Origin of the sequence: Vreelandella subterranea (assembly GCF_900111305.1) — a bacterium.
Classification (GTDB): domain Bacteria; phylum Pseudomonadota; class Gammaproteobacteria; order Pseudomonadales; family Halomonadaceae; genus Vreelandella; species Vreelandella subterranea.
In genome coordinates, this window is record NZ_FOGS01000001.1 from 230,686 (window position 1) to 626,146 (window position 395,461).

361 protein-coding genes, 1 tRNA gene, 1 rRNA gene, 1 other RNA gene, 1 pseudogene and 1 riboswitch (1 of these 366 cut by a window edge) are annotated in these 395,461 nt (G+C 57.5%); of the genes and pseudogenes, 167 read left to right on the forward strand and 198 right to left on the reverse strand.

Going from position 1 to position 395,461, the window contains the following annotated elements; genetic code table 11:
- The 6 genes from BMX75_RS01025 to hmuQ all read right to left on the reverse strand — a co-directional run.
- On the reverse strand, positions 1–1,587 hold the 5' portion of the coding sequence (locus BMX75_RS01025) for a (Fe-S)-binding protein (protein WP_092824479.1). It extends 429 nt beyond the left edge of the window; only the first 1,587 of its 2,016 coding nucleotides appear in the window; the start codon lies at positions 1,585–1,587; the stop codon falls past the left edge of the window.
- A 109-nt stretch (positions 1,588–1,696) separates the two neighbouring features.
- Positions 1,697–3,781: a dimethylglycine demethylation protein DgcA gene (dgcA, locus tag BMX75_RS01030; RefSeq protein ID WP_092824481.1), complete on the reverse strand. Its 2,085-nt coding sequence runs from the start codon at positions 3,779–3,781 to the stop codon at positions 1,697–1,699.
- Positions 3,782–3,805: 24 nt separating this feature from the next.
- The gene (locus BMX75_RS01035) at positions 3,806–4,351 is read right to left on the reverse strand and encodes a DUF5943 domain-containing protein (protein WP_092824483.1); all 546 of its coding nucleotides are present in this window, start codon (positions 4,349–4,351) and stop codon (positions 3,806–3,808) included.
- 180 nt (positions 4,352–4,531) lie between these two features.
- Complete coding sequence (locus BMX75_RS01040) at positions 4,532–5,509, reverse strand: dipeptidase (protein WP_092824485.1); 978 nt, start codon at positions 5,507–5,509, stop codon at positions 4,532–4,534.
- A 265-nt stretch (positions 5,510–5,774) separates the two neighbouring features.
- Complete coding sequence (gene gbdR / locus BMX75_RS01045) at positions 5,775–6,917, reverse strand: choline metabolism transcriptional regulator GbdR (protein ID WP_092824487.1); 1,143 nt, start codon at positions 6,915–6,917, stop codon at positions 5,775–5,777.
- Positions 6,918–7,210: 293 nt separating this feature from the next.
- Positions 7,211–7,513 (reverse strand): heme-degrading protein HmuQ, encoded by a 303-nt coding sequence (gene hmuQ, locus BMX75_RS01050; protein WP_066314808.1) that lies wholly within the window; start codon positions 7,511–7,513, stop codon positions 7,211–7,213.
- Positions 7,514–7,650: 137 nt separating this feature from the next.
- Here hmuQ and BMX75_RS01055 point away from each other — a divergent pair, with 137 nt between their 5' ends.
- Positions 7,651–9,231 carry a cryptochrome/deoxyribodipyrimidine photo-lyase family protein gene (locus BMX75_RS01055; protein ID WP_092824489.1) on the forward strand — a complete coding sequence of 527 codons (1,581 nt, stop codon included), beginning with the start codon at positions 7,651–7,653 and terminating at the stop codon, positions 9,229–9,231.
- A 33-nt stretch (positions 9,232–9,264) separates the two neighbouring features.
- On the opposite strand, the gene BMX75_RS01060 is transcribed toward BMX75_RS01055, so the two are convergent.
- Together BMX75_RS01060 and BMX75_RS01065 are read right to left on the reverse strand one after the other, a co-directional pair.
- Positions 9,265–10,716 carry an NAD-dependent succinate-semialdehyde dehydrogenase gene (locus BMX75_RS01060; RefSeq protein WP_092824490.1) on the reverse strand — a complete coding sequence of 484 codons (1,452 nt, stop codon included), beginning with the start codon at positions 10,714–10,716 and terminating at the stop codon, positions 9,265–9,267.
- 57 nt (positions 10,717–10,773) lie between these two features.
- The gene (locus BMX75_RS01065; protein ID WP_092824491.1) at positions 10,774–12,189 is read right to left on the reverse strand and encodes an APC family permease; all 1,416 of its coding nucleotides are present in this window, start codon (positions 12,187–12,189) and stop codon (positions 10,774–10,776) included.
- A gap of 238 nt (positions 12,190–12,427) precedes the next feature.
- Between BMX75_RS01065 and BMX75_RS01070 the strand changes: the two genes are divergently transcribed.
- The 7 genes from BMX75_RS01070 to BMX75_RS01100 all read left to right on the forward strand — a co-directional run bounded on the left by BMX75_RS01070 (position 12,428) and on the right by BMX75_RS01100 (position 18,883).
- On the forward strand, positions 12,428–13,846 hold the full coding sequence (locus BMX75_RS01070) for an aminotransferase-like domain-containing protein (protein ID WP_092824492.1): 1,419 nt from the start codon (positions 12,428–12,430) through the stop codon (positions 13,844–13,846).
- Between the two features lie 95 nt (positions 13,847–13,941).
- Positions 13,942–14,625: a transglycosylase SLT domain-containing protein gene (locus tag BMX75_RS01075; RefSeq protein WP_217639850.1), complete on the forward strand. Its 684-nt coding sequence runs from the start codon at positions 13,942–13,944 to the stop codon at positions 14,623–14,625.
- 57 nt (positions 14,626–14,682) lie between these two features.
- Entirely contained in the window at positions 14,683–15,876 is a 1,194-nt protein-coding gene (locus BMX75_RS01080; protein ID WP_092824493.1) for a M24 family metallopeptidase, read from the forward strand.
- 116 nt (positions 15,877–15,992) lie between these two features.
- Positions 15,993–16,364 (forward strand): hypothetical protein, encoded by a 372-nt coding sequence (locus BMX75_RS01085; RefSeq protein ID WP_092824494.1) that lies wholly within the window; start codon positions 15,993–15,995, stop codon positions 16,362–16,364.
- Positions 16,365–16,548: 184 nt separating this feature from the next.
- Positions 16,549–17,667 (forward strand): alkene reductase, encoded by a 1,119-nt coding sequence (locus tag BMX75_RS01090; protein ID WP_092824495.1) that lies wholly within the window; start codon positions 16,549–16,551, stop codon positions 17,665–17,667.
- 124 nt (positions 17,668–17,791) lie between these two features.
- Positions 17,792–18,253, forward strand: a complete 462-nt coding sequence (locus BMX75_RS01095) for a TspO/MBR family protein (RefSeq protein WP_092824496.1) — start codon at positions 17,792–17,794, stop codon at positions 18,251–18,253.
- A 33-nt stretch (positions 18,254–18,286) separates the two neighbouring features.
- Positions 18,287–18,883: a cell division protein ZipA C-terminal FtsZ-binding domain-containing protein gene (locus BMX75_RS01100; RefSeq protein ID WP_092824497.1), complete on the forward strand. Its 597-nt coding sequence runs from the start codon at positions 18,287–18,289 to the stop codon at positions 18,881–18,883.
- Positions 18,884–18,898: 15 nt separating this feature from the next.
- Here the strand turns inward: BMX75_RS01100 and BMX75_RS01105 are convergent, their stop codons facing one another.
- The 3 genes from BMX75_RS01105 to BMX75_RS01115 form a co-directional block, all read right to left on the reverse strand.
- Positions 18,899–20,488: an ABC-F family ATPase gene (locus tag BMX75_RS01105; protein ID WP_092824498.1), complete on the reverse strand. Its 1,590-nt coding sequence runs from the start codon at positions 20,486–20,488 to the stop codon at positions 18,899–18,901.
- A gap of 80 nt (positions 20,489–20,568) precedes the next feature.
- Entirely contained in the window at positions 20,569–21,435 is an 867-nt protein-coding gene (locus BMX75_RS01110; protein WP_092824499.1) for a sirohydrochlorin chelatase, read from the reverse strand.
- 34 nt (positions 21,436–21,469) lie between these two features.
- Entirely contained in the window at positions 21,470–22,387 is a 918-nt protein-coding gene (locus BMX75_RS01115) for an arginase family protein (protein ID WP_092824500.1), read from the reverse strand.
- Between the two features lie 37 nt (positions 22,388–22,424).
- Between BMX75_RS01115 and BMX75_RS01120 the strand changes: the two genes are divergently transcribed.
- Positions 22,425–22,994, forward strand: coding sequence for a gamma-glutamylcyclotransferase (locus BMX75_RS01120; RefSeq protein WP_092824501.1), 570 nt, complete (start codon positions 22,425–22,427; stop codon positions 22,992–22,994).
- Between the two features lie 24 nt (positions 22,995–23,018).
- Here BMX75_RS01120 and BMX75_RS01125 read toward each other — a convergent pair whose 3' ends face one another.
- The gene (locus tag BMX75_RS01125; protein WP_066314766.1) at positions 23,019–23,312 is read right to left on the reverse strand and encodes a hypothetical protein; all 294 of its coding nucleotides are present in this window, start codon (positions 23,310–23,312) and stop codon (positions 23,019–23,021) included.
- A gap of 183 nt (positions 23,313–23,495) precedes the next feature.
- Here BMX75_RS01125 and BMX75_RS01130 point away from each other — a divergent pair, with 183 nt between their 5' ends.
- From BMX75_RS01130 to BMX75_RS01165, 8 genes are all read left to right on the forward strand, one after another.
- Positions 23,496–25,166 carry an isovaleryl-CoA dehydrogenase gene (locus BMX75_RS01130; RefSeq protein WP_092824502.1) on the forward strand — a complete coding sequence of 557 codons (1,671 nt, stop codon included), beginning with the start codon at positions 23,496–23,498 and terminating at the stop codon, positions 25,164–25,166.
- Between the two features lie 99 nt (positions 25,167–25,265).
- Positions 25,266–25,367: riboswitch (glycine riboswitch) on the forward strand.
- 166 nt (positions 25,368–25,533) lie between these two features.
- On the forward strand, positions 25,534–26,796 hold the full coding sequence (locus BMX75_RS01135) for a D-amino acid dehydrogenase (protein WP_092824503.1): 1,263 nt from the start codon (positions 25,534–25,536) through the stop codon (positions 26,794–26,796).
- A gap of 74 nt (positions 26,797–26,870) precedes the next feature.
- On the forward strand, positions 26,871–27,797 hold the full coding sequence (locus BMX75_RS01140; RefSeq protein ID WP_092824504.1) for a LysR family transcriptional regulator: 927 nt from the start codon (positions 26,871–26,873) through the stop codon (positions 27,795–27,797).
- A 126-nt stretch (positions 27,798–27,923) separates the two neighbouring features.
- A complete protein-coding gene (gene dctP / locus BMX75_RS01145) occupies positions 27,924–28,973 on the forward strand; it encodes a TRAP transporter substrate-binding protein DctP (RefSeq protein ID WP_092824505.1) in 1,050 nt (349 codons plus the stop codon).
- Positions 28,974–29,065: 92 nt separating this feature from the next.
- Positions 29,066–29,557, forward strand: a complete 492-nt coding sequence (locus tag BMX75_RS01150; protein ID WP_092824506.1) for a TRAP transporter small permease — start codon at positions 29,066–29,068, stop codon at positions 29,555–29,557.
- A gap of 42 nt (positions 29,558–29,599) precedes the next feature.
- Positions 29,600–30,874 (forward strand): TRAP transporter large permease, encoded by a 1,275-nt coding sequence (locus tag BMX75_RS01155; protein WP_092824507.1) that lies wholly within the window; start codon positions 29,600–29,602, stop codon positions 30,872–30,874.
- 20 nt (positions 30,875–30,894) lie between these two features.
- Entirely contained in the window at positions 30,895–31,656 is a 762-nt protein-coding gene (locus BMX75_RS01160) for a M15 family metallopeptidase (protein ID WP_175474672.1), read from the forward strand.
- Between the two features lie 239 nt (positions 31,657–31,895).
- Positions 31,896–32,657 (forward strand): SDR family NAD(P)-dependent oxidoreductase, encoded by a 762-nt coding sequence (locus BMX75_RS01165; protein WP_092824509.1) that lies wholly within the window; start codon positions 31,896–31,898, stop codon positions 32,655–32,657.
- Here BMX75_RS01165 and BMX75_RS01170 read toward each other — a convergent pair.
- From BMX75_RS01170 to BMX75_RS01180, 3 genes are all read right to left on the reverse strand, one after another.
- A complete protein-coding gene (locus tag BMX75_RS01170; RefSeq protein WP_245748314.1) occupies positions 32,654–33,478 on the reverse strand; it encodes a GGDEF domain-containing protein in 825 nt (274 codons plus the stop codon). The two genes, BMX75_RS01165 and BMX75_RS01170, sit on opposite strands and share 4 nt — an antisense overlap.
- A 447-nt stretch (positions 33,479–33,925) precedes the next feature.
- Positions 33,926–34,111 (reverse strand): hypothetical protein, encoded by a 186-nt coding sequence (locus BMX75_RS01175; RefSeq protein ID WP_245748315.1) that lies wholly within the window; start codon positions 34,109–34,111, stop codon positions 33,926–33,928.
- 153 nt (positions 34,112–34,264) lie between these two features.
- Complete coding sequence (locus tag BMX75_RS01180) at positions 34,265–36,400, reverse strand: PhoX family protein (protein WP_092824513.1); 2,136 nt, start codon at positions 36,398–36,400, stop codon at positions 34,265–34,267.
- A gap of 196 nt (positions 36,401–36,596) precedes the next feature.
- On the opposite strand from BMX75_RS01180, the gene BMX75_RS01185 reads away from it, so the two are divergent.
- The 3 genes from BMX75_RS01185 to mgtE (BMX75_RS01195) all read left to right on the forward strand — a co-directional run bounded on the left by BMX75_RS01185 (position 36,597) and on the right by mgtE (BMX75_RS01195) (position 38,878).
- Positions 36,597–36,971, forward strand: coding sequence for a YbaN family protein (locus BMX75_RS01185; protein ID WP_233337289.1), 375 nt, complete (start codon positions 36,597–36,599; stop codon positions 36,969–36,971).
- 139 nt (positions 36,972–37,110) lie between these two features.
- Positions 37,111–37,452, forward strand: a complete 342-nt coding sequence (locus BMX75_RS01190; protein WP_092824515.1) for a DUF6482 family protein — start codon at positions 37,111–37,113, stop codon at positions 37,450–37,452.
- Between the two features lie 70 nt (positions 37,453–37,522).
- Positions 37,523–38,878: a magnesium transporter gene (gene mgtE / locus BMX75_RS01195; RefSeq protein ID WP_085919694.1), complete on the forward strand. Its 1,356-nt coding sequence runs from the start codon at positions 37,523–37,525 to the stop codon at positions 38,876–38,878.
- An 80-nt stretch (positions 38,879–38,958) separates the two neighbouring features.
- Here the strand turns inward: mgtE (BMX75_RS01195) and BMX75_RS01200 are convergent, their stop codons facing one another.
- The 9 genes from BMX75_RS01200 to BMX75_RS01245 form a co-directional block, all read right to left on the reverse strand.
- Positions 38,959–40,677, reverse strand: coding sequence for a purine-cytosine permease family protein (locus BMX75_RS01200; RefSeq protein WP_092824517.1), 1,719 nt, complete (start codon positions 40,675–40,677; stop codon positions 38,959–38,961).
- Between the two features lie 246 nt (positions 40,678–40,923).
- Positions 40,924–42,087 (reverse strand): Gfo/Idh/MocA family protein, encoded by a 1,164-nt coding sequence (locus BMX75_RS01205; RefSeq protein WP_092824519.1) that lies wholly within the window; start codon positions 42,085–42,087, stop codon positions 40,924–40,926.
- A 553-nt stretch (positions 42,088–42,640) separates the two neighbouring features.
- Positions 42,641–44,143 (reverse strand): CoA-acylating methylmalonate-semialdehyde dehydrogenase, encoded by a 1,503-nt coding sequence (locus BMX75_RS01215; RefSeq protein ID WP_092824523.1) that lies wholly within the window; start codon positions 44,141–44,143, stop codon positions 42,641–42,643.
- A 25-nt stretch (positions 44,144–44,168) separates the two neighbouring features.
- The gene (gene iolE / locus BMX75_RS01220; RefSeq protein ID WP_092824525.1) at positions 44,169–45,068 is read right to left on the reverse strand and encodes a myo-inosose-2 dehydratase; all 900 of its coding nucleotides are present in this window, start codon (positions 45,066–45,068) and stop codon (positions 44,169–44,171) included.
- 55 nt (positions 45,069–45,123) lie between these two features.
- A complete protein-coding gene (iolD, locus tag BMX75_RS01225) occupies positions 45,124–46,974 on the reverse strand; it encodes a 3D-(3,5/4)-trihydroxycyclohexane-1,2-dione acylhydrolase (decyclizing) (protein ID WP_092824527.1) in 1,851 nt (616 codons plus the stop codon).
- Positions 46,975–47,025: 51 nt separating this feature from the next.
- The gene (locus BMX75_RS01230; protein ID WP_092824529.1) at positions 47,026–48,945 is read right to left on the reverse strand and encodes a bifunctional 5-dehydro-2-deoxygluconokinase/5-dehydro-2-deoxyphosphogluconate aldolase; all 1,920 of its coding nucleotides are present in this window, start codon (positions 48,943–48,945) and stop codon (positions 47,026–47,028) included.
- Between the two features lie 251 nt (positions 48,946–49,196).
- Positions 49,197–50,207: a bifunctional inositol 2-dehydrogenase/D-chiro-inositol 1-dehydrogenase gene (gene iolG / locus BMX75_RS01235; RefSeq protein WP_092824531.1), complete on the reverse strand. Its 1,011-nt coding sequence runs from the start codon at positions 50,205–50,207 to the stop codon at positions 49,197–49,199.
- Positions 50,208–50,221: 14 nt separating this feature from the next.
- Positions 50,222–51,124, reverse strand: a complete 903-nt coding sequence (locus tag BMX75_RS01240) for a sugar phosphate isomerase/epimerase family protein (RefSeq protein WP_092824533.1) — start codon at positions 51,122–51,124, stop codon at positions 50,222–50,224.
- 38 nt (positions 51,125–51,162) lie between these two features.
- Positions 51,163–51,984, reverse strand: coding sequence for a TIM barrel protein (locus BMX75_RS01245; RefSeq protein WP_092824535.1), 822 nt, complete (start codon positions 51,982–51,984; stop codon positions 51,163–51,165).
- A 382-nt stretch (positions 51,985–52,366) separates the two neighbouring features.
- On the opposite strand from BMX75_RS01245, the gene BMX75_RS01250 reads away from it, so the two are divergent.
- From BMX75_RS01250 to BMX75_RS01275, 6 genes are all read left to right on the forward strand, one after another.
- Positions 52,367–53,230 carry a MurR/RpiR family transcriptional regulator gene (locus tag BMX75_RS01250; protein WP_092824537.1) on the forward strand — a complete coding sequence of 288 codons (864 nt, stop codon included), beginning with the start codon at positions 52,367–52,369 and terminating at the stop codon, positions 53,228–53,230.
- Between the two features lie 258 nt (positions 53,231–53,488).
- Positions 53,489–54,406, forward strand: a complete 918-nt coding sequence (locus tag BMX75_RS01255; RefSeq protein ID WP_092824539.1) for a sugar ABC transporter substrate-binding protein — start codon at positions 53,489–53,491, stop codon at positions 54,404–54,406.
- Positions 54,407–54,460: 54 nt separating this feature from the next.
- Positions 54,461–56,011, forward strand: coding sequence for a sugar ABC transporter ATP-binding protein (locus BMX75_RS01260; protein WP_092824541.1), 1,551 nt, complete (start codon positions 54,461–54,463; stop codon positions 56,009–56,011).
- Positions 56,012–56,049: 38 nt separating this feature from the next.
- Positions 56,050–57,081: an ABC transporter permease gene (locus tag BMX75_RS01265; RefSeq protein ID WP_422822041.1), complete on the forward strand. Its 1,032-nt coding sequence runs from the start codon at positions 56,050–56,052 to the stop codon at positions 57,079–57,081.
- Between the two features lie 63 nt (positions 57,082–57,144).
- Positions 57,145–57,948 (forward strand): 5-deoxy-glucuronate isomerase, encoded by an 804-nt coding sequence (gene iolB / locus BMX75_RS01270; protein ID WP_092824545.1) that lies wholly within the window; start codon positions 57,145–57,147, stop codon positions 57,946–57,948.
- A 127-nt stretch (positions 57,949–58,075) separates the two neighbouring features.
- A complete protein-coding gene (locus BMX75_RS01275) occupies positions 58,076–58,819 on the forward strand; it encodes a sulfite exporter TauE/SafE family protein (RefSeq protein WP_092824547.1) in 744 nt (247 codons plus the stop codon).
- On the opposite strand, the gene BMX75_RS01280 is transcribed toward BMX75_RS01275, so the two are convergent.
- A complete protein-coding gene (locus tag BMX75_RS01280; RefSeq protein WP_092824549.1) occupies positions 58,816–61,509 on the reverse strand; it encodes an EAL domain-containing protein in 2,694 nt (897 codons plus the stop codon). The two genes, BMX75_RS01275 and BMX75_RS01280, sit on opposite strands and share 4 nt — an antisense overlap.
- Before the next feature lie 181 nt (positions 61,510–61,690).
- Here BMX75_RS01280 and BMX75_RS01285 point away from each other — a divergent pair, with 181 nt between their 5' ends.
- Positions 61,691–63,220: a sensor domain-containing diguanylate cyclase gene (locus BMX75_RS01285; protein ID WP_092824551.1), complete on the forward strand. Its 1,530-nt coding sequence runs from the start codon at positions 61,691–61,693 to the stop codon at positions 63,218–63,220.
- A 24-nt stretch (positions 63,221–63,244) separates the two neighbouring features.
- Here BMX75_RS01285 and BMX75_RS01290 read toward each other — a convergent pair whose 3' ends face one another.
- From BMX75_RS01290 to BMX75_RS01305, 4 genes are all read right to left on the reverse strand, one after another.
- Entirely contained in the window at positions 63,245–64,549 is a 1,305-nt protein-coding gene (locus tag BMX75_RS01290) for a TRAP transporter large permease (protein ID WP_092824553.1), read from the reverse strand.
- Positions 64,550–64,568: 19 nt separating this feature from the next.
- The gene (locus BMX75_RS01295) at positions 64,569–65,132 is read right to left on the reverse strand and encodes a TRAP transporter small permease (RefSeq protein WP_092824555.1); all 564 of its coding nucleotides are present in this window, start codon (positions 65,130–65,132) and stop codon (positions 64,569–64,571) included.
- Positions 65,133–65,189: 57 nt separating this feature from the next.
- Positions 65,190–66,173: a TRAP transporter substrate-binding protein gene (locus BMX75_RS01300; RefSeq protein WP_085919688.1), complete on the reverse strand. Its 984-nt coding sequence runs from the start codon at positions 66,171–66,173 to the stop codon at positions 65,190–65,192.
- A gap of 109 nt (positions 66,174–66,282) precedes the next feature.
- On the reverse strand, positions 66,283–66,480 hold the full coding sequence (locus BMX75_RS01305) for a hypothetical protein (RefSeq protein ID WP_092824557.1): 198 nt from the start codon (positions 66,478–66,480) through the stop codon (positions 66,283–66,285).
- A gap of 27 nt (positions 66,481–66,507) precedes the next feature.
- Here BMX75_RS01305 and BMX75_RS01310 point away from each other — a divergent pair, with 27 nt between their 5' ends.
- From BMX75_RS01310 to BMX75_RS01320, 3 genes are read left to right on the forward strand one after another with little or no spacing between them, the layout of a single operon-like run.
- Positions 66,508–67,260: a 5-oxoprolinase subunit PxpA gene (locus BMX75_RS01310; protein ID WP_092824559.1), complete on the forward strand. Its 753-nt coding sequence runs from the start codon at positions 66,508–66,510 to the stop codon at positions 67,258–67,260.
- On the forward strand, positions 67,257–67,961 hold the full coding sequence (gene pxpB, locus BMX75_RS01315) for a 5-oxoprolinase subunit PxpB (protein WP_092824561.1): 705 nt from the start codon (positions 67,257–67,259) through the stop codon (positions 67,959–67,961). The genes BMX75_RS01310 and pxpB overlap by 4 nt, the downstream gene beginning before the upstream one ends.
- Positions 67,958–68,893, forward strand: coding sequence for a 5-oxoprolinase subunit C family protein (locus BMX75_RS01320; RefSeq protein ID WP_092824563.1), 936 nt, complete (start codon positions 67,958–67,960; stop codon positions 68,891–68,893). Before pxpB ends, BMX75_RS01320 begins: the two co-directional genes overlap by 4 nt.
- Here BMX75_RS01320 and hmpA read toward each other — a convergent pair.
- Positions 68,890–70,059, reverse strand: coding sequence for an NO-inducible flavohemoprotein (hmpA, locus tag BMX75_RS01325; protein ID WP_092824565.1), 1,170 nt, complete (start codon positions 70,057–70,059; stop codon positions 68,890–68,892). The two genes, BMX75_RS01320 and hmpA, sit on opposite strands and share 4 nt — an antisense overlap.
- 215 nt (positions 70,060–70,274) lie before the next feature.
- Between hmpA and BMX75_RS01330 the strand changes: the two genes are divergently transcribed.
- Positions 70,275–70,727 (forward strand): Rrf2 family transcriptional regulator, encoded by a 453-nt coding sequence (locus BMX75_RS01330; protein ID WP_085919683.1) that lies wholly within the window; start codon positions 70,275–70,277, stop codon positions 70,725–70,727.
- Positions 70,728–70,806: 79 nt separating this feature from the next.
- Here the strand turns inward: BMX75_RS01330 and katG are convergent, their stop codons facing one another.
- The 8 genes from katG to BMX75_RS01370 form a co-directional block, all read right to left on the reverse strand.
- Positions 70,807–72,957, reverse strand: a complete 2,151-nt coding sequence (gene katG / locus BMX75_RS01335) for a catalase/peroxidase HPI (protein WP_085919682.1) — start codon at positions 72,955–72,957, stop codon at positions 70,807–70,809.
- 207 nt (positions 72,958–73,164) lie between these two features.
- Entirely contained in the window at positions 73,165–74,175 is a 1,011-nt protein-coding gene (locus BMX75_RS01340; protein WP_092824567.1) for an aldo/keto reductase, read from the reverse strand.
- 30 nt (positions 74,176–74,205) lie between these two features.
- Entirely contained in the window at positions 74,206–75,972 is a 1,767-nt protein-coding gene (locus tag BMX75_RS01345) for an ABC transporter transmembrane domain-containing protein (protein WP_092824569.1), read from the reverse strand.
- A 126-nt stretch (positions 75,973–76,098) separates the two neighbouring features.
- The gene (locus tag BMX75_RS01350; protein WP_085919680.1) at positions 76,099–77,541 is read right to left on the reverse strand and encodes an NAD(P)(+) transhydrogenase (Re/Si-specific) subunit beta; all 1,443 of its coding nucleotides are present in this window, start codon (positions 77,539–77,541) and stop codon (positions 76,099–76,101) included.
- Between the two features lie 16 nt (positions 77,542–77,557).
- Positions 77,558–79,129 carry a Re/Si-specific NAD(P)(+) transhydrogenase subunit alpha gene (locus tag BMX75_RS01355; RefSeq protein WP_085919679.1) on the reverse strand — a complete coding sequence of 524 codons (1,572 nt, stop codon included), beginning with the start codon at positions 79,127–79,129 and terminating at the stop codon, positions 77,558–77,560.
- Positions 79,130–79,451: 322 nt separating this feature from the next.
- On the reverse strand, positions 79,452–80,729 hold the full coding sequence (locus BMX75_RS01360) for an O-acetylhomoserine aminocarboxypropyltransferase/cysteine synthase family protein (RefSeq protein WP_092824571.1): 1,278 nt from the start codon (positions 80,727–80,729) through the stop codon (positions 79,452–79,454).
- A 106-nt stretch (positions 80,730–80,835) separates the two neighbouring features.
- Entirely contained in the window at positions 80,836–81,738 is a 903-nt protein-coding gene (gene folE2, locus BMX75_RS01365) for a GTP cyclohydrolase FolE2 (protein WP_092824573.1), read from the reverse strand.
- Positions 81,735–82,115, reverse strand: a complete 381-nt coding sequence (locus BMX75_RS01370; protein ID WP_245748316.1) for a hypothetical protein — start codon at positions 82,113–82,115, stop codon at positions 81,735–81,737. Before BMX75_RS01370 ends, folE2 begins: the two co-directional genes overlap by 4 nt.
- A gap of 225 nt (positions 82,116–82,340) precedes the next feature.
- Here BMX75_RS01370 and BMX75_RS01375 point away from each other — a divergent pair, with 225 nt between their 5' ends.
- The gene (locus BMX75_RS01375; RefSeq protein ID WP_085919676.1) at positions 82,341–82,961 is read left to right on the forward strand and encodes a LysE family translocator; all 621 of its coding nucleotides are present in this window, start codon (positions 82,341–82,343) and stop codon (positions 82,959–82,961) included.
- Positions 82,962–82,994: 33 nt separating this feature from the next.
- Positions 82,995–83,561: a flavin reductase family protein gene (locus BMX75_RS01380; RefSeq protein WP_092824575.1), complete on the forward strand. Its 567-nt coding sequence runs from the start codon at positions 82,995–82,997 to the stop codon at positions 83,559–83,561.
- Between the two features lie 26 nt (positions 83,562–83,587).
- Here the strand turns inward: BMX75_RS01380 and nfsA are convergent, their stop codons facing one another.
- Positions 83,588–84,322, reverse strand: coding sequence for an oxygen-insensitive NADPH nitroreductase (gene nfsA, locus BMX75_RS01385; RefSeq protein ID WP_085919674.1), 735 nt, complete (start codon positions 84,320–84,322; stop codon positions 83,588–83,590).
- A gap of 169 nt (positions 84,323–84,491) precedes the next feature.
- On the opposite strand from nfsA, the gene arfB reads away from it, so the two are divergent.
- Positions 84,492–84,905, forward strand: coding sequence for an alternative ribosome rescue aminoacyl-tRNA hydrolase ArfB (gene arfB, locus BMX75_RS01390; protein ID WP_092824577.1), 414 nt, complete (start codon positions 84,492–84,494; stop codon positions 84,903–84,905).
- 128 nt (positions 84,906–85,033) lie between these two features.
- Here the strand turns inward: arfB and BMX75_RS01395 are convergent, their stop codons facing one another.
- Entirely contained in the window at positions 85,034–85,240 is a 207-nt protein-coding gene (locus BMX75_RS01395) for a cold-shock protein (protein WP_085919672.1), read from the reverse strand.
- Between the two features lie 334 nt (positions 85,241–85,574).
- Here BMX75_RS01395 and BMX75_RS01400 point away from each other — a divergent pair, with 334 nt between their 5' ends.
- The 7 genes from BMX75_RS01400 to BMX75_RS01435 all read left to right on the forward strand — a co-directional run bounded on the left by BMX75_RS01400 (position 85,575) and on the right by BMX75_RS01435 (position 92,238).
- The gene (locus tag BMX75_RS01400) at positions 85,575–86,744 is read left to right on the forward strand and encodes an alpha-hydroxy acid oxidase (protein WP_085919671.1); all 1,170 of its coding nucleotides are present in this window, start codon (positions 85,575–85,577) and stop codon (positions 86,742–86,744) included.
- 464 nt (positions 86,745–87,208) lie between these two features.
- Positions 87,209–88,516 carry an ATP-grasp domain-containing protein gene (locus BMX75_RS01410; RefSeq protein WP_092824581.1) on the forward strand — a complete coding sequence of 436 codons (1,308 nt, stop codon included), beginning with the start codon at positions 87,209–87,211 and terminating at the stop codon, positions 88,514–88,516.
- 200 nt (positions 88,517–88,716) lie between these two features.
- The gene (locus BMX75_RS01415; protein WP_092824583.1) at positions 88,717–89,070 is read left to right on the forward strand and encodes a CidA/LrgA family protein; all 354 of its coding nucleotides are present in this window, start codon (positions 88,717–88,719) and stop codon (positions 89,068–89,070) included.
- A gap of 3 nt (positions 89,071–89,073) precedes the next feature.
- Complete coding sequence (locus tag BMX75_RS01420; RefSeq protein ID WP_092824585.1) at positions 89,074–89,793, forward strand: LrgB family protein; 720 nt, start codon at positions 89,074–89,076, stop codon at positions 89,791–89,793.
- Positions 89,794–89,822: 29 nt separating this feature from the next.
- The gene (locus BMX75_RS01425; protein WP_092824587.1) at positions 89,823–90,299 is read left to right on the forward strand and encodes a LabA-like NYN domain-containing protein; all 477 of its coding nucleotides are present in this window, start codon (positions 89,823–89,825) and stop codon (positions 90,297–90,299) included.
- Between the two features lie 173 nt (positions 90,300–90,472).
- On the forward strand, positions 90,473–91,528 hold the full coding sequence (locus tag BMX75_RS01430) for an AbrB family transcriptional regulator (protein WP_092824589.1): 1,056 nt from the start codon (positions 90,473–90,475) through the stop codon (positions 91,526–91,528).
- 362 nt (positions 91,529–91,890) lie between these two features.
- Positions 91,891–92,238, forward strand: coding sequence for a hypothetical protein (locus tag BMX75_RS01435; RefSeq protein ID WP_092824590.1), 348 nt, complete (start codon positions 91,891–91,893; stop codon positions 92,236–92,238).
- A 124-nt stretch (positions 92,239–92,362) separates the two neighbouring features.
- On the opposite strand, the gene BMX75_RS01440 is transcribed toward BMX75_RS01435, so the two are convergent.
- The 7 genes from BMX75_RS01440 to BMX75_RS01470 form a co-directional block, all read right to left on the reverse strand.
- Complete coding sequence (locus BMX75_RS01440) at positions 92,363–93,334, reverse strand: AraC family transcriptional regulator (RefSeq protein ID WP_092824592.1); 972 nt, start codon at positions 93,332–93,334, stop codon at positions 92,363–92,365.
- 429 nt (positions 93,335–93,763) lie between these two features.
- A complete protein-coding gene (gene otnC, locus BMX75_RS01445; protein ID WP_092824594.1) occupies positions 93,764–94,411 on the reverse strand; it encodes a 3-oxo-tetronate 4-phosphate decarboxylase in 648 nt (215 codons plus the stop codon).
- 4 nt (positions 94,412–94,415) lie between these two features.
- Complete coding sequence (otnK, locus tag BMX75_RS01450; RefSeq protein ID WP_092824596.1) at positions 94,416–95,714, reverse strand: 3-oxo-tetronate kinase; 1,299 nt, start codon at positions 95,712–95,714, stop codon at positions 94,416–94,418.
- Positions 95,715–95,733: 19 nt separating this feature from the next.
- Positions 95,734–97,224: a tripartite tricarboxylate transporter permease gene (locus BMX75_RS01455; protein ID WP_092824598.1), complete on the reverse strand. Its 1,491-nt coding sequence runs from the start codon at positions 97,222–97,224 to the stop codon at positions 95,734–95,736.
- A gap of 14 nt (positions 97,225–97,238) precedes the next feature.
- Positions 97,239–97,724, reverse strand: coding sequence for a tripartite tricarboxylate transporter TctB family protein (locus tag BMX75_RS01460; RefSeq protein WP_092824600.1), 486 nt, complete (start codon positions 97,722–97,724; stop codon positions 97,239–97,241).
- Between the two features lie 110 nt (positions 97,725–97,834).
- The gene (locus BMX75_RS01465) at positions 97,835–98,803 is read right to left on the reverse strand and encodes a Bug family tripartite tricarboxylate transporter substrate binding protein (protein WP_092824602.1); all 969 of its coding nucleotides are present in this window, start codon (positions 98,801–98,803) and stop codon (positions 97,835–97,837) included.
- A 102-nt stretch (positions 98,804–98,905) separates the two neighbouring features.
- The gene (locus BMX75_RS01470) at positions 98,906–100,306 is read right to left on the reverse strand and encodes an NAD(P)H-dependent oxidoreductase (RefSeq protein WP_092824604.1); all 1,401 of its coding nucleotides are present in this window, start codon (positions 100,304–100,306) and stop codon (positions 98,906–98,908) included.
- A gap of 280 nt (positions 100,307–100,586) precedes the next feature.
- Between BMX75_RS01470 and BMX75_RS01475 the strand changes: the two genes are divergently transcribed.
- The 3 genes from BMX75_RS01475 to BMX75_RS01485 all read left to right on the forward strand — a co-directional run bounded on the left by BMX75_RS01475 (position 100,587) and on the right by BMX75_RS01485 (position 103,046).
- Positions 100,587–101,291, forward strand: a complete 705-nt coding sequence (locus tag BMX75_RS01475; RefSeq protein WP_066320944.1) for a GntR family transcriptional regulator — start codon at positions 100,587–100,589, stop codon at positions 101,289–101,291.
- 275 nt (positions 101,292–101,566) lie between these two features.
- The gene (locus tag BMX75_RS18370; RefSeq protein WP_092824606.1) at positions 101,567–101,830 is read left to right on the forward strand and encodes a GTP-binding protein; all 264 of its coding nucleotides are present in this window, start codon (positions 101,567–101,569) and stop codon (positions 101,828–101,830) included.
- Positions 101,823–103,046: an ABC transporter substrate-binding protein gene (locus tag BMX75_RS01485; RefSeq protein ID WP_092824608.1), complete on the forward strand. Its 1,224-nt coding sequence runs from the start codon at positions 101,823–101,825 to the stop codon at positions 103,044–103,046. The genes BMX75_RS18370 and BMX75_RS01485 overlap by 8 nt, the downstream gene beginning before the upstream one ends.
- A 419-nt stretch (positions 103,047–103,465) precedes the next feature.
- Here the strand turns inward: BMX75_RS01485 and BMX75_RS01490 are convergent, their stop codons facing one another.
- From BMX75_RS01490 to BMX75_RS01500, 3 genes are all read right to left on the reverse strand, one after another.
- A complete protein-coding gene (locus BMX75_RS01490; RefSeq protein WP_092824610.1) occupies positions 103,466–104,428 on the reverse strand; it encodes a DNA-methyltransferase in 963 nt (320 codons plus the stop codon).
- A 13-nt stretch (positions 104,429–104,441) separates the two neighbouring features.
- Positions 104,442–106,151 (reverse strand): DGQHR domain-containing protein, encoded by a 1,710-nt coding sequence (locus BMX75_RS01495; RefSeq protein WP_092824612.1) that lies wholly within the window; start codon positions 106,149–106,151, stop codon positions 104,442–104,444.
- Between the two features lie 945 nt (positions 106,152–107,096).
- A tRNA-Arg gene (locus tag BMX75_RS01500) sits at positions 107,097–107,173 on the reverse strand.
- Positions 107,174–107,315: 142 nt separating this feature from the next.
- On the opposite strand from BMX75_RS01500, the gene BMX75_RS01505 reads away from it, so the two are divergent.
- The 3 genes from BMX75_RS01505 to BMX75_RS01515 all read left to right on the forward strand — a co-directional run bounded on the left by BMX75_RS01505 (position 107,316) and on the right by BMX75_RS01515 (position 110,089).
- Complete coding sequence (locus tag BMX75_RS01505) at positions 107,316–108,308, forward strand: TRAP transporter substrate-binding protein (protein WP_092824614.1); 993 nt, start codon at positions 107,316–107,318, stop codon at positions 108,306–108,308.
- Positions 108,309–108,392: 84 nt separating this feature from the next.
- Positions 108,393–108,833 carry a TRAP transporter small permease gene (locus tag BMX75_RS01510; RefSeq protein WP_092825082.1) on the forward strand — a complete coding sequence of 147 codons (441 nt, stop codon included), beginning with the start codon at positions 108,393–108,395 and terminating at the stop codon, positions 108,831–108,833.
- Positions 108,830–110,089, forward strand: coding sequence for a TRAP transporter large permease (locus tag BMX75_RS01515; RefSeq protein ID WP_092824616.1), 1,260 nt, complete (start codon positions 108,830–108,832; stop codon positions 110,087–110,089). The genes BMX75_RS01510 and BMX75_RS01515 overlap by 4 nt, the downstream gene beginning before the upstream one ends.
- Here BMX75_RS01515 and BMX75_RS01520 read toward each other — a convergent pair.
- From BMX75_RS01520 to BMX75_RS01550, 7 genes are all read right to left on the reverse strand, one after another.
- Positions 110,056–110,481: a carboxymuconolactone decarboxylase family protein gene (locus BMX75_RS01520; RefSeq protein WP_092824618.1), complete on the reverse strand. Its 426-nt coding sequence runs from the start codon at positions 110,479–110,481 to the stop codon at positions 110,056–110,058. The genes BMX75_RS01515 and BMX75_RS01520 overlap by 34 nt on opposite strands.
- On the reverse strand, positions 110,481–111,437 hold the full coding sequence (locus BMX75_RS01525) for a D-2-hydroxyacid dehydrogenase family protein (protein ID WP_092824620.1): 957 nt from the start codon (positions 111,435–111,437) through the stop codon (positions 110,481–110,483). Before BMX75_RS01525 ends, BMX75_RS01520 begins: the two co-directional genes overlap by 1 nt.
- Positions 111,434–113,395 carry a TRAP transporter permease gene (locus BMX75_RS01530; protein WP_092824622.1) on the reverse strand — a complete coding sequence of 654 codons (1,962 nt, stop codon included), beginning with the start codon at positions 113,393–113,395 and terminating at the stop codon, positions 111,434–111,436. Before BMX75_RS01530 ends, BMX75_RS01525 begins: the two co-directional genes overlap by 4 nt.
- A gap of 101 nt (positions 113,396–113,496) precedes the next feature.
- Entirely contained in the window at positions 113,497–114,474 is a 978-nt protein-coding gene (locus tag BMX75_RS01535) for a TAXI family TRAP transporter solute-binding subunit (protein ID WP_085919395.1), read from the reverse strand.
- Positions 114,475–114,704: 230 nt separating this feature from the next.
- Complete coding sequence (locus BMX75_RS01540; protein ID WP_085919396.1) at positions 114,705–115,601, reverse strand: LysR family transcriptional regulator; 897 nt, start codon at positions 115,599–115,601, stop codon at positions 114,705–114,707.
- The gene (locus tag BMX75_RS01545; protein ID WP_092824624.1) at positions 115,598–116,320 is read right to left on the reverse strand and encodes a haloacid dehalogenase type II; all 723 of its coding nucleotides are present in this window, start codon (positions 116,318–116,320) and stop codon (positions 115,598–115,600) included. The genes BMX75_RS01540 and BMX75_RS01545 overlap by 4 nt, the downstream gene beginning before the upstream one ends.
- Positions 116,321–116,392: 72 nt before the next feature.
- On the reverse strand, positions 116,393–117,301 hold the full coding sequence (locus BMX75_RS01550; protein ID WP_085919398.1) for a LysR family transcriptional regulator: 909 nt from the start codon (positions 117,299–117,301) through the stop codon (positions 116,393–116,395).
- Positions 117,302–117,476: 175 nt separating this feature from the next.
- On the opposite strand from BMX75_RS01550, the gene BMX75_RS01555 reads away from it, so the two are divergent.
- The 3 genes from BMX75_RS01555 to BMX75_RS01565 are packed head-to-tail and all read left to right on the forward strand — an operon-like array spanning position 117,477 to position 121,619.
- Positions 117,477–118,673, forward strand: coding sequence for a CaiB/BaiF CoA transferase family protein (locus tag BMX75_RS01555; RefSeq protein ID WP_092824626.1), 1,197 nt, complete (start codon positions 117,477–117,479; stop codon positions 118,671–118,673).
- Between the two features lie 15 nt (positions 118,674–118,688).
- Positions 118,689–119,606, forward strand: a complete 918-nt coding sequence (locus BMX75_RS01560) for a hydroxymethylglutaryl-CoA lyase (RefSeq protein WP_092824628.1) — start codon at positions 118,689–118,691, stop codon at positions 119,604–119,606.
- 27 nt (positions 119,607–119,633) lie between these two features.
- Positions 119,634–121,619, forward strand: coding sequence for an aconitate hydratase (locus tag BMX75_RS01565; protein WP_092824630.1), 1,986 nt, complete (start codon positions 119,634–119,636; stop codon positions 121,617–121,619).
- A gap of 70 nt (positions 121,620–121,689) precedes the next feature.
- Here the strand turns inward: BMX75_RS01565 and BMX75_RS01570 are convergent, their stop codons facing one another.
- From BMX75_RS01570 to BMX75_RS01605, 8 genes are all read right to left on the reverse strand, one after another.
- Positions 121,690–123,450 (reverse strand): methyl-accepting chemotaxis protein, encoded by a 1,761-nt coding sequence (locus BMX75_RS01570; RefSeq protein WP_092824632.1) that lies wholly within the window; start codon positions 123,448–123,450, stop codon positions 121,690–121,692.
- A 299-nt stretch (positions 123,451–123,749) separates the two neighbouring features.
- Complete coding sequence (gene ureG, locus BMX75_RS01575) at positions 123,750–124,379, reverse strand: urease accessory protein UreG (RefSeq protein WP_066320893.1); 630 nt, start codon at positions 124,377–124,379, stop codon at positions 123,750–123,752.
- Positions 124,380–124,408: 29 nt separating this feature from the next.
- The gene (locus BMX75_RS01580) at positions 124,409–125,122 is read right to left on the reverse strand and encodes an urease accessory protein UreF (RefSeq protein ID WP_092824634.1); all 714 of its coding nucleotides are present in this window, start codon (positions 125,120–125,122) and stop codon (positions 124,409–124,411) included.
- Positions 125,112–125,645: an urease accessory protein UreE gene (gene ureE, locus BMX75_RS01585; RefSeq protein ID WP_092824636.1), complete on the reverse strand. Its 534-nt coding sequence runs from the start codon at positions 125,643–125,645 to the stop codon at positions 125,112–125,114. The genes BMX75_RS01580 and ureE overlap by 11 nt, the downstream gene beginning before the upstream one ends.
- A gap of 155 nt (positions 125,646–125,800) precedes the next feature.
- The gene (gene ureC / locus BMX75_RS01590; protein WP_092824638.1) at positions 125,801–127,516 is read right to left on the reverse strand and encodes an urease subunit alpha; all 1,716 of its coding nucleotides are present in this window, start codon (positions 127,514–127,516) and stop codon (positions 125,801–125,803) included.
- Complete coding sequence (locus BMX75_RS01595; protein ID WP_092824640.1) at positions 127,513–127,833, reverse strand: urease subunit beta; 321 nt, start codon at positions 127,831–127,833, stop codon at positions 127,513–127,515. The genes ureC and BMX75_RS01595 overlap by 4 nt, the downstream gene beginning before the upstream one ends.
- Before the next feature lie 9 nt (positions 127,834–127,842).
- Positions 127,843–128,145, reverse strand: coding sequence for an urease subunit gamma (ureA, locus tag BMX75_RS01600; protein WP_066320888.1), 303 nt, complete (start codon positions 128,143–128,145; stop codon positions 127,843–127,845).
- Positions 128,146–128,168: 23 nt separating this feature from the next.
- Complete coding sequence (locus BMX75_RS01605) at positions 128,169–129,053, reverse strand: urease accessory protein UreD (protein WP_092824642.1); 885 nt, start codon at positions 129,051–129,053, stop codon at positions 128,169–128,171.
- Between the two features lie 354 nt (positions 129,054–129,407).
- On the opposite strand from BMX75_RS01605, the gene parS reads away from it, so the two are divergent.
- Together parS and BMX75_RS01615 are read left to right on the forward strand one after the other, a co-directional pair.
- Positions 129,408–129,857, forward strand: a complete 450-nt coding sequence (gene parS / locus BMX75_RS01610; RefSeq protein WP_092824644.1) for a type II RES/Xre toxin-antitoxin system antitoxin — start codon at positions 129,408–129,410, stop codon at positions 129,855–129,857.
- On the forward strand, positions 129,854–130,318 hold the full coding sequence (locus tag BMX75_RS01615; RefSeq protein ID WP_092824646.1) for an RES family NAD+ phosphorylase: 465 nt from the start codon (positions 129,854–129,856) through the stop codon (positions 130,316–130,318). The genes parS and BMX75_RS01615 overlap by 4 nt, the downstream gene beginning before the upstream one ends.
- 16 nt (positions 130,319–130,334) lie before the next feature.
- Here the strand turns inward: BMX75_RS01615 and urtE are convergent, their stop codons facing one another.
- From urtE to BMX75_RS01665, 10 genes are all read right to left on the reverse strand, one after another.
- A complete protein-coding gene (urtE, locus tag BMX75_RS01620) occupies positions 130,335–131,045 on the reverse strand; it encodes an urea ABC transporter ATP-binding subunit UrtE (protein ID WP_092824648.1) in 711 nt (236 codons plus the stop codon).
- Positions 131,045–131,881: an urea ABC transporter ATP-binding protein UrtD gene (gene urtD / locus BMX75_RS01625; protein WP_092824650.1), complete on the reverse strand. Its 837-nt coding sequence runs from the start codon at positions 131,879–131,881 to the stop codon at positions 131,045–131,047. The genes urtE and urtD overlap by 1 nt, the downstream gene beginning before the upstream one ends.
- Positions 131,878–133,011: an urea ABC transporter permease subunit UrtC gene (gene urtC, locus BMX75_RS01630; RefSeq protein ID WP_092824652.1), complete on the reverse strand. Its 1,134-nt coding sequence runs from the start codon at positions 133,009–133,011 to the stop codon at positions 131,878–131,880. The genes urtD and urtC overlap by 4 nt, the downstream gene beginning before the upstream one ends.
- A 6-nt stretch (positions 133,012–133,017) precedes the next feature.
- Positions 133,018–134,607, reverse strand: a complete 1,590-nt coding sequence (gene urtB, locus BMX75_RS01635; protein ID WP_092824654.1) for an urea ABC transporter permease subunit UrtB — start codon at positions 134,605–134,607, stop codon at positions 133,018–133,020.
- Between the two features lie 155 nt (positions 134,608–134,762).
- Positions 134,763–136,115, reverse strand: a complete 1,353-nt coding sequence (gene urtA, locus BMX75_RS01640) for an urea ABC transporter substrate-binding protein (protein ID WP_092824656.1) — start codon at positions 136,113–136,115, stop codon at positions 134,763–134,765.
- A gap of 374 nt (positions 136,116–136,489) precedes the next feature.
- Positions 136,490–137,986: a tripartite tricarboxylate transporter permease gene (locus tag BMX75_RS01645; protein WP_092824659.1), complete on the reverse strand. Its 1,497-nt coding sequence runs from the start codon at positions 137,984–137,986 to the stop codon at positions 136,490–136,492.
- Between the two features lie 50 nt (positions 137,987–138,036).
- Entirely contained in the window at positions 138,037–138,519 is a 483-nt protein-coding gene (locus tag BMX75_RS01650; RefSeq protein ID WP_092824661.1) for a tripartite tricarboxylate transporter TctB family protein, read from the reverse strand.
- Between the two features lie 100 nt (positions 138,520–138,619).
- Positions 138,620–139,618 carry a Bug family tripartite tricarboxylate transporter substrate binding protein gene (locus BMX75_RS01655; RefSeq protein WP_092824663.1) on the reverse strand — a complete coding sequence of 333 codons (999 nt, stop codon included), beginning with the start codon at positions 139,616–139,618 and terminating at the stop codon, positions 138,620–138,622.
- Between the two features lie 153 nt (positions 139,619–139,771).
- Positions 139,772–140,503, reverse strand: a complete 732-nt coding sequence (locus tag BMX75_RS01660) for a response regulator (RefSeq protein WP_092824665.1) — start codon at positions 140,501–140,503, stop codon at positions 139,772–139,774.
- A 57-nt stretch (positions 140,504–140,560) separates the two neighbouring features.
- A complete protein-coding gene (locus BMX75_RS01665) occupies positions 140,561–142,261 on the reverse strand; it encodes an ATP-binding protein (protein WP_092824670.1) in 1,701 nt (566 codons plus the stop codon).
- A gap of 120 nt (positions 142,262–142,381) precedes the next feature.
- Here BMX75_RS01665 and BMX75_RS01670 point away from each other — a divergent pair, with 120 nt between their 5' ends.
- Together BMX75_RS01670 and BMX75_RS01675 are read left to right on the forward strand one after the other, a co-directional pair.
- The gene (locus BMX75_RS01670) at positions 142,382–143,134 is read left to right on the forward strand and encodes a DUF481 domain-containing protein (RefSeq protein ID WP_092824672.1); all 753 of its coding nucleotides are present in this window, start codon (positions 142,382–142,384) and stop codon (positions 143,132–143,134) included.
- Between the two features lie 174 nt (positions 143,135–143,308).
- On the forward strand, positions 143,309–144,868 hold the full coding sequence (locus BMX75_RS01675) for a BCCT family transporter (protein WP_092824673.1): 1,560 nt from the start codon (positions 143,309–143,311) through the stop codon (positions 144,866–144,868).
- A 3-nt stretch (positions 144,869–144,871) separates the two neighbouring features.
- On the opposite strand, the gene BMX75_RS01680 is transcribed toward BMX75_RS01675, so the two are convergent.
- Together BMX75_RS01680 and folK are read right to left on the reverse strand one after the other, a co-directional pair.
- Positions 144,872–145,693: a flagellin N-terminal helical domain-containing protein gene (locus tag BMX75_RS01680; RefSeq protein WP_092824675.1), complete on the reverse strand. Its 822-nt coding sequence runs from the start codon at positions 145,691–145,693 to the stop codon at positions 144,872–144,874.
- Positions 145,694–145,776: 83 nt separating this feature from the next.
- Complete coding sequence (gene folK, locus BMX75_RS01685; protein WP_092824677.1) at positions 145,777–146,214, reverse strand: 2-amino-4-hydroxy-6-hydroxymethyldihydropteridine diphosphokinase; 438 nt, start codon at positions 146,212–146,214, stop codon at positions 145,777–145,779.
- A 157-nt stretch (positions 146,215–146,371) separates the two neighbouring features.
- On the opposite strand from folK, the gene BMX75_RS01690 reads away from it, so the two are divergent.
- The gene (locus BMX75_RS01690; protein ID WP_092824679.1) at positions 146,372–147,118 is read left to right on the forward strand and encodes an SDR family oxidoreductase; all 747 of its coding nucleotides are present in this window, start codon (positions 146,372–146,374) and stop codon (positions 147,116–147,118) included.
- A 59-nt stretch (positions 147,119–147,177) separates the two neighbouring features.
- Here BMX75_RS01690 and ybiO read toward each other — a convergent pair whose 3' ends face one another.
- From ybiO to trhO, 4 genes are all read right to left on the reverse strand, one after another.
- Positions 147,178–149,571 carry a mechanosensitive channel protein gene (ybiO, locus tag BMX75_RS01695; protein WP_092824681.1) on the reverse strand — a complete coding sequence of 798 codons (2,394 nt, stop codon included), beginning with the start codon at positions 149,569–149,571 and terminating at the stop codon, positions 147,178–147,180.
- Positions 149,572–149,693: 122 nt separating this feature from the next.
- Complete coding sequence (locus BMX75_RS01700; protein WP_092824683.1) at positions 149,694–150,125, reverse strand: YqaA family protein; 432 nt, start codon at positions 150,123–150,125, stop codon at positions 149,694–149,696.
- Complete coding sequence (locus tag BMX75_RS01705; protein ID WP_092824685.1) at positions 150,125–150,949, reverse strand: IclR family transcriptional regulator; 825 nt, start codon at positions 150,947–150,949, stop codon at positions 150,125–150,127. The genes BMX75_RS01700 and BMX75_RS01705 overlap by 1 nt, the downstream gene beginning before the upstream one ends.
- Positions 150,950–151,088: 139 nt before the next feature.
- Complete coding sequence (gene trhO / locus BMX75_RS01710) at positions 151,089–152,042, reverse strand: oxygen-dependent tRNA uridine(34) hydroxylase TrhO (protein ID WP_092824687.1); 954 nt, start codon at positions 152,040–152,042, stop codon at positions 151,089–151,091.
- A 196-nt stretch (positions 152,043–152,238) separates the two neighbouring features.
- Here trhO and BMX75_RS01715 point away from each other — a divergent pair, with 196 nt between their 5' ends.
- On the forward strand, positions 152,239–152,928 hold the full coding sequence (locus BMX75_RS01715) for a pirin family protein (RefSeq protein WP_092824689.1): 690 nt from the start codon (positions 152,239–152,241) through the stop codon (positions 152,926–152,928).
- Between the two features lie 70 nt (positions 152,929–152,998).
- On the opposite strand, the gene serA is transcribed toward BMX75_RS01715, so the two are convergent.
- A complete protein-coding gene (gene serA / locus BMX75_RS01720) occupies positions 152,999–154,243 on the reverse strand; it encodes a phosphoglycerate dehydrogenase (protein ID WP_092824691.1) in 1,245 nt (414 codons plus the stop codon).
- A 264-nt stretch (positions 154,244–154,507) separates the two neighbouring features.
- On the opposite strand from serA, the gene BMX75_RS01725 reads away from it, so the two are divergent.
- The 5 genes from BMX75_RS01725 (at position 154,508) to BMX75_RS01745 (ending at position 158,913) form a co-directional block, all read left to right on the forward strand.
- Positions 154,508–154,804, forward strand: a complete 297-nt coding sequence (locus BMX75_RS01725; protein WP_092824693.1) for an exodeoxyribonuclease VII small subunit — start codon at positions 154,508–154,510, stop codon at positions 154,802–154,804.
- A complete protein-coding gene (ispA, locus tag BMX75_RS01730) occupies positions 154,798–155,691 on the forward strand; it encodes a (2E,6E)-farnesyl diphosphate synthase (RefSeq protein ID WP_092824695.1) in 894 nt (297 codons plus the stop codon). The genes BMX75_RS01725 and ispA overlap by 7 nt, the downstream gene beginning before the upstream one ends.
- A gap of 41 nt (positions 155,692–155,732) precedes the next feature.
- Positions 155,733–157,670, forward strand: a complete 1,938-nt coding sequence (dxs, locus tag BMX75_RS01735; protein ID WP_092824697.1) for a 1-deoxy-D-xylulose-5-phosphate synthase — start codon at positions 155,733–155,735, stop codon at positions 157,668–157,670.
- Positions 157,671–157,700: 30 nt separating this feature from the next.
- The gene (gene djlA / locus BMX75_RS01740) at positions 157,701–158,462 is read left to right on the forward strand and encodes a co-chaperone DjlA (RefSeq protein WP_092824699.1); all 762 of its coding nucleotides are present in this window, start codon (positions 157,701–157,703) and stop codon (positions 158,460–158,462) included.
- A 73-nt stretch (positions 158,463–158,535) separates the two neighbouring features.
- Positions 158,536–158,913 carry a hypothetical protein gene (locus BMX75_RS01745; protein ID WP_092824701.1) on the forward strand — a complete coding sequence of 126 codons (378 nt, stop codon included), beginning with the start codon at positions 158,536–158,538 and terminating at the stop codon, positions 158,911–158,913.
- 64 nt (positions 158,914–158,977) lie between these two features.
- Here BMX75_RS01745 and trhA read toward each other — a convergent pair whose 3' ends face one another.
- Both trhA and ribA read right to left on the reverse strand, forming a co-directional pair.
- Positions 158,978–159,670: a PAQR family membrane homeostasis protein TrhA gene (gene trhA, locus BMX75_RS01750; RefSeq protein WP_092824703.1), complete on the reverse strand. Its 693-nt coding sequence runs from the start codon at positions 159,668–159,670 to the stop codon at positions 158,978–158,980.
- 23 nt (positions 159,671–159,693) lie between these two features.
- Entirely contained in the window at positions 159,694–160,329 is a 636-nt protein-coding gene (gene ribA / locus BMX75_RS01755; RefSeq protein ID WP_092824705.1) for a GTP cyclohydrolase II, read from the reverse strand.
- Between the two features lie 228 nt (positions 160,330–160,557).
- On the opposite strand from ribA, the gene hemE reads away from it, so the two are divergent.
- From hemE to BMX75_RS01790, 7 genes are all read left to right on the forward strand, one after another.
- The gene (gene hemE / locus BMX75_RS01760) at positions 160,558–161,673 is read left to right on the forward strand and encodes a uroporphyrinogen decarboxylase (protein ID WP_092824707.1); all 1,116 of its coding nucleotides are present in this window, start codon (positions 160,558–160,560) and stop codon (positions 161,671–161,673) included.
- Positions 161,670–162,536, forward strand: coding sequence for a polyamine aminopropyltransferase (gene speE, locus BMX75_RS01765; protein ID WP_092824709.1), 867 nt, complete (start codon positions 161,670–161,672; stop codon positions 162,534–162,536). The genes hemE and speE overlap by 4 nt, the downstream gene beginning before the upstream one ends.
- 227 nt (positions 162,537–162,763) lie before the next feature.
- Positions 162,764–163,789 (forward strand): amino acid ABC transporter substrate-binding protein, encoded by a 1,026-nt coding sequence (locus tag BMX75_RS01770; protein ID WP_092825084.1) that lies wholly within the window; start codon positions 162,764–162,766, stop codon positions 163,787–163,789.
- A gap of 89 nt (positions 163,790–163,878) precedes the next feature.
- Positions 163,879–165,069: an amino acid ABC transporter permease gene (locus BMX75_RS01775; protein ID WP_092824711.1), complete on the forward strand. Its 1,191-nt coding sequence runs from the start codon at positions 163,879–163,881 to the stop codon at positions 165,067–165,069.
- Positions 165,070–165,085: 16 nt separating this feature from the next.
- The gene (locus BMX75_RS01780; protein ID WP_092824713.1) at positions 165,086–166,186 is read left to right on the forward strand and encodes an amino acid ABC transporter permease; all 1,101 of its coding nucleotides are present in this window, start codon (positions 165,086–165,088) and stop codon (positions 166,184–166,186) included.
- A 54-nt stretch (positions 166,187–166,240) separates the two neighbouring features.
- Complete coding sequence (locus tag BMX75_RS01785) at positions 166,241–167,002, forward strand: amino acid ABC transporter ATP-binding protein (protein ID WP_281244494.1); 762 nt, start codon at positions 166,241–166,243, stop codon at positions 167,000–167,002.
- A gap of 126 nt (positions 167,003–167,128) precedes the next feature.
- Positions 167,129–167,527, forward strand: a complete 399-nt coding sequence (locus BMX75_RS01790) for a RidA family protein (protein WP_066320821.1) — start codon at positions 167,129–167,131, stop codon at positions 167,525–167,527.
- Here BMX75_RS01790 and BMX75_RS01795 read toward each other — a convergent pair.
- A complete protein-coding gene (locus BMX75_RS01795) occupies positions 167,524–168,117 on the reverse strand; it encodes a histidine phosphatase family protein (RefSeq protein ID WP_245748317.1) in 594 nt (197 codons plus the stop codon). The genes BMX75_RS01790 and BMX75_RS01795 overlap by 4 nt on opposite strands.
- A gap of 138 nt (positions 168,118–168,255) precedes the next feature.
- On the opposite strand from BMX75_RS01795, the gene BMX75_RS01800 reads away from it, so the two are divergent.
- The 3 genes from BMX75_RS01800 to BMX75_RS01810 all read left to right on the forward strand — a co-directional run bounded on the left by BMX75_RS01800 (position 168,256) and on the right by BMX75_RS01810 (position 172,793).
- Positions 168,256–168,687 (forward strand): host attachment protein, encoded by a 432-nt coding sequence (locus BMX75_RS01800; protein ID WP_092824715.1) that lies wholly within the window; start codon positions 168,256–168,258, stop codon positions 168,685–168,687.
- 125 nt (positions 168,688–168,812) lie between these two features.
- Entirely contained in the window at positions 168,813–170,669 is a 1,857-nt protein-coding gene (locus tag BMX75_RS01805) for a methyl-accepting chemotaxis protein (protein ID WP_092824717.1), read from the forward strand.
- A 21-nt stretch (positions 170,670–170,690) separates the two neighbouring features.
- Positions 170,691–172,793 (forward strand): methyl-accepting chemotaxis protein, encoded by a 2,103-nt coding sequence (locus BMX75_RS01810; protein ID WP_092824720.1) that lies wholly within the window; start codon positions 170,691–170,693, stop codon positions 172,791–172,793.
- 14 nt (positions 172,794–172,807) lie between these two features.
- On the opposite strand, the gene BMX75_RS01815 is transcribed toward BMX75_RS01810, so the two are convergent.
- Positions 172,808–173,734 carry a LysR family transcriptional regulator gene (locus tag BMX75_RS01815; RefSeq protein ID WP_066320815.1) on the reverse strand — a complete coding sequence of 309 codons (927 nt, stop codon included), beginning with the start codon at positions 173,732–173,734 and terminating at the stop codon, positions 172,808–172,810.
- A gap of 175 nt (positions 173,735–173,909) precedes the next feature.
- Here BMX75_RS01815 and BMX75_RS01820 point away from each other — a divergent pair, with 175 nt between their 5' ends.
- Positions 173,910–174,686 (forward strand): ferredoxin--NADP reductase, encoded by a 777-nt coding sequence (locus BMX75_RS01820; RefSeq protein WP_066320814.1) that lies wholly within the window; start codon positions 173,910–173,912, stop codon positions 174,684–174,686.
- A 111-nt stretch (positions 174,687–174,797) separates the two neighbouring features.
- Here BMX75_RS01820 and glnK read toward each other — a convergent pair whose 3' ends face one another.
- The 3 genes from glnK to BMX75_RS01835 form a co-directional block, all read right to left on the reverse strand.
- Positions 174,798–175,136 (reverse strand): P-II family nitrogen regulator, encoded by a 339-nt coding sequence (glnK, locus tag BMX75_RS01825; RefSeq protein ID WP_066320813.1) that lies wholly within the window; start codon positions 175,134–175,136, stop codon positions 174,798–174,800.
- Positions 175,137–175,303: 167 nt separating this feature from the next.
- Positions 175,304–176,551: an ammonium transporter gene (locus BMX75_RS01830; protein ID WP_092824722.1), complete on the reverse strand. Its 1,248-nt coding sequence runs from the start codon at positions 176,549–176,551 to the stop codon at positions 175,304–175,306.
- A gap of 45 nt (positions 176,552–176,596) precedes the next feature.
- Complete coding sequence (locus BMX75_RS01835) at positions 176,597–176,935, reverse strand: P-II family nitrogen regulator (RefSeq protein WP_027337181.1); 339 nt, start codon at positions 176,933–176,935, stop codon at positions 176,597–176,599.
- 333 nt (positions 176,936–177,268) lie between these two features.
- On the opposite strand from BMX75_RS01835, the gene BMX75_RS01840 reads away from it, so the two are divergent.
- From BMX75_RS01840 to BMX75_RS01860, 5 genes are all read left to right on the forward strand, one after another.
- On the forward strand, positions 177,269–177,631 hold the full coding sequence (locus BMX75_RS01840; RefSeq protein ID WP_092824724.1) for an accessory factor UbiK family protein: 363 nt from the start codon (positions 177,269–177,271) through the stop codon (positions 177,629–177,631).
- 129 nt (positions 177,632–177,760) lie between these two features.
- Entirely contained in the window at positions 177,761–178,735 is a 975-nt protein-coding gene (locus BMX75_RS01845) for an AraC family transcriptional regulator (RefSeq protein ID WP_092824726.1), read from the forward strand.
- 153 nt (positions 178,736–178,888) lie between these two features.
- Positions 178,889–180,943, forward strand: a complete 2,055-nt coding sequence (locus BMX75_RS01850) for a TonB-dependent siderophore receptor (protein ID WP_245748329.1) — start codon at positions 178,889–178,891, stop codon at positions 180,941–180,943.
- Between the two features lie 136 nt (positions 180,944–181,079).
- The gene (locus tag BMX75_RS01855; protein WP_092825088.1) at positions 181,080–181,964 is read left to right on the forward strand and encodes an ABC transporter substrate-binding protein; all 885 of its coding nucleotides are present in this window, start codon (positions 181,080–181,082) and stop codon (positions 181,962–181,964) included.
- 99 nt (positions 181,965–182,063) lie between these two features.
- On the forward strand, positions 182,064–183,572 hold the full coding sequence (locus tag BMX75_RS01860) for a YifB family Mg chelatase-like AAA ATPase (protein WP_092824730.1): 1,509 nt from the start codon (positions 182,064–182,066) through the stop codon (positions 183,570–183,572).
- Here BMX75_RS01860 and BMX75_RS01865 read toward each other — a convergent pair.
- Together BMX75_RS01865 and BMX75_RS01870 are read right to left on the reverse strand one after the other, a co-directional pair.
- Complete coding sequence (locus tag BMX75_RS01865) at positions 183,569–184,150, reverse strand: NADPH-dependent FMN reductase (RefSeq protein WP_175474673.1); 582 nt, start codon at positions 184,148–184,150, stop codon at positions 183,569–183,571. The genes BMX75_RS01860 and BMX75_RS01865 overlap by 4 nt on opposite strands.
- Positions 184,151–184,254: 104 nt before the next feature.
- Positions 184,255–185,280 (reverse strand): alpha/beta hydrolase, encoded by a 1,026-nt coding sequence (locus tag BMX75_RS01870; RefSeq protein ID WP_092824734.1) that lies wholly within the window; start codon positions 185,278–185,280, stop codon positions 184,255–184,257.
- Positions 185,281–185,510: 230 nt separating this feature from the next.
- On the opposite strand from BMX75_RS01870, the gene BMX75_RS01875 reads away from it, so the two are divergent.
- The gene (locus BMX75_RS01875; RefSeq protein ID WP_092824736.1) at positions 185,511–187,685 is read left to right on the forward strand and encodes a malate synthase G; all 2,175 of its coding nucleotides are present in this window, start codon (positions 185,511–185,513) and stop codon (positions 187,683–187,685) included.
- Positions 187,686–187,763: 78 nt separating this feature from the next.
- A complete protein-coding gene (locus BMX75_RS01880) occupies positions 187,764–188,180 on the forward strand; it encodes a PaaI family thioesterase (protein ID WP_092824738.1) in 417 nt (138 codons plus the stop codon).
- 12 nt (positions 188,181–188,192) lie between these two features.
- On the opposite strand, the gene BMX75_RS01885 is transcribed toward BMX75_RS01880, so the two are convergent.
- A complete protein-coding gene (locus tag BMX75_RS01885) occupies positions 188,193–188,636 on the reverse strand; it encodes a DUF411 domain-containing protein (protein ID WP_092824740.1) in 444 nt (147 codons plus the stop codon).
- Positions 188,633–188,782, reverse strand: a complete 150-nt coding sequence (locus tag BMX75_RS18025) for a hypothetical protein (protein WP_175474674.1) — start codon at positions 188,780–188,782, stop codon at positions 188,633–188,635. The genes BMX75_RS01885 and BMX75_RS18025 overlap by 4 nt, the downstream gene beginning before the upstream one ends.
- Positions 188,783–189,043: 261 nt before the next feature.
- Here BMX75_RS18025 and BMX75_RS01890 point away from each other — a divergent pair, with 261 nt between their 5' ends.
- The 3 genes from BMX75_RS01890 to BMX75_RS01900 all read left to right on the forward strand — a co-directional run bounded on the left by BMX75_RS01890 (position 189,044) and on the right by BMX75_RS01900 (position 195,049).
- Complete coding sequence (locus BMX75_RS01890; RefSeq protein ID WP_092824742.1) at positions 189,044–191,545, forward strand: EAL domain-containing protein; 2,502 nt, start codon at positions 189,044–189,046, stop codon at positions 191,543–191,545.
- A gap of 101 nt (positions 191,546–191,646) precedes the next feature.
- Positions 191,647–193,143: a methyl-accepting chemotaxis protein gene (locus tag BMX75_RS01895; RefSeq protein ID WP_092824744.1), complete on the forward strand. Its 1,497-nt coding sequence runs from the start codon at positions 191,647–191,649 to the stop codon at positions 193,141–193,143.
- A gap of 172 nt (positions 193,144–193,315) precedes the next feature.
- Positions 193,316–195,049 carry a PilZ domain-containing protein gene (locus tag BMX75_RS01900; protein WP_092824746.1) on the forward strand — a complete coding sequence of 578 codons (1,734 nt, stop codon included), beginning with the start codon at positions 193,316–193,318 and terminating at the stop codon, positions 195,047–195,049.
- A 12-nt stretch (positions 195,050–195,061) separates the two neighbouring features.
- Here BMX75_RS01900 and BMX75_RS01905 read toward each other — a convergent pair whose 3' ends face one another.
- Positions 195,062–195,454 (reverse strand): DUF423 domain-containing protein, encoded by a 393-nt coding sequence (locus tag BMX75_RS01905; protein WP_066320794.1) that lies wholly within the window; start codon positions 195,452–195,454, stop codon positions 195,062–195,064.
- A 140-nt stretch (positions 195,455–195,594) separates the two neighbouring features.
- Here BMX75_RS01905 and thiS point away from each other — a divergent pair, with 140 nt between their 5' ends.
- The 3 genes from thiS to trmB are packed head-to-tail and all read left to right on the forward strand — an operon-like array spanning position 195,595 to position 197,363.
- Complete coding sequence (gene thiS / locus BMX75_RS01910; RefSeq protein ID WP_092825090.1) at positions 195,595–195,816, forward strand: sulfur carrier protein ThiS; 222 nt, start codon at positions 195,595–195,597, stop codon at positions 195,814–195,816.
- A gap of 11 nt (positions 195,817–195,827) precedes the next feature.
- Positions 195,828–196,622: a thiazole synthase gene (locus tag BMX75_RS01915; RefSeq protein WP_092824748.1), complete on the forward strand. Its 795-nt coding sequence runs from the start codon at positions 195,828–195,830 to the stop codon at positions 196,620–196,622.
- A gap of 12 nt (positions 196,623–196,634) precedes the next feature.
- Positions 196,635–197,363 (forward strand): tRNA (guanosine(46)-N7)-methyltransferase TrmB, encoded by a 729-nt coding sequence (trmB, locus tag BMX75_RS01920; protein ID WP_092824750.1) that lies wholly within the window; start codon positions 196,635–196,637, stop codon positions 197,361–197,363.
- Between the two features lie 10 nt (positions 197,364–197,373).
- On the opposite strand, the gene BMX75_RS01925 is transcribed toward trmB, so the two are convergent.
- From BMX75_RS01925 to BMX75_RS01970, 10 genes are all read right to left on the reverse strand, one after another.
- On the reverse strand, positions 197,374–197,976 hold the full coding sequence (locus BMX75_RS01925; protein WP_092824752.1) for a glutathione S-transferase family protein: 603 nt from the start codon (positions 197,974–197,976) through the stop codon (positions 197,374–197,376).
- A gap of 145 nt (positions 197,977–198,121) precedes the next feature.
- Positions 198,122–199,699, reverse strand: a complete 1,578-nt coding sequence (locus tag BMX75_RS01930; protein ID WP_092824754.1) for an aldehyde dehydrogenase (NADP(+)) — start codon at positions 199,697–199,699, stop codon at positions 198,122–198,124.
- A 49-nt stretch (positions 199,700–199,748) separates the two neighbouring features.
- Positions 199,749–200,489 (reverse strand): FadR/GntR family transcriptional regulator, encoded by a 741-nt coding sequence (locus BMX75_RS01935; RefSeq protein ID WP_245748318.1) that lies wholly within the window; start codon positions 200,487–200,489, stop codon positions 199,749–199,751.
- Positions 200,490–200,561: 72 nt separating this feature from the next.
- The gene (locus tag BMX75_RS01940; protein WP_092824758.1) at positions 200,562–201,887 is read right to left on the reverse strand and encodes an enolase C-terminal domain-like protein; all 1,326 of its coding nucleotides are present in this window, start codon (positions 201,885–201,887) and stop codon (positions 200,562–200,564) included.
- A gap of 48 nt (positions 201,888–201,935) precedes the next feature.
- On the reverse strand, positions 201,936–203,504 hold the full coding sequence (garD, locus tag BMX75_RS01945; RefSeq protein ID WP_092824760.1) for a galactarate dehydratase: 1,569 nt from the start codon (positions 203,502–203,504) through the stop codon (positions 201,936–201,938).
- A 34-nt stretch (positions 203,505–203,538) separates the two neighbouring features.
- Entirely contained in the window at positions 203,539–205,050 is a 1,512-nt protein-coding gene (locus BMX75_RS01950; RefSeq protein ID WP_092824763.1) for a tripartite tricarboxylate transporter permease, read from the reverse strand.
- An 18-nt stretch (positions 205,051–205,068) separates the two neighbouring features.
- Positions 205,069–205,512 carry a tripartite tricarboxylate transporter TctB family protein gene (locus tag BMX75_RS01955; protein ID WP_092824765.1) on the reverse strand — a complete coding sequence of 148 codons (444 nt, stop codon included), beginning with the start codon at positions 205,510–205,512 and terminating at the stop codon, positions 205,069–205,071.
- Between the two features lie 106 nt (positions 205,513–205,618).
- The gene (locus tag BMX75_RS01960; RefSeq protein WP_092824767.1) at positions 205,619–206,674 is read right to left on the reverse strand and encodes a type 2 periplasmic-binding domain-containing protein; all 1,056 of its coding nucleotides are present in this window, start codon (positions 206,672–206,674) and stop codon (positions 205,619–205,621) included.
- A gap of 57 nt (positions 206,675–206,731) precedes the next feature.
- A complete protein-coding gene (kdgD, locus tag BMX75_RS01965) occupies positions 206,732–207,643 on the reverse strand; it encodes a 5-dehydro-4-deoxyglucarate dehydratase (protein ID WP_092824769.1) in 912 nt (303 codons plus the stop codon).
- Positions 207,644–208,497: 854 nt separating this feature from the next.
- Entirely contained in the window at positions 208,498–209,415 is a 918-nt protein-coding gene (locus BMX75_RS01970) for an AEC family transporter (protein WP_092824771.1), read from the reverse strand.
- 116 nt (positions 209,416–209,531) lie between these two features.
- Between BMX75_RS01970 and BMX75_RS01975 the strand changes: the two genes are divergently transcribed.
- Entirely contained in the window at positions 209,532–210,125 is a 594-nt protein-coding gene (locus BMX75_RS01975) for an SCO family protein (protein ID WP_092824776.1), read from the forward strand.
- Here the strand turns inward: BMX75_RS01975 and BMX75_RS01980 are convergent.
- The 7 genes from BMX75_RS01980 to BMX75_RS02010 all read right to left on the reverse strand — a co-directional run bounded on the left by BMX75_RS01980 (position 210,122) and on the right by BMX75_RS02010 (position 216,414).
- On the reverse strand, positions 210,122–211,183 hold the full coding sequence (locus BMX75_RS01980) for a prolyl oligopeptidase family serine peptidase (protein ID WP_092824778.1): 1,062 nt from the start codon (positions 211,181–211,183) through the stop codon (positions 210,122–210,124). The genes BMX75_RS01975 and BMX75_RS01980 overlap by 4 nt on opposite strands.
- Before the next feature lie 3 nt (positions 211,184–211,186).
- Positions 211,187–211,867: a BamJ family beta-barrel-assembly machinery protein gene (locus BMX75_RS01985; protein WP_092824780.1), complete on the reverse strand. Its 681-nt coding sequence runs from the start codon at positions 211,865–211,867 to the stop codon at positions 211,187–211,189.
- Positions 211,868–212,016: 149 nt separating this feature from the next.
- Positions 212,017–212,460, reverse strand: coding sequence for a universal stress protein (locus BMX75_RS01990; RefSeq protein WP_092824782.1), 444 nt, complete (start codon positions 212,458–212,460; stop codon positions 212,017–212,019).
- 21 nt (positions 212,461–212,481) lie between these two features.
- Entirely contained in the window at positions 212,482–213,765 is a 1,284-nt protein-coding gene (locus BMX75_RS01995; RefSeq protein WP_092824784.1) for a TRAP transporter large permease, read from the reverse strand.
- Between the two features lie 30 nt (positions 213,766–213,795).
- Positions 213,796–214,374 (reverse strand): TRAP transporter small permease, encoded by a 579-nt coding sequence (locus BMX75_RS02000; protein WP_092824786.1) that lies wholly within the window; start codon positions 214,372–214,374, stop codon positions 213,796–213,798.
- Positions 214,375–214,635: 261 nt separating this feature from the next.
- On the reverse strand, positions 214,636–215,655 hold the full coding sequence (locus BMX75_RS02005; protein ID WP_092824788.1) for a TRAP transporter substrate-binding protein: 1,020 nt from the start codon (positions 215,653–215,655) through the stop codon (positions 214,636–214,638).
- A 171-nt stretch (positions 215,656–215,826) separates the two neighbouring features.
- Positions 215,827–216,414 carry a TIGR02444 family protein gene (locus tag BMX75_RS02010; protein WP_092824790.1) on the reverse strand — a complete coding sequence of 196 codons (588 nt, stop codon included), beginning with the start codon at positions 216,412–216,414 and terminating at the stop codon, positions 215,827–215,829.
- Between the two features lie 29 nt (positions 216,415–216,443).
- Here BMX75_RS02010 and BMX75_RS02015 point away from each other — a divergent pair, with 29 nt between their 5' ends.
- On the forward strand, positions 216,444–218,390 hold the full coding sequence (locus BMX75_RS02015; RefSeq protein WP_092824792.1) for an ABC-F family ATP-binding cassette domain-containing protein: 1,947 nt from the start codon (positions 216,444–216,446) through the stop codon (positions 218,388–218,390).
- Positions 218,391–218,398: 8 nt separating this feature from the next.
- Here the strand turns inward: BMX75_RS02015 and dtd are convergent, their stop codons facing one another.
- The 10 genes from dtd to BMX75_RS02065 form a co-directional block, all read right to left on the reverse strand.
- A complete protein-coding gene (dtd, locus tag BMX75_RS02020; protein ID WP_092824794.1) occupies positions 218,399–218,836 on the reverse strand; it encodes a D-aminoacyl-tRNA deacylase in 438 nt (145 codons plus the stop codon).
- A 52-nt stretch (positions 218,837–218,888) separates the two neighbouring features.
- Complete coding sequence (locus tag BMX75_RS02025; protein WP_092824796.1) at positions 218,889–219,482, reverse strand: chalcone isomerase family protein; 594 nt, start codon at positions 219,480–219,482, stop codon at positions 218,889–218,891.
- Between the two features lie 70 nt (positions 219,483–219,552).
- Positions 219,553–220,395 carry a universal stress protein gene (locus BMX75_RS02030; protein ID WP_092824798.1) on the reverse strand — a complete coding sequence of 281 codons (843 nt, stop codon included), beginning with the start codon at positions 220,393–220,395 and terminating at the stop codon, positions 219,553–219,555.
- 102 nt (positions 220,396–220,497) lie between these two features.
- Entirely contained in the window at positions 220,498–221,328 is an 831-nt protein-coding gene (gene thiD, locus BMX75_RS02035; RefSeq protein ID WP_092824800.1) for a bifunctional hydroxymethylpyrimidine kinase/phosphomethylpyrimidine kinase, read from the reverse strand.
- A gap of 116 nt (positions 221,329–221,444) precedes the next feature.
- Positions 221,445–222,557, reverse strand: a complete 1,113-nt coding sequence (locus BMX75_RS02040; RefSeq protein ID WP_092824802.1) for a TRAP transporter substrate-binding protein — start codon at positions 222,555–222,557, stop codon at positions 221,445–221,447.
- Positions 222,558–222,735: 178 nt separating this feature from the next.
- A complete protein-coding gene (locus tag BMX75_RS02045; RefSeq protein WP_092824804.1) occupies positions 222,736–224,142 on the reverse strand; it encodes a TRAP transporter large permease in 1,407 nt (468 codons plus the stop codon).
- Positions 224,142–224,702 (reverse strand): TRAP transporter small permease subunit, encoded by a 561-nt coding sequence (locus BMX75_RS02050; protein WP_092824806.1) that lies wholly within the window; start codon positions 224,700–224,702, stop codon positions 224,142–224,144. Before BMX75_RS02050 ends, BMX75_RS02045 begins: the two co-directional genes overlap by 1 nt.
- A gap of 99 nt (positions 224,703–224,801) precedes the next feature.
- Positions 224,802–225,611 (reverse strand): endonuclease/exonuclease/phosphatase family protein, encoded by an 810-nt coding sequence (locus BMX75_RS02055; RefSeq protein ID WP_092824808.1) that lies wholly within the window; start codon positions 225,609–225,611, stop codon positions 224,802–224,804.
- A gap of 35 nt (positions 225,612–225,646) precedes the next feature.
- Positions 225,647–226,279, reverse strand: coding sequence for a thiol:disulfide interchange protein DsbA/DsbL (locus BMX75_RS02060; protein WP_092824810.1), 633 nt, complete (start codon positions 226,277–226,279; stop codon positions 225,647–225,649).
- A gap of 105 nt (positions 226,280–226,384) precedes the next feature.
- Positions 226,385–227,005 carry a c-type cytochrome gene (locus BMX75_RS02065; protein WP_092824812.1) on the reverse strand — a complete coding sequence of 207 codons (621 nt, stop codon included), beginning with the start codon at positions 227,003–227,005 and terminating at the stop codon, positions 226,385–226,387.
- Positions 227,006–227,221: 216 nt separating this feature from the next.
- Here BMX75_RS02065 and yihA point away from each other — a divergent pair, with 216 nt between their 5' ends.
- A complete protein-coding gene (yihA, locus tag BMX75_RS02070; RefSeq protein ID WP_092824814.1) occupies positions 227,222–227,857 on the forward strand; it encodes a ribosome biogenesis GTP-binding protein YihA/YsxC in 636 nt (211 codons plus the stop codon).
- On the opposite strand, the gene BMX75_RS02075 is transcribed toward yihA, so the two are convergent.
- The 8 genes from BMX75_RS02075 to BMX75_RS02110 form a co-directional block, all read right to left on the reverse strand.
- A complete protein-coding gene (locus tag BMX75_RS02075) occupies positions 227,851–228,588 on the reverse strand; it encodes an HAD family hydrolase (protein WP_092824816.1) in 738 nt (245 codons plus the stop codon). The genes yihA and BMX75_RS02075 overlap by 7 nt on opposite strands.
- A complete protein-coding gene (locus BMX75_RS02080) occupies positions 228,585–229,490 on the reverse strand; it encodes a tyrosine recombinase XerC (RefSeq protein WP_092824818.1) in 906 nt (301 codons plus the stop codon). Before BMX75_RS02080 ends, BMX75_RS02075 begins: the two co-directional genes overlap by 4 nt.
- Positions 229,483–230,193: a DUF484 family protein gene (locus tag BMX75_RS02085; protein ID WP_092824820.1), complete on the reverse strand. Its 711-nt coding sequence runs from the start codon at positions 230,191–230,193 to the stop codon at positions 229,483–229,485. The genes BMX75_RS02080 and BMX75_RS02085 overlap by 8 nt, the downstream gene beginning before the upstream one ends.
- A 74-nt stretch (positions 230,194–230,267) precedes the next feature.
- The gene (dapF, locus tag BMX75_RS02090; RefSeq protein WP_092824822.1) at positions 230,268–231,101 is read right to left on the reverse strand and encodes a diaminopimelate epimerase; all 834 of its coding nucleotides are present in this window, start codon (positions 231,099–231,101) and stop codon (positions 230,268–230,270) included.
- Complete coding sequence (lysA, locus tag BMX75_RS02095; RefSeq protein ID WP_092824824.1) at positions 231,101–232,372, reverse strand: diaminopimelate decarboxylase; 1,272 nt, start codon at positions 232,370–232,372, stop codon at positions 231,101–231,103. The genes dapF and lysA overlap by 1 nt, the downstream gene beginning before the upstream one ends.
- Complete coding sequence (lptM, locus tag BMX75_RS02100) at positions 232,373–232,483, reverse strand: LPS translocon maturation chaperone LptM (RefSeq protein ID WP_092824826.1); 111 nt, start codon at positions 232,481–232,483, stop codon at positions 232,373–232,375.
- Positions 232,480–233,886 (reverse strand): argininosuccinate lyase, encoded by a 1,407-nt coding sequence (gene argH / locus BMX75_RS02105; protein WP_092824828.1) that lies wholly within the window; start codon positions 233,884–233,886, stop codon positions 232,480–232,482. Before argH ends, lptM begins: the two co-directional genes overlap by 4 nt.
- Positions 233,887–233,991: 105 nt before the next feature.
- Positions 233,992–236,424 carry a sensor domain-containing protein gene (locus BMX75_RS02110; protein WP_092824830.1) on the reverse strand — a complete coding sequence of 811 codons (2,433 nt, stop codon included), beginning with the start codon at positions 236,422–236,424 and terminating at the stop codon, positions 233,992–233,994.
- Positions 236,425–236,561: 137 nt separating this feature from the next.
- On the opposite strand from BMX75_RS02110, the gene hemC reads away from it, so the two are divergent.
- From hemC to BMX75_RS02130, 4 genes and pseudogenes are all read left to right on the forward strand, one after another.
- Positions 236,562–237,506 (forward strand): hydroxymethylbilane synthase, encoded by a 945-nt coding sequence (hemC, locus tag BMX75_RS02115; protein ID WP_092824832.1) that lies wholly within the window; start codon positions 236,562–236,564, stop codon positions 237,504–237,506.
- A pseudogene (locus BMX75_RS02120) lies at positions 237,503–238,281 on the forward strand (uroporphyrinogen-III synthase). The gene hemC and the pseudogene BMX75_RS02120 overlap by 4 nt, the downstream one beginning before the upstream one ends.
- Positions 238,282–238,297: 16 nt before the next feature.
- On the forward strand, positions 238,298–239,791 hold the full coding sequence (locus BMX75_RS02125) for a uroporphyrinogen-III C-methyltransferase (RefSeq protein WP_092824834.1): 1,494 nt from the start codon (positions 238,298–238,300) through the stop codon (positions 239,789–239,791).
- Positions 239,788–241,047: a heme biosynthesis HemY N-terminal domain-containing protein gene (locus BMX75_RS02130; protein ID WP_066316375.1), complete on the forward strand. Its 1,260-nt coding sequence runs from the start codon at positions 239,788–239,790 to the stop codon at positions 241,045–241,047. Before BMX75_RS02125 ends, BMX75_RS02130 begins: the two co-directional genes overlap by 4 nt.
- A gap of 89 nt (positions 241,048–241,136) precedes the next feature.
- Here BMX75_RS02130 and aroQ read toward each other — a convergent pair whose 3' ends face one another.
- Complete coding sequence (gene aroQ / locus BMX75_RS02135; RefSeq protein ID WP_092824836.1) at positions 241,137–241,580, reverse strand: type II 3-dehydroquinate dehydratase; 444 nt, start codon at positions 241,578–241,580, stop codon at positions 241,137–241,139.
- A 40-nt stretch (positions 241,581–241,620) separates the two neighbouring features.
- A complete protein-coding gene (gene hglS / locus BMX75_RS02140) occupies positions 241,621–242,997 on the reverse strand; it encodes a 2-oxoadipate dioxygenase/decarboxylase HglS (protein ID WP_092824837.1) in 1,377 nt (458 codons plus the stop codon).
- A gap of 186 nt (positions 242,998–243,183) precedes the next feature.
- Here hglS and BMX75_RS02145 point away from each other — a divergent pair, with 186 nt between their 5' ends.
- Positions 243,184–244,038, forward strand: coding sequence for a DUF72 domain-containing protein (locus BMX75_RS02145; RefSeq protein ID WP_092824838.1), 855 nt, complete (start codon positions 243,184–243,186; stop codon positions 244,036–244,038).
- 162 nt (positions 244,039–244,200) lie between these two features.
- Complete coding sequence (locus BMX75_RS02150; RefSeq protein WP_092824840.1) at positions 244,201–245,544, forward strand: sodium-dependent transporter; 1,344 nt, start codon at positions 244,201–244,203, stop codon at positions 245,542–245,544.
- A gap of 110 nt (positions 245,545–245,654) precedes the next feature.
- Here BMX75_RS02150 and BMX75_RS02155 read toward each other — a convergent pair whose 3' ends face one another.
- Entirely contained in the window at positions 245,655–245,873 is a 219-nt protein-coding gene (locus BMX75_RS02155) for a PA3496 family putative envelope integrity protein (RefSeq protein WP_092824842.1), read from the reverse strand.
- Between the two features lie 213 nt (positions 245,874–246,086).
- Between BMX75_RS02155 and hexR the strand changes: the two genes are divergently transcribed.
- The 4 genes from hexR to BMX75_RS02175 all read left to right on the forward strand — a co-directional run bounded on the left by hexR (position 246,087) and on the right by BMX75_RS02175 (position 251,121).
- Positions 246,087–246,941 carry a transcriptional regulator HexR gene (gene hexR, locus BMX75_RS02160; RefSeq protein ID WP_066316464.1) on the forward strand — a complete coding sequence of 285 codons (855 nt, stop codon included), beginning with the start codon at positions 246,087–246,089 and terminating at the stop codon, positions 246,939–246,941.
- A gap of 237 nt (positions 246,942–247,178) precedes the next feature.
- Entirely contained in the window at positions 247,179–249,377 is a 2,199-nt protein-coding gene (gene uvrD, locus BMX75_RS02165) for a DNA helicase II (RefSeq protein ID WP_092824844.1), read from the forward strand.
- A gap of 63 nt (positions 249,378–249,440) precedes the next feature.
- Positions 249,441–249,920 (forward strand): phosphate-starvation-inducible PsiE family protein, encoded by a 480-nt coding sequence (locus BMX75_RS02170; protein WP_092824846.1) that lies wholly within the window; start codon positions 249,441–249,443, stop codon positions 249,918–249,920.
- 106 nt (positions 249,921–250,026) lie between these two features.
- Positions 250,027–251,121 (forward strand): TRAP transporter substrate-binding protein, encoded by a 1,095-nt coding sequence (locus BMX75_RS02175; RefSeq protein ID WP_092824848.1) that lies wholly within the window; start codon positions 250,027–250,029, stop codon positions 251,119–251,121.
- Positions 251,122–251,216: 95 nt separating this feature from the next.
- Here the strand turns inward: BMX75_RS02175 and BMX75_RS02180 are convergent, their stop codons facing one another.
- On the reverse strand, positions 251,217–251,630 hold the full coding sequence (locus BMX75_RS02180) for an acyl-CoA thioesterase (protein WP_092824850.1): 414 nt from the start codon (positions 251,628–251,630) through the stop codon (positions 251,217–251,219).
- A gap of 133 nt (positions 251,631–251,763) precedes the next feature.
- Between BMX75_RS02180 and BMX75_RS02185 the strand changes: the two genes are divergently transcribed.
- From BMX75_RS02185 to cysZ, 6 genes are all read left to right on the forward strand, one after another.
- Positions 251,764–252,693: a PstS family phosphate ABC transporter substrate-binding protein gene (locus BMX75_RS02185; protein ID WP_092824852.1), complete on the forward strand. Its 930-nt coding sequence runs from the start codon at positions 251,764–251,766 to the stop codon at positions 252,691–252,693.
- A gap of 101 nt (positions 252,694–252,794) precedes the next feature.
- Positions 252,795–253,907: an ABC transporter permease subunit gene (locus tag BMX75_RS02190; RefSeq protein ID WP_092824854.1), complete on the forward strand. Its 1,113-nt coding sequence runs from the start codon at positions 252,795–252,797 to the stop codon at positions 253,905–253,907.
- Entirely contained in the window at positions 253,904–255,301 is a 1,398-nt protein-coding gene (gene pstA / locus BMX75_RS02195) for a phosphate ABC transporter permease PstA (RefSeq protein WP_092824856.1), read from the forward strand. The genes BMX75_RS02190 and pstA overlap by 4 nt, the downstream gene beginning before the upstream one ends.
- Entirely contained in the window at positions 255,295–256,110 is an 816-nt protein-coding gene (pstB, locus tag BMX75_RS02200) for a phosphate ABC transporter ATP-binding protein PstB (protein WP_092824858.1), read from the forward strand. The genes pstA and pstB overlap by 7 nt, the downstream gene beginning before the upstream one ends.
- 28 nt (positions 256,111–256,138) lie before the next feature.
- On the forward strand, positions 256,139–256,867 hold the full coding sequence (gene phoU, locus BMX75_RS02205) for a phosphate signaling complex protein PhoU (protein WP_092824860.1): 729 nt from the start codon (positions 256,139–256,141) through the stop codon (positions 256,865–256,867).
- Between the two features lie 82 nt (positions 256,868–256,949).
- On the forward strand, positions 256,950–257,684 hold the full coding sequence (gene cysZ / locus BMX75_RS02210) for a sulfate transporter CysZ (protein ID WP_092824862.1): 735 nt from the start codon (positions 256,950–256,952) through the stop codon (positions 257,682–257,684).
- A gap of 523 nt (positions 257,685–258,207) precedes the next feature.
- On the opposite strand, the gene phoR is transcribed toward cysZ, so the two are convergent.
- From phoR to BMX75_RS02230, 4 genes are all read right to left on the reverse strand, one after another.
- Positions 258,208–259,530, reverse strand: a complete 1,323-nt coding sequence (phoR, locus tag BMX75_RS02215) for a phosphate regulon sensor histidine kinase PhoR (protein ID WP_092824864.1) — start codon at positions 259,528–259,530, stop codon at positions 258,208–258,210.
- A gap of 2 nt (positions 259,531–259,532) precedes the next feature.
- The gene (gene phoB, locus BMX75_RS02220) at positions 259,533–260,222 is read right to left on the reverse strand and encodes a phosphate regulon transcriptional regulator PhoB (protein ID WP_066316481.1); all 690 of its coding nucleotides are present in this window, start codon (positions 260,220–260,222) and stop codon (positions 259,533–259,535) included.
- Positions 260,223–260,318: 96 nt separating this feature from the next.
- The gene (ubiA, locus tag BMX75_RS02225; RefSeq protein ID WP_092825092.1) at positions 260,319–261,209 is read right to left on the reverse strand and encodes a 4-hydroxybenzoate octaprenyltransferase; all 891 of its coding nucleotides are present in this window, start codon (positions 261,207–261,209) and stop codon (positions 260,319–260,321) included.
- A 35-nt stretch (positions 261,210–261,244) separates the two neighbouring features.
- Positions 261,245–261,820: a chorismate--pyruvate lyase family protein gene (locus BMX75_RS02230; RefSeq protein ID WP_245748319.1), complete on the reverse strand. Its 576-nt coding sequence runs from the start codon at positions 261,818–261,820 to the stop codon at positions 261,245–261,247.
- An 84-nt stretch (positions 261,821–261,904) separates the two neighbouring features.
- Between BMX75_RS02230 and BMX75_RS02235 the strand changes: the two genes are divergently transcribed.
- The 4 genes from BMX75_RS02235 to yccS all read left to right on the forward strand — a co-directional run bounded on the left by BMX75_RS02235 (position 261,905) and on the right by yccS (position 266,200).
- Entirely contained in the window at positions 261,905–263,074 is a 1,170-nt protein-coding gene (locus tag BMX75_RS02235) for an NAD(P)/FAD-dependent oxidoreductase (RefSeq protein WP_092824868.1), read from the forward strand.
- Between the two features lie 69 nt (positions 263,075–263,143).
- Positions 263,144–263,455 (forward strand): HU family DNA-binding protein, encoded by a 312-nt coding sequence (locus tag BMX75_RS02240; RefSeq protein WP_172822115.1) that lies wholly within the window; start codon positions 263,144–263,146, stop codon positions 263,453–263,455.
- Positions 263,455–263,811 (forward strand): hypothetical protein, encoded by a 357-nt coding sequence (locus BMX75_RS02245; protein WP_092824870.1) that lies wholly within the window; start codon positions 263,455–263,457, stop codon positions 263,809–263,811. Before BMX75_RS02240 ends, BMX75_RS02245 begins: the two co-directional genes overlap by 1 nt.
- Before the next feature lie 202 nt (positions 263,812–264,013).
- Positions 264,014–266,200: a YccS family putative transporter gene (yccS, locus tag BMX75_RS02250; RefSeq protein ID WP_092824872.1), complete on the forward strand. Its 2,187-nt coding sequence runs from the start codon at positions 264,014–264,016 to the stop codon at positions 266,198–266,200.
- A gap of 6 nt (positions 266,201–266,206) precedes the next feature.
- Here the strand turns inward: yccS and recG are convergent, their stop codons facing one another.
- Positions 266,207–268,285, reverse strand: coding sequence for an ATP-dependent DNA helicase RecG (gene recG / locus BMX75_RS02255; RefSeq protein WP_092824874.1), 2,079 nt, complete (start codon positions 268,283–268,285; stop codon positions 266,207–266,209).
- Positions 268,282–269,211, reverse strand: a complete 930-nt coding sequence (locus BMX75_RS02260) for a hydrogen peroxide-inducible genes activator (RefSeq protein WP_092824876.1) — start codon at positions 269,209–269,211, stop codon at positions 268,282–268,284. The genes recG and BMX75_RS02260 overlap by 4 nt, the downstream gene beginning before the upstream one ends.
- Before the next feature lie 180 nt (positions 269,212–269,391).
- Between BMX75_RS02260 and BMX75_RS02265 the strand changes: the two genes are divergently transcribed.
- Positions 269,392–270,273 carry an SDR family oxidoreductase gene (locus tag BMX75_RS02265; RefSeq protein WP_092824878.1) on the forward strand — a complete coding sequence of 294 codons (882 nt, stop codon included), beginning with the start codon at positions 269,392–269,394 and terminating at the stop codon, positions 270,271–270,273.
- Between the two features lie 84 nt (positions 270,274–270,357).
- On the opposite strand, the gene BMX75_RS02270 is transcribed toward BMX75_RS02265, so the two are convergent.
- The 4 genes from BMX75_RS02270 to gmk form a co-directional block, all read right to left on the reverse strand.
- Positions 270,358–270,747, reverse strand: a complete 390-nt coding sequence (locus BMX75_RS02270) for a RidA family protein (RefSeq protein ID WP_066315792.1) — start codon at positions 270,745–270,747, stop codon at positions 270,358–270,360.
- 98 nt (positions 270,748–270,845) lie between these two features.
- Complete coding sequence (locus tag BMX75_RS02275) at positions 270,846–272,975, reverse strand: RelA/SpoT family protein (RefSeq protein ID WP_066315789.1); 2,130 nt, start codon at positions 272,973–272,975, stop codon at positions 270,846–270,848.
- A gap of 28 nt (positions 272,976–273,003) precedes the next feature.
- Complete coding sequence (gene rpoZ / locus BMX75_RS02280; protein WP_066315786.1) at positions 273,004–273,264, reverse strand: DNA-directed RNA polymerase subunit omega; 261 nt, start codon at positions 273,262–273,264, stop codon at positions 273,004–273,006.
- Positions 273,265–273,353: 89 nt separating this feature from the next.
- Positions 273,354–273,986, reverse strand: coding sequence for a guanylate kinase (gene gmk / locus BMX75_RS02285; protein ID WP_066315783.1), 633 nt, complete (start codon positions 273,984–273,986; stop codon positions 273,354–273,356).
- 116 nt (positions 273,987–274,102) lie between these two features.
- Here gmk and BMX75_RS02290 point away from each other — a divergent pair, with 116 nt between their 5' ends.
- Positions 274,103–274,798 carry an extensin-like domain-containing protein gene (locus BMX75_RS02290; RefSeq protein ID WP_092824880.1) on the forward strand — a complete coding sequence of 232 codons (696 nt, stop codon included), beginning with the start codon at positions 274,103–274,105 and terminating at the stop codon, positions 274,796–274,798.
- Here the strand turns inward: BMX75_RS02290 and BMX75_RS02295 are convergent.
- The gene (locus tag BMX75_RS02295; RefSeq protein ID WP_092824882.1) at positions 274,795–276,009 is read right to left on the reverse strand and encodes an MFS transporter; all 1,215 of its coding nucleotides are present in this window, start codon (positions 276,007–276,009) and stop codon (positions 274,795–274,797) included. The genes BMX75_RS02290 and BMX75_RS02295 overlap by 4 nt on opposite strands.
- A 185-nt stretch (positions 276,010–276,194) precedes the next feature.
- Between BMX75_RS02295 and BMX75_RS02300 the strand changes: the two genes are divergently transcribed.
- Positions 276,195–276,806, forward strand: a complete 612-nt coding sequence (locus BMX75_RS02300; protein WP_092824884.1) for a DNA-3-methyladenine glycosylase family protein — start codon at positions 276,195–276,197, stop codon at positions 276,804–276,806.
- A 19-nt stretch (positions 276,807–276,825) separates the two neighbouring features.
- Here the strand turns inward: BMX75_RS02300 and BMX75_RS02305 are convergent, their stop codons facing one another.
- The 3 genes from BMX75_RS02305 to BMX75_RS02315 all read right to left on the reverse strand — a co-directional run bounded on the left by BMX75_RS02305 (position 276,826) and on the right by BMX75_RS02315 (position 279,628).
- Positions 276,826–277,701, reverse strand: a complete 876-nt coding sequence (locus BMX75_RS02305) for a pirin family protein (protein WP_092824886.1) — start codon at positions 277,699–277,701, stop codon at positions 276,826–276,828.
- 100 nt (positions 277,702–277,801) lie between these two features.
- Positions 277,802–278,377 carry a histidine phosphatase family protein gene (locus BMX75_RS02310; protein ID WP_092824888.1) on the reverse strand — a complete coding sequence of 192 codons (576 nt, stop codon included), beginning with the start codon at positions 278,375–278,377 and terminating at the stop codon, positions 277,802–277,804.
- Positions 278,378–278,587: 210 nt separating this feature from the next.
- Positions 278,588–279,628 carry a zinc-dependent alcohol dehydrogenase family protein gene (locus tag BMX75_RS02315; protein ID WP_092824890.1) on the reverse strand — a complete coding sequence of 347 codons (1,041 nt, stop codon included), beginning with the start codon at positions 279,626–279,628 and terminating at the stop codon, positions 278,588–278,590.
- A gap of 135 nt (positions 279,629–279,763) precedes the next feature.
- On the opposite strand from BMX75_RS02315, the gene BMX75_RS02320 reads away from it, so the two are divergent.
- The 11 genes from BMX75_RS02320 (at position 279,764) to BMX75_RS02370 (ending at position 295,491) form a co-directional block, all read left to right on the forward strand.
- Positions 279,764–280,243 carry an Lrp/AsnC family transcriptional regulator gene (locus BMX75_RS02320; RefSeq protein WP_092824892.1) on the forward strand — a complete coding sequence of 160 codons (480 nt, stop codon included), beginning with the start codon at positions 279,764–279,766 and terminating at the stop codon, positions 280,241–280,243.
- Positions 280,244–280,389: 146 nt separating this feature from the next.
- The gene (locus BMX75_RS02325) at positions 280,390–280,683 is read left to right on the forward strand and encodes a helix-turn-helix domain-containing protein (RefSeq protein ID WP_092824894.1); all 294 of its coding nucleotides are present in this window, start codon (positions 280,390–280,392) and stop codon (positions 280,681–280,683) included.
- Positions 280,673–281,965, forward strand: coding sequence for a type II toxin-antitoxin system HipA family toxin (locus BMX75_RS02330; RefSeq protein WP_092824896.1), 1,293 nt, complete (start codon positions 280,673–280,675; stop codon positions 281,963–281,965). Before BMX75_RS02325 ends, BMX75_RS02330 begins: the two co-directional genes overlap by 11 nt.
- A 122-nt stretch (positions 281,966–282,087) precedes the next feature.
- On the forward strand, positions 282,088–285,621 hold the full coding sequence (gene hsdR, locus BMX75_RS02335; protein ID WP_092824898.1) for a type I restriction-modification system endonuclease: 3,534 nt from the start codon (positions 282,088–282,090) through the stop codon (positions 285,619–285,621).
- 65 nt (positions 285,622–285,686) lie between these two features.
- Positions 285,687–286,871: an AAA family ATPase gene (locus BMX75_RS02340; protein ID WP_092824900.1), complete on the forward strand. Its 1,185-nt coding sequence runs from the start codon at positions 285,687–285,689 to the stop codon at positions 286,869–286,871.
- Between the two features lie 6 nt (positions 286,872–286,877).
- Complete coding sequence (locus BMX75_RS02345; protein WP_092824902.1) at positions 286,878–287,414, forward strand: RloB domain-containing protein; 537 nt, start codon at positions 286,878–286,880, stop codon at positions 287,412–287,414.
- Between the two features lie 37 nt (positions 287,415–287,451).
- Positions 287,452–289,080 (forward strand): class I SAM-dependent DNA methyltransferase, encoded by a 1,629-nt coding sequence (locus BMX75_RS02350; RefSeq protein WP_092824904.1) that lies wholly within the window; start codon positions 287,452–287,454, stop codon positions 289,078–289,080.
- Positions 289,080–290,555: a restriction endonuclease subunit S gene (locus BMX75_RS02355; RefSeq protein ID WP_092824906.1), complete on the forward strand. Its 1,476-nt coding sequence runs from the start codon at positions 289,080–289,082 to the stop codon at positions 290,553–290,555. Before BMX75_RS02350 ends, BMX75_RS02355 begins: the two co-directional genes overlap by 1 nt.
- Positions 290,552–293,764, forward strand: a complete 3,213-nt coding sequence (locus tag BMX75_RS02360) for a DEAD/DEAH box helicase (RefSeq protein WP_092824908.1) — start codon at positions 290,552–290,554, stop codon at positions 293,762–293,764. Before BMX75_RS02355 ends, BMX75_RS02360 begins: the two co-directional genes overlap by 4 nt.
- A gap of 126 nt (positions 293,765–293,890) precedes the next feature.
- Positions 293,891–295,003 (forward strand): ImmA/IrrE family metallo-endopeptidase, encoded by a 1,113-nt coding sequence (locus tag BMX75_RS02365; protein WP_217639852.1) that lies wholly within the window; start codon positions 293,891–293,893, stop codon positions 295,001–295,003.
- Positions 295,000–295,491 (forward strand): DUF4411 family protein, encoded by a 492-nt coding sequence (locus tag BMX75_RS02370; protein WP_092824912.1) that lies wholly within the window; start codon positions 295,000–295,002, stop codon positions 295,489–295,491. The genes BMX75_RS02365 and BMX75_RS02370 overlap by 4 nt, the downstream gene beginning before the upstream one ends.
- Positions 295,492–295,509: 18 nt before the next feature.
- Here the strand turns inward: BMX75_RS02370 and BMX75_RS02375 are convergent, their stop codons facing one another.
- Entirely contained in the window at positions 295,510–296,388 is an 879-nt protein-coding gene (locus BMX75_RS02375; protein ID WP_092824914.1) for a YicC/YloC family endoribonuclease, read from the reverse strand.
- A gap of 159 nt (positions 296,389–296,547) precedes the next feature.
- Between BMX75_RS02375 and rph the strand changes: the two genes are divergently transcribed.
- On the forward strand, positions 296,548–297,270 hold the full coding sequence (gene rph, locus BMX75_RS02380) for a ribonuclease PH (protein WP_175474683.1): 723 nt from the start codon (positions 296,548–296,550) through the stop codon (positions 297,268–297,270).
- A gap of 89 nt (positions 297,271–297,359) precedes the next feature.
- On the opposite strand, the gene BMX75_RS02385 is transcribed toward rph, so the two are convergent.
- Positions 297,360–298,127, reverse strand: a complete 768-nt coding sequence (locus BMX75_RS02385) for an exodeoxyribonuclease III (protein ID WP_066315746.1) — start codon at positions 298,125–298,127, stop codon at positions 297,360–297,362.
- 138 nt (positions 298,128–298,265) lie between these two features.
- Here BMX75_RS02385 and pyrE point away from each other — a divergent pair, with 138 nt between their 5' ends.
- Positions 298,266–298,931, forward strand: a complete 666-nt coding sequence (gene pyrE, locus BMX75_RS02390; RefSeq protein ID WP_092824918.1) for an orotate phosphoribosyltransferase — start codon at positions 298,266–298,268, stop codon at positions 298,929–298,931.
- On the opposite strand, the gene BMX75_RS02395 is transcribed toward pyrE, so the two are convergent.
- A complete protein-coding gene (locus BMX75_RS02395; RefSeq protein ID WP_092824920.1) occupies positions 298,928–299,398 on the reverse strand; it encodes a tRNA (cytidine(34)-2'-O)-methyltransferase in 471 nt (156 codons plus the stop codon). The two genes, pyrE and BMX75_RS02395, sit on opposite strands and share 4 nt — an antisense overlap.
- A gap of 95 nt (positions 299,399–299,493) precedes the next feature.
- Between BMX75_RS02395 and rep the strand changes: the two genes are divergently transcribed.
- Complete coding sequence (rep, locus tag BMX75_RS02400; RefSeq protein WP_092824922.1) at positions 299,494–301,563, forward strand: DNA helicase Rep; 2,070 nt, start codon at positions 299,494–299,496, stop codon at positions 301,561–301,563.
- A 97-nt stretch (positions 301,564–301,660) separates the two neighbouring features.
- Here rep and BMX75_RS02405 read toward each other — a convergent pair whose 3' ends face one another.
- Together BMX75_RS02405 and BMX75_RS02410 are read right to left on the reverse strand one after the other, a co-directional pair.
- Complete coding sequence (locus BMX75_RS02405) at positions 301,661–302,104, reverse strand: c-type cytochrome (protein WP_245748320.1); 444 nt, start codon at positions 302,102–302,104, stop codon at positions 301,661–301,663.
- Between the two features lie 159 nt (positions 302,105–302,263).
- On the reverse strand, positions 302,264–303,169 hold the full coding sequence (locus BMX75_RS02410; protein WP_092824924.1) for a GNAT family N-acetyltransferase: 906 nt from the start codon (positions 303,167–303,169) through the stop codon (positions 302,264–302,266).
- A 90-nt stretch (positions 303,170–303,259) separates the two neighbouring features.
- Here BMX75_RS02410 and BMX75_RS02415 point away from each other — a divergent pair, with 90 nt between their 5' ends.
- The 3 genes from BMX75_RS02415 (at position 303,260) to BMX75_RS02425 (ending at position 306,010) form a co-directional block, all read left to right on the forward strand.
- Complete coding sequence (locus tag BMX75_RS02415; protein WP_092824926.1) at positions 303,260–303,925, forward strand: response regulator; 666 nt, start codon at positions 303,260–303,262, stop codon at positions 303,923–303,925.
- Positions 303,922–305,325, forward strand: coding sequence for an ATP-binding protein (locus BMX75_RS02420; RefSeq protein ID WP_092824928.1), 1,404 nt, complete (start codon positions 303,922–303,924; stop codon positions 305,323–305,325). Before BMX75_RS02415 ends, BMX75_RS02420 begins: the two co-directional genes overlap by 4 nt.
- Before the next feature lie 85 nt (positions 305,326–305,410).
- A complete protein-coding gene (locus tag BMX75_RS02425) occupies positions 305,411–306,010 on the forward strand; it encodes a CBS domain-containing protein (RefSeq protein ID WP_092824930.1) in 600 nt (199 codons plus the stop codon).
- Positions 306,011–306,076: 66 nt separating this feature from the next.
- Here BMX75_RS02425 and nhaD read toward each other — a convergent pair whose 3' ends face one another.
- The 5 genes from nhaD to BMX75_RS02450 all read right to left on the reverse strand — a co-directional run bounded on the left by nhaD (position 306,077) and on the right by BMX75_RS02450 (position 312,831).
- Positions 306,077–307,543, reverse strand: coding sequence for a sodium:proton antiporter NhaD (gene nhaD / locus BMX75_RS02430; protein WP_092824932.1), 1,467 nt, complete (start codon positions 307,541–307,543; stop codon positions 306,077–306,079).
- A 139-nt stretch (positions 307,544–307,682) separates the two neighbouring features.
- Entirely contained in the window at positions 307,683–309,512 is a 1,830-nt protein-coding gene (gene glmS, locus BMX75_RS02435) for a glutamine--fructose-6-phosphate transaminase (isomerizing) (protein ID WP_092824934.1), read from the reverse strand.
- 15 nt (positions 309,513–309,527) lie between these two features.
- Positions 309,528–310,895, reverse strand: coding sequence for a bifunctional UDP-N-acetylglucosamine diphosphorylase/glucosamine-1-phosphate N-acetyltransferase GlmU (gene glmU / locus BMX75_RS02440; RefSeq protein WP_092824936.1), 1,368 nt, complete (start codon positions 310,893–310,895; stop codon positions 309,528–309,530).
- A gap of 1 nt (position 310,896) precedes the next feature.
- Positions 310,897–312,015, reverse strand: coding sequence for an FAD:protein FMN transferase (locus BMX75_RS02445; protein ID WP_245748321.1), 1,119 nt, complete (start codon positions 312,013–312,015; stop codon positions 310,897–310,899).
- A gap of 15 nt (positions 312,016–312,030) precedes the next feature.
- A complete protein-coding gene (locus tag BMX75_RS02450; RefSeq protein ID WP_092824940.1) occupies positions 312,031–312,831 on the reverse strand; it encodes an undecaprenyl-diphosphate phosphatase in 801 nt (266 codons plus the stop codon).
- Positions 312,832–313,007: 176 nt separating this feature from the next.
- On the opposite strand from BMX75_RS02450, the gene BMX75_RS02455 reads away from it, so the two are divergent.
- Positions 313,008–314,201: a cation diffusion facilitator family transporter gene (locus BMX75_RS02455; RefSeq protein ID WP_092824942.1), complete on the forward strand. Its 1,194-nt coding sequence runs from the start codon at positions 313,008–313,010 to the stop codon at positions 314,199–314,201.
- A gap of 20 nt (positions 314,202–314,221) precedes the next feature.
- Here the strand turns inward: BMX75_RS02455 and mgtE (BMX75_RS02460) are convergent, their stop codons facing one another.
- From mgtE (BMX75_RS02460) to argC, 19 genes are all read right to left on the reverse strand, one after another.
- Positions 314,222–315,604, reverse strand: coding sequence for a magnesium transporter (gene mgtE / locus BMX75_RS02460; protein ID WP_092824944.1), 1,383 nt, complete (start codon positions 315,602–315,604; stop codon positions 314,222–314,224).
- Positions 315,605–315,771: 167 nt separating this feature from the next.
- The gene (locus tag BMX75_RS02465) at positions 315,772–316,200 is read right to left on the reverse strand and encodes a F0F1 ATP synthase subunit epsilon (RefSeq protein WP_066315695.1); all 429 of its coding nucleotides are present in this window, start codon (positions 316,198–316,200) and stop codon (positions 315,772–315,774) included.
- Positions 316,201–316,224: 24 nt separating this feature from the next.
- On the reverse strand, positions 316,225–317,604 hold the full coding sequence (atpD, locus tag BMX75_RS02470) for a F0F1 ATP synthase subunit beta (protein ID WP_066315690.1): 1,380 nt from the start codon (positions 317,602–317,604) through the stop codon (positions 316,225–316,227).
- Between the two features lie 73 nt (positions 317,605–317,677).
- Positions 317,678–318,565 (reverse strand): F0F1 ATP synthase subunit gamma, encoded by an 888-nt coding sequence (gene atpG / locus BMX75_RS02475; RefSeq protein ID WP_092824946.1) that lies wholly within the window; start codon positions 318,563–318,565, stop codon positions 317,678–317,680.
- A gap of 68 nt (positions 318,566–318,633) precedes the next feature.
- Positions 318,634–320,178, reverse strand: coding sequence for a F0F1 ATP synthase subunit alpha (atpA, locus tag BMX75_RS02480; RefSeq protein WP_092824948.1), 1,545 nt, complete (start codon positions 320,176–320,178; stop codon positions 318,634–318,636).
- A 16-nt stretch (positions 320,179–320,194) separates the two neighbouring features.
- Entirely contained in the window at positions 320,195–320,731 is a 537-nt protein-coding gene (locus BMX75_RS02485; RefSeq protein WP_092824950.1) for a F0F1 ATP synthase subunit delta, read from the reverse strand.
- An 11-nt stretch (positions 320,732–320,742) separates the two neighbouring features.
- A complete protein-coding gene (locus BMX75_RS02490; protein WP_066315677.1) occupies positions 320,743–321,213 on the reverse strand; it encodes a F0F1 ATP synthase subunit B in 471 nt (156 codons plus the stop codon).
- 78 nt (positions 321,214–321,291) lie between these two features.
- Entirely contained in the window at positions 321,292–321,519 is a 228-nt protein-coding gene (gene atpE, locus BMX75_RS02495) for a F0F1 ATP synthase subunit C (protein ID WP_092824952.1), read from the reverse strand.
- A 71-nt stretch (positions 321,520–321,590) separates the two neighbouring features.
- Positions 321,591–322,418 carry a F0F1 ATP synthase subunit A gene (atpB, locus tag BMX75_RS02500; RefSeq protein WP_092824954.1) on the reverse strand — a complete coding sequence of 276 codons (828 nt, stop codon included), beginning with the start codon at positions 322,416–322,418 and terminating at the stop codon, positions 321,591–321,593.
- A 7-nt stretch (positions 322,419–322,425) separates the two neighbouring features.
- Complete coding sequence (locus BMX75_RS02505) at positions 322,426–322,827, reverse strand: ATP synthase subunit I (RefSeq protein ID WP_092824956.1); 402 nt, start codon at positions 322,825–322,827, stop codon at positions 322,426–322,428.
- A 210-nt stretch (positions 322,828–323,037) separates the two neighbouring features.
- Complete coding sequence (locus BMX75_RS02510) at positions 323,038–323,964, reverse strand: ParB/RepB/Spo0J family partition protein (RefSeq protein WP_092824958.1); 927 nt, start codon at positions 323,962–323,964, stop codon at positions 323,038–323,040.
- Positions 323,965–324,001: 37 nt separating this feature from the next.
- Complete coding sequence (locus tag BMX75_RS02515) at positions 324,002–324,769, reverse strand: ParA family protein (RefSeq protein ID WP_092824960.1); 768 nt, start codon at positions 324,767–324,769, stop codon at positions 324,002–324,004.
- Positions 324,770–325,435: a 16S rRNA (guanine(527)-N(7))-methyltransferase RsmG gene (gene rsmG / locus BMX75_RS02520; RefSeq protein ID WP_092824962.1), complete on the reverse strand. Its 666-nt coding sequence runs from the start codon at positions 325,433–325,435 to the stop codon at positions 324,770–324,772.
- Positions 325,432–327,336, reverse strand: coding sequence for a tRNA uridine-5-carboxymethylaminomethyl(34) synthesis enzyme MnmG (mnmG, locus tag BMX75_RS02525; protein ID WP_092824964.1), 1,905 nt, complete (start codon positions 327,334–327,336; stop codon positions 325,432–325,434). The genes rsmG and mnmG overlap by 4 nt, the downstream gene beginning before the upstream one ends.
- Positions 327,337–327,893: 557 nt before the next feature.
- Positions 327,894–328,652, reverse strand: coding sequence for an amino acid ABC transporter ATP-binding protein (locus BMX75_RS02530; RefSeq protein ID WP_092824966.1), 759 nt, complete (start codon positions 328,650–328,652; stop codon positions 327,894–327,896).
- 11 nt (positions 328,653–328,663) lie between these two features.
- Complete coding sequence (locus BMX75_RS02535) at positions 328,664–329,335, reverse strand: amino acid ABC transporter permease (RefSeq protein ID WP_092824968.1); 672 nt, start codon at positions 329,333–329,335, stop codon at positions 328,664–328,666.
- 94 nt (positions 329,336–329,429) lie between these two features.
- Positions 329,430–330,200 carry a transporter substrate-binding domain-containing protein gene (locus tag BMX75_RS02540; RefSeq protein ID WP_092824970.1) on the reverse strand — a complete coding sequence of 257 codons (771 nt, stop codon included), beginning with the start codon at positions 330,198–330,200 and terminating at the stop codon, positions 329,430–329,432.
- Positions 330,201–330,383: 183 nt separating this feature from the next.
- The gene (gene erpA, locus BMX75_RS02545) at positions 330,384–330,737 is read right to left on the reverse strand and encodes an iron-sulfur cluster insertion protein ErpA (protein WP_066315652.1); all 354 of its coding nucleotides are present in this window, start codon (positions 330,735–330,737) and stop codon (positions 330,384–330,386) included.
- 133 nt (positions 330,738–330,870) lie between these two features.
- Positions 330,871–331,905, reverse strand: coding sequence for an N-acetyl-gamma-glutamyl-phosphate reductase (gene argC, locus BMX75_RS02550; RefSeq protein WP_092824972.1), 1,035 nt, complete (start codon positions 331,903–331,905; stop codon positions 330,871–330,873).
- Positions 331,906–332,034: 129 nt separating this feature from the next.
- On the opposite strand from argC, the gene BMX75_RS02555 reads away from it, so the two are divergent.
- From BMX75_RS02555 to BMX75_RS02600, 10 genes are all read left to right on the forward strand, one after another.
- The gene (locus BMX75_RS02555) at positions 332,035–333,843 is read left to right on the forward strand and encodes a chloride channel protein (RefSeq protein ID WP_092824974.1); all 1,809 of its coding nucleotides are present in this window, start codon (positions 332,035–332,037) and stop codon (positions 333,841–333,843) included.
- 2 nt (positions 333,844–333,845) lie between these two features.
- Positions 333,846–334,277 carry a protoporphyrinogen oxidase HemJ gene (gene hemJ / locus BMX75_RS02560; protein ID WP_066315640.1) on the forward strand — a complete coding sequence of 144 codons (432 nt, stop codon included), beginning with the start codon at positions 333,846–333,848 and terminating at the stop codon, positions 334,275–334,277.
- Positions 334,277–335,086 carry a bifunctional hydroxymethylpyrimidine kinase/phosphomethylpyrimidine kinase gene (thiD, locus tag BMX75_RS02565; RefSeq protein WP_092824976.1) on the forward strand — a complete coding sequence of 270 codons (810 nt, stop codon included), beginning with the start codon at positions 334,277–334,279 and terminating at the stop codon, positions 335,084–335,086. The genes hemJ and thiD (BMX75_RS02565) overlap by 1 nt, the downstream gene beginning before the upstream one ends.
- Before the next feature lie 47 nt (positions 335,087–335,133).
- Entirely contained in the window at positions 335,134–336,414 is a 1,281-nt protein-coding gene (gene hemL, locus BMX75_RS02570) for a glutamate-1-semialdehyde 2,1-aminomutase (RefSeq protein WP_092825096.1), read from the forward strand.
- Positions 336,415–336,489: 75 nt separating this feature from the next.
- On the forward strand, positions 336,490–336,855 hold the full coding sequence (locus tag BMX75_RS02575; RefSeq protein WP_245748322.1) for a hypothetical protein: 366 nt from the start codon (positions 336,490–336,492) through the stop codon (positions 336,853–336,855).
- 520 nt (positions 336,856–337,375) lie between these two features.
- Entirely contained in the window at positions 337,376–338,047 is a 672-nt protein-coding gene (locus BMX75_RS02580; protein WP_092824980.1) for a hypothetical protein, read from the forward strand.
- A gap of 64 nt (positions 338,048–338,111) precedes the next feature.
- Positions 338,112–338,990 (forward strand): hypothetical protein, encoded by an 879-nt coding sequence (locus BMX75_RS02585; protein WP_092824982.1) that lies wholly within the window; start codon positions 338,112–338,114, stop codon positions 338,988–338,990.
- 76 nt (positions 338,991–339,066) lie between these two features.
- Complete coding sequence (locus BMX75_RS02590) at positions 339,067–339,774, forward strand: C39 family peptidase (protein WP_092824984.1); 708 nt, start codon at positions 339,067–339,069, stop codon at positions 339,772–339,774.
- A 32-nt stretch (positions 339,775–339,806) separates the two neighbouring features.
- Positions 339,807–340,613 carry a hypothetical protein gene (locus tag BMX75_RS02595; protein ID WP_092824986.1) on the forward strand — a complete coding sequence of 269 codons (807 nt, stop codon included), beginning with the start codon at positions 339,807–339,809 and terminating at the stop codon, positions 340,611–340,613.
- Positions 340,614–340,799: 186 nt separating this feature from the next.
- Positions 340,800–341,879, forward strand: a complete 1,080-nt coding sequence (locus BMX75_RS02600) for a transporter (protein WP_245748323.1) — start codon at positions 340,800–340,802, stop codon at positions 341,877–341,879.
- Between the two features lie 207 nt (positions 341,880–342,086).
- On the opposite strand, the gene BMX75_RS02605 is transcribed toward BMX75_RS02600, so the two are convergent.
- Positions 342,087–342,779: a response regulator transcription factor gene (locus BMX75_RS02605; protein WP_092824990.1), complete on the reverse strand. Its 693-nt coding sequence runs from the start codon at positions 342,777–342,779 to the stop codon at positions 342,087–342,089.
- A 266-nt stretch (positions 342,780–343,045) separates the two neighbouring features.
- Here BMX75_RS02605 and rdgB point away from each other — a divergent pair, with 266 nt between their 5' ends.
- The 4 genes from rdgB (at position 343,046) to BMX75_RS02625 (ending at position 346,457) form a co-directional block, all read left to right on the forward strand.
- The gene (gene rdgB / locus BMX75_RS02610) at positions 343,046–343,654 is read left to right on the forward strand and encodes an RdgB/HAM1 family non-canonical purine NTP pyrophosphatase (protein ID WP_092824992.1); all 609 of its coding nucleotides are present in this window, start codon (positions 343,046–343,048) and stop codon (positions 343,652–343,654) included.
- Positions 343,647–344,816: a radical SAM family heme chaperone HemW gene (hemW, locus tag BMX75_RS02615; RefSeq protein WP_092824994.1), complete on the forward strand. Its 1,170-nt coding sequence runs from the start codon at positions 343,647–343,649 to the stop codon at positions 344,814–344,816. The genes rdgB and hemW overlap by 8 nt, the downstream gene beginning before the upstream one ends.
- Before the next feature lie 35 nt (positions 344,817–344,851).
- On the forward strand, positions 344,852–345,538 hold the full coding sequence (locus BMX75_RS02620) for a YiaD family glycine zipper/OmpA-like lipoprotein (protein ID WP_092824996.1): 687 nt from the start codon (positions 344,852–344,854) through the stop codon (positions 345,536–345,538).
- A 73-nt stretch (positions 345,539–345,611) separates the two neighbouring features.
- The gene (locus tag BMX75_RS02625) at positions 345,612–346,457 is read left to right on the forward strand and encodes a 23S rRNA (adenine(2030)-N(6))-methyltransferase RlmJ (RefSeq protein ID WP_092824998.1); all 846 of its coding nucleotides are present in this window, start codon (positions 345,612–345,614) and stop codon (positions 346,455–346,457) included.
- A gap of 17 nt (positions 346,458–346,474) precedes the next feature.
- On the opposite strand, the gene mnmE is transcribed toward BMX75_RS02625, so the two are convergent.
- The 4 genes from mnmE to rpmH all read right to left on the reverse strand — a co-directional run bounded on the left by mnmE (position 346,475) and on the right by rpmH (position 350,317).
- Positions 346,475–347,845, reverse strand: coding sequence for a tRNA uridine-5-carboxymethylaminomethyl(34) synthesis GTPase MnmE (gene mnmE / locus BMX75_RS02630; protein WP_092825000.1), 1,371 nt, complete (start codon positions 347,843–347,845; stop codon positions 346,475–346,477).
- Between the two features lie 107 nt (positions 347,846–347,952).
- Positions 347,953–349,659: a membrane protein insertase YidC gene (gene yidC / locus BMX75_RS02635; protein WP_092825002.1), complete on the reverse strand. Its 1,707-nt coding sequence runs from the start codon at positions 349,657–349,659 to the stop codon at positions 347,953–347,955.
- A gap of 114 nt (positions 349,660–349,773) precedes the next feature.
- Positions 349,774–350,169, reverse strand: coding sequence for a ribonuclease P protein component (rnpA, locus tag BMX75_RS02640; protein ID WP_092825004.1), 396 nt, complete (start codon positions 350,167–350,169; stop codon positions 349,774–349,776).
- A gap of 13 nt (positions 350,170–350,182) precedes the next feature.
- Positions 350,183–350,317, reverse strand: coding sequence for a 50S ribosomal protein L34 (gene rpmH, locus BMX75_RS02645; protein WP_066315595.1), 135 nt, complete (start codon positions 350,315–350,317; stop codon positions 350,183–350,185).
- Between the two features lie 532 nt (positions 350,318–350,849).
- Between rpmH and dnaA the strand changes: the two genes are divergently transcribed.
- The 4 genes from dnaA (at position 350,850) to gyrB (ending at position 357,134) form a co-directional block, all read left to right on the forward strand.
- Positions 350,850–352,325, forward strand: coding sequence for a chromosomal replication initiator protein DnaA (gene dnaA / locus BMX75_RS02650; protein WP_066315837.1), 1,476 nt, complete (start codon positions 350,850–350,852; stop codon positions 352,323–352,325).
- A gap of 54 nt (positions 352,326–352,379) precedes the next feature.
- On the forward strand, positions 352,380–353,483 hold the full coding sequence (gene dnaN, locus BMX75_RS02655) for a DNA polymerase III subunit beta (RefSeq protein ID WP_066315588.1): 1,104 nt from the start codon (positions 352,380–352,382) through the stop codon (positions 353,481–353,483).
- A gap of 87 nt (positions 353,484–353,570) precedes the next feature.
- Entirely contained in the window at positions 353,571–354,674 is a 1,104-nt protein-coding gene (recF, locus tag BMX75_RS02660) for a DNA replication/repair protein RecF (RefSeq protein WP_092825006.1), read from the forward strand.
- Positions 354,675–354,713: 39 nt separating this feature from the next.
- Positions 354,714–357,134: a DNA topoisomerase (ATP-hydrolyzing) subunit B gene (gene gyrB, locus BMX75_RS02665; RefSeq protein ID WP_092825008.1), complete on the forward strand. Its 2,421-nt coding sequence runs from the start codon at positions 354,714–354,716 to the stop codon at positions 357,132–357,134.
- Between the two features lie 87 nt (positions 357,135–357,221).
- Here the strand turns inward: gyrB and gmhB are convergent, their stop codons facing one another.
- The 4 genes from gmhB to glyQ all read right to left on the reverse strand — a co-directional run bounded on the left by gmhB (position 357,222) and on the right by glyQ (position 361,859).
- Complete coding sequence (gmhB, locus tag BMX75_RS02670; protein ID WP_092825010.1) at positions 357,222–357,806, reverse strand: D-glycero-beta-D-manno-heptose 1,7-bisphosphate 7-phosphatase; 585 nt, start codon at positions 357,804–357,806, stop codon at positions 357,222–357,224.
- An 8-nt stretch (positions 357,807–357,814) separates the two neighbouring features.
- Positions 357,815–358,612 carry a BUD32 family EKC/KEOPS complex subunit gene (locus BMX75_RS02675; RefSeq protein ID WP_092825012.1) on the reverse strand — a complete coding sequence of 266 codons (798 nt, stop codon included), beginning with the start codon at positions 358,610–358,612 and terminating at the stop codon, positions 357,815–357,817.
- Positions 358,613–358,833: 221 nt separating this feature from the next.
- Positions 358,834–360,900: a glycine--tRNA ligase subunit beta gene (glyS, locus tag BMX75_RS02680; protein WP_092825014.1), complete on the reverse strand. Its 2,067-nt coding sequence runs from the start codon at positions 360,898–360,900 to the stop codon at positions 358,834–358,836.
- Positions 360,900–361,859: a glycine--tRNA ligase subunit alpha gene (glyQ, locus tag BMX75_RS02685; protein ID WP_066315572.1), complete on the reverse strand. Its 960-nt coding sequence runs from the start codon at positions 361,857–361,859 to the stop codon at positions 360,900–360,902. The genes glyS and glyQ overlap by 1 nt, the downstream gene beginning before the upstream one ends.
- 110 nt (positions 361,860–361,969) lie before the next feature.
- Here glyQ and rfaD point away from each other — a divergent pair, with 110 nt between their 5' ends.
- Together rfaD and waaF are read left to right on the forward strand one after the other, a co-directional pair.
- Positions 361,970–362,926, forward strand: a complete 957-nt coding sequence (rfaD, locus tag BMX75_RS02690) for an ADP-glyceromanno-heptose 6-epimerase (RefSeq protein WP_092825016.1) — start codon at positions 361,970–361,972, stop codon at positions 362,924–362,926.
- A complete protein-coding gene (gene waaF / locus BMX75_RS02695) occupies positions 362,919–363,962 on the forward strand; it encodes a lipopolysaccharide heptosyltransferase II (protein ID WP_092825018.1) in 1,044 nt (347 codons plus the stop codon). The genes rfaD and waaF overlap by 8 nt, the downstream gene beginning before the upstream one ends.
- On the opposite strand, the gene BMX75_RS02700 is transcribed toward waaF, so the two are convergent.
- The 4 genes from BMX75_RS02700 to BMX75_RS02715 form a co-directional block, all read right to left on the reverse strand.
- Entirely contained in the window at positions 363,952–365,604 is a 1,653-nt protein-coding gene (locus BMX75_RS02700; RefSeq protein ID WP_092825020.1) for a sulfatase-like hydrolase/transferase, read from the reverse strand. The genes waaF and BMX75_RS02700 overlap by 11 nt on opposite strands.
- A 195-nt stretch (positions 365,605–365,799) precedes the next feature.
- A complete protein-coding gene (locus BMX75_RS02705; protein WP_092825022.1) occupies positions 365,800–366,600 on the reverse strand; it encodes a glycosyltransferase family 32 protein in 801 nt (266 codons plus the stop codon).
- A 270-nt stretch (positions 366,601–366,870) separates the two neighbouring features.
- Entirely contained in the window at positions 366,871–367,629 is a 759-nt protein-coding gene (locus BMX75_RS02710; protein WP_092825024.1) for a glycosyltransferase family 2 protein, read from the reverse strand.
- 8 nt (positions 367,630–367,637) lie between these two features.
- Positions 367,638–368,675, reverse strand: coding sequence for a glycosyltransferase family 9 protein (locus BMX75_RS02715; RefSeq protein WP_092825026.1), 1,038 nt, complete (start codon positions 368,673–368,675; stop codon positions 367,638–367,640).
- Positions 368,676–368,759: 84 nt separating this feature from the next.
- Between BMX75_RS02715 and BMX75_RS02720 the strand changes: the two genes are divergently transcribed.
- Entirely contained in the window at positions 368,760–369,878 is a 1,119-nt protein-coding gene (locus BMX75_RS02720) for a glycosyltransferase family 4 protein (RefSeq protein ID WP_092825028.1), read from the forward strand.
- A gap of 316 nt (positions 369,879–370,194) precedes the next feature.
- The gene (locus BMX75_RS02725; protein ID WP_092825030.1) at positions 370,195–371,601 is read left to right on the forward strand and encodes a mannose-1-phosphate guanylyltransferase/mannose-6-phosphate isomerase; all 1,407 of its coding nucleotides are present in this window, start codon (positions 370,195–370,197) and stop codon (positions 371,599–371,601) included.
- Here BMX75_RS02725 and BMX75_RS02730 read toward each other — a convergent pair whose 3' ends face one another.
- The gene (locus tag BMX75_RS02730; RefSeq protein WP_092825032.1) at positions 371,602–372,315 is read right to left on the reverse strand and encodes a 3-deoxy-D-manno-octulosonic acid kinase; all 714 of its coding nucleotides are present in this window, start codon (positions 372,313–372,315) and stop codon (positions 371,602–371,604) included. It lies immediately after the preceding gene.
- On the opposite strand from BMX75_RS02730, the gene BMX75_RS02735 reads away from it, so the two are divergent.
- Genes BMX75_RS02735 through waaA form a run of 3 tightly spaced genes read left to right on the forward strand, consistent with a single transcriptional unit; the run spans position 372,314 to position 376,135 of the window.
- Positions 372,314–373,411 carry a glycosyltransferase family 9 protein gene (locus BMX75_RS02735; protein ID WP_092825034.1) on the forward strand — a complete coding sequence of 366 codons (1,098 nt, stop codon included), beginning with the start codon at positions 372,314–372,316 and terminating at the stop codon, positions 373,409–373,411. The genes BMX75_RS02730 and BMX75_RS02735 overlap by 2 nt on opposite strands.
- The gene (gene hldE / locus BMX75_RS02740) at positions 373,401–374,831 is read left to right on the forward strand and encodes a bifunctional D-glycero-beta-D-manno-heptose-7-phosphate kinase/D-glycero-beta-D-manno-heptose 1-phosphate adenylyltransferase HldE (protein ID WP_092825036.1); all 1,431 of its coding nucleotides are present in this window, start codon (positions 373,401–373,403) and stop codon (positions 374,829–374,831) included. The genes BMX75_RS02735 and hldE overlap by 11 nt, the downstream gene beginning before the upstream one ends.
- Positions 374,831–376,135 carry a lipid IV(A) 3-deoxy-D-manno-octulosonic acid transferase gene (gene waaA, locus BMX75_RS02745; protein WP_092825038.1) on the forward strand — a complete coding sequence of 435 codons (1,305 nt, stop codon included), beginning with the start codon at positions 374,831–374,833 and terminating at the stop codon, positions 376,133–376,135. Before hldE ends, waaA begins: the two co-directional genes overlap by 1 nt.
- On the opposite strand, the gene rpiA is transcribed toward waaA, so the two are convergent.
- Complete coding sequence (gene rpiA / locus BMX75_RS02750) at positions 376,127–376,801, reverse strand: ribose-5-phosphate isomerase RpiA (RefSeq protein WP_092825040.1); 675 nt, start codon at positions 376,799–376,801, stop codon at positions 376,127–376,129. The two genes, waaA and rpiA, sit on opposite strands and share 9 nt — an antisense overlap.
- Before the next feature lie 162 nt (positions 376,802–376,963).
- Between rpiA and ilvA the strand changes: the two genes are divergently transcribed.
- Complete coding sequence (gene ilvA, locus BMX75_RS02755; RefSeq protein ID WP_066315541.1) at positions 376,964–378,478, forward strand: threonine ammonia-lyase, biosynthetic; 1,515 nt, start codon at positions 376,964–376,966, stop codon at positions 378,476–378,478.
- 434 nt (positions 378,479–378,912) lie between these two features.
- Here the strand turns inward: ilvA and BMX75_RS02760 are convergent, their stop codons facing one another.
- The 3 genes from BMX75_RS02760 to BMX75_RS02770 all read right to left on the reverse strand — a co-directional run bounded on the left by BMX75_RS02760 (position 378,913) and on the right by BMX75_RS02770 (position 380,068).
- Positions 378,913–379,527 (reverse strand): 5-formyltetrahydrofolate cyclo-ligase, encoded by a 615-nt coding sequence (locus BMX75_RS02760; RefSeq protein ID WP_092825098.1) that lies wholly within the window; start codon positions 379,525–379,527, stop codon positions 378,913–378,915.
- Positions 379,528–379,532: 5 nt separating this feature from the next.
- A non-coding RNA gene (gene ssrS, locus BMX75_RS02765) (6S RNA) lies at positions 379,533–379,715 on the reverse strand.
- Positions 379,716–379,768: 53 nt separating this feature from the next.
- Positions 379,769–380,068, reverse strand: coding sequence for a cell division protein ZapA (locus tag BMX75_RS02770; protein WP_074398031.1), 300 nt, complete (start codon positions 380,066–380,068; stop codon positions 379,769–379,771).
- A gap of 146 nt (positions 380,069–380,214) precedes the next feature.
- Between BMX75_RS02770 and BMX75_RS02775 the strand changes: the two genes are divergently transcribed.
- The 4 genes from BMX75_RS02775 (at position 380,215) to BMX75_RS02790 (ending at position 384,737) form a co-directional block, all read left to right on the forward strand.
- The gene (locus BMX75_RS02775; protein WP_066315825.1) at positions 380,215–380,793 is read left to right on the forward strand and encodes a UPF0149 family protein; all 579 of its coding nucleotides are present in this window, start codon (positions 380,215–380,217) and stop codon (positions 380,791–380,793) included.
- Positions 380,794–380,811: 18 nt separating this feature from the next.
- Positions 380,812–382,152 carry a Xaa-Pro aminopeptidase gene (gene pepP, locus BMX75_RS02780; protein WP_092825042.1) on the forward strand — a complete coding sequence of 447 codons (1,341 nt, stop codon included), beginning with the start codon at positions 380,812–380,814 and terminating at the stop codon, positions 382,150–382,152.
- Positions 382,153–382,224: 72 nt separating this feature from the next.
- Positions 382,225–383,442: a 2-octaprenyl-6-methoxyphenyl hydroxylase gene (gene ubiH / locus BMX75_RS02785; RefSeq protein ID WP_092825044.1), complete on the forward strand. Its 1,218-nt coding sequence runs from the start codon at positions 382,225–382,227 to the stop codon at positions 383,440–383,442.
- Positions 383,443–383,486: 44 nt separating this feature from the next.
- Complete coding sequence (locus BMX75_RS02790) at positions 383,487–384,737, forward strand: UbiH/UbiF/VisC/COQ6 family ubiquinone biosynthesis hydroxylase (RefSeq protein ID WP_092825046.1); 1,251 nt, start codon at positions 383,487–383,489, stop codon at positions 384,735–384,737.
- On the opposite strand, the gene BMX75_RS02795 is transcribed toward BMX75_RS02790, so the two are convergent.
- The 3 genes from BMX75_RS02795 to gpmI all read right to left on the reverse strand — a co-directional run bounded on the left by BMX75_RS02795 (position 384,734) and on the right by gpmI (position 388,854).
- Positions 384,734–386,053: a S41 family peptidase gene (locus BMX75_RS02795; protein WP_092825048.1), complete on the reverse strand. Its 1,320-nt coding sequence runs from the start codon at positions 386,051–386,053 to the stop codon at positions 384,734–384,736. The two genes, BMX75_RS02790 and BMX75_RS02795, sit on opposite strands and share 4 nt — an antisense overlap.
- Positions 386,054–386,131: 78 nt before the next feature.
- Positions 386,132–387,268 carry a murein hydrolase activator EnvC family protein gene (locus BMX75_RS02800; RefSeq protein ID WP_092825050.1) on the reverse strand — a complete coding sequence of 379 codons (1,137 nt, stop codon included), beginning with the start codon at positions 387,266–387,268 and terminating at the stop codon, positions 386,132–386,134.
- Between the two features lie 8 nt (positions 387,269–387,276).
- Positions 387,277–388,854 (reverse strand): 2,3-bisphosphoglycerate-independent phosphoglycerate mutase, encoded by a 1,578-nt coding sequence (gpmI, locus tag BMX75_RS02805; RefSeq protein ID WP_092825052.1) that lies wholly within the window; start codon positions 388,852–388,854, stop codon positions 387,277–387,279.
- Positions 388,855–389,057: 203 nt separating this feature from the next.
- Between gpmI and BMX75_RS02810 the strand changes: the two genes are divergently transcribed.
- From BMX75_RS02810 to ruvX, 7 genes are all read left to right on the forward strand, one after another.
- A complete protein-coding gene (locus BMX75_RS02810) occupies positions 389,058–389,480 on the forward strand; it encodes a rhodanese-like domain-containing protein (RefSeq protein WP_092825054.1) in 423 nt (140 codons plus the stop codon).
- A 72-nt stretch (positions 389,481–389,552) separates the two neighbouring features.
- A complete protein-coding gene (gene secB, locus BMX75_RS02815; protein WP_066315512.1) occupies positions 389,553–390,062 on the forward strand; it encodes a protein-export chaperone SecB in 510 nt (169 codons plus the stop codon).
- A 39-nt stretch (positions 390,063–390,101) separates the two neighbouring features.
- A complete protein-coding gene (locus tag BMX75_RS02820; RefSeq protein ID WP_422822045.1) occupies positions 390,102–390,821 on the forward strand; it encodes a 16S rRNA (uracil(1498)-N(3))-methyltransferase in 720 nt (239 codons plus the stop codon).
- A 79-nt stretch (positions 390,822–390,900) separates the two neighbouring features.
- On the forward strand, positions 390,901–391,593 hold the full coding sequence (locus tag BMX75_RS02825; protein WP_092825058.1) for a CvfB family protein: 693 nt from the start codon (positions 390,901–390,903) through the stop codon (positions 391,591–391,593).
- Between the two features lie 76 nt (positions 391,594–391,669).
- Positions 391,670–392,629 carry a glutathione synthase gene (gene gshB / locus BMX75_RS02830; RefSeq protein ID WP_092825060.1) on the forward strand — a complete coding sequence of 320 codons (960 nt, stop codon included), beginning with the start codon at positions 391,670–391,672 and terminating at the stop codon, positions 392,627–392,629.
- A 79-nt stretch (positions 392,630–392,708) separates the two neighbouring features.
- Positions 392,709–393,266 (forward strand): YqgE/AlgH family protein, encoded by a 558-nt coding sequence (locus tag BMX75_RS02835; RefSeq protein ID WP_066315501.1) that lies wholly within the window; start codon positions 392,709–392,711, stop codon positions 393,264–393,266.
- A gap of 12 nt (positions 393,267–393,278) precedes the next feature.
- On the forward strand, positions 393,279–393,734 hold the full coding sequence (gene ruvX, locus BMX75_RS02840) for a Holliday junction resolvase RuvX (protein ID WP_092825062.1): 456 nt from the start codon (positions 393,279–393,281) through the stop codon (positions 393,732–393,734).
- A gap of 12 nt (positions 393,735–393,746) precedes the next feature.
- On the opposite strand, the gene BMX75_RS02845 is transcribed toward ruvX, so the two are convergent.
- Entirely contained in the window at positions 393,747–394,823 is a 1,077-nt protein-coding gene (locus BMX75_RS02845) for an aspartate carbamoyltransferase (RefSeq protein ID WP_092825064.1), read from the reverse strand.
- Positions 394,824–395,321: 498 nt separating this feature from the next.
- Between BMX75_RS02845 and BMX75_RS02850 the strand changes: the two genes are divergently transcribed.
- Positions 395,322–395,461: ribosomal RNA gene (locus BMX75_RS02850) — 16S ribosomal RNA — on the forward strand; the annotation flags it as partial.

Sequence of the window (395,461 nt, forward strand, 5' to 3'; positions counted from 1 at the left end):
GGTCAGCCGACCCGCGTCATACAATTCAGCAATGAAGGTGCTGTGATGGCGTACCTCATAGACGCCCCCCAGCTCGCCATACTCGTTGCCCAACACATGAAAGCTGTGGGGGTCGCAGGTGACGATCTGCTGGAAGCGGTACTTGGAAAGGGTGGCAATATTGCGCTTTGCCAGGGACTGGAACGTTGCTTCGTCGCCCAGACGCCGTGCCACGTCACCGCTGTCACGCTCTTCGTCCCCCAGGACCGCGAAATCCACCTCGGCGGCGCGCAGCACCTTGACCAGTGCGCGCAGGGTGCGCTGATTACGCATGTCGAAGCTGCCGTCACCCAGCCACAACAGCACATCGACCTGTTGGAGGTCTGCCATGCGAGGGAGGTTGAGATCCGCCGCCCAGTTGAGCCGTGAGCCGGGATCAAAACCGCCGAGGTTGTCGGTGGCGATCAGATTGTCGAGCACCTCGGCGCCCTTGTTGGGGGTCTTGCCTCGCTCTAACGTCAGGTGGCGGCGCATATCGACAATCGCATCCACGTGCTCGATCATCATCGGGCACTCTTCGACACAGGCGCGGCAGGTCGTACACGACCATAGCGTCTCGGCGTCCACCAGCGATGCCCCCTCCGGCAATGCAGCAGGGGCCACGATCGGCCCATGGGGGGTACCGTGGTGCTCACCCACCGGCTTGCCGGGGTAAGGCGTGCCAGCATAATTGGCATCACTGCCACCGGCCATGCCGACGACCATGTCCTGGATCAGTTTCTTGGGGTTGAGCGGCTGACCGGCGGCAAGGGCCGGACATGCCGCCTCGCAGCGGCCGCACTGTACACAGGCATCGAAGCCCAGCAGCTGGTTCCAGGTGAAATCGGCGGGCTTTTCCACGCCCAGGGGCGCCGTCTCGTCCTCCAGGTTCAGCGCCTTGAGGCCCGTTGAACGGCCGCCGCCCCCTTTCTTGGTCGAAAAGCGCTCCGGCCGACGGTGGAAAGCCAGATGCAGGGCGCCTGCAAAGGCGTGCTTCATGGGCCCGCCCCAGGTCATGCCGAAGAACATTTCGCCCAGGCCCCAGGCCACTAAGCCAACCAGCACCACCACGAGGAACCAACTGGTGCTTCCTTCAAGCAAGCCTTCGGGTAGCAGGCCCACCGTGGGCAAGGTGATCAGGAAGACACTAACCGAAAACGCCATCAGGCTCTTGGGTAGGCGCATCCAGGGGCCTTTGGAGAGGCGCGCCGGAGGATTGATACGCCGCCGCGCCACAAAGAGGCTGCCGACGAACATGGAGGCACTGGCAAGCAGCAGTAACCCACCCAGTAGCGGGCTGGCGATGCCCAGGCCATGCACCAGGATCATCAGCACGGCGGCGGCCACGAAGCCACCGGCGGTGGCCACGTGGGTATTGGAGATCATTTTGTCGCGGGCAACGACATGGTGCAGGTCCACCAGGTAACGTCGCGGCAACGCCGCCAGCCCCTTGAACAGGTTGACGGGTGCTGGCCGCCCCTGACGCCACAGGCGTATACGCCGCAAGGCACCGATCACCGCCAGGGCCAGGGCAGTAAAAATCAGTATCGGAAGTATTGTATTTAGCATCACAGCTCACCTAACGGGCGAGCTGGAAGCTGGAAGCCGGAAGCCGGAAGAAAAGGGCAAAGAGCTGCGATTCACTTCCAGCTTCCAGCTTCTGGCTTCCAACTGGTGGTTAAAAATCCTTGCAGATCCGCAGGGCGTCGTAGATCGCGGCGTGCGTATTACGCGGCGCCGTACAGTCGCCCAGACGGAACAGCAGGAAGCCATCGCTATTGGCACCGCCCTCTTCCATCAGGCAGGGCTGCGCCTGGGCGGCGTAGAGCGCCTCAAGGTCTACCTGGCCTTTGTTGCGGGACTGCTCCTTGAGGTCATAATAAAGCGCCTCATCGGGACGCACGCCGTTCTCCACAACCACCTGATCGACCACGCGCTCCTCCAGGGCACCGGTGTACTCATTCTCGAGCACTGCCACCAGGCCGTCACCTTCACGGTAGACCTTATGCAGCATCAGGTCGGAGGACATGATCACCTCCTTCTCGTAGAGGCTGCGGTAGTAGGTGGGGAAGGTGGTACCGCCCACCGCCGCGCCGGGCTTGATATCGTCGGTGACGATCTCCACCTTGGCGCCCTTTTCGGCAAGGAAATCCGCCGCCGAGACACCGGAAAATTCGCAGATGGCGTCATAGATCAGCACGTTATTGCCGGGGGCCACCTTCCCGGAGAGTACATCCCAGGTGCTGACCACCAGGCTTTCCCCGGTATCCTCAGAGTAGCCCCACTCCGGGTGCTGACTGAGGAAGGGCTGGCCGCCCGTCGCCAGCACCACGATATCCGGACGCAGGTCGAGCAGCGTCGCCTCGTCGGCGCGGGTGCCCAGGCGCAGGTCGACGTCAAGCCGCGCCAACTCCAACTGAAACCAGCGGGTGATACCGGCGATCTGGTCGCGTTGCGGGGCCTGGGCGGCAATGGTGATCTGTCCACCCAGCGCTTCAGCCGCCTCGAACAGGGTGACATCGTGGCCGCGCTCGGCGGCCACGCGGGCGGCCTCCATGCCACCGGGGCCACCGCCGACCACCACGACCTTGCGCTTGGCGCCCTCGGTCTTCTCGATGATATGCGGCAGGCCCATGTATTCCCGGGATGTCGCCGCGTTCTGGATACACAGCACGTCCAGGCCCTGGTACTGGCGGTCGATGCAGTAGTTGGCGCCCACGCACTGCTTGATCTGGTCCACCTGGCCCATCTTGATCTTGGCAATCAGGTGCGGGTCGGCAATATGCGCCCGGGTCATGCCCACCAGGTCCACATAGCCCCCTTCGAGAATACGCTGGGCCTGGTTGGGGTCCTTGATGTTCTGGGCGTGGATCACCGGCACGCTGACCACTTCCTTGATCCCTGCCGCCAGGTGCAGGAAAGGCTCCGGCGGGTAGGACATGTTGGGGATCACGTTGGCCAGGGTGTTGTGGGTGTCGCAGCCGGAGCCGATCACGCCAAAGAAATCCACCTGGCCGGTGGCATCGTAGTAGGCGGCGATCTGCCTCATGTCGTCGTGGGAGAGGCCGTCCGGGTGAAACTCGTCACCGCAGATACGCATGCCGACGCAGAAGTCATCCCCCACCTCGGCACGCACCGCCTTCAGCACCTCCAGGCCGAACTTCATGCGCCCCTCGAAGCTGCCGCCCCACTCGTCCTCGCGCTTGTTGACCCGCGGGCTCCAGAACTGGTCGATCAGATGCTGGTGCACGGCAGAAAGCTCGACGCCGTCGAGCCCGCCTTCCTTCGCCCGGCGAGCCGCCTGAGCGAAGTCGCCGATGATGCGCCAGATTTCTTCCTCTTCGATGGTCTTGCAGGTGGAGCGGTGCACCGGTTCGCGGATCCCTGAGGGCGATAGCAGGGTCGGCCAGTCGAAGCCGTCCCAGCGCGAGCGGCGCCCCATGTGGGTGATCTGGATCATGATCTTGCCGCCATGCTTGTGCACGGCTCTAGACAGATTCTGAAAGTGCGGGATGATACGGTCGGTGGAAAGATTGACCGAGCTCCACCAGCCCTGGGGGCTGTCGATGGACACCACCGAGGAGCCGCCGCAGATGGATAGACCGCAGCCACCCTTGGCCTTTTCCTCGTAGTACCTGACGTAGCGCTCAGTGGTCATGCCCCCGTCGGTGGCGTGTACCTCGGCGTGGGCGGTGCTGACCACGCGATTGCGAATGGTCAGCTTGCCGATCTCGATCGGCTCGAAAATTGCGTCAAATGCCATGATTTTCTCTCCTCATTCCCGCGGTTAGCGGGTGGCGTCGTTCAGCGGCCCAACGTTGAAGACACCCACATCACAACCAGGCTCAGCGGCACTCTGTGTCTGCTCAGCGACGGTACGCAGGTCGCTGCCACGCGCGGCAAGAATCTGGTCCATGGCCCCGGCAAACCAGCCGGTGAACATGTACTCTTCTTTTTTTCCGGTCTTGCCAAGCTGGTAAACAAAGGCACTGTGCTCCAGGCGCACTCTTGCCGTACCGGCATCGAGGTCGATGTGTTCGGTAATGAAGAGCCCCCAGCCGCGCTGGGAGAGGCGCGTCATGTAATGTTCGAAGACGGCCACGCCCTCGATCCCATGGCATTCGGCTTCTTTCTCGCACCAGTGCCAGGCACTCTTGTAACCGGCGTGGTAGAGGATCTCTGCGTACTTCTCGGCACCCAGCGCTTCTTCTACCGCGACATGGTTGTTGATAAAGAAGTGTCGCGGCACATACAGCATCGGCAGTGCGTCGCTCGTCCAGACGCCGGTCTCGCTATCCACTTCGATAGGCAGTGCGGGGGCCATTTTGGTCACGGTTGTATTCCTCAAAATCTTTGTTATGTCAGGTTATCGACGGGGCTACCCCGGGAGCATGCCTACGAGGAGGCGCTGTGAATCCTTCCTTGGACGCTACCGACGCCATCCCTGGCGTCGAACCTCCTCTACGGCATACTCCCGGCGCCCCTCACTTCGGAGGCAGTCACCTGTGCTTGGTTAGGCGCCCCAAACGTCCTTAAGCACGCGCACCCAGTTCTCGCCCATGATCTTGCGCACCTGGGACTCGCTCATGCCGCGCTTCAGGAGCGCCTCGGTCAGATTGGGGAACTCCCCGATGGTGCGAATCCCCTCAGGGTTGATGATCGTGCCAAAGTCCGTCAGGCGGCGGGCATAGCCCTTGTCATGGGTCAACCACTCGAAGAATTCATGGTCATGCCCCTGGGTGAAGTCGGTGCCGATACCAATGGCATCCTCCCCCACGATGTTCATGATGTACTCGATGGCCTCGCAGTAATCGTCGATGGTGGAATCGACGCCCTTCTTGAGAAACGGAGTAAACATGGTGACGCCGACGAAGCCGCCGTGGTCGGCAATGAACTTCAGCTCTTGATCGGATTTGTTGCGCGGATGCTCCTTGAGCCCGGAGGGCAGGCAGTGGGAGTAGCAGACCGGCTTCTTGGACTCGAGGATGACTTCCTCGGACGTCTTGGCACCGACGTGGGAGAGGTCGCACATGATGCCGACGCGGTTCATCTCAGCGACGATCTCACGGCCAAAGCCGGAAAGACCGCCATCGCGCTCGTAGCAGCCGGTCCCCACCAGGTTCTGGGTGTTGTAGCACATCTGCACGATGCCTACGCCGAGCTGTTTGAAGATCTCGACATAACCGATCTGGTCCTCGAAGGCGTGGGCATTCTGAAAGCCGTAAATGATGCCCGTCTTGCCCTCTTCCTTGGCCCGGGTGATATCCGCCGTGGTACGCACCGGGCGCACCAGGTCGCTGCATTCGGCCATCAGCTGGTTGGACCTGACGATATTATCGACGGTCGCCTGAAAGCCTTCCCATACCGAAACCGTACAGTTGGCAGCGGTCAGACCGCCGCGCCGCATATCTTCAAGCAGCTCGCGGTTCCATTTGGCGATGATCAGACCATCGATGACGATAGCGTCATCGTGCAATTCTGTAGGGGACATGGCTAAGCTCCGACATTGATGAATGTAGCGAGCATAGCGCTGACATCGGGGTGGGCTGCTCTTGGAAACGACAGCGGAAATTCCAAAAGCGTCATGGTGTCGCAAACACACCCCTACATTGGCGCCCCTTCAAGACATTTATCGCAACGTCATGCCGGGCAAGGTCACGCGGGGCAGAATCATGCTGGAAGTAAACATCGCGGCCATAAAAAAACGTGCTGCCCGACACCGGGCAGCACGTTTTAAGGGGGTGACGCAGTGGCTATCAGCTCACCAGCAGTACGCTGGCAAAAGTCGGTTCTCCCTGTGCGTTGGCAAGCGCCTGCTGAGCGCACGAGGAAGGCTCTAGCGCATTCGATTCGCTCCCCCACTGTCTGATTAACGGTGGCGACTTGCTCCCATCGCTTTTGCGCTCAAACCCGCCCAGGCGTTCGTTTCTCGGCGGCACACCGAAATACTCGCGGTAGCACTTGGAAAAATGGGGGGTCGAAACGAAACCGCACACAGAGGCAATCTCGATGATCGACAACGGGGTCTGCTTGAGTAATTGCCGGGCACGCACCAACCGCAGTTTCAAGTAATACTTGGACGGCGAGCACAGCAGGTAGCGTTGGAACAATCGCTCTAGCTGGCGGCGCGATACATTGACGTACCTTGCCAGTTCATCGAGCTCGATCGGTTCTTCAAGGTTGGACTCCATCAGCGCCACAATCTCAAGCAGCTTGGGCTGGGTCGTGCCCAACACGTGTTTCAGAGGAACACGCTGCTGATCCTGTTCGTTACGCACGCGCTCGCAGATAAACATTTCGGAGATACCCGCCGACAGCTCGCGCCCATGGTCATGACCAATCAGGTTAAGCATCATATCGAGTGGTGCGGTGCCCCCCGAAGACGTGAAACGATCACGGTCAATCGTGAATAGGTTGGCGTTCAGAATAACGTTGGGAAACGCCTCCTGCATGGACGCCAAACACTCCCAGTGGATACTGGTTTCATAGTGATCAAGCAGCCCCGCCTGGCCAAGCGCCCAGCTGCCTGTGCACACCGAGCCTAGACGCCTCAATTGGCGCGACTGGGACTGAAGCCAGCGCACGTGCTCGCGGGTGACACTGCGATGAGGACCTACGCCGCCGCAAACGACCACCCACTCGAGCGATAACGGGGAATGCATGGAGGCATCAGGCGTTACCTGCAAACCATCGCTGGCACGCACGGGCAAGCCGTCCTGGGTCAGGGTATACCAGCGGTACAGCTCGCGCCCGGCCAGTTGATTGGCCATCCGCAACGGCTCTATGGCAGAGGCCAGGGAAATCAATGTGAAGTTATCCAACAGTAGAAAGCCCAGCGTTTGCGGTTCGCCCGAACGATTTGGTGTTGCTGTCTGGTCATTTGCTTGATGAGAGTCCATCTTTCCTACCTCGGTCACCTGTCAGTTATCAAGTTTTCTTATTGGTATAGGCGTCGCTGGCGTTGTTCGGCTTCCCGTTGCTGAGTCACATTGTCACTCACGCATGGGTACTGCTCTATTAGTCGTATATTGGCACGAATCGTTTAAAACACGACAAATTTTATCTCGCAAATCTGGCAGCGAGTCGCAAATAAAACGCTCGATGTCGCTTTCAAACCGCTTGCTGTGATGGCTCGTCAGAAGGGTGGATAGGCATGGCCAAATGGCCATGCGATACCTGATTAATGAGCGCCTTACAGCACCACCTCATAACCTTCAAACTTGGGCGGGCCGAGATAAATGCCCTCGGGCGACTTGGCATTGGCATGAGCCTTGCGAAAGGCGTCTGAGCGAGTCCAGTCGCGGAAGGCCTCTTCCGATTCCCAAACGCTGTGGGAGATGAACACGGTGTGGTCTTCCTGGCTTTCGCCCTGCAGCATATGAAACTGCTTGAAGCCCGGCACGTCTTCCAGATGTGAATCACGGTTGCGCCACACCTCTAAAAAGTCCTCTTCGCGGCCTGGGGCAATACGAAAACGGTTCATGGCGATATACATGATGCCTCTCCTCTTGAACGGGTCCTGCTGGACGGATCCTGTTGAGTTGATTACGCAAACGGTGGCTTGATGGTAACGTCGTGGCCTAGCGGCGAATAGACTTAGTCGCGAAAAGCCCTCAACCGCCAAGGTAAGGTATGGCTAAGGCACCTGTTCAGGTTGTTTGGTTCAAACGCGATTTACGTATCCATGATCATGCGCCGCTCGCCACCGCCGCCGCGGCGGGCCCCGTGCTGCCTGTCTTCGCCATCGAACCCGAGCAGTGGCAAGCGCCGGATAGCGCCCTGCGCCACTGGCAGTTTGCCGCTGACTCGCTTATCGACCTTTCTAACGCACTGAAGACACTAAGCCTGCCGCTGTGCCTCTGGCAGGGCAATATGCTTGAACTGCTCGCTACGCTGAAAGCCCGCTATGGCGACCTGGTTCTTCATTCCCACCAGGAAACCGGCAATGACTGGAGCTTTGAGCGCGATAAAAGGGTCCATCGCTGGTGCCGTCAACACGGTATTGAGTGGCAGGAAGCACGCCAGCATGGCGTAGTGCGAGGCTTGAAGTCCAGATCGGAAAATCGCAACGCCTGGGAAAAGCAGTGGGAAGCGCTAATGACGGCACCTGCCTTCCCGGCCCCGCAAAACGCCCAAGTGGCCGAGGGGTGGCAAGCCTTCCACCACATTGACGTGGATCAGCTCCACGGCCTGACGCTTGGATTTGATAAAACACCCTGCCCCGAGCGTCAGCCAGGCGGCCGCCACGAAGGACGCGCGCTATGGCGCAGCTTTGTCACTCAACGCGGGCGGCGCTATCGCGGCTCGCTGTCCAAGCCCTTGCTTGCCTGGGCGTTTGGCTCGCGGCTTTCGCCCCATCTGGCCTGGGGCACGCTCTCCCTGCGCGAAGTGGTCCAGTCGCTGCGCCGCCAGCGGCAAAAGCATGCAGACGACACCGCCTGGACTCGCTCACTGCGCGCCTTTACCTCGCGGCTTTACTGGCACTGCCACTTTATGCAAAAGCTGGAAAGTGAGCCGAGCATCGAGTCGCAAACCCTCCACCCGGCGCTGCGCGGCCTCCGGGAACGCGACCCCGACCAGCCTAACCTGATTGCCTGGAAGAACGGCCAAACCGGCGTGCCGCTGGTGGATGCCTGCATGCGCAGCCTGATCGCCACCGGCTGGCTCAACTTTCGCATGCGCGCCATGCTGATCTCCCACGCCACCTTTGGCCTGGGGCTGCACTGGTATGAGCCTGCTCTTCATTTGGCACGGCTATTTACCGACTTCGAGCCGGGCATCCACTACCCCCAGGTGCAGATGCAGGCTGGCGCCACGGGCACCAATGCGCTGCGGGTCTACAATCCCATCAAGCAGGCAGAAGATAATGACCCCGACGGCGAGTTTGTCGCCCGCTGGGTGCCGGAGCTCACGGCCCTGCCGTTAGAGTGGCGCGCCAAGCCCTGGGCACTGCCGGAAAGCCTGCGTCGGCGGTTCGGTTTTCAGCCTGACGTCGACTACCCCGTCCCCAATGATTTCGAAGCCGAAGCACGCTACTGGAAGAAGATGCTGTATGACCTCAGGCGCACGCCCGAGGCAAGAGAAGACAGCCAAGCCATTGTGGATAAGCTGGCCAGTCAGAGGCGGCCTCCCGCTAGGCGCGCTAAAAAAGCAAAACCCGCCAATCGCCAGCAGCTTTCGCTGTTTGACGATGGCGGGCTCGATAACGCTTAGCCGCTGGTTAGCAATGTCTTGAACAATGCTGACTTACAAGCCGCCTACGCAGACGTACTTGAGCTCGGTGAACTCATCCAGCCCATGGTGCGAGCCTTCGCGGCCAAGGCCGGACTCTTTCACGCCGCCGAACGGCGCCAGCTCGGTTGAGATCAGCCCTTCGTTGACGCCGACCATGCCGTATTCCAACTGCTCCATGGTGTGCCAGATGCGGCGATAATCCGTGGCGTAGAAGTATGCGGATAATCCAAAGGGCGTGTCGTTGGCCATCTGGATAGCCTCTTCATCGCGCTGGAAGCGGAACACCGGCGCGACCGGGCCAAAGGTCTCTTCGTCGGCCACGGCCATTTGGGTGGTTACGTCCGCCAGTACCGTGGGGGTAAAGAAACGCTCGCCGGCGGCGTGAGGCTTGCCACCGCACAGCAGGCGCGCACCCTGATTCAAGGCGTCGTCTACATGGCGCTGAACTTTGTCGACTGCCGCCTGGTTGATCAGCGGGCCGATGACGCTGCCCTCGGTCAGGCCATCGCCGACTTGGAGGGCCTGGACACGCTCGGTGAGCTTGCTGACGAACGCCTCATAAATACCGTCCTGCACCAGGAAGCGGTTGGTGCACACGCAGGTCTGCCCGGTGTTACGGAATTTAGACGCTATGGCGCCATCCACGGCGGCGTCGATATCGGCGTCGTCAAAGACGATAAAGGGCGCGTTACCGCCCAGTTCCATGGCGGTTTTCTTAACCGTGCTGGCACACTGGGCAAGCAAGTGCTTGCCCACCGGGGTAGAGCCGGTAAACGAGACTTTGCGCACCCGTGGATCAGTGGTGAGCACTTCGCCCACCGCTGCCGGTTTCGATGCCGTCACCACATTGATGGTGCCCGTCGGCAAGCCCGCTTCCAGCGCCAGGTAAGCGGCCGCCAGGGCGGTGAGCGGCGTGGCTTCGGCGGGTTTGATGACCACGGTGCAGCCCGCGGCCAGGGCCGGGGCGCACTTGCGGGTAATCATCGCCAGCGGGAAGTTCCACGGGGTGATGGCGGCGACCACACCGACCGGCTCGCGCAGCACCAGCAGGCGCTTGTCCGCGCCGTGGCTGGGCAGGGTTTCCCCGGCCATGCGCTTGGCTTCTTCAGCAAAAAACTCAATGAAGGAGGCGCCGTAAACGACTTCGCCCTTGGCTTCCGCCAGCGGCTTGCCCTGTTCCAGGGTCATCAGGCGGGCCAGGTCATCGGCGTGCTCATGGATCAGCTCAAACCAGCGGCGCAACGAGGCCGAGCGCTGTTTCGCCGGTGTCGCGCGCCAGGCGGGTCCGGCCTCGTAGGCGGCCGCCACGGCATCACGGGTATCGTCAGCGCCTAAATCGGCCACCTGGGCAATCGTCTCGCCGGTGGCGGGGTTATCCACCACGAAGGTCTGCTGGCCCTTGCGCCATTCGCCGCCCACCAAGGCAGGTACGCCATCATGCAACCACTGTTCGATAAAGCTCATACATTGCTCCTGAAAAGCCTTGGTCTTGAAAACATATCTCGACGACTTGGCAAAGGTTTATAGATCCGCTCGCATATGGCGATCGCTATAGTCACGCCCGTAGGTACGCAGCGCGTGCATATACAGGCCGATACCGAGCAATACCCAAACGGCAAAGATCGTCCATTCCGCAACGCCCAGCGCTGCCGGGCTACCCGGTAGATAGAGACACGCCATGCCGAAGGACAGAATGATCGCCAGCGTGCCGCACAGCTTGCCGTTGCTCACCTTGAAAGGACGAGGCATATCCGGCTCGCGCACGCGCAAGACCATGAAAGACACCGCCACAAACAGGTACGCCAGCACGATCCCCAGACCTCCCGCGTTGACGATCCACACAAGCGCAGGGCGACCGAACAGCGGCGCCAGGCAGGAGAGAAAGCCCATCAGAAAGATAGCGTTGGTGGGCGTTTTGTAGCGCGGGTGCAGCTTGGCGAACGTGGCAGGCAACATGCCCGCATTGGCAAGCGCATAAATGGCCCGCGAGCCACCAATGTAGAACGCGTTCCAGCTGGTAATGATACCCGCAATACCGGCTATCACCATCAGGTTACCGGCCCAGGACGCATTAAATAGACGTTCCATGGCATCGGGTACGCTGAGCGAACTGGCGGCGATCGCGTCGCTATCCAGGGCCAGGCTGGTGGCCAGAATAATCAGCGAGTACCACACCACGGCCAGAATCACCGACACCATCAGCACCTTGCCGATTGCCTTGTAAGGCAGGTTGATCTCTTCCGCGGCCTGGGGGATGACATCAAAGCCGACAAACAGAAACGGCACCATCACGATGACCGCGATAATACCCGCCATGACACTGCCTTCAGACTGCGAAAACAGCGGCATCATGTTGGCGGTGTTACCCTCAAACAGCGAGCCGGTGACGAACATCACCCCGACTAACAGAATGACGCCAGTGACGACTTTCTGCAGCAGTGCGGCGGTACTTACCCCGAAGTAGTTGATGATCATCATGGCAATCGAGCCGCCCACGCCAACCGCGACCCAGGTAGCTTTGACTTCCCACCCGGCGATGGTCCACAAATGCCCCACCGCATAATTCGGTGCCAGGTGTTCTACCACTGTCGGCAAGGCCACCGCCTCGAACGCGACCACGCTCAAATAGCCCAGTATGATGGCCCAGGTACAGAAGAAAGACGGCCAATGGCCAAGCGCCCGGTAGCTGTAGACATGCTCGCCGCCAACTTTGGGCATGGCCGAGGCCAGCTCCGCATAGGTCAGGCCAACGAGTACAATCGCTAACCCGCCGATAATAAAAGCGAGAATGGCCCCTACACTGCCAGCCGACTGAATCGCGGTGCCGGTGAGGACAATCCAGCCCCAACCGATCATGGCACCAAATGCCAGGGCTAATACGTCACCGCGGGCCAACACCCGGACGAGCTTGGCTTGTTCTGAAGAAGACGTTGTCATAACACAGAGTCCTGCAATTTATTGGAGGTTGTCATCAGCGCTCTGAGGCGCGGTTTCTGAAGCCTGTCAAAAACAGTATAAGCGCACGCTAGCAGGCGGCAGACACAACGCGAGTGGACCACTTCGGTTTTCGACTAGACCACTATTACAATGCACTGAATAGGTGCAAACTATATCGGCGACTTTCGTCGCACAGCCCGGTAATAGCCGCCTTAACGCACAACAGGAGACCTTCAAGATGGACCATAAGGAGGCTTTGCACCACTTTGCCCATCTGTATGCCCACCAGCCCCAGCAGCTAAGCAAGCAGGTACGCATTGAATTGGCGCTGCGTCAGGCGATTACCCGACAATGGCCCACCGGGCTTCGGTTACCCTCTCACCGTGCCCTGGCAAGCACCGTGGGCGTGGCCCGCCAAACCCTGGCCCAGGCCATCAAGACACTGCTCGATGAACAACTGCTGAAAACGGCCCATGGTCAGGGCACCTGGACCAACAAGCCCTTGGCCGCGGCGACCCAAGTGCCAACCCGCCTTCAGCTTTCCGAGCGTGCCCAGCGCGTATTGAGCGGCCCCGGCGCCAGCATGATTCAAAACGGGTCCTTCGTCCCCGGCATTCCCGACATTGCCCAGTTCCCGATGCGCAAGTGGCGTCAGCTTTATGCAAGCGTGACGGTGCCGCAGAACGCCCTTCTGCTGTCTTACTCCACCGGCGGCTATGGCCCGCTTAAGCGAGCGATTCGCGATTTTCTGGCACGCTGGCGCAAGGTTCACTGCGATACCGAACAGATCATTATCACTGACGGTACCCATAATGGCATTGAGCTATGCGCCATGGCGCTTGCAGACGTGGGGGATAGTGTTGCCATTGAATCACCCTGCTACTGGGGAGCGCGCAATGTGTTCAGCGCCGCAGGGCTTACGATTGAAATGCTGCCGTGGCGGCCTGACGAGGGCCACCGGCTACCCAGTGCGTTGAATGCGAGCCCCCTGGTCTATCTGACCGGCTCTCATCATTACCCACTCAGCGTACCCACTAACGCCGAGCATAAGCGCCGCCTCTGCGATGCCTTATCGCCCACCTACGTAATCGAGGACGACTACGAGTTTAACCGCGACGACCACGCCAACCTGCTCTTCGACCCGCGTTCCGAGCGCCACTTGCTGGTTGGTTCGTTTTCCAAGATGATGTTCCCTGGGCTGCGCCTGGGCTATCTGGTGGTCCCCCGGCACCTGGCCGAACCGATGAACCGCCTGCGCAGTGAGCTGTTCCGCGAAGGCCGCATGCTGGATCAAGCCGTGCTGGCGCAGTTCATGTTTGACGGCGATCTGGATGCCTGGTGCCACCGCATTCAGCGCGACTACCTAGGCCGCCAGCAGGTGCTGCATGATCAGTTGCGCACCCTGCCGAAGGTGCGCAGTGTCTCGATGCCAAGCAGCGCCATCAGTCTTTGCATCGAGTTTGAGCCGGGCATCAACGATGTACAGATCGCCCAGACATTATTAAAAGAACATTTGGTAGTGCGCCCGCTGAGCCCGGTATGCGCCAAGCACGATCCGAGGGTTGGCCTGGTGATGGGTGTGGGGATGCTCTCGGGAGAAACATTAGTGCGTGAAGCCCAACGCCTGCGTCGCTGTCTAGAGGCTTTGTTGCGCTAATGGCTGAACCACGCCCCCGATGATTTACCCACAGACTTTCCAACACTTATCCACAGCGCATTATCGACAATCATTTATTCACAAGGACGCCTTTCATGCTTCGCCCTGTTGTTGATGGCTTTCGCCAAAATACGTCGGCGCTACCGACGTTCCGCCTCTGGGTAGCCCTCGCCTTGGTGCTGGTGCTCTCGGGCTGCGCCACCTTCGCGCCCAACCCGCCCCAGGATCAAAGCAATATCTGCGAAATTTTCCGCGAGCAGCCGACCTGGTACGACTACGCCCAGGAATCCCAGGAGCGCTGGGGAACGCCCATTGCCACGCAGATGTCGTTCATCCAGCAGGAATCGTCGTTTCGCAGCCATGTTCGTCCGGACCGCAAATACTACCTGGGCTTTATCCCCGGCCCGCGACCATCTTCCGCCAAAGGTTACGCCCAGGCGCAAGACCCGGTGTGGGGCGAATACGAGGATCAGGCTGGCAGCCTGTTTTCCCGCCGCACGCACATGAAACACGCCACCGACTTTATTGGCTGGTACAACCAGCGCACCCGGGCACAAACCGGTATTTCACTGAGCAACCCCGAACATCTTTATCTGGCCTATCACGAAGGTGCGGGTGGCTACCAACGCGGCAGCTACCGGGGTAAACCCGCCGTACAGCGAGCGGCCAGGCAGGTGGCCACCCGGGCCAGCCGCTACCAGTCGCAACTCAACAGCTGCGAGGCGGAATTCCAGTGCCGCAAATTTTATCAGGTGTGGCCCTTCTGCCGTACAGGTTAGCGGGTGCATTCTGGCGGTTGGCTCCTATACTGACCCTACCTAATGTTGGAGGCCGCCATGGATTATCATCACTACCGCGAAGCCCTGGCCGAGACACTCGCCCAGAGTGAACTGCCCTTTCCGCACGGCGAATATCAGGCGCGCCTGGACAAGGTGCGCCGCGCGATGGCGAGCCGCGGGGTCGATGCGCTGCTGCTGACCGATCCCGCCGATATCAATTACCTGACCGGCTACCATACCTTCGAGGTCTCGGTGCATGCGTGCCTGGTGTGCACGCCGGAGCGCCTGGTGCTTCAAGTCGCCTCGATTGAAACCGGCGCAGCGGTTGTCACCGCACGCGTGGACGAGATCATTGGCTATCGCTGGGAAAACGCGGATGAAATTCTCACCCCGCTTGCCGACCTGCTTGCCAACTGCCAGCGCATCGGTATCGATGGCTGTAGTAGCGGGCTGCGCGTCGGCGTCATGCACGCCCTCGCCGACGCGGTGGGCAAGGAACGCTTCTGCGAGGCGGGCGACCTGCTGGATGCGGTCCGGATTGTGAAAAGCACCGCCGAGCTCGACATGCTGCAGGAGAGTGCCCGCATCACCGCCGCCGGTTTAGAGGCTGCCATGCAGGTCATTCGCCCCGGCATGACCGACAACGATATCGCCGCCGTTGGCGCCAAAGCGCTGCTGGAAAACGGCAGCGAGTTTATGAGCCTGCAGCCGATTGTGACCAGTGGGCATCGTATCGGCGTGATTCACGTCAATCACAAACGGCGCATTATTCAGCCTGATGAGCCTGTCTTTCTGGAGTTCGGCGCCGCCTATCAGCGCTATACCGCACCCATGATGCGCACGGCGGTCACCGGCACACCCAGTGCCGCGCTTTCCGCCACCCGTGACCTGTGCCGCTCGATGTTTGAGGCGCTATGCGCCGCCATGCGCCCTGGCAACACCTTTGACGATGCCGCCCGGGCCGCCGATGCCCTGCTGGCACCCCAGCGCGACCAGCTGTTTTTCTCCGGCGTGTTTGGTTATGCCGTGGGCGCGCAGTTTCCACCCAGCTGGGTGGAGGGCACCGGCTATATCGCCCAGGGGCAAAGGCGTCAGTTTGAGGCCAACATGGTCTTTCACCTGCCGCTTTGCCTGCGAGTGCCAGGGCAATGGGGCGTCGGGCTCAGCGATACGGTGGTCGTCACCGAGCAGGGCGCCAAGCCACTGACCACTAACGACTGGCAGCTTTACCAGGCGGCTAATTCAGCCTGAAAGCGGCCCCTTATAGCCGCTGCATTGACAGGCTGATTGACTAGCGCTATCGTCACCACAGATGAGAAATACTATTTTTCGCATTTAACCATTGGCGACAGTGTTAGGTCATTACCATGAACAGCGAGCAGCGGCAGCTTCGCCACACCATCATGTTCTTGCGCACCTCGTTTGAAGCCGTCCAGCACTCCATTGCCGGACGCCTGGACGACCCGCTCCCCTGCTGGCTGGATACCGGCATGCTCTCGATGCTATCCCGCGAGCTCACCCACTGCTGCCAACAGGCAAAACCGTTGTTTGCCCCCGCCGTCACCGAACAGCTATACATCGCTTCACAGCAGTGCGAGCTGTTGCTCAGACAGTGCCCCGGGGTGCTCAGCAGCGCCGTCTGCCACCGCCAGCTCGCCGCCATCATGCTGCCGCTATCCTCAGCGCTACAGCAGATTGATGCGCCCGCCAAACGCCGCTGGCCCTGGCAGCGGGAATGACAAAAGCCCCACTATCAGCTCTATAGCCCCGCTTTGATTTTCAAAGTGGGGCTATTTTTATTTTGAGGAAATAAGATAGTACGCACGGATCCCAAAGATTCAGCACAACTGTTGGCATTAACTAGTAAACTGGTCTATTCTGTCGGCCACTGCTCAACATCAGAGTTCAAAAGGAGTTTGTTTAATGGCTTACGAAACGCTACTCGCTGCCACGCAGCTTGGCAGCCTGTCGATCCCTAACCGGGTGATCATGGCGCCGCTGACCCGGGCACGCACACCTGACAGCGTGCCGGGCAAGATGCAGGAAGCCTATTACGGTCAGCGCGCCGGTGCTGGCTTGATTATCAGCGAAGCGACCAATATCTCGCCTACCGCACGCGGCTATGTGTATACCCCCGGCATCTGGACCGACGAGCAGGAAGCTGGCTGGAAAGGCGTGGTCGATGCGGTGCACGCCAAAGGCGGCCGCATGGCGTTGCAACTATGGCACGTTGGGCGCGTTTCCCATGAAATGGTTCAGCCCAATGGTCAGCAACCGGTCGCGCCCAGCGCGCTGAAAGGCGAAGGTGCCCAGTGTTTCGTTGAGTTTGAAGACGGCACCGCCGGTCAGCACCCCACCAGCACGCCCCGCGCGCTGGAAACTGACGAGCTCCCGGGTATCGTCGAAGACTATCGCCAGGCGGCTGAGCGCGCCAAGCGGGCAGGCTTTGACATGGTCGAGGTCCACGCGGCCAACGCCTACCTGTTGAACCAGTTCCTGGCCACCGGCACCAATAAGCGTACCGACCAGTATGGCGGCTCGCTGGAAAACCGGGCGCGCTTCCCGCTGGAAGTGGTCGACGCCGTCATCGACGTTTACGGGGCCGACCGGGTCGGCATTCGCATGACGCCCTTTATCGAGCTGTTTGGCCTGACCGACGATGAGCCGGAAGCCATGGCGTTCTACATGGCCGATCAGCTCTCCAAGCGCGGCCTGGCTTACCTGCACCTGAACGAGCCCAACTGGGCCGGGGGCGACATCCAGTTCCCTGCTGGCTTCCGCGAGCAGATGCGCGAGCGCTTCAGCGGTCGTCTGATTTACTGCGGTAACTATGATGCCGCGCATGCCGAAGCGCGCATCAGCGAAAACACCACCGATGCCGTGGCCTTTGGCCGTCCTTACATTGCCAATCCGGATCTGCCCGAACGCTTCCGTGTGAACGCCACTCTCACCGAGCCCAACCACGAGACCTTCTACGGCGGTGACGAGAAAGGCTATACCGACTACCCGTTCATGAATAATGGTTACGACCGCATGGACTAAGTAGCGGCCTTAAAAAAAGCCGCTTAATAATGAAAAGCATCACTTCGGTGGTGCTTTTTTTGTGTCTAGCGACGGCAAAACGCTGCTAGGCTGTTGATTCTTAAGTTTGAGATACAGGTGATGAATGCTCACTTCGCTATTCGCTTTACTGATATCGCTAGCCCTGGTGGGCATTGCCGCGAGCACCGGGGCACGGTTCAGGCCCGATAGCTGGTACCGCGAGCTCAACAAACCCGCCTGGACACCGCCAGATATCGCGTTTCCCATTGCCTGGGGCATTCTTTACCTTTTGATGGCGATTGCCGCGTGGCGCATCTACATGGCAGAGGACTCGGCCTGGCGCACCGCTGGCTTGACCGTTTATGCCCTCCAACTGGTGGCAAATGCCGCCTGGTCGTGGCTGTTTTTTGGCCGCAAGCAAATAACCGCCGCACTAGGCGATATCGCACTACTACTGGTGCTGATCATGCTTGCCATCATTGTTTTTGCTAAAGTAAGCGCATTAGCGGCATGGTTAATGGTGCCCTACGCACTCTGGGTAGCCCTGGCACTTGCCCTCAATGCGACTATCTGGCGCCGCAATTAACCCGTGATTGGCGCGCAAAAAAGGATAAAAACCATGGAGACAACACCGTTAGTCACCTTATTGGCAATCGGCTCTTTCGTATTAGCGCTAGTCGCCTTGGCCCTGTTTATTTACGTCATGCGGCAGCGTCGTCAACCGCCGATAGACACTGCCGCTTCCACGGAGGAACGCCCCTCCCATGAAGCCACTTCACCGCCACCGCCCGAGGAAACATCTTCCTCATCGGCAAAGCACTCCGGCAAAGTGGCCCAACACTCGCTGTTCGTGATTTTTTCGAAACCCGATGAGCATACCGATCAGCGCCTTGCCGAGTGGCTGCGCGAGAAGGAGGCGACGTTCGACCCGATCAAGAAGGTCTTTCACATCGCTGGCGAGCAACCCACGAACCCCATCACTATCGCCAATGCATTTCCGCCCGGGGAAATGCCCGACCTGCTACGCAATGAAACCCACGAGCCGATCAAGGGCATCAGCCTGTTGGTGAAACCACCGCTGCGCAAGCGCCGCAATCAACAGATGCATGTCTATGTGGCACTGGCCAAAGAAATGCAGACGCTGTTTACCGGCGATATGCTGGATGGCGACCGTGAACCTGCCACCGACGCCACCTTCGAACGCATTATTGGCTAGCGCCTGCCGAGCGGATCAGGCAACGCCCTGGCTGCGCAAATAATCGTCATAGCTGCCGCTGAAGTCGACGATGCCCTCCGGCTGCATATCGATAATGCGCGTGGCCAGCGACGACACGAACTCGCGGTCATGGCTGACGAACAGCAGGGTTCCCGGGTAGTTTTCCAGGGCCAGGTTCAGCGCCTCTATGGACTCCATGTCCAGGTGGTTGGTCGGCTCGTCCATCAGCAGCACATTGGGCTGAGTGAGGATTAACTTACCGAACAGCATGCGCCCTTGCTCGCCGCCGGAAATCACCTTGACCGATTTATCGATGTCGTCGCTGGAAAACAGCATCCGCCCGAGCGCGCCGCGCACCACCTGCTCACCGCCCTGTGTCCACTGGCCCATCCATTCAAACAGGGTGGCATCCACGGCAAAATCGTCGGTATGGTCCTGAGCGAACACGCCAAGCTCGGCGGCTTCGGTCCACTTCACTTCCCCGGCATCCGGGTGCAACTCGCCGACCAGGGTTTTCAGCAGGGTCGTCTTGCCAATGCCATTGGGCCCGATGATGGCGATCCGCTCGCCAGCTTCAACGGTCATCGACAGGCGCTCGAACAGCGGCGTCTCGCCGTTATAGCCTTTGCTGATATTGTCCACATTCACCGCGTTACGGTGGATCTTTTTATTCTGGTCAAAGCGGATAAAGGGGCTAACCCGGCTTGAAGGCTTGATATCTTCCAGCTTGATCTTGTCGATCTGGCGCGCCCGCGAGGTGGCCTGCTTGGCTTTCGAGGCGTTGGCCGAGAAGCGGCTGACAAACTGTTGCAGCTCGGCAATCTGGGCCTTTTTCTTGGCGTTGTCCGAGTGCTGACGCTCGCGCGCAGCCGTCGCCGCGGTCATGTAGTCGTCGTAGTTACCCGGGAAGAGGGTGATTTCCCCGTAATCCAGGTCCGCCATGTGGGTGCACACGCTATTCAGGAAGTGGCGGTCGTGGGAGATGATCACCATGGTGCTGTTGCGCGCCTTGAGCATGTCCTCCAGCCAGCGGATGGTATTGATATCCAGGTGGTTGGTAGGTTCGTCGAGGAGCAGGACATCGGGGTCCGAAAACAGTGCCTGAGCCAGCAGCACGCGCAGTTTCCAGCCGGGCGACACCTCACTCATCGGGCCGGTATGCTGTTCGATGGGAATGCCCAGCCCAAGGAGCAGCTCGCCCGCGCGGGCTTCGGCGGTATAACCATCCAGTTCGGCAAAGCGCACTTCCAGATCTGCCACCGCCATGCCGTCTTCTTCGCTCATTTCCGCCAGGGAATAGATCCGCTCGCGCTCGGCGGTGACCGACCAAAGCTCGTCGTTGCCCATGATCACGGTGTCGATGACGCGCTCGTTTTCAAACGCAAACTGGTCCTGACGCAGCTTGCCCAGCCGCGTGCTGCTATCCAGCATCACCTGGCCGGACGTCGGTTCGAGCTCGCCGCCCAGAATCTTCATGAAGGTGGATTTGCCGCAGCCATTGGCGCCAATCAGGCCGTAGCGATTGCCGTTGTTAAACTTGACGGAGACGTTTTCAAACAGGGGCTTGGCCCCGAACTGCATGGTGATATTAGCGGTTGCGATCAAGATCTGGGCCCTGGGTATGTAGAGTGCGCATCGAAAGGCCCGCGATTCTACGCGCTCTTGAGCCCTGTTACACCCATCGCCTAGTGTGCCGCATCGCCGGGGGCCGACAACGCCAGCAGAAAGCGTTCGCCATCAAGCGCTTGGCGCAGGCGTGTGTGCAGGATATCGACGATGCCCGGATGCTCACCTACCAGCTTGGTGGAGACGATACTCAACCCTGGGTGGCGCTGTTCAGCCGCCGCGCAGATCTCGGCAATATCGCCGCCTTCCCCCGCGTGGCGCCCGGGTGACAGAAACAGCATTGCCAGGATCACCGGCCCGGCGTGAAATTCGGATCTATCCAGCAGATTTTCCAGCAGCGGTTCGTTAAAGCGGTACTCATCGCCCTCGCGGCGCTCCATAGAGGCGGCGACGACGCTGGCAGCATCATCGCCCAGCAGCACACTCAGTTGGCCTGCCAGGCGGTTGCGCACGGCGGTGACCTCAGGGATCGGGCTGCCATGATCCACCAGCGCGACCCTCGGCGTTTGGCCTGATGCGGATTGCTCACGAACGTTGTCGGCCAACAGCTCGGCAAGGCGCAAGTCGTTATCGCCCAGTTCATCGACCAGCGGCTGGGCCACGCGCACATTAACGTTAGGAAAACGCTCCTGCATGGCGGCCATCCGCTCCGGCAGGTAACCGGTCAGCGCCTTGCTGGGGCCGAAAAAGAACGGCAGCACGATAATCTCGTCGGCGCCCTGCTCAGCCGCCCGCTCGGCAGCGGGGCCCAGCGTTATCGCGGGGATGCCGTCCACCTCTTCAGCGGGGATCTTGTTGGAGTGGAGGAGCGAGGCTGCCTGCACGGTCTCGCCCATGAGCTCGCTGAGAGATGCCGCCACACGCCGCAAGTTATGCGTTGCCTGGGGCCTCAGGGAGCCGTTATCCACCAGAAAGATTGCGCGCATGCCTGCCTCCTTTTGCATTACTATTTTTTCATTACTATTCGCCGGTACGTTCAAGCACATCCGCCGCCGCTCGATGAAGCTGGGCGTGGCGCTCTGCCAACGTGACGATATCACGATCATAGCCACCACCGATCACCGCCGCGACGGGAATGTCAGCTTCGCGGCAGCATGCCAGTACATAGGCATCCCGTTGATACAGCCCTTCGTCACTCAGCGCCAGATAGCCCAGACGGTCATCCCGATGGACATCCACACCGGCGTCATAAAGCACCACATCGGGCTGATAGGCCGCCAGCAGCCCTGGCAATCGCGATGCCAGCACCGTCAGATAGGCATCGTCTTCCATGCCATTGGCAAGGGCGATATCCAGGTCGCTTTTCGCCTTGCGGGCGGGAAAGTTGCGCCCGGCATGCATTGAAAACGTAAAGACGCCGGGCACGCCAGCGAAGAGGCGCGCCGTGCCATCGCCCTGGTGAACATCACAATCGACGATCAACACCCGCTCGACCCAGCCTTGCGCCAGGGCGTGAGCCGCCGCAACGGCAAGGTCATTAATCAAGCAATAACCGCTTGCTGCATCAGCATGGGCGTGATGGGTGCCACCGGCTGAGTTGCAGGCAAGTCCTGATGCCAAAGCGACTTCTAACGACAGCAGCGTACCACCGGTTTCCAACCTTACCCGTTCGACCAGGGCGTCAGACCACACAAAGCCACTACGGCGCTGAGCGGCACGATCAAGCGTACCGTTCAGAAAAGCGTCAAGGTAAGCCCGCGTATGCACGCGCGACAAAGCGCCGACGCTGGCAGGCCGAGGGGTCAGCCACTCGACTGGCGTCGCCATCGTCTGCTCCCCAAGCTGTTGGCGAAGGACGCGAAACTTCTCCATTGGAAAGGGGTGGTTAGCTGGTAAATCAATCGTATAACCGGGATGATGGACGATCGTTAACGCCATTGCGCGCTGCCACTCAGGTGATCGGGGTAGATGCTTTATGTTGCTTGATACCACTGCCTTAAACCAGCAAAGAAACTTTTTCGATGAGCATGACGACCTGTGGCTGTTTGGCTATGGCTCATTGATCTGGAAAGCTGATTTTGACTACCTGGAGCGCCAGCCCGCTTACATTACCGGCTGGGCGCGGCGCTTCTGGCAGGCCTCCCACGACCATCGCGGCACCCCTGAAGCACCGGGGCGTGTGGCGACGCTGATCCGCTCGCCAGGTGCGGTGTGCCACGGCATGGCCTACCGCATTACGCCCGATGTGCTCGGGCCGCTGGATGTGCGCGAGAAAAACGGCTACCTGCGGGAAAAAGTGCCGCTGACCTTCCTTGACCACAGTGGCAATGATGCCGGCAGGAGCGAGGGGCTGATTTATCTGGCAAGCGAGGACAATCCGGCGTTTCTTGGCGAGGCACCGCTTGCGGATATTGCCCGCCAGATCAATCAGGCCCATGGCCCCAGCGGCCCCAATCGTGAGTATCTTTTGAACCTTGCCCACGCTCTGCGCGAGCTGGGGGTGGATGACGCGCATATTTTCGCGCTGGAGAAGCAACTGGGGTAACCCTCGGGCTACCCGGTGACATATTCACATCATCAGCCACGCCAGGATAAACAGTCCCAGCAGGGTTCGGATGATACCGCCGATGATCGAACCGCGGAAAAAGGCCCTCAATCCTCCCCACAGAATGAGCACGCCGATGATCAGCACCACGATGCTGAAAAACGAATCGCTGATGCCCAGCGAGCGCGTCAGGCCATCGATAAACTCATCAAACGCGCCGAAGAGATTGGTAAAAATACCCAGTAGAAACTCGACGACGCCACGAATCACTTCACCGATCGTTTCGCCAACATCATCAAAAAATCCGTTTGCTTGCATGACTCATATCCATGTTTAAAGGAGCGACACCCTATTGTCAGTGAAGTCTTGCGCTAGCGCAAAGCGAGGGGTCAAAACGGTGGTGTTTGCATAATGGGCGCATCGCGCTAAAGTTGACCAAACAACCGTTTAAAAAATTGCCGCTTCATTATTGGCCCTCTAACACAATAAGAGGTGGTCACCATGCCGTCACACTTCCCCCTCGCTGATAAGCTACAAGCCAGCACCCATCAGGTGGAAAACCAGCCACCGTCGCTGGAAAACTACAATAGCTACACAACCGATCGCGCGCTTCAGGAAGGTGTCAAGCGCGAAGGCGGCACTGACGACACGGCTCTCAAAACGTTTGGTCAGTGGGCAGGCTCGTCCGACGCCATCGCCCTGGGGTTTGACGCCAACCGCTATTCACCGCAGCTAGTAACCCATGACCGGCAGGGCCATCGGGTCGATTTGATCGAGTTTCACCCGGCCTATCACCAGCTTATGAAAACAGCGGTGGAGCACGGTCTGCACGCCAGTCCCTGGCGAAACCCAGGGCCGGGTGCGCACGTTACACGCGCCGCCAACTACTACCTGAACACGCAGGTGGAAGCAGCCCACGGCTGCCCGATCACCATGACGTTCGCAGCCCTGCCTGCGTTACGCCATCAGCCCAATCTGCTTGAGAGCTGGGGCGATAAAATCACCGCGCCCCACTACGACCCGCGCAACCTGCCCTATTTCGAAAAACAGGGCGTCACCCTGGGTATGGCAATGACCGAGAAGCAGGGTGGCTCCGATGTGCGCCTGAGCACCACCCGCGCCTACCCGATTGATCAAGGCGGTCCGGGCGAGGCCTATGAACTGGTCGGCCATAAATGGTTTGTCTCGGCGCCGATGTGCGACGCTTTTCTGGTGCTCGCCCAGGCACCCGGCGGCTTGAGCTGTTTTCTGCTGCCGCGCTGGCGACCCGACGGCACTAAAAATCCGCTGCATATCCAGCAACTCAAACGCAAAATGGGCAACGTGGCGAACGCTTCCAGCGAGACCGAGCTACGCGGCGCCTTTGCCTGGATGGTGGGCGACGAGGGACGCGGCGTGCGTACCATCATCGAGATGGTGGCCATGACCCGCTACGACTGCATGATTGGCTCCGCCGCCGGTATGCGCCAGGCCACCGCCCAGGCGATTCACCACGCCACCCATCGTCATGCCTTCGGGGCACGTTTGAGCGAACAGCCACTGATGCAGAACGTGCTCGCCGATCTGGCCATTGAAAGCGAAGCCGCCACTACCCTGATGCTGCGCATGGCTCGCGCCATGGACCATCAGGATGACGAACACGAGCGTTTGCTCGCACGCATTGCCACGCCGGTCGGCAAGTACTGGATCTGCAAGCGCACGCCCCATCATGCCTATGAAGCGATGGAGGTGATTGGCGGTAGCGGTGTCATGGAAACCCATGTGATGCCGCGCCTGTTCCGAGAATCGCCGGTTAATGCCATCTGGGAAGGCAGCGGTAACGTCCAGTGCCTGGATATCCTGCGCGCGATTGAAAAGCAGCCCGAGGTGCTCGACGCCTATTTTGCGGAACTCGCCAAGGCAAAAGGCGCTGATGTACATCTGGACCGCTTTATTCACCAGTTACAGCGGGAACTGCAGGATACCCAATCGCTCCAGTACCGCGCCCGCCAGCTGGCGGACGGTATGGCCCTGGCGTTGCAGGGCGCCCTGCTGGTACAGCACGCCCCGGCTTGTGTGGCCGATGCGTTCTGCGCCGGACGGCTGGCTGAACGCAACGGCCTCAGTACCGGCACGCTGCCTACCAGGCTTGATTGCGCGGCGATCATTGCGCGGGCCCAGCCAGCAGAGTAATTCTGTTGATACAGGCCCCGTGGAATCAGCGTTCACGACTTTGGTCGACTTCCATCGCGAAGCTGATAACGTTAAAAACCATCACGATTAAACAATAATCAGGTAATAGCGGGAGAGCTTGGCGCATCTCACAAGGATGACGCCAGCGCCGAAGGAGCAACAACCCCGGAAACTCTCAGGCAACCGGACCGCTATGACCCTCACTTTCCGAAGAGCGGCTGATGACTGCGTCACTCAGCCCACCGAAGGAGCAAGCGCGCCCCAAAGGGCACGCGAATCTCTCAGGTTCCATGACGGAAGGGGTACGCCCAGCAGCCATTACGCCGTTAGGTGGGATTCCCGACGCTCATGAAAACCGGAGAGACTTATGCAACGCATTGCCGTTATCGGTGGTGGTATCACCGGCATTACCAGCGCCTACGCCCTGGCCAAACGTGGCTATGAGGTCACTGTCTTTGAAAAGCATCGCTATGCCGCGATGGAAACGTCGTTTGCCAACGGCGGTCAGCTGTCAGCCTCTAACGCCGAGGTGTGGAACCACTGGCCAACGGTGATCAAGGGCCTGCGCTGGATGCTCAGAAACGACGCGCCGCTATTGGTCAATCCCCGCCCGAGCTGGCACAAGCTCAGCTGGTTTGGCGAATTTATTGCCGCGATTCCCAAGTACGCCGCCAACACCACCGAGACCGCACGACTGGCCATTGCCGCCCGCGAACACCTGTTTCAGTGGGCGAAAGATGAGCAGATAGATTTCGACTTAAAGCAGAAAGGCATTCTGCATATCTACCGTGATAAAGCGGGCTATGACCACGCCGCCAAGGTCTCCCAGCTGCTCAGCCAAGGTGGCCTGGAGCGCCAGCCGGTGACGCCCGAGGAAATGCGTGCCATCGAACCCACCCTGGCGGGCAACTACTATGGCGGTTTCTTCACCGAAAGCGACGCCACCGGCGATATTCACAAGTTTACCCACGGCCTGGCGCAAGCCGCCGAACGTCGCGGTGTAACGCTCAAATATGGCCACAGCGTGCAGGATATCGGCGCGGACGAACAGCACGCCTGGATCACCGCCTCTCTTGAAGGCGAGGCTGACGGCGAACCGGTGCGCGAAACCTTTGATAGCGTGGTGGTATGCGCCGGGGTGGGCAGCCGCGCCTTGGCCGCCAAGCTTGGCGACCGGGTCAATATCTACCCGGTCAAAGGCTACTCGATTACCGTGCAGCTCGATGATGCTGCCTCCCAACAGGCTGCGCCTACGGTCAGCCTGTTGGATGATGAAACCAAGCTGGTCACCAGCCGCCTTGGGGATGAACGCTTCCGCATCGCCGGTACCGCCGAGTTTAACGGCTTCAATCGCGATATCCGCGACAACCGCATCCGCCCGCTGATTCGCTGGGTGGAAGAGTGCTTCCCCGGGGTCAGCACCCGCCGCGTGATACCCTGGGCGGGCCTGCGCCCGATGCTCCCCAACATGCTGCCCAAGGTCGGCCCCGGCAAACTGCCCACGGTGTTCTACAATACCGGTCACGGCCACCTGGGCTGGACGCTCTCTGCCATTACCGCCGATATGCTGGCGGATGCGGTGGAGGCGAAAAACGCACAAAGCGATCGATCTACCCAACCACTCGCTTAGCCTGATCTGCACCCATTGCACTTGCCAAGCGGTCATCCGTTAATATGGATGTCACCTTATGGTCAGGTGCCTTTATGCTTAATCAACGTGCATTAACTTACCTCAATGAAGTCATTCGCCGCGGCTCGCTAAGGCGCGCCGCGGCCCATTTGAATGTCGACGCCTCCGCCGTTAGCCGCCAATTAAAAGCACTTGAAGAAGAATTGGATACCCAGCTATGCGAACGACACGGCCGCGGCATGCGTGCAACCGCAGCCGGTCAGTTGCTGGTGCATCACTTTCACGCCCAGCGGGCCTCGGAGGAGGCCGTACTCTCCCAACTCATGGCACTTCAGGGCCTAGCGAAAGGCGAAGTACGTATCGCCGTTGGGGAAGGGTTTATCGCCGACCTGATCACCGCACCGCTAGGCACGTTCATGTCGGCGTTTGCGGGTATTAATGTCGAAGTCCGTATGGCGGGCGTCAATGAAGCGATGTCGCTACTCAAAGACCGTGAAGTGGATATCGCGCTACTTTATGCACCGCCGGTGGACCCGCAGCTTTACTGCCATGTGGAAACGCGTCAGCCACTCGATGTCATTGTTCCCCCCAATCACCCCCTCATTGAGCTGAAACGGCCCGTGACGCTGCATGACTTAAAGGATTGGCCGCTGGCATTAATGGACAACCCATTCGGCATGCGGCAAATGGTCAATATGGTGGCTCACCAGGAGCGTATCCATCTCGAAGCTCGTCTGCACACCAACTCTGTATCTGTGTTGAAGAATTTCGTTCGTTCAGGCATTGGCATTACGTTTATGCCGGAAATCACCGTCATCGATGAAATAGAGCGTGGCGAAATTTGCACGCTACCCATGCGCTACCCGGTGATGAACGGTACCCGTGCGCAGATCGTTAGCTTGAAGGGGCAGGAACTCCCTGTGGCTTCCACGGCCTGTATCGATCATTTACACAAAGGCATGCGCTTTTTCTCGGCCGATGCGCCGCGACTGTTGCAATAAAGTCCACACTAAAGGTCTTGCATAGTCAACGCCTCAATACATAGTCTTCCTGTAGGCAACACCTATAAAGCTAATAGCGCTCACTCAGCACCCTACAGCTCACGACAATAAACCAGGAGACTGACTATGTTGACTCACCCAGTGTTGACCCAACGCTTTTCACCCAAGCGGCTCATCTCGGCTTGCCTGATTGGCTCTGCCCTGATGGCTGGCAATGCCGTCGCCGAGACCACGATAAATTTGGGCTACAACGGCGCCCCCGACCCCGACAAGAATGCTGTACACGTCTTTGCCACTAACCTTAAGGAACTGGTCGAGGAAAAAACCGACAACCAGATTCAATTAGAGCTATATCCCAATAGCTCGCTGGGCGAAGAGCAGGAGCGCATGGAGCAGACCATGAGCACGCCCATGCTCAACGTGGCGTCCTTTGCGGGTGTCTCGCCTCTCGTCGATGAGATTTTCGTCAGTGCTATCCCGTTCCTGTTCGACGATTTTGCGGCAGCCCGTACCTTCTTTGATGAAGGGGAGTACTGGCAGGAAGTCAGTGCGGCGCTGAAGGAGCGCGCCGGTATCGATATGCTGGCAGTCGTCGAGGAAGGCGGCTTTTTAGCCTTTACCAATGACGAGAAGCCTATCAGTCACCCTGACGACTTCGAAGGTCTCCGCTTCCGGGCCATGGACCCAAGCCAGGTTGCGCTCTATGAGGCCTTCGGTGCATCGGGTACGCCGATTCCCTGGACAGAGACCTACATGGCACTGCGCACCGGAGTAGCGGACGGTCAGATGAACCCGCCGATGTATATCATCCTGGGCAGCCTTTACGAAGTACAGGACTACCTGACGCTTGCCAACATCCAGTATTCGAATCAATTCCTGGTGGGCAACAGCGACATGATCGCCAGTTGGGATGACGAGCTTCGTGATGCCTTTCAGGAAGCCGTCGCCGAAGCGAACCAAAATGCCCGCGAGCACAACGAGGAGCAGGTCGACTCACGGATTGCCTACCTGGAAGAACAGGGTATGGAAGTGATTCGCCCTTCTGAAGAGGAGCTCACCGCTTTCCGCGAAATCGGCCAGCCTGCTTATCTTGAATGGCTCGAAGAGCGTGATATCGAGCAACGCTGGATCGATATGGCGCTGGAAGATGCGGGTATGAGCGACCTGCTCCACTAACGGTTTCTGTCGCCGTGTCAATAACAGGGGCTGGTACTTTACCGGCCCTCTATTCTTTCACTTCACATTTCTGAATTTCATGGAAGGCTGCCATGTTCAAAACGCTTCGGCTCCGTCTTCTGACGATCAGCCGTCCGATCACCCTTACCCTGGCAGGAGCGCTGTTATCTCTTAATGTGGCGGCCATTCTTTATGGTGTTTTCGCCCGCTACATTGCCGGTGGTGCCCCTATCTGGACGGATGAGCTATCGCGCTTCCTGATCATCGCCACCGTGATGCTCGCGGCAGGCGCCGTCTGGTCGGAAGGCGGACATATGCGCGTCGGGCTGCTGGAGAAGCTACTGCCAGCCCCCTTCGCTCGCCTGCTCAATGTGTACCAGTGGCTACTTACCCTGTTGATTGCAGCGGGCGGCGCATGGGTTAGCTATCGCTATGCATTGTCGGTCAGCATGTTTACCACGTCCGGGCTTGGCATCAGTCGCACGGTGCCCCTCCTCTCGCTACCGCTTGGCTTCCTACTACTGGCTTGGCATGTGCTTCTCTATGGTCCGGCGCCCCTCAAGACCGTCGAGGACACTCTATGAAGACCGCTGAAGGCTCTCTATGAAGCCCGTTGAGGACTCCCTATGACTTTGACCATGCTGGCCGTTTTCCTGGGCCACGTATTACTGGGGCTGCCACTGTTTATTGCGTTGTTGACCACCGCGTTTGTGGGGTTTTTATTCGTCGACTTCTCGATGATTCCACGCATGATGCCCCAGCAATTCTTCGGTGGTATCAATGTGTTCTCACTGATGGCCATTCCGTTATTTATACTGGCTGGCAACCTGATGAACGTCAGTGGCTTAACCGAGCGCCTGATGGGCTTCGCCCGCCTGATAGTTGGGCACTTGCGGGGCGGTATGGGTCACGTCAACGTGGTTTCGAGCGTTTTCTTTGCAGGCGTTAATGGTTCTGCCGTGGCCGATACCTCGGCGCTTGGTTCGCTGCTGGTACCCGCCATGGAGAAAGAGGGCTACTCAAGGGCCTTTGCCGCCGGTTTGACCGCGGGCAGCTCGCTGATTGGCCCGATTATTCCGCCCAGTATCTTCATGATTCTTTACGCCTCGCTGACGAATACGTCAGTCGGTGATCTCTTTCTGGCGGGCGTCGTGCCCGGGCTGTTGCTGGGTATTGCCTTTATGGGCATGAACGCCTGGTATGCCTGGCGCTACCGATTACCCAAAAGCGCTCAATTTCCCTCATTGGGTCAGCTTGGCTTGGCGTTCATGGCGGCTCTGCCTGCACTCATTGCTCCCTTCATTATCGTTGCCGGCATTGTGCTGGGCTTTGTTACGCCTACAGAATCGGGCGCGTTGACAGCGCTGTATGTCGCCTTATGTGGTGTCGTGCTGGGTGGGTTACGGCTCAAGGAATGCTGGAAAGCCATCTTGGATACGGCACGCCTGACCTCTGCCATCTTCCTGATCATGGCCGCCTCAGCCACGATTAGCTGGCTGCTGTCCTATGCCCAGGTGCCGGAACAGTTTGTGTCACTGCTATCACCCTATGTGGATAATAGTGTCGTTATTTTATTACTGCTCAGCGCCATCACCTTTGTCACCGGCATGTTCATGGAGGAGGTATCGGCGTTGATGCTACTGACGCCCATCTTCGCGCCGGTCGCCATGATGGCGGGTATCGACCCTATACATCTGGGTATCATCATCACGCTGAACATTACCATTGCGCTGATTACGCCACCGCTAGGCGCATGCGTATTCGTGGCGGCGGCGGTCAGTCGTCTTGAAATTGTGTCGCTATTCAGAACCATTTGGCCCTTTGTACTGACGGCGATTGCCGTCCTTATTTTATTGATTCTCTTCCCACCGCTGACGCTGTGGCTACCTACTCAGTTTTGATAACCCGCTTGGATAAGACGATGCCTTTGAACACACTCTTGAAGGCCTTGCCGCCTGTACCCAGTTACCCAGCACCGTGCTGGGAACAGCTGCGCCGCGTCCCGATTGACGATAACAGTGAACGTTTAATGCCGATGAGCCTTGCGCCCGCACCGATCAGCGTTTTTCCCGCCTATGCTCGGCTTGGCATCCCAGGCGCGGTACCGGAGTGTTTCGTTCGAGAGGGGGTTTATCGGGCACTACTCGCTGCAGCACGCAGCTTGCCCGACGGCATCGGCTTAATCGTACTGGATGGATGGCGTCCATGGCGGGTGCAGCAGTATCTGTTTGATACCCTGCACGAAGCCATCCACCACCACCAACCCGACCTCAGTGAAGCCGAGTTGCTGGAACGTACCAGGGAGTTTGTCTCGGTACCCAGCCGTGACCCGCTCGCCCCCAGCCCACACCTGACGGGCGGAGCTGTCGACGTCACGCTGTGCGATGCCGATGGCTTGCCGCTGGATATGGGCACCCTGTTTGACGAGGCATTACCGGCCTCTCATAGCGACTATTTCGAGCATCTGGAATCGCTGACCCCTCAGCAACATAAGGCGCGGGATCACCGCCGTCTGCTATATCACATCATGAGCGAGCATGGCTTCACCAACCTGCCCAGCGAGTGGTGGCACTTCGATTATGGCGATCAATTATGGGCCTACTATGGGCAACATGATAATGCGCTTTACGGGGCTGCCGAGTTGGATACCATCGAGAACCGCTGGCGCAGACAGCTAGGGTAGCTGTCTAACCTCGCCACTAGCGACTCGTTTTTCCAAGCATCAACCCCTCATAGAGAACACATTGAAATCCGCTAATAAATACCCGCCTAGCGATACGTCCCCACTGTTCTATAGCGTTTGAGATAGCATGCGCACAGGACAGCCAATGCCAAAGGCGATCAAATGAACTGGCTCTAAGCGCGTCGCTTCGAGCATTATAGGATGACGTCAATTTTGATTTGATTCGAAGGAGAAGCATCATGCCAAGCGTATTGATTACCGGGGCAACCTCAGGGTTTGGTAAAGCCGCCGCACGGCGATTTGCCAAGGCAGGGTGGTCGCTGATTCTGACGGGGCGCCGTGAGGAGCGACTGGCTGAACTGGAAAGTGAACTGGCACCTCACGTCACCGTACTGACGATCCCTCTGGACGTGCGCGATAGTGACGCGGTTTCACAAGCGCTAAGCCAACTCCCCGATACGCTGCTGCCACTCACTTGCCTGATTAATAATGCCGGGTTGGCACTTGCGCCCGAACCCGCACAAAAAGTGGCGCTGGAAGACTGGCACACCATGATCGACACCAACATCACGGGACTGGTCAACGTGACGCACGCCGCCATGCCTCACCTGTTAGCTACCGGCAAGGGTGCGAGCATCCTCAACCTGGGATCGGTGGCGGGACAGTGGCCATATCCAGGCGGACATGTCTACGGGGCCTCGAAAGCCTTTATTCAACAGTTCAGTTACAACCTGCGCTGCGACCTGCAGGGTACCGGGGTCCGCGTGACCGATCTGGCTCCCGGCATGGCCGAAACCGAGTTCACGCTGGTTCGCACCAAAGGCAATCAGGCGGCTTCCGATGCGCTTTATAAAGGCACCACGCCCCTGCAGGCCGAAGACATTGCCGAACAGCTTTATTACCTGGCCACTCTACCGCCACACATCAATATCAATCGGCTTGAAATCATGCCGGTGCGCCAGGCATGGGCGCCGTTTGCGATTGATCGCGATCCTGCTTAGGCAAACCTCGTCGATGTCACTAACTCGATAGGTGAGACTTGGTCACGCCCTTTCTCTTTAGCGACATAAAGGGCGTCATCCACTCGCTTCATGATACTTTTGACCGCTTCTTGAGGCTGTGCCTCAACCACACCAAAGCTGGCGGTGATGGGGCCTGATGTGGGTAAACTCGCAGTGTTAATCACGCAACGTATCTTATCGGCGAGAAGCACCGCGTGTTCCAGGGGTGTTTCGGGTGCCAGAAGCATGAACTCCTCGCCACCCCACCTTGCGCAGTAGTCTACTTGACGTAAATTGCCTTTCAGCAAATTGGCTATTTCGACCAATACCTGATCGCCTACATCGTGGCCATAGCGATCATTGATATCTTTAAAGTAATCGATATCCAGCATGATCAAAGAGAGAGGGCGTGCGTAGCGATCCTGACGGCTGAGTTCGCTTTTCAACATCGTATCGAATTGCGATCTGTTAACAAGCCCTGTCAGCATATCGGTGGTGGCAAGCCGCTTCAGTTGAGCCTCATTTTCCACCTGATCGGTCACATCACGCTGTGTAAGCACCAGCGTGATGGCATCGTGCTGATGGGCTCCCATTGCCGTGATGCGCCACTCGATGTGTCGGCACGACCCATCATGCCGGCGTGAGACCTCACGCCCACCGATACCCTCGAAGGCGTGCTCGACACTGGTGTTCAGCACATCGTGCAGTTGAGCAAGAATTTGCTGATTGGCCGCTTCTTGCTCAACCACGTTGGGGGTGGCGCCCACCCACTCCTCCCGGGCCCCACCCCATAAGCGCTGATAGTCGGTATTGATGTCCATGACTTGGGCCCTGCGCGAGTCCCTAGTCATGTTGAAGATAGCCACCGCATGGCCAGTCGCCTCACCACCCTCTTCAGGTCCTGGTCGCGCATAGTGCTGATACATACTATTTACTCATCCTTGAGCTTGTATTGCTCAACATGCGTAGCGGCACCGACCCACGTTGAAAGGTTCACTCGGTGTGGCCTCCGTGCTATTGAAAACAGTGGAGACATTAAAATCACTTTATTTACACTGACGATATAATCATTTACCAGCTGTTAACATAACCTGGGTTATCCAGCGCCAAATACAGAGATATATTGCGCTAATTTTTGGATAGTCCTATAAAAAAATTTACAAAGCACTTACTTAGCGTAGGAGAAATCGGTTAATTCTGCCTGCTTTGCGCCAGCGCATTTCTCAACGTGCCCACTAAAATAATGACCGTTTATTAACCATTCGGGCTCACCCCTCCCGAAACGCCTCGATCACCCGTTCGGCCAACACCTCGCTGGCGTCACCACTGCCTGGGCGCTTCACCAGTGACACTTGATAATCACCAAGTGGGGGCAACGATTCGTTGTGGAGGCGCTTGAGCGGCGGGCGGATCAAGCTTTTAGGCAAAGCCGTCACGGCTAAATCGGCCAGCATGGCGGCCTCCTGACCAGCATAGTGGTCTTCAGGCGTTATAAGCTCGACAAAAGAAATATCGTGTACAGTAAACCCAACATCAAAAAGAGCGTCGAACCTTGATAGGTTCGACGCTCTTGGTAAGACCCGCTAGCAACTTTTGAAATTTTGCTTTTAAACGCCTACCGGCCCACCATCGCGCTTTTGAATCACCACGGTTGATGCCCGAGGGCGTACCTGGCCGCTGGCGGCAACGGTGGCATCTTGGGTCAACGCGCTACCATCGGCCGGCCAGTTACCGGGATGCTGAATATTGATGAACAGCGCGGTTTTATCCGGCGTCGCAAAAATACCAGTGACTTCGCAGCCATTCGGCCCCACCGCAAAGCGCTTGAGCTGTTGCTGGTTGCTGTTGTTGATCACCGGTCCGGCACCCTGAATATCATCCAGCCCATTGGGAACCACGGCAAGCAACTGATCGTTGGTGTACTCGGTTACCCCCTCATAACCGTTATCAGTCTGAATCCAAAGAATGCCCTGCCCGTCGTCGCGCTCGTCGAACCAGAGCCCATCGGGACTGGCGAACTGGTTCATTTCGGTCAAGCCCGAATGGTTATCTGTGTCGTCAGCGGCGGCGCCAAATACAAACACTTCCCAGGTAAAGGCGTTGGGCAAGCGGCTTTCACGCCAGCGAATAATATGCCCCGCTTCGTTATTGGCACGAGGATTGGCAGCATTGGTGGGCGCTAAGTCATAACCAACGCCTACCTGTTCCAAGCGCTCACCGCTGTTGGTATAGGTTGGCTGTGTATCTTCAGCGATGCGCTGTGAGTTATTGGTCAGGGTGAGATACACCTCGCCCGAGGCGGGATCAACAGACGCCCACTCAGGGCGATCCATTGGCGTGGCGCCCAATAAATCCGCTGCATCGCAGGTATTGATGATGATACCTGCCGCATCGTCGTCGGCTAGACCAAGCGCCGCTGCCAGCGTTCGGCCGTCCTGTGTTTGCGCATCAGGTGTCAGCGGCAGCCACTCACCACTGCCGTCGGCGTGAAAGCGGGCCACGTAGAGAGTGCCGTTATCCAAATATTTATGACCGATGGCGAGGCGGTCATACGCTTCGCCGGGGCGATTGGCATCGGCGGGATCCCAGGCGGCATCGGAGACGTACTTGTATACGTACTCGTTACGGGCATCATGGCCGGAGTAATAGACCACTGGCTGACCGGCTTCCAGCTTGCCCAACCAGCACCCTTCATGGCGGAAACGCCCAAGTGCCGTGCGCTTGATCGCGAGGGCATCGCTGTAGGGGTCGACTTCCACCTGATAACCGAACGTGCGTGCTTCATTGCGGTAATCATCTTCAGCATTTTCGCCGCGCGGCGTAATATCGAAGCGAGCGAACTCATCGTCCTGCTCAGAGACATCACCTGCTGAGGTATCCCAGCCATAGCGGCTTTTATCGGTGGGAATACCAATCCGCGCATCGTCCTGGAAGCGCTCGCCGCGGTTCACAAAGATATCGGGCCAGTTCTCTTCACAGGCAATATAAGTCCCCCAGGGCGTTACCCCATTACCGCAGTTATTGTTCGTGCCGCGTGTTTGCATGCCTGTCGGTGAGAACTGCGTCTTGACGTAGTCACTGCCCGCCACTGGCCCAGCCAGGTCCATCACCGTTGCGCTCGTCAAACGGCGGTTATAGCGCGACCCCGGCACATGTGCCCAGTGGCCGTTGGCATCTTTTTCAATCTCAACCATGGTGACGCCATGAGCATTGATTTCAGTGCGCGACTCATCCGCAGGCCGTTGCCCCTCATCCGCATTGGTGGGGCCGCCTTGAGGCGCCCATAGCGCTGCCTGGTCGATATATTCGTTGTTGAGTGCCAGCACAAAACGACGCGAAGCATTGTTGGCATCCAGGGCAAAACCGGCCATACCATCGTGATGCATTCCCACGCTAGAGGCTTGGCGCTCGGCAGTCATCGGCTGGTCGGGCTGCCAGCTGTCGCCAGCACTTAACGGCGTCCCCCAGGGCACTAAGACTTGGGCCACGTAACCTTCCGGCACCACCACGGCATCGGTCAGCGACCCATGAACCGCCTCAAATGCCAGCGTCAGGGTCTTTTTTTGCGCGCCGTTTGAGGCAAGCGCTTGAGCAGTACCGCCAAAGCTAAGCATCGAGGCAGCCGCCATGCTCAAACCACCGCGCATTACATCGCGACGGGATACGTGGCGTGCCAATACTTCGGCAAAAGGTTGGTTGCCACTGTGGTTAAACAGACGATGATCTTCGATCTCTTTACTCATTCTGGTCTCCCCCCCTGATCGTTTTTAAACCAACGATTGAACGTTAGGAGACACTAGAGAAGCTGAATGACAAGACGATGACGGCGTGGCTGCATTTATATGAAAGTTGCTGGAGTGGCAAAGCAGTGACATAAGTCCATACTTATTTAACAATCAGCACGATGACTTTATGGAAGCGTGCCTACCGGGAGCAAGAATGAGATTGATCCGCCTCATGTGGATCGTGCTGGCAGGGTTGAGTTTTAGTATCGGTGTCCTCGGCATTTTTCTGCCCCTGCTGCCTACCACCGTCTTTATGCTAATGGCGGTTTACTGCGCCTCCAAAGGCTCACCGCGCTTTGAGGCCTGGATCCGCTCTCGCCACTATGTCGGACCGCTGCTGGTAACCTGGGAGCAGGAGCGGGCCATCTCAAGGCGGGGTAAATTGGCGGCCGTTAGCACGATCGCGTTGAGCGCGCTGATTACCGGCTGGTCACTCGGCCCCGGTTGGAGTCGCTGGGGGGTAATAGCGCTACTGGCGCTGATTGCTCTTTGGCTGGCTACCCGACCAGAGCCTTCTTCCTCACCTTAAAACCGCCTAAATTACCACCTTATGGGTCGACACCACCTGGCGCAGCCCCATGAACGAGCGGATCTGGCGGTTACTGCTGTACAAATAAAGTACAGTCTTTAGTCTTGGCATATCGGATATTCACACATGAGGATACGCCATGCCTTCTACCCTTCCCGCTCACGTCACCCTTGAAGACCTTGCGCAATGGCCTACACCGCTGCCCGATGTAGAAGTTCACGGACTTGATATGGGCTGGTATATCGTTCGCTTGCATCGGGACAACACTGTCAGTTTGCTCACCGATGAGAATGGCGAAACGCAACGTTTTACCGGCACGCAATGGATTGGCCGTGCCTTCGCGCCGCTGGGTTTCACCCACGGCACGCTGACCTGGGCCGACGCCGCCGATGAAATGATCGGCACCGATGTACCCCCTGTGTCTGCTCAGCAGCGCATGGCCCATGGTGTTCGCGTAGCTTTTAACCAGACCTGTCTATAAAATTGATAGAGCGCCATCAAGAGCTTTCAAGTAGCTGTGTTGACGATCAATTTGCCTAAGGATGGACGCTATGCGCGATGATGAAAAATATACCAATACCGAAGAGCAGTTGCTTTATCTTCAAAAAAGCCTGGATGAAGAAGATAGCACCGCTCTGGAAGCGCTATTTGCCGAGCTGGACATCCTGGCCATTGCGCGCACCCTTGAATCTTTTCCCGCTAAAACCCGCGATCGGCTTTGGGAGTACATCCCTGGCGAACTCATCGGCGAGGTATTGGCAGAAGTCGATGAAGACATCCGTGCTGACTATATCGAAGATTTATCGGCAAGCGATGTTGAGCAGATCGTCAAGGGCCTGGATGCCCAGGAAGTGGCTGAAGTACTGGACGTTGCTGACGAAGCCATCAAGACCAGCGTTTATGCCAGCCTGGACCAGGAAATTCGCGCCCAGGTCGAAAACCTGCATGCCTATGAAGATGATGTGGTGGGGCGATACATGGACCCCGAGACGGTCAATGTAAAGCAGGGTGTCTCGTTAGAAGCCGTGCAACGCTATATACGCATCCACCAGCTGCTCGACGATGAATCCCAGCAAATCATGATCACGGATAAAGATAAGCGATTGCTCGGCACACTGACGCTGATTGATTTGATCAAACAACCACAAAGTGCCGTGGTTGATGATTATATGGATGATTTTTTTACCCTGAATGATCAAATGAAAGTCAGTGATGCAGCGGCGTTATTGCGCTCCAAAGAGCTGCCCTTTGTGCCCGTGTGCGATAGCGATGGATTGCTGGTTGGGCAGTTGAACTCCGCCGATGTATTAGAAATCACCCAAGATGACGCTGATATGACCCTGAAGCACATGTCAGGCGTCAGTGACGAAGAAGAAGTATTCACCCCCATCATGCGCAGTGCTAAAAGCCGCGGTATTTGGCTGGGTATTAACCTGTTGACCGCTTTTTTAGCCGCTTTTGTGATCGGTCAGTTCGAAGCGGTGCTCGATCAAATCGTGGCATTAGCCATCCTGATGCCTGTCGTTGCCAGCATGGGCGGCATTGCCGGTAGCCAAACCCTGACGGTCGTGATCCGCGGCCTCGCGTTGGGCCAACTTGCCGGTAACAACAAACAGTGGCTGTATAACAAGGAACTCTGGGTAGGCATGAGCAACGGTCTGGTGTGGGCCCTCGTCGTCGGGTTCATTTCCTATCTGTGGTTCAGTGACTTACTGATCACGCTGGTCATCACCCTGGCCATTTTTATCAACATGAGCCTCGCCAACTTGTCAGGCGTGCTGATTCCGCTGGTGTTGAAAAGGCTGCAGATTGATCCAGCGCTGTCCGGCGCAGTCATTTTAACCACCGTCACCGATGTGGTCGGCTTTCTATCCTTTCTGGGGCTGGCGACGCTGATTATTCTGTGACCCTTTATCGGGGCTGATGTAGAGCGCCACATACCCCGGCGCTCTGCCTTTCCCCCTGGAACTTCGTGTCACTCACCCCTCTATCGAGTTCGAGGCCCTCGCCTTTTTTTCATCCACAGGGTAGCAGCAATAAAGTAGAGTACGGTTGGTACCACAATGAGTGCTTGGAAAGTGTCCAAGTGCGCCGTGGCGTCCACGCCCTGGAACCAAGACCAGCCCGCTATTCCCAAAATAGCCACTAAACACGCCACCGCTATAAGGTACCAAGGGTTCCGTCTCTGCACTGGCAGGCGTTCCGGCGTATCAGCGCCCGGTTGCTCAGGTGGGTTAAGTGGCCCATACGCGGCCTGATAAACATCGACCTCTTCTTTAACAATATCCCGCTGAAAATGGCACAGCAGTGGGTAAATAATAAAGCTTGTCAGCCACACGGGTATAAAGAGCGTGAAGAGGTGTAGCGAGCCCTCCAATAAAAGTAGCACCCCAACTAGGACACCAATGCCCCAGGCCATAAACGCAGGACGATTGTTGGCAAGCCCCAAATGCTCACGCCAGAACGGGCGGATCTTCATTCGGGGCAGTAAAAAGTGCTCCGCCGCAATGATGGCACCCACCGGGGCAATCAGCATGATGAAGTAAGAGAGCACATTGAGCCACTGAGTGAACACAAAGGGGAAGCAGGCAATTAGTGTGGTTACCACACCTGTAATAGCGGTAACCCGTACGCGTGAGTGCTGAGTAAAAACCGCCTGAAAAGCGAGCCCCGCACGGTAGAGGCTTGGGATCGACGTGGTCCAACCGGCGATCACTACCGCCATTAATCCCATGGCACCAAGGATCCTAAAAGAGACACCACCTGGGTCCATTTGGGTAAGCTGAGAGCCTGCCAGAAGCGCCGCTGTTGCCCCCATTAAACCTGCACATACCCATGCCATATAGTGACCAATGTACATACCTGCGGCGGAGAAGTAGCCATACGAGGATTTGCGGGCAAAACGCAGGATAGACATATCACTCATCCCCAAGTGCATCGGCAGGTTAGCGCCCCAGGCCCAGGCCGCAATCACCCACACCGATATACCAGGGGCTCCCTCTGGCGTCTCTCCCGTCCAAACAAAAGTATCAACAACACCTGCCAGGGTGGTCAAACCGTCTAGCTCCCCCATATGTAGCAGAACGGGAATCGTCACCACCCCACTGGCTAAAAACATGGTGGCCATCCAGGGAGAGCAGACGGTTGAAAAATTAGCGATTAGCTTGAACCCCTTGAGTGTCATCCACACGGTAATAGCGCCCACAAACAGCACCAGCGCTACGAAGCTAATGCTCTGGGGATACCAGGCGGTTTGTGGCGGTATCGTCGTTACCACTCGGAAAGCGGAGGCTGATACTGTAATCATCGCCCCCGAGACCACGGCAAAAATCAAACCATTCAGAAGGTTATAAATGAGAGAGAAGCGCTTGCCAGCCAACCGCTCCAGATACCAGTAGATGGTCATTCGTGAACGTACGGCGACCGGGCTACACACCCAAGCCCATGAGAGCACAGCCAAAAGATTACCCATTAGCAGCCCCCACAATAGATCACTGGTGCTAACGCCCAGCGCCACTAAAGAAGCACCGATCACAAACTCAGTTCCCGCCACGTGCTCCCCTGCATAAGCGCCAAGAAAGTATTTACCACTCAGTTGGTGGCTAGCGGGAATTCGCTGATGTTCCAATTCGTCTGTTTGGCGTGATGTTGCCGGTGGGGCGCTGCCACTTCCTGCCGTCGACATTGCTGGCGTGTGGGTGCTCATGCGCATCTCCTCTTGTTGTTGGGGGCTATAAGCACTGAGAGTTTTGCAAAACGTAAACAATCAGATTTAATGGAATTTATATTCTATAATTTTTAATATCAAATATTTAATTCCATACTTTGGTCGACCTCCAACCGTTACGCCCACGCTTTGGCAATACCCGCGCCAGGGCCACCGCCGATCATGCCAATGCGTATTTTTGTTGATGCCATGTTGCTCTCCTTATCGCCAGGGCGTCTTTAGGGTTTAGATGCGAACCCATTGACGGCTATGGGCGGACTCATCCATGGCGGTGATGATGCGCTGGTTGGCGCGGCCAAAGGCAAAGTTGGGAAAGCAGTCGTCCTGGTTAGCGATACCCTGGATCAGGTCGTGCACCTCGATCACTTTGGCGTCGAAAAAGCCTAGCCCGCCACCGGCGAAGTCAAAGTCAAAGAAAGCGCGGTACTGCGGCACCTGGGAGCCGGCCAGCAGGGTTTTGAAACCGCGGTCATGCTTATCGTCGTTAAAGCGGTATACCTGCAGCTCGTTAAACCGCTCACCGTCCATATACAGTGTGCCCTCAGTACCGGAAATCTCCCAATACACGCCAAACACTCGGCCAGCCGCGAGGCGTGAACTCTCGATCACCCCGGCCGCGCCGGAGGTAAACTTAACCAGCGCCTGGGTCTGATCATCGTTTTCCACTCGACGCATTTCTGCGTGTTTATCGACCTTGCTGGCGTAACCGGCATCGCTGGTCGGCACTGGGCGTTCTGCAATTTGCGTCTGCGCCTGGCAGTTAACCTCTTCCAGGTCGCCCATTAAAAACTGTGCCACACTAATAATATGTGCGCCTAAATCCCCTAGCGCCCCGGTTCCCGCGCCTTGACGAGAGCAGCGCCACGACCAGGGCAGATCAGGATCATTAAAGAAGCCCTGGTCAAACGTTCCTCGGAACCGAATAGGGCGGCCAATTTCACCGGCGTCAATCAACTGCTTGGCCAACAGCGCGGCCGGTGTTTTGATGTTGTTAAAGGCCACCATGGTTTTCACACCCGCCCGCTCGGCCGCCTCATGCATTTCGCGAGCCTGGTCATCGCTCATGGAGAGCGGTTTCTCACAGTAGACATGCTTGCCTGCGGCGATAGCGGCCAGCGCCATTTCATGGTGCAGCGCGTTGGGGGAGGTAATATCGACCACATCTAGATGGGGGTCATCAATCAGTTGGCGCCAATCGCCGTAACTTTTCTCGAAACCGAGGCGTTCCCGTGCGGCTTCAGCCACGTCTGCCCCTTGATCAGCAATCGCGTATAGCCGCGGCGTTAATGGTAGGTCACGGTAGAGAATCCGCGCGCGGTGATAGGCGTCCGCATGCGCTTGGCCCATAAAACCACTACCGATCAAGCCAATATTTAGCGTCTTAGCCATGATAAAGTCACCTAAAGTTAGTAGTCGTAAGCGCCGCTTTTAGCACTCCGCTAAGAGGGGGTGATGCACTGAGTCAGCGGTTTTCGAACAGCCGTGTCATTCGGCGATAAGCAATCACGGCCATCTCTTTTTTGGGGGGCTTTGCGCGAGTCTTGCTCAGCCTCCAAGATCAACCAGCCCTGATAATCAGGGTTGGTGGCAAACTCAATGAGGGGCGAAAAAATCCAGGTAGCCATCGCCCGGCAGGGTGAACATGCCATCGCGTACGCCTTGGTTGAGTTAGCGGGTTAATGCCTAACCGCAGCTGATGGGGTGCCAGTAGGTCAGCTATCGTATTGGCCATGTTGACCTCTTATCGTTGTTGTTTGAGTGCTTTAATCGTCGACGGCACGTACGGTATGCGTCTTTCTATTCCGTTGGGAACTTGTCGAGCAAACAAGTGCAGTGCCGCCGAGGAGGGTTGGCTTATGGGGGCGAGCAGGCTCGATTCATTTGAAGACACCGGCGCTCAAGCCGCCGGTGCTGTCAAAATTACGTCAGGTGTTATTGACGCTTAAAGCGTAGGCATCGTGAAGTGGTTGGTCTCTTCACGGATACCGCTGGGCCAGCGCTGGGTAATGGTCTTCATGCGCGTGTAGAAACGCACGCCATCGGGGCCGTGCATGTGCAGCGGGCCGAACAAGGAACGCTTCCAGCCGCCAAAGCTGTGGAACGCCATGGGCACGGGAATAGGAACGTTAACGCCGACCATGCCGACCTGAATCTGCTCGCAGTATTGACGCGCGGCATCCCCATCACGGGTAAAGATCGCCGTGCCGTTGCCATACTCATGCGCGTTAACCATGCTGACTGCTTCATCGAAGCTTGCCGCGCGGGTAATCGCCAGTACCGGGCCAAAGATCTCTTCAGAGTGAATGCGCATACCGGGTTTAACGTGATCAAACAGCGTGCCGCCAATAAAGAAACCATCACCGGCGCCGTCCACCGCCGTTTTGCGGCCGTCCACCACCAGTTCAGCGCCTTCGTCCACGCCGGCTTGAATATAACCTTTGACCTTTTCCAGGTGATCACGGGTCACCAGCGGGCCCATATCGTTATCGGGGCCATCGACCAGGCCAGGCCCGACGCGCAGGTTCGCGAGTTCAGCTTCAAGCTTCTCGCGCAGCTTCTGGGCGGTCTCCTCGCCCACGGGCACCGCCACCGAAATGGCCATGCAGCGCTCGCCAGCGGAGCCGTAAGCGGCGCCCATCAGTGCACTAACGGCTTGATCAAGATCGGCATCCGGCATGATCACCATATGGTTCTTGGCACCGCCCAGGGCCTGCACACGCTTGCCATGTTTTGATGCCGTGGCGTAGATGTACTCGGCAATCGGGGTAGAGCCCACAAAGCTGACGGCTTGAACACGTTCATCTGTCAGCAGCACATCCACTGACTCTTTATCGCCATTGACGACGTTGAAGACGCCATCCGGCAGGCCCGCTTCTTTCAGTAGCTCAGCTAAGCGCATCGGCGTGGAAGGATCCTTCTCTGACGGTTTCATGACAAAGGTATTGCCGCAGGCGAGCGCAATAGGGAACATCCACATGGGTACCATGGCGGGGAAGTTGAACGGCGAGATACCGGCGCAAACGCCCAGCGGCTGCATCATCGAGTAGCTATCCACCCCAGTGCCGACGTTCATGGAGTGCTCGCCCTTCTGCAGGTGCGGAATGCCACAGGCAAACTCGACCACTTCCAGGCCTCGGGTCACTTCGCCTTTGGCGTCAGAAAACACCTTACCGTGCTCGCGGGAAATCAGCCGCGCCAGCTCATCGGTGTGCTCCTCGACCAGCGCCTTGAACTTAAACAGAATACGCGAGCGCTTTAGCGGAGACATTTTCGACCAAGTAGCAAAAGCCTCATCGGCAACGCGCACGGCTTCCTGGGTCTCCTGCGCAGAAGAGAGCGCCACCTGCAGGCGCTGCTCGCCAGTAGCGGGATTATAGACAGGCGCGGTGCGGCCGTTTTGGCTCGCAACCGCCTGACCATTGATAAAATTACCTAAGATACTCATCGCTCAACTCCTCCTGGTGTTCGTTTTACGCATCCACGGTTAAGCGGGCTTCGGCGCAGAAACGGCGTAAATTTTCATGCCCTAAACAGGCGTAGGTCAGCGGGTGGGCCACAGCGGGATCCTGCTCCGCCTCTACCACCATCCAGCCCGAATAGTCACTCTCCCGGAGCCCTTCAAATAAGGTGGTGTAGTCGATATGGCCATCGCCAGGCACGGTAAACATGCCGTTCAGAACGCCGTCGAGAAAACTGAGATCCCGATTCCGCAAATCCGCCAGTACGTCTTTGCGGATATCTTTGCAGTGCACATGATTGATGCGATCCGCGTACTTCTTCTGCAGTACCACCGGATCGCCTCCCGCTGCCACCAGGTGCCCGGTATCCAGCAGCAGCCCAACCGAGGGAGAGGCTTCGGCCATCAGCCGATCAATCTCATCAGGCGTTTCGATCACTGTGCCCAAGTGGTAGTGGTAGGCGATTTGTACCCCCTGCGCCAGGCAGTAATCAGCGACTTGGTTAAGGCGCGGTATCAACGTCTTCCACCCCTCCTCACTCATGCGCGGCGAGTGCGAAAGAGGCGTGTCGCGCTCGCCGTGCACGCAGTGCGTCACTTCACAAAACACCATGACGCTGGCGCCCAGCGATTTGAGCAGGTGCAGGTGCGGCTTGAGCGCTTCAATCTCGTCCTCGGCACTGCGGGTCAATAATTCGCTGCTGTACCAGCCTGAGACTAACGAGAGGCTGTGCTTCTCAAGAATGGGCCCAAGCTTTTCTGGCACTCGGGGGAACTTATGGCCTAGCTCGAAGCCCGAAAAACCTGCCTGCTTACCTTCCGCAAGGCAGGTGTCCAACGGTGTATCACCGCCTAGCGCGGGCATATCATCGTTAGTCCAGGTAAGTGGGTTAATACCGAGTCTTACGCTCATGGTGGTCTCCGTCACTGTTGTTATTTAAAATTCAAACCAAGTAGGTGTTACAGCCTTAAAGGTTCTGGAATTGGCGCGCTTTGTAAGCCTCATAGCGTTCGCGGGCCGTATTCACTTCGGCGCGTTCGGAAACCTCTGGCACCGCCACATCCCACCAGGCACCACCGTCCTGGGTATCGGTCAAGCCATCGGTATCGATAGCAATCACATAGCTACGGTCAGCGGCCTTGGCACGCTCGAGCGCTTGTTCTAATGCCTGGATATTGCCGACCTGCTCGCTGAGTGCGCCCAATGCGGCCGCATGCGCCGCGAAGTCGGTCTTGGGCGCGCCTTCGTCAACGCTCAAGCAGTCCTCCAGCATGTTGTTAAAGCCGGGCCCGCCGCAGAACTGCTGCAGACGATGAATACAGCCATAGCCACGGTTATCCAGCACCACGGCAATGATCTTGTGACCCAACATGACGGAGGTGGCGATTTCTGAGTTGAGCATCAGGTAAGAGCCATCGCCTACCATCACAAACACCTCGGAGTCGGGTTTGGCCATCTTGACACCGACACCGCCAGCTAACTCGTAGCCCATGCAGGAGTAGCCGTACTCCATGTGATAACCGCGATCAAAACGGGTGCGCCACAATTTCTGCAGCTCGCCAGGCAAGCCACCTGCCGCACACACCACAATGTCACGCTCGCCTGCCGCGCGGTTAACAGCGCCGACCACTTCTGCATCGCAGGGTAGGTTATTGCCACGGTCAGCGGTCACCTTATCGACGGTCTGGTTCCAATCAGCGCGAAGTCCAGCGGCTTGCTCAACCCAGCTCGCTTCTGGCTGCCAGCCCTCAAGCTCAGTGATGAGCTCCTCAAGGGTCAGCTTGGCATCGCCTACCAGCGCCTGCCCCTTGTGCTTAACCGCATCGAAAGAGGCCACATTGATGCTTAGCAGCTTGGCACTCGGGTTAATCATGGCGCGGGAGCCAGAGGCGAAATCCCCCAGTCGGGTACCGACAGCAATAATCAGATCCGCCTCGGCCGCCAAGGCGTTGGCAGCCGCGCCGCCGGTGACGCCAATCGTGCCGACGTTCTGGGTGTGATCCCACGGTAGCGCCCCTTTGCCCGCCTGGGTCTCGCCTACGGGGAGGTGATATTGGCAAACCAATGCATCAAGGGCGGGCAGTGCCCCTGAGTAGTGCACGCCGCCCCCCGCCACCAATAGCGGCTTTTTGGCCTGGCGGATAAGCTGAACCGCACTCTCCAACTCATGGCGATCTGCTGACTGGCGACGCAGCCGGTGCACCTTCTCGGCAAAGAAGTGCTCGGGATAATCAAAGGCGAACGTTTGGATATCCTGAGGCAGTGCCAGGGTAACCGGCCCGCACTCTACAGGGTCTGTTAGTACGCGCACCGCTTGGGGCAGAGATGTGAGCAACTGTTCGGGGCGGGTGATGCGGTCAAAAAAGCGGCTGACCGGTTTGAAACAATCATTAGAGGTCAGCGTATGATCGTGAAAGTTTTCCACCTGTTGAAGAACCGGGTCAGGCATGCGCGTGGCAAACGTATCCCCAGGCAGAAATAGCACCGGCAGGCGGTTGACATGCGCCACCGCCGCCGCCGTCACCATGTTGGTAGCGCCAGGGCCAGCGGAGGCTGTGCAGGCCATTACCTGCTGACGGTTTAGCGTTTTTGAGTAGGCAATGGCGGCATGGGCCATCCCTTGCTCGTTATGAGCGCGATAGGTGGGCAGTTGCTCCCGCGCCTGATAGAGCGCTTCGCCTAGCCCGGCGACGTTACCGTGGCCAAAAATGGCCCAAATGCCAGGAAAGAGCGGCTTAACGTCACCCTCTATTTCTACTTTCTGAGCCAGCATATAGCGCACGACGGCCTGCGCCATGGTGAGTCGAATCGTGTTCATCGCCTTGTCACTCTTGTCATAAACGGGAATGCACTTGTCATAAAAGGGGCACTAGGCGGCGCGTTGGCGCTGCTGCCAGGCATCAACCAGGGCCATATAATTGGCCAGCACCGCTTCGATCAGCTGCTCATCGCTATACTCACCCCGTAGCCAGCGGCGGCTTGGCTCACCAAAGATGGTGCGACCAACGGCAAAGCCTTTACACACATCGACGCCAGCGCTGTCTATTAAGCCTTTCTTAAGCTCGTCTACCGGCGCATCCAAGCCCAGCATGACAACTCCACGACAATAGGGCGCGCGCGCTTTCAGCAGCGTGCTGATCCGCTGCCAGCCGGCCGGCGTTTGCGGTGGCAACTTCCACCAGTCGGGCTGGACACCAAGATTGTAAAAACGCTGCATCGCATTGATGAACATATCGTCATCGGCAGCCATATCCCGCGGCGGGATAATTTCCAGCAATAATTCATTGCCCGACTCGGCACAGGCGCGATAAAGCTCCATCACTTGCCTTTCCTGGACTTGCCGCAGGGCCATTTGATCTTCCGGGTGGTAGAAAACAAGGCACTTGACGATATGTTCCTTAGGCCACTGCTGAAGGCGTGAGCCGATACTGCGCCCGCCTTCCAGCTCGATGGGCCGGGAGCTAGGCAGCTCCACCGGCCTGGCGATCCACCAGCCTCGTCCGGTGACATCGTTAAGCGCATCCTGGCCGTAGGTATCATCAATCAATACCCCCACGCGGCTGTTTCCCAATTGCTCGCTACCACGCTCTGTCGCTTTCACCAGCAGCTGCTTCAAGTAGGGAATTCTGGCGACATCGCCACCTTCTTCACGGGCCATATCAAAGAGCTGTTTGCGGTGATCAAACGCCATAATGCACAGATCATCCCATTGCTGGGGATTCCTTTGAGTGGTCACGCGATGCAGGTAATTAAGCCGGGTATCCAGGTCTGGACGGGCAATGGACTCCGCTCTGGAAAGGTAATCGTCAAGCTCTTCGGCACTGGGAATCGCCGGCGCACAGCCGTGGCGGGAGACCACAAGCGCCCCACAAGCGTTAGCATACCCACAGCTGCGCTCGTGAGGTTCATTACGCAGCCAGCCTCGCAAGAAGCCGCTCATAAAGGCATCGCCTGCCCCCAGGACATTAAGTACATCGACGCGTACGCCAGTATGTACTTCGAAATGGGCTTCACTGTCAGGGATATCGCCATCGAGCACGGTACACCCCTGGGCGCCGAGCTTGAGCACGATAGTAGCGTCCGTCAGCTCTCGAATGCGCTTCAGTGCCGTAATGGTATCGGTACTACCGCCCGCGATATGCACCTCCTCTTCGGTGCCTACCACCAGATCGAGGTCGGGCAGAATGGTCTGTAAATGGCGACTAACCCCTTCATCAGAAATAAACCGGGTTTCTCCATCGCCCAACGTGGTTAACCCCCACAGCACCGGGCGGTAGTCGATATCCAGAATGACCTTTGTACCTGCCGCTTTGGCGTACTCGATCGCCGTTTTGCTGGTCTTGTAGGTTTGTTCTGTTGAGAAGTGCGTGCCGGTAATCAGTAGCGCGTTGCTAGAGGCAATAAATTCGGGCTCGAAGTCACCACTGTCAACGGCCATATCGGCACAGTCATTGCGGTAAAAGATCAGCGGGAACGTATCGCGATCTTTAATACCCAGCACCACCATTCCCGTTAGCCGCTCTTTATCCGTCACCACATGGCTGGTATCCACACCGGCTCTAGCCAGCTCTTCGCGTACGAAGCGACCCATATGTTCATCACCCACGCGGGTCAACATCGCTGTTTTAAGCCCCATGCGGGCCGTTCCATAGGCGATATTGGCCGATGAGCCCCCCAGGTATTTGGCAAAGCTGCTCATATCCTCCAAGCGGCTACCCACCTGGTTGCCGTATAAGTCAACAGCCGCTCGACCGAGGCAGATTAGATCCAGTGTCTTGGTCTTATTCATGGCATCACATCCTACGTGTAGCCAGTCCCTCACCCACTGACACTTGTATAAGAAGCAGCGTTGCCGTGGCGTTTCAGGAATGGGCATTGTTATTAGCGAGTGTGGATTTCAATATAGAATTTATATTCCAAATAATCAATATTTGAAACATGCAATCCATAATGCTTTGGTTGTACGCACAGCAAAAAATGATGACTTATAAAAAAGGCTCCGTGCATAGCAACGGAGCCGTATATGAGGCGCGCTAAGCGTTATGCGTAAAACGCCGGTCGCTCAGGCATATCAATTTGTTCAATGGCGCCACTCTCCTGTGCTTTGACACACACATCGCCTGCAATGGCGGCCGCATATCCGTCCCAGGATGAAGGCCCCTTCAACTCACCAGTGGCGACACCATCAATAAACGCTTGCAGCTCGACGTCAAACGCCTCACCGAAACGTTTTTTCCAATCCATGAGAATCTCATTGGAGCGCTGGCCAGCCTGACGAAGCTGCAGCGATTGAGGTTCTGGTAGCCGGGCAATCCCCTCTTCACCCACAACGTCACATTGAATGTCATAACCGTACTTGCAGTTCACAAACACTTCGACGTCAATTCGCACGCCTTTGACGGTCTCAAGCAGCACGATCTGAGGGTCTTCCACTTTGCTATGAGCATGGCGCGTCTTGCGGGGAAAGAGCACCTGAGCACTTTTGTAGTCGTCGTCCAGCAGCCAGCGGAACGTATCCAGCTCGTGAATCAGCGTGTCGTGAATCGCCATGGGCGTCACGTAACGCTCAGGCACTTCTGGGTTGCGATGGGCCGCATGCACGATCAACGGCTCACCCAGTCGGTTGCCATCGATCGCCGCTTTCATCATCTGATAGCCGCTGTCGTAGCGGCGCATAAAGCCAACCTGGACGAGTCGCTTGCCTGCCTGTATTTCGGCATCAATGATATGGCGACAACCCTCAGCAGTGGTCGCCAGGGGTTTCTCGCAAAAAACCGGCTTGCCTGCATTGATAGCGGCCAATACATACTCTTCGTGGGTTGGCCCCCATGACGTCACCATCACGGCATCAACGTTGTCGGCACTAATCAGCGCCTGACCATCTTCATAAACCTGTGCTTCGACACCCAGCCGATCCACCACTGCTCGGGCTTGATCGAGGTTAACGTCAGTGACCGCGACAATCTCGCCTCCGGTCAGCTGCTGAGTGATACGGCGCGCATGTTCTTCACCGATCATGCCGGTGCCGATGATTCCTATTTTGACAGACATCGTTGTTTTCCTCGTTATTTCCAGTATTTGTCAACGTAGCTCTGAATCTCGCCGCGCATGAAACGAGATGACTCTTCAGCTTTTTCTTCCCAAGCAAACACACAGGAGGTCATGATGCCGTCGAAGCCCACATCTGCGAGGGTTTTAAAGAAAAGGTCCCAGTTCACTTCACCTTCACCGATGTTAAGGTGCTGATGGACGCGAGCAGTGGAGCCTGGCGGGTTGATGATATAGCGCAGACCAGACGACGCTTTGTGGTTGAAGGTATCGGCCACATGAACGTGCGCCAGAACGGGAGCGCAGTCACGGATCATTTGCTCCATGTCATCACCGAAATGAAACGTATGGGGTGCGCAATAAAGGAATTTGACGTTGTTGGAATTAACTGTCCGAATCATGTCAACTGCCGGGTGAAGCGTTTCCACGAAATCGTCCGGGTGCGGCTCAACATTGAGCTGAATACCCTCACGTTCAAAGATCGGTACGAGTTCCTCCATGGATCGCCACCATGAAGCTTCACTAGATTCAGTGGTTGCCCCACCCTGGCAGCAACTGGAGCAACTGCCTCGCTCAGGATGTGGACCCCGGCCCATCTCGGAATTCATGGTATCGACGCCAAGCTCCACAGCGATTTCAATGGCTTTTTTCCAGTACTTAATCGCTGCTTGGCGCTCATCTTCGTGAGGGCTTGCCCAACGATACATAGGCAGCAAAGAAGACAACTGAACGCCATGATCTTTAAGCGACTTCTTAAACGATTGTAGCCGCTCGGGGTAAACGCGCGGATGTACAAACCAATCCAGAAAATCCGCACGCGGCGAAAGCTCAATATATTCATACCCCAAGTCAGCCGCTAAGCGAGGCAAATCATCAAGAGGCACATGACGGTGCATGAACGGATCCAAGGCGATTTTCATAGTAATAAGCCCTACCTGTCTTAGTTGTTGTATCAGCGTTACAAGCTGGACTGAATGAACGCCATGCTGTCGCGTAGCTCAGCAATGGGGTCCTCCAGCGTGTGTACCGATTTGGCAAAAGGTTCAAAAGAGATGTACCCCTCATACCCTTCACTCAGTAATTGACGTAATTGCGCGACATTATCGAGACGGTCACGCCCGCCAACCAGCACACGATGGTCGTCCAGCATATCCTCGAAGGTAATGTTGGAATCATCCAGGCCTGAAATGTGTACTAATCCTGTACTCTCTGTAAAAAACTCGGTTTCACCGGCACCTTTATGATGGAAAGTATCGTGTACTAATGAAAAGCGAGAGCCTAGGTTAAGCGCCTTAATGGCATCGACCACCTCACGCTTGGTGCGCAACGTGGAAATAGGAAAACCCAGAGGCTCAACAAAGCCCTGTATATTGTAACGTCCTAAAATTATATCCAGAGCGCTAAGTGCTTGTTCGAGATTTGCTTGCTTTTCTTTCCCACTAGCGTTGGTGTCTGCGTCTACCAAAGGGCAAAGCACCAACCCATGACCACCGGCAGCATAAACCTGCTGAGCCAAAGCCTCTGCCTGACTCGCACGCTCATCGTTCCATACATTAAAAGGATAAAGCGCATTGATACTTAGCACGTGAATACCCATTTCATGCGCTAACTCACCCGCGCGTCTTGCGGCATCAAGGTCGAGGATGCTGTTCGCTCCCACGTCATTACGTAACTCAACAGCCCCTACGCCCATTTCGACGGCGGCTTCAATAAGCTGCTGAGGTGACCAGCGCGGGTTCACCATATGATTAAGCGAAAACATTGGGGACTGCTTCACCATGACGACCTCCGGTGTTCGTTATATTGTTGGGAACCCCAGCGTTTAGGTTTGTATCTACCTAAAAACTGACAGGATTGTTTCGGACACTAGAATAAAAATTCTATTCAATCAACAAACAGAATATTCGATCTCTATCGACCACTAACCATATATCTAAATTTTATCAGCAAAATCAAAAATTTATATTCAAAAAAAGCATCGGCAAATATTGCCATACTCGACTAAAGCAGCAATTCAAAGCATCGTTGGTATTTGCTTTACCGTACTTATTGGTCAACGTTAGGGTTCTATACCAAGGAATGGATAGAATTTTTATTCTCTATTCATTACGCTGTTCATTCAAAAAAATGCATTCCAAGACGCGACCCGCAAGGCGGAGACTATGAGTCAAACACCCCAGGACTTCTCATCGCTTGAAGAACGTATTACCTCGGACTACCCGTCACTAAGCCGTCGCCTGCAGCAGACCGCCCGCTTTTTGCTCGATAACCCTCAGGAGGTGGCGTTTGCTACCGTGGCGCAGCTTGCTCAGCAGGCAGGAGTCACGCCTTCTACACTGATCCGTTTCTCTAACAGTTTCGGTTTCTCCGGCTTTTCGGAAATGCAGCAATTATTCCGTGCACGGCTCTTTGATGAATTACCCAATTACAACGAACGCATTCATGCAGTGCGCACTGCAACAGGTGAAACACCGGACAGTACACAATTGCTATGGGAGTTTGCCGATGCTAATCAAGAGGCTCTCAGCCAGCTTCCAAACCGGATTAATTCACAGCATTTAGAGCGCGCTCTGGATATTTTCGAAAAGGCTAGGGCCATTCACATCATGGGGGCTCGCCGCAGCTTTGTCGTTGCAAGCTATATGTCGTATGCCCTACACCACATCGAAAAACCTGCCTTTCTAGTCAATGGATTGGGCGGTATGTACAGCGAGCAGGTAAAGGCTATCGACCACGAAGACGCGTTACTAGTCGTGAGCTTTGCACCTTACGCTCAAGAGTCGCGTAATGTGGCGGAAGAGGCTCACCGCCGCGGTATTCCGCTTGTCGTCATCACTGATTCGAATCTCAGTCCTTTAGTCCCGTTAGCTGACGTTGCATTGCTAGTGCATGAAGCCGAAGTCAAAAGTTTCCGCGGCCTCACCGCTTCTCTCTGCCTCACCCAGACGTTGGCCATTGCTTTAGGCATGCGTCAAGACAAAGCTTTGGACCGCCAACGCAGCAGCGATGATGCTGGAAACGCCTGACCCAGCAAAAATGGATTGGAATGTCCGCGCCCGGCTCCTTGTAGCCGGGCGTTTTTTGTTTTGGATACCGACTATTTCACTACTTAGGGGACAACGCTTTTAGGAACAGAAATTCCACCTAGACCAAAGTATAGAATAATAATTTTGCATTTATTCAAAATGGAATCTAAATTCCATATTCGAGGTTTACAGAAACCTAACATCCACTAGAAACCTATTCAGACCCGACCAAAACAATAATACTTAGGAGATACGTCAATGAAACGCCTACTACTCGGAGCCGCCATTCTCGCCACCTGCTCCTCTGCCACAGCTCAATCCATTGGAGTCTCTGTCGCTTGGTTCGACGACAACTTCCTTACTTCCATGCGCAACGCAATGGAAGCCGAGGCAGAAGACCAAGGCTACGATATTCAGTTTCTGGACGCCCAGGGCGATATCGGCCGACAGCTGAGCCAGACACAATCCCTAGCCGCCCGGGATGTCGACGCCATCATCATCAATCCCGTTGACACTGCCGCTACCGGAATGATGACCGATGTTGCCATAGAGAACGACATCCCACTGGTTTATGTGAATCGCCAGCCGGAAGGCGATGACCTGGAGCACGACAATGTCGTTTTCGTCGGCTCCGACCAGAAACTTTCGGGAACTTTGCAGATGGAGGCACTGGCCGAAATGCTTGGCGGTGAAGGCAACGTCGCCATAATGCTCGGCGAGCTTTCTTCAGGTGCCACTCATAAGCGCACCGAAGGGGTTAAGGAAATCGCCGCAGAGTATCCCAGTATTGAGATTGTCGCAGAACAGCCCGCCAACTATCAGCGCACCGAAGCCATCGACTTAATGACCAACTGGATTGTTGGCGGTCAGAAGATTGATGCCATCGCCGCCAACAACGACGAGATGGCCATTGGCGCCCTCAATGCCATGCGCCAGTTGGGTATTTCTCCTGATGAGATACTGGTAGGCGGGATTGATGCCACTCAGGATGCACTTTCCTCCATGCAGCGCGGAGAGCTTGCCGTTACCGTCTTCCAGGACCCAATTGGTCAGGGTGGCGGCGCAGTCAAGTCTGCCATTGCCTTAGCTGAAGGCGAGAAAGTTGATGATATTAACTTGGTCCCCTTCCAACTGGTTACCCCCGAGAACCTTGAAGACTTCATGACCAATCAATGAGGTGTTCGGCCCGCGGATCGGCGGGCCAGCTCTCAACTCTCAGGAGAATCCAGCATGGCGACAGTGACTGCTGAAGACACGACTTACGACAACGCCGATTTCATTCTTGAGGTAGCCGATGTCCGTAAGGCCTTTCCTGGTGTAGTAGCGCTGGACAATGTCCAGCTCAAGATCCGTGCGGGCACAGTACATGCCTTGATGGGAGAAAATGGCGCTGGCAAATCGACGCTGATGAAGATTATCGCTGGCGTTTATATTCCCGACCAGGGCGAGATACGGCTGAAGGGCAAGCCGCTTCAATTACATGGCCCGTTGGATGCACTGAAAGCCGGAATTGCCATGATCCATCAGGAACTCAACCTGATGCCTTATATGAGTATCGCTGAAAACATCTGGATTCGCCGCGAGCCCCTCAATGCCTTTGGCATGGTTAACCACGACAAAATGCACAGGATGACCGAGTCACTGTTTGAGCGTCTAGGCATTGAGATGGATCCTGAAACACAAGTCAGACACCTCACGGTAGCCGGTCGCCAAATGATCGAAATTGCCAAAGCGGTCTCCTATGAGTCCGATGTCCTCATTATGGATGAACCCACCTCGTCCTTGGCTGATCGAGAGGTAGAGCACCTATTCCGCATCATCAATGACCTGCGCTCACAGGGAAAAGGCATCATTTACATCACCCATAAGATGGATGAGGTATTTGAAATCGCAGATGATATTTCCATCTTCCGTGATGGCCAATTCATCCATTCAGCTGCCGCGAGCGACATGACCTCCAACGAGATCATCAAGCTAATGGTGGGTCGTGAGGTGACCCAGATGTTTCCCAAGGAGGAAGTGCCTATCGGCGATGTAGTGCTCTCGGTGGAAGACCTCTGCTTGGAGGGTGTCTTCTCTGACATCAGCTTTGATGTGCGCGCCGGTGAAATTCTGGGCCTTGCGGGTCTTGTAGGGTCGGGACGTACTAATATCGCCGAGACACTATTCGGAGTGACGCCGCCAACATCAGGCCGCATTGCGATTGATGGGAAAGAGGAAATCATCAGCTCACCTCACCAGGCAATGCTCCGCGGCTTGGCGCTACTTACTGAAGACCGTAAGGAGACCGGCTTGTTTCTGGGTCTTTCGGTCGAAGAGAACATGGAAATGGCGGTATTGCGAGACGGCTACACCCGGGGGACGTTCGTTGATCAGAGCCGACTTGACCAAGAGTGCGACTTGATGAAGGAACGCCTAAGCGTCAAAACCCCTTCCATGGACGAACGCATCGGCAACCTTTCAGGAGGAAACCAGCAAAAAGTGCTGATCGGCCGATGGCTGATGACCAAGCCACGTATTCTGATCCTTGACGAACCCACCCGCGGGGTCGATGTCGGTGCCAAAGCCGAAATTCACAAGCTGATCACTGAGCTCGTCAAGCAAGGCGTCGCCGTGATCATGATCTCTTCCGAACTACCCGAAGTTTTAGGCATGAGCGACCGCATCATGGTGATGCATCAAGGCAGGGTGACAGGTTTCCTCGGCCGTCGTGAGGCCAACCAGGTCAACATCATGGAGCTCGCCTCATCGCCGGTTGCGCCACCGGCTGTTAACGCCTGATCACTTTCCCGGCCATAGGTATCAATGAGGTAAAAACAATGAACAACACAATGGAAACCACCGATCGCCTAGAGGTGATCAAGAAGCGCAAGAAAAAGATTCCCACTGAAATCAGCATCTTTCTTGTCTTGGTGGGTATTGCAATACTGTTCGAGATTCTAGGCTGGATCGTACGTGGCGACTCTTTCCTGATGAATCCGCAACGCCTTCTGATCATGATTCTTCAGATGTCGATTATCGGCATCATCGCCATCGGCGTTACCCAGGTGATTATCACTGGCGGCATTGACCTTTCATCGGGGTCGGTACTCGCCCTGACGGCAATGGTCACCGCGAGCTTTGCCCAGCAGTCAGACTACCTCCGTGCTGTCTACCCAGCACTCACTGATCTGCCATGGGTAGTACCCTTATTGGCAGGGCTCTTGATCGGTGCCTTGGCGGGCTTGGTCAATGGTGCCTTGATCGCTTTTGCCATGATTCCGCCCTTCATCGCCACCCTGGGCATGATGGTCAGTGCTCGCGGCATGGCCCGCGCCTATACCGATGGCCAGCCAGTAAGCATGCTGACCGACCAATTCACCTGGATCGGCTCTGGCGCCAACCCGGTCATCATCTTTCTTGCGGTGGCAGTGCTGTTTCACATTGCCCTCAAATATACCCGCTACGGCAAATATACCTACGCCATTGGCGCCAACCCACAAGCGGCCCGGGTGTCGGGCATTAATGTGCGCCGCCATCTCATCATGGTCTATGCCATTGCGGGGCTTCTGGCGGGTCTAGCTGGTGTCGTGGCATCAGCCCGTGCAGGGACAGGGCAGGCAGGCATGGGGCTTATGTACGAGCTGGATGCCATTGCGGCAGCTGTTATCGGTGGTACTAGCTTAGCCGGTGGCGTAGGGCGAATCGCAGGTACCGTGATAGGGGCACTGATCCTTGGCGTCATGCTGAGTGGTTTCACCTTCTTGGGTGTCGATGCTTACTACCAGGATATCGTCAAAGGCGCCATTATTGTTGCCGCCGTCGTCATCGACCAATATCGCCAACGCCGTCGCTTAAAAGCAGCCGCGTAACCGTATCCTTTAACATTATACATTTCATTTAAGTAGTATTTACCGATAGATAAAGGAGCAATCATGAGTTCTCTCCTGGTACGACCCACCGCCCCAGACGCACAAGGCACCGTGATTGACGTTACCCCCGCCTCCGCTGGCTGGACGCATGTCGGCTTTCGGGTGCATAAACTCGCCAAGGGGCAGCGTCTGGAAGCCAGCAGCGATGATCAGGAAGTCTGCCTGGTGCTGCTCACAGGGCGCGCCAATGTGACCTGCGGTGAGCATCGCTTTGATGATATCGGCAAGCGCATGGATATCTTTGAACAGATTCCACCCTACGCGGTGTACCTACCCAATGGGGTTAGCTACGCGGTGGAAGCGACCACCGATCTTGAGCTAGCGGTGTGTGCGGCCCCAGGGCATGGCAATCATGCGCCACGCTTGATTGCACCGGACAACATCAAGCAGAGCACCCGTGGCCAGGGCACGAACACCCGCCATGTGCACGACATTTTGCCGGAGACGGAGCCCGCCGATAGCCTGCTGGTGGTCGAAGTATTCACCCCTGCGGGCAACTGGTCGAGCTACCCGCCCCATAAACACGATGTGGATAACTTACCCCACGAATCGCAGTTGGAAGAGACCTACTACCACCGCATTAATCCCCCTCAGGGCTTTGCCTTTCAGCGCGTCTACACCGATGACCGCAGCCTTGATGACACCATGGCGGTAGAAAACGGCTGCTGTGTACTGGTACCCAAGGGCTATCACCCTGTTGGTGCTGCCCATGGCTACTCGCTTTATTACTTAAACGTGATGGCCGGCCCCAAACGGGTGTGGAAATTCCACAACGACCCCGACCACGAGTGGCTAATGAAAACTTGATGGAGTGACGCTTCGCCCGCTAACGTTCATCTAATGCTATGCTGTGGTGCCCCGCTTCTGCGGGGCTTTTTATTGAACACGGATATCCAAGAACTGATACCCGAGAACTGATAACCGAGAGAGGCGTATGCTCCCCGACTACTCCGTGATCGCCTGGCTGTTAATCGTATTTTCCGTGTACCTGACCGGCGTTTCCAAAGGCGGCTTTGCGGGTGGTTTCGGCACGCTGTCGGTGCCGCTGATGGCGCTGGCGATCAGCCCGGCTCAGGCAGCGGGCCTTTTATTACCGCTGTTACTGGTGATGGATGTGTTTGCGGTGAAGGCGTGGTGGGGCAGGCAGGCGGTAGCCGAGGTATGGCGTTTTGTGCCGGGGCTGTTCATCGGCGTGGCAGTAGGGACGCTGCTGTTCGACAGCCTGAGCGAACAGGGCTTGCGCCTGACCCTCGGCGTGATCACCTTGATGTTTGCCGCTTACATGCTACTCAAGCCCGTCGCCAAAAAGCCCATTTCCTCCCGATGGGCATTACCGGCGGCGAGCATCTGCGGGTTTACCAGCTTCATGGCTCACGCAGGTGCACCACCGCTCAACGTGTACCTGCTGCCGCGCAAGCTGTCAAAAGAGACGTTTATCGCCACCTGCGCCGTCACCTTTGCCGTGGTCAACGTGATCAAGCTGGCCCCGTACATGTGGCTTGGTGAGATTAACGTGACCAGTGCCTGGGCCTCGCTGGTACTGGTGCCCATTGCCTGGATCGGCGTGCGCAACGGCCTGTGGCTGCAAAGTCGCGTCAACGAAGTGTTGTTCTACCGCTTGGTTATTCTGGCGATGTTTTTAGTCGGTTTTAATCTGATTTGGCAAGCGTTAGGCTAGCGGCCCAACCATACCGCTGCAAACTCATCGGCCGGTTTGGGCCGACCGAACAAAAACCCTTGCGCTTCGAGGCATCCCATTTCGGCCAGCAGCTCGGCCTGCGCCTGATGCTCGACCCCTTCCGCCAGGGTTTTCATTCCCAGGGCATCGGCCATCGCAATGATGGTTTTCACAATGGCGCGGTCATGCTGATTGTCGAGCATCTCGCGTACAAAGGAGATATCGATTTTCAGCGCGTCGGCGGCAAAGCGTCGTAGATAGGCAAGCGATGAATACCCGGTGCCAAAATCATCGATAAACAGGACATACCCAGCATCGCGCATCCTCTGGGTAATCTCGACCGCCTGGTCGGGGTCGCGCATGAAGTCGCTCTCGGTGAGCTCCAGGGCCAACGCCGACGCGGGCACGCCTTGTGTCAGTTCAGCAATATGCTGAGCCAACTGTGGATCGGCAAACTGTTGCGCGGCGATATTAATCGACAAGCGCCCTGGCAGTGCTGCCATCCCTTGTGATTGCCATTCAAGGAGCTGCCTGGCAGCCTCCGCCAGCACCCAATCACCCAACGCGCTAATCAGTCCGCGCTCCTCCGCCAATGGGATGAATTCCCCCGGGCTTATCCACCCCCAGTCGGGCTCGTACCAGCGACACAACGCCTCCGCGCCCGCCAGTTGGCCAGTCTTCAGATTGACTTGGGGTTGGTAATAAAGCGCCAGGCGGTTTTCCATCAGCGCTTGGTGGAGCCGCTCGGTCATTTTCTGACGGCGGCGCTGTTGACGCATCATGTCGTAGCTGAATGGGCAGACGCTGCCATCACGCTTGGCGTGGTGCAAGGCAATACTGGCCGCCTTGAACAGTTCGCTCGCCACCGTCGCATCCGCAGGGTAACGAGAGAAACCCACACTCACTTCCAGATTGAACGCGTTATGCCCCAATCGGATGGTTTCAGCGACGGCCTCACGAAGGTTGTCCAGCGTTTCGGCCAATTCGGCCTCGTCAGGGTTATCCATCAGTATCGCGAATTCATCGCCGGATAAACGCGCCAGGGTACTGCTATCAGGTATGGCATCCTGCAGGCGACCTGCGATCGTCGCCAACAGCTGGTCGCCCACCTGATGGCCATGGGTATCGTTGACCTCCTTGAAACGGCGGATATCGAGCAGAATCAAGCTTAGTGACTGATGGTGCCTGGCTGCTTCGCGCAGCATCCGGGTTTGAACCTCCAGGAAGCGAACGCGGTTCGCAAGCCCCGTTGTGCCGTCCGTATACGCCAGCTGGTGCATACGGCGCTGATCGCGGCGGCGCTCCAGTTCCGCCGCGGCGCCGGTCGACAAAATGCGTAGCACTGAGGTCGCGAAGGCGTTGGTGGTAAGCGGCTCTCGATAGAACACCATCATCACGCCTATGGCTTCACCGTGGGCATTATCGAGACGTCGGCCTATCCAGGCCTGGGCCTGTATGGCATTTCCGGGTATCGGCGTGTAGTGGCCACTATGCGCAACGGCCTCGCGCTCCATTACCACCTGTTCGCAGGGTGAACCACTCAGCACGAAGGTCTGATTATTCAGGGGCGCACCGTCTGCGACAAGACTTACCGTTGTGACGGTGCCCGCCGGGCGATAACGGTCACCCGCCTCATGAGGTGACCGATTGAGCAGCGCGATAAAGCCGCCGTCAGCCTCCAGTAATTCCACCAGCGTGCTGATCAACTGCTGAAAGTAATCGTCGCCCACGTGCGACGTGACCGTTGAAGCCACCTGCATTACCGCCTGCTGAACACGCTGGGCTTCCTGATGATCAGTCACATCTGTGATAAACCCTTCCAGGCAGACAATCTTGCCCGCCTCCAGCACTGCTTGCCCTTGCTCCCACATCCAGCGGATTCGGCCATCGCGATGATGCAGGCGATAAACCACCTGGTAAGGACGTCTGTCGCGAATGGCCGCCTGCACCTCGTCAAACATTCGCGCTGCATCTTGGTCATTGATCAGTTCAGCAAAGCTGATGAGGTGGTTGCCCACCAGTTCGTGGGGGTGATAACCGGTTAGCGCCTGTGCACCCTGGCTGACCAGCTGCATGGTCCAGTGCTCATCGTTAAGGCAGCGGTAGGCCATTCCCGGCAGGTGATTGAGCAGCGTATCCAGGCGCCGCTCGCTTTCCCTTGCCACGGCCTCGCTGGCCTTGAGCGCCTCCTCCGCCTGCTGGCGGCCAAGCTCGGCACCGGCTTGCGCCGCCGCAATGCGTAGCACTTCCCTGGCGAGGTCATCCAGCGCCATGGGGGCATTTTTTAATAGCGCCAGTAGTCCGATCGTTCTCCCGTCCGCTGCCAACAACGGCAGGCCCATGTAACTATCGGCTCCCAGCGCCGCCAGCAGATGATCATCCGGAAAGCGCTGTTGCACATCACAGGGATATAAGCACGGTTCGCGCCCCACGACGGTCTCACAGGGTGTACCAGCCAATGGGTAGACGACATTGGGCATATGCATTCCGTTGGACCAAACCGCCAGTGTTTCGACGACACTCGCCTGTGTGCCATTTTCGGTATTAACGTGGGCCACCAATGCATGATCCACGCCCAGCAAGGTGGCCAGCCGCTCCACGAGCGTTGGGTAAAACTGAGGAGTACCCGTTTGCCCCATCCCTTCAGCCAACTGCCGAAAGATATCGGCCGCTTCAATCCCCGTCTGCATTGGTTGTCTCGCTGCCCAGTTTGAATCAAGCTTATAGTGAACCGTCTTGACGGTGAAGCCCTGACACTAAACGCTTGGCTAATATAGGCTACACCTACCGAAGGTATTAGCTTGCTTTCCAACGATATAAGATGAAAAAAATCAATTGGCCCTTTAAGCTAGCATGAGCAAAGGAGCCGATATGACGGGCATCATAAGTAGCGACAACACACATCACCTCGCCATACCGGCTCTGCCGGGTTTTCTGCAGAGCGACCTAGACCAATGCGCCAGGCTACCATCGCTGCCCACGGTGGCCATTCGCGTCCTGGAGGTGGCGGGCTACCCGGATGCGACCCTGAATGATTATGCCAATGCCATCGAGCAGGATCCGGCACTGACCTTGCGGTTGATTTCATTGGCCAATAGCGCTTTTTATGCCCGTCAACAAACAGAAACGCATTCGTGTCGGGAAGCTACGTCGCGACTCGGGCTGGACGCCACGCTGGCCGCGGTGCTGAGTTTTAGCTTATGGCGTGACCGCCAGTCAGGTGACCTGATTCAGCGTATTTGGGGGCGCTCCATTGTGTCGGCCCTGGCGGCCCGCTCCCTTGCAGAACAGCTGTGCCCCGAGGAGGCCAGCTTTGTATTTACCGCGGCACTGCTCCAGGACATCGGCATGCTGGCATTGCTAGCGGTTTACCCCAAAGACGCCCATGACCTGTACGCAAACACCACCTTTTCCCATGCGCAACTCAGTCGTGGCGAACACCTGCGCTTCGGCTGTGACCACTCATCGGTTGGCAGTTGGCTCGCCGCCAAGTGGGGGGTGCCGGTTTCGCTGGCCCAAGCCATCAGCGCCAGCCACGATGAGATTGGAACTCAGAAAGAGACTTACTTACTGTGCCTGCGTCTTTCAGGCCCTATCGCCGATACGTGGCTGTCGGCCAACCCCAGTCAAGCGTTGGCGACCCTATTGCGTCAGTTGAGTCCGGTGGTGACGACGCCTGCTATCTCACTAAGCGACTTGCTAAAAAACGTCCAATCCCAACTGCCCCTTTTAACCAATCTCTTCGAACTTACCGTCCCTTCCTCGCACGATACCGAGGCGTTGATCATCCAGGCACAGCAGTTACTCTTTCAGCAGACATTTGTGCTCAACGCCCGGTTGAATGCCCAACAGCAGGAGCTCGATGAGCTCCAGCAACGCCAGACGGAACTGGAAGAACGTAGCCGACGGGATCCGCTCACCGGACTTTCCAATCGCGCCTGGCTGGAAGAACAGCTGCACAAACGTTTTGAATATTGCCAAACGCACGACCACACCATGTCAGTGGTGTTTATCGATCTGGACCATTTCAAGAAGCTCAATGACCGCTTTGGCCACCAGACCGGTGACCGCGTACTGGAGCGATTCGGCCGCGTACTCGGCTCGCTGGTTCGCGAGGGGGATTTAGCCGGCCGCTACGGGGGCGAAGAATTTTTGATCATTCTGCCCGATGAGTCGGCCAAGGGAGCGCAACGTTTCGCCAAGCGGATTGCCAAGCGCCTTGCCGAAACGCCCATGGAAACGGTTGATGGCAAGCCCCTTTTCGTATCGGTTTCCATCGGCATTGCCTGCCTTAGCGACGGCGGCTTTGGCAACGGCAGAGAACTTATCGATGCCGCCGACCAGAGCATGTACTACATCAAACGCAATGGGCGCGGCGGCATTTCGCTTTATGGGCACTAACGATGCATTGCGCAGGGCCCGGGGTTAGCGATTCATCGCATAGGGCAGGTACAGCGCAATACTCGGGAAAAGATGCAGCAAGGCAACCGCCACCAGCATCAAGAGAAAGAACGGCAGCGTTGCTTTGGTGATGGTCAGGATATCCTTCCCGGTGAGACCTTGTATCACGAAGAGATTAAAGCCCACGGGCGGCGTGATTTGCGACATCTCGACCACAATCACCAGATAAATCCCAAACCAGATAAGGTCAAACCCGGCAGCGCTGACCAGCGGCATGATAATCGAGGTGACCAGCAGAATCAGCGAAATGCCGTCCAGAAAGCACCCCATCACCAGCAACAGCACCGTTAGCGCCAATAGCAGCATGGTGGGCGACAGGCCCATTTCCCCAATCGCTTGCGCCAGCTTCATCGGGACCTGGGTAAAGCCCATGGCCGAGGTAAGAAACGATGCCCCGGCGATGATAAAAGCGATCATGCACGCCGTGCGCACCGCTGCGAAAAGCGAGGATTGAAATATCTCGCGGTTGAAATGCCCATTCGAACGAGCAATCAACATCGATAGCACCACCCCGACCGCCGCCGCCTCGGTGGGCGACGCCAAGCCGCCGTAGATCGACACAATAATCCCGCCAATCAACAACAGGATGGGGATCAGCGACCAGGTATTACGCAGCTTTTCGGCAAAGCTCATTCCCGACTCGTCATTGCCGGTCAGCCCGGCACGGTTGCCCTTGAGCAGCGACCAAAGCACCAGATAGCCCATGAACATCGAAAGAATCATGAGGCCAGGACCAATACCCGCCATGAACAGCCGCGAGATGGATTGCTCGGTCACGACGCCATAGACGATCAGCACGATGGAGGGAGGAATCAACAACCCCAGTGTCGAGGCACTAGCCAGAGTGCCGATCGCCATCTGCGGGTCGTAACCCCGGCGTTCCAGCTCCGGTAAGGTCATCTTGCCCACCGTGGCACAGGTGGCCGCCGACGAGCCACACACCGCCGCGAACATGCCACTGCCGATGATATTGGTGTGTAGCAAACGCCCGGGGAACCGGTTTAACCAGGGCGAAAGCCCACGAAACATGTTGTCGGCCAGCCCCGAGCGGAACAGGATCTCGCCCATCCAGATGAACATCGGCAGCGCGGTGAGATCCCAACCGTAACTCGCCCCCCAGAAATCAGACGCCAGCACCGGGCCTGGTTCAAACGAGCTGAACAGTGAGAGCGCTATCCAGGCGGTACCAATCAACGCAAAGGCTATCCAAACGCCGCTGCCCAACAGCACCAGCAGGGTCAGAATGGTGACGACACTAAGTAGCAGCACAGGGCATCTCCCACAAGGTTCAGGGGTCGTTGTTTTCTTCGCTGGCCATGACTTCGCGAAAACGTGATGGGTCCTTGAATGCCAGGCGCAGCGCCATCACCAGCGCCTCGCCCAGCGCCAAACACAGCAAGGCAACGCCGGTCACCAACACGGCTTGGGGAATCCACAGCGGAATCGACAAAAAGCCTGAGGAAACATCGTTATAGGCGATGCTTTCGCGGATCAACGCAATCAACCCGTAGCAGAGCAGCAGGCTAAGCGTCATCGCCACCATCAAGCCAAACACCTCGAACCAGACTCGGAGCGTCGAGGGAAGCCGGGTAATCAGCAAGGTTACCCGGATATGGGCGTGGTGGACGAAGGTATACGCCAAGCCTAGAAAGGTGGCACCAACCAGCAGATAAGATGCCATTTCAGAGACGCCGGTGATGCTGATGTTTAGTCGCGCGCTACCGACCATGACCAGTAGCGCATCGACCAACCTAGAAAACACCTGGGTCGAGACCAGCGCGCAAATCGCGATCATGCAAAGCGCAGCGCCCCAGGCACCCAGGCGATAAAGCTTATCGAATTTGAACGTCATCGGTTTGGCCTCTTGCGCGCAAAGCGGCGCAGTATCTGCGCCGCTCAACACAGGTCATCAATCCTCAAGTTGATCACGGTACGACTGCAGCGCTTCCTTGGCTTGATCGTCAGCCCGGGATTCCCAATCGGCAAACAGTTCATCACCCGCTTCCTGCAGTGCCTCCCCCACATCCTCGTTGGGTTCGGAAACGGTGATGCCGTTTTCTTTCAATATCGCCAGGCTTTCCTGGTTATCTTCGCGGCTCATTTCCCAGCCGCGCTCTTCGGCTTTCTCGGCCGCTTCCATCAAGGCATCCTGGGTGTCTTCGTCCAGCTGGTCAAAGCTGCGCTGGTTGATGAACACGATGTTCTTGGGTAGCCAGAGGTTGGCATCGGTGTAATGCGAGACGTAATCCCAGGCAGCCATCGAATTGCCCGTGGAACTCGAGGTGATCATGGCATCTACCCGGCCGGTGCTGAACGCTGTGGGGATATCGGACTCTTCCGTTTCGGTCGGGCTGCCCCCCAGGTTTTCGATAAACCGCTGAGTATTGATATTGGGCGCCCGCACACGCAAGCCGTCAAATTGATCCGGGTCGGTCAGCTCTTCAGCGGTATAGATACCCTGAGCAGGCCAGGGTACCGCGTAAAGCGGAATCAGGCCTTCTTCCTCAAACAGATCACTGATGATTGGCTTGGTGGCTTCCCAAAGCGCATAAGCTTCTTCATAGCCTCCGGCCACACCGGGTAGGGTATCCACCTCAAAAATCGGGTTTTCATTGGAGAGTACCGAGAGGAATATCTCCCCTGCGGCAATGGTGCCACGGCGTACCGATGGCTTGATTTCGCCGTGAGAAACGAGGGCACCACCGCTTTGCACGTTAATGGTCAGGTCCCCATCCGTTGCCTCGGCAACGTCTTCGGCGAACTGCTTGGTGTTTTGGGTATGAAAACTGGCATCGCCGTAAGGCGTTGCCATGGTCCATTCGGCGGCCTGAGCGGTCGCGGCGATGCTACATGCCGTGACCAGAAGCAGCGGCGTTGCAATGCGGGTACGCATGATTAAGCCCTCGTGTCGATAGGTTAGTACCTTGTGGTGTTACTGCACGCTTGACGTAGGCGGTGCTTTTCATCACCTTCAAGCCTATAGCCTAGTGCCGTTGATAATCTTATGAGATTTCGTCGTCAACCTTTTTTCCACGAAATAACAGCACGATAGATAGCGCATCAAGGCGTAACGCCAGCAAAAAGCTTGGCAGTGCCGCCAACGACTTCATATATTGAATAAATGCTTGATCGCTTTTTTTAATGACCATGGCTCTTTGATGACCATAGTTCTTTGATGAGAATAGCTCTTTGATGACCATAGCTCTTTGATAACTACAGGAGGCCGTATGCCCCTTCCGCTTCTCAACTGCGACATGGGTGAAAGCTTTGGCAACTGGTCGATTGGCCTGGACAACGAGGTGATGCCTTTTGTTGACTGCGCCAACATTGCCTGCGGCTATCATGCCTCCGATCCCCACGTCATGCGCCGCACGGTCAAACTCGCGGCTCGATACGGTGTGCGTATTGGCGCACACCCCGGCTACCCTGACCTGATGGGCTTTGGTCGCCGCTCCATGGCCTGTTCACAAAGCGAGGTCGAGGATATGGTGCTCTACCAGATTGGCGCTCTGGCGGGTATCTGCCAGGCGGAGGGCACTCAGTTGAGCTACATCAAACCCCACGGCGCGCTCTACAACGATATGGCGGCCAACCCTGAACTGCTTGAAGGCGTGATGCGCGCAGTGCATGCCTATGATCCCGGCCTGCCGCTCATGATCATGGCCACTGCCAACCCCGAGCCGCACCGCGAGTTAGCCGCCAAGCTGAGGGTCAACCTGTGGTTCGAGACCTTTGCCGACCGGGCCTATGAAGCCAACGGCCACCTGGCCTCACGGCGGCTGCCCGATGCGGTCCACCATGAGCAGGCCACGATCGTCGACCAGGCCGTCATGCTGGCCAAAGGCGAACCCCTCACCGCCCGCGACGGAACCTCGCTGTCGTTACCCTGCGATACGCTTTGCGTTCACGGCGACAACCCCGAGTCTGTCGCCGCCGTGCGCGCCATCCGCGATGCATTTAATAATCTGGGGGCAGCGTGAAGCTGCGTATCGAAACCGCCGGGATGGAAGCCTTGATGGTACGCCTTTTCGATACCATCGACGTCAGCAACATGGCCTGGATTCTGGCGGCTGACCAGGCGCTGCGCGATGCTTTTGGCGAGGCGCTGGTCGATTTGCTGCCGTCCTATACGACGCTGTTACTGCATTATGACTGCCGAACGCTTAGCCACCTCGACGCCCAGGCACGCGTGCAGGACGCCCTGACGGGCCTGTCGCCCGCCGATACCCAGCAAGGCCAGCACCATGAGATCCCCGTCTGGTACGACGAGAGCGTCGGGCCGGATCTTGAGCGGGTGGCCAAGCGCGCGGGCATCAGCATTGCCGAGCTGATTGATCAACACTGCCAAGACGACTACTGCGTGTTCGCGCTGGGCTTTGCGCCGGGGTACGGCTTCATGGGCTTGGTGAATGACACCATTGCGACACCACGCCTGACCACTCCCAGGCGGCACGTGGCCGCCGGTAGCGTCGGCATCGCCGATCGTCAAACGGCCATTTACCCACTCCCCTCTCCCGGCGGATGGAACGTGTTGGGCCGCACGGCAGTGCCGCTATTCGAACACGCCAAACGCGGGGAACCGCTATTGCGTCCAGGCGACAGCGTACGCTTCCGGTCTATCTCCCGCGCCGACTTTGAGGCCCAGGGTGGCGATACCACGCCAATGGAGGAACGCTCGTGAGCCAGGCAGGATTAGTGGTAAAAAAGGCAGGGCCGCTGGCATTGGTTCAAGACGCAGGACGCTTTGGCGTGGGTCATCTGGGTGTCACCCAGGGCGGGGCTGCCGACTGGATCGCATTTCATTGGGCCAACTGGCTACTGGGCAACCCGCTCAACAGCGCTGCCCTTGAAATTGTCATGGGAGGTGGCCTGACGCTGGAAGCCGAGGACGAGGTAACGCTGGCACTGGCCGGTGCCGACCTGGCTGCCACCCTTGACGGCAAACCACTCGCACCCAACGCCAGCTTCAGCTTGCGCTCAGGACAGGAGTTGGCCTTTAAGCAGCCACGTCAGGGGTTACGCGCTTACTTGGCTTTTCCCGGGGGCCTGGATGCGCCCGAGGTGCTTGGCAGCCGTTCGTGCACGGTCCGCGAGCAATTAGGCGGCCTGCAGGAGAACGGTCAGCCGCTCATGGCGGGCGAGCGCCTGACGTGGCGGGGAAGCTCTCAACCACCACGCACGCTGCCTGAAAACCTGACCCCGCTCATGCCAACGTCCGGCTGCCGCCTGCCCATCGTGCTTGGCTCCCAGGTAGCCAGTTTTTCCGGCAACAGCCTGTATCAGGCGTTTAATACGCCCTGGCAGGTCGATAACCGCGCCGACCGCATGGGCATTCGCCTGACCGGGCCGGTGCTTGGCGGCACGCTAAAGGGCATCGTTTCGGAGGGTATACCGCTGGGCGCCGTACAGGTCCCCCCCGACGGCCAGCCCATTGTGCTGATGAACGACCGCCAGACCATTGGCGGCTACCCACGCCTGGGGGCGTTGACACCAACCGCCTGTGCCACGCTTGCCCAGTGCCTGCCGGGCACCCAGGTATGGCTGACGCCGGTCAGCGTCAGCCAGGCCCAAGCCGCCTACCGTCGACAGTTCGCCCACTGGATCTCCGACTAGGCCGCGTTAAGCGGCATGGCGGGACCGAAGTGCTCATAGTGGCGATGTGAATCCGCCACGCCCAGTTGCTTCAGCGCCTGCTCGACACCTTCCATCATGCCATGGGGGCCAACGAAGTAGCAGTGCGCGCCTTCGGGTAAATAATCGGCCAGCAGCGCCTGGTGGAGACGCCCTTGATGGTCGCCTTTGTCGCCTTGCTCAAATACGGTCACCAGCGTGAACTGTGCCGGATAGGCCTTTTCAAGCGCGCGTAGCTCATCGGCAAAGGCCCAATATTCAGGGGTTTGTGCCGCGTGCAGATAGACCACCCGGCGGCCCTGGCCAAGTGCCTGTTTGGCCATCGGCAGCAGCGGGGTCTGCCCCACACCGCCGCTGATCAGCATCAGTGGTGCGTCGCCGGGTACCAGCGTCATCTCACCCGCCGGAGGGAGTAACTCGACAACCCCGCCATTGGCTAACTGATCGTGGAAGTAACGGCTCACGCGACCATCGCTCTCGCGCTTGATCGACACCCGGTAGGCGCGGCCGTTGGGTGTTGCCGACAGGCTATAGTGGCGGTGCACTGGCTCGCCGTCGATGGTCACCTTGACGCCGATGTACTGGCCGGGCGCATGCGCCGCCACCGGGCCGCCGTCTTCGGGCTCAAGGATGAATGACCGAATCACCGCGCTTTCCTGCTGGCTATCCGCCACGCGGAAACGCCGCGTGCCGCGCCAGCCGCCTTCACGTTGCTCAAACTCCTGATAGCGGTTTTCTTCCAGCTCGATCAATAAATCGGCAAGCTCCTGGTAGAGCGCTCCCCAGGCATCAGCGATCTCAGGGGTAACCGCATCGCCCAACACTTCGCCAATCGCCATCATCAGGCACTCGCCCACAATCGGATACTGCTCCGGCAAAATGCCCAGCGATACGTGTTTGTTGACCACCGTTTCGAGCGTTTGACGGGCTTTCACTGGGTCTTCGCGCAAGCCTACATAGGCCAATACGGCGCCTGCCAATGCCCGGGGCTGGGCGCCGTTTTGCTGATGAACCTGATTGAAAAGCGGCTTCACGCTGGGGTAACGCTCAAACATCAGCGGGTAAAAACGCTGGGTGATGGTATTCAAGTGTTCCGCCACGACGGGCGCGGTGGCAGCAATTAACGCTTCTTGGTCTTGGGTAAGCATGGTGAGCCTCGCTGATTGAGTGATAGGGCGACGTTTTTTATTAAAGTAGTATATATAATACATCTTTAAGCGTTGCCGCCAACCTTCAGCGACAATCTGCCACATCACCCGGCTACCCGGCCTGGCCGCTGTCCTTGAGCGCGCTTCGCCTTGTCCCCAATTCACCGTATAATGGAGGTTTGAGCGATCGCCCTTCGACTCGTCGCGGACTGTCTATGCACCTGACCAGCTTTACCGATTATTCCATTCGCGTGCTGCTCTATCTGGCGGTAAAAGGCGAGGAGCGCGCAACGATCGACGAGATCGCCTCGACGTATAACGTATCGCGCCATCACGTGATGAAGATCGTCCAGGAGCTCAACCAAAAAGGTTACCTCACCGCCCTACGCGGCAAGCACGGCGGCCTGTGGCTGAAGCGCGACCCTGCCAGCATCAAACTCGGTGCCCTGGTGCGCGATACCGAGTCTGAATTTGGCTTGGTGGAATGCTTTCGCGACAAAAACGCCTGCGTTATCACCCCCGCCTGTCGTCTGCCGCCTGTACTGAATGAGGCATTGGAAGCGTTTTTTGCTGTGCTCGATCGCTACACCTTGGCAGATCTGCTGGAAGAGCGTTTGCCGCAGCTACGCCAGCTACTGCGCATTCCAGCGCTGAACGTGACGACCTAAACCACAGAAAAGAGCCGGCACTAGTGGCAAAAAAAAGGCGCTGCCCGAGGGCAGCGCCTTGTCGATGGCGGCGTCGCGCTTAAACGTCGAAGCGATCCGCGTTCATCACTTTCGTCCAGGCGGCGATAAAGTCGTTCACAAACTTCTCGCCATTGTCATCCTGGGCATAAACTTCCGCGTAGGAACGCAGCAGAGAGTTGGAACCGAACACCAGGTCAACGCGCGTGGCGGTCCACTTGACGGCATCCGTTTTGCGGTCACGAATTTCGTAAGTGTTGTTACCTGCTGACTTCCAGGCGTAACTCATGTCGGTCAGGTTAACGAAGAAGTCATTGGTCAACTGGCCTTCACGGTCGGTGAATACGCCATGCTTGGTGCCACCGAAGTTGGTGCCCAGGACACGCATACCACCGAGCAGAACCGTTAATTCCGGCCCGGTCAGGCCCATCAACTGCGCGCGGTCGAGGAGCATTTCTTCCGGCTTGACCACGTAATCTTTCTTCTGCCAGTTACGGAAACCATCGGCCAGCGGCTCGAGCGGCGCGAAGGAATCGGCGTCGGTCATCTCGTCAGTGGCGTCACCGCGACCCGGTGTGAAGGGTACAAGCGCCTCGTAACCCGCTGCTTTAGCCGCTTTCTCGATGCCTACGCTGCCGCCCAGCACGATCACATCAGCGATGCTGGCACCCGAGTCGGCAGAGATTTTTTCGTACACTGCCAGCACCTTGGCCAACCGCTCGGGCTCGTTACCCGCCCAGTCTTTCTGCGGGGCAAGACGAATACGCGCGCCGTTGGCACCGCCGCGCATGTCGGAACCGCGATAGGTCCGTGCGCTATCCCAGGCAGTGGTGATCATGTCGCTCTGGCTGAGACCACTTTCAGCAATCTGCTTTTTGACCTTCTCGACGGAGTAGTTGGTGTTACCCGCCGGAATGGGGTCCTGCCAGATCAGGTCTTCGTCGGGTACTTCCGGGCCAATGTAGCGTGCTTTCGGCCCCAGGTCGCGGTGGGTCAGCTTGAACCACGCCTTGGCGAACGTCGTCTTGAAGTACTCCGGGTCAGCCATGAATTTTTCGCAGTACGCCCGGTAGGTCGGATCCATCTTCATCGCCATGTCCGCATCGGTCATGATCGGGTTATGACGTATCGACGGGTCACTGGCATCGACCGGCTTGTCTTCTTCCTTGATGTTCACCGGCTCCCACTGATTTGCGCCAGCAGGGCTCTTCCTGAGTTCCCATTCGTAGCCAAACAGCAGGTCAAAGTAACCCATGTCGAACTGGGTTGGGTTCGTCGTCCATGCGCCTTCGATACCCGATGTAACGGCATTGCTGGCCTTGCCGTCCATGTTGGGATTGCCCCAACCGAAACCCTGATTCTCAACGTCTGAGGCTTCAGGCTCGGCATCCAGCACAGAGGCATCGCCATTACCGTGACACTTGCCCACAGTGTGACCACCAGCAGTCAGCGCGGCGGTTTCTTCGTCGTTCATCGCCATACGGGCGAAGGTTTCGCGTATCTGCTGACCGGTCTTCAGCGGATCCGACTGGCCGTTAACACCTTCGGGGTTAACGTAGATAAGGCCCATCTGGACGGCTGCCAGCGGGTTTTCCATGGTCTCGGGGCTATCGACATCTTCATAACGCTCATCTGAAGGCGCCAACCACTCTTTCTCATCGCCCCAATAGATATCTTTTTCCGGTTCCCAGATATCTTCACGGCCGAACGAGAACCCGTAGGACGGCAGCCCCATGGATTCATAGGCAACAGTACCGGCCAGGATCATCAGATCAGCCCAGCTGATCTTGTTGCCGTATTTTTTCTTGATCGGCCACAACAGACGACGCGCCTTATCAAGGCTGGTGTTATCGGGCCAGGAGTTGAGCGGCGCGAAGCGCTGGCTGCCGGTACCGCCGCCGCCACGACCATCGGCAATACGGTAGGTACCTGCCGAGTGCCATGCCATACGGATCATCAAACCGCCGTAATGACCCCAGTCTGCCGGCCACCATGATTGGCTATCGGTCATCAGGGCGTGAACATCCTGCTTGAGCGCATCAAAATCGAGCTTTCTGACTTCTTCCCGATAGTTGAAATCAGGGCTCATCGGATTGGATTTGCGATCTTGCTGATGCAGGATCTCCAGGTTGATGCCTTCCGGCCACCAATCCTTGTTGGACGTACCTGTGGAGGTGTTGCCCCCGTGCATTACCGGACATTTGCCGCTCATATTGCTCTCCCCTCAATTGCTTTTGTCGCTGGCAAGTACCAGCACAACCATCGATGGGTGCTCGCTAGTCGTATATGACCCCGCCAACACCGCATTTGTCTTGTTAATGTTTTAGACCACTATCGCCATAGTCTCAATTTGCATTTAACCAATGATTTAATAGCCTTGACCTATAAGCAATATGACTCACCCGTCAAGCACACTCGCCTAGCGGTTGACGGTAAACTCTTCGGTGTCGATGTCGGCCTGCTGGGCGTCGCTGTAGCGCCCGCCAGCGACCTGCTCGGGCGTCAGCATCGCGGTGAGTTGCTGACAGGTGGCGGCATCCAGATAGAGCGTCTCGGCCGAGAGGTTATCGCGCATATGGGCCATCGAGGTGGAACCGGGGATCGGAATGACGTCGGCGCCCTGGGCATTGACCCACGCCAACGCCAGCTGAGCAGAGGTAACACCTAGACGCTTGGCAAGCCGTGTGACGTCATCGAGCAACTCCCGGTTATGGGCAAAGTTATCCGGGCTGAAGCGCGGCATATGACGGCGCATGTCGCCCTCGGGCAAGCTCGCCGGGTCACTGATCGCCTCGGCCAGGAACCCGCGCCCCAGCGGGCTGAACGCCACCAAGGCCGTGTTCGTCTCCCGGCAGGCCTCTAGCAGGGCAATCTCGGGATTGCGCGTCCACAGCGAGTATTCAGACTGCACGGCGGCAATGGGGTATTCCGTCACTGCACTGCGCAGCGTCGCCGCGGAAATTTCGGAAAGCCCCACCCCGCCGATCTTGCCCGCATCCACCAGACGGCCCAGCGCCCCGACGCTTTCCTCGATCGGCACCTGGCGGTCGAGGCGGTGCAGGTAATAGATATCGATGTGATCGGTTTGCAGACGTTTAAGGCTGGCCTCGCACTGGCGACGTAGCGTGTCGGGGTGCCCATCGATCACCCGCTTGTTTGTCTCGGGGTCAATCGCCATGCCGCACTTGCTGGCCAGTAGCACCTGCTCACGCTTCCCCTTCAGCGCGCGGCCAAGCAGCGTTTCGTTGGCCGTGGCGCCGTAGAGCGTGGCGGTATCAAAGTGGCGATAGCCCATATCGAACGCTGCATCGAGGGCGCGCAGCGCCTCCGGCTCGGGCACTTGCTGACCGTAGCCGTGAGAAAGGTTCATGCAGCCAAGCCCGATCGAGGGGGCGTGGACGGCGCGGAGGCGTTGAAGAAAACTCGACATGGCAATTCCCGTATTGATCACGCAACTGTTTTATAACGTTTCACCACCAAACTGCAACGCGACCAAATGGCGATAGAGCGCACTGGTCGTGATCAGCTCGCGGTGCGTTCCCGCCGCCACCAACCGCCCGCCGTCGAACACCAGCAGGCGATCCGCGGCGATCACTGTGGCCAGCCGGTGGGCAATGACGATGCTGGTGCGCCCGACCATCAGCCGATCCAGCGCCTGCTGGACAAGGCGCTCGCTTTCCGCATCCAGCGCGCTGGTGGCTTCATCCAGCAACAGCACGGCAGGATCTTTGAGCAGCGCCCGGGCGATGGCAAGGCGCTGACGTTGACCGCCGGAAAGCTGCACGCCTCCAGGGCCAAGGGGCGTATCGAAACCTTGCGGAAGCGCATCGATAAAGTCCAGAGCGCTGGCATCCTGGGCTGCCATGCGTAGCCTTTCATTACTCGCTTCAGCGTCCCCATAGCGTAGATTCTCGGCTACCGTACCACTGAACAGCACCGGCGCCTGCCCCACAAGCCCCATGACACGGCGCAAGGCCACCAGATCCAGGGTGCGGATATCGTAGCCATCCAGGGTGACTTGCCCCTGACTTGGATCGTAAAAACGCAGCAACAACGCCAGCAAGGTACTTTTACCGGCCCCCGAGGGTCCCACCACGGCGACCCGTTCGCCCGGCTGAATATGCAGATCAACGTCAACCAGCGCCGGGGTTTCCCGGCCAGGGTAAGTGAAGCTTAGGTTTTCCAGCGCAATATCGCCCTGCGATGGTCTGGGCAGGGCTTGCGGCGGCACGGGGGACTGGATCCTGGGTTGGGTATCGAGCAACTCCAGCAGGCGTTCCGCCGCCCCCGCCGCACGCTGCACGTCGCCTGCCACTTCGGCCAGGGTGGCAATCGCTCCTGCCGCCAGCACCGCGTAGAAGATGAACGCCGAGAGCTCACCCGGGCTCATGGTGCCGGCCAATACGGCCTGACCGCCCTGCCAGAGCATCAAGCCCACGGCGGTGAATACCACCAGCATGGCGATGCCGGTCAGCCAGGCACGCTGCTGGGTGCGTTCAACGGCACTGGAGAAAGCTTGCTCTACACGCTCGCTATAATGCGTCTTATCCACCGGCTCGTGGGTAAACGCCTGAAGCGTCTGGATGCCACTCAGCGCTTCTTCGGCATAGCGGCCAAGCTCGGCCACCCGATCCTGACTGGTTCGTGACAGCCGCCTGACCCGCCGGCCGTACCACACAATAGGTAACAGCGTCGCCGGAATGCCGATCAGCACCATCGCCGACAGCCACGGCTGGGTCACCAGCATGAGCACCACGGCGCCTACCAGCATGACCAGGTTACGCAGCGCCAGCGACACCGACGAGCCGAAGAGGCTTTGCAGGACGCTGGTATCCGCCGTCAGCCTCGAGGCGATCTCACCAGCGGCACGGCCGTCGCTTGCGCTCTCGAAAAAGCTCGGCTCCAGGGTCAGCAAATGGTCAAACACGCGCTGGCGCAAGTCGGCCGCCAGCCGTTCGCCGATCCAGGTCACCTGGTAGTAGCGTAGCGCGGACGCCAGCGCCAGTACCGTCACCACGGCCAGCATCAGCGCCAGCGATTGGGCCAGCGCCTGCTGATTCGCAGCCAGAAACCCACGATCAATCACCAGACGCAGTCCGTTGCCCAGCAGCAGAACGCTCCCCGAGGCCAACAAAAGCGCCAGGCCTGCCAGGGCCAGCCGCACCCGATAGGGGCGAAGCAGCCCCAGCAGGCGCAGCAGCACGCGGGGGTCAGGGCGTTGGTTCATGGTAGCGAGTGCTCGAAGAAGAAGGCGGTCAATGACCATAGCAGGCGTATCGAGGGCCTGCACAGCATAAAAAAGCCCGCGATGGCTCGCGGGCTTCGTTCTGGATCGTTATCTGCGTGGGTCGACCTATTCGACCATCGGCAGTAGCGAGTTGATGCTGTCGCGGGCGTCGCCGTAGAACATGCGGCTGTTTTCCTTGAAGAACAGCGGGTTCTCGATCCCCGAGTAGCCGGTGCCCTGGCCACGCTTGCAGATGAACACCTGCTTGGCTTCCCAGACCTTCAACACGGGCATGCCAGCGATCGGGCTGTTGGGGTCTTCCTCGGCAGCCGGATTGACGATGTCGTTGGAACCGATAACGATGACGACGTCGGTGGTGGCAAAATCATCATTGATTTCATCCATTTCCAACACGATATCGTACGGCACCTTGGCCTCGGCGAGCAGCACGTTCATATGCCCCGGCAGACGTCCCGCCACGGGGTGAATACCGAAGCGGACTTCCTTACCCGCCGCACGAAGCTTGCGTACCAGGTCGCTGACGGCGGTTTGCGCCTGCGCCACTGCCATGCCGTAACCCGGCACGATAATGACGCTGTCGGCGTCGTTCAAGGCACTGGCTACTCCGTTTGCATCAATCGCCACCTGCTCGCCTTCGATCTCGGCGGCCGGCCCTTGGGTGCCGCCAAAGCCGCCCAGGATCACGCTGATGAAGTTACGGTTCATCGCCTTGCACATGATATACGAGAGAATGGCACCCGATGAGCCCACCAGTGCGCCGGTGACGATCAGCAGGTCGTTGGATAGCGTGAAACCGATGGCAGCTGCCGCCCAGCCCGAGTAGCTGTTGAGCATGGAGACCACGACCGGCATGTCCGCCCCGCCGATGCCCATGATCAGGTGGTAGCCGATAAAGAACGCCAGCGCTGCCAGCAGGATCAGCGTCCAGAAGCCCGCGCCGTTGAGGTACATGATCGCCAGCAGAAGCGACAGCGCCGCTGCCCCGGCGTTGAGCATATGCCCACCCGGCAGCTGCTTCGGCTTACCGTCAACCTTGCCAGCCAGCTTGCCAAAGGCGATTACCGAGCCGGTAAAGGTCACCGCGCCGATGAAGATCCCCAGCACCACCTCGATCTGCAGGAACATCAGCTCATCGGGGGCTTTGGTCGCCACCAGCGCGGCAAAGGCGGAAAACTCCTGCATCGCGCCATCGGCGGCCTGTGCCGCCATCACCCGGCGGCGCTCCAGATCCGCGCTCCAGGCAACAAACACCGCGGCCAGACCGACAAAACTATGCAGTGCGGCTACCAGCTGGGGCATTTCGGTCATCTCGACCTTTTTAGCCAGGTATACCCCGATGGCGGCGCCGATAATCATCATCGGAATCAGCCACCAGTAGCCACCGATACCGGGGCCAAAGGCAGTGAAGAACACCGCTACCGCCATGCCGACGATGCCGTACCACACCGCTCGCTTGGCTTTCTCCTGGTTACTCAACCCCCCCAATGAGAGGATAAACAAAACACTTGCCGCGATCGCCGCAGCAGATACGAATCCTTGACCTAACATATCGTTTCTCCGCTGCTTAGGATTTCTGGAACATGGCGAGCATCCGGCGTGTCACCAGGAAGCCACCCACGATATTAATGGTCGCAATCAGCACCGAAATGGCGGCTAATATGCCGACGATCACGCTACTCGTGCCGATCTGCAGGATAGCGCCGAGAATGATGATGCCCGAGATTGCGTTGGTCACCGCCATGAGTGGCGTGTGCAGCGAGTGGCTGACGTTCCAGATCACCTGGAAACCGATAAAGCAGGCCAATACAAACACAATGAAGTGCTGCATGAACGAGACGGGCGCCACCTGGCCAAGCAGCAGCATGAGGGCACCACCTATCGCCAACAAGCCTGCCTGTCGCTTGGTCTGAGCCTTGAACGCCGCATGCTCGGCGGCTTTTTTCTCCTCCGGCGTCGGTTCCTTTTCTTTCTTTTTCGGCGGAGCCGCGCCAATCGCTTTCACTTTGGGCGGCGGCGGCGGGAAGGTGATCTCGCCTTGATGCGCGACGGTGGCACCACGGATCACGTCGTCATCCATGTTGTGATTGATCACACCGTCTTTCTCGGGGGTGAGATCGGTCAGCATATGACGGATATTGGTGGCGTACAGCAGCGACGCCTGGGTGGCCATGCGCGAGGGGAAATCGGTGTAACCCACCACGACCACGCCGTTATCACTCACCACACGCTCGTCGGGCTTGGTCAGGTCACAGTTGCCGCCTTTCTCGGCTGCCAGGTCGATAATCACCGAGCCGGGCTTCATCGCGGCAACCATATCCTCAAGCCACAGCTTGGGAGCTGGCTTACCGGGAATCAGCGCGGTGGTAATCACGATATCCACATCCGGCGCCTGCTCGCGGAAACACTCAAGCTGTTTTTCGCGGAACTCGGGGCTGGAAGGTGCCGCGTAACCACCGCTTTCGGAACCGTCCTGGCTTTCGTCAAATTCGAGGAACAGGAACTCGGCGCCCATGGATTCAATCTGTTCAGACACTTCGGGGCGCACGTCAAAGGCGCGCACAACGGCGCCCAGGCTGGTTGCCGTACCGATCGCCGCCAAGCCCGCCACGCCAGCGCCGACCACCAGCACTTTGGCAGGCGGCACCTTGCCGGCGGCGGTGACCTGACCGGTAAAGAAGCGGCCGAAGTTGTTGCCTGCCTCAATGACGGCACGGTAACCCGCAATATTGGCCATGGACGATAGCGCGTCCATCTTCTGTGCCCGAGAAATACGCGGCACCATGTCCATCGCCACCACGGTGGCACCCTGCGCCTTGCAGGCTTCCAGCAGCGCTTCGTTTTGCGCTGGCCAGAAGAAGGTAATCAGGGTTTGACCTTCGTGCAGCTGCTTGACTTCGTCATCGGAAGGCTCGCGGACTTTAATGACCACCTCGGCGTCGCGCCACAGCGCATCAGCGCCGTCGACAACGCTCACGCCCGCGTCGCGATACGCGGCGTCACTAAAGCCCGCCGCCTCACCGGCGCCAGCTTCAATCAGGCACTCATGGCCCAGCTTCTGAATATGTTGGGCGCTCTCGGGGGTGAGCGCGACGCGCGCCTCCCCCCGGGCACTTTCTTTCGGTGCGCCTATTTTCACTCGCATTCTCCTTTATTGTATGACGTAAGCTTTACCTTCCTGCAGTGCCGCGGGTCAAACGTTGGGCACTGTCCATTTTCGACGTTAGTCAAAGCGCTTCTCAGCCGCCTAGGATCTAACGCCATCATCGCCAGATACTATTCAACCTTTGATTCAACTGCGTTGTTTAATTACAACATGGACCCAGACCAGTGTGCATGATGGCCCCGATAACGTCTAAATTCGTTAGCAAGCTCATAAAATCCTGATCAAACCACCTATCAGCATAACGATTAGGGTACCGCCATTTGACGTGGGAGCGTCATGCTCGCTTCCATTAGCGTCACGACCCTTGTGAGGCCGCCAACGCTTGATCAATATCCGCCAGCAGGTCGTCGATATGCTCAATACCGATCGACAGGCGCACCATATCCGGTGTGACACCAGCGGTTTTGAGTTCCTGCTCATTCAGTTGGCGGTGCGTGGTCGACGCGGGAATGGAAGAACAGCTCTTGGCATCGCCGATATTGACCAGCCGCAGAATGAGCGCCAGGGCATCGTAGAAGCGCTCACCGGCGGTCTGGCCCCCTTCAATGCCGAAACTGAGAATCCCTGAGGCGTGGCCGTTCATGTACTGCTTGGCCAGCGCGTGATCGGGATGATTTTCCAAGCCGGCATAATGCACCCAGGTGACCAACGGGTGACTTTCCAGGTGCTTGGCAACGGCCAGGGCATTCGCACAGATGCGTTCGATGCGAAGTGACAGGGTTTCCAGCCCCTGAAGCAGGTTCCAGGCCGCCTGGGCAGAAAGCGCCGCGCCCATATTGCGCAAAGGCACGACACGGGCCCTCGCAATAAAGGCCGCATCGCCCACATCGCGGGTATAGCTCACGCCGTGATAGGAGACATCGGGCTCAGTGAGTAGAGGAAAGCGATTGGCGTTCGCGGCCCAGGGGAAGGTGCCCGAATCCACGATCACGCCGCCCACGGTGGTGCCGTGGCCACCGATATATTTGGTGGCGGAATGGATGACGATATCCGCCCCGTGTTCAATCGGCCGACACAGGAACGGCGTCGCGGTGGTGTTATCGACCATCACCGGCACCCCGTGACGATGAGCCGCCTCGGCGAGCTTCGCCAGGTCGACCACTCCCCCCGAGGGGTTACCAATACTTTCGCAGAAAACCGCTTTGGTTCGCTCGTCGATCAGTGCTTCGATGCCTTGGATATCGTCCTTGTCGGCAAAACGCACCTGAATACCCTGGCGTGGCAAGGTGTGGGCGAACAGATTGTAGGTGCCGCCATACAGCTCGCTGATCGAGATAATATTATCGCCCGCTTCGGCGATGGTCTGGATCGCATAGGTGATCGCCGCCATCCCCGACGCCACCGCCAGCCCGGCGATACCGCCCTCCAGCGCAGCGACCCGCTGTTCCAACACGGCACAGGTGGGGTTCATGATGCGCGAGTAGATGTTGCCTTCCACTTTAAGATCAAACAGATCCGCCGCGTGCTGCGCATTGTCAAAGGAAAACGACGTGGTTTGATGAATCGGCACCGCCACGGCGTTTTGGGAATCGGGCGAATAGCCATGGTGGAGAGCAATGGTTTCTGGCTTCATGAGGACGGCTCGCTATTTTTTATTGAGGTTCGTTACTGATCCTAAACAAGCACCGCACGGAAGGCCAATAATCGTTTAGCGTCTAGTAGCAAGCGCCCCGTCACATTTACCCATTCCACTCGCTGCGTGCCACCGCATTGTGGGCGTGGAGGCTCTCGGCATGCACGACCTTGAGCTGAAAACCGCTTACACCCGGTGCTTGCCGCAGGGCTTTATCGACCCGCCGTGCCGCGTCTTCGCAGAACATCAGGTTTTGCCCGTTGGCGAGGGCGAAGGCCTGCTCGTCGATACGTTTCACCGCGGTTTGCAGTGCGGTGCCTAGCGCCGTTTGGATACGATCAATCGTACTCTCCAGCCAGTCTGCAATGGGCAATTCATCGTTTTCGCCTTCTGCTAAACGCAGCGAGCACTCGACAAAGCTGCGCTGACTGTGGGGCGTGGCTAATATACCCTCTTCGCTGCCCAGCCATGCCAGTACCGCCGATTGGGTTAACGGAATTTCCGAAAAATCCTCCTTAAAGGCTTGCTGGATAGACTGCCGCGCCAGCGCCGCCGAGCAGGGGCATGTGGATGAATAGCCCACCGTCACCCCTAGCTCAGCCTGAAAACCATCAGGCGTTAATTGGCAGCACAGTGAAAAGGGGTAGCTTTTCCACCCGGCGAGCGGACTAATAAGGGCTTGCCGCTTGAGCGGCAGTTCTCCTTCCACATTCAGGTACGCATGCTGGGATAACCCCTCCTGGCTGGTTAAAAACGCGCTCAATATGTCTTTCACGGCTGGCAAGGTAAGCGGTGCGTCCTCAAGCGGTGACAGCGCCAAATACAGCCGCGACATATGGATACCGCGCGCTTCGCTATCATCAAGGCTCACCCCTGCGTCCAGTTTGACTATCACGCTGCGAGTACCCAACTGTGCAGGTAGCGCAATGCCCTCCATGCCCACCCAGGTCAAGGTACTCGGTAAGCGAGTAGTTTGGCTGGCGATATCGGGTAAGGTTAAAACGGTCATTGGGCTACCTCTTGAGATGAGTTGAAGAAGTTGTAAAGCTCGGCCACGGTGTCGTGCGCCACGTTTTGGGTAATAAACACAAAGCGTGATACGCGATCAGCCTGACGCAATGCCAGCCGCAGTTCCTCTTCAAAGGAGGCTTGATCCGATTCGTCACTGTCGCGCTCACGGGAGGCGATCACCTCTTTCATTTCATTTAAGTGCACCTCAATTTCGGCACGCTCATCGAGCAGCCGCTGGCGGAAAAATGCCAGCTGCTCGGCGTTCATATAGTCACTGGGTGGCATGGCCAATAGCTTGGCTTCCCAGACTTTATTAACTGGCGCTCCCTGAGCATCGGTGCTTGCCTGCTTCCTGTGCGTAATGTGCTCACTCATACATAAATCCCACCATATAAAACGTTATAACGTAACATAAAGATTCACGAATGAATAACACCCGCCGCTATAGCCCACTACCATCCACTTAAAACAAATGCTGAGGGACTGGCTGTACTTCGCTCGCGATTGTGTTGCAGGGATAGCTTTCGGCTGACATCGCTATCGAAGTAAAACTATAGTAATAGCTATCACTAGTGATCTAAGTTCAAGAAGGTTAACGCTATGTCGATTGAGCTCTGGCTGTCGTTTGTACTGGCCTCGTTTTTGGTGATCGCCTCACCCGGCCCCGCCGTTGCTCTACTGGTCATGACCGGCATCAACCAGGGACGCAAGGCAGCTTTAGCGATGCTGCCCGGCTTTTTCTTGGGCGACCTGGTGGCGATGTCACTTTCGTTTGCCGGCGTAGGCGCCCTGCTGATGGCGTCGGCGGAGCTATTCGCCATCGTTAAATGGCTAGGGGTTCTCTATCTGCTTTATCTAGGCATCAAGATGTGGCGAGAATCCGGCCAACTGAATGACCTGGAAGCCTCTGGTGCCAACGTCAAGCAAGGCACTGCCAAAGCCTTTTGGGTGACACTCCTGAACCCCAAAAGCATTCTTTTCTTCATGGCCTTCATGCCGCAGTTCATTACCCAGAGCCATCCGTTGGCGCCCCAGTTGGCGATTCTGTTTACCACCTTTCTGGCAATAGGGGTCATCTCGGATTTCGGCTACACACTGCTGTCGACGACAAGCCGGAAACTGATGACCGCCAAGTTTCGCCGTCTTTTACACCGCTGCGGTGCCGGTAGCTTGATCGGCGCGGGGGTATTGATGACAGTGATGCGCCGCCCGAGCGCTTGACCCAGTTCAATCAAACCCAATCGGAGGTTGTTGATGACACACCCGACGATGATGAAGGAAGACTTTCCTGTCTCGAATATCAGACACTTTCTCGAGCCCGGCCCGATTGTGCTGGTTTCATCGCAATGGCAAGCGCAACCCAACATCATGACCCTGGGGTGGCACATGGTCATGGCGTTTTCGCCCTCGCTCATCGGGTGCGTTATCGCCGCTGGCAATCACTCCCACGCGCTTGTACATCATAGCGGGGAATGCGTGATCAATATTCCCTCGGCGTCGCTTGTCGATACGGTGGTGAGTATCGGGAACTGCTCCGGGAGCGAGGTCGACAAATTCAAGACCTTTGACCTCACTCCAGGCAAAGCAGAGAAGGTGGGGGCGCCGCTAATTGAGGAGTGCTACGCGTCCTTTGAGTGCCAACTACGCGATGACGCCATGGTTGAACGCTACAACCTGTTTATCTTTGAGGTCGTGAAAGCCCATGTAGCGCCCTCGGCCGATGATGAGGAATCGCTGCACTACCGGGGCATGGGGGAATTCATGCTGTCAGGCAACACCATCGACCGTACTGCATTATTCAAACCGTCGATGCTTGTCTAAGTAGATCGGCGGCGCAGGCTTTTCCCTCACTGCATCTTGAACCCTTTCTCGATCAGAAATTCACGCATATGCGGACGCAGCTTTTGGGTAAATAACGGCGTCAGGTTGTGCGACCAATCCGTGTCTTTGTTGCCACCTTTACGGCCCTGATAGTAGGTTTGCATGGTTTGGTCGAAGGCTGCGACTTGCTCAGAGTCATCGCTGTAATGATTTTCCTTGAGCACCGCCTCAACCGGTAGACGTGGTTTAACATCGGGGTCATGAGCGGGATAGCCGATGCACATACCAAATACCGGGTAGACATGCGTCGGCAGGTCCAGCAGGTCACTGACCGCCTGGGGATTATTGCGTATCCCGCCGATATAGCAGATGCCGAGCCCTTCCGACTCCGCCGCAATGGCCACGTTTTGCGCTACCAGCGATACATCCACCGTGGCGACCAGCAACTGTTCGGTCATGCCGCTGATGACGTCCTCCTCCCCAGTGCGCTCGGCGGCTTCAAGCGGGCGCTTCATGTCGGCACAGAAGACCAAAAACTCGCTGCAGCTTGCCACGTAGCCCTGGCCGCCGGTTAGCTCGACCAACTGTTCACGTTTCGCCATATCGGTGACACGCATCACACTGTAGGCTTGAATATGGCTGGACGTCGCGGCGCCCTGCCCAGCGCGGATCAGTTCAGTTAATAATCCGTCGGGCATCTCGCGCGACTCAAACTTGCGGATCGAACGGTGCGAGGTCAGCAGCTTGATAACGTCGTTCATCGGCTTCTCCATGGCATAAAAAAACTACCTATTATAAACATATAGGATCTTTTGACGTTTCATTCGCACCGCGATGAAACGTCAAAAGGCCCTAAACGGATTGCGACGCTCGTCGCCAGTCAAACCATTTATGACATTTTACGATCAACCCAGTATGCCAAGGAGTCATATGCTACGTATTTCCAACAATGTGGAGCTGGCTGAATGGGAAATCGAGCTGCACCCCATTCGTGCGCAGGGGGCTGGCGGCCAGAACGTCAACAAGGTGGCCTCGGCCATCCATCTGCGTTTCGACATTCATCGCTCGAGTTTGCCGCCCTTCTACAAAGAGCGGCTTCTGGCGCTGACCGATCAGCGCATCACCCAGGAAGGCGTGATCATCATCAAGGCCCAGCGCTATCGCACCCAGGAGCAAAACCGCGAAGATGCCCTGGCAAGGCTACGCGAATTGATTCGCGAAGCGGTCAAGCAGCAAAAAACGCGCAAGCCGACAAGACCCAGCTGTTCCGCCAAGCGCAAACGGGTGGATGCCAAAACGCGTAAAGGCAAAACCAAGAATCTGCGGGGTAAAGTGACGCTTTGATACATGCTGAAGCGGTCGGCACGCACACTTTTCAACACAAAAACGCCGGGATAGATACGCAAAAACCCCGCACATGGCGGGGTTTTAAGCTTACCGACGCGTCGGTAGCCAACGTTACAGCATGTCGTTCACGACAGTACTTTAATGTTGGAAGCTTGAAGGCCTTTTTGACCCTGAGTGACGTCAAAAGAAACCTCTTGACCGTCTTGCAGGGATTTGAAGCCTTCAGCCTGAATTTCGGAGAAGTGCGCAAACAGGTCGTCGCCGCCTTCTGATGTAGAAATGAAGCCGTAGCCTTTTGCGTCGTTAAACCATTTTACTGTGCCAGTTGCCATGATCGAAATCCTCGATTTAGCGAAATGTATGCCGGGGAAATACCCGAGTTGCGATGGGTAGAACAAGAAACTTTCACCAGGCTCAAACACTAAAGATGCTTCGATGCTACTGACTACGTTCAACTTGCTATCCAACTGGGACTACCTTGCGCCTTCATACCCCCACCCGTCAACAGCATGAAGGAAAAATGCGATGACGCCTTACCGCCTTGGGGGTTAATTTCCGACCGGGTTATGTATTCACGGTGATATTCTGTTAAAAAAGTGAATGGTCGTGGTCTGGGTCTGCTGCCGGGGATGTCAGCAGTCTTTCTCTCACCTCATAGGATTACACATGCCGGTCTATACCAATATCGAAGATCTCCGTCGTCGTTATGTCCGCCGCACGCCCAAGATGTTCTATGACTATGCTGAGTCGGGCAGTTGGACAGAGCAGACCTTTCGCGAAAACACCAGCGACTTTCAGCACATCCACCTCAAGCAGCGAGTGGCGGTCGACATGTCGGGGCGTACCACGCGCAACCAGATGATCGGCGAAGACGTGGCCATGCCGGTGGCCCTGGCGCCAGTGGGGCTGACCGGCATGCAGTCCGCTGACGGTGAGATCAAGGCGGCGCGGGCAGCCGAGAAATTCGGCGTGCCATACACCCTGTCGACCATGTCGATCTGTTCGATTGAAGACGTTGCCGAGCACACCACCAAGCCGTTTTGGTTCCAGGTATACACGCTCAAAGATGACGATTTCATGCGCCGTCTGATCGAACGCGCCAGAGCGGCGAAGTGTTCCGCGATTGTGGTGACGGTGGATCTGCAGGTGCTTGGCCAACGCCATAAAGACATCAAGAATGGGCTGTCAGCGCCCCCCAAATTGACCCCTCGCTCAATCGCCAACATGGCCACCAAGATTCCCTGGGGGCTTGAAATGCTGCAAACCAAGCGGCGCTCATTTGGCAATATCGTCGGCCATGCCAAAGGGGTGACGGACCCTTCGTCATTATCAACCTGGACGGCGGAAGCGTTTGATGTATCGCTGGACTGGAATCGAATTGCTCAATTCAAGGAGTGGTGGGGCGGCAAACTGATCGTCAAAGGCATCATGGCGCCAGAAGATGCGCGTCGTGCCGCCGAAATCGGCGTGGATGCCATCATCGTTTCCAACCACGGGGGTCGCCAACTGGATGGTGCCATGAGCTCTATCCGTATGCTGCCCGCCATCATGGACGCCGTGGGCGACAAGGTGGAGGTGCATCTCGATTCGGGGATTCGCTCGGGCCAGGATGTCCTCAAGGCGCTTGCGCTGGGTGCCAAGGGCACCTACATCGGTAGAGCCTACACCTATGGACTGGGCGCTGCGGGCGAGGCCGGCGTCACTCGGGCGCTCGAGATCATCCACAAGGAACTGGACACCACCATGGCACTTTGCGGTGAAACTGATACCCGCAACCTCGGTGAGCACAACCTGTATGTGCCCCAAGGCTTTGGCGATCCTACCGTCAAGCTCTAATACCCTCGGGCGGCTTGACGGCCGCCCGACGAGACCAGCCACTCAATGTTTCGTTCCCGCCAGGCTTCGGTATCGTGGCTCATTTGACGTTGGCCTTGCCCGCCCTCGAATAACCGTAACGCCTTGCTTTTGCTGGCTTTAAAGTGCTCTACCCTGTATACACCTTGACGCCCGGCAACGCCGCGGCAGGCCAATTTCTGCCTTCCGGGAAGCGGCCGCGATGACCGCTTTGTAGCGCTAACAGTATGCAGGAAAACTTATACAAGCTTTTTCCAGAAATACTACAATCGAATTGCCATCTAGGTGGGAATCGTCTAGGTTAAAGTGAGAGTAGATGTGTTGAAAAGTTCCTACTGCTGACATGGTCGATCATCTCTAAACAACACTGGCTGCGTCTTGCTTCACCTTGTTCACCCCAATGTTGTCGCAGTCTGTCTCGGTTAACCCGCAAAGGAGAACATCGAATGTCGATAACATCAGAAAAGCAGTTACCCGAATCGGTAACCGCTTGGCGCGACCCGGAAATGGATTCGGTTAAAGGTACCGAGACCCCCAAGGACCCCAACAAGGGTTACATTGCCCTGCTCGGCTGGAGTGTCAACGCGATCAAGGCGGCGCAAAAATTTGACCGCCGTTATGTCGTGGTTGCCCCGGAATGGGCCGAAGATTTCTGCACCGCCAACAATATCCCCTTCATCGCCTGGGATTTTATCCGCCTGAATGACCGGTCCATGGAAATCGCCGAAAGGCTGAAAGCCGAGGGCGTCGACGTTGCCATCCCGCTGTTTGAAGAAACCGTTGAGTGGTCCGGTGCGATAAACTCTGTCCTCCTCGACAGCCCACGCATGTACGGGCAGTCCATTCTGTTCCGCGACAAGGCCCTCATGAAGCGCCGTGCGCAGCTTGGCGGTATTCGCGTGGGTATTTTCGAGGAAGCCCACGAGAAAGAAGACGTCATTCGCTTCATGAAGCGCGTCAACCAGACGCTGCTCAAGCTCGATGGTGACCCGGACGACCCGATTCACGTCAAGGCATTCGATAAAGCCGGTTGCCTTGGCCACCGCATGATCCGCACAGTGGAAGAAATTGAACACATTCCAGACGAAGAATATCCGCTGCTGATGGAAAGCCACCTGGATGGCTGGGAATTTGCGGTGGAAGCCTGGATACACGATGGCAAGATCCAGTTCCTCAATATCTCGGAATACGTGACATTGGGCTATTCGGTCTTCGTGCCTGCCACGCAAGAACTCGAAAGCTGGCGCAATGCGATTACCAAGCAGATCGAACTGCTGATTAAAACCTTCGATATCCAGTTCGGCCTGATCCACCCCGAGTACTTCGTCACCGCAGACGGCGAGATGTACTTTGGCGAGGTTGCCTATCGCCCGCCCGGCTTCAAGGCGTTCGAGCTGATCGAAAAAGCCTACGGGTTTAATGCGTACCAGGCGTCAATGCTGGTATTCGACCCCAAAAGCACCAAAGAGGAAGTGGCTGCCTTCTTCCCACGCGAGGTGGTCGACGCAAAAGGCTACGCAGGCTGCTTCGGTGTGTACCCAAGGCGCCGTGTGGTCAGCAAGCTGGAGATGCCCAAAGAAACGATCGAGCATCCCTATTTCGAGTCCCACGAACTGGTCGCGCCGACGGAAGAGACCGTGCCAGACCGCTCGGCCTTCGGCACTCACTGGGGCCTGCTGTTCTTCTTCGGTGACGACCCCATCAAGATGCGGGATCTGCTGAAAGCGCAAGAGGACCTGGACTTCTACGTCTAACGCTCCTGTAACGCAAAACGTACCACGAGGGCGCGTCTATCAGTCTCTGGAATACTCAAATTCCTGACGCTGATAGGCGCGCCCTACGTTTTTTGCCCGCCATGCCATAGCATGTATCGACAATATCCGTGGCGTGGTGAACTCGCCACAGGGAGACACAACGCTTAACCCTTTCCAAAACAACTGGCGAGGTCATCAATATGGTTCAGGGGTTTTTGATTCTGCTGATTTGCCAACTCATGGGCGAGTGGCTAATGGTATGGTTCGGCTGGCCAATTCCGGGCCCGGTCGCGGGCATGCTCCTCCTGCTGATCGGGCTGATGTGCTATGGCCGCGTGCCGGATGGCCTACGTTTACCCGCCGAGGGATTGGTACGGTATTTATCGCTGCTGTTTGTCCCGGCAGGCGTCGGCCTGATGCTATTTGCAGAGACACTCGCCCAGCAATGGCTCACGATTCTGGCGTCGCTGCTACTGAGCACCCTCATCACTTTGTCGCTAACCGGCTGGCTGCTGCAGGCGTGGGAAACACGTCAATACAAGCATAAGGAATAAGCGATGGAGCTCACCACTTTTTGGGTTTACTTCAACGCCCGGCCTCTGTTCTGGATTGTGATTACGCTGGGGGCCTACCTGTTGGCCAGCGTGCTTAATCGCAAGGCGGGTGGCACTGCGCTGCTGCATCCGGTGCTGGTCGCCATGTTGATGATCATCCTGCTGTTGACCCTTAGCGGCACCGACTACGACACCTACTTTGAAGGGGCGCAGTTCATTCACTTCCTGCTGGGCCCCGCCACCGTTGCGCTGGCCGTGCCCCTTTATGACCACCGTGCCCGTATTCGCCGAATGCTGCTGCCGTTGCTGGTCGTTTGCCTAAGCGGCAGCCTGACGGCCGTCGTGACCACCGTCTTGATTGGCCAGCTTTTTGGCGCCAGCGATACGCTGTTGCTATCCATGGCCCCTAAATCGGTCACCTCTCCCATCGCCATTGGTATCTCGGAACAGATAGGCGGATTCCCATCACTATCCGCCGGTTTATCGTTAACCACCGGCGTGATGGGTTGCCTGCTCGCCCCACTGGTATTTCGCGTCCTCAAGGTGCGTTCACATACGTCAAGCGGCTTCGCACTGGGCCTGGCCGCACACGGGTTCGGAACGGCCTATGCCATGCAGCGCAGCACCCTGGCAGGTGCCTTTGCTGGCCTGGCGATGGGCATGACGGGGATATTCAGCTCCGTGCTGATTCCGCTGATCAGCCAACTGTTCGGCTTGAACTGAATACAACTTACGGAAAACTAATTATATTTATGGAAAAAGTCGCCATATTTGTGGATATCCAAAACATCTATTACACGGTGCGATCAGCATACGGAAAGAACTTTGATTACAATAAGTTCTGGGCTCGAGCAACGACAGGAAGAGACGTTGTGAAAGCCGTTTGTTATGCCATCGACAAAGGCGACATAAAACAACGCGAGTTTCAAACGATACTAAGAGCCATTGGTTTTGAAGTGAAGCTAAAGCCCTTCATTCAACGCTCGGATGGCTCCGCCAAAGGCGATTGGGATGTTGGCATTGCCCTCGATGCAATAGAGTACGCCGAACAGGCCGATACTATCGTGCTGGTAACAGGCGATGGAGACTTTGATCTACTCGCCAATAAAATCCGCACACAACATGGTAAAACAGTTGAGGTTTACGGCGTACCTCAGTATACAGCCGCCTCACTGATAAACGAGGCAAGTGCGTTTATACATATCGATAACGCACTTCTACTAAATTAGCGTTAACAAAAACCGCATAACAGTGCATCCTTACTCCTGGTACTGCGCCCTGGCGGGTATCGAAATGACTCACTGCCACACGCTGGCTGACGAAAGCCAATGGCTCAGCCGATTGCCCCGGTAGATGATACAAGCTGCCGGTGGTTTTAAACGTCAAAAGGAGATTGAAAGCAATGCTGGCAGCAAGGATGAGCTCGCTGGGTCGTTTTCTGCCGACGTTGGCGCTCGGGCTTGTCGGCGGTGGGTTGGCATTCTGGCTAAAAATTCCCCTCCCCTGGTTAATGGGTGCCATGATCGCCACCACAGTGGCGTCGCTGGCGGGCGTCCCGCTTGAGACACCGCGCAAGGGGCGCAAAGGCGTACTGGTGGTCATTGGGGTCATGCTTGGCTCGGCGTTCACACCGGAGATGACCGGGGATGCCAGCCTGTGGGGGATCAGTCTTGCCGTCATGCTGATCGCCACGGCGGTGATGATGACCTTCTCGGTTTGGTTCTCCTGCCGCGTGGCGGGGCACTCCTGGGAGACGTCGCTCTACTCCGGCGTGCCTGGCGGGGTCTCCACGGTGACGGGGATGGCGCTCTCCTCCGGGGCCGACCTGCGGATTATCGGCATTACCCACGCCGTGCGCATCCTGGTGCTGCTGGTGGCCATTCCGCCTGCGCTGCAGTTTATCGGCCATGTCGATATTGGCAGCGCCACGCCTGCATTGTCGCAGTGGTTATGGATGCCATCACCGATAGATATTGGCTGGCTGTTGGCGGCCGGTATCAGCGGTCTATGGCTGGGCAAGGCCCTGCGGCTGCCCAGCCCGCTGCTGTTTGGCCCGGCGCTGGTCTCAGGGGTACTGCACTTCTCTGGCCTCACCCACGCCGCGGTGCCCCCGGTGATCATTGCGTTCGCACAGGTGATCATCGGTATCTCCGTGGGCGTACGCTTTGCAGGCGCCAAGCTTGGCGCAGTGGGCATTGCGCTGCTGATGGCCGTTATTCAGGCCCTGGTACTATTGTTGCTCGCCATTATCGCGGCCTGGGCAGGCCACCTGCTCACCGGTTATTCCGCCGCTGCAGCGCTACTCGCCTACATGCCCGGCGGTGCCCCGGAACTCAGCCTGGTCGCACTGAGCTTGGGGATCGACCCTGCCTTCGTGACGACTCACCACCTGCTGCGCATCACCTTACTGATGTTGCTGCTGCCTCTACTGCTCAAGCGGATGGTGCCCAAAACCTAGCGATCATCCATACGAACCCAGACCTGCATTTACATAGCAAACAGCGGGTTGCCATTAGGACGGCTTTACCGCCATAGACCAGCGCTATCACGATCATCTGTTTGAACTATAAAATACAGTGATATTTCTCACAGAACCCCATACGCGAATAACGATAAGCAGAATCAGGCAATCTTCAGCGAGAAATACACCTATTGTTAGCAGCCTAATCTCACTATCATTTCTCTCATGGTCGTAACGGCCAATACGCCGCCAACCAGGCAATCATCGCGCCCCATTCCACTGGATCGACGCGAACGGGTATACCGCCCGACAACCCTGGTTTCATGCGGCTACATCATTTAACGAGAGGAAGTCATTCCATGAAATACGCCACTATCATCACGCAAACCATCACCGCTGGCGCCCTGGTACTGGGTATGGCTGCTCAAGCCGCCGCTGCCGAGTCAACCCAGGCCCGCTTCGACATCAGCAGCCCCGCCCAAACCGGCACACGGGAAGGCATCAATTCCCAGGCGATTGACGGTCAAGCGCTTGAGGATCAAGGCACGTACTACCGCACTACCTTCAAGGCTGGCAACCCCATGCTGGGCGGTACAAAAGAAGGCATTCACCGTGAACGCGTCAAGGTCGAGGGGGATCAGACCATGGCGCAACAGGTATCTCATAACGAGCATGCGGATAACCTGATACGCGGCACACGCGGCTAACCCCCGTAAGGGAAGACACGGCCGCCCGTCCACGAGGGCGGCGCAAACATCACGGGCCACCCCATTGGGTGGCCCGTTTGTGTGCACTGGCAAGACAACGGTTCATTGCTATCGAAACGACCGTCTAGGCGGACACGCTCGCCCGTGTTTCGCCGCGCAACTTGGCAATATCACTGCGCGGAGGTGCCCCAAACATGCGGCTGTATTCGCGGCTGAATTGCGACGGGCTTTCGTACCCGACTTGATAACTGGCCGTGGAGGCATCCAGGCCTTCTTTCAGCATCAACAAGCGCGCTTCGTGCAACCGCAGTTTCTTCTGGAATTGTAACGGCGACATGCAGGTAGCCTGCTTGAAGCTGTGGTACAGCGCAGATTCACTCATGTTCACATCCTCCGCCAACTGCCGTACCCGCAGCGGCTCTGCGAAACGATCCTTGAGAACCGATATGACCTGGGAAATACGGTTTGACTGACTGTCGGTGGACGCGAATTCGCGCATCCGAGGGCCCAGCTCGCCAACCAGTGCACGGTAGATGATCTCACGCTGAATCAGCGGCGCCAGCACGGGCACATCGGCGGGCGAGTCGAGTAACCGAACCAGCCGGGTCATGGCATCCAGAATCCCCGGGTCGACCTGGGCGACACACATACCGCAGCCTGAATCAGGGGTACCACGAGGTTCGCTGGCAAGCTGGGAATCGCCTAGTTGCATCACCACCTTGGCGACCTCGGCGGGGTCGATATTGATCTTGACCGCCAGAAACGGGTTCTCCGGCGAGGCATCTACCACGAACTTGTTAACCGGCAGATCGACGCTGGACACCATATAGCTGAGCGCGTCGTAGACGATTTCCCGATCCCCCAGCTGCACCGTCTCCCGCCCCTGGGCAATCACGCAGAGCGACGGCTCGTAGACCGTCGACATGCAACTGGTAGGGGCGTCCGCGCGAAACAGGTTCAATCCCGGAATAGCGGTTTCATACAGCCCCTCCTCGCTCGTTCTGGTCGAGACCAGATCGGCCAGCTGCCGACACATCGGTTCGGCAGTGGGGTGAGCTTGATCGGATAGGGCGTGGGGATAGGCAACGTTACTCATGACTGACCTCCAAATGCGTGGAGGCAGCATACAGGATCAGGTAATTGATAGCACACGAACTAAGTTCATGAAGGATCGATAAAAACAGCCTGAATAATCACCCAACCATTTGAAATAAGGTGATTAATCATAAAAACCCATTTGGATTAAAGCGATTATCTTGACCCTATCGTGTTATTTATTTCGTCGGTTAATATAGCTTTAGGCAACTTTTTAAGAGTTATGTGCAAATCTATGCTGATACCTTTTGGGCATGCTGATGCACTACTTCTGTGCACGAATCAGATCAATGCCTCCAACGCATATAAAGCGCGACATTCAAGCCATTATCGCTAAGAGGGCCAAAGTGACGTTACTGAGCACTCTGAGCTAACCCTATTCCTCTAAAGCAGGTCTACGCAGATGCATTATCACGAGAGCTTTGTTTTGCTAGTAATTAGAAAAACGCACTTCAAGCTCAGCCACTTGCTCGGGTGTCAAAGCGCGAGGGTTCTTGCCCTGAAGCAGAAGAAACAGCTTAGCTGTTTCCTCTAATTCCTCCGTAGCGTAAACCGCCGCCTCTAAATTTTTGCCAGCGACCACTGGGCCATGGTTGGCCAGTAATACAGCACTATGCTGACCAGCCAACCCCTTAACAGCATCCCCCAGGCTCGGGTCGCCGGGTATATGGTAAGGCACTAAAGGTAGCTTCCCGACTCGCATCACGTAGTAAGCGGTCAATGGCGGAATGCAATCGCAGGGGTCGATGCCAGGTAGGCAGGAGACGGCCACGGAGTGGGTCGAATGGAGATGCACGATCGCCTCGGACTGGGGGCGCTCCGCGTACATCGCCATATGTAGAAAGCTCTCTTTGGTGGGCTTGTCCCCGTCTTTCCAGCCGCCATCCCGGTCCAGTCGTGAGATGCGGCCCGGGTCCAGGCGGCCCAGGCAGGCATTGGTGGGCGTCATCAGCCACCCACCGTCATCGGTCCGCACGCTGATGTTGCCACTGGAGCCCATGGTCAGGCCGCGGTCGAACAGGGATTTACCCAGGGTGGCGATCTGTTCGCGAAGACGATTCTCGTCATGAAGGCTCATGGGGTTATTTTCCTTTGGTTCGTGTCTCTAGCACCTGGAAGGCGCGTGAGAAGAAGTCTTCACTGCCAAAGTTGCCCGACTTCAGTGCCAGGGACAGCGGCGCGTCCTTTCCTTCCAGGGGCGCTTGAGTCCAGGGCACACCGGGATCGATCTGATTGCCTATACGAAGCTGACGGATGCCCAGGGCCGAAACTACAGCACCCGAAGACTCGCCACCGGCGACAACCAACCGCCCCACCCCTTCTGAAACCAAGGTTCGAGCCAGCTCACCCAGGGCCTTTTCAACCAGCTCGCCGGCCTGTTCGACCCCCAACTCCTCCTGGGCGGCCTTGACGCGACCTGCATCGGCGGAGGCGTAGATCAATACCGGCCCACCCTCAGTGAGATGCTCACGGGCGAATTTGAGGGCGTGCTCCAGGTGAGCGGGATCCTTTGCCAGCAGCAACGGGTCGAGTGCCATCCCGGGATGGCGTTCAAGGAAGTTGGCCACCTGGCCCAGCGTCGCACTGGAGCAGCTACCGGAAAGCACCAGGGCGCTGCCGAAAGCCGGTGCCAGGCGCCCCGGGTCGCTGACCTCGGTAAGCCACCCCTTGCGCCGGTAATGCTCAGGCAAAGCCTGACCAAGACCGGAGCCGCCGGTGACCAACGCATAATCGACCACGGCCTCGGCAAGCACGTCCAGGTTGTCTTCGTTCAGGGTGTCGCAGATTACATGGCGAATGCCGTCAGCAGACAACTTATCCAGATGCTCACGGGTCGGTGCTGCGCCACTGGATAGGACCGGATAAGCGGCCAGGCCGACTTCATGCGGCGTCTGGCGCCCCAGAACGCGAACCAGGTTGGCGTCTGTCATCGGCGTGAGTGGGTGATGTTGCATGCCACTCTCGTTGAGCAAACGATCCCCTACGAACAGGTGGCCCTGGTAGACGGTGCGCCCGTTGATGGGAAACGCCGGTACCATCACCGTCTGTGTTGCACCCAGTTGTTCCAACAGTGCATCGGCCACCGGCCCGATATTGCCCGCGTCCGTGGAGTCGAACGTGGAGCAATACTTGAAGAATATCTGCCGGGCGTTGTGCTCTTCGAGCCAGGCCAGTGCGGAGAGCGAATCCGACACGGCCTGAGCGGCCGGGATCGAGCGTGACTTGAGCGCGATCACCACGGCATCGACATTATCGAGGGCAAAGCCGGAACTCGGCACGCCAATGGTCTGCACGCAACGCATGCCAGCACGCACCAGGTTGTTGGCAAGGTCCGTAGCGCCGGTAAAGTCATCGGCGATGGCACCCAGGACAAGCGTCATGGAATTCTCCCTTTGCAGATTATTTATTCGCTGCCTTCAGCTTTGCCCGCTTGCGCAGGGGCACGACGATGGCGGCGGTGAGCAGCAGGAGCGAGATAACGATCAATGTAGCGCTGATAGGCCGCTCGAAAAAGATCATGAAATCGCCGCGAGACATGGCAAGGGTCCGGCGTAGCTCGCTTTCGGCAATCGGCCCGAGTACTAGTCCGAGAATGATCGAAACCAGCGGGAACTTGAGCTTTTCAAGCAGGTAGCCAAGAACGCCAAACCCTAGCATCAGCCAGACATCGAACATGGAGTTACGCACTGAGTAGGTACCGATGATGCAGCACATGACGATGATAGGACCCAAAGCCGAGTACGGAATATTCAACAGTCTTGTAAACAAAGCGATGAACGGCTTAGAGAACAGCAGAATCATGAAATTGACGATAAACAGCCCGGCAAAGACGGCATAAACCAGATCGCTGCTGGTCACCATGAACATGGGGCCTGGTTGCAAGCCATGCATGATGAACGCACCAAGAATGATAGCGGTCGTCCCGCTCCCGGGAATGCCGAGGGCGAACAGTGGAACCAAGGCCCCCATCGCGGCGGCATTGTTCGCCGCTTCGGGGGCAGCGATGCCTTCCGGTGCTCCTTTCCCGAATTGTTCAGGGGTCTTGGACCAGCGGACCGCCTCGCTGTAACTGACCATGGCAGCAGTACTGGCGCCGATACCGGGCAAGATCCCGATGACGACCCCAAGTAGTGAGGAGCGCGACAGGGTAACGCCAATCTTGCGCAAAATATGCATGTCGAAGATATTGATGGAGACCTTCTTCAGCGGCTGATGGGTTTCCTCGCCCAAGGCGCGCTTCATGACTTCCGATATGGCAAACAGCCCAACGATGACGGGAATCAGCCCCACCCCTTCGGCAAGCTCCAGACTTCCAAAAGTATAACGACTGGTGCCGGTAAGTGGATCAAAACCAATGGTGGCGATAAACAGGCCGAGGCACGCCCCAATGAGACCATAGATCAATCGCCCACCCAAAGAAGCCACTACCGTGAGGCCCAGGACGGCTAAAGCAAAGTATTCGGGAGACGAGAACTTGAGTGCGAACGATGCAAGCACCGGCGTAAATATGATCAGGGCAATGGTTCCCACCAACCCACCAATGGCCGAGCTCAAGACCCCGATACCCAAGGCTTTACCGGCTTGCCCCTGCTGAGTCATGGGGTAACCGTCAAACGCTGTCATGACTGCTTCTGGTGTACCCGGCGCTCGGTAAAGGATGGCGGTAATCAAGCCTGAAAAAACGGTAGAGCCATAAATAGCCGTCAGTAGCATGAACGCGGCGGTGGGGTCCATGCCATACGTAACCGGAAGCAGGATCACCACAAGGATAACCCCACTAATGCCCGGCAAGGCCCCGCCAATGAAGCCGATGAAAACAGCAGAGGTCAAAAGAAGAAAATTCATGGGCTGGAAAACCACTGCCAACCCATTCAGGAAACTGTCGAGCATGTTCAACTCCTAGGTCAGGGCAGAGGGATTCCCAAAAGATACGAGAACACGCCTTGGATAAGCACGACAGCAACGACGACGGTTGCGAGGATCGCGCCCCAGTGGCGGGCACCCAATAACACGGTGCAGAAAAAGGTAAAGACGATGGTAGCCAGGAGAAAACCAATGCCCTGCATCAACACGGTGTAGGCAACGGTACCTAGCATCAGCCACCAATGACGAGTCGCTGCCAGGGAATGAACTAATGTATCTGCCTTGTCACCGGCTTCCTCAGACGAACTCTCCTCTTCCTCGTCAATTTTTTTGTATCGGCTTCGCCAAGTCGTCAGCAATAGAAAACTACCCAGTCCCAGCAGAGCGACCAACAAACACAATGGCCAAAAGCGTGGGCCGATGAATGTCGAAACCTCTTCGGCACTGGGGAGCTGGAGAGTGGGTATGAGTGCCACGATAGCAAGCAGTATTATCGCGGCAGAGAAAGTCATTACCTTGGCTTGCATGTTCGGACCCGATGATAATGTGCCGATCAAGTGACACGAGGATGGATTTTGATAGACGGGTTGGCCATGCGTAGGGCAACCCGTCTGGCGGGCTAATTAATGTTTAACCCTTAGTTTTCTTCGAGAAGACGTTTGTAGTTCTCCAAGTTCTTCTCCAACTGCTGACGATAATCTTCACTACCCAACCAGCCTTCACGATAGTGAAGATTTACGCGCTCTTCGTACTCCTGATAGGCATCGGAGTCGTATACTTCCTTCATGGAGGCTTCGATTTTTGCCAAGATAGCTTCAGGTGTATCTGCGTTGACGAAGATGCCCCGCTCGTTGCCATCGGTCAGGTCCCAGCCATGCTCCACCGTCGTCGGGATATCGGGGAAGTTTTCCAGGCGCTCCTCGGCAAAAACCAGGATAGGCATCATCTCGCCTGACTCCATATAACTCAGAGTCGAACTGATTTCACCGAACATGCCATCGATGTTTCCGCCCATCACATTGGCTGAAACACTGCCTTCTTCATCGTAGGGAATGAAGTTGATATCCAGACCCGAAGCGTCCCTGAATGACAGGAATGCCATGCGATCGGGGCTGGCTGCGTGAGTACCACCGATAATGACCTCCCCAGGGTTCTCTTCGGCATGTTTCCGGAAAGATTCGAAGTCGGGGTATTTTTCAGGGTCGACGATCAAGGTCATCACATCGGACTGCATCCGAGCGACCGGTGTGAGTTCATCCAGTCCCGTCGGGTTCTGACCTGCAGCCAGCGAAGTCACCAAGGTTGAGGAAGCAAAGTCCAGTGTATGGCCATCAGGCTCACTATTTGCAGTACGCTGATGCGCGATAGCGCCGGAGGCCGAGGGTAGATTCACGACGGTCACACGAGTATCTAACACCTCTTCCAACATCGGCTTCACGGTGCGAGCAAAGTTATCGGTGCCTCCACCTGCGCCAGCTGCCACCAGGAATTGAAGAGGTTTGGTTGGATAGTTCTCGGCTGTATCACTTGCGATGGTTACTGATGCATACCCCACAAGTGCCAGACCGAGAGAACCTGCCGCTAGGAGTGATTGTTTAATTAACATGGCATTCTCCAAAAATGTTTTGTTATTTAATATCGCTGTACTGCTTAGTGAACGAACAACGGGTTAAGCGCCTCTTAAGTGGTGAGCCTCCTTTTTAGATTTCTATGTGAGTGGCACCAAGTTCTCAAAGAACATGGCATCTTGCTCAAGACGAAGCCGAAGCATATGTGAATCCGGCAGCGAAACATCATCAAGCGTAATAGGCTGACCCGCACTAATCGGGCGCACAATCTCAGCGCCAGGCAGCAAATAAAACGGGACCGGAGAAGATGCAGATAATGGAGTAGCACCGTGCACTTCAGGCTTCAGACCTTCGATATGCCGATGATGGCCTTTCATTTCGAGCGTCTGCCCACTAACGAAGTCCTGCGTGGCACGAGCGATAAGGTCGACACGTGGTTTGACCGCTGATCCACCGCCAGAAGGAAGTCCCTTCAGAGCCGCATCAAGAATGGAAATGGGCGCTTCGAGCCCTAGTAGATGGTGCGGAAGGTATACCATAGCACTGTGGCCACGGCGGCTAAGTACATGCCCCTTTCCACGTAGTAATTCCCATGTTTCCTGGTCCTCACAGCGCAGGACGACGAAGACACCACCGGCAAAGCTGACTTCATCGGGTCGGCGTAGACAGTTGAACACTTCCAATCGACCACTGCCCTGCAATACCCCCCCAAACTCTCGATGATCAAGCAGGGTCGGAACTTCATGAGTGCGTAGCACCATGGCATGAAAAGCAGGACAGTCGGGGATCAGGCCGGTGGCGTTGGCCACATTGGTCATCTCACAGAGATCCGGCACCGAAATCTGTGGAATCGCCGATAGCGCCTTGCTGCGTGCCGTGACGACGGACGCCTCCTGGTTATCAGGCAGGGTCCACAAGCTTTTCAAATCGGGAGCCAGGTAGCGACGACCGTTACACCAGACCGCGCCGTCTTGCTCATCCCAGATGAAATCGTATTCGCTGCTTTTGCCAGCCGCGACAACCTCGAAACCCAATGTCTGCGCCCACGTGACAAGCCCAATCAACAAACTGGGCTGATCGCCGTCCAGCGGGGTAAAAAGCCGACTGTGACGCTCGGCCAGGCGAGTGAGATAGGGACCGACAACCGACTCCGTCTCCTTCGTCGCGATACCGACGTGCTTACCGGCCTGGATAGCGAGCTCAGCATGGCGAGCACCCACATCTGGTATACCAGTTGACTCTACTAAAATATCGAACGGCAGGTGAGTCACGAGTTCAAGGCGGCCTGAGGCGATAAAGAGCCCTTTATCCCAGGCTTCAGTCACTTCCGAATCGCTGTGGCATACCATTATCTTTTTATCTGGCACGCCTGAAAGCTGGAGGGCGCGGGCGGCCATCTCAGCATTAACGTCTACGGCAATACGCACTGACAGTCCTTTCATCTGCCCTGCCTGACGCAATACACCACGTCCAAAGTCGCCGGCACCAGCAACGCATGCCTCAATAACTTTTTCAGAATCAAAGTGCTGTAGAAAATTCATGACTTAAAGATGTCTCCCGGTGCGCCCTCGGTAGGGTCATGGCCACGATGCACTTGGGTGCGTGCTTACGAAGCGAGACCGTCTAAATGCAATGTAGTGGTATACCATTTTTGAGGTCAATGTCGCCGTGATTAAACTTTGGTCGAAATAGCTAAAATAAATTAATTAACTAATTGTTTTATAAAGGGATTAGTCGATAACCAAAATGGGCTTATATTTGAAAGGATTTATATGGTATGCCATTATTTCGACAGGAATCTAATTACTGTGGCGATGCTAAATGGAAGAGATAGAGACTACGAACCGTGCGGGGCTGGTAGAAAAAGTGGCTGACTACTTGCGCGAACATATTGTCATGGATCATTTCCAACCAGGACAGCGGCTGCCTGAGCGTACCTTGGCTGACCAACTGAAAGTGTCACGCACCCCCATGCGAGAAGCCCTAAAAACCCTGGCAGCCGAGGGATTAGTCGTCATTTCTCCGCATCGAGGGGCCGTGGTGGCTGATGTCAGCCCGGCAGATATTCAGGAAAAAGCCTACGTCCTGAGCGTTCTTGAACAGGCCGCAGCAGAGCTAGCATGTGTTAAGGCTACTGATGACGACATCGCTGAACTTCAGGCTCTTCACTTTGAAATGAAAGCGGCTTTCCTGCGTCGAGATCGACAGAACTACTTTCGGCTCAACCAAGAAATTCATAACCGGATTGTATCTCTGTCGGGGAACGCCTCACTTGTAGAAATTCATGGCAACCTAAGTCGCCAATTGTACCGAGTGCGTTATCTCTCCAATCAGAAGAATGACAAATGGTCGATTGCGATGGCAGAGCACGAAGCCATCATGGCCGCCATGGAGGCCAGAGACGTAGAGCGTATCGGCCGCGAGTTACGCAACCATCTTGGCAAGACATGGGTAAAATACGCACATGAAGAAAGTGCTCAGGACGACGACCGGATTGAGCCGCAGTCTAGTACTGAAATAGGTTGATGCCGATTAACATTGCCCAGTTGGATGAGGTTCAGAACCTGATTGACACCATCAGCCCAGCAGCGCAGCAATTGGGGCAGGAAGCCTTAACAGTGATGAGCTTTTCGGCAGCGGGCCGCATATTGACCACTACAGCTCCTCAGAGATAAAAACATGGCTTGGGCCCTCAAAAGCCGCCAGCACCTGACGCGGCTGCTCACCTTGGTGATGTTCAGTCATTCCGCCTCGTCTTCGACGGCGAAGTAGACTGGACTTGCTTCGGTATTTGACTCTCCATGTTGCTCAATCGCCATGGCAGTCAAGTCATGCGAGTCAAAGGCGTGTTGCATGTCAAAGACGATACCCGCCCAGTGATCATACACGGTGTTCAGCACACCATTCATCCACCGGAACACGTAAGCGACTGGCCGAACAACGATCGCATCTCGGAGCTAATTTTCATCACTCATGGCATCACCGCCAGGCGCGTGACAGACTCGCTGGAGACCTTCATGAAGGCCGTTAGCAACCACCCCAGCCCCAGGATATTCCATGCATGAAGCTGCATCACCCAAAGAGCGTGCCGCGCCCTATGTGAATCGTGGCCCCGTCACCCTGAGGGTGCTTGGCACCTCTGTGACACTGCTTGAAAGCATTCGCAAGCGTGCCAGGGAAGACTTGGGTATTCGCCTTACCTTTGAGGTACTCGATGGCGTTGCCGCCCAGCAGGCGGGGGTACTAACTCCGGACAGCTTCGATATCTATGACCAATGGTTTCACAACGTGGACTTCGTGTGGCCCGCTAATGCGATTCAACCCATTCAGGTGGATCGCATTAAACACTGGGACATGATCAATGACCTGCCAAAGACAGGCAGGCTAACCCCCCACGCGCCCCTGGGGGCAGGCAGTAACCCGGTCAACCTCCTCTATGTCCAACCCGATGGCAGTTACGGCTCTCGTCCAAGCGGGCATATCACCATGCTCCCGGTTAGCCACAATGTGGACAGCTTCGGTTATCGCATGGACATGCTCCCTAAAGGGCTGGATATCAATCAAGAGAGCTGGAGCTGGTTGTTGGACAAGCGCTGGAAAGGCTTGGTCAGCCTGCAAAATGACAGCGCCATCGGCGCCATTGACGCCGCACTGGCCGCCAAAGCAGCGGGGCTGGTCGAGTTCGAAGACCTGGGTAATCTCAGCGTGGCAGAGATCGACTGTCTTATCGATTGCCTTATCAATCTTAAGCGTCAGCAACACTTTCGCGCCTTCTGGAGCAACCAGGACCAAGCCTCTTCCGATATGGTGCGCGGCCGAGTCGGCATCGAAAGCCTCTGGTCGCCCGCCATGACTGACCTCAAAAAACGCAACATCAAGGTACGTATGGCAGCGCCAACAGAGGGCTATCGAGCCTGGTACGGCGGCATGTCAATCTCACGGCATGTGCAAGGGCGCACGCTAGATGCTGCCTATGACTACCTTAACTGGTGGATTTCTGGATGGCCCGGTTCCGTCATGGCCCGCCAAGGCTATTACATTTCCACCCCAGAACTGACCCGCCCTCACCTATCCGCTGCGGAGTGGGACTTTTGGTATGGCGGCCAACCTGCCGCCAAGAACCTTCCAGGCCCCGATGGCAGCTCGGACCTGATCCACCGAGGCGAAATCCGCGACGGCGGAGACTACCAGACAAGAATGAGCCGCATCGCGGTGTGGAATACCGTCATGGATGAGCACAACTATTTGGTCAGGCGCTGGAATGATTTTATGTCGGCTTAAAGTCCGGCTTTGCATTGGCAAGCGTGATGACCATGAATATATCCCCCAGTCTCTGGGTTCTCACGAGCTTACGCGGGGTTCTTGTTTGCTCAGCATTTTGTCTCCGTCCACCAGCTACCATCTAAGCAATACTACTCCTGCAGCACACCCGCCAACGCTGGAAAATGTTATAAGTCCTAATCAAGCCCGCCACGAAGGAGCGTTGAAAAGAAAGGCTTACTAGCCTCAGCCTACTTAACCAGCTTGTGCTAGGCTAAATTCAGTAGAGAATTGAGAGGCATCAGCAAGCTAGAGAGATAAAACGTGACGCATAGCTGTAGAGCGAAGTGCAGAAACGACCCTGAGCTGACGATGAAAAAACTGCGACATATAGCTATAAACAATAGAGCGTACAATTTGCATTGATAGAAAACTTTAGCTTAAGTTTGAAAGGATGACGAAAGAGATTGCACTAGGTTGTCCATTATATTCTCAGGCTGGCCGTAACCTTCGGGAGCAGTAGCAACTTTTGATTTAATGTTAGGAGTTGCAACTTCTTTATTCCAAGGCCGAGCCTTTGGCAAGCCTTCTAGTGTAGATAAAATTCGCTCATGAGCTATTTGATTGTATTCATTGCATAGCTCCGAACCTATAAAGTATTTATTTTCGATTAAACTAGCAACCGCAGTTGTACCGCTACCAGAAAAAGGATCAAAGACTAAGCCGTTTTCAGGAACAAGAGCACGAATAAAGATTTGTGGTAATGCTACTGGAAATTGACATGGATGATTCGTTTTCTCGATGTGGTTAGCTTTTACATTTGGTATATTCCAAACATCTCCAGGGTTTTTACCAAGTGGATTTCCACTGGGCTGACCCTTTTTTATACCTTTGCTAGATGTTTTTCCAGGATACTTCTGCTTTACTCGCACAGCATCTAAATTAAAATCGTAATCATTGCCTTTAGTAAACCACATAATAGTTTCATGGCGGCCACTAAAACGATTGTGACAATGTAAGCCATGACCGAAAGTCCAAATAATCCTGTTTCTAAGCTTTAACTCAAAATGCTTAATCGACTCAGCATACACTAAAGAGTCTAGCGGCGTACTCACTCCATCTTTAACATGCATACCAACCTGCCAACACAGACTTCCACCTGGCTTTAACACACGAACAAGTTCTTTAAAAATAATTTCATGCGAAAAAATAAAGTCCGAAAGCTTATTTGTTGATTCATATGCCTTACCAATACAGTAGGGCGGAGATGAAAAAATCAAATCGACAGAATCATCAGGCAGCTTTTTAATTAGCCCGATATAATCACCTTGATAAACAGATGCTTGACCACCTTTTTTATAATTATTGATAGTTTTTTCCGTAGTTTTAAAGATGGGATTCATCTTAACGTCCAGGCTATTGAAAATAAGTGGTGTAGATTTTATGGCCGAGATTGCCCCAAGAGCTAGAAGTGTAACTTAAAAAGTTAAATTCATCAATGCCCTCAAGCTTTTCATAGTAATTAGGTTTCTTTATTTCTTTTCTTTCTTCATCGTAAAAAATAAAATCATTAGCTATTAACTCTCTTAGACATATTAAAAACCCATTAACAGAGGTTGGTGATAGTATGCCTTTTCCTTTATTTGAACGGGCCTCCCACATTCTGTGTGGGCTCATCTTTATCTTAGCCGCTAATAACAAGCCATTGATCTCGCTATAGCAAAATCTTATATAATCTTCCCTATTATCGTAATCTAATGCTTTGGAGCCTTCAGACCTTGACCACAACTTAAAGAGTTCGTTAGCTCCTTTTGAATCGGGGTCAACGAGCGGCTTTAAAATATACCTAACTATTGAAGATGTAGCTACAAGTTTGTTGTCATCAAAAACAGAAACTTTGAGAAACCCTTTAAGAGCACCATTATTAGAAAGCTCGTCAATAATATCTTTTGCAATAGCCAACCCCGAAAGTGGATTCACCAAGGTTTCAATCTCTTGCCTTAATGCTGATGATACAGGCTTTTGAGTGTTGTTTATTTTAAGGAAAAGCTCCGCCTCAAAGCTGACTCTTTTCTGGTCATCATAGTCCTCAGGAAATATCAAACCTGTAACAAGTAGGTTTTGTCGTTTGCGAACTTTTTTTATTTTATCCTCTAAGCTATCCGAGCCTTCATGGTATGAATAAATTCTATGCTGCCCATCTATTATTCCGATCGAAGATAATTCTCTAGGTAAATTTATCTCTACAGAACTAACGTCTTTTATTTCATCTTTAGGTATTTGCTTTTTTCTTTCTTCGCCGCTATTGATGTAAATACCAAGGCTGCTGGGAAGAGTTATAATCAAGTTATTAATATAAACTTTTTTATCACTTGATAAATGCTCTCTCATCTCCTTAAGCTTTTTACTATCGAGCATTCGTTGGTACGAAACTTCTGGCTTTTCCCAGCCATTTCTTCTTAACACATAGGCTCTTTCTATTAATGTTTCTGGATCCACATAAAAAGACACAACCAAGAAGCCTTCTGGATAGTTGGTTTGTTTTGATGGCAATGCAAAAGCATTAAAAGTATCTTCAGTAGTATTTTTAGAGCGCCCTTTTATTCTTTGATCACCTAAGTCAGCTAGCTTTACGTTCAAAAACTTCAGCAGTTCAAATTTTGCAGACTTCCCGATTGTTTTGATAGTTTTATCAAAATACTTTGCTGCATCTATTGTTAATATCAAATATGGAGCTGTGTTACTTGCCCCAGTGTCTTTAACAGATGAGTAATAGAGAAACTTTACTTCCAAGTCATCTATTTCGTATTCATTTTCTTCAAGGTATTCATTTAAGTCTTTATTAATTTCCGAATATTCTTCCAAAGCCTCTGTGATATCGCTTTTCATTAAAGAAGCAAAGCTTTGCTTTTTTCTGAAGTGCTCGGAAGTATTGCTTTTTCCTGAGGTTTCTTCGCAGATTACAATCAAATTTTGAAAGGCAAATATATAGTCAAATTCTGATGCATCTCCTTTGAAATTAAATTCAATACCTTCGGACTTGATTTCTTGGAAGCCACATCCGAAAAATACGTTTGACAAAATACTAGTTTTTGAAGTTCTGGTTTTTGGGGGCGCTGAAGGCATGGTTAACTATCCAGTTATTAGTGTGTATAAAGCCCGTTGCCTGCCTTATTCATAAGGGGGCTTAAAAACAAAGACAGCGGGTGGAAATATCTAATAATCAATAACTTACGTAGAGACTATGATTCCAAGAGACCATACACTAAAAGTAAGAGCGTATCGTCTTCGGCAACCTCATTCAACGGCTCAGTTCACGTTCAATTCAACAATAATGCCACCACCCGCGCTGCCGGTGCTATCGTGCTGCGTGAAGCTCTCCACAGCCGCAGCGTCATCGCGGCACTTGAGAACCACTAGGTTGATCTACGCAATCCCTTGTGCGACCGTCATTCGCTGGCCCGCAACCAAGTTAACTTACTTGCGCCTCTGTGCTTACCTGCTCTTACGCCGTGTACGCTGCGTGATGTAACGCCTTACCGGATAAGGGTGGAGTCTAGTAAAGGTCTAAGAGCAGCTGCTAAAGGTCGGGGCAACGTTCACGGCTCATGCGCAAAAAAATCCGCATGCGCTTGAGCGCTGCCGCTAATAAATTGTGGACTCGTCTACTGCCTGGCATCCGACAACTCCATCCTTATACTAGGCTAATCTCGCCACTGTTACTGCCTGCTAACTCTTAGGGATAAGAATCGGAAAATGGGCTAAGATACCACTTGGTCGGATGACGTTAGACGACTCCAAAACGAAAAAGTAGACACAATCAGGCCGCTGGGAAGGCCGGGATGGATAAGGTGGGTAAAGGCCGAAGCTGTGTAAAAACGCTCGGAGAGTCTCGGGCTCGCCAAAAAGTGATCAAAAATGGCGCCCTCTCGCTAATGTTAAGTCATCTCCTTCCCCAGATTTCGCGTACGATCGCCATCTTCTGGGCGGCTGCTGTGTTTTCACACAGCCTCGACCGCTAATACCAAAAAAGGGGCCTACGATTTCTCGCAGGCCCCTTTTCATGCAATTTGGCGCGCCCGGCAGGATTCGAACCTGCGACCCTCGGCTTCGGAGGCCGATACTCTATCCAACTGAGCTACGGGCGCTTAGGGGGCGTATCCTACCCGTGCGGGCGGGCTGTGTCCAGCCGCGGGAGCGCTTAGCCGCTTAAGTCAATTGACCCTTTTCAGTTCCTTGGTGCATCCTTAACGGGCATCTCTGAACCTAAAGAATCGGGAACACAATAAAATGAAAACATTTGCACGTAGCACGCTGGCACTGGGCATCTCACTGGCGCTGGTGAGTGCCGCTAACGCCTCCGTCGAGGACATGGACCCCGTTACCCTGCGCCTGGCGCATGTGGTCAACGAGCAGGATGGCTTCCATATCGCCGCCACCAAGTTTGAAGAGCTTGTTGAAGAGCGCACCGACGGCAAGGTGGATATCGAGATTTACCCCAACGCCTCGCTGGGCGATGAGCGTACGCTGCTGGAAGGCATGCAGATCGGCACCGTCGATATGGGCGTGATCACCAACGGGCCAGTGGCCAACTTTGTCGAGGAAATGGCGGTGTTTGAGCTGCCGTTCCTGTTTCCCTCACCGGAAGCCGCCTACGAAGTCCTCGATGGCCCCATCGGTCAGGAGCTGCTGGACAAGCTCTCCGAGGTCAACCTTAAGGGCCTTGCCTACGCCGAACGTGGTTTCCGCAACCTGACCAATAGCGAACGCCCGGTCAACGCGCCGGAAGATATCGATGGTCTGCGCATTCGCGTGATGGAAAACCCGGTGTACACCGATACCTTCCGCGCCTTGGGCGCCAACGCCATTCCCATGGCCTGGACCGAAGCGCTCACCGCCATGCAGCAGGGCACCATCGACGGCCAGGAAAACCCGGTCAACGTGATCCACTCGTTCAACCTGGACGAAACCCAGACCTACATGACACTCTCGCGGCACACCTACGCCCCGGCAATTTTCGTCATGGGCGCTTCCGTGTGGAACCAGCTACCCGAAGACGCCCAGGCGATTCTGGAGGAAGCCGCTCAGGAAGCGGCCGAGTATGAACGCCAGGTCAATGCGGAGATGGAAGCCGAACAGCTCGCCGAGCTGCGCGAGGCGGGCATGCAGATCAACGACTCGCCGGATATCGAGGCCTTTCAGAACGCCGTGCAGTCGGTATATGAAGAATACGGCGAGCAGTTTGGTGATTACCTGCCGCGCATTCGGGAGGCATTGGAATAAGTGACCCCACGCGCCCACTCGCTGATCGCGGGGCTGCGCCGTGTTGAACGCGGGCTGGATGCCATCATCCAGCCCGTGGTGTTTATGGCCATGGCGGCCCTGATTGGCGTTATCACGTTACAAATCATTTCCCGCGTGCTGTTCACCGCCGTGGAGTGGACCGAAGAAGTCGCCCGCTTTCTGCTGGTGTGGCTGACGTTTCTTGCCGGCACCCTGGCCTTCCAGCGCGGCCGACATATCGCGGTCACCTTTGCCGTCGATGCCCTGCCCGCTCGGCTGCGTCAGCTGGCGCGGCTGCTGGCCACATTGGTGGTGTTGGCGTTTCTGATTGCCCTGGCGGTGATTAGCGTGGAATACATGCAGGTACAGAGCTTCCAGAAATCGGCGGCGCTGCGCGTGCCGATGTCTTACGTATACGCCGTGGTGCCCTTCTGCGCCGCCGTGATGGCCTGGTACGCCCTGGTCGATGCCGTCGAACTGATCTTCACCGGCGATACCCACGAGCCCCGGGAGACGCCGTCATGACGATGCTCCTGTTCGGGCTGTTTTTTGCCTTGATGCTGCTCAACGTGCCCATCGCCTTTGCGATTGGCGCCAGCACGCTGTTTGCGCTTTATCAGGCGGGCGTGCCGCTGATGGTGGTGCCCCAGCAGATGTTCCAGGGGATTAACTCCTTCGCCCTGGTGGCGATCCCGATGTTTATTCTGGCCGGGGATTTAATGGCCCAGGGCAAGGTCAGCGAAAAGCTGGTGAGCTTTGCCGATTCATTGGTGGGCTTCATGCGCGGCGGGCTGTCGCTCGTCTCGATCATGGCGGGGATGTTCTTTGCCGCAATTTCCGGCTCGGGCGCCGCCACCACGGCCGCCGTGGGTTCGAGCCTGGTGCCGGAACTCAAGCGCAAAGGTTACGACCCCGCCTCCGCCGCCAGCTTGATCGCCGCCAGCGGTACCATCGGCGTGGTGATTCCGCCATCGGTGCCGATGATAATCTACGCGGTCATCGCCCAGCAGTCGGTCTCCAAGCTGTTCTTGAACGGCTTTCTGCCGGGCCTGGCGATGGGTCTGGGGCTGATGGCGATTGCCATTACCCAGGCCTACCGGCGGCAGTACCCCAAGGGCACGCCGCTGTCGTGGCCGGTGATTCTGCGCACCTTCAAGGACGCCAGCTGGGGCCTGATGACGCCGGTGATTATCCTTGGCGGCATCTTCTCGGGTATTTTCACGCCGTCAGAGGCGGCGGTGGTGGCGGTCAACTACGCCATTATGGTGTCGCTGTTTGTGTATCGCGATTTGACGACCCGCAATGTGTACCAACTGCTGATTCGCTCGGCGATGACCACCTCGGTGATCATGCTGGTGATTGCCATGTCGGCAGTGCTCAGTTGGACGCTCTCCAGTTGGCAGGTGCCCGGCGCGATTGCCCAGTCGGTGCTGTCGCTGTCCACCGACCCTTACGTGATCATGCTGCTGATCGTCGCGGTGATTCTGCTCACCGGGGTGTTTATCGAAACCGCCAGCGCCTTGATTATTCTGACCCCGGTGCTGCTGCCGCTCGCGCTGCAGTTGGGCATCGACCCGATCCACTTTGGCCTGATTATCGTGGTGGGGCTTTCCATCGGCATGATCACCCCGCCGGTGGCCATCAACCTCTACGTGGCTTCCTCGGTGACGCAACTGCCGCTGGAGCGCATCACCCAGGCCATCGTGCCGTATTTACTTGGGTTGATCGGCGTGCTGCTATTGGTCGTTTACGTGCCGATGTGGCTTGGCTGGTCGGGGTGACGATCAGTCTTGATCACCTCGCGCGCGATGCGCAGGCCATCTATTGCGGCAGGGAAGCCGCAATAGGGCACGCAATGAAGTAGTACTTCTCTGATCTGCTCCTCACTGCATCCGTTATTCAGCGCCCCACGAAGGTGCGCCTTCAGCTCATGGGGCCGGTTTAACGCCACCAGCAATGCTATGTTGAGCATGCTGCGAGTCTGCCGCTCAAGGCCAGGGCGATTCCAAACGTCGTTCCAGCACTGCTTGGTGACCAGCTCCTGCATTGGCCAGCTGAAGTCATCCGCCTGCGCCAGGGCAGCGTCCACGTACTCATCGCCTAACACCTCACGCCGGGTAGCGAGCCCCTGCGGGTCCAGCTCGGCTTTCTCTAGTTGGGACGTTTGGGTCATCATGCTTCTCCTGCCGCCAGGTTGCGCACCGGCTGGCCTTTGTCAAAAGCCACGACGTTGTCGAAGGCATCGCCAAAATAGAGCTCATAGCTGTCTTTTTCGACATAGCCCAGGTGCGGCGTCGCCACGACGTTAGCCAGTTCCAGCAGCGGGTGCGCCCGCACCGGTTCGTCATCGAACACATCCACGGCAGCCATACCCGGCCGCCCGGCGTTGAGCGCGACTTCCAGTGCGCCGTCTTCCACCAGCGGGGCGCGACTGGTGTTCACCAGCAGCGCCGTGGGCTTCATGCTGGCGAGGTTTTCGGCGGTGACGATGCCGCGGGTTTCCGGGTTTAGCCGCAGATGCAGGCTGAGCACATCGCTGCGCGCGAAGAAATCCGCCTGGGAATCTGCCACCTCAAGCCCCGCAGCCGCGGCTCGCTCGCGGGTCGTCTCTCGCCCCCACACCAGCACGTTCATTTCGAATGCCTGACCGTAACGCGCCACCAGTTGGCCAATCTTGCCGTAGCCAAAAATGCCCAGCGTGCGGCCTTTCAAGCCGGTACCCAGCGTGCGCTGCCAGCGGCCTGCCTTAAGGTTGTTCACCTCGTCGGGAATGTGCCGCATGGCGGCCAGTATCAACCCCCAGGTCAACTCGGCGGCGGCATAGGGTGAACCGGTACCCGCCAGCACGGTCACGCCGTGCTGGCGGCAGGCCGCCATATCCACATGGGCCGCCCCACCGCCGGTCTGGCTGATCACCTTGAGCTTGGGCAGCCGCGCCAGCAACGACGCGGTTATCGGCGTGCGCTCGCGAATCAGCACCAGCGCCTCGGCGTCTTGAAAGCGCGCCACTAACTGGTCTTCATCGGTCACCGTGTCGTTATAGACGGTGACCTGATGACCTGCCAGCTTGGCAAAGGCATCCAGCGTGCGGACACAATCCTGATAATCATCGGGAATCACTACCTTCATGAGCGCGTTTCCTTGGGGGGTTCAGAAGCAAGCGGGGTAGCGCCTTTAGGCGTAGGGGTCGCAAAACGCTGCCACGCGAAGATACCTGCTATAACGGCAATCCCGGCGACATCGGTGATGGCTTGCCCATTGATCAGCATCAGGGCGGCGAACAGCAGCAGTCCACGTTCTAACCAGGAACATGGGCGCGCAAAATAGCCGATGGTCGATGCCGCCAGGGCAATAATCCCCAGCACCCCGGATGCCACTGCCATGCCAATTTCCAGCTTCGTGCCTTGGCCCAGAAGCGGCGGGTGGTAAATGAACATGAAGGGAATCAGGAAGCCGCCCAGCGAAATCTTGGTGGCCGTCAGTGCCGTACGGAACCAGTGCGAACCGGCAATCGCGCCACCGATATAAGCCGCCAGCGCGACAGGCGGCGTCACGCCTGACAGAATCGCGAAATAAAGGATAAACAGGTGTGCCGAAAGACTTGGCAGCCCCGCTTCGATAAAGGCCGCCGCGACCACCGATGCCGCCAGCATATAAGCGGCGACCGTGGGCAGGCCCATCCCCAGAATAATGGCCACCACCATCGCCAGCAAAAGCGTGATCAGCACATCACCGCCGCTCACCATGACGATCAGCGAGGACACCTTGAGCCCCAGCCCCGTCAGGCTGATCACCGCGGCAATCAGCGCGACACTGCCGATAATGACGGCAATCATGGCCGCTGTCATGGCACCGGCTTCGAGGGCCGCCGGCAGGGATTTTACCCGCTCCCATAGCGTTCCCTGACTGCGTGGCGATACCAGATACAGCACCATCGCCGTGAAGTACGCTGCCACCGCGGCGGTTGTCGGTGTATAGCGCAGTATCAGCATGGTAATCAGCACGATCAGCGGCAGCAGTAAGGTTTCTACGTTGAAAAACCCTTCGCGCAAGCTTGGCCGCTGGTCTTTGGGAATCGGGTCCAGCCCTAGGCGCTTGGCTTCAAAATGCACGCTCATCCAGATAGCCAGGTAAAAAAGCAGCGCCGGTATCAGGGCAGCACTGATAATGTCCAGGTAGCTGGTCGATATTACATCGGCCATGACGAACGCAGCCGCACCCATGATGGGCGGCAGAATCTGTCCGCCGGTCGATGCCGACGCTTCAGTCGCCGCGGCAAAACGCGGGCTATAGCCGCTTTTCTTCATCAACGGAATGGTAAACACCCCGGTGGTGGCCACGTTGGCCGCCGTGCTACCGCTGATGCTGCCAAACATGGCACTACACAAGGTAGCCGCTTTGGCGGGCCCGCCTGCCATTCCGCCGGTCGCGGCGGTGGAAAGCCGCATGAACGTATCGCCGCCGCCGGTCGTGACCAGCAGCGCTCCAAACATGATGAAGATGACGATCACCGTGGAGGAGGTGCGCATCAGACTGCCAAAGATGCCAGTGGGGCCGAGGTAGAAAGTCGCCACCAGATCGTCCCAGCGAAAGCCGCCGTGGCCCCACACGCCGGGCAGGTGTTGCCCAAAGGCTGCATACGCCAGGGCGATCAGCACCAGGATCGGGAAAGCCAGACCGATAGCGCGGCGACAGGCTTCCAGAAGCAGCAAGATCGCACTCACGCCCAGTATTAGATCCAGCGCGGTAGGCGTTAGATAGCCCAACTGATAGATGATGCGGTCGAAGTGATAAACGTAGTAACCGCTGATCACGACGCTCATGACAATCGGGACAAGATCAAACCAGGGGATCTTCTGGGCATCCCGTACCCGGCAATGGTAAGCCAGAAAAATCAGCGGCATTGCAAACAGCAGGTGAACGGCGTTTTGAGTATTCACCGGCCCGGTAACGGCCGTATAGAGGTGGAAAATCGCCATCGCAACGGCGGCTGTGCGCACCACCACAAACCAGAAGCCCGAGAGCTGTCGCTTGCCCGAATCCTCCTGATACTTTTCAACAACATTGGGATTCTTAGTGGTATCCATGGGGGGAACTCCCGCGCCGCCCGACCAAAGACGGTCGAGCAACGCGTCAGGCTGATAGCTAACGCCCCCACCGGGATACCGGCGGGGGCTCAAGAGTGTGCTTACTGAGCTTCAGGCGGAATGATGTCTTCCGGAATGTCCAGACCCAACTCCTGATAATAGCGCAGCGCACCGGCATGCAGCGGGAAGGTGGCGGTATCCACCACGGTCTGTGGCTCAACGCTTGCCGCTGGCTTGAAAGAAGCAGCCACTTCGTCGTGGTTTTCCCAGTACGCCTTGGTCAGTTCATACACCGTATCGGCGTCAAGCTCGGTGCTTGCCGCCACGCCCATGTAGATCCCCAGTGACTGGGCTTCGCTCATCCCGGTATAGGTATCCGCCGGTACAATGGCAGGCGAGAGAAAGGGCAACTCTTCAATCACGGTCTCCACCTGTTCGTCCGTCAGCGACAGCAACTGTAGCGGGCGTGAGGAATGCACCTCGGTAAACAGCGGGATCGGCGGCACACCGTTGTAGCTAAAGCCCACCAGGCGACCATCGGTAACGCCTTCCGCCGCATCGTTTACCCGCATGCGCTGGAAGTCCGGCTCGATATTGAGGATGCCAAACACCTGCTCGGTAATGTACTCACCGCCCCCACCAATGCTGCTGGGGTTGAAGCGTTCGCCGTTCAGGTCTTCAAAGGTTTCGATATCGCTATCCTGGCGAACTGCCCAGTGCATGGTGGACGGCGCAATCCAGTAAACGAGCCGCACATCCGGGTTGGGCGTGTCCTCGAAACGGCCCACGCCGTTATAGAGCTCATACCCCACCAGGGCTTCGGTGAACGCCAGGTCAAGCTCGCCGTTATTCAGTCGTATGGCGTTTTCACGAGTGCCGCCCGTTTCACGTACGGTAATTTCGTAATCTGAATTGGCGCTTATCACGCGCGCGCCTTCCGAGATACCAAAGAACCAGCCGGTACCGGTGGGCACAGCGCCCATGTTAAGCGCGGTCTGTGCCTGAACAGTGCCTGTCGTAAGCGCACCAGCGACCAACAGGGAAGCGGGCAGTAGGTGGCGTAGTTTTATTGCAGTCATTGTTATTTCCTCTCAGCGTCGGGAAGCATGTTGTGCTGTTGTTTGCTGTGGGAGGCCAAGGTCGCGCCCCTCCCGAAAACTCACCAAGCAGGGGAACATCGCTTGATGGTTGCTAGAGTGATAGCGCTAAAGGTGGGTAGCTGTATATTGGTGATTGATGAACCTGCCTTCTCCAAACGCGAAAGCTGGACGAGGAAAGTGCACAACAGCTGACTTGGAGAGCCCGCCAATCAACGCACCGCCGCGGCATTCACCAAATGGTCGACCAACACCCGGGCGGCCATGGAGAGCTTGTCCAAATCTTTCACATAGATACTCAGCCGACGCCGTGCCCAGCTGTCCCGGATCGCCAGCACCTTGACGTTGAGGCCATCGACGTACTGACGAATGGCACCGCGGGGCAACACGCCGATCCCCAGGCCTTCCTGGACCATCAGGCATAGCGCGTCGTAGCTGGTCACCTGAATACGGATACGCAGTGTCTTATTGACCATGCTGGCGGCGCGCATAATCTCCAGATTGATGGCACTCGCGGTATGCAGTCCCACATGGGGATAGTCCAGGCACTCGCGAAAATCGATCTGCTCCCGCTCGGCAAGCGGATGCTGCTTGGGGACCACCAGCACAAGGTCATCAACGTGGTAGGGAAACTCGATGAGGTCGTAGCCATGCAACAGTTGGGCGCAAACCCCGATATCCGCGTTGTTGTTCATGACCTCGCGGGTAATGATGGGGCTTACTTTCTCTTCCAACTGCACGCCAATATCCGGGTGCTGCTCGAAAAAAACGCGCATTTCGTTGGGCAGGTATTGCGTGATCGCTGACATATTGGCGAACACCCGCACCATGCCGCGTTGACCACTGGAATAGTCGCGCATCTGCAGATCGAGGTCTTCCAGATTATGCAGTACGCCACGGGATAGATTCAGCAGAGCACTCCCGGCGGGCGTCAGCACGATACCTCGATTGTTGCGCTTGAGCAGTGGCGTGTTGAAGTAGGCTTCCAGCTCGCTAAGCCGCTTGCTGACGGCCGAAGTCGCCATGAACGAAGCATCGGCCGCGCCGCTGATGGTGCCCGTTTCAGCCACGCGCACAAACAGTCTGAGTGATGTCGGGTCGAGTTTCATAGCAGCTGTCGCGCCAGGTCGGTGATGTCCTCGGCGACGAAATCGAAGCGGGGATCAATGGATAAATCAGGTGTGGCGTCTGGCCCGTGCTCCAGGGGACGCTTGATAAAGGCGGTGCGCATGCCCTGCCGATAGGCGGCCTGGAGGTCATCCTGATGCGCCGCCACCATCATCACCTGCGATGGTTTGAGGTCGAGCAGTCGCATTGCCATCTGATACACCTCCGGGTCACGCTTGTAGTGCCCGGCGAGCTCCGATGACAGCACGCAGTCCCAGGGCAGGCCAGCATGGCGCGCCATGTTCACCAGCAGTGAGACATTGCCGTTGGATAGCGTGGCCAACACATAGCGCTGTTTTAGCTTTGAAAGCCCCTCAGCGCTGTCAGGCCAGGGCGTCAAGCGGTGCCAGACCCGGTTCAAATGGTCTTTTTCGGTTTCATCCAGACAGTCGGCCAGGCCATGGTCATCGAGCAACCGGTCCAGCGTCATCCGATGCAACTCGTCCAGCCGAGTCCATGGCAGTTCACCCTGGCGCACGCGATCCATCGCCGGTGCATAGCCTCCGCGCCACTCGTCAGCAAAGCGTGCCCAGTCGATGTTGAGGCCCTTGGCGTCACCCAACTGCTGGCCTTCCCGAATGACACTACTGCGCCAGTCCACCACCGTGCCAAAGACATCAAAGGTGAGGGCTCTCACCTCGCTTGCAATGCTCTCGGTCATGCCCTTCTCCTGGGTTGTGATGTTCATGCACGTTATCGCTTTGCCGATGCGTTTAACATGGTCGGTTTTAAGCTACAGAGGCTGTTCGGGGGTATGAGGCGCTAACAGGTGATCGACCAGGTGGCGGGCCACCAGCGGCAGAGTAGCGTAATGACGCATTCCCACCACTAGCTCGCGCTTGGCCCACTCGTCGGCCAAGGGGATCATGCATAACTTTAAATCTTTCAAATCGCGATACAGCGTCTGCTGGGGCAATACACCAACGCCCATGCCGTAGTGAATCATGCGGCAAATCGCATCAAAGCTGCGTACCTGAATTCGCATGCGCAGGGTTCTTCCCGCCTGGCTGGCCTGCTCATGCAGGAGCGATTGTAGCGACGTGTCCTGTTGCAAGCCTACAAAGTCGTATTCAGCGGCCTGATGCAAATGCAGCTGCTGATGAACAGCCAGCGGATGATCCTGCGGCGTCACCAGGACCAGCTGATCGCGCCGGTAGGGCTTTACCTCCAGCTCATCCGCCGCCACATGGCTGGCAAAAATGCCGATATCGGCCACACCATCGCGCACGGCGGTAATCGCTTCACTGCTGGTACGTTCCTGCAGGTCGATCTTGATCTGCGGGTAGGTCAGGGCAAAGGCGCTTAAATCCTGGGGAAGAAAGGCGATGATCGCCGAGGTGTTGGAATGGATGCGCACATGACCGCGCACCCCTTCGCCGTATTCGCTCAGCTCGGCCTGCATTCGCGCCACGTCTTCGAGAATGCGTCGGGCATGGTGTAAAAACGCCCGGCCTGCCGGGGTAAGTTCAACTCCCCGGGGGCGGCGATACAAGAGTTCGGTGCCCACCAGCGCCTCCAGGTCGCTGACGCGCTTGCTGACCGCTGCCACGGCAAGGTGTTCACGCTCAGCGGCGGCGGTGAGCCGCCCCTCATCGGCAATGGCAACAAACAGTTTCAAGGTAACAAAATCAAATCGCAGCATCGCGCTGACCGCCCTGCTATTGGGGTAAAAGAACGTACCTCGCCATCTTAGGCTTCGTCCATGACGAACACCTAGTTCCTGATTGCTTAATTGTTCTCACACGCCAGCTCGCCGATGCTAGGTGGAAAACAAACTGACAATAACGGCATCAACAGGGTTATCAGGAGCTCTTATTATGACCACGCGCCAGCTTCCCCTCGATGGACTGAAAGTCGTAGAGCTTGGCCAACTGATTGCAGGCCCGTTTGCCACCAAACTTCTCGGCGAATTTGGCGCTGACGTGATCAAGATCGAGCCCCCCGGCACCGGCGACCCCCTTCGTAAATGGCGGATTCTCGAAGAAGGCACCTCGCTCTGGTGGCATGTGCAAAGCCGTACCAAGCGCTCGGTAACGCTCGACCTGCGTACTGAAGAAGGCCAGGAAATGGTGCGCCGCCTGGCGGTAGAGGCGGATGTCATCGTTGAAAACTTTCGCCCCGGCACGCTAGAGGGCTGGGAGCTTGGCTATGAAGCACTGGCCGCGCATAACCCCGGGTTGATCATGGTGCGCGTTTCCGGCTTCGGCCAGACCGGCCCTTACCGTAACAAGCCAGGGTTCGGGGTTATCGGTGAGGCGATGGGCGGGCTGCGTTACCTGACCGGCCAGCCGGATGAACCCTCGGTAAGAGTCGGCGTCAGCATCGGTGATTCGCTATCCGCGCTATACGCCGTGATAGGCACGTTACTTGCTCTTCAGGAACGACAGCGCAGCGGCCTGGGGCAGGAAATTGACGTCGCGCTCTACGAGTCCGTCTTTGCCATGATGGAAAGCCTGCTGCCCGAATACGATGCGACCGGTCATGTCCGCGAACCCAGTGGTAGCGCACTGCCGGGCATCACGCCCTCGAATGCATACCGTACGCAGCAGGGTGACTATGTGCTTATCGCAGGCAACGGCGACAGCATTTTCAAGCGCCTGATGCAGGTCATTGGCCGCGACGACCTCGCGCAGAACCCTGCCATGGCGCATAACGATGGCCGTTCCCAGCATGCCCAGGCAATCGATGCCGCTATCGAGGCCTGGACCCAGACCCGGGAGCGCGACGAGATACTGCGCCTCCTGGAGGAGGCGCGCGTGCCGGCAGGCTACCCCTACACCGCTGCGGATATTGCCAACGACCCGCACTACCTGGCCCGCGAAATGATTCAGACCGTGACGCGTGCCGACGGTCGTTCGCTCAAGGTGCCGGGCGTCCTGCCCAAATTGAGCGCCACGCCCGGTAGGCTTGGGCAAGGTGGCCCGCCGCTGGGTGCCCATACCGATGAAGTGCTTGACGAGTTGGGCATCGATACCGAAACCCGTGAAAAACTGCGCCATGCAGGCATTATCTAACCTTGAGAGGGCACGATGGAGACGCTACAAATCAACGAAGTCGCTCCTCGGGATGGCTTTCAGAGCGAATCGCGTTTTATACCCACCGACCAGAAGGTGGCGTTGATTGATGCCCTGACCGCCACCGGCATTGCGCGCATCGAGGCCACCTCCTTCGTGTCGCCCAAGGCGATTCCCAACCTGCGTGATGCCGCCGAGGTCGTCAGCGCCATTCAACGTCGTCAAGGCGTCGACATAACCGTGCTGGTACCTAACCTGAAAGGTGCTGAGCGTGCACTTGCCTGCGGTGTCGACGAGATCAACCTGGTGATGTCGGCAAGCGACGCCCACGGCCGGGCCAACCTGCGCATGACGCCCGAAGTGTCACTCCAGCAGTTTGCCAACATCATTAATACCGTCAGGGGCAGCGGCGTGTTTATCAACGCCTCGCTGTCGACGGCCTTTGGTTGCCCGTTTGAAGGCAATGTGCCTGAAGCGCGGGTACTCGACCTCATCGAACAACAGCTGGCGCTGGGCGTAGAGGGTGTCACGCTCTGCGATACCACCGGTGTTGCCAATCCGGCTCAGGTGAGCGCGCTGTGTGCTCAGGTACTGAAACGCTTCCCTGGCGTACCGTTTACGCTACATTTTCATAATACCCGGGGCATGGGCCTTGCCAACGCGCTGGCCGCCTGGCAGGTCGGCATTACCCGCTTCGATGCCTCGCTGGGAGGGCTGGGCGGCTGTCCCTTTGCCCCCGGCGCAACGGGCAATGTGTGCACGGAAGACCTGGTACACATGTTTGAGCAGATGGGAGTGAACACGGGCGTCAACCTGCCCGCGCTGCTTGAGGCCTCTGCCACCCTCCCCGACTTGATCGGCCACGACACGCCAGGGCAGGTAGGCAAGGCAGGCAGCGCCGATCGTCGCCATCCTCTGCCTGCCCAGGCGTAACGCAACCCCCACCGACGGTGAATAACAATGACTCATCCCGCGCCATCCGCCCTACCCTTGAACCTTTCCCAGCAGTTAATCCAGCGCCATCTCGTCAGCGGCGAGATGATCCCGGGCAGTGAAATCGCTCTGGAGATCAACCAGGCACTGCTTCAGGACGTGCTGGGCACACTGGTGATGCTGGAACTCGAAGCCATGGGCCTGGACCGCGTCCACACCCAGCCCAGCGTGCAGTATATCGACCACGGCCTGGTGCAAGCGGACAACCTGAACGCGGAAACCTATCTGTTTCTAAAAAGTGCCTGCGAGCGTTTCGGCGTGTGGTACTCGGGCCCCGGCAATGGCATCAGCCACCCGGTGCATATGGAAAACTTCGGCGTGCCCGGTCAGTCGATCGTCGGCTGCGACAGCCATACCACGGCGGCAGGGGCGCTGGGTATGCTGGCCATTGGCGCAGGCGGTATTGAAGTCGCCATGGCCATGGCGGGGGAGCCGCTGTATATCACCATGCCCAGGATCTGGGGCATTAAGCTTGAAGGCCAACTCCCCGACTGGGTGTCCGCCAAGGACATCGTTCTCGAACTGTTACGCCGACACGGCGTTGCCGGTGGCAAGAACACGATGATCGAATATTACGGCCCCGGGCTTGCCCACCTTTCCGCCATGGACCGCCATGTATTGGCCAACATGGGCACCGAAATGGGCGCGACGGCCACGGTCTTCCCCAGTGACGAAGAAACCCGTCGTTTTCTGGCGGCTAGGGGACGGGAGAGTGACTGGCAGCCACTGGCCGCGGAGCCCGGCTGTCGCTATGAACTCAACGATCATCTGGACCTCGCGACCCTCGAACCCATGATCGCGCTGCCTTCCAGCCCGGATAAGGTCGTCACCGTTCGCGAAGCGGCAGGCCAGCCCCTCCATCAGGCCTATATTGGCTCTTCAGGCAATCCGGGCTATCGCGATTTTGCCGTGGTGGCGGAAATCGTCCGCGACCGCCAGGTGGCCGACGGCGTCTCCCTGGACATCAACCCGTCTTCCCGCCAGGTGCTCACCACGCTGATTCAGCAGGGTTATCTGGCTGATCTCGTTGCCAGCGGTGCGCGGCTTCATCAGGCAGGTTGCAACGGCTGTATCGGCATGGGCCAGGCCCCCGCCGTGGGGCTCAACAGCCTGCGTACGGTGCCGCGTAATTTTCCGGGGCGCTCGGGCACTCGCGAAGACAGCGTTTTTCTATGCAGCCCGGAAACGGCGGCGGCCTCGGCACTGGCCGGGGTCATTACCGACCCACGAACGCTTTCCATGGCGTATCCGCGTATTAGCGAGCCGGACAAGATTGTCATTAACCGCGCGCTGTTTAACGCGCCGCTGCCTGTTGAAGAAGCCCGCCTCAAGCCCCTGCAAAAAACGGACAATACACCGGCGTTACCGGCGTTAAGCCCCCTCCCCGATACGCTGGAAGTGCCCGTGCTGCTGGTCGTCGGCGACAACATTTCAACCGATGACATCATGCCTGCCGGGCAGCGGGTACTGCCTTACTGGAGCAGTATCTATGCGTCGGCCCCTTTCACGTTTGAAGCGGTCGATGACACCTATGCGACGCGCGCTGACACAACCCGTACTCAAGGCGGTCATGCCATTGTCGGCGGTGTTAACTACGGCCAAGGGTCAAGTCGCGAGAATGCCGCCCTGGTGCCCCGCTACCTGGGCTTGCAGGTGGTGGTTGCCAAGAGTTTTGCCCGCATTCACTGGCAGAACCTGATTTGTTTTGGTGCCTTACCGCTCACGTTTTGCCACCCCGAAGATAGCGAGCGCTTGAGTCAGGGAGACACTATTGTGATCAAGGATCTTTACAACCAACTCGCCAAAGGCGATGACCTGATCGCCGAGATCCCCGGCAAGGGGACAATGACCCTGCACCATGGGCTGACGGACCGCCAGAAAACGTTGATTGCGCAAGGTGGGGTCATTAATCATTTGCGGGCACGCAATGCCGACGCAGCCGCACAGGCTTGAAGCCTTCTAGCAAACGGGGCTTGCCGATTGGCAAGCCCCGTTCATCTCCATCAAAAGCCGCGCCGGGCGCTTAGAACTCTTCCCAATCGTCGCCGCCTGAGGTCGACGTCGACTTGGGTGACGGCGCGGGACGTTTCAGCGACGCATTGGCGGGCGCTGACGCCTTGGCAGGCAGCGCCTGGCGGCGTTGCGTAGGCTCACCACCCTCTCCCAGCACAAAGGAATTGATCAGCTCGCTCAGGTGCTCGGCATGGCGACGCATATCCGCGGCGGCAGTGGTCGACTGCTGCACCATGGTCGCGTTCTGCTGGGTCATGGTATCCATTTCGGCCACGGCGGTATTGATCTGGCTGATACCGCTGCTCTGCTCTTTGGCACCCGCGGTGATCTCGCCGATCACATCAGTCACCTTGGCTACGCTCTCGACGATTTCGCGCATGGTAGCGCCCGCATCACGCACCAGCTCTGCACCGGAATGGGTGTGCTGCACCGAGGCATCGATGAGCGTGCGGATTTCCTTGGACGCATCGCTGGACCGGCTCGCCAGGGTGCGAACTTCCTCGGCCACCACGGCAAAGCCACGGCCGTGCTCGCCCGCTCGAGCCGCTTCCACCGAAGCGTTGAGCGCCAGGATGTTGGTCTGGAAGGCAATGGAATCGATCATGGTAATGATATCGCTGATACGGCTGGCCGACTCATTGATATCCTGCATGGTGCGCTCGACCTGCTCCATGGACTGCTCGCCCTTGTGGGCAACTTCCGCAGTGGACTGCACCAGCTTATTGGCCTGCTGGGCGTTGTCGGCGCTATGATTGACCGTCGACGTAATCTCTTCCATGGAGGAGGAGGTTTCCTGCAGGTTGGCCGCCGCCTGCTCGGTCCGCGTCGACAGTTCTTCGCTGCTGCGGGATATCTCCCCGGCGGCATCGTAGACGCTGGAGGTGCTGTGGCGAACGTCGCGCAGCGTATCCTGCATGCGCTCGACAAAGGCGTTGAACTGCACGGATAATTCGCCGATCTCGTCGTTGCTTTCCACCGCGAGGCGGCGGGTCAGGTCACCCCGCCCCTGGGCAATATCGTGCATGGCGGCGGAGGTGCGCTTGATCGGCCCGACGGTACGCCGCACAAACACATACGCCACCAGCGCCACCACCATAAACAGCACCAGCCCCAGCAGCGCGACAAAGATGATGCCCTGACGTATACCGGCAGCCGTCTCGGCCTCCATTTCGGCCATCGTTTCATCAACATCGGTCACGTAAACGCCTGCGCCGATCAACCAGTCCCATTTTTCAAGGCGGTCAACGTAAGAGTGCTTGGGTTGAAACTCGTCGGTACCTGGATATTCCCATACGTAGCTGTAGAACCCGCCGCCACTCTGGGCAACGTCGATGATCTCGCGAATAAGATAGGTGCCATCGGGCGTTTGTGCGTCGATCATGTTGGTCCCTTCGCGCTCCGGCGCGGGGGCCGTCACGATATTGTTACCATCATAATCGTAGATGAATATGTAGTTGTTATCTTCGAAACGCATGGACCGCACAATTTCGGCGACCTGCTGCTTGGCTTCCTCATCGTTGACACCGGCGTCTTCGTAAATCGGTTCGATGGCCGTTCTCGCCATTTGCACAATGTCGCGCACCGCTCTGCGGCGTTCTTCAATCAATTGTTCACGCTGTTCCGCCAGCGTTTCGCGGGCGTCCTGGGTTGTGCTGTAGGCTTTAAACCCGACCAGCGCGACCGTGACCAGGAACAAGGGGAGCAAGACAAGCATCAGGACTTTGGTTTGCAAACCAAAGGCCCGGCGAGCGGGTGATGTAGAGGTTGTCATTGTGAGCAAATTCCAACGTTTGTGAGTTATGAAGTATTAAAATTATTATTCGCTTTTTATCGACAAACGTTATTTAAACTTTAATTTTTCAGGACCGTTCTATGGTTTTTGGCTCATCCAGCACGAAATCAGGGGGTTCATAACATGCGTTAAGGTGATGGCAAGCCATGGAGTCCACAGTGAAGGTGTGGTGGCCAGGGATGGCCCGTTTTAAGGCTTGATGCCACCCACCTTTGTTCAGTCGCCTCGACCCTTCAACCGCCTGGTCGGGGCGACTTTTTTATTATGCCCGCCCCAGGTTAGCCCGCGATGGCCGTGCGCCGCTCATCCAGCATCCCTTTATCGAGAATGAAGCGGATGATTTCTTCGAGCCCAACCCCATCGTACAGATTGGTGAAAACAAAGGGCCGCTCACCGCGCATTTTTTTGGAGTCGCGCTCCATCACCTCCAACGAGGCATGCACCTGCTCGGCGATGTCGATCTTGTTGATAATCAGCAGGTCGGATTTGGTGATGCCTGGGCCACCTTTACGCGGAATCTTGTCCCCAGCGGACACGTCGATCACGTAGAGCGTGAGATCCGAAAGCTCGGGGCTGAAGGTCGCCGACAGGTTATCGCCGCCGGATTCCACCATCACCAACTCCAGCTTGGGGTGGCGTTCCTGCAGCTCATCGATGGCCGCCAGATTCATGGAGGCATCTTCGCGGATCGCCGTGTGCGGGCAGCCGCCGGTTTCCACGCCCAGAATACGATCCGCCGGCAGCGCATCGTGCTTGAGCAGAAAGTCGGCGTCTTCGCGGGTGTAGATATCGTTGGTCACCACGGCGATATCGTAGTGGTCGCGCAGCGCCAGGCAGAGTTGCTTCAACAGCGCGGTTTTGCCCGAGCCAACCGGACCACCCACGCCAACGCGTAAACAGTGAGTCATCGTTCTCTCCTTATTAACCTTACATCTATTTAACTTCTGAACAGGCGCGAATACTGGGTTTCGTGCAACGCACTGGCCAGGGCCAGACCGGGCAGCACCGGGCCAAGCTCATCGTCATCAAGCGAAAGCGCCTGATCAACGGCAGTGACAAGTGCCGGGCGCAGTTGCTCGTTCACCCGCTGGGCAGCGGTGTGGCCCAGCGGCAGGGCTTTGCAGGCGACGGCCAGCTGGTTTTCCAGCCACGCCCAGGCAAAGCCCAGCAGCGTTTGGCGAACGGACACGCCACGGGCATGGGCCGTGTAAGCAAACAGCGTTACATAGCCTGCCTGAGCCGGTAACAAGGCCGCTAGTGAGTCTTCACTTGGCATCAAGTCCAGGCTCTTCAACAAGCGCTTGAGGGAGGCGCCCAATCGGCTGTCTTCAGCGGCTAGCTCGGCGGTTTCCCGTGTCGCCGCCAGCCACGCATCCCACTGGGCAATCCCATCGCTATCACCTTTGCCAATGGCCTGGTGCAGCCGCGCCAGCACCGGTAGCTCGCAACGGGTTAAGCCGTCTTCCAATACGCCGCTTAACCATTCGGCGAGGCTTGCTTCGTCGCGCACCCAATCAAGCTCGAAGGCGCTTTCCAGGCCTTGCGAGAAGGCAAAGGCCCCGATGGGCAGCGACGGGCTGACCAGTTGCATCAGCCCCAGCAGTGCCAACTCATCGTTTTGGCTGTTTTGCGCGGTGACATCAGTGGGCATGGTGATGCTCATGGCCGTGAGAATGATCATGATCGTGAGAATGGGCATGACCGTGTGCGTGGCCATGAGCGTGTCCACCACCCACTTGGTTATAAGCACCCGGCTCAGGGTCGAAGGTGGCGTCGTGGTGCTCAAGCTCAGCGCCGAGCAGCTCGGCGAGCTCTTCCAGCACGTGGTCCGGCGGGAAACGTACCCAACCGCCCTTGTCATCTTCACCCAGCGCCAGCTGCACGTGGCGATTGCCCAGGTGGTAGGCCAGCCTTGCCAGCGGTAAGCCAGCACTTACTCGCGCGGTCACCACCGGTTCTATAGCGGCGCAGACGCGTACGACTTCGCCGCTTTCGGCTTTCAGGCCTTCGCCGCTGCGCAACACCGGGCCGCGATCCAGAAACAGCCCCAGCTCACGACCGCTGTCGCTTTTGGCTTTCAAGCGTCCGCGTATGCGCAGTTCAAAGGGCAGCGTCAGCGTGTCACTCGCTGCGCTCTCGTCTATCGGCCCTAAGCGTTCTATCAGTTTTAGCATGACTAGCGTCCTTCGCTGTCTATGCAGATGTGCCGGGGGTAGGTCTACGAGAGGGCGCTGTGAATACCTCCCTGTACGCTACTTTTGCCATCCATGGCAAAAGACCCTCTCTACGACCTACCCCCGTCACCTCTACCTAAATGGAATAGCCTCAATCAAAACAAGTGATACCGCTGGGCCAGCGGCAGCTCGGTGGCGGGTTCGCAGGTCAAAATTTCACCGTCGCAGCGCACTTCATAGGTTTGCGGGTCGACGGTCAAATCGGGGCAGGCATCATTCAGCTTCATATCCTGCTTGCGCACCTGGCGCACGTTTTTACACGCCGCTAGCTCGCTGTTCAGCCCCAGCGTCTCTTTAATCCCCGCATCCAACGCCGCCTGGCTGACAAAGCTGAGCCGGGTCTGGCTGGCCGCGCGGCCCAGGGCACCAAACATGTAACGGTAATGCACCGGCTGTGGCGTGGGAATCGACGCATTGGGGTCGCCCATGGGGGCCGCCGCAATCATGCCACCCTTGATGATCATCGCCGGTTTGGTACCGAAAAACGCCGGTTTCCAAAGCACCAGATCCGCCATTTTTCCGACTTCGATGGAGCCGACTTCGTGGGCGATACCGTGGGTGATCGCCGGGTTAATGGTGTATTTGGCGATATAGCGCTTAGCCCGGAAATTATCGGCGCCCAGGGCCTCGTCTTCCGGCAGCAGGCCGCGCTGCACCTTCATCTTGTGGGCCGTTTGCCAGGTGCGGCAGACCACTTCACCGACCCGCCCCATGGCCTGGGAGTCCGAGGCGATCATCGAGATCACGCCCAGGTCGTGCAGAATATCCTCGGCGGCGATGGTTTCCCGGCGAATGCGTGAGTCGGCGAAGGCCACGTCTTCGGGAATATTGGGGTCCAGGTGGTGGCACACCATCAGCATATCCAGGTGTTCGTCGATGGTGTTGACCGTATAGGGGCGCGTCGGGTTGGTGGACGACGGCAGCACATAGGGCTTGGCGCAGGCGGTGAGGATATCCGGCGCGTGACCGCCGCCTGCCCCCTCGGTGTGGTAGGTGTGAATGCAGCGTTCTTTGAAGGCCCCCAGGGTGTCTTCCACAAAGCCCGACTCGTTCAGGGTGTCGGTGTGGATGGCCACCTGCACATCGTAGGCATCCGCCACATTAAGGCAGTTATTGATCGAGGCAGGCGTGGTGCCCCAATCTTCGTGCAGCTTAAGCCCCATGGCGCCCGCTTGGAGCTGGAGCTCCAGAGACTCGGGCAGGCTGGCGTTCCCTTTGCCCAGAAAGCCGATGTTCATGGGCATATCGTCTACGGCTTGCAGCATCTTGCCAATGTGCCAGGGGCCAGGAGTGCAGGTGGTGGCGTTGGAGCCCGTCGCCGGGCCGGTGCCGCCGCCAAGCATGGTGGTGACGCCGCTCATCAGCGCCTCTTCCACCTGTTGTGGGCAGATAAAGTGAATGTGAGAGTCGATGCCGCCCGCGGTCAGAATCTTGCCTTCGCCGGAGATGATTTCGGTGCCGGGGCCAATCACGATCTCAACGTCGGGCTGGGTATCCGGGTTACCGGCTTTGCCAATCGCGGCAATACGGCCGTTTTGAATGCCCACGTCGGCCTTGACGATGCCCCACCAGTCCAAGATCAGCGCATTGGTGATGACCGTATCCATCACGGTGTCGTCGGCGCGCTGGCTTTGCCCCATACCGTCGCGGATAACCTTGCCGCCGCCGAATTTCACTTCATCGCCGTAGTGGGTGGCGTCTTTTTCGACCTCGATCCATAGCTCGGTGTCGCCCAGGCGCACGCGGTCACCCACCGTGGGGCCGTACATATCGGCGTAGGCCTGCCGACTGATCTTGTTATCCGGTTTCATTGCTTACCTCCATCAAGCGCACCCATCACATCGCTGCGGAAGCCGTAAATTTCCCGCTTGCCGACATACGGAATCAAGGTAACTTCGCGGGTCTGGCCGGGCTCGAAGCGAATCGCCGTGCCCGCCGCGACGTCCAGGCGGTAGCCCCGCGCCTTGTCACGGTCAAACACCAGCGCCGGGTTGGCCTCGGCAAAATGATAGTGCGACCCCACCTGAATCGGCCGGTCACCGGTATTGGCCACCTCGACGCTGATACGCTCACGCCCCTCGCACAGCGCGATATCGCCGTCTTTTAACTGATACTCGCCGGGAATCATGGCGACCTCCTAATTAATGGGGGTGTGAACAGTGACCAGCTTGGTGCCGTCGGGGAAGGTGGCTTCCACCTGTACCTCATCGACCATCTCGGCCACACCTTCCATCACGTCGTCGCGGCTTAATATCTCGCGGCCGTAGCTCATCAGGTCCGCCACGCTGCGACCATCACGGGCGCCTTCCATGATTTCAAAGCTGATCAGCGCGACCGCTTCGGGGTAGTTGAGCTTCAAACCGCGCGCTTTGCGGCGCTCGGCAAGCTGGGCGGCAGAAAACAGCAGCAGCTTGTCTTTGTCTCTCGGGGTTAATTCCATGGGGCGTCTCCGTTAGCGAGTTATTAGGTTAGCCAAATTCGCGGTGTATGCGCTTCACGCTCGATCCAAAGAGGGCGCAGCAAATGCCAGGCCTGCTCGCACAGCGCCCAGGCTTCATTGCGTGAGTTGCCCAGGTAGCGCAGTAACACTACGCCATGACGCACAGTGACGGCCCAGCGGGGGTTGTCAGGCAGCGCTTCGCGCAGGGCTTCAATAGCCGCAGGTGCATCGGCTATGCCCACTGCCCAGAGTGTAGCCTGAACGGTCGCGCCGCCCTGGCCCCAGCGCCCGATAAAACGCGGGTGCAAAGGGTCGAGAGGCTGACGCTCCAGCCATAGCGGCTTGCCGTCCAGGGTCAAACGAAAGTGCTGCTCGATACGCCCGGAAACATAGGGTAGCTCGCTCGCCGGGCGGCCCAGCGCCATGACTTCCCAGCCCAGGCAGCGAGCACTGCCGTGCAAATCAATCGAGGTGCGTTGTTCACCCCGCGAGCCGTCAAAGGCAATGGTTTCCTGGGGCAGCCACTCAAGGGTTCCGCCGTCTTCAACATGCAACTGGGTATGCTGGGTCCATGAAACGCCCTGGCTGTCGGCTTTATAGAGCTTGTTGGCGGCAGGCGTCGTCAGCAGCGCCTGGGCGCCGCTTTCCACACGAGCCTGAATAGTCAGCGCATCACCGCTCACCAGCCCACCCGGCGGGTGCAGCAGGTAAACGTGGCAGGTCTCACCGCGGCCTTCCGGGTAAAACGGCCGCTGCACCCGTAATGGCCCCGAGTGGCGCGCCTGCACCATGCGGGTGGCACTGTCGCGATAGGCAAAACGCAACGCCAGCGAGGCCGCCCAGTGGCGCTGATCATCGAAGCGGTGGCCAGAGGCAATAGATGGTTTGGCGATATCGCATAAAATCATAGGTAGCTATCGCGTCCTTACAGTAAGCCTTTAGCTAACCAATGCAATTTATGCGCCAAAATGGTGAAAAGCGCTAGGCGCCATCATTGGCAACACCTAACAGCGTTTCTACGCGATACATTTCGATGGAAATCGCACCAAAATTGAGCATTTAGAGATTAAAAAGCACCACTAGAGTGCATTCATATTACCGACGACTCAGCCAGATAAACGGGTCAAGTAGCGGATATCACCTTTAACAAGCGGCTAGTCGTGATAACCCACACCTTCTTCATCACGTGCATTACTTGACGAGAGCCCAAGCAGCATGTATATCAATTGATAGTCCTTAAGTTTATCAAATGGGAGTTCGCCATGGATATCCACTTTACGCAATATCAGCCTCCAAAAGCAGTGGCCTCCGGATTCTGGCAACAGCTAGGGCTCCCTGCCAGGGGTCGCAAACTGCATGAGCTGCTGCATCAAGGCGTGGAATACCGAGTTTATCCCCGGTTGGCAAAGGTATCGGGTATCGAGCAGAAGGCACTGGCAGGCTACGTCGACATACCCTCTGCCACGCTGAGTCGCCGTGCCAAGTCAGGGCGCTTCAAGATGGCGGAGAGCGACCGGCTGTATCGCTTTGCTGAGCTTTTCAAGGCGGCGCTGGACCTGTTCGAGGGTGACGCCGAGGGGGCCCGCGCCTGGCTACTTAAACCCAATGCCGGGCTAGGCGGGCGCCGCCCCGTGGAAATGATCGCTACATCAGCAGAGTACCAAACGGTGTTGAACCTGATTGGTCGGCTGGAGCACGGGGTCACTGCATGAGCGAGGTTTTTGCCTACCGGCTGGTCAAACGGAAATATCAAGACATCGCCTTTGATGGTGAGGGGGCACGACTTTACGGTGGGCGCTGGAACAGCCCCGGCAAGGCCTGTGTGTATGTGGCAAGCTCAGAGTCGTTGGCACTGCTGGAAATCATGGTGCATCTTGAAAGCTATCGACTGCTCAATGCGTATGCGCTGCTGCGATTAACGCTACCCGCCGAGAGCATTCTCAGCGTTGGCGTCGAGGATTTACCTGAAAACTGGCGGGAAGCACCCGCGCCCGCAGAGACCGCCGAACTGGGTGATGGCTGGCTGGCGTCCGGCCAGAGCCTGGCCCTGGCAGTGCCGAGCGTGGTGGTGCCGAGAGAGCTCAATTACATGCTCAACCCGGCACACCCCTTATTCGATCAAATCGTCGCAGCGGCCGAGGCGCTGCCCTTCCAACCCGATCCAAGGCTTTGAACCGGGTGTGGATAACCTAAACCGTCAAATGCTGTTGGATAAGTTCATCAGAAAGCTCGCCGATATCGCCATTTGCCACCGGGCGGCCGCGGTCCATGATCACGAAGCGGTCCGCGTATTTACGTGCAAAGGGTAGTTTTTGCTCCACCAGCAGCACCGTCAAGCCGTCCTCGTTGATCAACTGGCGAATCACCTGGCCGATCTGCGAGACGATATTAGGCTGGATGCCCTCGCCGGGCTCGTCAAGGATCAACAGCTTGGGCTCGATGACCAGGGCGCGGCCGATGGCCAGCTGTTGCTGCTGGCCGCCGGAGAGATCGCCACCGCGGCGGTTTTTCATTTCCTTGAGCACCGGGAACAGCTCATAGACCCGCTCGGGGATTTTTTTCACCCCGTCCTGGCGGGCGGCAAGGCCCGTTCGCAGATTATCTTCCACGGTGAGTAGCGGAAATATCTGGCGCCCCTGGGGCACATAGCCGATGCCCAGCCGAGAGCGTTCCTCAACGGCTTTCTGGGTCAGCTCGATCTCGCCCGCGTCGCCGCTAGAGTAGCGCAAGGCGCCGCTTTTTACCGCGACTTCGCCCATCACGGCTTTCAGCAGCGTGGTTTTACCCACGCCGTTACGGCCCATCACGCAGGTGCACTGCCCGGCGGGCACTTCAAGGTCCAGGTCCCAGAGGGTGTGACTTTCGCCGTAGAACTGATTGAGCTTTTCAATGGCTAGCATCAGGCGGCCTCCTCGTCATCGGCGCCCAGATAGACCTCGACCACGCTGGGGTCGCTGGAGACTTGGTCCATGGTGCCTTCCGCCAGCACGCTGCCCTGGTGCAGTACCGTTACCTGGCGGGCAATCGAGCGCACAAAGCCCATATCGTGTTCGACCACGACGACGGACTGCTTACCGGCTAAGCCGGTGAGCAGCTCGGCGGTACGCTCCATTTCCTGTTCGGTCATGCCCGCGACCGGCTCATCCACCAGCAATAGGCGCGGGCGCTGCATCAGCAGCATGCCGATTTCCAGCCACTGCTTCTGGCCGTGGGAGAGAATGCCCGCGGGTTGATAGCGCAGCGCCGTCAGGCCGATGGTCTCAAGCACTTCGTCAATGCGGTCCTTGACCTCGCCGGTCAGGCGGGCGGTGAGGGTTGGTATGATCCGCTTGTCCGCCGCCATCGCCAGCTCCAGGTTTTCAAATACCGAGAGCGCCTCGAACACCGTGGGCTTCTGGAACTTGCGCCCGATGCCCAGGCTGGCAATCTCGGGCTCGTTCATGTGCAACAGGTTATGACGGCTGCCGAACCATACACTGCCCTCATTGGGGCGCGTCTTGCCGGTAATGATGTCCATCATGGTGGTCTTACCCGCCCCGTTGGGGCCGATAATGCAGCGCAGTTCGCCATCGTCGATAGTCAGGTTCAGTTTATTGATGGCCTTGAACCCATCGAAGCTGACGGTGACGTCTTCCATGTAAAGAATCGGACCGTGGCGCACGTCGACCGTTGAGGCCTGGGGCGTCATGAAGTCGAACACCCGGTCGCGTTCGGTGAGCGCTTGGAAAAAGCTCATGCCGTTGCCTCCTTGTCTGGCGTCTCTGAGTCTGATGGCTCATCGTCTCGCCGCCGTTTTAAATGGCCCAGCAATCCGGCGACCCCCTGGGGCAAAAACACGGTGACGAACACGAACAGGCCGCCCAGCGCAAACAGCCAGGCATCGGGCATGACCCCGGTAAACACGGTTTTGGCGTAGTTCACCAACACCGCGCCGATCACCGCGCCGTAAAGCGAGGCGCGCCCCCCCAGCGCCACCCACAGGACAATCTCGATGGAGAAAATCGGATCAAACTCGCTGGGATTGATAATCCCCACCTGGGGTACATAGAGCGCCCCGGCCACCCCCGCCAGCATGGCGGAGACCACAAACACAAACAGCTGAAAGCGCTCGACCCGGTAGCCCAGAAAACGCGTTCGCGCCTCGGCATCGCGGGTTGCCACGCACACCCGGCCGAGTTTGCTGCCGACAATCGACCGGCATACTACATAGCCCAGCGCCAGCGCCACGCCGGAGGCAATGAACAAGCCGAGCCGGGTGGCCCCGCTGCGCAGGTCAAAGCCCAGCAACTCGCGGAAGTCGGTCAGGCCGTTGTTGCCGCCAAAGCCCATCTCGTTGCGGAAGAACGCCAGCATCAGCGCGAAGGTCATCGCCTGGGTGATGATCGACAGATATACCCCGGTCACCCGCGAGCGAAAGGCCAGCCAGCCAAACACCAACGCCAGCAGCCCCGGTGCTATCAACACCATGGCAAAGGCAAACCAGGCCATATCAAAGCCGTACCAGAACCATGGCAGGCTGTCCCAGTTCAGAAATACCATGAAGTCGGGCAGGATGGGGTCGCCGTAGGTGCCGCGGTCACCAATTTGACGCATCAGATACATGCCCATGGCGTAGCCGCCAATGGCGAAAAAGGCGCCGTGGCCGAGGCTCAAAATGCCCAGATAGCCCCATACCAGGTCCACTGCAACGGCCAAGAGTGCGTAGGTAAGATACTTGCCCAGTAGCCCGACGGTATACCCCGACACATACAGCGGGTGCCCGGCGGGCACCGCCAGGTGGAGCACCGTCACGGCGATGACCGCGACCGTCAGAATCAGCAGGAAGATCTGCGTCGAGCGTTCGTTGAAGGGTCGTGTTAGCCACATAATCGATTAGCCCTCCGCCGCCCGGCCCTTCTGCGGAAAGAGTCCGCGGGGGCGCTTTTGAATAAACAGGATGATAAATACCAGCACGATAATCTTGGCCAGCACCGCACCCGCCCAGGGCTCCAGCACCTGGTTGATAATGCCCAGCGACATGCCCGCCACCAGCGTGCCCCACAAGTTACCGACGCCGCCAAACACCACCACCATGAAGGAGTCGATGATGTAATTTTGGCCGAGGTTGGGGCCAACGTTGGTGAGCTGGGAGAGTGCCACACCGGCAAGCCCGGCCACGCCGGAGCCCAGTGCAAAGGTCATGATATCCACGCGTGTGGCGCGAATGCCCATGGAGCGAGCCATGTTGCGGTTCTGGGTGACCGCGCGGACCTCAAGCCCCAGCCGTGTGTGGCGCATGATCAGTATCAGGCCTGCGAATACGACCAGCGCAAAACCCAGCACATACATCCGGTTAAGGGTTAGCGACAGGGCATCGTTGACGACCAGTGAACCGCTCATCCACTCAGGGGTAATCACCGTGCGGTTGAGCGGTGAAATAACCGTGCGCACCAGTTGTTGAAGAATCAGGCTGATGCCGAACGTGGCCAGCAACGTCTCCAGCGGGCGGCCTTTCAGGAACTGAATCACGCCGCGCTCGATCGCCACCCCCACTAAGGCAGACACCATGAACCCGGCCGGAATCGCCAGTATCAGGGCAAGACCCGGCTGGCCAGGTAACAGTTGCTGCATGGCCCAGGTGGTATAGGCGCCGAGCATGATCAGCTCGCCATGGGCCATATTGATCACGCCCATCACGCCGAAGGTGATCGCCAGGCCAATGGCCGCCAGTACCAGCACCGAGCCCATGGAAAGGCCGAAGTAGAGCGTTTCGGCGGCCCGATTGATCTTGAGGTTCTGTTCGATATCGGCAAGCGCGGTGGTGGCAGCGTCAACCACCAGCGGGTCTTCCGACTGGGTAGCGCGGTTCAACGCCACCCGGACATTGCTGTTCAAGCTGCCCGACAATACCTCCACGGCCTCGACATCGCCCTGATTAAGGCGATAAACCGCCAGTGCTTGATTCAACCGATGACGAACCGCTGCCGATGGCTCTTCTGCCATCCGGTTGGTGAGCGGTTCAACCTGCTCTTCTTCAACGTTGCCAATCAGCCGTCTCGCTGCGTCCAAACGCGCATCTTGCTCGCCGTTATACAACTCAACCAGCGAAATCGCCGAACGCAACTGGCTGCGTAGCGCGTTGTTGATGGTTAACCGATCCAGATCGCGGCGGCTGACTTCGCCGATGGCCTCGCCGGTCATGGCATCTTCAACGGTGACGTCTAGGCCTGCGGTTTCCAGCGCGATCACAAAGCGACCGCTGTCTTTCAAACGTTGCAAGTCACTGTCCAACAGGGCCTGCAACCAGACATCGGCACGCTCGTGCTCGCTTTCGATAATGGCGGTGATCGCATCTGATTTGTCGTCAAATGAGCGCGTATCCAGCGCTTCCAGAAGGGCTTGTCCGTCGTCTTCCTGCGCCTGAACCGCCATGGGGAACCAGGCCAGCAGGCTAATGAGCAGACAGGTGACGATCCTTGGCATGACGCGTGGCGTCCACGAATAGCAAGGAATCCTCATGGGGTAAGTCCTTTGAGTGGCGTGCCCCAGGCGTCGCCACGAATGAAGCATCGCCTGGGTAAATGAATAAGGTGAACGGTTCAAATAACGGGGCGGCTTTCACCGCCCCTGACATGGGCTTATTCGGCTAACGCTTCTTCCGCTTGTTCTTCAGCATTGCTACCCATGCAGCGGTTTTCCACCACGTTGTAGTTGCCGCATTCCATTGGCTTGCGCCAGTCACTGATCAAATCACGCGAACCGGGCAGGTAGTCCGACCAGGCATCACCCGCCACGGTCGACGGGGTTTGCCAGACAATGGCGAACTGGCCGTTGTCCTGAATTTCCCCGATCATGACCGGCTTGGTGATGTGGTGGTTGGGCATCATCGCCGCTGAACCACCCGACAGGTTGGGCACGGTCACGCCGATGATGGCATCTTTCACCGCGTCCACATCGGTGGTACCGGCTTTCTGAACAGCCTCTACCCACATGTTGAAGCCGATGTAGTGGGCTTCCATCGGGTCGTTGGTCACTGCATCGTCTTCGCCGGTATGCGCAAGCCAGGCATCGATAAAGTCGTAGTTGGCGTCACTATCCACGCTCATGAAATAGTTCCAGGCCGCCAGATGGCCCACCAGCGGGCTCGTATCGATACCGGTGAGTGCCTCCGCACCCACCGAGAAGGCAACCACTGGAATATCCGCCGCGTCGATGCCCTGGTTACCCAGCTCACGGTAGAACGGCACATTGGCATCGCCATTGATGGTGGACACCACGGCGGTTTTCTTGCCTTCGCTGCCGAAACGGCTGATTTCCGAGACGATGTTCTGCCAGTCAGAGTGACCAAAGGGCGTGTAGTTGACCATGATATCTTCGTCGGCCACGCCAAACTCTTCTTTCAGATAGGCTTCCAGGATGCGGTTGGTCGTGCGCGGGAAGACATAGTCAGTCCCCGCCAGCACCCAGCGCTCGACGCCGATCTGATCATGCAGGTAGTTGACGGCAGGGATTGACTGCTGATTCGGTGCCGCACCGGTGTAAAAGACGTTCTCGGAAGATTCCTCGCCTTCGTATTGCACCGGGTAGAACAGCAGCCCGTTAAGCTCTTCGACCACCGGCAGTACTGATTTACGCGATACGGAGGTCCAGTTACCGAAGATAACGTCGACTTCTTCCTGTTCGAGCAACTCACGGGCACGCTCGGCAAACAACGGCCAGTCAGAGGCGGGGTCGACCACCACCGCTTCAATATCACGGCCAAGCAGGCCTCCCGCTTCGTTCTGCTGCTCGATCAGCATCTCAACGGTGTCTTTAAGAACCGTTTCGCTGATGGCCATGGTGCCTGAGAGGGAGTGCAGAATACCGACCTTGATCGGGTCTTCGTCTTGTGCGATGGCATGGGCACTGGTCCCCATCATCGCAGCGGTCAGCAGGGCCGTTGAGAATACTCGAGACGTCTTTGGGTGTGTCTTGCGTAGGAAAGTGGTCACTTGAATCTCCTTGCACCCCTTATGCTGGGGGCTCGTTTATTGGCGTCGTATGCCAAGCAACAAAGGTTGGTATACGTCCACTAGCAATAAACACGCTGCAAGGGGTGCGCCAGATTGGCACATAAGCCATTTATAAATTCACAATCAGCAACTTAAGATAAGCCTAAAAAACCCAAAAGCGACTAAAAGCACCAAAATAGCGCAAGAGCCAATCACCAGCGCGCACTCAAAATGCACCAACACCCTTCAGCGCACCATAGAAGTGCAGCAGCAAAAAAGCGCCCTGGGCGGCCCAGAGCGCTTATTGATCACCTACGGGCGCGTTGCAATCGACAAACGCCACAGTGATTCAGGTATTGGGATATTGAAGACGTTTAAGTATCAATCACCTCTCGCTTGAGGCGCTTTTTAATCACCGGTGCGCTCAGTGAAAACAATGCCACCGCCAACAGTGCCAGTGAGATGGGTTTTTCAAGGAAGATCCCCCAGTCGCCGCCGGAAATCTGCAGGGCCCGGCGCATGGATTCCTCCATCAAGTCGCCCAGGATCAGTGCCAGAATCAGCGGTGCTGCCGGGAAGCCGAACAGCCGCATGCCAAGGCCAATCAAGCCAAAACCAAGCAACAGCAGCAAATCGAACACGCTGAAACTCAGCCCGTAAACGCCGATCATGCAGAAGATAAGAATCATCGACAGCAACAGCGGACGCGGCAAATCAAGAATTTTGGCAATCAATGGAATCAGCGGCAGATTGAGCACCAGCAGGAAAATATTGCCGATGTACATGCTGGCCACCACGCCCCAGAACACGTCCGGGCGCTGCTCAATCATCATTGGCCCTGGGTTGATACCCATCACCAACAAGGCACCCAGCAATACCGCCGTGGTACCGGACCCGGGTACACCCAGCGTGAGCAGCGGCACAAACGAGCCGGTGCAGGCTGCATTGTTGGCTGCCTCTGGGGCGGCCACGCCCTTGATATTCCCCTGACCAAAGGTATCGCCATCTTTGGCAATACGCTTTTCCATGCTATAGCCCAGAAACGAGCCGATGGTCGCCCCGGCACCCGGTAACACACCGGTGAAAAAGCCCAGCACCGAACTGCGTCCCACGGGTCCTGCGATTTCCCTCATCTCTGGCCGCGAAAGCTTTAATGAGCCAATGGCATTACGCGGTGCTTCTTTACCGCCACCGCCGCGTAACAGCATGTAGAACACCTCGGCCAGCGCAAAGATACCCAGCGCCACGACGAGAAAATCAATGCCGTCCAGCAGATGGGCGGAGCCGAAGGTAAAGCGCTCGGTACCGGTCTGCAAGTCGATACCGACAATCGAGATCATCACCCCGATGACAGCGGCAATCAGCCCCTTTACCAACGACTTATCTGACAGCGACACCACGGCAGTGAGGCCCAGCACCATAAGCGCAAAGTATTCTGGCGGGCCAAAGCTAACCGCCACCTTGGAAAGAAGCGGCGCAACAAGCATCAGGAAAATCACCGATACCGTGCCGCCGACAAAGGACGAATAAGCCGCAATGGCCAGCGCTTTACCGGCCAGGCCTTTCTTGGCCATGGGGTAACCGTCGAACGACGTGGCGACCGTACCGGCGACACCGGGGGCATTCAGCAGGATCGACGATGTGGAGCCACCAAAGATGGCCCCGTAATACACTCCGGCCATCAGTATCAGGCCCGAAGAAGGCTCCATTGAGAACGTAATCGGAATCATCAGGGCCAAGGCGCTGATCGGCCCCAACCCTGGCAGCATTCCGATAATGGTCCCCGCAAACACACCGGCGAAGACGTAGGCTATATTGATCGGCTCAAGCGCTATGCCAAAGCCGTACATGAGATTATTAAACGCTTCCATAGGATTTACTCCCGAGGACCCGTCGCGCGAGTCAACTCAAAACGGCCAGGTTAAAACGGCAGCACACCGGTCGGCAGATAAACGTCCATCACTTTCGTCATGAGCAGATACAGGCCCAGAACGACACTTAACGACGCAGCGAGATTGATACTATGGCGGCGATAGCCGTAATAGAGTGTCAGCCCCACCGAGAGCAGCGTCGAGGCGAGCACAAAACCCAGTGGCACCAGTAACAGCGCGTAGGCTGCGATGGCGAGTGACGTAATGACGACTCGGCCCCAGGGAGAGAGCCAGAAAGGGCCTTGCTGGGTCGCGTCCTCTGGCTCGTCACTTGCTTCCTGAATGGCGGGTTTTTCGAAGAACAATAACACTGATAAAAACGCCAGAATGAAACCGAGCACCTTGGGGAAAAGGTCCGAATCCACCGGGCGCGGCAACGGGAAAGCCGGCACTTGCCAGGCGAATCCGAGGTATAGCACCGAAAAAGCCAGCAACACAACGGCCAGCCATTGGTTGGTATTCAGTCGAGTCATGGGGGTCTCTCCGAAGAAGCGGACGCTTCTCGCGGTTATAGCGCGCCGACCTGAGGCGCTATGACCCCAGGTCGGCACAAATCAAACGAAGATGACGGGGTTATTCGCCCAGCAGGCCCAACTCACTCAGTACGTTGCTGAACAGCGCCTGCTGGTCATCCAAAAAGGCACCAAAGGCTTCGCTGTCCTGATAGGCGTCGAGCCAGCCCAACTGGTCGCGCGCTTCCTGCCAGCCGTCCGTCTCGAGCATCTCTGCGAAGAGGTTTTCGTAGTAGCTCACCGCCTCTTCGGGCATGTCGGGGGTGCCCATGACGCCACGCCAGATATCAAAGGTATAGTCGACACCCTGTTCCTTATAGGTGGGTATTTCGGCCAGTTCACCGCCTAAACGCTCTTCAGAAGAGACACCAAGCGCGCGTAGCTGACTACCTTCACCCAGTTGCCCCACGGATTCACCGGCGCCGGTAATCACCGCTTCAATGTGACCGCCCATCAGGTTGGTCATGGCATCGCCGCCACCCGAGAAGGGGATGTAGTTGACAGCAGCCGCATCAAGGCCAGCCGCCGAGGCCAGACCGGCTATCGAGATGTGGTCCATTGACCCTGGCGCGCTACCACCCCCCACACTCAGGCCGGGGTCTTCTTCCATCGCGTTGAGCAGATCTTCCAGCGTTTGATAGTCAGAATCAGCGTCAACGAGCACGATGGAGTAATCGGTGATTAGACGCGCCACAGGGGTAAAGTCGGTGTGGTCGTAACGCGATGCACCGGCCAGGGGTACCAGAATCATCGGTGGGCTGGTCGCGAATAGCTTCTGCGGATTGCCCTCGTCGCGGGCAATTTGCGCCCAGGCGACAGCCCCGCCGCCGCCAGGAACGTTAATCGCGGCATAGTTTTCGTCGGCCAGCTCTTCTTGCTGAATCACTCGTGACATGGTGCGTACGAGGGTATCCCAACCACCACCGGGATTGGCCGGCGCAATGAACTCCACTGACCCGTCGGGGGTCCACTCCTGAGCCTGAACCTGACCGGCAATGGCGCTAAAAGCGGCAAAGGGTAAAGCCAATACGCTAAGGCGTTTGATAGAAAGCGAGGGCATGATGACGTTCTCCACATATGGTGTTGTTGTATAGGTGTTGCAGCGTTTGATGTTGTTGTGTACGCCACGAACGTTAGAAGAACACTCCCCACCTCGACAAGGTTCTGAACATAAAAGACAAAAAGTTCTTTTTGTGCATTTTGTTCATTTTGCTCACGACGGCGATTGCCAACGCCAAGCATCGCTCAACAGGCGATAGCGGCGCTCAGGGCGGCCTACATCACCGTAGCCCAGTTCCGCACTGACCGCTTGCTCGGCGACCAAAAACTCTAAATAGCGCCGCGCCGTCGACCGACTGGCCCCCATGGCGCGCGCTATTTGCATGGCGGTTTGCGGATCTTGGGCACTTCCCAATGCCTCCACCACCCGTCGCAGCGTCAGCGGATCGATGCCTTTCGGCAGGCTGCCTCCGCTGGGCGACACAACGTCCGCGGGCTGCGTCCGGGACAGTACCTGGTCAAGCTCGTCCTGATTCATCTCGTTGCGACAGGCCAGCGCCTCCCGCTCACGACGAAAGCGCGCCAGCATCTGCTGCATACGACCGGCTTCAATGGGTTTGATAAGGTAATCAAAAACGCCGCCGCGCAGCGCCTCGCTGATGGTATCTACCTCACGGGCAGCGGTGACCATGACAATATCCACCTGGACGTAATCGCGACGCAGCGCCCAAAGCAGTTCAAGTCCTTCCACATCGGGCAGATAGGCATCCAGCAAAACCAACTGCACATGCTGGCCTTGCTCGGCCATCAGAGCGTTGGTTTCAGCGGCGTTGCGAGCCATGCCGACAACATGAAACCCCTCACTCTGCTCAATAAAGGCGCGATGGATATCGGCAATGCGAAAATCATCTTCTACCACCAGAATACCGTACTCATGCGCCGTCATAATCCACCCTCTTACCGCATTTCGGGCTATTGTTTATCGTTGTGAGAACCTGCACGGTCAGCTTAACACGGACGATGACGTGCCAGTGTCGGCGGCACATAGCGAACGGTTCAGCACCGCAATAAAGCAGGCTCCTCCCAGTTCACCATCTTCCAGCGTCACCGTACCACCATGCTGCCGACAGAGCCGTGCCACTAGCGCAAGACCTAGCCCTTGATGCTGACCGGCTTTGGTTGAAAAGCCTTCACTAAAAATCGACTCGGCATGGTCCGTCGGAACACCCGGACCATTATCTTCGACCTCTATCAGCAGTTGCTCGCCCAGGTCGGTGAAAAACAAGCGCACCCGCGGTGGGTCGCTCGGCCCATGCAAGGCCGCATGACAGGCGTTATCCAGCAGGTTGCCTACAACGCTCATCATCACTTCCTGCCCGGTGGGAGTTAACGGACAGCCAAGAGAGCTTTGTTCGTCAATCTCAAGCATAACGCCGAGCTCCCTGGCCCGGGTCAGCTTCCCCATCAGGGTACCGCTCAAAACGGTATCGGCGACGTGACGCATCAAGAAGTTCATCTGCGCCTGAGCGCGTTTGGTTTCCTGGTGGATCAGCGTCAACGCTTCATCAATGCGTTCGAGCTGCAGCAAGCCGGAGATGGTGTAGAGCTTGTTGGAAAACTCGTGCGCCTGGGCACGCAGCATGTCGACATCCCGGCTGGCCTGGGTCAGCGCCTGGGAAAGATCGACAATTTCCCGGCGACTGCGGAACGTCGCCACGGCCCCCTCGATCTCGCCCTCGTGGATGATCGGCACGCGGTTCACCACCACCGGATGATCGCCCAGCCACATTTGCTGGTCGAACTCCTGCTGGCCGTACTTGAGCACTTCCTGGAGCCTCGAGTTGGGAACCACCTCGCGGATCGGCTGGCCGAGCAGGATATGTTCGTCGGCCAACCCCAGGAACCACCGAGCCTGCTGGTTCACCAGCGTAATCTGGCCTTCGCGGTTCACCGCCAGAATGCCTTCGTGTATCGATTGCAGAATGGCCTCTTTCTCCATCGCCAGGCGGGCAATTTCGTAAGGCTCCAAGCCTAGAATAACGCGTTTCAGGTGCTGGGAAAGCCAGTAGGCACCGGCAAACCCCAGCACGATCATCAGCGCCACCAGCGTCCAGCCCAGGCTGTTATAGCGGGCGATGTCCATTGCGACGCGGTCAAGCATGAAACCAACCGAGACGATGCCGATGATATTGCCTGCTTCATCGCGCACCGGGGTTTTACCGCGCATGGCGGAACCCAAGGTGCCGGTCGCTTCCGACACATAGGACTCGCCGCCTTCAAGCGCCCGGGCATTATCGCCACCCACCATGGTCAGACCGATACGCTCGGGTACCGGATGCGAATAGCGCACGCTCTGGTTATTGCCGACCACCACGTACCGCGCACCGGTTTCGCGGCGCACGCGTTCAGCCAGCGGTTGTATTACGCTGGCCGGGTCGTCAGCGTCAAAGGCATCGATCAGCTCGGGCATCGAGGCCACCGTTTTGGCCACCGCCAGGGCCCGCTCTCCCATTTGCGAGCTGATGATCTCGGCTTTACGGTGATTCAGGTAGGTGCCCTGTGCCAACAGCATGCCCGCCAGCAACAGGCCGACAAGCAGCATGACCTGAAGGCGAAAGCTGCGCTTGTACCAGCGCCGCCTGGAGCGCGTTCGACGCCAGCGCTGCAGCTCAGCTAATGTTTTGTTCGGGCGGGAGGATGGCATGACGGCACTCACAAGCGGTAACGGCCTCATTATGGCATGCGCACGCAGAGGGCGTTAAACTTCGCCGCTTTGGGGCCTGACAGACAACAGGCCTTGAACTGCCAGATCAGGGAGAGCGGTATGCTAGCGAAGGACTGGGCAAATGGGTTTGTCATTTTGCTGGGTGTTCTTTGGGGCGCGTCAGCCGTTGCCAGCCCCTTTTACGCCCCTGACCCTCCGTCCGACGATACCCCCGTTTTCAGCGGCGACTCTGAATTGGGCTACAACCGCCTGACGGGCAATACCAACAGTGAAACACTCATCGGTAAGACCCGCTTGCAATGGTTGACGGGCGACCTGACTCACTCGCTGCGCGGCGAGGTGCGCCACGTCAGCAAGGAAGACGACACTGCCGCCGAACAGTACCTGCTGGCGGCCCGCGAGCGCTACGACTTCAGCGGGCCGCATTACCTGTTCGGCTTTGCCCGTTGGGAAAAAGACCGCTTCGCCGGTTACGACCAGCAGCTAAGTGCCATTGGCGGCTACGGACGGCAGATCCTCGACAACGACCGTCATACGCTGTCGCTGGAAGCCGGTCCGGGCTACCGCCACGACCGGCTACGCGAACACGGTAATGAACGCCTGGGCGTTGCCTATTCGGCCATCGATTATCGCTGGGAGTTTGCCGACTACGCCGATATTCGTCAGGAAGCATCAGTGGAATATACCCGCCAGAATGTCACCTCCCGATCGCTCACCGCCCTGACCGCCCGGCTGAATTCAAAGCTTTCGTTACGCCTCTCCCACGAGATCAAGCACAATTCAGAGCCACCCGACGATGCCGACAAACGCAACGACACCACCACCAGCGCCTCGCTGCTTTTTCACTGGTAATGCACCAAAATGCAGCAACCGACGTTAGACGTTGGTCTATAAAGACGCTACAATACACACAGTTTCCTGTCCTAGCGCCATTCCATGAATGGCGCTTTTTTTTGCGCCCACTTTTCAACGCGGCAAGCTGTTAAGTTTGACAGACCATCTTGCCCAACCCCACAACGGACTCTCATGACGACACAATCAGCTCAAGACGTGGTGCCACCCAGTGGTCTACGCGCCCTCGGTGACCCGCTGGTGCTGCTGCTCAGCATCGGCTTTATCGTGGCTTTTATCGGTCTTTCACTTTACGACGTCGATCTGGTCGCCAATAGCATCAGTACCGGCTTCGCCTGGACGGCACGCGTCTTTGGCACCTACTTTCAACTGCTGCTGATCGCCACCTTCTTCATTGCCATTGGCCTGGCCTTTACCCCCGCCGCCAACGCCAAAATCGGCAACCTCGATGCGCCGGAAATGAGTACTTTCAAGTGGCTATCGATCATTCTGTGCACCTTGCTGGCCGGGGGTGGGGTATTTTTCGCGGCAGGCGAGCCGATCTACCACTTTGTGGTCACTCCTCCCGCCTTTGACAGCGAGGCGGGCACACCAGAAGCCGTGGCGAACGCCCTCGCCCAGTCGTTCAACCACTGGGGCTTCCTGGCGTGGGCAGTCCTGGGGTCACTTTCGGCGGTGGTGCTGGCGCATGCCCACTATGTGAAAGGCCAACCGCTTCAGCCTCGCACCCTGCTGTATCCGGTATTTGGCGAGCGCTTGCTACGTGGGCCGCTCGGCGGCATTATCGACGCCTGCTGCGTGATTGCCCTGGTGGCAGGCACCGTAGGGCCGATCGGGTTCCTGGCGACCCAGGTCAGCTTTGGTTTACATGAACTATTTGGCCTGCCGGAAGGCTACACCGGCCAGCTGATCATTCTTGCGGCGCTGGGCAGCATTTACGTACTGTCCTCGATGAGCGGTGTCCATAAAGGCATTCAATTACTCAGCCGGTTCAACGTCCTGCTGGCGCTCACGATTGGTGCCGTCATCTTTATATTCGGCCCGACCCTGTTCCTGACCAACAGCTATGTAGCCGGGATGGGCACCTATGTGAGCAAGTTCTTCACCATGGCAACCACCACGGCGGACACCGCGCCCGACTGGTGGATGCAGTGGTGGACGGTGTTCTTCTTTGCCTGGTTTATCGGCTATGCGCCGCTGATGGCGATTTTCGTGGCGCGCATTTCCCGGGGTCGCACCATTCGTCAGATGATTGTCGCCGTCGCCGTTATCGCGCCGATTGCCACCAGCGTGTGGTTTACCCTGCTGGGCGGCTCGGGCATCTACTATCAGCTCACCGGGGCCATCGAACTAACCGAAGCGCTGAACAACTTCCAGTTTGACGTGGCCACGCTGACCGTCGCGCAAGCGCTCCCCGGCGGCACCTGGATGGCGCTGGCGATCTTGCTGTTAACGACCATTTTTGTGGCGACTACCGGCGACTCGATGAGCTACGCCATCGCCGTTGTGGGCGCCGGTCATGATGCCCCCAACCCTTACATCCGCGCCTTCTGGGGGATCGCCATGGCTCTGATGGCGGCGATATTGCTGAACATGGGCGCCGGACAGATCAGCGCGCTACAGCAGTTTATCGTGATCACCGCCATTCCCGTGTCGCTGATCCTGCTGCCCACGTTATGGCATGGCCCCAAGGCGGCTTATGCCATGGCGCGGGAGCAGGGGATAGTCAAGTAACCGCTACAACCCTTCCAGCAGCCGCAGAATCATCTGCGGCTGCTGGTTGGCCTGGGCCAGAATGGCGATGCCGACCTGTTGAAGGATCTGGGCGCGAATAAGATTAGAAACTTCCTTGGCGTAATCGGCATCCTGGATGCGTGACCGGGCATCAGAGGTATTAACAACATTGTTATTGAGCCCATCGATCACGCTTTCAAAGCGATTCTGCACCGCACCCAGATAGCTACGCTGGCGATCCACACGCTCGATCGCCTTGTCGATAGCATCCATCGGCTTGGGGGTGGCGGAGCCATCATCCAAGACGCTAAAAGTATCAAGATTTAGTGCCTGCGCGCTCATGGCATTGAATCGCACGCCAATCGTATCTCCCGCATTGGCGCCCACTTGAATATTAAGCGTTTGGTCGCCTTCCATCAGCCGTATGCCGTTGAAATTGCTCTCCCCCGCAAGGCGGTCGATTTCTTCAAGGCGCTGATCAATCTCGAGTTGGATGGAGGCGAGGTCGGTAGAGGAATTGGTGCCATTGGCGGCCTGAACGCTCAGCTCACGGATGCGTTGCAGGTTGTCGTTGATCTGATTGAGCGAGCCTTCCGCTGTCTGCACCATGGAGATGCCATCATTGGTGTTGCGGATCGCCTGGGTCATGCCCTTGATTTGTGCCGTCATGCGGTTGGCTATTGCCTGACCGGCGGGGTCATCCTTGGCGCTATTGATGCGCAGCCCGGAAGAGAGGCGCTGCATGGCGGTCTGCATGGATTGCTGACTGCCGCGCAGGTTATTCTGCACAATAAGCGACATCACATTGGTGTTTAGGCTGAGCAATGCACGCCTCCAGGGAAGTTAGCCCGCGCAATTGATTGGCGGCTACAGGGGGATTATCGGCCTGGAAGCAAAAATCATTAATACTATTGAGAGACGGGGGTGCGGCCACTGTTCGCCAGCAGTTCATCAACGGGTACCCGCACGTAATCGTGGTCAAGGTAGCCCTCATCCACCAGCTCGCCATCCCAGGCGACAATGTCCAGGTCCATGGTCCGCGGCCCCGATTTGATCGGGCCGCGGACGCGCCCCAGACGGTCTTCCACACCTTTCAGGTAGTCGCGAAAGTCATCCATCGACAGGCGGGTGCGTACCAGCAGGGCGGCGTTGAGAAAGTTGGGCTGCTCTTGGTAGCCCACCGGGGTGGTAACGATCTCGCGGGAGCGGGCAACCAGTTCACACTCCTGGCCAAGTATTGCCAGCGCCTCGGCCGCGTGACGCTCGGGCTCTATATTGGAGCCCAACGAAATGACGCATTCATGAAGCGAAGTATCGGGGTGGGCATACAAGCGTGACTGAGACATGGCTATCCATCCTTGATCGGGGCACCGTTGGCTCCTAGCCTAACGCTCCACATCGTTTGTGCAAGTACTGTACAATTTATTGACAAACGCTGCCCTCACGCAGACAGTCGTGTCATCCTACACAGACTAAGCACCCTACCACGATGAGGATTGTTCAATGAGTACACCGGCCGCATTGGTCACCGGCGGCGCGACGCGCCTGGGACGTCATTTTGCCGAATCACTGGCCGCCGCGGGCTATGATATCGCGCTGCACGTTAACCGCTCCCGGGATGAGGCAGAGGAAGTCGCCGAAGGCATCCGCGCAAAAGGTCGGGCTTGCGAGCTATTCAGCTGTGATTTCTTGCACGACGATGTGGGCCAACTGATCGAACAGGTCACACAGCGATTCCCTCAGCTAAGTGTTCTGCTCAATAGTGCTTCCGCCTATACACCCGCGCCCCTTGCCGAGACAGATTTGGAAATGCTGGAAACCCAGTTCCGGGTGAATTTGTTTACCCCGCTGCTGTTAACCCGGCACTTTGCCAGCGCGGTCGACACGGGCCAGGTCATCAATATTATCGACAACAAGGTGGCTTACCACCAATACCCCTACGCCGCCTACTTGCTGTCCAAAAAGAGCCTGGCGGAGATGACCCGCATGGCGGCGCTGGAGTTTGCCCCGCGCATTCGAGTGAACGGCATCGCGCCGGGTGTCGTGCTGCCTGCGTCCCAGCGTACCAGTGACTACATTGACTGGCGCATCGACGGGATTCCCGTCAAGCAGCAAGGCGAGCCCGACCATCTCGTGCAGGCGTTGCATTACCTGCTCAACAACGACTTTGTCGCCGGGCAGATTCTATTTGTCGACGGCGGCGAGTCGATCAATGTGGAAGGGCGTCACTCGGAAAACTACCTGGGGTAATACCCGTAAAGCAAAGGGGCTGCCCGATGGCAGCCCCTTTGCGTATTACGATACGGCGTTTAGCGTCCGTCAGGCGTATCAACGTCGTCGTGATCAGGCTTGATGTGATCCGCGTCCGACGTTTGCTGTACATCCTGATGGGATGCCGGTTGCTTTTGCCCGGCGTCTTCTTGCCGAGACGTCGGCTTGCCGCCCTTTTCTTCAGCGATGGATTCAATAACCCGAATGTTGGCCGGCGGTGCACCGCCGTCCTTGTTTTCGCCAAAGTATAGCGTGGTATGGGGGAAGGGTATCTCGATACCGGCTTCATCGAAGCGCATCTTGACCAAACGGTTGTAGGCGCGCCCGACGCTCCATTGATCGCCTGGCGTGGTCTTGATGACCACACGGATATTAACGGAGCTATCCGCCAAAGCTGTGACACCCGCTACGGTAAGCTCCTCAAGCAGCTTGTAGCCGTGGTCTTCGCTCGCCTTGAGGTCCTCAAAGGCCAGTTTAAGCTGCTCGATTGCGTCGTCGATGCTTTCCCGATAGGCAATACCATATTCACCTACATGGTTGCCGTATTCGCGCATGTAATTTGAAACCGTATCCACGCTGGAAAACGGCACCAGGTGGAAGGTGCCCGAAAGGTCACGGATCCCCACAGAACGAATGCTCAGCACTTCTGCCGTACCGGTGACGCCACCGACAGTGACCACATCACCGGTGTTCATGGCATTTTCAATTTGAATAAATACCCCGGTAATAACGTCCTGAACCAGTTTTTGCGCGCCAAAACCGATTGCCAGGCCAAGCACACCGGCACCGGCAATCAGCGGGCCGATGTTAATGCCGATTTCCGATAGCACGATCATGCCGGTAATCGTCACCATGGCGATGGCCAATGCGTTGCGGAACAGGCTGAGCAGCGTTTTCGCCCGTGCGGTGGGCTCGCCCACTCCGGTATCCGGATTGAGCTTGTGCTCGATCAGACTGGCAAGCCCCAGCCAGGCGCCGATGGCCACTATCAAGATAATCGCAACGCTGACTGTCTTGCTGATCAGGCCAGCCCCCGCTTCAGAAGCGTACCAAGCGGCAAGATCAAAGGCGCCCCAGGCATCCAGCACAACCATGATGACCGCGACCACGATGATCGTGCGCAGAATACGCAGTGCATTGGGCACATAGCTATTAAGACGCTTTTCCAACAGCGGCAGCTTGCGGCGCATATCAGGCGATAGCTGAATACGGCGGCCAATGGTCTGCGTCAGGAACGACGACACCAAGAGCCCGACGACAACCGCTGCCAGCGTTTTCAGCGTCGCAAACAGCACAAACGGCAAGGCATCGCCCGGCCGAACCAGCGTCAGCACAAACACCATCAGGAAGTAGAGCAGCGCGAACAAGTGCCAGGTACGTGCAAACAGCTGAAGCGATACACGGCTGGCCGCCAGGGTGGAGCGTGTTCCCATCGCATTGAGGTTGTCGCGCAGGCGCACGCGGTTTTTCAGCACTACCGCCACGGCATAGATAAACGCCAGCAGCATGATCAAAGTGCCGAACGCCTGACCAATGGCCGCCGACACATAGAAGTTGACCAGTGGTACCACGACCATCAGGCCGTACCCCACCATGCCAATCAGGCGGGCCAACCAGCGATTCCAGTAGGAGGCTTCCTGCGCTGAAATCGGCAGCAGCCGCAGCCCTTCGTAACGCGAGGAAAACAGCATCCGCACCGCGGCTTTCAATAGCTCAATAATCAAAAAGGCGTTGAGAAACAGCGATGCCCGGGTGGATAAGTCGCCAACTTCGCCGACCGCAAAGGTGGCGACAAGGTTACCCCCCACATAGGCGAGTGCCACCAGCAGTACATCGATCACGGCGGCAATCGCCACGCTAACGACCAGACGCAGCACGGGCGTCAACCCGGCCCCCTGCTGTGACCAACCACTGATTTTGGTGAACAGCGGTTTGGCGAAACGGCGGAAAATGACAAACATGGTGAAAGTGGCGGCGATCACGATGCCCAGGTTGATGGCCGCGGACATGAAAATCGCCATGTCGAAGACGCTCTCGCTCCCTCCGACAAAGAGGTCACGCACCAGCAGCACTATTTGCTCAAGCTGGCCGCCGACATCGCCGACAACGTTGCTGGTCAATTGAGCCAGTTGGCGCGGCAGCGACACATCTTCAGGGGCAATATCGCTGCCTTGGGCAGCGCCCCCGGGCAGCTCCGATGATTCGGCTACTTCCGACGCCTGGTTGCGTAGCAAGTCGATGAGTTCCTGGCGAGCCTGCTCGTCTTCGAGTAAGTTCGCCAGGGATTCATAGGTCTGCGGCTCAGAGGTCTCTGCCCCGTCACTGCTGCCTTCACTGGGTGTACCGCTTTGCGCAAACACAGGCGCAGCAAACAGCGTCATCAGCGCTAGCAGCCAGACGCTGAGCCAGGGTAATAAACGTAGTGGCGTCACACCGTAACCTCCCTTGGATGGTGAGTCGTCGTGTCAACCTGACGGCTGAACTATCTGTTGAAAACCAATCATACATGCCAGCCAACATATAAGCATTGTATAGGATATTTAGCCTAACATGATTACCTGCATAAAGGCTCGAGCCAGGACGCAGCCATACCGAGTATCAGCGCATAGCGGGCGCCTTTTGCGACCAGTATCCATGCCAGCGCGCGCCACCAGGGCAAGCGTAATACGCCGGCCACGACGGTCAACGGATCGCCAATGATCGGCAGCCAGGACAGTAACAGGCTCGCTTCGCCAACGCGCTGGTACCATCGCTCGGCACGGGCCAGCTGAGCAGGTGAAGCCGGAAACCAGCGACGATCCTGAAAGCGCCGTGCGTATCGGCCCAATGCCACATTGACCAGGCTGCCCAAGGTATTACCAGCGGTGGCGACACACCATAATGCCAGGACCGAATGGCCCTGGCACCATTGTCGCGCGAGCCAGACCTCCGACCCGCCGGGCAGCAAGGTGGCACTGAGCAGCGCTACCCAAAAAAGACTCAGCATCAGGACGCGGGGAGTTGGCCACCCAACTGCAGCGTAATCTCATCCGCCACGCGGCGCACCAGCGCCCCCAGTTCCAGCAGCCGGGCCTCAGGGATGCGCGCCACGGGACCGGACACCGAAATGGCTGCCAGGGGCATGCCGTGCTCATCATTGACGCATGCCGCCACGCAATGCAGGCCAATCGCATGCTCTTCACGGTCACAGGCAAAGCCCTGGTCACGTATGCGCTGCATCTCGTCGAGCAGGGTGTCGGGCTGGTAAAGGGTGTTTTCGGTCACCCGGGGCAGTTCGCCTTTCGCGAGCAGTTGGGCGCGTTCGTCCTCGGGCATCCAGGCCAGCAAGGCCTTGCCGACACCGGAGGCGTGCAAGGGGGCCCGCGAGCCTAACCGGGTAATCATGCGCATCATCTGCGGCGACTCGTGCTGGGCAAGAAACACCGCTGTGTCAGCATCGCGGATGCCCAGGTTGGCGGTTTCGCCGGTCTCGGCTGTCAGGCGACGTAAGAACGGACGGCTGGTGGCGACCACATCCCGCGCTTCGAGAAAGCTGTTGCCGATGCGGAACGTTTTGACATCAATACGCCACAGGCCCTGTTCATTCTCCTGAGTGACGAAGCCCTGGCTCTGCAGCGCCTGAAGCAAACGGTGGGTCGTCGAGGGGGCGAGATCGGCCATTTCCGCCAGGGCGGAAAGTGCCAAGCCCTCGGGGCTGCTGGCCAGGTACTCCAGCAGATTTAACCCACGCACCAACGACTGGCTGTGCCCGCCGCCTGCTTTGGCCGAATTGGCCGGGCGGCCAACGGTCCTGCGCTTTACGTCACTCACCTGGCTCTCTCCTGAAAAGCTCTCCTGAAGGCACCTCTACCTCTAGGTAGGCGCAAAGAGCGTAAGGATAACGTGCCTGTGCGGCCGCTGTCGCGCTTACGGAAACGAATTCCATCACCACCTGTTCGCCGCTAAGCAACTAAATAGACGACGCTTTACGCATATCCCGGCCCAGCGGATGGGGTTCGCCACGGGCTTTGGCGAGGTCGATCTGGCGCTGACGCTCGCGTGCCGCCGCGCGGGTTTTCTCGGGCAGCGAGTCGATGCAGTGGGGGCAGCTGATACCGGGCTCATAAGCGGATGACTGCATATCTTCTTCGGAGATCGGCCGACGGCAGGCATGGCACTGTTCAAACTCGCCTTCGCTCAAGTCATGGCGGACGGTCACCCGGTTATCAAAAACGAAGCACTCGCCACGCCACAGCGACTGCTCTTCGGGGACTTTTTCCAGGTAGTTCAGCACACCACCCTTGAGGTGATAGACCTCGTCAAAGCCTTCCTTGAGCATGAAGCTGGAGGCTTTTTCGCAGCGAATACCGCCGGTGCAGAACATGGCGACTTTTTTATGCTTCGCCGGGTCGTAGTGCTCGCGCACGTATTCAGGGAATTCACGGAAGGTGGTGGTTTTGGGGTCAACCGCGCCCTCGAAGCTGCCAATCTCCACTTCGTAGTCATTGCGCGTATCGATAACCAGCACTTCCGGATCAGCAATAATATCGTTCCAGTGCTCCGGCTCGACGTAAGTGCCCACGGTGTCGTTAGGGTCGACATCCGGAACGCCCAAGGTGACGATCTCTTTTTTCAGTTTCACCTTGGTGCGATAGAACGGCGGCTCGTCGCAAAACGACTCTTTATGGTCGATATCACTTAGCCGCGGGTCGGCGGTCAACCAGGCGAGCAGCGCATCGATGCCCTCGCGGGTGCCCGCCACCGTGCCGTTAATGCCTTCTTTGGCAAGCAGCAGCGTACCCTTCACGCCGTTGTTCAGCATGGTTTGGCGCAGCGGTTCCCGCAGTGCTTCAAAGTCGTTCAGGGTGACAAATTTGTACAGCGCCGCGACCACAATGCGCGGTGATGACGTAGGTGATGACATGACGAACTCCAGGTAGTCGCCCCCGTAAAAGGCGGACCAGGTAAATTAACGGGCGCATTCTAGCAAAAAGTCGGGCACAAGGCGCCCTCTCTGATACGTCGATTTATTCGATCTGATCGTTGAGAAACCTTCACCCCACACCCTCAGCCAGCAGGCGTATATTAATCCTCATTCTCCCAACACTCTGGAGCTTATGATGAAGATCCGTCGTTCAAACGAGCGGGGCTACGCCGACCATGGCTGGCTGCGTTCCTACCATACGTTCTCGTTTGCCAATTACATGGACCCTGACCACATGGGCTTTCGTGCCCTGCGGGTGATCAATGAAGATCGCGTATCCCCCGGCCACGGCTTTGGCGCCCACCCCCATAGAGATATGGAGATCATCTCCTATGTGCTCGAAGGCGAAATGGCCCACCAGGACAACATGGGCAACGGCGAAGTGATGCGCCCGGGGGACGTCCAGCGCATGTCAGCAGGCACCGGCGTGCTGCACAGCGAGTTCAACCACTCCAAAGAAAACGGCCTGCACTTCCTGCAAATTTGGATCGAGACGGCCAAACGCGGTATTGCGCCCAGCTACGAACAGAAAGCCTTTCCGCACGCTGAGCGGCAGGGCCAGTGGCGGCTGGTCGTATCACCTGACGGCCAGGATGGCTCGGTGAGCGTGAATCAGGACGTTAACCTGTATAGCGCCTTGTTTAATGAAGGCGAACAGGCAGATACACCGAGTACCCGTTATGCCTGGCTGCATGTAATAAACGGGGAAATGGAGATCAACGGCGAGACGCTGAGCGCGGGCGATGCCGCGGCCTTTCAACCGGACGAAACGTTCACGCTGACCGGCAAGAAGGCGGGGGAAGTGCTGCTGTTTGATCTGGCCTAAGTCACTGAACCAAGCACCATGCAAAACGGCCCCAATGGGGCCGTTTTGGTGTTAATGACCGCTGATGCGATTAACTATTCTGCGCCGAGTAAAGCACGCGAATCTTCAGCGTATGGTCGACCTGCTTCAACGCTTCCAGCGCCTGGGGGCCGTAGGCTTTGTCCACGTCGATGACCACATAGCCAACCTTGTCGTTGGTTTGCAGGTACTGGCCCGAGATATTGATGCCGTTTTCGGACAATACGCGGTTGATCTGCGACAGGACGCCGGGCACGTTGTCGTGAATGTGCAGCAGACGGTGCTTGTCCGGGTGTGCGGGCAGCGCCACTTCGGGGAAGTTGACCGAGGTCACCGTGGTGCCGTTATCGGAATAGGTGATCAGTTTTTCCGACACCTCGATGCCGATATTTTCCTGGGCTTCCAGGGTCGATCCGCCAATATGCGGCGTGAGGATGACGTTTTCCAGGCCGCGTAGCGGGCTTTCGAACTCCTCGGCATTGCCCTTCGGCTCGACGGGGAACACATCGATCGCCGCCCCGTTCAGCTTGCCTGCCTTGATCGCTTGCGCCAGCGGCTCGATTTCCACCACGCTGCCCCGCGAGGCGTTGATCAGGATGGCACCGGGTTTCATGGCAGCAATTTCTTTTTCGCCTACCATCCAACGGGTGGACGCCAGGTCAGGCACGTGCAGGCTGACCACATCGGCGCGTCCCAACAACTCTTCAAGGCTTGCCACCTGGTTGGCGTTACCCATGCCCAGCTTGGTGATGACATCGTAATAAATCACGTTGAAGCCCAGCGACTCGGCCAGCACGGACAGCTGCGCGCCAATGCTGCCATAACCCACGATGCCCAGCGTTTTGCCGCGGGCTTCGTGGGAGTTTTTCGCCGATTTCAACCAGCCGCCCTGATGGGCCCGGGCGTTTTTCTCCGGAATGCCGCGCAGCAGCATGATGGCTTCGGCGAGTACCAACTCAGCGACTGAGCGGGTGTTGGAATACGGCGCGTTGAATACCGCGATCCCGCGCTTGAGCGCCGCGTCGAGGTCGACCTGATTGGTGCCAATGCAGAAACAGCCAACGCCCACCAGCTTTTCTGCCGCTGCGAACACGCGCTCGTTCAGTTGAGTACGAGAACGAATACCGATGAAGTGAACGTCGCGGATCTTCTCGATCAGCGCCTCTTCATCCAGCGATGTGGGCAGATGCTCGATGTTTTCATAACCTGCGTTTTGAAAATTGTCCACCGCGCTTTGGTGGACGCCCTCGAGCAGCAGGATCTTTATCTTGCTCTTGTCCAGGGACGTTTTGGCCATGGCTGAATCAACCTCTATGATCGGCGGCGTGCGCCGTGTAACGGTTCACGGAAGGCCCGTATGTTAACATATTCGCCTGTGCTCACGCTGGGCTGGCATGATGAAAAGTGTGCGCTGTCAAGATGAACGCGGCACAAGTCGTCTCTCAGGCAGCGGCTTGAGGGCAGACGCCACCCCCTGACCTCGGTGTATACTGTTGGCCGATTCTCTGCAGACACACGCGCGCCCACGTCAGGGCGTCAGGAAAACGGTAGGCATGGCCCAATGAGCGACACCACAGCCCCACAAGACTTTGCCACCACGGTCGAGCAGCTCGAAACGATCGTGGAACGACTCGAATCTGGTGAACTCTCATTGGAGGATGCATTAACCGCCTTCGAACGAGGCGTTCGCCTTACCCGTGATGCTCAGCAACGCCTGGATAACGCCGAGTTGAAGGTTCGCGCCCTTAGCGAAGACAACGATGGTCGCCTGAACGTTACCCCTTTTGACGGCCCAGACGCGCCCACGGAAGCCCCTGACGACGCGGATGACAGCCACAAGGAGACGCCGCCATGGTAGCGCCCGCCGCCGCTGGGCTGGTTAGGTTACGTGACACAAGCAATACGCGCGTTGACGCGACCCTGGCCGCGCTATTCGATGCGCAACCGGCGACCGAGCCACGCCTGGAAGCCGCCATGCGCCATGGCCTGCTGGTGGGTGGCAAGCGGCTACGCCCGCTGCTGGTGTATCTGGCCGGCCGGGCGCTGGGGGCCAGCGACGACGCGCTCGACGCACCCGCCGCCGCCATCGAGCTGATCCATGCCTATTCGCTGATCCACGACGACCTGCCCGCCATGGACGACGACGACCTGCGCCGCGGCCAGCCAACGGTCCACAAGGCCTTCGATGAAGCCACCGCTATCCTGGCAGGCGATGCTCTTCAGGCACTGGCGTTTGAAGTACTGGCCCGCACAGGGCACCCGCGGCTGGGCAGCCTGGTGACCACCCTTGCCAGCGCCGCTGGCCGTGATGGCATGGTGGCTGGCCAGGCGTTGGATCTCGCCGCCGTCGGCAACCATCCCAATGTCGAAGCCCTGGAGTACATGCACGCCCACAAGACCGGCGCATTGATCGTCGCCGCGGTGCGTCTGGGCGGGCTGATCGCCGTTGACGAACACGACCCCCGTCTGCAGGCGCTGATTCGCTACGCGCGCGCCATTGGGCTAGCCTTCCAGATTCACGACGATGTGCTGGACGTGACGGGTGACACCGCCACGCTGGGTAAAACATCCGGCGCCGATGCTGCCCGCGCCAAGCCGACTTACCCCGGTTTACTGGGGCTTGAAGGTGCACAGCAAAAAGCCCAGGCCCTAATTGACGAGGCCATCGCCGCCCTTGCTCCGCTGGGCGAACACGCCGCACCATTGGCCGATCTCGCCCGCTACATGATCGAGCGCGACCACTAAACGATGTCCATGCCACTATCCAACACCACGTCTATGAAAACATGCCCATGAAGCTGTTCGACGAAATACCCCGCGAGCGCCCGGCCACGCCGCTGCTCGACTCCTTTGACCACCCCGCTGCCCTGCGGGCCATGAACGCCAAGCAGCTTGCCCAGTTGGCAGATGAGCTGCGCGCCTACCTGCTTTACAGCGTTGGTGTGTCCGGCGGCCACTTTGGCGCAGGCCTCGGGGTGGTAGAGCTGAGCGTGGCGCTACACCATGCGTTCGACACGCCCGACGACCGTCTGGTATGGGACGTAGGTCATCAGGCCTACCCGCACAAGATCCTCACCGGGCGGCGCGACGCCATGCTCAGCATTCGCCAGCATGGCGGTCTCGCGGCGTTTCCGCGCCGCACCGAGTCCGATTACGATACCTTCGGCGTCGGCCATTCCAGCACCTCGATTTCTGCCGCGCTGGGCATGGCGCTTGCCGCCCAGGCCCAGCACAAGCCACGCCGCGTCTGCGCGATCATCGGCGACGGCGCGCTGAGTGCAGGCATGGCGTTTGAAGCCCTCACCCATGCGGGGCACGTGGATGCCAACATGCTGGTCATCCTCAATGATAACGAGATGTCGATCTCCGAAAACGTCGGCGGCATGGCGACTTACCTGGCCCGCGTGCTTTCCAGCAAGCCCTATCTGAAGATGCGTGAAGAAGGCAAAAAGGTGCTTTCCCACCTTCCCGGCGCGTTGGAGCTTGCCCGGCGCACTGAAGAGCACATGAAAGGCATGGTCAGCCCCGCCACGCTGTTTGAAGAGATGGGCTTCAACTACGTCGGCCCCATCGACGGTCATGACCTAGAGACACTCACCGAGACGCTGGAAACCCTGCGCGACCTCGACGGCCCGCAGTTTTTGCACATCAAAACCGTCAAGGGCAAAGGCTTTTTACCTGCCGAAGCCGACCAGATTGGCTACCATGCGATTACCAAGCTGGAAAAGCCCAGCGAGCCCGCTCATCAAACGCCGACCGCCCCGCCTGAAGCCCCCAAAAGCGCCGCTAAAAAAGTGGCCAAGAAAAAATACTGCAACGTGTTCGGCGACTGGGTGTGCGACATGGCCGCCGCCGATGAGCGCCTGATGGGGATTACCCCGGCGATGCGCGAAGGCTCGGACCTGATTCGTTTCTCCAAGGAATACCCCGAGCGCTACTTTGATGTGGCGATTGCCGAACAACACGCCGTCACGCTCGCGGCAGGCATGGCCTGCGAAGGCATGAAGCCTGTGGTGGCCATTTACTCTACCTTTCTGCAGCGCGGCTACGACCAGCTGATCCATGACGTGGCGGTACAAAGCCTGGACGTCACCTTTGCCATCGACCGCGCAGGCCTGGTCGGCGAAGACGGGCCCACCCACCATGGCAGCATGGACTTGTCCTTTCTGCGCTGTGTGCCCGGCATGGTGATTCTGGCGCCCGCGGATGAAGCCGAGTGTCGCGCCATGCTCAGTGCGGCTTACCATCATCCGGGCCCTGCCGCCGTTCGCTACCCGCGCGGCACCGGCCCGGGCGTGGCGATTCCCGAGCACCTGGAAGCGCTGCCCATTGGGCGTGCCGAGGTGCGCCGCAAGTCCTCAGGCAACGGCACCAGCATTGCGTTACTTGCCTTTGGCAGCGTGAACAGCGCCGCCGCCGAGGTGGCTGAAACACTCGATGCCACGCTCATCAATATGCGCTCCATCAAACCACTGGACCGCGATGCCGTGCTACACGCCGCCGACGAACATGAATTGCTGGTCACGCTGGAAGAAAACGTCATCGCCGGTGGTGCCGGAAGCGCCGTCAATGAGCTCCTGCATGCCGAAGGCGTTCAAGTCGAAGTGCTCAACCTCGGTTTGCCGGACGCCTTTGTGGAACACGGCACCCCTGCCGAACTGTTGCGCGACTGCGGCCTGGATGCCGACGGTATCGAACGCGCGATTCGTGCCCGACTGCCGTAATCTTTTTATTTATCAACGTTAGAGACTGCCATGTTATTTCTGATTGTTATCTTTGCGCTTATCGGCCTCGCTTTTGGCGGCCCCATTGGCCTGCTGGTGGGTGGCGGCCTGGGCTGGTGGCTGGGACGACGTATCAAGCGGCGTCTGAATGTGGCGCGGATGCGCATCCAGGAAGGTTTTCTGGACTCGATCTTTTCGGTCATGGGTTGCCTGTGCCAAGCCGACGGCAAGGTCACCGACGGCGAATTGGGCGTCGCCGAGAAACTCTTCGACCAGATGCACCTGCAGGGCGAACAGCGCACCCGGGCACGCGCCGCCTTTGAACGCGGCCGCGGCGACGACTTCGACCTGGACGCCGAGCTTGCCAGCGTCAACCGCCTCACCCGGCATCAGCCCGTCATGCGTCAGGTGTTTCTCCAGGTACAGCTGTCGGCCATTGCCGCGGACGGCAATCTACATGACGCCGAACACGAGATGATTCTACGCGTCGCCCGTGGCGTGGGCTGTAGCGAGACCGAAGTCCAGCAGATCGAAGCCATGTTGCACGGCGCCGCTGCCAATTCGCAGGGCGCCAGCGAAGAAGCCCTCAAGGACGCTTACCGGGTGCTGGGCGTATCAGAAGACGCCAGCGACGCCGAGGTCAAGAAGGCCTACCGCCGCCTGATGAGCCAGAACCATCCGGACAAACTGGCCGGCAAAGGGCTGCCCGAAAGCATGCGTGAAGTGGCCCAGGCGCGCACCAGCGAGATCAGCAACGCCTATGATCGTATCCGCGAGGCAAGGGGCCAGTAACCTTGCCTATTCGCAATTGCCGGTTATCTCGGCTAATGTTGTACACACCACTTCAAAGCAAAGGCTTCATATCATGCGTGTACAAGTTTCTAGCATTACCGGGATCTGCCTGGCGGCAGCACTAAGCACACTATCAGCAAGCGCTTTTGCAAACGCCGATAGCGAAGGCGAACGACTGTCCGGCGAAGAAATTCGTGAGCTGGTATGGGGAAACCAGGTACAAGGCGAGATGGCTGGCGGTGAAGCCTACAGCGAAGTCTATCTTCCCGATGGCGAAATTGTGGGCGACGGCTATTCTGGAGAGGCCACCATTGTTGATGACACCATGTGTTTCGATTATGGCGGCGATGACGTTGACTGCTATGGTGTCCGCCGCAACAGCGACGGCAATATTGAATGGATCAAAGACGATGAAGTGGCCGGTTTCGGCACGATCAGCGATGCCCCTTGATGCACTCTATCGCTTTCCTGGCGCTCGCTCGTTGCGAGCCGCCTAGCAATACATTGCTCGCTTTTTAAGCGGCCGTATGGGGAAGAACGGCGCTGAAAATGGCGGCGTAGTGGCAGGCGCTGCCCGCGATCACGAACAGATGCCAAATGGCATGGTTGAAGGGGATGGCATTCACGGCGTAAAAGATAACGCCCAGGGTGTAGACCACGCCGCCAGTGGCCAATAGCACAATGCCCGTCGACGATAGACTCGCCGCCATTTCCTCTGAAGCCAGTACGATCATCCAGCCCATGAGCAGGTAAATCAGAACGCGCAGCACCGCCAGGCGCTGGGGCCAAAGCAGTTTGCAGGCAATCCCCACCAGCGCCAGCGACCAAACGGCGGCAAACAGTAACCAGCCCGTAGGGCCGCGCATGTTGACAAGCAGAAAGGGCGTGTACGTACCGGCAATCAGCAGGTAGATCGCACAGTGATCAAGCAGTTGAAAGCGCTGCTTCCAGCGCCGATGGGGGATGCCGTGGTAAAGGGTCGAGGCGGTATAAAGCAGAATCAGCGTCGTCCCATAGAGACTCAGGCTGACGATCTTCCAGGGGTCGACGTGGGCCGCCAGGCTCGCCAACACCAGCAACACGACCATACCGATCAGACTGAGCACCGCCCCCAGACCGTGGGAGATGCTATTCAGGCGTTCTTCGATAACGCTGAATTTACCCTCAGCCAAGGGTTTTTCATGCAGTTCATCACGAAAGGTAGCCATTCTGGGCGCTCCTGACCGACACATCACCCCTTGCGCTCAATATCCACGTCGCTTGCCTGGGTAAAATCATCCAGCACCATCATATGCCCCAGCTTGCCCGCCTTGGTAGTGAGGTACTGCTCGTTGTGGGGGTTCAACCCTGTGGTGATGGACAAGCGCTCGACCACATTAACACCATCACGGGTCAGGGCATCGACCTTGCGCGGGTTGTTGGTCATCAACCGCAATGACGTAATGTTCAGATGATCAAGCATCGGCACGCATAGATCATAGCGGCGCATATCGGCACCAAAGCCCAACTGCTCGTTCGCCTCGACGGTATCGGCCCCCTGATCTTGCAGGTGATAGGCGCGAATTTTATTCAGCAGGCCGATGCCACGGCCTTCCTGACGCAAGTATAGCAGTACGCCACGGCCTTCCTCGGCTATTCGCTTGAGCGCTTCCTGTAGCTGATAGCCGCAGTCACAGCGCATCGAAAACAGGGCGTCACCGGTCAGGCACTCCGAGTGGACACGCCCCAACACCGGTTCATCGCCGGTCACATCACCCAACGTCAAGGCGATGTGATCCTTGCCGGTGGCTTCGTCTTCGAAACCATGCATGGTGAACGTGGCCCAGGGCGTGGGCAGGCGTGAAGCGGCGATGAAGCGAATGGTCACAGGTTACCTCGCTGATTAACCAAACCAGTTAACCACACCAGTGTTGGCAAAATGGTCGTGTAGTTTAGCAGGAAGCGGCGGTCGGCTCACGATTAGCGTGACGGAAAAACGTCGAGAAAAATCGGCGTGGTGCGACAATTTTTGCCATGGGTCGCGCCGCCTTGCGGTCTATCTTCCAGTACAATAGCTCCTCTACAATGCGGGCAAACTTCTCAAGAGCAAGTGTCTATGAACCCCACACCTTTGCAAAACGATCGTTTTCTTCGCGCGCTGGCGCGCAAGCCCGTTGACCGCACGCCGGTGTGGATGATGCGCCAGGCAGGCCGCTACCTTCCGGAATATCGCGCTAAACGCGCCGATGCGGGGAGTTTCATGGACCTGTGCCAGAACCATGACCTGGCCTGCGAGGTGACGCTGCAGCCTCTTGAGCGTTACCCGCTGGATGCCGCCATCCTGTTTTCGGATATCCTGACGATCCCCGACGCCATGGGGCTGGGACTGTATTTCGAAACCGGCGAAGGCCCCAAATTCAAAAAGACCGTGCGTACCGCTGAGGAAGTCGCCGCGCTCCGCGTTCCCGATGCCGAGCGCGACCTGGATTACGTGATGCGCGCGGTGTCCACGATTCGCCGTGAGCTGAACGGCCGCATGCCGTTGATCGGCTTCTCCGGCAGCCCCTGGACGCTGGCCACCTACATGGTCGAAGGCAGTTCGAGCAAGGATTTCCGCCATCTGAAAACCATGCTCTACGACACGCCGGATACCATGCACCAGCTGCTGGACACCCTGGCCCATGCGGTGACCGACTACCTCAACGCGCAAATCCGCGCGGGCGCCCAGGCGGTTCAGATCTTCGATACCTGGGGCGGCGCGCTGACTACCCCGGCGTACCTCGAGTTTTCGCTGCGCTATATGGAGCAGATTGTCGCCGGATTGATCCGCGAGCACGACGGGCGCCGGGTGCCGGTGATTCTGTTTACCAAGAATGGCGGCCAGTGGCTGGAACACATCGCTTGTGCCGGGTCCGATGCCGTGGGCATCGACTGGTCCACCGAGCTTTCCGATGCCCGCGCCCGGGTCGGCCACAAGGTCGCACTGCAGGGTAATCTGGACCCCAACGTGCTGTTTGCGCGGCCTTCCGCGATCCGCGCCGAAGTCGCCCGCGTGCTGGAAAGCTACGGTCATGGCCCCGGGCATATCTTTAACCTGGGCCACGGCATCAGCCAGTTCACCAACCCCGACCATGTCACCGCCTTCATGGAAGCGCTGCACGACCTTAGCCCGCAATATCACCAGAGCATCGCGACGCAAGCGGACGATGCGCACCCGGGAGCTCCACAATGAGCGAATTACGAGACGACCAGTGGTTTACCGAAGTCTTTGATAGCCACGGCAGTGCTTTCTCGCTGAAAGTCACCGATAAACTGCTGGATGTGCAAAGCCCTTATCAGCATCTGGAAGTCTACGCCACCGAGACCTACGGCAACCTGCTGGTACTGGACGGCTGCGTGATGCTCACTGACCGCGACAACTTCCTTTATCACGAGATGATTGCCCATCCGGCCTTGTTCACCCATCAGGATCCCAAGCGGGTGGTGATCATTGGGGGCGGCGACTGCGGTACGCTCAAGGAAGTATTGCGCCACCCTGGGGTCGAGCACGTCACCCAGATCGATATCGACGAAGAAGTCACCAAAGCCTCCGAGCGCTTCTTTCCAACGCTGGTGGAATCGAATAACGACCCCCGCGCCGAGCTGCTGTTTGCCGATGGGGTCAAGTGGGTGGATGATACCCCCGACGCGAGCATCGATGTGCTGATCATCGACTCGACTGACCCGGTGGGGCCTGCCGAAGGCCTGTTTAAAACCGATTTTTTGAAGCGCTGTCACCGTATCCTGAAAAATGGCGGCGTCATGGTCCAGCAGAGCGAATCACCGCTTTACCACAGCGGCACCATCATCCGTGAATTGCGCAACGACATGCGGGAAGCGGGGTTCGACAGCGTCGCCACGCTTCCCTTCCCGCAGCCGGTGTATCCGTCCGGCTGGTGGAGCGTGACGCTGGCGGGCAAGAACGTCGACGTCAACACCTTTCGCGAGCAGGCAGCTGCCAACCACGACCTGCCGCTCGAGTACTACACGCTTGAAGCCCATCGCGGCGCACTGGCGTTACCGCCATTTATGCGCAGAGCCTTCGACGCCGAATAATACCGCCCAAGATCGCTTTGCATCACTGCCCACCCCTCGTCGCCTCATAAAGGTGCATGGAGGGTGGGCATTTTTATTTTTTTGCACCTAGACGTTCGTATCAAACGCTCGATTTAGCGTTGAAAAGCGCTGAATCAACGGCTGTACCCCTTTTGGCATCTTCCTTGCTAGGTTAAGTGACATGCTACGGCATGCACAAAGATTTCAAACAATTCGAGGGAACCTACATGTTGAAGAAAAAACACTTGGCGCTGCTGGTATCGGCTGGCTCGATTACCCTTGCGGGAATGACAACCGCTCAGGCTGACACGCTGGAAGATACCCGGGATAACGGCGCCGTTCGTTGTGGCGTGAGTGACGGCCTACCCGGCTTTTCTGCTCCTGACGACGATGGCAACTGGCAAGGCATTGACGTCGACGTCTGTCGTGCCGTCGCCGCGGCCGTTCTCGGTGATGCCGACGCGGTCGACTACATTTCCCTCAACGCCGTAGAGCGCTTCACGGCGCTGCAGTCCGGCGAAGTGGATGTGCTGTCACGCAACACCACCTGGACGACGACACGGGATACAACCCTGGGTCTCAACTTCACCGGCGTAACGTTCTATGACGGCCAAGGCTTCATGGTGTCACGGGATCTGGGTATTACGGGTGCAGACGAGTTGGACGGTGCGTCCATCTGCATTCAGTCAGGCACCACCACCGAGCTGAATCTCGCCGACTACTTCCGCGCCAACGACATGGAATTCAACCCCATCGTGTTCGATACCTCCGAACAGACGGTGGGTGGTTACCAGGCGGGTCGGTGCGACGTGCTGACCTCCGATACCTCTCAGCTGGCCGCCCTGCGTATCCAGCTAGACAACCCTGAAGGCTCGATGATTCTTTCGGACGTGATTTCCAAAGAGCCACTGGGTCCCGTGGTACGCCAGGGCGATGACCTCTGGTTCAACATCGTGAAATGGTCGCTGTTCGCCATGATCAACGCTGAAGAATACGGCGTTACCAGCGAAAATGTCGACGAAATGACATCGTCTGAAGACCCCAATGTTGCACGCCTGCTCGGTCAGGATGGCAACTACGGCGAAGGCATGGGACTAGACGCTGACTGGGCCTACAACATCATCAGCCAGGTCGGCAACTACGCTGAAAGCTTTGACCGTAACGTGGGTATGGGCTCACCGCTTGAAATTGAGCGTGGCGTCAACGCTCTGTGGACCGACGGTGGCTTCCAGTACGCCCCCCCGATTCGCTAAGCGTCTCGCTTGACCCCGGCCCGCCGCTGCCTCTTGCTGGGTAGTGGCGGGCCATCTGATTGACCTTCCGTATCGCGGAGACGCCACCCATGTCCGTAAGACCCAACGCTCGCCCCGTCGGCCAAAAGCCGCCTTTCTGGCGAGACCGCGCTAAACGCGCGCTTATTTTTCAGATCCTTTTAGTCGCCGCTGTGGCGGCTTTCATGATCTATATTATCGGCAATACCCAAGCCAACCTGAACGCCCGCGGTATCACAACCGGCTTTGGCTTTTTGAACAACACGGCCGGCTTCGGTATTGGTCAAACCTTGATCGAGTACTCCTCGCAAAGCAGCTACGGCCGTACTTTCATCATAGGTTTGCTCAACACACTGCTGGTCGGTGGGTTGGGGGTATTGGCGGCCTCGATTATTGGTTTTATAGTGGGCATCGCCCGATTATCGCCCAACTGGCTAATCGCTCGACTTGCCAACGCCTACATCGAAACCTTCCGTAATATCCCGCTGTTACTACAGATTTTCTTCTGGTATTTCGCCGTACTGCGTAGCCTGCCCAGCGCCCGGGAAAGCATGGCGTTTGGCGAGGCAATATTTTTGAACGTAAGGGGGCTGTATCTTCCCGAACCGCTGTTTGAATCCGGCTTTGGCTTGATTCCCGCCACCTTCGTCGTCGCCATTGTTGCGAGCATCGCGCTGGTAATGTGGAATAAACGCCGCCACGAGGCGACTGGCAAACGCCTGCCGGTGTTCTGGATATCGCTGGTGCTTATCTTGGGCCTTCCATTGCTGATACTGGTTGCGACCGGCGTCCCGGTGACCTGGGAAATGCCCGAACTGCGCGGTTTCAATTTCGCAGGCGGCATCACCATCATCCCGGAATTCCTGGCATTGTGGCTGGCACTGTCCATCTACACGGCTTCTTTCATTGCCGAAATTGTGCGCTCGGGTATTCAGGCGATCCCTCATGGCCAAACGGAAGCCGCTCAGGCGCTCAGCTTGCCGCGCAAGCTCGTCCTGCGTCTGGTGATCATTCCCCAAGCCATGCGGGTCATCATTCCGCCGCTCACCAGCCAATACCTCAACCTGATCAAGAACTCCTCACTGGCCACCGCCATCGGTTACCCCGATCTGGTCTCGGTGTTTGCTGGCACCACGCTCAACCAGACCGGTCAGGCTATCGAAGTGATTGCCATGACCATGGCGGTTTATCTGATCATCAGCTTGCTGGTGTCCATGTTCATGAACTGGTTTAACGCTCGCGTTGCGCTTGTCGAACGCTAGGCCGGAGGCGACCTTTATGATTCACAACAAAGAAGTGATACCCGAGCAGCCGGCCCCCAAAGGCACCATTGGCCCCATTGCCTGGCTACGTGGCAACCTTTTCAACGGCCCGATCAACAGTCTGTTCACGCTGTTGGGCCTTTATGTTCTCTACCTGCTGGTGGTGCCGACGATTCAATGGGCCTTTATCGATGCCGATTGGGTGGGCGATAGCCGCGAAGACTGTTCCCGGGTAGGCGCCTGCTGGGTGTTCGTCAACGCACGCTTTTCCCAGTTCATTTATGGCCTCTATCCCAGCGAGGAATACTGGCGCGCCAATATCGTGTTTGCCATGTTCGCCAGCATTATTGCCTGGCTGGTGATCCCCAGGCTGCCGCTCAAGCGCTGGGTGATCGTATTTGCCTTGCTGGCTTTCCCGGTCATCGCCTATGTGCTGCTGCACGGCGGCTATTTCGATCTGCCGCGCGTTTCCACCCACCGCTGGGGCGGCTTGATGCTGACCCTGCTGCTCGCCAGTGTGGGGATGATTGGCGCGCTGCCCATCGGCATCGTGCTCGCCCTTGGGCGACGCTCCCAAATGCCCATTGTCAGAACGTTCTGTGTCATCTTTATCGAGTTCTGGCGAGGCGTTCCGCTCATCACCATCCTGTTCATGGCGTCAGTGATGCTGCCATTGTTTTTGCCCACAGAGCTGAGTGTTGACCGCCTGATACGCGCCCTGATCGGCCTGACGCTGTTCCAGAGTGCCTACATGGCGGAGGTCATTCGCGGGGGGCTCCAGGCCATCCCCAAAGGCCAGGATGAAGCGGCCGCGGCACTGGGGATGACCTACTGGAAACGCATGGGCCTGATCATCATGCCGCAGGCGCTGAAGATGATGATTCCCGGTATCGTCAACACCTTCATCTCGCTGTTCAAGGACACCACCCTGGTGATGATCATTGGGCTGTTTGATCTGTTGGGTATTGTGCAAGCGGCGCTTTCCGACTCGCGTTGGCTGGGTTTCTCGTTAGAAGGCTATGTGTTTGCCGCGTTCGTATTCTGGATCTTCTGTTTCAGCATGTCGCGCTACAGCCAGTACCTGGAACGCAGGCTAAATACCGGTCATAAGCAGTAGGTCGTCGACAACGCTTAATGCCGCTTTCTTTATGATTTTGAGTAGGATATCAACATGACACAAGCAGCCACCAACGCGTCAGACCTGATGGTCGAGATGCACAACGTCAATAAATGGTTCGGCGATTTTCACGTGCTACGCGACATTTATCTGGAGGTTAAACGGGGCGAGCGTATCGTGGTGTGCGGTCCCTCGGGCTCGGGTAAATCGACGCTCATCCGCTGTATCAATCACCTTGAAGAGCACCAGAAAGGCGACATCACCGTAGGTGGTGTCGCACTGACGCAGGACGTTAAGCGTATCGAACAGATTCGCCGTAGCGTCGGCATGGTGTTTCAGCACTTCAACCTGTTCCCCCATTTATCGGTGCTGGAAAACTGCTGTATTGCACCGATGTGGGTACAGAAGAAGCCCCGCAAGGAAGCCGAAGCGCTGGCCATGAAATACCTGGAGCGGGTGCGTATTGCGGAACAAGCGGACAAGTACCCCGGCCAACTTTCGGGTGGTCAACAGCAGCGCGTGGCGATTGCCCGCTCGTTATGCATGCACCCCGAGGTAATGCTGTTTGATGAACCCACTTCGGCACTCGACCCTGAGATGATCAAGGAAGTGCTGGACGTCATGGTGGAACTGGCCGAAGAGGGCATGACCATGATATGCGTGACACACGAAATGGGCTTCGCCAAAACCGTCGCCGACCGGGTGATCTTTATGGACCAGGGGCAAATCATTGAAGAGAATGCGCCTGAACCGTTCTTCAACAACCCGCAGTCCGAACGCACTCAGCTGTTCTTGAGCCAGATCCTGGGACATTAATCCACACCCCCTCTGTACAAAGCAGCTGTTGATAAGTTCGTCGTTATGGGCCTCGTTTGAGGCCCATAATGCTTAATAAGACGTTTAAACACGCAGTTAAAACAATCGACAAAGGAACGCGACACCATGGAAAAGTTATTTATCGACCGGGCGCCCCAGCCTATCGCGCCCTTTTCCCACGCCTGCCGCGTGGGCGACCTGGTATTTATTACCGGGCAAATGCCCACCGTGCCGGAAACCAACGAAATGCTGCTCGGCACGTTCACCGAACAAACCCATCGTGTCATGCAGAACCTGGCGATCGTGCTGGAGGAAGTGGGAAGCAGTTTCGAGCACGTGGTGCAGTCGCGGGTGTTTATTACCAACATGGGCCACTTCGACGAGGTCAACGGGGTCTACGCGAGCTACTTCCCGCAGCCGTTACCCACGCGTACCTGCATTGGCGTCACCGGCCTGGCCGGCGGTGCCGACGTTGAAGTCGACATGATTGCCTGGATTCCGCCCTCTGAAGACAGCAGCGCCTAGGCACCTATCAAGGTAATACTGGCAGGCAATAGCGCTTCCCGCTCACGGTGCTGGCTCAGCGGCTTTCCGGCCAGCGCCGTGAGCAGGATTTGCAGCGGGTCGCCATGACTGACCAGCGCGATGGTTTCCCCGCTGGCCGTTTGCTCCCAGTCGTCTATCACCGCCCGCATACGCTTGGCCACCGCGCTCACCGCTTCTACCTGATGATAATGATGCTCCGCGTTCTGGGCGTCCAGGGCCCATATGCCGGGGTAACGATCGTCGCCCTGCCCCTCCAACTCGCCAAAATAGCGCTCTCGCAGGCGCGTCTCGACGCTTGGCGTGAGTCCAAACGCGTCAGCAATGTGGGCAGCCGTTTGCGCGGTGCGCAAAAAATCCGAGTGCACGACGCGGGTAGGCGTCGGCCACTGCCAATCGGCCACTCGCTGAGCAAGCTGTTGCTCACCCAGCTCTGAAAGGCCGAAATTCGCCACGCCGCGCGCAGGCGAGCTGACTATCACCCCCTGTTGATTGGCCTGGCTATGACCATGGCGCATTAATAAATAGCGATTGCGCCAATGGGTGGGCGCACCGAGCGACAATACTGACATGGATAAACTCCGAATAAAGCCGACAAGCAACCATAGGCAAGGCGCTCAGCGCTGTCCAGAAGCAGCTATGGGGTTTGACCTAGCGCTATTCGCTTGCCATGGTTAAGTGACCACTAACGACAAGGAGGACGCGTCACGATGACCACCTATATTGTTGTCGCTGATGCCGCGCGTGCGCGCATTTTTACCCGCGAAGCGCTGACACTCACCGAGCAGGAAAGCTTGGTACACGCCGAAGGGCGCCTGCATGAAGGCGATCTGGTCACCGACCGTCCGGGAGCCGATGTTCATGAATCCAATTCAACCAGCGCGCGCAGCTCCGGCGAGGAGGGAGCCGCCTCAAAGCACGAGAACGAACTGTTCGCCAAGCAGGTCGCCAGTCACCTTTATAATGCTCGGGTCGATAACAGCTTGGAGAAGCTCATTGTGGTCGCGCCACCCAAATTTTTAGGCCTGCTGCGCGATAAACTCGATGGCCCCACGCAAAAGCTTGTCATTCATACCCTTTCCAAAGACCTGAGCAAGGCGTCGCTGACAGATATTCAAACAGCCGTGCGCGACCTGCGCTAATTCAGTGACGACATCCAGCTTTCACCTAGCTAAAGAAACGGTCGCTCTTGCCGATAGACGTGCGTGATCAATATGACAGGGCGTGGCACCCGCGCCCTGATACGCACTTCGACTTGAGAGCGACCATGTTTGCATCCCTACGCGCCAAACTATTACTCGCAGCCCTAGTGGCGATTGTCCTTGCCCTGGTAATCAATGGCATTGCCAGCTATACCACCGTCAAGCACCACAATACCGAGCAGGTCACCCGCAACCTGAATGCCGTCGTCAATGGGAATACCCTGGCGATTGACGAATGGTTTAACGCCCGATACAACATGCTTGCCAGTATGGATGAGGCAGCCACTAGCGACGCCCCGTTAGCCGCCCTGCGGCAATTAGCCGACTCCGGGGACTTCATGACGGCCTACATGGCCTACCCCGAGACATCTGACGCTGTTTTTTCTGACGGCTGGGAGCCACCGAGTGATTACGACCCACGCCAGCGCCCCTGGTACCTGGATGCTGTCGAGGCCCAGGACACGATTATTACCGCCCCTTACGTGGACGCCCAAACCGGCGGCTTGATCGTGACCTTTGCGCACCCCTACTACCAGAATGGCGAACTGACGGCGGTGGTCGGTGGCGACATTACCATCCAGGATGTCATCGACATCGTCTCGAGCATTGAGCCAACGCCTTCAAGCTTCGGCTTTTTAACCACCGGCGACGGCACGCTGGTCGCGCACCCCAACGCCGAGCTGGCACTGGAGCCATCCACCGCGCTCAGCGACCAGTTGGATGCCGGTTATCTCCAGCAGATTGCCGCCAGCGACGAGCCCCAGGCCCTGACGCTGGAGGGCCGTGAGATGTTGCTGCAAGGTGACGCGGTGGGCGGTAACAGCGATTGGCACCTCATGGTGGCAATGGATGAGCACGAGGCCACCGCCGGGCTACGCGGGATTGCCACCACGTCGATCATTACGCTCCTGATTGTCGCGGCGATAACCGCCATGGTTCTTAGCCTGCTGCTTAAATGGTTACTGCGCCGCCTTTTATCGGCCCGCAATGCGATGAATGACATCGCCTCGGGGGAAGGCGACCTGACCCAGCGCCTGCCGGAAGAGGGTAACGACGAGATCACCCAGATCGCCGCCGCCTTCAACCGCTTTGTGGCCACCATGGACACGGTGTTGCAGGATGTGCGCTCCAGCAGCGAAGCGGTCCACAACGCCGCTACGGAAATCGCCAACGGCGGCCAAGACCTGTCGCGGCGTACTGAAAACACCGCCTCCAGCCTGCAACAGACATCTGCCTCGATGGAGGAAATCACCAGTACGGTCGAGCACACATCGGCGTCCGCCAAGGAAGCCAACCAGCTCTCCCAGGCGGCGTCCGATGTTGCCGGTCGTGGCGGCCAGGCGGTGTCAGAAGTCATCACCACGATGGAAGATATCGCCGAGTCCTCGGGCAAGATTGGCGATATCGTCTCACTGATGAACAACATCGCCTTCCAGACTAACCTGCTGGCACTCAATGCCTCGGTGGAAGCCGCGCGCGCCGGTGAACACGGCCGTGGCTTTGCGGTGGTAGCAGAAGAGGTCCGTAAGCTTGCCCAACGCAGCAATGACGCCGCCAACGACATCAAAAACCTGATCGAAGACGCCCAGGGCAAAGTCCAAAACGGCTCCAAACTGGTGCACAACGCCGGTGAAACCATGGACGAAATCGTCAATAACATCACCCGTGTCACCGACGTGCTCGGCGAAATCACCTCCGCCACGACAGAACAAAGTGACGGTATCGGCCAGGTGAACATTGCGGTGGCTGACCTTGACCGCATGACCCAGGAAAATGCCGCCATGGTGGAAGAGTCGACCACCGCCGCCGAGCAGCTCAAGGACCAGGCCGACCATCTCACCGAGACCATTAGCCGATTCAAGCTGTCGAGTGGTTCAGGTGCGCAAGATAGCCGTCTTCTCACCTCCGCTTCACAGCCGTAGCATAAGAGAGCATTAACAACAATGAAATTCAAATCTGTCCGCACCCTCATTGCTACGCTGGTCGGTGGCTGCATCCTGCTGGTCGTGGCGGCGTTGGTCATCTATTCGGTGATTGCCAACGACCGCTCTCAGGCACTGGTTGAAAAGCAGACAAAGGCGCTGCTCGAACGCAATATTGAAGCACGCCTTGCGGCTACCGCTTCGGCCCAGACCGAAGAAATCAAGGGCGAGCTCGAGCATGCCCTGACGCTTGCCCAAAGCCTGGCGAACACCAATGCCATGCTGGGCCAGGCAGACGACGAGGGTCAGCCTTTGCTGACCATGAGCCGTGATGAGCTGTCGCGGCTTGTGCGTCAGACCGTGGTGGATAATCCTGAACTGCTCGACGCCTTTATTGGCTGGGAGCCCAACGCCTTTGGTAATGATGCGCTCTATACCGGCCGCGAAGATCAAGGCTATGGCCCCGACGGCCGCTTCATGCCGTGGTGGTATCGCACCGAGAGCGGCGATATCGAGGTGCTGGCGCTGGGCAGCGACATGGAAAACCAGGAGCGCGATGCCGATGGCATCCGGCGTGGGGAATATTATCTATGCCCCAAGGAAACGAAGCGTACCTGTGTGGTTGACCCTCACCTCTACGACTACAACGGCGAGTTGTTATTGGTCACGTCGTTCAATGCACCCATTCTGGTCGACGGTGAGTTCCGCGGCAGCGCAGGTGTCGATCTGTCGGTGGAGTTCATTCAAGGGCTGCTGGAAGAGGCCAATCAGTCGCTCTACGACGGCGCGGGAGAAATCGCCCTGGTCGCCTCGCACGGGGCCCTGTCCGCCTACACCAGCGCGCCTGACCTGCTCGGCAAGCAGGCTGGCGACGTGCTGGATGCTGACATCCAGGCCGGTATCGCCCAGGCTCAGGAAGGCGAAAAAGTACGCCGACTGAGCACGGAAAAGGGCATGACCGAGCTTTATTGGCCCTTCTCGATTGATGACAGCGGCAACTACTGGGTGCTGATGATCCGGCTGCCTGAAAGCGCCGTCCTGGCCGGGCTGAATGACCTGCAGACACAGCTGGAAAGCCAGCGCGAGGCCTCGACACTCGGCATGATCGGCATGGGGCTGGTCATCGCCTTTCTGGGCCTGATTGCTAGCTGGCTACTGGGCAGCAGCATCTCGCGCCCGCTGAAGCACCTCGCCAGCCGCATGCAGGCGATCGCTTCAGGCAACGGCGACCTGACCCAACGCCTGCCAGTGCAGGGGCGCGACGAAAGCGCCGCGGTGGCGAAGCAGTTCAATGCCTTTGCCGACAAGATCCAGGCCATCCTGCTCGACGTGCAGCGCAGCAGTGAATCCGTCAATCACGCCGCCAACGAAATCACCCAGGGCGGTCGCGACCTGTCACGGCGTACCGAACAAGCGGCGGCAAGCCTGCAGCAAACGTCGTCCGCCATGGAGGAAATCAGCAGCACCGTGGCGCATACGACCAGCGCCTCGCAGGAAGCCAGCGGCCTGTCCAAAACCGCCTCACAGCTGGCAGGGCGTACCGACGAAGCCTTTGGGCAGGTCGTGACCACCATGGACGACATCCGCACCACATCGGCAGAGATTCAGGATATCGTCAGCGTCATCGACGGGATTGCCTTTCAGACCAATCTACTGGCGTTGAATGCCTCGGTGGAGGCGGCCCGTGCGGGTGAACAGGGCCGTGGCTTTGCCGTAGTGGCCAATGAAGTCCGTCAGTTGGCATCGCGGGCCAGTGACGCGGCCAAGGATATTCGCCAGCGGATCGATACCTCTACCGAAAAGGTGGCAAGCGGCACGCAAATGGTGCGCGACGCCGAGGCCGCGATGCACGAGCTCGCCGAAAGCGTCTCCCGGGTCACCCAGATGCTGGGCGATATCAGCACGGCGGCAGGCGAGCAGAATGACGGTATCAGCCAGGTCAGCATTGCGGTCACCGACCTGGACCAGATGACCCAGCAGAACGCCGCGCTGGTGCAGGAGTCGACCACCGCTGCCGAACAGCTGAAAGACCAGGCCAACTATCTTGCCGAGCTGGTAGGCGGATTCACCTTGGAGGAAGATCGGCACCGGTCGGCATTACCGGCCCCTGAAAAGCACCGTTAAGGAGAAGAGCGCCGTTAAGGAATCGGCGGCATGGGGATGTCATCGCTGCGCTTGGCGTCAGCGGTCATCTCCCGACACAGCCGCAGGAACTCGCGCACCCCGGTGGTGAGGTACTTGTGGCGGTGCCAGATAAAGGTGAACTGGCGTTTGAGATCCAACTCCGGCGTAGGCAGCGGTACCAGGCTGCCCCGCCGGAAGGCATCGCGCAGTGCCAGGCGCGAGACACAGCCGATACCCAGCCCCGACTCCACGGCCCGCTTGATGCCCTCGGTATGCTCGAGCTCCAGCAGCGTATTGAAGCGACTGCGGCGATGACGCGCGGCATGCTCCAGGGTCACCCGCGTCCCCGACCCCTCCTCCCGCATGATCCAGTCCTCCCGCATCAACTGGTCAAGCTCCAGATGCGTCTTGCCCGCCAGCGGATGGCGTGGTGAGCAGAACACGCACAGCTCGTCCTCGACCCACGGCTGGCTGATGATCATATCGTCGTCACACGGCCCTTCGATCAACCCCAGATCCAGCGAGTGCTGGCGAACGCCCTCGATGATATGCCGCGTATTGCGCACCGCCAGACGCACGCGGCTGCCGGGATAGCGCTGCATGAAATCGCTGATCAATAGCGTGGCCAGATAATTGCCGATGGTCAGGGTCGCGCCAACCTCCAGCGACCCCACGCCTTGCTGGCCACGCAGTAATTCCTCCACTTCTTCGGCGCGGTCCAACAGCGCCACCGCCTTGGGCAGCAGTTGGAAGCCCAGGGCATTGAGCTTGAGGCGCTTGCCGATGCGGTCGAGCAACTGACAGTCGAACTGACGCTCCAGCTCGGCAAGCGCCGTACTGGTCGCCGACTGGGACATGGCAAGGGCGCGGGCCGCGTGGGAGACGCTTTCGTGTTGGGCAACGGCAACAAAGACTTCCAACTGACGCAGGGTATAGTGCATGGGGTCTGACCTATCACCAGGACGCTATATCTATTTTAAAGATAAGCGTTATCAAGATTATTGACTTAACAGATATACCATCCATTGCTTAGACTTGCTGGCAACTTGATACCTATTTTTTATTCTTTTTATGCATATCCGTGGCGTTGATGGCGTCACTGACGGAGGAAATGGCATGAGCAAGTTCGCCCTGGAAGACGTACTCAGCGTTCACCACTGGAACGACACCCTGTTCAGCTTCCGCACCACCCGGGAACGCAGCCTGCGCTTCAAGACCGGCCAGTTCGTCATGATAGGCCTGGAAGTCGACGGCAAACCGCTAATGCGCGCTTACTCGATTGCCAGCCCCAACTACGAAGACCACCTCGAGTTCTTCAGCATCAAGGTGCCCGACGGCCCGCTTACGTCACGCCTGCAGCACCTGAAGGTCGGCGATCAGATCATGGTCAGCCGCAAGCCCACCGGCACGCTGGTCACCGATGATCTACTGCCAGGGCGCAACCTGTACATGCTGTCCACCGGTACCGGCCTGGCACCCTTCCTGAGCCTGATCCAGGACCCGGAAGTCTACGAGCGGTTCGAGAAAGTGGTCCTGGTTCACGGCGTGCGTGAAGTCTCGGAACTGGCCTACGCCGACTTTATCACTAAAGAGCTGCCTGCCCACGAGTACCTGGGTGAGGAGATCACTGACAAGCTGGTCTACTACCCCACCGTCACCCGTGAAGAGTTTCACACCATGGGGCGCCTGACCGACCATATCCGCACCGGCAAGCTGTTCGAGGACACCGGGCTTCCGCCCATCGACCCTCGCCAGGATCGCGCAATGATTTGTGGGAGCCCCGCCATGCTCGACGACACCAGCGCGCTGCTCGACGAGCTGGGCCTCAACATCTCGCCGCGCATGGGCGAGCCGGGCGACTACGTTATCGAACGGGCTTTTGTCGAAAAGTAACGCGCTCAACGGGCGACTCGCTCAGCAGCAGACCGCCGAATAAAAACCCCCGCCACTCGTTGCCTAACAGCAGCGCTTGGCGGGGGTTTTCGTGTTCTGGCGCGCGGGGCGTTATACCGCGTCTTTCCCGGTCTCGCCGGTACGGATACGAATCACTTGCTCGAGCGGCATGACGAAAATCTTGCCATCGCCGATCTTGCCGGTATTCGCTACCTGGGTGATCGCCTCGATGACCTGCTCGACCATGTCGTCGTCAACCGCCACTTCGAGCTTCACTTTGGGCAGAAAATCGACCACATATTCAGCGCCCCGGTATAGCTCGGTATGGCCCTTCTGACGACCAAAACCTTTGACTTCGGTGACGGTAATGCCCTGTACGCCAATGTCGGAGAGCGATTCGCGCACGTCATCAAGCTTGAAGGGCTTGATAATGGCAGAGATTAGTTTCATTGCGAGATCCTCTAGCTGGGTAGCCATGGTAATGAAAGATAACAAGCCTAGCGCGCTGCTCGTTATCCGTTACCTATCAGCATACACCGCTACCGGCGCAGAATAAAAAAAGCCTCCCCGAAGGGAGGCCAGTGACGAGCGCTTGTGCTCACCTGATTGGCATTGAATTACTTTTTGACGCCAAATTCAGGGTAGGCTTCAAGACCGCACTCGGCGATATCGACGCCTTCGTACTCATCTTCTTCGCTGACACGAATGCCCATGATGGCCTTCAGAATCAGCCAAACAACCAGGCTGGCAATGAAGACCCAGGCGAAGATGCCCGCGATACCAATCAGCTGTGGGCCGAACGAGGCATCGCCATTGTTCAGCGGCACGGCCAACACGCCCCAGATACCAACGACACCGTGAACGGAGATGGCGCCGACCGGATCGTCCAGTTTCAGTTTATCCAGGGTGACAATGGCGGCCACCACGATCAGACCACCGATCGCACCGATAATCGTCGCGCCCAGCGCAGAAGGCGACAGCGGGTCGGCGGTAATGGCGACCAGGCCAGCCAGCGCGCCGTTGAGCGCCATGGTGAGGTCCGCTTTACGGAACCACAGCTTGGCGAGGATCAGCGCGGCAATCACACCCCCCGCGGCCGCGGCGTTGGTATTCACGAACACCTGCGCCACGTTATTGGCAGAACTGATGTCGGACATCTTCAGCTCGGAGCCGCCGTTAAAGCCGAACCAGCCCATCCACAGGATGAAGGTACCCAGCGTCGCCAGCGGCATGTTGGCACCCGGAATCGCGTGGATGGAACCATCCTTGCCATACTTGCCCTTACGCGGCCCCAGTACGATAACGCCTGCCAACGCGGCTGCCGCACCGGCAAGGTGCACAATGCCCGAACCAGCGTAATCAGAGTAGCCGACTTCGGCTAACCAGCCGCCGCCCCAGGTCCAGTAGCCAGACACCGGATAAATCACGGCAGTCATCACCACGGCAAACGCCAGGAAGGCCCATAGTTTCATGCGCTCGGCGACCGCACCCGAGACGATCGACATGGCGGTTGCAACGAAGACGACCTGGAAGAAGAAGTCGGAACGCATGGAGTAGTAAGGTGCGTCATCGCCACCGGCGGTGACCGCATCCACGCTATTCTCAGCGCCGATCAGGAAGCCCAGATTGGGCAGGAAGCCACCGGCGTTGCCGGAGTACATGATGTAGTAGCCCACCAGCAGGTACATGGTGCAGGCAATCGCAAACAGCGCGATATTCTTGGTGAGAATTTCAGCGGTATTCTTGGAACGCACCAGGCCAGCTTCCAGCATGGAGAAGCCAGCGGCCATCCACAGGACCAGCACACCGCAGATCAGGAAGTAAAACGTATCGAGCGCGTAGCTCAGATCAGTCAACTCATTCATTGTAAGTTCCCCGTTGAACTAAAGAAATGATCCGTAACGTCAGGTTTAAACGGCGTCCGCACCGCGTTCACCCGTCCGAATCCGAATAACGTCCTCAAGCGGCGTGACGAATACCTTGCCGTCGCCGATCTTGCCACTGTTGGCCGCGCTGCAGATCGCATCGAGCACGCTTTCGAGGCGACCGTCGTCGACGGCGACCTCGACTTTTACCTTGGGCAAGAAATCGACCACGTATTCCGCGCCGCGATACAGCTCGGTATGGCCTTTCTGGCGGCCGAAGCCTTTGACTTCAGTGACGGTAATACCCTGAACACCGTTGTCGGCCAGTGCTTCGCGGACGTCGTCGAGCTTGAATGGCTTGATAATGGCGGTGATGAGTTTCATCCCGAATCTCCCCTGCTGGATTAAGGAGCGGCCAAGCCGCCCAAAAAAAGTGCCTGCTCCACTAATGCGCATACCGTGCCATCTGATTTTTTTTACTTATATTTCATTGCTTTAAATGTAATAGAGCAAGGCATGCTGGCGACTCAGGGCCAGCAACACGCGCTAACAAGTCGGCTATTGCACCAAAATTGATCAAAGATAAAACGCAAGCGCCCCACCGTAGGGCATGAACGGGAGGCACAAATTAGCCCAAGAAGCATGCGAATCCCGCCTGGGTTGCGTATCCTGATAATCAGATAGCCGTATCGAGACATTGACCGATAGGAGAAAGCCATGGCGCCTCAAGACCGTATTAGCCGACTCGCCCAGCAAATCGGTGACCGTTTGCAGAACGCTTCACAAGCGCCCGAAGATATCCAGAAGGGGGTTCATCAGGTCGTGCGTGGGGCCTTCGACCGCCTGGAGCTGGTGTCCCGCGAGGACTTCGATATTCTGATGGACGTATTGCAGCGCACCCGCTCACGGGTAGAAGCACTGGAACGCCAGGTCGCAAGCCTGGAAGCCGCGGTGGATGCCCAGGCAGCCGATGCCTCGACGCCCGTCGAAGCCGAGGCACCGCCGCTACCCACAGAGCCCCAGGCGGATTCCGATGACGCCGACACCAAAGGCGATGAAGACCAACCCAAATCGCAATAACTAATGCGAATAAATATCATTGACTATTACTGTGCGCGTGGTAACGTAATTCGCATCCAATGATGCGGGCAATGCATCAATGCCCCATTTTGATGCATTGCCGAATTTCACCGTTACCGTGATGCACGCATGACCACCACCACCTTCGGTCCCCAGGCCAGCCAACCGCTTTACGAGCTAACGCCAGGGACGCTTGCCCAGCTAGGCCAGCGTTTCGGTATTGACTATCGCATTCGCAATGCCCCTGCCGGGGCGAGCGTCGCCACCGGCAGCGTTCGCGATGTCGCCCTGCCTCAAGCCATGCACTTGACGCTTTCCGACCTGTGCGTGAACTGCGCCTATAGCTCGGCCTCCCGCCAGACGGCACCCTGGTTTATCAGCGTGGTACTGGAAGGCCATATCAGCGCCCGCCTGGGCTCCCAACGCATCGAACTAAACGCGGGCGACGGCATGTGCGTCCACTTTACTGCCGAGCAGCCGCTTACGGTTTTCCAACCGGCCCAGGCAAGGCTGCACACGGTAAATCTGGCAGTGCTCGCCACCAACACTCTGGGCCTGCCATCGGTTCCCCCATCACCGGGCTTGTACCCTTGGCGCTTGTCGACCGCCTTCACGCAACTATTACGCGATACCGCCGCCGAGCCGCTGGCCAACTGGCGCCAGCCACTGATCTGGCAAGGCCTGGCCCTCCAACTGCTGGGTGAAGGATTACCGAATTGCGCGCGGCAAGACCCGGCTACACCGCTGGCGGCAAAGGTGCCGCCGGTCATCCCGGCCCGTGACGAGGCGCGCTTGGCCGCCCTCCATACCCGGTTGGCGTCCCATCCCGAGCGCACGTACTGCCTCAGCGACCTGGCAAGAGAAGTGGCGATGAGCCCAAGCAGCCTGCGCCAGAAATTTCGTGCCCGCTATGGCTGCTCAATTTTTGATCACCTGCGCCAATGCCGCCTGGCACGGGCCTATCAAGCCCTGCAACGAGGCATGAGCGTTCAGCAAGCCGCCCACTCTTGTGGCTATCGTCACGCCACCAATTTCGCCACGGCGTTTCGTCGCCGCTTTGGCATCGCCCCTCATGACGTCATTTCACAGCGCGCCCCCAGATGAATTTGGCATTGCGCATAGCCAATTTGGCAGACCGCATACCTACTGCCTGCATTAAAAAGTAACAATTCTCATTACTAGAACTATTAAGGGATCGTTACCATGCCAATTTCAGCTTGCCACTTCCGCCCATCGCTGCTGGTCATTGCCGTCGCCATGGCCAGCAGCGCCCCCTTTGCCGCCGCTCAGGAAGCCCAACTCGACAACCTGGGCACGGTGACCGTCACCGCCCAGCAGGCGGCCACCAAGGTGGAAACGCCGTCGATCGAAACGCCCCAGAGCGTATCGACCATTACCCGCGAAGATATGGACAACCGCGGGGTCAGCACCGTACAGCGGGCGACCGACTACACGCCCGGGGTCTACAGCAACCAGATCGGGGCGTCGAACCGTTTTGACTACCTGGTACTGCGCGGCTTCTCCGATGGCAGCTTGAGCAACACCTTCCTTGACGGCCTGAAACTCATCGGCGATACCAACTCGCATAGCTCCCTGCGGGTCGACCCCTGGTTTCTGGACAGCATTGAAGTGGTCAAGGGCCCCGCCTCGGTACTCTACGGCCAGGCCTCGCCAGGGGGCGTGGTGGCACTTAACAGCAAGCGCCCCGAGTTCCAGTCCGGCGGCGAGCTACGTTTTCGTGTGGGCAATAATAATCAGCGTAGCGCCGCCTTTGACCTGACCGGCCCACTCGGAGAAGAACAGCGCGTCGCTTACCGCCTGGTAGGCATTGCCAGCGCCGCCGATACCCAGTTTGGCCCGACAGAGGAGGAACGCTACGCCATTGCCCCCTCGCTGACCTGGGATATCAGCGACGCCACCAGCCTGACGCTGGACGCCTACCTGCAGGAAGAACCCGAAGGCGGCTACCATTCCGGCGTGCCTTACGAAGGCGCCGTCGTTCCGCGCAACGGGCGCAAGATCAGCAATAACTTCTTCGACGGCGAGGAAGACTACGAGGCCTATGAGCGCACCCAGCGCATGGTGGGCTATGCCCTGGAACATCGTTTCAATGACGACTGGACCGCGCGCCAGCAGCTGCGCTACCTCAATTCGGATGTCACCTTGAATCAGGTCTATGGCTTTGGCTGGACGTCACCCACATCCAATGAACTGGCGCGCTACTACTCCGGCAGCGAAGAATCGCTCGACGCCTGGACAGTGGATAACCAGATTGAAGCCAACCTTAACGATGGCCTTATGGACCACACCGTGCTGGTCGGGGTCGACTATCAGCAGCGCGACAACGACGTCAGCTGGCCATCAGGCGCATTTCCCTCGCTGGATGCGTTCAACCCGACGTATGGCGCAGAGCCTACGGCGATGTATGCACCGACCAACGAACGCCACGAACTGGAGCAGACCGGCGTCTACCTGCAAGACCAGATTGCCCTCGATAACTGGCGCTTCACCCTGGGCGGACGCTACGACTGGGTCGACATCGACAATACCAACCAGGATACCGGCCAATCGAGCACCCTCGATGACACCCAATTCAGCGGCCGGGCCGGGGCCGTCTACCTGTTCGACAACGGCGTTGCCCCCTACCTGAGTTACTCCACGGCCTTCACCCCCACCAGCTTTGTGGATGCCGACGGCGACCTGCTGGCCCCCATGGAAGGCGAACAGTGGGAAACCGGGGTGAAATACCAGCCCAACGATGGCGCCAGCCAGTACAGCGCCGCCGTGTTCCACATCAGCCAGGAAAACGTGGCCACCAAGGAACAGCCCACCGACCCTTACCGCGCAGTGGGTGAAATCGAGTCCCAGGGCATCGAGCTGGAGGCGCGTACCCAACTCACTGAGGCGCTGTCGCTGCAGGCCGGGTACAGCTTCACCGACATTACCTACGCCAAGAGCGATGACGGCAACGAGGGCAATGATGCAATTTATTCGCCGCGTCACCAGGTTCAGTTGTGGGCACAGTATGCGTTTAACGACGGCTGGCTGAGCGGTGCCGACATTGGCGCAGGTGTACGCCACTACGCCGACATTGCCGCCGACCGTGCCAATACCGAAACCGTACCCGATTACACCCTGGTCGACGCCACGCTCGGCTACGATCTTGGCGAGGCCGGTATGCCGGGCGTCGAGACCCGCCTCAACGTCAGCAACCTGCTGGATGAAGAGTACGTCGCCTCGTGCAACTCGCTCGAGTACTGCTACTTCGGCGCCGAGCGCGGCATTACCGCCAGCGTGCATTTTCGGTTTTAATGTTGGCGTTTTAACGTCGGCGGCTTTAAATCAGGCACGTCAGCACCGCGCCCAGGCACTCGCCTGGGCGTTTTGTTTGCAAACAATAAATATTATCGTTTAAATGCAGGCCTTATTTTCCATTGAAGTCGTCATGATGCGCTGCTCCGCTGTGTCTTCCCTGTTCACTCGTATTGGCCTGGTCGTCATGTGCCTGCTCGGCGGCTCGCCCGCCCAGGCGCAACTGGCCACCATCGACTGGACGGTGGCTGAAACCTTGATTGCCCTGGACGCCCCCATTGTCGGTGGCGCCCAAAAACAGGCCTACCATGAATGGGTGGGGGAACCACGGCTGCCCGGCGAAACCGCCGACCTGGGCCTGCGCAGCCAGCCCAACATGGAGCTGCTGGCAAAGATGCAACCCGAGCGGACCCTGATATCGCCCATGTTTGCCGGGTTAACGCCGCGTTTGGAGCGCATCGCCCCCGTCACCTCTGTCGAGCTTTACACACCTGGCAGCGACACCTGGGAAGAAATGCAAAGCATCACCAAGCAGATAGGCGAACTGGCGGACCGCGCACCTCAAGCGGCGCAACTGATCGAGCAGACGCATGCACTGATGGCCCAGCTGCGTGACGAACGACCCGACACGGCGCCGCTGTTGATGATCCAGTTTATGGATGCCCGCCACGTGCGCGTGTTCGGTGATAACAGCCTCTATAACGCTGTGCTGGAACAGCTTGATCTGCCCAACGCCTGGGATCAGGAGACCAACGCCTGGGGCTTTGCGCTGGTCGGCGTTGAAGAGCTGGCTCGCTATCCCGAGGCCACCCTGGTGATCGTCGACCCACTGCCCACCGGGGTCGAGGCGCAACTCGCGGAAAGCGGCCTGTGGCAGCAGCTATCCAGCGTCAAGAACGACCGACTTTTACGCCTGCCGCCGGTATGGAGCTTTGGCGCACTGCCCTCGGCGCAGCGCTTCGCCAGGGAGCTGGTCGCCGCGCTGGAAGACGCGCCCCAGGAAACGCTAAGTCCAGAGTGAGCGCGGGCTGTGCCGCACCGCGCATCTGGCTACTCACCCTCTGATAAATACGGTAGGTTAATAAGCATACGGTAATTAACAACCAGCGAGGGAACGCGCATGACGCTTGCCATTGTGGCGACACGGGCCGGGGTCGGCCTGGACGCACCGGCAGTGCACGTGGAGGTGCACCTGGCCAACGGCTTGCCCGGTTTGACGTTAGTCGGCCTGCCGGAAACCGCCGTCAAGGAAAGCCGCGAACGGGTGCGCAGTGCCCTGGTCAACGCTGGTTTCGACTTCCCCAATACCCGGCGCATTACCCTTAACCTTGCCCCTGCCGATCTTCCCAAGGAAGGTGGCCGCTTCGACCTACCCATCGCGCTGGGCATTCTTGCCGCCTCCGGGCAGATTCCGGTCGATGCCCTGGAAGGCATGGAGTTTGCGGGCGAACTGGCCCTGGACGGCAAGCTGCGCGCGGTACCCGGTATTCTGCCCTTTGCCCTGGCCACGCGGCGCGCCAAGAAGGCACTGATCATCCCCCGCGCCTGCGCCGATGAAGCCGCGCTTGCAGGTGATTTGCCGGTGCTGCCTGCGGACACCCTATGGGATGTCGTTGCCCACCTGCTCGACCAGGAGAAAATCCCGCCCCATCAACTGCCAGCCTCGGTCAAAAGCCCGGCGCCAATGGCCGACCTTGCCGACGTGCGTGGCCAGCAACAGGCCCGCCGCGCCCTGGAAGTCGCCGCTGCTGGCGGCCATAATCTGCTTTTCGCGGGCCCGCCAGGCACCGGCAAGACCATGCTCGCCAGTCGCCTGCCCGGTATATTGCCGCCACTCTCGGAAGAAGATGCGCTGGCCGTGGCGGCGGTGCGTTCGGTGTGCGGGCTGCCGCTGGAAGCCGACTGGGGCCAGCGACCCTTCAGGCAACCCCATCACAGTTCCAGCGCCGCGGCACTGGTGGGCGGCGGCACAAAACCCAAACCCGGCGAAATCTCGCTGGCCCACCATGGCGTGCTGTTCCTGGACGAGTTGCCGGAATTTTCCCGCAGCGTGCTGGAAGTCTTGAGACAACCGCTGGAAACCGGCGAAATTCATCTGGCCCGCGCCAGCCACGAGCGCCGTTACCCGGCGCAATTTCAGCTGGTGGCGGCAATGAATCCCTGCCCCTGCGGGCACCTGGGCGACCCACGCAACCGCTGCCAGTGCACCGCCAGCCAAATCCAACGCTATCAGAACAGGCTGTCAGGCCCGCTGCTAGACCGCATCGACCTGCAGGTGGAAGTCCCGGCGCTGCCACCCGAGCAGCTCACCGCACAGACACAAGGCGAATCGTCGGAAGCCGTGCGTCGGCGCGTCATGGCCGCCCGGGAACGGCAAACGGCAAGAGGTGCGCTCAACAGCCAGTTAAGCGGCAAAGCCCTGGAAACCGCCTGCGCGCTAAATGACGAGGAACGCGCCTGGCTGGCCGGGGTGCTGGAAAAACTCAAGCTCTCCGCCCGCGCCTACCACCGCGTGCTGCGCGTCGCACTCACCCTGGCCGACCTGCAGGGCGAACCCAAGCCCACCCAGCCGCATCTAATTGAGGCCATCGGCTACCGGCAGTTGGATAGGTTGTTGAAAGGCGCTTAGCCGTGGGTCTTGGCCAGCGAATCGACCAGGCGCTGGCAGAGGGCATCAAGCTTTTGGCCGGTGGCCTCATCATGTAGCGCACCACTGTCGTTGAATGCACTGCCTGCCTGGGGAAGCGATAACGGCTGCGGCAGTACCGTCAGGCTGAGGTTGGCGAGTAGCTGCTGCGCCAGGGGCATGGCGCGAATACCGCCCAACCCACCGGGTGATGCTGCTACCAGGGCCGCCCACTTGCCCGCAAAGAGCCCCAGGCCCGGGGTGTCTTCATAGGGCCGCGATAGCCAGTCCAGGGTGTTCTTGAGCAGCGGCGTGATAAAGCCGTTGTATTCCGGCGAGGCAATAAACACCGCTTGGTGCTCGGCGAGGATAGCGCGCAGCTTCAGCACATTGCCCGGCATGCCCTGGGCCTCAATGTCCTGGTCAAATAACGGGCAGGGATAATCCCTTAAATCGATAAAAGTGGCTTGGCCGCCCAGTGCCTCAATACGTTTGGCAGCGAGCTGGGCCAGCTGTTTGTTGAGTGACCCTTCACGGGCACTGCCAGCAAATACCAGTACTTTCGGTGGGGTATGGGTCATTGCACGCTCCTGATCAAAATGGACTGACATAAACGCATTCGACTAATCTTCGCACAGCCGTTGGGCGATAGCATTAACCCCTGCTCATATAAAGGGCTTAATAGTTAAAGGTTATCACCCGGCGATGACAGTGCTTGCCTGGTTGACGCTTCTGTCCTGGATGCCGCCACTTGATCGATGAACGCATCCAGGGCATCGAACAACGCACGGCGAATCGGCTCTGCTTCATTCACCAGGTGATGCCTGGCGTCAGGATGCCGGTAGATCTGCGCGCCGGGAAATTTATCCTGCAGAATCGCCAGGTTCCATTCCCAGTCCACGGTAACGTCCTGCTCGCCCTGTAAAATCATCACCCGCAAATCCAGCGGGTCGCGGGCCAATAACCTGGGTATCCAGCGGCGCATGGCAGTAACCCAGGCCACACTCAGCTGATTGGGCTGCAAAGGGTCGTGCTCGCGTAGAAACTCGATAAATTCCTGGTCGGTAGAGTTAGGGTGATACTTGCGCGGCAGCGCTTTCACAAAGGGGCTGGCGATCAGGTGCAGCCAGCTGGCCTGGCTCCAGCCCCAGGGACGAACCAAAGGTGCCAACAGCACTAGGCCGTCCCATCCCGCTGCATGGCGGCGGCTCAGTGCGTCGGTCGCCAGGATCGCTCCACCGGTACTTTGCCCGATGCCCAACCAGGGAGCAGGCGCCATGGACTGCTGGGCCAGAATGGTTTGCACATGCGTGAGGCAGTGCTGATAGTCGTCAAAGTCATCGATGGCGGCACGCGCGCCGCTGGAAAGCCCATGGCCGGGCAAATCCCACAGCACAACGCGCCAGCCTTTATTCAACAGGCGTTCAAGCAGATGGCGATAAAGCCCCAGGTGGTCGAAGTAGCCGTGAACGACAAAGGCGGTGCCTTTTGGTGCAGGCGGGCTCCATACCTGGCACCACAGCGCAAAACGTCCGGTATCGATAAACCCTGCGTATACGTCCCGGGTGTCAAGGCGCAGCGCTTCCAGACCGTAGTGTTGAAAATAGTCATTCATCGCCGTGGCTAGGGTGTCACCAGGCACCAAGCGGGAGAGTGCTGAGTCGCCAGCGTGGCGGCGAAACAATGCCTCTAAATGATCGAACTCGCGCATTCGCACCTCTCCTTAAACCGCTCTTTCGCCACCGGCCAGTCAATCACCCATGGCGTCATTCCTTATCTTTTGGTCGAGCATGATAGCGCTTTAGCGTCTATGCTGTTTACATGCCCACACAGATATGGAATTATTTTCCACAAATAGTTTTTAAATGCGTTTTCATCTGACTGTGACGGGGCATCAGCCGAGCAACACGGCGTCACAGCCACCCTAACAGGAGAGTCTCCATGAGCGAGCGTATCACGCGTCACCGTTTACAGGTGGCAGCCGACCTAGATCGTTTTATAAGCGAGCAGGCCCTGCCCGGCACCGGCGTCGACGAAAGCGCCTTCTGGGCAGGCGTCGATGCCCTATTTCACGATTTAACCCCCAAAAACCGCCAACTGCTAGAAGAACGTGATGTTCTTCAAGAAAAGCTGGACGCCTGGCATCGCGAAAACCCCGGCCCGGTTACCGACATGCCCGCCTACCGTCGCTTCTTGAAAGACACCGGCTACCTGGTCGACGCGCCCGCCAACGTCACCGCCACCACTGCCAACGTTGACCGTGAAGTCGCCGTTCAGGCGGGTCCGCAGCTGGTCGTGCCGATGAGCAACGCGCGTTATGCCCTCAACGCCGCCAACGCCCGCTGGGGCAGCCTGTACGACGCGCTCTACGGCACCGACGTGATTTCCGAAGAAGACGGCGCGGAAAAGGGCACCAGCTTTAACCCCAAGCGTGGCGAAAAGGTCATTGCCTATGCCCGTGGCGTCCTCGACCGCGCGGCGCCGCTGGCAACCGGCTCTCACCGTGATGCGGTGAACTATGCGATTCGCGATGAGCACCTGGTCGTCACGCTGGAAGGTGGCCGCGAAACCGGCCTGAAAGACCCGGGTAAATTGATCGGCTTTATCGGCGAGCAGGCCAAACCTGACGCGATTCTGCTGGGCAACAACGGGTTGCACCTGGAAATCCAGATCGACGCCAACGACGCCATCGGTAAAACCGACCCGGCGGGTGTCAAGGACGTGGTGGCTGAAGCCGCGCTGACCGCGATCATGGACTGCGAAGACTCCGTGGCCGCCGTCGACTCGGAAGATAAAGTGGGCGTCTACAGCAACTGGCTCGGCCTGATGAAGGGCGACCTGGAAGAGAAGATCGAGAAAGGCGGCAAGACCTTTACTCGCAAGCTCAACGCTGACCGCACCTGGCAAACCACCGATGGCAGCAGCGTGACCCTACCGGGCCGCTCGCTGATGTTCGTGCGTAACGTCGGCCATCTGATGACCACCCCGGCGGTACTGGACGAGAACGGCAACGAACTGCCGGAAGGCATCCTCGATGCCGTCGTTACCTCTTTGCTGGCGCTGCACGACCTCAAGAAAGACGCCGACCAGCCACGCAACTCGCGTGCGGGCTCGGTGTATATCGTCAAGCCGAAGATGCACGGCCCCAAAGAAGTCGCGTTTGCCAACGAGCTGTTCAGCCGCGTGGAAGACATCCTGGGCATGAACCGCGATACCCTGAAAATGGGCATCATGGACGAAGAACGCCGCACCACGGTCAACCTCAAGGCGTGTATTGCCGAAGCCACGTCGCGGGTGGTGTTCATTAACACCGGCTTCCTCGACCGCACCGGCGACGAAATGCACACCGCCATGGAAGCGGGCCCCATGGTGCGCAAGGGCGACATGAAGAGCGCCGCCTGGATCCAGGCCTACGAGAAGAGCAATGTCCAGGTCGGTCTCGCCTGTGGTCTGCGCGGTCGCGCCCAGATCGGCAAGGGCATGTGGGCGATGCCCGATTTGATGCACAACATGCTTGAGCAGAAAATCGGCCACCCGAAAGCCGGCGCCAACACGGCCTGGGTGCCCTCGCCCACCGCCGCCGCGCTGCACGCGCTGCACTACCATCAGGTCAACGTCGCCGATGTTCAGCGCGAACTGGAAGCCCAGGGCGAGCCGGACTTCCTGGATGACCTGCTCACCGTGCCGGTGGCCGAAAACGCCAACTGGTCCGACGAGGAAATCCAGCAGGAACTGGACAACAACTGCCAGGGCATTCTGGGTTACGTAGTACGTTGGGTAGAGCACGGCGTGGGTTGCTCGAAAGTGCCGGATATCCACAACGTGGGCTTGATGGAAGACCGCGCCACGCTGCGTATCTCCAGCCAGCACATTGCCAATTGGCTGCATCACGGCATTGTGGACGCGCCGCGCGTGGAAGAAACGCTCAAGCGCATGGCCAAGGTGGTGGACGAGCAGAACGCAGGCGACCCCAGCTACACCGCCATGAGCGCTAACTTCGAAGACTCTACCGCGTTCAAGGCGGCGTCCGACCTGATCTTCAAAGGCCGCGTCCAGCCGTCTGGCTACACCGAGCCGCTACTCCACGAGTGGCGCCAGGTGCATAAGGCGAAGTAAACTCGCCAAAGGTACTATCAGAGGTACTATCAGCCCCGGGGCGTTTGCCTCGGGGCTTTTTTATGCAGGAAAACAACAATGACCGTGATGACCGTCGAACAGATCGAACAGTTTCTCGATGAGGTCTTTCCCCAGCGCATGGGCAGGATTGAAAGCGTGGGAGAAATGAGTGCCACCATGCGCCTGACGATTGGTAACGAGCACCTGCGACCGGGGCCGCGTGTTTCCGGTCCTACCATGATGGGCTTTGCCGATGTGGCCATGTACGTCGCCATTCTGGCGCAGATTGGCCCGGAGCCGATGGCCGTGACCAGTGATCTGAACTGCCACTTTCTACGCGCCGCCTCCGGCGATCACGACATCATCGCTCACGCCAAGCTGATCAAGCTCGGCCGCCGCCTGGCGGTGGGCGAGGTACAGATCGTCTCCACCGCCGATGAGACTAAACCGGTCATCCACGTTACCGCCAGCTATGTGCTGCCGGATAAACCATGACGCGACCTTCAATCACGGCTCAAGCGTCATAAAGGGGGCGTCTTCCTGGTCGGTGAAGGTATACACCTCATAGGGTTCGCTCTGAGGCCCTGGCATGCCCGGCGTGCCAATGGGCATACCGGCCAGGCCGATACCACCGACGTCAGGCTGCTCGTCAAACAGCTTGGTGACGGCTTCCATCGGCACATGGCCCTCAATCCAGTAGTCACCCATCTCAATGGTGTGGCAGGAGCCAAGCCCATAGGGCACGCCCGCCTGCTGCTTGATCTCGCCGAGTTGAGCATCATCGACAATGGTGACGTCAACGCCCTGTTCTTCCAGATGACGCGCATACTCATCGCAGCAGCCGCACTGGGGGTTTTTGTAGAGCGTGGCTTCATCGGGCAGCGCGGCCTGGGCCGAGGTGGCACCGAAAAGCAATGCGCTGGATAGCAACGAGGCAGTTAAACGCTTCATGAGGGATCTCCCTGTGAGGTACGGCTAAACAAATATTTTGCCAGCGCGGCGATACCCAAGCCGACAAGCAGTAGAAAAGCCAGCGGCATCAACCAGCCAAACCAGCCCATGGAACTCATCAAAGCAAAACAATCTGCGTTCATCATGGCAACTCTCCCGACAAGTGGACACAAATCAAGCGTACAACCCTGGGGTTACCCCAAGGTCAAGCGTTCGTTGCGATTCTCCCCCTCGTCAGTTCCAACCGTTTGATCGACATGACGTCGATCACGCTTTGTTCATGTTAGCGTACACTGTTGGTGCCAAAGTCATCGTTTCGAACGCTATTGAACAAATCTATTACAGATTAAAGGTTATGTGTCGATACTAGCTATACCACTACTAGTCAAAGGGTCGGCGGTCTATAAATGCTAATCAATTTTTTGTCAGACCCTGACGCCTTAAACGCGGTTCAGGGAGAACACGATACTTTCCTGGTACTGGTTTCTTGGCTGGTCGCCCTGGCCGCTTCATACGCTGGCCTGGATATCATCAAGCTGGTGAGAAAGGGATCGAACCCTGTGTGGCGGCTGGGTTGGCTTTTCGCCGGGGCCAGCGCCATGGGCTTGGGCATTTGGAGCATGCACTTTATTGGCATGCACGCCTATCAGCTTGATTTTCCGGTAAGCCATGCACCGTGGCTTACCCTGATGTCCATTGTGCCCGCCATGCTGGGTAGCTTTGGCGTGATGGTCGCACTTTCCCGTGAAAGACCGCCGCAGCGAGCACTTCTACTGGCCGGTATCGGCCTTGGTGCCGGCATCGGGCTAATGCACTACAGCGGCATGGCCGCTATGCGTATGCCCGCTGAGCTGCATTACTCACTGGCCCTATTCCTGTTATCGCTGCTGGTCGCCGTTGGCTTAGGCATGTCGTGCGTCTATGCCTATCGCCTCTGCCAGCACGAGTGGGGCAGAAAGCGCGCCAGAACCTGTGCCTTCATTGCGGCGCTGTGTTTCGCCACTGCCGTCTGTGGGATGCATTACGTCGCCATGCAGGCCGCCTGGTTTGTGCCTATTCCGGATGCCGTGGCGCCTTCGGTATCGCCAGCCTCCCACTGGATTATTTTCCTTATTAGCGGCGCTGCCGTATTGACCGCCATACTCGCGTTAGTCGCCACCCGCGTACAGCGTCGCCTGCATGACAGCGAGCGCCATGAACACATGACACAGACGCGCCTGCTCGAAGTCATTTCTGCACTGCAGGATAGCGTGATACTGCTCGATGAACAGGCCCGGATTCGCCTCTGCAATGCAGCGTTTGAAAGGTTGATGGGCCTCAGCAGCCAGCAGCTTGAAGGCATGTCGGTCTCACAACTTGACTACGCCGAAGAAGGCCGCGAACTCAGCCAGCACATACGCCAAGCATTGGAAAAAAAGGGCGAATGGAGCGGCATGATCACCGCTCTGGATGCCAACGGTGAAGGCTTTCCCGCCTGGCTTAGCGTGAGCCGCGTCACCTATGCCGACAGTAAAGACCGTGACTACGTCGCGCTGCTCAGCGACCGCTCTAAAGAACAGCAGGCTCAAGAGCGTATTCGCCACCTTGCCTATCACGACATACTGACAGAGCTTCCCAACCGGCGGGCGCTGCAGGAGCGGCTCACCGGGCTTGGCTCTTCAAGGACACTTGCCCACCCGTTCGCTTTTTTGGCCCTGTTTGATATTGACCGCTTCAAGGTACTCAACGACAGCATGGGCCAGGATATTGGCGATGAACTGCTACGCCAACTAGGCGGACGCCTTCAGCAATGGGCAGAGGCTGAGTGGCTGGTCGCCCGGCTGGACGGCAACGAGTTCGCCTTGGTGGGTACGCTTGCCAGCCGCGACGCGCTCAGCGCCGAGCAGGAAATGATGCGCCTCATTGATGAGATAGTAGCGTCGCTGACCGCTGGCTATCTGCTGAAAGGCCATCCCTATCCGTGCAGGCTTAATGTGGGCGTGCTTATCTTCCAGCCCCTCGACCGGGAGGCGACACAGCAGCTGTTCAAACGCGCCGGTCTGGCCCTGCTGGAAGCCAAGCGCCAGCGAGATGGTAAACCCAGGCTCTTTCGTCAGGCGCAAGAAGACGAGCTAGAAGAACGCTTGAGCCTTGAACGCGAACTACGACTCGCGATTGACCACGATGAGCTGTGCCTTTATCTCCAGCCTCAAGTCGATGAGGCTGGAAACATAATAGGCGCTGAAGCCCTGGTTCGCTGGCAGCATCCCGAGCGCGGCATGATTTCACCGGGTCACTTTATCCCCATCGCCGAGGAGACCGGGCTAATTCTGCCATTGGGGCATTGGGTAATTCAGGAAGGCTGCCGGGTGCTGGGCGAATGGCGCAATATTCCGGCGCTTCAAGGGCTTCAGCTATCATTGAATGTCAGCGTTCGCCAGTTTCAGCAGCCTGACTTTGCAGATCAGGTGCTGTCGGTCATTCAACAACACGATGTGCCCCCCGAACGCCTGACGCTGGAGCTTACCGAGTCGCTGTTATTAAGTGACCCTGATGGCACCATCGAAAAAATGCAGCAGCTACAGCGTGCAGGCGTCAGCTTTGCTCTGGATGACTTCGGCACGGGCTATTCGTCGCTTGCCTACCTCAAGGTATTGCCCCTCGACACGCTTAAAATCGACATTGCCTTCGTCAGGGATCTGGCCCTGGGCATGCAAGCCACGCCGATTGCCGCCACCATCATCGCCCTTGCACAAAGCCTGGGGCTCAGGGTAGTAGCCGAAGGCGTGGAAACCAATGACCAGCGCCTGGTGCTCGCTCAACTGGGCTGTCATATTTACCAGGGCTTTCTGTTTGGCCGCCCCCTCCCTGTAGACGCGTTTTTGCGTACCATTGTCGAAGACGCCCGCGCCAGTCTTCCACACAAATGACCCCTTGCATCTAGCTCATTATTATAAATATAATTTTATAAAAATTATACACAACTTATACAAACCTGGCGGTTCTCATAACACGAAAGGACATTACAACAATGGCTGATACATCCCTTTCCAGGCATATCGCACGCACCGACAGACTCATGTGGTTCCCCTTGGGCTTTGTCGTTTTTTTATGCGTCATCGTGGGTATCTTCACCCAAACCTTGCTGTTGGCCCTTGTGGTGGCGGTAATGACGCTACCGTTGACGTATATCGTCCAACACCAGTGGCGCGGTCATATCGTCAATGGCTTTGTCAAAGCCGCCGTCATGATGGCCTGGTCTGCGGTATTAATCGAACAAAGCGGCGGGCTGATCGAAGCCCACTTCAGTATCTTTATCCTGCTCTCCGTCTTGATTCTCTATAGCGATTGGCGAGTCATTGCATTGGGTGGCTTGGTGATTGCGTTGCACCACGCCTTGTTTACCTGGCTTCAATACCAGGGCGTTGTCCAGCTTTATACCAGCATGGGCGATATGGAGAGCATGACCAGCGGTGGTGAAGGCTTTACGGATTTACTCTATTGTTTGCTAATGCATGGTGGCGCTGTGGTTGTCCAGGTGATCATTCTTGGCTACTTGGCCAAGGTGCTGGAAAGCATGGTGAAGGAAGGGCTTCACGTCTCCCGCTTTGCGGTTTCCGCTGGCGGCGGTAATTTGGACGTGAGCTTCAGTGATAAAGAGCAGCGACTTCCAGCCGTCGCCGCTGTGGTCAGCATGCGCGACCAGGTCGCCGAAAGCCTGCGCAAAACACAAACGGCGGCCAGCCACGTTACGGACTACAGCCAACAGCTCTTCATTGCCCAGGAACAGTTACGGACGCAAACGGCGCGCAATAGCAGCCAAACCGAACGCATATCGACCAGCACCACGGAACTCGCTGCGACAACCCGCGAGACAGCGGAAGAATCCCGGCAGATTCGCAAGCTGGCGGAGCACGCCGAACAAATCGCGCGCCAAAACGGCGAGCAAGTTGAAGAAATGCGCGAAATGATGCACCTGCTAAATCAGCACACTGGCAACATCCATGAAATGCTCAGCGAAATTGATAACATTACGTTCCAGACCAACCTGCTGGCGCTGAATGCCTCGGTGGAAGCCGCCCGTGCGGGTGAACATGGTCTGGGCTTTGCCGTTGTGGCTAACGAAGTCCGTACGCTGTCCAAGAACACCCAAAACACGGCGTCTCGGATACGCCAGACCATCGCCAACACGACCGACCAGGTCTCGCAAGGTGTTGGCCAGACGTCCACGATTGCCGGCACCACACAGTCACTTATTCAAAGTTTTGAGCAAGTGGCGATGCGCTTGACCAATATGGACAACGCCGTCCAGCAGCAGCATCAGGGCGTCGAAGAGCTCGAGCAAAGCGTTAATGAAATTTATAATGCGTTGGAGCTTTCACGCGAAGCGGTGGATAACTCGCACAGCATGGCCGAGCAGCTCTCAGCGACTGCCGACACCATGATGCAGGCAGTGAGCGGCTTCACACTCCCAGCCTCTTCGTCACCGGCCAATAAACAAATGCGGATCGCACCGTCCACGGTTTAGCACCAGGCGTCCTCTTTCCTCCATCAAGTAATTTCCATTGAAGGGGCAGGAACAAAAATTTACTGTCGGATGGACTGTCCGGCTACGTAAAGTCTATATAGTCGTCCATACTTAATAAAAAGACCTATATCTTGAAATAGGCGAATAATAATTAATCACTGAGGCATTTCAAATGGCGGCTACTACCCTGCACGAAAACCCCTCAGCAAGCGTGATTCGCTCATTGCTTCAGCACACCCACGAACTGTCTATTTATTCCCATGCCATGCCTTATGCCCTTAAGGCTGAGGTCATTGAGCTGAATCTGGGTAATGGGCGAATGGTACTGGAGGTGGAATACACTGGCTCGGATATCGAGCGCTACCTGACCAGCGATAGCCTGAGCTTTGACCTGGAGGCGTTGAAAGGACCACATGCCGTTGAGCGCGAGACTTATAGTCTCAGCAACGTCGCCGTCAAGCTGCTCAAGGCAGACAGTACGCTGTACCGCCTGGAGTGCCAACTGCCTGAATCGGTTTTCGTTCATGAAAACCGAGGCGCCGTGCGTATTCCTTTCATTCTAGGCATGCATGCCCGTGTCAACATCGAAGTGTATCTGCATGAGCTCAACGTACCGGGCAGGCTGCGTAACCTGTCTATTGGCGGTTGCATGGTCGATATCGATCTGGCCGACAGCATTGCAATCGGCGTAGGGCAAGCAATTCCCGGAATGACGCTTTCGTTTCCAAACGGCGAGAACTTTTTTACTGAAGGCAATATCCGCCATATACGCCCCTTCGGCCATCACGGTTATGCCGCCGTCGGTATTCAGTTCACCAACGTATCAACGGCCAAAAGTGAAGCCCTGTTCCATTACGTGAATGAGTCGGAAAGAGAGGCCGCCTACCGCACCGGCACCAACGACAAAATGATGTATCACTCTCCCCTGTTTATTCCCGGTACCAAGGAGAAGAGTATCCAGCATCGAGAGGCTCAGGAGAGTGAAAAGCGCTCTCATCAATCACCCATGGAACGCGGCGTCATGGACGTGTCTCATCAGCTGCAAATAGGGCTGATGTACATGAAGACCCGCCAATTTTTTCCGGCCGAGCTCTTTTACGATTGTGTCGATACCCTGCGCTATCTTGTGGAGCAGGACCGCAAGACGTTTCTATTCGCCTTGGCGCTTTTGCGTGATGAACCAGACTGGGTAAGACACGCCGTGCAGGTAACCGGCCAACTTATCGACATGCTCGTCGCCCGCGACCCGCACTCCCCAGGTGTACGCGGGGCCGCCCTGGGTGCCTTGCTGCACACCATGGGCAAGCCGCTGCTGATCAGCGAGCAGTTGCCATCACTCAAGGTGAATATGACCCCGGCACAGAAGGACATTCTCAGCGGCCATGTCCATCAGCTACTCGATAAGCTGCATGAACTGAACTGGACACCCAGCTCCATCTGCCGCGATGTGATCGAGAATGCCAACGAGCGCCTGGACGGCTCCGGCTACCCGGCGGGCAAGGGAGGCGAGCAGCTATCGGAGACCGTGCGGCTCGTTTCAGTCATCAAGGCGATCAACAAACTGCTCCACGCTCGCAACGGCGTACCACCCCGCGCGCCCATTGACGCTTACCGTAACGTTCACGAAGCAGGCGCCGCCTACGACAAAACCGCACTGGTGGAATATATCCAGATCTATGGCCTGTACCCCATTGGCAGCCTGGCCAAGTTCTCGGGCGGCTTCCTTGCCTGGGTCATGGACATCAACGGCAAGGGCATGCCGAGCCAGGTTCACGTGGTCAAGAATCTGCGCTTTCCTGACACGAACATCAGCAGTGTTATCACCCAGGGGGATTTATCGCAGATTGGTAAACTAGAAGGTATCGTCAACCCTGCAGACTACGGGGTGAAGGTGTTAAAGCACTGAGCCGTGTGACGGCTAGGGTTTGGCAGGAAGGCGATCGAACATCGCCACTACGCCCAGCGCCAGCCAGCCGGTGATAAGCAAGAGCCCGCCAATGGGAGTAACGATACCCAGGTTCCAACCCGCCAGCGCCATAAGGTAAAGAGAGCCCGAGAAGGCGGCGATGCCCAGCGCCCAGAGTGAAAGCACCCAACGCTGCCCGGCGATTGGGATGCTTCTCCGCCATACCAATACCGCCAGCATGGCCAGCGTATGCCAGGCCTGGTAGCGCACCCCGGTTTCTACCGCACTGACCATATCAGCGCTGGTACGCGACGCCAGTCCATGGGCAGCGTAGGCGCCCAGCAAAACCAACAACGCCCCTGAAAGCGCGACCCCGAGCCACCACAGTTTATCTATTCGCTGCACCTTGCACTCCTTGTCTACCGATTTATCAGCTTTCATTGTGCAGTTTAACGCTGCCACATACCTTGAGCGGCACGAAACCGCTACAATAGACGATGTTTGGCCCTACACGTTTTGTTGCACACAATGGGACGCGCCAGTTTATGTCTACCCCTGATGAGTTAATACAGCTTACGCTCAACGGTGACCCGCACTCTCTCGCTGCGGGGGCGACGGCGGCTGACCTGGTGGAAGAACTAGGGCTCAGTGGCCGACGCATTGCCGTTGAGATCAATGAAGAAATTGTGCCCAAAAGCCAGCTTGCCGACACCCGCCTGGCCAATGGCGACCATGTAGAGGTCGTCCACGCTATTGGCGGCGGCTAAAGGAACCCATGATGACGTCACTCACTGACACACCGTTTACCGTTGCCGGACGCGACTTCAGCTCTCGCCTGCTGGTCGGCACCGGCAAGTACAAGGACTTCGACGAAACCGGTGCGGCCATTGCCCAAAGCGGCGCTGAAATCGTCACCTTTGCAGTGCGCCGCACCAACCTGGGCCAGGATACCGAGGCCCCCAACCTGCTGGATGTGATTTCGCCCAAGCGTTACACCCTGCTGCCCAACACCGCTGGCTGCTACACCGCCAAAGACGCCGTACGCACCTGCCGGCTGGCCCGCGAACTGCTTGACGGCCATAACCTGGTCAAGCTGGAAGTGCTGGGCGATGACACCACCCTCTACCCGAATGTGGTCGAAACCCTGCAAGCCGCGGAAACGCTGCTCGCCGACGGTTTCGACGTCATGGTCTACACTAGCGACGACCCCATTGTGGCACGCGAGCTGGAAGCCATGGGCTGCTGCGCCATCATGCCGCTGGGCTCGCTGATTGGCTCCGGCCACGGCATTCAAAACCCGCACAATGTGCGCCTGATCATTGAACAAAGCCAGGTGCCGGTGTTGGTGGATGCAGGCATTGGCACTGCTTCCGATGCCGCCATGGCCATGGAACTGGGCTGCGACGGCGTACTGCTGAACAGCGCGATTGCCCATGCCCGCGACCCGCTGCGCATGGCCAACGCCATGAAGCTTGCCGTGCAGGCAGGACGAGACGCCTTTTTGTCAGGCCGCATGCCACGCCGCCAGACCGCCGACCCCTCTTCGCCTTTTGCTGGCCGGATTAACGGCTGATACAGAGACACCATGACCGATACGAAAGACACCGCGCCCGAAATCGCCGACGCCCCACTGCACCGCCGGGGCATTAAAAGCTATGTGATTCGCGCCGGGCGCATGACACCAGCACAAACGCGTGGATTGGAAGACGTTTGGCCACGCCTGGGGCTGACAATCGCCGACGGCCGCCAAGATCTGGACGCCCTCTTTGGGCGCCAGGCGCCGCGCGTCGTCGAGATCGGGTTCGGCATGGGCAACTCCTTGATTGAACAGGCCAAAACCCATCCGGAAACCGATTTTATCGGCATTGAAGTGCACGCCCCCGGCGTGGGCAAACTGCTCGATGAAGCGGATAAACGCGGCCTCACCAACCTGCGTGTTTACCGCGAAGACGCCCTGGCCGTATTGGAACAGTGTCTACCGGAAGGCTCCCTGACCACCGTTCAGCTGTTCTTCCCTGACCCCTGGCCAAAAAAGAAGCACCACAAGCGGCGCATCGTTCAACCTGCGTTTGTTGAGCTGATCCGCACCCGTCTTAAGCCCGGCGGCAGCTTTCATCTGGCCACCGACTGGGAGGCCTATGCCGAGTGGATGGCAGACGTGATGGAAGACGCCCCCGGCTACGCCAATACGGCTGGCGCTGACACCGCTCCCTACGTGCCCCGCCCCGCCTTCCGCCCACTGACCAAGTTTGAAGCCCGCGGCGAAAAGCTCGGCCATGGGGTGTGGGATTTGATTTACCGGCGGGAAGACTAGGCCCTAGAAACTACTCAAACGCCGTCATCGCAAAGCTCTCGCACTCCACCACCTTGGCATGCCAGGCCTGAAGTGTCGGAAAGCGGTTAGGCCAATCAAAGGCCGGTAAGCGAAAGCTGATATAGCAAAGCGCCACGGCAACGGTAATCGCCCCCAGCGTGCGTTCCGCATTGCCCGCCAGCACGCTGGGGTGCGCATCAAGCGTTGCCAGCGTGCGCTCGATGGCTTTCAAGCGACGGCTGCCCAATACCGTTGTATCGACCTCATGGCCATTGTGCTTGCGGCCAATCACCACATTGAACGCCGCGTCCGTCAAGCCATGGCCAAGCCCGGCCAGCGCCAGGGTTTCCGCATATGCCTTGTCTGGCAACAGTGAATCCCCTTCGCCCTGTGCATCCAAATAGAGCGCTATCAAAAGCGACTCGGTCAGCACTTCGCCGTCGTCGGTGACCAGCGTCGGGATGCGGCTGAGCGGGGTAATCTGTAAAAGTTCGCTATCCGTCGCCCAGGGGTCACACCAGCAAAGCTCGGTACGCTCGATCAACTGCTTTTCATACAGGCAAACCCGCGCCACGCGGGCATAGGGGGAAGTCGCGTTCAGGTAGAGTTGCATGGGAGTCTCCTTGGCTGGGCAGTTCACCGCAGCTTGCGTGGCTAACGTGCGCAACGCAATAGGCCAATCGGTAAAAAAAGCGGCCCGAAGGCCGCTTAGTTGAGCGCTTATAAAACCGTCTCTCTACGATTGACGGCTTGCTAAATCAGGCTTCGCGCTTACCATCCACCAAGCGGCTGATACCCTCGGGGTTGGCATCTTGCAGGGCGTCGGGAAGCAGCGCTTCCGGCAGTGCCTGGTAGCAAACAGGGCGCAGGAAGCGATGGATCGCCGCGCTGCCCACCGAGGTCGTACGGCTATCCGAGGTGGCCGGGTAAGGGCCACCGTGAACCATGGCATGGCACACCTCGACACCGGTCGGCCAGCCGTTGGCCAGGATACGACCCGCTTTGCGCTCCAGGGTCGGCAGCAGCGCTTTGGCCGCGTCCACATCGCCATCATCCATTTGCAGGGTGATGGTCAACTGCCCCTCGAGCTCGGCGGCCACGCGCATCATTTCAGCCTGATCGGCGCACTCCACAACCAGCGAGCTGGCACCAAATACCTCGGCCTGCAGGGTCTCATCGGTGAGGAAGTCGGCCGCAGAGGCAACGAACAAGCCCGCGCAGCACTGGTTAGCACCTTCGCCGAGCTGACCACGCGCCACTTCACGCACCTTGGCATGCGAGGAGAGGGTGTTAACACCCTGCTCATAGGCCTGGTGAATCCCCGGAGAAAGCATGGTCTGGCTGATACTGGCTTTGACGCCGTCGCCAGCGGCGTCGATAAAGGCGTCCAGCGCCTTGCCTTTAACGGCAATCACAAGCCCTGGGTTGGTACAGAACTGACCGGCCCCCATGTTGAGTGACCCGACAAAGCCTTCGGCGATCTTCTCGCCACGCGCTTCCAGGGCCTCCGGCAGCAGGAACACGGGGTTGATGCTGCTCATCTCCGCGTAGACCGGGATCGGCTGCGGGCGCGCCTGGGCCGTGGCCATCAGCGCCGTGCCGCCACTGCGCGAGCCGGTGAAGCCAACGGCCTGGATGCGCGGGTCTTTGACCAGCGCCTGACCGATCTCTTTACCGGAGCCGAACAGCAGCGAGAAAACACCCTCGGCTAGATGGCACTTGGCCACGGCACGCTGGACGGCACGCCCCACCAGTTCAGACGTACCGGGGTGGGCGGAGTGGCCCTTGACCACCACCGGGCAGCCGGCCGCTAGTGCTGAAGCGGTATCGCCACCGGCTACGGAGAACGCCAGCGGAAAGTTGGAGGCGCCGAACACGGCGACCGGACCAAGGCCGATATGGCGCTGGCGCAGGTCAGTCCGCGGCATGGGCGAACGATCCGGCAGGGCCGGGTCAATGCGCACGTCGAGCCACTCACCGGCACGTACCACGGAAGCAAACAGCCGCAGCTGACCGCAGGTACGGCCGCGCTCGCCTTCCAGGCGTGGGCGAGGCAGGCCGGTCTCGGCCATGGCACGCTCGATGAGCTCATCGCCGATACCTTCGATTTCGGAAGCAATGGTTTCGAGGAAGGTAGCGCGCGCTTCAAGGCCGGTCTCGCGATAGCTGGCGAAGGCGGTTTCAGCGAGCTCGCAGGCACGCTCGACTTCTGCTTTGCTACCCCCCACATAGGTTGGCTCCATCGTCTCGCCGGTGGCGGGGTTCACCGCATGGATGTCGGCCTGGTTGCCGCTCACGGCTTGCTGACCGATCAGCATTTCACCACGGATCGTCATAGGTTCCTCCTTAGCTTAGTTTATCGGGCGTTTTGGATGCCCGATGGTGCTACGTTTGGTCGCGATACTGGGCATACATGTTCTTGGCGCGATCAAGATGCCGAAACATCATTTCGCGGGCTTTTTGTGCGTCACGCGACAGAATCGCCTCGATGATCTCGTCATGCTCGGCCTGAACACGCTCCAGGTAACGGTCGGATGAGTTGGGATCGATTTCGATACTGAGCAGCTTGGCACGGGGAATGACACTCTTGCTCCACTGCTCGTAAAAAGATGCAAAGAAGGGGTTCTTGGTCGCCTTTGCAATCGCAAAGTGAAAAAGGTAATCCTCTTGCCGCGCCAGCCGCTTCTCGGCATGGGCTTTGATAAAGGCGTTATGCTGGGCCCTCAGTTGCTCTCGGTCGGCGTCGTCATGGCGCAGCGCCGCCAGTTCCGCCGCGGCAGGCTCCAGGGTTAACCTCAGTTCGAGCAGGTGCAGAATATCGGCCACAGTCGTCGGGTTGATATGCTGCGCGGGCCTTGGCTCCTCTGCCTTGTCCCGCAGCACTGTGGTGCCCACTCCCCGGCGCGTCTCTACCAGCCCCAGGGACTTCAGGTGGGTAATGGCCTCTCGCACAACGGTTCGGCTGACACCGAAGGAGTCGCACAAGCTGTTTTCGGTGGGCAGCTTATTGCCCACTGCCACCTTGCCCTGCACGATCAAGGCCTCCAATTGTTCGGCGACATATTGGGAGAGGCTACCCTGCTTCGCGACCTTGCTTACGTTAAGGGGAGGTTGAACCGATGTCATTTCGCTTTCCTTGACCATAAACACCTTCGCCTAAAGTATGATGATATACATCATATCAGAGCCGAGTGGCTCTTACCTCACAAGCGCAGGACGCTTGGGGTCAAACTCCCATCCTGGAATCAAGAACTGCATGGCCATGGCGTCATTGCGTTGAGTCACGTCGAGAGTCTTGTAGAGCGCATGTGCCTCTTTCAGCTTCTCTTCGTCCAGCTGGACGCCGAGGCCTGGGGTTTTAGGCACGACCAGCTTGCCATCACGGATCTGGAACGGCTCTTTGGTGATGCGTTGGCCATCCTGCCAGATCCAGTGGGTATCGATGGCGGTGATCTCGCCAGGGCAGGCCGCCGCTACATGGGTCATCATCGCCAGGGAAATGTCGAAGTGGTTGTTGCTATGCGAGCCCCAGGTCATGCCCCACTCGTTGCACAGCTCGCCCACCATCACAGCGCCCTGCATGGTCCAGAAATGGCAGTCCGCCAGCGGAATATCGACGGAATTGAGCTGCACGGCATACTGCAGTTGCTTGAAATCGGTCGCGATCATGTTGGTTGCTGTGGGCAGGCCGGTGCGCTTTTTGAACTCGGCCATGGTCTCGCGACCGGAGTAACTCTCTTCCTGACCGCAGGGGTCTTCCGCATAGCTCAACAGGTGCTTGATCGGATCGAGCACGCGTACCGCTTCGTCGAGCTTCCAGGCGCCGTTGGGGTCGAGGGTCAAGCGGGCTTCCGGGAAAGCTTCGTGGAGCGCGCGGATGCAGTCGGCCTCTTCCTCGCCGCGCAGTACGCCGCCCTTGAGCTTGAAATCCTTGAAGCCGTAGCGATCATAGGCGGCCTTTGCCAGGTTAGCGACGGCGTCTGGGGTGAGCGCCTCTTTGTAGCGCACCTCGTCCCAGGCATCCTTGGGGTTCTCGGCCTTGGGGTAGGGCAGGTCCGTCTTTTCCGGGTCACCCAGCAGAAAGAGATACCCAAGCGCTTCGACTTCATCGCGCTGGCGCCCGTATTGACCCAGCAAATCTGCCACCGGCATACCCAGCGCCTGACCGAACAGGTCGAACAACGCCGATTCAATAGCGGTAATAACGTGAACCGCAACGCGTAGATCGAAGGTCTGACGGCCACGCTCTTCACGTCCATTTTGGGCCAGAAGCTGGCGCGCCTGGTTCAGTGTCTGCTTGACGTTGTTGACTTGCGAGCCTTCAACAAGGGAGCGGCACTGCTCCAAGCCTTTGATGATACCGTCGCTGGACGGGATTTCCCCGACCCCTTGATTGCCAGCGTCATCTTCCAGAATCAGCACACAGCGGATGAACCAGGGCGCATGGCCGCCGCTCAAGTTGAGCAGAAAGCCATCGTAGCCAGCCACCGGCACAACACGCATTTTTTTAATCGTCGGAAACATTTACATTTGCCTCTTGTAGTATCGGCTCTGTCGAGATGTATTTCTGCTTTAAGTCACTGGCGCGGGATTGAATAGCACCAGATCGTTGTAAAGGCCGAGCTTATCGGCAGCAACGCGCCGACGGCCGCTGGCCACGTCAAGAATGAGCTGGAAAAGCTCCCAGCCCATTTCCTCGATGGATGCCTCCCCCGTGGCGATGCGCCCGGCATCCAGGTCGATCAGATCATGCCAGCGATGCGCCAGGGTAGAGTTGCTAGAAACCTTGATCACCGGGGTCATCGGCAGGTTGTAGGGTGTCCCGCGCCCGGTGGTAAAGACCTGCAGGTTCATGCCCGCTGCTGCCTGCAAGGTACCGCAGATAAAGTCGCTGGCAGGGGTGGCGGCGAAGGTCAATCCGCGCTTTCGCAGACGCTCTCCAGGCCCAATAACGTCAATGATGGGGGAGTTACCCGACTTGATCACCGAGCCCAAGGCTTTTTCAACGATATTGCTCAATCCGCCTTTCTTGTTGCCAGGCGATGTATTGGCACTCCGATCGGTTTGCCCCTGAGACAGGTAATCGTCATACCAGGCCATTTGATCGACCAGCGCTTTAGCGACGGAAGAATCGATCGCGCGCGGCGTCAGCAGGTGAATCGCATCGCGCACCTCGGTGACTTCGGAAAACATCACGCTACCACCGGCCCGGACGATCAAGTCGGTAGCCAACCCCACTGCCGGGTTGGCTGTCAGTCCGGAAAAGGCATCACTGCCACCGCATTGCATGCCGACCACAAGCTCGGACACCGGGCAAGTTTCCCGCTGGCGCTTATCGAGATGCTCAAGGTGTCGCTCTGCCATGGCCATGATCCCTGCCACCATATCGTCAAAGCCCTCGAACGACTCATCCTGCAGGCTCAACACATTGGCCTGGGGGGCAGCAGCTTCAGTATTCTCGTAGATCCTCACTGGCTGATCATCAACCAGGGTAGAGGGCTGCAGTTTCTCGCAGCCCAGCCCGATGACCATGACTTCGTCACCAAAGTTGGGATTCTGAGCCAGATGCTTGAGCGTGCGAATGGGCACCACGGCGGCCGGGGCGTTGATCGCCACGCCACAGCCATAGCTATGGTTAAGCCCTACCACCGCATCGACATTGGGAAACTTGGGCAACAACTCACGTTTTATGCGCTGCACCACGTGATCCACAATACCCGCCACGCACTGCACGCTGGTGGTAATACCGAGAACATTCTGGGTGCCGACGCTACCGTTGGCATTACGGAACCCCTCAAAAGTGTAACCTTCCAATGGCTCCACGGGTGGCGCCGGACGTGTCGCCAGCGGCAGATCGTCCAGCGCAGGCGGTGTAGGCATGAGTAGATTGGTCTCATTGACATGGCCACCACAAGGAATCGCCAGGGCCGCCGTTCCTATCACCTCACCGTAGCGAATCACGGCATCACCCTCGGCCAGGGCCACCAGCGCTACCTTGTGGCCCTGAGGCACATGAGTCTGGAGTTCAATGCCGCCATCAAGACGTTCGCCAGCCGCCAGACCACCCTGTGCGACAGCGACGGCAACATTATCACTGGGATGAATGCGGATCACCCGAGGTGACGGATTGTCCTGCGTCATGGTCGACCCTCCGGGATATGCAGCTGAATAGCTATCACTGGGAAGCCTCCTCGCGGCTGACCTTGCGACGCTTGAGCCCCATTAAGATGGAAAAGACCACCGACGCGATGATCAAGATCCAAAGCACAACGGCTATTGGGCTCTTGGTGAAGAAGATTGAGAAAGTGCCAGCAGACTCAAGGCTCTTGACGAAATAGACTTCCGCCTGGCTGCCTAAGATAAAGCCGATAATCAAAGGTGCGACTTCAAGCCCGACCTTCTGAATGACGTAGCCCAGCACACCGAAGATCAAAAGGGTCCAGACATCGAACATGATGCCGTAATTGATCGCATAGGCACCGACCACGCACATCATCACAATGATCGGGAAGAGCAGGTGCTTGGGTACCATCACCACCTTGGCGATATGCTTGATGGCGTAGAACATCAGGAAGAACATCACGATGTTGGCGAAGATCAGCGCCGTCATCATCACATACCAGGTATCCACATTCTCCGGGATGAACAGCGGCCCCACCTGGATGCCTTGAAGGGTGAAGGCACCAATCAGCACAGCGGTGGTAGAGTCACCGGGGATCCCCAGGGAAAGCAGTGGAATAAGCGCACCACCGGTCAAGGCATTATTGGCAGACTCCGAGGCAATCAAGCCCTGAGGCGCGCCCTTGCCCATTTCGGAGGAATCCTTCGACAGGTTCTTCTCCTGGGTGTAAGCCAGCACAGACGCCGCACTACCGCCCACCCCCGGCAGCATGCCGACGAAGGTACCTATAAAGGAGGAGCGAACCAGGTTGGTCAAACGACCTTTGAAGATCGACATGGAGAAGCCGCTGCCCCCCTTGCCAAGCTTCACGCGCTCACCGCTCAGCTCATTCTTAACGCCTTTTTCGGCCTCAAGCAGGATGGTCGAGATACCGAAGATACCTATCAATACAGGCAGCAAAGAGAAGCCTTCGAACAGGTAAGGCTCCATGAAGTCAAACATCAGCCGCGTCTTGCCGTTGCCACCGTCAGAGGTGCTATAGACGCCGACCAGGCTCAGCCAGATGCCAATCACGCCGCTGAAGATACCCACTAGCATGTTGCTGGAAAGTGAGGCAATTACGCTCAACGCAAGCAGAATGATCAGGAACTTCTCCACATAGGAGAATTTGATCGAGAAATCCGCCAGCATCGGCGCAAAAAAGAACAGCACAGCCGCACTGATCAGACCGCCGACCACGGAGGCGATGACGCTGACCCGTAGGGCCTTCTCGCCCTCACCTTTCTGGGCCATCGGGTAACCATCGAAGGTGGTGGTGATAGAAGAGGGTGTGCCGGGAATATTAATCAGAATCGCCGGCACCATACCGCCCGATATTCCCCCTACATACAGGCCAAGCAACAGCGCCAAGCCGTGGTTAAGGCCCAGGGCGTAGGTCAGCGGGAGACACACGGCTACCGCCATAGTGGCGGTCATGCCGGGTATCGCGCCAAACACAATGCCGACCAGGGCACCCAGGGCAGCAAGAAGGAAAAACGTTAGATCAAGAAGTGACAAAAATTCCATGGAGGGCACTCACTTCGGTCACGGCAGGGTGATTTTGAACAGCTTGGCCAGCACGAACCAGGCCACGCTGGGCGCAACAATGGCCGTGATCACCGCAGTGGTCACCGCCTTTTTTGTCCACTCATGCATGTACATCAATGCCATGAGCAGGACGAAAACCATCGAGACGAACAGGAAACCGTAGCCCGTATAGGGAAAAATATTGCCCACGAACGCCATCAGATAGAAATACGCCACCATCAAGGCGAGAGTACCGAAGAAGCGGAAACCGTCCATGGATTCACCGATTATCGGCAAGGTCCGCTCACCGCGCTTTACAGCGGCCAAAAAAGGAATTGTCTTTGTCACTAAAACGGCAAGGAACAACAGTGCCAATACCCAATGAATAATCATCGGGAAGAAAAGATGAGACGTCCCGAAATCTATCGAGATGCTAAGCAGACTTGACAGACCTGATTCCATAACAGCTCCGATATAGGCAGCAGGCTACCCTGGCCTATCATGGTTCTAGAGTGCTTTATGTCTTATAGCGATGGCACCGACACTCACGTGCCGGTGCCTGAATCGCTTACTTGATGTTTTCGATAATGCCTTCGTAGCGCGTCATCTTGTCTTGCAGGTACTCAGACGCTTCATCAGAAGGCTTGAAGTTAGGAATGAAAAACGCGTTCTTTTGTGTTTCTTGAATTTCGCCTTCCGCGTAGATTTCTGCTAAAGCCTCGTCAATCTGCTCAACGATGGCAGGGTCCATATCCTTGTTGTAAAGGAAGAAGAACTCTTTATCGAAGGTGAAGCTTTCGTCACCCCCCATAGTGACATTGACGTTAGGCTCGACATACGCCAGCAGCTGCTGACGAGTCGTCTGGCCTAGCCCTTCTTCTGGCGCCTGCTCGATGGTATCTTGCCGCGCCGTCAGCCACACAAAGCGCATGGCCTTTTGATCGTCTTCAGGCAAGCGTGTGTATTGCTCATTGGCCTGCACTGTACCGTTGATCACATCCGCCTGATCATCAAACAGTTGCTGGTTTTTATCCGACTGCGAGCCGGTATTCACCGCTACCAGATTGTCTTCCTGGCCCGGATGCTCGATAGAGATAGCGTTTTTCAGGGCGCTGAAGCCAATCTCGGAGACGCCACCCGGCTGGATAGCGACGCGCACCGTCTCGCCAGCTCCCACAGCAGCAATGATGTCATCGAGGGTTTGGTAAGGAGAGTCTTTAGGGACGAGATAGGCATTACCCGGGTTGATGGCGACGGTCGGCCCAATGGTATATTTTTCGAAAATATCGTCGTAGCCTTCAACGCCATACAAATGGCCCAGATAAGATTGATCGTGGAAGATCATCAGCGTGTTGCCGCGGGAATCCCGATCAAGGGTACGAAACGCGGAGCTGGCGCCGACCGCGTCGACTTTCATGTTCAAATTAAGCTTTTCGGATAGCGCATCCGCGACAATGCTGGAGTTTTGGTAGGTGTCACCACCGGTCGACGTAGAGCCGATGACCACCCGTATATTGCCCCGCAAAGGGCCATCCTGGGCAAAGGCAATACCCGAACCAACGGTCATTGATGCCATCAAGGCGGCCGAACCCAGTACAGCTAGCGCTTTCTTAGATACCAACATGCTTCACCTCATTCGATCATTGTAAATTTATTATGGTCTTGCGGTTTGAGACGGAATTTACTTGGTTTTATCGATTAGTTGCTTAAGTTGCCGACATTCGTCAGCTGTAGGCATCGTTAAAGGCGCGCGCACCTTGCCCGCCGGGCGACCGATAATCTCGGCACCGGCTTTGATCAGGCTCACGGCATACCCGGCTTTTTGGTCCCGCAAATCGATGAACGGGATAAAAAAGTCCTGGGTAATTTGCTTAACGACACGACTGTCCCCAGCACGGAGAGCTCGATAGAAAGCCACCGCCATATCAGGGACAAAATTGAACACGGCCGAGGAGTAGGTATTAACCCCGATGGAAAGATACGCTTCGGCGAAAATCTCGGCGGTGGGCACGCCACCGATATAGGTCAGGCGGTCGCCCACGGTCTTGACGATCTTGTTCAGCGCCTGGATATCGCCCTTGCCATCCTTCAGGCCAATCAGATTCGGGCAGGCATCCGCCAGCGCCTGAACAGACGCCGCATTGAGAATCCCGTTACCGCGGTTGTAGTAGATAACGTTGATTGCCGTGGCGTCACAAATTTGCCGGGCGTAATCGACCAGGCCGTCCTGGGGGCACTCGGTCAGGTAGGGGGGCATCAGCAAAATGCCATCGGCGCCGGCCTCTTCGGCAGCAGCGGCAAAGGCCTTGCCCGTCGCCACGCTTAAGCCCGCACTGGCAATCACGGGGAGCTTGCCGTCAATCACCTCAACCGCCACCTGAACGATACGGCGGTACTCTTCCAGCGATAGGTTGAAAAACTCACCGGTGCCGCCCGCCACAAAGACGGCGGAAATATCATGGCTGATAAACCAGGCTAGCCGCTCGCGGTAGCTGGCTTCATCGAACTGGCCGTTGTCATCGAAGTCGGTGATCGGGAACGAGAGCAGGCCATCGCCGATCGCTTGTATTACGTCTTGTTTGGAAAACTTCACGCCACCATCCTCATGCTTCCCTCGTTGCAGTGTGCCAACACCCATTAGCGAGGCTCGAAATCGTGACAACCGCTTAGTTGTCATACATCGTACAAATGAGAAGTTAAGCCGCATGGTCCCATCAGGCAAGGCACATGACACAAAATACAACCAAAGTTGAAGGCCAGTCGGCTACGCTTCGGGTATCACACTTAAGCCTATCGCACAGATAAATATCTATATTGATAGCGACTTAGTGATAAAAGACAAGGTTGTACAGCGGGATAGGAGAATCTGCTCACAACTCGGGGGGCAGGCAGTCTTGCGGGTCAGTTGAGCTGCCCAGACCCCAAAAAAGAAAGCCGCTCCAGGGGAGCGGCAAAAAGACCGTGACTAGCAATGAGAGGGAGAAACCATGACAGGAAACTGGTAATGATTACCCGATCTGTCGTGGTCTGTGGCGTCTCATCAAACGCCACAACCACAATGTAATAGTTCTCATTTACTACGTCAACAATAATGCGAACTGTTTTTATTTATCTTTCGGCAATCGCGCCATACCCGCCCATAAAGCGTACGAACGCTCATCGTTTTATTTATGAGGAAGGAAGTCGCCAAAAAACCGCGCAGAGAACGGGGCGATGGCCGGTACTCAGAGACCGGTATTCAGAAACCGGTACTCAGAAAAAAGAAAGCCGCTCCAGAGGAGCGGCAAAAGACCGTGACTAGCAATGAGAGGGAGAAACCATGACAGGAAAATGGTATGAATTGCCAAATCTGTCGTGGTCTGTGGCGTCTCATCAAACGCCACAATCACAATGTAATAGTTCTCATTTAGCACGTCAACACAAATACGAATATTTTTTATTCCGTTTTCAGCCCCCTGCCAGTTGGAGCCAAACCGGTAGCGTCAGCATCGCCAGTAACGTCTGACCGGTGATGATCGCGGCCATCAATTCGGCATCACCGCCCAACTGGCGTGCCAGAATATACGCAGACGTCGCCGTGGGCAGTGCGGCAAACAACAGCGCGACGTCGCGGCTCACCGTATCCAGGCCAACCAGCCATGCAAGTACCAGCACCAGCGCGGGCATCAGCACCAGCTTGACGCTGTTCGTCGCCAGCACGCCGCGATCAACGCGCAGCAACGCTGCCGGGCGTAATGCCACCCCCACAGCCACCAGCCCAAGCGGCAGGGCGGCACGACCTAATAGATCGACGGTATCGTGGCTCCAGCCCGGCAGCCCTATGCCTGAAAGGTTCAGCCCAATACCCAGCAAGCACGCCAGAATCAGGGGATTCTTGATCAGCGCCATGACGCTTTTGCCGAGACTTGCGTTACCCAGGGTACCGGCGGCGACAAAGCTTGCCACACACATGATATTGACCACCGGCACCATCAACGCCACCGCTACGGCAGCGGTAGTGGCCCCTGTACTGCCGTGCAAGGCCGCCGCGCCCGCCACTCCAACGTACGTATTGAATCGCACGGCACCTTGAAATACCGACGTAAATGCCCCGGGCGTCAGCTTGAGCTGGGTTCTCAGACGCCACAGCAATACGCCAAAGACAGCCATCGCGCCCAGCAATACCAAGGCCAGGCGGGTCACGGGTACCTGGCTGACATCTGCTGTCGCCAGCGTCGACACCAGCATGGCCGGAAAGAGTACGAAGTAGATCAGCCGCTCCATGGACGGCCAGAACGTATCGCTGGGCCAGCGTTTAACGCCCAGCGCGGCGCCCAGCAGGATCAATAGGAACAGGGGACCAAGGGCACCGCTAATGCTTTCCATTGCGTATTCTTCTCCTTTCGCTTGACCACGCCGTGACAGTCGCCGGTTTACTGTTACTATGAAGGTAGTTGTCCCGTCGCCAGCCGACGCTGGCGCCCCGCCTGCAGGGAGGTACCATGGCCAATCCAAAATTATGGCTAGGTGTCGGCGTCGTCGCCGCCCTGGTCGTGGCGAGTGGCGTCGTGTTCTACAAGGCCACGCTGGCACCGCAAAGCGACCTGCCACCTGGCGGTGAGATTGCGCTGCCATCCACTCAAGGCGACTTTTCGCTGTCCCAGCTTGCCGACGATCAAATTGCCCTGCTGTCGTTCGGTTTTACGTATTGTCCTGACGTATGCCCCATGACGCAGTCGGTCAAGCGCCAGGCGCTGGCTGAGCTTTCGGCATCGCAACGCGAACAGGTGGTGCCTGTCATGGTCACCGTCGACCCGCAGCGCGATACCCTGGAACGGCTTGAAGAGTACCTGGCGTTTTTCGGCGAGGACTTTATCGGCGCCAGGGGCAATGAAGCCGAGCTGGATGACGTGACGTCCCGTTATGGGGTGATCACGCGACGCGTTGAGACGCCCGAATCAGCCATTGAGTACACCATTGACCATAGCTCATCACTCTACCTGGTCGACCGCGACGGCGATATTTTGCAACGCGTGCTGTATTCGCCAACGTCTCAAGGGCTTACGGCTGCCCTATCGCAAGAGTTGAGTCGTTAATCCTGTTCGGGTGTTGCTTGAAGGCGTTCCAGCATGGCCACTAGCGCCTTGACCTGAACGCCTTCACGGGTATCGTGCATCGGAGCCAACTGTGATGCTCCCTCGGCATAGCCCCACCAGTCCCAGCAGCCCTGCGGGTTCATCATGCTGCTTTCCGCCTGAGGATAAAGCACGACCTGCTGATGCAGCGCCGCCCAGTCATTGAGTCCGCTATGTCGTACAAAGGCATCCTCAATCGTGTTGACATTCATCTGGCAACCGTGGAGCGCCAACGTGACCTGGCACCCACCCTCCTCACAGCCTTTGGGTATATAGACAAAACCGCTATCGGCCAGCCCGGTCACCGCAAAGTCAGACTGATCAAAGGCGCTTAATTGACCCTGGCCTTCATCATCCCTTGCGCGATCAGGGTACAGGAAGCGCAGCATGGCCTCAGCCACATCATCATCGCAGGCAAGCAGATAACTGCCGCCGCCTTGCTGACAGTCGCCCAGAGCTTGTGGAGGCGGCGCCTCACCGTCCAGGCTTACCGGCCAGCCATGGCCGGTATCTTCACGCCGAACGACGCGCAGCTGATCGGCATTGGCCAGCCATCGTTCCCACTGAGCCGCCAATAAATCGCCCAACTCAGGCTCCACGACATCGTCATCCTCGCCATGCCACAGAAACACCCTTAATTGACTGAGCGTTTCCCTTGGCCCTACCTGTCCTGCCGACTCGTAGCGGCGACGGCGATTTTCAAGCCTGTCGAGGGATGGCTCGCCGCCCGATGTCGTCATGCAGGTACTCAGCGCCCGGCTTAACGAACCTTCCGCACATCCCCAGGGGCCAGCCGCCAATGTGCCCACAGCCCTAAAGCGTTCCGGGAAGGCGACGACTAGCTGTGTTGCCATGTACCCGCCGGACGAAATACCCACGACGCTGACAGCGTTTTTATCGGCGCCCAGCGCGGCCAACGGCTCGGGCGCTGCCACAACAACCGTCGCCCCCTGCAAGCTACCGATAAACAGTAACCCACTGACCAGGCAGCGTGGGGATAAACGCGACGGTAAAGGCATCACTTACTCCACGTCCAGCAGTTCGACCCGGAAAGTGAGCATCTCGTTGGGACCAATCGGGCCCTGGCCGCTTTCACCGTAAGCCAGGTCAGCAGGGATATACAGTATCCAGCTGTCGCCCACACGCATTGCCTGCAGAGCTTCTTGCCAGCCTTGGATGACCTGGTTGACCTGGAAGCTGACCGACTCGCCGCGTTCGAAGGAGCTATCAAACACCGTGCCGTCCAGCAGCATGCCTTCGTAATTCACCTCGACGGTATCTTCAGGGCCGGGCGACTCGCCATCACCAGACTCAAGCACTTCATACTGAAGCCCCGAATCGGTGACGATTACTTCATCGCGCTCGGCGTTTTCAGCCAAGTAAGCAGCACCGGCTTCACGGTTTGCTTCACTGGCTTGCGCGGCTTCGGCTTCGCGGGCCGCCATGGATTGCTCCTGAAAAGCCATCAATGCTTCGCTCATTTGCGCCTCATCGAGCGCCAGATCGTTACCTTCAAACACATCGCGTATGCCGTCGGTAAAGGCATCGATATCCAGGTCTTCGACATCGGCCTGAATGCTTTCACCCAGCGTAACACCCAAGCTATAAGCCAATCGCTCTTCTTGTGTTTCCGGCGCGGCAGCGGCCAAGGGAGCCACCAGTAGTAAGCTAACCAGTGCCGTTGAGGAAATCGCTACTTTCATAGAACACCTTTTTTGTGGTGCAAAGCACCGTGATGAGGGTAATTGATGCGTACTGAAAGGACAGTTAAAAGAGTAACACCCGCCGCCCCAGGCTGCATCTGCCGAGGCGGCGGGTGTCAGGGGCTGTTGACGTTTGCGGGAAGGTGCGTTCAAACCACCATGGTGGGGCAGTGCGATGAGCCTGCCACTCGCTGGGAAACACTGCCCAGCAGCAGGTTTTTATCGCCGTTGGTGCCTTGGGCACCAATGACGATCAGGTCACACTCACGTTTGCGGGCAAAGCGAACGATGGTGCGCGAGGGTCGGCCTCCCTTGACGAAGGCCCGCACGCTCCCACTGTCAGTCCCCATTTCTATCGCATGAGACTTGGCGTGTACCGCAATTTCCGTGGCGTACTCCTTCAACGCATCGTCAGGAATATCCAGCTTGCTGGGCCGTACCATGGAAAGCGACGCCTCGAGCAGGCTGTGGTGCTTGAACACACATAGCAGATAAAGCTCCGCGCCGGTCAGCATGTGCAGTCCTACGGCTTTCTCAAGCGCCTTGAGGGCGCCCTTGGAGCCATCCACCGGCACTAAAATGCGGTTGAACATTGGCGTTCTCCTTGTGACGACTTAGCGAAACGCTATATCGCGCAGGAACAGGGCAATCTGCGGGAACATGATCAATAGCACGGCCGCCAGAATCAGCATAAAGATAAACGGCGGGGTACCCTTGATCACATCCCAATACGGGCGCTTGAAGATCGCAATAGCAGTAAAGATATCGCACCCGAAAGGCGGTGTCGCCGAGCCGATGGCCACCTGCAGGGTAATCAAGATCCCGACCAGCACCGGGTCCAGACCGGTGGAGGCAATTGCTGGCGCAAAGATGGGGGTCAGTACCAGGATGACCACAATCGGGTCGACAAACATGCACGCCACGAAGAACGCGATACAAATGGCAATCAGCACACCAGTTGGACCTGCTTCATTGACGCCCACTGTCTCAAGAATGGCCTGGGGGATTTGCGCAAACGAGATGATCCACGAAAAGCTGTTGCCCACGGCCACGAGAATAAATACCACGGCGGTAATCAAGCCCGTCGATTTGGCAATGGCATAAATATCGTTCACTTTCAGCGAGCGAAATACCAGGAACTCAAGAAAGACGGCATATAGCACACAGGCCGCAGCGGCTTCCGTCGGGCTGAAAATACCACCATAGATACCACCAACGATAATCACCGGAAAGCCTAACGGCCATAGCGCCATGCGCACGGCCCTGCCTCGTTCGCCCCAGCTGGCTTTCGGCTCGGTGGGCACGTTTTTCACCGTCGCATAAATCATGCTGTAGGCGGCGAACATCATCAGGATCATGAAACCAGGTCCAATCCCGGCAATGAAAAGCTCACCGATGGAGGTACCCGAAATGACCCCGTAGATAATCATGCCGATACTCGGCGGGATCAAAAAAGCAATATCGCTGGAGTTGATAATCAACGCCAGCGTGAAAGAGTCCGAATAGCCCGCTTTCAACATGCGGGGCCGCAGCGGCGAACCAACGGCCACCACCGTCGCTTGCGTCGACCCCGACACCGCACCGAACAGCGTACATGAAGCGGCCGTGCTCACGGCCAGGCCGCCTTTCACATGGCCAATAAACGACATGACCATGTCAATCAGCCGACTGGCCGATTGCCCCCGGGTCATGATATCGGCGGCCAGAATAAACATCGGCACCGCGATCAGCGATGCGGGTCGTATCCCTGCCATCATCTGCTGAATCAGGGTTTCCATCTGCCCCAGCCCGCTGAACATCATGTAAAAGCCAATGGCCGAGGCGGTGATCAACGGGATCATCATCGGAAAGCCCAGCAACAGCAGGACAATCATTGTGGTGACCATTATTGTCGTCATAGCGGTTCCCCTAGGCAGCTGTGCCCTGCGTTAGACTTCCGTTTCGGTATCTTTATAGCCATCCACCACCCCGGTGGAGAGGTACACATCCCGGGAGGTCATGTTTTTAATTGCCGTTAGCAGGTATTGAATGCCGGTAATCAAAAAGCCCATCGGCACCCACAGGTAAATAATCCAGATGGGTAGCCCCAAGGATGGCAGCACGCGCCCTTTGCTATACAAATCGAGGATGTAGAACACCGAGTAGTAAAGCAAAAAGAACATGACCATCGAGGTAAACAAGGCAATGACGATCATCAACACCTTTCGACCACCGGTAGGGAGAGCATCGTAGATGGCCGACATGCGTATATGCCGCCCGTGCCGGGCAGCATAGCCAATACCGGCAAAGGTGATCATGATAATCAGGATGCGGTTGAGCTCACCCGAAAACATGATGCTATTACCAAACACAAAGCGTGAAACCACGTTAGTAACGGTGTTCAACGCCATTAGCAGTACGCCAAGCGCCAGAATTACCGATTCGATTTTACTGATAGCGGTATCCAATAAGCCGAGGACACCGGGCAAACTAGAACGGTAATTTTTCTCGGTTTCTTCATCGGTCATGGCCGGACTCCTCTAATCACAGCAGCTTTGTAAACTGCCGACGTCACGTTTGCACACCGGTCCAAATATTGGGTGTCGATTACCCCATTCACAGCCTACACTGGTAGCCTAACGGTAACCCAACGTTACTGGTTCAACGCTAGATGAACGAATGTTTTTCAGCCTAACAAATTGATATTGCGATTAATCATATGAAAAAGGGGCAGCCGCTGGCCGCCCCTTTGGTCCTTCAGTTGCAGCACCTTGTGTGGCGAGGGCTGCTTATTCGTCTTCAGTTACCGCTTCGAGATCGGCCTTGAACTGATTGAGCAGCTCTTCGCCACGCTCACCGGTCATTTCCAGGAACTCTTCCTCAACCTGAGGCGCACGCTCACGGAAGGCCTGAATCTGTTCTTCATTCAGACGTGTAACGGTGACCTCGTCGGAGGCTTCCTGGATTTTCGCGAGCGATTCCTCGGCCAAGCCTTGGATGTGCTCGATGGTGTGATCGTAAGCCACTTGAGAGGCTTCCTGCACCAGTTGCTGATCTTCCTCTGACAGGCCTTCATAGAAATCTTGGTTGGCCATCATTGCAGTGGTGAACCAGCCGTGACCGGTAAAGGTCAGGTGCGGAGACACTTCATAAAGACCGCCGGACTCGATCCAGAAGATCGGGTTTTCTTGACCGTCGATAACGCCGGTCTGCAGGCCACCGTAGACTTCACCCCAGGGCAGCGGCGTTGGCGTAGCCCCGAATGCGTCGTAGGTTTCCGACAGCAGCGGGTTGGTCATGGTACGGATTTTCTTGTTGTTCAACCCCTCGGGAGAGGTGAACGGCTCGTCGGTCGTGACGACCATCTCGCCTTCCGGATACATTTTCAACAACTCTAGGCCTTGTTCGGCGTAAAGCTCCGGAAACATCTCGTTGATGGCTCTGCTCTCGGCGAAGAACTCAAGCACGGTTTCTTCGTCAGTGGGAAGCAGGTAAGGGATGAAGAAAATCTGTGCTTCGGGAATGAGCGAGCCGGTGAAGCCCGGCGACTGGTTGACGAACTGGAGAATACCGTTCTGGGTCTGCTCCATGATGTCGTCGGACTCGCCAAGCTCGCCAAAGCGATAAACCTGGACGGTATGATCGGAGTTGTCCTCGATGTGCTCTTTGAATGCAAAGGCGAAAACGTCCTGAACGTCGCCTTCATATTCTTCGTGCGCGTAACGCCAGTTGTCAGCCTGAGCGACGCCCGACATACCAACCAACAGTGCACTGACGCTCGCCGTCGTTACTAACTTGCTTGCCTTCATGCGGTGTTCCCCTTGCAGTGGTAAGCGCGCTGTACGAGTGCGCAGGAATCTGCTTTGATCGGCGCGTCTCGCAACGCGCAGTGTCATTGACCATTGTGCAATCGCTGAATGGCGCTGCACATCTCCGAGGCCGAATAACAGTCAGTTATTCAAAAGCAGCTAATTTTCAGGCTAGCGCGCTCGTCGTAAGGGGTCAAGTTGCTGACCTAGCACGTTAAAGGCGTTTTCAAGGGCCTCGCGGGCTTTATACTCATAACCGTCCAGCACCAAACCCTGCGGCAATAAGACATGTTCTTGCAGCCATCTTCCCGCATCGTGCGAGTTGGCTGGCATATTTTTCAGGCGCGTTGAGGCCTGCTCGTGGTCCCATGCCCACCATTGCCAACGTTGAAGGTTTTCACGCTCGGCGAGCAGCTCAGCCTGCTTGACCCGCTCACGCAGGGTGGAGACGGTCTCGCTGGGGGCATCGTGATGCTTTAAATCGCGCCGGAGCCCGCGCAGCACCTCTGTCACTCCCGCCTGCCAATCACGGCGCGCCTGGCGCTGAGCGGCAAGCGCTTCGGGTAACGCCTCGAGTCCATGCACATACAGCCAGCCATGAAACAACAGCTCGCAGACATCCACACCGGCATGGTCCTGTAGCGTCAGGCATGACGGCTCGACGCCGGGGCGACTATAAAAGGTTAGCGCGAAATCCCACAGCGGTGTCTGCTGAAGCGCCGCGAATCGGGTAGAATCAAGCGCCATAGAATCTGGCATTGTATGCCCCATCTTATTCGGGAGAACGCATGATCGCACTGCGCCAAGTCGCTCTGCAACGCGGCACGCAAACACTACTCGACAACGCCGACCTCACCCTCCACGACGGGGTGAAAGCGGGGATCATCGGGGCTAACGGTGCAGGCAAATCAAGCCTCTTTAAGCTGCTGCTGGGCGAACTCGGCCCGGACCAGGGCGACGTTGAACTGAGCGGCGGACAGCGTATCGCGCATATGGCCCAGGAAGTCGAGGCGCTGGACCGGCCGATTATCGAGTATGTGATGGATGGCGACATCGCCCTTCGCCAGGCTGAAGCGGATCTGCAGGCCGCCCGTGACGCGGGTCAAGCCCACCGGGAGGCTGAACTGCACGGTTTGATTGAAACCCTCGACGGCTATCGCGCCGAGTCCCGCGCGGCGCAACTGCTGGTCGGGCTCGGCTTTATTCAGGCCGACCTCGACCGGCCGCTGTCGGCGTTTTCCGGGGGCTGGCGGATGCGCGTCAACCTGGCTCGCACCCTGTTCATGCCCTCCGACCTGCTACTGCTGGATGAGCCCACCAACCACCTGGACCTTGATGCACTGCTGTGGCTGGAGCAGTGGCTTACCCGCTACCCCGGCACCTTGCTGTTGATTTCCCACGACCGCGATTTCCTGGATGCCGTATGCGACCACATTGTGCATATGCATCACCAGACGCTGGAACTTTACCGCGGCAACTACTCGCTTTTTGAGCGCACCCGCGCCGAAAAGCTCGCCCTCCAGCGTGCCGAAGCCGCCAAGCAGCAGGCACGACGCGAGGAAATCGAGCGCTTTATCGCGCGCTTCCGCGCCCAGGCCACCAAGGCCAAGCAGGCCCAAAGCCGCGTCAAGATGCTGGAACGCATGGAAGATATTGCGGTTGCCCATGTCGACTCACCCTTCCATTTCACCCTGCCCGCCTCGGATAAAACCTCGCATCCGCTGCTGGTGCTCGACCAGGCCACGCTGGGTTATCGCGGCGATGCGGGCGATATCGTCCAGCTGGACAAGGTCAATGTTACCCTGCTGCCGGGTAGCCGGATCGGCCTGTTAGGTCCCAACGGGGCGGGTAAGTCAACGCTGATCAAATCGCTCACCGGCGAACTCGACCTGTTAAACGGCAAGCGGGTGCCCGGCGAGCACTTGGCGATTGGCTACTTTGCCCAGCATCAGCTGGAAGGGCTCGACGTGACGACCACGCCGTTTGTGCATGTGCAGCGGCTATCGCCCACCGCCAGTGACCAGGAAATCCGCAATTTCCTGGGCGGGTTTGGCTTTAAAGGCGACGACGCTTTCGGCCAGGTGGGCACCTTTTCAGGTGGCGAGAAGGCCCGTTTGGCGCTGGCCCTGGTGGCGTGGCAAAAGCCCAATCTGTTGCTGCTGGATGAGCCCACCAACCACCTGGACCTGGAAATGCGCGAGGCCCTCACCCAGGCGTTGGCCAGTTTCGAAGGCACCGTCATTCTGGTATCTCACGACCGCCACCTGCTGCGCGCCACGGTAGATGAGTTCTGGCGGGTCGCCGATCACCGGGTCGAGCCCTTCGACGGCGACCTGGACGACTACCGGGCTTGGCTCAAGGCGCGCCTTGAAGAAAGCCGCCGCGATAATCGCAACGAGAAAAACGAACGCCAGGCCCAACAGCCCAGTGGCGATCGCAAGGCCGCTCGCAAGGCAGCCGCCGAATTACGTGAGAAACTGCGTCCACTCAAAAAGCAGCGCGACCAGGCGGAAAAGGCGATGGAAAAGACCCAGCAGTCACTGGAAAAGGTCGAGGAAATACTGGCCGACCCTGAACTTTACACCGACAGCGCCCGCAAGGCTGAACTGACCGATGCCCTGGCCCGCCAGGCTGATATCAAGGCGCGCCTGAACGACGCCGAAGCCGAGTGGCTGGCCGCCGAAGAGGCACTGGAAGCCATGGAAGCTGAGCTAGTGGCCAACGAGAATGCCTGAAGACCCGCTCAACTCTCCAGCAGAAAGGTCACCGGCCCGTCGTTCACCAGCGATACCTGCATATTGCCGCCAAACTCGCCGGTGGCAACGTCCTGCCAGGCGGATTGCGCCTGGGTCACCAGGTAATTAAACAGCTGCTCGCCTTCATCAGGGGGCGCGGCGCTTGAAAAGCTGGGTCTCAGGCCTTTATGGGTATCAGCGGCCAGCGTGAATTGCGATACCAGCAGCAGGCCGCCCTCGGCCTGCTGCACATTCAGGTTCATCTTGCCGTCCGCATCGCTGAACACGCGGTAATTCAGCAGCTTGTGCAACAGTTTGTCGGCATCCGCCTGGCTATCGCCTTTTTCGACCCCCACCAATGCCAATAGCCCGTGGTCAATGGCACCCACGGTATGGCCTTCGACGTCAACGCTTGCCCGGGTTACCCGCTGTATCAGTGCTTTCACGTTTATGCCTCACTCGCAAAAGCGCCAGTATAGCGTGCTTGCCAAGGCGTGATTACCTACCGAGCAGCGCATCCCGGAAGTCATCACCCAGGGGGCGCTCGCCTAGCCAGATACCAAAGAGAGCGCTGGCCAGCCCCGTGTTTCCGCCCTCGAACAGCACCTCGCCATTCAGTGCCAAACGCAGCGTATCGCCGTCCCAGCTCAACACATAGCGATCCTGTGGTTCGACATCCTGATAACGTTGGTTAAAGGCATTAACATCGGCCTCCAACTGCGAGTACTCGTAGGCAGTCAGGTTTTTTTGCAGCGTTTCCGTGGTGGCGTCGGCAAACTCTTCAGCCTCGATATCATGGAAGTAGGCCAACTCAAGGCGGCGGGGTATATCGCTTTGTGGCCGGGGGTCAGTTTCGCCTTCTGCCTGGTAATACGCGCCGGCATAGGCAGTCCAGATCATGTAGGTAAAAACGCCGCTACCGACAAGCTCATAGCGTTGGCCATTCTCTTCCAGGGTTCGCTCAAAGCGCTCGCCCTTTTCGCTGACCGTCTGCGCCCATAGGCTTGAAGACCCAAAGAGCAGCAATGCGCCAGCCAGCCATACACCAACACGATACCCGCAAGGCTTGAGAAAACCGTAATGTAACGACATAGCAAGGCACCTCTTATTATTACAAGACAGTACCTTTACTACATAAAAACTAAATAAAAGTTCCGTATAATCATGCCCTGCATAGCATCACGTCACAGTGGGGCTCACTCAACAGCATATCAGTCATCTGGCTAGCATGGTGCGGTTGATCACGGCTGCCGATCACCACCAAATCGGGGGTGTGGCGCTTGATGTAGGCGTTCAAGACCTCACACGGGGGACCGTGCTCCAGCACCAGCTCAACGTCGGGAACGCCCGCCAGCTCGCTCATCAGGCTGTCAATTTCCTGCGCCAGCCGTTCGCGCAGCCGCGCCACCTCGTGATCGCGCCATTGCGAATAGTAGGGGTGCGAGCCAAGTTCACGCTCGCCCGGCAGGCTCCAGGCATGCAACAGTGTCAGTGAGGCATCAGGAAAACGCTGCAGCGCTTCACGCAGGCTGTGCCGGGCCGTCAGAGAAAAGTCGACGGGCACCAGTATCGACTCCCACGGCTGGGTCGGCGGCTGCGAGGCAACCACCACAGGGCAGGGCGCGCTGCGGATGATGCGCATCAGGGTGGTTCCCGCCAGCAGGTCTTTCTGGCCGCGCTTGCGATGCATGCCCACCACGACCAGGTCGGCCTGACGTTCGTGGGCCTCGCGGATAATTTCGACGTAAGGCGCGCCCGCGACCGTCTGGATCAGCGTCTGGGGTTCTTCAAGGGCATAATCTTCACGGACGTCCTTGAGGGTGGCGGCGATATCGTCTACCACCGCCGCTTCAACCTGGTGAAAGACGCGACGGGGTAAGTAGGGGTCCAGCACATGGATAATATCGAGCTGGGCGCCATCGGCGTGGGCCAGGCGCAACGCCCTGGCAAAGGCCGCGCGATTTTCGGCAGAGAGGTCAGTGGCAAACAGTACGGTACGAGTCATCGCAAACGCTCCTCAGCCTTAGCGGACACCCTTCAGCATGGTGCGCAACGGCCCATTGCGCAAGCGAAACGCTGGCGCAAGCCCGACACGCCGCATTGCGCGTCACCACCAGGCGTGAAAGTGGTGCACCGGGCCACGCCCTTTACCCACATTCAGCCTGGCACTGGCCTCCAGGCCGGCATGCAGCCACTGCTTGGCTTCGGCAATCGCGGCGACCGGGGCGTCATTTTCAGCACCGGCTGGAAGCTTTGCCAGGCAGGCGGCAATGGCTGACGACAGCGCGCAGCCAGTGCCGTGCAGGTTCTCGGTGGCAATCCGCGACGCTGGCAGCCAGCGATGCTCCTTGGGCGTCGCCAGCAGATCGGGGCAGGTCTCGCCCCGCAGGTGGCCCCCTTTGAGCACCACATAGGGCGCGCCAAGCTGCGTCAAGCCGGGCAGCATCGCTTCCATCTCATCCAGCCCAGTGGGCGATGGCGCGTCGAGCAGCACCGCGGCCTCGGGCAGGTTCGGGGTAATCACGTCCGCCAGTGGCACCAGGATATCGCGCACTGCCCGGATACCTTCATTATCGACCAGAATATCGCCGCTTTTGGCCACCATCACCGGGTCGAGCACGATCCAGCGTGGCCGGCGCTGGCGGAGCACCTCGGCAATCACCTCGGCCACGTCGCGGCTGGCAACCATGCCGATCTTGACCGCATCGATCTCGACATCGTCGAGCAGGTTCTCCAACTGCTCGCGAATCGCCTGGGGCGACACCGGGTAGACCGAGGCGACCCCGCAGGTATTCTGGGCAATCACCGCCGTAATTACATTGGTCCCGTAGACCCCGAGTGCCGAGAAGGTTTTCAAGTCGCCCTGCAGCCCAGCGCCGCCGGAAGGGTCGGAACCGGCGATGGTGAGCACATTGCGCAGGCGGGAATCATTAGACATGGTGATCCTCGAATAAACACAGTATCTGTCTAGGATACCCAAGCGGAGGCGTCTTGGCTGCCTTAAAAACGCAGATGGCCGCCCGAAGGCGGCCATCTCATGCAAGGCTCGGCGTCTTATTCGACGCTATCACCTTCAGGGTTACGCGCGTTGTAGTAGGCCTGCTCGGAGATCGCGTGATAATCCTCGACCTTCTCCTGGAAAGCCTGATAGGACTCGTAAATCCGCGTCGCTATCTCGCTGGACTCTGCCAGCTCGGCGACAACATCGGCCGAATGCTCGCGAGCCTGCGCTAATACGTCATCAGGAATACGGCGCAACTCGACATCATGCTCGTTGACCAGGGTTTCCAGCGCGTCGTTGTTACGCGCGGTGTACTCGTCCAGCACGTTGGCATTGACGTCGCGTATCGCCGTTCTCAGGATCGCTTGCAGATCCGCGGGCAGCTCGGCCATGGCCTCTTCGTTGACGATCGCCTCGAACATCACGGTCGGCTCGTGCCAGCCCGGATAATAGTAGTAGTCAGCCGCCTGATGCAGGCCAAAGGCCAGGTCATTGTAGGGACCGATCCACTCGGTGGCGTCAATCGCACCCGACTGCAGCGAGGTGAAGATCTCCCCGCCCGGCATGTTGACGATCGCCACACCCATACGGTTCATGACTTCGCCACCCAGGCCAGGCATGCGCATTTTCAGGCCATCCAGGTCATCAACCGAGTTGATCTCCTTGTTGTACCAGCCGCCCATTTGCACGCCTGAAGCACCGGCCACCAGCACGTCGACGCCAAAGTCATCATAGAGTTCGTTCCACAGTTCCATGCCACCGCCGAAGTGCAACCAGGCGTTCATTTCCTGGGCGTTCATGCCAAACGGCACGGCGGCAAAGAACTGGGCGGCGGGGGCTTTGCCCTTCCAGTAATAGGAAGCGGAATGACCAAGCTCAGCGGTACCGTCTGAAACGGCATCAAAGACCTCAAAACCCGGTACCAGCTGCCCGGCACCGAAGACTTCGATGGTCAGGCGGCCGCCCGACATTTCATCCACAAGTTCGGCAAGACGCTCAGGCCCTTGGCCTACACCCGGGAAGTTTTTTGGCCAGGACGTGACCATTTTCCAGCGGAATTCTTCTTCTTGAGCCTGGGCGTGATTATCAATGCTCGACACCGCCAGCAGACTGGCGGACATGGCGGTCGTCATGGCAATGGCGACGGGGAGTGTTTTAACTTTCATACATGAACCCTCTAGCTTTCTATTATTACTGTTATGGGTAGGAAAACACCGCTCAGCTGAGTGCCTAAGGCAGGTGACCAAGCGGCTTGCTGCAAATTGTTAATGAGTTATTTAACTGCTTTAAGTACTAGGTTGTCACGTCCTTGCGTTGATAACAGCGACGCGTTTCAACACATTGTTAGCCAAATTGCGTAGGTAACCATGTTGCCAGCTGCGGGAAGAACGTCAGCATCAGCAACATGCCCAACTGCATCAGAATAAACGGAATCACCCCGCGATAGATGGCCGAGGTCGGCACCGACGGCGGTGCCACCCCGCGCAGGTAGAACAATGCAAAACCAAACGGTGGCGTCAGGAACGACGTCTGCAGGTTAATCGCAATCATGATGCCGAGCCAGATCGGGTCGAGTCCCATGGCGAGCAGAATCGGGCCGACGATCGGCACCACCACGAAGGTGATTTCGATAAAGTCGAGAATGAAGCCGAGCAGGAAGATCACCAGCATCACGATGATCGTCGCACCGACCACGCCGCCAGGCATGCCCTCGAACAGCTCGGTGACCATGTGTTCACCACCATAGGCCCGGAATACCAGCGAAAACAGCGCCGCCCCGATCAAAATCAGAAACACCATGGTGGTGACATTGGTCGTCGACCGCAGGACGTCTTTCAACGTCGCCATATCCAGCTGGCGATAGGCCACCGCCAGCACCAAGGCACCGAAGGCGCCCACGGCGGAAGCCTCGGTGGGCGTTGCAACGCCGGTGAGGATAGAGCCCAGTACCGCCACGATCAGCACCACCGGGGGTACCAGTCCCTTGAGAAGCAGCATGCCCAGCCCTGAGGTGTGGCCAAGCTCTTCCATCAGTTCCCGGCGATCCGCCGCCGGCGCCATGCTGGGACGCAGCCACGCCACTAGCGCCACATAGGTCATGTACATCACGACCAGAATCAGCCCCGGCACCAGTGCCCCCATGAAGAGGTCACCTACCGATACTGTTTTCGGGCTGAAAATCCCCATGTCCAACTGTGCCTGCTGGTACGCCGATGACAACACATCGCCCAGCAGTACCAGCGCGATGGAAGGCGGAATAATCTGACCCAGTGTACCGGTGGCGCAGATCGTCCCGGTTGCAAGCGAGGTGCTGTAGCCGCGCTTCAACATCGTGGGCAGCGACATCAACCCCATGGTGACCACGGTGGCCCCGACGATACCGGTGGACGCTGCCATCAGCATACCCACCAGCGTGACCGAAATACCCAGGCCGCCCCGCATGGCGCCAAACAGCAAGGCCATGGCGTCGAGCAGCGTTTCCGCGACCTTGGATTTTTCCAGCAGCACGCCCATGAGGACGAACAGCGGCACCGCCAACAGCGTCTGGTTGGTCATGATGCCGTATAGCCGATTGGGCAGCGCGGCAAGATAGCCGCTGTCAAAGTTGGCATCGACACCCATGGCTTCAAGTCCCAGCCCCAGCCCGGCAAACAGCAGCGCCGTGCCCGCCAGCGAAAGCGCCACGGGAAAGCCGAACATCAAGACGATACAGATGACAGCAAATAATACGATCGGCATGAAGTCCAGCATCAAAGGCGCTCCTCAAGGTGGTCATCATCCGCATCAGGCGGCGCGATTCGTCCGGCCAGGATGTAGCCGTTACGCACCACTTCAATCACGCCTTGCACGATCATTAGCAGGGCAAACAGCGGTATCAAGGTTTTCAGGGCAAATACGGCCGGAATGCCGCCGTGATCCGGGGAGCTTTCAAGAATGCGCCAGGAATTGGCCACATAACCCAGGCTCGACGCAATGATGAACACCATCACTGGCATCAATAACATTAAAATGCCCACCACATTGATCAGGGCCTGGCGGCGAGGCGACATTCCCCGGTAGAAGATATCAACCCGCACATGACCGTCGTGGCGAAAGGTATAGGCGGCGGCAAGCATGAAGACGCTGGCATGCATGTACATCACCAGCTCTTGCATGAAAATACTGTTCACGCTGAATACATAGCGGAGCAGTACAATCGCGAACTGAATCAGCATCATGGTGATGATCAGCCACGCAAGGGATCGTCCGAACCATTCCGAAGCGCGGTCCAGCGCACCTATCAAGGCAGGTAGTTTTGTTGTGTCCGACATGGAGTGTCTCGCGTAAAACGGCTAAGAGAAGTCAAGCGCACCAGACAATAGCGCAAATACGCAGACATTGCAGCGTCCCTAAACAGCGAGACGCGCTTATTATTTAACGCTTGCGCGAATCGCCGCCAGACAAGCGTCGGGAAGGGGTAGATCGACAGCAATTGGGAGATGGTCCGAGAACAGATGATCCAGCACCTGAACGTCCACCACCTCGAGGGACTGGGAGAGCAGAATATGATCCAGCGCCCGCCGCGGCTGCCAGGAAGGGTAGCTCAGCAGGGGTTTTACCGGATGTAGCGGCAGGGCGTTATTGAAGCGTTCGTGGGCATGCAATTGATCCGGGGTGCAGTTCAAATCCCCCATCACCACCACATGGCGCAGCGGCTGGATGATTTCACTGAGGTAGTTGAGCTGACGCACTCGCCCGCGATGGCTCAGCGCCAGATGCGCCACAAAGATATGCAGCGCCTCCGGCCCCTCGCCAAAACGCGCGTGGATGGCACCGCGCCCCGGCATTGCGCCTGGCAAACGATGCTCCTCTACCTGACTCGGTACCAACCGCGACAGCAGCCCGTTGCTGTGCTGGGCAATGCGTCCCAGGTTGCGGTTCAACTGCTGGAAATGGTGGGGCAACCCTGCCTTGGCGGCCAGGTATTCGACCTGGTTGACGCGGCTTGAGCGAAAACTGCCGCCATCGACCTCCTGCAGCCCGACCACATCGAACCTGCCCATCACCTCGGCCATCAATGCCAGTCGCTGCAAGCGTTGAGGATGGGGCAGAAGGTGCTGCCAGCTGCGTGTTACGTAGTGATGATACGCCGAGGTCTGAATCCCGACCTGGAGATTAAACGTCAACAGGCGCAATTGGCCGCTGCTCAGCAGCGGCGCGTGTGCCTCCATCTCTTTCATGCAAAACCCCGTGCCGAATACAGCGTCAGACAGCGTTACTCTCCGCGCGCTTCACGTACCTGATCAACCAGGGCATCGGCGACATTGGGCATGTTTTCAAGGCTGCCGGCACTGCTTGGGGTCACGACGTAACGACCGTCGATCACCAGTGCAGGCACACCCATCAGGCGCATTTCACGCATGCGGCTGTTGGCTTTGTTCACGTTGCTGCGAACGTTAAAGGCGGTGAGGGCTTCCTTGGCTTCCTCTTCACTGACGCCATAATCGGTGAAAAACGCAGCGATCTCGTCTTCCTCGGTCAACGAACGCTGATCCTGATGGATGGCGTCGAAGAAATCCGCGTGAAGTGCCTCTTCAATGCCGAGCTCTTTGGCAGCATAGAAGGCGTTGGCATGGGTATTCCAGTCGCCGCCCATGGTCGCCGGCATTTTTTCAATCACCACGTCATCGTCGAGGGTTTCGACCCACTCATTAACGTGGGGTTGCAGGCGGTAGCAGTGCGGGCAGCCAAACCAGAACACATCGAGCACTTCAATTTGCCCCTCATCAACCCGGGTCTCGACCGGCTCGTCGAGCACTTCGTAGTGCTGCCCTTCAACCAGCTCCTGGGCACTGACCGCCGCTGACAAGCTTAGTCCAGCAACAGCAACCATTAACGTTTTCAACATAGTGATTCTTCTCCGTGGGAAAGCGTCTCTATGACCCCAGCGCTCGGCCGGGGTTCCCCGCTTGGCAAAGCAAGTGATAAACACGAGCTTATTGAGGGCGGTCGTTTAATTCAAACCCAGCAGATAATTGGCTACCGCCTGCATGTCGTCATCGCTCATCTTGGCCGCGATATCACGCATCACGCCGTTGGGGTCGTTGTCCCGGTCACCGGCCGCAAAGTCCTGCAGGGTGCTGACCGTGTAATCGATTTGCAGCCCCGAGAGCGCAGGATAAGCCGCGCTGCCTATGCCCCTGCCAGTCGGCGTATGGCAGGCAGTGCAGGCCGGAATGCCATTTTCCATATCACCGGCCCGGTACAGCTCCTCGCCACGGGCCAACAGTGCTTCATCATCGTCGGCCTGGCCAAGATGAGGCGTCTGCTCGGCGTAAAAGGCGGCCACGTCCCAGGCGTCCTGATCATCGTAATTATCCACCTGCCCCGCCATTTGCGGGACCTCTCGGCGACCGTCACGAATATCCATGATCTGCTTGGCCAGATACGACATCTGCTGGCCCGCCAAGTGCGGGAATGTTGGCGTCGGGCTAATGCCGGCTTGCCCGTGACAAGCCGCACAGGGCGTTGCCAGGGCTTCACCGGCGGCCGCGTCAGCCTCCGACCGTGGATCTGCCGTGGCGGCCCCCGCGGCACCCAGGGAAATGGCCAGGCTTGCCAGTAATGTTCTCATCGCAATTCCATTATGGTTGGTGTTATCAAAGCCTCCGCACGAAAAACAAGCTGACACCTTGGTCGCTGCCCGGCAGAGCACGGTGTTACACTACCTGCGGGCCGTAGAAACCCATCTGTGTGCAGTATAGCGAAGCCTCCAAATTGCAGAAATCTTGTCGCGCATTGTTGGTCACCTTATTGATTGTTTTTATCTTTGTTTGTCGGGATTAATGCCATGCCTACCCCCCATGATAGTTCAGCTGTGCGACTTAATTACCCCACCGCGCAATTTATGACCAGTGCACCCACGCTCGCCCTCTGCCCGGATGACACCGGTGCCGAAGTTGCCTTTGCAGGCCGCTCGAACGCGGGAAAGTCCAGCGCGATCAACGCCCTCACCCAGCAGAAAGCGCTGGCCCGCACCTCGCGCACGCCGGGGCGCACCCAGTTGATCAACTTCTTTAGCATCATGAACGACGAGGCACGCCGCCTGGTCGACCTACCCGGCTACGGCTACGCCAAAGTCCCCGAAACGGTCAAGCAGGAGTGGCAGCAACACATGTCCGACTACCTGCGCGGCCGCTTCAGCCTGCGCGGGCTGGTGCTGTTGATGGATGTACGCCACCCGCTCACCGAGTTTGACCAGATGATGCTGGGTTTCGCCGACCAGCGTGACATGCCGGTGCATATTCTGCTCACCAAGGCCGACAAGCTGAAAAAGGGCCCCGCCAGCGCGGCGTTGCAGCAAGTACGTTCACGCCTGAAGGAGTGGGAAGACCTGGTATCGGTTCAGCTGTTTTCGTCGCTCAAGCGTGACGGGGTCGACACCCTCGCACAGCGTCTGGACCAGTGGTTGCAAACGCCTCAATAGGGGCTATTCAGCGCCGCCAGCACGCCGCGCAGTTCTCTCACGTGGCCAATCCGATGGACGCCCTTGGGCAGCGCGTCGTGACGCTCCTCGCTGATCCACACCGCGTGCATGCCCAACCGCAGGGCCGGTACTATGTCTTCTTCCCAGGAATCGCCCACGTGCATGGCGTTTTGCGGCGCGACCTCGAAGCGTTCAAGCGCGGTCAGAAACGCCGTGGGGTCGGGCTTGGGGGCCAGTAGTTCGCCGGCGGCAATCGCCACTTCAAAGTAACCCGCCAGCGGCTGACGTTTCAGGTGGATATTGCCGTTGGTGATGGCCGCCAGCCGATAGCGCTGCCCCAGGTCTGCCAATAACTCGGCGGCTTCAGGGTGCGGCGTTACCTGCACGCGCAGACGATGGAACTCATTCATGGCGGCGGCGGCCCACAGTGTGGCGGCGCTACGCGGCAAGCCCTGAGCTTCCAGTTGCGCTTCCAGGGCACGCAAACGCAGCCAGGTAAAGTCGCCGCGCCGTTCGGGCACTTCCTGGGCCAGCCGCTTTCGGCGTTGCAGATAATCCTCAAGCCCCTGATCAACATCTAGCCGCCACGGCGGCCAGCGACGCTCTTCCAACCATACGGCCAGGTTGTCAAGCAGCCAGCCGTAATGCCCGGTTTCCGTGCGCGCCATCACGCCGCTGTTATCCCAGAGGGTATCGTCCAGATCAAAGGTAATCACTTTGAGAGAGGTCATGGCTCGCTCCGTGGGCGGCGTTTAGCGCGGGGGTGCGCGGCGTCATAGCTGGTTGCCAGGTGCTGCCAGTCCAACCGCGTATACACCTGGGTGGTCGAGAGGTTGGCATGGCCCAGCAGTTCCTGCACCGCGCGCAGGTCCTGGCTGGACTCGAGCAAATGACTGGCGAAGGAATGACGTAGCCGGTGAGGGTGCAAATGCTCGGGTAGCCCCCGCTCGATGGCAAGGGACGCCAGCCGCTTTTGAATCGCCCGATGCCCCAGGCGTGCCCCGCGCTGGCCGACAAACAGCGCGGTTTCAGCGTCAGGCGCCAGATGAGACCGCACGCTCAACCAGGCCGCCAACGCCTGCCGGGCACGGTCACCCACCGGCACCTGGCGAGGCTTGCCGCCCTTGCCCAGCACGCGGACACGTCGGTCCTGCAAGGCGTCGAGGTCGAGCGCCGCCAGTTCCGCCAGGCGCAGGCCGCTCGAGTACAAAAGCTCCAGCATGGCCTGATCGCGCCGCGCCAGGGGTGAGTCATCGTGCGGCGTATCCAGGAAGCGCGCCAGCGTATCGACATCCACCGGGCGCGGTAAGTGCTGGGGTTGCTTGGGTGTACGGACCAGATCCAGCGGGTTATCGGCAATGACGCCCTGCTTCACCAGGTAATCGGCAAACCGCGATAATGCCGCGCGACGCCTGGCCAGGCTGCGTGGCGCAAGCCCCCGGCGGCGCTCTTCCCCCAGAAATGCGCGCAGCAGGTGCTGGTCAAATGGGGCGGCATCATCGTTCTGGCGTTCAATAAACCCGCACAGTGCGCCGATATCCTGACGGTAAGCCGCCACAGTCGCCTCGCTTGCGTGGCGTGCGAGCGAGGCGAGAAACCCCTCAGCGTGCTGGCAGGTGGCGTCGTCATTCATGGGGGGCCAGGCGAATCAGCAGCCGTGCCACGATGTCACCAAGGTACTCGGTAAACAGCGTGTCCATACTGGCGCGGTACTGATCGGCATCGGGGCTGGCAATCAGCAAGTAACCCAGCGGCTCGCCCGCCGAGAGCCGCGAAATAGCGCACGACCCTGCCTTGCGCGGCGCTTTGATGTGGGGCAGCAAACACTTCCAGTCGCTGACGCTGAGCTTGGCGCAACGACTGGTGCGGCCATCAAGCAACGCCGCCAACCGGGCACTGGCATGCTGATCCAGCACATGACGGGGCGGCTGCGGCAGCGAGGGTTCGTCGTCGCTTAATGTCGCCGGGCACCATAGCGCCATGGCGGGGGTGTTGAAGCGCTCACTCAGCTGCGTGGCCAACGCCTGGGCCAAAGCGTCACGCGTGTCGGCTTCCACCAGCGCCAGCAGCGTTTCGCGCAGTCGCCGGTACTGCGCCTCGTTATGGCGGGCGGTTTCCAGCAAATGCTCGAGACGCCCTTCGGCGGTCTCGGCGCGCTGGCGTAAGTCGATCACCAGACGTTCAAGCAGCGACACCGCCCCGTCAATATGCGGATGAGGAACCTGCAACTGCTGCAGCAGCCCTTCCCGCCCCACGAAAAAATCGGGATGACGCGCCAGCCAAAACGCGACTTGATCGGGGTCGAGCGTTTTGCGCGGTTCTGGGGCTTGAGACATCGCCGTTCTCCTTGGGTTAGTCAAAGACTGCTTGTGCTATCAGTTGTTCAAAGGCGTTCAGTTGTTCAAAGGCGTTAGTAAATCGCCACCCGGCCGTCGAAGACATGCGTCGCCGGGCCGACCATGATCAGCGGTGACTCGGGTGACGGCCACTCGACACTCAACTCGCCGCCGAGTAAATGGACACGCACCGGACTTTTTAACAGCCCCTGGCGGATACCACTGGCGACGGCGGCGCAGGCCCCGGTACCACAGGCTAGCGTTTCGCCACTACCGCGTTCAAACACCCGTAGCCGGATTTCGCTTGCTGACAGCACCTGCATAAAGCCAGCGTTCACCCGCTGGGGGAAGCGCGAATGCGCTTCGATCAGCGGCCCCAAGCGCGCCACGGGGGCGGTATCAACGTCATCCACCTGTAGCACCGCATGGGGATTGCCCATCGATACCACACCCAGTGACAGCGTTTCACCGTCCACCTCGACATCATGCAGCGGCTGGTCCCCCGGCGCGTCGAACGGCACGGCTGCCGGATTAAAGCGCGGCTGCCCCATATCGACACGCACCATGCCGTCGTGCTGAACGTTCAATACCAGCGGGCCGCCAGCGGTTTCAACACGAATTTCGTGCTTGTGGGTCAGTCGCTGATCGCGAACGAAGCGCGCAAAACAGCGCGCCCCATTGCCGCAATTTTCGACTTCGCTGCCATCAGCGTTGTAGATCCGGTAGCGAAAGTCCATATCGGGGTCGCTGGGCGGCTCCACGATCAGCAGCTGGTCAAAACCGATGCCAAAACGCCGGTCCGCCAGTTGACGGATTTGCTCGTCGCGCAGGCGGGCGCGCTGGGTGACCAGGTCGACCACCATGAAGTCATTGCCGAGGCCATGCATTTTGGTGAAGTGCAAAAGCATTAAACGCCTCCTTCGGGCAGCAAGGCTTCACCGGCCCACAGGCTTTCCAGCGTTTCACGGGCGCGCACCAGATGGCAGTGTTCGCCGTCCACCATCACTTCGGCGGGGCGCGGGCGGCTGTTGTAGTTGGACGCCATGACGAACCCATAGGCACCGGCGGAGCGCACGGCCAGCAGGTCACCCGCGGCAATCGCCAACTCGCGCGCCTGGCCCAGGAAGTCGCCCGTTTCACAGACCGGCCCCACCACATCGTAGGTGGAGGTGTCCCGCGCCAAACGCGTATCCACCGGCACAATGGCCTGCCATGCCTGGTACAGCGCCGGGCGTATCAGGTCGTTCATGGCGGCATCAACGATGGCAAAGTTCTTGGTTTCGCCAGGCTTTAAAAACTCCACTCGGGTGAGCATGATCCCGGCGTTGGCGGCAATCGAACGACCGGGTTCGAACAGCAGCGTCAATTGCTCGCCGCCTTCCCAGCGCGACAGGCGCGAGAGTAGCTGGCTGGCGTAGTCAAACGGGTGTGGCGGCGTTTCATCCCGGTAGGGCACGCCAAGGCCGCCGCCAAGATCCAGGTGGTCGATCTCGATGCCACGCTCGCGCAGGCGCTCCATGAGCACCAGCAAACGCTCCAGGGCATCCAGGAAGGGCGCGGTTTCGGTGAGCTGGGAACCAATATGGCAATCCAGGCCCTTGACCTGCAGGTTGGGCAGACTCGCGGCCAGTTCGTACACCGTCAGGGCATCGTCGACGGGTATGCCGAACTTGTTGTCCTTGAGGCCGGTGGAAATGTACGGGTGGGTGCCCGCGTCCACATCGGGATTGACCCGCAGCGACACCGGCGCCACCTTGCCCAGCTCGCCCGCCACGGCGTTCAGCCGCTCGAGCTCGGGGCGTGACTCGACGTTGAAGCATTTGATGCCCACTTCCAGCGCACGGGCCATTTCCTTTGGCTGCTTGGCCACGCCGGAAAACACGACCTTGGCCGGGTCGCCGCCCGCCTTGAGCACACGCTCAAGCTCGCCCACCGACACAATGTCAAAACCCGCTCCCAGCTTGGCCAATAGCCCCAGCACGGCGATATTGGAGTTGGCCTTTACCGCGTAGCAGATCAGGTGTGGGTGGCCACCCAGCGCTTCGGTATAAGCGCGGAAATGGCGCGTCAGGGTTGCCTTTGAATAGACGTAGCAAGGCGTACCGTATATCTCGGCGATACGGTCAAGCGGGACATCTTCGGCAAAAAGCAGGCCGTCACGGTCGTTGAAATGATCCACTTAACCCTCCTGCTGGTCGACATTATCGTTATCGGGCAGATAGAGCGGCCCTTTTTGTCCGCAGCCCACCAGTAACAGGGCGACAACGGCGAGCAAGGCGATTTTTTTCATTGCGCTTCCCCTTTGATGGCGGCCAGAGCGTCGCGGGCACGCTGGGCGGCGGCACGCACCTGGTCGGGGGCCGTCCCGCCGATGTGATTGCGCGCGGCCACGGAGCCCTCCAGCGTCAGCACCTCGAACACATCCTGCTCAATGGTGGCCGAGAACTGCTTGAGCTCATCGAGCGTCATTTCCGACAGGTCTTTCTCCGCCTTCAGCCCATAGGCCACCGACTGACCGACGATCTCATGGGCATCACGGAAGGCCACCCCTTTGCGCACCAGGTAGTCGGCCAGGTCGGTGGCCGTGGAAAAGCCTTTGCGCGCCGCTTCGAACATGCTGGCTTTCTTGGGCTCGATGGCCGGCACCATGTCGGCAAAGGCTTTCAGGCAGTCGCGCACGGTATCCACGGCGTCAAACAGCGGCTCCTTGTCTTCCTGATTGTCCTTGTTGTAGGCCAGCGGCTGGGACTTCATCAGCGTCAGCAGGCTCATCAGGTGCCCATAGATACGGCCGGTCTTGCCGCGCACCAGCTCGGGCACATCGGGGTTTTTCTTCTGCGGCATGATCGACGAGCCGGTGCAGAAGCGGTCGGGCAGGTCGATAAAATCGAACTGGGCGCTGGTCCACAGCACCAGCTCTTCGCTCATGCGCGACAGGTGCATCAGCAGGATGCTGGCGAAACTGGTGAATTCGATGGCAAAATCACGATCGGACACGGCGTCCAGCGAGTTTTCCGCCGGGCGCTCAAAGCCCAACAGCTCCGCGGTGACATGGCGGTCAATCGGATAGGTGGTACCGGCCAGCGCGGCGGCGCCCAGCGGCATCACGTTAACCCGCCTGCGACAATCCAGGAGCCGCTCGTGATCCCGGGCCATCATTTCCTGCCAGGCCAGCAGATGGTGGCCAAAGGTGACCGGCTGGGCCGTTTGCAGATGGGTGAAACCCGGCATGATGGTCTCGGCCTCGCGGTCAGCAAGCCCGATCATGCCTTCACGCAGGCGAACAAGCTCGGCTTCGATGACGTCGATGGCGTCGCGCATGAACAGACGGATATCGGTGGCCACCTGGTCGTTGCGCGAGCGGCCGGTGTGCAGCTTCTTGCCGGTAATGCCAATCTTGTCGGTCAGCCGGGCTTCGATGTTCATGTGCACGTCTTCCAGCGGCACCGACCACTCAAACTCACCGCGCTCGATCTCGCCCTTGATCTCGCTCAAGCCGTTGATAATCGCGTCACGCTCGTCGTCCGTCAGCACGCCGACACGCGCCAGCATCGTGGCATGGGCAATGGAACCCTGAATATCCTGGGGGGCCAGGCGTTGATCAAAATTGACGGACGCGGTAAAGCGTTCCACAAAGGCATCGGTGGGCTCGCTGAAGCGACCGCCCCAGGACTGGTTCGTAGCTTGGCTCATCGGAGGCATATCCTGCTGACAAAAACAATTAGAGTCGATGGCAGAAAGTGTAACAGAGTCGCCGTCGGGAGCGGGACGCCGTTTTTATCACGACGGCCTCAATCGCTATGGTGTCATCAACGCTGGTGGGGCGACTAAGAAAGCAAGCAGCGCCTTTAATGGCATGGGGCGGGCGAAGTAGTAGCCTTGAAAGTAGTCACAGTGACGCTTCGTCAGGTAGGCAAACTGCTCAGCGGTTTCCACACCCTCGACCAGCACCTCTAGCCCCATTTTCCCCGCCATGGCGACAACGCCGTCAATGATGGCGGCATCGTAGTGGTCGGTAATCACATCACGCACAAATGAACGGTCTATTTTGATTCTGTTAATGGGGAGGTGCTTCAGGTAACTCAGGCTGGAAAAACCGGTGCCGAAATCATCCAAAGCAATGTGCACGCCCAACTGCCGTATGCGCTGCAGGGTTTGAATGGCCTGCTCGGCGCTGTCCATCAGCACGCCTTCGGTCAGTTCCAGTTCAAGCAGGTCCGGCGCCAGGCCGCTTTCCTCCAGCACGCGCTCAATCGTTTCCAGAAAGCCGGGGCGCTGGAAATGCATCGGCGAGACGTTGACCGCCATGGTGATGCGCCCCAGGCCCAGCTCGTTCAGCTGCTTGGCAACACGGCAGGCGGTGTCGAGCACCCAGTCGCTGATCGGAATGATTTGCCCGGTGTCTTCCGCCAGGCCAATGAAATCGCCGGGCGGAATGAAACCGCGCTCGGGGTGCGGCCAGCGGATCAGCGCTTCCACGCCCACCACCCTGCCGCTGGGCCCGTGCATTTGCGGCTGGAAGTGCAACTCGAACTGCTGCTGCTCAATCGCATGCTGCAGCGCATTACGCAAGCTGACCCGTTCGCTGACCTTGCGATTGAGGTCCTCCGTATACCACTGGCAGGTATTACGCCCGCGCCGCTTGGCTTTGAACATCGCCAAGTCGGCCTGCTGGATCAGTTGGGGCGGGTCGCTGACCGTACCGTCGCTCATCGCCACCCCGATACTCGCGGTAATCCGCAGTTCGCCCCCTTGGTGCCAGTAGGGGGTCGCCAAGCGGGTGAGAATCCGTTCCACCACTTGAATGACATCGTTTGGGTCGGCCAGATCCGGCAGCAACACCACGAATTCATCGCCGCCAAAACGCGCCACGGTATCCCAGGGCCTCACTTCCTCTTCCAGACGCTTGGCAACTTCCACAAGGATAAAGTCGCCCACTTCATGCCCGAGGGTGTCATTGATCGGCTTGAACTCGTCCAGGTCGATGAACATTACGGCCATATGGCGGCGGTAGCGGCGCGCCACCAAGCAACCGTGTTCCAGCCGCTGGGTCAGCAGCGCCCTGTTGGGCAGCCCGGTCAGCGCGTCATGGTTGGCGTTATAAGCCAGCTGTGCCTGGTATTCACGCTGTTCGGAAATGTCGTTTTGCACGCCGATGAAATGCGTTACCTGACCCGACTCATCGCGTACCGGCGAAATGTAAAGGTCGTTCCAGAACGGGGCGCCGCTACGGCGATAATTGCGAATCACCACATGTACTTCGGTCTGTGCGGCAATGGCCTTGCGTAACTGTTTAACGGCGTTTGGGTCGGTCTCTTCACCTTGCAGGAAGCGACAATTACGCCCCTTCACCTCTTGCCGGTTATAACCAGTGATCCGTTCAAATGCCGTGTTGACATACACGATGGGCAGGTCGGCGCTCCCCGCATCCACGATCAAGATACCATTGGTGCTGGACTCGACGCTGCGCTCCAGCAACTGCAACTGGCGCTCGGTGGCTTTGCTGGCGGTTATGTCCTGGGTGGAGCCCTGCACCCGAATCACGTTGCCCTCGCTGTCGTGAACCGCCTTGCCGATCACACGTACCCAGATCGGCCGGTGGTCGCGGGTAACGATTTCAAAGGCTTCATCGAAATCGACCCCTCGTTCACAGCAGGCGGCAAAGCGTGCCTTGATACGCGGCTGTGACGCCGCGGTATAAAACCCAACGGCGTCCTCAAAGGTGGGCTGAAACCCCGGTTCCACCCCATGAATCAGACAGACTTCATCGGACCAGGTGGGCCTTCCCTCGTCCATATCCACATACCAGCCACCGATTAATGCCGTCTCCCCAACGATCCTGAACAGCTGCTGGGTACGCCGTAATTGGTCTTCCACGTGCTTGCGCTTGGTAACGACCCGCGCCACCACATAGACCATGCCCTCGCTCAGGGAGGGGTCAATCTCCAGCCAATGCAGTGCCTTTGAGGTCGAACGCGCACGCACCTCAAAGGGCGCGACCTTCTCCCCCGCCACCAGGCACGCAAGTTTCGCCTCAATCAACGCATGGTCGCGCTGATCAATCACCTTCCCGGCACTTTTACCCAGCAGTTCCCGGGCGGGGTAGCCCAGAAGGCTTTCAAAGGCAGGATTCACTTGCAGAACCTGCCCCTTCAGGTCAAGGCAGCAAAACAGATCATGAGAAAGCAAGAAAAACTGATCCAGCTGTCCATGCGGTATAGAGGGCGTCATAGGGTATCCTGAGGCAAGCAACTTGGGACGCATTCAAGATCGCTTGCGGCATCGGTTATTTTTACTGGGTAGCCGGGTGCTTTATGATGAGAGTTATCATAGTTTGACGCGTCGTGTCAGCGACAAAGGAGAATAACGTGGCATCTATCACCAAACTACGCATCGCCACCCGGAAAAGCCAGCTGGCGATGTGGCAAGCGGAGCATGTTCGTGACCGCCTGATGGCGGTACACAGCGGACTTGAGGTCGAACTTGTGCCACTGTCCACTCGAGGCGACAAAATCACCGATACACCGCTTTCCAAAATTGGCGGCAAGGCATTGTTTGTCAAGGAACTGGAAGAAGCCATGCTGGATGGTCGCGCCGACATCGCGGTGCATTCCATGAAAGATGTCCCCATGCATTTCCCCGAAGGCTTGGGCCTGTCGATCATTCTCGAAGGTGCCGATCCCACCGACGCCTTTGTCTCAAACCATTACCAAAGTCTTGACGAGCTGCCGGAGGGCGCACGCATTGGCACGGCCAGCCTGCGCCGGGGCCTGCAGATGCGCGAAGCGCGCCCTGATCTAAGCATTCTGAATCTGCGCGGCAATGTCCAGACCCGCCTGGGCAAACTGGATAGCGGTGAATTCGATGCAATCATCCTGGCCACATCCGGCCTAAAACGGCTCGGACTGGACAACCGCATTACCCAGGCAATGCCGCCTGAAATCTGCCTGCCTGCCTGCGGTCAGGGTGCCCTTGGGATTGAATGTCGGCTGCACGATCCTGAATTGATTGCACTTCTGGCGCCGTTGGATGATGCTGATACGGCTACACGTGTTCGTGCGGAAAGAGCGATGAATACGCGCCTGGAAGGCGGCTGCCAGGTGCCCATTGCCGGTCATGCAGTGCTTGACCTTGATAAAGAGACGATGTGGCTGCGTGGGCTGGTGGGCAATCCGGAAGGCACTGAAGTGCTCCGTGCGGAAGGCCACGGCTCGATGCACGAACCCGAAGCCTTGGGGATTCGCATCGCCGAGGAGCTGCTGGACCAGGGAGCTGGCAAGATTCTGGCCGAGGTATACGGCAACGACATATGACGTTACCGGTACTGATCACCCGGCCCGGGGCTAGAGGGGTAGCACTGGCAGAGGCGTTGCGCAGCGCAGGCGTCAGTGTTGAAGCGCTGGACGTGATGCAGCTTCAGGCGCTGCCCGAAGACGCCGCCATGCGTCAGGTTTGGCTGAATGTTGATGAGTACCATAAGATCGTCGTTGTGAGTCCCTTTGCCGCTGGCTGTTTGAGCGAGGCGCTCGACCGCTACTGGCCACAGCTGCCGGTTGGCATTGACTACTATAGCGTTGGCCAAAGTACGGCGGCCTTGCTTTACGACCAGTTAGGCGTGCGTGTGCATGTGCCGCCGCCGCGCGAGGGTGAGGATACCAGCGAGGCGCTGCTCCGCTTGGCATCACTGCAAACGCTTTCTCACCAGCGCGTTTTGATCGTTGCGGGAGAAAGCGGGCGCGCGCTGCTGGCCGATACGCTTGCCGAACGCGGCGCCCGGGTGACACCTTTGGCCGTTTATCGCCGCCATTTGCTGGCGCCATCGCGCCCCATGCAAGACCGTCTCGCGGCGGGTAATTACCGGGCGTTGATCGTCACCAGCGGCGAACTCTTAGAACATCTGGCAAAATGGTGCCAACCGGCAGCGTTGAACCAACCGCTAATCGTTTCCAGTCGCCGTTTGGCTACACTGGCTGAAAGACTGGGGTTTTATGCCCCCATCGTGGCGTCAGGAGCCACACCACCGGCGTTAATCGCCGCGTTGGCTCGGGCCTAGACCCAGCGGGTGCCGATGTCGATCAAGGAACTTAACAAGGGCTAGCGACAGATGAGCAAACAAACAAGCGATCAGGACGACACCCCAAAAAACGCGGCCAATAACGCCGGTGAGGCGAAGACAGCCGAGGCGTCATCCTCCACAACGGGTTCCCCTAATACAGGTAGCCCCAATACGGGTAATCGTGGCGACGCCGCCGGCCCCTCGACGGACGCACCCGCCTCACCGTCGTCACAGACGACGGCTTCCAATGGCCAGCGCTCACGGCGACGTCAGAAAAGCGCCAAGAATGCGGCTCAGGAGACGGCCCAGCAAAAGCATCAAGGGGCCAATCAATCAAGCGCGTCAAGCGACGGGCAAAAAGCCTCTGCGTCCAGCGATCCCAAGAAGACCACTTCTTCACAGGACACCCCCTCCAACAGCGCTGACAGTGCTGCTTCATCGTCAGCGCCTTCTTCGGGTTCGGGCAACAAGCAAACCCCGCCGCCCCAGGCCACGACGCCTACTGGCGGCGGCGGCAAAGGCAAAGGTGGGGTCGCCATTGTACTGGTACTGCTATTGGCGATAGCGGTTGGCGTGGTCGCTTGGCAGGGCTGGCTCCGCCTGGAAGCCCAGCAGCAGCGGCTTAATGAACTCAGTGAAAGCAGTGCGACGCAACAGTCCGTTGACGACCTTGCCGCGCAGCTTGAAAGCGCTCAGGCCGAGCGCGAGCAACGGTTGGATAGCACTATCAGCGAGCTGCGTGATGAGTTTGCCAACTATCGCAGTAACGTCGACGACACCCTGGATGACGTCCTCGCCCAGCTCTCTCAAGAGCAGGAAACCGATGAACGCGACTGGCTGCATGCCGAAGCCGCTTATTTATTGCGTCTAGCCAACCAGCGTCTACAGCTGGAAGGTGATGTTGAGGGTGCCACCGCCCTGCTGCGCACCGCCGATGCACGCTTGGCTGATGCCGACAACCCTGCACTGACCCCCGTACGGCGTGAAATTGCCAACGAACTGGCCGCCCTTGACGCCGTTCCGCGCCTCGACCGCACCGGGGTTTATCTGGCCCTGAATGCGCAACAGGAGCGCGTCGCCGGCCTGCGCCTTGCCCAGGAAGTGGAAGAGCGTGCCGTTACCTCAAGCATTGAACAGCCGCCCTCCGGCACCTTCCAGCGCCAGTTGGCGCGCTTCGGCGAAGAGCTGAAAGACCTGGTCATGATCCGTCACCATGACGAGGCTCTGGAAGCCCTGGTGACCCCGGAACAGGAGTCGTACCTGCGCCAAAGCCTGCGCTTGATACTCGAACAAGCCCAGCTTGCGCTGCTCAAAGAAGAACAGGGTCTTTACGAAGCGAGTATCGATAAGGCATTGGAGCTGATCAACGGCTACTACGACACCTCTCGCCAGGAAGCCCAGCGTGTTATCGAACGCCTTGAAGAGCTCCGAAACGTGACCGTCGAGCCCGAACTACCTGATATCAGCGGGTCGCAGCAGGCCATGGCGGAATTTATCAACAACCGTCACGAGTCGCGCCAGCAAGAGGGAGGTGAGTCATGAGAAAGCTCATCCTGCTGATTGTCGCCGGGCTAGCCGTTGGGGCGCTGTTTGGCCATCTGATGATGTCAGTGCCCGGCTACTGGCTGATACGCGTCGGAGACACCTCGGTACAAACCTCCTTCTGGTTTGGCCTTGTGCTGCTGCTGGCCGCCTTCCTGGTGCTGCATTTCATACTGCGCCTGCTAAGCGGCATGATTCGCCCGGTAGGCCGATTTCGTACCTGGAATAGCCGCGCCCGCAACCGCCGCGCCATGAAGCGTACCGTGCGCGGGCTGGTGGCCATGACCGAAGGGCGCTGGAAGCGCGCAGAGAAAACCCTGGTGAAAGCGGCGGATGATTCCAGCACGCCGCTGGTCAACTACCTCTCGGCGGCCCTGGCAGCGCACTATCAAGGCAACTACACCCAATCCCAGGAGCACATCAATCAGGCCCAACTGACCACGGAAGGTGCCGATACCGCGATTGGCTTGATGCAGGCGCAATTACTGATCGACCGCCAGCAGCCTGAAGAAGCGCTGGCAATTCTTAACCGCCTGGACAAGCAGCTGTCGAATCACCCCCAAGTCCTCAAGCTGCTCAAGCAGGTCTTCCTGAGTGTCAACGACTGGGAAGGACTACGCCGCTTGATCCCCCGATTAGCCGCGCAAAAGCTGATTTCACAACAGGAGCGCGAGGAGCTCGAGTTCAAGGCGTACCGTGAGCTGATTATCTTCGAGGCCAAAAACCCGAGCGATATCGAACGCGTGCGCAGCCTCTGGGCCGACATGCCCGACTACCTGCGCGGCAAGACAGAGCTCATCGTGCTGTACGCCGAAGCGCTGCTTCAGGCCAACGAAGACACCATTGCCGAACGGTTGCTCAACCACTCTCTCGACCATCACTGGGATGCCCGGCTTGTGAAGCGCTACGGGCTGCTCAACGTCGACCCGTCGCGCCAGCTCGTCAAGGCCGAGAAATGGCTCCAGGAGCGGCCCAACGACCCCGAGCTGCTGCTCGCCTGCGGGCGTTTGTCACTACGTACCGGTAAATGGACCAAAGCGCAAGAGTACTTTGAGGCCAGCCAGCGCCAACGCCCCAGCGGTGTCGTCTGCGCCGAGCTTGCCCGCCTCTACGCCAGCCTCGGCGAGCATAACAAAAGCCAGCTGTACTACCGCCACAGCGTGGAAATGCTGGCCAAGTCGCTGCCGTCGTTGCCACAACCCAGCGATGCGAACGATAGTCAGCCGGACGGCAAACGGGCGAAGAAACGCGCCTGATGTCGTTGAGTTAACGGCTCTTCCCACCAACGAAACAGGGTGCTCATCGAGCACCCTGTTCTGTTGGTAGGCCTGGCAGGTGCAATACCTTAACCATCGGATTCAATGATGGCGTCCAGCGCTACTTGGTAACCCTGCGTCCCAAGCCCCGCAATCACCCCGTCTGCCCGCAATGACACATAGGAGTGATGACGGAAGCTTTCTCGCTTGTGGACATTAGAAATATGCACCTCGATCACCTTGCCCTCAAAGGCATTGAGCGCATCCAGGATAGCGACAGAGGTATGGGTATAGGCCGCAGGGTTTATGATGATGGCCAACGTTCCATCAAGACGCGCCGCATGAATGGTGTCAATCAATTCGCCTTCGTGATTACTCTGAAAACAGTTAATGGCCCAGCCCGCCATGAGCGCTTTTTCACGCAAAGCGTTGTTCACATCGTCCAGCGTCTCGTAGCCGTAAACGTCTGGTTGACGTACTCCTAATAGATTTAGATTAGGTCCATGAAGCACCGTAACTTTTGGCTGGCTCATTAATTAATATCCTCTGTTAGCAACATCTGAACACAAGCATTCACTCCGACAAACTGTCGCGCGCTGACTGCAATTGCGCAAGCGCCTGTTCTAGCGATGCCTGCTGGCGCTCGGCGTAGAGAGCGACTTCATCGATCACCGGTACGCCCAGCGCCTGCTCGAACTGCTGCTGATTGGCCCCGCGCGCATAGCCGTCATGGCCTTTGTCGCCCAGGTTCGACTGGAAAATACCCGCCGCGCTGACCGGCAGAAAATCCTCATAAATCATCGGTGTGACCGTCAGCGCGCCTTGTGCCATTAACCGTTCCACGTCATCGTCATCGACCGGTTCTTCCACTTGCGCACCGGGTACCGCGTGGTAGTGGAAAAACGCCAACCCGTCGCGACGCAGCGTCTCTTCGTCATCCGGAAAGGCCTCAAACGCCGCTGCCAAGCGGGCCTGGTGAGCGGCGTTATCCGCCTCCGCTGCCTGTTTCGCCTCGCCAAGCAAGCGGTCGTACAACGCGCGTCCAGCGTGGGTTAGCGCGATACCACGCTGCTCGATTTCACCAAAGCGTGCGGTGTGATGCCCCTGGGCGGCATCGGCAAACGAAATCGGCTCTTCCAGGGCCTTGAAGCTGGTTTGGCGCAGCAGAATAGGGCAACGACGGCGCGGCGGCCCTTCGATGATCGCCTTGGGGTCAATACCCACCTGTGGCATACGCCGCTGCACCTCGTCGATATCCAGGGTACGCGGCGTCAGGTGGTTGATATGCGGGCCCTTGAAGCACACTACGTCCGCAATCAGCCGATGCTCCTGCTGCAAGCGCTGATAGGTCGCCAGGTCGACCGTGGCCTGTTCGTGCCAGCGAAACGTTTCCAATGCTTGATGGACAAACTGCTCAGCCTGTTCAGCGGTTAGCCCACCCTGGCGTTCAAAACGCTCTATCAGGGCTTCCGCCTGCGGGGTGACAATACGGCGTGCATCGAGAATCTCGCTGGCCTGCTGGCGCAGCTCGGGATCGTCGATCAGTTCCAGGCGCAGCAGGGAGGTGAACACGCGGAAGGGGTTACGCGACAGCGCGGCATCGTCGACCGGGCGAAACGCCGTGGAATGGACCGGCACACCGGCTGCGGCCAAGTCATAGTAACCCACGGGCTGCATGCCCATCACCGCGAACATGCGGCGAAGTAGCGAAAGCTCATTGGCAGTGCCAACGCGAATCGCCCCGTGACGCTCCACGCCGAGGCGCGCCAGGGCATTATCGGCGGCGAGCGTCTCGCGCAGCGTCGGCGACGCCGCCAGCACCTCTTCATTCACCGCCGCGACCAGCGACAGCAGGGCACTGTATTGGGGGACTTCCTGCTGGTACATGGCCGACATGGCCTTGGAAAATTGGTCGCGAATATCGTCGCTGCTGACGTGCGCTGCGCTCATCGTGCGCTCCTTGATCATAAAGCCTGGGTAGATAGTAACGCGCCTGTTACGCCGACAATTGCATATTTTCTTCCCATAGCTTCATCAAAATGCCATCCGTGCTTGTCCAGCCCCAACAAGCGTTGGCAGCGTCACTTGTCCGACTGTTACATTAAGCGCCATCTTTCTCGAGACTGACTCAATACCATGACGTGCCCGCTCTATATCGGCTTGCCCATGTGGTCCAACCAGGATTGGTCGGGCACGCTTTATCCGCGTTACGCCAAAACCGACCTGCTCAGCGATTATGCGGCGGTGTTTTCCAGCGTCGAAGGCAATACCACCTTTTACAGCGGCACACCCAAGCCGGAGACGATCGCGGGCTGGGCACGCCAGGCGCCCGCAAACTTTCGTTTTTGCTTTAAGCTTCCCGCCAGCGTTACCCACGATCAGCGCTTAACGCGCCTGGAAGAGGCCTGGGGCTTTCTAGACGCCCTTGCCCCGCTTCACGATCGCTTAGGCCCTACCATGGTTCAGTTGCCCCGCGATTTTGGCCCCGATGAATTACCCCAGTTGGAAGCGCTGCTCGCCGCCTGGCCTGCGCATCTAGCCTGTGCCGTGGAAGTGCGTCACCCTGATTTTTTCCACAAGGGCGCCGCCGAGAAAGCCCTTAACCGATTGTTGATAACTTATCGGGCGAACCGTGTGATGCTCGACGTGCGTCCGCTGTTTTCGACCCCGGCAAACGATCACCCTGGCCTGGCCCACGCCCAGCAGGAAAAGCCGAAACTCCCGTTACACGTGCTTTCAACAGCGAATCACCCTGTGATTCGCTTTATTGGCCATGTTGACAAAGCCATCAATGTTGGCTACTTCGATGCTTGGAAATCCCGCCTTGCCCTGTGGATAAATCAGGGGAAAACCCCTTTCTTATTTGTGCATACCGCGGATAATCGCGAGTCCCCGACACTCGCTCGTCAGCTCTATAACGACCTTCAGGAGACGACGCCACTGCCACCGCTTGGCCCCTTTGCCCATGAAAAGCAGAGCCAACTGTTTTGACCTGGCTTTTTAGCGGTGCTGACTGGCATGCACGGCACTGATCGGATAAATTGCGCATACTTTTGAAAACGACACCGGCAATTTTCTGTCAGTGGCTTTTTCGAATAACGGTGCAACGCGCCGACAACGACTTATTACAATCAATTTTTCAACAGGTGATGTATGGCAAAACTTGCACATGCGCAGTGGTCATCCAAGATGGCCTTTGTGCTGGCCGCCGCAGGCTCGGCGGTTGGCCTGGGCAATATTTGGCGCTTCTCTTATTTGGTGGGCGAAAGCGGTGGCGCAGCCTTCGTACTGGTCTATCTTGCCTGCGTGGCATTGGTGGGCGTGCCCATCTTGCTTTCCGAGTGGATGATCGGTCGACGCGGGCAGAAAAACCCTATCGACAGCATGAAAGAACTGGCCAGCCAAAGCGGCAAGTCCAAGGGTTGGGCGCTGGTCGGTATCAGCGGCGTCCTCGCCGGTTTCCTGATCCTGTCGTTCTACAGCGTGATTGGTGGCTGGTCGCTCAACTACACGCTGAGCTCGGTCATGGGCACCTTCAGCGGCCAGGATGCCGACAGCATAGGCGCGATCTTTAACGGCATGCTGGCCAACCCCGGCACGCTGCTGCTGTGGCACAGCGCCTTCATGCTGCTGGTCATCGGCATTGTGGCCCGCGGCGTGACCAAGGGGCTGGAGAGTGCCGTGCGCTCACTGATGCCTGCCCTGATCATCTTGATGCTGATCCTCGTGGGTTACGGCATGACCACCGGCCACTTCGGTGAAACGCTGGCCTTCATGTTCAGCCCTGACTGGAGTGCGCTGAATGGCGGCGTGGTGCTGGCCGCCATGGGTCAGGCGTTCTTCACGCTTTCACTGGGCATGGGCATCATGATGGCCTACGGCTCGTACCTGGGCGAAGACGTCAACCTGCTGAGCACGGCACGCACGGTCATCATCATTGATACCGCCATCGCGTTGCTGGCCGGTTTGGCAATTTTCCCCATCGTATTTGCCAACGGCCTGAGCGCTGGCGAAGGGCCGGGACTTATCTTCGTCACCCTGCCGATCGCGTTTGGCAACATGACCGGCGGCGTCATTCTGGGGCTGATGTTCTTCCTGCTGCTGACCTTTGCCGCGCTGACCTCGGCCATTTCGTTGCTCGAACCCACCGTCGAGATGCTTGAAGAGCGCACCTCGCTGTCACGGGTTCCGGCGACCTTGGTCAGCGGCATTGTCATATGGCTGTTGGGTATCGCGGCGCTGCTGTCGTTCAACCTGTGGTCAGATGTATTGTTCTTCGGGCTGAACATCTTCGACTTGCTGGATACCTTCACCGCGAAGATTCTGCTGCCGCTCACCGGCCTTGGCGCCGTTGTGTTTGTCGCATGGTGCCTGGATCGCAAGAGCGTCGAGCAGGAACTGGCACTGTCCGGTACAGGGCTCAGCGTATGGAACATCGTCGCGCGCTTTATCGCACCGATTGGCGTTATCGTGGTGTTCCTGGCGGGTATTCTTTAAATCGGCTCAGCTTGGCACTGCGCTTTGCAGAGCCAAGCGCCTATGAGGATGCTTTAAACGGCGAGGCCTCACGTCAGGCATCGCCGTTGGGCACCTTTCTCAGTGCCGTATCAGTGCAGTTCGCTCTCTTGCCGTTCGTCTTCGTCCGGCAAGGGGGCAATATCCCGCGACAGCGCTTGAAACTCCCGATGCAGCTCGATCCCCCGCCGTGCGCGTAGGTTGCGCTGCGCGGCACTCCGCCGACGCTGGGCGTGTTCGTCCACTTCCATGCTCATGAAAATATCGAGCAGTTCGCTCTTGACCGAGGTGATGCGTTCGACATTACGCATGATCGACGTTCCTCCAGGTGAATATGCCTACGTCCACCTGCATCCGTGACGACTGTTAGATGATGCAGTGCGGCACTTCAGTTTTTACTATAACCTACTTGACAAAATGATGACCACTTAGAAAAAAGAGTCGTCTAACGCCACCCCAACGGTGGCTGCATGCTTTGCTTGCCCATATAGTGAGCTACTCGGCTTTATTTTAAGGAGCTAAACGTGAGTCGCGCCCTGTTCGATGAAATGAGACGCCGCATGGAGCACTTTCGCCGCTCCGAGCAGAAAGTGGCGCGGTTTGTACTGCGCAATCCCGAGGAAGTGATCCATATGCGGATCGTCGACCTTGCCACCGAGGCAAAGGTCAGCGAACCCACGGTAGTGCGCTTCTGCCGTGCCCTGGGCTGCAATGGCTTCCAGGACTTTAAACTCCAGCTCGCCCAGATGCTGGCCACCGGCAGCCAGTTTGCCCAGTTCTCGATGAACGATAGCGATTCCGTCGCCGAGTTCTCCCACAGCATTTTCGATTCGACGGTGGGCACCCTGCTGTCGGTACGGGACCGCCTGGATAACGATGCCCTGGGCCGCGCGGTCAATGCCCTGGCGATGGCCAACCGCGTCGAGTTTTACGGTTTCGGCGCCTCAGGGGCGGTGGCCTTCGACGCCCAGCACAAGTTTTTCCGCCTGCAGATTTCCACCTCGGCCTATGCCGACCCTCATATGCAGAACATGTCGGCGGTGACGCTCAAGGAAGGCGATGTGGTGGTCGCCATTTCGCAAACCGGGCGCACCAAGGCGCTGGTGGCAAGCGTACGCCTGGCCAGGGAAGCGGGGGCGACGGTGATTGGCCTGTGCCCCAGCGACTCACCGCTGGCGGAAGAGGTCACGCTGCCGCTGTATATTGACGTGCACGAAGACACCGAAATCTACACGCCGATGAGCTCGCGTATCGCCCACCTGGTCCTGGTCGACGTGCTCGCGGTGGGCGTGGCCAAGACCCGCGGCCCCAAACTCGCCGAGCAGCTCAAGTCGGTGAAGAAGAGCCTTAACTCGCTGCGTTTCCCGGAAGACTCCTAACCCATGTCCGAGGGCAGGTTGAAGCGAGGGTTTTTCGCCATGGCCGGAAAATATTCCCGACATTTCCGGCATCCATGGCGGTCAGATGGCGAAAGTAGCGCCCAGGGATGGGTTCACAGCGCCCTCGCGGAGACCTGCCCTCGGCACTGAGTCGTGCAAATGCCATGCCTGTATACACAGCCAGTTCATTGGCTGTGCTAAACTGACGGCCCATTTTTCGACCCGGCAGCGGCTTATATGGACGACGTCACGGCGATACTCGATCAGCTTAACTCCGACCAGCGCGAAGCGGTCAGCGCCCCTCAAGGTAATCTGTTGGTACTGGCGGGCGCGGGCTCGGGCAAAACCCGCGTGCTGGTGCACCGTATCGCCTGGCTGATGCAGGCCGAGGGCCTGTCGCCCTACGCGCTGCTGGCCGTGACCTTTACCAACAAGGCCGCACGCGAGATGCGTACCCGGCTGGAAGCGCTGCTGGGGTTGTCGTTGCGCCACGTATGGGTGGGCACCTTCCACTCGATTTCCCACCGCCTGCTGCGCACCCACTGGCAGGACGCGCGGCTGCCGCAACACTTCCAGATCATCGATGCCGACGACCAGCTCCGCCTGGTAAAACGCCTGCTGAAAGACTATGCCATCGACGACGAACGGTTTCCGCCGCGCCAGGTACAGCATTTCATTTCCGGCTGTAAGGAAGAAGGCCTGCGCCCGCATCAGGTCAATGTGGACGGCGATGGCTATCTGGGCCAGATGGTCGAACTCTACGAACGTTACCAGCTGACCTGCGAACGCGGCGGGCTGGTCGATTTCGGCGAGTTACTGCTCAGAAGCCTGGAACTGCTGCGCGACAACCCCGCCCTGCTGGCCCATTACCGCGAGCGCTTCGGCCACCTGCTGGTCGACGAGTTTCAGGACACCAATACGCTCCAGTATGCCTGGCTGAAACTGCTCACCGGCATGCAGACGCCGATGACCGTGGTCGGCGACGACGACCAGTCGATCTACGGCTGGCGCGGGGCCAAGGTCGAAAACATCCGCCGCTTCGAGCAGGAGTTCCCCGAGACCCGGACGGTCCGCCTTGAGCAGAACTACCGCTCCACCAGCGCGATTCTCGATGCCGCCAACGCCTTGATCAGTCATAACAGCCAGCGCATGGGCAAACAGCTGTGGACCGACGGCGTCGAAGGCGACCCCATCTCCGTCTACGCCGGTTTTAACGACCTCGAAGAAGCGCGTTTTATCGTCGACACCATCAAGGAAAAAGTCGACGAAGGCCTCAACCGGCGCGATATGGCGATTCTCTACCGTTCCAATGCCCAGTCACGGCTGCTGGAAGAGACGCTGATACGCCAGGGCATGCCCTATCGTATCTACGGCGGGCACCGTTTCTACGAACGCCTGGAAATCAAGAATGCCCTGGCCTATCTGCGCCTGTTACTCAATCGCGATGACGATGCGTCCCTTGAACGGGTGATCAACGTGCCCACCCGCGGCATTGGTACCCGCACGGTGGAAATCGTCCGCCTGCGCGCCCGGGAAAATAACATCCCGCTATGGCAGGCGCTGCACGACGCGATCAACGACGGCACGCTGAAAGGCCGCGCGGGCAACGCGGTGCAGGCGTTTGCCAACCTGATCGAGCAGCTGGATAACGACGCCGCCGGGCTGCCACTGCACGACATCATTGACCACGTGACCGCCAAAACGGGTCTGATCGAACATCATAAAAGCGAACGCGGCGAAAAAGGCCAGGCACGGGTCGAAAACCTCGAAGAGCTGGTCAACGCCGCCCGGGCCTTCACCCACGGTGATGCCTTCGAGACCCCGGAAGCCGGTGAGGGCATGGCAGCGCTGGAAGCGTTTTTATCCGAAGCGGCACTCAACGCCGGTGACCACGAGGCCGAGGAGTTTGAAGACAGCGTGCAATTGATGACGCTGCACTCGGCGAAGGGCCTGGAATTCCCCGTGGTATTTATTGCGGGTGTCGAGGAAGGGCTGTTCCCGCACAAGATGTCGCTGGAAGAGCCGGGCAGACTCGAGGAAGAGCGTCGGCTGTGTTATGTGGGCGTGACCCGCGCGATGCAGAAGCTTTACCTCACCCACGCCGAAACCCGCCGTCTGCATGGCAAGGAGGTGTTTCCGCGCCCGTCGCGCTTTCTGCGCGAACTGCCCCCGCACCTGCTCGAGGAAGTGCGCCTGCGCGGGCATGTTTCCCGTCCGGTCACTGCCTCACGCACCTCCTTTGCCCAGCAAAGCGTCGAGGGCAGCGACGACCTGCCCAGCCTGCATGTTGGCCAGGGGGTAGAACACCCGGTCTTCGGTGAAGGCATCATCCTTAATGCGGAAGGCGAAGGTGCCCGCGCCCGTGTCCAGGTCAGCTTTGAAGGCGAGGGCGTTAAATGGCTGGTGCTGGGCTTTGCCAAGCTGACGCCGCTTTAAACGACTCGTGACGCACCCCTTTCGTATCTTGGCTTGCGCCCCTACTGCCCCAAAGAGAGCCTTATGAAACAACGCTTACAACGCCTATTTCCCGAAGTTTGCAACGGCTGGTCGGAATTGAGCGGCTACCACCGTTTCGAACGCATCATCTCGCTGATACTGACCCTGGCCATCGGCGGGGCCGTGCTGGTCGCCATGTACTATCTGGTGATTCACGTGGTGCAACTGTTATTCATTCAAAGCCGTGACCCCTTTGACTATCGCGTGTTTCAGGCGCTATTCGACATGATCCTTACTGTGCTGATTGCCATGGAATTCAACAATTCCATCGTGCGCACAATGACCAGTGGCAAAGGCTTTATCCATGTCGAGATCGTGGTGCTGATTGCCATCATGGCGCTGGTGCGCAAGTTCATGGTGCTGGATATGGAAACCATCGACCCCTGGCAGATCGGCGCCCTGGCCGCCGCAGTGCTGGCCCTTGGGGGCTGCTACTGGCTGGTGCGGCATGCCAACCGCATGAAAGATGCCAGCGAGGATTGATCAGAAAACTTGCAGGCAAAATTCGCCTTAACGCATACTTGCGGGCGGACACGGCGCCCGTGCGCCCCATAAAAATAGCGACATTACGTTTGGAGTCTTGCTCATCATGCAACGCCGTCACTTTCTCAAAACCGCCAGCCTTGGCGTCGCCGGGGCCGCTGCGGCCCCTTTCGTATCCACATCCCAGGCGCGCGCCGACGACACCTACCACTGGGACATGGTCACCTCCTGGCCGAAAAACTTTCCTGCCCTGGGCACCGGCGCCAACGATTTTGCACGCCGCGTCGAGCAACTTTCCAACGGCCGCATGACCATTACCGTCCACGGCGCGGGTGAGTTGGTACCGGCACTCGAGGTCTTCGATGCGGTGGCGGCGGGCACTGCGGAAATGGGCCACTCGGCGTCATATTACTGGCGCGGAAAGGTCGCCGCTTCGCAGTTTTTCACTGCCGTGCCCTTCGGCATGACCACCACCGAAATGAACGCCTGGCTTTATCACGGTGACGGCCAGGCACTGTGGGATGAGCTCTACGCCGAGCACAACCTGAAGCCTTTTGCCGTCGGCAATACCGGACCGCAGATGGCGGGCTGGTTCAAGAAAGAGATCAACTCGCTGGACGATATGCAGGGCCTCAAGCTGCGCTTGCCGGGACTCGCCGGCGAAGCCATGAACGGCATCGGGGTGAGCACCGTCAACATGCCAGGCTCGGAGATCTTTACCTCGCTGCAAACCGGCGTATTGGATGCCGCCGACTGGGTCGGCCCCTATAACGACCTGGCCTTCGGCCTGCATCAGGTGGCGGACTATTACTACACCTCAGTGTGGAACGAGCCTTCGGCTGTGCTCGAGGGCACCATCAACCTCGACGCCTGGAACGCGCTGCCCGACGACCTAAAAGCCGTCGTCACCGAAGCCGCCCGCGCCTCGAACCTGGCCATGTACAGTGAGTTCGCCTTCCGCAACGCTCAGGCACTCGAAGCCCTGGTGGACGAACACGATGTACAGTTGCGCACCTTCCCCGAAGACGTCATGGCGGCGCTCTATGAAAGCTCTCAGGCTGCTATCCAGCGTCAGGTGGAAGACGATGAAGCATCACGCCGGGTGTATGAATCCTATTCGGCGTTCCAGAAAATCGTCCGCCCGTTCAGCGATATCGGTGAATACGCGTACCTGAAAAGTCGCGATAATGTAGGCGCCTAGGCGTTTACGCAACGCACAGGCCTGCAGAAAGGACGCTTATTCAAGCGTCCTTTTTTAGGACCGTTGCTTTCAGGACGATTGCAGGCAACCTCTGTTCAGTCATGCACCGCGCGGATGCGGCCGTTGTCGTCCAGTGCCACCATGACAAAGCGAGCCTCGGTGACCTTTTGGCGCTCGTCCGGATGCTGTTCGTGGAGGGCGCGAACCCAAACTTCCACATCGATCTTCATGGAACTATGCCCCACCTCTTGAAGCTGGGTGTAGAAGCTCACCATTGACCCGACCCGCACCGGGCTTAAAAAATCCATTGCTTCGATGGCCACGGTGGCGGTTCGCCCGCCGGCTTCACGACCAGCGGCCAGCTCGGCTGCCTGGTCCATCTGGTTGACCAGCCAACCGCCGGAAATATCGCCGTAAACGTTGGTATCCTGACGCGAGGCCAATAGCTTGAGGGTCAGTTGTCCTTGAGGAGCAGGCGCATCGTCCAAATCAGTATCCAGGAGTGTCATGTGTCGGTCGCTTTGTCGGTTTATTATTGTGAAAATCAGATGGCCGTCTGAGGCGCACCTTGCTGCATTGCAATACGTCGATAGTTAATCACAAGAGAGCACTCGATTGAATAGTAACGGTTTCGCTGTTCGCATGAAATATCGCGCGGTACTGGGCTTAGCCTGGCTGCTTTTCAGCGTCCCGCTTGTCGGCTTGGCTCAGCCACAGGGGCCTTCGGCAAGCGGCACCCTGGGCGCTGTCGGCTCGGATACCATGGCCGGGCTGATGCTGCGCTGGGGCGAAGCGCTGACCACTCAATATCCGCAAATCAATGTGCAATTTCAAGCCAGCGGCTCTGCCAGCGCTCCACCGGCCTTGCTCGCAGGCACCACGCGCATCGGCCCCATGTCTCGGCGCATGACCCAGGCAGAGCGTGATGCCTTTATCGAACGTTACGGCTACCCACCGCTGGAGCTGCGCGTCGCCCGTGATGCGCTTATCGTGATTGTACATCGCCACAACCCATTGGCGGCGATCTCGCTTGAGGACGTAGATGCGGTGTTCTCTACCACCCGGGCCTGCGGAAGCCCGCACTCGATTACCCGCTGGGAAACCCTGACCCAGGACGATACAGCGCCAAGAGGGCGTATCGCCTTGCATGGGCGTAACATCACCTCAGGCACCTATGGCCTGTTTCGTCAACGGGTCCTCTGCGACGGTGAATTCCGGCCTGATATCAGCGAGTACATGGGCGCGTCGGCGGTCGTCGCGGCCGTAGGGGAGTCCTATTCAGCCATGGGCTATTCCGGTTATAACCATTTGACGCCATCAATAAAGGCACTTGCCCTGACGACTCCAGAGGGTAACGCCGTACCACCCAGCGAAACCGCCATTCAAAGTGGCGACTACCCGCTTTCACGCTACCTGTATGTCTACGTCAACCTGCCACCAGGTAAATCGTTACCCTCCCCCGAGCAGGCGTTTCTGGATCTCATCCTGTCCGCTGAGGGTCAGCTGATTACCCGGGCGTCGGGTTTCGTTCCGCTGCCTCTGGACGACTTGGAGGCTCAGCGTCCATGGTAAACAGGCCCTGTCATTTAACTGTCATAATGGTCACGTAACGTAAGGAGATCGCATGCAACCCCTAACGCTGATCCTACCGCTGCCTTGCCCATGATAGCCACATGACCCGCGCTCGGCTCTTTCCCCAGCCGCTTCGCCACTTACAGGACCGCATCGCCACCGGCATCATCACTGCCGGAGGCATTGGCGTGCTGCTGGCCATATTGGGTATCGGGGTATTCTTGGTCTGGGAAGCCGCTCCCTTGTTGCTGCACAGCGGCACGGACTCGCTTGCCATGCTTTCGCCGTTGGCGTGGGGGACGCTGAAAGCCGCCCTGATGGCGCTACTGTTTGCGCTGCCGCTGGCACTTGGGGCAGCGGCCTATACGGCGTTTTTCATGTCGGCCCGACTGCGCAGCCGCATCAAACCGACACTGGAAATGATGGAAGCCATCCCTGGGGTGGTCATCGGCTTTATCGCCGGTATGCTGCTCGCCCCCTGGGTCGAGCGCCACCTGGCCAGCACCCTGATGGTCATCGTCTGGCTGCCGCTCAGCGCCGGGCTCGCTGGCCTGGTCTGGCACCTGGCGAGTCGCCGCTGGCAGCGACGCCTGCCGCTTTCGTGGGCAGCGCTATGGCTGATTCCGTGGCTCATGGCCATGTTCATCCTTGCCCTGTGGTTAACACCGCTGGTAGAGCAAACCTTTTGGGATGGCGATCTTCGCCAGTATCTTCATGTCGCATTCGGCCTCGACTATGTCACCCGTAATGCGCTGATTGTCGGCCTGGCCATGGGCTTCGCCGTGATCCCAAGCGTCTACTCCCTGGCCGAGGACGCCCTCAACGAGGTGCCCCGCCCGCTGATGGAAGGTGCTCAGGCCCTGGGCGCCAGCCGTTGGCAGGCGGTGGTTAAAGTGGCGCTCGCTGCTGCCGGGCCGGGGCTGTTTTCCGCCGTCATGATCGGCGCGGGCCGCGCGGTGGGGGAAACCATGATCGTGCTGATGGCCAGCAGCAATGCAGCGCTGCTCAGCGCCAGCCCCTTCGAAGGCATGCGTACCATGGCGGCGGCTATCGCCATCGAACTGCCCGAAGCCACCGCAGGGGGCACTACCTATCGCATGCTGGTGCTGGCAGCGCTGCTGCTGTTTCTGTTCACCTTCCTGGTCAATACCCTGGCTGAGCTGGTGCGCCAAAGGCTACGCCGTCGCTACCAGCACCTGGGGAATACGTCATGAAGTGGCTGAAAAGCGCCATGCAACAGGGCATCTGGCCATGGCTCTGCGCGGGCTGTGTGGCCCTCTCATTGCTAATGCTGGGTGCCTTGCTGGCGTTACTGCTGACACGCGGCCTGGGCCATTTCTGGCCGTCGGCATTGGACGAAGTCACCCTGCAAAATGGCGATGTGGTGGCGGGCGAGGCGGTCCGCGACTTGCCGCTTCCCAACCGGGCAGGTAGCGAGCGCCTCTACTTTACGGGCAATCGCGATGTCGACGACGCCCGCTGGCGCTGGGTCCCTGTCGACACTATCAAACAGCAGACACGACCCGCGGAATTGCTACGCCTGAAACGGCGTACCTGGGGCGACTTTATTGGCTACCTGGAAGCGGTTGAGGTGGGCGGTGAGCGTTTCAGCGGCCATGATGCATGGGAGCAGGTACAACAAGCGCTGCCGCTACCAGCGCCTCAGCGCGCTCGCTTTCAGCTCATCTTGCGCACGCCCCAGGGCGATACACTGCGCCAGCCACTTTCCACCGTGCTCCGCATTGAAGCGCCCAATGCCATGCACGTCGGCCAGAAGTTGAAGGCATGGGGGAGCGACGTCTGGCAGTTTTTAAGTCAGGGGCCGCGTGCTGCGAACACCGACGGCGGTGTATGGCCGGCGATTTTCGGCACCATGCTGATGGTGATTTTGATGTCGGTGATTGTCACGCCCTTTGGCGTGCTGGCCGCCATCTATCTCAACGAGATTGCCCACCAGGGGCCTCTCACCCGCCTGGTACGCATTGGCGTGCGCAACCTCGCGGGGGTGCCGTCGATTGTCTACGGCGTCTTCGGCCTGGGGGTCTTTGTTTATGGCATCGGCGGTTCGCTGGATGCGTGGTTCTTTGACGACGCGCTGCCGTCCCCCACCTTTGGTACCGGTGGCCTGTTATGGGCATCGTTAACCCTCGCCCTGTTGACGCTGCCGGTGGTGATTGTCGCCACCGAAGAGGGGCTGGCGCGCATTCCCGACGCCCAGCGTGAGGGGGCGGTGGCCCTCGGCGCCACACGGTTTGAAATGTTGAAGCGCATTGTACTGCCCATGGCCACTCCCGCCATGTTGACCGGCGTCATTTTGGCTGTGGCGCGAGCGGCCGGTGAAGTTGCGCCCCTGATGCTGGTGGGTGTCGCCAGGCTCGCGCCACAAATGCCCCTCGACGGTGAATTTCCCTACTTACACCTGGAACGCAAGTTTATGCATCTTGGCTATCACCTGTTTGACACCGCCTTTCACGGCGAGGATGTCCAGGCAGCGATCCCGTTGGTCTATGCCACGGCCCTGTTATTGGTGCTGATTGTATTGGTGCTTAACCTAACTGCCATATTATTGCGTCATCATCTACGTCGTCAGCGAGGAAGCGAATGCTAGCATCTCGACACGTCGATCAGGCCACGCAGGCCCCCGTGACGCATTTTCCAGCGGATCAGTGCTGTCTGGAGATTGACCAGTTCAGCCTGGCCTACGCAGGGAAACCGGCTTTGCAACGGCTAACGCTGCAGGTCCCGCGCCACCGGGTCACGGCCTTTATCGGCCCTTCCGGGTGTGGCAAATCGACTTTTTTGAGAGCGATCAATCGCTTGCATGACCTTAATGAGTCGGTCAGCCACAGCGGTGAGATCAGCCTTGAAGGACATAATATTCATGCGCCGGAAATGAACGTCACAGAGCTGCGTCGTCGGGTGGGCATGGTGTTCCAGACCCCTAACCCCTTTCCGATGTCGATCTACGAAAATGTCGCCTTTGGTCTGCGCTTGCAGAAACGGCTCGCCAAGCGCCAACGGGACGACATCATCGAGTGGGCGCTCACTTCGGCAGCCCTGTGGGATGAAGTCAAGGACCGCTTGCATCGCTCTGCCTGGCAGCTGTCAGGCGGGCAACAGCAGCGCCTGGTCATCGCGCGGACGCTGGCGGTGCAGCCCGACGTGCTGCTGCTTGACGAGCCGGCATCGGCGCTTGACCCGATTTCAACCCTCAAGATCGAAGAGTTGATTCGAAATCTGAAATCTCAGCTAACGTTAGTGTTGGTGACTCACAATATGCAGCAGGCGGCCCGGGTGTCTGATTACACGGCCTTCCTGCAACAGGGTGAGCTTGTAGAGTACGGACCCACCGACCACGTTTTCACTAATCCTCGTCTACAACGAACCGAAAACTATATAACCGGCCGTATGGCTTAGGTTGACGCAACCCCGTTAGGAGGGCTCCATGGACATTACCAGCGATACTCACAGCCAGCATATCTCGCGCCAATTCAATCACGAGTTGGAAGAACTCAAGACCCACCTGATGGCCATGGGCGGCATGGTGGAAAAACAGGTCCAGGACGCCGTCTTCGCGCTCCTGGAAAGTGACTCACGGCTGGCCGAGAAAGTCCGCGACAACGACCGTCAGGTCAATGACCTGCAGCTGCAGATTGATGACGAGTGCACGCGTATTCTCGCGCGTCGTCAGCCGGCCGCTTCGGATTTGCGCCTGGTGCTCGCCGTCATCCGTGCTACCTCTGACCTGGAGCGGATCGGCGATGAAGCCAGCAAGATTGCCCGCAATGCACTCAGCCTGAGCGAGAGCAGCAACACCATTCGCGGGCTGGTGGAAGTGCGCCATATCAGCGAGCACGTGCGTAAAATGTTGCGCGATTCGCTGACCGCCTTTGCCCGCTTCGACACCGAACTGGCCATGCAGGTCGTGCGTGAGGATGAGTTTGTCGATAGTGAATACGGCAGCGCCATGCGTTCCTTGATGACCTTCATGATGGAAGATTCGCGCTCGATCACCTCGGTACTCAGCATCATGTGGGTGCTGCGCGCACTGGAGCGGGTAGGCGACCACGCCAATAACCTGGCCGAGCACGTCGTCTACCTCGTCAAGGGGCTGGATATCCGCCATACCGATCCTGAGACACTGGACCAGCAGGCAGCACCGAAAAAGTCTTGACCTGCCCCCTGATTCCTCATGCAATACGCCCTGGCTGCACGGCAGCCAGGGCGTTGTCATTATCGAGGAGTCACACTTTTTCATGCTGGATGCATTCACTGCCATCAGCCGAGGCACGCGTTGTGTCTATAAGCCTGGGCTAAGGCGTTATGTCTTTTTACCCATCCTGGTCAATCTGCTGGTCTACGTCAGCATGTTCAGCTTTGTGATAAACCGCTTTGAGGGCTGGTTGGCGCATTGGATGAGCATGGTGCCCAGTTGGCTGGACTGGCTGTCGTGGCTTATCTGGCCCCTTTTCGTGCTTAGCCTGTTGGTCGTGGTGTTTTTTACCTTCACGCTGGTGACCAGCTTGATTGCAGCCCCCTTTTACGGCTTCTTGGCCGCTAAAGTTGAAGTTCAGGTCACCGGGCGTGAACCTCTGGATGATCGGGGGCTGGTCAAAACGACCATTGATGCGCTGGGCCGCGAAATGGTCAAGCTGGGTTATATCCTGCCCCGTGCGGCACTGCTGTTCGTGATTGGCTGGATTCCAGGGCTTAACCTGTTGGCACCCCTGCTATGGGCGCTGTTTTCGGCCTGGGTGATGGCCATCACCTATCTGGATTACCCGATGGATAACAACAAGGTAGCGTTTCGCGATATGCGCGGTCGCTTATCGGCTCGCTGGTGGCAAAGCTTAAGCTACGGCGGCCTGGTTACGCTGATGACGTGGATCCCGCTGGCCAACCTGTTCCTGATTCCCGGTGCCGTGGCCGGGGCAGTGCTGATGTGGGACGACCACTATCGCCATGCCCAGTCGGTGACCAAGCGTTCTTGAAGTATGCATAAGGCCAGTACACAGAGGCTGAAAGTAAGGAAAGCTGACGTTGTTGAAAGGCTGGCAAAAACAAGACCCCGCCTTGGCGGGGTCTTCGACAGTGATCATTTTAGGCGGTGGTGCTTACCAGCTTCCAATCCTTTTGCGGGACTCCAACCGTGGACGTTACCCTGACTGGCAGTATGACCGCCTTCTAGACTCATCCAATGAATCTTGAATCATCCCTGCTAATGCAGAACATCCTTGCCCTGCACTGGGCTACTGTCTAAGCGTAGTTACTTTTCTTCGTTTCGTAAAGAAAAGTATCAACAGTTTTCTGCATCTTACAGTGACAGATACTGTCTTACCCAATAAAGAGCAGCCTCTATGCCAGCCATTCAAATAATGGATTATTCATCAATAATAACAAAGAGTTAAATACTTCTATCCAGACCGCTTGATCGCCAAGGAGTGTCATTTGGATACGCTGGACATGTGCCGTAATGACACATGTGACGCCAATGCCCAGCAGCGCAGCCGCGCACTATGTAACCGTGGGGACGCTACGCGGCGGCGTGGCCGATGTGCTCAGGCGGGTCGCGGGGAAAACACAGCGGAAACGGGCACCTTCGCCCGGATGCGAGTCGATTTGCAACTGGGCGTCGTGGCGAAGCAATACATGTTTGACGATGGCAAGCCCAAGCCCGGTGCCCCCGGTGGCGGTGCTGCGGCCTTTATCGACGCGATAAAAGCGCTCGGTAAGACGCGGAATATGCACGGGATCAATCCCCTCGCCGTCGTCGCACACTTCGATACAGGCACCTTGCCCGAACGCTTTCCAGCGCAGCGTAATCTCGCTGCCAGCGGGCGTATAACGTACCGCATTGAACGCCAGGTTAGAAATGGCACTGCGGATTTCCTGCTCGCTGCCGACCAACTGCGCGGGGTAGTCGCCTTCAATGGTGAGCGTGTGCTGATGCTCGGAAAGCGCCAGCGCATCGGCCCCTACACTGTTTAACAGGGACGTCACGTCCATGGGCTGATGATCCTGTCCGCCCTGATCGATTTCCAGCCGCGACAGCAGCAACAGGTCGTTGACCAGGTTTTGCATGCGCTGTGTCTGGGCCTGCATCTGCCCGATGCTGCGTCCCAAACGGGGGGGAAGCTGATCAGCCATCTCGCCATAGGTTTCGAGGTAGCCCGACAATACGGTTAACGGTGTGCGCAGCTCATGGGAGACGTTGGCCACAAAGTCGCGACGCATCTGCTCTAGCTGATGCAGCCGCGTAATATCACGCGCCATGACCAGGCGCTCGTCGTCACCGTAAAGGGTGATCTGGTACTGCAGGATGCGGCGCTCATCGATCGGCGACGTGAGCGTCAGCGGCTCACTGTAGTCGCGGGCGTTGAAATAGCTGATGAACCGCGGGTCGCGAAGCAGATTGGTAATATGTTGGCCGCGGTCATGGGCGGTTTGCAGCCCCAACATATTGCTGGCGGCACTGTTCCACCATTCCAGGTCGCCGTGGCGGTCGAGCATCACCACGCTATCGCGCATGGCTTCCGAGGATTCCTGAATGCGGGCAAGCGTCGAGCGGAGACGGCTCTGGGTAATGCGTTGGCTTTTTTGATAACGGTACAGACGATCAAACAGTTCGCCCCACAGGCCCCTTGCGGCGGGCGGTTCGTCCTGCGGGCGCTGCGTCAGCCAACGGTAGGCCGCGCGCAATTGTCGCAAATGGTAGACCAGACACATCGCGAAGCCACCGGCCAGCCCCAGACCCGGCAGGCCAAGCAACCAGCCCAGACAGGTGCCGAGTGCCGCCCAACCTAGCAAACGCCACAGTTCACGGCTCCACAAACGCACGGTTAAGCTCGAGCGGAGAAGCGGTAGCCGGTACCGCGAACCGTTTGAATCAAGTTCTGATGCGCGTCACCCAGGGCTTTGCGTAGCCGACGAATATGCACATCCACAGTGCGCTCTTCCACGTACACATTACCTCCCCACACCTGGTCAAGTAACTGGCTGCGTGTGTAGGCCCTTTCCTGATGGGTCATGAAGAATTGTAACAGCCGGTATTCGGTCGGCCCCATATCCAGGTCTTTACCGTTGGCACTGACCCGGTGGCCCACCGGGTCAAGCAGCAGCCCATTAATTTCGATGGGATCTTCCACACCACGCGGTGTTGCACGGCGCAGCACCGCCTTGAGGCGTGCCACGAGTTCACGGGGCGAAAACGGCTTGGTGATGTAATCATCGGCTCCCGCCTCGAGGCCCTGTATCTTATTGTCTTCTTCGCCCTTGGCGGTGAGCATGATGATCGGCAGTTCGGCGGTGGTCTCCTCGCGCTTGAGGCGCCGGGCCAGCTCGATGCCGCTGGTGCCGGGCATCATCCAGTCGAGCAACAGCAGGTCAGGCTGATGATCAACGACCATGGCGTGGGCATCCTGAGCGTTGTCCGCTTCAAGAACACGGTAGTCGGCCATTTCCAGCGCCACCGCGATCATCTCGCGAATGGATGCTTCATCATCGACGATCAAGACGGTCTTGGCGGTCATTCCAGAGCCTCACGGTGTCCGATAGAAAGTAATCCAGTGACAGGTACATGACGATCACACCATGACTTGATGACAATTCTATGACACTTGCAGAGATTAGCCAGCCGCTGGCCACCAACTCAGCGCAATCCCGGCGAACACCAGCAGCCCCGACCAGTGGTTATTCAGAAACGCCTGAAAACAGGGATCCCGTTCACGGTGACGGATCAAGCGCTGCTGGTGGACGAAGGTCGCCGCCATCCCCGCCAGGCCGAGCCAGAAAAAACCGCCCAGCCCGATGCGCGCGCCCACCCAGGCCAGCAGTGCCAGCGTGGCCAGTTGAAGCAGCCCAATCACCAGCCGGTCGGCATTACCCAGCAGCACGGCCGTCGATTTAATGCCGATCTTTATATCGTCGTCGCGATCGACCATGGCGTACTGGGTATCGTAGGCGACGGTCCACAGCACATTGGCCAGGAACAGCAACCACGCCTCTACCGGCACGTACCCCAGGACCGCACCGAACGCCATGGGGATCGCCCAGGAAAATGCCGCTCCCAGCACCACCTGGGGAAAATGCGTGTAGCGCTTCATGAACGGGTAGATGAAGGCCAGCACCACGCCGCCCACCGACAGCAGCACGGTAAACCAGTTGGTCAACAGCACCAGCATGAAGGCCGCCGTCACCAGCCCGATAAACAGCAGCTGCGCCTCGGTCTCACTGATCCGCCCGGTGGCCAGGGGGCGGTGCCGGGTGCGTTTGACGTGACCGTCGACATGGCGGTCGGCGTAATCATTGACCACGCAGCCCGCCGCGCGCATGACGTAGACACCGGCGATAAAAATCAACAGCACATTGCGACCGGGTACGCCCTCAGCAGCCACCCATAAGGCCCATAACGTTGGCCACATCAGCAGCCAGGTGCCAATCGGCCGGTCCAGCCGCATCAGCTGTATGAAGTCTGCCAGCCGACTCAACCCGGTTGGCCGCAATAAAGAACGATCCATGCTTACCTCACCCATCCAAGAGACGCTGCCTTAGCCTAGCGCGAAGGCAGCACAAGATCATCCGTCATGGTCGATAAAAAGTATTCCTGCACCAGCAGCGATAACCCGCCATTCTTACCGCCGTTCTGAAATACCGAGCGGCGCCCCCACAGGCTGCTAATACGATCATCGCCAGGGAAAGCAAAACCAGGCGCATGGCGCGTGGCATACAGCGGGCTACGCACCAGGTCCGGCTGGCGAAACAACCAGCTGCCCAATGAGCGCTCCCCCAGGCGTTCCAGGCACTGGCCCCTGAGCGCCTTGAGGGGAGCCACCGAGCGCGCCACGACCCATGGTGTTTCGTCCACGCACAGGGCGACCTCGCGGAGCCACGCATAGCGCCGGGCTGGCATACCCAGCGCCAGGGCCTCATGCGGCCGGGGAAAGCCGACACCCTGGCGCAACAAACGCACGCGAAAAGGCCGCTCGCCCCCTGCGGAGACAATACGCGCCGTTAGTGAGTCCGTGGAGGCAACCCATTGCCACCACGGCGCGCTCATCGCCGGACGCAGCGCGCTAATGGGACGCCAACATGGCAGATCAGGGGCGGTTCCAACACAGTGACGCGACACCAGAGCCTCCAGGCAATTAAACGATCACCTAGTGTAACATGTGGGCTTTACAGGCTTTTGTCCCACTGACCACTGGATACCCGGATGCCCTCATCACACGCTGAGCTCGTTATTGTTGGCACTGGCATGGCGGGCGTTGGTCTTGCCCGTGCGCTGCGCCGCAAAGGCGATACACGCACCCTGCACTTGATCAGCGCCGATAGCGGCGATGACTATACCAAACCGCTGCTGTCCACCGGCTTCGCCAAGCGCCTGCCGCCCGAAAAGCTCGCACAGCGCAACGCCACGGCGCTTGCCGAATCGCTTGACGCTCGAGTGCTCCCCCATACCCCCGTCCGCCAGATTGACGTGGCGAACCGCTCGCTGCGGCTGGAAGATGGCCAAGCGCTTGGCTACGACCGCCTGGTGCTGGCCACCGGCGCCGAACCGCGGGTGCCCATGGCGATACCCGACCCCGTCAAAGCGCATTGCTTTACCGTCAACGACCTTGACGACTATCGCCGTTTTCATCATGCCCTGGGAACAACGCCCGCGCGCGTGGCGGTGATCGGCGCAGGCCTGGTCGGCTGCGAGTTTGCCAACGATCTGCACGCGGGCGGTCATGACGTCACCATTATCGCCCCCGATGCCACACCACTTTCCCGCTTGTTGCCTGCCCCCCTGGGCCGCGCGCTCGGCGAGGCGTTTGTGGACGCAGGCATCCATCTTGCCCTGGGCAGAACCATCCAGACCATGGCCCTTGATGATGCCCCCGGCGTCACGCTGACGCTGGATAACGACGACGCGCTCAACGTCGATGTGATATTGATGGCGACGGGGTTGACCCCGCGTACCGAACTGGCCGAGGCAGCGGGGCTCACGGTTTCCGCCAGCGGTATCCTGGTGGACCGGCAACTGCGCACCTCTCACCCGGATATCGACGCCCTGGGCGACGTTGCCTGTGTTGATGGCGTCAACGCCATGTACGTCCAGCCGCTGCAAGCCAGCGCCCAGGCGCTGGCCGCCACCCTGTCCGGCACACCCACGGCGGTGCGCTTTGGGGCATGGCCGGTGATCGTCAAAACGCCCCTGTTACCGGTGGTTGCTTACCCACCTGTCCAGCCACCCGAACGCTGGCGGATCGAAGGCGAAGGCGGTGACATGACGGCAATCGCTGAAGATAGAGACGAACGTTTGATTGGATTTGCATTGACAGGCAGCTGCGTGAAAAGGAAAGTGGAGCTTTCCAGAGCAGCCCCTACGCTGCTAGGCTAAATTTCGCGGCGCTGGCGGCCCGGCTGAAATGACGGCCAGGCCTGCAGTGTCCTGACCAACAACACGACAGTGTATCTTGCACGATCATTAAACAAAGGGAGTTTCCTTATGCGTAAACCTGAACTTGCCGCGGCCATTGCAGAAAACGCCGACCTGTCCAAAGACAAAGCGGGCCAAGTCCTCAACGTGATCCTTGATGAAATTACCAACAGCGTTTCCAAAGGCGAAGACGTTGCCCTGATTGGTTTTGGCACTTTTACCGTCCGTGAGCGTGCCGCGCGTACCGGCAAAAACCCGCAGACCGGTGCGCCGCTGCAGATCCCGGCCAGCAAAAATGTCGCCTTCAAGCCCGGCAAAGCGCTAAAGGACGCCGTTTCCTGATGAAGCTCAAGCTGACGCTGTGGCTGTTGGGCTTTCTGCTCAAACGTGCCCTGCGCCGCAAGCCGCGCTTTCGTGAACAATTGGAACGCATGCGCGGCCTTGACTGGGGCATTGCTACGGAAGATCTAAGTATTGCCCGCCACTACCGGATGACGCCTACCCGAATTACTTCTGGTAAAGGGTTGCCGGTCGATCTGGACCTTGAACTGCGCTTTCGCGACGACGAGGCCGCTTTACGCATCCTCAAGAAGCCCACGCAGCAAGCCTTCCTCGACGGCATGGTCAACGGCGAGGTCCGCCTGGTAGGTGACTCCGCCGATATGAACAAGCTGCAGAAACTGCTCAAGTATTTGTAGTTTGCGGCCCCGACGGCACTGTTAACGCTCGAGGGGCCAGTCACGTCATCCTGTCCGAATACCACCAGTGACTCTCCCACCCCACTGCTACGTTACACCCTCGCCGATAACTGATGGATCAGCGTTGCAGACAGGCGCTACCCAAACCCTCTATACTATGGTCACGACTAAAGTCTAATAAAAGCGACCACCAAGAGACCCTATGCCCATCGCATTACCGCTGCGCCGCCTCTGGACGCTGGATAAGTTCGCCTACAGCCTACGCGTCTTTATCGCCTTCAGCGGTGCGCTACTGCTGAGCGCGCTGCTGGGCGATGTGGCGCTGGTCATCCCACTGTTTCTGGGTATTATCGCCAGCGCCCTGTCGGAAACCGATGACAGCTGGGAGGGTCGCTTTCAGGCGCTACTGGTGACGCTTGCCTGCTTTGCGTCGGCATCGTTCATCGTGCAGTGGCTGTTCCCCTGGCCGTGGCTGTTTGCCCTGGGGCTGGCGGTGTCGACCTTTACCCTGATCATGCTCGGGGCCATTGGTCAACGCTATGCTACCATCGCCTCCGGTACGCTGATTCTGTCGATCTATTCGATGATCAACATTGAACAGCACGGCGGGGTGGATGAAGACGTCGCCTACCGTCAATTGCTGCTGCTGGGGGGTGCCGCCTGGTACGGCGTCATTTCGGTCATCTGGTGCGCGCTTTTTTCGCGCCAGCCGGTCAAGCAGAGCATGGCGCGGGTATACAAGGCGCTGGGTGAATTTCTGATCTTGAAGTCGGCCCTGTTCGAGCCGGTCCGGGGCGTGGATGTCGAAGCCCGCCGCGTGGCGCTGGCACGCCAGAACGGCAAGGTCGTCACCGCACTTAATCAGGCCAAGGAAATGATCTTTCGTCGCCTGGAAGGCCAGCGGGGTGACCAGAAGCTCAACCGGTATCTACGCATCTACTTTATCGCCCAGGATATCCACGAGCGGGCAAGCTCCACTCACTACCCGTATGGCGCCCTGACCGAGGCGTTTTTTCACCATGACGTGCTGTTTCGCTGCCAGCGGCTTCTCGATCAACAGGGTCGTGCCTGCCGTCAGCTAGCCAAGTCGCTGCTGCTCAACCGCCCGTTCGGCCACGAACAGAGCGAGCAGGCCCTGGCCGATCTACGCGCCTCGATTGATAACCTTGACGACCGGGAAAAACCCGAGTGGCGCCCGCTCATGCGCCCGCTCAACGCACTGGCCGACAACCTGACCACCCTGGAAGCGCAGATTGCCAGTGCGCATAACCCTGACGCCAACGACGAACGCCGCGATAGCGCCCTGTTTGATCGCTCGCCTTCCAGCTTGCGCGAAGCCTGGAAACGGGTAAGGCTTAATTTGCACCTGGGCTCACCCACCTTTCGCCATGCCGTCAGGCTGAGCACGGCACTCGTCGTAGGCTATGGGCTCCTGCATTGGCTCGATCCGGAACAGGGATTCTGGATACTGTTAACCACACTCTTTGTTTGCCGACCCAACTTTGCCACCACGCGTCGGTTTCTCTCTCAACGGATCATGGGCACGGTGTTGGGATTGATCGTCGGTTGGGCATCCATCAGCCTGTTCCCCAACCCGCTGGTGCAAAGCATGATCGCCGTGGCCGCCGGGGTATCGTTCTTCGCCAACCGCGAAAAGCACTACGTGATCGCCACCGCCTCGATTACCCTACTGGTGCTGTGCAGTTTCAATCAGGTGGGCGATGGCTTCGATCTTATCTGGCCACGCCTGTTCGATACGCTGATTGGCGCCCTGATCGCGGGCCTGGCGGTATTCTTCATTTTGCCCGATTGGCAAGGTCGGCGGCTGAATCGCGAGGCCGCGCATGTGCTGACCAACCATCGCCGCTACCTGGAAGAAATCATTCACCAGTACGAAGAAGGCAAGCAGGACGATTTAGCGTATCGCCTGGCACGGCGCAATGCGCATAACGCCGATGCGGCGTTGTCCACGCTGCTCACCAATATGCTTCACGAGCCGGGGCACTACCGTAAGCAGGATGCCGACAACGGGCTGCGCTTTCTAGTGCTCTCCAACACCCTGCTGAGCCACCTTTCGGCACTCGGTGCCCATCGCCACCAGCTAGCCGACGACGAGGACGACAGCGCGTCTGTGCCCGCCGCCAAGCGCATGTGCGAACTGCTCGACCAGCTCGCCGAGCAGCTTCAAAACCGCCAGCCGATCACCCCGCTGTCGGCCCAGGCGGAGGCACTGATCGCGCAGCTCGATGACCAAGACCCAGCCAAAGAGGAAAACGCCGTCACGCGTTACCGGCCCATCCAGAGCCAGCTACGCCTGATTGCGAACCAGTTGGCACCGCTGAGCGAGGCGGCGAGTCGTCTGATTACCACGCCGGATCCAGCGACCTAGCGTTGGCTAAACCTGCCCATAGCGCCCGGCGGCTTCGCCCAGCCAGCGGCGCACCAGCACGGTGGTGATGTCCTTGTTGCCTTGCAGCGACTGGGCCAGGGCGGTGACCTGGTCCAGCAGGTCACCGTCGCGCTCCAGGTCGGCGATTTTCATCTGGGCCAGGCCGGTCTGGCGGGTGCCGAGGACTTCGCCGGGGCCACGGATTTCCAGGTCTTTCTCGGCGATGCGGAAACCATCGGTGGTTTCGCGCATCACCGCCAAACGCTGGCGGGAGGTTTTGGACAGCGGCGGGTGGTAGAGCAGCACGCAGAAGCTCTCGGTACTGCCGCGCCCCACGCGGCCGCGCAGCTGGTGCAACTGGGAAAGCCCCAGCCGCTCGGGGTTTTCGATAATCATCAGGCTGGCGTTGGGGACGTCCACGCCCACCTCGATCACCGTTGTGGCGACCAGTAAATCCAGCTCTCCTTCTTTAAACGCCGCCATCACCTCGGCTTTTTCGCTGGACTTCATGCGCCCGTGCACCAGGCCAATGGCAAGCTCCGGCAGCGCCTCGGTAAGCTCGTCGCGGGTGACTTCCGCCGCCTGGCACTGCAGCGCTTCGGACTCTTCGATTAGCGTGCACACCCAGTAGGCCTGGCGGCCTTCGCTGCAGGCGCGCCGGATACGCTCGACCACTTCGGGGCGGCGCTCGTCGGAGACCACTACGGTCTTGACCGGCGTCCGGCCGGGAGGAAGCTCGTCGATTACCGAGACATCCAGGTCCGCGTAGGCGCTCATGGCCAGCGTACGGGGAATCGGCGTGGCGGTCATGATCAACTGATGCGGCGTCAGGCCGCCGGCTTCGCCTTTTTCACGCAGCGCCAGGCGCTGGTGCACGCCGAAACGGTGCTGTTCGTCGATAATCGCCAAGCCCAGGCACTGGAAATGTACATCGTCCTGAAACAGCGCATGGGTGCCCACCACCATGCGCGCACGGCCATCGGCAATCGCCGCCTTGGTATCCAGCCGCGCTTTACCTTTGAGCTTGCCCGCCAGCCAGGCCACTTCGATGCCCAGTGGCTCGAACCAGGCTTTAAACGAGCGGTAGTGCTGCTCGGCGAGGATTTCCGTGGGCGCCATGATCGCCGCCTGGCAGTTCCCCGCCAGCGCCGACAGCGCCGCCATGGCGGCGACCACGGTCTTTCCCGAGCCCACATCGCCCTGTACCAGCCGCAACATGGGGGCTGGGCGGGCAAGGTCCAGGGCAATTTCTTCCAGTACCCGCCCCTGGGCGCCGGTCAGGGCAAAGGGCAGTTGGGCGAGAAAACGCGCCTGAAGGCTTCGCCCGGACGGCAACTCGGGGGCACCATCCGCCTGGATGCGCAAACGCACCTCGCGCAGGCTTAGTTGGTGCGCCAGCAATTCTTCCAACGCCAGACGCCGCGTCGCCGGGTGCTGGCCGTGGGTCAGCTGTTCCAGGTCGGCATCCGGCGGCGGCTGGTGGAGTAGCTTCAAGCTGGCGTGCAGCCCGGGTAGCTGAAAGCGCTGGCGCAGGGCGTCGGGAATAACGTCGGGCAGCGCCTCGGGCTGATTTTCCAAAAGCCCCAGCGCCTGTTGGGTCAGGGCGCGCAGGCGCGTTTGATGCAACCCTTCGGTGGCGGGGTAGATCGGCGTAAAGTATTCGTCGACCGGCGTTTCGCTGCCACCGCTCAGCCTGTATTCGGGGTGATAGATTTCCAGCCCCGTCGCCCCGGCGCGGGCTTCACCAAACGCCCGCACGGTGGCCCCAGGCTTCAGCTGTTGCTGCTGGGCGGGGGAGAAATGAAAAAAGCGCAGGCTTAAAATGCCGCTATTATCACGCAACCGCACCAGCAGGCTGCGTCGGCGCCCTTTGACCACGTCGCAGGCGGTGACCTCGCCCTCGATCACCGCCTCGCTGCCCGCGCGTAGCTCGCCGATTGGCGTCAGCCGGGTGCGGTCCTGGTAACGCAACGGCAGATGAAACAGCAGGTCGCTGACCTGCTCGATCCCCAGGCGGCCGAGCTTTAGCGCCAGTGCCTCTCCTACGCCTTTAAGGGCGGTGACCGGTGCCGAAAGCGCCGTCATGAGGCAACCGTCGACGCCTGGGCTGGCTGACGACAATGATTGATGGCGTTGACCAACGCATCAATGGCTTTGGGGCGCGGAAAGCTGGCCCGCCAGGCAATCGCTACCGTTCGCGAGGGTGCCGGGCTGACAAAGGGGCGGCTGACCAGCATGGCGTTTTCATACTGGTCGGTGCCCAGCGCCGACTGAGGCAGCACGGTGATGCCCAGCTTGGAGGCCACCATATGCCGGATTGTCTCCAGCGAGCCACCTTCGGCAATGAGCGTATTATTGGGATTGTTGAGCTTTTGCGTGATCGCAGGGCAGGCTTCCAACAACTGGTCGCGGAAACAGTGGCCTTCCCCCAGCAGTAGCAGACGCTCTTCCAATAGCTCTTCTTTATGGATGGCCTCCCGCGCTTCCCAGCGATGCTTGGCGGGCAGCAGTACCTCAAAGGTCTCATCGTAAATCGGCTTGGTCACCACGTCGGTTTCGGTAAACGGCAACGCCACGATGATGACATCCAGCTCACCGCTGCGCAGCTTGGTACGCAACCCGCCGGTCAAGCCTTCTTCAATATACAAGGGCATTTGCGGTGCGGCCTTGGCCAGTTCGGGCACCAGGTGCGGGAACAGATAGGGGCCGATGGTATAAATGGCCCCGATACGCAGTGGATTGGCAAGCTGGTCTTTACCCGCGCTGGCCATGTCGAAGATAAGGCTACTCTGCTCAAGTACGCGCTGCGCCTGGGCGATGATCTTTTCACCTAACGGCGTTACCTGGACCGTCGCCTTGGAACGCTCGAACAGTGGCGTTTCCAATTCATCCTCGAGTTTTTTGACCGCCACCGACAAGGTGGGCTGGGAAACATGACAGCGCTCGGCGGCACGGCCAAAGTGGCGTTCTTGGGCAAGGGTTACGATGTAGCGAAGTTCTGTTAAAGTCATATTGGCGCCAGTGGCATCCTCTCGTAGCAGCTTGTGACTAGCGATCGCGACAGTTAGCGGGTAGGAAAAGGACACAGACAGGCCCTGCTGACGATGTCATCTCTACAATTGCTTCTATAGGGAATTGTAGATCAGGGACCTTGTATCTAATAGGGATTATTTATCAACAGGAGCGAGCAAGTGACGCTAACCGTACTCATTATTGGCTGTGGCGATATCGGCATAACGCTCGGTCGCGAACTGCTCAGCGAAGGACACCGCGTGATTGGCGTTCGTCGCCGTATCGAAGCCCTGCAGGATACCGGCATCGAGCCCTTGGCATTGGACCTCAATGAGCTTGAATACGCCGACGCAAGCGCGCTTCCCGAGGCGGATTACGTCATTTATACGGTGAGCGCCGACCACTTTGAAGAAAGTGCCTACCAGAGCGCTTACCCCGAGGGCCTGAAACGGGTACTGAGCGTCATGGAACAACACGCCACACCGCCACGCCGCGTGTTTTTCGTGTCGTCGACCAGCGTCTACGGCCAGCAGGAAGGCGAGGTGGTCAACGAGGAAAGCCCGACCGAACCGACAAGCTTCTCCGGCACGCTGATGTGCGAAGCCGAACAGGCGCTGATCAACCACCCGCTACCTGGCACCGTAGTGCGCTTTTCGGGCATCTATGGTCCTGGCCGCGACCGGCTCATCCATCAGGTCGCTGAAGGGCGGCTCGCCGCGGTCACCCCGGTGATCTATTCCAACCGTATTCACCGCGACGACTGCACCGGCATTCTGGCCCATCTGATTCACTGCCAGGAAAATGGCCGACCGCTGGCGGACCTCTACCTGGGGAGCGATTGCGAACCGGTCACCATGCATAACGTGATGGACTGGATTGCCAAGCAGCTCAAGGTCGCGTCCACCGACACGATGCAATCGCCGCTGCGTCGACGCACCAGCAAGCGTTGCGATAACCGGCGGATCCTCGAAACCGGCTATCAATTCCGCTACCCAACGTTCCGCGAGGGCTACGCTCAGGTATTGAAAGAAGGCGGCTTCTGGCGCGTGCAAAAAGCGTAACCGTCATCACGGGCCCATCACACTGCCATGAGCCTCCAGCCTGCTCATGGCAGATACTTACTCATGGCAGATGCTTGCTCTGCCTTAATCGCCAATGACCATGACGGCTTCGGCTTCCACCTGGCTCCCCTTGGGCAGGGCTTTTACCCCCACCGCGGCACGGGCCGGGAATGGCATATCGAAAAACTCTTCCATCACCTTGTTCACGATCGCGAAGTTATCCAGCTCGACCAGGTACAGGTTCAGCTTGACGATATCGCCAAGCGTCCCGGCGGCTTCTTCGCAGACCGCCTGCAGGTTGGTAAATACTTGACGAGCCTGCAGCTCAAAATCGTCCGAGACGATTTCCATGGTGGCCGGGTCCAGCGGAATCTGGCCTGACAGGTACACGGTATTGCCTGCTTTAACCGCCTGAGAGTAGGGGCCGATAGCAGCGGGGGCTTTCTCGGTGTTGATAACAGCTTTGTTGCTCATTGGATGTCATGCTCCTTGGTGCACTCAACGTTGATCATGGTGGTCTCGCCATGGCTAACGCTGCCAGCCATGGGCCAGCAGGTCGCCACAGCGGGCGCTTAATTTGCCATGCGGGTTATTTTGCTGACGTTAGGCAGGTTGCGAATACGTTTCATGATGCGGGCAAGGTGAACGCGACCCTTTACTGCAAGCGTGAGGTTCACCGTGGCGAGACGCGCATCGCGCTCTTCGATCCCGATGCGCTCGATGTTGGCATCCGCATCGGTGACCAGCCCGGCGAGTTGCGCCACGATCCCTCGGCGACTTTCGATTTCAATGCGAAGGACAACCGGGAAGTCTTCGTCGATGTTCTCTGACCATTCCAGCGCAAAGACTTTATCGGGGTCGTCTCTGTCCATCAGGTTTTTACATTCAGACCGGTGTACCACAAGCCCTTTCCCCATCGAAAGGTGGCCGATGATGCTATCGCCGGGCAGCGGGTGACAGCAGCGGGCAAAGTTGATGACCATGCCCTCGCTGCCGCTTATCACCACCGGTTTATGGTGGGTGCCTTCGTTAATCTGCTCGCTGGGATGACCGTCCGCAACATCCACCAGGCGCCGCGCGACGACGTGGGCAACGCGGTTGCCAAGGCCCAACGACTCTAACAGTGCCTCTTCCGACGACACGTCGAGTTGCTCGAACGCACGGCTTATCACCGTCGGCTCCAGCTCTTCCAGGCTGGTATTGAAAGGGGCCAGCGCCTTGTTCAACAGCCGCCGCCCGAGCATCACCGCTTCGGTATGCTGCTGATGCTTGAGGGCATGACGAATGGCCGAGCGCGCCTTGGCCGTGGTGACGAAGTTCAGCCACGCCAGATTGGGACGGGCCCCGGGCGCCGTGATGATTTCCAGCGTCTGACCACTCTCGAGACGCGTGGAAAGCGGCGCCAGATGGCGATCGATGCGGCAGGCGATGCAGTGATTGCCGATATCGGTGTGCACCGTATAGGCGAAGTCGATCACGGTAGCGCCCTGGGGCAGCTCCATGATGTCGCCCTTGGGGGTAAACACGTAGATATCGTCGGGAAACAGGTCGTTTTTGACGTGCTCGATGAACTCCAGAGAATCCCCGGCATGGCGCTGCATCTCCAAAAGCCCTTTCACCCAGGCCCGGGCGCGGGCATGGCTGCCTTCGGCGATCGGATGCGAGGTTTGCCCGGCTTTATATAGCCAGTGGGCGGCGATGCCGTTATTGGCCATGGCCTCCATTTCCCGGGTGCGAATCTGCACCTCGATGGGCATGCCCCGCGCGCCAAACAGGGTGGTGTGAAGGCTCTGGTAGCCGTTGGCCTTGGGAATCGCGATGTAGTCCTTGAAGCGCCCCGGCACCGGTTTATACAGATTATGCACCACGCCCAGAATGCGATAGCAGCTGGCCACATCGTCGGTGATGATGCGAAAGCCGAACACATCCATGATTTCGACAAAGGGTTTGCGCTGGTCGCGCATCTTGCGATAGATCGACAGCAGATGCTTTTGGCGGCCGACGACCGTACCGCTCAGGCCTTCGTCGTCGACGCTTTTTTGCAATGTCGCCTGGACTTCCCGCATCGCACTGCGCCGATGCCCGCGGGCGTTGGAGACAGCCCGCTTGATTCGCTCCGACCGCATCGGGTGGATCGCCTGGAAGGACAGGTCCTCGAGTTCGACGCGGATGGTGTTGATACCCAATCGCCCGGCAATGCGGGCATAGATTTCCAGGGTTTCACGGGCGATGCGACGCTTTTTGTCGGGGCGCAGTGCGCCCAGGGTGCGCATGTTATGCAGCCGGTCGGCGAGCTTGACGATAATCACGCGGATATCCCGCGACATCGCCAGGACCATCTTCTGGAAATTTTCCGCCTGGGCGACGGCTTTATCTTCGAAGGTGATCTGGGTCAGCTTGGAGACGCCGTCAACCAGTTCCGCCACTGGCTCGCCGAACTGGGCGCCGAGGGCTTGTTTCGATACACCGGTGTCTTCAATCACATCGTGCAGCATGGCAGCCATCAAGCTTTGATGGTCCATGTGCATGTTGGCAAGGATGTTGGCTACCGCCAGGGGGTGGGTAACATAAGGTTCGCCGGAGCGACGCCGCTGACCGTCGTGGGCCTGCTCAGCGTAATAAAAGGCGCGTTTGACCTGTTGAATCTCGCCGGGGGGTAAGTAGCCGCCGAGTCGGTCGGCCAGGTCATCAATGGTAAACATTCACCGCGCCTCTAATCGGTCGTGAATCCTAGTCGTCGATTTGTGCGCTGGGAGCCATTGCTGGACGAGCGCGAACAGGTGCTTCAACCGGTTCGTCCAGTACCGTGTGATCGACCAGGCCCGCCGCGATTTCACGCAGCGCCATGACCGTGGGCTTGTCATTTTCCCAGGGTAGCTGTGAATCGCGCGTACCCCGCGCCAGCTGGCGAGCACGCTGGGTGGAAATCATCACGAGCTTGAAACGATTTTCGACATGATCAAGACAATCTTCAACGGTGACGCGAGCCATGGGTGCCTTCCTGTAATAACGATGCTGGATCGCGTCCGTGAGAGGTCAAACGGGTCGATCCAGCTAAAGAGGGTGTAGAACCTTGTAGATTACTCGACGCCGGGCGCCTGTGACAAGAGCGTTGCCAGCAAGGAGGCGTGGCGTTCGCTCATTAGCGGGCACGCCAGGCGACGGCTGATGACCAACGACTGCAATTCCTGCAGGGCCGTCGTGAAGTCATCGTTGACCACCAGGTAGTCGTATTCGTCATAGTGCGACATTTCGCTGATCGCATCACGCATGCGTCGCGCGATGATGGCGTGCTCGTCGGTCCCCCGACTGGCCAGGCGACGCTCAAGCTCGCTGCGCGACGGCGGCAGTATGAAGATCGACACGGCCTCGGGCATTTGTTCGCGCACCTGGCGCGCGCCCTGCCAGTCAATCTCGAGAATCACGTCCTGGCCAGCATCAAGTACCGTTTGAGCCGCCTTGCGCGAGGTACCGTAGTAATTATCGAAAACCTTGGCGTACTCAAAGAACTCGCCACGCGCAATCATTCCCTCAAAGGTCGCCGCATCGGTGAAGTGGTAATTGACACCATCGACCTCACCCTCGCGCTTGGCCCGGGTGGTGTGCGATACCGACACCTGGATGCCATCGAGGCTTTCGATCAGCTCGCGTACCAGGCTGGTTTTACCCGCCCCCGATGGGGCAGAAACGATAAACAGTGTACCTTGGGACATACGCGCTTCCCTTGTTGGCGAGGTAAACTCGTGCGATTAAAGCAGTGTAGAAAAGTGACGCAGTATCGCACACCCATCGCGACGACTGTAGCGTTTCGCAGAACAGGGAGGTGACGATGCGAAGTACCTGGCTGATACTGGCGTTGATCGTGCTAGGCGTTGCCCTGCACAAGGGAGTCATCGAGATTCCCCGCCACTGGTCACCCTGGGCACCGCTTCACGTCGACGATCCAATCACCCCGATCACGTCGCTAAAACTCCGCCGCCTGGAAAATGACCGTGACGGTTGCCTGGCAGCACTGGAAAGCGTGCCGGATGACACCTTGCGCTATTCGCCTCTGGCCGACTACACCCCCGTGGAGAACTGCCCGCTTGAGAACGTGGTGCGCCTTGAAGCCAGCGGCGTCGCCTTCAACCAGTCGTTCGTGGCCAGTTGCCCCCTGGCCTTGGCCTGGGTGATGTTTGAACGCCACGCACTGCAACCCAGCGCCGAGACCATTCTCGGTACCCGGGTACGCCAAGTCGACCATGTGGGAAGTTTTGCCTGCCGCAATGTGTATGGGCGTGAAAGCGGGCGGCGCAGCGAGCACGCCACCGCCGAGGCGCTTGACGTGACCGGCTTTCGCCTCGCCAACGGTGAGCGCATTACCCTGCTTGAGGACTGGGGCAACAATGGGCCAGCGGGAGCGTTTCTGCGCGACATACGCGACGATGCCTGCGACTTTTTCGGCAACACCCTGGGCCCCGACTACAACGCCGCCCACGCCGACCATTTTCACTTCGGAATGCGCGGCTTTCGTCTCTGTCGCTAGTCCGCGGCCGCGACACGAGCCGGGGGATAACGTTTCTCCAGCCAGCGCCCGGCGGCAAACAGCACGAGCCCGCACAGCGCCAGCCCGGTTCCCACCAGGCCGGTGCTCGACCAGTTGAAGCCCGCGCTGATGACTAGCCCGGCAAGCCAGGCCCCCAGCGCATTGGCGCCGTTGAAGGCCGCGTGATTGAGCGATGCCGCCATGGTTTGGGCATCCTCGGCGACATCCATCAAACGGGTTTGTAGCGAAGGCGCCAGCGCCATGCTGGTGCCCACCAGCCCCACAAACAGCAGCCCCGACCAGACATGATTCGCCGCGAAGTAAAATAGCCCCTGGATCACCGCACACCACAGCAGAATAGACGGAATTGCGCGCATCAGGTTTTTATCCGCCAGACGCCCGCCGATCAAATTCCCGGCAATCGAGCCCAGGCCGAAGATTACCAGCACCAAGGGCCCCAGCGCTTCGCTCATGCCCGCCTGCTGGGTCAGCGTCGGCATCACGTAACTGAAAATGGCGAACATGCCGCCGCAGCCGATACAGGCGATGGCCAAGGTCACCAGCACGCGCTGCTTGACCAGCGCCGACAGCTCACGCAGCGGGCTCGCCAGGGCATCAACGGGCTGAACCGGTACGTAAAACCGGGTCAACAGCGCGGTAAGCAGCGCAATGCCGCCCACCGCGGCAAAGGCAATCTGCCAGCCGAAAAAGCTCCCGGCCCAGGTGCCCAGGGGGGCGCCCACCAGAATCGCGACTGTCAGACCCATCATCACCCGGGCGATCGCCCGTGCCCGCTGGTCGACGGGCACCGCCCCGGCGGCCACCAGAGCGGCAATGCCAAAGTAGGCGCCGTGAGGCAGCCCGGCGATAAAGCGCAGGCCCACAAACGACCAGAAGCCCGGCGCCATGGCACTGGCAATATTGCCCAAGGCAAACACCAGCATCAGCGCGATCAGCAGCGCTCGCTTGGGGACCCTTGCCGCCAGGGCGGAAATCAGCGGCGCACCGACCACAACGCCCAGGGCGTAGCTGCTGATCGCATAGCCCACCTGGGGCACAGTGATGGCCAGATCCTCCGCGATGCGGTTCATCAACCCCATGATGACGAACTCGCTGGTGCCGATGCCAAAGCCACCCAGCGCCAGCACAAATTCAGCCAGCCGCGGGTTACGCGCCAGCCCTTGAGACGACGATGCCGTCGATTCCTGCATGCTTATCTCCTTGGGATACCGACCGTTGGTATCGCGATGGCGCAAATGATCGCAGGATTAGACGAAAGTAGAAACACACCGCATTTAAAAAGTTAGCGGGCGAAAGGGAACCTCCGCATGGGGTTAATCCCATTCGTGTTCTAGCTTTGTTAGTGTGTTTTTATTGCTCAATACTCGAGACGCTGATGACCCCAGATACCATCGAACAGGCTATGGCAGCCCTCGCCAAGGCCGACCCGGATATCGCCCGCGCTTACCCCCTCGTGGGTGCGCCTGAACCGCGCCAGCGCGATCAGGGCTTTGCGACGTTTTTCAGTACCATCGTCAGTCAACAGCTTTCCACCGAGGCCGCCCGCGCCATCATGGGCCGCGTCAATACGCTGCTCCCCGAGCTCCATGCCCAGGCGGTGATCGATATCGACAGCCAGGCGCTGCGCGATGCCGGGCTCTCCTGGCGCAAGATCGAGTACGCCAAGGGCCTGGCAGAAGCGGAACTGGCAGGCACCTTTAGCGCCGATGGGCTTGAGCAGCTAAGCGACGACGAGGCGATTGCCGCAATTACCCAGCTGCGCGGCTTCGGTCGCTGGAGCGCCGAGATCTACCTGATGTTTTCGCTGAAGCGCCCGGATATCTTTCCCGCCGATGACCTGGCGTTGCGTGTGGCACTCGGCCGCTTGAAAGGTATGGATGACAAACCCACACCCAGGCAGGCGCGTCAGTGGGTAGCGCACTGGTCGCCCTGGCGCACGGTGGGGTCGCTGTTCTTGTGGCACTACTATCGCGGTGAACCCTTGTAAGGACTCTTTTAAACTCTTTTTAGGCGTCTAACCCACCAAATTTGCCGTTTTGGTAGTCTTCCACCGCCTGGACGATCTCTTCACGGGTGTTCATCACAAAGGGGCCGTGGGAATAGACGGGTTCGTCGATCACGTCGCCGTGACCAAACAAGAGTCGAGCATCGCTGCTGGCTTCAATCACCAGGCTATCGCCTGCGCGGTCTACCTCGATCAGATGGTGGGGTTGAACAGGCTCACCGCCCACCTCCAGATCACCATCCACTACATACAGAAAGACCTGCCGCCCCGATTCAACGGGCAGCGTTTCGCGTGTACCCGCAGGGAGCTTAAGCGTCGACATAAATACGCCGGTCAGCGATTCGACGGGGCCAGCCTGCTCATCCCACTGCCCGGCGATCAGGTTTAGCTCACCGCCGCCCGGCAGCGCCAGCGAAGGGATGTCGTCATGCTGGAGCCCCACGTAGTGCGGCTTGCTCATCTTCAAGCGCGCCGGAAGATTGACCCACAGCTGCAGGATCTCCAGCGGACCACCGTCACGTAGAAACGCCTCAGGCGAAATTTCCGCATGCACGATACCGCTACCTGCCGTCATCCACTGCACGCCACCGGCGTGAATCACGCTTTGATGCTGGGTGCTGTCAGCATGGGCCAGCGAGCCTTCCAGAATAAAGGTGACCGTTTCAAAGCCCCGGTGCGGGTGTGGGCCGAATGGCAAGCCACCGTTATTGGCCGGGTAGGTCTGCGGCCCGTGGTGATTGAGAAACAGGAACGGATCGAGCTGTTCAAGCTGCGGCCCCGGCAATGGCCGCCGGGTGACCAGATCGCCGATATCGTCGCGCCTGGCCGGGTGTTGGGCAATGACATGACGCGCTGTGGAGGTCTTCTCAGATGACATCACTATCTCCTTATTAGTATCTCCCAGCATAAAACCCCAGCGCGGCCATGAGGAGCGAATAATTTGCCAAGTTTCGTTGAAGGAAATTGCCAGGAACCGATCAAGGCGCGCGAACGTCCAGTCGGCCCACCACCTCCAGCCCACCCGTTGCCGGGCGCACGACCAGCATCTCGCCCGAGCCAACCCCCCGCCCGGCCAGCGCCGAGATATTCACCTGATGCGTGACCAGCAGCATGTTGCCCGACTGTTCCCAGGCGGCTATCCGCTCGCGGGCGGCTTGGGTGATGGCTTCCCGATCACCGCGCCCACGAAAGAACGAATCCAGCCACGGCGCAGGCTCGACATCGCCCAGCTGCATGAGCTCGGCGGTATCCAGCGCCCGGCACCAGCGCGACGCGTACACCGCGCCGATGGGAATGTTCCGCTCGCGAAATGCCTCACCCGCCAGCCTCGCCTGGGCACGCCCCTGCTCTGAAAGATTGCGCTGCGTCTCGCAACGACCCCGCTCGAACCCGGGCGGATCGCCAACACCTGGCGCCAGCGAATGACGCATCAAAATCACCAGGCCCCCTTCCTCCAGGGCCTGCCAGGTTGTGTCGTTGGCCTGGGCGGTGACGGTCAGCACACCCAGTACACTAAGCAATAGGGTTAACGTAAGTTGGCGTAAGGTAGGCATGGGGATTGTCCTTCAATCATTGATGAAGTATTGACCAAGCGAACGGCAACGGGCATGTGATACCCATCAACCTTCCCTCTTAAAGACGCGGCAGGCATTTGCTACGCCAAAGCCTAAACGACTTGGCGCGGCGATACGCGCCAAGCCAGACAACTCCATTCAACGCAAGGATAGCTTCCCCCATCAGCCCCAACGCCTAAGCCCGCTTTTTCAAAACGCCGTCACTACCGTTACGCCCGCCCCTTCGAACTTATCCATGTTCATCAGCGCCTCAATGGACTGCTCGAGGGTGATGCGCCTGCCGATAAGCTGCTCAGGCGCCAGCTTTCCAGACTGGATCATCGCCAGCATGGCGCCGTAACGATGCGCCTGCATACCATGACTGCCGAGTATTTCAAGCTCGTTGGCAATCACCTGGCTCATGGGAATAGCCGGTGTGCTGCTCTCCGCCAACATCAGCCCGACCTGAATATGCTTGCCCCGTTTACGCAGGTTGCTGATGGAGTTAAAGCAGGTGGTCGGGTGTCCTAGCGCATCCAGTGACACGTGAGCGCCTCCCCGGGTTATGTCCGCCACCGCCTCTACCACATTGGCCACCTTGGCGGCATTCACGGTGGCAGTCGCGCCCAATTGGCGAGCCAGAGCAAGCGCTTTTTCCGAAATATCGATAGCGACAACGTTAGCGCCGATGGCGTTGGCAATCATCACGGCGGATAGACCCACACCCCCGCAGCCATGAACCGCCACCCACTGTCCGGCCGAGGTTTGGCCCTGATCGACCACCGCCCGAAAGGAGGTGACGAACCGACAGCCCAGGCTTGCCGCTGTGGCAAAGTCGAGCGTTTCGGGAAGCGCGACCAAGTTGACATCGGCGTAGTGAATACTCACATACTCGGCAAAGGACCCCCAGTGCGTGAAACCGGGTTGGAACTGACTATCGCACACCTGATGGTTCCCGGCGTGGCACTCAGGGCAAGTGCCACACCCCCCGACGAACGGCACCGTAACGCGATCGCCAATGCGCCACTGTTTGACGTCCTTGCCAACCGCTTCGACAACGCCTGCCAGCTCGTGCCCCGGCACATGAGGGAGCTGGATATCGGTATCGTGCCCCACCCAGCCATGCCAGTCGCTGCGGCATACCCCGTTCGCCATCACCTTCACTACCACGCCATGCGGTTCTGGCGCCGGATCTGGCACCTGCTGTATGTGGGGAGGGGCGGAAAACTGCTCAAAAACAACGGCTTTCATAAACGACTCCTGCGCGGTATCCATTGTTTTACTATAACCAACCGCCCCTGAAATTACTTTTCCGATGGATGGACACACAGGCTAATTTTGAATCACTCTTTCTTTTGAACGCATAAACCTGAAAAAGATTTTCAAATGAGCCGACTGGACAAAATAGACGCCCAACTAATCGATAGCCTTCAAGCCGATGGTCGGCTATCCATCGCCAAGCTGGCCGAGCGGCTGGGAATGAGCGAAGCCACCTGCTGGCGGCGTCATAAACGCCTGGAAGAATTGGGCGTGATCGAAGGCTATCAAGCCACGCTGAACCGCCGAAAGCTTGGCGGCAGCGTGCTGGCCTTTGTGCAGATCACCTGTACCCAGCACAGCGAGGCGGCCACCGCGGAGTTCGAACGCGTTATCCAGGCCAGCTCCCGGGTGCTCAGCTGCCATAACACCACCGGCGAGGCGGACTTTCTCTTGCAGGTCATCGCCCAGGACCTCGATGACTACAGCCGCTTCGTGGAAAAGGTGCTACGCCAGCTGCCGGGTGTATCGAGCATCCGCTCCAATATCTCCCTGCGAGAAATGAAGGCGACGAGCCACTTGCCGGTTGGGGAATTGCTGGGGCTGTAAGCGAGGTGGTTGGGGAGGGGCCAGTCGAACAACGTCAGCAGCAGGCTGCAGCACGAAAAGCAATAAAAAAAGATACTATAATATCCATAGTAAGCCTAAAACATCTATAATAGATACAGGGGTATCTTTTATAGGAATGTTAACTAATGCACCGTTTTCTGCTGTTAGACGATACCGATGTCCAGCAAGCCTTTGCGACTCATCTGCGTAGCTTACGCGAACAGGCCAAGCTATCCCGTGCGGCACTGGCGCAGCGCAGCAATGTGCCCGCCCCAACCATCAAGAAATTTGAGCTCACCGGGCAAATCTCGTTTCGCCAGCTACTGTTGCTATGGCAAAGCCTGGACGACTTGGCGCGGCTATACGCGCTGACCCAGCAAGACGCATTCAACCCAAAGATACCTTCCTCAATTGATGAGGTACTCAAAGATGGCCTTTAAGCCCACGCAGCGGCTGAACGTGACGCGCACACTATCGACAGGAGAACAGGTTGCTGCTGGCGTATTGGCGCAAAACCGCCAAGGGGTATTTTTTCAGTACGCAGAAGGCTATACGGAACAGCATGGCAATCTATCGCCCTTTACGTTGCAGCGCGACCTGGCGCTTCAGCCCGCACCTAGAACGCCCCATCAAGGGCTTCACGGCGTATTTGGCGACTGTTTACCCGATGGCTGGGGGCTGCTGCTGCAAGACCGTGTCTTTCGTCAGCATGGCATAGCGCCTACACAGCTGACGGCGATGGACCGGCTGGCATTTGTTGGTCAACGTGGCATGGGGGCACTGACGTTTGAGCCAGCATCAGAGGCAGCGCCGACACAGAGCGATAACGAAGATCTGGCGACACTCGGCCTCGAGGCACAGGCCGTTTTCGATGGGCAAACGGAAGACGTACTCAGCGCCTTGGTCGCAGCGGGTAGTTCCGGTGGGGCTAGACCGAAAGCACAGCTTTTCATGCCGCCTGGCCAATCGAAGGAATGCAGAACCTATGCTCAGCCAGAGGATGACGCCTGGCTGGTCAAATTTACCTCTCAACACTTGCCACTGGGTCACGACGAGGGGCTTTGCGAAGCGGCCTACCTGGACTTGGCCAAAACAGCAGGCCTTGAGCCGCCCGAATGGCAGTTGCTGCGCGTACCTACGCCGCAGGGTGAGCGGGCCTGGCTTGCCATCAAACGGTTTGATTGGATCCATCAGACAAACCCTGCGGGGCGTCTCCATATGCACAGCGCCTGCGGGCTGCTGGATGCCGATTTCCGAACCCCTAGCCTGGATTACGCCGACCTAATCAAGGCAAGCCGCCAGCTGTGTCGATCCCCCGCCGTAGGCCAGCTGCAATTCCGACGTGCGCTGTTTAACCTGTTTGCCTGCAACCAGGATGACCACAGTAAAAACTGGGCGTTTCTCCAGGATGATGCAGGCCAATGGAAACCAGCACCGTTTTATGATGTGACCTTTAGCCCCCACCCTTTTGCAGAACACGCCACTGCCTATATGGGCTTTGGCAAGCAGCCCTCGCTAAAAGCCATCCAACAGCTCGCCACCCATGCAGGCTTTGCCAACTGGAAACAGGCTCAGCCGCACGTTCAGGAGATCGCGGACGTTATTGCCACCTTCCCGGCTGTGGCAAAAGACCTGGGTGTGAAAGCCAGCACCATCGAGCTGATCACCCAGCGATTGAATCAAACGTGGCGGGAGAACAAGGGGTTATTGCTGGCAAAATGATGTCATTAGCTAACGCCAACCTCCAAAAGTACACTTAGCCAAGAACCCCCTATTTCATTAATATGGGAGGTGATGAAACACGGCGACTAAGCCAATTGGCAAAGATGTGGAGAGTAAATGTAATGACATCGCCCTGTCCTCCCAGCAACTTTGGCTTTCTGGCCGCACACGACGACCTCTTCGTTGAACTCGCCGACGCCGCCGAGCGCGCCTTTACCAACGACCCCAACATCACGCTGATCAAGCTACGCCAGCTGGGCGAGGCGCTTGCTCAGCATATAGCTGCGGTGTCCGGTATCGAGTTTGACGCGCAAACCAGCCAGGCCGAGCTGCTCTACCGCGTGAACCGCGAGATACGGCTGGAGCCCCAGGTCAAGGAGCTGTTTCACACCCTGCGCATCGAGGGCAACAAGGCAACCCACCAATTCCGTACCCGCCACAAGGAGGCGATGGACGGCCTGCGACTTGCCCGGGAGCTGGCCATCTGGTTTCATCGCTCCTTCGGTCAAGAAGGCACCGCTTTCAAGCCCGGGCCCTTCAAGCCGCCGCACGATCCCAGCGCCGAATTGCGCCAGCTACAGGGTGACATCGAGCAGCTACGCCACCAGTTGAACAGCGCTAACCTTGCCCTGGAAAGCAGTCAACAGCTAAGTCAGCTGGTCGAACAGGAGAAACAGGAGTACGAGGCGCTGGCCCATGCCATGGACGAGGAAGCCCAGGCGTTCGGACAGCAGGCCCAACAGCACGAAGAAGCCCTGGACGCCCAGCGCCGGGCCTACGAGCAGAAGATCCAGACGCTACAGCGACAGCTCAAGGAACACAGCAACCAGCAGGCGCGCGAGCAGCGCCAGAAGATTGCTAGCCAAACCCAGGCCGCCAGCCAGTCGCTGGCACTGAGCGAAGAACTCACCCGACTCCTCATCGACCAGCAGCTCAAGGAGGCAGGCTGGGAGGCCGACAGCCAGGAACTGACCTACGCCAAAGGCGCCCGCCCCGAAAAGGGGAGCTATCGCGCCATCGCCGAATGGCCAAGCCAGCCCGCAGGCGCCAAGCCAGTCGGTAAAAAAGAGCGTGCCGACTACGTGCTGTTTTACGGCCTGACGCCTATCGCCGTGATCGAGGCCAAAAAAGAGAACGTCAACGTCGCGGGCAAAATCGACCAGGCTGAGCGCTACAGCAAAGGGCTTGTCACCGCGCCGCCGCTAGTCGGCGCCTGGGAGCTGGCCGGGCGTACCATTGCCTGGCCCGCCGATGGAGAGGGGCACTACAAGGTGCCTTTCGCCTACTCCTGCAACGGCCGCCCCTATGTGCCCCAGCTCAATGAGCAGTCGGGCACCTGGTTCCGCGATGTACGCGAGCCCAGCAACCTGCGCCGCGCCTTGCCTACCTTTCATACGCCCGGTGGTCTGGCAGAGCTACTCGAGCGCGACCGCAGCAACGCCGAAAAGCTGCTGGCACACGAACCCTTCGGCTACTTGAAGCTGCGCGATTATCAGCAGAAAGCCATCGCCGCGACCGAGCAGGCGCTGGCGCGCGACAAGCGCACCGCCCTGCTGGCCATGGCCACCGGCACGGGCAAAACCCGCACCATCATCGGCCTGATGTATCGCTTTCTGAAAACGGAGCGCTTCCACCGCATTCTGTTTCTCGTCGACCGCACCTCCCTTGGCGACCAGGCGACGGACGCCTTCAACGAAGCGCCGCTGGAGCAGCACCATACGCTCTCGAGCATCTACAACGTCGCAAGGCTCGGCGACATGGTGCCAGAGGCCGAAACCCGGGTGCAGGTAGCCACGGTGCAGGCCATGGTTAAGCGTATTTTTGCCAGCGACACACCGCCGCCCATCGACCAATTCGACTGCATCATCATCGATGAAGCACACCGCGGCTACACGCTGGACCAGGAAATGACCGAGGGCGAACTCGCCACCCGCGATCCAAGCCAGTACCTCTCAAGCTACCGCCGTGTGTTGGAGCACTTCGACGCGGTGAAGATCGCCCTGACCGCCACACCGGCGCGTCACACCAGCGAGATTTTTGGCAAACCGGTCTACACCTACTCCTACCGGGAAGCGGTGGCCGACGGCTGGCTGATCGACCACGAGCCGCCCATCCGCTACGAAACGCTGTTGACCCAGCAGGGCATCCATTTCGACAAGGGAAGCACGGTCGAGGTGATCGACCCGCGCACCGGCGAAGTTGACACTACCGAGCTCGACGACGAGCTCGACTTCGAGGTCGACGCCTTCAACCGCCAGGTCATTGCCCCCGACTTCAACCGAGTGATCTGCGAGCAGCTCGCTCGGGAGCTGGACCCGTTTGGCGACGAGAAAACGCTGATCTTCTGCGCCACCGATTTCCACGCCGACATGGTCAAGAACGAGCTGGATAAGGCCTTCAAAGCGCGTTACGGAAAGAGCTACCACCAGGCCGCCGTGGCCAAGATTACCGGCAAGAGCGACAAGGTCAGCCAGCTCATCCGTCGCTATAAGAACGAGCGCCATCCCAACATCGCCGTCACCGTTGATCTGTTAACCACCGGCATCGACGTGCCCAGCATTTGCCACCTGGTCTTCATGCGCCGGGTGCGCTCGCGCATTCTGTTCGAGCAGATGATCGGCCGCGCCACCCGCCGCTGTGACGACATCGGCAAGACCGTGTTCACCCTCTACGACCCGGTGGATATCTACGCGGCGCTGGATGAGGTCAACACCATGAAGCCACTGGTGCGCGACCCAAACGTGAGCATCGAGCAGCTGGTCGATGAACTGTGCGACCCGCAGCGGCTTGAAACGGCCCTCAATAGCCCCGGCGATGCCCCCGGCCGTAACCAGGCCGATGCAGTGCTCGACCAGTTGAGCCAGAAGCTGATGCGCGTGCTGCGCAAGGCAGACGTCAAGGCAGAGCAAACACCTGCGCTCAAGAAGAAGCTCTCAGACCTACACGATCAGTGGGGCGTCGAGCCCGGCAAGCTTCACGAGCACCTGCAGGGCCTGGGACCCAAGGGAGCGGCGGCCTTTCTTGAAAAGCACGCCCACCTTCTCCAACAGCTTGAATCGGTCAAATATCTGACGGGCAGCGACAGGATGCCTGTCATCGCCGATCACGAGGACGAGATTCGCGAGCGCCACCAAAGCTACGGCGAGCACAAGCGCCCGGACGATTACCTGGACAGCTTCAACGCATTTATTAACGAGCAGCTAAACCACTCCACTGCCTTGGTGGTGGCGGTGAATACGCCCCGCGACCTGACCCGCGAACAGCTCAAGGAGGTCAAGCTGCTGCTCGACGGCCAGGGCTACTCCGAGGCCAACCTGCAAAGCGCGGTACGCAACCAGACCAACCAGGACATTGCCGCCAGCATCATCGGCCACATTCGCCGCGCCGCCCTGGGCGAACCGCTCAAGCCCTTCGAGCAGCGCGTGGCCGAGGCCATGGATACTATCCTCACCCAGCACCCCTGGAGCGCCAACCAGCGCAAGTGGCTACAGCGTCTGGCCAAACAGCTGGTACACGAGGTAATTCTCGACCGCGAGGCGGTCAATCAGCTACCCGCCCTGCCCGGCGGCGCCAAGCAGCTGGACAAGGTGCTCGGCGAACAGTTGGACAGCGTGCTGGAAGAACTCAACGAGGCGATGTGGCCATCAGCAGGCTAATAGACGCTTGAACAAGCCAGAATGAAAGCGCAGAATCAACAAAAATTCGTTGGTTATCGCCAAATATGATTAAAAACCTGATCTTCAAAAATTTCTATAGCTTTGCCGACGACACCGTCATCGACTTCGCCCTGGGCAAGAAGCCGACGCCTTCAGGGTACGATATCGACGTCGTCGGTGAACGCTACAATAAGGCCATCGCAGTGGTGGGCGCCAACGGCTCGGGCAAGACGCAGTTTCTCAAGCCGCTGGCGTTCTTGCGCTGGTTTATCGCCAACTCCTTTTTGGGCAGCGACCCCGAGCGAGATATCCCCATCAGTGGGCATGCCCTCCATGGCAGCGAGCCCAGCCGCTTTGAGCTTGAATTCATGGTGGGGGGCACCGATTACCGCTACCAGCTCGAGCTCACCCCCAAGGAAGTGCTCTTCGAGGCGCTCTATGCGAAGACGAGCACCCAGTTCAGCTACCTTTTCAAGCGCGAGAAAAGCGAGCAGGGCTACCGCTTCAAGCACAAGGGCTTCCCCTTTCCCAAAGCCCAGGCGGAAAAGCTGCGGGGAAACACCTCGCTGATCAGCGCGGCGCATAGCTATGATGTCGAGGCGGCCAAGCCGTTTATCGACTTCTTTTCACGTATTGAAACCAACGTTGTCAGTGATGGGCGACGTCACTTTCATCATGGTGCGCTGGTGGGCGCCGCGACGTCCTTTCAAAAAGCCCCGGAACTGCAAACGCGCATGTCCAAGGCCCTGAGCACCTTTGATCTAGGCTTGGACGGTGTCGAGATACGCAAGCTCCCCGTCCTCGACGAAACAGGCCAGGAGGAAGAGATCTACCTCCCCTTTGGCACTCACACCACCGAGGATGGCCGCTCCTTCGAGCTCTCTTTCTTTGAGGAGTCCAGCGGCACCCAGTCCGCGTTCGTCCTGCTCGAACCGATTCTGAACACCTTGTGCAACGGCGGTATTGCCGTGATCGACGAGATCGACAACGACCTGCACCCGCACCTGGTGCCCCATCTGCTTGAGTGGTTCGAGTTCGAGCACACCAACCCCCATCAGGCGCAGTTGATCTTTACCTGCCACACCCCGGAGGTACTGAACCTACTGCAAAAGCACCAGATCTATCTGGTCGAGAAGCGTAACCAGCAGAGCGAAGCCTGGCGGCTGGACGACATGATGGGGCTACGCGCCGACGATAATCTCTATGCCAAATACATGGCCGGAGGCCTTGGCGCCACGCCGGAGCTGTAACAGATCATGGCCAGAAAACACCCCGCCCGACAACGCCCACGCCAGGCTAGCCAAACGACGCTTTTGATCGTGGGTGAAGGCGCCGACGATCAGGCCTTTATCAAGCACATGCACCAGCAGCTTCGCTCACTGCAGAGCCGCATCAAGCCCAGGATCGAAAAGCAATCCGGTGGCTCGCCGGGTAATATCATCGACAACGCTGCCCGGAAGTACGCGCATCAGGATTTTGACCGGCGCTTTATCGTGCTGGATTCGGATATCGCCCTCTCGCAGCAGCAGCACGACAAGGCGCGAAAGCAGGGTTTTCGCCTGATCCTCTGGTCGCCGACCTGCCTGGAAGGCGCGCTTCTCGAGGTTCTTGGCGAGCGCGTGAACGCTCACGAAGCGGCCCAGCAGTTGAAAGACCGACTGCACCCCCGGCTGGCGGGGCATCACACCGAAAAAGCCGCCTACGCTGGCCTCTTTCCCCGCCCGGTACTCGAAGCGGCCACTAATACATCCGTGGTCGACGTACGCAACGCACTCGCCGGGCAACTTTCTTGACACTCTTGCCATTCAGGCAGGACCAACAGGTTGATTCATGACCCACAACGACATCGTTCAAAAGCTCTGGAACCTCTGCGACGTCCTGCGCGACGACGGCATCAACTACTCGGACTACGTCACCGAGCTGGTGCTTTTGCTGTTTATCAAGATGGTTCACGAAAACACCGAGGCGGGCACACTGGAGAAGCACCCGCTGCCCGAAGGCTGCCGCTGGACCGACTTGAACGGCAAATCTGGCCTCAACCTGCTGGATGACTACAAGCGCATTCTCTTGAGCCTTTCCTCGGGACGCGACGGCAACGGCCGCTTGATTCACACCGACCCACTGATCAGCGCCATCTACGCCGACGCCCAGACCCGGCTGCGCGAGCCGCGTCACCTGGAGCAGATGATCAAGGCGCTCGACGGCATCGACTGGTTCAGCGCCCAGCAAGACGGCCTGGGCGATCTCTACGAAGGCCTGCTGGAGAAAAACGCCAACGAGACCAAATCCGGGGCCGGGCAGTACTTCACCCCGCGAGCGCTGATCGACGCCATGGTGCGCTGTATCAGCCCTCAGGCAGGCGAGACCATTCAGGATCCGTCAGCGGGTACCGCGGGCTTCCTGATCGCTGCGGACCGCCACATCAAGGCGCAGACCGACGACCTGTTCGACCTGACCGCCCAGCAGCAGGCGTTTCAGAAAAACCGCGCCTTCGTGGGCATCGAGCTGGTGCCCGGTACCCGCCGGCTGGCGCTGATGAACTGCTTGCTCCACGGCATGGAAGGCGACGACGAGGGCGTGGTGCACCTGGGCAACGCCCTGGGCCAGGCGGGCGCCACCCTGCCAAAGGCCGACGTAATTCTCGCCAACCCGCCCTTTGGCACCAGCAAGGGCGGCGACGCCAGCATCACCCGCGATGATCTGACCTTCAGGACCAGCAACAAGCAGCTCGCCTTTCTGCAGCACATCTACCGCAACCTGAAACCCGGTGGTCGCGCCGCCGTCGTACTCCCGGACAACGTACTGTTCGAAGCGGGTGTTGGCGCCGACGTGCGCCGGGACCTGATGGACAAGTGCCACCTGCACACCATCCTGCGCCTGCCCACAGGGATCTTCTACGCTCAGGGCGTGAAGACCAACGTGCTGTTTTTTACCAAGGGCGCGGCCACGGACAAGCACCAGGAAGAGGGCTGCACCGATCACGTCTGGGTGTATGACTTGCGCACCAACATGCCGAGCTTCGGCAAGCGCACGCCCTTCGGCAAGCAGCACCTGACACCGTTCGAAGCCGTATACGGCGACGACCCCAACGGCCGGAGCCCCCGCCAGGAGGGCGAGTGGTCGTTCAACGCCGAAGAAATCGCTATCGATGCCAAGGCCAGCGAGGAAAACCAGGGCGTGGACGACGACCGCCTCGCCAGGTCCCGCTGGCGCTGCTTCAGCCGCGAGTGGATTCGCGACACCAAGGACGACTCGCTGGATATCAGTTGGCTCAAGAACAAGGACAACGTCGACGCCGCCGACCTCCCCGCCCCCGAAGTGCTTGCCGGCGAAGCCATGAGCGAGCTGGTGCAGGCGCTGGGCGAGCTGGACGGGCTGATGCGCGAGCTGGGTGCCGAGGAAGACGCCGACGGGCAGCGGGTGTTGTTGAAGGACATGATGGGTGGGGAAGCAAATTAATGACAGCCCAAGCTCTTCCTCAGCAGTGGCTTAGCACGCCATTAGAAAATGTTATTTTTCAAATCACTGGTGGTGGGACGCCGAGTAAATCCAAGCCTGAATACTACCTTGGCGACATCCCTTGGATGAGCGTCAAGGATATGAACAAGCATATCCTTAAAGACACTATTGACCATATCTCGCCTGAAGCGGTTGAAAATAGCAGCACTAACATTATTCCCGCAGGAACTCCTATTATCGCTACACGAATGAGTCTGGGAAAAATCGTTGTAGCTCACTTCGACTCGGCAATTAACCAAGACCTTAAAGCCCTCTTTTTACCATCCGAGATACACCGCGATTACTTAGTTTATTGGTATCGCTCTATTGCTCATAAAATAGAGCAGCTCGGAACGGGAACAACCGTCAAAGGAATACGGCTTGATGCCTTGAAAGCGCTTGAATTTGCGCTCCCCCCACTCGCCGAACAAAAGATCATCGCCGACAAGCTCGACACCCTGCTGGCACAGGTGGACAACACCAAAGCCCGCCTTGAACGCATTCCCGAGATTCTCAAATGCTTTCGTCAATCCGTGCTCGCGGCAGCGGTGAGTGGGCGGTTGACGGAGGAGTGGAGAGAAAATAAACCGCACATTTTCCAACCATCCATTAAAGAACTTGAAGCATATTGGGCAAATATCTATAGCGCCGCTGGAAAAAAATCGCCTCAAATTAAAGAGTCCAACTCAAAAGAACAAGCTGATGTTCCGGATGTCTGGCTCGACACCAGTATAGGAGCAGTTTTTGATGCCTTTGTTGGCTCCACTCCAAGTCGCTCAGTAAAAGATTATTGGAATGGAGATATCCATTGGGTCAGTAGTTCGGAAGTGGCCTTCTGCCGTATAAAATCTACGAAGGAAAAGATTACCGAAACAGGTCTTTCAAGTGCATCAACTTCGGTTCATCCCCCTGGCACAGTAATGTTGGCAATGATCGGTCAAGGAAAAACACGAGGCCAAGTAGCAATCCTGGATATTGATGCTTGTCATAATCAGAATACAGCCGCTTTGCGAGTGCCCGAGGGGTTTGTCGCCTCAGAATATCTTTATTATTACTTAACCCAACAGTATGAAGAAACAAGGCGGATAGGTGGCGGTAATAACCAAAAAGCACTGAACAAAAAAGTCATCCAAGCAATGCGATTTCCGATGCCTTCCTATGAAGAGCAAACCGAAATCGTCCGCCGGGTCGACCAGCTCTTCGCCTACGCCGATACCGTCGAGCAGCAGGTCAATGGTGCCCTCGAGCGCGTCAATCAACTGACCCAATCCATCCTCGCCAAAGCATTCCGCGGCGAGCTGACCGCCCAGTGGCGGGAAGACAACCCCGAGCTGATCAGCGGCGAGAACAGCGCCGAGGCGCTTCTGGAGCGCATCAAGGAAGAACGCGCGGCTCAGGCACCAAAAAAACGCACAAGGAAGAAGGCTACAACATGAGCCAGGCGGCATCTGCTCCCTCCCAGGCCGAGCGCATCCTCGCGTTCTGGCACAAGGTCGAGTTTTTCGAATCCGCCGAGCTCAAGGGCATCGAGCATGGCCAGGGCGCGATTCACTACCGCAGCGACGAGCTTGCAGACGCCACAACCTGTTTGCCGTGGCTCGACCGGCAGGCCGTGCGCCGCGCGGGCAAGCAATACCGGGCGGACAATGCCTACCGCTTCAAGCTCTACCTGGGGCTTTTCCGGCGGGAAGAGATTTTTGAGGTGGCACGCCAGGCTTACCCCAAGCAGAGCGAGGACTGGGTGGAGCGAAGCCGTGACGAGGGGCTGACCTGCTCGCTCACGGCCATGGTCAAGGAAGACGGCACCCTGGATCGGGAAAGCGTCGAAATCTCTACCGCCCCCTGGGTGCTGGGCGCTCTGCAGCAGGGTACCCTCGATGCCGTCACCCTCGAGGCCTTCGAAGCGGCCACCGAGGTGTTCCGCGAGCGGCTGACCACCCTCTTGACCGTGGCGGACAATCTCAAGCACGAGCACGGCGTGCCGCTTGCCTTGAGCACCTTCGAGATCATCGAGATGCTCAAGGCGATGCAGGGCTGGACCGCCTTTGCGCCGCAAAGCGCCGCGCCGGCACTGGTGGTGCAGCTATTGCCCGGCAACAGCGGCAGTGCCACAGCATCTAGCGAGGCTCAGGCGTGGGCACCGCTTGAACAGCTCGCCGCGCGCCTCGAGACGCCGGAAGGTGTCACCGTCGATTCGGCGCCAGCGGATGAGAACGCCGCCGAGCCAGCCGCCGGCATCAACGAGATCGCCATTCTCAACAGTTTCTTTATCCGCGACCTGGAAAAAATCCTGTGCCAGCTCAAGGATCGCCCGCTGGCACCCGGTTCGCCGCTGGCGCACTACCTGGCGGGAACGGCAAACCGCCACCCCGACCTGCTGAAGCCCGAAGGCCGTTCGCTGCTGATGCAACATCTGGCACCGAGGCATATGCCCGCCGGGCGCTGGCCCGGCGAGGATGCGCATTCGATGAGTCTGATGCAACAGTTTGCCATCAATACCATCGACCAGACGCTGGATGACGGCGGCCTGTACTCCGTTAACGGTCCGCCGGGTACCGGCAAGACCACCCTGCTGCGCGACCTGGTGGCCCGCAACGTGGTCAAGCGCGCCGAGGTACTGGCATCGCTTGAGTCACCGCAGGCAGCCTTCGGTGACACCTTGCAGGTCAAGCTCGACGACCAGTTGAAGCCAATCAAGACGCTGATTCCGGAGCTTAGGGGCTTCGAGATGGTGGTGGCCTCGAGCAACAACGCGGCGGTGGAGAACGTCACCCAGGAGCTGCCGCAGACCAAGGCGCTTGGCGCGGCCTACCGTGAGCTTGCTTACTTGAAGCCGGTGGGCCAGAAACTGGCGGCCGCCCACGAAAACCGCGACGCTACACTGCACGTCAAAGCACTGGCACCCAAAAAGGACTGCTGGGGGCTGATTGCCACGGCGCTGGGCAACAAGGGCAACCGCACTGCCTTTGGCGAGCGGGTCTTTTTCAAACCTATCGGCCAGTGCAAGGCCGACGACACTGCCAAGCATTACAGGACACTGGTGCCTGCGCTGAAGGAGTTGGCCGAGCAGGGCGATGCGCTAAGCAGCTTTCGCGCCGCACAGCGGGCCTTCAAGGAAGCCGAACGCCAGGTCGAGGCGGTTCATCAGAACATCGAGCGCCTGCAGACGCTCAAATGGCTGGAGACCCAAACCGAGAAGGCTCGACGCCAGGCCGAGGTTCAAAAGCGACTGGCCAGCCGCGTGGCGCTGTGGCGGCAAAGCCGGCAGGCGGCCAAGGTGCCCCTCTGGCCCTTGAAGGCGTACTGCCAGCACCGGGCGCGGCTTAAAAAACTCGTTGTTCGTGAGCAGCGCGCCGCCCAGCAGGCCGACGTCAGCCAGCAGCGGCTGACTTCGCTTGAGAAAAAGCATGAAGCCCAGCGCCAGGTGTGCGAGCCGCTACACGCCAGGTATCAGGATCTGCTGCTGCCCGACGAGGCGCTGGATCTGGAAACCCCGGCGGTGCAGCGCACTTCCTTCGGCCACTGCGAAACGCTCAACAAGGCGCGGGGGCAGCTGACGGCGCGGGCCTTCGAGCTGCATCAGGCATGGCTGGTGGCCGCCTACGCCGCCAAGAAGAACCAGCTCTGGGCGACGGTCAATTCGTTAATGGCGCTATTGAATGGCGGAGTGGATGACCGTGACGCGGCGAAAGCCCTGTGGCAGATGCTGTTCATGATCGTGCCGGTGGTATCGTCGACCTTTGCCTCGGTCGCCAATCAGTTCCGCGCGCTCAATGAGGGGGAGATTGGCTGGCTGTTCGTGGACGAAGCGGGCCAGGCCTCGCCACAGCAAGCCGTCGGCGCGCTCTGGCGAGCCAAGCGAGCTGTGATCGTGGGCGACCCGCTGCAGATCGAACCGGTGTTTACCGTGCCGGCCGGCCTGGTCGAGGCCATGGCCAGGGGCGAGTTCGCGCACGACTGGTACAAGTGGTCGCCGACGGTGTCGTCGGTTCAGGTCGTCGCGGACCGTGCCAACCCCTACGGTACGGACGAGATAGCCGATGGCTTTTGGGTGGGCAGCCCGCTCCGCGTGCATCGGCGCTGCGACGAGCCGATGTTCAGCATTGCCAATCGCATCGCCTACAACGACAAGATGCTCCACGGCAGCGACGATCTACCACCCGGCCCGGGGGATAGCCGCTGGTTCAATGTGGAAGGCAGTGTTCAGGGCAAACATTTCGTCCCTTCACAGGCGGAACAGGTCGCTCGTATGCTCAAGCCGCATATCGCAAAGACCGGCAAACTGCCGAGCGTCTATGTCATTTCGCCCTTCAAGGCAGTAGCAAATGGCGTCAGACACCACCTCGAACGGGAGTTGCCCGCCGACGTCTTCGGCGGACGCAACAAGTTGTGCGAGTGGCTGCGTAAGCGGGTCGGGACAGTACATACCTTCCAAGGCAAGGAAGAGGACAACGTCATTTTAGTACTGGGCCTCTCAAATGAGTCACCCGGTGCCGCTGGGTGGGCATCGAGTAAGCCCAACCTGCTGAACGTTGCCGTGACACGGGCAAAAAAGCGCGTTTACATAGTGGGCAGTACCGATATATGGGCAGGCAAGGCGTACTTTTCCGATGCTAAGGAGTATCTTGCCCAAGAAAAAGGATAACCTGCGGAACATTGCTCTATTGGGCGCGATACATGGTGCTGCTAGACTCAGTTTAATAATGACTCAATCTAAGTAGATAGCGACATAGGAAAGCCCCGCATGACCAAGGCAAATATCAACACCCAGATGCTGACCTGGGCGCGCGAGCGCTCCGGCATCCCGGTGCCTGAATTTGCACACAAGTGCGGGGTGAACGAAGAAAAACTGCTAGCTTGGGAGGCGGGTGAACAGCCCCTCACCTTCCGTCAGGCGATGCAGTTTGCCGAAAAAGCTCATATCCCTTTTGGGTACCTGTTTCTCACAGATCCGCCCGAAGAAGTGCTGCCCATTCCTGACCTCAGAACACTGGAAGGCCAAGGCATCACTCGGCCGAGCGCCGAGCTTCTGGATCTAATCAAATTGATGCTTCAGCGCCAAGAGTGGTACCGGGACTACTTACAACAGCACTTTGCTGAGCCCAACCCATATGTTGGCCGCTTTTCTGCCCACCACTCTGCCACTGAAATTGTCGCCGACATGCGCGCCCAGTTAGGGGTTGGGGATCACCCTAATCGCGGTAAGTGGGATGACTATTACCGTGATTTGACCCAGCGAATCGAAGCGCTGGGCATCTTGGTGATGCGTCAAGGTAATCTTGGGCATAGCACACGCCCTTTGCGAGTGGAGGAGTTTCGCGGGTTTGCCATTGTGGATGACTACGCGCCGATCATTTTCGTTAATCATGGCGATGCACTAGGTGCGCGCTTGTTCACCCTAATCCATGAGTTTTGTCATATCTGGATTGGGCAGTCTGGCATTTCCGACGGAAATGCTAATACGAACCGCCAACAAGAAGTGCTTTGTAATGCCGTCGCGGCAGAATTCTTAGTCCCCGAACGCGAGTTCAGCTCTCTTTGGCAGCACGATTTAGCACACTGGCAAGATAACTTACCTACGCTGGAAGCCCACTTTCATGTCAGCACCTGGGCATTAGCCCGTCGTGCGTTGACGCTCAACTTTATCTCTCAGGTGCAATACAGTCACTATATTGCTGAGCAACAGGCTAAGCACAAAGCCACTGAGAGCAGTGGCGGGCCAACTTACTACCAGACCAAAAAATCCCAAATCAGCCAACGCTTTTCCAAAGCGGTCGTCAGTGAAGCGCTGAGCGGTCAGTTGATGTTACGCGAAGCTAGCAACCTGCTAGGCGGGGTCAAACCGAATAAGATGGAGCGCTTCGCTAAGGAGCTGGGCATTTGAGATATTTACTGGACGCAAATACCTATATCGAAGCGAAAAACCAGTATTACGGCATGGATATTTGCCCCGCTTACTGGGACTGGCTGGATAGGCAGTTTGCGCTAGGTAACATTGCTAGTGTCGACATGATTGGCCGCGAACTAAAAGAAGGCAAGGATGAGCTCGCCGCTTGGGCCCGCGATAGGCCTGACCACTTCATCATCAATGACGACGAACGAACACAGTTACTGTTTGCTGACATCGTGCAATTCGTTATGGAAGGCGACTACAACCCCGGCAATCGCGACAACTTTCTGGCAAAAGCCGACCCGTGGATTATCGCCAAAGCTAAAGCCATCGGCGCCAGCGTGGTGACCCATGAAGCAGTCGCCGCCGTTAATACGCGAAAAGTCAAAGTACCTAATATCTGCCAGCAATTCGAAGTACCCTGTCTCAATACCTTCCGATTTCTGCGTGAGCTAGAAGCTAGGTTTGTTCTCGGTCAATAAGCCAAACGCTAAACCGTTTCACTCAATATTCTGAATCTGTTCCCGCATCTGCTCGATCAGCACCTTCAATTCCACCGCGCAGCGGGTTGTCTCGGCGACAACGGATTTAGACGACAGCGTATTGGCTTCGCGGTTGAGTTCCTGCATCAGGAAATCCAAACGACGACCTTTGGGGCCTTTCTGTTTCAGTTGACGACCGACTTCATCGACATGGGCCGTGAGACGGTCCAGTTCTTCGTCCACATCGGCCTTTTGCGCCACCAGCACCAGCTCAGCTTCAAGGCGCTGGGGGTCGAGGTCGGTCTTGGCGACTTCTAAACGCTCCAGCAGGAGGGTGCGCTGGCGCTCAAGAATCTGCGGCAGCAGGCTACGCACGGTGGCTACCTGCTCGCTTACGGCGGCAAGCCGGGTGGTGATCATGACGGCGAGTTTCTCTCCCTCACGGGCGCGGGCGTCAATGAGCTCATCCAGCGCCTGGTCGAACAGCGTCTTGGCAGCCGAGGTAATGGCCTCCTGATCAAGGTGCTGGGTTTCCATGACCCCGGGCTGGTTGAGTAGCGCAAGGGTGGTCGGCGGCTCGGCGCTGGGTACCTGCTGTTGAATAGCCGCCAGCGCATCGGCGATCTCTTTTAGCCGCTGAGCGTTCACAGCAGGCGCCTGATGGGCCTCGGCGGCTTCAAAGCGCAGGCTGCACTCGACTTTCCCCCGTGCCAGCCGGGTACGCAGCGCTTCTCGCAGCGTCGGCTCCAGGTCGCGCAGGGCATCGGGCAGGCGGAAATGCGGTTCTAAATAGCGCTGGTTCACCGAACGGATTTCCACTTGAAGCGTGCCGAAGGGGGCCGCCAGCTCGGTGCGGGCGAAGGCGGTCATGCTGTGTACGCGGTTTGAAGCAGCCATGGTACATCCTGTTAATGAACAACGGTCTATATAGCATTGCGAACAGTCTAACCGATAGCCCCATCAGCGCACGCCCAGACGTGTACAATGGTGGGCTTTTCCTTGTTACGCGTTTATTGAGAGGTATTATTTGTGAGCAGTGCTAAGCGTCCTGATGTTGTGCGTCCCAGCGGTCGCGAGGCCGACCAGCTCCGTGATATTCGCATAACCCGCGATTACACCCGCCATGCGGAAGGCTCGGTCCTGGTGGAATTTGGCGATACCAAGGTGCTGTGTAATGCCAGCGTGGAAGCAGGCGTACCACGCTGGCTGCGCGGTAAAAATCAGGGTTGGATTACCGCAGAGTACGGCATGCTGCCCCGCGCCACTCACTCACGCAGCGACCGCGAAGCCACCCGGGGCAAACAGGGGGGGCGTACGCTGGAAATTCAGCGCTTGATCGGCCGCAGCCTGCGCGCCGCCGTGAATCTGAAAAAACTGGGTGAGTTCACCATTACCGTCGATTGCGATGTCATCCAGGCCGACGGCGGCACCCGTACCGCCGCGATTACCGGCGGCTGTGTCGCGCTGGTGGATGCCATCCGCTACCTGCAGCGGGATAAAAAGATCAAAGGCGACCCCTTCAAGCAACTGGTCAGCGCGATTTCGGTGGGTATCTACAAAGGCGTGCCGGTACTCGACCTGGACTACCCGGAAGACAGCAAGGCCGACACCGACCTGAACGTGGTGATGACCGAAAGCAGCGAGTTGATCGAAGTGCAGGGCACTGCCGAAGCAGGCGCATTCAACCGCACCGAGCTGAATGCCATGCTCGATCTGGCTGAGAAAGCTGGCGACGAGCTACGAGAAAAGCAGCGCGAAGCGCTGGGTATTCGAGGCTGATCAAGCGCTAGCCACAACGCCACAAGCCGACCCAAGGTCGGCTTGTGGCTATTTACCTGCGAACAGACAGCGACGCGGGAAATATGCGTCTAAAGCGCCAGGTCGTACTCGACGATCAACGGGGCGAACTCGGAGAAGGTCGCGTCGTAATCGATCCACGCGTCGACCACGTGGCGGCGGAAGTTGGGACCGACCAGTTGGTAGTCGATCCGCCAGCCTTCCTGGCGCTCACGGGGAACTTCCTGGTGAAGCTTCGGCCACCAGGTATATTCACCTGCGTCGCGGTTGATTTCGCGGAAGGTGTCGATAAACCCGGTTGGGCCAAGTACCTGGTCCATCCAGGCGCGCTCTTCCGGGCGGAAACCCGAGGTGAGCTGATTGTCGGACCAGTTGGCCAGGTCGACGGTCTTGTGGGCAATGTTCCAGGTACCGCAGATAATATATTCGCGGCGTTTGCGCGACATCTTGGTCAGGTACTCCTGGTATTGATCCATGAACGCCTGTTTGGCTTTTTGGTCGCTCCCGTCGGGCATCAGGAAGGTCGCGATGCTGAAACGGTCATAGTCCGCCTGCAGAAAGCGCCCTTCGTGGTCACACTGAGGGAAGCCAAGGCCGTACATGATCGCCTTGGGGATTTGACGGCAATACAGTGCCACCCCGGAGAAACCATCCTCTTCGGCATCCAGGAAGTAGCCTTCGTAGCCTTCCGGATACAGAATATGGTCGCTCAATTCAAAACTTTTTGCCTTGATGTTCTGCACGCAGACCACGTCGGCATCCTGCTGAGCCAGCCAGTCCAGGAAGCCACGGTCGACGGCATCACGTATACCATTGACATTAATGCTGGCAATTTTCATAAATCGTCCCTTTTGCGTCGCTGCTGTATGATACCCGACGTTTAGACGTTTGGGTAAATAGACAAACCAAATCTTGCTATTTACCTGCTTTTTATTGTTGCCTTTGCCCCAACTTTTGATCGACAAGGGAAGACCGCCGTGGCCACCACTCTACAACCCTACCAGCGCGATTTCATTGCTTTTGCCATTGAGCAGGGGGTGCTCAAGTTCGGCCAATTCACGCTTAAATCCGGGCGTGTAAGTCCTTACTTCTTCAACGCAGGCCTGTTCCAGACCGGCCGCGCGCTCGCCAAGCTGGGCCGCTTCTATGCCCAGGCGATCGTCGATAGCGGCCTTGAGGCCGATGTGCTGTTTGGCCCGGCGTACAAGGGCATTCCCCTGGCGGCGGTAACTGCCGCGGCCCTGGCTGACCACCACGACCGCGACATCCCCTATGCCTTTAACCGCAAAGAGGCCAAAAGCCACGGGGAAGGCGGCAACATTGTCGGCGCACCGCTTGCCGGTGATATTCTGATTATCGACGACGTGATTACCGCAGGCACCGCTATTCGCGAGGTAATGCGCCTGATCGAGCAGAATGGTGCTCGCGCAGGGGGCGTGATCATTGCCCTGGACCGTCAGGAGCGTGGCCAGGGCGAACAGAGCGCGATTCAGGAAGTGCAGTCTCAGTACGGCATGCCGGTGGTCAGTATCGTGACGCTTGAGCAGGTGCTTACCTATCTAGAGGAGCATGCCGGTGGCGAGATGCTGGCCTACGCCGAGGCCGTTCGGGCGTATCGTGACCGCTATGGAATTGCCGGCTAAAGGGCGAGGGCGCCTGCGTAGTCTTGCTGGCGCCATGCCTCATAGCTCACGATAGCCACCGCGTTGGAGAGGTTGAGGCTGCGGTTATTGGGCTGCATGGGAATGCGCAGCTTTTGCTGGGCAGGCAACGCCGCGTGAACCTCGGGCGAGAGCCCGGCGGTTTCCGAGCCGAACAGCAGCACATCGCCTGGCGCATAGGGCGCGTCGCTATGGGCGCGGGTGCCTTTCGTGGTGATTGCCCAGATGGTGCGTCCCTGCATGGCGCTTTGAAAGGCGCTAAAATCAGCATGGCGCGTCACATTGGCAAGATCACGGTAGTCCAGCCCGGCGCGGCGCAGCTTTTTCTCTTCCAGATCGAAGCCCAGCGGCTCGATCAGGTGTAATCGGCAGCCGTTGTTGGCCACCAGGCGCATGATGTTGCCCGTATTGGGCGCCATCCGTGGTTCAAATAAAGCGACTTCAAACATTAACACCTGCCTATTGTTAGCCCATTATGCGTCTACCCAGCGCCGCTGATTATAATCGAAACCGCCCTGCAACACGTTAGAGGTTACCCGTCGCCATGACGCTCCAGCCGCCAAAGAGCATCCTTAGCCGCATCAACGGGCTCAATCCGCGCCAGCAGGAAGCCGTGCGCTATATCGATGGGCCCTGCTTGGTCCTGGCGGGGGCAGGCTCCGGCAAAACCAGCGTGATTACCACCAAAATCGCTTACCTGGTGCAGGAATGCGGCATGAGCGCGCGCAAGATCGCCGCGGTGACCTTCACCAACAAGGCCGCCCGGGAGATGAAAGAGCGCGTCGGGCAAATGCTGCACGGCAAGGAAGGCCACGGACTGACGGTTTCCACCTTCCACACCCTGGGGCTGAACATCATCCGCGGTGAGCTTAAAACCCTGGGCTACAAACCCGGCTTTTCGCTCTTCGATCCGGAGGATGCCAAGGCACTGCTGCGCGATTTGATGAATAAGGACGCCCAGGTAGACGCCGAACAGATCAACGCGGTGCAGGGCAAAATCTCCCAGTGGAAAAACGATCTGATGCTGCCCAGCGACGCGCTGTCGTTTGCGGCGGACGACGACGAGCACTTTGCCGCACGGGTCTACGAAGCCTATGTGCGCCATCTGAAAGCCTATAACGCGGTGGATTTTGACGACCTGATTCTGCTGCCGGTGGTCCTTTTGCAGCGCGACCCGGAAGCCCTGGCCCGCTGGCGCCGCAAGATCCACTACATGCTGGTGGATGAGTATCAGGACACCAACGTTTCCCAGTACCTGCTGGTGAAGCTACTGATGGCCGAACGGGCCACCTTTACCGTGGTGGGCGACGATGACCAGTCGATTTATGCCTGGCGGGGTGCCCGGCCGGAAAACCTGATTACCCTGGGCGAAGACTTCCCGCGCCTGAAGGTGATCAAGCTGGAGCAGAACTACCGCTCCACCGGCACGATCCTGCGCGCCGCCAACACGCTGATTGCCTATAATCCCCACGTCTACGAAAAAACCCTGTGGTCGGAGATGGGCGACGGCGCCTCCATTCGGGTCATCGTCAATCGCCACGAGGAAGCCGAAGCGGAGCGCGTGGCCAGCGAAATGTTTACCCGGCGGATCAAGGAAAAAGCCGAATGGCGGGACTTTGCCGTGCTTTACCGGGGTAACTTCCAGGCCCGGCTGCTGGAGTTAAAGCTGCAGCATTACCAAATCCCCTACAAGCTATCCGGCGGCACGTCGTTTTTCTCGCGCAACGAGATCAAGGACACCATGGCCTATCTGCGGCTACTGATTAATCCCGCCGACGACAACGCCTTTTTACGCATCGTGAACGTGCCGCGCCGGGAAGTCGGTCCCGGTACCGTCGAGAAACTGGCCAACTACGCCACCGAGCGCTCGATTTCGCTGTTTGCCGCCTGTCATGAGCTTGGCCTGGAGCAGGTGCTGCCGACCCGAGCCGTGGAGCGGTTGTCGCGTTTCACCCACTTTATCGACGGCGTGCGCAAGCGCATGGACCAGGGTGATGCCATTGCCGCTATCCGCGACATGCTGCGGGACATGGATTACGAAGCGTGGCTGTACCAGAACGCCAGCGCACCGACCGTCGCCGAGCGACGCATGGCCAACGTGTGGATCTTGATCGACCAGTTGGAAAAGTCGCTCAACCGCGACCCGGAAGATGATACGGCGTCCGAAGCCACCGAAACCGATAGCGTGGAAGCGGCGATATCACGCCTGGTGCTGCGCGATATCCTCGAGCAACAGGCGGAAGAAGACGACTCTGACCGGGTGCAACTGCTCACCATGCACGCCTCCAAAGGGTTGGAGTTTCCCCACGTTTATCTAATGGGCCTGGAAGAAGACCTGCTGCCTCACCGCAACGCCATTGAAATGGACACGGTGGAGGAAGAACGTCGCTTGGCCTATGTGGGCATTACCCGCGCACGGCGCACGCTGACCTTGACGCTTGCCCGCCAGCGCAAAGCTTACGGCGAGTTGATGGACTGCCAGCCCAGCCGCTTCCTGGACGAATTGCCTGATGAAGACCTGGAATGGGAAGGCCGCGCCGATAAGGAAGACCCGGAGAAAAAGCAGGCCCGGGGGCAGGATGCCATTGCCGGGCTACGCTCTTTGCTGGGCTGAAGGCTCCTTACGGGAGCGATAATTCTACGTTAAGCTAAAAAATTATCCACAGGCGGATTTGCATTGCGCCTGTGGATAATTTAAGTCGTCGTCAAGGTTATTCAGCTTCGGCAATCATATAGTCGACAACTGCCTGAATTTCCTCATCGGAAGCGCTACTGCCACCGCGCGCCGGCATGGCGCCTTTACCCTCGTACACGCTTTGATACAGCACCTCCGTACCCTCTTCCAGGCGGGCCGACCAGGCTTGCGTATCGCCCAGAAGGGGAGCCCCTGCCGCGCCACTATCGTGACACGCCGCACAGCCGGTGCTGGTGTAGAGCGAAGCGCCATCCAATTCGCTACCGCTCTCCGCAGCGGCTTCGCCCTGTGCCGCCGTCCCGGCGGCTGTACCGCACTCCTGGCCCTGTAAACACACACTGCCTACCGGCGCCAGCCGCTCCGCAATCGCGTCACGGGTGGCATCAGCGGCTGCACCTGACCCGCTCAGCATGGCAACCCCAAGCGCAATAAGACCTTTTGCTATCTGCTTAACGTTCACTCGCACCACCTCTTATTTATTATTGTCGGCGCCTGGTCGGCTAAAGATCAGAGGCAACCAATACGCCTACTTAATGAATATTAGCAGTATAGTGGTAATTCAAAGCGCCACAAAACCCGCCAAGCCTGCCGGGTCAACGCGGCAACGATGCCTTGACGGCTAGCCGCGCCAGGCCATCACGTACTGCTGTGAATATTCGCTGAAGCCAGCGCGCCTGTAGAGGTTAAACGCCGGCGGGTTTTCATGATCCACCGCAAGCAATAACTCCAATGCGCCCGCCTGCTGGGCAAGGGCCAAGGCATGGTTGAGAACATGGCCGCCCAACCCGCGACGTCGCCACTCAGGTACCAGCCCCATCAACATCAGTTCCCAACGGTGAATCTCATTGCGCGGCGCCAACAGCAAGGCGCCAATGGGCGACGGCGATTCATCCACATACAGCGCATGCCAGTGAACGGGCGCGTGAGAATCTTGCCCATAGAAACCTGCCACTAAGTCATTGATCGACAAGATATCGCGCAACTCACGGCAGTCCAGCGAATCCCGCCCAACCGCGGCCATCAACGCATGCTCCTGAGCCGCTGTCAGTCGATCCCATGGTGCCCAATGCAGTTGGGTGAACGGCGCCGCGGCAGGAAAACGCTGGCCCACATCCGCTTTCAAACAGCGCAGTGATACGAGCGGTTGCATGCCATGGGCGATTAATTGCGCTCGCTGGTGGGTCGCCTCTGGCGCCAGCTCGATGTGACAAAGCGTTAAGCGTTGCTGCATGACCCAATGCCGCGCCGTCTCGATCAACGCGCTTATGTGGTCACCCTGTGCATTGGGTAGCCATAGCTGCGCCATATTCTGTGGCAGCCGCTGTACCCAGACAACGCCGTTGATACGCCCTCTATCCAGGCTTACCCATAAGCTCTGCCAGGCCGTTTCCGGTTCCTTCAACATCGGCTTTAGCGCCTCGGTCAATGCTTTCTGTCGCTTGGACGACTGCGATTTGGCCAGATGCAGAAGTGCCTCGCGGCGATGTTCAGGCGGGCATAGGATAATCTTTGAGGTGTGTGCCATAGACGCTACTATCGTTGTCATCCATTGTGTTTATCTGACCATCGTATTCATCTGAATCGGTAAGCTCACCCAAGGACATCATCTCTCATCATGCGCATCCTACTGGTAGAGGACGATTCAAGTTTAGCGTCTGGAATCCGCCTGGCGCTTAAACCTGAAGGGTACACGGTTGACCATCTCAGCGATGGGGTGAGTGCCCGCTCAACGTTGCTGGAAGGGATGCCCTTCGATGCCGTGATACTTGACCTTGGGTTACCCCGCCTGGATGGCGTCGACGTGCTCAAAGCCGTGAGACGGGAAGGTAACCAGGTACCCATTCTGGTGCTGACCGCTCGTGATGCGGTCGATGAGCGAATTGCTGGCCTCGACGCCGGCGCCGATGATTACTTGATCAAACCGTTCGATGTCACCGAGCTTACTGCCCGGTTGCGCGCTTTATTAAGGCGCAGCCATGGGCAGGCCCGTTCGCTGCTGGAGTGTCAGGGGATACGCTTTGATCCGGTCACGCTCAAGGTAAGTTATCAAGGACAAGAGGTGTCACTTTCACGCCGCGAACTGACGCTGCTGCAGGAATTCATGAGTCACCCTGGACGTGTGTTCACACGCGATACCTTAACCCAGTTGGTCTACGGATGGGATGAGGATGTCGAAAGTAATGCCATTGAAGTCCATATCCATCATTTGAGGCGCAAGTTTTTTCCCCATGTCATACGTACCCTACGTGGCATTGGTTACGTGATGGATAACCCCGAATGAACTCGATTCAATACCGCACCCTCACCCTTGTGCTCCTGGTCTTTGGCATCAGTACGCTGGTGATCGGGGTGATCAGCTACCGCTATGCCGCGCATCAAATAAGCGAGCTTTCAGATGCTCGACTTGCCCAGCATGCCCGGCTTCTCGAAGGCATGGCACAAGCGTCTGATCGCAACACGATGCTGAGCAATATTGAAAACGCATTACAGCGGGCCGAATCCGCCGATTCGCCCTACGGACATCGCTACTCAAACCAGCTATTCTTCCAGCTGTGGGAAAATGATCAGCTATTGCTAGGCTCCTCAAGAGCGCCCGACATCCCCCTCAACCAGCAGGGTACGGGCTACTCGGACCTCACCATTGATCAACAAGCGTGGCGAATTTATGTCCTGAATCAGCCGGATACTCATCACCGAATTGTTGTCGCCGAACGCGAAAACAGCCGCGGTGAATTGAGTCGTTCGGTCGCCCTGCGCACCTTATTGCCTGAGCTGATAGGCTTGCCCCTGGTTGCCTTGTTGTTGTGGTGGTGCATTGGCTGGGGGCTAGCGCCGTTGTCGCGAATGGCCGAGCAGACACGGACCCGCGGCCCCCACAATCTTCAGCCTTTATCACTGACGTCATTGCCCCAAGAACTAGCCCCGATCGCCAGCGCGTTAAATCAGTTACTGGCGCGTATCCGTCAAATACGCACCCGCGAAGAGCGCTTTATCGCTGATGCTGCCCACGAATTACGCACGCCACTCGCGGTTCTGGACCTGCACGCGCAAAATGCGTTGAGCGCCCATAGCCATGAAGACCGTGAAGAGGCACTTGATCACTTGCGCGACGGCGTTGCCCGCGCCACGCGCGTGGTCAGCCAGCTGCTTGCCCTGGCCCGCCTGGCGCCGGAGACCGAGATACAGCGCCACTACCGTCCAGCCAACTTGCTCATCGAAGCACGTGAAACCCTCGCCGAACTCTCACCACTAGCCGCCGAGCGCCAACAGCAGGTGACCCTGCATGCCGACGAAGCGCTGGACTGGCAGATGGAAGCGGAGCCCGGTGCCGTTGAAACCGTGTTGCAGAATATTGTGGGTAACGCTTTCCAGCACACCCCCGTTAATGGCGTTATCGACATCGCCTTAACCGCCACCGCTCATCACGTCACACTCTGCGTGGATGACCAGGGCCCCGGCATTCCGGAACAGGCCTACTCAAAGGTGAGAGAACGCTTCCAGCGTGCCGGGCCAGGCGCCGGGGCAGGCTTGGGGCTATCCATTGTTGACCGTGTCGTTAAACGCCATAACGGTGAGTTCACCATGACCAGCGCACCTCAAGGAGGACTGCGCGTTTGCATTACGCTTCAGCGTTTTCCTTCTCGACCCGAAATGGCCTCGATCGCACGCGGCGGTTCTTAAGGTTGTCATAAGAATATCGTGCAACTGTGACGTAACGGCAGGACATCTGTTGTTTGCCATTACATCACTTAACGCAGGTACTCTGATGAACCAGATAATTTTTTCCCCCAAACCTTTAATCCAACTGGGGTCAACGCCAACGCTGGTTGTCCCTAAAAAGCCGTCGTTATCGCCTCAAAGCCCGGCTATCAGCGTTCTGACCGATTTTAGCCAGGTGCGCCCCCAATGGGTTGATAGCGATACCCCGGTTGATCAGGCTCACCAAAAGATGCGCGATGCGGGGGTGCGGTTATTGTTTGTCATGGATAGCCATGAGCACTGTATTGGGGTGATCACGGCCAAAGAGATCATTGGCAAGCGGCGGATCAATATCGCCATGCAGCAACGCCAGCTGAATCAAGAGGATATCACGGCCGAAATGATCATGACGCCCTGGCACAAATTAAGCGCTATGCCGCTTAACCAGCTCTCGTCGTTGAGCATCGAGGATTTGGTGATATCGATGGAAAGCTTTACAGATCAGCATTTGCTGATTATCGAGCATGATGATCGCCACGACCCGAGTATTCGCGGGATCATTTCAGCCAGCGATATTCAAGCGGCGATCGGTAAGACGATCAATGCCATCCCGAGGGCACAAAGCTTTGCAGATATCTGCCACGTCATAACAGGCCACGATATTTAAGCGACGCACGTTTCTCATTCTTCCGCCCGCGCGTGAAAACGTGCGGGCGGTGGTATTGATACGGGGCTAAAACAAGCCGGCATTCAACCAAAGGTGAGTCAGAATACTGGCGATATAGCCCAGCATGATCGCTGGCGCCCAACGTAGATGACGGGCAAAAGTATAGATCCCCCTGGCCTGGCCCATCAGGGCCACGCCCGCGGCAGAGCCCATGGATAGCAAACTGCCCCCAACACCCGCCGTTAGCGTGATCAGTAGCCAGTTACCCAGCGACATGTCCGGCTCCATCGAAAGCACTGCGAACATCACCGGGATGTTGTCCACCACCGCTGACATCAACCCCAGTACCACGTTGGCCCACACCGGATTCCAACTGCCGTACAGAGTCTCCGACAGCAGGCCGAGATAACCGATAAACCCCAGGCCGCCCACACACATCACCACGCCGTAGAAAAACAGCAGCGTGTCCCACTCTGAGCGGGCAATCCGACTGAAAATGTCGAAGGGAACAACACTCCCCAGTTGCTCGAGTTTTTTCCAATCGCCGCGGCGGGAATAGCGCTCACGCTTGCGCTCCAGGGAGCGTGGCAAGCTGCGGCGCAGGTAGTAACCAAAGAATTGCAGCAGGCCAAGACCGAACATCATGCCCATGGCAGGCGGCAAATGCAGCACAGAGTGGCAGAGCACCGAAATCGCCACGGTGATCAGGAACAGCACGACGATTCGCCGCGCGCCGCGCTTCAACCATACGTTTTCCGACAATGCTTCAGGTTTTCGATTGCGAATAAAGCAACTCATGATCACCGCTGGCACCATGAAGTTGACGACTGACGGCAACAGCAACTGGAAGAAATCACCAAAGGCGACCTGGCCAGCCTGCCAGACCATCAGCGTCGTGATGTCGCCGAAGGGGCTGAAAGCCCCCCCGGCATTAGAGGCCACTACCACGTTAATACAGCAAAGGCCGATAAACCGATCATCGCCCTCGGCCACTTTCAGCACCACGGCACACATCAGCATCGCCGTGGTCATGTTGTTGGCGATCGCCGAAATACCGAATGCCAGGATGCCGGTAATCCAGAACAGGCTGCGGTAGCTAAACCCCTTGCGCACCAGCCATGCGCGCAGAGAGTCAAACACCCGCCGCTCTTCCATGGCGTTGATATAGGTCATCGCCACCAGCAGGAACAAGAGGAGTTCTGTATATTCCAGCAGTGTTTCACGAAACGCCGTTTCCGCCTCTTGGGGCAGTCCCGCATGAACGTACACCCAGGCCACCAATGCCCAGATCAAACCAGCAGCCACCAATACCGGCTTTGATTTGCGCATGTGCAAAAGCTCTTCGGCCATGACTAACGCATAGGCGAGCACAAATATGGCAACAGACAAGATGCCGGCGATGGAACGGGTCAGGTCGAGCGACCCGGCAGCGGCATAAGATAAGGAAGGTACAACGAGGCAGCAGAATGCAAACAACAGACACATCGCTTGGCGGCTATAGCGCCCGGCGATGTGGTAATCGGGTGGTTTCATGGCGGAGAAATCCCTGCGGTAGAACGGAGGAAGGATAAACCGCCATAATAATAAGCCGACTAATGGAATGGGGCAATGCAACATTGCCCGCAACGTGGCCACGATCGGCAAAAGCCGAGCAGTGGCCATGGATATTGCTTTACTCTACCGTGACGCTTTTCGCCAGATTACGCGGCTGATCCACATCAGTACCTTTGAGTACCGCGACATGGTAGCTCAACAGTTGCAACGGCAAGGTGTACAGCAATGGGGTCAGCGCTTCGTGGATATGCGGCAAGTGCAGGACCCGAAGATCGTCGCGCGCCTCGATCCCCACCTGCTCGTCGGCAAATACGAACAGTTGTCCCCCGCGCGCGCGCACCTCCTGCAGATTCGACTTGAGTTTTTCCAACAGATCGTCGTTAGGCGCCACCGACACCACCGGCATGTCGGCATCCACCAGCGCCAGCGGCCCATGCTTCAGCTCTCCGGCCGGGTAGGCTTCCGCGTGGATATAGGAAATTTCCTTGAGCTTGAGTGCCCCTTCCATTGCTATAGGGTAGTGAGCGCCTCTCCCCAGAAATAGGGTATGGCTCTTTTCAACAAATGCTTCCGACAGCACTTCGATTGCCGGATCTAGCGCCAGCACTTGCTGGCAAAGCGCGGGTAAGGCTTTCAATGCCGATACGATATCAGCGTGATGATCATCGCGGCCATGTACCCTGCTGATCGACAGTGTCAGCAACATCAATCCAATAAGCTGGGTGGTAAAGGCTTTGGTCGACGCGACACCGATTTCGGGCCCAGCCCGAGTCATCAGGGTCACATCCGATTCACGCACCAATGAGCTACCCGGCACGTTGCAAATGGCCAGGGTACCCACGTAATCCAGTTGTTTTGCATAGCGTAGCGCCGCCAGGGTATCGGCGGTTTCACCGGATTGGGAAAGCGTGACAAACAGCGTACCCTCGGGCACCACGGGATAGCGGTAACGGTACTCGGATGCAACTTCCACCTGTACGGGGATACCGGCATAACGTTCTAACCAGTAGCGTGCCACCAGGCCAGCATGATAGCTGGTGCCACAGGCGATAATATGGATTTGACGGGTGGCTTGAAAAATAGCCGGGGCACCGGGGCCAAAGCTTTCAACCAAGACGTGATCGTCGCTCAGGCGTCCTTCAAGCGCGGCCCGGATCACCTCGGGCTGTTCGAAGATTTCTTTGAGCATGAAATGACGATAGTTACCTTTACTCGCCGCGCCATCACCATGCTCAAATGTCTGAACCGGTCGTTCAACCGCTTTTCCATGGCGGTCGACGATACGAATAGCGCCCTGCTCACGCAGCTCTACCAGGTCCCCTTCCTCCAAATAAATGAACCGGTCGGTTACCTGCAACAGCGCCAGCGGATCGGAGGCCAAAAATGCTTCGTCAATCCCCACGCCAACCACCAGAGGGCTGCCCTGCCGTGCACCGACGACAACGCCTGGAGAGTTAGCACTCATCACGCCAAGCGCATAAGCACCGCCCAAGCCGTTGACGATCTCCTGGGTGGCATCAAACAAACCAAGGCCGCTATCCAGTTTCTCGGCGAGTAAGTGAGCAATAACCTCGGTATCGGTTTCAGAGGTAAAACGGTAGCCGCTGGCTTGCAGCCGATCTTTGATGGCTTCGTAATTTTCGATAATGCCATTGTGTACAACGGCAACCTGCTCACCGCTATGGTGAGGGTGGGCGTTGGCCTCTGAGGGTTTTCCGTGCGTGGCCCAGCGGGTATGGGCGATCCCTGATTTCCCGGGTAATGCCGCCTCATCCAGCTTGCCTGAAAGCGCTGCTACCTTGCCTATCGCCCGGTGGCGGGTCAGCGAACAGCCATCGTAAACCGTCATGCCGGCCGAGTCGTAACCACGGTATTCGAGACGTTTTAACCCTTCCAGTAAGATACCCTGGACGTTGCGCTGGGCAACGGCGCCGACGATGCCACACATAGGCCTTCCCCTTTTTCAGTCGTGATGCTTGAGTGGACGCTGCCAGCCGCTTTTCTCGAGTTGACGCCCCCGCGATACGGCCAGCGCATTATCGCTGACATCCTTGGCAATAGTCGAGCCAGCCCCCACCGTGGCCCCTTCCCCTATGCTCACCGGTGCCACCAGAGCCGTGTTGGAACCAATAAAGGCATGATTGCCAATGTCGGTAAGGTGTTTGTTAGCCCCATCGTAGTTACAGGTAATCGTACCCGCGCCGACATTGACACCACGCCCCAGACGCGCATCACCCACGTAGCTCAAGTGATTAATTTTACTGCCTTCACCAACGTCGGCATTTTTTGTCTCGACAAAATTACCGACTTTCGCCTTGACCGCTAGCCGGGTACCCGGGCGCAGTCGGGCGAAGGGCCCTATCTGGTTAAGTCCAGCTGCCACCGTTTGGTCAATGACACTATGCGAATCCACGCGGCTCTCGGCCCCGATCGTACTGTTTTTAATCACGCAGTATGGGCCAATACGAACCCCCTCACCTAATTCGACCTTGCCCTCAAACACGCAGCCCACATCAATAAACACATCATGGCCGCAAGTGAGGCTTCCGCGCACATCCAGCCGGGCCGGGTCAGCCAACGCCACCCCCTGTTCCATGAGTTTCTCCGCGGCCTGGGCCTGGTAGGCACGTTCCAGGCGTGCCATCTGGGCGCGGTTATTGACGCCTTCGACCTCAATGGCGGTAGAAGGCTGGGCGGTGCAAACCGCGACGCCGTCGCTTTTGGCCATGGCAATCACATCGGTCAGGTAATACTCGCCCTGGGCATTATCCGCCGAAAGCCGAGGCATCCAGCGTTTCAATTGTTCGCTGGTCATCGCCATCATGCCCGTGTTGCACTCTGTGATGGCGAGTTGCTCCTGGCTGGCATCTTTCTGCTCGACGATCGCCACCGCTTCGCCTTCTGAATTGCGCACGATACGCCCATAGCCAGCGGGGTCATCTAGCATGACGGTTAAAAGCCCCATGTGCTGATCATCCACCTGAGCCAGTAATGCCGAAAGCGAATCACGGTGGATCAAGGGGACATCACCGTACAGTACCAGTACTTTACCACTGCCCAGCTGCGGTAGCGCCTGGGCGACCGCATGCCCAGTGCCTTTTTGCTCGGCCTGAACAGCAAAGGTCACGTGATAATCAACCAGTGCCTGGCGCAGCTGATCGGCACCATGGCCGATCACGACATGCGTGCGCGATGGACCTAGTCCGGCGGCCGTATCCAGCACATGCTGAACCATCGGCTTACCTGCAAGCGTATGCAGTACCTTGGGGATCTGAGAACGCATCCGCGTGCCTTTTCCGGCGGCGAGAATGACAATATCGAGTTCTTGCATGTTAATTACCTGTCGCGGTTTCACGGTCGTCCGGGCGGGCAGACGCAATCTCTATCTCTAGCGCTTCAACGAGTTCATCCCCGAAGTGCTGGGCAAAGGCAGGGCTTGCGACGCTTCGCCATTGATTCCCATCGCGTATCAGCATCAGAACATTCAGGTTCTGGTCGAGGGCCATTGCCATACCGTCTTCATTCCCCGCTACCATCAGCGCGGTCGCCCAGCCGTCAGCCCAGGCGTTGGACGGGTGAAAAACCGACACCGAAGCCAGGTCGTGGGTAATCGGCTGACCCGTACGCGGGTCGATGGTGTGCGAATAGCGCTGGCCGTCAACCTCGAAGTAATGCCGATAGTCGCCTGATGTCGCCACCGAGATTGAATCAAGCGGCAGTACATGCTGTGCGCGCTGCTGTCCGTTCTCTGGCACTTCAATGCCAACCCGCCACGCGGTCTGTTCATCCAGGTCGCGAACGCCGCGGGTAATCAGATCCCCCCCCAGGTTGACCAGATAATTCTCGACCCCTTGCTGATCCAGATAGGCGGCGACGCGGTCCGTTGCGTGGCCTTTGGCAATGGCCGACAGATCAACGAACACGTCACGGAGACGCCGCGCCTCGAGCGCCTGCGTATCCAGCTCAATAGCGTCAAAACCCACCTGCGCCAACCGCTCTCTGAGCTCTTGATCTGATGGTACTTCTTCAGGTCGAGCCTCAGGGCCAAAACTCCACAGATTGACCAGGTCGCCGATGGTAACGTCGAAAGCGCCATCGCTTGATTCGGCAATCGACAGGCTTGTTGCCAATACGTCAATGAGTCCGTCGGACAAGGGCTGCCACTCGCCTAGTGGCGATCGATTGAAGGCCATCAACTCGGCATCGTCGCGGTAGGTCGACATCGATTGATCGACGCTTTCCAGTTCCTGCTTGATACCCGCTTCAATCTGGTTGACTTGTCCCTGGGTGAGCGAATCGGCCATCGTGACTTGATAGAAGGTACCAAATATATTGCCTTCCAGTTTAACCGGCGGTTCAAGCGGCCGATCGGTTTCCGAGCAGCCTATCAACGCTATGGATAACAGCACGATCATGCCGCAATAGCACCACAAATGACGACCCTGTCGCATCGTTGTTACTCCGCCTTAACCATGAAAAAACCATAGCAGCCAGGCGCCCAAAAGCACGCGATATATCACAAATGGCTGCATTCCCAATTTTTTAATCACCACTAAAAAGTAGTGAATACATAAATAAGCGCTCATACCGGAAAGCAGTGTTCCTGCTAACATTGCTATCCACTGAATCTCTTCTGGCTCACGTATTATGCTTACGACTTCCAACCCACCTGCTAACACGATCACTGGAATAGAAAGGAGAAAAGAAAAACGAGCAGCCCCTTCGCGGCTCATTCCCACCATTAGCGCCGCCGTAATGGTAATACCTGAACGTGAGGTACCAGGAATCAGCGCCAGTGCTTGAGCACCACCGATAATCAACACATCCTTGAGACGTAACTGGTATTCGCTTCGCTCACCACTTTTTCGCCAATCAACATACCCCAGCAATAACCCGAAACCAATCAAACTCATGCCGATAATCAACGTAGAGCGCATATGATCGGCAATCAGGTCACGGGTTAAAAAGCCGATGACACATACTGGAATCGTTGCCAAGATAACCCAGAGCCCTAGGCGCGCATCGTCATCAACTTGCTCCCCCCGAACTGCGGCTAAAGCGCTGGTGACCATTTGCCAAATGGCTTGTCGAAAATAAAGCACGACTGCAGTCAGACTACCTAAATGCAGGGCAACGTCGAATGCCAGTCCCTGGTCATCCCACGGCGTTAGCACGGGCACCAAAATTAGGTGGGCAGAACTCGAAATAGGTAAGAATTCCGTCAAGCCCTGAACAACGGCTAAAATTACCACCTGAAGCCAATCCATTGCTTATCCTCATCTACTCTCATTGGAGGGGGGACATATTGGCGCTCAAGGATACACATCCTGGGCAAACTTGTCCGCCATTGGCATTCTCCAGACGCGCGGGACTATAGAGCATGCCGATGAGTGCGCTACAATAGTCCACCTATTCGCCAAGGGGCGTCCCTGCAAGGTACCTCATGACTCAGCGCGTCGACTCATCGGTTATTCAAGATACCCAGTTGCAAAGCCGCGAAGCAAAGCGTGTCACCTATATCGGTGCCTGGCTGGATGGGCTGCTTAGCATCGTTAAGGTGGTCGTCGGGTTGATGGTCGGTTCCGCGGCGTTGATCGCTGACGGCATTCATTCATTATCTGATTTGGTCACCGATGGGTTTGTCCTGGCGGCCATTCATTACGGTCGCCAGGAGCCGGACAAGGACCACCACTATGGTCATGGCCGGATCGAAACCCTTACCACGCTTCTGCTGGGGAGTGTGTTGATTTTCGTCGCGGGGGGGATTGCCTGGTCGAGCCTGGATCGTTTGTTTAGTGGCGCTGACGTTAATGCGCCGGGCGTGTTCGCCATTGTGGTGACGGTGATTGCATTGCTCAGTAAGGAGTGGATCTACCGTTACACCATGCAGATCGCCAAACGGGTCGGTTCCAAACTGCTTGAAGCCAACGCCTGGCACTCACGCAGCGACGCCCTCTCCACTGCGGTCGTCTTGATTGCCCTGCTCGGTGCCCAGTTTGGCCTGGGCTGGCTGGACGCCGTTGCCGCCATCATCGTCGGCTTGCTGGTCGGTAAAGTCGGCTGGGACCTGCTATGGGAGTCGGCCCGCGAACTGGTCGACACCGCCCTGCCCGAAGATGCCCAAAAGCAGATGCATGATGTGGCCTGCGGTGTACCCGGCGTGGACAGCGTCCATGACCTGCGTACCCGCCAATCCGCTGGCTGGGTAATGGTCGATTTACACGTGGTGGTCGGCCCCAAGATCACCGTCTCGGAAGCTCATGAAATCGGCAATGAGGTCAGTCGTCGCCTGCGCCACCAGTTCCCGGCATTAACCGATGTCATATTTCACATCGACCCGGAAGACGACGCTGGCGAAGGCGACCCAAGCCGTTTTCCTGGTCTGCCCCTGCGCCCGGAAGTAGAGGCAGCGCTGGATGCGCGCTGGTACAAGCATCCGGTTTGGCGCACGCTCAACGAGCTACAGCTTCACTACCTGAACGAAAAAATCTCAGTATCACTGATTATAAGCGACCCCGTTCACCAGCCGCCCCAATGCCTTGCCAGCCAGTTAAAAGCGCTGGCCAGCGATATCGAATGGCTCGGGCATGTGGAAGTGATGTTTATTACCCGCGCTGCCAGCCACACGATGCGCTGATCCCAGCGCTATTCAAACGACTACACAGAGGTTAGCAAAGCGGTGGCAATGCTGAAGTAAATAACCACCCCAGAGGCGTCGATCAAGGTGGTGACCAGTGGGGCCGAAGCAGTGGCAGGGTCAACCCGAAAGCGCTCCAGCACGAACGGCAGACACATGCCCAGCAAGCTGCCGAATAACACGATGGTTACCATGCTAAGCGCGACAACCATGGCGACTGCTTCTCCACCTCGCATCACCCCGATGGGAGCCACGGCAATCGCCATGGTGATCCCCAACGAGCCGGCGACGAGTAACTCTCTTCCAAGCAGTTTCCCCCAGTCTTTTACACCGACATCACCAGTCGCCATCCCGCGTACCATCAGGGTAGCGGCCTGAGCGCCCGCGTTACCGCCGCTTCCGATCAGCAACGGCAGAAAGAACACCAGGGCAACCTGCGCTGCAATGGTGTCTTCGAAATAGGCAATGCCAGCACCGGAAAACAGGTTGGCAAACACCAGCAGTACCAGCCACGTCACGCGCTTTCGATATAGCGTCCAAAGTGGCACCCGGCTAACGCCGTCCTCCAACTGGCCGATCGACATCCCTTTGTGGAAATCCTCGGTAGCCTCTGATTCGGCCACGTCCATGGCATCATCGTGAGTGACGATTCCTACCAGCCGACTATCAGCATCAATTACCGGCAGGGCCAGCAGATCGTATCGCGCCACAATCTTGGCGACGTCTTCCTGTTCTTTATCCACCGGTGTACTGATCACATCCTTGATCATGATGTTGTCGACCAACGCGCCTGGGCGGGCCACCATTAGCTGGCGCAACGACATGGTACCGATCAACTGACCTTCGCTGTCCAGCACATAAAGCTGATAGACCGTTTCAGCGTCAGGTGCGGTCTGGCGGACGCGCATCATGGCCTGGGACACCGTCATGCCGCTGGCAATGGCCACATAGTCCGAGGTCATGATGGCCCCGGCTGTGCCCTCCTCGTAGCTTGCCAAACGCTTCAGGTCTTCACGCTCTCTGTGAGCCATGCGACGCAGCAGGGCTTCACGGCGGTCTTCATCGAGCAGGTTGAACAAATCGGCCCGCTCATCGGAGCCCATCTCTTCCAACAGCTTGAGTGCATAGGTATCCGGGAGATTGCCGATGACCTCCAACTGGCTTTCACCAGGTAGATAACCCAAGACATTGGCAGCCCGTTCGGTGGACAAGACGTCAAGTAACGCCAGCGCTTCGGCCAAGGCGTCATCCTCTTCGATCAGATCTTCGAGGATTTCACCGATATCTGCCGAGCGAATCTCGCTCAGACGTTCAGCAAACAGTGCCGTGTTCGGTGCGTCCTTTCCTAGCTCGTCGAGCAGCTCGGTTTTTATGGCTTGCAGCGCTTCATCATTTAATGACACGGCATTCTCCTTTTACGCTTGCGAAGGCCAGGTGGCGACAATTCCTTATCCTTGCATTGTGGCTGCCATTCGGTTTCTATTTTATATACTACCAGACAAAAAAAACGCCCCCCGAACCCTAATCACGGGTTCAAGGGGCGTTGTGTTTCACGTCAGGCGTGAAGCTTTTAGCCTTTACCCGCTTTCTTGCGCAGTTGCTGGATCGTTCGCAACTGGGCAACGGCTTCGGCAAGTTCCGCAGCAGCCCGCGTATAGTCAAGCTCGGATGTCTTGTCGTTAAAGGCTTTCAGCGCTTGCTGACGCGCTTCTTCGGCAGCCGCCTCATTGAGGTCGCTGGCACGCGAGGCAGCGTCGGCCAACACGGTCACGATATCTGGCTGGACTTCCATGAAGCCGCCAGTCACGAAGAAATGTTCCTCTTCGCCACCATCGTGAATCACCCGTACCGGCCCCGGCTTGAGTTCCGTCAGCAACGGCGCGTGACCGGGTAGAATCCCCAGATCGCCCGTGCTGCCAGAGGCAACCACCATCTCGACCGTTCCCGAGTAGATGGACGCTTCAGCGCTGACGATATTGCAAGTGAAGCTATTCGCCATAGCGAATCCCCCTAATGGACGGGATTACTTCTTCATCTGGTTGGCTTTCTCGACCGCTTCGTCGATGGAGCCGACCATGTAGAAGGCCTGTTCCGGCAAGTCATCGTACTCGCCTTCGAGGATGCCCTGGAAGCCACGGATGGTGTCTTTCAGTGACACGTATTTACCCGGTGCACCGGTGAATACCTCGGCCACGAAGAACGGCTGCGACAGGAAGCGCTGGATTTTACGCGCGCGGGCGACGGCCAGCTTGTCTTCGTCAGACAGCTCGTCCATGCCCAGGATCGCGATGATATCCTTGAGTTCCTTGTAACGCTGCAGAACACCCTGAACGCCGCGTGCAGTGTCGTAATGCTCTTGACCAACCACCAACGGATCCAGCTGACGCGAGGTCGAGTCCAGCGGGTCGATGGCCGGATAGATACCCAGCTCGGCAATCGAACGCGCCAGTACCACGGTGGCGTCCAGGTGCGAGAAGGTGGTCGCCGGTGACGGGTCGGTCAAGTCATCCGCAGGCACGTAAACGGCCTGTACGGAGGTGATCGAGCCCGTCTTTGTCGAGGTGATACGTTCCTGCAGAACGCCCATCTCTTCGGCCAGCGTCGGCTGATAACCTACTGCGGACGGCATACGCCCGAGCAGCGCCGATACTTCGGTACCCGCCAGGGTGTAACGGTAGATGTTGTCAACGAACAGCAGTACGTCGCGGCCTTCATCACGGAATTTCTCCGCAATGGTCAAGCCAGTCAGTGCTACACGCAGACGGTTGCCCGGCGGCTCGTTCATCTGACCGTAGACCAGCGATACCTTGTCGATAACGTTGGATTCGGTCATTTCGTGATAGAAGTCGTTACCTTCACGCGTCCGCTCACCCACACCGGCAAATACCGAGTAGCCGCTGTGTTCGGTGGCGATGTTGCGGATAAGCTCCATCATGTTGACGGTTTTACCGACACCGGCACCGCCGAACAGGCCGACCTTACCACCCTTGGCAAACGGGCAGACCAGGTCGATAACCTTGATCCCGGTTTCAAGCAGCTCTTCAGACGCTGCCTGGTCGGCATAGCCGGGTGCCTTGCGGTGAATCGGCATGCGCTCGTCTTCGCCGATTTCGCCCGCTTCATCAATGGGCTCGCCGAGTACGTTCATGATACGGCCCAGCGTGGCTTTACCCACGGGGACCGAAATCGCAGCACCTGTGTCGGCCACGTCCATGCCACGCTTCAAGCCCTCAGTGGAGCCCATGGCGATGGTGCGCACCACGCCGTCGCCCAGCTGTTGCTGGACTTCGAGGATGGTCTCTACATCAGAGACCTTCAGCGCGTCGTAGACCTTGGGCACAGAGTCCCGCGGAAACTCTACGTCAATCACCGCGCCGATGATTTGTACGATACGTCCGCTCATCTTGGTTCCTCTCAAAAACCTGCAAATGAAACCTGTCTGCCGGGAGCCGCTAAAAACGTCAGCTCCCTAGGCGTTATACGGCGGCAGCGCCGCCGACGATCTCGGAAATTTCCTGGGTAATGGCGGCCTGACGGGCCTTGTTATAAACCATCTCCAGATCGTCAATCAGATTGCCCGCGTTATCGGTTGCACTCTTCATGGCAATCATCCGGGCGGCTTGCTCGCACGCCACGTTTTCCACAACCGCCTGATACACCTGCGATTCAATGAAACGAATCAGCAGGCTATCCAATAACGCCTTGGCATCCGGCTCATACAGGTAGTCCCAGCTTCCGGGACGGGCGTTTTCGTCGTCTTGCTCTGCGTCGTCACCAATATCGGTCGACAGCGGGAGAAGCTGGCGTACCACCGGTTGTTGGGTCATGGTGTTGATAAACTCGTTATGCACCACGTACAAACGGTCGATATTGCCTTCATCGTACGCGTCGAGCATGACCTTGATACTGCCAATCAGACCTTCGACCGATGGCGCTTCGCCTAACCCGCTCTTGGCGGCAACCAGGTTGCCCCCATAGTTACGAAAAAAACCACTGGCCTTCGCGCCAAGCGCGCAGAAATCCAGCCCGGCGCCTTCCTGATGCCAGGCCTTGGCATCCTTCACCACGGCCTTGAACAGGTTATGGTTCAAACCACCACACAAACCGCGGTCAGTGGAAACCACAATATAACCGACCCGCTTTACCTCACTACGCTCGACCATGTAGTCGTGCTTGTACTCGGGGTTGGCGTCGGCAAGGTGGCTAACCACGTTGCGAATCTGCTTGGCGTAAGGCTGACTCGCCTTCATCCGCTCTTGCGCTTTACGCATTTTCGACGCAGCGACCATTTCCATGGCGCTGGTGATCTTCTGCGTATTTTTAATGCTCCCGATCTGGGTGCGTATCTCTTTTGCAGCTGCCATAGCGATCTACCTTTCGTTCGTGGCTCTCAGAAAGCATGCAAACCCGCCCAATACAGACGGGCCAGACATTACCAGCTCTGAGTCGCCTTGAACTTCTCGAGACCCGACTTCAAGCCGTCTTTGATCTCGTCGTTGTAGTCGCCGGTCTGGTTGATCTTGTCGAGCAAATCGCTGTGTTCAGCCTTCATGTAGTCGTGCAGAGCACGCTCGAAGTCCAGCACTTTGTTTACTTCGACATCATCCAGGTGACCTTCGTTGGCCGCGTAAAGCGTAAGCGCCATCTGGGCTACCGACATCGGCGAGTATTGGTGTTGCTTCATCAACTCGGTGACGCGCTGACCATGCTCCAGCTGCTTGCGCGTGGCTTCGTCCAGGTCAGACGCAAACTGCGAGAATGCCGCCAGTTCACGATACTGCGCCAGGGCAAGGCGCACGCTACCGCCGAGCTTCTTGATGATCTTGGTCTGCGCCGAACCACCGACACGGGAAACCGACAGACCTGCGTTAATCGCCGGACGAATACCGGAGTTGAACAGGTTGGTTTCCAGGAAGATCTGACCGTCGGTGATCGAGATCACGTTGGTCGGAACGAACGCGGACACGTCGCCACCCTGGGTTTCGATGATCGGCAGTGCGGTCAATGAACCGGTCTTGCCTTTCACTTCACCGCCCGTAAACTTCTCGACGTAGTCGACGTTAACCCGTGCAGCACGTTCCAGCAGACGCGAGTGGAGATAGAAGACGTCACCCGGATAGGCTTCACGACCCGGCGGACGGCGCAGCAACAGCGATACCTGACGATAAGCCACGGCCTGCTTGGAAAGATCGTCATAGACAATCAGTGCGTCTTCACCACGGTCGCGGAAATATTCGCCCATGGTGCAACCTGAATAGGCTGCCAGGAACTGCATGGGTGCCGGATCGGCAGCGCCAGCGGCGACGATGATGGTATGTTCCATCGCGCCGTGCTCTTCGAGCTTGCGTACCACGTTGGCAATGGTCGACTGTTTCTGACCGATCGCCACATAGACACAGGTCACGCCCTTGCCTTTCTGGTTGATGATGGCATCAATGGCAATGGCGGACTTACCGATCTGGCGGTCACCGATGATCAGCTCGCGCTGGCCACGACCGATCGGCACCATGGAGTCAATCGATTTCAAGCCCGTCTGGATTGGTTCGTCAACGGATTGGCGGGTAATGACGCCCGGCGCCACTTTCTCGACGGCATCGGTCATTTTTGCGTCGATATCGCCTTTACCATCAATGGGGTTACCCAGCGCATCGACGACGCGGCCAATCAGTTCAGGGCCTACCGGTACTTCGAGAATACGACCGGTACACTTGGCGGTCATGCCCTCTTCAAGCAGCAGGTAGTCACCCAGCACCACGGCACCTACGGAGTCACGCTCCAGGTTCAGTACCATGCCAAAAACGCTGTTGGGAAATTCAATCATTTCACCAAACATTGCGTCTGCGAGGCCGTGAACTTTCACGATACCGTCGGAAACGCTAACGATGGTGCCCTGATTACGGGCTTCGGATGCGACGTCAAGCTTCTCAATTCGCTGCTTGATAATGTCGCTGATCTCGGAAGGATTCAGTTGCTGCATGCCATGTCCCTCAGACTCAAGCGGTTAGCGCTTCGGAAAGGCGGTTCAAACGTCCACGTACCGACCCGTCAATGACGGTATCACCAGCACGCAGGATAACGCCGCCAATAAGCGATTTGTCCACCTGAGTAGTAATGGAGATTTTGCGATTCAGACGTTTCTTGAGCGCGTTCGATAGCTTGGTTTTCTGCTTGCTATCAAGCTTGTAGGCCGAAATCACCGTGACCTCTACACGCTGTTCATGTTCGGCGCGTAGGCGACCGAACTGATCAGCGATATACGGCAATGCTTTAAGTCGGCCCTCGCCTGCCAGGGTATCCAGAAACCGCCGAAGAGCGTCATCGCCTTGATCAGGCAACACACTCGCCAACAATTCAGCTTTCTGTTCAGTTGCCAGTTTCGGATTACCCAACAGGCGTTGCACGTCACTGTCAGCGACGGCTTGGCTCAAAGTAGCAAGCGATGTCGACCAGCTATCCAGCGCCTCATGATCACGCGCGTATTCAAACGCCGCCTTAGCGTAAGGACGAGCGACGGTCAATAATTCCGCCATGGTTCACCTCCTTACAGTTCGGCAGCAAGCTCATCGAGTAACTTGCGATGGGCTTGTTCGTCGACCGACGCTTCCAAGACGCGCTCAGCACCGATAATGGCAAGGTGAGAGACTTGGGCACGAAGATCCTCTTTAGCACGGTTAACTTCTTGCTCAATCTCGGAACGTGCGCTTGCCACCAGGCGTTCGCCTTCAGCGCGGGCCTGATCGCGGGCTTCTTCAACGATCTGAGCAGAACGCTTGTTGGCCTGCTCGAGAATTTGCGAAGCCTGCTCCTTGCTTTCACGCAGGGTTTGTTCAGCCTTCTCCTGGGCGACTTCGAGATCCCGGGAAGCACGGCTGGCTGCGTCCAGGCCATCAGCAATTTTCTTCTGACGCTCATGGAGCGCGTTGCTGATCGGTGGCCACACATACTTTATGCAAAACCAGACAAAGATCGCGAAGGCGATCGTCTGCCCGATTAGCGTCATGTTGATATTCACAGGAATGTACCTCTGACAAGTTCGTGGCGACCGGAGTGAAACAAGACCGAGCGGGGATGCCGCTCGGAAATGTTCTCATTAACCGGCAACAACGAAGATCAGGTACATCGCAATACCGACACCGATCATCGGCACCGCATCCAGAAGACCGGCCATGATGAAGGTTTTGGTTTGCAGTTGGTCACCCATTTCCGGCTGGCGTGCAGTGGACTCGAGTAACTTGCCCCCCAGCATGGCAAAACCAATACCGGTAGCCAAAGCGCTAACACTGATGATGATGGCGGCAGCAATGTAAATGACTTCCATGGTGAAGCTCCTAATAGTGCGTTAATTTCAAGGGTTTAGGTTAGGGTTTAGTTGCAAAGCGTTGCTCTTTGTCAGTGGCGCTCATGCGCGGCACTCAGGTACACGATGGATAATGTCGTGAAGATGAAGGCCTGTAATGATACCACTAAGATATGGAAGATGGCCCACGGCACATCTAACAGCCAGATTGCCCAGAATGGCAGGAGGGCGATCAGGATAAAAATCACTTCACCGGCAAACATGTTGCCGAAGAGACGTAGGCCAAGGCTGATAGGCTTAACGATTAAACCGACTATTTCCAGCACTAGATTAAATGGAATCAGTGACCAGTGGTTGAAGGGGGTCAGTGAGAGTTCCTTGGCAAAGCCACCTGCTCCTTTCACCTTGATACTGTAGTAAAGAATCATCAAGAAGACGCCGAGTGCCATACCCAAGGTAGCGTTCACATCGGTGGTCGGCACGATTTTCATATACTCAAAACCGAGCTTTCCGAACAATTCAGGAAAGTAGTCAACCGGTATGATTTTCAACGTATTCATGAGAAGGATCCACACGAACAGCGTCAAGGCGATGGGTGCAATATGCTTATTGCTGCCATGGAAGGTAGAGCGAGTAAGGTTTTCAATAAACTCGACTACCATTTCCACCGCGTTTTGCAGGCCACCGGGTACGCCGGTGGTGGCTATCTTACCCGCTTTTCGGAACACCCAAATAAATAGCAACCCCATGGCAATCGACCAGCCCATGGTGTCCAGGTGAATTGCCCAGAACCCCATCTCCCTGGCTTCTTCAGCAGAACCTGCCAGCGACCATCCGTTTTGAGGATGATTTCCAAACGTCAAATTCTGTAAATGGTGCTGAATATAGTAAATCGCTGAGACTTCGTTTTCTGCGGCCATAGACGTATTACCTCAATGAGTGGTGCGATTTTCCGGGCATTAAAGAGGGCGTAAACCAATGCGTCAGAACAACCGCCACATAAGCACTAAAAAATAAAGCTGGGTTTGAGGGAGGCGCTGCGATGAAGACTGCTACGAACAGTGCCACCGTCAAACCAAACTTGCCTGTCGCAGCGCGAGAGAAATTGGCCGTCCCCCTTGCCGGTGGTGTTGACCGAAATATACCCATGCGCTGAATAAAAAAAATCTGCGGCAGCAAGCCGACAATGGCCCCCAGGAACACCGACTGCACACCCGATATCTGTGCATACGGATAGGCTATTAGCATTCCAGTCAACATGACGGCTGACTGCAGGAGTATGAGTCGAATGCTGTAGATTTTTCGCCGCTGGGCTTCCTGTCGCTGCATCAATACCCAGCCCGTTGATTGAATCGTTATGCCGCTGCCGTGCGAATAACTTGCACAAATCTTGCGCGATTATAGGGAAGGGCTATAAGACCTTCAACCGAAGTTGTGCGTATTTCGCGTGTCCAAGCGCCTATATGCGACCAAAGGGTGAAAAAATAGCGGTATCACGCCATTTTTTAATAAGTCTGCTATCAACAAATAGATAGCAGACTATTTGATATGCCCCAAGATGCCATCCAGCTCTTCCAGGCTGGTGTAGCGAATAGTGACTTTCCCTTTGCCTCTCTGACCATGGTCAATGGACACCGGCGCACCCAGCAGTTCACCCAGTTGGGTTTCCAGCCGCGTTACATCAGCGCTTTTGGTCTGGCGCTTCGATGATGTTGACGCTGCCGGCTGGCTTTGCACCTTTTTTACCAGCGCCTCAGTGGCACGAACGGTAAGATCATTATTGACCACTTCGTGGGCAACCTGGCGCTGCTGGGCGCTGTTCAGTGTCAGCAGGGCGCGCGCATGCCCCATATCCAGATCACCGCGTTCGAGCAGCGTCTGTACCTCATTATCCAGCGCCAGCAGACGTAACAGATTGGCCACCTGGGTACGCGATTTGCCTACCGCATCGGCCATCTGCTGCTGGGTCATTTCAAACTCGTCGCCTAACCGTTTCAATGCCAGCGCTTCTTCAATGGCATTGAGGTTTTCGCGCTGAATGTTTTCGATCAGTGCCAGCGCCAGGGCAACTTCGTCGCTGACTTCCCGGATAACCGCGGGGATAACATCCAATTCGGCAAGCTGAGCCGCCCGCCAGCGGCGTTCGCCGGCCACAATCTCGTAGCGATCTTCACCAATCGGGCGGACCACGATGGGCTGCATGACCCCTTGAGAACGGATCGAGTCGGCGAGCTCTTCCAGCGCTTCCGGCTGAATATCGCGGCGCGGCTGGTATTTACCCCGCGATAGCTGGCCGAGCGGTAAACGTTCAAGGCGTTCCTGACCCGGTGAGGTGGCCGTATCCGCGGCAGCATCGCTGTCTGCCGGTGAGTATGAACCCGCCGCCAATTCAAGGCTATCGCGGCGACGTGCACCAGCACCAATCAGAGCATCCAAGCCACGTCCTAGTGCGGGTTTACGCGTCATGGGCATTCCCTCGTGATAAATAGATCAGTCGTGGTGATTATAGCGCGAGTCGACGAATTAGTTCTTTCGCTAACACACGATAGGCCTGGCTGCCGCGCGAAAAGCGCGCGTACTGGGTAACCGGCAGGCCATGACTGGGCGCTTCGGCCACTTTAACATTACGCGGAATCGTGGTTTTCAGCAGGGCATCGCCGAAATAATCACGCAGTTGCTTGTCAACTTCACGGGTCAGGCTCGTGCGCTTGTCGTACATGGTGCGCAGAATACCGGAGACAGCCAGATCCGGGTTGATGCTCTGCTTAATCTGCTCGACCGTATCCAGCAACGCCGAGAGGCCTTCCAGTGCATAGAATTCACACTGCAGCGGAATCAACACGCCGTGAGCTGCCGTAAGGGCATTCACTGTCAGCATATTAAGCGACGGTGGGCAGTCAATCAGCACGACGTCGTATTGTGACATAACGCCCGTCAGCGCCGTCGACAAGCCGCTTTCACGCTGATCTGAATGCATGAGTTCGACTTCCGCAGCGGTCAAGTCACCGTTGCTGGGTAGCACGTCATATTTCACGGGCGGCTGCCGGACAATCGCGTCGGCGGCGCTCGCTTCTCCCAAGAGGACGTCAAGAACGCTTTTTTCCAGGCTGTGCTTGTCGATACCACTGCCCATGCTGGCGTGTCCCTGAGGATCGAGATCCACCAGCAGTACACGGCGGTCGAGTCCGGCAAGGCTGGACGCCAAGTTGACGGCTGAAGTGGACTTGCCCACGCCGCCTTTCTGGTTGGTCAGGGCAATGATCTGGCTCACTTACTCAACTCCTTGTGGGGTCAGTATCAACAGCTGTCGCTCGGCCGTCTCAAAGGGGACATTTAACGTGTGTCTTGCGTGAAGCTGAACGTCACCCGGCAGATCGCGTAATTCTTCATTGGCACCAGGGCCTTTCATCGCCAGCCATTGCCCTTCGGCCGTCGGGAGTTTGCGCGTCAGATTAACAAAATCCACCAGGCTGGCGAATGCCCGCGAAATCACTTGATCGAAGACACTTTCAGCAAACTGTTCTACCCGCGCTTGAACCGGTGTCACATTCGACAGCCCCAGTTCCATCACCGCCTGACGCTGAAAGCGGACTTTTTTGCCGTTGCTGTCCAGAAGGGTCACGGATAGCTCGGGCTTGAGAATGGCCAGAACCAGTCCCGGCAGTCCTGGCCCTGAACCGACATCAAGCAGCCTGGGCCCTTCGACAAACGGCAGCACGGCGGCACTATCCAGCACGTGGCGCGATACCATGTCGTTAACATCGCGCACTGCGGTGAGATTATAAGCCCGGTTCCACTTGTGCAATAGAGCGAGCAGCCCTAGCAACTGGTCATGCTGCCGGGATGTTATGGGGGTGCCTAATGCGCTGAGCCCTTCATCCAGCCGTGTTGCGACCTGGCTGGGCAAACCGGAAAACAGCGTCGTTACGCTGCTCATCCGTTGGCTACCTCAGGTGTCGATATAAGCCGACGTTTCTTGAGTTGGATCAGCAAAATCGAGACAGCCGCAGGCGTCACACCCGAAATACGCGCTGCCTGGGCGAGGGTTTCAGGCCGTGCTTCGCTGAGTTTCTGGCGAATTTCATTGGACAGGCCTTCAATGCCCTGATAGTCCAGATCAGCAGGTAGGGGCATTGCCTCATGGCGCTTGAGTTTATCAATTTCGTCCTGCTGACGATCGATATAGCCCTGATACTTGGCTTGAATCTGGACTTGTTCAGCGACAGCTTCGTCGGTCACCGGCGAAGCCTCCAGACCGGGAAGATGGGTCAAGGCCTCATAGGTCAGTTCCGGGCGTTTAAGCAGATCGCTCAGCCGGTATTCGCGGTTCAGCGCCTGGCCGGTGTGCTCGGCAATGACAGTGGCGGCCGGGCTTTTAGGCTGAACCCAGGTGCTGGCAAGACGGGCTGACTCCTGTTCGATGGCATCGCGCTTTTGACTGAATGCTGCCCAGCGCACGTCATCCACCAGCCCCAATTCGCGGCCTTTTTCAGTGAGCCGGAGATCGGCGTTGTCTTCACGCAGTAACAGACGGTATTCCGCACGTGACGTGAACATGCGGTAAGGTTCCTTGGTTCCCATGGTGATCAAATCATCGACCAACACGCCAAGGTAGGCTTCGTCGCGGCGAGGATACCAGGCCTCCAGCTGCCTGGCACGGCGCGCCGCGTTCAGGCCTGCGAGCAAGCCCTGAGCACCGGCTTCTTCGTAACCGGTCGTGCCGTTGATTTGCCCAGCAAAAAACAGGTTGTGGATAAACTTGGTTTCCAGGGAATGTTGCAAATCCCGCGGATCAAAGAAATCGTACTCGATCGCGTAGCCTGGCCGAGTAATATGCGCGTTTTCCATGCCCTTGATCGAGCGCACAACCTGAAGCTGTATATCGAACGGCAGGGAAGTGGAAATCCCGTTGGGATACAGCTCATTGGTATCCAGACCTTCGGGTTCGATAAATATCTGGTGGCTTGATTTATCAGCAAAGCGATGGACTTTATCTTCTATCGAAGGGCAATAGCGCGGCCCGATGCCCTCGATTACGCCCGAATACATCGGCGAACGTTCGAGATTCGCCATGATGATTTCATGAGTGCGCTCGTTGGTGTGAGTAATATGACAGCTCAGCTGCTTAGGATGCATTTCCCGTGAGCCGAGGTAGGACATTACCGGTGTAGGCGTGTCACCGGGTTGCTCTTCAAATTGAGAGAAATCAACGCTTTTGGCATCAATGCGCGGCGGCGTACCGGTTTTCAGCCGATCAACCCGGAACGGCAGAGCACGCAGTCGTTCAGCCAGGGCGTTTGACGGCGCATCGCCCGCTCGGCCACCGCGACTTTGGTCGAGCCCGATGTGAATTACCCCGCCGAGGAAAGTACCGGTCGAGAGCACCACGGATTCACTGTGAAATCGGATACCGGTTTCCGTTACCACGCCACGAACCGTGTTGTTGTCGACCATGAGGTCGCCCGCAGCCTGCTGGAAAATCGTCAGGTTTGACTGATTCTCAAGCATGCCACGGATGGCTGCTTTGTAGCGTACGCGGTCAGCCTGGGCGCGGGTTGCTCGAACGGCAGGCCCTTTGCGTGCGTTCAAGACACGAAACTGAATGCCACCTGCGTCTGTGGCAAGCCCCATGGCGCCGCCCAGCGCATCAATTTCCTTGACGAGATGGCTTTTGCCAATCCCGCCAATGGCCGGGTTACACGACATTTGGCCGAGTGTTTCGATGTTGTGCGTGAGCAGCAAGGTTTGACAGCCCATGCGAGCAGAGGCCAGCGCGGCTTCAGTTCCCGCATGGCCACCGCCGATGACAATGACATCAAAGCGGTCAGGGTAATTCAAGAGACACCTCGTCTTGTGCCATCAGGCACGGATGAGTTGAGTCGGTGCATGAGCACCTTAATTCAATAAGCCCGCCAGTATAAACCCCTTGTGGGTAACCGTCAGTTTTTTCCACACCCCCATTGGCCCAGCAGCCCTTATTAATAACAACATAAATATTATATAAGAGAAGTTCTATTGATGTTGTTACTACTGGTGTGGACAAAATCTGTTGATAAGCAAATTAAATTTATAATTTTCAATGGTTTATATTGTTGACTTTTGCATGATTAAACGGCGGACTAACTGAGTAGAAACGGTGTTGGGCCTGTGGATGAAAGCTCGTTTTATCCACCGATGTGATAAGGCACGGGTTTTCCACTCGTGTATACCGGAGTTGTTACCGTGACTGTGAACAAGTGAAGGAAATGCGATCAATCCCGCGTTAAGGCGGCATGATGGTGGCTAGCGAGGGATTGAGGCCATTCAGAAAATTAGTTTATCCACAGGCAAAAAAAATGGCCTGTGGTGATCACAGGCCATTGAAGGTCGTTTATCAAGCGTATTTTTTGGCTAACTCAGTGCTTGAGTACCCGGGCTAAAAATGACTGGGTACGTTCGTGTCGAGGCTTGTCGAACAGCTGTTCAGGAGGTCCCTCTTCGGTGATTTCCCCCTGGTGAATGAACACCACACGGTCCGCAACTTCACGCGCGAAACCCATTTCATGGGTAACAATGACCATGGTCATGCCTTCTTTAGCAAGCTCTCGCATGGCATCCAGCACCTCACCGATCATTTCAGGGTCCAGCGCCGAGGTAGGCTCGTCAAACAGCATTAACCGCGGCTCCATGGCAAGTGCACGGGCGAGCGCCACACGCTGCTGCTGACCGCCGGAAAGCTGACTGGGATACTTGTCGGCCTGGTCGGCGATGCCTACCCGGTCGAGGAGCCGCTTGGCAGCTTCCAGGGCATCTGAACGGTTCCAGCCGCGCACTTTCATGGGTGCAAGGGTGACGTTGTCGATAACGCTTAAGTGAGGAAAGAGATTGAACTGCTGGAACACCATACCGACTTCAGTGCGGATGGTTTGCAGTGCCTGGCCACTTTTGCCGTTGGGCAGTAACTCGTTACCGTCGACCTCCAGCGAACCGGACTGGAATTCCTCCAGTCCGTTGATGCAGCGGATCAGTGTCGATTTACCCGACCCGCTGGCACCGATCACCACGACCACTTCACCAGGGGTGATGTGCATATCAATGTTTTTGAGTACGTGCAGGCTACCGAAGTGTTTATTGAGCTGCTGCATACGCACAATCTGCTGAGCATTGTCGTTCATTGTGCGTCTCCTTATTGGCCTACCAAGCCTTTGTTTTCAAGCTGGCGCAAGATGATTGAAAGGGACCAGGTGATAGCGAGGTACATGATAGCCACCATCAGGTAGACCTCCATCGCGGTAAAGGTGCTGGCAATGTAAACCTGGCCCTGACGAACCAGCTCACCTACCCCGATCACCGAAAATAAAGAGGTATCCTTGATACTGATAATGCCTTGGTTGCCCAGTGGCGGGATCATGCGGCGAAACGCCTGGGGCCAGATGACATATCGAAACGCCTGGGTACGTGACAGCCCCAGCGACAGGGAAGCTTCTCGCTGGCCTCGTTCAATGGATTGAACACCGCCTCGCACGATCTCGGAAATATAAGCCCCCGAGTTAACGGCAATGGCCGCAATGCCCGCAACGAGGGCATTGATAGGACTCCCTAGCAGTTGTGGTAGACCATAGAAGATGAACAGCACCTGAACCAGAATAGGGGTGCCACGAAAGACTTCGACATAGACAATGGCGGGCCAGCGCAGCCAGCGGAGTGGGCTGATGCGTAGAAGGCCAAAAAAGATGCCGATAAAAAAGCCGATGGCGAGTCCGCCAAAGGAAATCAGCAGGGTATAGGGGATCCCCGGTAGCAGATGGGGAATCGAGTTAATGGTCGCTTCCCAATTAAACTCAAAGCTCGGTTCCACGCGCGTTCTCCTGAGAGACGAGAAGACAAACAAAGAGGGCCGGGGGCGAGGCCGCCCGGCCCTGATAAAATGGTCAAAAAACGATCAGCGGTAATTATTCGTCGCTGGGTGATTCACCAAACCATTTTTCATAGATTTCATCGTAGGTGCCGTCTTCGCGCATTTCAGCCAAGGCTTCGTTGGTGGGTTCCACCCACTCGCTGCCTTTGTTGAAGACGATGCCATATTGCTGGCCCTCGTAGAGGGGACCCACCACCTTGGTGCGCCCTTCACCCCGGGTTTGCGAGAAATACGCCACATTGGGGGCATCGTAGAAGACGGCATCGACGTTGCGACCCAGCAGCGCCATGTACATGTCAGAAGTGCCGGGGTAAGGCGTATAGTCGGCGTTGTCACCAAACTTTTCTTCCAGGAAATCGTAGCTGGTGGAGCCTGTCTTGGTGGCGATGGTCATGCCTTCCAGGTCATCAATGTCTTCAACGTCGCTATCGGCTCGAACGATGATCCGCAGGCCTGAATCGTAGTAGGGGTCAGAAAAGTCAACGATCTCCGCCCGCTCTTCGGTAATGGTGATACCGGCAATGGCAATCTCCTGGTTGCCGGTTTGCACGGCAGGAATAATGCCTGAAAAGTCCATGGTGGTGAGATTGACTTCAAAGCCCGCCCGGTCGGCCACTTCGTTGATGATGTCCATGTCAAAGCCGACCATCTCGCCGGTTTCTTCATCCATCATCTCAAAGGGCACGAAGCTGGGGTCAGTGGCGACATTGACGGTAGGCATCTCCTGCGCCTGAACAGAAGCGCCGCCCAACGCAAGTGTCAGGGCGGATAAAGGCAATACGGTGCGTGATAGCAGTGATTTCATAGGTTTTTCCCCGTGGTTGTATGGCAACGCGCCACAAAGCAGCGTTCACCGCTTTGCGACTGGTATCCAAGCCTGTTATTGACATAATAACCTTGGCGAGAAACCATCGGGGCGTCAAGTCACGGGTGGGAATTGTGATAAACGCTGGGTCGACGCTGCCAAACCTTACTCGAGGTGACGCTGCTACACCATAAACGATGCACCACAGCCACAGGTGGTGGTGGCATTGGGGTTTTGCACGCGAAAACGGGCGCCGGCAAGGCCTTCTTCGTAGTCAACGGTTGAACCCACCAGATACTGATAGGAGAGGGGATCAACCACCAGAGCGGCGTCACCAAATTCGATAACGGTGTCGTCATCAGCGACGTTATCGGCAAAATCAAAGCCGTATTGGAAACCGGAACAGCCACCGCCGGTGACATAAACGCGTAGTTTAAGTGTTGAGTTGTTTTCCTCTGCCATCAAGGCGTTGATACGTTTTTGAGCACTATCGGACAACAACAGTGGCGTTGGAACAAAGGATTCTGCGCTGCTCATGGCTACCTCCCGTGAGCGAATAGGGCGAAGGTCACTTGGTGACAGAAGCTCGCCCCGAAGCGAATAGACTGCATGAATGTTAATTATGAGTAAAACCTAGCAAAAGGGTCAACTATTACCGATCCAATGGCGGCTAGGGCATGACAGCCGGGGCATTTAGGCCGGTGGCTTCGTCAAAGCCAAACATCAGATTGAGGTTTTGGACGGCCTGCCCCGAGGCCCCTTTCACCAGATTGTCGATCACCGATAGCACCACGATCGTGTCACTGTTCTCCGGCCGGTGAACCGCAATACGGCACGTATTGGTGCCTTTCACGCTGCGGGTTTCCGGGTGGCTGCCAGCGGGCATGACGTCAACGCAGGGTTCGCCTGCGTAGCGACGTTCAAACAGTGCCTGAAGGTCGCCGGGTGCTGCGTTGAGGGTCGAATACAGGGTAGCGTGAATACCGCGAATCATGGGCGTCAGATGCGGTACGAAGGTCAGGCTCACGGCACCGGCCTGAATGTCGGTGAGCCCTTGGCGTATTTCGGGCAGGTGGCGATGCCCGGAAGCACCGTACGCTTTCATGGACTCGCTGGCTTCGGCCAATAACGAACCGACTTTAGCCCCACGACCGGCACCCGTGACGCCTGACTTGCAGTCGGCGATCAGCCGTCCGGCATCCACCAAACCGGCTTCCAGCAATGGCAGATAACCCAACTGAACGGCGGTAGGGTAACACCCCGGTACAGCGACCAGACGCGCCTTTTTGATCTGTTCACGGTGCATTTCCGGCAGGCCGTAGACCGCTTCGCCAAGCAAGGCAGGTGCGCCATGGGGCTGACCATACCAGTGAGACCATTCGTCGGCATCGCGCAGGCGAAAATCCGCGGAGAGATCAATCACGCGGGTCCCTTGATCCAGCAGTTCGCCTGCCAGTGCGTGAGCCACCCCGTGGGGCGTGGCAAAAAACACCGCATCCAGACAGCCCAGCTGTTTGGCATCGGGCTCGCTGAACGCCAGCGTGTCGTAGTGCCCACGCAGATTTGGGTACATGTCGCTGACCTTCATGCCCGCTTCTGAACGTGACGTGATCGCTGCTACTTCGACGTGAGGATGCATGGCGAGAAGCCGAAGCAGCTCGACGCCGGTGTAGCCTGTGCCGCCAACAATGCCTACCTTGATCACAATGACTCCTTGCATATTTTGTGCGCAAACCGAATCGCTAACGGCTTAAGCATAGGATACCAAGCTGTTTATGCGTAGCCAGCTATGATACACAAGAGTGTATAGACACAAGAGCAAGGATGGTCGCCTGTGGCGCGTTTTTCTCGATCTGATTTCACCCTGGACAGTTTCCGGCGCCAGTTGGCCAATGTCGATGCGCTGCCCCAGCTGTGCGTATTGGGCTTGGTGTCGGGGCTGATTACCGGTGCCTTGATGGTCGTGTTTCGTTTGCTGCTCTCGGCGGGGGCCTTACTTTATATGCCCGAGGGCAATCCGGAAGCGTTCGAATCGTTGGCGCCCTGGGGGCGGGCGGCGCTGCCGTTTATGGCCGTTGGCTTGATCGGCACCTTGCTTTATCGCCAGAAAGCCGCGGCCCGCAAGCTTGGCGTGGGCCATGTCATTGAACGCTTGACCTACCATCAAGGCCGTTTTCCATTGCGAAACTGGCTCAACCAGTGGTGGGTGGGCGTCGTAGCCGTGCTGGGGGGCCTCTCTGCTGGTCGCGAGGGGCCTGCCATTCACCTTGGGGCGGCGGCGTCGAGTGGCCTTGGCCAGCGGATGCGTCTACCCAACAACAGCTTACGGGTACTCGTCGCCTGCGGTACCGCCGCGGGGATTTCGGCCTCATTCAACACGCCCATTGCCGGTGTCATCTTCGCCATGGAGGTGGTGATGATGGAATACACAATGATGAGCTTTATGCCCGTTATATTGGCGTCCATGATGGGGGCGCTGGTGGCTCAAGTGGTTTACGGCAATGAACCGGCGTTTCATATTCCCGACGTTGCCCTGGGTTCATTAATGAACCTGCCTTGGGTGGTGATGACGGGGCTGGTGATTGGTTTGCTGGCGGGCGGGTTCATCCATTTATCGCGCTTGCAGCATTTTCAGCAGTGGCCATTGTGGGGCCGCTTGGGGGTTGTTGCATTTATAACCGGTGTGGCCGCTTTCTGGTTTCCCGAGGTGCAAGGGATTGGCTACGACAGTGTGGCTGCCGCGCTCAATAATCAGTTGGCGGTTCAAGTACTTCTGGCATTGATTGCGGTAAAGCTGGTAGTGACGGCGCTGACGGTTGCCGGCGGGGTACCTATCGGGATCATTGGCCCGGTATTGGTGATAGGCGCCGCGACGGGGGCCCTGAGTGGCCTCTTAGGGGGCTGGGTATGGGGGGCCAAAGCCGCTGACCCCGGCATTTATGCCATGCTGGGGATGGCGGCGATGATGGGGGCCGTCTTGCAAGCACCGCTGGCGGCGCTCATGGCACTACTGGAGCTCACCCATACGCCAGGCATCATGTTGCCGGGCATGTTGGCAGTGGTGGTTGCCTGCTTGACGTCGCGTCAATTGACCGGTTGCGAGGGGTTTTTTATCAGCAGCGTGCGCTATGGGCTGCACCCGTTGCAGCAGCCGTTGATGCAAGCGCTTTCCAGGGTCTCGGTGCCGGCGGTGATGGAGCGTCATCTGGTACGCACATCGCGGATGATAACGCCGGATCAGGCGCGCCGCTTACTGGAAAATAACCCGATATGGCTGGTGATCGAACGCTCCACTTCCGATAAGCCGGTGCTTGGGCTTAAAGCCGCTGCCCTGGCGCGTTGGATGATTGAGCACGACGAGTCTTCAAGCGATAACGCCTCCAATGAGGGGTTGATCGATTTATTGGAAATACCCGGGGAGCGGCTTGAGATGGCGCCTATCGCGTTGCAGGCAACCCTTTCCGAAGCTTTTCTGACGTTGCAGAATGACGCTCTGGACGCGCTTTACGTGGTGCACGGTAATCGGCCGAAACAGCGGCGTATTTCAGGTATCATCACGCGTGGCGCTATCGAGCGTTACTACCATTACAGCGATCCTCGCGATAATGATTCATCTCACAAAGAGCCTCAGCCTAAGGAGTGACAATGTATTTATGGATCAAAGCGATTCATCTAATCGCGATGGTAACCTGGTTTGCCGCCATGTTTTATCTACCCAGGCTGTTTGTCTACCATGCCCAGGCACGCGATGCGGATGACCAGCAAGCGATGACATATTTTACGACCATGGAACGTAAGCTGTATCGAGGTATCATGATGCCGTCGATGATTGCCGTGCTGATTTTTGGTGGCTGGCTTCTGTATCTGGCACCCGCCTGGCTCAGCCAGGGATGGATGCACGCAAAACTGCTGCTGATTGCGCTGTTGATTGCCTATCACCATGTCTGCCTGATTTACTTCAAGCAGTTCAGTCAGGCACGCTGCACCAAAAGTCATGTGTTTTTCCGCTGGTTTAACGAGTTACCGGTGATTGGCCTGATCGGCATTATCTTGCTGGCGGTGGTGAAACCGTTCTGATGCGCCAACCATTGCCCCCTGTTGTGCTAGTACTGGCCGGGCATGACCCGACCGGTGGCGCTGGGTTGATCGCCGATAGTGAATCCATCGCTGCCTGCGGCGGCTGGGCGGTGACCGTTCCCACCGCGCTGACCATTCAAAACTGCCATGACGTTGTGCGGGTGGTGCCCACCGATGCACATCTCATCAACCAGATGGTCGATGAAATCGCTACCTTGCCAGTGGCGGCCATCAAGCTTGGTTTGATCAGTAGTGAGGCAACCCTTGAGGCGGTCATATCGATTATCCGGCGTTTCCCAGGAGTCCCGGTGGTGGCCGACCCGGTGCTGAAAGCGGGTGGCGGCGCTGAACTCTCGACACCTGAGTTGCGTCAAGAGTACATCGCGCGACTGCTTCCCCTGGTCGATATCCTGACACCCAACCGTGCCGAATTGGCAGCGCTCACGCCCGAATGCCAGGCAACGGATGACGATACGGCAAGGGCGGTAGTTCTGCTTTCGCTGGGCTGTCAGGCGGTGCTGGTGTCGGCGACCGATGATCCGTTACCCGGCAATGACGATCAGGTATTACTGACGCTGCATTCACCGGATAATACCCGACAATGGCTATGGCCGCGTTTACCAGAGCAATTTCATGGTTCGGGGTGCACGCTGGCATCGTCGATTGCAGCCCGCCTGGCTGTAGGTGAGCGCTTACTTACAGCCTGCGAGCAGGCCCAGCACTATACTTGGCAAAGCTTGTCACAAGGTTATGAGACCCCAAGTGGGCAGTATTTACCTAACCGTACCCCACGCGCTTCACGCTTTTGATTTGATGACGCCATGCGATTAATGACGCAATGAATGAAGAGGACGCCATGACGACTTCCGCTGAATTGTTTGAACTAGCCAGCCGCCATATTCCGGGCGGCGTTAACTCCCCGGTGCGGGCCTTCAAGGGGTTGCATCGCCCGCCGGTATTCATGGAGCGCGCACAAGGCGCTTATCTGTTCGACGTTGAAGGCAACCGCTACGTCGACTATGTGGGTTCATGGGGGCCGATGATTACCGGGCATGCGGACCAGGACGTGCTTGCGGCGGTGCGTGCCCGGTTGGATAACGGCCTCTCGTTTGGTACTCCTACGGCGGTTGAAACCACCATGGCGGATCTGATTTGTGAAATGATTCCGTCGATGGAAATGGTGCGCATGACCAGTTCCGGCACCGAAGCCACGATGTCGGCCATTCGCCTCGCTCGCGGCGCTACCGGTCGAGACAAGATCGTCAAGTTTGAAGGCAACTACCACGGTCACTCCGATTCGCTGCTGGTCAAAGCCGGGTCCGGAGCGTTGACCCATGGCGAGCCGAGCTCACCGGGGGTACCAGCGTCGCTTGCCGAGCACACCATTACCTTGTCGTATAACGATCCTGAGGGTGTCGAAGCGTGCTTTGAAGAGATGGGCGATGAGATCGCCTGCATCATCGTCGAGCCGGTCTCCGGCAACATGAATTGCATTCCGCCTCAGCCGGGCTTTCTCGAGACGCTGCGTCGCGTGTGTAACGAGCACGACAGCGTACTGATTTTTGATGAAGTGATGACCGGCTTTCGCGTCGCCCTTGGCGGCGCCCAGGCTCATTATGGTGTGACCCCCGACCTGACCTGCCTTGGCAAGATCGTGGGTGGCGGTATGCCGGTGGGTGCCTTTGGCGGTAAACGCGAGATCATGCAGAACATCTCGCCGATGGGGCCGATTTATCAGGCGGGCACGCTCTCAGGCAATCCGCTGGCCATGGCGGCTGGTATTGCACTGTTGACCAAGCTTCAGGTACCCGGCTTCCATGATGCCCTGACGCAACGTGTTGAAACCTTATGCACCGGTCTGCAGGAACGCGCTAACGCCGCCAATGTGCCGATGATGACCCAATCGGCGGGCGGTATGTTCGGGATCTTTTTTACCGGTCAGCGCCGTGTGGATAACTTTGCCCAGGCGACCGCGTGTGACCCAGAAGCCTTTCGTCGATTCTTTGGTGCAATGATCGATCAAGGCGTGTATCTGGCGCCCTCGGCGTTCGAAGCCGGATTTATGTCCAGCGCCCATACACCCGAAGATATCCAGAAAACACTGGATGCCGCCGAGAAAGCCTTTGCTTTAATGTAACAGCAAGTAACGAAAATTCCGTTATACTTAAAGAGCCGCTGATATCCAGCGGCTCTTTGCGTTGTAGAGGCCATTATGAAACGACTCTGGATGTGGCCAGGCGCCACGCTATTGGCAATGGGGTTAACCATCCACCTACCGTTAAGCGCTCAATCGCTTGAGGAGCCATCGATGAATTCGATTCGTATTACCATGGAAGGGTCGGAGGGTGCGGCGTTTTCCGCCCATTGGCGCATCACCCACGAGGGTGAAACCACCGAACACATTGAGGAAAACGGCACGGTACCGGCAGAATTCAGTTTTGAGGGCACTGCCCTTGAAGGCACGGTCAGGCTGTTAAGCGATGGTGATCGCCTGGTAGTGGATATCCAGAAAGGCACTAACCGCTCGCGGTCTTCCACTCAGGGTAAGGGTGGCACGCTGACGGTGTCGATTCGCTAGTAAAACCGCCAGCGAAATGAACAGCCGCCTGACGATAGGCGACTCAAAGCAGAGCGACAGCATGTTCTGCTCCTATTGCGTTTTGAATTTCCGGTGCACCTCTCCAAGCCGAATTGTAACATAATGATGCGGCCAACTTTCTTGGGCCGATCTAGCGCTGTAAACCTCCCTATCTCTCGATAAAGACCAGTAAAAGCTCGATTCGATCATCGATCATAACCGTGTCAAGGCACCAAAAGTCGGACTTTTTCACTGTGCCAATTAATATAGTCCTCTTTATCACTTTGTATTTTAATTATTTTTCCGTTAATTGATGAAATAGCTAATGCTGCTCTGCTCAAGCAGGCTCATCTTTCCCTAGCCCATTCTGCATTAAAAAAACCACCGATTGATTTGACAAATATCAGGTGTGCTCGCTTTCCATCCTCTCCTACTATGTAAATCAATATTTCGTTAAATGTCTTTTTGTATCTTTATGTATCTTTAAACGGTGACCCACCTACGGTCGAAGGTTGAGACGATGATGGCACAACATGAAAAAAGGCTTGAGGCAGCGCCCATGCTGATAAAGGGGTTATCGACCCTCATCATGGCTGGCTTCATCGCGAGTGCCTGGGGACAGGAGCGTCTTCAGGACGATAGCTTTCACCGGGTTTTCAATACCACTTACCGAGCCGCTTCGCTGATTGATGGCAATTCGCTCAGCAATGTACAGGGCGCTATCAACGTCAATATAGCCGCCGGTAACAGCAATTTACAGAACAACTCCGGTGTCATTGCCATGGGTGACTACGCCCTGGCTAACAACATCGTGGTTCAGGTTGTTTCATCGAATAATCGCCTCGCACCGGAACAGGCTACTGCCGTTATCAAAGATGACGCATTGAGCCAGGCGGTTGGCTGGATATCCGTCAACCAGGCCGCGGGGCAAGAAAATGTGCAGAGCAACACCTTGAGTGTTGCCCTGGGCATGAGGGGCAGTTCCCTGAACAGCGAATCGCTGAGCCAGGTGGTGTCCCGGACGCAGGAGCCGACTGGGGAGTCGGATGACAGCGGGGGTTCACGAAAAGTCGCCATCGAGGATTCGGCTTTCTCTGGGTCGCGCGGTGTCATTCAGGTGAATCAGTCGGCGGGAAGGGGCAACGCTACTGGGAACCATGTGGGCATCCGTATGACATCCGGTGCTCGCTGATAGTGGTAGTCGTGCCTTCATAACATCAAAAGCAATACTTGCAGGTTCATTCAGGAGAAAGACGATGAAAACATTCGCAAAAGCACCGCTCGCCATGGCTATCGCTGCCCTTCTCGCAGCTCCCTATGCGCTAGCTACCACACCCATACCCACTCCTGAAGATGATAGTTATGTCACAGACAGCACTATCACTTCTGATTGGACTAATACTGTTGACGTGAGTGTCTCTCACACCGTCACAAACGCGATCGACGTGGACCTTGATGTAACGGTAGACGATCCCGCGGATCACTTCTCCGCTGCCACCATTGACCGTAAGCAGATCAGTGGCGATAACATCGTGAATGATCATGCAGGCTCAACAAACAATGCCACGATAAACAACTCTGGTAACGGTGCTACAGGCAACATCGGCGTTAACATGGCAAGCGGCGGTCTCAATAGCCAGGCTAACGATGCGGCAATTTCCAAGGGCAGTGAAGGAACAACAACTACAACCTTCAGTATTCCTACGCCTTTAGGACCAGTTAGTGGAAGTAAGAACTATGACGCCATGGTTTTTGCCAAGGCAGCAACTTTCTCCCTTCAGTCTGGTTCTAATAACGAGTACAACACCGGGGACACTACTAACGCAGCTAGAGTAACCGACTCGTTCAATAACGCTTCTGGTAACCTTGGCGTCAATATGGCCGCCGGCTTCGGCAATGCTCAGAATAACGGCATGACGCTGGCTGCGGGCCAGAATAGCTCCGCTGAAGCCACTATCGCCGGGGTCCAGTCAGTCGACAATACCACTCTGAACGCTGCCTGTGGCTGTGGAGATAGCAATACCTCTACTCTTAGTAACAGCTTCCAGCGCGCTTCGGGTAACGTTGGGGTCAATGTGGCCTCGGGCAATGCCAACATGCAAAGCAACAACCTGTCGATTGCCCGTAGCAAGTGATCAAACGCGGGTAATTCATGCCCGGCCCGCTTTGCGGGCCGGGTTTACGATTACGGACGCTTTGCTGGAGGCAATTATGAAGTCTTTAGCGATTTCGTTTCTTGGGATCAGTCTGGCGACTGGTTTGCTTATGCAGGCCAATCACGCCGAATCAGCGGCTATCCGGATGGGCAATATCGTACCGGGTACCTTGGTATCGAAGGAAGTTCAATCTATATTGGAGCGCAAGTTCGAGAATCTGGTCCCTCAAGAGACTGACTTCTCCTGCGGCGCGGCTTCTCTGGCAACCATCCTTAAATACGCCTATGGCCGGTCAAATGTTACCGAAGAATCCGTCCTTCAAGGCTTGTTCGAAATTGCTGATGCCAACGAAGCAAGAAAGCTGGGCTTTTCACTGCTTGATCTCAACAACTATGTCGAAACGGTTGGGCTGCGGGGGCGAGGTTACAGTATCGACGAGCCTGCGCTAGATACGGTTTCGATCCCAGTCATTGTGCTGCTGGATTTGGATGGCTATCAGCACTTCGTGGTGCTGAAAAAGGTTGAGGGTGATCGGGTCTATGTTGGCGACCCGGCGCTAGGCAATAAGGTAATGAACCGCTCCGAATTTGTTGAGGCTTGGAACAACGTCATCTTTGCTGTGGTGGGGGAAAACTTCGATACCAGTACGGTACTGCTTGACCCGGCTCAGCCGCTGACCGCACGTCGACTCACTGATGTCTTTTCGCCGGTTCCCAAACAACAATTACTGGATTTCGGGTTTCGCCATGCTGAGGTGTTTTAAGCGCCTGGCTTAGCGACCATGAGGGTGGAAACATGAACAGGTATAAAAGCATTCGGCGGTGGGGTGAGGCGATGGCGGTTCCGCTAATCGGCGTCTCTGTTATGTTAACCGGCATACCGGCGGTGCAGGCGGCCACTGTGGCGACTGACTTCAGTGATCCGACTTTCAAATCCGGTAGGCAATTGTCAGATAGCGAACTGGCGCAGCTACGTGGTAAGGCTGTTAACAGCCGCGAGGTACTTTTTTTTGGCGTGGAAATGTCAACCAGCTGGAAAACGTCGCTGGGCGAGGACATTCATGCGCGGGCGAATCTGGGTATTAACATGGCGAGTGGTCGGCCTTCACCCACGTTTTCTTCCCATATCACTTCCACTACCCCGGAGGAATACGCCGCTTATCAGCAGTCTGTAGCTGACTCATCTTCAGTGAATGGTATGGGTTTATCAAACGGCAGAGGTATTGTACAGCTGGTCCAGGCCGGTGGCGATTTCAATACGGCCAATAACGCCTTCTGGGTTGATGTAGGGGGAGGTACCGGACGTGACAGCAGCCAACCTGCTAATGGCAAAACAGAGCTGTCACAGGGAGGTGCTCTTGTGAAGGTTGGCAGACAGGCAGGCGGGATTGGTATGACGATGACAGTGCCCGGCGCGGGGGTTGTTAGTCAGGATATAAGCCCTGGTCGTGGCCTCCATCAAGCGATCCAGCTTACCAGTGACCACCAGCAAATTAGCAACATGACGCGCTTGAGTGTTCAACTGGGAAATGTTTCTGAGTCGGGTATCAACCGTAATTTAAAAAACGTGTTGAAATCGGTTCGCGCATTGGATCGCCTGTAATCCAGAACCATTTCAGCCTATTTATTGCTTAAGAGGCCGATTATCTTCGGCCTTTTTCATGCTTATAGGCCTAATGCTATTGCCTGTTAAGCTGACTGAGGGTATCAAGAACTTGGGGACTTCCTTCGCGATTGAAGGAATGAAGGTGAAAGGCTCTTACAGAGTTCATATTTAAGGGGATCACTAATGCAGTATAATAAACCGACAAGCACGTTGCAGTCTGCGGGTCACCGATTTCTGTTCCCGTTATGTATTTTCACGGCAGGGAGTCTGTCGACGGCGGCCATGGCACAGGGTACCAATGACGATGTCGTTCGAGAGGCCCAGCCCAGCCAGAGCGTTCAAAACGTTCTACGCGAAGAACATGCGCTCTTCTCTGACCGCTTAACGATTGAGCCAGGTATCAGCTACTCGTACTCTGATCGCAGTGAATTAGCGCTAAGCGGATTTCTGGTGCTTGATGCCATCTTTCTGGGCGATATCAGCGTCGATACGGTCGAAAGCCATACGACCACTTTTGATGTGAGTACCCGTTACGGGGTAAGTGATCGACTAGAAGTGGAGCTGGTCGTTCCCTATGTCTACCGTAGCAGTCACTATGAAACCATCGGTGCCGGTGGGGCGACAAACGAGCGAGTCGAAGAAACCGTCAGTCAAGGCGATTTGGGGGATATAAGTGCTGGCCTCTACTATCGTGTTTTGGCTGAAACTCCGTCCCGGCCTGATGTGGTATGGAATTTTTCCGTTCTGGCACCGACAGGCAAACATCCATACGGTATAGAAACTACTACAGTAGATGCAGAAGAGAGCGAGGTGGAAAACCTGACTGTGCCGAATGACTTGCCTACTGGTAATGGTGTCTGGGGTGTCAGTACTGGCCTTTCGTTTCTCAAGACTGTCGATCCGGCCATCATTTTTGCCAACGTTGGCTACACTCATAACATCGCTAGGGACTTTGATAATATTAATGCCAACATAGATTTGGGCGATAGCATTCGTCTAGGATTTGGCACAGCCTTTGCTCTGAATGAGCGTTTCAGCCTTTCCATGTCGTTTTCCCATCAGCATTCCTTGGATACCAAAGTAACTCCTGAGGGAGGGGCTGAGCGGTCGGTAATTGGTAGTAGCGCCAATGCCGCCTCGTTCAATTTCGGGGCTACCTATGGTTTGTCGGACTCCACCTCGATTGTGACCAGTCTGGGTATTGGCTTGACCGACGATGCGCCGGACTTCACGCTCAATTTCCGTATGCCTTTCCAGATCTAGAGCCCAAGCTCAACGCTCCTTGCACCTAGCTTGGTTCAGGGAGCGTTTATGATACGGTTTTCGCCATTGAGCTAACTTCGCCAGCATGAATAAAAGAGTGTCAGTACTTTGGGCTCTGGGCAGAAGAAGGAGAGTCAGCACTGCCAACTTAGATAGGAAAACTAGAAAAACAAAGGCATTTACCATGCCCCTTCGTCCCGCCATTGGCTAATGGCGGCGCTGCAAGCTTCGTGCGGTTTCGATATTGGGCAAAATGGGCCCCAGGTTCTGATGAATCCAGTTCAGCGCCTGAATGCGGTTGTGCACGTTGATTTTGCGGAAAATGTTGTAAAGGTGAGACTTGACGGTGTGTTCGCTGAGGAACAGTTTTTCTGCGATTTGATGATTCGATGCCCCGGCACTCAGCAGCGAGATGATTTCCATTTCCCGGTTGGTGAGCCCGCAGGCAGGGCGGAAGGCGTTGTTCTGGTACTTGCGGTAGAACAGGATCAATCGGGTCATGAGTTCTCGGGACATCCACAGCTCACCTTCCAGCAGCGCATGAATACCTTTGCAAATGACATCCAGGCTCTCCTGTCGATAGAACACGCCTTTCAATTGCGCGCACGACAGGGCTTCAAGCGCGTGATCCATATCGCGGATGTTGAACGCGGCCAAAGGCGAGTTGCTGAGCGTCTCGGGTAACTGATGTTGCCAGTCTGGCAGGGTATCAACCCCGATATGATCGCTATCGATCAGCATCAAGGCGTCTCCTGCTGATGGTGCAGTGACCTTTTCATGGGGTGACTGAATCTGCACACGGCACTCGGTATGAGTCCCCAGATATTCCGCAAATAGTTGTGATTGTGGGCTTTTTTCGGTAACGACAAATACCGTATCAGGAGCCTTGTGCTGCGGCATTGGAGGGCCCTCGTAGAAATAACGGATGGGTAGGTCACAATTTAAGTGTTGTCTATACGTTGTTAAATGTAAATATATGTTACTAGAAAGTCATTAAATAATATGGCGGTGAATGCTTTTTCTATAGTAAGTAGCTGAATATAAATGGTTATTATTTTTCTAGTACTTTATCTCCTCAGAATGGATGTACATGTAGTTACATTAAAGTTACTTTTGTCGATCCAAAGGCATGCGTAAACTGATCGCTCACTCTAGGAGGTCGCCGCATGACCCATACACAAACACTTGTGCTTGCCAGCGGAAACGCTGGTAAATTGAAAGAATTCAACGAATTATTAGCGCCTCTTGGTTTTGATGTCCGTCCTCAAGCGGATTTTGGCGTTCACGACGTGGCAGAGACAGGCGTGACCTTTGTGGAAAACGCGCTTATTAAAGCCCGGGAAGCGAGCCGCCAAAGTGGATTACCGGCCCTGGCTGATGACTCAGGTCTAGAGGTCGATGCGTTACAGGGCGCACCTGGCATCTATTCCGCCCGTTATGCGGGCGAACCCAAAAGTGACCAGCGTAATAACGCCAAGTTGCTTGAGGCCTTGCAGGATTGCCCGGAAGGGCAGCGAACGGCACGTTATTGGTGTGTTCTGGTTTACCTGCGCCATCCTGAGGACCCGGTGCCCGTTATTGTGCAGCGTAGCTGGGAAGGCGAAGTGCTGGCGCACCCACGCGGTGAGGGCGGCTTTGGCTATGACCCGCTATTCTGGCTGCCCGATCAGAGCACGAGCGTGGCGGAATTACCCAGCGAGACAAAAAATCGTCTGAGCCATCGTGGACGTGCCCTGAGCGGGTTAGTCGACGTCTTGAAGGTGGCCCATGGCTGAGCTGTTGCCGCCGTTATCTTTGTATATCCATACACCCTGGTGCGTGCGCAAATGCCCTTATTGCGACTTTAATTCCCATGAGCCCCAGGACAATGAATTACCAGAAGCTGCCTACCTTAAGGCGCTGCTACAGGACATCGATGGCGATCTTGAACTGGCGGCGGGACGAACCATCCAGAGCATATTTATCGGCGGTGGCACCCCCAGTCTGCTTTCACCAGCTTTCTATAAAAGCCTTTTAAGCGAAGTAAGTGCTCGCTTACCGTTTGCAGAGGCAATTGAAATCACCCTTGAGGCCAACCCGGGTACCACCGAGCAAAGCCGCTTTACCGGCTACCGAGATGCCGGTATCAACCGGCTTTCGCTCGGGGTACAAAGTTTCCATCCGGACCAGCTGGCCGCATTGGGTCGAATTCACAGCGGTGAAGAGGCGATCAACGCCGTCAACCAAGCGCGAAAGGCGGGCTTCGATAACCTCAATATTGACCTGATGCACGGTCTGCCGCAGCAGACGCCGCAACTGGCGATGGCGGATATCGAGCAAGCGCTGGCGTTATCCCCTGAACACTTGTCCTGGTACCAGCTGACGCTGGAGCCCAACACGGCGTTTTATGTCCATCCGCCCACTTTGCCTCATGAAGAAACCCTTTGGGATATTCAGGATCAGGGCCATTTACGTTTACAGCAGGCGGGACTGGCACGTTACGAAATTTCCGCTTATGCGCGCCCTGATCGACAGAGTCTGCACAATCTCAATTATTGGCAGTTTGGCGACTATCTGGGCATCGGGGCGGGGGCACACGGTAAGCTGAGCCATATGGATGCCGAGGGGCAGTGGCATATTGAGCGGCGTTGGAAAACGCGTCAGCCAGATGCCTATTTAAGGCGGGTGAATGACCCACGCGGCTTTATCGCGGGCAAGCAGTCCATTGATGAAAACGAACTGCCGCTGGAGTTCTCGATGAATGCACTGCGTCTGATCCAGGGGGTTCCTGTCTCGATGTGGTCAGCGCATACGGGGTTGCCGGTTGATGGGCTATTGGCGCGCTTACACAATGCCGAGAAAAAAGGACTTTTGATGGAAATGCCAAAAAGACTGCAAGCATCGCCGCAAGGTCTATTATTCTTGAACGAGTTGCTGGCTTTGATAAGCGACGAGTAACTTCATAGTTAGATGACAATATTAAGGAGTGAGCGATGCGTATTTCTCGACTATTGACCCCGTTAGCGGCCGCTGTGCTGGTTGCCGGTTGTGCAACCTCGGACCCTTACGGCGGCGGTCAAACTCAGCGCTCATCGACGGCCACCGGCACAGGTATTGGTGCCGTGGTAGGCGCGGCTGCCGGTGCGTTGTCCGGGGATGGTAGCACCAGCCGCCGAGATCGGGCGCTGATCGGGGCGGCGGTAGGTGCCGCAGCGGGTGCTGGCATAGGGGCTTATATGGACCGCCAGGAGCAACAACTGCGCCAAAACCTGGAAGGCTCGCGCATCGAAATTGATCGTCGTGGCGACGATATCGTGCTGAACATGCCAAGTAGTGTGACCTTCGGCTTTGATTCCGCTGAATTGACCAGCCAGGCCCGTAGCTCATTAAACGAAGTGGCCAATGTGGTCCGTGAATATGCTGACACCCGGATCAACATTGCGGGTCATACCGATAGCACCGGTGACGAAGCTTATAACCAGCGACTGTCTGAGCGCCGGGCTCAGGCCGTGGGGAGTTATCTGAGTCAGAATGGCGTGTCGTCAATGCGCTTGAATACCCGTGGCTTTGGTGAATCCCAGCCGGTGGCCAGCAACGATACTGAAGAAGGACGCAGCCAGAACCGCCGCGTCGAAATCACCTTGACGCCGACGGCGGAAGCCCAAAACCAAGGCAGCTAAGCGTACCGCTGTGAAGCCATTTCAATGCCCGCTATGCTGAGTAGCGGGCTTTTTTATGAGTTGTCGAATTATCATGTTGTCATATCAACACGCGTATCATGCGGGTAATTTTGCCGATGTGCATAAGCATTTAACGTTATTTGCAACCATCGAGTACCTGCTGCGCAAAGCTTCACCCGTGACGTATATCGATACCCACGCGGGGCGGGGATTTTACCCACTGTCGAGTGAAGAAACCCAGCGCTTGAAGGAGTATCGGGACGGTGTCTGGCCTCTCTGGGAAGCGGCTCAATCGGTGTCCGATCCGCTGCTATGCAGTTGGCTGGATGCCCTGTCACGTGCGCAGCGTCATCCCGATGCATTGACTCATTACCCCGGCTCCCCCTGGTGGATAAGCCAAGCACTACGTGCCAAGGAGCAGTTGTACGGGTTTGAATTGCACCCTGGTGAGCACCAGCATTTGGATGACCAGGCGCTGGCACAAGGCGTCGTGCGAATTCATGGTGATGGTTTGCAGGGATTATGCCAGCGCCTGCCTGTTGCAACGCCGCGTGTCTGTGTGCTGATTGACCCAAGCTACGAGCGTAAAGACGAGTATCAGGTGGTGGCGGATACCCTTAGTGTGGCGCTTGCGAAAGCGCGTCACGCGGTGGTGTTGATCTGGTACCCATTGCTGCCTGCCAATAACCACAAGGTGCTGTTGGAAGCGCTTGAGCGCAGCGGCATCCGCAAAATCTGGCGTAGCGAGTTGTGCCTGCGAGCCGCGGAGACCCATGAGCGCGGCATGTACGGTAGCGGGATGCTGGTGATCAACCCGCCCTGGGGACTCGATGAGCGCCTGGCGGGCGCGATGACCCAGTTGACCCCGCTGTTGGGCGCACAAAGCCGCTATCGGGCGTCTTGGTTGGTCGAGGAGTAGCGCCCGCTTAGGAAAGCTTATTTGCCGATGCAGAAGCTGCCAAAAATTTCCCCCAGCAAGTCGTCGGCGCTGAATTCACCGGTGATTTCGCCCAGCGCCTGCTGCGCATCGCGTAAATCTTCCGCCAGCAATTCACCGGCGCCATTGCCCTCGAGCTGTCGGCGGCCGGTTTCAAGGGCGTTCATTGCCCGGTCAAGCGCATCCAGATGGCGGCGGCGGGCCGAAAAGCGTCCTTCGGTGGTCGCTGAGAAGCCCATGATATCTTTCAGGTGGGCTTTCAAGTTATCCACACCGGCTCCCGTTTTTGCTGAAAGCCGTACCGTGGGTGGCGTTGTGGATAAGTCTATGCCCGCTTGCTCGGCGCTGGTGTCGATTTTATTTCGTACCAGCGTCAGGCGCTGCTGGTCCGGCAGCCGGGCGACAAATTCAGGCCAGATTGCCATGGGGTCGGTTTCATCGGTCGTTGAGGCATCGACCAGCAGCAGTACGCGGTCGGCGCCTTCGATCTCTGCCCAGGCCCGGGCGACGCCGATTTGTTCCACCGCGTCAGGCGTATCGCGTAGCCCTGCAGTATCAATCACATGCAGCGGCATCCCATCGATATGGATATGCTCGCGCAGCACATCCCGCGTGGTACCGGCAATGTCGGTGACGATGGCGGTGTCCTGCTCGGTCAGCGCGTTGAGCAAGCTTGACTTTCCTGCATTGGGACGCCCGGCAATAACAACGCTCATACCCTCGCGCATCAGGGCACCCTGTCCAGCGGCTGACCGAACGTCGTTAAGCTCATGGTGTACATCGTCCAGCAGGCTCGCCACGTGGCCATCAGCTAGAAAGTCGATTTCTTCTTCGGGGAAATCAATTGCTGCCTCGACATAGACACGCAGTTCGATAAGCCGTTGTACCAGTCCGGCGACCCGGCTGGAAAACTCGCCCTGAAGCGAACGCACCGCGTTTTCGGCGGCCGAACGAGAGGTGGCATCTATCAGGTCGGCAATGGCTTCGGCCTGGGCGAGGTCAAGCTTGTCGTTCAGGAAAGCGCGCTCCGAAAACTCCCCTGGTCTTGCCAGGCGGGCGCCTAACTGGACGCAGCGCTCAAGCAGCATATCCATGATCACCGGCCCGCCGTGGCCATGTAGTTCGAGCACATCTTCACCGGTGAACGAGTGAGGATCCGGGAACAGTAGCGCGATCCCCTCATCGATACTGTCTTCTGCGCCCATAAAAGCGCCATAGTGTGCGTAGCGGGGGGCTGGGCAGTGGCCTAGCATGGCGACGGCAATGTCGCGGCAGGCGGGGCCAGAAACACGAATAATACCGACGCCACCACGACCGGGAGGCGTGGCCAGGGCGGCGATGGTGTCTTGGGTATAGAGTCGGTCTGCCATGGCGTTTCTCTTTTAGGTGCAGGTGGCAAGTGAGCGTAGTGTGAGTTTTACCCCTGAAACACCAGACCCCCGCAAGGGCGGGGGTCTGGGTGTTCAAGGTATCGGCTTTATTTTTTGGTTTTCATGCCTTTGCCGATACTTGGGTCCTGCTCGATCTTGCGCGTAATAAAGTACTGCTGCGCCACCGAGATAATGTTGTTGACCACCCAGTAGATCACCAGGCCCGCCGGGAACCACAGGAAGAAGAACGTAAAGATGATGGGGAGCATCTTCATGATCTTCGCCTGCATGGGGTCAGGCGGCGTGGGGTTAAGCTGTTGCTGTACGAACATCGAAAGCCCCATCAGAATCGGCAGAATGAAGTACGGGTCTTTCACCGACAGATCCTGTACCCAGAAGATGAAGGGAGCGTGACGCAGTTCAACGGATTCCAGCAACATCCAGTACAAGGCGATAAAGACGGGCATCTGCACCAGGATCGGCAAACAGCCACCCAGCGGGTTGATCTTCTCCTTCTGGTAGAACTTCATCATCTCTTGAGACATCTTCTGGCGATCATCGCCATACATCTCCTTGAGACGCTGCATCTCGGGGCCAAGCTTGCGCATCCTTGCCATCGACTTGTAAGCCTTGGCAGATAGCGGGAACAGAATGGTTTTTACCAACACCGTCAACAGCACGATGGACCAGCCCCAGTTGCCGACAATGTCGTGGATCTTGTCAAGCAGCCAGAAGAGCGGGTTGGCCAGGAACCACAGCCAGCCATAGTCGACCGTCAGGCGAAGGTTAGGCGCTACCTGCTCAAGATGATCCTGAACCTTGGGCCCCATATAGAGGGTGGCGCCCAGGGAGGCTTCTTGTTCCGGCGCCAGCTCGCTGGTAGGCCCAGCAAAGGCGACGACATTACGGTTACGCGAATCCGTGGAGACGTAGTAGAGGTTCTGTTGATTTTGAGAAGGTGCCCAGGCCGAGACAAAGTAGTGCTGGATGATGGCAATCCAGCCGCCTTGTGCCTCTCGATTATTGAAGCTGCCGCTCTGGATGTCGTCAAAATCAATCTTTCCGTAGGTTTCTTCAGGCGTCGAATATGCCGCACCCAGGTAAGAGTTCATGCCCATGCTGACGCCGCTTGACGGATCAGGGCTGTTATCCCGGGCAAGCTGGCCGATAAAACGAGCGCTGACGGGCTCATCGGAGTTATTGGCCAGGTAGTAATTGACGTCAACGGCGTAATTGCCGCGTTCGAAGGTTAGTCGCTTGATGACGTCGATGCCGTTTACTTCGGCGGTGAGGTTGACCTCAAGCTGTTCTTCGTCATCGCCCAGCAGGTATTCGCTGTTGTCGGGGGTAAAGGCAATACGATTAGCGTCCCCGTTAAGCTGAAAGCCCGAGCGTGCGACGTAGCTACGCGTTTGATTGTCGGATAGCAGGACATAACTGCGATCCGACTCGAGCGCCTGTTTATGTTGCGGCAAGGCGGCATAAACGATATCGCCACCGTGTGGATCGATGCGAACGTCCAGCACGTCGGTGGTCACCGCGATGAAGTCACGGCTGTCATTGCTGCTCTCGCCGCTGTTCAGTGCGTCCTGCGTAGCGGCAGCGCCATCACCGGGAACCGACAGGTTATCCGCGTCGCTGCCGCCAGACGTACCGCCACCTTCCGCCGTTGCGTTGTCATTGCTGCTTTGGCGTTGCGATTGTTCGGACGACGATTGATAAGACGTCTGCCCGTAATCCTGATTCCACTGTACAACCAGTAGATAGGCCAGAATGGCAAGTGGAATCAGTAATATAAGTCGTTTTACGTCCATGAGGGTTCTGCCCGCTGGGTGGTGAACATGCTAATGGCGCAGTATCAATTGCTCGACCCATGACACACGAAAGCCTGCCAGGCGGCAGGCCGAGGTCGAGCGCTGAGGTGCCCATCAAGTAGTCTGCTTTGAGCTTGCAGGTAGCGCGTTGGCTGCCTGGCTGTCGCGCCGAAGCCGTTTCCACATGCCATGGAGCTGACGATATAAAACGTCATTGTCCATGTCCTGAACGCCACGCCGAGCAAGTACCACAATATCCACTGCAGGAAGCTGGTCTTGACGTAGCCGAACCGACTCTCGAACGAGTCTTTTGAAACGATTTCGATCAACGGCGAGCTTCACATTTTTTTTGCTGACCACCAGGCCAAGGCGGGGATGCCCCAGGGTATTCCGGCGTGCTAACGCCATTATCCCTTTGCCATGTACCTTGAGGTCTGCTTGCTCAAAAACGTAGCGGTAGTCCCCGGCGTTAAGTAACCGACAACACCGGGGAAACTCTTGATGTGGCACACGCAATCCGAGATCAGGCGCTCAGACGCTTACGGCCTTTGGCGCGGCGACGCGAAATGATAGCGCGGCCGTTTTTGGTTGCCATACGAGCACGGAAGCCATGCGCGCGCTTGCGCTTGAGAACGCTAGGTTGAAAAGTGCGTTTCATAACTCGTTATTCCCACGTGGTTAGGACGGAAAATAAATTCCAAAAGACCCGGTCCAGTGAGGAACTAGCCGGGAGATTCAATTCAAGACCGGAAATTGTAGAGGCTTCCCAGGTTGCGTGCAATTTTTTCCTTGTAAAAAATGCGTTCTGTGCAAGCAGGTGTCTCTCTCGAGCCACATCATGCGCCTGCCGGGAAACATATCAGTCTCCTACAATGGGTTTTCTGCTGCCTTGTGGCTAATAGTGGGGATACATTTTGTTAACAACCTTATTTTTTTGTTTAAAATCAAGCATATAAAAGCTATTTGAGGTTGTGTATAAGTTGCGGAAAAGGCGATGATAAGTCGTTGATTAGCTGTGAATTAATGACCGGAAATAATGAGCGCTAGCGGTTGTTCAGCTCTTGGACGGAGGGTCACTTTTTATCCTTCTGAAAGTTTTCCACAGCTTATTAAAACAGCCTGCTCCTGTGTGGATAACCACGCCGTTGGACGCTACAATGGTCGGCCTTTTTCAACTGATGGTGAGATGTGTGTCACTCGCGCTTTGGCAACAGTGCTTGGATTACCTGCAGGACGAGCTGAGTTCGCAGCAGTTCAACACGTGGATACGTCCACTGCAGGCTGAAGATAGTGAGGCTAATGAGCTGCGCTTGTTGGCACCTAATCGCTTTGTGCGCGATTGGGTGAGTGATAAGTACGCCAAGCGGATTAACGAGCTGATGCGCGAGCTCGCCCCTTCGAAACCTCCCAAGGTTAGCCTCACGGTAGGTAGCCGTCGATCGGCCTCTCCTGCTCCCCAGCCCCGTGATCTGGGTAATCCGGTCTCAGCCTCGCCGGCACCCCCGCGCGCGTCGGCAGCTGTTCATACGCCGCCACGTGGTGATATTGCTGACGAGCGTGAAATCGACCAGCTACGCGAGGAGGGAAGTGGCTCAGACCGACGGACGAACGAGCGCCAGGTTCAGGTCGAGGGTGGTCTCAAGCATACCAGCGGGCTAAACCCTAATTTTACGTTTGACACCTTTGTTGAAGGTAAATCCAACCAGCTTGCGCGTGCGGCTTCCCGCCAGGTTTCCGAAAACCCCGGGGGGGCCTATAACCCGCTATTCCTGTATGGCGGCGTCGGGCTGGGTAAAACCCACTTGATGCATGCGGTGGGTAATGGTCTGGCGTTGCGCCGTGAAAATGCCCGTGTGGTTTATCTCCACTCAGAGCGTTTCGTGGCCGATATGGTGAAGGCGCTTCAGCTTAATGCCATCAATGACTTTAAGCGCTTTTACCGTAGTGTCGATGCGTTACTTATTGATGATATTCAATTTTTTGCTGGAAAAGAGCGCTCTCAGGAAGAGTTCTTCCATACGTTTAATGCGTTATTGGAAGGCGGTCAGCAAATGATTCTGACGTCGGATCGCTACCCTAAGGAAATCAGTGGGGTTGAAGAGCGTCTGAAATCCCGCTTTGGGTGGGGCCTTACGGTTGCCATCGAGCCGCCTGAGCTGGAAACCCGGGTGGCTATCTTGATGAAGAAAGCTGATCAGGCCAAAGTCGACTTGCCCCATGATGCGGCGTTCTTTATCGCCCAGAAGATTCGTTCGAACGTGCGCGAGCTTGAAGGCGCCCTCAAAAAAGTGATTGCTGACTCGCACTTCATGGGCAAGACCATTACCCAGGACTTTATACGCGAGTCGCTTAAAGACCTGCTGGCCCTGCAAGACAAGCAGGTGGGCGTCGACAATATTCAGCGTACGGTAGCGGAATATTACAAAATCAAGGTTGCCGATTTATTATCCAAGCGGCGTTCTCGGTCGGTTGCCCGTCCCCGTCAAGTCGCTATGGCGCTTGCCAAGGAATTGACCAATCACAGTCTGCCTGAGATTGGCGATTCGTTTGGCGGACGTGATCACACGACGGTATTGCATGCCTGCCGCAAGGTGAAAGCGCTGCAGGAAGAAAACGCCGATATTCGCGAAGACTACAAGAACCTGTTACGCCTACTGACCAGTTAATAACCAGGACGGACCTGTTTTAGCAGGTCTTTCAGGATAGACAACGGAGTATTGATGAAATTTTCGATTTCCCGAGAGGCGCTGCTACGTCCGCTTACCTTGGTAGCTGGGGTGGTAGAGCGTCGCCAGACATTGCCAGTTTTATCGAATGTGCTGATCCAGGTGGACGGTGACCAGGTGGCCCTGACGGGCACCGACCTGGAAGTCGAATTGGTCGGTCGCACTGTCGCCAGTCAGGTTGATCAGGAAGGCTCGGCAACCGTGCCGGCGCGCAAGCTGATGGATATCTGCAAGTCGCTGCCTGATCAGTCTGATATCCAGCTAGCGGTTGAAGAGGGGCGCGCTGTCCTGCGTAGCGGGCGGTCTCGCTTCACGCTGTCAACGCTTCCCGCCGCTGAGTTTCCATCTATTGAAGATGCGGAAGGCAGCCAGGAATTGAGTGTCCCGCGGGGTACGCTGAAACACCTTATTGAAGCGACATCCTTTGCCATGGCGCAGCAGGACGTCCGCTATTATCTGAACGGCATGTTGCTTGAGATTCAGAGTAATCTGCTGCGCACCGTGGCCACCGATGGGCATCGCCTGGCAATGTGTTCGCGCCCGGTGGACGTGACGGTTGATCAGTCACAGAAGCTTATTGTGCCTCGTAAAGGGATTCTCGAACTGTCGCGGTTACTTGACGATAGCGATGAGCCGGTGAGCCTGACGCTAGGGTCGACCCACGTGAGGGCTCATACAGGCGATTTTACGTTCACGTCCAAACTGATTGATGGAAAATTCCCCGATTATGAGCGCGTGGTGCCGCGCAACGGCGACAAGGTGTTGATTGCTGAGCGCGCTGAACTCCGCCAGGTGCTCTCTCGCACCGCTATCCTGTCCAATGAGAAGTACCGTGGTGTGCGCCTTTATCTTGAAGAAAATAATCTCAAGGTAATGGCCAATAACCCTGAGCAGGAAGAAGCGGAAGAGAATATTGCTGTCGAATATACGGGTTCGGCCATGGAAGTTGGCTTTAACGTTGGCTACTTGGTCGATGTAATGGGTGTGTTGGATGAGGACCGCGTACAAATCACCCTTGCTGACCCCAATAGCAGTGCGCTTCTGGAAGAGCCTGGTGGCGGTGACGCGCTCTACGTTGTCATGCCCATGCGTCTATAAGTCAGCGACTGGCGATAATCTACCGGGCGACGGCGCATATGAGCGCCGTCGCTACGTTTCGGGGCGCACAAAATAAGTGACGGGTGAATGGGTCTTCTTCAGCTTAATTTCGATGGTCTTCGCAACTTGCAGCCTGTGGACATGGCACCGTCGCCCGGTATCAATGTGATTAATGGCGTCAACGGAAGCGGTAAGACGAGCTTGCTGGAAGGCATTCATATCCTCGGCATGGGCAGATCATTTAGAACGCGCCAGCTTAAACATGCGATTCAGACCGACGCGCCCCACCTAACGCTTTATGGCCGTTTGTCGGGAGACCCTGATGTCGCACTAGGGGTACGCCGTTTACGCGCCTCCAGTGAGCTGGAATTGCGTGTCAAGGGAGATAAGAATGCCCGTCTGGCGGATATGGTTGAGGCCATGCCACTTCAACTCATCAATCCCGATGCCTTTCGTCTACTGGAAGGTTCTCCCTCTGGACGTCGTGAATTTCTGGACTGGGGTGTGTTTCACGTGAAACATGGCTTTCTCGAAATATGGAAGCGAACGCGCCGAGCGTTGAAACATCGGAATGCCTTGTTGAGGCATGGTAGAATGAACCCTCAGGAATTTGCTATCTGGGAGCAAGAGTTTGCTAACTGGGGTGAGCAAATAGATTCACTAAGGCGTGCCTGGTTCGCTGAGTTTCTACCGGTATTTGAAGAAACCCTCGAGCGGATGCTGCCGCTACCCGGCTTAACGCTTCACTATGCGAGAGGCTGGGATAAAAAAAGGTCGCTGGCTGATGTTCTGCAGGCTGGCCGGGCGACCGATCAACAAATGGGCTTTACTCAGCAGGGTCCTCAGCGTGCTGACTTGCGCATCAAGCTTAATAAGCAGCCTGCAATTGAAGTACTTTCACGAGGCCAACAGAAACTGGTTGTCAGTGCGCTCAAGCTAGCGCAGGGTCGGCTTCTGGAAAGAGCGTCACAGCGGCATTGCATCTATTTAATCGACGATTTACCAGCCGAGCTCGACCAACAGCACCGGTTAAGGTTTTGTCAGTTACTTGAAGATATGCAATGCCAAGTATTTATTACCAGCGTCGAACCTGAAGCTTTACGGCACACATGGCAGACTCAAACCCGCGTCAGTATGTTTCACGTGAAACATACTGGTAATGGACTGAGTCAGTTAATGCCTGAAGGGTAGGCGACACGGATTGAGACAGACTTCACGACGGAGTGGTCAATGAGCGAGCAGGCTTACGATTCATCAAGCATCAAGGTGCTCAAGGGGCTGGATGCGGTACGCAAGCGTCCAGGCATGTACATCGGCGATACTGACGACGGCACCGGGCTGCACCACATGGTCTTCGAGTTGGTGGATAACTCCATCGATGAAGCCCTGGCTGGCCACTGCAGCGAAATTCGTGTGGTTATTCACCCTGATGAATCCGTGACGGTCAGCGATAACGGACGTGGTGTGCCCACCGAAATTCACGAAGGTGAGGGCGTATCGGCCGCAGAAGTTATCATGACCGTGCTACACGCGGGCGGTAAGTTTGACGATAATTCGTATAAGGTTTCCGGTGGGCTCCATGGCGTGGGCGTTTCCGTGGTCAACGCCTTGTCCGAAGAGCTTCGGCTAACCATCTGGCGGCAGGGCGATGTTTTTGAGCAGCTTTATCATCACGGTGTTCCTCAGGCACCCCTCGCCGTTGTGGGTACCACCGAAAAGAGTGGCACACGAGTGCATTTCCGGCCTTCGCCGGAGACCTTCACAAGTATCGAGTTCCACTACGATATTCTGGCAAAACGACTAAGAGAATTGTCCTTCCTGAACTCAGGCGTTGCCATCCGCTTGATGGATGAGCGCAGTGGCAAGGAAGAACTATTCCACTACGAAGGTGGTTTGAAAGCCTTTGTCGATCACCTCAACCAGAATAAAGCCGTGCTTAACCCGGTTTTTCACTTCAACGCGGTTCGTGAAGACGGTATCGAAGTGGAAGTGGCGATGCAGTGGAACGATACCTTTACAGAGAGTATCTTCTGCTACACCAACAATATTCCTCAACGCGATGGCGGGGCGCACTTGGCAGGATTTCGCGCCTCGTTGACGCGAACGCTCAATCATTATATCGAGACTGAAGGTCTGCTCAAGAAGGCCAAGGTCAATACCTCGGGTGACGACGCCCGTGAAGGCCTGACCGCCATTATTTCAGTAAAAGTGCCTGACCCGAAGTTCTCTTCACAAACCAAGGACAAGCTGGTTTCTTCGGAAGTGAAAACGGCGGTAGAACAGGAAATGGGCCGTCTGTTTTCTGACTACTTGATCGAGAAACCCAACGAAGCCAAGGCGATCGTCAACAAGATGCTCGACGCAGCGCGGGCGCGTGAAGCGGCTCGTAAGGCGCGGGATATGACGCGCCGCAAAGGGGCGCTGGATATTGCCGGGTTGCCTGGCAAGCTCGCCGACTGTCAGGAAAAAGACCCCAGTCAGTCAGAGCTGTATCTGGTGGAGGGTGATTCAGCAGGCGGTAGCGCCAAGCAGGGTCGCGATCGCCGCACGCAGGCGATTCTGCCACTCAAAGGCAAGATACTGAACGTCGAGAAGGCGCGCTTCGACAAGATGCTCTCGTCAGCTGAAGTTGGCACCCTGATAACCGCGCTGGGCTGCGGTATTGGTCGGGAAGAGTTTAATCCCGACAAGCTGCGTTACCACTCCATCATCATCATGACCGACGCGGATGTCGATGGCTCACACATTCGAACGCTACTGCTGACATTCTTTTTCCGTCAAATGCCCGAGCTGATCGAGCGTGGTCATGTGTTTATCGCCCAGCCGCCGCTTTACAAGATCAAGCGTGGCAAGCAAGAGCTTTACCTCAAGGATGAGCAGGCGATGGTGGATTATCTGACGACCACGGCTCTGGACGGTGCCGGGCTTTATGTCAATGCCGATGCGCCGGGGATTGCCGGGTCGCAGCTTGAATCGCTGGTTAACCAGTACCGCAATGTGATGAAGCGCATTGACCGTCTTGCACGGGTATACCCTATCGAAGTGCTCAAGCAGGCTGTTCACGCCACCGCACTCGAGGGCGAAGCTAGCCTTAAAGATCGCGTTACCATGGAAAACTGGATTGCCGAGTTGCAAAAGGCCATGGATGACATGGTGGCCTACGAAGGCGGTCCGCGTTATCAGTTTTATCTCCATGAAGATACTGAGCGTGATCTTCACCTGCCCGCCGTATCACTCATTGCGCATGGCGTTACGACAGAGTACGTATGGGGTCTGGATTTCTTTGAGAGTGCCGATTACCGAGCCATTGCCGCGCTGGGTGGCACCATCAACGGTCTTCTTGAGGAAGGTGCTTATATCGCTCGTGGCGAGCGCCAGAAGCCGGTTGCCCACTTCTCTGAAGTGCTGGCCTGGTTGATGCAGGAGGGTCAGCGTGGTCTTTCTGTGCAGCGTTACAAGGGCCTTGGTGAGATGAACCCGGAACAACTCTGGGATACCACGATGGACCCCGATAGTCGTCGCATGCTGCGCGTCACTATCGAAGACGCGGTGGCGGCTGACATGATGTTCAATACCCTGATGGGCGATGAAGTTGAGCCGCGGCGTGACTTTATTGAATCCAATGCGCTGACGGCTAATATCGACATCTAGCCTGCTGTTTCACGTGAAACAGTTATTGCTGGCCTGATGAAAAACGCTGCTCCTTGTCGGGAGCAGCGTTTTTTTATGGCCGAGGCATTATTTCTTGTTGGTGCATAGCCAATCAGCAAACTCGGCCAGGTCACGATAGATTATGACCTTCTCCAGGCCTACATTGTTGCTGAGCGTTTTTTCCCCTTTGCCTGTCCTGACCAGTACCGGGCGACTGCCAACCGCTTCACCTGCCTGAAGATCTCTCAGGCTATCACCGACCATCCAGCTACCTTCCAGGCTTTCAAACGCTAGCTTTTTTTGTATCTCGACAAGCAGACCGGGTAGCGGTTTGCGGCAATCGCAATGATCGTCTGGGCCGTGTGGACAGTAGGCGATATGGGCAACTTGGCCGCCTTTGGCAGCTACCAGGCTTTGAAGATGGTCGTGCATGGCTTGCAGCGTCGTTTCATCGTAAAAACCACGGGCAATACCCGATTGGTTAGTGGCAATCGCAACCGTGAAACCCGCGAGGGATAGCTTGGCGATGGCGTCGATAGCGCCGGGTAAGGGCACCCATTCGCTCAATGATTTGATGTAGGCGTCAGAGTCATGGTTGATTACCCCGTCACGGTCTAAAATTACAAGCTTATTAGGGTTCAGCTTGGTTGTGTGCTTATTTGAAAAAGGCATCGAATATTCTACGTCGTTCTTAGTTGTTGATCTAATGTGGACAATGCATCGAGAGTGATGGCGATTTTCCTTCCGTCACTACCAAAATGGTGAAAAGGAACCCGTTCTAATTGCTTTAGGCGTGACAGCGATGCCAGGAAACTTTCTCGTACCTGAGGCTGTGCCTGGTTCAATCCGGCTAATAGGGCTAGTGTCAACTGCTCACAGTGGGTTTCGCGCTTACTCAGCTTGCCGTAAAGAGAGAAAATAAAACAGTACCAATCTCTTACCATGCAGTTAATTGGCGTATGGTAGCTACCCGGGTCTGTTTCAAAGTCGATAAACACAATACTTTCTTGGGCCACTATGATGTTGCGAGCAAAGGCTTCACTTAAATAACACTGCCGAGCATGAACATCGTTTAGTGCCTGGACACCCATCGTCAAGTAGTGGCTGATTTCTTCAGCCTGTTGCGTCGACAGTAACTGATCGAGCAACGTCTTCGAAGACGACTCTGTATTTCCTACATCTGCAATCAATATCGCATCAGACGACTCTGCCAATATTTCGGGGACTGCAACACCGGCTTTAGAAAGTGCTTTTATACGTTTTGATTCATTGGTAATGCTTTGGCGTCCGCCTAAATTCGGTACAGGTTTAAGTGCTTCGACGCGTAGCAACTTTGCAAACAAATTCAGTGGAAGGTAGGCAAGGCGCGAATTACGTTTGCTGGCTTTTTTTAACCAGACCTTTTTTTCATCAAGGGTATACGAAGCTATGCTGGCTTGCTGATGAGGATAGGTTTCAAAAAGAAAAGAATCGTACATGGTGCATGTCCTTTGCAAAACGATGGTGCAGAGTTGGTACCGATGAGCGGTATTCGCTATCAAAATTAGCTAATCTTATCTTGATGTTTCACGTGAAACAAAAATCAGCGCCAACAAATTACAAACCAGAGTAGGTATATAGGAAGAGGTTCTATATAAAAAGCCCGGCATTTCTTAGCCGGGCCCTGCGCGAAACACTATTCGTCTGATGCTGAGAGCGACTACTGAGGTAGCAGGGAAATATCTGCTACTTCGAGGAAAAGTGCCTGAAGACTGGCAAGCAGCGCAAGACGATTACGGCGAGTTGACTCTTCATCGGCCATCACCATCACCTGATCAAAGAAATTATCCACCGGCTCACGCAACGTGGCCAACGCATCAAGCGCCTGCTGGTAATCACCAGCGGCAAACAGCGGCGTGACCTGCTGCTGGCTGCTGGCGACCGCCTTGAACAGCGCTTGTTCCGCCGGCTCATGCAGCAGGCTTTGATCGACCTGGGTACTACCATCATGTTCCTGCTTGCTGAGAATATTGGAAACACGCTTATTGGCAGCGGCCAGGGCAGCAGCTTCCTCGCGTTGGGCGAAGGCTTTAACGGCACGCAGGCGGCGAGCGAAGTCGAGTGGCTTGGTCACCGGGCGGGCGCGAACAGCCAGATACATTTCGGCGCTGATGCCCTCTTCCTGGCCCCAGGCGCGGAAACGATCCAGCATGTAGGTCAGGACATCATCGACTAACCCTTCTGCCTTGGGGAGGTCCTGGTACTGTTCAGCGGCCACGCCAAGCAACTCCCGAAGATCGAGGTTGAGCTCGCCTTTCACCAGGATGTTCAGGACACCGATAGAGGCGCGACGCAATGCAAAGGGGTCTTTAGCACCCGTCGGGCGCTGACCAATACCAAAAATCCCGACCAGGGTGTCGAGACGATCAGCCAGGGCAAGCGCCTTACCAGTCGCACTGTGGGGAATGGCATCGGTCGCAAAGCGGGGCAGGTACTGTTCTTCCAGGGCCTGGGCGACGTCGGCAGGTTCGCCATCCTGCTCGGCATAGTAACGCCCCATGATGCCCTGGAGCTCAGGGAATTCCAGTACCATTTCGGTGACAAGATCACACTTGGCAAGCGCAACGGCGCGTTGGGCATGGGTGACGTCACCGCCAATCGTTTCGGCGATATAGCTGCCGATGGCGCTGCTGCGGCGTGCCTTGTCGGCCAGGGTGCCCAGCTGCTGCTGGAAGACCACGCTTTCCAACTGGGGGATGCGCGAAGCCAGAGTACGCTTACGGTCGGTGTCGTAGAAAAAGGCCGCATCGGCCAGGCGCGGGCGAATGACCTTTTCATTACCTGAAATCACCTGCTGAGGATCAGCGCTGTCGATGTTGGAGATGGTAATGAAAAGTGGCTTGAGCTTGCCCTGATCATCCAGAAGATGGAAGTACTTCTGGTTGGCCTTCATGGAGGAGACCAGACATTCGGCGGGCACCTCCAGGAAGCGTTCGTCAAAGCTGCCGGTCAGTGCCACGGGCCACTCAACCAGACCGCTGACTTCGACCAACAGGTCTTCGTCGATCACTGCCTGGGCTTCCTGTACTTCCGCCTCTGCCAGCACCTGCTCGCGGATGCGTTCCCGGCGTTGTTGACGGTCGGCGAGCACAAAGGCGTTTTCCAGTGCACCAAGGTAAGCATCGGCATGCTCGAGCTGGATAGCATCCGGTGCGTGGAAGCGATGACCATAGGTAGTGCGGCTGGCTTGCAAGCCCAGTGCCTCGGCGGCGATGACATCGCTGCCGTAAAGGGCCACAAGCCAATGAACCGGACGTGAGAACTCAATCCGCGAGGTGCCCCAGCGCATGTTCTTGGGCACCGGCAGCGCACTGATCGCCTTGCGCAGAATATCGGGCAGTAGCGCCTGCACGCTTTCACCCGGCTGGTGTTCGCGAAAGCCAAGCCAGGTGCCCTTGTCGGTTTCCAGGTGAATCAGCTCATCAACGCTGACACCGCAGGAGCGTGCAAAGCCTTCTGCCGCCTTGGTGGGCGCACCTTCCTTGAAGGCGGCTGCCAGGGCGGGGCCACGGCGCTCGACTTCACGGTCAGGCTGCTTGTCGGCGAGGTTTTTGACCTGTACCGCCAGACGGCGGGGGGTCGCATACGCCGTAACACCCTCAAAGGGAATATCGGCTTCCTGCAGGCCTTTTTCTACCCCAGCCGCGAAGGCATCTGAAAGCGCATCCAGGGCGGTCGGCGGAAGCTCTTCAGTGCCCAGTTCCAGTAGAAGCGTGTCAACAGCCATTATGCGTCTCCCTGATCGGCGAGTAGTTCGTTGCGCAGTGATTCCGGGGCCATGGGGAAACCTTCCGCCTTGCGCGACTCAAAATAGGCAGTGGCGACGTCCCGTGCCATCGTCCGAACGCGTAGAATGAAGCGTTGGCGCTCGGTGACCGAAATGGCGTGACGCGCGTCTAACAAGTTGAACGTATGCGACGCCTTCAGCACCTGTTCATAAGCGGGCAGAGGGAGCCTGGCTGCCAGTAGTTTGCTGCACTCTTTTTCCTGGTGGTCAAAGTTAGCAAACAACTGGTCAACGTCAGCGTGTTCGAAGTTATAGGCGGATTGCTCGCGTTCATTCTGCAGGTAAACGTCGCCGTAGCTGACTTCGCTGCCGTCAGGGGCAATGGCCCAAACCAGGTCATAGACGCTGTCGACGTTTTGCAGGTACATGGCGATGCGCTCAAGCCCGTAGGTCAACTCGCCGGTGACCGGGTAACATTCAATACCGCCGGCCTGCTGGAAATAGGTAAACTGGGTAACTTCCATGCCATTCAGCCATACCTCCCAGCCTAGACCCCAGGCGCCGAGGGTGGGGGATTCCCAGTTGTCCTCAACGAAGCGCACGTCATGGATCAGCGGATCCAGCCCGAGGCGTTTCAATGAGCCAAGGTACAGATCCTGGAGGTTGCTGGGCGATGGTTTCATGACCACCTGAAATTGGTAGTAATGCTGCAGGCGGTTGGGGTTTTCGCCGTAGCGGCCATCTGTAGGGCGGCGAGACGGCTGGACATAGGCAGCATTCCAGGTCTCAGGCCCAATGGCGCGCAGGAAGGTGGCGGGGTGAAAAGTGCCTGCACCCACCTCCATATCGAGCGGCTGGAGAATGACACAGCCTTGTTCTGCCCAATACTGTTGCAGCGCAAGGATCAAGCCTTGAAAGGTCGACACATCAGGTGTCGATTGGTTTGTCGAGACACTCATCGCGGAAAGCACCGTTGGCCATGAATTCATAAGCCGTCAAGTATACAATCCCAAGCAGATAGGTTATAGGCGCGTAAGCCAACAGAGCCGCTTTTGGTAAGGAGAATGAAATGATTGTCGTAACAGGCGGTGCCGGTTTTATCGGGGCCAACTTGGTCAAAGCACTGAACGCCCGCGGTCGAAACGATGTGATGGTTGTTGATGATCTGCGTGACGGTACCAAATTTGTCAATTTGGCTGACTGCACGCTGGCGGATTATCTCGATAAGGACGATTTCCTCGCCAGGGTAAAAGCAGCGTTGCGGGGCGAGAATGTCGATCTACCCAAGATCGATGCTATTTTCCACGAGGGCGCCTGCTCCGATACGACGGAGTGGGACGGTCACTACATGATGGAAAATAACTTCGAGTACTCCAAAGTGCTGCTGAATTACTGCGAGCAGCAGGGAATCCCTTTCTTGTATGCCTCTTCAGCCGCCACCTATGGCGGCAGCGAGGTATTCAAAGAGGTGCCCGAGTGTGAAAAACCGCTTAACGTCTATGGTTACTCCAAACTGCTGTTTGACCAACACGTGCGTACTCGCTGGGATAAGCTGACGACGCAGGTTGTGGGGTTTCGCTACTTCAATGTATACGGCCCCAGAGAGCAGCATAAAGGCAAGATGGCCAGTGTGGCCTATCATCACCATCTGCAAATCCGCAATGGTGAAACCCTGAAACTGTTTGGTGCCTATGATGGCTATGAGGCGGGGATGCAAAGCCGCGACTTTGTGTACGTGGGCGATGTAGTGGATGTGAATTTGTGGTTCCTGGATAACCCAGGTGCCTCGGGTATTTTCAACCTGGGTACTGGCCGCGCGGAGCCGTTTAAGGCGATTGGTGAATCGGTCATCGATTTCTACGCCAAAGGACAAATCGATTACATCGATTTCCCCGAAGAGCTGAAAGGGCGTTACCAAAGCTATACCCGCGCCGATATAAGCAATTTGCGGGAAGCCGGTTGTGACATCGAGTTCAAAACGGTTGCTCAGGGGGTCAAGGCCTATCTGGAGTGGCTAAATGGCTAATTCCGCGATGCGGCTGCTGGTCATCGGGCCTTCCTGGGTGGGCGATATGGTGATGGCCCAGAGCCTGTTCATGACCCTAAAAGCACGTTATCCCAATGCCACCATTGGCGTGGTCGCACCGGCATGGTCACAGCCCATTCTGGAGCGAATGCCTGAAGTGGATGAGGTGCTGCCCCTCGCGGTAGGCCACGGCGAATTTGGTCTTGCCAGTCGCCGCGAACTTGCCAATCGTCTGAAAGGGCGTTTTGATCGGGCGATTGTGCTGCCCCGGTCCTGGAAAGCTGCATTGGTGCCCTTTATGGCACGTATTCCCGAGCGTATCGGCTTTCTTGGAGAGCATCGCTATGGTCTCTTGAAAGAGCGCCGCAAGCTGGATAAGCAAGTACTGGATCAAACCGTGAAGCGGTTTGTCTCGTTAGGCTTGCCGCTTGATGAGGCAACCACGGGGGATTTTGCGATCCCCAAGCCGCGCCTGACCATTGACCGGGACAATCTGGTCAATTTGCGCCTGGCCAATATGCTTTCATCCCGCCCGGCGATAGGCATGATGCCGGGGGCTGAATATGGACCGGCGAAACAGTGGCCACTCGACTATTTTCGTCAATTAGCCCAAAAGCTCATTGCCGATGGCTATGAGATACGTGTGTTTGGCGGCCCCAAAGACCATGAGGGCGCTGGCACCATTGTGAAGGGGCTCCCTCAGGCCCACAATCTATGTGGTAAAACGGCTCTGGCGGACGCGGTGGATCTGCTGGCCGACTGTCGCCAGGTCGTGACCAATGATTCGGGTCTTATGCACGTGGCGGCCGCGGTGGGTGTACGGATACATGCGCTTTATGGTTCTTCTTCGCCGGATTACACACCACCGCTTACCGACAATGCGGTGATTCATTATCTTGGCCTTTCCTGCTCACCGTGTTTTGAGCGTACCTGCCCACTGGGCCATACTAACTGCTTGAATAAGTTACACGTAGCATCTGTCTACCAGGCCATTTTGGCCGACCGGCAGCGTGAAAAAGTGATCGTCAACGCATGATATCGACTTCATCGGTTCGGTCGGCCGGCGTTTCAATCACCTGCTCCTGTGAGGAGGGGCTGGGTTCCTGACGCTGGGGTGCCAATCCCTCCCACAGACGGTGCTGCAGGGCGGTTTCCTCTCGTAAGTGCTCGTTCAAGGTGTCCAGGCCGTGACGTTCCACCAGGGTTTCCTGATCGCTCAGCAGCGAGACGCCCAGTCCCGCACGGTGTCCATCCAATGTGAAATCGAGAGCTTCAAGAATTGTGGGGAAGGCATCCAGCATTGTGGCATCTCGTTGAATTCGCTGGGGAGGCAGATGATCACCCAGTAGAATAAAGGTGTTTTCACGGTCCATCGTGGTCAGCTCGTCCCATACCGATACGCGCATGGTGAGGTGATCACTCATGATCGCCACGACGGTGTCATCCAGTAACCCTTCATTGTCCAGGCGATCAACCAGGTCGCGTGCCAGCCAGGCCGAACACTCAACTGAATAAAGGATGTCTTGCTCATCAAAAGGTCCTTGGCGTTCAATACAGCGCTGTGCGGGAAAACCGTTGGGTGCATGGCCTGCAATACTCAGCGTTACAACTCCCCAGGGGCCGCTGTCCGCCTCGTCAAGACGGCGAATTTCATCAACTGTCATGTCATAAAGGCTGTCATCGTAGATTCCCCAGCTGTTGACGTAGTCCGGATCATCGAGCCGACGAACGAGTTCTTCTTTACCTTTGACGTTATGAAACTGATGTCCGCGGTAGAACAATCCCTTACCGGCAAACTCCGTGCTCGCTCCACCCAGGTAGCTGAGTCGGTATCCTTGGGCGGCTAGGATATCGCCCAGGCAGTCAATCCCTGGCACAACACTCCGCAATGGCTCGAACTGGCTGTCGTGGAGCAGCCCCGCTGGCATCAGAGGAACACCGCATTGACTGGCGATCATACCGGCCATTGTCCAGCCGGTATTATCCATCTGCTGGACACCTTCAAAGACAACGCCCCGTTCACCCAGGCGGTTGAGGTCCTCGTAAGCATCGCCAAACTGGTTGGCATCATAAGTGCGTTCGATGCTTTCCAAATAAAGCACAAGTAAGTTAGGGGCTTCTTCCTGTGTCGATGTTGGCGGCGATACATAGCGATGATCCAGCCAGTCAGCCTCGTCGGCCACTACGGCCGCGCTGCGCTGGCCCAGGCCGAAAAGTAAAGGATTACTGGCAAGCAAACCAATTGCCAGGAAGCGCTCCATCAAACGCCAGCGTTGATCGTGGCGCGACAACCAGGTGACAGAAGCCAAGACGGCAAGCATGCACAATGTGTAAACAACCGCGGTAACCATCTTGCCTGCACCGCCATGCTCCGCCATGCCGGCCTGGAGATGGAAAAAAACAGCCCCCAAGTCGACATTACCGAAGCTGTCTGCCAGGTAGACATAAACGCCCCATAGGCTTAACGGCGCAAGTGACCACGGCCATACTTTGCGGTAACGGGCATTGAGAGGCCGCCCCCAGCGTAACTTTATGCCGATACCTACCCAGGCAATGGCAATCAGGAATAGCGTCCACCAGGGCAGGCGGGTCAGCACGGTGATCGCATAGCCAAGGGCGAGGCCGATCAGGCTAAGCGCGAAACGAGCGTATAGGTGCCTGTATATAAGCTTGGACATAGGATCCTATGCGGGTAGGGGATACAAGTCGTAAAGTTCGATTTTGATGCTCAATACTTATATAGCGCAAGTGTACAGTGCCTTTTTTAATTCTCAGTGGTGAGCAGGCAGCTACGATCAGTCTGAGAAGCTTATTTTCAGCATCAGTACTTCAGTAGCGTCGTATAAATGTAAAGACAACCAATGTGAAGCACTTCATGACTCTGGGGGATCCTCCTTTTTTGGGCGTATGACCGAAGTGTGGCACTGTTCTTTATTCCATTTTCCCTGGGGTTTGTCGATGTACTGAAAGTGCTCATTAGTGAAGCTGCCCTGGTTAACTGCATGGCGATAGGAGACTGTTGGAACTTGATTTGGATCAAGAAGCTCGATGAGAACCCCTGGTCCGGTAATATAAAAAACGTTGTGAAGGGAGCCCTCTTTAATGTTAAAGACTACCCGCTCAATTAAGCGTTGTATATTGGGGTTTCCGGGTTTGCTGGCAATGAAATAGTTGCTTAACTCGCCGCGTCGAGTAGTCACATAGAGCTCCTTGTGCTTGCAACCAAGCACACATGCCAGCGGCCAAATCTGGTGTGCATCTATATCCAGGTATACACCGCCAAACTTGTGAAGTATCAAAAGTCTCCACAGATCGGCCTGAGCTGCTCCAATTTGCAGACGTTCATAATGGGGAAGAATTTCCGGGTAGTGTTCGGCAATGAAATCGTGGCGTGCTTCCGTAATCATGAATTGATACTCGAAACTAGGTGCCATTAAACGATTGAATAGGTAGTTCAGATAGACTGGCAAGGTGACCCGGTTAGTGAAGTTAGTCTGCCAGATGATACGTGGTATGCAGCTTGGGGTAGCGCGATTGATAAGTGGTGCCGCATGCTCCGGAAGAGTAAAACGTTTATTAATGAAAACCCAGTGAAATGGATAGCTGAGCATCTTAGTGATATTGGCAGTAAGTTTTATAAAACGGCTAGTGGCGACGATAAGAGTTTTATTCATTAGGTTTAATAGGTTCTGTTTTTAAGCTTAAGTTATGTTGCGTATGTATAAGCAACCCGGTAAGTTTTTGAGTTTAAGTTATTCTACACATTATGGCCTCCATTAAAGTAACACCAGCATAAATTAAAAAAATAGTGATTTTTTCTGGTTAAATAAGCATGTTGCTTTAAAATACGATGATAATCATATCAATGCAGGTAAGGCTGAATATTTAAATAAATATTGGCATGCTATTGTCAGGCTGTATAGCCTGAGTAATGGAGGTCGTGTTCACCTTTCTTCAATATTTTTGCCACGAATCTCGTTAAGTTTTGCATATTTCATATAAGCGTGGAAAGCAGTGGTTACGGCGACTAAAATTCCATCGCTACCCTGAAAGATACCACCTTTAAAAACTAATTTTCGTATCAATGCGTTAATGCCATGAACAATTGGGCTGATAGGAGAAGCTTTTTTACCACTCTGATTCATTGCCCAGGCATCACGAGTTGAAAGTATATTAATGCGATAAATCCAGTCAGACAAATCCTTATAGGTAAAGTGGTTTATGTGTGTTTTGGTGTTGTGAACAACGGGTGACTTGACGGATGAATGGGCTTTTTTGCTGAGGTAGCCAGAAGTTTTCCTGTTATATAATCGCACGACGGTATCGGGGTAAAAACCAGCAGCTTTTATCCAATGATTTCCCACGTGGTTTTTACGGTAAAAGCTGTAAGCTATCTTTGTGTCATTAAGTGTCAATGACTGGATAACTTTGATAGCGTCCTCGTTTAGTCGCTCATCGGCATCTAGAGAAATAATCCAGTCATTCTTAGCATAAGTTACGCCAAAAGATTTTTGAGGACCATCACCTAAATATTCTTGGGTGTAAATTGCCGCACCATGTTTCCTAGCGATATCGACAGTTTTATCAGTGCTTCCTGAGTCGACGACAATAAGTTCATCACATATTTTTTCGAGTGAAAATAAACAATCACTTATGTTGTCCTCTTCATTCAAGGTAATGACAATACCCGTAATTGGCTGCATAATTAGTCCTAATGTTTTGATAAAAAGAGTGATATGTCTTTTGCAGCTGAGTCAATGTCAACGGTCAGCATGTTTTTTTCGGGTGCGCTTGAGAATGAGCTAAAATTTAAACGTTTTTCAGCGGAGTTGCAGGTTTGCCATCGTAACGATGTGGCCGAGCGTTTAGCTGGATAGAAACCAGCAGTCGCAATGTTTAGGCAACCCGCAATATGCAGAGGCCCTGTGGAGCCTGCAATCAACATGTCTGTTCCTGCTAATTGTAGTGCATATGCTTCAACGCTACTTCTGGTGGGAAAGTGGGTAGCCACAACGCCTTTATTAGCGAGCAAACGAATTAGTTCCTGGGCTTGAGGGTGTTCACTGGGACCAGCACTTATCAGCCAGTGGATAGGCTGTATCTTGCTTATATGGTGTATTTGTACCACCAAATCAACATATTGATCCAGCGATAGGTTTACCGCCGATCCCCCGCTACCTGGGTGAACCACAATGAGAAGGCCTTCTTTGGCCTGAACGTTTTCCAGCAGTACCTTACGCTGATATTCACGTTGCCTGGTATCAAGTGGCCAGTAGGGTGGGAGGAGCATAGCGGGTCGGGTTAGCGACAGTTTGTCTATCAGCGCGAGGGCAAGGTCAACATTATACTGGTATTCGGGCTTGGTCGATCGAGAACGGCGCTGTTTTATGCGTAAGTTGTAGAAAATTTGTGCCCATTTTGTGGCAGGCGCTACGCGCAAGCGAATGCCTGCTCGCCAACCCAGCCAGCCTATACGAGGTGTGGAGAACAGCGTTAGCAGCGCATCAAAACGAGCCGCTTTTATCTGCTCTAATAGCACGTGTTGAGCCGATGGCGCCGCCGAGCTACCTGGATCGATGATTACCTCGTCAACCCACGGGCAGGCCTTGGCAAGCGGTGCAGTATAAGAGGGCACTAACACAGTCACATGGGGCGTAGGCGATGCGTTTTTTAAATAGGCAAGCGCTGGCCATGCCAGCATAAAATCGCCAATTTTATCGTTACGGATGACTAGAATTTTCTGCGTCATGGTAGAGGACTCATTAATAATCGCATGTATACTACAGAGTTTGAATTGATTGTTTAACCGTACATGGTACGGGTAGGTGGGAAAATGGATGGCAAGGTACTGCAGCTGTGTCTCTCTGATGGCAATGGAGGGATGGAATTATATGTTGACCGTGTGATGGAAGATTTGCAGGAAAAGGGATGGAAAATTTTCGGCATCTGCCTTGCGAATACCAAGGTAGAGGCCTATATGCGACGCAACGGTGCGACTTTTAGGGCGTTTAAAAATCATCGGCAGGCGCTGTTTAATATCTTCGCCCTGCGTCGTTGGCTTTTAGAAGAAAACGTTACTGTGATTCATTGCCATAAATCGAGTGATTTACGCTTAACGACGCTTTTAAAATTACTGCTTCCAAAGCTGAAAGTAATTTATACCGACCATATGGGTGGACTGCGGCCGAAGAAAAGCCTTTATCATCGTATTGCTTATGGCTATGTTGACCTTTTGCTATCCATCAGCCAGGTCACGCATCAGCGTAATATCAATAACCTCCCATTGGCGCGTGAGCGGATAGTTTGTCTGCTGCATGGTGTGGATATCACTAAATATCAGCCTTGCCACGATGCTTCTGCCATTCGTTGCAAACGTGAAAGTCTGGGCTTATCGGCTGATGCAGTATTGATTGGGCTTCCTGGAAGGGTCACGCCTGGCAAGGGCCAGGCTGTGTGGGTAAAATCGCTTTTAGCACTTGATCCAGCACTAAATTTTCATGCTATTTCTATTGGCGGTACTGGTGATGCTACGGGGGGCGACGAAAGTTTTTACGCCCAGTTGCAGAAGGATATTGCAGGCACTGAGCTGGAGGGCAAGATCACATTTCTGGGGCACCGTAGTGACCTCACCGAGATTCTACCTGTTCTTGATATGGTCTGTATTCCCTCTAAAAATGAAGCATTTGGGCTCACCATCATAGAGTCTATGGCATGCGGGCTGCCGATTATTGGCTCCAATACCGGCTCGCTACCCGAGTTGGTTGATGCTAATTCGGGCATTCTGGTAGGGCCAACGGATGTTTCTGCATGGCGCAATGCCATGGATGTCATGATTCGCAATGAAGTTCAGCGAAAGAGCATGGGTAATGCGGCTCGGCAGAGGGTTGAACAGCACTTTAGTAATAAACAGCATATGAAGCGCTTAAGCGAGTATTACGATGCCTTGATATAACTTTATAGATAAATTCTAATTAGGGTCTTCTGATGTTTTATCGTGCCCATGTGTTAAACGTCAACAGACTCTAATTTACAATATTGATATCTTGTCGAGCACCTCACCGAACAACAGCGGCACTTTGATCGTGTCTTTCATTGGTATATTCCTGATTCAAAAGGTATCGCAGCCAAATGATCATTTAATGGTGTCGGGTATGTTCCCGCTACAGGGCTGAGCCTGACATGAAAAGAAAGACCCTTGATATCCCGAACCTTTTCAAGACCCGGCAATCAACATTGTAACGCTCTCATAACCCTAGGAACATTCTGATATGTCATTATTGCCTGTTGTCCTGGCGGGTGGTGTTGGGTCGAGGCTATGGCCATTATCACGGCAATTGCATCCCAAACAATTCCTGTCACTGGATGGCGGGCTCACCATGCTACAACAGACGCTAGGGCGTCTTGACGGGCTTGATACGCAAGCGCCCATTGTCATATGCAATGAGGAACACCGGTTTCTGGTGGCAGAACAGCTACGCCAGATCGCGTCGGATAACCGACATATACTGCTGGAACCGTTTGGACGCAATACGGCACCTGCGATTGCATTGGCAGCCATTGCCGCGACGCAAGACGATGATGACCCTTTACTGCTTGTGTTGGCGGCTGACCATCAGGTTCAGGATATCGCGCAGTTCCATGACAGTATCAAGAAAGCGCAGTCGCTTGCAGATCTCGGTTATCTGGTTACCTTCGGCGTTGTGCCGACTTGCCCAGAAACTGGCTATGGCTATATCCAACAGGGGCCTTCACTGGGGCCCGGCTTTGGTGTCCGGCGTTTTGTCGAAAAGCCGGATGCTGCCACGGCGACGATTTACTTGGAAAGTGGTGACTATCTATGGAATAGCGGCATGTTCCTGTTTCGAGCAAGCCGATACCTGCAGGAACTTGAGCGCTTCCACCCTGATATGCGGCATGCCTGCCATCAGGCGATGGTAAAGATGGAGTATGACCTGGATTTCACGCGTATCGGGAAGGATGCTTTCGCCCAATGCGAGGATATCTCGGTCGATTATGCCGTGATGGAGAAAACGCAGCATGCCGCCGTTGTGCCTTTGTCGGCGCGCTGGAGTGACCTGGGTGCCTGGTCGTCAATATGGGAGCTAAGCGATAAGTGTGAGGCGGGTAACAGCTATCACGGTGACGTTATCCAGACAGATACCCGCAATACCATGCTGCGTTCCGAGAGTCGCCTGGTGGCTGCAATCGGCCTGGAAGACCTCGTCATTATCGAAACCAAGGATGCTGTATTGGTCGCTGACAGGCACAAGACGCAAGACGTTAAAAAAATCGTCGAGCGACTCAAGGCTGAAGGGCGTGATGAGTTCAACAATCATCGCGTTGTCTATCGTCCCTGGGGGCGGTACGAATCGGTGGATAGGGGCCAGCGTTACCAGGTTAAACGCATAACGGTAAATCCGGGTGCCAAGCTCTCGGTACAGATGCATCATCACCGGGCAGAGCACTGGATAGTAGTGTCCGGCACAGCAGAAGTGACCAACGGAGAGGCGACCTACCTTGTGTGTGAAAACGAGTCGACCTACATCCCCATTGGCCGGATTCACGCACTGAAAAACCCTGGCACGCTGCCTCTCGAATTGATTGAAGTACAGTCCGGCAGCTACTTGGGTGAAGACGATATTGTCCGCTTCGAGGATCAATACGGCCGCGTTTGATCAACCAGTAGCGCGATATCCTTGCAGAATAGGGGAGGTCGATAGGGTGGAATCAAACTTGTGAATGGACCTCTCAAGTCTTTCAAGGTTGGCGTTCTGCCACTTCCCTGGTTGGCGCAACCGACAGCGGTCCAGATCAATCAGCCATGGCGCGCCGCTGGCATCGACCAGAATATTGCGGGCGTTCAGATCGACATGGTCAAGCTTTGCTCGGTGAAAGCGTCGAATCATGGCGCCTACGCGTTGCAAGAGCGTTTCATCCGCCAGATGGCTGACGATCAACTCGGCTAACGCTTGGGCACCGGTAATGCGCTGAGTGATCAAGGCGGCTTCGTAGCTGAGTCCATGACGAACCACGCAGGTGGCGATAGGGCGTGGAACAGGTAAGCCCTGTTCGAACAGGTTGGCCGTGAGGCGCATTTCGCGAAAGCCGCGGGTGCGCTCAGCACCTACCCAGAAGTAGCGTTTCTGGCTTAGCTTGGCGACTAGACCGCCTCGCCGGTAAGGGCGCAAAACCCATTGCTCTTCAGGGGTAGCCTGTAAAAAAAGGCTGCTGCCCCGGCCAGGGGCTTCACCGACCACTAAATCGCGGGATCGCCAGTATTCAGCGCTGAACAGAGCGGGATCGGGTTGGTGTGACATGGCAGCGTCACATAAACTGTCTGCATCATGTAAAATCAGACTATTTCCTTGCCGGAGTGCCGCTAAGCGCATGAAGCCCTCTCTGCCTGCTCAACCTAATCATATTGCGATTCTGCGTCTCTCGGCGTTAGGAGACGTCTGCAACCTTGTGCCCACCGTGCGAGCGTTGCAGCGCCAGTGGCCACAAGCGCGCATTACCTGGATCATCGGCAAAGGGGAATACAGTTTACTGGCCGGCCTGTCCGGGGTCGAGTTTGTTGTGTACGACAAATCGACGGGGCTCAAGGGAATGCGCGCCCTATGGCGCGAGCTTGCGGATACGCGTTTTGACGTGCTCTTGCACATGCAGCAAGCCATTCGGGCGAGTATTTTATCGCTGGGGCTGAAGGCCAATGTGCGTGTGGGCTATGACAAGGCGCGGGCCAAAGATGCCCAGCACCGGTTTACCCAGCTCCATATTGCGCCCAGGACCAACCCTCATGTGCTGGAATCCTTCATGGATTTCGCGCGTTTGATGGGTGTCGAAGAAGGACCGCTGGAGTGGAATTTGCCGGTACCCTCTGCCGCTTATGATGAAGCGCGCTTGATCAGCGGTGAAGCGCCTTATCTGGTGGTTAATCCATGCAGTAACGTGCGGCTTCGCAATTTTCGTAACTGGTCGGTGGAAGGGTACGCCAGCGTCATTGAATATGCGTGGGTACAACACGGCCTGAAAAGCGTGCTGACCGGAGGAGGCAGCTCCCTTGAGCGGGAGATTGGAGAGCAAATTGAAGCGCTCTGCCAGCCAGGCAGCGTGATCAATGCCATTGGCCAGACGTCGTTAAAAGGCCTTTTAGCGTTGGTTGATGGCGCGCGCGCGGTGGTTTCGCCGGATACCGGTCCTGCGCATATGTCCAACGCCATGGGGACCCCGACACTCGGGCTTTACGCGACGACCAATCCTCAGCGTGCGGCACCCTATCTATGGCGTGATTTTGCCGTTAACGCCTACCCGGAGGCGCTTTACACTTACCAGCAAAAATTGGTGGAAGAGGTAAGCTGGGGGCAGCGCGTTCGCCACGCCGACGCCATGGGGCTCATCAAAACCGATGACGTGATCGCCAAGTTAGAGACACTGCTGACACATACGGCGGCGCACCCAACAACAGGAACCACGGATGAAAGTTGATTTAAACGCCTTGGAGCATGCCCGCGTTCTTGTAGTGGGCGATGTAATGCTTGACCGCTATTGGCACGGTGGCACCTCGCGCATATCGCCGGAAGCGCCTGTACCGGTGGTGCGCGTCGAGGATGCGGATGATCGTCCCGGCGGGGCAGCGAACGTTGCGTTGAATATCGCGGCATTAGGGGCACAGGTCGGCCTGGCAGGACTGGTGGGCGAAGATGAAAATGCGGAGCTGCTTTCGCGTCAATTAGTTGCTGCCAATGTAAGCACTCACTTTCAGCGTAGTGCAGAGATACCCACGATTACCAAGCTTCGAGTCATGAGTCGCAACCAACAGTTGCTGCGTCTGGACTTCGAGGAGCGTCTGGAAGGTGTCGATACCACAGACTTGTTGGCTCAAGTGGAGCAGGCACTGCCCGATTGCGACGTGATGATTCTGTCCGACTACGGCAAGGGCACGTTGAACCAGGTGGAACAGCTGATTGCCTCGGCGCGAGCCCAGGGTAAAAGGGTGCTGATTGATCCCAAAGGCAGTGATTTCAGCAAATACCGTGGCGCCAGCCTGATAACGCCGAATCTGACCGAGTTTGAAGCCATCGTCGGCCCATGCAGGACGGATGCGGAGCTCGCTCAGCGTGGCGAGGCGCTGCGCGTTGAACTTGAGCTTGAAGCGCTATTGATCACGCGTAGCGAAAAAGGCATGACGCTGATTCGGGAAGGGCATGAACCGCTGCATTTGCCTACTCGTGCCCAGGAAGTCTTTGATGTGACGGGCGCTGGCGATACCGTCATTGGCCTGATGGGGCTGGCAATAGCGGCCAATCATGAGTTGCCCGAGGCCATGATGCTGGCCAATCTGGGGGCAGGGTTGGTAGTGGCCAAGCCGGGTACGGCCACGTTGTCGATCGGCGAGCTTTATACCGCCCTGCACGGCGATAAGCTTGCGGAATTCGGCGTGATTGAACCAACCCAACTGGTTGAGGCCGTGCGTGCTGCCCAAGTGCGGGGTGAGCGTGTGGTCATGACCAATGGTTGTTTCGATATTTTGCATGCGGGTCATGTGGCCTATCTTGAACAGGCAAAACGGTTGGGAGATCGGTTGGTTGTGGCAGTCAACGATGATGCCTCCATCGGTCGCCTGAAAGGCCCGACGCGGCCGATCAATCCACTCCATCGCCGTATGCAGGTGCTGGCCGGGTTAGGGGCGGTGGATTGGGTTGTTCCCTTCAGCGATGACACCCCACAAGCACTCATCGAAGCCGTACTGCCGGATATTCTCGTCAAAGGAGGCGATTATCGGCCAGAGGATATTGTCGGCGGTAAAGCGGTGATTGCCAACGGCGGTGAGGTGAAAGTACTGGGCTTTGAAGATGGTGTCTCCACCACGGCGATGATCAGCTCGATTCTGGATCGCGAGCGCTAATGGCGGCACCCACTTCCTGGTCTCGGCTTGCTTACTCCGCGGCGCTGTATGCCCTATCACCGTTGATCACGTGGCGCATCTGGCGGGAGCAAGTACCCACTTACTCCCGCATGCAGCGCTTAGGCATGCGCCTTGGCCCGCTGCCGCCCGCGCCACGCCTTTGGCTGCACTGTGCCTCGGTAGGTGAGGTGCGCGCCGCTCGCCCGCTGATAGAAGGCTTGCTGACCCGCTATCCCCGACACAGTCTGCTACTCACTACCATGACTGCAACGGGCGCTGAGCAGGCCCAGGCCCTCATCCATGAACAATCTGCAAGCGACCAGAGACGGCTTGTCCACCGCTTTCTGCCGCTCGACTACCCAGGTGCGGCCAGGCGTTTTATCGGTCGGGTAAAACCCGCGATGGCGCTACTGTTTGAAACCGAACTGTGGCCCAACCTGTTAAATGCCTGCCGTCGACAGGGAGTCCCCGTCGCGGTGGTCAACGGCCGTTTATCCCCCCGCGCCTATCAGCGTTATCGGCGTTGGCAACCCTTGATGGCCAATGCCCTGGCTAACATGAGCTGGCTGGCGGCCAAGTCATCCGAAGATGCCGAGCGCTTTAAGGCGCTGGGATGCCCTGCTGAGGTAACCAGCGTGGTGGGGTCGCTAAAATTTGAAATTCCCTCACAAGGTAAGGCCCTCAGAGAGGGTGAGTACTTACATCGTCAGTGGGGGATGCGCCCGGTATGGGTAGCGGGTTCCACCCGTGATGGGGAAGAAGCGCTATTACTCCAGGCGCATGCTCAGTTGCGTAGACGCCATCCAAACGCGCTTTTGGTACTGGCGCCGCGCCATCCCCAGCGGTTTGATGAGGTTGCCTGCCTGTGTCGCGACGAGGGCTGGTCATTCAGTCGTCGCAGCGAGCAACAAGCCGTGACTGAACAGACGCAGGTCTACCTGGCGGATACGCTGGGGGAGCTGGCGGTACTCTATGCAGCGAGCAGTGTGGCTTACGTGGGGGGCAGTTTGGTGCCGCTGGGCGGCCAAAACGTGCTGGAACCCGCTGCCCTGGGCAGACCCGTGCTTAGCGGGCCCTCGATCGAAAATTTTAGTGATGTGGCCGAGCCGCTGTTAGCCGCCGGAGCCCTCGCCCTGGTGGATAGCCCCGACGCCCTCGCCGAGGCGCTGATTGATTATCTTGACCACCCCGGCGATGCGCAGCAAAAAGGGCAGGCTGGCCGGGCGGTAATCAATGCCCAGCAGGGCGCCCTCAAGCGGACGCTGGACGGGCTTGGTAAGCTCGTGCCTCCGTCACTAGCGTAGCGCTATCCGCTCAACGCCCTCCGGGTTGCCCAGTAGCAGGATATCGGCTCCCCGGGCGGCAAAAAGGCCGTTGGTGACGACACCCACGATGGCGTTAAGCGTCGCTTCCATGGCGACCGGATCGTCGATCATGAACTCATAGCAGTCGATAATCTGGTTGCCGTTGTCGGTAACCACGCCTTGCCGATAGACAGGCTCGGCACCCAGGCCGACGAGCTGACGGGCAACATAGGAGCGAGCCATGGGGATTACTTCAATCGGTAACGGGAAATTGCCCAACTGGCTGACGTACTTGGATTGGTCGGCGATGCAGATGAAACGCTCGGCGCAGGCGGCAACGATTTTTTCCCGGGTAAGCGCCGCGCCGCCGCCTTTGATCATTTGTAAGTGAGCATTTACTTCGTCAGCGCCGTCGATATAAAAAGGCAGGGTTCCAACGCTATTCAGCTCGAACACCTCGATGCCCAATGCCTCCAAGCGCTTGGCGCTGGCCTCAGAACTTGCCACGGCCCCTTTGAACTGATCGCGTAGCGGCTTTAAGCGATCGATAAACAGGTTGGCTGTCGAGCCGGTGCCAATGCCCAGCACGGTGTCTTTTTCCAGCCAGGGTTCAATTTCGCTGATCGCTTTATCGGCGACGGCGGCCTTGAGTTCATCTTGGGTCATGGTGTGCCTTTTCGCTGGTAAGGGTGAACTTGCCATTCATTATAACGGCGAAAGAGCGGCCTGCCGACCAAAACGCTGCTGGACGGCGAACGGCGTAATCTGCTACCAATAGAGGCTTTCCCCGCACCCGTCAGGGTTACGTTCTTTCTTGGAATTTTCCGTATGCTTGAAGCTACCGTCAAAAAGATTCTCCAGGCCCACGTTTACGAAGCCGCCTGTGAAACGCCCATTTCGCCTGCTCCCTTTTTGTCGCGTCGTTTCAATAACCAGATTCTAATCAAGCGCGAAGACCTGCAGCCGGTTTTCTCGTTCAAGATTCGTGGGGCCTACAACAAAATGGCCCAACTCAGCGAAGAGCAGAAAGCCAAAGGCGTGATTGCCGCCTCGGCGGGTAACCATGCCCAGGGGCTTGCCATGGCCGCCAAATTGATGGGCGTCAAAGCGGTGATCGTGATGCCGAGGATTACCCCCGAGATTAAAGTGCAGGCGGTTCGCGCCCGGGGGGCCAAGGTCGTCCTCAAGGGAGACGCCTTTGCTGCCGCCGCCGAGCATGCCCAGGAGCTTATCAAGGAGCACGGCTACACCTATATTCCGCCCTTTGATGACATTGACATCATCGCCGGCCAGGGCACTATCGCGGTGGAAATCCTGCGCCAGCAGGCGGGGCGTCTTGACGCTATCTTCGTACCGGTGGGTGGCGGTGGCCTGATAGCCGGGATTGCGGCCTACGTTAAATACCTGCGCCCGGACATCAAGGTGATTGGCGTTGAATCCGAAGACAGCGCCTGCCTGAAAGCAGCATTGGAGGCCGGTGAGCGGGTGGTGCTGGATCAGGTAGGTGTCTTTGCGGAAGGTGTTGCCGTGGCGCAGGTTGGCGAAGTGCCCTTCTCGCTGGTGAAAGACCTCATCGATGATGTGATTACCGTCACCGCCGATGAAATGTGTGCCGCCGTCAAGGATATCTTTGAAGATACCCGCGCCGTCGCGGAAACCTCGGGTGCACTATCGCTGGCCGGGCTGAAAAAATATGTCCAGCAAACCGGCGCGGAAGGCGAAACCCTGCTGTGCATCAATTCCGGCGCCAACACCAACTTTGACCGTCTTCAGCATATTGCCGAGCGGACCGAGCTTGGCGAGCAGCGGGAGGCGATTCTGGCGGTGACGATTGCCGAAAAGCCAGGCAGCTTTAAAAAGTTCTGCCGCACCCTTGGCAAGCGCATGGTCACCGAGTTCAGCTACCGCTATGCAGATAGCAGCGAAGCGCATATTTTTGTCGGTGTCCAGGTCAAACCCGGCGGTGAGGATCGCCAGTCGGTCATCGACAAACTCCAGGAGGCGGGCTATCAGGTCGAGGACTTGACCGACAACGAGCTTGCGAAGTTGCATATTCGCCATTTGAGCGGCGGTCGCCCCAGCGAACACTTTGAAGAAGAGCTGTATCGCTTTGAGTTTCCCGAGCGGCCAGGGGCATTGATGAACTTCCTGACCCAGCTGCCCCATGACTGGAATATCTCGCTGTTTCATTATCGGAACCATGGTGCTGCTTATGGCCGTGTCCTGGTGGGCATGCAGGTACCTAATGGTGATCGCGCACACGTTGCCGAGCATCTGGATGCGATTGGCTACCGCTATTGGCGGGAAAGCGATAACCCCGCCTACCGGTTGTTCATGGCTTGATTTTGGCTTTGCCAAATTGGTGAGCGGTTACTCACAGTGCAGGCCAGCATGAATCAGTTTGTTAAGAAACGGTGTGCGTTTATTTTTTAATGCCATATTGCCGTTCAAGCCGTTGTCAACGGTAGCCTATTGGCCCTATAGTCACAGGCGATATTAATGAAGGGCGTCATCCGGGCAGTATTAGGCTGCTCATCAACGACAGGTAACCAGGGTGACGCCTTAAAGTTGACAACATAAAAGGGGCTGGAGAAGCACTATGCGGCGTAAGAAACCCGATATGGTACTCACACTGATGATTGTGTTTGCGCTCGGGGTATTGGCCACCGGCTACGCGCAGGCGCTTGCGGGAAGTTAAGCCGTCGCGCCGGGTATCAAAGCGTCACCGGCTCAATGGGCTGGCCTTACGGGCCAGCCCATTTTGTTTGTCAGGCAGTCTACCCTGGGCGAACGATATGCTGGTCGCTCACCACGGCGTTTAATGGTATGTCCCAGGGCTCGACGGGCAGGGCATTTACCTGCTGGCAAGCGTGGGCAACGCCCAGCAGAGTCGGTTTGGGGCCAGGACGGCGCATAAAGGCAAGGCTGCGATCGTAAAAACCGCCGCCCATGCCCATGCGGTTGGCCTGGGCGTCAAATCCGACCAGTGGCAAGATGACTGTATCCAACGCCCATGCGGGTAAACGACGCTGATGTTTGGCCGCAAAACGGGTATCCGGCTCGGCGATGCCAAAGCGGTTTTTAACCATCGGCGTGTTGGCATGGTAGGCGACAAACCAGAGCGAGTTGTGACTTAAAGGGCGCAATACGGGTAAATAAACCGCTACCCCTCGTTTACGCAGCCATGGGATTAGCAGGGTCGGGTCGATTTCACCCATGACGGGCAGGTAAAGACTGATACGTCTTGTGCGGCGAATTTCGGGAAGGCGCTTAAGCTGGTGGCAAAGGCGGTGAGCCGCGTCGCGTTGTTCACGTGGCGAGAGCGATTGACGCCGCCTGCGTAGTTCACGGCGCAACGCGCGTTTGTCTTCAGCGCTGTGGAGGCTGTGCATCATTAGTGTTCCCCAGAGTGCCGCTGTCGTTCTGGCCCTGAACCTACTGGTTCAGGTGGGTGGCCGCAGCCAAGCCGTCAGGCTTTCCGTCGCACGGACATGCACACGGGCCTGGCTAGCATTTGGCCCCCTAGGTATTACGCATAGGCTCGAGGGACTGTAACGACTGGCGCACACCCCAGAGAACATCGTTATCCTAACAGAGCGGGGGCCAATGCCAAAGGCATGTGTTTAACGGTCTTTACGGCTTGCGGGTTTGTGACAAGGCGTGCTCAAGCCGCTCGTTAAGACGGTTCAGGCTGGCTTCGCCGGCGCGGTGTTCGTCCATGGCCTCAAGCAGCTCGTGGGTAATGTTGAGTGCCGCCATGATCGCGATTCGCTCGCTTCCCAGCAGGCTGCTTTGGGCTTGAATCCCTTGCATGGCACGGTCCAGGTAGCGGGCGGCCCGTTCCAGTTTGGCTTCTTCACCGGGGTCGCAGGCAATCACGTAATCACGCCCTAACAGGCTGATTTCGGTAGTAGGCCGTTTAGTGTTACTCATGACAGGCTCCGGCACGGGTCAAAGGGATGCCCAATGCGTTAACATCACTGCATAGGAAGGACGATGTCGCTCACTATAAGAGAGCCGCTTGCGCGGGGTCAACGCGCAAGCCTGAGCGACCTTAAACCCATTAACGAGTGAAGATGATGTCGCTAATAGACGAACGCCAGGATTTCTCGGATATCGCCGATGTTTTTTTGTTGCACGGGAGCATGCAGTCGCCCGCCTTCCTGGACGGTCGGTTATGCGCATTGCTTGCGCTGCGCGATATAGAGGCCCAGACCTGGCTGGAAGAGGTCTGCTTGAGCCTGGGTGTGGATCAGCCACGCGACCCGGCAAGTGCTGAACGACTGTTGGGCTGGCGACGGCAAACCCTGGAGGCGCTAAGCGCCAGTGACATGAACTATGCGCCCCTGCTGCCCGATGAGCTGTTCAGCCTGGCGGAGCAGGCCCAGGGCCTGAAGGAATGGACGCTAGGCTTCATGGAAGTGGTCGACGAAGTGGCCGACGATGCACAGCGAAAGCATTGGTCGCAAACCCTGCGTGAAGCGGTAGAGGACCTTGCCGGGCTTGGGCAGATCGACGCGGATATTGATGATTCCCCGGAAAATGAAAATGACCTCTTTGCGCTGACCGAGCATGCGCGGATGGCTGCCATGCTGCTGTATACCGAGCAACACCCCGGTCAGCCGCAGGTCGAGCAAACCGATACCCCTGTTCATTAATCTGTTTTGGAAAACGCTATGTTGCCTGATGTACTGCCTCGCCCTCCGGTCATCCCGTTGGCGGAATACCACCAGCGGCGCGAGACCCTCATGGCCCAGCTACCATCGAATGCCGCCGCTATCGTGCCCGGCGCATCCCTGGTAACGCGTTCTCATGACAGTGAGTATGCGTTTCGGCAAAGCAGCGATTTCTACTATCTGACCGGCATTTGCGAGCCGGATGCTTTGCTGGTTCTGTTACCCGGGCGCGAAGCGGGGCAAAGCGTGGTGTTCTGCCAGGACCGCGACCCTACCATGGAGGCCTGGACAGGGCGGCGGTTGGGCGCTCAGGGGGTCGTGTCAGCGCATGGGGTCGATCAGGCGTTCGAAAACGCTGAGCGCGAGTCTACCCTGCCAGACTTGCTTGAGGGGCGGGAGCTGCTCTATTTACCGCTTGATCATGGCGATGCCCTCGACATTGCGGAAGAGGCTTTGTCCCAGGCCAAGTCGGGCCAACGCCGCGGCCGCCCTGCGCTCAAAGGTTGGATGGATATTAGCCCTTTGATACATGCCATGCGCCAGATCAAGAGCGAGGCAGAAATCGCCCTGTTGCGGCATGCCGCAGCGATTTCTGCCCGTGCGCATGTGCGCGCCATGCACCTGGCCCGCCCAGGGTTGAGCGAGTACCAGCTACAGGCTGAGCTGGAGCATGAATTTGTCTGGCAGGGTGGCAGCGGTCCCGCCTACAGCACGATTGTCGGGGGCGGTGCCAATGCCTGCGTGTTGCACTACATTGAAAACAGTGCGCCGCTTGCAGACGGCGAACTGGTGTTGATCGATGCCGGTGCCGAGTTTGACCTTTACGCTGGGGATATTACCCGCACTTTCCCGGTATCCGGGCGTTTCAACGATGCCCAGCGAGCGCTTTACCAGGTGGTGCTTCACGCCCAGGAACGGGCCGTTGCGGCTATCAAGCCTGGCACTGCCCTCGCCGAGATCCATCAGGGCGTTGTGTCTGACCTGACCACTGGGTTGATTGAACTTGGTTTGTTGGAAGGCGATCTGCAAACCTGTATCGACGAGCAGCGCTACCGGCGGTTTTATCTGCATTCGACGTCGCACTGGCTGGGGCTGGATGTGCACGATGTAGGCCCCTATCGCCTGGACGCAGAAACCCCACGCCCACTCGAGCCCGGCATGGTGCTGACCGTGGAGCCGGGGCTTTATATTCCCGATGAAGCTGACATTCCGGCTGCGTATCGGGGTATCGGCATCCGTATTGAGGATAATGTGGTGGTCACCGCTCAGGGACATGAGGTACTGACCGATCAGGTCCCTAAACGAGTAGCCGATATTGAAGCACTCATGGCGTCTGATTAAGTCGTGTCAGTTTATTATGTAATTTACGTTACGCATTAAGCGTGGTCCTGTGTCACCAGCGGGAGAGAGTCAATGCAAGCGTCTGGGCAAGCGGTAACCCATGACATTGTGATTGTGGGGGGCGGATTAGTCGGCGCCAGTCTGGGCTGCGCTCTGGCCCCCCTGATCGAGCGTTACGGCTGGAAAGTGGCCATTATCGAAGCGGCGCCGTTACCGGCCAAATCGCCCGATGAGGCCTGGCAGCCCAGTTTCGACGCCCGTGCCAGTGCCATTGCGGAAGGCTCGGCCCAGCGCTTCCGTCAGCTGGGCGTATGGGAGGCCATGCAATCCGAGGCAACGCCCATCAAGCGCATTCACATCAGTGAGCGGGGACGGCTGGGGGCAACCCGGCTCAATGCCGATGAGCTTGGCGTCGATGCGCTGGGGCACGTGATTCCCAATGCCTGGATGGGTAGGGTGCTGCATCAGCGGCTGAATGCACTACCCCTTGAATGGCACTGCCCCGCCAAGGTCGACAGCATCACGCCGACGCCCCAGGGGCACGACTTGGCGCTGTCTGATGGCAGTCGGCTTCACGCTGCCCTGACAGTGCTGGCGGACGGCGGGCGTTCGGGTTTAAAGGAGCAGCTTGGCATTGGCAGTCGTCGCGAGGCCTATCAGCAAACGGCGCTGATTGCCCATGTGGGCGTCAGCCAGCCACACCGGGGGGTGGCCTATGAGCGGTTTACCCAGGCCGGTCCAATCGCTTTGTTACCCTTGCCAGGGCAGGCGATGGAGCTGATCTGGACGCATACCACCGGGCATGAACAAGCACGTCTGGATCTATCTGACGGGGACTTCCTGGCGCAGCTGCAAACGGCCTTTGGCGACAGGGTTGGGCGCTTTACTCAGGTGGGCCAGCGCCACAGCTATCCATTGGCCTTGATCACTGCCGAAGAACCGGTTCGGCCTGGGCTGGCGGTGCTGGGCAATGCGGCCCATGCGCTGCACCCGGTGGCCGGTCAAGGCTTTAATCTGGCCCTGCGTGGGGTGATGGACCTGGTCGAGGCGCTTGAGCAAGGCGAGTTGGCGAGGCGGCCATTGGGTGACATGGCCACGCTTCAAGCGTTCGAGCGTCAACGCGCGCAGGACCGAACCAGCGTGATTCGGTTCAGCGATGGGCTGATTCGCCTGTTTGGCATGAACTTACCCTTTTTGCCCCATGCCAGAGCCGCCGGCCTGGTGGGGCTCAATATCGTCGGGCCATTACGTAAAGGGTTGGCCCGCCGGGCGATGGGGCTGGAACGTTGAGGGACCCAGGGGTATACAGAAAGGAGGCCAATAAGAGACGTGTTATGCAGACATCCAATGAGTCAGATGCAGCGGCGGAGAACGGCTTCGACGCCATTGTCGTCGGCGCAGGCATGGTGGGCTCCGCGTTGAGCTGGCTATTGGCCGACGCCGGAATGCGGGTGGCACTGGTTGAAGCGCAGGCACAGCCACCGTCGTATGAGGTGGGCCGTCTGCCGTCCCTTCGAGTGAGTGCCCTGACGCCGGTCTCGCAGCGCCTGTTAACCCATATCGGGGCCTGGCCATTAATGGTGAATGCCCGTGTAACCCCTTATCGCTATATGCAGGTATGGGACGCCGAGGGTAGCGGCGAGATACGCTTTTCCGCCGATGAGGCGGGCGTGTCCGTGTTGGGGCATATCGTCGAGAACGATGTGACGCTATCGGCGCTGCACGCAAAGCTTCAAGACCAGGGCCGGGTCAGCACATTTTTCGGCACGCCGGTAGACGCCCTGGAGGCTTCAACGCCGGGACGTCGGCTGAGCCTGGCGAATGGCCAGTCGCTGCATGCGCCGTTGGTTATCGCGGCGGACGGTGGGCGTTCGGCCTTGCGCGATATGGCGGGCATCGACGTGGTCAGCGAGGCGATGGGCCAGGAAGCAGTGGTCACCACGGTGCACTGCGACCATCCCCATGGCGATACCGCGCGGCAAGCGTTTATCGACGGAAGTCCGTTGGCATTCTTGCCGCTGACGGTGGAGGGCGACGCTCACTACTGCTCGATTGTGTGGTCGACCACGCCTGCTCATGCCCAAGCGCTGTGCCAGCTTTCCCGAGAGGCGTTGGGCGAGGCCCTGGGTAACGCCCTGGGGGAGCGCATGGGGGCGGTGAACGCCTGCGATCAGGCGCATCGATTTGCGTTGGTCCAACGCCATGCAGTGCATTACGTGCAGCCGCATTTTGCGCTGGTGGGCGATGCGGCCCACAGCCTTCACCCCCTGGCAGGACAGGGGGCCAACCTTGGGTTGATGGATGCCGCCGTGTTGGCCGAGGAGGTCACCTCGGCCTGGCAGCGGGGCGCGCCGTGGGGTGAACTCAGTACCTTGACTCGCTATGCCCGCCGTCGGCGCGGTGACAATCGCGCCATGCTGGCATTAATGAAAGGCTTTAAAACCCTGTTCGGCAGCCATGATCCGGCGCTCACGCTGGTGCGTAACCTCGGTATGAGCGGCTTGCACCGGCTCACCCCGCTCAAGCGCGAAGTGATGCGGCAAGCCACCGGTGAACGCGGCCGCCTGCCGTCTTCGTGCCGTTAATTGCGCCGGCGGTCGACCACGTTCAGCGCTTTGAGCAGGTTAAGAGCCTCACTCAGTTGGTAATCTTCGCGCAGGCGCTGCGATAATGCTTCACGGTCACGCGGGGCCTGTTGGGAGCGTAAATGGCCTTCCAGATCGGCTTCGCGGATTTCGCGCCTTCCTTCAGCGACTTCCAGGCGCCCACGAACCACATCAACGTCGGGCTCGATGCCCTGGGCCTGAATGGAACGGCCTTCCGGCGTGTAGTAAAGCGCCGTGGTGAGCTTCAGCCCCTCACCATTGCCCAGCGGCATGATCTGCTGCACTGACCCCTTGCCAAAACTGTCGGTGCCCATGATCACGCCCCGGCGCTGGTCCTGAAGGGCACCGGCGACAATCTCCGCGGCGGAGGCGCTACCGCCATTGATCAGCACGACAAGCGGTACATCATCGGCTGGTGTATCAGTCGAGGCGGAGAACGATAGCTCATTGTCGGGAACGCGGCCTTCGGTGTAGACAATCAGTCCCTCATCCAGGAACAGGTCGGCCACGCCGACGGCGGCCTGTAAAACCCCGCCCGGGTTATTACGTAAATCGAGCACCAGGCCCTCCAGCGGCTGTTCACGTGACATGCGCTCCAGGGCTTGCCTCGCCTGATCCGGCGTGCGTGACTGGAACTGGCTGATGCGTAAATAGCCATAGCCGGTTTCCAGCAACTCGTGTTTGACGCTTTCGCTGCGGATAATCTCGCGGGTAAGGGTGAACTCACGGGGGGATTCCTCGCCTGCCCGCAGTACGGAAATGTCCAACGTTGTATTGGGGTCGCCACGCATCAGGGTCACGGCCTCTTGCAGGGACATGCCCTCGGTGGGGGTGCCATCGATACGGATGATGATATCCCGGGACATCAGCCCCGCCTCTGAGGCTGGGGTGTCGTCGATCGGGGTAATGACCATGAGCTGACCGTTTTCCATGCCCACTTCGATGCCGATGCCGCCGAACTCACCTTCGGTGGATTCGCGCAGGCTTTGATATTCCTCTTTATCCAGATAGGCAGAGTGAGGGTCCAGTTCACTCAGCATGCCACGCATGGCGTTGCGCAGCAGGGTACGGTCTTCGACGTCTTCCACATAGGCGCGCTTGATGCGTTCAAAAACCTCGGCGAACGTCTGAATTTCTTCAAGCGGCAGGTCGTTGCTGACGCTATCAACCGTCCCGTTGCTGTCATTACTGGGCTGGGCCGGCAGCGGCAAAGGGACCGAAAGTAAGGCGATAGGGAGCAGGGTTGCCAAGAGGCGTTTGGCAGGGGCCGATCTCTCGGTAACAGGTAGCGTCATGCAGACTCCGCGAAACGATATAGGTGGGCAGCGCGCGCCGCTACCCCAATGACAACAAGAATTACCCAGCTTATCCCGTCAGCGGCGTGCAATCCAACGTTGCGGGTTAATTGGTTCCCCTCGGCTGCGAACTTCAAAGTAAAGCGCGCTGCGTGGCTGACCGCCGCTATCGCCAACCCGGCCAATCTCGTCGCCGCGCTCGATCCGTTGGCCAGGTCGTGCGGTGAACTGCTGCAGGTGGGCGTACAGTGTCATGATTTGATCACCATGGTCGATAATCAATAAATTGCCAAACCCACGCATCCAGTCGGCAAACACCACACGTCCGGGGTGCACCGCGCTAACCGAGGTGCCTGCCGAGGCCTGAATGACAATGCCGTTGTAATGGACCCCATCGCGGCGCTGAAACGCCGCCGTGATATCGCCCTGCACCGGCCAGGGCAGATCCCCTTGGGTACGGGCAATATGGGTTGTCGGCGTAGGCTCGTCAAGGCGGGCAAGCTCGGCCTGAATCTCGCGCAGTCGCTGTTCTGCCTGCTCGCGGTCTTCATTCAGCTCGGCCAGACGCGCGGCTTCACTGCCATAGCGGTCATCAAGGTTGTTCACAACGCCACGACGTTCCTGGGTGCGTTCGGCGAGCCGTGTACTTTCGGTTTCCAGCTCTTCTGACAGAGAGGCCAGTCGGTCCTGGCGCTCGGCAAGGGCTTGTTGGGTGTCGGCAAGCGCACTATCCAGCCGGGCTATCTCGGCCATGCGCTGCTGACGCGCCTCGCTCAGTCGATTCAAGTAAGCCTGCATGCGGTCAAGTTCGGCTGGGTCGCCCTGGTTTAACAGCAGTTTGAGCTGGGGGGTCGGTCCCAGCCGATAAAGTGCTGCCAGCTGTTGGCCGAGGGCGGCTGACTGAGCTTCGCGGTCAGCTTCGAGGCGGTCGCGATGCTGGCGAAGCTGATCGGTTTCCTCGTTGAGCTGGCGGCGCTCGCTTTGCAACTGATCAAGCCGCTGGTGGGTCTCGGCAAGCGCGGTTTCGACCTCGCGCAGCTCGCGTTTGGCCCCTTCGCGGGCTTCATCGGTTTCGCTCAAGCGCTCGGAGAGCGCCTCAATCGCCTGGCCAAGGTTATCCAGCTGCTGGCGCGCCTGGGTTTCGCTGGGCTGGGCAGCGCCATGCGTGGCGTATAGCAGCGCTACGCCAGCCGCTATACTGACAAGTCGTCGCATCAAGCGGATTAACCGAAGGTGATCAATGGGTGGCCGGTCATCGCTTGAGGCACCTCTTGATTCATCATGCGCAAAAGCGTCGGGGCAAGGTCACACAGCCGACCATCCTCCAACGTCCCTGTGCGTTCCCCAACGTAAACCAGCGGCACCATAAACGTCGTGTGAGCGGTTTGCGGTGCGCCGGTCTCGGGGTGGACCATCTGCTCGGCGTTGCCGTGGTCGGCGGTAATCAGGCAGGCCCCGCCTGCGCGTTCAATGGCCTCCACCACGCGTCCCGTACAGGTATCGACGGTTTCGATGGCTTTTACCGCCGCGTCAAAGTCACCGGTGTGGCCCACCATGTCGCCGTTGGCGTAGTTGCATACCATCAGGTCAAAGCGGCCGCTATCAATGGCCTCAACCAACTTGTCGGTAATCTCGACGGCGCTCATTTCGGGCTTTTCGTCGTAGGTTTTCACGTCGCGCGGTGAGGCGACGAGAATGCGCTCTTCGCCTTCATATTCGGCTTCATTGCCGCCCGAAAAGAAGAAAGTGACGTGGGGGTATTTTTCAGTTTCGGCAATGCGCAGCTGTTTCAAGCCGCGTTTGGCCACCACTTCCCCCAGGGTGTCGTTTAAATCCGAGGGTGGGAAGGCGGCTGGCGCGGGTATATCGGCGGCATATTGGGTCATCATGACCAGCCCATCACCGGCGAGTTTGGGGCATACATGTCGCTCGAAGCCGTTGAAGTCAGGCTCGACAAAGGCGCGGGTCAGTTCGCGAGCTCGGTCCGAGCGGAAGTTAAGAAAAATCGCCGCGTCGCCATCCTGTAGCGTGATCGCCCTGTCGTTGGAACCGCCACCCAGCGGAATGCTGCTGGCCGCCACAAATTCGTCGGTTTCGCCGCGCTCGTAGGCATCACGCAAGGCCATTTCGGCGCTGGTGGCATAGTAGTCGGCGTGGCTGTCAGTGAGCAGGCGGTAGGCTTGCTCAACACGCTCCCAGCGGTTGTCACGATCCATGGCGTAAAAGCGACCGATGAGCGAGGCAACAAAGCCATTGTCAGCCCCTACCAGCTCAGCCAGGCGGGCGTTGGCACGTTCTATGGAGCCTAGAGCGCTTTGCGGCGGCATGTCCCGGCCGTCCAGGAAGGCGTGCACATAGATACGCTGGGCACCGCGACGCGCTGCCAGCTCGGCCATGGCAATAAAGTGGTCCTCGTGACTGTGAACGCCGCCGGGCGAGAGCAGCCCCAGCAGGTGAACGGGACGTCCATTGGCAACTGCCTCGTCGATGGGCCGGGTCAGCACGTCAATGGTGTCCAGGTCGCCGTCTTCAATCGCCTTGGTGATACGGGTAAAGTCCTGGTAAACAATGCGACCGGCGCCCAGGTTCATATGGCCCACTTCGGAGTTGCCCATTTGCCCGTCAGGTAGCCCCACGTGGCGCCCGTCTGTGTGAACAAAGGCATGCGGCCGGTCGGCCAAAAGTTTATCCATCACCGGGGTGTTGGCGGCGGCCACCGCATTGTGCGCACTGTCGGGGTTGTGACCGTAGCCATCTAAAATAATTAACGCGACGGGGCGGGGAGTGCTTGCAGTGTCCATAAAATTCTCCTGATGAGTGGCAAACCGGACGACGAAAAGCCAATCGGGGTCGCGGCGAACGCATGCTTGGGGCATCATAACGCAGCCAGTGGCTAAGCGTCATGACTCAGGCCTGCGCGCGCTGGCGTCAGACGTGTATACTTGTCGCGTTTTAACGGTGGCAATGCCGCTTTTTTTCGTATTGACCAAGAGACTGTGTCGCGATGATCGATCAGCTGTTCGAATTCGTAATGAATCATCCCCTATTGGTGGGGGCGTTTGTGCTGTCGCTGATTGCGTGGATTGTGTATGAAGCACGCAGCGCGTCAACCAATGCGCTAACGGCCACCGAGGCAACCCAGCTCATTAACCGTGAAGACGCCGTTGTCGTGGATATCCGGGAAAGTAAAGACTTCAAAACGGGGCATATTGCGGGTGCGCGCAACATTCCCCAGAGTAGCCTTGATAGCCGCATGAACGAGCTGAATAAAGTGAAAGACAAGCCGGTCATTGTGGTGTGTAAACACGGACAAGGCTCAGGTGCAGCCCAGGCGAAGCTTGCCAAAGCAGGCTTTGAGCGCGCCTTTAAATTAAAAGGCGGCATGGCGCAGTGGCAGGCTGACGGCCTTCCAGTGGTTAAAAAGTAAGCGTAGGTACGCACGCTACTTATTGCATGAACGATTGCACTGACTATTGCATCAACAACGAGGAGTTCTCCCATGGCGGAAGATAACAATACCCCACAGGCTGGCGCGCAAGCCGACGACAAACCGCAGCTCAAATTTTCGCTGCAACGCATTTATGTAAAAGATATTTCGTTTGAAGCGCCCAATTCACCGTCGGTGTTCCAGGACGCGTTCAAGCCCAAGGTTAATCTCGACCTGAATACCAGCAGCACAAAGATTGCCGATGACCAATACGAAGTGGTCGTTAAAGTGACGGCACAGGTTAATGATAAAGAAACCGGCACGACTTCCTTTTTGGCGGAAGTTGAGCAGGCAGGCCTGTTCCGTATTGCCGGCATCGAAGGTGCCCAGCTGGATCAAACCCTGGGTGCCTTCTGCCCGAACCTGCTGTTCCCCTATGCCCGTGAATGCGTGGATAACCTGGTCAACCGTGGTGGCTTCCCGCCGCTTATGCTGGCGCCGGTGAATTTCGAAGCGATGTATGCACAGCGTAAGCAACGCGAGAAACAGCAAGCCGACCAGACTGAAGCGAACACGCACTAAGCGATGTTGGCTGCCGACTGGTACGCCCGGCATGGGAAAATGCCGCGCCTTTATGTCCCCGGAGTGTTTCGGCCAGGCGATGAGGTGGTGCTGCCGGAAGGCCCTGCGCGGCATGTGACACGGGTGCTGCGGTTGGGTGAAGGCTCGCCCCTGGTGCTGTTCGATGGCAATGGCCAGGAGGCGGGTGTGCGGCTTGTCGATATAGGCCGCAAGCAGGCAACGGTGAGTATTGAGGCTGTTTGGCCGGGTGATGGCGAATCGCCGCTGGCCGTACACCTGGGCCAGGCGATTTCCAAGGGCGACCGGATGGATTATGCCATTCAGAAGGCCGTCGAGCTTGGTGTGTCGGCCATCACTCCGCTGTATACCGAGCGCGGGGACGTGCGCCTTAAAGGCGACCGGGAAGCAAAAAAGCTGGCTCATTGGCAGGCGGTGGCGGCCAGCGCCTGTGAGCAGAGCGGGCGGGCGTTCGTGCCGCCGGTCAACCCGCCCATCACTCTCAAGGTATGGCTTGAGGCGCGCCAGGAACCGCTGCGTTTAATGCTGCATCTTGCAACTGGCCATGCTTTCGACAGAAAGGAGCGGCCGGCGTCAGCGGCGCTGCTGATTGGCCCTGAGGGTGGGCTCGGTGAAGCGGATGTAGCATCGGCTTTGGCGGCCGGGTTTGCGCCGCTCACGCTTGGGCCTCGCGTCTTGCGCACCGAAACAGCGCCGCTCGTGGCGTTAACCCTTCTGCAGCATCACTTCGGCGATTTGTAAGCCCTCCTTATCTCTTTCATTTTGCCTGACGTTACCAAGCCCCCATAATGAAAGCCTATTTATTGTAAGGACGGCACCCATGGTTCGTGAGCCTCACTCTTCTCCCCGACCCGCCAGCGATGCGTCCGCTCAACTGGGCGAAGTGGCGTACTTAACCGTTACTGCCGTGAACAATACCGGTGCTTTTTTGCGCTGGGGCCCCGCCAAGGATGTGCTGCTGCCCTATAGCGAGCAGCGTTTTCGCCCTGATCCAGGCAAACGCGTGCTGGTCATGCTGTATAGCGACGACCAGGGGCGGCCCGTGGCCACCATGCGCCTGGATCGTTTTTTAACCGACGACGCCTGGGCACTGGATAGCGGTGACCAAGTAGATGTTGTAGTAGCTGACCGCACCGACCTGGGTATGAAAGTCGTCGTCAATCACCGTTATTGGGGGCTGATCTATCAGGACGATATCAGCCAGCCTTTGAGGCGTGGCCAGTCGTTAAAGGGGTATGTCAAGCAGCGCCGTGAAGACGGGCGCGTGGATATTTCGCTGCTGCCGCCAGGCGCTGCCCGCTTGGATGTAGTAGGCGACCAAGTGCTCAAGGCGTTGCGCGAGAGCGGCGGCTACCTGGCTCTGGGGGATAAAAGTAACGCTCATGATATCAAGGCGCGGTTGGGGGTGAGCAAGAGTGCTTACAAGCAGGCGATTGGGCGACTTTACAAGCAACAGCTGATTACGCTTGAGCCTAACGCCATACGCCTGGTGCCCGGTGCGCTAAGCGAGTAACACGGCTCGCGGTTGGAGCCTGAGAAGCAGTGCGGCATACTGCTCACTTATATGTTCATAGATGGATCGTGCCCCGATGAGTCAGTCAACATTGCACCTTGGTGTCGTGATGGATCCCATCAGCGACATTGCTTACAAGAAAGACACCACCATGGCGATGCTATGGGCGGCCCAGGACCGCGGCTATACGTTGCATTACATGGAGCAGGAAGATCTTTTCTTGAATGCAGGGCAGGCATACGCGCGCATGCGACCGCTGACGGTTTATCGAGACCCCGCGCATTGGTATGAACTGGGGGAACCGTCTGCCCGGCCGCTCGATGAGCTTGACGCGGTATTAATGCGTAAAGATCCTCCGGTGGATGCGGATTTTACCAACGCGGTTCACCTGCTCGGCTTTGCTGAACGAGAGGGCGTGTTGATTGTCAACCCAACGGATGCCCTGTTGCAGTGTAATGAAAAGCTGTTTGCCCAGCAGTTTCCGCAGTGCTGCGCGCCGACCCTGGTGGCCAGCCGGGCCGATGTGCTGCGTGCCTTTCACGCCGAGCATGGCGATGTGATCTTCAAGCCGCTGGATGGCATGGGCGGTACCGGTATCTTTCACATTGGTCCCGAGGGGCGCAATATCGGCGCCGTGATCGAGCAGCTTACCCTGCGTGGCCAACGCCAGATCATGGCACAGCGCTATCTGCCCGCCATCAAGGAAGGCGACACGCGGATTTTGCTGGTCGATGGTGAGCCGGTACCTTATGGTCTGGCACGCATTCCCTCAGCGGGGGAAACGCGCGGCAACCTGGCCGCCGGTGGGCGTGGCGTGAGTCGTGAGCTGACCCGGCGAGACCAATGGCTTGTTGAGCAAGTACAGCCCATGATCCGCGAAAAAGGATTGATGTTCGTCGGCCTGGATGTAATCGGCGATTATATTACCGAAATTAACGTGACAAGCCCCACCTGCGTGCGCGAAATCGACGATCAGCGTGGTACGGATATCGCAGGGTTGCTGTTGGACGCCATAGAACGCCGCCTTGCCGCGTAAGCGGCTCTTTATCGCCCTGTCGCGATCTATTTACTGATTTTTAGGCTGGCTGATGTTGTCAGCGGGCCGCAGGAGACGCATGCAAAGTTTAAAGCACCATTTTTTGATGGCGATGCCGCACCAGGACGATCCCAATTTTGCGGGAAGCCTTATCTACCTGTGCGATCATGATCACAATGGTTGCATGGGTGTGATTGCCAACCGCCCCTTGGAGATCACCCTCGACGCGCTCTTCGAGCAATTGGAGCTAGGGGGCGACCAAAGCCCCTACCGCAACTCGCCGGTGTATTACGGTGGGCCGATGCATAAAGACCGTGGTTTTATTCTCCATACCGGTGATAGTCAGGCATGGGATTCCAGCCTTCAGGTCGAGGACAACATTTCACTCACGACGTCGATGGATATCTTACAGGCATTGGCGAACGGTGAAGGCCCTGAACAGTTTCTGGTCTGCCTGGGGTGTGCCGGCTGGGAAGTGGGCCAGCTTGAAGAAGAGTTAAAAGAAAACGCCTGGCTGACGGTGGAAGGTCAGGCATCGGTACTGTTTGATACGCCACCCGCCGAACGCCTCGCCGCGGCGGCAGGCATTCTCGGGGTGGATCTTAACCTGATGACCCGTGATGCAGGTCACGCCTGATGGTTGAGCATAATGACTGAAAGCGGTCGGCGCCTCGTTCTGGCGTTTGATTTTGGTACCCGGCGCATCGGCGTGGCTGTCGGCAATGAGATGCTGAACAGTGCGCGTGAGCTTGCGCCGCTCACCGCCCGCGACGGCATTCCCGACTGGGACCTCGTCACGCGCCTGGTCGAGGAGTGGCAACCCGACCTGTTTGTGGTGGGCTTGCCGCTCAATATGGATGGCACCGAGTCGGCCATGAGTCTTCGCGCGCGCAAGTTCGGTAACCGACTTCACGGCCGCTTCGGTAAACCCTGCGAAATGGTCGACGAGCGTGGCTCTACCCAGGAAGCGAAACAGATCGCCCGCGCAGCGGGACACCGAGGCAACTACCGTGAAGAAAGTGTCGACGGTATCGCCGCGGTGTTGATTCTGGAAGGCTGGTTTGCCCACCAGGAAGGGCTTCCCGGTGGGCGCATATCCCACTAAGGGTAGCGGTGGTTAACGGTCGAGCGTTCCCGTCTGGGCGGGGACAAACCAACGTACGGGGCGCATTTCCTTTTCAACCAGTTCGTCAACCTCAAGCAGCGTTGCGAAGATGGCCATGCGCATGGGAATGCCGTTATCGGTTTGGCGGAAGATGGCCAGCCGAGGGTCGCCGTTTAGATCCACGTTAAGGTCATTTGCCCCCGGGCGGCTATCCCGGGGCAGCGGGTGCATGACGATGGTGTGTTCGCTGCAGCGCTGATCCAGGAAGTCGCGGTTAACCATAAAATCATTCGAAAGCCCCTGAAAACTCTCGTTCATCTCGTCGGTAAAGCGCTCCTTCTGAATCCGGGTAGCGTACACCACATCCAAATCCGAGAAATCGCTGGCCAACGAGTTGCGCTGTTCAACATGATGGCCACGAGAGGTGACGAGGTCTACCAGTTGTGAAGGCATTTCAAGGCCCGGCGGTGATACCAGGGTAATGCGCAGCGGTCCGTAGAGTGACAAGAGCTTGATCAATGAGTGCACGGTGCGGCCGTACTTTAAATCGCCGGTGAGCAGAATGTGAGCACCGCCCAGTGACTTGCCCAAGCGTTGAAACTCTTTATCGATGGTGTAGATATCCAGTAGCGCTTGGCTAGGGTGTTCACCGGGGCCATCGCCGCCATTGATGACAGGGACATTTGTTGCCGCAGCAAATTCTGCCACAGACCCCTGGTCCGGGTGGCGCATGACAATGGCGTCGCAGTAACCGCTCATTACGCGGCTGGTATCGTATAAAGACTCCCCCTTGGCCATCGATGAAAAGGTGAAACCGGTGGTGTCGCACACGCTGCCGCCCAACCGGCAAAAGGCGGCATTGAAGCTCACGCGGGTACGCGTACTGGCCTCAAAAAACAGGTTGCCGAGAACCGCCCCCTCTAACACACGGGTAACCTGGCGACGCTGGGCAATCGGCTCCATGCGTGTGGCGACACGCAGTAAATGGTCAACGCGTTCGCGATTTAATGAATCGACAGTTAACAGATGCTGACGCTGGCTCATCACGGACCTCGGCAATAAAGTAAATGCCGCTAGTGTAACCGCCAATTGGCCTGTCGCCGAAGTGCTTTCACGGCGGATAGTGTCTAGCCATAAAACTTTTTCGCATAACCTCTTGCCAACCCGCCAGCAAAACCGTAAAGTACGCATCCGCTGCCGGGGACGCACGGCGTTGCCAGCGGTAGATGAGGTTGAAAAACCTTGATTTGTCAGTAGGTTAGGCAAGTGGTTAGAAGGATGAGTAAGACAAGCATTTCCTTCGCTTCCGCTAAACAGTGATTGACAAGTCTTTAGAAGTGCGTAAAATACGCCTTCCTCGCTTAGCAGCGGCCACGTCATGTTTTATGGCCCGCAAGCGACTGCTCTTTAATAATGTGATCAGGTAATTCATGTGGGCGCTTGCCGATGAGGGTGATAAATCACCAAATATCAAGGCAAGCGACTCGTCCAAGGTCTTCGGATCTTGAGAGAACGTTTGAAAACCTTGAGCCAAGTTTGGTTCGCTTCTGTCGCTTTCGGGTGGCAGGTAAGAACCGCAATGATTGTAAACTGAAGAGTTTGATCATGGCTCAGATTGAACGCTGGCGGCAGGCCTAACACATGCAAGTCGAGCGGTAACAGGTCCAGCTTGCTGGATGCTGACGAGCGGCGGACGGGTGAGTAACGCATAGGAATCTACCCGGTAG

Excerpts from the sequence above, each read along its gene's own strand:
- dgcA (WP_092824481.1), bottom strand. The coding sequence starts at position 3,781 with ATGGCATTTGACGCAATTTTCGAGCCGATCGAGATCGGCAAGCTGACC.
- BMX75_RS01040 (WP_092824485.1), bottom strand. The coding sequence starts at position 5,509 with ATGTCCCCTACAGAATTGCACGATGACGCTATCGTCATCGATGGTCTG.
- gbdR (WP_092824487.1), bottom strand. The coding sequence starts at position 6,917 with ATGGACTCTCATCAAGCAAATGACCAGACAGCAACACCAAATCGTTCG.
- hmuQ (WP_066314808.1), bottom strand. The coding sequence starts at position 7,513 with ATGTATATCGCCATGAACCGTTTTCGTATTGCCCCAGGCCGCGAAGAG.
- BMX75_RS01055 (WP_092824489.1), top strand. The coding sequence starts at position 7,651 with ATGGCTAAGGCACCTGTTCAGGTTGTTTGGTTCAAACGCGATTTACGT.
- BMX75_RS01060 (WP_092824490.1), bottom strand. The coding sequence starts at position 10,716 with ATGAGCTTTATCGAACAGTGGTTGCATGATGGCGTACCTGCCTTGGTG.
- BMX75_RS01065 (WP_092824491.1), bottom strand. The coding sequence starts at position 12,189 with ATGACAACGTCTTCTTCAGAACAAGCCAAGCTCGTCCGGGTGTTGGCC.
- BMX75_RS01070 (WP_092824492.1), top strand. The coding sequence starts at position 12,428 with ATGGACCATAAGGAGGCTTTGCACCACTTTGCCCATCTGTATGCCCAC.
- BMX75_RS01075 (WP_217639850.1), top strand. The coding sequence starts at position 13,942 with ATGCTTCGCCCTGTTGTTGATGGCTTTCGCCAAAATACGTCGGCGCTA.
- BMX75_RS01080 (WP_092824493.1), top strand. The coding sequence starts at position 14,683 with ATGGATTATCATCACTACCGCGAAGCCCTGGCCGAGACACTCGCCCAG.
- BMX75_RS01085 (WP_092824494.1), top strand. The coding sequence starts at position 15,993 with ATGAACAGCGAGCAGCGGCAGCTTCGCCACACCATCATGTTCTTGCGC.
- BMX75_RS01090 (WP_092824495.1), top strand. The coding sequence starts at position 16,549 with ATGGCTTACGAAACGCTACTCGCTGCCACGCAGCTTGGCAGCCTGTCG.
- BMX75_RS01095 (WP_092824496.1), top strand. The coding sequence starts at position 17,792 with ATGCTCACTTCGCTATTCGCTTTACTGATATCGCTAGCCCTGGTGGGC.
- BMX75_RS01100 (WP_092824497.1), top strand. The coding sequence starts at position 18,287 with ATGGAGACAACACCGTTAGTCACCTTATTGGCAATCGGCTCTTTCGTA.
- BMX75_RS01110 (WP_092824499.1), bottom strand. The coding sequence starts at position 21,435 with ATGCGCGCAATCTTTCTGGTGGATAACGGCTCCCTGAGGCCCCAGGCA.
- BMX75_RS01115 (WP_092824500.1), bottom strand. The coding sequence starts at position 22,387 with ATGGCGTTAACGATCGTCCATCATCCCGGTTATACGATTGATTTACCA.
- BMX75_RS01120 (WP_092824501.1), top strand. The coding sequence starts at position 22,425 with ATGTTGCTTGATACCACTGCCTTAAACCAGCAAAGAAACTTTTTCGAT.
- BMX75_RS01125 (WP_066314766.1), bottom strand. The coding sequence starts at position 23,312 with ATGCAAGCAAACGGATTTTTTGATGATGTTGGCGAAACGATCGGTGAA.
- BMX75_RS01130 (WP_092824502.1), top strand. The coding sequence starts at position 23,496 with ATGCCGTCACACTTCCCCCTCGCTGATAAGCTACAAGCCAGCACCCAT.
- BMX75_RS01135 (WP_092824503.1), top strand. The coding sequence starts at position 25,534 with ATGCAACGCATTGCCGTTATCGGTGGTGGTATCACCGGCATTACCAGC.
- BMX75_RS01140 (WP_092824504.1), top strand. The coding sequence starts at position 26,871 with ATGCTTAATCAACGTGCATTAACTTACCTCAATGAAGTCATTCGCCGC.
- dctP (WP_092824505.1), top strand. The coding sequence starts at position 27,924 with ATGTTGACTCACCCAGTGTTGACCCAACGCTTTTCACCCAAGCGGCTC.
- BMX75_RS01150 (WP_092824506.1), top strand. The coding sequence starts at position 29,066 with ATGTTCAAAACGCTTCGGCTCCGTCTTCTGACGATCAGCCGTCCGATC.
- BMX75_RS01155 (WP_092824507.1), top strand. The coding sequence starts at position 29,600 with ATGACTTTGACCATGCTGGCCGTTTTCCTGGGCCACGTATTACTGGGG.
- BMX75_RS01160 (WP_175474672.1), top strand. The coding sequence starts at position 30,895 with ATGCCTTTGAACACACTCTTGAAGGCCTTGCCGCCTGTACCCAGTTAC.
- BMX75_RS01165 (WP_092824509.1), top strand. The coding sequence starts at position 31,896 with ATGCCAAGCGTATTGATTACCGGGGCAACCTCAGGGTTTGGTAAAGCC.
- BMX75_RS01170 (WP_245748314.1), bottom strand. The coding sequence starts at position 33,478 with ATGGACATCAATACCGACTATCAGCGCTTATGGGGTGGGGCCCGGGAG.
- BMX75_RS01175 (WP_245748315.1), bottom strand. The coding sequence starts at position 34,111 with ATGCTGGCCGATTTAGCCGTGACGGCTTTGCCTAAAAGCTTGATCCGC.
- BMX75_RS01180 (WP_092824513.1), bottom strand. The coding sequence starts at position 36,400 with ATGAGTAAAGAGATCGAAGATCATCGTCTGTTTAACCACAGTGGCAAC.
- BMX75_RS01185 (WP_233337289.1), top strand. The coding sequence starts at position 36,597 with ATGAGATTGATCCGCCTCATGTGGATCGTGCTGGCAGGGTTGAGTTTT.
- BMX75_RS01190 (WP_092824515.1), top strand. The coding sequence starts at position 37,111 with ATGCCTTCTACCCTTCCCGCTCACGTCACCCTTGAAGACCTTGCGCAA.
- mgtE (WP_085919694.1), top strand. The coding sequence starts at position 37,523 with ATGCGCGATGATGAAAAATATACCAATACCGAAGAGCAGTTGCTTTAT.
- BMX75_RS01200 (WP_092824517.1), bottom strand. The coding sequence starts at position 40,677 with ATGAGCACCCACACGCCAGCAATGTCGACGGCAGGAAGTGGCAGCGCC.
- BMX75_RS01205 (WP_092824519.1), bottom strand. The coding sequence starts at position 42,087 with ATGGCTAAGACGCTAAATATTGGCTTGATCGGTAGTGGTTTTATGGGC.
- BMX75_RS01215 (WP_092824523.1), bottom strand. The coding sequence starts at position 44,143 with ATGAGTATCTTAGGTAATTTTATCAATGGTCAGGCGGTTGCGAGCCAA.
- iolE (WP_092824525.1), bottom strand. The coding sequence starts at position 45,068 with ATGAGCGTAAGACTCGGTATTAACCCACTTACCTGGACTAACGATGAT.
- iolD (WP_092824527.1), bottom strand. The coding sequence starts at position 46,974 with ATGAACACGATTCGACTCACCATGGCGCAGGCCGTCGTGCGCTATATG.
- BMX75_RS01230 (WP_092824529.1), bottom strand. The coding sequence starts at position 48,945 with ATGAATAAGACCAAGACACTGGATCTAATCTGCCTCGGTCGAGCGGCT.
- iolG (WP_092824531.1), bottom strand. The coding sequence starts at position 50,207 with ATGTCTGTCAAAATAGGAATCATCGGCACCGGCATGATCGGTGAAGAA.
- BMX75_RS01240 (WP_092824533.1), bottom strand. The coding sequence starts at position 51,124 with ATGAAAATCGCCTTGGATCCGTTCATGCACCGTCATGTGCCTCTTGAT.
- BMX75_RS01245 (WP_092824535.1), bottom strand. The coding sequence starts at position 51,984 with ATGGTGAAGCAGTCCCCAATGTTTTCGCTTAATCATATGGTGAACCCG.
- BMX75_RS01250 (WP_092824537.1), top strand. The coding sequence starts at position 52,367 with ATGAGTCAAACACCCCAGGACTTCTCATCGCTTGAAGAACGTATTACC.
- BMX75_RS01255 (WP_092824539.1), top strand. The coding sequence starts at position 53,489 with ATGAAACGCCTACTACTCGGAGCCGCCATTCTCGCCACCTGCTCCTCT.
- BMX75_RS01260 (WP_092824541.1), top strand. The coding sequence starts at position 54,461 with ATGGCGACAGTGACTGCTGAAGACACGACTTACGACAACGCCGATTTC.
- BMX75_RS01265 (WP_422822041.1), top strand. The coding sequence starts at position 56,050 with ATGAACAACACAATGGAAACCACCGATCGCCTAGAGGTGATCAAGAAG.
- iolB (WP_092824545.1), top strand. The coding sequence starts at position 57,145 with ATGAGTTCTCTCCTGGTACGACCCACCGCCCCAGACGCACAAGGCACC.
- BMX75_RS01275 (WP_092824547.1), top strand. The coding sequence starts at position 58,076 with ATGCTCCCCGACTACTCCGTGATCGCCTGGCTGTTAATCGTATTTTCC.
- BMX75_RS01280 (WP_092824549.1), bottom strand. The coding sequence starts at position 61,509 with ATGCAGACGGGGATTGAAGCGGCCGATATCTTTCGGCAGTTGGCTGAA.
- BMX75_RS01285 (WP_092824551.1), top strand. The coding sequence starts at position 61,691 with ATGACGGGCATCATAAGTAGCGACAACACACATCACCTCGCCATACCG.
- BMX75_RS01295 (WP_092824555.1), bottom strand. The coding sequence starts at position 65,132 with ATGACGTTCAAATTCGATAAGCTTTATCGCCTGGGTGCCTGGGGCGCT.
- BMX75_RS01300 (WP_085919688.1), bottom strand. The coding sequence starts at position 66,173 with ATGCGTACCCGCATTGCAACGCCGCTGCTTCTGGTCACGGCATGTAGC.
- BMX75_RS01305 (WP_092824557.1), bottom strand. The coding sequence starts at position 66,480 with ATGGTCATCAAAGAGCTATTCTCATCAAAGAACTATGGTCATCAAAGA.
- BMX75_RS01310 (WP_092824559.1), top strand. The coding sequence starts at position 66,508 with ATGCCCCTTCCGCTTCTCAACTGCGACATGGGTGAAAGCTTTGGCAAC.
- hmpA (WP_092824565.1), bottom strand. The coding sequence starts at position 70,059 with ATGCTTACCCAAGACCAAGAAGCGTTAATTGCTGCCACCGCGCCCGTC.
- BMX75_RS01330 (WP_085919683.1), top strand. The coding sequence starts at position 70,275 with ATGCACCTGACCAGCTTTACCGATTATTCCATTCGCGTGCTGCTCTAT.
- katG (WP_085919682.1), bottom strand. The coding sequence starts at position 72,957 with ATGAGCGGCAAATGTCCGGTAATGCACGGGGGCAACACCTCCACAGGT.
- BMX75_RS01340 (WP_092824567.1), bottom strand. The coding sequence starts at position 74,175 with ATGTCGAGTTTTCTTCAACGCCTCCGCGCCGTCCACGCCCCCTCGATC.
- BMX75_RS01345 (WP_092824569.1), bottom strand. The coding sequence starts at position 75,972 with ATGAACCAACGCCCTGACCCCCGCGTGCTGCTGCGCCTGCTGGGGCTG.
- BMX75_RS01350 (WP_085919680.1), bottom strand. The coding sequence starts at position 77,541 with ATGTTAGGTCAAGGATTCGTATCTGCTGCGGCGATCGCGGCAAGTGTT.
- BMX75_RS01360 (WP_092824571.1), bottom strand. The coding sequence starts at position 80,729 with ATGAAGCCAGAAACCATTGCTCTCCACCATGGCTATTCGCCCGATTCC.
- folE2 (WP_092824573.1), bottom strand. The coding sequence starts at position 81,738 with ATGACCGTTTTAACCTTACCCGATATCGCCAGCCAAACTACTCGCTTA.
- BMX75_RS01370 (WP_245748316.1), bottom strand. The coding sequence starts at position 82,115 with ATGAGTGAGCACATTACGCACAGGAAGCAGGCAAGCACCGATGCTCAG.
- BMX75_RS01375 (WP_085919676.1), top strand. The coding sequence starts at position 82,341 with ATGTCGATTGAGCTCTGGCTGTCGTTTGTACTGGCCTCGTTTTTGGTG.
- BMX75_RS01380 (WP_092824575.1), top strand. The coding sequence starts at position 82,995 with ATGACACACCCGACGATGATGAAGGAAGACTTTCCTGTCTCGAATATC.
- nfsA (WP_085919674.1), bottom strand. The coding sequence starts at position 84,322 with ATGAACGACGTTATCAAGCTGCTGACCTCGCACCGTTCGATCCGCAAG.
- arfB (WP_092824577.1), top strand. The coding sequence starts at position 84,492 with ATGCTACGTATTTCCAACAATGTGGAGCTGGCTGAATGGGAAATCGAG.
- BMX75_RS01395 (WP_085919672.1), bottom strand. The coding sequence starts at position 85,240 with ATGGCAACTGGCACAGTAAAATGGTTTAACGACGCAAAAGGCTACGGC.
- BMX75_RS01400 (WP_085919671.1), top strand. The coding sequence starts at position 85,575 with ATGCCGGTCTATACCAATATCGAAGATCTCCGTCGTCGTTATGTCCGC.
- BMX75_RS01410 (WP_092824581.1), top strand. The coding sequence starts at position 87,209 with ATGTCGATAACATCAGAAAAGCAGTTACCCGAATCGGTAACCGCTTGG.
- BMX75_RS01415 (WP_092824583.1), top strand. The coding sequence starts at position 88,717 with ATGGTTCAGGGGTTTTTGATTCTGCTGATTTGCCAACTCATGGGCGAG.
- BMX75_RS01420 (WP_092824585.1), top strand. The coding sequence starts at position 89,074 with ATGGAGCTCACCACTTTTTGGGTTTACTTCAACGCCCGGCCTCTGTTC.
- BMX75_RS01425 (WP_092824587.1), top strand. The coding sequence starts at position 89,823 with ATGGAAAAAGTCGCCATATTTGTGGATATCCAAAACATCTATTACACG.
- BMX75_RS01430 (WP_092824589.1), top strand. The coding sequence starts at position 90,473 with ATGCTGGCAGCAAGGATGAGCTCGCTGGGTCGTTTTCTGCCGACGTTG.
- BMX75_RS01435 (WP_092824590.1), top strand. The coding sequence starts at position 91,891 with ATGAAATACGCCACTATCATCACGCAAACCATCACCGCTGGCGCCCTG.
- BMX75_RS01440 (WP_092824592.1), bottom strand. The coding sequence starts at position 93,334 with ATGAGTAACGTTGCCTATCCCCACGCCCTATCCGATCAAGCTCACCCC.
- otnC (WP_092824594.1), bottom strand. The coding sequence starts at position 94,411 with ATGAGCCTTCATGACGAGAATCGTCTTCGCGAACAGATCGCCACCCTG.
- otnK (WP_092824596.1), bottom strand. The coding sequence starts at position 95,714 with ATGACGCTTGTCCTGGGTGCCATCGCCGATGACTTTACCGGCGCTACG.
- BMX75_RS01455 (WP_092824598.1), bottom strand. The coding sequence starts at position 97,224 with ATGCTCGACAGTTTCCTGAATGGGTTGGCAGTGGTTTTCCAGCCCATG.
- BMX75_RS01460 (WP_092824600.1), bottom strand. The coding sequence starts at position 97,724 with ATGCAAGCCAAGGTAATGACTTTCTCTGCCGCGATAATACTGCTTGCT.
- BMX75_RS01465 (WP_092824602.1), bottom strand. The coding sequence starts at position 98,803 with ATGTTAATTAAACAATCACTCCTAGCGGCAGGTTCTCTCGGTCTGGCA.
- BMX75_RS01470 (WP_092824604.1), bottom strand. The coding sequence starts at position 100,306 with ATGAATTTTCTACAGCACTTTGATTCTGAAAAAGTTATTGAGGCATGC.
- BMX75_RS01475 (WP_066320944.1), top strand. The coding sequence starts at position 100,587 with ATGGAAGAGATAGAGACTACGAACCGTGCGGGGCTGGTAGAAAAAGTG.
- BMX75_RS18370 (WP_092824606.1), top strand. The coding sequence starts at position 101,567 with ATGTTGCTCAATCGCCATGGCAGTCAAGTCATGCGAGTCAAAGGCGTG.
- BMX75_RS01485 (WP_092824608.1), top strand. The coding sequence starts at position 101,823 with ATGCATGAAGCTGCATCACCCAAAGAGCGTGCCGCGCCCTATGTGAAT.
- BMX75_RS01490 (WP_092824610.1), bottom strand. The coding sequence starts at position 104,428 with ATGAATCCCATCTTTAAAACTACGGAAAAAACTATCAATAATTATAAA.
- BMX75_RS01495 (WP_092824612.1), bottom strand. The coding sequence starts at position 106,151 with ATGCCTTCAGCGCCCCCAAAAACCAGAACTTCAAAAACTAGTATTTTG.
- BMX75_RS01505 (WP_092824614.1), top strand. The coding sequence starts at position 107,316 with ATGAAAACATTTGCACGTAGCACGCTGGCACTGGGCATCTCACTGGCG.
- BMX75_RS01510 (WP_092825082.1), top strand. The coding sequence starts at position 108,393 with ATGGCCATGGCGGCCCTGATTGGCGTTATCACGTTACAAATCATTTCC.
- BMX75_RS01515 (WP_092824616.1), top strand. The coding sequence starts at position 108,830 with ATGACGATGCTCCTGTTCGGGCTGTTTTTTGCCTTGATGCTGCTCAAC.
- BMX75_RS01520 (WP_092824618.1), bottom strand. The coding sequence starts at position 110,481 with ATGACCCAAACGTCCCAACTAGAGAAAGCCGAGCTGGACCCGCAGGGG.
- BMX75_RS01525 (WP_092824620.1), bottom strand. The coding sequence starts at position 111,437 with ATGAAGGTAGTGATTCCCGATGATTATCAGGATTGTGTCCGCACGCTG.
- BMX75_RS01530 (WP_092824622.1), bottom strand. The coding sequence starts at position 113,395 with ATGGATACCACTAAGAATCCCAATGTTGTTGAAAAGTATCAGGAGGAT.
- BMX75_RS01535 (WP_085919395.1), bottom strand. The coding sequence starts at position 114,474 with ATGACTGCAATAAAACTACGCCACCTACTGCCCGCTTCCCTGTTGGTC.
- BMX75_RS01540 (WP_085919396.1), bottom strand. The coding sequence starts at position 115,601 with ATGAAACTCGACCCGACATCACTCAGACTGTTTGTGCGCGTGGCTGAA.
- BMX75_RS01545 (WP_092824624.1), bottom strand. The coding sequence starts at position 116,320 with ATGACCGAGAGCATTGCAAGCGAGGTGAGAGCCCTCACCTTTGATGTC.
- BMX75_RS01550 (WP_085919398.1), bottom strand. The coding sequence starts at position 117,301 with ATGCTGCGATTTGATTTTGTTACCTTGAAACTGTTTGTTGCCATTGCC.
- BMX75_RS01555 (WP_092824626.1), top strand. The coding sequence starts at position 117,477 with ATGACCACGCGCCAGCTTCCCCTCGATGGACTGAAAGTCGTAGAGCTT.
- BMX75_RS01560 (WP_092824628.1), top strand. The coding sequence starts at position 118,689 with ATGGAGACGCTACAAATCAACGAAGTCGCTCCTCGGGATGGCTTTCAG.
- BMX75_RS01565 (WP_092824630.1), top strand. The coding sequence starts at position 119,634 with ATGACTCATCCCGCGCCATCCGCCCTACCCTTGAACCTTTCCCAGCAG.
- BMX75_RS01570 (WP_092824632.1), bottom strand. The coding sequence starts at position 123,450 with ATGACAACCTCTACATCACCCGCTCGCCGGGCCTTTGGTTTGCAAACC.
- ureG (WP_066320893.1), bottom strand. The coding sequence starts at position 124,379 with ATGACTCACTGTTTACGCGTTGGCGTGGGTGGTCCGGTTGGCTCGGGC.
- BMX75_RS01580 (WP_092824634.1), bottom strand. The coding sequence starts at position 125,122 with ATGCCCACTGATGTCACCGCGCAAAACAGCCAAAACGATGAGTTGGCA.
- ureE (WP_092824636.1), bottom strand. The coding sequence starts at position 125,645 with ATGCTAAAACTGATAGAACGCTTAGGGCCGATAGACGAGAGCGCAGCG.
- ureC (WP_092824638.1), bottom strand. The coding sequence starts at position 127,516 with ATGAAACCGGATAACAAGATCAGTCGGCAGGCCTACGCCGATATGTAC.
- BMX75_RS01595 (WP_092824640.1), bottom strand. The coding sequence starts at position 127,833 with ATGATTCCCGGCGAGTATCAGTTAAAAGACGGCGATATCGCGCTGTGC.
- ureA (WP_066320888.1), bottom strand. The coding sequence starts at position 128,145 with ATGGAATTAACCCCGAGAGACAAAGACAAGCTGCTGCTGTTTTCTGCC.
- BMX75_RS01605 (WP_092824642.1), bottom strand. The coding sequence starts at position 129,053 with ATGATTTTATGCGATATCGCCAAACCATCTATTGCCTCTGGCCACCGC.
- parS (WP_092824644.1), top strand. The coding sequence starts at position 129,408 with ATGGATATCCACTTTACGCAATATCAGCCTCCAAAAGCAGTGGCCTCC.
- BMX75_RS01615 (WP_092824646.1), top strand. The coding sequence starts at position 129,854 with ATGAGCGAGGTTTTTGCCTACCGGCTGGTCAAACGGAAATATCAAGAC.
- urtE (WP_092824648.1), bottom strand. The coding sequence starts at position 131,045 with ATGCTAGCCATTGAAAAGCTCAATCAGTTCTACGGCGAAAGTCACACC.
- urtD (WP_092824650.1), bottom strand. The coding sequence starts at position 131,881 with ATGAGCTTTTTCCAAGCGCTCACCGAACGCGACCGGGTGTTCGACTTC.
- urtC (WP_092824652.1), bottom strand. The coding sequence starts at position 133,011 with ATGTGGCTAACACGACCCTTCAACGAACGCTCGACGCAGATCTTCCTG.
- urtB (WP_092824654.1), bottom strand. The coding sequence starts at position 134,607 with ATGCCAAGGATCGTCACCTGTCTGCTCATTAGCCTGCTGGCCTGGTTC.
- BMX75_RS01645 (WP_092824659.1), bottom strand. The coding sequence starts at position 137,986 with ATGGAAGCGTTTAATAATCTCATGTACGGCTTTGGCATAGCGCTTGAG.
- BMX75_RS01650 (WP_092824661.1), bottom strand. The coding sequence starts at position 138,519 with ATGACTCGACTGAATACCAACCAATGGCTGGCCGTTGTGTTGCTGGCT.
- BMX75_RS01655 (WP_092824663.1), bottom strand. The coding sequence starts at position 139,618 with ATGCCCTCGCTTTCTATCAAACGCCTTAGCGTATTGGCTTTACCCTTT.
- BMX75_RS01660 (WP_092824665.1), bottom strand. The coding sequence starts at position 140,503 with ATGACGGCGCATGAGTACGGTATTCTGGTGGTAGAAGATGATTTTCGC.
- BMX75_RS01665 (WP_092824670.1), bottom strand. The coding sequence starts at position 142,261 with ATGCCATCCTCCCGCCCGAACAAAACATTAGCTGAGCTGCAGCGCTGG.
- BMX75_RS01670 (WP_092824672.1), top strand. The coding sequence starts at position 142,382 with ATGCTAGCGAAGGACTGGGCAAATGGGTTTGTCATTTTGCTGGGTGTT.
- BMX75_RS01675 (WP_092824673.1), top strand. The coding sequence starts at position 143,309 with ATGACGACACAATCAGCTCAAGACGTGGTGCCACCCAGTGGTCTACGC.
- folK (WP_092824677.1), bottom strand. The coding sequence starts at position 146,214 with ATGTCTCAGTCACGCTTGTATGCCCACCCCGATACTTCGCTTCATGAA.
- BMX75_RS01690 (WP_092824679.1), top strand. The coding sequence starts at position 146,372 with ATGAGTACACCGGCCGCATTGGTCACCGGCGGCGCGACGCGCCTGGGA.
- BMX75_RS01700 (WP_092824683.1), bottom strand. The coding sequence starts at position 150,125 with ATGCTGAGTCTTTTTTGGGTAGCGCTGCTCAGTGCCACCTTGCTGCCC.
- trhO (WP_092824687.1), bottom strand. The coding sequence starts at position 152,042 with ATGTCATCACCTACGTCATCACCGCGCATTGTGGTCGCGGCGCTGTAC.
- BMX75_RS01715 (WP_092824689.1), top strand. The coding sequence starts at position 152,239 with ATGAAGATCCGTCGTTCAAACGAGCGGGGCTACGCCGACCATGGCTGG.
- serA (WP_092824691.1), bottom strand. The coding sequence starts at position 154,243 with ATGGCCAAAACGTCCCTGGACAAGAGCAAGATAAAGATCCTGCTGCTC.
- BMX75_RS01725 (WP_092824693.1), top strand. The coding sequence starts at position 154,508 with ATGAGCGACACCACAGCCCCACAAGACTTTGCCACCACGGTCGAGCAG.
- ispA (WP_092824695.1), top strand. The coding sequence starts at position 154,798 with ATGGTAGCGCCCGCCGCCGCTGGGCTGGTTAGGTTACGTGACACAAGC.
- dxs (WP_092824697.1), top strand. The coding sequence starts at position 155,733 with ATGCCCATGAAGCTGTTCGACGAAATACCCCGCGAGCGCCCGGCCACG.
- djlA (WP_092824699.1), top strand. The coding sequence starts at position 157,701 with ATGTTATTTCTGATTGTTATCTTTGCGCTTATCGGCCTCGCTTTTGGC.
- BMX75_RS01745 (WP_092824701.1), top strand. The coding sequence starts at position 158,536 with ATGCGTGTACAAGTTTCTAGCATTACCGGGATCTGCCTGGCGGCAGCA.
- trhA (WP_092824703.1), bottom strand. The coding sequence starts at position 159,670 with ATGGCTACCTTTCGTGATGAACTGCATGAAAAACCCTTGGCTGAGGGT.
- hemE (WP_092824707.1), top strand. The coding sequence starts at position 160,558 with ATGAACCCCACACCTTTGCAAAACGATCGTTTTCTTCGCGCGCTGGCG.
- speE (WP_092824709.1), top strand. The coding sequence starts at position 161,670 with ATGAGCGAATTACGAGACGACCAGTGGTTTACCGAAGTCTTTGATAGC.
- BMX75_RS01770 (WP_092825084.1), top strand. The coding sequence starts at position 162,764 with ATGTTGAAGAAAAAACACTTGGCGCTGCTGGTATCGGCTGGCTCGATT.
- BMX75_RS01775 (WP_092824711.1), top strand. The coding sequence starts at position 163,879 with ATGTCCGTAAGACCCAACGCTCGCCCCGTCGGCCAAAAGCCGCCTTTC.
- BMX75_RS01780 (WP_092824713.1), top strand. The coding sequence starts at position 165,086 with ATGATTCACAACAAAGAAGTGATACCCGAGCAGCCGGCCCCCAAAGGC.
- BMX75_RS01785 (WP_281244494.1), top strand. The coding sequence starts at position 166,241 with ATGACACAAGCAGCCACCAACGCGTCAGACCTGATGGTCGAGATGCAC.
- BMX75_RS01790 (WP_066320821.1), top strand. The coding sequence starts at position 167,129 with ATGGAAAAGTTATTTATCGACCGGGCGCCCCAGCCTATCGCGCCCTTT.
- BMX75_RS01795 (WP_245748317.1), bottom strand. The coding sequence starts at position 168,117 with ATGTCAGTATTGTCGCTCGGTGCGCCCACCCATTGGCGCAATCGCTAT.
- BMX75_RS01800 (WP_092824715.1), top strand. The coding sequence starts at position 168,256 with ATGACCACCTATATTGTTGTCGCTGATGCCGCGCGTGCGCGCATTTTT.
- BMX75_RS01805 (WP_092824717.1), top strand. The coding sequence starts at position 168,813 with ATGTTTGCATCCCTACGCGCCAAACTATTACTCGCAGCCCTAGTGGCG.
- BMX75_RS01810 (WP_092824720.1), top strand. The coding sequence starts at position 170,691 with ATGAAATTCAAATCTGTCCGCACCCTCATTGCTACGCTGGTCGGTGGC.
- BMX75_RS01815 (WP_066320815.1), bottom strand. The coding sequence starts at position 173,734 with ATGCACTATACCCTGCGTCAGTTGGAAGTCTTTGTTGCCGTTGCCCAA.
- BMX75_RS01820 (WP_066320814.1), top strand. The coding sequence starts at position 173,910 with ATGAGCAAGTTCGCCCTGGAAGACGTACTCAGCGTTCACCACTGGAAC.
- glnK (WP_066320813.1), bottom strand. The coding sequence starts at position 175,136 with ATGAAACTAATCTCTGCCATTATCAAGCCCTTCAAGCTTGATGACGTG.
- BMX75_RS01830 (WP_092824722.1), bottom strand. The coding sequence starts at position 176,551 with ATGAATGAGTTGACTGATCTGAGCTACGCGCTCGATACGTTTTACTTC.
- BMX75_RS01835 (WP_027337181.1), bottom strand. The coding sequence starts at position 176,935 with ATGAAACTCATCACCGCCATTATCAAGCCATTCAAGCTCGACGACGTC.
- BMX75_RS01840 (WP_092824724.1), top strand. The coding sequence starts at position 177,269 with ATGGCGCCTCAAGACCGTATTAGCCGACTCGCCCAGCAAATCGGTGAC.
- BMX75_RS01845 (WP_092824726.1), top strand. The coding sequence starts at position 177,761 with ATGACCACCACCACCTTCGGTCCCCAGGCCAGCCAACCGCTTTACGAG.
- BMX75_RS01850 (WP_245748329.1), top strand. The coding sequence starts at position 178,889 with ATGGCCAGCAGCGCCCCCTTTGCCGCCGCTCAGGAAGCCCAACTCGAC.
- BMX75_RS01855 (WP_092825088.1), top strand. The coding sequence starts at position 181,080 with ATGCGCTGCTCCGCTGTGTCTTCCCTGTTCACTCGTATTGGCCTGGTC.
- BMX75_RS01860 (WP_092824730.1), top strand. The coding sequence starts at position 182,064 with ATGACGCTTGCCATTGTGGCGACACGGGCCGGGGTCGGCCTGGACGCA.
- BMX75_RS01865 (WP_175474673.1), bottom strand. The coding sequence starts at position 184,150 with ATGACCCATACCCCACCGAAAGTACTGGTATTTGCTGGCAGTGCCCGT.
- BMX75_RS01870 (WP_092824734.1), bottom strand. The coding sequence starts at position 185,280 with ATGCGCGAGTTCGATCATTTAGAGGCATTGTTTCGCCGCCACGCTGGC.
- BMX75_RS01875 (WP_092824736.1), top strand. The coding sequence starts at position 185,511 with ATGAGCGAGCGTATCACGCGTCACCGTTTACAGGTGGCAGCCGACCTA.
- BMX75_RS01880 (WP_092824738.1), top strand. The coding sequence starts at position 187,764 with ATGACCGTGATGACCGTCGAACAGATCGAACAGTTTCTCGATGAGGTC.
- BMX75_RS01885 (WP_092824740.1), bottom strand. The coding sequence starts at position 188,636 with ATGAAGCGTTTAACTGCCTCGTTGCTATCCAGCGCATTGCTTTTCGGT.
- BMX75_RS18025 (WP_175474674.1), bottom strand. The coding sequence starts at position 188,782 with ATGATGAACGCAGATTGTTTTGCTTTGATGAGTTCCATGGGCTGGTTT.
- BMX75_RS01890 (WP_092824742.1), top strand. The coding sequence starts at position 189,044 with ATGCTAATCAATTTTTTGTCAGACCCTGACGCCTTAAACGCGGTTCAG.
- BMX75_RS01895 (WP_092824744.1), top strand. The coding sequence starts at position 191,647 with ATGGCTGATACATCCCTTTCCAGGCATATCGCACGCACCGACAGACTC.
- BMX75_RS01900 (WP_092824746.1), top strand. The coding sequence starts at position 193,316 with ATGGCGGCTACTACCCTGCACGAAAACCCCTCAGCAAGCGTGATTCGC.
- thiS (WP_092825090.1), top strand. The coding sequence starts at position 195,595 with ATGTCTACCCCTGATGAGTTAATACAGCTTACGCTCAACGGTGACCCG.
- BMX75_RS01915 (WP_092824748.1), top strand. The coding sequence starts at position 195,828 with ATGACGTCACTCACTGACACACCGTTTACCGTTGCCGGACGCGACTTC.
- trmB (WP_092824750.1), top strand. The coding sequence starts at position 196,635 with ATGACCGATACGAAAGACACCGCGCCCGAAATCGCCGACGCCCCACTG.
- BMX75_RS01925 (WP_092824752.1), bottom strand. The coding sequence starts at position 197,976 with ATGCAACTCTACCTGAACGCGACTTCCCCCTATGCCCGCGTGGCGCGG.
- BMX75_RS01930 (WP_092824754.1), bottom strand. The coding sequence starts at position 199,699 with ATGACGATCCGTGGTGAAATGCTGATCGGTCAGCAAGCCGTGAGCGGC.
- BMX75_RS01935 (WP_245748318.1), bottom strand. The coding sequence starts at position 200,489 with ATGACATCGGTTCAACCTCCCCTTAACGTAAGCAAGGTCGCGAAGCAG.
- BMX75_RS01940 (WP_092824758.1), bottom strand. The coding sequence starts at position 201,887 with ATGTTTCCGACGATTAAAAAAATGCGTGTTGTGCCGGTGGCTGGCTAC.
- garD (WP_092824760.1), bottom strand. The coding sequence starts at position 203,504 with ATGACGCAGGACAATCCGTCACCTCGGGTGATCCGCATTCATCCCAGT.
- BMX75_RS01950 (WP_092824763.1), bottom strand. The coding sequence starts at position 205,050 with ATGGAATTTTTGTCACTTCTTGATCTAACGTTTTTCCTTCTTGCTGCC.
- BMX75_RS01955 (WP_092824765.1), bottom strand. The coding sequence starts at position 205,512 with ATGGAATCAGGTCTGTCAAGTCTGCTTAGCATCTCGATAGATTTCGGG.
- BMX75_RS01960 (WP_092824767.1), bottom strand. The coding sequence starts at position 206,674 with ATGTTGGTATCTAAGAAAGCGCTAGCTGTACTGGGTTCGGCCGCCTTG.
- BMX75_RS01970 (WP_092824771.1), bottom strand. The coding sequence starts at position 209,415 with ATGGAAAGCATTAGCGGTGCCCTTGGTCCCCTGTTCCTATTGATCCTG.
- BMX75_RS01975 (WP_092824776.1), top strand. The coding sequence starts at position 209,532 with ATGGCCAATCCAAAATTATGGCTAGGTGTCGGCGTCGTCGCCGCCCTG.
- BMX75_RS01980 (WP_092824778.1), bottom strand. The coding sequence starts at position 211,183 with ATGCCTTTACCGTCGCGTTTATCCCCACGCTGCCTGGTCAGTGGGTTA.
- BMX75_RS01985 (WP_092824780.1), bottom strand. The coding sequence starts at position 211,867 with ATGAAAGTAGCGATTTCCTCAACGGCACTGGTTAGCTTACTACTGGTG.
- BMX75_RS01990 (WP_092824782.1), bottom strand. The coding sequence starts at position 212,460 with ATGTTCAACCGCATTTTAGTGCCGGTGGATGGCTCCAAGGGCGCCCTC.
- BMX75_RS01995 (WP_092824784.1), bottom strand. The coding sequence starts at position 213,765 with ATGACGACAATAATGGTCACCACAATGATTGTCCTGCTGTTGCTGGGC.
- BMX75_RS02000 (WP_092824786.1), bottom strand. The coding sequence starts at position 214,374 with ATGACCGATGAAGAAACCGAGAAAAATTACCGTTCTAGTTTGCCCGGT.
- BMX75_RS02005 (WP_092824788.1), bottom strand. The coding sequence starts at position 215,655 with ATGAAGGCAAGCAAGTTAGTAACGACGGCGAGCGTCAGTGCACTGTTG.
- BMX75_RS02010 (WP_092824790.1), bottom strand. The coding sequence starts at position 216,414 with ATGCCAGATTCTATGGCGCTTGATTCTACCCGATTCGCGGCGCTTCAG.
- BMX75_RS02015 (WP_092824792.1), top strand. The coding sequence starts at position 216,444 with ATGATCGCACTGCGCCAAGTCGCTCTGCAACGCGGCACGCAAACACTA.
- BMX75_RS02025 (WP_092824796.1), bottom strand. The coding sequence starts at position 219,482 with ATGTCGTTACATTACGGTTTTCTCAAGCCTTGCGGGTATCGTGTTGGT.
- BMX75_RS02030 (WP_092824798.1), bottom strand. The coding sequence starts at position 220,395 with ATGACTCGTACCGTACTGTTTGCCACTGACCTCTCTGCCGAAAATCGC.
- thiD (WP_092824800.1), bottom strand. The coding sequence starts at position 221,328 with ATGTCTAATGATTCCCGCCTGCGCAATGTGCTCACCATCGCCGGTTCC.
- BMX75_RS02040 (WP_092824802.1), bottom strand. The coding sequence starts at position 222,557 with ATGAAAGTTAAAACACTCCCCGTCGCCATTGCCATGACGACCGCCATG.
- BMX75_RS02045 (WP_092824804.1), bottom strand. The coding sequence starts at position 224,142 with ATGCTGGACTTCATGCCGATCGTATTATTTGCTGTCATCTGTATCGTC.
- BMX75_RS02050 (WP_092824806.1), bottom strand. The coding sequence starts at position 224,702 with ATGTCGGACACAACAAAACTACCTGCCTTGATAGGTGCGCTGGACCGC.
- BMX75_RS02055 (WP_092824808.1), bottom strand. The coding sequence starts at position 225,611 with ATGAAAGAGATGGAGGCACACGCGCCGCTGCTGAGCAGCGGCCAATTG.
- BMX75_RS02060 (WP_092824810.1), bottom strand. The coding sequence starts at position 226,279 with ATGTTGAAAACGTTAATGGTTGCTGTTGCTGGACTAAGCTTGTCAGCG.
- BMX75_RS02065 (WP_092824812.1), bottom strand. The coding sequence starts at position 227,005 with ATGAGAACATTACTGGCAAGCCTGGCCATTTCCCTGGGTGCCGCGGGG.
- yihA (WP_092824814.1), top strand. The coding sequence starts at position 227,222 with ATGCCTACCCCCCATGATAGTTCAGCTGTGCGACTTAATTACCCCACC.
- BMX75_RS02075 (WP_092824816.1), bottom strand. The coding sequence starts at position 228,588 with ATGACCTCTCTCAAAGTGATTACCTTTGATCTGGACGATACCCTCTGG.
- BMX75_RS02080 (WP_092824818.1), bottom strand. The coding sequence starts at position 229,490 with ATGAATGACGACGCCACCTGCCAGCACGCTGAGGGGTTTCTCGCCTCG.
- BMX75_RS02085 (WP_092824820.1), bottom strand. The coding sequence starts at position 230,193 with ATGTCTCAAGCCCCAGAACCGCGCAAAACGCTCGACCCCGATCAAGTC.
- dapF (WP_092824822.1), bottom strand. The coding sequence starts at position 231,101 with ATGCTTTTGCACTTCACCAAAATGCATGGCCTCGGCAATGACTTCATG.
- lptM (WP_092824826.1), bottom strand. The coding sequence starts at position 232,483 with ATGAAAAAAATCGCCTTGCTCGCCGTTGTCGCCCTGTTACTGGTGGGC.
- argH (WP_092824828.1), bottom strand. The coding sequence starts at position 233,886 with ATGAGCCAAGCTACGAACCAGTCCTGGGGCGGTCGCTTCAGCGAGCCC.
- BMX75_RS02110 (WP_092824830.1), bottom strand. The coding sequence starts at position 236,424 with ATGACGCCCTCTATACCGCATGGACAGCTGGATCAGTTTTTCTTGCTT.
- BMX75_RS02125 (WP_092824834.1), top strand. The coding sequence starts at position 238,298 with ATGAGCAAACAAACAAGCGATCAGGACGACACCCCAAAAAACGCGGCC.
- BMX75_RS02130 (WP_066316375.1), top strand. The coding sequence starts at position 239,788 with ATGAGAAAGCTCATCCTGCTGATTGTCGCCGGGCTAGCCGTTGGGGCG.
- aroQ (WP_092824836.1), bottom strand. The coding sequence starts at position 241,580 with ATGAGCCAGCCAAAAGTTACGGTGCTTCATGGACCTAATCTAAATCTA.
- hglS (WP_092824837.1), bottom strand. The coding sequence starts at position 242,997 with ATGAGCGCAGCGCACGTCAGCAGCGACGATATTCGCGACCAATTTTCC.
- BMX75_RS02145 (WP_092824838.1), top strand. The coding sequence starts at position 243,184 with ATGACGTGCCCGCTCTATATCGGCTTGCCCATGTGGTCCAACCAGGAT.
- BMX75_RS02150 (WP_092824840.1), top strand. The coding sequence starts at position 244,201 with ATGGCAAAACTTGCACATGCGCAGTGGTCATCCAAGATGGCCTTTGTG.
- BMX75_RS02155 (WP_092824842.1), bottom strand. The coding sequence starts at position 245,873 with ATGCGTAATGTCGAACGCATCACCTCGGTCAAGAGCGAACTGCTCGAT.
- uvrD (WP_092824844.1), top strand. The coding sequence starts at position 247,179 with ATGGACGACGTCACGGCGATACTCGATCAGCTTAACTCCGACCAGCGC.
- BMX75_RS02170 (WP_092824846.1), top strand. The coding sequence starts at position 249,441 with ATGAAACAACGCTTACAACGCCTATTTCCCGAAGTTTGCAACGGCTGG.
- BMX75_RS02175 (WP_092824848.1), top strand. The coding sequence starts at position 250,027 with ATGCAACGCCGTCACTTTCTCAAAACCGCCAGCCTTGGCGTCGCCGGG.
- BMX75_RS02180 (WP_092824850.1), bottom strand. The coding sequence starts at position 251,630 with ATGACACTCCTGGATACTGATTTGGACGATGCGCCTGCTCCTCAAGGA.
- BMX75_RS02185 (WP_092824852.1), top strand. The coding sequence starts at position 251,764 with ATGAAATATCGCGCGGTACTGGGCTTAGCCTGGCTGCTTTTCAGCGTC.
- BMX75_RS02190 (WP_092824854.1), top strand. The coding sequence starts at position 252,795 with ATGACCCGCGCTCGGCTCTTTCCCCAGCCGCTTCGCCACTTACAGGAC.
- pstA (WP_092824856.1), top strand. The coding sequence starts at position 253,904 with ATGAAGTGGCTGAAAAGCGCCATGCAACAGGGCATCTGGCCATGGCTC.
- pstB (WP_092824858.1), top strand. The coding sequence starts at position 255,295 with ATGCTAGCATCTCGACACGTCGATCAGGCCACGCAGGCCCCCGTGACG.
- phoU (WP_092824860.1), top strand. The coding sequence starts at position 256,139 with ATGGACATTACCAGCGATACTCACAGCCAGCATATCTCGCGCCAATTC.
- cysZ (WP_092824862.1), top strand. The coding sequence starts at position 256,950 with ATGCTGGATGCATTCACTGCCATCAGCCGAGGCACGCGTTGTGTCTAT.
- phoB (WP_066316481.1), bottom strand. The coding sequence starts at position 260,222 with ATGACCGCCAAGACCGTCTTGATCGTCGATGATGAAGCATCCATTCGC.
- ubiA (WP_092825092.1), bottom strand. The coding sequence starts at position 261,209 with ATGGATCGTTCTTTATTGCGGCCAACCGGGTTGAGTCGGCTGGCAGAC.
- BMX75_RS02235 (WP_092824868.1), top strand. The coding sequence starts at position 261,905 with ATGCCCTCATCACACGCTGAGCTCGTTATTGTTGGCACTGGCATGGCG.
- BMX75_RS02245 (WP_092824870.1), top strand. The coding sequence starts at position 263,455 with ATGAAGCTCAAGCTGACGCTGTGGCTGTTGGGCTTTCTGCTCAAACGT.
- yccS (WP_092824872.1), top strand. The coding sequence starts at position 264,014 with ATGCCCATCGCATTACCGCTGCGCCGCCTCTGGACGCTGGATAAGTTC.
- recG (WP_092824874.1), bottom strand. The coding sequence starts at position 268,285 with ATGACGGCGCTTTCGGCACCGGTCACCGCCCTTAAAGGCGTAGGAGAG.
- BMX75_RS02260 (WP_092824876.1), bottom strand. The coding sequence starts at position 269,211 with ATGACTTTAACAGAACTTCGCTACATCGTAACCCTTGCCCAAGAACGC.
- BMX75_RS02270 (WP_066315792.1), bottom strand. The coding sequence starts at position 270,747 with ATGAGCAACAAAGCTGTTATCAACACCGAGAAAGCCCCCGCTGCTATC.
- BMX75_RS02275 (WP_066315789.1), bottom strand. The coding sequence starts at position 272,975 with ATGTTTACCATTGATGACCTGGCCGACCGACTCGGCGGCTACTTACCC.
- rpoZ (WP_066315786.1), bottom strand. The coding sequence starts at position 273,264 with ATGGCTCGCGTCACCGTTGAAGATTGTCTTGATCATGTCGAAAATCGT.
- gmk (WP_066315783.1), bottom strand. The coding sequence starts at position 273,986 with ATGTCCCAAGGTACACTGTTTATCGTTTCTGCCCCATCGGGGGCGGGT.
- BMX75_RS02290 (WP_092824880.1), top strand. The coding sequence starts at position 274,103 with ATGCGAAGTACCTGGCTGATACTGGCGTTGATCGTGCTAGGCGTTGCC.
- BMX75_RS02295 (WP_092824882.1), bottom strand. The coding sequence starts at position 276,009 with ATGCAGGAATCGACGGCATCGTCGTCTCAAGGGCTGGCGCGTAACCCG.
- BMX75_RS02300 (WP_092824884.1), top strand. The coding sequence starts at position 276,195 with ATGACCCCAGATACCATCGAACAGGCTATGGCAGCCCTCGCCAAGGCC.
- BMX75_RS02305 (WP_092824886.1), bottom strand. The coding sequence starts at position 277,701 with ATGTCATCTGAGAAGACCTCCACAGCGCGTCATGTCATTGCCCAACAC.
- BMX75_RS02310 (WP_092824888.1), bottom strand. The coding sequence starts at position 278,377 with ATGCCTACCTTACGCCAACTTACGTTAACCCTATTGCTTAGTGTACTG.
- BMX75_RS02315 (WP_092824890.1), bottom strand. The coding sequence starts at position 279,628 with ATGAAAGCCGTTGTTTTTGAGCAGTTTTCCGCCCCTCCCCACATACAG.
- BMX75_RS02320 (WP_092824892.1), top strand. The coding sequence starts at position 279,764 with ATGAGCCGACTGGACAAAATAGACGCCCAACTAATCGATAGCCTTCAA.
- BMX75_RS02325 (WP_092824894.1), top strand. The coding sequence starts at position 280,390 with ATGCACCGTTTTCTGCTGTTAGACGATACCGATGTCCAGCAAGCCTTT.
- BMX75_RS02330 (WP_092824896.1), top strand. The coding sequence starts at position 280,673 with ATGGCCTTTAAGCCCACGCAGCGGCTGAACGTGACGCGCACACTATCG.
- hsdR (WP_092824898.1), top strand. The coding sequence starts at position 282,088 with ATGACATCGCCCTGTCCTCCCAGCAACTTTGGCTTTCTGGCCGCACAC.
- BMX75_RS02340 (WP_092824900.1), top strand. The coding sequence starts at position 285,687 with ATGATTAAAAACCTGATCTTCAAAAATTTCTATAGCTTTGCCGACGAC.
- BMX75_RS02345 (WP_092824902.1), top strand. The coding sequence starts at position 286,878 with ATGGCCAGAAAACACCCCGCCCGACAACGCCCACGCCAGGCTAGCCAA.
- BMX75_RS02350 (WP_092824904.1), top strand. The coding sequence starts at position 287,452 with ATGACCCACAACGACATCGTTCAAAAGCTCTGGAACCTCTGCGACGTC.
- BMX75_RS02355 (WP_092824906.1), top strand. The coding sequence starts at position 289,080 with ATGACAGCCCAAGCTCTTCCTCAGCAGTGGCTTAGCACGCCATTAGAA.
- BMX75_RS02360 (WP_092824908.1), top strand. The coding sequence starts at position 290,552 with ATGAGCCAGGCGGCATCTGCTCCCTCCCAGGCCGAGCGCATCCTCGCG.
- BMX75_RS02365 (WP_217639852.1), top strand. The coding sequence starts at position 293,891 with ATGCTGACCTGGGCGCGCGAGCGCTCCGGCATCCCGGTGCCTGAATTT.
- BMX75_RS02375 (WP_092824914.1), bottom strand. The coding sequence starts at position 296,388 with ATGGCTGCTTCAAACCGCGTACACAGCATGACCGCCTTCGCCCGCACC.
- BMX75_RS02385 (WP_066315746.1), bottom strand. The coding sequence starts at position 298,127 with ATGAAAATTGCCAGCATTAATGTCAATGGTATACGTGATGCCGTCGAC.
- BMX75_RS02395 (WP_092824920.1), bottom strand. The coding sequence starts at position 299,398 with ATGTTTGAAGTCGCTTTATTTGAACCACGGATGGCGCCCAATACGGGC.
- rep (WP_092824922.1), top strand. The coding sequence starts at position 299,494 with ATGACGCTCCAGCCGCCAAAGAGCATCCTTAGCCGCATCAACGGGCTC.
- BMX75_RS02410 (WP_092824924.1), bottom strand. The coding sequence starts at position 303,169 with ATGGCACACACCTCAAAGATTATCCTATGCCCGCCTGAACATCGCCGC.
- BMX75_RS02415 (WP_092824926.1), top strand. The coding sequence starts at position 303,260 with ATGCGCATCCTACTGGTAGAGGACGATTCAAGTTTAGCGTCTGGAATC.
- BMX75_RS02420 (WP_092824928.1), top strand. The coding sequence starts at position 303,922 with ATGAACTCGATTCAATACCGCACCCTCACCCTTGTGCTCCTGGTCTTT.
- BMX75_RS02425 (WP_092824930.1), top strand. The coding sequence starts at position 305,411 with ATGAACCAGATAATTTTTTCCCCCAAACCTTTAATCCAACTGGGGTCA.
- nhaD (WP_092824932.1), bottom strand. The coding sequence starts at position 307,543 with ATGAAACCACCCGATTACCACATCGCCGGGCGCTATAGCCGCCAAGCG.
- glmS (WP_092824934.1), bottom strand. The coding sequence starts at position 309,512 with ATGTGTGGCATCGTCGGCGCCGTTGCCCAGCGCAACGTCCAGGGTATC.
- glmU (WP_092824936.1), bottom strand. The coding sequence starts at position 310,895 with ATGCAAGAACTCGATATTGTCATTCTCGCCGCCGGAAAAGGCACGCGG.
- BMX75_RS02445 (WP_245748321.1), bottom strand. The coding sequence starts at position 312,015 with ATGCGACAGGGTCGTCATTTGTGGTGCTATTGCGGCATGATCGTGCTG.
- BMX75_RS02450 (WP_092824940.1), bottom strand. The coding sequence starts at position 312,831 with ATGGATTGGCTTCAGGTGGTAATTTTAGCCGTTGTTCAGGGCTTGACG.
- BMX75_RS02455 (WP_092824942.1), top strand. The coding sequence starts at position 313,008 with ATGACTCAGCGCGTCGACTCATCGGTTATTCAAGATACCCAGTTGCAA.
- BMX75_RS02465 (WP_066315695.1), bottom strand. The coding sequence starts at position 316,200 with ATGGCGAATAGCTTCACTTGCAATATCGTCAGCGCTGAAGCGTCCATC.
- atpD (WP_066315690.1), bottom strand. The coding sequence starts at position 317,604 with ATGAGCGGACGTATCGTACAAATCATCGGCGCGGTGATTGACGTAGAG.
- atpG (WP_092824946.1), bottom strand. The coding sequence starts at position 318,565 with ATGGCAGCTGCAAAAGAGATACGCACCCAGATCGGGAGCATTAAAAAT.
- atpA (WP_092824948.1), bottom strand. The coding sequence starts at position 320,178 with ATGCAGCAACTGAATCCTTCCGAGATCAGCGACATTATCAAGCAGCGA.
- BMX75_RS02485 (WP_092824950.1), bottom strand. The coding sequence starts at position 320,731 with ATGGCGGAATTATTGACCGTCGCTCGTCCTTACGCTAAGGCGGCGTTT.
- atpE (WP_092824952.1), bottom strand. The coding sequence starts at position 321,519 with ATGGAAGTCATTTACATTGCTGCCGCCATCATCATCAGTGTTAGCGCT.
- atpB (WP_092824954.1), bottom strand. The coding sequence starts at position 322,418 with ATGGCCGCAGAAAACGAAGTCTCAGCGATTTACTATATTCAGCACCAT.
- BMX75_RS02505 (WP_092824956.1), bottom strand. The coding sequence starts at position 322,827 with ATGCAGCGACAGGAAGCCCAGCGGCGAAAAATCTACAGCATTCGACTC.
- BMX75_RS02510 (WP_092824958.1), bottom strand. The coding sequence starts at position 323,964 with ATGACGCGTAAACCCGCACTAGGACGTGGCTTGGATGCTCTGATTGGT.
- rsmG (WP_092824962.1), bottom strand. The coding sequence starts at position 325,435 with ATGAGCAGCGTAACGACGCTGTTTTCCGGTTTGCCCAGCCAGGTCGCA.
- BMX75_RS02530 (WP_092824966.1), bottom strand. The coding sequence starts at position 328,652 with ATGAACGACAATGCTCAGCAGATTGTGCGTATGCAGCAGCTCAATAAA.
- BMX75_RS02540 (WP_092824970.1), bottom strand. The coding sequence starts at position 330,200 with ATGAAATCACTGCTATCACGCACCGTATTGCCTTTATCCGCCCTGACA.
- erpA (WP_066315652.1), bottom strand. The coding sequence starts at position 330,737 with ATGAGCAGCGCAGAATCCTTTGTTCCAACGCCACTGTTGTTGTCCGAT.
- hemJ (WP_066315640.1), top strand. The coding sequence starts at position 333,846 with ATGTATTTATGGATCAAAGCGATTCATCTAATCGCGATGGTAACCTGG.
- thiD (WP_092824976.1), top strand. The coding sequence starts at position 334,277 with ATGCGCCAACCATTGCCCCCTGTTGTGCTAGTACTGGCCGGGCATGAC.
- hemL (WP_092825096.1), top strand. The coding sequence starts at position 335,134 with ATGACGACTTCCGCTGAATTGTTTGAACTAGCCAGCCGCCATATTCCG.
- BMX75_RS02575 (WP_245748322.1), top strand. The coding sequence starts at position 336,490 with ATGAAACGACTCTGGATGTGGCCAGGCGCCACGCTATTGGCAATGGGG.
- BMX75_RS02580 (WP_092824980.1), top strand. The coding sequence starts at position 337,376 with ATGATGGCACAACATGAAAAAAGGCTTGAGGCAGCGCCCATGCTGATA.
- BMX75_RS02585 (WP_092824982.1), top strand. The coding sequence starts at position 338,112 with ATGAAAACATTCGCAAAAGCACCGCTCGCCATGGCTATCGCTGCCCTT.
- BMX75_RS02590 (WP_092824984.1), top strand. The coding sequence starts at position 339,067 with ATGAAGTCTTTAGCGATTTCGTTTCTTGGGATCAGTCTGGCGACTGGT.
- BMX75_RS02595 (WP_092824986.1), top strand. The coding sequence starts at position 339,807 with ATGAACAGGTATAAAAGCATTCGGCGGTGGGGTGAGGCGATGGCGGTT.
- BMX75_RS02600 (WP_245748323.1), top strand. The coding sequence starts at position 340,800 with ATGCAGTATAATAAACCGACAAGCACGTTGCAGTCTGCGGGTCACCGA.
- BMX75_RS02605 (WP_092824990.1), bottom strand. The coding sequence starts at position 342,779 with ATGCCGCAGCACAAGGCTCCTGATACGGTATTTGTCGTTACCGAAAAA.
- rdgB (WP_092824992.1), top strand. The coding sequence starts at position 343,046 with ATGACCCATACACAAACACTTGTGCTTGCCAGCGGAAACGCTGGTAAA.
- hemW (WP_092824994.1), top strand. The coding sequence starts at position 343,647 with ATGGCTGAGCTGTTGCCGCCGTTATCTTTGTATATCCATACACCCTGG.
- BMX75_RS02620 (WP_092824996.1), top strand. The coding sequence starts at position 344,852 with ATGCGTATTTCTCGACTATTGACCCCGTTAGCGGCCGCTGTGCTGGTT.
- BMX75_RS02625 (WP_092824998.1), top strand. The coding sequence starts at position 345,612 with ATGTTGTCATATCAACACGCGTATCATGCGGGTAATTTTGCCGATGTG.
- mnmE (WP_092825000.1), bottom strand. The coding sequence starts at position 347,845 with ATGGCAGACCGACTCTATACCCAAGACACCATCGCCGCCCTGGCCACG.
- yidC (WP_092825002.1), bottom strand. The coding sequence starts at position 349,659 with ATGGACGTAAAACGACTTATATTACTGATTCCACTTGCCATTCTGGCC.
- rpmH (WP_066315595.1), bottom strand. The coding sequence starts at position 350,317 with ATGAAACGCACTTTTCAACCTAGCGTTCTCAAGCGCAAGCGCGCGCAT.
- dnaN (WP_066315588.1), top strand. The coding sequence starts at position 352,380 with ATGAAATTTTCGATTTCCCGAGAGGCGCTGCTACGTCCGCTTACCTTG.
- recF (WP_092825006.1), top strand. The coding sequence starts at position 353,571 with ATGGGTCTTCTTCAGCTTAATTTCGATGGTCTTCGCAACTTGCAGCCT.
- gyrB (WP_092825008.1), top strand. The coding sequence starts at position 354,714 with ATGAGCGAGCAGGCTTACGATTCATCAAGCATCAAGGTGCTCAAGGGG.
- gmhB (WP_092825010.1), bottom strand. The coding sequence starts at position 357,806 with ATGCCTTTTTCAAATAAGCACACAACCAAGCTGAACCCTAATAAGCTT.
- BMX75_RS02675 (WP_092825012.1), bottom strand. The coding sequence starts at position 358,612 with ATGTACGATTCTTTTCTTTTTGAAACCTATCCTCATCAGCAAGCCAGC.
- glyS (WP_092825014.1), bottom strand. The coding sequence starts at position 360,900 with ATGGCTGTTGACACGCTTCTACTGGAACTGGGCACTGAAGAGCTTCCG.
- glyQ (WP_066315572.1), bottom strand. The coding sequence starts at position 361,859 with ATGAGTGTCTCGACAAACCAATCGACACCTGATGTGTCGACCTTTCAA.
- rfaD (WP_092825016.1), top strand. The coding sequence starts at position 361,970 with ATGATTGTCGTAACAGGCGGTGCCGGTTTTATCGGGGCCAACTTGGTC.
- waaF (WP_092825018.1), top strand. The coding sequence starts at position 362,919 with ATGGCTAATTCCGCGATGCGGCTGCTGGTCATCGGGCCTTCCTGGGTG.
- BMX75_RS02700 (WP_092825020.1), bottom strand. The coding sequence starts at position 365,604 with ATGTCCAAGCTTATATACAGGCACCTATACGCTCGTTTCGCGCTTAGC.
- BMX75_RS02705 (WP_092825022.1), bottom strand. The coding sequence starts at position 366,600 with ATGAATAAAACTCTTATCGTCGCCACTAGCCGTTTTATAAAACTTACT.
- BMX75_RS02710 (WP_092825024.1), bottom strand. The coding sequence starts at position 367,629 with ATGCAGCCAATTACGGGTATTGTCATTACCTTGAATGAAGAGGACAAC.
- BMX75_RS02715 (WP_092825026.1), bottom strand. The coding sequence starts at position 368,675 with ATGACGCAGAAAATTCTAGTCATCCGTAACGATAAAATTGGCGATTTT.
- BMX75_RS02720 (WP_092825028.1), top strand. The coding sequence starts at position 368,760 with ATGGATGGCAAGGTACTGCAGCTGTGTCTCTCTGATGGCAATGGAGGG.
- BMX75_RS02725 (WP_092825030.1), top strand. The coding sequence starts at position 370,195 with ATGTCATTATTGCCTGTTGTCCTGGCGGGTGGTGTTGGGTCGAGGCTA.
- BMX75_RS02735 (WP_092825034.1), top strand. The coding sequence starts at position 372,314 with ATGAAGCCCTCTCTGCCTGCTCAACCTAATCATATTGCGATTCTGCGT.
- BMX75_RS02730 (WP_092825032.1), bottom strand. The coding sequence starts at position 372,315 with ATGCGCTTAGCGGCACTCCGGCAAGGAAATAGTCTGATTTTACATGAT.
- hldE (WP_092825036.1), top strand. The coding sequence starts at position 373,401 with ATGAAAGTTGATTTAAACGCCTTGGAGCATGCCCGCGTTCTTGTAGTG.
- waaA (WP_092825038.1), top strand. The coding sequence starts at position 374,831 with ATGGCGGCACCCACTTCCTGGTCTCGGCTTGCTTACTCCGCGGCGCTG.
- rpiA (WP_092825040.1), bottom strand. The coding sequence starts at position 376,801 with ATGACCCAAGATGAACTCAAGGCCGCCGTCGCCGATAAAGCGATCAGC.
- ilvA (WP_066315541.1), top strand. The coding sequence starts at position 376,964 with ATGCTTGAAGCTACCGTCAAAAAGATTCTCCAGGCCCACGTTTACGAA.
- BMX75_RS02760 (WP_092825098.1), bottom strand. The coding sequence starts at position 379,527 with ATGCACAGCCTCCACAGCGCTGAAGACAAACGCGCGTTGCGCCGTGAA.
- BMX75_RS02770 (WP_074398031.1), bottom strand. The coding sequence starts at position 380,068 with ATGAGTAACACTAAACGGCCTACTACCGAAATCAGCCTGTTAGGGCGT.
- BMX75_RS02775 (WP_066315825.1), top strand. The coding sequence starts at position 380,215 with ATGTCGCTAATAGACGAACGCCAGGATTTCTCGGATATCGCCGATGTT.
- pepP (WP_092825042.1), top strand. The coding sequence starts at position 380,812 with ATGTTGCCTGATGTACTGCCTCGCCCTCCGGTCATCCCGTTGGCGGAA.
- ubiH (WP_092825044.1), top strand. The coding sequence starts at position 382,225 with ATGCAAGCGTCTGGGCAAGCGGTAACCCATGACATTGTGATTGTGGGG.
- BMX75_RS02790 (WP_092825046.1), top strand. The coding sequence starts at position 383,487 with ATGCAGACATCCAATGAGTCAGATGCAGCGGCGGAGAACGGCTTCGAC.
- BMX75_RS02795 (WP_092825048.1), bottom strand. The coding sequence starts at position 386,053 with ATGACGCTACCTGTTACCGAGAGATCGGCCCCTGCCAAACGCCTCTTG.
- BMX75_RS02800 (WP_092825050.1), bottom strand. The coding sequence starts at position 387,268 with ATGCGACGACTTGTCAGTATAGCGGCTGGCGTAGCGCTGCTATACGCC.
- gpmI (WP_092825052.1), bottom strand. The coding sequence starts at position 388,854 with ATGGACACTGCAAGCACTCCCCGCCCCGTCGCGTTAATTATTTTAGAT.
- BMX75_RS02810 (WP_092825054.1), top strand. The coding sequence starts at position 389,058 with ATGATCGATCAGCTGTTCGAATTCGTAATGAATCATCCCCTATTGGTG.
- secB (WP_066315512.1), top strand. The coding sequence starts at position 389,553 with ATGGCGGAAGATAACAATACCCCACAGGCTGGCGCGCAAGCCGACGAC.
- BMX75_RS02820 (WP_422822045.1), top strand. The coding sequence starts at position 390,102 with ATGCCGCGCCTTTATGTCCCCGGAGTGTTTCGGCCAGGCGATGAGGTG.
- BMX75_RS02825 (WP_092825058.1), top strand. The coding sequence starts at position 390,901 with ATGGTTCGTGAGCCTCACTCTTCTCCCCGACCCGCCAGCGATGCGTCC.
- gshB (WP_092825060.1), top strand. The coding sequence starts at position 391,670 with ATGAGTCAGTCAACATTGCACCTTGGTGTCGTGATGGATCCCATCAGC.
- BMX75_RS02835 (WP_066315501.1), top strand. The coding sequence starts at position 392,709 with ATGCAAAGTTTAAAGCACCATTTTTTGATGGCGATGCCGCACCAGGAC.
- ruvX (WP_092825062.1), top strand. The coding sequence starts at position 393,279 with ATGACTGAAAGCGGTCGGCGCCTCGTTCTGGCGTTTGATTTTGGTACC.